General features: G+C 37.5%; 464 protein-coding genes, 11 tRNA genes, 2 pseudogenes and 2 riboswitches. Of the genes and pseudogenes, 288 read left to right on the top strand and 189 right to left on the bottom strand.

The genetic code is table 11. The annotated features are described in order from the left end of the window. Positions 1-168: 168 nt before the first annotated feature. Positions 169-244: transfer RNA gene (locus NBG71_RS07030), tRNA-Asn, on the bottom strand. A gap of 353 nt (positions 245-597) precedes the next feature. Then, positions 598-673: transfer RNA gene (locus tag NBG71_RS07025), tRNA-Asn, on the bottom strand. A gap of 297 nt (positions 674-970) precedes the next feature. On the opposite strand from NBG71_RS07025, the gene NBG71_RS07020 reads away from it, so the two are divergent. Then, positions 971-1,912 (top strand): AraC family transcriptional regulator, encoded by a 942-nt coding sequence (locus tag NBG71_RS07020; RefSeq protein ID WP_099660627.1) that lies wholly within the window; start codon positions 971-973, stop codon positions 1,910-1,912. Positions 1,913-2,002: 90 nt separating this feature from the next. Further along, positions 2,003-2,596: an NAD(P)H-dependent oxidoreductase gene (locus NBG71_RS07015; protein ID WP_075673850.1), complete on the top strand. Its 594-nt coding sequence runs from the start codon at positions 2,003-2,005 to the stop codon at positions 2,594-2,596. Positions 2,597-2,738: 142 nt separating this feature from the next. Here NBG71_RS07015 and NBG71_RS07010 read toward each other — a convergent pair. After that, positions 2,739-2,814: transfer RNA gene (locus tag NBG71_RS07010), tRNA-Asn, on the bottom strand. A gap of 155 nt (positions 2,815-2,969) precedes the next feature. Continuing rightward, positions 2,970-3,476, bottom strand: coding sequence for a YlaC family protein (locus NBG71_RS07005; RefSeq protein WP_250916718.1), 507 nt, complete (start codon positions 3,474-3,476; stop codon positions 2,970-2,972). A 455-nt stretch (positions 3,477-3,931) separates the two neighbouring features. Here NBG71_RS07005 and cspE point away from each other — a divergent pair, with 455 nt between their 5' ends. From cspE to flhA, 17 genes are all read left to right on the top strand, one after another. Next, positions 3,932-4,144, top strand: coding sequence for a transcription antiterminator/RNA stability regulator CspE (cspE, locus tag NBG71_RS07000; RefSeq protein WP_004243573.1), 213 nt, complete (start codon positions 3,932-3,934; stop codon positions 4,142-4,144). A gap of 110 nt (positions 4,145-4,254) precedes the next feature. Further along, positions 4,255-4,449 carry a protein DsrB gene (gene dsrB / locus NBG71_RS06995; RefSeq protein ID WP_075673852.1) on the top strand — a complete coding sequence of 65 codons (195 nt, stop codon included), beginning with the start codon at positions 4,255-4,257 and terminating at the stop codon, positions 4,447-4,449. Between the two features lie 403 nt (positions 4,450-4,852). Beyond that, positions 4,853-5,551, top strand: coding sequence for an MgtC family protein (locus NBG71_RS06990; RefSeq protein ID WP_250916717.1), 699 nt, complete (start codon positions 4,853-4,855; stop codon positions 5,549-5,551). A 3,722-nt stretch (positions 5,552-9,273) separates the two neighbouring features. Continuing rightward, positions 9,274-9,624 (top strand): flagellar transcriptional regulator FlhD, encoded by a 351-nt coding sequence (flhD, locus tag NBG71_RS06985; protein WP_072063484.1) that lies wholly within the window; start codon positions 9,274-9,276, stop codon positions 9,622-9,624. Positions 9,625-9,626: 2 nt separating this feature from the next. After that, the gene (gene flhC / locus NBG71_RS06980; RefSeq protein WP_006533207.1) at positions 9,627-10,208 is read left to right on the top strand and encodes a flagellar transcriptional regulator FlhC; all 582 of its coding nucleotides are present in this window, start codon (positions 9,627-9,629) and stop codon (positions 10,206-10,208) included. A gap of 134 nt (positions 10,209-10,342) precedes the next feature. After that, a complete protein-coding gene (motA, locus tag NBG71_RS06975; protein WP_250916716.1) occupies positions 10,343-11,236 on the top strand; it encodes a flagellar motor stator protein MotA in 894 nt (297 codons plus the stop codon). A gap of 2 nt (positions 11,237-11,238) precedes the next feature. Next, a complete protein-coding gene (motB, locus tag NBG71_RS06970; RefSeq protein ID WP_250916715.1) occupies positions 11,239-12,285 on the top strand; it encodes a flagellar motor protein MotB in 1,047 nt (348 codons plus the stop codon). Positions 12,286-12,320: 35 nt separating this feature from the next. Next, positions 12,321-14,504 carry a chemotaxis protein CheA gene (gene cheA / locus NBG71_RS06965; protein WP_250916714.1) on the top strand — a complete coding sequence of 728 codons (2,184 nt, stop codon included), beginning with the start codon at positions 12,321-12,323 and terminating at the stop codon, positions 14,502-14,504. A gap of 21 nt (positions 14,505-14,525) precedes the next feature. Continuing rightward, positions 14,526-15,026 carry a chemotaxis protein CheW gene (cheW, locus tag NBG71_RS06960; protein WP_023581802.1) on the top strand — a complete coding sequence of 167 codons (501 nt, stop codon included), beginning with the start codon at positions 14,526-14,528 and terminating at the stop codon, positions 15,024-15,026. A gap of 383 nt (positions 15,027-15,409) precedes the next feature. Further along, a complete protein-coding gene (locus NBG71_RS06955) occupies positions 15,410-17,116 on the top strand; it encodes a methyl-accepting chemotaxis protein (protein WP_075673044.1) in 1,707 nt (568 codons plus the stop codon). Positions 17,117-17,175: 59 nt separating this feature from the next. Further along, the gene (locus tag NBG71_RS06950) at positions 17,176-18,822 is read left to right on the top strand and encodes a methyl-accepting chemotaxis protein (RefSeq protein ID WP_075673043.1); all 1,647 of its coding nucleotides are present in this window, start codon (positions 17,176-17,178) and stop codon (positions 18,820-18,822) included. 6 nt (positions 18,823-18,828) lie between these two features. After that, positions 18,829-19,719 (top strand): protein-glutamate O-methyltransferase CheR, encoded by an 891-nt coding sequence (gene cheR, locus NBG71_RS06945; protein WP_075673042.1) that lies wholly within the window; start codon positions 18,829-18,831, stop codon positions 19,717-19,719. After that, positions 19,712-20,764 carry a protein-glutamate methylesterase/protein-glutamine glutaminase gene (locus tag NBG71_RS06940; protein WP_075673041.1) on the top strand — a complete coding sequence of 351 codons (1,053 nt, stop codon included), beginning with the start codon at positions 19,712-19,714 and terminating at the stop codon, positions 20,762-20,764. The genes cheR and NBG71_RS06940 overlap by 8 nt, the downstream gene beginning before the upstream one ends. A 58-nt stretch (positions 20,765-20,822) precedes the next feature. Next, on the top strand, positions 20,823-21,212 hold the full coding sequence (cheY, locus tag NBG71_RS06935; RefSeq protein WP_023581807.1) for a chemotaxis response regulator CheY: 390 nt from the start codon (positions 20,823-20,825) through the stop codon (positions 21,210-21,212). A 9-nt stretch (positions 21,213-21,221) separates the two neighbouring features. Further along, a complete protein-coding gene (cheZ, locus tag NBG71_RS06930; RefSeq protein ID WP_075673040.1) occupies positions 21,222-21,878 on the top strand; it encodes a protein phosphatase CheZ in 657 nt (218 codons plus the stop codon). A 423-nt stretch (positions 21,879-22,301) separates the two neighbouring features. Then, positions 22,302-23,450, top strand: coding sequence for a flagellar biosynthesis protein FlhB (flhB, locus tag NBG71_RS06925; RefSeq protein WP_075673039.1), 1,149 nt, complete (start codon positions 22,302-22,304; stop codon positions 23,448-23,450). Then, positions 23,443-25,533, top strand: a complete 2,091-nt coding sequence (flhA, locus tag NBG71_RS06920; protein WP_099660624.1) for a flagellar biosynthesis protein FlhA — start codon at positions 23,443-23,445, stop codon at positions 25,531-25,533. The genes flhB and flhA overlap by 8 nt, the downstream gene beginning before the upstream one ends. Positions 25,534-25,865: 332 nt before the next feature. Here flhA and NBG71_RS06915 read toward each other — a convergent pair whose 3' ends face one another. From NBG71_RS06915 to flgA, 3 genes are all read right to left on the bottom strand, one after another. Continuing rightward, the gene (locus NBG71_RS06915) at positions 25,866-26,303 is read right to left on the bottom strand and encodes a flagella synthesis protein FlgN (RefSeq protein WP_231135773.1); all 438 of its coding nucleotides are present in this window, start codon (positions 26,301-26,303) and stop codon (positions 25,866-25,868) included. Between the two features lie 16 nt (positions 26,304-26,319). After that, the gene (gene flgM / locus NBG71_RS06910; RefSeq protein WP_075673036.1) at positions 26,320-26,619 is read right to left on the bottom strand and encodes a flagellar biosynthesis anti-sigma factor FlgM; all 300 of its coding nucleotides are present in this window, start codon (positions 26,617-26,619) and stop codon (positions 26,320-26,322) included. A 465-nt stretch (positions 26,620-27,084) separates the two neighbouring features. Then, positions 27,085-27,741 carry a flagellar basal body P-ring formation chaperone FlgA gene (gene flgA / locus NBG71_RS06905; RefSeq protein WP_250916713.1) on the bottom strand — a complete coding sequence of 219 codons (657 nt, stop codon included), beginning with the start codon at positions 27,739-27,741 and terminating at the stop codon, positions 27,085-27,087. A gap of 209 nt (positions 27,742-27,950) precedes the next feature. Here flgA and flgB point away from each other — a divergent pair, with 209 nt between their 5' ends. The 11 genes from flgB (at position 27,951) to flgL (ending at position 38,097) form a co-directional block, all read left to right on the top strand. Further along, positions 27,951-28,361, top strand: coding sequence for a flagellar basal body rod protein FlgB (gene flgB / locus NBG71_RS06900; protein ID WP_075673034.1), 411 nt, complete (start codon positions 27,951-27,953; stop codon positions 28,359-28,361). A 10-nt stretch (positions 28,362-28,371) separates the two neighbouring features. Continuing rightward, on the top strand, positions 28,372-28,776 hold the full coding sequence (flgC, locus tag NBG71_RS06895) for a flagellar basal body rod protein FlgC (RefSeq protein WP_023581815.1): 405 nt from the start codon (positions 28,372-28,374) through the stop codon (positions 28,774-28,776). 12 nt (positions 28,777-28,788) lie between these two features. Next, a complete protein-coding gene (locus NBG71_RS06890) occupies positions 28,789-29,619 on the top strand; it encodes a flagellar hook assembly protein FlgD (RefSeq protein WP_099660623.1) in 831 nt (276 codons plus the stop codon). A gap of 27 nt (positions 29,620-29,646) precedes the next feature. After that, positions 29,647-30,873, top strand: coding sequence for a flagellar hook protein FlgE (flgE, locus tag NBG71_RS06885; protein WP_099660622.1), 1,227 nt, complete (start codon positions 29,647-29,649; stop codon positions 30,871-30,873). 21 nt (positions 30,874-30,894) lie between these two features. Next, positions 30,895-31,650, top strand: coding sequence for a flagellar basal body rod protein FlgF (locus tag NBG71_RS06880; protein WP_075673031.1), 756 nt, complete (start codon positions 30,895-30,897; stop codon positions 31,648-31,650). A 19-nt stretch (positions 31,651-31,669) separates the two neighbouring features. Continuing rightward, positions 31,670-32,452: a flagellar basal-body rod protein FlgG gene (gene flgG / locus NBG71_RS06875; RefSeq protein ID WP_036935743.1), complete on the top strand. Its 783-nt coding sequence runs from the start codon at positions 31,670-31,672 to the stop codon at positions 32,450-32,452. Positions 32,453-32,515: 63 nt separating this feature from the next. Continuing rightward, a complete protein-coding gene (locus tag NBG71_RS06870) occupies positions 32,516-33,259 on the top strand; it encodes a flagellar basal body L-ring protein FlgH (protein ID WP_075673030.1) in 744 nt (247 codons plus the stop codon). 14 nt (positions 33,260-33,273) lie between these two features. Then, positions 33,274-34,380: a flagellar basal body P-ring protein FlgI gene (locus tag NBG71_RS06865; protein WP_075673029.1), complete on the top strand. Its 1,107-nt coding sequence runs from the start codon at positions 33,274-33,276 to the stop codon at positions 34,378-34,380. Then, positions 34,380-35,366, top strand: a complete 987-nt coding sequence (gene flgJ / locus NBG71_RS06860; RefSeq protein ID WP_109418912.1) for a flagellar assembly peptidoglycan hydrolase FlgJ — start codon at positions 34,380-34,382, stop codon at positions 35,364-35,366. The genes NBG71_RS06865 and flgJ overlap by 1 nt, the downstream gene beginning before the upstream one ends. 118 nt (positions 35,367-35,484) lie before the next feature. Continuing rightward, the gene (gene flgK, locus NBG71_RS06855) at positions 35,485-37,128 is read left to right on the top strand and encodes a flagellar hook-associated protein FlgK (protein WP_075673027.1); all 1,644 of its coding nucleotides are present in this window, start codon (positions 35,485-35,487) and stop codon (positions 37,126-37,128) included. A gap of 24 nt (positions 37,129-37,152) precedes the next feature. Then, positions 37,153-38,097, top strand: coding sequence for a flagellar hook-associated protein FlgL (gene flgL, locus NBG71_RS06850; protein WP_087802138.1), 945 nt, complete (start codon positions 37,153-37,155; stop codon positions 38,095-38,097). A gap of 85 nt (positions 38,098-38,182) precedes the next feature. Here flgL and NBG71_RS06845 read toward each other — a convergent pair whose 3' ends face one another. The 15 genes from NBG71_RS06845 to fliF all read right to left on the bottom strand — a co-directional run bounded on the left by NBG71_RS06845 (position 38,183) and on the right by fliF (position 50,138). Then, positions 38,183-38,674 (bottom strand): GNAT family N-acetyltransferase, encoded by a 492-nt coding sequence (locus NBG71_RS06845; RefSeq protein ID WP_075673025.1) that lies wholly within the window; start codon positions 38,672-38,674, stop codon positions 38,183-38,185. Beyond that, entirely contained in the window at positions 38,662-38,928 is a 267-nt protein-coding gene (locus tag NBG71_RS06840) for a type II toxin-antitoxin system TacA family antitoxin (RefSeq protein WP_075673024.1), read from the bottom strand. The genes NBG71_RS06845 and NBG71_RS06840 overlap by 13 nt, the downstream gene beginning before the upstream one ends. Before the next feature lie 123 nt (positions 38,929-39,051). Continuing rightward, the gene (gene fliR / locus NBG71_RS06835) at positions 39,052-39,834 is read right to left on the bottom strand and encodes a flagellar biosynthetic protein FliR (protein ID WP_075673023.1); all 783 of its coding nucleotides are present in this window, start codon (positions 39,832-39,834) and stop codon (positions 39,052-39,054) included. 5 nt (positions 39,835-39,839) lie between these two features. Further along, the gene (gene fliQ / locus NBG71_RS06830; protein ID WP_069367481.1) at positions 39,840-40,109 is read right to left on the bottom strand and encodes a flagellar biosynthesis protein FliQ; all 270 of its coding nucleotides are present in this window, start codon (positions 40,107-40,109) and stop codon (positions 39,840-39,842) included. 15 nt (positions 40,110-40,124) lie between these two features. Next, complete coding sequence (gene fliP, locus NBG71_RS06825; protein ID WP_023581828.1) at positions 40,125-40,895, bottom strand: flagellar type III secretion system pore protein FliP; 771 nt, start codon at positions 40,893-40,895, stop codon at positions 40,125-40,127. Beyond that, entirely contained in the window at positions 40,895-41,341 is a 447-nt protein-coding gene (gene fliO, locus NBG71_RS06820) for a flagellar biosynthetic protein FliO (protein WP_250916712.1), read from the bottom strand. Before fliO ends, fliP begins: the two co-directional genes overlap by 1 nt. A gap of 3 nt (positions 41,342-41,344) precedes the next feature. Then, entirely contained in the window at positions 41,345-41,755 is a 411-nt protein-coding gene (fliN, locus tag NBG71_RS06815) for a flagellar motor switch protein FliN (protein ID WP_006533153.1), read from the bottom strand. Then, positions 41,748-42,779: a flagellar motor switch protein FliM gene (gene fliM / locus NBG71_RS06810; RefSeq protein ID WP_023581831.1), complete on the bottom strand. Its 1,032-nt coding sequence runs from the start codon at positions 42,777-42,779 to the stop codon at positions 41,748-41,750. The genes fliN and fliM overlap by 8 nt, the downstream gene beginning before the upstream one ends. A gap of 5 nt (positions 42,780-42,784) precedes the next feature. Continuing rightward, on the bottom strand, positions 42,785-43,267 hold the full coding sequence (gene fliL / locus NBG71_RS06805; RefSeq protein ID WP_006533151.1) for a flagellar basal body-associated protein FliL: 483 nt from the start codon (positions 43,265-43,267) through the stop codon (positions 42,785-42,787). Between the two features lie 177 nt (positions 43,268-43,444). Continuing rightward, on the bottom strand, positions 43,445-44,848 hold the full coding sequence (locus NBG71_RS06800; RefSeq protein WP_075673021.1) for a flagellar hook-length control protein FliK: 1,404 nt from the start codon (positions 44,846-44,848) through the stop codon (positions 43,445-43,447). Then, a complete protein-coding gene (gene fliJ / locus NBG71_RS06795) occupies positions 44,848-45,294 on the bottom strand; it encodes a flagellar export protein FliJ (protein WP_006533149.1) in 447 nt (148 codons plus the stop codon). The genes NBG71_RS06800 and fliJ overlap by 1 nt, the downstream gene beginning before the upstream one ends. Positions 45,295-45,330: 36 nt before the next feature. Further along, positions 45,331-46,698, bottom strand: a complete 1,368-nt coding sequence (fliI, locus tag NBG71_RS06790; protein ID WP_075673020.1) for a flagellar protein export ATPase FliI — start codon at positions 46,696-46,698, stop codon at positions 45,331-45,333. Beyond that, positions 46,698-47,417, bottom strand: coding sequence for a flagellar assembly protein FliH (gene fliH, locus NBG71_RS06785; protein ID WP_159241972.1), 720 nt, complete (start codon positions 47,415-47,417; stop codon positions 46,698-46,700). The genes fliI and fliH overlap by 1 nt, the downstream gene beginning before the upstream one ends. Beyond that, positions 47,410-48,408, bottom strand: a complete 999-nt coding sequence (fliG, locus tag NBG71_RS06780) for a flagellar motor switch protein FliG (protein WP_006533145.1) — start codon at positions 48,406-48,408, stop codon at positions 47,410-47,412. Before fliG ends, fliH begins: the two co-directional genes overlap by 8 nt. Next, positions 48,405-50,138, bottom strand: coding sequence for a flagellar basal-body MS-ring/collar protein FliF (gene fliF, locus NBG71_RS06775; RefSeq protein ID WP_075673019.1), 1,734 nt, complete (start codon positions 50,136-50,138; stop codon positions 48,405-48,407). The genes fliG and fliF overlap by 4 nt, the downstream gene beginning before the upstream one ends. A gap of 276 nt (positions 50,139-50,414) precedes the next feature. Between fliF and fliE the strand changes: the two genes are divergently transcribed. Further along, positions 50,415-50,726 (top strand): flagellar hook-basal body complex protein FliE, encoded by a 312-nt coding sequence (fliE, locus tag NBG71_RS06770; protein WP_072068509.1) that lies wholly within the window; start codon positions 50,415-50,417, stop codon positions 50,724-50,726. Positions 50,727-50,731: 5 nt separating this feature from the next. On the opposite strand, the gene NBG71_RS06765 is transcribed toward fliE, so the two are convergent. The 22 genes from NBG71_RS06765 to NBG71_RS06660 form a co-directional block, all read right to left on the bottom strand. Beyond that, entirely contained in the window at positions 50,732-52,033 is a 1,302-nt protein-coding gene (locus tag NBG71_RS06765; RefSeq protein ID WP_250916711.1) for an Arm DNA-binding domain-containing protein, read from the bottom strand. 4 nt (positions 52,034-52,037) lie between these two features. Then, positions 52,038-52,274 (bottom strand): excisionase family protein, encoded by a 237-nt coding sequence (gene xisR / locus NBG71_RS06760; protein ID WP_250916710.1) that lies wholly within the window; start codon positions 52,272-52,274, stop codon positions 52,038-52,040. A 200-nt stretch (positions 52,275-52,474) separates the two neighbouring features. Further along, positions 52,475-52,669: a TraR/DksA C4-type zinc finger protein gene (locus NBG71_RS06755; protein ID WP_115370768.1), complete on the bottom strand. Its 195-nt coding sequence runs from the start codon at positions 52,667-52,669 to the stop codon at positions 52,475-52,477. A gap of 9 nt (positions 52,670-52,678) precedes the next feature. Then, the gene (locus tag NBG71_RS06750) at positions 52,679-53,281 is read right to left on the bottom strand and encodes an MT-A70 family methyltransferase (protein ID WP_250916709.1); all 603 of its coding nucleotides are present in this window, start codon (positions 53,279-53,281) and stop codon (positions 52,679-52,681) included. Beyond that, positions 53,268-53,612 carry a phage protein NinX family protein gene (locus NBG71_RS06745; protein WP_250916708.1) on the bottom strand — a complete coding sequence of 115 codons (345 nt, stop codon included), beginning with the start codon at positions 53,610-53,612 and terminating at the stop codon, positions 53,268-53,270. Before NBG71_RS06745 ends, NBG71_RS06750 begins: the two co-directional genes overlap by 14 nt. 3 nt (positions 53,613-53,615) lie before the next feature. Further along, complete coding sequence (locus tag NBG71_RS06740) at positions 53,616-53,792, bottom strand: hypothetical protein (RefSeq protein WP_004916560.1); 177 nt, start codon at positions 53,790-53,792, stop codon at positions 53,616-53,618. 157 nt (positions 53,793-53,949) lie between these two features. Then, on the bottom strand, positions 53,950-54,195 hold the full coding sequence (locus NBG71_RS06735; protein WP_250916707.1) for a hypothetical protein: 246 nt from the start codon (positions 54,193-54,195) through the stop codon (positions 53,950-53,952). Beyond that, positions 54,188-54,457 (bottom strand): phiTE_015 family protein, encoded by a 270-nt coding sequence (locus NBG71_RS06730; protein ID WP_049211071.1) that lies wholly within the window; start codon positions 54,455-54,457, stop codon positions 54,188-54,190. Before NBG71_RS06730 ends, NBG71_RS06735 begins: the two co-directional genes overlap by 8 nt. A 9-nt stretch (positions 54,458-54,466) precedes the next feature. Further along, positions 54,467-54,640, bottom strand: a complete 174-nt coding sequence (locus tag NBG71_RS06725; RefSeq protein WP_250916706.1) for a DUF7167 family protein — start codon at positions 54,638-54,640, stop codon at positions 54,467-54,469. 2 nt (positions 54,641-54,642) lie between these two features. Beyond that, complete coding sequence (locus NBG71_RS06720) at positions 54,643-54,924, bottom strand: hypothetical protein (protein WP_250916705.1); 282 nt, start codon at positions 54,922-54,924, stop codon at positions 54,643-54,645. Further along, positions 54,924-55,196, bottom strand: a complete 273-nt coding sequence (locus NBG71_RS06715; RefSeq protein WP_250916704.1) for a DUF7446 family protein — start codon at positions 55,194-55,196, stop codon at positions 54,924-54,926. The genes NBG71_RS06720 and NBG71_RS06715 overlap by 1 nt, the downstream gene beginning before the upstream one ends. Before the next feature lie 83 nt (positions 55,197-55,279). Next, positions 55,280-55,807: a single-stranded DNA-binding protein gene (locus NBG71_RS06710; RefSeq protein ID WP_250916703.1), complete on the bottom strand. Its 528-nt coding sequence runs from the start codon at positions 55,805-55,807 to the stop codon at positions 55,280-55,282. Then, entirely contained in the window at positions 55,797-56,498 is a 702-nt protein-coding gene (locus NBG71_RS06705) for a lambda exonuclease family protein (protein WP_250916702.1), read from the bottom strand. Before NBG71_RS06705 ends, NBG71_RS06710 begins: the two co-directional genes overlap by 11 nt. Further along, positions 56,491-57,111 (bottom strand): hypothetical protein, encoded by a 621-nt coding sequence (locus tag NBG71_RS06700; RefSeq protein WP_049206325.1) that lies wholly within the window; start codon positions 57,109-57,111, stop codon positions 56,491-56,493. The genes NBG71_RS06705 and NBG71_RS06700 overlap by 8 nt, the downstream gene beginning before the upstream one ends. Positions 57,112-57,150: 39 nt before the next feature. Further along, entirely contained in the window at positions 57,151-58,077 is a 927-nt protein-coding gene (locus NBG71_RS06695; protein ID WP_250916701.1) for a recombinase RecT, read from the bottom strand. Then, positions 58,074-58,295: a hypothetical protein gene (locus NBG71_RS06690; protein ID WP_164526666.1), complete on the bottom strand. Its 222-nt coding sequence runs from the start codon at positions 58,293-58,295 to the stop codon at positions 58,074-58,076. Before NBG71_RS06690 ends, NBG71_RS06695 begins: the two co-directional genes overlap by 4 nt. 493 nt (positions 58,296-58,788) lie before the next feature. Then, positions 58,789-59,730, bottom strand: coding sequence for a coiled-coil domain-containing protein (locus NBG71_RS06685; RefSeq protein ID WP_250916700.1), 942 nt, complete (start codon positions 59,728-59,730; stop codon positions 58,789-58,791). Positions 59,731-59,835: 105 nt separating this feature from the next. Continuing rightward, entirely contained in the window at positions 59,836-60,378 is a 543-nt protein-coding gene (locus NBG71_RS06680; RefSeq protein WP_250916699.1) for a beta clamp domain-containing protein, read from the bottom strand. Between the two features lie 57 nt (positions 60,379-60,435). Beyond that, the gene (locus NBG71_RS06675; RefSeq protein WP_161706177.1) at positions 60,436-60,612 is read right to left on the bottom strand and encodes a hypothetical protein; all 177 of its coding nucleotides are present in this window, start codon (positions 60,610-60,612) and stop codon (positions 60,436-60,438) included. Between the two features lie 2 nt (positions 60,613-60,614). Then, positions 60,615-60,890 (bottom strand): hypothetical protein, encoded by a 276-nt coding sequence (locus NBG71_RS06670; protein WP_250916698.1) that lies wholly within the window; start codon positions 60,888-60,890, stop codon positions 60,615-60,617. 447 nt (positions 60,891-61,337) lie between these two features. Beyond that, on the bottom strand, positions 61,338-61,643 hold the full coding sequence (locus NBG71_RS06665) for a hypothetical protein (protein ID WP_250916697.1): 306 nt from the start codon (positions 61,641-61,643) through the stop codon (positions 61,338-61,340). 30 nt (positions 61,644-61,673) lie between these two features. Continuing rightward, entirely contained in the window at positions 61,674-62,375 is a 702-nt protein-coding gene (locus tag NBG71_RS06660; RefSeq protein ID WP_099660665.1) for an XRE family transcriptional regulator, read from the bottom strand. A gap of 107 nt (positions 62,376-62,482) precedes the next feature. Here NBG71_RS06660 and NBG71_RS06655 point away from each other — a divergent pair, with 107 nt between their 5' ends. The 40 genes from NBG71_RS06655 (at position 62,483) to NBG71_RS06465 (ending at position 87,222) form a co-directional block, all read left to right on the top strand. After that, positions 62,483-62,668 (top strand): Cro/CI family transcriptional regulator, encoded by a 186-nt coding sequence (locus tag NBG71_RS06655; protein ID WP_099660666.1) that lies wholly within the window; start codon positions 62,483-62,485, stop codon positions 62,666-62,668. A 130-nt stretch (positions 62,669-62,798) separates the two neighbouring features. Beyond that, positions 62,799-63,137 carry a CII family transcriptional regulator gene (locus tag NBG71_RS06650; RefSeq protein ID WP_159287560.1) on the top strand — a complete coding sequence of 113 codons (339 nt, stop codon included), beginning with the start codon at positions 62,799-62,801 and terminating at the stop codon, positions 63,135-63,137. Between the two features lie 21 nt (positions 63,138-63,158). After that, a complete protein-coding gene (locus NBG71_RS06645; protein WP_250916696.1) occupies positions 63,159-63,332 on the top strand; it encodes a hypothetical protein in 174 nt (57 codons plus the stop codon). Continuing rightward, positions 63,307-64,173, top strand: coding sequence for a replication protein (locus NBG71_RS06640; RefSeq protein WP_250916695.1), 867 nt, complete (start codon positions 63,307-63,309; stop codon positions 64,171-64,173). The genes NBG71_RS06645 and NBG71_RS06640 overlap by 26 nt, the downstream gene beginning before the upstream one ends. A gap of 114 nt (positions 64,174-64,287) precedes the next feature. Beyond that, a complete protein-coding gene (locus NBG71_RS06635) occupies positions 64,288-66,174 on the top strand; it encodes a toprim domain-containing protein (protein ID WP_250916694.1) in 1,887 nt (628 codons plus the stop codon). Positions 66,175-66,362: 188 nt separating this feature from the next. Next, positions 66,363-66,629 carry a DUF551 domain-containing protein gene (locus NBG71_RS06630; protein ID WP_250916693.1) on the top strand — a complete coding sequence of 89 codons (267 nt, stop codon included), beginning with the start codon at positions 66,363-66,365 and terminating at the stop codon, positions 66,627-66,629. 101 nt (positions 66,630-66,730) lie between these two features. Next, entirely contained in the window at positions 66,731-66,904 is a 174-nt protein-coding gene (locus NBG71_RS06625) for a hypothetical protein (RefSeq protein ID WP_250916692.1), read from the top strand. 2 nt (positions 66,905-66,906) lie between these two features. Next, a complete protein-coding gene (locus NBG71_RS06620; protein ID WP_161779684.1) occupies positions 66,907-67,116 on the top strand; it encodes a DUF7279 family protein in 210 nt (69 codons plus the stop codon). A 1-nt stretch (position 67,117) separates the two neighbouring features. Beyond that, a complete protein-coding gene (locus NBG71_RS06615) occupies positions 67,118-67,561 on the top strand; it encodes a recombination protein NinB (RefSeq protein WP_135091711.1) in 444 nt (147 codons plus the stop codon). Continuing rightward, positions 67,558-67,788, top strand: coding sequence for a DUF3310 domain-containing protein (locus tag NBG71_RS06610; RefSeq protein ID WP_250916691.1), 231 nt, complete (start codon positions 67,558-67,560; stop codon positions 67,786-67,788). The genes NBG71_RS06615 and NBG71_RS06610 overlap by 4 nt, the downstream gene beginning before the upstream one ends. Then, positions 67,781-68,161: a hypothetical protein gene (locus NBG71_RS06605; RefSeq protein ID WP_250916690.1), complete on the top strand. Its 381-nt coding sequence runs from the start codon at positions 67,781-67,783 to the stop codon at positions 68,159-68,161. The genes NBG71_RS06610 and NBG71_RS06605 overlap by 8 nt, the downstream gene beginning before the upstream one ends. Continuing rightward, positions 68,158-68,445, top strand: a complete 288-nt coding sequence (locus NBG71_RS06600) for a hypothetical protein (RefSeq protein ID WP_250916689.1) — start codon at positions 68,158-68,160, stop codon at positions 68,443-68,445. Before NBG71_RS06605 ends, NBG71_RS06600 begins: the two co-directional genes overlap by 4 nt. After that, positions 68,442-68,576 (top strand): protein NinF, encoded by a 135-nt coding sequence (locus NBG71_RS18915; protein WP_502925733.1) that lies wholly within the window; start codon positions 68,442-68,444, stop codon positions 68,574-68,576. Before NBG71_RS06600 ends, NBG71_RS18915 begins: the two co-directional genes overlap by 4 nt. After that, the gene (locus NBG71_RS06595) at positions 68,557-68,715 is read left to right on the top strand and encodes a hypothetical protein (RefSeq protein WP_243213054.1); all 159 of its coding nucleotides are present in this window, start codon (positions 68,557-68,559) and stop codon (positions 68,713-68,715) included. Before NBG71_RS18915 ends, NBG71_RS06595 begins: the two co-directional genes overlap by 20 nt. Before the next feature lie 3 nt (positions 68,716-68,718). Further along, positions 68,719-69,339: a recombination protein NinG gene (locus NBG71_RS06590; RefSeq protein ID WP_250916688.1), complete on the top strand. Its 621-nt coding sequence runs from the start codon at positions 68,719-68,721 to the stop codon at positions 69,337-69,339. Beyond that, positions 69,339-69,530, top strand: a complete 192-nt coding sequence (locus NBG71_RS06585; RefSeq protein WP_223672578.1) for a hypothetical protein — start codon at positions 69,339-69,341, stop codon at positions 69,528-69,530. The genes NBG71_RS06590 and NBG71_RS06585 overlap by 1 nt, the downstream gene beginning before the upstream one ends. Then, positions 69,527-70,165 carry a hypothetical protein gene (locus NBG71_RS06580; protein WP_250916687.1) on the top strand — a complete coding sequence of 213 codons (639 nt, stop codon included), beginning with the start codon at positions 69,527-69,529 and terminating at the stop codon, positions 70,163-70,165. The genes NBG71_RS06585 and NBG71_RS06580 overlap by 4 nt, the downstream gene beginning before the upstream one ends. A gap of 855 nt (positions 70,166-71,020) precedes the next feature. After that, on the top strand, positions 71,021-71,410 hold the full coding sequence (locus NBG71_RS06575) for a putative holin (RefSeq protein WP_004916901.1): 390 nt from the start codon (positions 71,021-71,023) through the stop codon (positions 71,408-71,410). Further along, on the top strand, positions 71,407-71,700 hold the full coding sequence (locus tag NBG71_RS06570; RefSeq protein WP_352172224.1) for a phage holin family protein: 294 nt from the start codon (positions 71,407-71,409) through the stop codon (positions 71,698-71,700). The genes NBG71_RS06575 and NBG71_RS06570 overlap by 4 nt, the downstream gene beginning before the upstream one ends. Then, positions 71,687-72,019, top strand: a complete 333-nt coding sequence (locus NBG71_RS06565) for a M15 family metallopeptidase (protein ID WP_036976899.1) — start codon at positions 71,687-71,689, stop codon at positions 72,017-72,019. Before NBG71_RS06570 ends, NBG71_RS06565 begins: the two co-directional genes overlap by 14 nt. A gap of 10 nt (positions 72,020-72,029) precedes the next feature. Beyond that, entirely contained in the window at positions 72,030-72,512 is a 483-nt protein-coding gene (locus NBG71_RS06560; protein ID WP_250916686.1) for a lysis protein, read from the top strand. A gap of 451 nt (positions 72,513-72,963) precedes the next feature. Then, on the top strand, positions 72,964-73,503 hold the full coding sequence (locus tag NBG71_RS06555) for a Rha family transcriptional regulator (RefSeq protein WP_250916685.1): 540 nt from the start codon (positions 72,964-72,966) through the stop codon (positions 73,501-73,503). An 84-nt stretch (positions 73,504-73,587) separates the two neighbouring features. Then, positions 73,588-73,776 (top strand): hypothetical protein, encoded by a 189-nt coding sequence (locus NBG71_RS06550; protein ID WP_250916684.1) that lies wholly within the window; start codon positions 73,588-73,590, stop codon positions 73,774-73,776. A gap of 5 nt (positions 73,777-73,781) precedes the next feature. After that, the gene (locus NBG71_RS06545; RefSeq protein WP_115370292.1) at positions 73,782-73,967 is read left to right on the top strand and encodes a hypothetical protein; all 186 of its coding nucleotides are present in this window, start codon (positions 73,782-73,784) and stop codon (positions 73,965-73,967) included. A 147-nt stretch (positions 73,968-74,114) separates the two neighbouring features. Then, positions 74,115-74,552: a terminase small subunit-like protein gene (locus tag NBG71_RS06540; protein ID WP_250916683.1), complete on the top strand. Its 438-nt coding sequence runs from the start codon at positions 74,115-74,117 to the stop codon at positions 74,550-74,552. After that, complete coding sequence (locus NBG71_RS06535) at positions 74,545-75,774, top strand: PBSX family phage terminase large subunit (RefSeq protein WP_250916682.1); 1,230 nt, start codon at positions 74,545-74,547, stop codon at positions 75,772-75,774. The genes NBG71_RS06540 and NBG71_RS06535 overlap by 8 nt, the downstream gene beginning before the upstream one ends. Continuing rightward, complete coding sequence (locus tag NBG71_RS06530; RefSeq protein WP_250916681.1) at positions 75,774-77,105, top strand: phage portal protein; 1,332 nt, start codon at positions 75,774-75,776, stop codon at positions 77,103-77,105. Before NBG71_RS06535 ends, NBG71_RS06530 begins: the two co-directional genes overlap by 1 nt. Before the next feature lie 16 nt (positions 77,106-77,121). After that, positions 77,122-77,913, top strand: a complete 792-nt coding sequence (locus NBG71_RS06525) for a phage head morphogenesis protein (RefSeq protein ID WP_250916680.1) — start codon at positions 77,122-77,124, stop codon at positions 77,911-77,913. A gap of 3 nt (positions 77,914-77,916) precedes the next feature. Next, complete coding sequence (locus NBG71_RS06520; RefSeq protein ID WP_250916679.1) at positions 77,917-79,062, top strand: DUF2213 domain-containing protein; 1,146 nt, start codon at positions 77,917-77,919, stop codon at positions 79,060-79,062. Next, a complete protein-coding gene (locus NBG71_RS06515; RefSeq protein WP_161706827.1) occupies positions 79,062-79,556 on the top strand; it encodes a structural cement protein Gp24 in 495 nt (164 codons plus the stop codon). Before NBG71_RS06520 ends, NBG71_RS06515 begins: the two co-directional genes overlap by 1 nt. Positions 79,557-79,559: 3 nt before the next feature. Next, a complete protein-coding gene (locus NBG71_RS06510; protein WP_250916678.1) occupies positions 79,560-80,528 on the top strand; it encodes a major capsid family protein in 969 nt (322 codons plus the stop codon). A gap of 14 nt (positions 80,529-80,542) precedes the next feature. Further along, positions 80,543-80,905 carry a DUF4054 domain-containing protein gene (locus NBG71_RS06505; RefSeq protein ID WP_250916677.1) on the top strand — a complete coding sequence of 121 codons (363 nt, stop codon included), beginning with the start codon at positions 80,543-80,545 and terminating at the stop codon, positions 80,903-80,905. Next, entirely contained in the window at positions 80,902-81,489 is a 588-nt protein-coding gene (locus NBG71_RS06500; protein WP_250916676.1) for a hypothetical protein, read from the top strand. Before NBG71_RS06505 ends, NBG71_RS06500 begins: the two co-directional genes overlap by 4 nt. Beyond that, positions 81,486-81,824 carry a hypothetical protein gene (locus NBG71_RS06495; protein WP_250916675.1) on the top strand — a complete coding sequence of 113 codons (339 nt, stop codon included), beginning with the start codon at positions 81,486-81,488 and terminating at the stop codon, positions 81,822-81,824. Before NBG71_RS06500 ends, NBG71_RS06495 begins: the two co-directional genes overlap by 4 nt. Further along, complete coding sequence (locus NBG71_RS06490; protein ID WP_250916674.1) at positions 81,748-82,242, top strand: phage neck terminator protein; 495 nt, start codon at positions 81,748-81,750, stop codon at positions 82,240-82,242. Before NBG71_RS06495 ends, NBG71_RS06490 begins: the two co-directional genes overlap by 77 nt. Positions 82,243-82,245: 3 nt before the next feature. Beyond that, positions 82,246-83,757: a DUF3383 domain-containing protein gene (locus NBG71_RS06485; protein WP_250916673.1), complete on the top strand. Its 1,512-nt coding sequence runs from the start codon at positions 82,246-82,248 to the stop codon at positions 83,755-83,757. Between the two features lie 10 nt (positions 83,758-83,767). Next, positions 83,768-84,202 (top strand): tail tube family protein, encoded by a 435-nt coding sequence (locus NBG71_RS06480; protein WP_250916672.1) that lies wholly within the window; start codon positions 83,768-83,770, stop codon positions 84,200-84,202. Continuing rightward, the gene (locus NBG71_RS06475; RefSeq protein WP_071233614.1) at positions 84,202-84,597 is read left to right on the top strand and encodes a phage tail assembly chaperone; all 396 of its coding nucleotides are present in this window, start codon (positions 84,202-84,204) and stop codon (positions 84,595-84,597) included. The genes NBG71_RS06480 and NBG71_RS06475 overlap by 1 nt, the downstream gene beginning before the upstream one ends. Positions 84,598-84,741: 144 nt before the next feature. Next, a complete protein-coding gene (locus NBG71_RS06470; RefSeq protein ID WP_250916671.1) occupies positions 84,742-86,874 on the top strand; it encodes a phage tail protein in 2,133 nt (710 codons plus the stop codon). Between the two features lie 63 nt (positions 86,875-86,937). Further along, positions 86,938-87,222 carry a DUF6694 family lipoprotein gene (locus NBG71_RS06465; protein ID WP_250916670.1) on the top strand — a complete coding sequence of 95 codons (285 nt, stop codon included), beginning with the start codon at positions 86,938-86,940 and terminating at the stop codon, positions 87,220-87,222. 25 nt (positions 87,223-87,247) lie between these two features. Here NBG71_RS06465 and NBG71_RS06460 read toward each other — a convergent pair whose 3' ends face one another. After that, positions 87,248-87,547, bottom strand: a complete 300-nt coding sequence (locus NBG71_RS06460) for a bactofilin family protein (RefSeq protein WP_250916669.1) — start codon at positions 87,545-87,547, stop codon at positions 87,248-87,250. A gap of 15 nt (positions 87,548-87,562) precedes the next feature. Next, positions 87,563-88,387, bottom strand: a complete 825-nt coding sequence (locus NBG71_RS06455) for a LexA family protein (protein ID WP_250916668.1) — start codon at positions 88,385-88,387, stop codon at positions 87,563-87,565. Between the two features lie 102 nt (positions 88,388-88,489). On the opposite strand from NBG71_RS06455, the gene NBG71_RS06450 reads away from it, so the two are divergent. From NBG71_RS06450 to NBG71_RS06385, 14 genes and pseudogenes are all read left to right on the top strand, one after another. Further along, the gene (locus NBG71_RS06450) at positions 88,490-88,663 is read left to right on the top strand and encodes a hypothetical protein (RefSeq protein ID WP_250916667.1); all 174 of its coding nucleotides are present in this window, start codon (positions 88,490-88,492) and stop codon (positions 88,661-88,663) included. After that, positions 88,644-89,516: a phage antirepressor KilAC domain-containing protein gene (locus NBG71_RS06445; RefSeq protein WP_250916666.1), complete on the top strand. Its 873-nt coding sequence runs from the start codon at positions 88,644-88,646 to the stop codon at positions 89,514-89,516. The genes NBG71_RS06450 and NBG71_RS06445 overlap by 20 nt, the downstream gene beginning before the upstream one ends. Then, positions 89,513-89,867: pseudogene (locus tag NBG71_RS06440) on the top strand (BRO-N domain-containing protein); the annotation flags it as partial. The gene NBG71_RS06445 and the pseudogene NBG71_RS06440, both read left to right, overlap by 4 nt. Before the next feature lie 36 nt (positions 89,868-89,903). Beyond that, entirely contained in the window at positions 89,904-90,164 is a 261-nt protein-coding gene (locus NBG71_RS06435; RefSeq protein ID WP_502925855.1) for a P22AR C-terminal domain-containing protein, read from the top strand. A 161-nt stretch (positions 90,165-90,325) separates the two neighbouring features. Continuing rightward, positions 90,326-90,829 carry a hypothetical protein gene (locus NBG71_RS06430; RefSeq protein ID WP_250916665.1) on the top strand — a complete coding sequence of 168 codons (504 nt, stop codon included), beginning with the start codon at positions 90,326-90,328 and terminating at the stop codon, positions 90,827-90,829. Between the two features lie 53 nt (positions 90,830-90,882). Then, on the top strand, positions 90,883-91,659 hold the full coding sequence (locus tag NBG71_RS06425) for a phage baseplate protein (RefSeq protein WP_250916664.1): 777 nt from the start codon (positions 90,883-90,885) through the stop codon (positions 91,657-91,659). Beyond that, positions 91,656-91,994 carry a phage baseplate plug family protein gene (locus NBG71_RS06420; RefSeq protein ID WP_250916663.1) on the top strand — a complete coding sequence of 113 codons (339 nt, stop codon included), beginning with the start codon at positions 91,656-91,658 and terminating at the stop codon, positions 91,992-91,994. Before NBG71_RS06425 ends, NBG71_RS06420 begins: the two co-directional genes overlap by 4 nt. Next, positions 91,969-92,793: a phage protein gene (locus NBG71_RS06415; protein ID WP_250916662.1), complete on the top strand. Its 825-nt coding sequence runs from the start codon at positions 91,969-91,971 to the stop codon at positions 92,791-92,793. The genes NBG71_RS06420 and NBG71_RS06415 overlap by 26 nt, the downstream gene beginning before the upstream one ends. After that, complete coding sequence (locus tag NBG71_RS06410; protein ID WP_250916661.1) at positions 92,793-93,446, top strand: Gp138 family membrane-puncturing spike protein; 654 nt, start codon at positions 92,793-92,795, stop codon at positions 93,444-93,446. The genes NBG71_RS06415 and NBG71_RS06410 overlap by 1 nt, the downstream gene beginning before the upstream one ends. Next, complete coding sequence (locus NBG71_RS06405) at positions 93,446-93,808, top strand: contractile injection system sheath initiator (RefSeq protein ID WP_071233601.1); 363 nt, start codon at positions 93,446-93,448, stop codon at positions 93,806-93,808. The genes NBG71_RS06410 and NBG71_RS06405 overlap by 1 nt, the downstream gene beginning before the upstream one ends. Continuing rightward, positions 93,792-94,916, top strand: a complete 1,125-nt coding sequence (locus NBG71_RS06400; protein ID WP_250916660.1) for a baseplate J/gp47 family protein — start codon at positions 93,792-93,794, stop codon at positions 94,914-94,916. Before NBG71_RS06405 ends, NBG71_RS06400 begins: the two co-directional genes overlap by 17 nt. Beyond that, positions 94,909-95,565, top strand: coding sequence for a DUF2612 domain-containing protein (locus tag NBG71_RS06395; protein WP_284737288.1), 657 nt, complete (start codon positions 94,909-94,911; stop codon positions 95,563-95,565). Before NBG71_RS06400 ends, NBG71_RS06395 begins: the two co-directional genes overlap by 8 nt. Then, positions 95,552-97,072 carry a phage tail protein gene (locus NBG71_RS06390; protein WP_250916659.1) on the top strand — a complete coding sequence of 507 codons (1,521 nt, stop codon included), beginning with the start codon at positions 95,552-95,554 and terminating at the stop codon, positions 97,070-97,072. The genes NBG71_RS06395 and NBG71_RS06390 overlap by 14 nt, the downstream gene beginning before the upstream one ends. Next, complete coding sequence (locus NBG71_RS06385; protein WP_156733215.1) at positions 97,072-97,692, top strand: tail fiber assembly protein; 621 nt, start codon at positions 97,072-97,074, stop codon at positions 97,690-97,692. Before NBG71_RS06390 ends, NBG71_RS06385 begins: the two co-directional genes overlap by 1 nt. On the opposite strand, the gene NBG71_RS06380 is transcribed toward NBG71_RS06385, so the two are convergent. Further along, positions 97,693-97,923, bottom strand: coding sequence for a DNA polymerase III subunit theta (locus NBG71_RS06380; protein ID WP_250916658.1), 231 nt, complete (start codon positions 97,921-97,923; stop codon positions 97,693-97,695). A 635-nt stretch (positions 97,924-98,558) separates the two neighbouring features. Between NBG71_RS06380 and NBG71_RS06375 the strand changes: the two genes are divergently transcribed. From NBG71_RS06375 to NBG71_RS06345, 7 genes are all read left to right on the top strand, one after another. Beyond that, entirely contained in the window at positions 98,559-98,729 is a 171-nt protein-coding gene (locus NBG71_RS06375) for a DUF2933 domain-containing protein (protein ID WP_083629098.1), read from the top strand. A 261-nt stretch (positions 98,730-98,990) separates the two neighbouring features. Further along, complete coding sequence (locus NBG71_RS06370; protein ID WP_171455316.1) at positions 98,991-99,329, top strand: GlpM family protein; 339 nt, start codon at positions 98,991-98,993, stop codon at positions 99,327-99,329. Between the two features lie 54 nt (positions 99,330-99,383). Continuing rightward, entirely contained in the window at positions 99,384-99,614 is a 231-nt protein-coding gene (locus NBG71_RS06365) for a DUF6500 family protein (protein WP_075673047.1), read from the top strand. Positions 99,615-99,718: 104 nt separating this feature from the next. Further along, positions 99,719-99,934 (top strand): hypothetical protein, encoded by a 216-nt coding sequence (locus tag NBG71_RS06360; RefSeq protein ID WP_023581839.1) that lies wholly within the window; start codon positions 99,719-99,721, stop codon positions 99,932-99,934. A gap of 359 nt (positions 99,935-100,293) precedes the next feature. After that, a complete protein-coding gene (locus NBG71_RS06355) occupies positions 100,294-101,427 on the top strand; it encodes a hypothetical protein (RefSeq protein ID WP_099660616.1) in 1,134 nt (377 codons plus the stop codon). 185 nt (positions 101,428-101,612) lie between these two features. Further along, positions 101,613-101,894, top strand: coding sequence for a hypothetical protein (locus tag NBG71_RS06350; RefSeq protein WP_075673016.1), 282 nt, complete (start codon positions 101,613-101,615; stop codon positions 101,892-101,894). A 264-nt stretch (positions 101,895-102,158) separates the two neighbouring features. Next, entirely contained in the window at positions 102,159-102,623 is a 465-nt protein-coding gene (locus tag NBG71_RS06345) for a GNAT family N-acetyltransferase (RefSeq protein WP_159364126.1), read from the top strand. Between the two features lie 136 nt (positions 102,624-102,759). Here NBG71_RS06345 and fliT read toward each other — a convergent pair whose 3' ends face one another. Genes fliT through fliD form a run of 3 tightly spaced genes read right to left on the bottom strand, consistent with a single transcriptional unit; the run spans position 102,760 to position 104,969 of the window. Beyond that, positions 102,760-103,113 carry a flagellar protein FliT gene (gene fliT, locus NBG71_RS06340; RefSeq protein ID WP_159241975.1) on the bottom strand — a complete coding sequence of 118 codons (354 nt, stop codon included), beginning with the start codon at positions 103,111-103,113 and terminating at the stop codon, positions 102,760-102,762. Positions 103,114-103,131: 18 nt separating this feature from the next. Further along, positions 103,132-103,530, bottom strand: coding sequence for a flagellar export chaperone FliS (fliS, locus tag NBG71_RS06335; protein ID WP_023581844.1), 399 nt, complete (start codon positions 103,528-103,530; stop codon positions 103,132-103,134). 20 nt (positions 103,531-103,550) lie between these two features. Beyond that, positions 103,551-104,969 carry a flagellar filament capping protein FliD gene (gene fliD, locus NBG71_RS06330; protein WP_075673013.1) on the bottom strand — a complete coding sequence of 473 codons (1,419 nt, stop codon included), beginning with the start codon at positions 104,967-104,969 and terminating at the stop codon, positions 103,551-103,553. A gap of 387 nt (positions 104,970-105,356) precedes the next feature. Between fliD and NBG71_RS06325 the strand changes: the two genes are divergently transcribed. The 4 genes from NBG71_RS06325 (at position 105,357) to fliZ (ending at position 109,644) form a co-directional block, all read left to right on the top strand. Continuing rightward, on the top strand, positions 105,357-106,457 hold the full coding sequence (locus NBG71_RS06325; RefSeq protein WP_075673012.1) for a FliC/FljB family flagellin: 1,101 nt from the start codon (positions 105,357-105,359) through the stop codon (positions 106,455-106,457). Positions 106,458-106,770: 313 nt separating this feature from the next. Beyond that, the gene (locus NBG71_RS06320) at positions 106,771-107,889 is read left to right on the top strand and encodes a FliC/FljB family flagellin (RefSeq protein ID WP_164530558.1); all 1,119 of its coding nucleotides are present in this window, start codon (positions 106,771-106,773) and stop codon (positions 107,887-107,889) included. Positions 107,890-108,332: 443 nt separating this feature from the next. After that, on the top strand, positions 108,333-109,055 hold the full coding sequence (locus NBG71_RS06315) for an RNA polymerase sigma factor FliA (protein ID WP_036912728.1): 723 nt from the start codon (positions 108,333-108,335) through the stop codon (positions 109,053-109,055). Between the two features lie 58 nt (positions 109,056-109,113). Next, positions 109,114-109,644: a flagella biosynthesis regulatory protein FliZ gene (gene fliZ, locus NBG71_RS06310; protein ID WP_075673009.1), complete on the top strand. Its 531-nt coding sequence runs from the start codon at positions 109,114-109,116 to the stop codon at positions 109,642-109,644. A gap of 438 nt (positions 109,645-110,082) precedes the next feature. Here fliZ and putA read toward each other — a convergent pair whose 3' ends face one another. Further along, entirely contained in the window at positions 110,083-114,051 is a 3,969-nt protein-coding gene (gene putA / locus NBG71_RS06305) for a trifunctional transcriptional regulator/proline dehydrogenase/L-glutamate gamma-semialdehyde dehydrogenase (RefSeq protein WP_250916657.1), read from the bottom strand. Positions 114,052-114,521: 470 nt separating this feature from the next. Here putA and putP point away from each other — a divergent pair, with 470 nt between their 5' ends. Continuing rightward, on the top strand, positions 114,522-116,006 hold the full coding sequence (gene putP, locus NBG71_RS06300; protein WP_075674146.1) for a sodium/proline symporter PutP: 1,485 nt from the start codon (positions 114,522-114,524) through the stop codon (positions 116,004-116,006). A 94-nt stretch (positions 116,007-116,100) separates the two neighbouring features. On the opposite strand, the gene NBG71_RS06295 is transcribed toward putP, so the two are convergent. Continuing rightward, positions 116,101-116,931, bottom strand: a complete 831-nt coding sequence (locus NBG71_RS06295; protein WP_099660609.1) for a hypothetical protein — start codon at positions 116,929-116,931, stop codon at positions 116,101-116,103. 228 nt (positions 116,932-117,159) lie between these two features. Beyond that, on the bottom strand, positions 117,160-117,996 hold the full coding sequence (locus NBG71_RS06290; RefSeq protein ID WP_250916656.1) for a hypothetical protein: 837 nt from the start codon (positions 117,994-117,996) through the stop codon (positions 117,160-117,162). A 289-nt stretch (positions 117,997-118,285) separates the two neighbouring features. Between NBG71_RS06290 and NBG71_RS06285 the strand changes: the two genes are divergently transcribed. The 6 genes from NBG71_RS06285 (at position 118,286) to NBG71_RS06260 (ending at position 125,318) form a co-directional block, all read left to right on the top strand. Then, the gene (locus NBG71_RS06285) at positions 118,286-118,732 is read left to right on the top strand and encodes a DUF6386 family protein (protein ID WP_075674143.1); all 447 of its coding nucleotides are present in this window, start codon (positions 118,286-118,288) and stop codon (positions 118,730-118,732) included. Between the two features lie 654 nt (positions 118,733-119,386). Beyond that, on the top strand, positions 119,387-119,917 hold the full coding sequence (locus NBG71_RS06280) for a fimbrial protein (RefSeq protein WP_075674142.1): 531 nt from the start codon (positions 119,387-119,389) through the stop codon (positions 119,915-119,917). A 62-nt stretch (positions 119,918-119,979) separates the two neighbouring features. Beyond that, the gene (locus NBG71_RS06275; RefSeq protein WP_083629133.1) at positions 119,980-120,705 is read left to right on the top strand and encodes a fimbrial biogenesis chaperone; all 726 of its coding nucleotides are present in this window, start codon (positions 119,980-119,982) and stop codon (positions 120,703-120,705) included. A gap of 16 nt (positions 120,706-120,721) precedes the next feature. Next, on the top strand, positions 120,722-123,250 hold the full coding sequence (locus tag NBG71_RS06270; protein WP_250916655.1) for a fimbria/pilus outer membrane usher protein: 2,529 nt from the start codon (positions 120,722-120,724) through the stop codon (positions 123,248-123,250). Then, the gene (locus NBG71_RS06265; RefSeq protein ID WP_250916654.1) at positions 123,247-124,626 is read left to right on the top strand and encodes a fimbrial protein; all 1,380 of its coding nucleotides are present in this window, start codon (positions 123,247-123,249) and stop codon (positions 124,624-124,626) included. The genes NBG71_RS06270 and NBG71_RS06265 overlap by 4 nt, the downstream gene beginning before the upstream one ends. 2 nt (positions 124,627-124,628) lie before the next feature. Next, positions 124,629-125,318 carry a fimbrial biogenesis chaperone gene (locus NBG71_RS06260; RefSeq protein WP_099660604.1) on the top strand — a complete coding sequence of 230 codons (690 nt, stop codon included), beginning with the start codon at positions 124,629-124,631 and terminating at the stop codon, positions 125,316-125,318. Positions 125,319-125,555: 237 nt separating this feature from the next. Here the strand turns inward: NBG71_RS06260 and NBG71_RS06255 are convergent. Further along, a tRNA-Lys gene (locus tag NBG71_RS06255) sits at positions 125,556-125,631 on the bottom strand. 260 nt (positions 125,632-125,891) lie between these two features. Between NBG71_RS06255 and cycA the strand changes: the two genes are divergently transcribed. The 3 genes from cycA (at position 125,892) to NBG71_RS06240 (ending at position 129,062) form a co-directional block, all read left to right on the top strand. Further along, positions 125,892-127,304, top strand: coding sequence for a D-serine/D-alanine/glycine transporter (gene cycA / locus NBG71_RS06250; protein WP_075674139.1), 1,413 nt, complete (start codon positions 125,892-125,894; stop codon positions 127,302-127,304). A 293-nt stretch (positions 127,305-127,597) separates the two neighbouring features. Beyond that, complete coding sequence (locus NBG71_RS06245) at positions 127,598-128,035, top strand: universal stress protein (protein WP_075674138.1); 438 nt, start codon at positions 127,598-127,600, stop codon at positions 128,033-128,035. Positions 128,036-128,243: 208 nt separating this feature from the next. Beyond that, positions 128,244-129,062: an MBL fold metallo-hydrolase gene (locus tag NBG71_RS06240; protein ID WP_250916653.1), complete on the top strand. Its 819-nt coding sequence runs from the start codon at positions 128,244-128,246 to the stop codon at positions 129,060-129,062. 73 nt (positions 129,063-129,135) lie between these two features. Here the strand turns inward: NBG71_RS06240 and NBG71_RS06235 are convergent, their stop codons facing one another. Beyond that, positions 129,136-129,720: a GrpB family protein gene (locus NBG71_RS06235; RefSeq protein ID WP_075674136.1), complete on the bottom strand. Its 585-nt coding sequence runs from the start codon at positions 129,718-129,720 to the stop codon at positions 129,136-129,138. Positions 129,721-129,976: 256 nt separating this feature from the next. Next, the gene (locus NBG71_RS06230) at positions 129,977-130,423 is read right to left on the bottom strand and encodes a universal stress protein (protein WP_075674135.1); all 447 of its coding nucleotides are present in this window, start codon (positions 130,421-130,423) and stop codon (positions 129,977-129,979) included. Between the two features lie 235 nt (positions 130,424-130,658). Here NBG71_RS06230 and psiE point away from each other — a divergent pair, with 235 nt between their 5' ends. Then, positions 130,659-131,072 (top strand): phosphate-starvation-inducible protein PsiE, encoded by a 414-nt coding sequence (psiE, locus tag NBG71_RS06225; RefSeq protein WP_023581865.1) that lies wholly within the window; start codon positions 130,659-130,661, stop codon positions 131,070-131,072. A 147-nt stretch (positions 131,073-131,219) separates the two neighbouring features. After that, positions 131,220-132,035, top strand: a complete 816-nt coding sequence (rlmA, locus tag NBG71_RS06220) for a 23S rRNA (guanine(745)-N(1))-methyltransferase (RefSeq protein ID WP_250916652.1) — start codon at positions 131,220-131,222, stop codon at positions 132,033-132,035. A gap of 82 nt (positions 132,036-132,117) precedes the next feature. Here the strand turns inward: rlmA and mntP are convergent, their stop codons facing one another. The 4 genes from mntP to pabB form a co-directional block, all read right to left on the bottom strand. Further along, positions 132,118-132,705 (bottom strand): manganese efflux pump MntP, encoded by a 588-nt coding sequence (mntP, locus tag NBG71_RS06215; protein WP_006533102.1) that lies wholly within the window; start codon positions 132,703-132,705, stop codon positions 132,118-132,120. A gap of 84 nt (positions 132,706-132,789) precedes the next feature. Next, a riboswitch (yybP-ykoY riboswitch) is annotated at positions 132,790-132,903 on the bottom strand. Between the two features lie 494 nt (positions 132,904-133,397). Beyond that, positions 133,398-134,759 carry an L-serine ammonia-lyase gene (locus NBG71_RS06210; RefSeq protein WP_075674068.1) on the bottom strand — a complete coding sequence of 454 codons (1,362 nt, stop codon included), beginning with the start codon at positions 134,757-134,759 and terminating at the stop codon, positions 133,398-133,400. A gap of 184 nt (positions 134,760-134,943) precedes the next feature. Further along, the gene (locus tag NBG71_RS06205; protein ID WP_075674067.1) at positions 134,944-135,507 is read right to left on the bottom strand and encodes a CoA pyrophosphatase; all 564 of its coding nucleotides are present in this window, start codon (positions 135,505-135,507) and stop codon (positions 134,944-134,946) included. Further along, positions 135,494-136,879: an aminodeoxychorismate synthase component 1 gene (pabB, locus tag NBG71_RS06200; protein ID WP_075674066.1), complete on the bottom strand. Its 1,386-nt coding sequence runs from the start codon at positions 136,877-136,879 to the stop codon at positions 135,494-135,496. The genes NBG71_RS06205 and pabB overlap by 14 nt, the downstream gene beginning before the upstream one ends. Positions 136,880-136,991: 112 nt before the next feature. On the opposite strand from pabB, the gene NBG71_RS06195 reads away from it, so the two are divergent. Both NBG71_RS06195 and yebF read left to right on the top strand, forming a co-directional pair. Further along, the gene (locus NBG71_RS06195; protein ID WP_069367593.1) at positions 136,992-137,174 is read left to right on the top strand and encodes a YoaH family protein; all 183 of its coding nucleotides are present in this window, start codon (positions 136,992-136,994) and stop codon (positions 137,172-137,174) included. A gap of 96 nt (positions 137,175-137,270) precedes the next feature. Continuing rightward, positions 137,271-137,660 (top strand): protein YebF, encoded by a 390-nt coding sequence (yebF, locus tag NBG71_RS06190; RefSeq protein WP_075674065.1) that lies wholly within the window; start codon positions 137,271-137,273, stop codon positions 137,658-137,660. 102 nt (positions 137,661-137,762) lie between these two features. Here the strand turns inward: yebF and NBG71_RS06185 are convergent, their stop codons facing one another. Then, positions 137,763-137,996: a DNA polymerase III subunit theta gene (locus NBG71_RS06185; protein WP_075674064.1), complete on the bottom strand. Its 234-nt coding sequence runs from the start codon at positions 137,994-137,996 to the stop codon at positions 137,763-137,765. A 1,339-nt stretch (positions 137,997-139,335) separates the two neighbouring features. On the opposite strand from NBG71_RS06185, the gene NBG71_RS06180 reads away from it, so the two are divergent. Both NBG71_RS06180 and NBG71_RS06175 read left to right on the top strand, forming a co-directional pair. Continuing rightward, positions 139,336-140,808, top strand: a complete 1,473-nt coding sequence (locus tag NBG71_RS06180; protein WP_250916651.1) for an alanine/glycine:cation symporter family protein — start codon at positions 139,336-139,338, stop codon at positions 140,806-140,808. 99 nt (positions 140,809-140,907) lie between these two features. Then, positions 140,908-141,747 carry an N-acetylmuramoyl-L-alanine amidase gene (locus tag NBG71_RS06175; RefSeq protein WP_075674062.1) on the top strand — a complete coding sequence of 280 codons (840 nt, stop codon included), beginning with the start codon at positions 140,908-140,910 and terminating at the stop codon, positions 141,745-141,747. 110 nt (positions 141,748-141,857) lie between these two features. On the opposite strand, the gene brnQ is transcribed toward NBG71_RS06175, so the two are convergent. The 3 genes from brnQ to NBG71_RS06160 all read right to left on the bottom strand — a co-directional run bounded on the left by brnQ (position 141,858) and on the right by NBG71_RS06160 (position 144,827). Continuing rightward, positions 141,858-143,204 (bottom strand): branched-chain amino acid transport system II carrier protein, encoded by a 1,347-nt coding sequence (brnQ, locus tag NBG71_RS06170; RefSeq protein ID WP_159241983.1) that lies wholly within the window; start codon positions 143,202-143,204, stop codon positions 141,858-141,860. A 302-nt stretch (positions 143,205-143,506) separates the two neighbouring features. Further along, positions 143,507-144,313, bottom strand: a complete 807-nt coding sequence (gene yidA / locus NBG71_RS06165; RefSeq protein WP_250916650.1) for a sugar-phosphatase — start codon at positions 144,311-144,313, stop codon at positions 143,507-143,509. 127 nt (positions 144,314-144,440) lie between these two features. After that, positions 144,441-144,827: a helix-turn-helix domain-containing protein gene (locus NBG71_RS06160; RefSeq protein WP_006533085.1), complete on the bottom strand. Its 387-nt coding sequence runs from the start codon at positions 144,825-144,827 to the stop codon at positions 144,441-144,443. Positions 144,828-145,187: 360 nt separating this feature from the next. Between NBG71_RS06160 and mgrB the strand changes: the two genes are divergently transcribed. Then, positions 145,188-145,343 carry a PhoP/PhoQ regulatory lipoprotein MgrB gene (gene mgrB, locus NBG71_RS06155; RefSeq protein ID WP_223672311.1) on the top strand — a complete coding sequence of 52 codons (156 nt, stop codon included), beginning with the start codon at positions 145,188-145,190 and terminating at the stop codon, positions 145,341-145,343. 149 nt (positions 145,344-145,492) lie between these two features. Beyond that, positions 145,493-146,875, top strand: a complete 1,383-nt coding sequence (locus NBG71_RS06150; RefSeq protein ID WP_075674059.1) for an amino acid permease — start codon at positions 145,493-145,495, stop codon at positions 146,873-146,875. 113 nt (positions 146,876-146,988) lie between these two features. On the opposite strand, the gene pagP is transcribed toward NBG71_RS06150, so the two are convergent. Beyond that, positions 146,989-147,624 (bottom strand): lipid IV(A) palmitoyltransferase PagP, encoded by a 636-nt coding sequence (pagP, locus tag NBG71_RS06145; protein WP_075674058.1) that lies wholly within the window; start codon positions 147,622-147,624, stop codon positions 146,989-146,991. A gap of 691 nt (positions 147,625-148,315) precedes the next feature. Beyond that, positions 148,316-148,404, top strand: a riboswitch (TPP riboswitch). 51 nt (positions 148,405-148,455) lie between these two features. On the opposite strand from pagP, the gene thiD reads away from it, so the two are divergent. Continuing rightward, entirely contained in the window at positions 148,456-149,253 is a 798-nt protein-coding gene (gene thiD, locus NBG71_RS06140) for a bifunctional hydroxymethylpyrimidine kinase/phosphomethylpyrimidine kinase (protein WP_250916649.1), read from the top strand. Positions 149,254-149,316: 63 nt separating this feature from the next. Here the strand turns inward: thiD and fbaB are convergent, their stop codons facing one another. The 8 genes from fbaB to NBG71_RS06100 form a co-directional block, all read right to left on the bottom strand. Next, positions 149,317-150,366, bottom strand: coding sequence for a class I fructose-bisphosphate aldolase (gene fbaB / locus NBG71_RS06135; protein WP_006533078.1), 1,050 nt, complete (start codon positions 150,364-150,366; stop codon positions 149,317-149,319). 49 nt (positions 150,367-150,415) lie between these two features. Continuing rightward, on the bottom strand, positions 150,416-151,309 hold the full coding sequence (yegS, locus tag NBG71_RS06130; protein ID WP_075674056.1) for a lipid kinase YegS: 894 nt from the start codon (positions 151,307-151,309) through the stop codon (positions 150,416-150,418). A gap of 296 nt (positions 151,310-151,605) precedes the next feature. Beyond that, positions 151,606-152,985, bottom strand: coding sequence for a prephenate-dependent tRNA uridine(34) hydroxylase TrhP (gene trhP, locus NBG71_RS06125; protein WP_250916836.1), 1,380 nt, complete (start codon positions 152,983-152,985; stop codon positions 151,606-151,608). Between the two features lie 121 nt (positions 152,986-153,106). After that, positions 153,107-153,814: an envelope stress response regulator BaeR gene (gene baeR, locus NBG71_RS06120; RefSeq protein ID WP_075674054.1), complete on the bottom strand. Its 708-nt coding sequence runs from the start codon at positions 153,812-153,814 to the stop codon at positions 153,107-153,109. Positions 153,815-153,837: 23 nt separating this feature from the next. Further along, the gene (baeS, locus tag NBG71_RS06115) at positions 153,838-155,214 is read right to left on the bottom strand and encodes an envelope stress sensor histidine kinase BaeS (RefSeq protein ID WP_099660597.1); all 1,377 of its coding nucleotides are present in this window, start codon (positions 155,212-155,214) and stop codon (positions 153,838-153,840) included. Then, positions 155,211-158,294 (bottom strand): multidrug efflux RND transporter permease subunit MdtC, encoded by a 3,084-nt coding sequence (mdtC, locus tag NBG71_RS06110; RefSeq protein ID WP_250916648.1) that lies wholly within the window; start codon positions 158,292-158,294, stop codon positions 155,211-155,213. Before mdtC ends, baeS begins: the two co-directional genes overlap by 4 nt. Then, positions 158,291-161,422, bottom strand: coding sequence for an MdtB/MuxB family multidrug efflux RND transporter permease subunit (locus tag NBG71_RS06105; RefSeq protein ID WP_159364082.1), 3,132 nt, complete (start codon positions 161,420-161,422; stop codon positions 158,291-158,293). The genes mdtC and NBG71_RS06105 overlap by 4 nt, the downstream gene beginning before the upstream one ends. Then, a complete protein-coding gene (locus NBG71_RS06100) occupies positions 161,422-162,657 on the bottom strand; it encodes an MdtA/MuxA family multidrug efflux RND transporter periplasmic adaptor subunit (protein ID WP_075671920.1) in 1,236 nt (411 codons plus the stop codon). Before NBG71_RS06100 ends, NBG71_RS06105 begins: the two co-directional genes overlap by 1 nt. A 561-nt stretch (positions 162,658-163,218) precedes the next feature. On the opposite strand from NBG71_RS06100, the gene dtpA reads away from it, so the two are divergent. After that, a complete protein-coding gene (gene dtpA, locus NBG71_RS06095; protein ID WP_075671918.1) occupies positions 163,219-164,685 on the top strand; it encodes a dipeptide/tripeptide permease DtpA in 1,467 nt (488 codons plus the stop codon). A 151-nt stretch (positions 164,686-164,836) separates the two neighbouring features. Here dtpA and NBG71_RS06090 read toward each other — a convergent pair whose 3' ends face one another. Beyond that, entirely contained in the window at positions 164,837-166,210 is a 1,374-nt protein-coding gene (locus tag NBG71_RS06090) for an MFS transporter (protein ID WP_075671916.1), read from the bottom strand. A gap of 771 nt (positions 166,211-166,981) precedes the next feature. Between NBG71_RS06090 and NBG71_RS06085 the strand changes: the two genes are divergently transcribed. Beyond that, complete coding sequence (locus NBG71_RS06085; protein WP_075671914.1) at positions 166,982-167,203, top strand: hypothetical protein; 222 nt, start codon at positions 166,982-166,984, stop codon at positions 167,201-167,203. Between the two features lie 68 nt (positions 167,204-167,271). Here the strand turns inward: NBG71_RS06085 and mgtE are convergent, their stop codons facing one another. The 6 genes from mgtE to purM form a co-directional block, all read right to left on the bottom strand. Further along, positions 167,272-168,735: a magnesium transporter gene (gene mgtE, locus NBG71_RS06080; RefSeq protein ID WP_075671912.1), complete on the bottom strand. Its 1,464-nt coding sequence runs from the start codon at positions 168,733-168,735 to the stop codon at positions 167,272-167,274. 232 nt (positions 168,736-168,967) lie between these two features. After that, positions 168,968-170,500 carry an exopolyphosphatase gene (gene ppx, locus NBG71_RS06075; RefSeq protein WP_075671910.1) on the bottom strand — a complete coding sequence of 511 codons (1,533 nt, stop codon included), beginning with the start codon at positions 170,498-170,500 and terminating at the stop codon, positions 168,968-168,970. Between the two features lie 4 nt (positions 170,501-170,504). Continuing rightward, positions 170,505-172,586, bottom strand: coding sequence for a polyphosphate kinase 1 (ppk1, locus tag NBG71_RS06070; protein WP_075671908.1), 2,082 nt, complete (start codon positions 172,584-172,586; stop codon positions 170,505-170,507). A gap of 46 nt (positions 172,587-172,632) precedes the next feature. Next, complete coding sequence (gene speG, locus NBG71_RS06065; protein WP_075671906.1) at positions 172,633-173,223, bottom strand: spermidine N1-acetyltransferase; 591 nt, start codon at positions 173,221-173,223, stop codon at positions 172,633-172,635. A 106-nt stretch (positions 173,224-173,329) separates the two neighbouring features. Further along, positions 173,330-173,959: a phosphoribosylglycinamide formyltransferase gene (gene purN, locus NBG71_RS06060; RefSeq protein WP_075671904.1), complete on the bottom strand. Its 630-nt coding sequence runs from the start codon at positions 173,957-173,959 to the stop codon at positions 173,330-173,332. A gap of 13 nt (positions 173,960-173,972) precedes the next feature. Beyond that, positions 173,973-175,013, bottom strand: coding sequence for a phosphoribosylformylglycinamidine cyclo-ligase (gene purM, locus NBG71_RS06055; RefSeq protein ID WP_075671902.1), 1,041 nt, complete (start codon positions 175,011-175,013; stop codon positions 173,973-173,975). 231 nt (positions 175,014-175,244) lie between these two features. On the opposite strand from purM, the gene upp reads away from it, so the two are divergent. The 4 genes from upp (at position 175,245) to hda (ending at position 179,787) form a co-directional block, all read left to right on the top strand. After that, complete coding sequence (gene upp / locus NBG71_RS06050; protein ID WP_075671900.1) at positions 175,245-175,871, top strand: uracil phosphoribosyltransferase; 627 nt, start codon at positions 175,245-175,247, stop codon at positions 175,869-175,871. Positions 175,872-176,062: 191 nt separating this feature from the next. Further along, on the top strand, positions 176,063-177,364 hold the full coding sequence (gene uraA, locus NBG71_RS06045) for a uracil permease (RefSeq protein ID WP_075671898.1): 1,302 nt from the start codon (positions 176,063-176,065) through the stop codon (positions 177,362-177,364). A gap of 287 nt (positions 177,365-177,651) precedes the next feature. Then, positions 177,652-178,857, top strand: a complete 1,206-nt coding sequence (locus tag NBG71_RS06040; RefSeq protein ID WP_099660591.1) for a mechanosensitive ion channel family protein — start codon at positions 177,652-177,654, stop codon at positions 178,855-178,857. Between the two features lie 222 nt (positions 178,858-179,079). Beyond that, entirely contained in the window at positions 179,080-179,787 is a 708-nt protein-coding gene (hda, locus tag NBG71_RS06035) for a DnaA inactivator Hda (RefSeq protein ID WP_006533048.1), read from the top strand. A 206-nt stretch (positions 179,788-179,993) separates the two neighbouring features. Here hda and NBG71_RS06030 read toward each other — a convergent pair whose 3' ends face one another. From NBG71_RS06030 to bepA, 3 genes are all read right to left on the bottom strand, one after another. After that, positions 179,994-181,244 (bottom strand): MFS transporter, encoded by a 1,251-nt coding sequence (locus NBG71_RS06030; RefSeq protein WP_075671894.1) that lies wholly within the window; start codon positions 181,242-181,244, stop codon positions 179,994-179,996. Between the two features lie 692 nt (positions 181,245-181,936). Next, on the bottom strand, positions 181,937-182,293 hold the full coding sequence (gene arsC, locus NBG71_RS06025; RefSeq protein WP_156733591.1) for an arsenate reductase (glutaredoxin): 357 nt from the start codon (positions 182,291-182,293) through the stop codon (positions 181,937-181,939). A gap of 8 nt (positions 182,294-182,301) precedes the next feature. Next, positions 182,302-183,774: a beta-barrel assembly-enhancing protease gene (bepA, locus tag NBG71_RS06020; RefSeq protein WP_075671890.1), complete on the bottom strand. Its 1,473-nt coding sequence runs from the start codon at positions 183,772-183,774 to the stop codon at positions 182,302-182,304. Positions 183,775-183,928: 154 nt separating this feature from the next. Here bepA and NBG71_RS06015 point away from each other — a divergent pair, with 154 nt between their 5' ends. Continuing rightward, the gene (locus NBG71_RS06015; protein ID WP_075671888.1) at positions 183,929-185,005 is read left to right on the top strand and encodes an AI-2E family transporter; all 1,077 of its coding nucleotides are present in this window, start codon (positions 183,929-183,931) and stop codon (positions 185,003-185,005) included. An 85-nt stretch (positions 185,006-185,090) separates the two neighbouring features. Here the strand turns inward: NBG71_RS06015 and bcp are convergent, their stop codons facing one another. Together bcp and NBG71_RS06005 are read right to left on the bottom strand one after the other, a co-directional pair. Continuing rightward, positions 185,091-185,561 (bottom strand): thioredoxin-dependent thiol peroxidase, encoded by a 471-nt coding sequence (gene bcp / locus NBG71_RS06010; protein ID WP_075671886.1) that lies wholly within the window; start codon positions 185,559-185,561, stop codon positions 185,091-185,093. 17 nt (positions 185,562-185,578) lie between these two features. Further along, the gene (locus NBG71_RS06005; RefSeq protein WP_036912784.1) at positions 185,579-186,136 is read right to left on the bottom strand and encodes a glycine cleavage system transcriptional repressor; all 558 of its coding nucleotides are present in this window, start codon (positions 186,134-186,136) and stop codon (positions 185,579-185,581) included. A gap of 215 nt (positions 186,137-186,351) precedes the next feature. Here NBG71_RS06005 and dapA point away from each other — a divergent pair, with 215 nt between their 5' ends. The 4 genes from dapA to purC all read left to right on the top strand — a co-directional run bounded on the left by dapA (position 186,352) and on the right by purC (position 190,428). After that, on the top strand, positions 186,352-187,251 hold the full coding sequence (gene dapA / locus NBG71_RS06000; protein WP_023581903.1) for a 4-hydroxy-tetrahydrodipicolinate synthase: 900 nt from the start codon (positions 186,352-186,354) through the stop codon (positions 187,249-187,251). A 16-nt stretch (positions 187,252-187,267) separates the two neighbouring features. Then, positions 187,268-188,314, top strand: a complete 1,047-nt coding sequence (bamC, locus tag NBG71_RS05995; RefSeq protein WP_075671884.1) for an outer membrane protein assembly factor BamC — start codon at positions 187,268-187,270, stop codon at positions 188,312-188,314. Positions 188,315-188,601: 287 nt separating this feature from the next. After that, positions 188,602-189,192, top strand: a complete 591-nt coding sequence (locus tag NBG71_RS05990; protein ID WP_075671882.1) for a phosphatase PAP2 family protein — start codon at positions 188,602-188,604, stop codon at positions 189,190-189,192. A gap of 522 nt (positions 189,193-189,714) precedes the next feature. Beyond that, a complete protein-coding gene (gene purC / locus NBG71_RS05985; protein WP_075671880.1) occupies positions 189,715-190,428 on the top strand; it encodes a phosphoribosylaminoimidazolesuccinocarboxamide synthase in 714 nt (237 codons plus the stop codon). Positions 190,429-190,584: 156 nt separating this feature from the next. On the opposite strand, the gene NBG71_RS05980 is transcribed toward purC, so the two are convergent. Next, entirely contained in the window at positions 190,585-191,196 is a 612-nt protein-coding gene (locus NBG71_RS05980; RefSeq protein WP_075671878.1) for a glutathione S-transferase family protein, read from the bottom strand. A 92-nt stretch (positions 191,197-191,288) separates the two neighbouring features. After that, positions 191,289-191,987, bottom strand: coding sequence for a helix-turn-helix transcriptional regulator (locus NBG71_RS05975; protein ID WP_075671876.1), 699 nt, complete (start codon positions 191,985-191,987; stop codon positions 191,289-191,291). Between the two features lie 224 nt (positions 191,988-192,211). On the opposite strand from NBG71_RS05975, the gene ypfJ reads away from it, so the two are divergent. The 3 genes from ypfJ to NBG71_RS05960 all read left to right on the top strand — a co-directional run bounded on the left by ypfJ (position 192,212) and on the right by NBG71_RS05960 (position 195,661). After that, on the top strand, positions 192,212-193,096 hold the full coding sequence (ypfJ, locus tag NBG71_RS05970) for a KPN_02809 family neutral zinc metallopeptidase (RefSeq protein WP_250916647.1): 885 nt from the start codon (positions 192,212-192,214) through the stop codon (positions 193,094-193,096). A 61-nt stretch (positions 193,097-193,157) separates the two neighbouring features. Further along, the gene (locus tag NBG71_RS05965) at positions 193,158-193,610 is read left to right on the top strand and encodes a DUF441 domain-containing protein (RefSeq protein ID WP_006533030.1); all 453 of its coding nucleotides are present in this window, start codon (positions 193,158-193,160) and stop codon (positions 193,608-193,610) included. Positions 193,611-193,612: 2 nt separating this feature from the next. Next, the gene (locus tag NBG71_RS05960) at positions 193,613-195,661 is read left to right on the top strand and encodes a tRNA(Met) cytidine acetyltransferase TmcA (RefSeq protein WP_250916646.1); all 2,049 of its coding nucleotides are present in this window, start codon (positions 193,613-193,615) and stop codon (positions 195,659-195,661) included. On the opposite strand, the gene NBG71_RS05955 is transcribed toward NBG71_RS05960, so the two are convergent. Then, positions 195,624-195,833, bottom strand: a complete 210-nt coding sequence (locus NBG71_RS05955) for a YpfN family protein (protein WP_075671870.1) — start codon at positions 195,831-195,833, stop codon at positions 195,624-195,626. The genes NBG71_RS05960 and NBG71_RS05955 overlap by 38 nt on opposite strands. Before the next feature lie 98 nt (positions 195,834-195,931). Here NBG71_RS05955 and NBG71_RS05950 point away from each other — a divergent pair, with 98 nt between their 5' ends. After that, complete coding sequence (locus NBG71_RS05950) at positions 195,932-196,315, top strand: DUF454 family protein (RefSeq protein ID WP_075671868.1); 384 nt, start codon at positions 195,932-195,934, stop codon at positions 196,313-196,315. A 2-nt stretch (positions 196,316-196,317) separates the two neighbouring features. On the opposite strand, the gene NBG71_RS05945 is transcribed toward NBG71_RS05950, so the two are convergent. The 3 genes from NBG71_RS05945 to NBG71_RS05935 are packed head-to-tail and all read right to left on the bottom strand — an operon-like array spanning position 196,318 to position 198,490. Further along, the gene (locus tag NBG71_RS05945; protein WP_250916645.1) at positions 196,318-196,986 is read right to left on the bottom strand and encodes a M15 family metallopeptidase; all 669 of its coding nucleotides are present in this window, start codon (positions 196,984-196,986) and stop codon (positions 196,318-196,320) included. Further along, positions 196,983-198,113 (bottom strand): succinyl-diaminopimelate desuccinylase, encoded by a 1,131-nt coding sequence (gene dapE, locus NBG71_RS05940; protein ID WP_109418869.1) that lies wholly within the window; start codon positions 198,111-198,113, stop codon positions 196,983-196,985. Before dapE ends, NBG71_RS05945 begins: the two co-directional genes overlap by 4 nt. A 5-nt stretch (positions 198,114-198,118) precedes the next feature. Further along, complete coding sequence (locus NBG71_RS05935; RefSeq protein WP_075671864.1) at positions 198,119-198,490, bottom strand: ArsC family reductase; 372 nt, start codon at positions 198,488-198,490, stop codon at positions 198,119-198,121. A 206-nt stretch (positions 198,491-198,696) separates the two neighbouring features. On the opposite strand from NBG71_RS05935, the gene NBG71_RS05930 reads away from it, so the two are divergent. Further along, the gene (locus NBG71_RS05930; protein ID WP_075671863.1) at positions 198,697-199,257 is read left to right on the top strand and encodes an SEN1982 family lipoprotein; all 561 of its coding nucleotides are present in this window, start codon (positions 198,697-198,699) and stop codon (positions 199,255-199,257) included. 79 nt (positions 199,258-199,336) lie between these two features. Here the strand turns inward: NBG71_RS05930 and NBG71_RS05925 are convergent, their stop codons facing one another. Continuing rightward, positions 199,337-199,960 carry a response regulator gene (locus tag NBG71_RS05925; protein ID WP_075671862.1) on the bottom strand — a complete coding sequence of 208 codons (624 nt, stop codon included), beginning with the start codon at positions 199,958-199,960 and terminating at the stop codon, positions 199,337-199,339. A gap of 556 nt (positions 199,961-200,516) precedes the next feature. On the opposite strand from NBG71_RS05925, the gene maeB reads away from it, so the two are divergent. The 5 genes from maeB to NBG71_RS05900 all read left to right on the top strand — a co-directional run bounded on the left by maeB (position 200,517) and on the right by NBG71_RS05900 (position 209,283). After that, complete coding sequence (gene maeB, locus NBG71_RS05920) at positions 200,517-202,799, top strand: NADP-dependent oxaloacetate-decarboxylating malate dehydrogenase (protein ID WP_250916644.1); 2,283 nt, start codon at positions 200,517-200,519, stop codon at positions 202,797-202,799. Positions 202,800-202,981: 182 nt separating this feature from the next. Continuing rightward, positions 202,982-203,851 carry a ChaN family lipoprotein gene (locus tag NBG71_RS05915; RefSeq protein WP_075671859.1) on the top strand — a complete coding sequence of 290 codons (870 nt, stop codon included), beginning with the start codon at positions 202,982-202,984 and terminating at the stop codon, positions 203,849-203,851. A gap of 84 nt (positions 203,852-203,935) precedes the next feature. Next, positions 203,936-204,679 carry an energy transducer TonB family protein gene (locus NBG71_RS05910; protein WP_223673588.1) on the top strand — a complete coding sequence of 248 codons (744 nt, stop codon included), beginning with the start codon at positions 203,936-203,938 and terminating at the stop codon, positions 204,677-204,679. 28 nt (positions 204,680-204,707) lie between these two features. Then, the gene (locus NBG71_RS05905) at positions 204,708-206,876 is read left to right on the top strand and encodes a S9 family peptidase (RefSeq protein ID WP_211838400.1); all 2,169 of its coding nucleotides are present in this window, start codon (positions 204,708-204,710) and stop codon (positions 206,874-206,876) included. Positions 206,877-207,039: 163 nt separating this feature from the next. Continuing rightward, a complete protein-coding gene (locus NBG71_RS05900) occupies positions 207,040-209,283 on the top strand; it encodes a TonB-dependent receptor (protein ID WP_250916643.1) in 2,244 nt (747 codons plus the stop codon). 107 nt (positions 209,284-209,390) lie between these two features. On the opposite strand, the gene xseA is transcribed toward NBG71_RS05900, so the two are convergent. Next, positions 209,391-210,773, bottom strand: coding sequence for an exodeoxyribonuclease VII large subunit (gene xseA / locus NBG71_RS05895; RefSeq protein WP_098942515.1), 1,383 nt, complete (start codon positions 210,771-210,773; stop codon positions 209,391-209,393). A gap of 170 nt (positions 210,774-210,943) precedes the next feature. On the opposite strand from xseA, the gene guaB reads away from it, so the two are divergent. The 3 genes from guaB to NBG71_RS05880 all read left to right on the top strand — a co-directional run bounded on the left by guaB (position 210,944) and on the right by NBG71_RS05880 (position 215,504). Next, on the top strand, positions 210,944-212,410 hold the full coding sequence (guaB, locus tag NBG71_RS05890) for an IMP dehydrogenase (protein WP_075671849.1): 1,467 nt from the start codon (positions 210,944-210,946) through the stop codon (positions 212,408-212,410). Positions 212,411-212,511: 101 nt separating this feature from the next. After that, positions 212,512-214,089 (top strand): glutamine-hydrolyzing GMP synthase, encoded by a 1,578-nt coding sequence (gene guaA / locus NBG71_RS05885; RefSeq protein ID WP_250916642.1) that lies wholly within the window; start codon positions 212,512-212,514, stop codon positions 214,087-214,089. Positions 214,090-214,307: 218 nt separating this feature from the next. Continuing rightward, the gene (locus NBG71_RS05880; protein ID WP_250916641.1) at positions 214,308-215,504 is read left to right on the top strand and encodes a tyrosine-type recombinase/integrase; all 1,197 of its coding nucleotides are present in this window, start codon (positions 214,308-214,310) and stop codon (positions 215,502-215,504) included. Positions 215,505-215,699: 195 nt separating this feature from the next. Here the strand turns inward: NBG71_RS05880 and NBG71_RS05875 are convergent, their stop codons facing one another. The 16 genes from NBG71_RS05875 to NBG71_RS05800 form a co-directional block, all read right to left on the bottom strand. Continuing rightward, positions 215,700-215,897, bottom strand: a complete 198-nt coding sequence (locus NBG71_RS05875; RefSeq protein WP_036936127.1) for a hypothetical protein — start codon at positions 215,895-215,897, stop codon at positions 215,700-215,702. A 2-nt stretch (positions 215,898-215,899) separates the two neighbouring features. Then, complete coding sequence (locus NBG71_RS05870) at positions 215,900-216,541, bottom strand: MT-A70 family methyltransferase (RefSeq protein WP_250916640.1); 642 nt, start codon at positions 216,539-216,541, stop codon at positions 215,900-215,902. Next, on the bottom strand, positions 216,538-216,975 hold the full coding sequence (locus NBG71_RS05865) for a class I SAM-dependent methyltransferase (RefSeq protein ID WP_144242568.1): 438 nt from the start codon (positions 216,973-216,975) through the stop codon (positions 216,538-216,540). Before NBG71_RS05865 ends, NBG71_RS05870 begins: the two co-directional genes overlap by 4 nt. A 19-nt stretch (positions 216,976-216,994) precedes the next feature. Next, a complete protein-coding gene (locus NBG71_RS05860; protein WP_250916639.1) occupies positions 216,995-217,375 on the bottom strand; it encodes a phage protein NinX family protein in 381 nt (126 codons plus the stop codon). Beyond that, complete coding sequence (locus NBG71_RS05855; protein WP_175246683.1) at positions 217,368-217,607, bottom strand: hypothetical protein; 240 nt, start codon at positions 217,605-217,607, stop codon at positions 217,368-217,370. The genes NBG71_RS05860 and NBG71_RS05855 overlap by 8 nt, the downstream gene beginning before the upstream one ends. A 415-nt stretch (positions 217,608-218,022) precedes the next feature. Continuing rightward, the gene (locus NBG71_RS05850) at positions 218,023-218,664 is read right to left on the bottom strand and encodes a hypothetical protein (RefSeq protein ID WP_250916638.1); all 642 of its coding nucleotides are present in this window, start codon (positions 218,662-218,664) and stop codon (positions 218,023-218,025) included. Between the two features lie 131 nt (positions 218,665-218,795). After that, the gene (locus tag NBG71_RS05845) at positions 218,796-219,293 is read right to left on the bottom strand and encodes an ASCH domain-containing protein (protein WP_250916637.1); all 498 of its coding nucleotides are present in this window, start codon (positions 219,291-219,293) and stop codon (positions 218,796-218,798) included. Positions 219,294-219,295: 2 nt separating this feature from the next. Continuing rightward, complete coding sequence (locus NBG71_RS05840) at positions 219,296-219,577, bottom strand: hypothetical protein (protein WP_250916636.1); 282 nt, start codon at positions 219,575-219,577, stop codon at positions 219,296-219,298. 36 nt (positions 219,578-219,613) lie between these two features. Beyond that, complete coding sequence (locus NBG71_RS05835; RefSeq protein WP_250916635.1) at positions 219,614-219,814, bottom strand: hypothetical protein; 201 nt, start codon at positions 219,812-219,814, stop codon at positions 219,614-219,616. A 97-nt stretch (positions 219,815-219,911) separates the two neighbouring features. Continuing rightward, positions 219,912-220,178 carry a hypothetical protein gene (locus NBG71_RS05830; RefSeq protein WP_250916634.1) on the bottom strand — a complete coding sequence of 89 codons (267 nt, stop codon included), beginning with the start codon at positions 220,176-220,178 and terminating at the stop codon, positions 219,912-219,914. Positions 220,179-220,218: 40 nt separating this feature from the next. Then, positions 220,219-220,380 carry a hypothetical protein gene (locus NBG71_RS05825; RefSeq protein WP_161748125.1) on the bottom strand — a complete coding sequence of 54 codons (162 nt, stop codon included), beginning with the start codon at positions 220,378-220,380 and terminating at the stop codon, positions 220,219-220,221. Positions 220,381-220,410: 30 nt separating this feature from the next. Next, positions 220,411-220,668: a helix-turn-helix transcriptional regulator gene (locus NBG71_RS05820; protein ID WP_250916633.1), complete on the bottom strand. Its 258-nt coding sequence runs from the start codon at positions 220,666-220,668 to the stop codon at positions 220,411-220,413. A 43-nt stretch (positions 220,669-220,711) separates the two neighbouring features. Continuing rightward, positions 220,712-221,752, bottom strand: coding sequence for a RecT family recombinase (locus NBG71_RS05815; protein WP_250916632.1), 1,041 nt, complete (start codon positions 221,750-221,752; stop codon positions 220,712-220,714). A 45-nt stretch (positions 221,753-221,797) separates the two neighbouring features. Beyond that, positions 221,798-223,519, bottom strand: a complete 1,722-nt coding sequence (locus NBG71_RS05810) for a PD-(D/E)XK nuclease-like domain-containing protein (protein ID WP_250916631.1) — start codon at positions 223,517-223,519, stop codon at positions 221,798-221,800. Then, entirely contained in the window at positions 223,506-223,667 is a 162-nt protein-coding gene (locus tag NBG71_RS05805; RefSeq protein WP_004243375.1) for a hypothetical protein, read from the bottom strand. The genes NBG71_RS05810 and NBG71_RS05805 overlap by 14 nt, the downstream gene beginning before the upstream one ends. 248 nt (positions 223,668-223,915) lie before the next feature. Further along, positions 223,916-224,524: a DNA-binding protein gene (locus NBG71_RS05800; protein WP_072068383.1), complete on the bottom strand. Its 609-nt coding sequence runs from the start codon at positions 224,522-224,524 to the stop codon at positions 223,916-223,918. 134 nt (positions 224,525-224,658) lie between these two features. Here NBG71_RS05800 and NBG71_RS05795 point away from each other — a divergent pair, with 134 nt between their 5' ends. The 8 genes from NBG71_RS05795 (at position 224,659) to NBG71_RS05760 (ending at position 228,661) form a co-directional block, all read left to right on the top strand. Continuing rightward, positions 224,659-224,880, top strand: a complete 222-nt coding sequence (locus NBG71_RS05795) for a hypothetical protein (protein WP_228041276.1) — start codon at positions 224,659-224,661, stop codon at positions 224,878-224,880. A gap of 338 nt (positions 224,881-225,218) precedes the next feature. Next, a complete protein-coding gene (locus NBG71_RS05790; RefSeq protein ID WP_250916630.1) occupies positions 225,219-226,172 on the top strand; it encodes a DnaT-like ssDNA-binding domain-containing protein in 954 nt (317 codons plus the stop codon). After that, positions 226,141-226,623, top strand: a complete 483-nt coding sequence (locus tag NBG71_RS05785) for a replication protein P (protein ID WP_250916629.1) — start codon at positions 226,141-226,143, stop codon at positions 226,621-226,623. Before NBG71_RS05790 ends, NBG71_RS05785 begins: the two co-directional genes overlap by 32 nt. Positions 226,624-226,845: 222 nt before the next feature. Next, complete coding sequence (locus NBG71_RS05780) at positions 226,846-227,259, top strand: hypothetical protein (RefSeq protein ID WP_192176670.1); 414 nt, start codon at positions 226,846-226,848, stop codon at positions 227,257-227,259. Then, positions 227,256-227,651, top strand: coding sequence for a RusA family crossover junction endodeoxyribonuclease (locus NBG71_RS05775; protein ID WP_250916628.1), 396 nt, complete (start codon positions 227,256-227,258; stop codon positions 227,649-227,651). The genes NBG71_RS05780 and NBG71_RS05775 overlap by 4 nt, the downstream gene beginning before the upstream one ends. A gap of 126 nt (positions 227,652-227,777) precedes the next feature. Further along, entirely contained in the window at positions 227,778-227,960 is a 183-nt protein-coding gene (locus tag NBG71_RS05770) for a hypothetical protein (protein ID WP_072068377.1), read from the top strand. Between the two features lie 28 nt (positions 227,961-227,988). Further along, on the top strand, positions 227,989-228,333 hold the full coding sequence (locus tag NBG71_RS05765) for a phage protein NinX family protein (protein ID WP_250916627.1): 345 nt from the start codon (positions 227,989-227,991) through the stop codon (positions 228,331-228,333). Further along, a complete protein-coding gene (locus NBG71_RS05760; RefSeq protein ID WP_250916626.1) occupies positions 228,326-228,661 on the top strand; it encodes a hypothetical protein in 336 nt (111 codons plus the stop codon). Before NBG71_RS05765 ends, NBG71_RS05760 begins: the two co-directional genes overlap by 8 nt. Before the next feature lie 50 nt (positions 228,662-228,711). Here the strand turns inward: NBG71_RS05760 and NBG71_RS05755 are convergent, their stop codons facing one another. Further along, positions 228,712-229,764: an acyltransferase family protein gene (locus NBG71_RS05755; RefSeq protein WP_250916625.1), complete on the bottom strand. Its 1,053-nt coding sequence runs from the start codon at positions 229,762-229,764 to the stop codon at positions 228,712-228,714. Positions 229,765-229,912: 148 nt separating this feature from the next. Here NBG71_RS05755 and NBG71_RS05750 point away from each other — a divergent pair, with 148 nt between their 5' ends. The 17 genes from NBG71_RS05750 (at position 229,913) to NBG71_RS05670 (ending at position 247,827) form a co-directional block, all read left to right on the top strand. Beyond that, positions 229,913-230,482: a terminase small subunit gene (locus NBG71_RS05750; protein ID WP_502925706.1), complete on the top strand. Its 570-nt coding sequence runs from the start codon at positions 229,913-229,915 to the stop codon at positions 230,480-230,482. Further along, entirely contained in the window at positions 230,482-231,966 is a 1,485-nt protein-coding gene (locus tag NBG71_RS05745; protein WP_250916623.1) for a terminase, read from the top strand. Before NBG71_RS05750 ends, NBG71_RS05745 begins: the two co-directional genes overlap by 1 nt. Before the next feature lie 185 nt (positions 231,967-232,151). Further along, a complete protein-coding gene (locus tag NBG71_RS05740; protein ID WP_020945812.1) occupies positions 232,152-232,361 on the top strand; it encodes a hypothetical protein in 210 nt (69 codons plus the stop codon). A gap of 9 nt (positions 232,362-232,370) precedes the next feature. Then, entirely contained in the window at positions 232,371-234,035 is a 1,665-nt protein-coding gene (locus NBG71_RS05735; RefSeq protein WP_250916622.1) for a portal protein, read from the top strand. Next, positions 234,032-234,346 carry a Bbp19 family protein gene (locus tag NBG71_RS05730; protein ID WP_250916621.1) on the top strand — a complete coding sequence of 105 codons (315 nt, stop codon included), beginning with the start codon at positions 234,032-234,034 and terminating at the stop codon, positions 234,344-234,346. Before NBG71_RS05735 ends, NBG71_RS05730 begins: the two co-directional genes overlap by 4 nt. 29 nt (positions 234,347-234,375) lie before the next feature. After that, positions 234,376-235,053 carry a peptidase gene (locus NBG71_RS05725; protein WP_250916620.1) on the top strand — a complete coding sequence of 226 codons (678 nt, stop codon included), beginning with the start codon at positions 234,376-234,378 and terminating at the stop codon, positions 235,051-235,053. 15 nt (positions 235,054-235,068) lie between these two features. Next, the gene (locus tag NBG71_RS05720) at positions 235,069-236,049 is read left to right on the top strand and encodes a major capsid protein (RefSeq protein WP_060555917.1); all 981 of its coding nucleotides are present in this window, start codon (positions 235,069-235,071) and stop codon (positions 236,047-236,049) included. A gap of 58 nt (positions 236,050-236,107) precedes the next feature. Then, positions 236,108-236,539 (top strand): Bbp16 family capsid cement protein, encoded by a 432-nt coding sequence (locus NBG71_RS05715; RefSeq protein WP_060555916.1) that lies wholly within the window; start codon positions 236,108-236,110, stop codon positions 236,537-236,539. An 8-nt stretch (positions 236,540-236,547) separates the two neighbouring features. Then, positions 236,548-236,889 (top strand): hypothetical protein, encoded by a 342-nt coding sequence (locus NBG71_RS05710; protein ID WP_036936189.1) that lies wholly within the window; start codon positions 236,548-236,550, stop codon positions 236,887-236,889. Positions 236,890-236,952: 63 nt separating this feature from the next. Beyond that, positions 236,953-237,264, top strand: coding sequence for a capsid staple protein (gene gp10, locus NBG71_RS05705; RefSeq protein WP_250916619.1), 312 nt, complete (start codon positions 236,953-236,955; stop codon positions 237,262-237,264). Then, on the top strand, positions 237,264-237,869 hold the full coding sequence (locus tag NBG71_RS05700; protein ID WP_004243342.1) for a phage connector family protein: 606 nt from the start codon (positions 237,264-237,266) through the stop codon (positions 237,867-237,869). The genes gp10 and NBG71_RS05700 overlap by 1 nt, the downstream gene beginning before the upstream one ends. After that, positions 237,869-240,331, top strand: coding sequence for a phage tail protein (locus NBG71_RS05695; protein ID WP_250916618.1), 2,463 nt, complete (start codon positions 237,869-237,871; stop codon positions 240,329-240,331). Before NBG71_RS05700 ends, NBG71_RS05695 begins: the two co-directional genes overlap by 1 nt. 1 nt (position 240,332) lies before the next feature. Next, the gene (locus NBG71_RS05690) at positions 240,333-240,803 is read left to right on the top strand and encodes a hypothetical protein (protein WP_250916617.1); all 471 of its coding nucleotides are present in this window, start codon (positions 240,333-240,335) and stop codon (positions 240,801-240,803) included. Further along, the gene (locus tag NBG71_RS05685; RefSeq protein WP_250916616.1) at positions 240,803-241,351 is read left to right on the top strand and encodes a hypothetical protein; all 549 of its coding nucleotides are present in this window, start codon (positions 240,803-240,805) and stop codon (positions 241,349-241,351) included. The genes NBG71_RS05690 and NBG71_RS05685 overlap by 1 nt, the downstream gene beginning before the upstream one ends. A 2-nt stretch (positions 241,352-241,353) precedes the next feature. Next, complete coding sequence (locus tag NBG71_RS05680; RefSeq protein ID WP_250916615.1) at positions 241,354-244,140, top strand: hypothetical protein; 2,787 nt, start codon at positions 241,354-241,356, stop codon at positions 244,138-244,140. Continuing rightward, positions 244,140-247,517, top strand: coding sequence for a hypothetical protein (locus NBG71_RS05675; protein WP_250916614.1), 3,378 nt, complete (start codon positions 244,140-244,142; stop codon positions 247,515-247,517). The genes NBG71_RS05680 and NBG71_RS05675 overlap by 1 nt, the downstream gene beginning before the upstream one ends. A gap of 10 nt (positions 247,518-247,527) precedes the next feature. Continuing rightward, the gene (locus tag NBG71_RS05670) at positions 247,528-247,827 is read left to right on the top strand and encodes a hypothetical protein (RefSeq protein ID WP_250916613.1); all 300 of its coding nucleotides are present in this window, start codon (positions 247,528-247,530) and stop codon (positions 247,825-247,827) included. Between the two features lie 24 nt (positions 247,828-247,851). On the opposite strand, the gene NBG71_RS05665 is transcribed toward NBG71_RS05670, so the two are convergent. Then, a complete protein-coding gene (locus NBG71_RS05665; RefSeq protein WP_239739632.1) occupies positions 247,852-248,103 on the bottom strand; it encodes a hypothetical protein in 252 nt (83 codons plus the stop codon). Positions 248,104-248,276: 173 nt separating this feature from the next. On the opposite strand from NBG71_RS05665, the gene NBG71_RS05660 reads away from it, so the two are divergent. The 5 genes from NBG71_RS05660 to NBG71_RS05640 all read left to right on the top strand — a co-directional run bounded on the left by NBG71_RS05660 (position 248,277) and on the right by NBG71_RS05640 (position 252,256). Then, positions 248,277-250,697 (top strand): glycosyl hydrolase family 28-related protein, encoded by a 2,421-nt coding sequence (locus NBG71_RS05660; protein ID WP_250916612.1) that lies wholly within the window; start codon positions 248,277-248,279, stop codon positions 250,695-250,697. Positions 250,698-250,774: 77 nt separating this feature from the next. Beyond that, positions 250,775-251,146: a putative holin gene (locus NBG71_RS05655; protein WP_020945795.1), complete on the top strand. Its 372-nt coding sequence runs from the start codon at positions 250,775-250,777 to the stop codon at positions 251,144-251,146. Beyond that, positions 251,143-251,415: a phage holin family protein gene (locus NBG71_RS05650; RefSeq protein ID WP_004243326.1), complete on the top strand. Its 273-nt coding sequence runs from the start codon at positions 251,143-251,145 to the stop codon at positions 251,413-251,415. Before NBG71_RS05655 ends, NBG71_RS05650 begins: the two co-directional genes overlap by 4 nt. 2 nt (positions 251,416-251,417) lie before the next feature. Then, positions 251,418-251,762: a M15 family metallopeptidase gene (locus tag NBG71_RS05645; RefSeq protein ID WP_020945794.1), complete on the top strand. Its 345-nt coding sequence runs from the start codon at positions 251,418-251,420 to the stop codon at positions 251,760-251,762. Continuing rightward, complete coding sequence (locus tag NBG71_RS05640) at positions 251,762-252,256, top strand: hypothetical protein (protein ID WP_196714658.1); 495 nt, start codon at positions 251,762-251,764, stop codon at positions 252,254-252,256. The genes NBG71_RS05645 and NBG71_RS05640 overlap by 1 nt, the downstream gene beginning before the upstream one ends. A gap of 278 nt (positions 252,257-252,534) precedes the next feature. Here the strand turns inward: NBG71_RS05640 and NBG71_RS05635 are convergent, their stop codons facing one another. Next, the gene (locus tag NBG71_RS05635) at positions 252,535-253,128 is read right to left on the bottom strand and encodes a hypothetical protein (RefSeq protein WP_075674260.1); all 594 of its coding nucleotides are present in this window, start codon (positions 253,126-253,128) and stop codon (positions 252,535-252,537) included. 146 nt (positions 253,129-253,274) lie between these two features. On the opposite strand from NBG71_RS05635, the gene NBG71_RS05630 reads away from it, so the two are divergent. Further along, complete coding sequence (locus NBG71_RS05630) at positions 253,275-254,054, top strand: nucleotidyltransferase domain-containing protein (protein ID WP_196563782.1); 780 nt, start codon at positions 253,275-253,277, stop codon at positions 254,052-254,054. Next, positions 254,038-255,090 (top strand): DNA polymerase beta superfamily protein, encoded by a 1,053-nt coding sequence (locus NBG71_RS05625; protein ID WP_159364069.1) that lies wholly within the window; start codon positions 254,038-254,040, stop codon positions 255,088-255,090. Before NBG71_RS05630 ends, NBG71_RS05625 begins: the two co-directional genes overlap by 17 nt. 128 nt (positions 255,091-255,218) lie before the next feature. On the opposite strand, the gene sra is transcribed toward NBG71_RS05625, so the two are convergent. Together sra and cutA are read right to left on the bottom strand one after the other, a co-directional pair. Then, a complete protein-coding gene (gene sra, locus NBG71_RS05620) occupies positions 255,219-255,452 on the bottom strand; it encodes a stationary-phase-induced ribosome-associated protein (protein ID WP_075674263.1) in 234 nt (77 codons plus the stop codon). 391 nt (positions 255,453-255,843) lie between these two features. Continuing rightward, positions 255,844-256,152 carry a divalent-cation tolerance protein CutA gene (gene cutA / locus NBG71_RS05615; protein ID WP_219495587.1) on the bottom strand — a complete coding sequence of 103 codons (309 nt, stop codon included), beginning with the start codon at positions 256,150-256,152 and terminating at the stop codon, positions 255,844-255,846. A 371-nt stretch (positions 256,153-256,523) separates the two neighbouring features. Between cutA and NBG71_RS05610 the strand changes: the two genes are divergently transcribed. From NBG71_RS05610 to NBG71_RS05595, 4 genes are all read left to right on the top strand, one after another. Next, a complete protein-coding gene (locus NBG71_RS05610) occupies positions 256,524-257,507 on the top strand; it encodes a sugar-binding transcriptional regulator (protein ID WP_075674265.1) in 984 nt (327 codons plus the stop codon). A gap of 253 nt (positions 257,508-257,760) precedes the next feature. Further along, the gene (gene modA, locus NBG71_RS05605) at positions 257,761-258,516 is read left to right on the top strand and encodes a molybdate ABC transporter substrate-binding protein (protein ID WP_075674266.1); all 756 of its coding nucleotides are present in this window, start codon (positions 257,761-257,763) and stop codon (positions 258,514-258,516) included. A 99-nt stretch (positions 258,517-258,615) separates the two neighbouring features. Further along, entirely contained in the window at positions 258,616-259,392 is a 777-nt protein-coding gene (locus NBG71_RS05600; RefSeq protein WP_075674267.1) for an ABC transporter permease, read from the top strand. Next, on the top strand, positions 259,386-260,012 hold the full coding sequence (locus tag NBG71_RS05595; protein WP_099660548.1) for an ABC transporter ATP-binding protein: 627 nt from the start codon (positions 259,386-259,388) through the stop codon (positions 260,010-260,012). The genes NBG71_RS05600 and NBG71_RS05595 overlap by 7 nt, the downstream gene beginning before the upstream one ends. Positions 260,013-260,033: 21 nt before the next feature. On the opposite strand, the gene NBG71_RS05590 is transcribed toward NBG71_RS05595, so the two are convergent. Beyond that, complete coding sequence (locus tag NBG71_RS05590; RefSeq protein WP_075674269.1) at positions 260,034-260,726, bottom strand: XRE family transcriptional regulator; 693 nt, start codon at positions 260,724-260,726, stop codon at positions 260,034-260,036. A 110-nt stretch (positions 260,727-260,836) separates the two neighbouring features. Next, complete coding sequence (locus tag NBG71_RS05585; RefSeq protein ID WP_075674270.1) at positions 260,837-261,094, bottom strand: hypothetical protein; 258 nt, start codon at positions 261,092-261,094, stop codon at positions 260,837-260,839. A gap of 856 nt (positions 261,095-261,950) precedes the next feature. On the opposite strand from NBG71_RS05585, the gene NBG71_RS05580 reads away from it, so the two are divergent. The 4 genes from NBG71_RS05580 (at position 261,951) to NBG71_RS05565 (ending at position 264,999) form a co-directional block, all read left to right on the top strand. After that, the gene (locus NBG71_RS05580) at positions 261,951-262,358 is read left to right on the top strand and encodes a DUF4878 domain-containing protein (protein ID WP_075674012.1); all 408 of its coding nucleotides are present in this window, start codon (positions 261,951-261,953) and stop codon (positions 262,356-262,358) included. Continuing rightward, positions 262,355-262,912, top strand: a complete 558-nt coding sequence (locus NBG71_RS05575; protein ID WP_250916611.1) for a YiiX/YebB-like N1pC/P60 family cysteine hydrolase — start codon at positions 262,355-262,357, stop codon at positions 262,910-262,912. The genes NBG71_RS05580 and NBG71_RS05575 overlap by 4 nt, the downstream gene beginning before the upstream one ends. 249 nt (positions 262,913-263,161) lie before the next feature. Continuing rightward, the gene (locus NBG71_RS05570) at positions 263,162-263,866 is read left to right on the top strand and encodes an RNA ligase family protein (RefSeq protein WP_156733526.1); all 705 of its coding nucleotides are present in this window, start codon (positions 263,162-263,164) and stop codon (positions 263,864-263,866) included. Then, positions 263,863-264,999, top strand: a complete 1,137-nt coding sequence (locus tag NBG71_RS05565; RefSeq protein WP_250916610.1) for an AAA family ATPase — start codon at positions 263,863-263,865, stop codon at positions 264,997-264,999. The genes NBG71_RS05570 and NBG71_RS05565 overlap by 4 nt, the downstream gene beginning before the upstream one ends. Before the next feature lie 142 nt (positions 265,000-265,141). Here NBG71_RS05565 and NBG71_RS05560 read toward each other — a convergent pair whose 3' ends face one another. Then, positions 265,142-265,633: a DUF4822 domain-containing protein gene (locus NBG71_RS05560; RefSeq protein ID WP_250916609.1), complete on the bottom strand. Its 492-nt coding sequence runs from the start codon at positions 265,631-265,633 to the stop codon at positions 265,142-265,144. A gap of 957 nt (positions 265,634-266,590) precedes the next feature. On the opposite strand from NBG71_RS05560, the gene NBG71_RS05555 reads away from it, so the two are divergent. From NBG71_RS05555 to NBG71_RS05540, 4 genes are all read left to right on the top strand, one after another. Beyond that, positions 266,591-267,811: a PfkB family carbohydrate kinase gene (locus tag NBG71_RS05555; RefSeq protein WP_023581937.1), complete on the top strand. Its 1,221-nt coding sequence runs from the start codon at positions 266,591-266,593 to the stop codon at positions 267,809-267,811. A 27-nt stretch (positions 267,812-267,838) separates the two neighbouring features. Beyond that, positions 267,839-268,576: a glutamine amidotransferase gene (locus NBG71_RS05550; protein WP_075674017.1), complete on the top strand. Its 738-nt coding sequence runs from the start codon at positions 267,839-267,841 to the stop codon at positions 268,574-268,576. Between the two features lie 130 nt (positions 268,577-268,706). Continuing rightward, on the top strand, positions 268,707-269,663 hold the full coding sequence (locus tag NBG71_RS05545; RefSeq protein ID WP_075674018.1) for a DMT family transporter: 957 nt from the start codon (positions 268,707-268,709) through the stop codon (positions 269,661-269,663). A 10-nt stretch (positions 269,664-269,673) separates the two neighbouring features. After that, positions 269,674-270,705, top strand: a complete 1,032-nt coding sequence (locus NBG71_RS05540; protein ID WP_075674019.1) for a methylphosphonate esterase — start codon at positions 269,674-269,676, stop codon at positions 270,703-270,705. A 109-nt stretch (positions 270,706-270,814) separates the two neighbouring features. Here NBG71_RS05540 and glpX read toward each other — a convergent pair whose 3' ends face one another. Continuing rightward, positions 270,815-271,795: a class II fructose-bisphosphatase gene (gene glpX, locus NBG71_RS05535; RefSeq protein WP_075674020.1), complete on the bottom strand. Its 981-nt coding sequence runs from the start codon at positions 271,793-271,795 to the stop codon at positions 270,815-270,817. Positions 271,796-272,001: 206 nt separating this feature from the next. Between glpX and NBG71_RS05530 the strand changes: the two genes are divergently transcribed. From NBG71_RS05530 to tnpA, 13 genes and pseudogenes are all read left to right on the top strand, one after another. Then, complete coding sequence (locus NBG71_RS05530) at positions 272,002-275,076, top strand: DUF2339 domain-containing protein (RefSeq protein WP_250916608.1); 3,075 nt, start codon at positions 272,002-272,004, stop codon at positions 275,074-275,076. Positions 275,077-275,172: 96 nt separating this feature from the next. Then, entirely contained in the window at positions 275,173-275,577 is a 405-nt protein-coding gene (locus NBG71_RS05525; RefSeq protein ID WP_075674022.1) for a GFA family protein, read from the top strand. A gap of 216 nt (positions 275,578-275,793) precedes the next feature. Continuing rightward, a complete protein-coding gene (locus NBG71_RS05520) occupies positions 275,794-276,453 on the top strand; it encodes a LuxR C-terminal-related transcriptional regulator (RefSeq protein ID WP_075674023.1) in 660 nt (219 codons plus the stop codon). After that, on the top strand, positions 276,437-278,269 hold the full coding sequence (uvrC, locus tag NBG71_RS05515) for an excinuclease ABC subunit UvrC (RefSeq protein ID WP_099660542.1): 1,833 nt from the start codon (positions 276,437-276,439) through the stop codon (positions 278,267-278,269). Before NBG71_RS05520 ends, uvrC begins: the two co-directional genes overlap by 17 nt. Positions 278,270-278,324: 55 nt before the next feature. Then, positions 278,325-278,873, top strand: coding sequence for a CDP-diacylglycerol--glycerol-3-phosphate 3-phosphatidyltransferase (gene pgsA, locus NBG71_RS05510; protein WP_075674025.1), 549 nt, complete (start codon positions 278,325-278,327; stop codon positions 278,871-278,873). Positions 278,874-279,014: 141 nt separating this feature from the next. Further along, a tRNA-Gly gene (locus tag NBG71_RS05505) sits at positions 279,015-279,090 on the top strand. A gap of 25 nt (positions 279,091-279,115) precedes the next feature. Next, positions 279,116-279,189 (top strand) — tRNA-Cys (locus tag NBG71_RS05500). 5 nt (positions 279,190-279,194) lie between these two features. Continuing rightward, a tRNA-Leu gene (locus NBG71_RS05495) sits at positions 279,195-279,281 on the top strand. 126 nt (positions 279,282-279,407) lie between these two features. Beyond that, positions 279,408-279,494 (top strand) — tRNA-Leu (locus NBG71_RS05490). A 167-nt stretch (positions 279,495-279,661) separates the two neighbouring features. Continuing rightward, positions 279,662-279,748, top strand: a tRNA-Leu gene (locus NBG71_RS05485). A 742-nt stretch (positions 279,749-280,490) separates the two neighbouring features. Next, positions 280,491-280,901, top strand: coding sequence for a (deoxy)nucleoside triphosphate pyrophosphohydrolase (locus tag NBG71_RS05480; RefSeq protein ID WP_099660541.1), 411 nt, complete (start codon positions 280,491-280,493; stop codon positions 280,899-280,901). Then, positions 280,894-283,764: a DEAD/DEAH box helicase gene (locus NBG71_RS05475; protein WP_250916607.1), complete on the top strand. Its 2,871-nt coding sequence runs from the start codon at positions 280,894-280,896 to the stop codon at positions 283,762-283,764. Before NBG71_RS05480 ends, NBG71_RS05475 begins: the two co-directional genes overlap by 8 nt. A gap of 208 nt (positions 283,765-283,972) precedes the next feature. Further along, positions 283,973-284,417: pseudogene (gene tnpA, locus NBG71_RS05470) on the top strand (IS200/IS605 family transposase). Positions 284,418-284,690: 273 nt separating this feature from the next. On the opposite strand, the gene NBG71_RS05465 reads toward tnpA, so the two are convergent. From NBG71_RS05465 to copM, 4 genes are all read right to left on the bottom strand, one after another. Beyond that, positions 284,691-285,722 (bottom strand): glycosyltransferase family 9 protein, encoded by a 1,032-nt coding sequence (locus NBG71_RS05465; RefSeq protein ID WP_250916606.1) that lies wholly within the window; start codon positions 285,720-285,722, stop codon positions 284,691-284,693. Between the two features lie 288 nt (positions 285,723-286,010). Then, positions 286,011-287,180 carry an iron-containing alcohol dehydrogenase gene (locus NBG71_RS05460; RefSeq protein ID WP_075674026.1) on the bottom strand — a complete coding sequence of 390 codons (1,170 nt, stop codon included), beginning with the start codon at positions 287,178-287,180 and terminating at the stop codon, positions 286,011-286,013. A 228-nt stretch (positions 287,181-287,408) separates the two neighbouring features. After that, on the bottom strand, positions 287,409-288,320 hold the full coding sequence (locus NBG71_RS05455; RefSeq protein ID WP_099660538.1) for an AraC family transcriptional regulator: 912 nt from the start codon (positions 288,318-288,320) through the stop codon (positions 287,409-287,411). Positions 288,321-288,486: 166 nt separating this feature from the next. After that, complete coding sequence (gene copM / locus NBG71_RS05450; RefSeq protein WP_250916605.1) at positions 288,487-288,852, bottom strand: CopM family metallochaperone; 366 nt, start codon at positions 288,850-288,852, stop codon at positions 288,487-288,489. Between the two features lie 276 nt (positions 288,853-289,128). Between copM and NBG71_RS05445 the strand changes: the two genes are divergently transcribed. The 5 genes from NBG71_RS05445 (at position 289,129) to NBG71_RS05425 (ending at position 293,044) form a co-directional block, all read left to right on the top strand. Continuing rightward, on the top strand, positions 289,129-289,914 hold the full coding sequence (locus NBG71_RS05445) for a class I SAM-dependent methyltransferase (RefSeq protein ID WP_223672290.1): 786 nt from the start codon (positions 289,129-289,131) through the stop codon (positions 289,912-289,914). Positions 289,915-290,126: 212 nt separating this feature from the next. Then, positions 290,127-290,546, top strand: a complete 420-nt coding sequence (locus tag NBG71_RS05440) for a hypothetical protein (RefSeq protein ID WP_099660537.1) — start codon at positions 290,127-290,129, stop codon at positions 290,544-290,546. Between the two features lie 459 nt (positions 290,547-291,005). Beyond that, the gene (locus tag NBG71_RS05435; protein WP_250916604.1) at positions 291,006-292,235 is read left to right on the top strand and encodes a sugar transporter; all 1,230 of its coding nucleotides are present in this window, start codon (positions 291,006-291,008) and stop codon (positions 292,233-292,235) included. Between the two features lie 134 nt (positions 292,236-292,369). Next, positions 292,370-292,702: an SMR family transporter gene (locus NBG71_RS05430; RefSeq protein WP_075673888.1), complete on the top strand. Its 333-nt coding sequence runs from the start codon at positions 292,370-292,372 to the stop codon at positions 292,700-292,702. A 33-nt stretch (positions 292,703-292,735) separates the two neighbouring features. Further along, entirely contained in the window at positions 292,736-293,044 is a 309-nt protein-coding gene (locus tag NBG71_RS05425) for a putative hemolysin (protein ID WP_075673887.1), read from the top strand. Positions 293,045-293,129: 85 nt separating this feature from the next. Here the strand turns inward: NBG71_RS05425 and dsbB are convergent, their stop codons facing one another. Both dsbB and nhaB read right to left on the bottom strand, forming a co-directional pair. After that, on the bottom strand, positions 293,130-293,654 hold the full coding sequence (gene dsbB, locus NBG71_RS05420) for a disulfide bond formation protein DsbB (RefSeq protein ID WP_075673886.1): 525 nt from the start codon (positions 293,652-293,654) through the stop codon (positions 293,130-293,132). A gap of 178 nt (positions 293,655-293,832) precedes the next feature. Further along, entirely contained in the window at positions 293,833-295,377 is a 1,545-nt protein-coding gene (gene nhaB, locus NBG71_RS05415; protein ID WP_075673885.1) for a sodium/proton antiporter NhaB, read from the bottom strand. 233 nt (positions 295,378-295,610) lie between these two features. Here nhaB and fadR point away from each other — a divergent pair, with 233 nt between their 5' ends. The 5 genes from fadR to NBG71_RS05390 all read left to right on the top strand — a co-directional run bounded on the left by fadR (position 295,611) and on the right by NBG71_RS05390 (position 302,437). After that, on the top strand, positions 295,611-296,330 hold the full coding sequence (fadR, locus tag NBG71_RS05410; protein WP_023581953.1) for a fatty acid metabolism transcriptional regulator FadR: 720 nt from the start codon (positions 295,611-295,613) through the stop codon (positions 296,328-296,330). A 476-nt stretch (positions 296,331-296,806) separates the two neighbouring features. Then, positions 296,807-298,111, top strand: coding sequence for a D-amino acid dehydrogenase (locus NBG71_RS05405; protein ID WP_075673884.1), 1,305 nt, complete (start codon positions 296,807-296,809; stop codon positions 298,109-298,111). A gap of 13 nt (positions 298,112-298,124) precedes the next feature. Further along, the gene (alr, locus tag NBG71_RS05400) at positions 298,125-299,237 is read left to right on the top strand and encodes an alanine racemase (RefSeq protein WP_075673883.1); all 1,113 of its coding nucleotides are present in this window, start codon (positions 298,125-298,127) and stop codon (positions 299,235-299,237) included. 49 nt (positions 299,238-299,286) lie between these two features. After that, positions 299,287-301,590 (top strand): carbamoyltransferase HypF, encoded by a 2,304-nt coding sequence (gene hypF / locus NBG71_RS05395; protein ID WP_075673882.1) that lies wholly within the window; start codon positions 299,287-299,289, stop codon positions 301,588-301,590. 94 nt (positions 301,591-301,684) lie between these two features. Further along, positions 301,685-302,437 (top strand): MipA/OmpV family protein, encoded by a 753-nt coding sequence (locus NBG71_RS05390; protein ID WP_250916603.1) that lies wholly within the window; start codon positions 301,685-301,687, stop codon positions 302,435-302,437. A gap of 100 nt (positions 302,438-302,537) precedes the next feature. Here the strand turns inward: NBG71_RS05390 and NBG71_RS05385 are convergent, their stop codons facing one another. Beyond that, entirely contained in the window at positions 302,538-303,422 is an 885-nt protein-coding gene (locus NBG71_RS05385; protein WP_075673880.1) for a D-hexose-6-phosphate mutarotase, read from the bottom strand. A gap of 115 nt (positions 303,423-303,537) precedes the next feature. Further along, a complete protein-coding gene (gene gapA / locus NBG71_RS05380; RefSeq protein ID WP_023581959.1) occupies positions 303,538-304,533 on the bottom strand; it encodes a glyceraldehyde-3-phosphate dehydrogenase in 996 nt (331 codons plus the stop codon). A 343-nt stretch (positions 304,534-304,876) separates the two neighbouring features. Here gapA and msrB point away from each other — a divergent pair, with 343 nt between their 5' ends. After that, positions 304,877-305,314, top strand: a complete 438-nt coding sequence (gene msrB / locus NBG71_RS05375; RefSeq protein ID WP_075673879.1) for a peptide-methionine (R)-S-oxide reductase MsrB — start codon at positions 304,877-304,879, stop codon at positions 305,312-305,314. An 81-nt stretch (positions 305,315-305,395) separates the two neighbouring features. Further along, positions 305,396-305,677, top strand: coding sequence for a YeaC family protein (locus NBG71_RS05370; protein WP_036912841.1), 282 nt, complete (start codon positions 305,396-305,398; stop codon positions 305,675-305,677). Positions 305,678-305,783: 106 nt separating this feature from the next. Here the strand turns inward: NBG71_RS05370 and pncA are convergent, their stop codons facing one another. From pncA to sppA, 3 genes are all read right to left on the bottom strand, one after another. Then, entirely contained in the window at positions 305,784-306,428 is a 645-nt protein-coding gene (gene pncA / locus NBG71_RS05365; RefSeq protein WP_075673878.1) for a bifunctional nicotinamidase/pyrazinamidase, read from the bottom strand. A 22-nt stretch (positions 306,429-306,450) separates the two neighbouring features. Then, on the bottom strand, positions 306,451-307,473 hold the full coding sequence (gene ansA, locus NBG71_RS05360) for an asparaginase (protein WP_075673877.1): 1,023 nt from the start codon (positions 307,471-307,473) through the stop codon (positions 306,451-306,453). A 244-nt stretch (positions 307,474-307,717) separates the two neighbouring features. Continuing rightward, positions 307,718-309,574, bottom strand: coding sequence for a signal peptide peptidase SppA (gene sppA, locus NBG71_RS05355; protein WP_109418817.1), 1,857 nt, complete (start codon positions 309,572-309,574; stop codon positions 307,718-307,720). Positions 309,575-310,120: 546 nt separating this feature from the next. On the opposite strand from sppA, the gene NBG71_RS05350 reads away from it, so the two are divergent. The 3 genes from NBG71_RS05350 to NBG71_RS05340 are packed head-to-tail and all read left to right on the top strand — an operon-like array spanning position 310,121 to position 313,698. Then, entirely contained in the window at positions 310,121-310,672 is a 552-nt protein-coding gene (locus tag NBG71_RS05350) for an NAD(P)H nitroreductase (protein ID WP_075673875.1), read from the top strand. A gap of 16 nt (positions 310,673-310,688) precedes the next feature. Beyond that, entirely contained in the window at positions 310,689-311,732 is a 1,044-nt protein-coding gene (gene selD / locus NBG71_RS05345) for a selenide, water dikinase SelD (RefSeq protein ID WP_075673874.1), read from the top strand. Positions 311,733-311,736: 4 nt separating this feature from the next. Continuing rightward, entirely contained in the window at positions 311,737-313,698 is a 1,962-nt protein-coding gene (locus tag NBG71_RS05340; protein ID WP_196563565.1) for a DNA topoisomerase III, read from the top strand. Between the two features lie 62 nt (positions 313,699-313,760). On the opposite strand, the gene xthA is transcribed toward NBG71_RS05340, so the two are convergent. Beyond that, positions 313,761-314,567, bottom strand: coding sequence for an exodeoxyribonuclease III (gene xthA / locus NBG71_RS05335; protein WP_075674383.1), 807 nt, complete (start codon positions 314,565-314,567; stop codon positions 313,761-313,763). A gap of 447 nt (positions 314,568-315,014) precedes the next feature. Between xthA and NBG71_RS05330 the strand changes: the two genes are divergently transcribed. Beyond that, the gene (locus NBG71_RS05330) at positions 315,015-315,878 is read left to right on the top strand and encodes a LysR family transcriptional regulator (protein ID WP_075673962.1); all 864 of its coding nucleotides are present in this window, start codon (positions 315,015-315,017) and stop codon (positions 315,876-315,878) included. Between the two features lie 33 nt (positions 315,879-315,911). Here NBG71_RS05330 and NBG71_RS05325 read toward each other — a convergent pair. The 3 genes from NBG71_RS05325 to NBG71_RS05315 all read right to left on the bottom strand — a co-directional run bounded on the left by NBG71_RS05325 (position 315,912) and on the right by NBG71_RS05315 (position 317,612). Then, positions 315,912-315,996 (bottom strand) — tRNA-Tyr (locus tag NBG71_RS05325). A 255-nt stretch (positions 315,997-316,251) separates the two neighbouring features. Beyond that, on the bottom strand, positions 316,252-317,100 hold the full coding sequence (gene purU, locus NBG71_RS05320) for a formyltetrahydrofolate deformylase (RefSeq protein WP_069368973.1): 849 nt from the start codon (positions 317,098-317,100) through the stop codon (positions 316,252-316,254). 38 nt (positions 317,101-317,138) lie between these two features. Beyond that, positions 317,139-317,612, bottom strand: a complete 474-nt coding sequence (locus NBG71_RS05315; RefSeq protein WP_099660528.1) for a YchJ family protein — start codon at positions 317,610-317,612, stop codon at positions 317,139-317,141. 149 nt (positions 317,613-317,761) lie between these two features. Between NBG71_RS05315 and rssB the strand changes: the two genes are divergently transcribed. The 3 genes from rssB (at position 317,762) to NBG71_RS05300 (ending at position 321,133) form a co-directional block, all read left to right on the top strand. Next, positions 317,762-318,781, top strand: a complete 1,020-nt coding sequence (gene rssB / locus NBG71_RS05310) for a two-component system response regulator RssB (RefSeq protein WP_075673960.1) — start codon at positions 317,762-317,764, stop codon at positions 318,779-318,781. Positions 318,782-318,960: 179 nt separating this feature from the next. After that, a complete protein-coding gene (galU, locus tag NBG71_RS05305; protein ID WP_075673959.1) occupies positions 318,961-319,869 on the top strand; it encodes a UTP--glucose-1-phosphate uridylyltransferase GalU in 909 nt (302 codons plus the stop codon). Between the two features lie 256 nt (positions 319,870-320,125). Next, positions 320,126-321,133 (top strand): NAD-dependent epimerase, encoded by a 1,008-nt coding sequence (locus tag NBG71_RS05300; protein ID WP_075673963.1) that lies wholly within the window; start codon positions 320,126-320,128, stop codon positions 321,131-321,133. Between the two features lie 231 nt (positions 321,134-321,364). Here the strand turns inward: NBG71_RS05300 and hns are convergent, their stop codons facing one another. Then, positions 321,365-321,769, bottom strand: coding sequence for a histone-like nucleoid-structuring protein H-NS (gene hns, locus NBG71_RS05295; RefSeq protein ID WP_075673958.1), 405 nt, complete (start codon positions 321,767-321,769; stop codon positions 321,365-321,367). A 509-nt stretch (positions 321,770-322,278) separates the two neighbouring features. Between hns and NBG71_RS05290 the strand changes: the two genes are divergently transcribed. Further along, positions 322,279-322,875, top strand: a complete 597-nt coding sequence (locus tag NBG71_RS05290; RefSeq protein ID WP_023581977.1) for a thymidine kinase — start codon at positions 322,279-322,281, stop codon at positions 322,873-322,875. Between the two features lie 1,238 nt (positions 322,876-324,113). On the opposite strand, the gene adhE is transcribed toward NBG71_RS05290, so the two are convergent. Beyond that, positions 324,114-326,780, bottom strand: a complete 2,667-nt coding sequence (gene adhE, locus NBG71_RS05285; RefSeq protein WP_075673957.1) for a bifunctional acetaldehyde-CoA/alcohol dehydrogenase — start codon at positions 326,778-326,780, stop codon at positions 324,114-324,116. A gap of 523 nt (positions 326,781-327,303) precedes the next feature. On the opposite strand from adhE, the gene NBG71_RS05280 reads away from it, so the two are divergent. Next, positions 327,304-327,948 (top strand): YchE family NAAT transporter, encoded by a 645-nt coding sequence (locus NBG71_RS05280; protein WP_036936397.1) that lies wholly within the window; start codon positions 327,304-327,306, stop codon positions 327,946-327,948. 108 nt (positions 327,949-328,056) lie between these two features. Here NBG71_RS05280 and NBG71_RS05275 read toward each other — a convergent pair whose 3' ends face one another. The 5 genes from NBG71_RS05275 to NBG71_RS05255 form a co-directional block, all read right to left on the bottom strand. Then, the gene (locus tag NBG71_RS05275; protein ID WP_180273037.1) at positions 328,057-328,773 is read right to left on the bottom strand and encodes an ABC transporter ATP-binding protein; all 717 of its coding nucleotides are present in this window, start codon (positions 328,771-328,773) and stop codon (positions 328,057-328,059) included. Further along, on the bottom strand, positions 328,760-329,596 hold the full coding sequence (locus NBG71_RS05270) for an ABC transporter ATP-binding protein (protein WP_159242012.1): 837 nt from the start codon (positions 329,594-329,596) through the stop codon (positions 328,760-328,762). Before NBG71_RS05270 ends, NBG71_RS05275 begins: the two co-directional genes overlap by 14 nt. Continuing rightward, positions 329,589-330,419 carry an ABC transporter permease gene (locus NBG71_RS05265; RefSeq protein WP_250916602.1) on the bottom strand — a complete coding sequence of 277 codons (831 nt, stop codon included), beginning with the start codon at positions 330,417-330,419 and terminating at the stop codon, positions 329,589-329,591. The genes NBG71_RS05270 and NBG71_RS05265 overlap by 8 nt, the downstream gene beginning before the upstream one ends. After that, the gene (locus NBG71_RS05260; protein WP_191901309.1) at positions 330,419-331,462 is read right to left on the bottom strand and encodes an ABC transporter permease; all 1,044 of its coding nucleotides are present in this window, start codon (positions 331,460-331,462) and stop codon (positions 330,419-330,421) included. The genes NBG71_RS05265 and NBG71_RS05260 overlap by 1 nt, the downstream gene beginning before the upstream one ends. Before the next feature lie 79 nt (positions 331,463-331,541). Further along, the gene (locus NBG71_RS05255) at positions 331,542-333,107 is read right to left on the bottom strand and encodes an ABC transporter substrate-binding protein (protein ID WP_250916601.1); all 1,566 of its coding nucleotides are present in this window, start codon (positions 333,105-333,107) and stop codon (positions 331,542-331,544) included. Between the two features lie 604 nt (positions 333,108-333,711). Here NBG71_RS05255 and nirB point away from each other — a divergent pair. The 16 genes from nirB (at position 333,712) to NBG71_RS05175 (ending at position 353,633) form a co-directional block, all read left to right on the top strand. Next, positions 333,712-336,258 carry a nitrite reductase large subunit NirB gene (nirB, locus tag NBG71_RS05250; protein ID WP_075673951.1) on the top strand — a complete coding sequence of 849 codons (2,547 nt, stop codon included), beginning with the start codon at positions 333,712-333,714 and terminating at the stop codon, positions 336,256-336,258. Further along, positions 336,255-336,599 carry a nitrite reductase small subunit NirD gene (gene nirD / locus NBG71_RS05245; RefSeq protein WP_075673950.1) on the top strand — a complete coding sequence of 115 codons (345 nt, stop codon included), beginning with the start codon at positions 336,255-336,257 and terminating at the stop codon, positions 336,597-336,599. The genes nirB and nirD overlap by 4 nt, the downstream gene beginning before the upstream one ends. A gap of 14 nt (positions 336,600-336,613) precedes the next feature. Next, the gene (gene cysG / locus NBG71_RS05240) at positions 336,614-337,993 is read left to right on the top strand and encodes a siroheme synthase CysG (RefSeq protein WP_099660520.1); all 1,380 of its coding nucleotides are present in this window, start codon (positions 336,614-336,616) and stop codon (positions 337,991-337,993) included. 654 nt (positions 337,994-338,647) lie between these two features. Further along, the gene (locus NBG71_RS05235) at positions 338,648-340,285 is read left to right on the top strand and encodes an ABC transporter substrate-binding protein (RefSeq protein WP_075673765.1); all 1,638 of its coding nucleotides are present in this window, start codon (positions 338,648-338,650) and stop codon (positions 340,283-340,285) included. 268 nt (positions 340,286-340,553) lie between these two features. Continuing rightward, a complete protein-coding gene (gene oppA / locus NBG71_RS05230) occupies positions 340,554-342,191 on the top strand; it encodes an oligopeptide ABC transporter substrate-binding protein OppA (RefSeq protein ID WP_250916600.1) in 1,638 nt (545 codons plus the stop codon). 79 nt (positions 342,192-342,270) lie between these two features. Beyond that, a complete protein-coding gene (oppB, locus tag NBG71_RS05225) occupies positions 342,271-343,191 on the top strand; it encodes an oligopeptide ABC transporter permease OppB (protein WP_069368989.1) in 921 nt (306 codons plus the stop codon). An 18-nt stretch (positions 343,192-343,209) separates the two neighbouring features. Then, a complete protein-coding gene (gene oppC, locus NBG71_RS05220) occupies positions 343,210-344,118 on the top strand; it encodes an oligopeptide ABC transporter permease OppC (RefSeq protein WP_023581989.1) in 909 nt (302 codons plus the stop codon). Positions 344,119-344,128: 10 nt separating this feature from the next. After that, positions 344,129-345,115, top strand: coding sequence for an ABC transporter ATP-binding protein (locus tag NBG71_RS05215; RefSeq protein WP_250916599.1), 987 nt, complete (start codon positions 344,129-344,131; stop codon positions 345,113-345,115). Further along, the gene (gene oppF, locus NBG71_RS05210) at positions 345,112-346,119 is read left to right on the top strand and encodes a murein tripeptide/oligopeptide ABC transporter ATP binding protein OppF (RefSeq protein ID WP_075673768.1); all 1,008 of its coding nucleotides are present in this window, start codon (positions 345,112-345,114) and stop codon (positions 346,117-346,119) included. Before NBG71_RS05215 ends, oppF begins: the two co-directional genes overlap by 4 nt. An 808-nt stretch (positions 346,120-346,927) precedes the next feature. After that, positions 346,928-347,263 carry a helix-turn-helix domain-containing protein gene (locus NBG71_RS05205; RefSeq protein WP_098942576.1) on the top strand — a complete coding sequence of 112 codons (336 nt, stop codon included), beginning with the start codon at positions 346,928-346,930 and terminating at the stop codon, positions 347,261-347,263. Between the two features lie 271 nt (positions 347,264-347,534). After that, complete coding sequence (gene fimA, locus NBG71_RS05200; protein ID WP_069368993.1) at positions 347,535-348,095, top strand: type 1 fimbrial major subunit FimA; 561 nt, start codon at positions 347,535-347,537, stop codon at positions 348,093-348,095. Positions 348,096-348,157: 62 nt separating this feature from the next. Beyond that, positions 348,158-348,700, top strand: coding sequence for a fimbrial protein (locus NBG71_RS05195; protein WP_156733507.1), 543 nt, complete (start codon positions 348,158-348,160; stop codon positions 348,698-348,700). A 24-nt stretch (positions 348,701-348,724) separates the two neighbouring features. Beyond that, on the top strand, positions 348,725-349,417 hold the full coding sequence (locus NBG71_RS05190) for a fimbria/pilus periplasmic chaperone (RefSeq protein ID WP_156733505.1): 693 nt from the start codon (positions 348,725-348,727) through the stop codon (positions 349,415-349,417). Positions 349,418-349,450: 33 nt separating this feature from the next. After that, positions 349,451-352,042: a fimbrial biogenesis usher protein gene (locus NBG71_RS05185; RefSeq protein ID WP_250916598.1), complete on the top strand. Its 2,592-nt coding sequence runs from the start codon at positions 349,451-349,453 to the stop codon at positions 352,040-352,042. 19 nt (positions 352,043-352,061) lie between these two features. After that, positions 352,062-353,057: a fimbrial protein gene (locus NBG71_RS05180; protein ID WP_098944070.1), complete on the top strand. Its 996-nt coding sequence runs from the start codon at positions 352,062-352,064 to the stop codon at positions 353,055-353,057. 18 nt (positions 353,058-353,075) lie between these two features. Beyond that, the gene (locus NBG71_RS05175; protein WP_098942581.1) at positions 353,076-353,633 is read left to right on the top strand and encodes a fimbrial protein; all 558 of its coding nucleotides are present in this window, start codon (positions 353,076-353,078) and stop codon (positions 353,631-353,633) included. Positions 353,634-353,696: 63 nt separating this feature from the next. Here the strand turns inward: NBG71_RS05175 and NBG71_RS05170 are convergent, their stop codons facing one another. Both NBG71_RS05170 and NBG71_RS05165 read right to left on the bottom strand, forming a co-directional pair. Beyond that, positions 353,697-354,854: a pyridoxal phosphate-dependent aminotransferase gene (locus NBG71_RS05170; RefSeq protein ID WP_250916597.1), complete on the bottom strand. Its 1,158-nt coding sequence runs from the start codon at positions 354,852-354,854 to the stop codon at positions 353,697-353,699. A 159-nt stretch (positions 354,855-355,013) separates the two neighbouring features. After that, positions 355,014-355,892: a LysR family transcriptional regulator gene (locus NBG71_RS05165; protein WP_099660317.1), complete on the bottom strand. Its 879-nt coding sequence runs from the start codon at positions 355,890-355,892 to the stop codon at positions 355,014-355,016. 205 nt (positions 355,893-356,097) lie between these two features. Here NBG71_RS05165 and NBG71_RS05160 point away from each other — a divergent pair, with 205 nt between their 5' ends. Beyond that, the gene (locus NBG71_RS05160; RefSeq protein ID WP_075673775.1) at positions 356,098-356,712 is read left to right on the top strand and encodes a LysE family translocator; all 615 of its coding nucleotides are present in this window, start codon (positions 356,098-356,100) and stop codon (positions 356,710-356,712) included. A 62-nt stretch (positions 356,713-356,774) separates the two neighbouring features. Here NBG71_RS05160 and NBG71_RS05155 read toward each other — a convergent pair whose 3' ends face one another. Further along, complete coding sequence (locus NBG71_RS05155; protein ID WP_099660319.1) at positions 356,775-358,817, bottom strand: choline transporter; 2,043 nt, start codon at positions 358,815-358,817, stop codon at positions 356,775-356,777. A 209-nt stretch (positions 358,818-359,026) separates the two neighbouring features. Here NBG71_RS05155 and betI point away from each other — a divergent pair, with 209 nt between their 5' ends. The 7 genes from betI (at position 359,027) to NBG71_RS05120 (ending at position 366,537) form a co-directional block, all read left to right on the top strand. Beyond that, on the top strand, positions 359,027-359,629 hold the full coding sequence (betI, locus tag NBG71_RS05150; protein ID WP_075673777.1) for a transcriptional regulator BetI: 603 nt from the start codon (positions 359,027-359,029) through the stop codon (positions 359,627-359,629). A gap of 24 nt (positions 359,630-359,653) precedes the next feature. Then, positions 359,654-361,129, top strand: coding sequence for a betaine-aldehyde dehydrogenase (gene betB, locus NBG71_RS05145; RefSeq protein ID WP_250916596.1), 1,476 nt, complete (start codon positions 359,654-359,656; stop codon positions 361,127-361,129). 39 nt (positions 361,130-361,168) lie between these two features. Next, the gene (gene betA, locus NBG71_RS05140) at positions 361,169-362,848 is read left to right on the top strand and encodes a choline dehydrogenase (RefSeq protein ID WP_211839052.1); all 1,680 of its coding nucleotides are present in this window, start codon (positions 361,169-361,171) and stop codon (positions 362,846-362,848) included. 365 nt (positions 362,849-363,213) lie between these two features. Then, entirely contained in the window at positions 363,214-364,464 is a 1,251-nt protein-coding gene (gene codB / locus NBG71_RS05135; RefSeq protein ID WP_109419794.1) for a cytosine permease, read from the top strand. Further along, the gene (locus tag NBG71_RS05130) at positions 364,454-365,731 is read left to right on the top strand and encodes a cytosine deaminase (protein ID WP_075673780.1); all 1,278 of its coding nucleotides are present in this window, start codon (positions 364,454-364,456) and stop codon (positions 365,729-365,731) included. The genes codB and NBG71_RS05130 overlap by 11 nt, the downstream gene beginning before the upstream one ends. A 240-nt stretch (positions 365,732-365,971) precedes the next feature. Continuing rightward, positions 365,972-366,190 (top strand): hypothetical protein, encoded by a 219-nt coding sequence (locus tag NBG71_RS05125; RefSeq protein WP_069369007.1) that lies wholly within the window; start codon positions 365,972-365,974, stop codon positions 366,188-366,190. Between the two features lie 2 nt (positions 366,191-366,192). Then, positions 366,193-366,537, top strand: coding sequence for a low molecular weight protein tyrosine phosphatase family protein (locus tag NBG71_RS05120; protein ID WP_083629117.1), 345 nt, complete (start codon positions 366,193-366,195; stop codon positions 366,535-366,537). 103 nt (positions 366,538-366,640) lie between these two features. Here NBG71_RS05120 and NBG71_RS05115 read toward each other — a convergent pair whose 3' ends face one another. The 4 genes from NBG71_RS05115 to NBG71_RS05100 all read right to left on the bottom strand — a co-directional run bounded on the left by NBG71_RS05115 (position 366,641) and on the right by NBG71_RS05100 (position 369,972). Continuing rightward, the gene (locus NBG71_RS05115; RefSeq protein ID WP_075673782.1) at positions 366,641-367,105 is read right to left on the bottom strand and encodes an HIT family protein; all 465 of its coding nucleotides are present in this window, start codon (positions 367,103-367,105) and stop codon (positions 366,641-366,643) included. 110 nt (positions 367,106-367,215) lie between these two features. Then, positions 367,216-368,193, bottom strand: coding sequence for a porphobilinogen synthase (hemB, locus tag NBG71_RS05110; protein WP_072064069.1), 978 nt, complete (start codon positions 368,191-368,193; stop codon positions 367,216-367,218). 467 nt (positions 368,194-368,660) lie between these two features. Further along, positions 368,661-369,023, bottom strand: coding sequence for a hypothetical protein (locus NBG71_RS05105; protein WP_075673783.1), 363 nt, complete (start codon positions 369,021-369,023; stop codon positions 368,661-368,663). Between the two features lie 727 nt (positions 369,024-369,750). Continuing rightward, a complete protein-coding gene (locus tag NBG71_RS05100) occupies positions 369,751-369,972 on the bottom strand; it encodes a DUF2594 family protein (RefSeq protein WP_036936466.1) in 222 nt (73 codons plus the stop codon). A gap of 278 nt (positions 369,973-370,250) precedes the next feature. On the opposite strand from NBG71_RS05100, the gene NBG71_RS05095 reads away from it, so the two are divergent. The 7 genes from NBG71_RS05095 to NBG71_RS05065 all read left to right on the top strand — a co-directional run bounded on the left by NBG71_RS05095 (position 370,251) and on the right by NBG71_RS05065 (position 374,854). Then, on the top strand, positions 370,251-371,135 hold the full coding sequence (locus NBG71_RS05095) for an NAD(P)H-hydrate dehydratase (protein ID WP_099660325.1): 885 nt from the start codon (positions 370,251-370,253) through the stop codon (positions 371,133-371,135). A gap of 142 nt (positions 371,136-371,277) precedes the next feature. Further along, on the top strand, positions 371,278-371,706 hold the full coding sequence (locus NBG71_RS05090) for a universal stress protein (RefSeq protein WP_075674297.1): 429 nt from the start codon (positions 371,278-371,280) through the stop codon (positions 371,704-371,706). 118 nt (positions 371,707-371,824) lie between these two features. Then, positions 371,825-372,163, top strand: a complete 339-nt coding sequence (locus NBG71_RS05085) for a hypothetical protein (protein ID WP_075674296.1) — start codon at positions 371,825-371,827, stop codon at positions 372,161-372,163. A 64-nt stretch (positions 372,164-372,227) separates the two neighbouring features. Next, positions 372,228-372,665 (top strand): universal stress protein, encoded by a 438-nt coding sequence (locus tag NBG71_RS05080; RefSeq protein ID WP_075674295.1) that lies wholly within the window; start codon positions 372,228-372,230, stop codon positions 372,663-372,665. A gap of 210 nt (positions 372,666-372,875) precedes the next feature. Beyond that, positions 372,876-373,289 (top strand): hypothetical protein, encoded by a 414-nt coding sequence (locus NBG71_RS05075; protein ID WP_075674299.1) that lies wholly within the window; start codon positions 372,876-372,878, stop codon positions 373,287-373,289. Positions 373,290-373,586: 297 nt separating this feature from the next. After that, positions 373,587-374,390 (top strand): threonine/serine exporter family protein, encoded by an 804-nt coding sequence (locus NBG71_RS05070; protein ID WP_099660326.1) that lies wholly within the window; start codon positions 373,587-373,589, stop codon positions 374,388-374,390. Next, positions 374,381-374,854 carry a threonine/serine exporter gene (locus NBG71_RS05065; RefSeq protein ID WP_088495400.1) on the top strand — a complete coding sequence of 158 codons (474 nt, stop codon included), beginning with the start codon at positions 374,381-374,383 and terminating at the stop codon, positions 374,852-374,854. Before NBG71_RS05070 ends, NBG71_RS05065 begins: the two co-directional genes overlap by 10 nt. Positions 374,855-374,858: 4 nt before the next feature. On the opposite strand, the gene NBG71_RS05060 is transcribed toward NBG71_RS05065, so the two are convergent. Next, positions 374,859-375,041 carry a hypothetical protein gene (locus NBG71_RS05060; RefSeq protein WP_036912881.1) on the bottom strand — a complete coding sequence of 61 codons (183 nt, stop codon included), beginning with the start codon at positions 375,039-375,041 and terminating at the stop codon, positions 374,859-374,861. A gap of 242 nt (positions 375,042-375,283) precedes the next feature. Between NBG71_RS05060 and NBG71_RS05055 the strand changes: the two genes are divergently transcribed. Then, positions 375,284-376,267: an endonuclease gene (locus tag NBG71_RS05055; protein ID WP_250916595.1), complete on the top strand. Its 984-nt coding sequence runs from the start codon at positions 375,284-375,286 to the stop codon at positions 376,265-376,267. A gap of 15 nt (positions 376,268-376,282) precedes the next feature. Here the strand turns inward: NBG71_RS05055 and NBG71_RS05050 are convergent, their stop codons facing one another. Next, positions 376,283-376,726, bottom strand: coding sequence for a methyltransferase family protein (locus NBG71_RS05050; RefSeq protein ID WP_250916594.1), 444 nt, complete (start codon positions 376,724-376,726; stop codon positions 376,283-376,285). Positions 376,727-377,076: 350 nt separating this feature from the next. Here NBG71_RS05050 and phoH point away from each other — a divergent pair, with 350 nt between their 5' ends. The 6 genes from phoH to NBG71_RS05020 all read left to right on the top strand — a co-directional run bounded on the left by phoH (position 377,077) and on the right by NBG71_RS05020 (position 383,993). Beyond that, positions 377,077-377,862 carry a phosphate starvation-inducible protein PhoH gene (gene phoH, locus NBG71_RS05045; protein ID WP_075674290.1) on the top strand — a complete coding sequence of 262 codons (786 nt, stop codon included), beginning with the start codon at positions 377,077-377,079 and terminating at the stop codon, positions 377,860-377,862. Positions 377,863-378,324: 462 nt separating this feature from the next. After that, a complete protein-coding gene (locus NBG71_RS05040) occupies positions 378,325-378,915 on the top strand; it encodes a fimbrial protein (protein ID WP_075670953.1) in 591 nt (196 codons plus the stop codon). A 47-nt stretch (positions 378,916-378,962) separates the two neighbouring features. Then, a complete protein-coding gene (locus NBG71_RS05035; protein WP_250916593.1) occupies positions 378,963-379,655 on the top strand; it encodes a fimbrial biogenesis chaperone in 693 nt (230 codons plus the stop codon). Positions 379,656-379,668: 13 nt separating this feature from the next. Continuing rightward, positions 379,669-382,182, top strand: a complete 2,514-nt coding sequence (locus tag NBG71_RS05030; protein WP_250916592.1) for a fimbria/pilus outer membrane usher protein — start codon at positions 379,669-379,671, stop codon at positions 382,180-382,182. An 11-nt stretch (positions 382,183-382,193) separates the two neighbouring features. Next, complete coding sequence (locus tag NBG71_RS05025) at positions 382,194-383,273, top strand: fimbrial protein (RefSeq protein WP_250916591.1); 1,080 nt, start codon at positions 382,194-382,196, stop codon at positions 383,271-383,273. Positions 383,274-383,285: 12 nt separating this feature from the next. Then, positions 383,286-383,993 carry a fimbrial biogenesis chaperone gene (locus NBG71_RS05020; protein ID WP_138158014.1) on the top strand — a complete coding sequence of 236 codons (708 nt, stop codon included), beginning with the start codon at positions 383,286-383,288 and terminating at the stop codon, positions 383,991-383,993. Positions 383,994-384,080: 87 nt separating this feature from the next. Here the strand turns inward: NBG71_RS05020 and NBG71_RS05015 are convergent, their stop codons facing one another. The 5 genes from NBG71_RS05015 to NBG71_RS04995 form a co-directional block, all read right to left on the bottom strand. After that, positions 384,081-384,926, bottom strand: a complete 846-nt coding sequence (locus NBG71_RS05015; protein WP_164530523.1) for a siderophore-interacting protein — start codon at positions 384,924-384,926, stop codon at positions 384,081-384,083. 383 nt (positions 384,927-385,309) lie between these two features. Further along, complete coding sequence (locus tag NBG71_RS05010) at positions 385,310-385,693, bottom strand: DUF805 domain-containing protein (protein ID WP_075670963.1); 384 nt, start codon at positions 385,691-385,693, stop codon at positions 385,310-385,312. Positions 385,694-386,309: 616 nt separating this feature from the next. Continuing rightward, on the bottom strand, positions 386,310-386,471 hold the full coding sequence (locus NBG71_RS05005) for a DUF2474 domain-containing protein (RefSeq protein WP_074454095.1): 162 nt from the start codon (positions 386,469-386,471) through the stop codon (positions 386,310-386,312). Continuing rightward, entirely contained in the window at positions 386,452-387,459 is a 1,008-nt protein-coding gene (gene cydB, locus NBG71_RS05000; RefSeq protein WP_156733490.1) for a cytochrome d ubiquinol oxidase subunit II, read from the bottom strand. Before cydB ends, NBG71_RS05005 begins: the two co-directional genes overlap by 20 nt. Further along, positions 387,449-388,783, bottom strand: a complete 1,335-nt coding sequence (locus NBG71_RS04995) for a cytochrome ubiquinol oxidase subunit I (RefSeq protein ID WP_075670967.1) — start codon at positions 388,781-388,783, stop codon at positions 387,449-387,451. Before NBG71_RS04995 ends, cydB begins: the two co-directional genes overlap by 11 nt. A 137-nt stretch (positions 388,784-388,920) precedes the next feature. On the opposite strand from NBG71_RS04995, the gene NBG71_RS04990 reads away from it, so the two are divergent. Together NBG71_RS04990 and NBG71_RS04985 are read left to right on the top strand one after the other, a co-directional pair. Further along, positions 388,921-390,336, top strand: a complete 1,416-nt coding sequence (locus NBG71_RS04990; RefSeq protein ID WP_075670969.1) for an aminotransferase-like domain-containing protein — start codon at positions 388,921-388,923, stop codon at positions 390,334-390,336. 114 nt (positions 390,337-390,450) lie between these two features. Then, positions 390,451-391,020 carry a HutD/Ves family protein gene (locus NBG71_RS04985; protein WP_099660334.1) on the top strand — a complete coding sequence of 190 codons (570 nt, stop codon included), beginning with the start codon at positions 390,451-390,453 and terminating at the stop codon, positions 391,018-391,020. 56 nt (positions 391,021-391,076) lie between these two features. On the opposite strand, the gene NBG71_RS04980 is transcribed toward NBG71_RS04985, so the two are convergent. Then, positions 391,077-391,688 (bottom strand): LysE family translocator, encoded by a 612-nt coding sequence (locus NBG71_RS04980; RefSeq protein WP_075670973.1) that lies wholly within the window; start codon positions 391,686-391,688, stop codon positions 391,077-391,079. Between the two features lie 161 nt (positions 391,689-391,849). Between NBG71_RS04980 and NBG71_RS04975 the strand changes: the two genes are divergently transcribed. Beyond that, on the top strand, positions 391,850-392,314 hold the full coding sequence (locus tag NBG71_RS04975) for an Lrp/AsnC family transcriptional regulator (protein ID WP_023582027.1): 465 nt from the start codon (positions 391,850-391,852) through the stop codon (positions 392,312-392,314). A gap of 102 nt (positions 392,315-392,416) precedes the next feature. On the opposite strand, the gene NBG71_RS04970 is transcribed toward NBG71_RS04975, so the two are convergent. Together NBG71_RS04970 and bla are read right to left on the bottom strand one after the other, a co-directional pair. Further along, positions 392,417-392,641 (bottom strand): hypothetical protein, encoded by a 225-nt coding sequence (locus NBG71_RS04970; RefSeq protein ID WP_099660335.1) that lies wholly within the window; start codon positions 392,639-392,641, stop codon positions 392,417-392,419. Between the two features lie 181 nt (positions 392,642-392,822). After that, complete coding sequence (gene bla, locus NBG71_RS04965; protein WP_109419804.1) at positions 392,823-393,719, bottom strand: class A beta-lactamase; 897 nt, start codon at positions 393,717-393,719, stop codon at positions 392,823-392,825. Between the two features lie 171 nt (positions 393,720-393,890). Here bla and NBG71_RS04960 point away from each other — a divergent pair, with 171 nt between their 5' ends. Then, the gene (locus NBG71_RS04960) at positions 393,891-394,769 is read left to right on the top strand and encodes a LysR substrate-binding domain-containing protein (RefSeq protein ID WP_075671140.1); all 879 of its coding nucleotides are present in this window, start codon (positions 393,891-393,893) and stop codon (positions 394,767-394,769) included. A gap of 68 nt (positions 394,770-394,837) precedes the next feature. On the opposite strand, the gene lhgD is transcribed toward NBG71_RS04960, so the two are convergent. The 12 genes from lhgD to budA form a co-directional block, all read right to left on the bottom strand. Next, positions 394,838-396,040 (bottom strand): L-2-hydroxyglutarate dehydrogenase, encoded by a 1,203-nt coding sequence (gene lhgD / locus NBG71_RS04955; RefSeq protein ID WP_164530521.1) that lies wholly within the window; start codon positions 396,038-396,040, stop codon positions 394,838-394,840. 15 nt (positions 396,041-396,055) lie between these two features. Then, positions 396,056-396,769: a FadR/GntR family transcriptional regulator gene (locus tag NBG71_RS04950; RefSeq protein WP_219495161.1), complete on the bottom strand. Its 714-nt coding sequence runs from the start codon at positions 396,767-396,769 to the stop codon at positions 396,056-396,058. Then, complete coding sequence (locus NBG71_RS04945; protein WP_075670983.1) at positions 396,770-398,737, bottom strand: TRAP transporter permease; 1,968 nt, start codon at positions 398,735-398,737, stop codon at positions 396,770-396,772. A gap of 12 nt (positions 398,738-398,749) precedes the next feature. After that, on the bottom strand, positions 398,750-399,784 hold the full coding sequence (locus NBG71_RS04940; protein ID WP_075670985.1) for a TAXI family TRAP transporter solute-binding subunit: 1,035 nt from the start codon (positions 399,782-399,784) through the stop codon (positions 398,750-398,752). A gap of 414 nt (positions 399,785-400,198) precedes the next feature. Next, positions 400,199-400,711, bottom strand: coding sequence for a DedA family protein (locus tag NBG71_RS04935; protein ID WP_099660337.1), 513 nt, complete (start codon positions 400,709-400,711; stop codon positions 400,199-400,201). Positions 400,712-400,779: 68 nt separating this feature from the next. After that, complete coding sequence (locus NBG71_RS04930; protein WP_250916590.1) at positions 400,780-401,601, bottom strand: energy-coupling factor ABC transporter ATP-binding protein; 822 nt, start codon at positions 401,599-401,601, stop codon at positions 400,780-400,782. Continuing rightward, complete coding sequence (locus NBG71_RS04925; protein WP_075670991.1) at positions 401,585-402,430, bottom strand: energy-coupling factor ABC transporter ATP-binding protein; 846 nt, start codon at positions 402,428-402,430, stop codon at positions 401,585-401,587. Before NBG71_RS04925 ends, NBG71_RS04930 begins: the two co-directional genes overlap by 17 nt. Next, positions 402,421-403,125, bottom strand: a complete 705-nt coding sequence (locus NBG71_RS04920) for an energy-coupling factor transporter transmembrane component T (protein WP_075670993.1) — start codon at positions 403,123-403,125, stop codon at positions 402,421-402,423. The genes NBG71_RS04925 and NBG71_RS04920 overlap by 10 nt, the downstream gene beginning before the upstream one ends. A 2-nt stretch (positions 403,126-403,127) precedes the next feature. Then, entirely contained in the window at positions 403,128-403,709 is a 582-nt protein-coding gene (locus tag NBG71_RS04915) for an ECF transporter S component (RefSeq protein ID WP_250916589.1), read from the bottom strand. A gap of 76 nt (positions 403,710-403,785) precedes the next feature. Next, on the bottom strand, positions 403,786-404,214 hold the full coding sequence (locus NBG71_RS04910) for a PPC domain-containing DNA-binding protein (RefSeq protein ID WP_075670997.1): 429 nt from the start codon (positions 404,212-404,214) through the stop codon (positions 403,786-403,788). 361 nt (positions 404,215-404,575) lie between these two features. Then, positions 404,576-406,255 (bottom strand): acetolactate synthase AlsS, encoded by a 1,680-nt coding sequence (gene alsS, locus NBG71_RS04905; protein WP_099660339.1) that lies wholly within the window; start codon positions 406,253-406,255, stop codon positions 404,576-404,578. A gap of 67 nt (positions 406,256-406,322) precedes the next feature. Beyond that, complete coding sequence (gene budA / locus NBG71_RS04900; protein ID WP_075671001.1) at positions 406,323-407,150, bottom strand: acetolactate decarboxylase; 828 nt, start codon at positions 407,148-407,150, stop codon at positions 406,323-406,325. A 495-nt stretch (positions 407,151-407,645) separates the two neighbouring features. On the opposite strand from budA, the gene NBG71_RS04895 reads away from it, so the two are divergent. Next, on the top strand, positions 407,646-409,697 hold the full coding sequence (locus NBG71_RS04895; protein ID WP_250916588.1) for a pentapeptide repeat-containing protein: 2,052 nt from the start codon (positions 407,646-407,648) through the stop codon (positions 409,695-409,697). A 98-nt stretch (positions 409,698-409,795) separates the two neighbouring features. On the opposite strand, the gene ychF is transcribed toward NBG71_RS04895, so the two are convergent. Further along, on the bottom strand, positions 409,796-410,887 hold the full coding sequence (gene ychF, locus NBG71_RS04890) for a redox-regulated ATPase YchF (protein WP_072064039.1): 1,092 nt from the start codon (positions 410,885-410,887) through the stop codon (positions 409,796-409,798). A gap of 184 nt (positions 410,888-411,071) precedes the next feature. Then, positions 411,072-411,656 (bottom strand): aminoacyl-tRNA hydrolase, encoded by a 585-nt coding sequence (pth, locus tag NBG71_RS04885; protein ID WP_036912918.1) that lies wholly within the window; start codon positions 411,654-411,656, stop codon positions 411,072-411,074. A 344-nt stretch (positions 411,657-412,000) separates the two neighbouring features. Between pth and ychH the strand changes: the two genes are divergently transcribed. Further along, positions 412,001-412,279, top strand: a complete 279-nt coding sequence (ychH, locus tag NBG71_RS04880; protein WP_075671005.1) for a stress-induced protein YchH — start codon at positions 412,001-412,003, stop codon at positions 412,277-412,279. A gap of 236 nt (positions 412,280-412,515) precedes the next feature. Here ychH and prs read toward each other — a convergent pair whose 3' ends face one another. The 3 genes from prs to lolB all read right to left on the bottom strand — a co-directional run bounded on the left by prs (position 412,516) and on the right by lolB (position 415,061). Continuing rightward, the gene (gene prs, locus NBG71_RS04875) at positions 412,516-413,463 is read right to left on the bottom strand and encodes a ribose-phosphate diphosphokinase (protein ID WP_036912921.1); all 948 of its coding nucleotides are present in this window, start codon (positions 413,461-413,463) and stop codon (positions 412,516-412,518) included. A gap of 87 nt (positions 413,464-413,550) precedes the next feature. Next, the gene (gene ispE, locus NBG71_RS04870) at positions 413,551-414,426 is read right to left on the bottom strand and encodes a 4-(cytidine 5'-diphospho)-2-C-methyl-D-erythritol kinase (RefSeq protein ID WP_109419814.1); all 876 of its coding nucleotides are present in this window, start codon (positions 414,424-414,426) and stop codon (positions 413,551-413,553) included. Continuing rightward, positions 414,423-415,061 (bottom strand): lipoprotein insertase outer membrane protein LolB, encoded by a 639-nt coding sequence (gene lolB / locus NBG71_RS04865; RefSeq protein WP_075671009.1) that lies wholly within the window; start codon positions 415,059-415,061, stop codon positions 414,423-414,425. The genes ispE and lolB overlap by 4 nt, the downstream gene beginning before the upstream one ends. 240 nt (positions 415,062-415,301) lie before the next feature. Here lolB and hemA point away from each other — a divergent pair, with 240 nt between their 5' ends. Genes hemA through mnmL form a run of 6 tightly spaced genes read left to right on the top strand, consistent with a single transcriptional unit; the run spans position 415,302 to position 421,158 of the window. Beyond that, on the top strand, positions 415,302-416,564 hold the full coding sequence (gene hemA / locus NBG71_RS04860; protein ID WP_075671011.1) for a glutamyl-tRNA reductase: 1,263 nt from the start codon (positions 415,302-415,304) through the stop codon (positions 416,562-416,564). A 28-nt stretch (positions 416,565-416,592) separates the two neighbouring features. Next, entirely contained in the window at positions 416,593-417,675 is a 1,083-nt protein-coding gene (gene prfA / locus NBG71_RS04855) for a peptide chain release factor 1 (protein WP_250916587.1), read from the top strand. Next, positions 417,675-418,523 carry a peptide chain release factor N(5)-glutamine methyltransferase gene (prmC, locus tag NBG71_RS04850; protein ID WP_075671015.1) on the top strand — a complete coding sequence of 283 codons (849 nt, stop codon included), beginning with the start codon at positions 417,675-417,677 and terminating at the stop codon, positions 418,521-418,523. Before prfA ends, prmC begins: the two co-directional genes overlap by 1 nt. Next, positions 418,507-419,316: an invasion regulator SirB1 gene (sirB1, locus tag NBG71_RS04845; RefSeq protein ID WP_075671142.1), complete on the top strand. Its 810-nt coding sequence runs from the start codon at positions 418,507-418,509 to the stop codon at positions 419,314-419,316. Before prmC ends, sirB1 begins: the two co-directional genes overlap by 17 nt. A 56-nt stretch (positions 419,317-419,372) precedes the next feature. After that, a complete protein-coding gene (gene kdsA, locus NBG71_RS04840; protein ID WP_075671017.1) occupies positions 419,373-420,227 on the top strand; it encodes a 3-deoxy-8-phosphooctulonate synthase in 855 nt (284 codons plus the stop codon). 7 nt (positions 420,228-420,234) lie between these two features. After that, the gene (gene mnmL, locus NBG71_RS04835; RefSeq protein ID WP_159242028.1) at positions 420,235-421,158 is read left to right on the top strand and encodes a tRNA modification radical SAM protein MnmL/YtqA; all 924 of its coding nucleotides are present in this window, start codon (positions 420,235-420,237) and stop codon (positions 421,156-421,158) included. A gap of 145 nt (positions 421,159-421,303) precedes the next feature. On the opposite strand, the gene dauA is transcribed toward mnmL, so the two are convergent. Together dauA and NBG71_RS04825 are read right to left on the bottom strand one after the other, a co-directional pair. Continuing rightward, complete coding sequence (dauA, locus tag NBG71_RS04830) at positions 421,304-423,004, bottom strand: C4-dicarboxylic acid transporter DauA (RefSeq protein WP_098942637.1); 1,701 nt, start codon at positions 423,002-423,004, stop codon at positions 421,304-421,306. Between the two features lie 573 nt (positions 423,005-423,577). Further along, a tRNA-Ser gene (locus NBG71_RS04825) sits at positions 423,578-423,665 on the bottom strand. 314 nt (positions 423,666-423,979) lie between these two features. Here NBG71_RS04825 and ghrA point away from each other — a divergent pair. The 4 genes from ghrA (at position 423,980) to NBG71_RS04805 (ending at position 429,666) form a co-directional block, all read left to right on the top strand. Further along, on the top strand, positions 423,980-424,921 hold the full coding sequence (gene ghrA / locus NBG71_RS04820) for a glyoxylate/hydroxypyruvate reductase GhrA (protein WP_159242029.1): 942 nt from the start codon (positions 423,980-423,982) through the stop codon (positions 424,919-424,921). Positions 424,922-425,118: 197 nt separating this feature from the next. Beyond that, positions 425,119-427,980, top strand: coding sequence for a hypothetical protein (locus NBG71_RS04815; RefSeq protein WP_159242030.1), 2,862 nt, complete (start codon positions 425,119-425,121; stop codon positions 427,978-427,980). Positions 427,981-428,224: 244 nt separating this feature from the next. Beyond that, positions 428,225-428,833, top strand: a complete 609-nt coding sequence (locus NBG71_RS04810; protein ID WP_075671027.1) for a 2OG-Fe(II) oxygenase — start codon at positions 428,225-428,227, stop codon at positions 428,831-428,833. A gap of 251 nt (positions 428,834-429,084) precedes the next feature. Next, complete coding sequence (locus NBG71_RS04805; protein ID WP_250916586.1) at positions 429,085-429,666, top strand: TorD/DmsD family molecular chaperone; 582 nt, start codon at positions 429,085-429,087, stop codon at positions 429,664-429,666. A 109-nt stretch (positions 429,667-429,775) separates the two neighbouring features. Here the strand turns inward: NBG71_RS04805 and NBG71_RS04800 are convergent, their stop codons facing one another. Then, the gene (locus NBG71_RS04800) at positions 429,776-430,330 is read right to left on the bottom strand and encodes a lipoprotein (protein WP_075671031.1); all 555 of its coding nucleotides are present in this window, start codon (positions 430,328-430,330) and stop codon (positions 429,776-429,778) included. Between the two features lie 42 nt (positions 430,331-430,372). Continuing rightward, positions 430,373-431,575: a multidrug efflux MFS transporter MdtH gene (gene mdtH, locus NBG71_RS04795; RefSeq protein ID WP_156733479.1), complete on the bottom strand. Its 1,203-nt coding sequence runs from the start codon at positions 431,573-431,575 to the stop codon at positions 430,373-430,375. A gap of 197 nt (positions 431,576-431,772) precedes the next feature. Here mdtH and rimJ point away from each other — a divergent pair, with 197 nt between their 5' ends. After that, on the top strand, positions 431,773-432,354 hold the full coding sequence (rimJ, locus tag NBG71_RS04790; protein WP_075671035.1) for a ribosomal protein S5-alanine N-acetyltransferase: 582 nt from the start codon (positions 431,773-431,775) through the stop codon (positions 432,352-432,354). Between the two features lie 107 nt (positions 432,355-432,461). Here the strand turns inward: rimJ and NBG71_RS04785 are convergent, their stop codons facing one another. Continuing rightward, a complete protein-coding gene (locus tag NBG71_RS04785) occupies positions 432,462-433,097 on the bottom strand; it encodes a GNAT family N-acetyltransferase (RefSeq protein WP_099660347.1) in 636 nt (211 codons plus the stop codon). 104 nt (positions 433,098-433,201) lie between these two features. Between NBG71_RS04785 and NBG71_RS04780 the strand changes: the two genes are divergently transcribed. The 3 genes from NBG71_RS04780 to NBG71_RS04770 all read left to right on the top strand — a co-directional run bounded on the left by NBG71_RS04780 (position 433,202) and on the right by NBG71_RS04770 (position 436,780). Further along, positions 433,202-433,798, top strand: coding sequence for a TetR/AcrR family transcriptional regulator (locus NBG71_RS04780; protein ID WP_075671039.1), 597 nt, complete (start codon positions 433,202-433,204; stop codon positions 433,796-433,798). A 146-nt stretch (positions 433,799-433,944) separates the two neighbouring features. After that, positions 433,945-435,480, top strand: a complete 1,536-nt coding sequence (gene murJ / locus NBG71_RS04775; protein WP_075671041.1) for a murein biosynthesis integral membrane protein MurJ — start codon at positions 433,945-433,947, stop codon at positions 435,478-435,480. Between the two features lie 1,027 nt (positions 435,481-436,507). Further along, positions 436,508-436,780: a hypothetical protein gene (locus tag NBG71_RS04770; RefSeq protein ID WP_075671043.1), complete on the top strand. Its 273-nt coding sequence runs from the start codon at positions 436,508-436,510 to the stop codon at positions 436,778-436,780. 140 nt (positions 436,781-436,920) lie between these two features. On the opposite strand, the gene argS is transcribed toward NBG71_RS04770, so the two are convergent. Then, on the bottom strand, positions 436,921-438,651 hold the full coding sequence (argS, locus tag NBG71_RS04765) for an arginine--tRNA ligase (protein ID WP_250916585.1): 1,731 nt from the start codon (positions 438,649-438,651) through the stop codon (positions 436,921-436,923). 172 nt (positions 438,652-438,823) lie between these two features. Here argS and NBG71_RS04760 point away from each other — a divergent pair, with 172 nt between their 5' ends. Both NBG71_RS04760 and cutC read left to right on the top strand, forming a co-directional pair. Then, positions 438,824-439,378, top strand: a complete 555-nt coding sequence (locus tag NBG71_RS04760; RefSeq protein WP_075671047.1) for a VOC family protein — start codon at positions 438,824-438,826, stop codon at positions 439,376-439,378. Between the two features lie 154 nt (positions 439,379-439,532). After that, entirely contained in the window at positions 439,533-440,285 is a 753-nt protein-coding gene (gene cutC, locus NBG71_RS04755) for a copper homeostasis protein CutC (RefSeq protein ID WP_099660349.1), read from the top strand. A 48-nt stretch (positions 440,286-440,333) separates the two neighbouring features. Here the strand turns inward: cutC and NBG71_RS04750 are convergent, their stop codons facing one another. The 5 genes from NBG71_RS04750 to NBG71_RS04730 all read right to left on the bottom strand — a co-directional run bounded on the left by NBG71_RS04750 (position 440,334) and on the right by NBG71_RS04730 (position 445,429). Then, positions 440,334-441,908, bottom strand: a complete 1,575-nt coding sequence (locus NBG71_RS04750; protein ID WP_075671051.1) for an ATP-binding cassette domain-containing protein — start codon at positions 441,906-441,908, stop codon at positions 440,334-440,336. Between the two features lie 228 nt (positions 441,909-442,136). Next, positions 442,137-442,961 carry a hypothetical protein gene (locus NBG71_RS04745; protein ID WP_099660350.1) on the bottom strand — a complete coding sequence of 275 codons (825 nt, stop codon included), beginning with the start codon at positions 442,959-442,961 and terminating at the stop codon, positions 442,137-442,139. Between the two features lie 155 nt (positions 442,962-443,116). Beyond that, a complete protein-coding gene (gene cmoB / locus NBG71_RS04740; protein WP_109419830.1) occupies positions 443,117-444,091 on the bottom strand; it encodes a tRNA 5-methoxyuridine(34)/uridine 5-oxyacetic acid(34) synthase CmoB in 975 nt (324 codons plus the stop codon). Beyond that, positions 444,091-444,843 (bottom strand): carboxy-S-adenosyl-L-methionine synthase CmoA, encoded by a 753-nt coding sequence (cmoA, locus tag NBG71_RS04735; protein WP_075671144.1) that lies wholly within the window; start codon positions 444,841-444,843, stop codon positions 444,091-444,093. The genes cmoB and cmoA overlap by 1 nt, the downstream gene beginning before the upstream one ends. A 187-nt stretch (positions 444,844-445,030) precedes the next feature. Next, on the bottom strand, positions 445,031-445,429 hold the full coding sequence (locus tag NBG71_RS04730; RefSeq protein ID WP_075671057.1) for an MAPEG family protein: 399 nt from the start codon (positions 445,427-445,429) through the stop codon (positions 445,031-445,033). A 266-nt stretch (positions 445,430-445,695) separates the two neighbouring features. On the opposite strand from NBG71_RS04730, the gene aspS reads away from it, so the two are divergent. From aspS to NBG71_RS04695, 7 genes are all read left to right on the top strand, one after another. Then, entirely contained in the window at positions 445,696-447,480 is a 1,785-nt protein-coding gene (aspS, locus tag NBG71_RS04725; protein WP_075671059.1) for an aspartate--tRNA ligase, read from the top strand. A gap of 3 nt (positions 447,481-447,483) precedes the next feature. Then, entirely contained in the window at positions 447,484-447,918 is a 435-nt protein-coding gene (gene nudB, locus NBG71_RS04720; RefSeq protein ID WP_075671061.1) for a dihydroneopterin triphosphate diphosphatase, read from the top strand. Between the two features lie 27 nt (positions 447,919-447,945). Then, positions 447,946-448,701, top strand: a complete 756-nt coding sequence (locus NBG71_RS04715) for a YebC/PmpR family DNA-binding transcriptional regulator (RefSeq protein ID WP_023582074.1) — start codon at positions 447,946-447,948, stop codon at positions 448,699-448,701. 124 nt (positions 448,702-448,825) lie between these two features. Beyond that, a complete protein-coding gene (gene ruvC / locus NBG71_RS04710; RefSeq protein ID WP_006536599.1) occupies positions 448,826-449,347 on the top strand; it encodes a crossover junction endodeoxyribonuclease RuvC in 522 nt (173 codons plus the stop codon). Between the two features lie 103 nt (positions 449,348-449,450). Beyond that, the gene (ruvA, locus tag NBG71_RS04705; protein ID WP_075671063.1) at positions 449,451-450,071 is read left to right on the top strand and encodes a Holliday junction branch migration protein RuvA; all 621 of its coding nucleotides are present in this window, start codon (positions 449,451-449,453) and stop codon (positions 450,069-450,071) included. Positions 450,072-450,083: 12 nt separating this feature from the next. Further along, entirely contained in the window at positions 450,084-451,094 is a 1,011-nt protein-coding gene (ruvB, locus tag NBG71_RS04700; RefSeq protein ID WP_075671065.1) for a Holliday junction branch migration DNA helicase RuvB, read from the top strand. Between the two features lie 34 nt (positions 451,095-451,128). Further along, a complete protein-coding gene (locus NBG71_RS04695) occupies positions 451,129-451,605 on the top strand; it encodes a macro domain-containing protein (protein WP_250916584.1) in 477 nt (158 codons plus the stop codon). A gap of 98 nt (positions 451,606-451,703) precedes the next feature. Here NBG71_RS04695 and znuB read toward each other — a convergent pair whose 3' ends face one another. After that, positions 451,704-452,489 carry a zinc ABC transporter permease subunit ZnuB gene (znuB, locus tag NBG71_RS04690; RefSeq protein ID WP_075671069.1) on the bottom strand — a complete coding sequence of 262 codons (786 nt, stop codon included), beginning with the start codon at positions 452,487-452,489 and terminating at the stop codon, positions 451,704-451,706. Next, positions 452,482-453,207 carry a zinc ABC transporter ATP-binding protein ZnuC gene (gene znuC, locus NBG71_RS04685; RefSeq protein ID WP_075671071.1) on the bottom strand — a complete coding sequence of 242 codons (726 nt, stop codon included), beginning with the start codon at positions 453,205-453,207 and terminating at the stop codon, positions 452,482-452,484. Before znuC ends, znuB begins: the two co-directional genes overlap by 8 nt. Positions 453,208-453,281: 74 nt before the next feature. On the opposite strand from znuC, the gene znuA reads away from it, so the two are divergent. The 3 genes from znuA to lpxM all read left to right on the top strand — a co-directional run bounded on the left by znuA (position 453,282) and on the right by lpxM (position 456,644). Beyond that, positions 453,282-454,226 (top strand): zinc ABC transporter substrate-binding protein ZnuA, encoded by a 945-nt coding sequence (znuA, locus tag NBG71_RS04680; protein WP_075671073.1) that lies wholly within the window; start codon positions 453,282-453,284, stop codon positions 454,224-454,226. Between the two features lie 12 nt (positions 454,227-454,238). Further along, positions 454,239-455,564: a murein DD-endopeptidase MepM gene (gene mepM / locus NBG71_RS04675; RefSeq protein WP_099660353.1), complete on the top strand. Its 1,326-nt coding sequence runs from the start codon at positions 454,239-454,241 to the stop codon at positions 455,562-455,564. Positions 455,565-455,669: 105 nt separating this feature from the next. After that, entirely contained in the window at positions 455,670-456,644 is a 975-nt protein-coding gene (gene lpxM, locus NBG71_RS04670) for a lauroyl-Kdo(2)-lipid IV(A) myristoyltransferase (protein ID WP_250916583.1), read from the top strand. Positions 456,645-456,726: 82 nt separating this feature from the next. On the opposite strand, the gene pyk is transcribed toward lpxM, so the two are convergent. Further along, entirely contained in the window at positions 456,727-458,169 is a 1,443-nt protein-coding gene (gene pyk, locus NBG71_RS04665; RefSeq protein ID WP_075671079.1) for a pyruvate kinase, read from the bottom strand. A gap of 231 nt (positions 458,170-458,400) precedes the next feature. Continuing rightward, entirely contained in the window at positions 458,401-459,243 is an 843-nt protein-coding gene (locus tag NBG71_RS04660) for a MurR/RpiR family transcriptional regulator (protein ID WP_075671081.1), read from the bottom strand. A gap of 351 nt (positions 459,244-459,594) precedes the next feature. Between NBG71_RS04660 and zwf the strand changes: the two genes are divergently transcribed. Next, positions 459,595-461,070, top strand: coding sequence for a glucose-6-phosphate dehydrogenase (gene zwf, locus NBG71_RS04655; protein WP_075671083.1), 1,476 nt, complete (start codon positions 459,595-459,597; stop codon positions 461,068-461,070). The last annotated feature ends 303 nt before the right edge of the window (positions 461,071-461,373 follow it).

Raw genomic sequence — 461,373 nt, 5'->3', positions numbered from 1 at the left:
TTTCTCTACATTGAAGACTGAAAATAAAGATAAAAAATAAAGAGATAACGTATTTGAGACGACTATGAGATCTGAAAAATAAAAGGGAAGAAAATAGGAATGGTATTGATAATAGAGAAGGTAGAAAGCAAAAAGCCCGCACTATAATAGCGCGGGCTTTTCTAAATTTGGCTCCTCCAACTGGACTTGAACCAGTGACATACGGATTAACAGTCCGCCGTTCTACCGACTGAACTATGGAGGAAGCGAGTTCTCGTGAGAACGAGACGGATAATAGCGAGGGTGATGAAGTTTGTAAAGTAAAAAAAGTGAAATAATAGTTTAAGTGGTTAAAAAATAACTAATTTATAGTTTTTAAATCAAATAAAGTGGTTTTGAGTTTAAAAAATAGTCAGTGGAGAGGTGTTGATTTAAATGATCCTATAAGAACGCACGCTTTTATTGATGACTTTGAGTTAACGTGGAATTGAAATAGCAGATGCATAAGACGGAGATGTAAAGAATACAAAGGAAATAAATAAAAAATGAAGGAATAAAAATAGCTGATGAGTAGAAAGCAAAAAGCCCGCACTGTGATAGTGCGGGCTTTTCTAAATTTGGCTCCTCCAACTGGACTCGAACCAGTGACATACGGATTAACAGTCCGCCGTTCTACCGACTGAACTATGGAGGAAGCGTGTTCTCGTGAGAACGAGGCGAATAATAGCTATCCTCAGTCACCTTGTAAAGTAAAAAAATGAAAAAAATAACTGTTTGCTCAAGAGAGCATCAGATTGTTTCTTTTTTGATAAAAATGTATAAAAAATAAATGGTTATCAGTAGAAATAATACTCGAAATTATATTTCTACTAGATGAAATATGTCTTACCTTGGTAAGAAAAGATAAGGTACTTTTTTAAAAGAAAGTTTTTCAAACTATTTAGTAATACAATCTGACGAATTCACAGGCTAAATTGAAGAATCAGAGACTATGGATACTACGAATTTATCAACACCGATAGTATTAGAGTTTGAGCATTTTAAAAGAACACTTCTTCTACATACAAAAGATAAAGACGGGGGGTGGGATACGGTTGTCTCTGGTCTAGCGTTATGTCGGTATAGTTCTATTACAGAATCAGAAGGCTGGATGTATGAACCAAGTTTGGCTATTGCTGCGCAAGGTGCAAAGCAGATAACAATAGGGGTAGAGACAAATTGCTATCGTCCTATGAATATGCTTTTAACATCATCAGAAATACCCACTTTTGCTAAAGTTTGTGAGGCTTCAAAAGAAACGCCTTTTTTAGCAATATTGCTAAAATTAGATCTCGCTCTATTACCTGAACTGTTAGCTGAAAATAAGTTTGAATTACTACAAGAAAATAACGAGATCCGAGCTCAACAAATTGTTCAAGTAACCGCACCAATCCTACAAGCAGTAACAAGGCTTATAAAACTAATAGATACACCCGAAGATGCACCGTTTATTGCTCCTTTGATCCAAAAAGAGATCCTTTATTACTTATTACGATCAAACGATGGCGCGCGTCAGCAACTACTAGCTTCGCAACATCCTCAGTGCCGGCAAATTAGTCATGCTCTTGATTGGATTAAACAACATTATCGCGAAACAATCCGAATTGAGGATCTAACAACGTTAGTGGGTATGAGCACCTCTTCATTTCATTTCCACTTTAAAAATCGAACTGGCATGACACCATTGCAATATCAAAAATGGTTACGACTAAATGAAGCGAGAAGGATCATGCTAATTGAAATGAGTGATGTTTCTAAAGCAGCATTTACTGTGGGTTATGAAAGTCCATCACAGTTTAGTCGTGAATATCAGCGATTATTTGGATTGTCGCCACTAAAAGATATTCAACGATTAAAAGCCTCTAGTTCAGAAAGGGTATCTTTGGATTATTAGGCAAGAATAATGGATAAATGAGTTAAAGTAGTAATAGATAATTGCGTTACAGTCAGTTTATTAACTATGTGTATATAAAGGAGTTTAAACGTGACGAATGTTTTTATTATTAATGCGGCAAAAGAGTTTGATGGGTCTGAAGGGAAGCTCAATGACCATTTGACGCAAGTTGCCACAGAATTATTGTCTTCACATCATATAAATGTGCAATCAACACGTATTGATAATGGTTATGATAATGACGAAGAAGTCGATAAATATTTATGGGCTGATGTTATTATTTATCAAATGCCTGCCTGGTGGATGGAAGGGCCTTGGATCTTAAAAAAATACATTGATGATGTATTTAGTGCTGGATACGGAAAAATGTTTATTGATGATGGCCGTACGCGAAAAGATCCTTCGAAAAAATATGGCTCGGGGGGATTATTGCAAGGCAAGAAATATCTTCTTTCTGTAACTTGGAATGCACCTTTTGAATCTTTTGAAGAGCAAGAACAGTTCTTTGAAGGAAAAGGAATTGATGCTGTCTATTTCCCATTCCATAAAGCGAATCAATTTTTAGGTATGGAAGGATTAAAAACCTTCGGAATGTTTGATGTGGTGAAACAGCCACAAATTGAACAAGATATTAAAGCGTATAAAAAACACTTAGAACAAGAAATAGTTGGGATCGCTGATTAGATATTTCTCTTGCTAGATATAAATTAGCTATCTATTAGTCAATCAAAATAACGATACAGATTGGATTTAGGTAGCTGATTTAGATGGTGAAAGCTAAGAAAGCAAAAAGCCCACACTATGATAGTGCGGGCTTTTCTAAATTTGGCTCCTCCAACTGGACTCGAACCAGTGACATACGGATTAACAGTCCGCCGTTCTACCGACTGAACTATGGAGGAAGCGAGTTCTCTTGAGAACGAGGCGCATAATAACGATGATATATCAGAGTGTCAACGTTAAAAGTGGGTTAAATATCTATTTGGTTGCTTTATCAACAAAGTGGCTAAATAATAGAAATTATTCCCCGTGTTTTATATGTAACACGGAGAATAAATTAGGCTTGAGGAGATAATTGTGATGCTGCAATTGATTGTTGAACGGGATCAAATGCCATCAAGTACACATCGTAAAAATGAATTTCTTGTTTTTTACTAATAATCTCACGAATGTCTTCTTTTATTTGTAGAGATATCGCTGGGTGCTGGTGGATCTCATTTATGGCTTCATCAGAGAGTTTTTCAAAAGTATACCATTCACCGTTATAACAAACTCTCAAATCGAGAACACCAATATCTTCAAATTTATAGATAGGCTTAATATCAAATAACAAGATACCAGCCATAACTAAAAACATCACAGTAAAAAGCACGAGTGAGATAACACCAAAGTAAGGTGAATAAATTAATAACGCAGCGAGTAATACATAAGAGAGAACCATGCTGATACATAACCAGATATGGTTCTTTAAAAATTGACTATTAAAATGTGGTTTTCCGTCTCTTTTCTCTGCTTTATTGATCCGGTCTAAATCACGCTCTAAGATTTCTTTTAATACATTCATTGTAAACACCTTAAGAGATGAATGTTGCAAACTTGTTTCTTGTTACTAGATTATCACGGGGACAAGATAAGCGGGTAGAACAGTTTTTTTTAAATCTGGCATTAACTGTTATTGTTAGGCTATTAAGAATATTCTTAGTTGTTGTTAATAATAGAGATAAAATATCAAATAAATTTTATGCACAGTGATAAAAATAGAGGAAGAATTGTATTTTTAATGTGCAATTCGCATTTTTTTAATCTTTAGACGCATAAAACTATTGCTATTAAACTTGTCTCATGCGTTAATGAGTAAGGCCTCAATACAGACCTGATTTATGATTGACATTCTAAGTTAATGAGTTTTAAACAGCATCGCTTTTTGACCGTTTTCTTCATGTGTGCCCATAAGTTATAGGTAGTTCAGGCCAGTAGATGCCGAGAAGGCAACGTTTTATTGATATATAGGAAAGTCACATGTCTGACAAAATGAAAGGTCAAGTTAAGTGGTTCAACGAGTCTAAAGGCTTTGGTTTTATTACTCCAGCAGACGGAAGCAAAGACGTATTCGTTCACTTTTCTGCCATTCAAGGTAACGGTTTCAAAACTCTGGCTGAAGGTCAGAACGTAGAATTCACAATTGAAAACGGTGCAAAAGGTCCAGCAGCTGCTAACGTAACAGCTCTGTAATTTAAAGCCTTTTAAAAATTTTCTTCAAGCCTGTCACCTTATGGTGGCAGGCTTTTTCTTTATGGGTAAAATAAAGAAAAAGAGAATGATAATATTTATCAGGAGAGAAAATGCAGGTTAATGATAGCGTTGTTGTGAAAACTGATGGCATTGACGATCGTGAAGGAACAATTCTACTTATTGAAGAATTTAACGAAGGCATAATGTATTTAGTATCACTTCCCGAGTATCCAAAAGGAATTTGGTTTTTTAATGAAAAAGAGGGCGGAGAAGGAACATTCGTTAGACCAATACAGCAAAAGTGACTTACGTTTAGGTACTGTTCATTTACATTTTCAAATCAGCTACTTATACTTTTGTCAAATTTTAGTTAGGAGAAAACACCTTGGATACACAAAGTTGTAGGTTAATGAGAAATCCATTAACTGTGAATAATTTTAGTCAAAATAATAGGTAGGCTGTTTTCTTCACTGAAACTGCTTACCATTTTGGTGGGCAGTGCATTGTAATATCTCTTTCCTATATATTCCTATTCTGCACTTACCCAAATGATTTCCCTTATACAACTAAAATACGAAGGGTAACTTCATGTGCTACATTTTTTTCTCTTTATTTCCTCCACCTAAGGTGATGGATTAATTTCAATACTCTGAACTATCAGAGCAAAATTTTCATATCGATTTTAATCATCATGTAGAGGAAATAAACATGACGATGACGCCTTATATTTTAAATCTCATAATTGCAATGTGTCTTGGTGCTTTGATTGGCGCTGAACGCCAATGGCGGCAAAGAATGGCAGGGTTAAGAACAAATGCTTTAGTTGCAACGGGGGCGGCTGTTTTTATTTTAAGTTCAATAGAAACTTCGCTAGATAGCCCTGGTCGTATTGCAGCTCAAGTTGTTTCAGGTATTGGATTTCTTGGTGCTGGTGTGATCATGCGTGAAGGAATGAATATACGTGGTCTTAATACAGCCGCAACGCTTTGGTGTTCAGCAGGAATTGGCGTGTTATGTGGCTTAGGCTTATATCAATTAGCAACCATAGCTACACTTCTTATTCTTTGTGCGAATATTTTATTACGAGAAGCTGCTCAGCGGATAAACGCTCAGCCACAACATCAAGCGATAGACATTGAACAACGTTACTCAATACGAATTATTTGTCATGAAGAAGATGAGGTTTTAGTTAGAACACTCATTTTACAAGCAATAAATGGACTACATGTTAGATTACAATCTTTAAGTAGTGCTGATACATTGATGCCTAGCCAGTTAGAAGTTTGTGCTGAATTACTTGCAACACCTGTTGAGCAAAAAGAGATAGAGGCGATTGTTTGTAGAGTAAGTTTAGAGAAGAGTGTCAGTGCAATTAATTGGAAGATAGCGGCAGAGCATCCTGCTTAATGAGTTTTTTGAGAATAATGCCTTTCTAACCAAAGCTCCTTGTATTGATTATAGGAGCTTTTTGTCATCGAGATAACTAGATATCAACTTACAAAGTTATTTCAAAAAAGAATATAAGTATTGATAAAAGTTATAAAGAATATAACTTTGTAGTTTGTAAGTAATAGTTCTGTCATATTTCAAGCTGTTGTGTCGGGGATTACGCTTATTCGTATCAGTTACATACTTTTGTATGCTCTTAGTAAAGCATTCACTTTTGCCTATCCAAACCTCAAACTATTCATATCATCAACATAATACTTAATTTAAGAACTAACTCCTTTGATGAGAATAATGAGATCTTAGTCATATATTACGTATTATTACTAATATATAGAAATAAAGTATTTTGTTTGAGTAATTATTATTTTTGTAACTATTACTTTATGGAATAAAAAAAGGAAAAATCTATTCAAAAAAAGCTAATTAAAATACGCAATAGGGTGGAATATATTCATTTTCGTTTTAATAAAAACAAACATTTTACCTAAATTGATTAATACACAATTATTTGCATTGTGGTTAACCCGTATATAATGAGCTATGAATGAAAAATATTGAACAGCGCTCGAGTATATTTGGCGTGATTTCTCATCTTTATTAATCTCGCGCTTTAAGTCAATTTGATTTATCTCTGTTTATTTTGTTTTTAATAAACAGTAAAAACTAAAATCAAGTAAGCGATTGCTACTTATGGTTTACTTATTAAATGAGGTACTTAGGGGTATTGTAGGACAAAAAGTCGTTATTAAGGGGCTTAGCGCAGTATAGAATCTTGGGTTAAAATCAATGTTTTCCATTGATTATATTGGATTTTTTTTTTAATACCTAATTTATACTCTCAAATTATTTCAATGTATTTGGTGAAAATTTTATCAATATTTTCTATCGCATTTAATTTAAGTTTGATTTTTTGAGTAATGTTTTTAATTTAATCAAATTAGTCCCTCAAAAAATGGAGAAGAATTCAGGAAAATGGTGAGTTTAGACCGCTACAGTAAAGCTGATGAATTGCTGTGGTATGTAGTTTGTAATCACTAATCAATGATGAATGAAAATCTTTTGAAAGATTGTAGGATTTTTTGTAAAGGTCATGTAGAGAAAATGATACCAATAAGTAATCTTATAATAAGCGTAGAAAAATCACACCGCTCCTTTCATTCGATAAAATAATAATTTCAGAATTATATTGTTTATAACTTTGTCAAGGATGTAAATCTTACTTATTACAGAAAGAGAATTATCTTAGTATGAAATAGATGTGTCATTGGTATTTACAGTGGAAATATATATAAAAGATAATTGTGCCACTGACCTTTTTCGATTTACCAAAAAAGATAAAATCAAGTATAAGAGGAACGCTAATTAAAAAAAATGCCAGTATAAAAGAGTGAGCAATCATTTCATGTTTGCTTACTAAAAAACGATGTAACTCATTTCAATAGAACTGAAAGCAATACACAAAGTATTTGCATTCACGGCATGAATAAACTCAATTATTACTTTTGAAAAATACGGTTACAATATTTTTCAAAAGCTTTCTTTTCCAAAAATTTAGAACACTTTTGGGGTATAGAATACTAAGCATTGTTATTGGTTTTTAAGATTAATCTAATAAATGAGATGTGGGTCTTGATTATTTAGATACATCAATATTTTTATTAGGTTTTGATAGAGAGGAAAAGTCTTTTGAAACTCGAAATTACTCATAAAAAGGGTAATAAAATGAGTCAAATTAGTGGTTAGAATAGAAGAATATTTAGAGATATATTTTATCGTTTTAAGTAACGATATATCGATATTTAAATCTTTATGCTCTCCTAATCCCGTCAACATCAACTTTTGTTAAGTAATGATGTTGTTACGATGTCAGCACTTTTTGTTCTGTAATGTCTTGAGACTTATGCTAACTAGGTTGAAAAAAAGAAGCTAACCGAGTGATAAGAAGAAAAGTGAAACAATACTCATCATTTGTAAGAGCAAAACAAATTGCTGTTAAGAGTTGTTTTGGGGGTAAAAAGTAACATTTGATATTTTTTAGTTCTAGGTAATGCCAATAGAATAATCAATAAGATGTTATTTTGATCATATTTGCTTTTCTGTCTTTACATTGAAAAAGCTGATGTGTACAAGTGTTAACTCGGAGTTGTCGTATTTGTCATTACAGTCATTTATTGTGCAGAGGTAATGCTGATAACAGGAAAAACAGAATTTATATTTTGTCTTATTATTTTATGAATTAATTACTTTATATTGAAGATCTTGGGATCTTTTTTTATGGAATTGAAATTTATATTTCAAAAAATGTCTTTTTTTTATAACAAAAGAGGAGTGGTTATATAAAATATAATTAATAGAACTGTTTTTTTCTTTATGTTTTTTTACTGATCGTTATATTTTTAATTAATTTTAGGCTGTTTAATTAATATATATATCTATACAGTAAAAAAGTAAGGTGCTTTTAATTTTATTTTTAAATTTAATAAAGTATGGCTTTATTTTATAAAAAGATGATTGTTTTTTTGAAATTAACTTAAGCTAAATATTGTATTATTCTTATATTGCATTTTAAATTGATAATTAAATTTCAGGTGTTTTTTATTTAATTAAATAAAAAACATTCTTTTGATTTTATATTAATCTCGTTGAGATTTTAAATTCTCACTGTTCATAATATATACTGCAATTCATAAATAAAACTTATTTGTATGTGGATATTATTTCTCTGTGACTAATTTACAGCCAATAAAACTCTTATTAAGAGTTCTGTAATTTAAGTGTTAAATAGCACTTAATAAGTATTAGTTAAATTGCATTATTACAATTGAAACTTTAATGACGTGGAAATAAATATTCAATGATTTAAGGGTGAAGATGCATAACTAAGAATTTAATTTTATGTGACTTATCGTCCTGCCTAATAAATCAACCTTGGTATCATATTGATTTTAAAGAGTAATTTCAATTATGAAATAATGAAAAAATTTAGGATAACTATAAATAATTAGAATAGGTTATTTTTCAAACAAATTGTAAATAAAAAGTGATCATTTCTGAAGGTTTACGTAAATGATGAAAAAAATAATATCTATAGAAATATTTATTAAAATTGGGAAGCTTGTTTAGATAAAGATGAGGAGGAGATATATCAATATATGTTACTGTGATCAAAAAAATCTTCAATTGTGGATTTGTCAAATTTTTATGCTGTATTTTTAGGTTTATAAGTTTAATAGATCGTATAAAATAAAAAATTATCATTAATATTTTAATTTGGGTAGATTAGCTTATTAATTTACACCTAGTTTTATTACTTTTATCACTTGAATAGTTAATGAACTAATTCCATAATAATGATTATCTTTTTGTGATGTGACTCACATAGTATTTAAATTAGACTACTTTATCCGTTGAATAACTTAATCGTTAAGGAGTAAAGTTGTCGCGTTAGGATTATTCTTAACGAGCTATATTGGCGAGCATTTAAAGTTTACTTTTAATTTAAATGTTTTTTTCGCTACTTTTGAAAATGATCGTAACTAAGTAATACAAGGTAGTGTTACTACGTGTCATGTTCATAAAATGGGGCCTGGAGATTTAATATTACATTTATATTAATTTCCTCGGGATCTTTCATTAGAGAGATCCTCTTTGTTCAATATAATCGGACGGGATGTAAAGAGATGAGTACGGTTGAATTGCTTAAGCATATTTATGACATAAATTTATCGTATTTGCTTTTGGCGCAAAGGTTAATTAACCAAGAAAAGGCTTCCGCAATGTTTCGGCTTGGGATTAGTGACGCTATGGCGGATGCACTGGCAGAGCTTACATTGCCTCAATTGGTTAAGTTGGCTGAAACAAACCAACTAATCTGTAATTTCCGGTTTGAAGACAGCGAAACAATAGAACAACTCACTAAAGAATCTAGAGTGGATGATTTGCAACAAATCCATACTGGCATTCTTCTTTCTTCTAACTTGTTTCGTCAGTTATCGGAACAAGATACTACTGCGACAAAGAAACGGGCATAACAATGAGTGAGAAAAGTATCGTCCGAGAAGCGAAGGATATTCGCTTAGCAATGGAATTAATCACCTTGGGTGCCCGCTTACAGATGCTTGAAAGTGAAACTCAATTAAGTCGGGGGCGTTTAATTAAATTATACAAAGAATTAAGAGGGAGCCCCCCTCCAAAAGGAATGCTGCCATTTTCAACGGATTGGTTTATGACATGGGAACAAAATATCCATTCCTCAATGTTCTATAACGCCTATCGCTTTTTATTAAAAAATGGCGGTTGTGTTGGTGTTGAGGCTGTTGTTAAAGCTTATCGTTTATACTTAGAACAATGTCCACCTGTTAAAGATCAAGAACCTATTTTAGCACTAACAAGAGCATGGACATTAGTACGCTTTGTTGAAAGTGGCATGTTGCAACTTTCCGTTTGTACCAAATGTAATGGTTCATTTATTACACACGCACACCAGCCAGCTAGTAATTATGTTTGTAGTCTTTGCCAGCCACCTTCTCGCGCAATAAAAAAACGTAAACTTTCCGCCAATCCTGCCGATATTAACTTACAACTGTTGGATGGTCTTGAACAGTTTGCAATGTGATTCGAGATTGAAAGTTAAATATCAGGTTATAGAGCTTAGTTATCTATAACCTGAGCCGTTTCCTCTCCCCCTCCTATCTCTTGCTGCTATGTTCGCCATTCTCTCTATAACGAAATTAGCTAAAGGGATATCGCGTGTTAGTACTCTTAGGATATATCGTGGTTATGAGCGCCGTCATCGGGGGATATCTTCTCGTCGGTGGTAGTTTAGGTGCCTTGTACCAGCCAGCCGAATTTATAATCATCTTTGGTGCCGGTATCGGTGCTTTTATTGTGGGTAATAATGGTAGAGCAATTGTATCGACAATGAAGATCTTACCGAAATTACTTCGTAGTACAAATTACAATAAAGCGATGTACATGGATTTAATGGCACTCATGTTTCGTTTATTGTCAAAAGCCCGTCAAAACGGGATGTTGGCATTAGAGAGAGATATCGAAAACCCACAACAAAGTGACATTTTTTCCCAATATCCTCGCATTATGAAAGATGTTTATATGCTCAGTTTTATTACTGACTATATGCGTCTGATGGTGACAGGAAATATGAATCCTTATGAAATTGAATCTCTGATGGATGAAGAGATTGCAACTTTTGAGGAGGAAAGCGAAGTGCCTGCAACAGGCTTATCGGCGATGGGTGATTCATTACCAGCGTTCGGTATCGTTGCTGCGGTTATGGGTGTTGTTAATGCGTTAGGTGCCGCGGATAGACCTGCTGGCGAAATGGGCGTATTAATTGGACACGCAATGGTTGGTACTTTCTTAGGTATTTTATTAGCTTATGGTTTTATTTCGCCATTAGCTTCTAGACTCAGACAGCGCTCTAGTCAGCAAATGAAAATGATGGAGTGCATCAAAACAACATTGTTATCTAGCATGAATGGATATGCGCCACAGATAGCTGTTGAATTTGGACGTAAAACCCTCTTTCTGGCAGACAGACCTTCTTTTATTGAGTTGGAAGAACATGTACGTCAGGTACGGACACCAATGCAGGCAAATCCTGATGTAATGAAAGAAGAGTAATTATGAAGAGTAATTCACAAATCATTCGAGTTAAAAAGCGAGGAAGAAAGCAACATAACGCTCATGGCGGTGCATGGAAGATAGCTTATGCTGACTTTATGACTGCAATGATGGCTTTCTTTCTGGTGATGTGGTTACTTTCAATCTCTAGCCCGCAAGAATTAACTCGTGTAGCAGAATACTTTCGTACGCCATTAAAAGTTGCTATTGAAAAAGGGCGATTTAGTGGGGATGCAACCAATCCTATTCCTGGAGGCGGGCGTGATCCTGTTTATAACGAAGGTGATATTTTGCCAAAAGGCCAGGAAGATAAACAGCTCAATGAAAAACAACAATTCCGCCGATTAAAAGAGAATTTAGAACAAGTCATTTTAAATGATCCTAGATTAAAAGATCTGAAGCCTCATTTATTAATCGACATGATGGATGAAGGTTTACGCATCCAAATTATCGATAAAGCCAATCGACCTATGTTTAGAGTCGGTAGTGCTACCGTTGAACCTTATATGAAGGATATTTTGACGGCAATTGCACCTATTTTAAATGACACGCCATACAAAATTAGTTTATCGGGTCATACCGATGATATTCCTTATGCAAGTGGCGCTTTTAAATACAGTAACTGGGAACTATCAACGGATCGCGCGAATGCCTCTCGTCGAGAGTTAATTGGTGCTGGCTTAGGTGAATGGAAAGTGTTGCGTGTTGTGGGTATGGCATCAACAGTTCATTTAGTTAAAGAGGATGGTTTTGCACCTGCTAACCGACGGATCAGTATTCTGGTCTTAACGAAGCAAGCAGAACAAAAAATTGTACAAGAAAATGAGCGGGTTGCACCGACAGTAACTGAGGCTTCAGAAATTGAACCTCTACTTTCAGAGCAAGAAACCCCACAAGAAAAAGCAGAAAATACACAGACGGGTTCGTCTGTGTCTTCTGCATCTGAGCTTCCCGAATCAAAAAAGGAAAATGTTGAAACAGGAGTTTCTGGGGAAAGTTTGCCATCACAATCGACAAATATTACTACAAAGCAGGGAACAGCCCCCTAATTTGTTAGTAATCGCGTAAAGGTGAATGAGTAACGATGGATATTACTGAGTTTTATCAAACATTTTTTGATGAAGCAGATGAGTTGTTAGCTGATATGGAACAGCATTTGCTGTTACTTGATCCTGCAAATCCAGATCAAGAACAGATGAATGCGATTTTCCGTAGTGCGCACTCCATAAAAGGAGGAGCTGCAACATTTGGCTTCGTTAAACTTCAACAGACCACTCATGTGCTTGAAAACTTGCTCGATAGTGCAAGACGTCATGAGATGGCGCTCACCGACGACATTATTAACCTGTTTCTGGAAGCGAAAGATATTATGCAACAGCAATTGGATGCACATAAAAACTCACAAGAACCTGATGAGGAAACATTTAACTATATTTGTGAGAAGTTGCGTCAGCTGGCTCTCGATGTAAAAGAAGAACAATCCGCTCCTCAAGTTGAGGTTGGTGCTGGATCTGAAGCTTCAGACTCACAAGCGACAATAACTGAAACTTCTGTTTTGTCATCTGACTCTGAAAGTGTGCAAACTGAAGCCACTGAAACCATGGTCGAAGTAACATCGACAATGGCGGCTGATGGACATTATTACCATCATATTATTTTGTCTGATCTTAAAGAGACAGATATTGATTTAATGCTTGATGAATTAAAACACCTTGGTGAAGTTAGCCAAGTTGAAAAACAGCATCATGGTCTTGAAGCAATATTAAAAACCACTGCAACAGAAGAAGATATCAGCGCTGTACTTTGTTTTGTGATTGAACCTGAACAAATCTCGTTTAAAAAAGTGGCTGTTGCAGAAAAAGCACCAGAAGAAAACACAGTTACAGAAGAAAGTACAACATCTGTTGATGATGTTCATGTTGAAAGCCAAGTAGAACAAGCTATATCTGCACAAAAAACAGTTGCTGAAAAAGTGACTCCATCAGCAGAACCTGCTAAAGCACCAGTGGCATCGGCTGCATCAGCGAAAAGACCTGTTGCGGCAGCTGCACCAAAAACAGAATCAAGCAGTATTCGTGTTGCAGTTGAAAAAGTTGACCAATTAATCAACTTAGTTGGTGAACTGGTTATCACACAGTCAATGTTGGCACAGCACAGTGGTAGCCTTGAGCCTGCAATATATAGTGATTTACTAAGTTGTATTGCTCAGTTACAGCGTAATTCTCGTGATTTGCAAGAATCTGTTATGTCAATTCGTATGATGCCGATGGAATATGTTTTCAGTCGCTTCCCTCGAGTTGTGCGTGATGTTGCAGGTAAAATGAATAAAAAAGTTGAGCTAAATATGATTGGTAGCTCAACAGAACTGGATAAAAGCTTAATTGAAAAAATTATCGATCCTTTAACTCACTTAGTTCGTAACAGTCTTGATCATGGTATTGAAATGCCAGCCGATCGTGTTGCAGCAGGTAAACCGGAAGCGGGGCAATTAACCCTGTCTGCGGAACATCAAGGCGGTAATATTTGTATTGAAGTGACTGATGATGGTGCCGGATTAAACCGTGAACGTATTTTGAAAAAAGCGATTTCCTCTGGGCTTGCAGTTTCTGAAAATATGAGCAACGAAGAAGTTGCTATGCTGATTTTTGCACCGGGTTTCTCTACTGCAGAAGTCGTCACGGATGTTTCTGGTCGTGGTGTGGGTATGGATGTTGTAAAAAGAAATATCCAAGAGATGGGCGGTCAAATTCAAATTAGTTTTGAAGTAGGTAAAGGAACGCGCATTCGTATTTTACTTCCACTGACATTAGCAATTTTAGATGGTATGTCTGTTAAAGTTCATGACGAAGTCTTTATTTTACCATTAGGAACGGTAGTCAGTTCTTTACAACCGGAAGAAGAAGATATTTATCCATTGGCTGGTGATGAGAAATTATTGCAGGTCAGAGGAGAATATTTACCACTGATTGAACTGCATCGTACTTTTAATATTGAAGGTGCTCAAACCGATATTACTCAAGCAATTGCGGTAATTGTTCAAAGTGCCGGACGTCGTTATGCTTTATTGGTAGATCAATTAGTTGGTCAGCATCAAGTTGTTGTTAAAAATATAGAAAGCAATTACCGAAAAGTGCCTGGAATATCTGCTGCAACAATTATGGGCGATGGTAGTGTGGCTTTAATTCTTGATGTACCAGAATTGCAACGTTTAAGTCATACACAAATGACGAATAAGAAAAAGAATACAACTGCAAGCGCAGTCATTTAATAGTGAGGATAAAATAAGATTATGGCTTCGGAACATTTCGAGAAATTATCCGGTGAAACTGTTGGACAAGGATTTCTAATTTTTACGCTGGGCGATGAAGAATATGGAATTGATATTTTAAAAGTCCAAGAAATTCGTGGATATGATCAAGTTACACGTATTGCTAATTCACCTAGCTTTATTAAAGGTGTAACTAATTTACGGGGCGTTATTGTTCCGATAGTTGATCTGCGTATTAAATTTTCACAAGAAAGTGTAACTTATAATGACAATACTGTTGTTATTGTGGTTAACTTATTAAATCGAATTGTGGGAATTGTTGTTGATGGCGTTTCTGATGTTCTTACGCTAAAGCCAGAGCAAATCTGCCCTGCGCCAGAGTTTGCAGTCACAATGTCTACTGAGTATTTAACAGGTTTAGGTACTTTAGATGAAAGAATGCTTATTCTTGTTGATATTGAAAAATTACTCAACAGTGAAGAAATGGAATTAGTCGATAGCGCAACAATTCAAGCTAAATAAGTTTTTATTTTTTAAAAAATAATCTAAATACTGTTCCGGTAATTTTGCCGGAATAGTTATTTCTATCTTTTTTATTTTATTAGCGAGTGCTAAAGCATTAAATTAACTTTAAGTAAAATTAAAAGATAAAAAAGAACTAATAATTTTAGTTAAGTTCTATTTTATTATTTATTAACTTATAAGTAGCTATCACCTAGCTGTAATATTTTTCTACTGACGGAAATAACTTTAAAGTTTTTTATACTTATAATTTTAATTAAAAACAGTATTACCACCGCTTTCTAATGGGGCAAAAGCATGACTAAGACGAAATGAAACCTATAAAGTTTCTCTTAAGTCTGCCGATAACTTGCTCATTACCGTTTATTATAAAAAGGGAAACTATGTTTAGCCGAATGAAAATAGTGACTGGATTATTATCCATTCTTCTGTTGTTTGGTGTTTTGCAATTTGTCTCAGGGGGTGTTTTTTACTCAAATATCGTTGAGACAAGAAACGACCTTAATAAAACACTGACAATACAAGATCAACGTGAGCGCCTAGATGAAAGCTGGGCTAACTTACTGCAAGCTCGTAATAACATTAACCGCGCCGCGATTAGTTTTTTATTACAAGATAAAAATCTTAATGTAGATGATTCTTTATCTGTTGACTATCTAACGGGTCTTGCTCGTAAAAATATGTCTCGTGCAGATGAGAAATTTAAAGAATTTGAAAAGAATATTACTGCTTATCAAGTTCACTCAGAAGATGATGTTCGTAGCCTAAAAGGGCGTTTTATCGAATATTACTCTGCATTAAACCAACTGGAAATTTTACTTCAAGATAAAAACTTAAAAGATTTTTTTGAGCAACCAACTACGGGTTATCAAGACGCTTTTTATAAAGAATATCTTGCATATGTCATGCGTAATGAGAAATTTAACGAAGAGTTAAATGTGGCACTAGAAGCCTCTCACCAACGCACTGTCATTACTATGGTTGTATTAGCCATTATCGTGATCTCGGCATTAATTCTATGCTGGTTTGCATTACGTAATGCCTTAATTAGACCATTAAATTCACTTCTAGTAAGTATCAAAACCTTCTCTGAAGGTGATTTACGTCCAAATATCGAAGTGAATGGCCGCAATGAAATGAGCTTGTTAGCAAATGGATTAAAACATATGCAACAAGAACTTATTCAAACCGTTCGTGGTGTCTATCAAAGTACGGAAAACATTTATAACAGCACAAGTGAGATTGCTGCTGGAAATAATGATTTATCTGCTCGTACAGAAGAGCAAGTGGCTTCGTTAGAAGAAACTGCTGCAAGTATGGAACAGTTAACGGCAACCGTAAAACAGAACGCAGACAATGCTCGCCAAGCAAGTAACCTTGCTAATGACGCCTCAGATATTGCCCGCCAAGGCGGAAAAGTTGTTGCTAATGTGGTGCAAACGATGCACGACATAGCCGGAAGTTCTCAGAAAATCACCGATATCACAGCCGTTATCGATGGCATTGCATTCCAGACCAATATTTTGGCACTGAATGCGGCTGTTGAAGCAGCAAGAGCCGGTGAGCATGGTCGCGGATTTGCGGTAGTTGCCGGTGAAGTTCGTAACCTTGCACAGAGAAGTGCAGAAGCTGCTAAAGAAATAAAAACACTGATTGAAGATTCTGTAAGTCGTACTGAAACGGGTTCTGTACTCGTTGAAAGTGCGGGTGAGACGATGACACGTATCGTGGATTCAGTAACGCGTGTTACTGACATCATGGGTGAAATCGCTTCTGCATCAGATGAGCAAAGCCGAGGTATTTCACAAGTTGGCCTTGCAGTTTCTGAAATGGATCGCGTCACTCAGCAAAACGCCTCTTTAGTAGAACAATCTGCAGCCGCTGCTGCTGGTCTTGAAGATCAAGCAGTTGCATTAACCCGCTTAGTTTCAATCTTCAAATTACCGGGTCAGGAAGAAAAAACGCTAGAAAGAAAGGAATCGGATGCAACCCCTGTAGTTAAAGCCGCTGCTCCACTTATAAAACCAGGAACCTCAGAAAAGAAAAAGAGCAGCAGTGTTGAAGATCCCGCTAACTGGGAAACTTTCTAACAACAACAAGTGGCTGACAAGCGGTGGCTTTTAACCACCGCTTTAAACGAGGTGAAGGCATGTTTAGGTTTCGCAAATTAAAGATATCCACCAGTCTCTATTTATTGCTGATGATGTTTTGCGTTATGCAGGTGATTTCTAGTGGTATTTCGCTAGGGATCGTTCATTTGAATAACGAACAGATCACCAGAGTAGATATAGATACATCTAAGCGAGATGAATTAGGATTAAGTTGGGCATCTTTGATACAAACACGTAATGCAATTAATCGTGTCGCTATTGCAGTGAAAACTGAACAGTCAACGGATTATATTCAATCTATTGAATCAATTGCACTTTCACGTTTGGAAACGGCGAATACACATTTTCAAAATTTCCTTGCTGATATAAATAAAGAGGCAATCCCAACAGAAGAAAAAGAAATCGTTGAAGCAGTAAAAAACGATTACCACGTTTTATATGGTGCATTAACTGAATTACATAGCATGTTAAAAAACGATAACTTCCAAGGTTTTTTAGATCAACCAACAGAACGTTATCAAACTGCGATGGAAAATTCATTTAACACCTATATGAATTATGTTCAGGCAGAAATTACTGAATCTATAGAGCAAGGACATCGATCTTATACTATTGCTATCTTGATGTTTATCGGTGCAATAGCGATGGTTATTGTTGTATCAATCGCGGCTCATCGCTGGCTAAGTTTTAATATCATTAAACCTTTCGCAAGTTTAAGCCGTTATTTTAATGATGTTGCTACCGGTAAATTAAATCGTGAAATTCTTGTCTTTACCGATGATGAAATAGGGGATGTGTTTAGACGACTACGAGATATGCGTGGTGAGCTCGCGCGTTCTATTCGTATCGTTCGTGATAACAGCCATGCTATGTATTCTGGTATTCAAGAAATTTCTAAAGGAAACACGGATTTATCCTCAAGAACTGAACAACAAGCTGCTTCGTTAGAAGAAACTGCGGCAAGCATGGAAGAGTTAACAGCAACGGTAAAACAAAATGCTGATAACGCCTTGCAAGCGAGCAAGCTAGCAGAGTCTGCTTCTGAAACGGCCTTACGTGGTGGCCAAATCACGCACAGTGTTGTTGAAACCATGGATGCGATTACACAAAGTTCTCAAAAGATAGGGGCTATTATCAGTGTGATTGATGGTATTGCGTTCCAAACCAATATATTAGCACTTAACGCAGCGGTTGAAGCTGCGCGCGCAGGTGAACAAGGGCGTGGATTCTCTGTTGTTGCTGGAGAAGTTCGTAACCTTGCTCAACGTAGTGCTGATGCTGCAAAAGAGATCAAATTATTGATTGATGAATCTGTTTTACGAGTCTCTCAAGGTTCTCAACTCGTTAATAATGCAGGGCAGACAATGGAGGAACTCGTCACATCAGTAAATAAAGTCACTGAGTTAATGGCAGAAATCGCCTCAGCTTCTGATGAACAAAGTCGAGGTATTCACCAAGTCGCTGATGCAGTCAGTCAGATGGATCAGGTGACACAGCAAAACGCTGCTTTGGTGGAGCAATCAGCATCTGCTGCCGCAGCATTGGAAGATCAGGCTAATAACCTTGTTGATGCTGTATCGGCATTCGAGTTGCCTGACACGGATGAGAGTAATTCCTCTTCATCCCTAGAAGGTAATGGGTTGAAAAAAGCAGATAAAAAATCATTTTTTAAAAAGACCCATTAAAAAACAATGAAACGTAATGTTACTGAAGTCTTATCAGATATCGCTGCTCAACCGTTGGATATTTTTACCCAACGGTTCATGTTGTCCGATGATCAGTTCCAATCTATATGCCAATTGATTTATCAAAAGGCAGGTATTGTGCTGACTAACAACAAAAGGGAGATGGTTTATAACCGTCTCACTAGGAGGTTACGTGAATTACGGATGAATAACTTTGGTGACTATCTTGCGTTTCTTAAAAGTGATATACGCAACCCTGAATGGCAAGAGTTTGTAAATGCTTTAACAACCAATCTCACCGCATTTTTCAGGGAAGCACATCATTTTCCTATTTTGGCAAAACATGCCAGAAAAAGGGCAGGAGGAGTCTACCGAGTATGGTGTGCAGCAGCATCTACTGGAGAAGAACCTTATTCAATTGCGATGACTTTACGCGATGTTTTTGGGAATAACCCTTATAAAACCAAAATTATTGCCAGCGATATCGATACTAATGTGTTGGATAAAGCACGAAAAGGTGTTTACCGACAGGAAGAGCTTAAAACTTTAAATGATGAATATTTGAAAAAATATTTTCTCAAAGGTGTCGGCGATTTTGAAGGATACGTGAAAATTAGACAGCAAATTAGCGAGATGGTCTCTTTTCAGTATTTGAATTTACTCGATAAGCAATGGGATCTAGAAGGTAGTTTTGATGCAATTTTTTGTCGTAATGTCATGATTTATTTTGACAAAGCGACACAACAAAACTTACTTAACCGCTTTACCTCATTACTTAAGCCAGACGGAATGCTGTTTGTTGGACATTCTGAGAATGTAAGCCAGCTTAGCAAGGATTTCTACTTGCATGGGCATACCGTTTACGGGCTGACACCAGCAAGGAGAGGTTATGAATAAAATAACGGTACTCTGTGTTGATGATTCGGCGTTAATGCGTCAAATCATGCGAGAAATCATCAACAGTCATAGCGATATGGAAGTTGTTGATTGTGCACCAGATCCTATAGTGGCTCGTGACTTAATAAAAAAGTACAACCCACAGGTATTAACGTTAGACGTTGAAATGCCACGTATGGATGGTATTGATTTCTTGGAAAAACTGATGCGATTAAGACCAATGCCTGTCGTTATGGTTTCATCATTAACAGCAAAAGGTTCAGAAGTGACGTTAAAAGCGTTAGAACTGGGTGCAGTTGATTTTGTGACAAAACCACAGCTTGGTTTGCGTGAAGGTATGATGGCTTATAGTGAACTGATTGCTGAGAAAATTCGTGCAGCAGCTCTTGCTCGAATTAGTCGACGTGAAGTTCAGGCTCCGCCTTCTAAATCATTGTCATTTACACCGATGATTTCGAGTGAAAAGTTGATTGCTGTAGGTGCATCAACTGGTGGCACAGAGGCTATTCGTAATTTTCTAGAACCATTACCTATTACCAGCCCTGCGATATTAATTACGCAACATATGCCCGCAGGGTTTACACACTCATTTGCAGAACGATTAAATCGTTTATGCCAAATTAGTGTAAAAGAAGCAGAAGACGGCGAACGTGTATTGCCTGGGCATGCTTATATTGCGCCAGGTGATTATCACATGGAGCTTCGTCGTAATGGTGCTAACTATCAGATCCACATTAATAAAGAGCCTGCAGTAAACCGTCATCGTCCTTCTGTCGATGTGCTATTTAAGTCAGTCGCAAAATATGCGGGACGTAATGCTATCGGTGTGATTTTAACCGGAATGGGAAGTGACGGTGCTGCAGGTTTATTAGAAATGCGTCGTGCTGGTAGTTATACCTTTGCACAAGATGAAGCGAGTTGTGTCGTCTTTGGTATGCCTCGCGCTGCAGTTGAATTAGGCGCAGTAGACGAAGTGAAAAGCATAAGCGCAATGAGTAAAGCAGTACTGATGAAAATCAGTAGCACACAATCATTGCGTATCTGATTAAGTTCAGTTTAAAAGCAACACAGTAATTTGCCGATATATTTTGAAGGAGTTTTCAATGGCAAGTAAGGATCTGAAATTTTTAGTGGTTGATGATTTTTCAACAATGCGCCGCATAGTTCGTAATTTGCTAAAGGAATTAGGATTTACGAATGTAGAAGAAGCAGAAGATGGTGCTGACGCGTTAGCTAAATTACGCAATTCGGCAATTGATTTTGTGATCACAGACTGGAACATGCCAAACATGGATGGTCTAGAGCTTCTTAAAAATATTCGTAGTGATGCGGGACTTGCAGCAACACCAGTGTTAATGGTGACCGCTGAAGCTAAAAAAGAAAATATCATTGCAGCAGCGCAGGCTGGTGCAAGTGGATATGTTGTTAAACCTTTTACAGCAGCAATTCTTGAAGAAAAACTAAATAAAATTTTTGAAAAACTGGGCATCTAAGGAGTCGCAATGAGTGGGAATCCAATTATGCCGAAAGATAATATTGAAATGACATCTGATATTATCAGCCGGATCGGACAATTGACGCGGATGTTACGCGACAGTTTGCGAGAATTAGGATTGGATAAAGCAATAGCCGAAGCAGCAGAAGCCATCCCTGACGCTAGGGAACGACTGGACTATGTTGCTCAAATGACCGCTCAGGCAGCTGAGCGTACATTGAACTGTGTCGAAGCTGCGCAACCTAAACAGGATGCGTTAAGTTCCGATGCGACTAAGCTTACTGAACGTTGGGACCAATGGTTTGAACAGCCAGAAGAGCTGAAAGATGTACGCTCTCTTGTAACCGATACCCGCAATTATTTGCGGGATATCCCTGAGAGTACGGCTTTTACTAACAGTCAGTTATTGGAAATTATGATGGCACAGGATTTCCAAGATCTGACCGGCCAGGTAATTAAACGCATGATGAGTGTTGTTCAAGAAATTGAAAAACAACTCGTGATGGTATTAATGGAAAACCTGCCACCAGAGCAGCTTGAAAAGTCTAATGTGAAGAAAGAGACTGACTCTTTATTAAATGGTCCACAGGTTAATAAAAACAACGCTGGTGTGATCAAAAATCAAGATCAAGTTGATGATTTACTGGAAAGTTTAGGTTTCTAACCTTCTAATGAGTTTTAGGGCGATAAGGACGTTGAGATATGCAGGACGCATTCGCTCTATGCTCAGCTCTTTTAGGATGGTGTATTTTATGGATAAAAAATCACGTAATAATGCTTTAATAGCACACGCTATTGAAGAAAATGTAAGCCGCTTTTTTTAAGCGGCTTTTGAAGTTATCGAAATAAACATCAAAAGTAAAATTGCTCAATTTTGCTGTGAGTTTTGCTGATTTCCTTATAATCAGCGTCAATATTGCCTATATTTCCATTTTTATCATTGGGTTGTTTTTTTAAGTGCATACTGTCATAGCCCAAAAAGCCCCGTAAATTTGCGATTGTTCAGCCCATCAATTTCCTCTGAATTTGTCATGCTTAGAGTCATTTCATTCATGCTTTTAATCTCAATATCTAAATCGGACAGACTGTGGCTGAAGATAGCGATCTCGAAAAAACAGAAGACCCCACACCCCATAAACGGGAAAAAGCCAAAAAGGATGGGCAAATTGTCCGTTCTAAAGAGCTATCGTCCGTATTAATGGTCTTGGGTGGTGTGAGTTTGCTGTGGATGAGTGGTGGATTTATCACTCGTGGGCTATATGCCATGTTAACAGAAGGGTTTACGTTTAATCATCACCTTATTGGTAATGAGAATTTGCTGATCCCTCGATTTGGTAGCTTGATTAAACAAGCTGTGTTTGCCCTATCACCGGTGTTTTTGGGTTTAGTGCTTGTGGCAATTGGTGGCTCAGCCTTATTAGGCGGAATTAACTTTAGTAGTAAATCCATTAAGTTTGATCCGAAAAAATGGAACCCTATTTCTGGGTTAAAGCGCATTTTTTCAATGAATGCGTTAGCCGAGTTATTTAAAGCGATACTGAAATCAACCTTTGTGGGGATCGCTGCAACTGTTTTTTTATGGCACAACTGGAACGATATTCTTCATCTGATCACGCTTCCACCCCTGAGTGCACTAGCGAATGCGATGCAACTACTGATTTTCGCCGTCTATATCACGGTTTTTATGCTGATCCCGATGGTGGCATTCGACATTATTTTCCAAATTCGTAGCCATTTGAAAAAGCTACGCATGACGCGCCAAGAAATTAAAGATGAATTTAAACAGCAAGAGGGTGATCCGCAACTTAAAGCACGTATCCGTCAGCAACAACATGCGATGTCTCGCCGTCGAATGATGGCGGATGTACCGAAAGCTGACGTTATTGTTACGAACCCAACACACTATGCTGTTGCACTGCAATATAACGACAAAATGACTGCACCTAAAGTTTTAGCAAAAGGTGCAGGGGCTATTGCGTTAAAAATTAAAGAGATTGGTGCAGAAAATCGAATTCCGCTTCTAGAAGCACCACCGCTTGCTAGGGCGTTATATCGTCACAGTGAAATAGGCCATGCAATACCTTCAACCCTCTATGCTGCGGTTGCAGAGGTACTTGCATGGGTTTATCAACTGAAACGATGGAAAACCGAAGGTGGTTTAAAACCTAAACAACCTATGAACTTGCCAGTGCCTCCCGCACTGGACTTTGCTGGAGAAGATAATCGTCATGGCTAATTTGGCCTCATTACTCCGCTTGCCGGGAAATTGGAAAAGTTCTCAGTGGCAGATACTGGCTGGGCCAGTGCTTATCTTGTTGATACTGTCAATGATGGTATTACCATTGCCACCTTTTCTATTGGATTTATTATTTACCTTTAATATCGCACTCTCCATCATGGTGCTGTTGGTTGCAATGTTCACTCGACGTACTTTGGACTTTGCTGCTTTTCCCACTATTTTGCTATTTACCACGTTGTTACGTTTATCATTAAACGTTGCTTCAACACGTATTATCTTAATGGAAGGACATACAGGACCAGAAGCGGCAGGGCGCGTTGTTGAGGCCTTTGGCCATTTCCTTGTTGGCGGTAACTTTGCTATCGGTATTGTGGTCTTTATCATCCTTATTTTGATTAACTTTATGGTTATCACCAAGGGTGCGGGACGTATTGCTGAAGTTGGTGCGCGTTTTGTGTTAGATGGAATGCCGGGTAAACAGATGGCAATCGATGCTGACCTGAATGCTGGTATTATCAGCGAAGACGAAGCTAAAAAACGCCGTAAAGAAGTTTCATTAGAATCCGACTTTTACGGTTCAATGGATGGTGCGAGTAAGTTCGTTCGTGGTGATGCCATCGCTGGCTTAATGATCCTTGTGATTAACGTGGTAGGTGGCCTTATCGTCGGTGTCGCTCAACACGGAATGGCATTAAACGATGCCGCAACAACTTATACCCTTTTAACCATTGGTGATGGTCTGGTTGCGCAAATTCCTGCATTGATTATCTCAACAGCAGCGGGTGTTATCGTTACTCGTGTTGCAACAGATGAAGACGTTGGGCAACAAATGGTTACCCAACTGTTTGACAATCCTCGTGTTCTACTGTTAACCGCAGGCGTACTTGGTCTGTTAGGTTTAGTGCCGGGAATGCCTAACTTTGTTTTTCTTTTCTTCACCGCAGCATTAGGTGGATTAGGTTGGTATATCTTACGCCGTAACGCCAATCCTGAAGTGCAACAACAAAAAGAGATGGAAGAAGTTGAAAAACAAAACCGTGTTGTTGAAGCTTCATGGGAAGATGTACAACTTGAAGATCCATTAGCTATGGAAGTAGGGTATCGCTTAATTCCAATGGTAGATAACCGCCAAAATGGTGAGTTATTAGGCCGAATTAGTGGTATTCGTAAAAAGTTTGCTCAGGAAACGGGATATCTTCCTCCTGTTGTTCATATTCGAGACAATATGGAGTTAAGACCTTCTTCTTATCGCATTCTAATGAAAGGGGTTGAAATTGGTCACGGTGAAGCGCATCCAGGTCGTTGGTTAGCAATCAACCCGGGTAATGCCGTTGGCTCTTTAGAGGGTGATATTACTCAAGAGCCTGCATTTGGTTTACCGGCAGTTTGGATTGATGACAGCTTAAGAGAGCAAGCACAGGTTCAAGGCTATACCGTTGTCGCTGCAAGTACTGTTATTGCAACGCACTTTAACCATGCATTAGCGAAATACGCATCAGAATTATTTGGTCGTCAAGAAGCACAAATGTTGTTTGATCGGGTGAGTAAAGAGCTCCCTAAAATGACAGAAAATATGATCCCAGATATGCTTTCGCTTACAGTGTTGCACAAAGTATTGCAAAATCTGCTGTCTGAACAAGTGCCTATTCGTGATATGAGAACCATATTAGAAGCTTTAGCAGAGCACGCACCAGAGCAGAAAGATCCAGCTGAATTAACAGCCGTTGTTCGTGTTGCACTTCGCCGTGCTATCACACAACACTGGTTTGGTGATCAAGATGAAATCCAAGTCATTGGCTTAGATGCCAGCTTAGAGCGTATTCTTGTTCAAGCAATGCAAAGTGGCGGTGGTTTAGAGCCGGGGCTGGCTGAGAATATCGAACAACAAGCAGCAGATGCAGTGCGTCACCAAGAGATGTCTGGTGGTGCTCCAGTATTGCTAGTGAATCATGCGTTGCGTTCATTATTGTCACGTTTCTTACGTCGTAGCCTGCCACAATTAGCCGTGTTGTCGAATATGGAAGTTAGTGAAGGTCGTCGCATTCGTATGACGTCGATGATTGGTGGACAACCTCATTAATCATTCTCACTGATAAACTGTTATTAAAGCCAAGGCCACTTTATTAAGTGGCCTTTTTTATATTTATAAAATAGAAAGATGTGATGGGGTAGAGAGTCGGAGTCGTGTTAGCTTTTTACTCACAACAAAGAGAGAAGTCAGCTCATCAAGAAATAGATAGCTTAGTGATATCTATTTTAGATAAGAGAAGTGTCACAAGGATGAGATAAATAACAGCACAGTGTGATCGGTTGGTGGCGTTAAAGTAAGTGGCATTTTCGTTTTATCCGTAACGCAAAACGCCATCAATATTGATGGCGTATCGTGTGAATTCTGATAATTATTGAGAAAACCTAAACCTGAATTTTACGCCCAGCCAGTGTTGAACGCTGTGCTTGCCCATCAGAACCATAAAGGGTTGGGCTGTGGTTCTTCTGCAAAAAACGGATAGCATCACTATTACGAGCGATATGTTGATCGAGCAGTAATCCGTTATGTTGATTCAGATATTTTAACTCCGCCGTAATGTCTATTATCTGTGTCCATAAATCAGATAAGAACGGCAACCCTTCATAAGGTTTTTCGACACCGGCTTGTAGGCTTAGCGTATGACGCTGTTGGTCTGTATGACCTAAAGCCGACAAGACAAAATTCTTCTGTTCAGTTACTTCGTGTAGGGCATTAATATCAATATTACCTGCGCATAATAACTGTTGTTCAGCACGTAAAATACCCGCAATGGTATTAAGCTGTGATAATTGAAGATCTAAAGTCTGGCGGAGTTCTTCCATCATAATCATTAAAATATTATTGAGTTATGCTTTCAGCAGCTTCACGGAAAAGAGCGTCCGCAATTTTACCGCTGTCCATGGTTAATGTTCCGTTGGCAATTGCTTCTTTTAAGCGAGCAACTTTCTCAACGTCAATGTCTTTATTTCCAGGTTGAACAAGTTTTTTCTGCGCTTCACTCAGTTTTACAGAAGTGTCGCCTGTTGCAGTTTTTTGTTCAGTTGTTCCCGATTTACGTGAGCCCTGAGTGACTTCACCCGGGTTACGTTGTGCAATTGCATTAATCGGAAGCAGTGGATTCGCGCGTTCAATACTCATAGGGAAATCCTTTGTTAGGCATCAATTAATAGTCAGATGAAGCCATTGTAAAACAACCTATGTGTTTTCGCCTATCATCTTGTTTCTTTATATCGGCTATGAAATCAAAAACTTTAATCTTAGTCGTCATACTCGTCATACTTTAAGTTGTAGCGTTGTTGGCAACACTCACTCGCACTAGTCACACTACTCGTCATACTTCAAGCCGTAGCGGTGTTGACCGCATTCACTCGCACTAGTCACATACTTATGTATGCTCCTAGCGATTCGTTCATTTGTCGCCTAGCTACAACTTGAATTATTTAGAGTATCTATATGCGATGTTTTAAATTATTGTCTAACTACAGCTTTAATTATTTAGAGTGAAAAATGTAGCGCAAGAGAGTTTACCTCGGCTTGCCATAACTGAAACGGGTAACAAGCAATTCAATTTAGGCTTATTCTGCTTATCAGCTTTTTAATCTATTAAAGAGGGATGCGTACAGAGCCGTTTTCCAGTGCTTCGCCAGTGACGATTTGGCCTGATTTAACTCTTACTCGAATAGTTTCATTGGCGACAGCATTGTTTATGGCTTTGCCTTCATAACGGATCTGAAAGTGAGGGCCTTGCGCAAATACAGTGACTTTTTGTCCCGCCAAAATAGCCCAAGGGCGACGAACCATTGTCGAAGTTAAAGGTTTTCCTGCGGATATTTGTCGCATTGCGATCGCATTTTTAATTAATGCAGGATCGCGTAATACATCATAAGGTAATTTTTCTAATTCACCCGTTGTCATGCTAACGACAGAAGTTTCAATCATGTCATCACGGCTGATGTCTTTTTTTGCGATTAAATATTTACCATTAACGCTAACATCAACTTGAATAAAACGACGTTGTTTATCACATTGAATTGGGATTGAAAGACGCCCCCAATTACGAGCACCAGCATGACGTTGGATCTCTTGTGTGTGGCAGACTGGCCATTTATCTTCTGGTGTTAAAACTGTCACAGTCACTTTATCGCCTTGTTGATGAAGTGCGACAAAGAAATCTTGTAGTTCTTCAGGGAGTGATTTCGCGACACTTACATTCACCATAAAGAAAAAAGAAAATAGACCGATAAGAGTTCTAACTAACATAATTTGTATCACCTTACAGAGTTGATGCTAATTGTGCGTTTGCCATTATTTAGCAATAACAGTGTACATCGACTTTGCACGCCTTAAACGCATAAATAGCAATCCAATTTACGCCTATTCCTCCAATCATCTTTTTTTTGAGCGTTTATTCTGTCAACTGAAATTGTTTTATCAGCTGAGGTAAGTGGCTTAGCCACCAAGGATAGAAGATGCTCGATAAATTAGAAAATACGTTTCATTTTCAACAAGAAGCGCTCTCAATACGTAATAAACGCCAAGAAATTCTCGCTGCGAATATCGCTAACGCAGATACCCCAGGCTTTCAGGCTCGTGATATTGATTTTGCTTCTGAATTGAAGAAAACCATTGAAAATGGGCGTACAGGTACTCATGGCATGCAATTGGCTATGACATCTGAACGCCATATCCCGATCAAACCCGGTTATCGCTTAGAAGCGGACTTACTCTATCGCGTGCCTCATCAAACTGCGATGGATGGTAATACCGTGGATATGGACATGGAACGTAGTAATTTTGCTGACAATAGCCTTAAGTATCAGGCTGATGTGACATTTATTAACTCGCAAGTTAAAAGCATGATGGCTGTATTGCAACAGTAGGGTAAAGAACATGTCTTTATTTAGTATTTTCGATATTTCAAGTTCAGCACTTTCAGCGCAATCACAGCGTTTAAACGTGAGTGCCAGCAATATGGCAAACGCTGACAGTGTTGCGGGTCCAGATGGCGACCCTTATCGTGCAAAACAGGTTGTTTTTCAGGTAAACGCACCTGCTGGTCAAGAAATTGGTGGTGTTCGTGTTACTGAAGTGGTGGATGATCCTGCGCCATTTCGTATGGAATATCAGCCGGGACATCCCTTTGCCGATGAAAAAGGGTATGTACGTATGCCAAATGTTGATGTTGTGGGTGAAATGATTAACACCATCTCTGCATCAAGAAGCTACCAAGCTAACGTCGAAGTGATGAACACGGCAAAATCGCTGATGCAAAAAACACTGATGATAGGTCAATAGGGAGAATAAATTGTGGGTATTTCCTCCTCAATGAATGAACCTTATGATAATACCATTATCGGGGATGCTCCTTCTTCATACCATACGAAAAAAAGTGGTAGTGATGATATTAAAGGGAATTTCCTGACACTTCTCATCACCCAGATGAAAAATCAAGATCCAACAAACCCAATGCAAAATAATGAGTTAACTTCCCAGTTAGCTCAGATTTCAACCGTTGAAGGCATTGAAACACTGAATAAAACAGTGAATAACATTGTTGGCCAGATTGACCAAAGTCAGGCGTTAAAAGCCTCTTCGCTGGTGGGACGAGGTGTTATGGTCGCAGGGAATAAAATTGTTGTCTTTCAGCCAACCGACGGTAAAGGTGAGACTGAAAATCCCGGTGATGGGGATGACACCATTCCAACACCTGACACTCAAAATGAAAAAACTCGTCAGCAAATGGGAACGTATAAAGCAGATGGTACGGATCCAAATACGCCTGACAGTGAACACCTTTTTTCAACACCTTTTGGTTTTGAATTACTCAGTCCAACCGATTCTCTTACGATAAACATCACCAATGCGAGTGGTGTGACCGTTCGTACAATCAATATGGACAAAAAGATGCTACCGGATGTTTATAACTTCTCTTGGGATTGTACTGATGAAAATGACAATCCTGTTCCACCGGGAAGCTATAAATTTACCGTTAACGCCACGCTTAATGATGCTCAGGTCCCTGTTAAGACACTGAATTATGCGCTGGTGAATAGTGTGTCCATGGTGGATGGTGGTGCCCGCCTTGATGTTGGCTTAGGTAATACCGTTTCATTGGATGAAATTCGTCAGGTTCTTTAACTAACACATATTCAACTTGGAGGGCGCATGTCCTTTTCACAAGCAGTAAGTGGTTTAAACGCAGCAGCCGCTAACTTAGATACTATCGGTAACAATATTTCTAACTCTGCAACCTACGGTTTTAAAGGTGCAAACGTTTCTTTTGCAGACGTTTTCGCCGGTTCAGGTGCAGGTCTGGGTGTTAAAGTTGCAGGCATTAGCCAAAACTTTAAAGACGGTAGTATCACAACCACTAACCGTCCAACAGACGTGGCAATTTCTGGCGGTGGTTTTTTCCGCATTGAAGACCAAAATGGCGGTGTTTTCTATTCACGTAACGGTGAATTTGGTAAAAATAAAGACGGTTTCCTGACCAATATGCAAGGTATGCGTGTAACAGGTTATCCAGTACAAGTTGTTGATGGTAAAAATGTTGTTCAAAAAGGGGCGACACCAACACCTATCGTTATTCCTACCGATATGATGAATGCCAGTGCAACAGACAAAATCAATATGGCGGTTAACCTGAATTCAGGTGAAGAGAAACCTGCTAAAACGCCATTTGATTCTAAAGATGGTGATACTTATAACTTCAGTACTAACGTTACCACTTACGATAGCTTAGGTAATGAACATAACCTGAACTTATTCTTTGTAAAAACTAATGACAATGAATGGAAAGTTTATGGGCAAGATACGTCAACTAAAATAGCAGGTGGTGCGCCAACGCCTCATCAAGATTTAGGCACTTTAAAATATACCAATGCAGGGGTGCTAGAGAGTTATACAAAGACCGATATGAATATTGCTTCTTTGAATGGCTCTGCTGTGGGTACTATCGAATTAGATTTCACTGGTAGCACTCAGCAAAAAGTCTCTGAATCCAGCGTATCTAAATTAGCGCAAAACGGTTACCAAGCAGGTGAATTCACCAACTTCCGTATTGAGCAAGATGGCTCAATCATGGCGACTTATTCAAACCAACAAAGCCAAGTTGTTGGTCAAATCGCATTAGCTAACTTTGCAAACGCAGGTGGTTTAAGCTCACAAGGCGACAATATGTGGTCTGAAACTAACGGTTCAGGTTCACCAATCGTCGGTGTTGCAGGCTCTGGTGTATTCGGCAAGTTAACCAATAACGCATTAGAAGCGTCTAACGTGGATATGAGCCAAGAGTTAGTCAACATGATCGTTGCTCAACGTAACTATCAATCAAACGCACAAACCATCAAGACTCAGGATCAGATCCTGCAGACTCTGGTTAGCTTGCGCTAATAACGCCGGAAATAATCTGTTATGGATCATGTGATTTATACCGCGATGGGCGGCGCCAGACATTCGATGGAAAATCAAGCTGTCGTGGCAAACAACTTAGCAAACGCATCAACGCCGGGATTCAAAGCGCAGCTTAGTGCAATGCGAGCCGTACCTGTCAATGGCGATACCTTACCGACTCGTACATTAACGGTAGCATCAACGCCAGGTAGCGATCAGAGTCAAGGAACGATGAATTATACTGGCCGCTCAATGGACGTTGCTTTAAGTGATAACGGCTATTTAGCGGTTCAGCTTGAAGATGGCACAGAAGCCTATACCCGAAACGGGAATATTCAACGTAACGCTGACGGCATGTTGATGGTACAAGGGCGTTTGTTAATGGGTGATAACGGTGCGATTGAAGTACCTGCTCAAGCAAATGTTAGTATTGCCAATAACGGTATTGTGACTGCGCATGTGCCTACTGATCCACCAAAAATGCTGGGTCAAATTGGTCGTCTGAAAATGGTAAAACCAGAGCAAAACGACTTAGTTCGTGGTGATGATGGGTTATTCCATTTATCACCGAAAGGAGTTGCGCGTGCTGGTGAGGAATTACCTGCAGATGATAGCGTGAAGGTGTTAGCTGGTGTGTTAGAGGGCAGTAATGTCAATCCAGCAGAAGCCATGGTCGATATGATAGCAAACGCAAGACGTTTCGAAATGCAAATGAAGGTTATCCATAGCGCTGATGATAATGCGCAACGAGCTAACCAATTGCTATCACTGAGTTAAATAGTGTAAGGGGAAAACCATGATCCGTTCTTTATGGATTGCTAAAACTGGGTTGGATGCACAACAGACAAACATGGATGTGATTTCCAACAACCTCGCAAACGTCAGCACCAATGGCTTTAAACGTCAGCGTGCGGTTTTCGAAGATTTACTGTATCAAACCATTCGCCAGCCTGGTGCGATGACGTCTGAACAGACAAATGCACCTTCAGGTTTACAAATTGGTACGGGTGTTCGTCCAGTTGCGACTGAGCGTTTACATAGTCAAGGTAATTTGGCTCAAACTAATGGTACTCGTGATGTGGCGATTAAAGGACAGGGTTTCTTCCATGTCCAGTTACCTGATGGTACAGACGCTTATACCCGTGATGGCTCTTTTCAAATGGATCAAAATGGGCAATTAGTCACCACTAGTGGTTTCCAAGTTGTGCCTGCAATTATTCTTCCTGAAACTGCGAAAAAGGTCATGATTGGTCGTGATGGTACAGTCAGTGTTGAGATTGAAGGCTCCCCTGCGCCACAACAAGTGGGTCAATTGACACTAACTACCTTTATTAATGACAGCGGATTAGAAAGTGTCGGTGAAAACTTGTACTTAGAAACTGCAAGTTCTGGCGCACCTACTGAAAATGCCCCGGGTATCAACGGCGCAGGCTTGTTGTATCAGGGATATGTTGAAACCTCTAACGTTAATGTAGCTGAAGAGCTGGTCAATATGATCCAAACTCAACGTGCTTATGAAATTAACAGTAAAGCGATTTCAACATCTGATCAGATGTTACAGAAACTAACGCAACTCTAATTTCGTTTGTTCATTAGCCTGACAGGGTTTCCTGTCAGGCGTATTACTAAAAGAGTATCGAAGATGGATACAAAGGTCATTACTGACAATTCTGGGGCAAGAAAGCTTAGTGTCAGATGGCGTCGTCATCAACGTTTAGGTACCGCCCTGTTGGTACTGACACTGTCGGGATGCGCATATATACCCAAAAAACCGTTAGTGGAAGGCAACACAACGGCGGTTCCAACGGCACCGACTGCACCGGCACCCAATGGCTCTATTTTTCAGGCAACTCAGCCTGTTTATTTTGGCTATCAACCTTTATTTGAAGATAGACGTCCTCGCAATATAGGCGATACGCTGACTATTACATTGCAAGAGAATGTCAGTGCAAGCAAAAACTCATCTGCAAATGCCAGCCGTAATGGTAAAGCAGGATTCCTTGCTGCGATTACGCCGGGATTCTTAGAAGGAATATTTGGTAATAAACGCACAGATATGAGTATGGAAGGGAACAGTGACTTTGGCGGTAAAGGTGGCGCAAATGCGAACAATACCTTTAAAGGCACCATTACAGTTACCGTCGATCAGCTCCTTGCCAATGGAAACCTGCATGTTATTGGCGAAAAGCAAATTGCTATCAATCAAGGTACTGAATTTATCCGTTTCTCAGGTGTTGTGAACCCAAGAACTATCAGTGGTACTAATACCGTAAATTCAACCCAAGTTGCTGATGCGCGTATTGAATATATCGGAGACGGTTATATCAATGAAGCACAGTCTATGGGATGGCTACAACGCTTCTTCTTAAATGTATCACCTTTTTAATGAGTAGGGTCCAGATGAAAAAAATAGCGATGAGCCTTTTCTTTATCGTGATGACATGTGTCGGTTTTTCCGCTCATGCTGAACGGATCAGAGATCTCACCTCTGTTGAAGGGGTAAGAGAAAATGCGCTGATTGGTTATGGTTTGGTTGTGGGATTAGATGGAACGGGTGACCAAACAATGCAAACCCCGTTTACCACGCAAAGTCTGAATAACATGCTCTCACAATTGGGGATCACAGTACCACCCGGCACCAATATGCAATTGAAAAACGTTGCTGCGGTAATGGTAACTGCAAAATTACCGCCTTTTGGTCGTACAGGGCAATCCATCGACGTTGTTGTTTCATCCTTAGGTAATGCAAAAAGCTTACGTGGTGGTACGTTGCTGATGACACCGCTAAAAGGTGTTGATAATCAGGTTTATGCTTTAGCACAAGGCAATATTATTGTTGGGGGAGCAGGTGCATCTGCGGGTGGTAATAGTGTTAAGGTTAACCAGTTAGCGGGTGGGCGCATTAGCAGCGGTGCTATCATTGAACGTGAACTGCCTTCGCAATTTGGTCAAACTGGTCTGCTGAACTTACAACTGAATGAAGAAAACTTCACTTTGGCACAACACATTTCTGACACTGTTAATAAATTACGAGGTGTGGGTACCGCTATTCCTTTAGATGCACGTACAGTTCAATTACGTGTTCCTATTGGTAAAAGTGAACAAGTACGTTTCTTGGCTGAAGTACAGAATCTTGAAATTAAACGTGTTGTTGCAGATGCGAAAGTGATCATCAATGCAAGAACGGGTTCTGTTGTTATGAATCGTGATGTGACATTAGGAAGCTGTGCGATTGCCCAAGGCAACCTTTCCGTTACGGTCGATAGCCAAGTGAATGTAAGCCAACCTAATACTCCGTTCGCGGGCGGTAGCACCGTCGTAACGCGTAATACCAGCGTGAATATGAGTGAACAAGGTGGCTCATTACAGAAAGTTAATGCAAGCGCAAGCTTAAACGAAGTGATCCGCACATTAAATGCACTTGGTGCAACACCAACAGATTTAATGTCAATTTTGCAAGCAATGGAAAGCGCGGGTTGCTTACGTGCGAGATTGGAGATTATCTGATGAAAGATTTATCTCTGCTTTCTTCAATGCCAGCGATGTCAGGGCCGGCATATGATAGTAATGCATTGAATAAACTTAAATATCAGGTTGGACAAAATGCTGATCAGCAAGGGCTGCGCCAAGTGGCGCAGCAACTTGAAGGCGTTTTTGTTCAAATGATGTTAAAAAGCATGCGTGACGCCATTCCTCAAGAAAGCATGTTCAACTCAGAAAGTACCAAGATGTACACCTCTCTTTATGATCAACAAATCGCTCAAGACTTATCACAAAAAGGCTTAGGCTTTGCTGACATGATAGAAAAACAACTTTCTGCCAAAGTCACGATGGAGCCTAGCGAAATGGCGGGTAAAACACCGATGCCATTAGATGGTAGTGATATTTTTCAATCCATGCCAACACAAGCCTTGGGGCAAATTTATCGTGCTATGCAGCCTTATCAAAATGCAGTTGAAAGCACGATTGGTAAGCTTAAAGGCTTATCTGAAAGCAGTGCTTCTTTTGCATCAAAACTGTTAGGGCCTGCGAAACAAGCCACAGAAGGTACAGGTGTACACCATCTTTTAGTTGTTGCTCAAGCTGCGCTTGAATCCGGTTGGGGTAAGCGTGAAATTCTAACCGGTGACGGCAAACCAAGTTATAACCTGTTTGGTATCAAAGCAGGAAGTAGCTGGAAAGGGCCTGTCACGAATATCATGACAACTGAAGTGATTGATGGTAACTCGATTAAAATGCGTGATAATTTCCGTGTTTATGGCTCCTATGTTGAAGCTATTCAAGATTATCTCAGACTTATCACTGAAAGCCCTCGTTACGCCAAAGTACCTCAAGCTCAAACCCCTGAACAAGCAGCTTACCGTATTCAAGAAGCGGGTTATGCCACCGATCCGGGTTATGCGAAAAAACTGGTTTCAATTATTGGTCAATTAAAAGGAAGTGGTGAGCAAGTTGCTAAAACTTATACTCACGATTTAAGCGACCTATTTTAATCATTTTCCCCTCAAGTTTAGAGGGGAAGAACCGATAATAAAGACCAGAGCATTCATATCAATTGCCCAGTTATGCTCCGTACATACGGGAGATGACTAAACGTAAAAGGATAGACAAATGTCCAATAGTTTAATTAATACAGCGATGAGCGGACTTAATGCGGCACAAGCTGCGATGAGCACTATCAGTAATAACATCGCTAATCAGAAAGTTAGTTGGTATAACCGTCAAATGACAGTATTTAATGAAAACGGGGGTACGATGACCGGTAATGGCTATATCGGTAATGGCGTAAACGTCAGTCGTATTCATCGTGAGTACAATGAATTCCTGGCTGGTCAATTGAATCGTGCCGTGACTAAGCAAAGCGCCCTAAATAGCTATACTAAAAACATCTCACAAATTAATGATTTGTTAGCAGATAAAGGGAATGATGTTTCGAGTGCAATTGACGAATTCTTTACTAGCTTACCAAACGTAACCAATAATGCAGAAGATAATCCTGCGCGTACAACGGTTATTGGTAAAGCGGAAGCCATGGTTAATATGTTTGCTAAAGCAGACCAATCATTGCGTGATCTGGAAAAAGATATCAATAGTCAGGTGACGAATACCTCTAAAAATATCAATGAATATACAAAGCAGATTGCCAAATTAAATAATGAAATTAGTCGTTCTAAAGGCTTTAATGGCGCTGATCCGAATGACTTATTAGACCAACGTGATCGTTTAGTTCAAGAATTGAATACATTAGTGGATGTTCAAGTTACACAACAAGACGGTGGTTTTGTTAACGTGACATTTGCTAATGGTTTACCGTTAGTTTCTGGTACACGCGCTTATGAAGTGTCCGCTATTCCATCAAACAAAAACAGTGAACGCCTTGTTATCGGTTATAGCAACGGTATTGATGAAGTTCGTGAAGTGGATGCAAAACGCATTAAAGGCGGTGAACTTGGTGGTGCATACCGTAGCCGTAACGAAGTATTAGATCCAAGCCGTAATCAATTGAATCAATTAGCATTAGTGTTGGGTGATCAATTTAATAAACAACACAAAGAAGGCTATGATTTGAATGGCGACAAAGGTGAGGATTTCTTTAAGTTAGGTGGTGCTCATGTGATGACGAACGGTAAAAACAAAGGTGATGCTACCTTTGATGTGAAATATACCGATTCTAAAGAAGTGAAAGCTGCTGACTATACCGTTACATATGAGAGTGGCAAATGGAATGTCACAGTAGAACCTGGTGAACGTAAATTTCAAGCCACACCTGATGCGACAACGGGCGAATTAAAATTCGAAGGTATGAGTATCAAAGTTAATGGCACACCACAAGAAGGTGATTCTATTGTGGTCCAATCTGTGGGTAATGTGATTGCAGGTATGGAAGTGGCTGTGACGGATCCAAGTAAGATTGCGGCTGCTGGCTCTAAAGATACAGGTCCAAGCGATAACGAAAATATGAAAAAATTGTTTGAGTTACCTGATGAAAAAATTATTGATGGTAAAACAACAATTGCTGGTGGGTATGGCTCATTGATCAGTATGGTGGGTAATAAAGTCAATACAGCACAAGTTGATTTTGATGCACAGACCTCAATCACCAAAAGTATTCAGTCTCAGCAACAATCTGTTTCTGGTGTGAACTTGGATGAAGAATACGGTGAAATGTATCGTATCCAAGAATATTACATGGCAAATGCTAAAGTTATTCAAACAGCAAATACCATGTTTGATGCGATTATGCAGGTTTTATAAGCCTCATGAATTAAGGAATAAATTGTGCGCTTAAGTTCAAATCAAATATTTTCCCAGCGAATGGATAATATCACCAGTTCGCAAAGCAAATGGATGACTGAAGGAAATAAAATCTCCAGTGGTCGTCGTGTTGAAAAACCATCAGATGATCCAATGGCGGCTTCTCAAGCCGTTATGGTTAAGCAATCTGAATCACGTAACCAGCAATATGCAACAGCGCGTGGGTTTGCAAAAAACAGTATGTCTTTGCAAATGAGTTTAGCCAGTCAAATGGTTAATATTACAACTAAAATTCAAGAAACGCTGGTTGCTGCGGGTAATGATGCAACATTAAGCGATGAAGACCGCTCATCTCTTGCTGATCAATTACAAGGTTTAAAAGATCAGCTAGTGGGGATTGGTAATACAAAAGATGGTGTGGGTCGCTATATTTTTGCCGGTTTCCAATCAGATAAACCGCCTTTTGTGGCTGATGCAACAGGCAAAATCACCTACCAAGGTGGTGATAAACAAATTACCCAAAAAGTAGATAGCAATATTGAAATGGTCACTAACTTCACTGGGATTGAAACATTACAATCTTCAGGAAGTAAAGGAACAGCACCGGATATTTTTGAAGCATTAGATGGTGCTATTACTGCATTACGTGAACCTTTAACAGGTAAACCACAAGCTGATCGCGATGCAGCATTAGAAAAAATTGATGCTGCAAACCGCGTTAACCGTGCAACGTTAAATAATATTTCAAGTGTAGAAGCTAAATTAGGTTTACAACTTCAAGAGCTTGATAACTTAGATGATTTAGGTGCGGATACGTCATTAAGAAACGCAAAACGTTTAAGTGAATTACGTGATTTAGACTGGACGCAAGCCATTTCTGATTATTACCAAGAAGAGTCTGTATTACAGGCTTCTTATAAAGTCTTTAACGACATGAAAGATATGTCGATGTTCAAAATGTATCGCTAATTATTTAGTATCGTTTTAAGATATTTTGATATCACCCCTGGTATTTATTTATCAGGGGATTTTTTTATTTATTAAAAGCAATAAACTATATTTTCTTTTTTAGTGCTAAGAATAAGATTTTGTCTTGAGTCGAAGAAGCTTTGAAACCATGATGAAGGTAGAAATGTTTTGCGTTTTCAGTTAAAGCATGAACCATAATCGCTCTAACACCAATGTTTTCAGCTACATGATGACAACGCAAAACTGCATCTCTTAACAAATCGGCACCAAGACCTTTTCCATGAAAAGTTTTATCAACAGCAAGTCTAGCTAAAATGATCACGGGTATTGGGTCTGGCATATTGCGACGAATATGACTCATTGCTTCAGTATGGTTAACACTACCTGTTGCTAAAGAATAGTACCCAACAACACGTTTTTTATTTTTTTCACAGACCACAAATGTACGGGATGCACCTAAAAATTGGTTTTTTAAACCTCTTTGTTTTATCCAGTTATCTAATACATTTTCACTACTATAAAAATCAGCCACTTCATGTGAGTTTGATAACGGCTCAGGTGCTGTTACTTTTCCCATAATGGTTTTCTCATTAATAACTTTTCAAGAGCAGGGTCAATATCAACCGGCGCATCAATAATTTCTATAAATTCCGCATATTGAGCATCATTTAAATTAAAGGTTCTACGGTCTAAAATGACGTCTTCAGCAGCTTGGCATGCTGTCTCAAGAATAAAGTCAGTACGAGATTTATGGAGAATTTCAGCAGCAGTATCAATAAGTGCGCGTTGTGATTCTTTAGCGCGAATATTGAGTTGTACATCAGCTTTCATATCACGCCTCCTTGTATAGCAATTGATATACATTGATTGTAGAATAAACAAACAATATTAGCTACAAAAAAACCGATAAATTTTAATTCGAGGACTGCGATTAAAAATCAGTCGATTTAAATCTCAAGAAACCAGCTGTTGTAATATTAAAGTGATGCGATTAAACGTATCGCTAAAGACACGCTCTGTAAATACAGGTAATGCAGGCATAATCATAGATAATGCTAACATACCGATAGTCAGCGTAAGAGGGAAACCAACCACAAAGACAGAAAGCTGTGGTGTCATACGGTTTAGAATACCTAATGAAAGGTTAAGTACTAAAAGTAGGGTGATTAATGGCATGGCTAGCATCATACCGTTAATAAAGATTGTGCCACCACTTTGAACTAAAGTAAGAATACCTAAAGAGTTAAAAGTCTGATTTCCAATAGGAACAACATAGAACGTATCAACTAATATAGACAATAGCCATAAATGACCATCAAAGACCATAAATAACAGCATTGTTAGCATATTAAAAATACGTGCCAGAATAGGCATATTAGGGCCACCTGATGGATCAACGAAGGTGGCGAATGAAAGCCCCATTTGTAAACCAATCACTTCACCAGCATGACGAACAGACGCGAACGCCAACTGCATCGATAACCCTAGAATTGTGCCAATCAAAATTTGTTGCAACAACACCCAAAAAGCAATAAGCGAGAATAAAGGCACATGACTTTGCGGTAAGCCCGGTGCGACTAATGCGGTAATCAAAAAGGCGAGTGCAATGCGAAATTTTTTAGGTGTTTGCCTTTCACTAAATAGCGGTGCAGTGCTAAAAAGGGCGAGTATACGCACAAATGGCCAGAAAAAATCACTAATGTAGCCGTTAAGCATTTCACTGGTCAGGGTTATCATTGCTATTAACCAATCATCCCAGGAATGCCAGTAAATAAGTTATGCATATAATCTACAAGTAAACTTAACATCCAAGGGCCAGCAACTAAAATCGCGGCTAATACAGCAAGAATTTTCGGGATAAACGATAATGTCATTTCGTTTATCTGTGTTGCAGCTTGGAGCATACTGATCACAAGACCCGTCACCAGAGCGGACAATAAAAGAGGGCCTGCTAGTGATAAAGCGATTTTCATCGCTTCAGTACCTAGTGCTAAGACAGATTCTGGTGTCATGGGGTTACCTCTGCGCTAATTGAAAAAGCTTTGTGCAAGCGAGCCTAATATTAATTGCCAACCATCGACTAAAACAAAAAGCATAAGTTTAAATGGTAATGAAACTGTGGCAGGTGGCACCATCATCATACCTAGCGCCATCAACACACTGGCAACAACTAAGTCGATAATAAGAAAAGGAATAAAAATCATAAAACCGATTTGAAAGGCGGTTTTTAGCTCACTCGTAATATAAGCGGGAACCAAAATACGCATCGGTACACTTTCGCGAGTTTCAAATGCAGGTGCATCAGCAAGGCGAGCAAACAGCGCTAAGTCAGTTTCACGAGTTTGTTGCATCATAAACTGGCGCAAAGGTTTAGAGCCATTCTCTAAGGCTTGCTCAAAGGTAATTTGATCTTCAGTAAATGGCATATAGGCATCTTGATAAATTTTATCAAAAACCGGTGCCATAATGAAAAAGGTCATAAATAACGCCAAACCAAGAACGACTTGGTTTGGTGGTGCAGAAGGTGTACCTAAAGCATTACGTAATAATCCAAGGACAATAATAATGCGGGTAAAACTGGTCATCATCAGCAAAACAGCAGGAATAAACCCTAAAGCTGTAATGAAGATTAATGTTTGAACTGGTAATGACCAACTTTGGCCACCACCTGGTAAAGGCTGTGTAATAACACCCGGAAATTGGGCAAACGCACTGCTAGGTAACAAGATTAAAACCAGCACACTAGCGAAGAGACGCCAACGCTTTAATGCGTTAAAAAAAGTGACACACTGATGCATTATGAGTTGCCTTTATCTCGCTTTAGCGTTTTTTGTAATATTTGAGTAAACAATGGCGATGTTGGTGATGAGGTCGCTTCCTGCGAGGCTTTTTCAGGGATGGGTAATTTATGCAACAGATTTACCTGTGATGCGGTTACCCCTAATACAAGCCATTCCTGTTCAATCTCAACCACCACCACTCGTTCTTTCGCACCTAACGAACAACTTGCTTTGACACTCAGTTGTGCTGTTGTTCCTTTAAATGAACTACGGGTAAAGCCAAAACGGCGAAATAACCACATAGCAACAATAATAAGAACAATGATGCCCGCAAGTGCCGTGCTAACTTGAGCAAGACTTTGACCTACAGGCAACGGTTGTGTAGGTGTTTGAACAGTTTGTGTTGTAGCGGGTGCGGTAGTATTTACCGCACCTTGGCTGGAAAAGGAAGGAAGCTGTTCCATAGATTAACGGCTCAGACGACGCATACGTTCTGATGGTGTAATGATATCGGTAATACGAATACCGTATTTATCAGAAACAACCACAACTTCACCTTGAGCGATTAAATAACCATTGATAAGAATATCAAGAGGCTCACCTGCTAAACCATCCAGTGAAACGACAGAACCTTGTGACAGGCTCAGTAATTTTTTAATGGTCATTTTGGTGCGGCCTAACTCTACTGTTAATTTGACTGGAATATCCATAATCAAATTGATGTCAGAGAGATGATTCAGCGTATCGTCTTCAGGTAAAAGATGTTCAAATAGATCGGAACTATTATCCTGGCTTTTCCCAGTTTGCTGTTCCATTGCATCAGCCCACATATCCTCAGCCGATTGTGAATTATCAGTTGGGCGATTTGCATCACTCATTGGTTTGTTCCTCATCCAGAGCGTTTAAAACAGGGTTAATTAGGTGTTCAACACGAAGGGCATATTGCCCATTTACTGTACCGTATTGGCTTGTTAATACGGGCACACCATCAACATGTGCAATCAATCTTTCTGGTTTATCAATCGGGATAACATCCCCTTCTTTAAGTGTTAACACTTTTGATAAACGCAGTGGGATGTCAGTAAAGTTTGCGACCAGTTCAAGCTCTGAATGCTGAACTTGGTTGACTAAACTATCTAACCAAACCCCATCTTCTTGACGGACATTTTCAATTGGTGGATTGATCAGTCGTTCACGTAATGGTTCAATCATGGCAAACGGGATACAAATACTAAATTCCCCAACCATTGAGCCAATTTCTACCTGAAAAGGTGTCGTAACGACAATGTCATTCGGTGATGAGGTGATATTGGTAAATTTCACCTGCATTTCAGAACGAACATATTCCACCTGAATTTTGAATATGGAATCCCAAGCATCACGGTAGGCATCAAGTGCCAGTTTCAACATTTTGTTGATGATCCGCTGCTCTGTGTTGGTAAATTCACGTCCTTCCACAGGGATTGGAAAACGGCCATCACCACCAAACAGGTTATCTACCGCGATATAAACCAGATTTGGTTCAAAGGTAAATAATGCTGTTCCTCGTAACGGTTTTAAATGCACCAAGTTAAGGTTCGTTGGCACAGGTAAGTTACGAGCAAAGTCGTGATAAGGGTGAATTTTAACGCCACCAACAGTAATGTCAGGACTCCGACGGAGCATGTTAAACAGCCCCATACGGAATTGACGTGCAAAGCGTTCGTTAATAATTTCTAACGACTGTAAACGTTCTCGAACCACACGACGTTGCGTGTTGGGGTCATAAGGCTGAATATCCGGTTCATTCGGATCCTTCGCTATCGCAGGTTCCCTGTTCGCGCTTTTTTTGGCGTCGTCACCTGATGTGTCATCATTCAGCAGAGCATCAATCTCTGCCTGTGAAAGGATATTATCGCTCATAATGATTATCGCAGAATAAACGTGGTAAACAGTACATCGGAGAGGATCTGTTCAGATTCTCCCGGTACGAGAGTCGGTCTCAGCGTTTCTTTTACATCCGTCATTAGCTGGAGTTTTCCATTGTCTGTCGCGAGCTTATTAGCCTGTTGACGAGAAAGCAGTAATAACAAGCGGCTACGAACCTCTGGTAAATAATCATGTAGACGCTTACGAGTGTCTTCATTATGCAATCTTAATGTGATCCCTATGTAGAGCACTCTGTCTAAGTGTTCTTCGTCATCAATTAGATTTACCGTAAAGGGTTCTAATGACATAAAAACGGGTGCTGGTATAACTTTTTGCTGACTTGTGCCCGCTGAACCTGATTTAGCATGCTTCAATGCCCACCAACTATATCCACCGAATGCCGCTGCAATAATGGCGATCACCAATAAAACGATGATCAGAATTAAGCTATAGCTTTTACGTTCATTGCTGTAATTAGACATGGACAGTTAAATTCCTGTTTTGTAGTGGATACGTGTTCACTGTTGTGGACTTCCATATCCATCTAAATCAACCTTAATTATCCCGCTATTTCTGTTTTTTAATTGCAGAAACAGATAGGGAAAAAACCATTAACTCTTACGTTTATTGACATAGTGTGTCCTCCCAATACATTTGTATTAGGCGAAAATATCAACACCACCACGAGCAGATGCTAATTCTTGAGGCGTAAGGGTTATCTTTTGTAGTGCCGTTTCAGAGGCTAATTGCAGAGAATTACCCTCGCTTCCTTGATGATTATCGGCACCATCTCCACTAAATTGAGAGGAATCTGACATATTTTGTTGTTGCCAACTGTCATTAGTGTCGCTAGACACTTGACTCTGCGTGAGCTGGATCCCATTTTCAGAGAGGGCTTGACGCAATTGATGCATGGCATTTTCTAATACAGAACGAACTTGTCCGCTTTGTGAAGCAAGGTGCAACTGTGCTTGCCCATCTTCTATTTTCATGCGGATATGCAATGAACCTAGCTCTTCAGGGTGTAAACGTAGCTCTGCCTTTTGTAAGCCATTACGGCTAAACATCACAATTTGTTGATTAAGTTGCTGTTGCCACTCTTGTGTTCCTACTTGTGCATTTAATACCGGTGTTGCCATCGGTGAAAATTGCATTTGTGGTTGTGTTGATGAGTGAGCATGACCTGTAATACTCTGTGAAGCCAAAGAAGAAGAGGTAGAAAGGGTGTTGTGAAGATCGGTTTCTACAACACGATTACCTGCCACCATTTGCTGAGCAACATTGTCCGCTAATTTTGCATTTGCAACTTGTTTATCGCCGTTTAGTAATGCATTCACTTTTTCTGCTGTTGGCGTTAAAAGTGTTGCGATGCTATCTCCTTTTTTCGCAGAAGTTTTTTCTGTTTGATTAGCACCGACACGTGTACTTTCTGTCGTTAATGTCGCTGTCTCTGGACGTAGCTGAGTTAACAAGGACTTTTCATCTGATTTTGATAGATTAAGCTTGTCGGTAAGGTTGAAGTCCGACATATCGTTATCTTTTGAAATAGTACGTGCTAATGAAGCTAAACCTTCATCCTGTTTAACTGATTGATGCTGTTGTAATGCTTGAGTCAGTTGTTCAGAGGGAAGGGTAAGACGCTTTAATCCAGATAGTCCTGCTAACTGAACAGGAAGTTCAGCAGCTAGCTCTTCTGCTGACATTAATAAAGAAGGGGTCTTATTTTCAACAATAGCTGCAAATTGTTCATTATCCGGCAAAGTAAGAGTCAATTGAGATTTCTCAAGAGATGACTCTTCTATCACATTGGGTTCTGTAGTGACAGACGCAAGATGACTACCGTCTTCTTTTGTTTTGTCTTCATCAGAGTGTGAATGTGCTTTGTTTTCTTTCGTTGAAGGGTTTGTGATATTAGCTGTCTTTTTATCACTCTGTGCGTTTTGAGGTTGAGAGCCCAAAAGCTGAGCAAATGTCGGGGCATTATCACCGGGCTGACTATTTGAAGCGGATGTCGTTCCCGGAGAGGCTGCAGCGACATCCATGGTCAGAAGCGTTATCTCCATCAAGTTGTTCTCCGTAAAGTACTACGCTGTGCGTACTCGTCCATTTGTTTCTGTTCAATACGATCAAGATGTCGCTTACGGCTATCTTCAGCGCGTTGCTCCAAAGTCTCAAATGCATTGAGTCGTTGCTGTTTTTCTCTCCATTGTTCAGTTGCAAGATCAAGTTGCGCCTGCCAATGTTGAAGTTGTTGTTTATGTTGTTCGATAGTCAATTCGAGCGTTTTGAGAAATTGTTGGTAGTTTTGCCACGATGCTGACGACATCCCCCCTAAATTTAACGTTTCATTTAGACGTACACGGTATTCATCCTGATACCCAATCAACATATTGAGTTGCTGTTCCATTTGTTGATGACTCTGCCGGACCTGAGCCAGTTGAATAGCGGCTTGTTCAGCCGCTGTCTGTGCCAGTTCTCTCAGTGTCACTAAAGGTGACTGCTCCCGCATTGGAACCCTCTTTACTTTCTCTGATTATGTTCAGAATTAGTTTACTGTGATCAGTTGATTAAGTTGCTCACATGCACTTTGATAACTGCATTGCTCTTGGATATCTTGTTGTAAGAACTTCGCTAGGGACGGATAAAGAGCAATGGCTTTATCAAGCATAGGATCACTACCCGCAGCATAAGCACCTACGTTAATTAAATCGCGGTTACGTTGATAACTCGATAAAAGCTGTTTAAACACTTGCACACGACGATAATGTGTTTTATCAATCAGTGACGTCATTGCACGGCTAATAGACGCTTCGATATCGATAGCAGGGTAGTGCCCAGATTCTGCAAGAGAACGCGAAAGCACAATATGACCATCTAAAATCGCACGCGCGGAGTCTGCAATTGGATCTTGCTGATCATCGCCTTCTGTTAAAACAGTATAGAAAGCCGTGATAGAGCCACCACCATCAACGCCATTTCCCGCACGTTCAACCAGTGCTGGTAATTTTGCAAAGACAGAAGGTGGATAGCCTTTGGTTGCAGGCGGTTCGCCTACTGCAAGGGCAATTTCACGTTGTGCCATACTGTAACGTGTAAGTGAATCCATAATCAGTAAGACGTGTTTTCCACGATCACGAAAATCTTCGGCAATACGTGTTGCATAAGAAGCACCTTGCATACGAAGAAGTGGTGATACGTCAGCAGGTGCTGCCACAACCACAGAGCGCGCTAAGCCTTCAGTACCGAGAATATTTTCGATAAAGTCTTTAACTTCACGTCCACGTTCACCAATTAATCCAACAACAATCACATCAGCCTGAGTAAAACGCGCCATCATGCCTAATAGCACACTCTTACCTACACCAGAGCCTGCAAAAAGCCCCATACGCTGACCACGACCCACAGTTAACAGTGAGTTGATTGCACGCACGCCCACATCCAATACATCGGTAATTGGAGTACGTTGTAACGGGTTGATAGGCGGTGTAATTAGTGGTGCGCGATAATCGGTATCTGGTGGTGGTAAACCATCTAAAGGATAACCCGAGCCATCTAAAACACGTCCTAATAGCGCATCTCCAAGAGGCAACTGGCGACCTTCATTTTCACCACCCGGAGTGGCCTGTGCATAAACACGGGCACCCGGTGTTAATCCCTCGACTTCCTGTAAAGGCATTAACAACATTTGGCTACCGTTGAACCCAACGACTTCACTTTCAACTTCTTCAACAGTTTTACCAATGGTACGTTCTATTAAACACGTAGAGCCAAGGGGCATAACAAGCCCCTTAGCTTCCATGACTAAACCTGTTGCTCTGGTTAAACGACCATATTGACGTACACGCGGAATTTTATTTAAACGCGCTTCTGCATCACTGAGTTTTTCTAACCAACGCCCCAATCTTGCTGTCATTACAACGCCTCCGGAGCAGCAAGACGACAAAGCTCATGCCAACGAGTTGCAATCGTGGCATCGAGATCGCCATCATTTGTCACAACACGACATCCACCAACATGAATACTGTTATCGGCAACCACTTTCCAACCATGAGCAGAAAGTGAATCACCCAGATCTTTTTCAATCTGTGGAATATGTTTTGGGTTAACTCTTAACTGTGGGTTGTTTGAGAACATTTGTTCCTGTTGCAACATTAAGGTGATTTGCGCCAGTAATGCAGAACCATCACAAACGGCAGGCTGACCTAAAACTTCTTTTGCCGCTGTGAGGGCGATTTGCATTAAACGTGAAGCAATAACACTGTCTAACCCATTTAAAGAGTGCCTAAACTCAGCCAACAATCCTTGCCATTCATTAATTAATGGTGATTGTTGAGCAATGCCTTGGCGAATACCTTCTTCAATACCTGATTGTAATCCAGCCTGATAGCCTTCCTGATAACCCTGGTTTTTCCCTGCCTCAAAGCCTTCAGCGTGGCCCAATTTCTGGGCCTTGTCTTTCATGTCATCAAGCATATTAATTTGCTCAAGGACTTTCTGTTGCTGAACGACTTCTTTTTCCTGTTTTTCGACTTCCTTTTCGTCTTCTGTCGTTTCCTCGACCGTTAATGCCCAATCAGTGAGTTCTTTTGGAACCCAAGGCTTCCAGTTAGTATCAGTATGTTTATCAGACATAGGTATCGTCTCCTCCATGAAGAACAACCTCTCCAGTCTCTGCTAATTTGCGTACCACAAGCAGAATAGCTTTCTGCTCTGCTTCCACTTGAGACATACGGACAGGGCCGCGAGAATTCAAGTCATCACGCATGATCTCAGCAGCACGTTGCGACATATTGTTGAGGAAGTGATCGCGCAGCTCTTGATCGCATCCTTTCAATGCCACAACCAGGGAGTCGGATTCCACTTCCTGTAGAATGCGCTGGATAGAGCGGTTGTCGATATCGATAAGGTTTTCGAATAGGAACATTTCGTCGATAATTTTTTGTGCCAATTCGCCGTCGTAATCGCGAACCGCAGTAATGACGTTCTCTTCCTGCTGGCTCTTCATTAAGTTGATGATTTCAGCAGCAGTACGAACACCACCCATTTTACTGCGTTTGAGGTTTTGGCCATCAAGCAGATTATTCAGTACTTCAGTTAACTCTGCTAATGCTGACGGCTGAACACCACCAAATGTTGCGATACGTAACATCACGTCATTACGTAATTTCTCATCAAACAGGGCAAGAATATCTGCCGCTTGACCCCGTTTAAGGTGAACCAAGATAGTTGCGATAATCTGCGGATGTTCGTCGCGGATAATATCGGCAGCCATTTGTGGTTCCATAAAGTTAAGTGTCTCGATACCCGTTGTTGTTTCACGAGTTTCTGAGATCTCATCTAATAGATTATTCGCACGTTCTTCACCCAAGGCTTTAACCAGAACAGAGCGTAAATAATCGTTCGCATTGACGTTCAATGCTGCGTATTGAACTGCGTCTTCTTCAAAGCTTGCCATAACATCAATCAATTGCTGATTTGAGATATGACGCATTGATGACATTGCAATACTCAGCTGTTGAACTTCGCGTGTACTTAGATGTTTAAATACTTCCGCCGCACGGTCTTCACCGAGTGTTAGTAACATAACGGCGCTTTTTTCGGTTCCAGTTAAGTTATTACTCATTGCTCTTTACTCATCCATTGACGAATTACCATTGCGACGACACGAGGATCTTTCTCTGCCATCTCACGGATACGTTGGCTCTGCAATTCGGCACTCACACGTTTACGTGCTTGTTTACGTCTTGCTTCGTCATCTAATTCTGCTTCATCAACATCATCTTTAACTTGTAGCTTGGTTTTCAGTACAGCTTTCTGTGCAGCAATTTCAGCTTCACGGCGTTTTTCAAGCTGTGGTTTCACCAGTTTGCGCCATAAGATCCATGCGATGATGACAAGTAATAACCAGCGACCTAAGTCTAATGCTTTCGCCAGAATCTCTGGATTTTCCCATACAGGAACGGTGATCACTTTCTCTTCAGTATCGTTGAACTGTGAGTTCACGACACTTAACGAGTCACCACGTTCTTGGGAATAGCCCATCGCTTCACGAACAAGCCCTTCAATTTGCTGAATTTGTTCATCAGTTAGTGGAACAAGTTTAGTTTCAACAATAGGCTCTTCACCTTCAGCCGCTTCTTTCTTATCTTCAACTGTTTTGTAGTTCACAATAACAGCGACAGAAAGACGCTCAACGTTACCTACTGGACGTTTGATATGGCGAATTCGGCGATCAACTTCATAGTTGGTCGTTTCATCTAAACGGCTATTGCTGTTTGGATTACGCGTTAATGTGCGATTTGTACCCGTACCCGTTGCATTGGCGTCATCTGTTTTCTCACCTTCTTGCGCTTTTGGTGCTTCAATAGGCGCTTGAGGTGGGGCAACAGGCTGATTAGATAATGCACCAGGAACACCGCCAGCTAACATGCCTCCATTTTGCTCACTTTGGCTCAACTGTTTTGAACGTACAGCGGCTTGGTTTGGTGGCTGATTTGGTTTGTACTCTTCTGCTGTTTCTTCGGTATGAGAGAAATCAACTTGAGCCGTCACCTGTGCATGAACGTTTCCACGACCTACAATTGGGCTTAATAACGTTTCAATGCGTTGCTGGTAACGATTTTCTAGCTCTTGAACATATTTCAATTGGGTAGAGTTAAGGTCACGACCCATTGCATCAGGCTGTGTCAATAATTTACCGCTTTGATCAACGATGGTCACACTGCTGTCAGGCATGCCCGCAACACTGCTCGCAACGATATGCACGATGGCATTAATTTGACCTTCATCCAGCGCTCTACCCTGTAAAAGACCCACCGTAACGGATGCAGAAGGGGATTTCTGTTCACGAACAAAAAGAGATGGCTTTGGTAGTGCTAAATGAACACGAGCATTTTGTACAGGACCTAATGTCTCGATAGTGCGAGCAAGCTCACCTTCAAGTGCACGTTGATAGTTAATTTGTTCACTAAATTGGCTGATCCCGAACTTTTCTTTATCTAACAGTTCAAAACCGGCAGCACCGCCTTTTGGAAGTCCCGCTTGCGCGAGTTTCAGGCGTAATTCATGAACCTGATTGTCAGGCACCATAATCGCCGCGCCATTTTGTGACAAGCGATAAGGTACATTCATCTGTGTTAACTGTGTGACAATTTCGCCACCGTCTTTATCGCTAAGATTACTATAAAGCACTTTATAATCAGGGCTTTGTAACCATAAAAATGCAGCAACAAAAATGGCAATAGCCGCCGAACCCGCAATGATGAGCGGAATTTTCGGATCGGCTTTTATCCGGTTAATAATGGCGTTAAAACCCTTATTCTGGTTCACAACGTCGGTTTTTTCGGCATTCATAGACAATCCTTGCCTTGTAGTTCGGGATGAATACTAAAAGCGTGGCGTAACAAAACAGACTCCCCTTACGCAAATAAATAAACCTACTCTCAGGTGTCTCATTATTGGCCTTTTGCGTTTCATTTAATGGCGTAATTAGCCCTTAACTTTTGCGTTAATTACTCGCTTTGGAATGAAGCCCCTGTGTTAGGGTATAACTCGGTAAGCGTGTTGGTTCACTTCCTTACTATGACATTGATTCAGTAATTGAATTAGATGATTAACGCAGAGGTTTATATGTCAATTCCAGCTATTGAAAGTGTTCTGGATAAAATGCAAATCCAGACTTTGCAAGCATCCAATATTGCGAAACCCCAGCCAGTACAAGCAGGGTTTGCAACTCAGCTTGTTCAAGCCGTGGGTAAAATTAATGAAACTCGAATGAATGCAACCAACAAAGTTCAAGCGTTTACTTTAGGTACACCCGGTGTTGAGTTAAACGATGTAATGGTGGATATGCAAAAATCCAGTATCTCATTACAAATGGGCGTACAAGTACGTAATAAGCTGGTAGCCGCTTATCAAGAAATAATGAGTATGCAGGTGTGATAGGGTTAACTATTTGATATAAATCGAATGTTATCTTTATTGTGACTCGATGGGGACACATAGGGGACAGAATCATTCAATTTTTGGTTTAATAGCGATATTTGGTCTTGATCGTTCTCAGGCATCCAAGCTCCATAAACATCGTGTACCATTTTTGATGACGAGTGCCCCATCTGTGTTGCAATGAATGCAGGATTCGCTCCAGCAGATAACATCCAGCAAGCATAGGTGTGTCTTGTTTGATATGACTTTCTGTGCCTAACACCAGATCTTCTAATTAATGATCTCCATATTTGCGAGAAGCCTCCTGGTGAATAAAATTTAGTAATAACGCCATTCACACTAACAATGGATGGTTGAAAAACAAATGTGCATGAGTCAGTTCGATATTTATTAAACTCACGAGTTTTTACTTTAACGTCAATTGGAGTTGTCATCTTTGTATATAGAGACTGATCCTTTAGGCAGTTAAAGGCTGGCTCTAATAAGCTAATTACCCTATCAGTGCTAGCACCTGTTTTTGGGTATGAAAAGTCGGAAGGACCACAAACATTCCTTCTAACCATTATTGTTTTTTTAACTAAGTCTATATCCTCCCATGCTAATCCTGTTAGCTCACCAGGTCTTAACCCTGTATATACAGATAGAATGAGCATGTTTCTAGATTGATTATTCTGACATGCTAGTAACAGCCTTTTGAACTCATCCTCATTCAGAGGATCAGGAATAGGCTTTTCTTTTTTCAGATAGCCACAGTCAACAGTAATATCATCGTTAATATATTTGTTTCTATAAGCAAATCTAAATAATGATAAAAGCATTCGCATATAGTTATTTACAGTAGCAACACTTCTACCATCATCTCGTGTTGGTCTATATTTGTTAGGTAACTGATGATCTGTAAGTAACTTATTTCTAATTCTTAGCAAATCAGAAGGAGTGTATGTTGAAATACTTTTCTTGCAATTAACAAACTGCATTAGTGAGCGAGAAATAGAGTCATAGCGACGCAATGTGCTTGTTGCTATCTCTGTTTTCTTCAACTCCATATACAAATCAACAAGTTCTATGAAGTTAATATCCTTTGAATATGAAGAGCTTCTTTTGTCATCTGGAAACTCATCATCAAAAACAAATGTCCCCATTTTTATCTTGTAAACAATAGAGGCCCTATATTCACCAGCAATTTTTCTATTCTTCGCTGTATCTGGCATAGCCAGCCATTTCCTGATCCTCTTTCCTTTATAAACGAAATTTATCCTGAGGGAGCCATTATGCAGCTCAACCCCAGTCGGATATTTAATCATTACATCACCTCGGTTGTTTCTTTATTTGTCTCTCAATCCATGTGTTGATTGCCTGATGATTGTACATGCATTCTGAGTTTGGCTTTGGCTCTCCTTCTGGCGATACGTGAATATATTCTCTTCCAATTGCCCATGAGCTTTCCCTAGCTCGCTTTATTGTTCCCGGTTTCATTCCTGTGATAGCAACTAAAACCGTTTCTGTCACCCATTTATTTGGCATCAACTGAGTTAAGTCATCCATCTTTCTCTTCCTTTTGCAGATTTCTGATGTATTGGCACATAACATCTTTGGTGTTGTACTTTGTGTGATTTAGAGGCTTAAACTTTGGTGTGTATTTATCGAGGATCTGAGTGGTTAGTTTGTCGTTTGGTATTCCATGGCTTCTTAGTTCGATTAAGCATTCCTTTGCTATTTGCCGTCGTGCATTTTCTAATGCAATACTATCCATTCTTCCGTTTATGTTGTTCATGGTCATCACCACAATCTTTACTGCAATATGCACTATTAGGTGAGACAGGTTCTTCGTGACACCAAATGCACATTCCGTTATATGATTTAATTGCAGGTTTGCGATTTAATAATGAGGCTTGAATATGTAATTGTTCTAATTCGTTTGCTGAGTCGATAATATCCATAATTTACCTTTATATTAATTGAATGCTTTCTTCTGCTTGGTCGCCATACACATCCCAATCACCGTATTTCTCTCGTGCAAATAATTCGAGTCTAGGAACATCTCCATATAATTCCTCTAAGCGATGATGGACTTCCTTCGGTTTCTCGCTGTGTTCACCTAAGCATGAATAAATAACTTGCCTGACACTTGCAGACTTACGAGGTAATCCATTACCTCTTGTGGCTATTAAACACATTTCGACATTTTGACGAGTATAATTACCGCAATTAATCTTCGTCTCATTGTTTAATATTTCCATAAAATCGAAAAAGTCTTCGGGCGGTTTTTTGTTTATTCTATCTCCTGCATTTTTATTTAATTTCACCCATGCGAAACCGAACATATTTTTAACTTTAAAACCCCATGCTTCGGCTAATTTAATTGCTTCGAGTGCAAAGTTGCCTGTGTACCACATAAACAGTACGGCATTTTTAGAGGAGTGTTTTTCTATTGGTAATCGGGAGAGGGAATATAAGTCGGTAGTGTTGTAATGATTATCTGCTGCGCCATTGGAAACTTTGTTATTGTAAGACCAAGGAGGATCGCACAATATCAAGTCATACTTTTTCATTCTCCGCATCCTTGATTAATAGAAATAATTCCATAGCCTTGCGATAAAAATTATCATTGTAGTTTTCCAGACCATTCCACACACTTAACTCTGGGTATTTAGCACAACCAACATCCCATGCTATTCCATCATGAGTTATAGATATGAAATTATCTTTAATAATCGGCATTGCGTCAGTAGGGTTATTACAGGGATTAAATTCAATCCAGTTTGCTCCATCACCATAGAAAACTTTATTACTATGTAAGTTCGTGTCTTCATGTTCTATTTTCGCAGCAACAAAGACGCGCTTATTAATCTCGAAGTCAGATAGTTCGGTGTATTTATTCATTGATTAATCCTTAACAGTTATTTTGTAATTACCCGCATGTGATTTCTTCCCGTACGCCGTTTTCCCATCACCAGTAGCCACGGCTAATGCATTAACATCTGGCTTATTACTGATAATTGTTTTTGCTGCTTCAAGAGCAAATAAATACTCATTATCTTTACATTCAATTGTTATTTTCACGAATTACCTCTCCACAAATAACCTCAACATTCTTAACTGACATTAAATATTCAGCGCGTTTATTGCATTCCGATTGCGTGTATATATCTTCCGTTACAGGCACAGCAGAACCCTGTATTAGCATGAGCAATACATATCCGATTATTTGCATGGTTATTTATTTAGAATGTTTAATTAAAGTTTCTTTAATCCAATTTTCAGCTTCATCATCGCATGACAAAACACTATCCATCATTAATTCAATATCGATAGCTTCCTTTGCAACGTGAGATAATTGGGCCATGATATAAGCGAACTGCTTCTCATCACACTCTATAAAGTTAGCTCTGTATGCGCTAATTAAATGATTGCTAGCATATAGAATTCCTGATTTCATTTGCTCTCTGTTATATTCATTATTCATCTTTTATTTTCACTCCATTGCTGATTAAGCTGTGTCTTATGGCTGTTGATAACGCTGAACGTAAGCATTGACACCCTTGATATTTAATAGCCGTATCTCTTGCGGTATTAACAAGCTCTCTTAGTTGATGATGTTTAATTTCTGGCTCAGCACTTTCGCGCGATGCTTCCCACACCATCCACATGACAGGGATAATACCTTTTACCCAAGGGTAATCACCTTTACTTATAAATGCTTCAAATTGCTGCCTTGATTTATCCATCAATCCACCTTAATCTTCTGTCTTCACATACCAATCAACAAGATTATCAATTGCAGTATTTACATATCCTGATTGTTCTTCTTCGGTTAATTTATCCCATTCGTCCTCAGTAATACCCAGCCCACATTCAGAGTCAGATCCAACCTTGTTTGTTCTTGCAACTAAAACTATCTGCTTACTCATATTCATTCCACCTTGTTTGCTGAGAATACTGGGTCAAACTCACGCTCAACTTCAAACGTGCCAAGATATTGGTCATCAATCCATAACATGAATAACAACGGCCATTTATCTTCCCATCCGTCACAATCAGCGTGATAATATTCTGCACATGCTTCAATGCATGAATCTAGATCATCATCAGCACTGAAATTATGATCATCTGGTAATTCATATCGGAGGTTGTTAGTAATTTTTGATGGGTTTTCGTCTTTTCTTCTTGTTGTATAAAATTGAACTATTGCCATTATTCATTCCTCTTATTGCATCCCTGCGAGTTGTCGTCATCAATCAGTTCAGCCTTTAGCTTCATGATCTTTCCATCTTCTCTATGCCAATTTATTTCCCCGACTTCAGCAATTACTAATTGCCAGACCATTTGTGCGGCTTCATTTGTCACGTCTCTTTCATCGTTACCAACTCTGACCAAGAGACCATCGCCGACGACTTTCATTTTTGCTAAGCTTATTTTTTTAGTTAAAGGTGAGAAGCCCAGTCTTAATCTAGCGGTATTCGCCATTATTGAATCCTCTTTTGTTTAGTTGTTGGAGACATCTATCTCCTGTTTGCATCCTTGCACTGAGTAATGGTTATATCCTTTGGTTAAATCACATAAATAGCGTGGCGTGGGTAGGGGAGTCCGATAGGAGCGAACGGAATATCATCTGATAAATCCATTGGTGGCTCAGGGTATTGTGGAGTTTGTTGTTTAGGCTGTTGCGGTTGCTGAGGTTGTCCCCATCCTTGAGGCTGTGGTTTCTGGCTTCCTGCCTGATTACCACCGTTACCGCCCAGCATCTGCATTGTTCCACCGACATTTACCACTACTTCTGTTGTGTATCGGTCTTGCCCGCTTTGGTCTTGCCATTTTCTGGTTTGCAGTGAGCCCTCGATATATACCTGGCTTCCTTTTCTCAGATATTCACCTGCAATTTCCGCTAACTTTCCGAAGATGCATACTCGATGCCACTCGGTTTTTTCTTTCATTTCACCAGTTTGTTTATCTCGCCACGATTCCGATGTGGCTAGTGTGAGATTTGCTACTGCGCCACCACTCGGCATATAGCGGATTTCTGGATCCTGCCCTAAGTGACCAATGAGGATTACCTTGTTTACTCCTTTACTTGCCATATACACTCCATTGATTGCCAAATTGAATGCCTAACTTGTTTAACCCCTGATCCATTACTTCGATGAACTCAGGCACTAACTCGTCGAATTCTTTCATCATTTTTTCGTCACGCTCAACAGGGAAATATGCGATTTCTTTCCCTGCCGGCATGCGTGGGTCAAAATTTGCAAAGTGCCAGATATCCTTACCTGTAACCCACATGGAATATTGAACTTGAGCCACATATTCCTTTTTCATTGCATTGATTCCATTCAATGCCAAGTCTATAAATACGTCCGTGTTATTAGGGCATTTAAGCTCCAATCCTGAGCCATCACTGCAAATGCCATCTGGTGAGCAAGCCATCCGTAGTTGCTCATCTTTGAATATTATTGGCACTTCCTTTGCCGTTAATCCGGTGTAAAACTCGAATGTCATCCTTGCTTCTAATTCATAGTTTTTACCCCATTCCAGCGTCCTTGCTGATACCTCCTTGTAAACACTCGTACAGACTTCACCAATAAGGGTGTTTAAATATGTTTTCTTTGTGTCTGTCCATTTTGTTCCTGATCTTGGCTTAGAGATAACCTTCCATGCCTCAGAGGCAGTTACTACGCCGAGCCTTGCTTGTAACCAGATATCGCTACCTTGTTCAATGTTGGATATTGGTCCAAATATATCCTCGAACGCACTTTCCCATGGTCTACTCATATTTTGGAACCTTCCTACAGCCATTTCTTGGTGGTACTTTTTTGCCTCTATTTATATATCCGTTACACCATTTATAAATAGTTGCTGGCTTCACCTTGAAATGATTGGATGCTGAATAGCAGCTATCGAACACCAAATCGCCAATATGCCAGTAGAATGAGTTAGACCTATTCATTGCTTGCTCTGATACGGTAGCCCATCTGCAATTTTCTTTAGAGTAAGGGCCATTGTTATCTATTCTGTCTAGTTGGTGATTTCTTGATGGTGGGTTACCCATGTCATTAAAAAAAGCTTTGAAATCAAGCCATTCTTTGCTTATTCCTCTGGCATGGTATTTTTCATAGTCTTTATTATTTTTGTTTGTGCATCTGTTTTTCATTCCTACCCATATTTTGTATATCCTCGTATTTCTATATCCATGGGTTTTGTTTCTTCCGACTAAGCATCCGCAGCTCTTAATTCCAGATGACTTTAGTGAGTTAGCCGCTCTTAAGCAGGTGTTTCCGCACTTACATGAGCAAATGTAAACCCGCCTGCCATCTTTCATATGGGAGAATTTACACACTGTTAGGAGTCCAAATATTTCTCCTTCTTGTAATTGCTTTGCATACATAGAGTCACCTTTATTTGCTTAGAATGATGTCATTACTAATCATTTTCCTTCTGCCTTTTTCCTTAGCATGTCGATAATGGTATTGGCTTCAAATGCGGTTAATTGCTCTGGATGGGATATTTGATGGTTGAATTTTTTACTAATGAATGCGAAAAATGCGTCACTCCACTCGCCATTAACTTTAAGCATCAAATCCGTGATAGCCTTTAATTGATCCTCACTTGCTGGCGTTATGTCCTTTGGTTCTTGTTGCTCATTTCCAAAATCAATACCTTCTCCAGCCTCAGTATTAATATAGTCAATAGCCTTATCTAGGCGCTCTCTACGAGGCCAGTATTTGGCTGCTTGTTTTACTACTGTTTTTAGGATCATCTGCTCTTCGTCAGTTACCCAAGGACACGATTTTTTCTTTGATATCCAAGCTTTCCATGCTGATGAACGGTCACGTATTGCGTAAATATCAGCAATAGCCATTGTGTGAGTTAGATAATCTCCATCTTCTGTTTTTACTACCGTGTAAGCTCCGACAATCTCACCTCTCTGTTCCTGAGTGGCAAAGGCGTTGTATTCGTGGCGGGGTGCGGTATCTATTGATGTGAGCTGGAAATTATCATTTTGTCGAACAATGCTTGATTGACACCACTTAATAGCCTGTGATTGTTGAGCAATATGCATCAAGCCCATATAGCTAATATCGAGACATACTTTCTTATCTCTAGGAACTAGATAAGCCAGTTTTTGCGCTGGATTTAAACTAATTCCGATAGCTGATACATTCATGATCGCACTACGAACTGAAACAAGATTATTAACTGCAACATTTGCCAGATAATCATTGTTCGCGAATATTTGCATGGCAAATTCAGATTCCCTTTTGAATGCAATGCTTGGCTCGCTACACACTTGTTCGAACTCATTTTTAAGAGGATTTACAACCTCATATATTTTTTGAACTGCATTTGTCACGACATCCTCCTGCGTTCTTGATAGTTCTTTAACTCCTTGTAAAGACTATCAATAGTCATATCGAAAACGCTGTCACTCCATTGACTGGTAATATCCTTTGGTAATCCATCAACCACATTAAATGCGACATTGCTTAACTCAGCGTCCTTTGCATCAATCCATGATGCTTCTTCTTGTTTGCGTTCTTCCCTTGCGTCAAGTTCATGGTAAGGATTCACGCAACCCTCCTGAAATACAACTCATTGAGTATCTTTGCGACTACCTCCCCTCGTCCTGAGAGATGAATAGCTGCTGCGAGTGACTTTGCGTCATACTGATTAATGATGTAATCAACGACTTCTGACGGCTCTGGTTGGTAATATTGAGTAAGTTCTCTGAATGATTCGGTTTCAATGCGGACATCGTTAAGATTCTGAAAGGCTATTTCCGTGCCATTATTTCTGTTTCTACTGGTCATATCTGCATAGGTGTAACGTATAGTCAGTGACATATTTTCCCCCGTAAGCCATCTTCTGTAGTTGACTCGCCAACCGCCAGACATCCTTGTTATTAGTTGAGACGGCTATCCTCGCCGCCTGACGTGCGAGTTGTAAAAAAGGCGTAGTGATACGCACCGCCATGCAATCACGCATAGTGATGTAATATTCTGATTTCATTGTTACCTCGCTAGGTGAGCGATAGGGTGGTTATCTGGTGTTTGTGCGGTGGGTATTAGTAGTTCATTGTCATGTGAGGGATTTGTTTACTTGCAACTAGCTTAATAAATTCAGTTGCTAATTTTTCATCAAATCCGTTACTTACTAATGCCTGTAAGGTTTCTTGGTTATACTTGCGACGATGCTCCTTATCAGCCTGACGTTTAGCCTCTTCTTGACGCTTACGTTCTTCTTCTGCTAATCGTGCTTGTTCTGCTTCCTGCGCTTTCTTACGCTCAGCTTCGATAGCTAATTGCTTCTCACGTTCAGCTCGTTCCTGAGCTTCTTTAGCATCACGCTCTGCCTTTTCCTTGGCTTCTTTCGCTGCTTGCTCTGCACGTTGAATAGCTTCCTGCTTTTCACGCTCAGCGCGTTCGGCAACCTCTTTTGCTTCACGCTCGCGCCGTGCTGCCGCTTCAATTTCTTGCTGTGCTTTACGTTCAGCTTCAAGTCTTGCTTGCTCCGCAGCTTGTCGCTTCATTTCTTCTTCACGAGCAATGCGCTGGCGTTCTTCTTCGGCTTTGCGTAAATCAAACAACTCGTTCATTTGCAGAGCTTCTTCGTGGTCAAGCTCGATTTGCTTCTTAAGTGCTTTAGCTTCTTCACGAGATTTTTCTTGCGCCTCCCACTCTGTTAGTGGCTTGCGAATGCCATTACTCAGTGAGTCAAGTTCGTCTCGAAATAGCTTACGTGCGGCATCTACTTTCTTAGGTAATTCTTTCAGGTCATCAACAACCAGCTTGCCAGCCTTATCAATAGCTGTTTTTGTTTGAGTTACTTTGTATGCCAGAGAAGCGAATGCTTTTCGGTTTTTAGCCACAGATAAATCACTATCGAGTTCTTTTCGCTCTTCTTCTGCAAGAGATTTAATGTGCTCTAGCATCTGATTTACTTTTTCTGGTGCCGTAAACAAATCTAGCGCCGTAGCTTGTTCAATTACGACTAATTCATTTGCCATTTTCTATGTTCCTTATGTGCATATTCCTCACTATTAATAGCGATATGAATGATTAAGTGGTGGGTTACTGCTGGCCGAGGGTTGTCATACTCCCTCCGTTATTAACTAAATACGCATTGGCATAATCAATACCGATACTGGCTTGTAAGGATTGAATATGTCGCAAATGATAGCATCTTGACCTGTTTTGAATTGAAGTTCGATAGCTGGCATTTTAGGGTTAACATACTTTGCTATCTTCTGTAATTTGGCGAGAAATGAAACGTTAATACCTATTTTGAATGGTAAGTTTTCTTTCATTTTTCTTGTTTTTTCGATTAGCTTGTCGATGTGTGGGAAGCGCCCGTCGATAACACTACACATTGAAACACCTATTAGCGTATTTTTATCTGAAAACAGCCTAACAATTCCGTCATCAGTATCGAAAATTGCATAATCGAATTGCTTAGTTGGTAATTTACCCACTGACAAAATAACTTCATTTTCAATTTCGTTATCGTGTTCGCCGTATGCCAGCATGTGACCATCTGTGCCAGCCACTTTACCGTTAGGAAGAAAGCAGATTCCGCAAATAGAGTAGCGGACATCTCCTATTGCCATGCACTCCATAACAGCGAGTAGAGTGCCTCTATCTATCTTTAACTCCATCTCTATCTCCTATCTATTAATCAACTCACCACAGCCCACAGAATGGACTGTAATTAGTTAACTCATTACGAACCACTCACGTGCATGACGACGCGCCATAAGTGCCAGCTCTAACCAAGCCTTACGTAACTCAGGATATTCCTTATCCTCTTTAGCCCAAGACATGTACTTACGCTGAGACTGCTTGCAGTCGATTATTAATTCTTGCTGAAATGTCACATCTAAACCTGCCATATCTAAACCCTCGCCGTAACCCCGAACTCACTGCTCGGCTTATTTTTCAGTTTTAATGTTTTACGTGTATCTGGTGCTGATTTAAGACTTAACACCAAGCTTGCCAGCACATCTGTTTCATCGACTGGCTTAATGATTGAATCCCATATTTCCTCAGTAGTGCGACCACGGTTAGCTTTTTCTAAAGCCTTACGCGCCATTAATTCACCTCTAGCGATATAACGACGCATCTTTGAATTTGTCTTACCAGTGCGCGGTAAGTAAGTAATTTGAGCCATAATTTACCCTCGGTTAGTAAGTATTGGTGATTGGTGGTAGGTGCTGATCTCCTACTTGTGAACAATCCCAGCTACTTTACTGGTTGCCCACGCCTGCTAGCATTCAGCTGCTAATCAGCCTTAGCATTCACCAATCCCAATACTCACTTGGAGTTTTGAAACTTTCCCACAATGGCGGGAGTTAATTTGTAAAAGAGCGAACATCCTGTTTATCTATGGCTCCTTGCCTTCGATGTGATTAACTATACAAGCATTGCTTTATTAAAACAAGTGTAACTTGTGTTTAAACTTGAGTTAATCTTTATTTTAACAATAAATACTTGTTTTTATTTGTGTTATTTTTTGTAAAAAATTTAAATTTTTTATTCTGTTGGATGGTTTTGTGATTTTTGGGCATAAAAAATCCCTCATTAAAGAGGGATCTGTGATGGGATAAATGAGAGGTGGTTAGTTTTTACTTGATGTTATTTCTGCAAAATCCAGTAGCGCTTTCTGGCAATCGTTGGTCATATCAACTAAGGTGCTGTTTTTCTTTTTTGCCTCACTGCTCATGAATTTATCTATAAACTCATCCCCATTTTGAACATTTTTTTCTTGCTGAAATTTATATAAAGAAGAGTAAGCGTTGCACTCAGATGCTTTCATAATTGTAGTTATCAATTTGAAGTCATCCTCATTAGTGAGATCAATCTTATTAGTAGCGTGAGCAGATATTGAAGCAACCGTAATTAGCAATAAAGCTATATTTTTCATTTGGCTACCACCTGATAATTGAATAAATTTCTATCCATGAAATTTGTATTTTATAGATTGGCTAACTAAAACTTTGGCGTGAATGTAGAGACCATTGATACTGTCCTCTTCCAAATACCAAGTTTCATATCTTGCGTTATCAGATATAACAGCCAGCCTCTTATATTGCTTTTGAAGCCTTTTTATATATAGCTGATTATCTAAAACAAAGACATAAATTCCATCACCATCAAAAAAGTTAGTGGTGATATCTACGAATATTTGATCTCTAGGCTCAAATGTTCCAGCCATAGAGTCACCTTTAACAGTGATCATCTTGATTGTGGATGCAGATCTACCACCAAACAGTCTTTTTGCTTCATCCGCTGAATACTCAATAGCTGTTATTGTTTCAATGAAATCATCAAGAACCATCACACCAGGTCCTGCACTAGCTTGGATATCCAGCATCTCCACCTTGTAGTTATTTTTATCTGAAATTTCACCATCTTGCTTTATTTGAATACTACTGACTTTGTTTTTTTCATCAATGTCAGTTATTCCGAATAATAACCAATTGGTATCAACTTCAAGTATTTCAGCAATTTTAATAACTCTGTTTTTTCTTGGCTCAGTACTGGTCTCCCACTGCTGTACTGATTGTGGTGATACGCCTACCAACTCAGCTAACTCAGCTTGGGTCATGTTTTTTGCAAGTCTAGCTTGCTTGATTCTTTCGCGCATAGTTTTCATTCGCTCAATATACAAGTTGCACTTTTATTTTTCCAACAAGCAACACTTGCTTAAGTAAAGTAATTCTTGTATTCTTCTTGTTGTTAATCAGTTAAAGGAATATCTTTATGAATGCATTGGAAACAACAATTAAAAAAGCAGGTGGAATTCCAGCTTTAGCTAAGAAGCTAAAGATTAGCGATCAAGCCATTAGACAATGGGAGCACAAAGGACGCATTCCTCCTGCAAGATACGCTCAAATCAACGAACTGTTCGGAATACCATTTGAGCATTTAGTAAAAGATAAAAATTAGCTTCACCCGCTCTTTTCACAATCTAGGTTCCGCCATTGTGGAACATATCAATACCAGCTCATATGGAATGAGCCACGGATCATTACTGCTGTTCCCAATATGGGAAGTAATCTAAGAAGGAATTTAACAAATGGAACTATCAAACGAACGCAAATTTCGAGAAATCGAATCAAAAATCATGAAAGGGATACTTGTTACTGGCGCTAGAGAAGTAGCGAAAAGAACGGGTATTCACGAATCACAAATATCTCGCTGGCAATCTCAACAATCTAAAACGCAATTAAGCTTCATACAACGTTGTGCAAGGCTTTTAGTTGCTATTGGGTATGAGACACCAGATGACACAGTGATATTGCAAGGTGATGAGGCTAGGGCATTAATTCAGATGCTTGAACATGTCAAAGCACCAAAAAGAAAAGCCTCAACCACTGCGAATGGTGAGGCTTCTCAACAAATGGACTTAATTTAACAACAACTCAATGAGGTAATTATGGCAAAAAAACGCCGATTTATCAACCAAAATCAAGAAGAAAGAGCACATCCTGATAGCCCTGATGGGCTATTAGTCGCAGCTGCAAAAAACAGGAATTTCGGCAAGCGATTTGTCGAAGAGTTTAAAAAAGCACAAGGAGGTCAGTGTGTCAGCGGAAATAAAATATCTTGATGATTTTAGACCTGAGCTAAAGGTCGTGGAGAGCAAAGTGGCTGACCTTGATAACGGCTACACCAGAATAGCCAATGAGCTGCTTGAGGCTGTCATGCTTGCCAATTTAACCCAACATCAATTGTTAGTTTTCTTTGCTATTGCCAGAAAGACTTACGGTTATAACAAAAAATCTGATTGGGTTGGCAATGAGCAACTTTCAAAGTTAACTGGAATGTTGCCGCACAAGTGTTCAGCAGCTAAAAGTGAGTTGGTTTCCAGAGGAATTTTAGTGGCAGAAAAACGCCATGTTTCAATTAATAAAAACATCCATGAATGGAAAGAAAAACAAACTTACCCGAAAAAGGTAACATTACCCGAATCAGGTAAGAAAACTTTACCCGAATCAGGTAAAGGTCATTACCCGAATCAGGTAAACACAAAAGACAATACTACAAAAGAAAAGAAAGATAATAAAAACACTATGATCGAAGAGGTTCGCTCGACGGATGAAAAATCGAATTCTGAGCCTGCAAAACCAGATCCGTTTCTTGAGCCATTCGAAAAAATATTTTGGGTTGCAGGAATGCGAAAGGTTGGGAAGGATAAATCAAAATCCGCATTTAAATCCAAATTCAAAGAGTGGCGGAAAGAGACTGGCGGAACTATCGATGAGTTCGCTAAGTTACTTGCTGATGATATTCAGTACAGGTTACATATTCAGCAATTCGGCTTTGACAAGATGCACCCAACAACTTACCTAAACGGTAGTCGATGGACTGATGAAAAACTAGACCAACCACAAGCTACAACGCAACAATCCTCAATAACGGTATCTAAAAACGGCCTCGTGTTTTATTGAGGTGACAATGAAATCAACTATCAAATCAATGTTAATTCGTGGTTATTGCTACGGATGGCTAAGTGCTGATTTCGTTCGGTATTGGTTCAGAAAATTAAATTTGAGGGAAGCCTAATGACAATCACGGAACTGTCAGATCGTCTGTGGGAAGACGTTGACCGAGTGGCGAAGTATTTATTACCTAATGGCAAAAAAGAGCACAACGAATGGGTTGCGGGATCGGTAAACGGTGAAGCTGGCAAAAGTTTAAAGATAAACCTTTCTGGAAAAAGGGTTTGGTCTGATTTTGCTGAGGGGATTGGTGGTGATTTACTGGACTTATGGGTTGAGGTTAGAGATTGCAGTTTGCATCAAGCTATGACCGAAGCTAAGAAATATCTAGGCATTCATGATGACGATCACCATTTCTCAGCAAAGAGCCAAAAGAAATTTAGTCGCCCAAAAAACGAATCACTCAAGAAAAATATCCGTAAAACTGAAAACTGCTACACATACCTAGAAAGTCGAGGCATTAGTCGCAAGATAGCCGAAGAATTCAAAGTTTGTGACGCTGTTGTCTGGTCTCATGATGTTAATCGTGAGTTGCCCGCTATCGCATTCCCATACAAGCGAGATGGTGAATTATTGCAGGTGAAGAGAATTAGCACTGAGCGACCAAATGGCAAAAAAGCAATTTCGGTTGAGGCTGATTGCGAACCCTGTTTGTACGGTTGGGATCAGATACCAAAAGACGCAAGAGCGATAATTATTTGTGAGGGTGAAATTGATTGTATGAGCTATCACGAATATGGGCTTTCTGCGCTATCTGTACCATTCGGAGGAGGTAAGGGGGCAAAGCAACAATGGATTGAGTTTGAATATCACAACTTAGACCGGTTTACAGAAATCTGGTTATCACTAGATGGTGACGAAGTTGGGAAAGAGGCCGCTAAGGAAATCGCCAAGCGGTTAGGTGAATATCGTTGCAGACTGGTGTCATTGCCAAAAAAAGATATCAACGAATGTTTACAAGCTGGAATACCTCAAGAAGAAATCATTAAGTACCTTGAAACAGCAACTTACTTTGACCCTGATGAATTGTGTAGTGCCCGTGAGTTTATGCAGGACACAATCCAAGCATTTTACGGCAAAGAGCAATACCTTTTCAGAAGCCCTTGGGAAACCTTAAACCATCAATTCAGTTTTAGAGAGTCTGAATTAACCATTCTCAATGGGGTGAACGGTCACGGTAAAAGCGAGATTTTAGGTCACATTCTTTGTGAGGCTATGAGACAAGGCGCTCAGGCTTGCGTGGCTTCCTTTGAGCTTAAGCCAGCAGTATTTCTTAAACGACTAACACGACAAGCTACTTGCAATAAATTACCTACCAGCATGGAGATTGAGTCAGCATTTAGTTTTTATGACGATCGCCTTTGGTTATTTGCGCTAACAGGAACAGCTAAAGCCAAAAAGATATTGGAAATATTCCAGTATGCAAACCGACGTTACGGAATAAACCTGTTTGTTATCGATAGCCTGATGAAATGCGGAATTGATGACGATGACTACAACGGTCAAAAGGAGTTTTTAGACGCAATATGCGACTTCAAAAACAAAACTAACAGCCATGTCATTTTAGTCACTCACAGCCGCAAGTCTGATAGCGAGGATAAACCCACGGGTAAAATGGACGTGAAAGGCTCAGGCTCAATTACCGACCTAACAGACAATCTGTTTATCATCTGGCGCAACAAACGACGTGAGAGAGCATTACAGAAGCTACAAGCAGGGCAACAACTAACACCAGAAGAACAGAATCACACCGCAGAACCAGCATCAGTTTTATGTTTGGAGAAACAACGTAACGGAGAGGGGTGGGAAGGTAAGATCCCGTTATACCTTGAAGAGCGTTCTCACCAGTTTTTAATCATGGAAGGCGGTTCTCCCTACAACTACATAGCCAATATGCCTAATTCTGAATATGACGAAGTATGGCAAGACGAAAATGTCACCAAGTATTAACACGCAAGAGGATTTTTAGATGAAAGGAACTAATTATAAAGATCTCCTGTGGGCTTATGCCGACGAGGCTACCTTCAGGAAAAGAAAATACATAAAGAACTGCAAAGACTATAACCGCAGGTTCTTCAAAAATTACCGAAGCGAGAAAGTGCTTAAGCGACTGCTTCAACTTGAACTGAAAAGAATAATTGGAGGTATCTAATGCAGGTACTAATTGGGTTAAGTGTAGTGATAGGTTACCTGAACTGGACACGCCAGTGTTCGCTGGATGGTTTTGGAATGGCAAGTTTGTATGGCATGTGTTCATGCGTTCAGATTCAGGTTTTGAAGGCTGGATTTGGTCGCGTTCTTACAGCCATTTTATCAGCGATAACGATGAATTTATTGAAGATGACGATTATCCAATAACGCACTGGATGCCTTTGCCACTCCCACCAATGCCAGAGGGTGAATGATGAAGATAAAACGCAAAGTTCACAATAAGCTATTTCCAACTCGTAGATTGTCATTCTATCAGCATTCAAAAGTAGATGAATTGAATTCGCTAGAGTGCTACATGGACAAGTGGTTATTAGTTATTTTGTTCATACCGATTGTTGTCATTGGAACGCTAGTTGATGGATTTCCTACGGCATTCAAAGAGGCGACGATTTATTTCAACAACCCATATTCAGTCGATAGTCTGACGCTTGCAGAAATTGAGGCCATCAGGCTGGAACAGGAGAGCTAACAGTGAGTGAGCCAGTAGAAGTCATGGTCTATTACGTCAGCTTCAATACGAATAGCAGATTTTGGATGTTGAAAATAAATGTAGGTTGGATTGAGGAACACTATAAATTCCCAAGCAAACCAACTAAAAGACAAATCCGCAAAAAGAAAAAAGAATGGATCCAAGAAGCTAAATATTGGATAGAGGTATACGCAGAAATGCAAGGAGGTTAACTTGGAAAACTTCTGTCTACACGAATCAACGAAAAAGCTATTTGATAACAACGTAATTGAACTACTTAAATCCCACCCAAAACTCAGCGTCACCATCAAGCCTTACAAACCAAAACGAAGCCTCTCTCAAAACGCATTAAGCCATGTTTGGTACAAAGAAATCAGCGATTACTTGATTAAGTCTGGTCGTGAGTTCTGTACTGAAGCGTGGGTGAAGGAAAGTTTAAAGGCCACTTACCTTGGATTTGAAGTAACTGAGTACACCGATGTGTTAACGGGTGAAAAAACGCAACGAGAGATGCTTAGGCACACTTCAAAACTAGATAAAGGGGAAATGCATCACTTCTTACAGAGAGTTGAAGCATGGGCATCACAGTTCGGTTTAATACTAACTACTCCAGAAGATAGCGAGTATATGAAATTGAAAAGGAAACAAGACGAATGACAGACAACGTAAATAACCCACCACACTATGCATCAGGTGACATTGAGTGCATCGATGCTATTAAAGCCAGTATGACCAAAGAGGCGTTTCTAGGCTATCTCAAGGGTAATATTCAAAAGTACGTCTGGCGATACGAAAAGAAAATTAATCCAGTCGAAGATTTGAAAAAGGCTCATTGGTATATGGAACGGATGGTTAATGAGATGGAGGCTGGAAGCAATGGCTAGAGATAACTTCCCAATAGAAAACGCAATCACAATTATTAAATCTGTAAGGCATTTAGAGTTATTTGACACCAAAACAGCGTTTGCAGTGACGGGTTTAACGATCAATCAATGTCGAGAAACAATCATGCATCTCAAAAAGATAGGAGCAATAAGAAAGTCTGATAAAAGTGCGTGGAAGTTTGTCGTTTGTGATAACGCGATACAGCTAATCAAATCATATGCTGACGATAGAGAAGAGGTAAAAGCAGTTAGACAAAAGGCGAGAGAGTTTAAATCTCGACCTATGAAATTTGTCGATAAAGCCAATGTTGCAGGCATGGGTAATCCGATGTTGATGAAGTTGGATTCATTATTGAGTGGGGTGAGAGTGTGAAAACCAAATCAACAAAAATGGAACTGGTTAAGTTTGAAAGAAACGAAAACCTATTTCTCAAGGAGTATAGCGTTACTCACAATAATGAGACTACAAAGTTAGAGCAGAAAATATCTATTGCCAGAGATAACTTTGGAAAGTTTGAGGTAGATATTGAAATGGATGGATTCCCTCGTATTAGTGATGAAACCGAAGCACTACTCAAATACGGAGAGTGGCTAGAGAGATTAGGCATTGCCATTAAACGTGAAGCTAAACGTGCGGTAAAGCGAGGCGTTCAATGAACTGCCAGTCATGCAATAGACAGCTAACAGATGATGAAATTTACGTGTGTAGCAAGTGTGCTGATGAATACGCTCATTTGGAAGTGATGGATAAAATCAAAGGAGAGGGAGATGGCGAGGTATCGCAGTAAATATAAACACAAACATAAACATCAAAAGAAACCACAAAAGGAGTTTGAGCCAATGTTTAATGCCAATTTATTACGCTATGGAAAATTTGTCGCAATATGGTTTATTGCCATGTTAATTCTTGGAGTTATTTTAGGGTGATGTATGGCTAAGGCTAAAAAGCCGAAGCTCAAAACCTGTAAAGTCTGCAACAAAGAATTCACTCCCTACCTATCTACCCAAAAAGTTTGTTCCACATCCTGCGCAATAAAATTCGCCTCAAATGAAATTAAACGGACCGAAGAAAAGGACCGTAAAAAACGCTTATCTGAGGAAAGAAAAATATTGCGGGCCAGAAAGGAAAAGTTAAAGACAAAATCAGACTGGAACAAAGAGGCCCAAGCGGCAGTAAATAAATACATCTTTTGGCGAGACTATGGTCAGCCATGCATCGCTTGCGGTCGGCAATTAAATTATGGGGTAAGAGGTGGTTCCGTAGATGCTAGCCATTACAGGTCCAGAGGTTCTGCAAGTCATTTAAGATTTAATCTACTCAATATTCATGCTGGCTGTGTTCACTGCAATAGGGACTTGTCAGGCAATCTCATTCCATATCGCATTAATCTCATCAATAAAATCGGCGAAGAGCGAGTAATTCGTTTAGAGCACGATAACACGGTCCGTAAATTCGACATCGAATATCTCAAGCGAATGAAATCAATATTCACTCGTAGGGCCCGTTGGTATGAGAAAAGGCGAAAGGATCAATATTCGGAGGTGGCTTAATGTTTACTGACTTAATCGCAGCTATTGAAGAAGCAAGATATTTAAAATCTCAATCGGGGGGTCGAGTTAACTTCTGTGTAATGCAGATTATGGACTATATGGAAGTAGTCAGCGGGCTGATGGATGGTGTCAGGATTTTATATACAACTGCGAATGATGATTATCACACAGTATTACCGGAGGCGAGATGAGGGAACGTAAGCCAGATATTTATAGGTATGTAGCAGACTCACCTCGAAAATCATATTTAGGCAAGGCAAGGAGATTAACTCCGTCACAAGATAGATGGGTAAGAGCAATCATATCTCTGTGGGCTGGAGAGATGAAAGATGATAGTTATCTTGGGTTATCTTGGGGATCTGGAAGCATCTGGCGATTTGTTACTGGATGGTCAGGAGAAAATATAGAACGCTTCACCAAGGTATTTGAACAACTAAAGAAGGAAGGTTACACAGGAAGTGAACTTGAAGAAAAAGCCAAATCAATATTATTTCCAAAGCAATCACTCAGCAACATGTTTCAGCGCGCCAACGATGTAGATGAAGCTGATTTTGTAGAGAAAGCAATATTGAAAGCGTTCGACAAGTCCAATCCTGTTTATGTTGTTGCTACCGATTACTATCTTGGCAGAAATACGATGCAAACACTCGCAAATTACATTCAACAACAAATAGCACCTTGGCTCACCACTAAGCAGTGTATTGATCGTGTCCGTTGGTGCATTACATTATTTAATGCGAAGTTATATATGGTGCTACAAGATGAAATAGCGAGAGAGCGCTCACAACTTGGAGTTGAATATAAAAATATTTCAAAAATCACTTGAAAATAAGTTATGAATGTGTATATTTAGTGTATGCTCGCTCGTAAAAGCAAAGAGCAGACAGATAGATTAAAGAGGGTAAGAGATTACCTGCTGATTACGGGCTGAAAAGTTCCGATTTAAGACCTCGCTTCGGCGGGGCTTTGTTGTATAAATATCTCAGTAAATCGCAATTTATCGTGACGGGAAACTATCATTAGCAGAAATGCCGACATTGCGGATGAGCACCTTGACCGAGGCATAGCCCTAACTGTCTATCCTGTCTTGCGATAGTCACGCCATGTCCATCTAAATAGCAATAGTGCCCCTCATAACCTCTACGTAGAACGGAGAAATCTGGTTTGCGATACGTTTGGGGCTTTCGATGTACCCTTATGGGGCTTGAAGACCACACCACCCACTCGCAGGCAATAGTTACTACCTGTCTAGTGGCTTGGTGTGGCAACCAAATTTAGACAAAAGAAAATCCGCAACACCACATTACAGTTGATCTTTTGACTAAATGCACTCTTCATTTTGGAGAGTTGTGTTATTAGGGACACCAGATATCCGTCGACCAAAACATCATCTGGTGTCCCTTTCTATTTTAATCCCCCTGAATTCGAGGGAATAAGTTATTGATATTGTTCCGATGCCGGAATTCCGATATCGCTAATTAAACCTGTAATGGTTGCTTACAAATCCAACTTTCCGGAAATTCCGGATAGTTCACATATTCGGTTATTCCGAACAACTCATTTTGAAGATCGCCTAGGCGGTCTTTTTTCGTATATGCCGACCACAGAACAATTACCCTCGTTATCACGTTCACACAAGAGCTGTGAGTCGGCGTTCTATTAACTAATCAGGACTACATATATGCAAGAGCCGTTAACAGGCACAGCAACCGCCTCGTTAGCGGGTGTCTCTATTGTGGGTCTCTATTCAGGTATGGACGCAGGCGTTGTAATCGGTGCGTTCGCAGGGGCGGTGATATTTGTATTGTCTGCTCATGATATCCGGCTGTTAAAACGATGGGCGTATTTCACGGTTGCATTTGCGATCGGGATATTGGGCGCTGATTTCATGTCATCACTACTGAGTGGCATTGTCGGAGATAGAGAAGTCGATCGCTCTGTTGGTGCAATGTTCTCATCGGCTGGTTTGGTTGGCGTATTGGTAACAATATCTAAACCAGGCGCGCTTACGGACAGTATTAACAACGTCATTAATAACCTGATAGATAAATTCAGAGGAGGTGGAAGATGACCATCTCAATGTTTTGGATTTACATCAACTTTTACTCATGTCTGCTTGCTGTTATTCGTCTTGTTAACTATGAGCGTAACGGCGCTAAATACAAATTCTTTCCGTCACTTATAGCATGGGTTCTCATTGTCATGCTGGGTTCTATCCCACTACGCATATTAACGAATGACTACGCTCATGCAGATCCATTTGAAGTCGGAATCAATATCACGCTATGCGCACTAATAATTCTTAGTCGTGGGAATGTAATGCAAATATTTAGAGGGGTTAGTAAAAATGACACTCGGTGAGAAACAACGAAAATTCACTCGCATGATTGCGGACTTAATTATCTTTGCTTATGACAACGGCTATGAGCTGACCTTTTCAGAAGCATACCGAACACCAGAACAGGCACAGTTAAATGCCAAATCAGGAGCCGGTATTAAAAACAGCTTACACACCCAGCGCCTAGCTGTGGATTTCAATCTATTCAAAGATGGCAAGTACCTAACAGCATCAAGTGACCATAAATTACTTGGTGAATATTGGGAATCTATCGGCGGTACGTGGGGTGGTCGTTTCAATGATGGCAATCACTACTCGTTAGAACACAATGGCGTTAAGTGATATGGGGATAATGACAAAAGAGCTTTTAAAGCTGCTGGCGAAGTATTTTGTTGCATTTATTCCTTTGTTGGTGATTTGGTTTTTTGTTCATCAAAACTCAAATCTAAAGAGAGATATTGATGAGTTGGAAAAAGATAAGTCATCACTCACTGAGCAACTCTCACAGCAAGTCGAAATCAACAAAGACTATCAAGCCCGTATCACTCGATTAAATCAACTGGATATTCGTCACTCACAGGAGTTAGCCAGTGCAAAGAATGAAATCAACACTCTTCGTGATGCTGTTAACTCTGGCAATAAGCGGGTGTACGTCAAAGCCAAGTGTCCAACAGTCACCAAGAATTCCACCGAAAGCGGAAGCGATGAAGCCACCGCACGACTTAACAAAGCAGTTGAACAAGATTATCTACGTCTCAGAGAAATGATAGTCGAGAACGAACAGCAAACTTTGTATTTGCAGAACTACATCAACACTGAATGCCTCGCTCAATAGCGGGGTTTTTTAATGGAGAAATATCATGGCAGTAGAAGGTTCAGAGAATCCAGTTAAATTCCGTGAAGAATTGGATAAAAGCATTCCAAAAGAATAAAAAAGCCCAGCACGGGAGGCTGGGCAATACTAACAATATATCAATCAAAGTGTAGCGATAGCTACTTAGTATAGCTTAAGTAAATATATATATCAGCAATTAGATAAGTCGTTTATCCATTAAGGAGAGTGATCATATCTTGACTGCTAGGAACAGACTAGAAGCGACCTGATTAACGTAGTGATACGTGATGATGGTTGCGACTCTACGCATTTCATCGGCGCATTCACCGCGCAATTAAAAACACTCACAGAACCTTACAGAAAGTCGAACCTGAGAAAAACCGTTAATGGTATTTTCTGTGGGGCGGTTATTTCTGGTGAACAGGTTCGCTTTTCTATAAGGATTTACACCATGAATTATCCAACAGTAGTAAATGGAATTGATTTTCGGAACATCGTATTTATGTCTGGTTCAGAAGTAATTACTGATAGTTTTTGTGTAGCAAGAGCTTTTGGTAAAGAGCCAAAGAACGTAATTCGTGATATCGAAAGGACTATAAAATCGTGTCCTCCAGAGTTTGATACAAAGCTCAATTTTGAGCTTTGCTATAAAAACAATGAGTTACAGAATGGAAAGCCTCAAAAATTCTATAAGCTACGGAAAGGCGGCCTAATGTTATTGGTTATGTCATACACAAAGAAAGAAGCTATGAGAATTAAGGTGGCGTATATAAACGCCTTTAACTGGATGGCTGATGTTATTACCAAAAATATCCGAACCATGGAACAAGAGCGAAATGAGATAATGCTCGAATTCATGAAAGAGAAGGATGTGGCCAGTATGTCAGGGCGATTATTAAATCGCTGGGGTAGAGTTAAAAAGCCTCAGTTATTAAACAAGATCGCCGAGATAGAGGAAAAAGGTCAATTACTCCTTCCTAGCGTTGAGTGATACCTTTCCTCAAAATTGAGGAGATTGATTTAATTAACATTTAACGATGAATAGGCCCTAGTGGCCTTTTTTATTGGGTGGAATATGAAAAATTACAACATAGACGCCACGACCACAGGGGCTGTAACGAAGGTGGATATAACTAATGGCAACTTGAAGGCTTGTTTGTGTCAGGCTGGAAATGTTAGAAAAATCATCGTTACTGGTCGTGGAAATGTTCGTCAAATCAAAACTATTGCTAAGGCATTTCATGATGTATTGAAAGAAGGCTAGTAATCATGTCAGAAAAATATCACGTAATAGCAACTAAGAAAGACGGTACAACCTACGAAGGCATGATGAGCACCAAAGAGCCTCGTGTGACTAACGGGTTAATCGGTATCGCATCACTCGATGGCTCATGGGTATACATATCACCTGATGAGATTAGTGATATTAAATATGTGCCAGTGGTTGAACAGTAAATGATTATTCATTTTAGAAAATTCTACAAATGTCATTCTTTGAGTGGCATTGATAGAGTTTTATATAGTTTTATATCCTCAACGGTGTCATTGATTGCCGGAGATATATAAACGAAACCAGTTAATTATTCTAAAAGAGGCTGATTAATGGCGACTGAAAAGAAAATGGGTCGCCCTTCTGATTACTTACCAGAGGTGGCGGACGATGTATGCGCTCTAATTGCCGATGGTGAAAGTTTGCGTTCTGTATGCAAGCGACCAGGAATGCCAAACACAACTAAAGTCATGCGTTGGTTACGAGAATATCCTGACTTTCGTGAACAGTACGCGAAAGCAATGGAATCAAGAGCTGATGCCGTGTTTGAAGAGTTGTTTGATATTGCTGATGATGTAACAGAAGAACCAGCGGCAGTTGCTAAGGCAAGGTTAAGGATAGATACCAGAAAGTGGGCTTTAGCAAGAATGAGTCCTAAAAAGTATGGAGACAAGGTAACTCAGGATATTGATTTAAAATCATCTGACGGTTCGATGTCACCTAAGCCAACAACAATCCAGCTTGTACCGGTGGAACCTGACAATGAATGACACTGTGCAGCTTCAGATTCCCGCAAAACTGGCTCCATTATTTACCGCAGTAGGTAAGCGATACCGAGTTTCACACGGCGGTCGAGGCAGTGCAAAGACGAGGACATTCGCATTGATGACAGCGGTTAAGGCATATCAGGCCGCTAACAACGGAGAGTCTGGAGTAATACTGTGCGCCCGTGAGTTTATGAACTCACTGGAAGAGTCGTCAATGGAGGAAGTTAAACAGGCGATTAGATCTGTACCATGGTTGGCTGCTAACTTCGATATTGGTGAAAAATATATCCGCACCATTGATCGTAATGTCAGCTACGTGTTCTGTGGTCTGCGTCACAACCTTGACAGCATTAAATCAAAAGCCCGTATTTTACTTTGCTGGGTTGACGAGGCTGAGACTGTAAGTGAAACGGCTTGGCAAAAGCTTGATCCTACCGTGCGTGAAAGTGGGTCGGAAATATGGGTGACGTGGAACCCTGAAAAGGATGGTAGCGCCACAGATAAGCGCTTCAGGAAACAGCCGGACGATGACATGGTAGTTGTCGAAATGAACTACACAGACAATCCGTGGTTTCCTGATGTACTGGAAAAGGTTAGGCGCAGGGACAGAAAGAACCTTGATGATCAAACCTACGCATGGATTTGGGAAGGTGCTTATCTCGAAAACTCTGATAAGCAAGTATTAGCCAATAAATACGTAGTTCAATCATTCCCTGATGATTTATGGCAGAAAGCAGACAGATTGCTATTCGGTGCTGACTTCGGTTTTGCTAAAGACCCAAACACATTACTACGTCAGTTCATTTTAAACGACTGCCTGTACATCGAGTACGAGGTATACGGTATTGGCATAGAGCTTGACCATATGCCAGCGTTTTACGACAAGATACCTGAATCTCGTAGGTGGCCAATTAAAGCAGACTCCGCACGACCAGAAACAATCAGTTACCTAAAACGCCAAGGTTTCAATATATCAGCAGCCAAGAAATGGCAGGGTAGCGTAGAGGATGGCATTACGCATCTGCGCGGATTCAAGCAAATCATTATCCATCCTCGCTGTAAAGAAACAGCAAAAGAAGCCCGTCTTTACTCATATAAAACAGACCGGATCACTGGTGAGGTTCTTCCCGTTATTGAGGACAAGAATAACCACTGTTGGGATGCGTCTAGGTATGGGCTGGATGGGTATATCAAGGGGCGCACATCAGTATTGGATATTCTCTAATGGCTAAGAAAAATTTAATTACTCGGCTTAATGATAGCTTGAGTAGCATGATGACGTCTCTCGGCGAAAAGATAGGCGCAATTACATACGGCAATAAGAAAAAAGCAGTGCCGGATAATGAATTAATGGCACTGTATGATGGGTCATGGGTAGCGAAGAAATATGTCAATAAAACTGCCGAAGATATGCTTAAACTACCTCGTGAGCTTTCAGGTGACATTGACAGCAAACTTATCCAAAGCATCAAAGATACTGAGACTGAATTGAAGGTTTATCAGGTTCTTAATGATGCACTGACATGGAGTTCATTGCTAGGTGACGCTCTCATTGTTGCGATTACTGATTGTGATGATGAAAGCATAGTCTCAAGGCTCGATCTGGCTGAGGAAGTTATTGTTAAATTCCTAGTGCTAAGAAAAGGTGAGTATACGCCAGACTCTAATGTCATTACTGATATTTCCTCACCGCATTTTGGCGAGCCGATTGTCTATCAGATTGATATTGGCGATAAGCAATTAAAGTTTCATCACACGCGCTGTCACCGAATCAAACTGGGTAAGCACAGCTTGAAAGATAGGGCCAAGTTCGGCACATCTGATCTGCAAACTCCGTACAAAGATATCAAGATATTTGATACGGCGGTTCTTAGCACAGGTGACACAATCCAAGAAGCAAATGTCGATGTTTTATTTATACCGGGTATGAATAATCAGATTGCCAGCGGTGAAGAGGATAAAGTAAGAAAATATCTCACTGTAATGAAGCAGGGGAAATCATCTACTGGCATCCTCGCTATCGATGCGGGTGACTCTAATGCTCAAGGGCGCTATGAACAGAAAACAGCACAGTTTGCTGGATTGTCTGATGTTATTACTAAGATGATGAGTGTCCTCGCTGGTGCGCTGGATAGACCTATTACTGTATTATTTGGCCAGTCTGCAAGTGGCTTCAATTCAGGCGAAGAAGATAACAAATCTTACTACGAAACGATAAACGGGTTGCAAGAAGCGCGGTTACGACCACTTCAGGACTTTATCGATCAGTTCATTCTCGACAAGCTATCAATCAGTGACGAGCTTAAGTATGACTATCCATCAATTGACAGCATTAACGAAGCTGAGCTGGCAACACGGTTCACTGCCTACTCAACAGGCTTCACGTCAATGTTACAAAATAGCGTAATAGACGAAGAAACGGTATTACGTGAAATGGTGGCGAGAGGGTTATTAGTTACAGTGACTGAGGATGATATTAAACGAATAGTTGAATCATCAGGATATGGTGACTATGGAACTACAACAGATATTGGAGCACAAACAGGGGCGACTTAAGCCACGACGAAGGCGAATGAGGCCTATCAAGCAGAGTAAGCGCACTGAGGTTTGGTATCGAGAGCGATTAAACTCTGTAATTGATGAAATGGTTGATGTCATTATCTCTGAATTAGAAAGACCTACACTGAACGACGCCCCAAACACTCCTCCTTTAAGTATCACAGCAAAATTATCTAGAGCAATACAAAAAGTGGCCAATATGTCTATTGCTGACATTGCTAACCGATTGTCTTTTGGTCTAGTAAATCGCGCAAACCAACAAAACAAAGAACAGACACAAAGGACGTATAAAAATGCGTTCGGTATCGACTTGTCTGGAATGTTAGGTGATGGCGCTATTCGTGATGATATGGATAAAGCAGTCAAAGAGAATGTTGATTTGATTAAGTCAATACAGACTGATTTTATCAACGATATTGGTGAGAAGGTTTTCACAAATCTATCAAGTGGTGGGCGTCACGAAAATCTTATTTCAATCATCAAAGAACGTGGTGGCGTATCAAAAAGTAGGGCTAAGTTCATCGCTCGTGATCAGACAGCAAAACTCAACGCAGCATTAACAGAATCACGCAGTCGTGCGCTTGGTCTTGATTTATACGAATGGGGCGGTGCTGGTGATGAACGCGAGCGAGATAGTCATTTTGTATTAAATAACAAACTCTGCAAATACTCAGATCCAACTGTTTATTCTGACGATGGCGGTAAAACGTGGAAGAAACGCAAATCAATTGGAGCATACGAAGGAACACCGGGCACTGACTTTCAGTGTCGTTGTGTGCCTCTCCCTTACGTCTCATGGGATTAATCAATGGCATGGAAAAAAACACCGCAGGGGTACGCTGTTACCACTGCGACGATAACCCGTGCAGGGCCTATTGAATATTACGGTCATGAAATTGGGTTAACTGGCAGTGATGCCAACAAAAAAATATCTATCCTCCGCACACTCGAAGAACTATCAAAACCAGAAACACTGAAATCATTTGAAGGACTCCCGCTAACACTGACGCACCCTGATAGTGGTGAGGTCACAGCGGGTGATCACAAAGAGAAAGCGATAGGTCACATCCAGAACGTCAGGATTGAAGGCGACAAGATTGTTTGTGACGTCTACATCACAGATGCGGCAGCAATCGCAACACTGGAGAAAACAGATGTCCGTGAGGTGTCTGTTGGCTATGAGCCAGCCGAGATCGAAGAGCGTGACGGAAAGTTATATCACATCAATATTCGTGGCAACCATGTTGCCGTGGTAGCAGAAGGGCGCTACGGCGCTGACATTAGGTTAAACGACAAGAAAGGTAAAACGATGCTAAAAACATTGAAAGACGCCCTTAGTTTTATGCAGGGTAAGAAATTAAAAGACGGCGAAGGCAATACCCTTACTGCGGAAGAAATCGCAGGAATGATTGCTGTACTTGAAAAAACACTAACGGAGCTTGATGGTCAGGCATCAGAAGAAGCAATCGCCAAAGCGCAAGAAGTGGCTACGCAATTAGCTGAACTTAAAGCACAACTTGAAGGCATGAGCGCAACACCAACTGATGCAGATCCAGAAACACCACCCGCTGATGATAAGGACGCTCGTATTGCTGAATTGGAATCTGAAAACGCTCAGTTAAAAACCGAAAACCAGAAGCTTAAAGAAGAGCTGGAAGCCATTAAATCTGAAAAGGACACTGACTCAACACTGAATGACGCTAAAGCGCGTTTCCCTAAATTGAAATTCACTGATGCTAAGTCATCTCGTGATGTGCATTCAATCGTTCTATTAAGCACTGGTGCATTTAATGACTCTCAGGTTAAGGCAATGTCAGACGAAGCATTAAGAACGGCTTACGTTGCAGTACAGGCGACATCCAAACCAAAGAGCGACATTGGCAAGCATTTGTTCAATGACTCAGCATCTAAATCAACAAAATCAGTTTCTCACCGCTTAGGGGGTAAAAAATAATGTCTTTCTTTCCTGCTAAATGGGATGCGCCTATTGGCACACTCCGCGCTGGTACGATTTACCGCGCATCAAGCTCTAACGACAAAGTGTGGGGTGAAGAAAACCGCACTGAAAAAGATATGGATTACGGCATCTTTGTAGCGGTCAATCCTGAAGGTGGTGTTAAGCACATTGAAACGGCTAATGATGTTGTTCATGGCATCGTTGTTCGTGACATTTACGGTGATAAAGCACCACACAGCAAAACAACTAACATCGGTCACTTCTCTCATGGTGACTGTGTGGGGGCCTTAACTGTAGAAGGCGAGGAATTTGCTCGTGGTGACTTGGTTTATATCAAAGTTGGTGGTGCTACATCTGGTCGAGTAACCAAAGAAGCCACTGGGAACATCAAGCTTGGTTATTGGGCTGAGAAAGTAAGCAAGGGAAGTAATTGTGTGGCCATCACGCTGGGCTACATGCAAAACGTACAATCAACAGGCTCAGGAGAGTAATTAATGGCTATCGAAGAAGCTTATTTTGAAGAAGTGTTGCAAGAGTCTCTGACTGAGCGAGACAAAGAGTTACAGGAGAAAGAGCTACCTGAAATTAACATTGGTGAAGCTATTCCTGTTAGTGAAGGTCTTGATTTTGCAATGGAGTATTTTGAATACGGACGCACAGAAGTTATGGGTTCTGTGATGGACGGTATTATCGGTAACAAAACTAACTCATTAATCACTATCGACAGTGAAATTGAGATGGAAAAAGCGCCAGTAGCTCAATGGGCTAAGGCAGCATCATGGACTAAGCAGCAAGTCGAAAAGATTGCAAAAGTCGGTCAAAACTTACCTTCTAAAAAGCAAGATGACTTGTATGCTAACGCATTGGCAACAATTCAGTATGCTGGCTATCGTGGGCATAATGCAGTTAAAGGTCAGGAAGGGTTGCTTAATGGCCCATTAGTACAGGTGATTACTGAGAAGTCTAAAAAGTCTATCGCAGATATGACAGCAGAAGAGTTTATCTCAATGATCCTCGATGCCTACAATGTTGCATGGGCTGCATCAGGTTATCGTGTACAACCAACTCACATCGCAATGGATGCAGCTGACTTCATGTTAGCTATGCAGAAGTTTGACACAAACAGTGTGATTGTGGGCGTTGACTTGCTACCAGTATCAGCAATGGATCGCGTTATGGCTGCATTGCGTAAAGCCTCTGGTGATAACGCATTCAGTATTAATTTTGTAAAAATTCCTGCTGAATATGCGCGAGAAATCACAATAGGAAAAACTCGTCTAGTTATCTATACCTACGATGAAGAGTATGTTGAGATGAAAGTTCACATGCCAGAGCTTTTACCTGTTCGCCAGCGAGACCTGCTGACCTATGAGTGTGGTTATCGTGCTGCGTTCGGTGGTGCAATGTGGAAGGTTCCTGCATCAGCAGTGTATGTGGACTATAAAACATCGCCTAGCAAATAATCAAAGGGGGTAGCATGTCATTTCTTGTTCGTTACCCCGAATTTGCCAATGTTGATAAAGCAAGAATTGAACTCGCCCAGCAAGATACTGAAAACCAAATGTCTCGTAAAATATGGGGCAAGAAGTTTGAGCAAGGGCGAGATGCTTTAACAGCACATCTTCTCTATGTCTCTGGCGCATTAACCAAGTCTGGTCATTCAAATGGTAAACCAGTCCAATCCGCGACAAGTAAAGCTGCGGGTGGTTTATCTATTGGTTACTCTGCGCCTGATGCTGGTTTTGGTTCTAATCACGATGGATACGCATCAAGCTCTTACGGTCAGGAATATATCCGACTTCGCAAGCTAGTTGGTGTGCATGTAATGGTGATCCCATGATTAAAAACTCTGGCAAGTTCAACGGTGCAGGGCTTAAAGCATTAGAGGCTCGGATCCGTGCAATGGGTAAGAAAAAGGTTGTGGTGGGCGTTCCTGCTGCAACCAATAATCTTCGAGAGGGGGAATTAAGTAACGCAATGATTGCCGCCGTCCATGAATTTGGTGCAACCATCAATCATCCCGGGGGAACAAGTTATGGTTATCGAACGGAAAAAGATGCAAGAGATGGTAAATCAAGGTTTCTAAGAAATGGTCAGGGATATATGGAAACGGGTAAAACTGGTGCTCATAAAATAAAAATCCCAGAACGATCATTCTTGCGCTCAACATTTAATGAACAAAAAGAAAATTGGTCAAAGTTGATCATCAAAGGGTTTCATCATCAGCTGGCTAATAATGGTGATATAAACTCTGTTCTTGGCTCCGTTGGTGGAGTGATGATGGGAGATGTCCAGAGGAAAATTGAATCTGGTATATCTCCAGCTAACGCTCCATCAACAGTTCGGAAGAAAAAGTCCAGTAAAACACTGATGGATAGCGGTGCCTTAAAAAGCTCAATCACTTATGAGGTACGTGACAAATGATGGATAACTTTGTTGAAGATATCTTCTCTGATCCGTTTTTTGCGCAGGAGCGAGAGTTTGAGGTTAAAGGTGGAGTAAAGCGAACTCTAACATGCATTGTTCAGCCAGCCAGCAATGATGACCTACAAATCCTTCCTGAAGGTGATCGCTACAATCCAACAGTCAGAGTAATGACACAAGAGCCAGTCGAAAACAAAGAGTTGTTTAACTGGAACGGTCATCGCTGGCGCATTATCAGTAAATCGCTATGGAATGATTATGGCTATTACGACACTCTCGCAACTCGATATGAAGGAAGTCAGACGGACGATAGCGGAGGTTTCCCAATTACGTGAAGAGTTGGTTATTGATGGTGATGATGAGACAGATGTTTCAGATTGGAAATATTTCATATCAGTAAACAGATTACCATCAGAGCCCATTGGTACGGAGATTAAGTTTGATGCTACCAATGAAAAAGAAATCGTCACGTCAACCTACGAAACCTCAATCTCTATCAATGCCTTTGGCAGAAATGCCTATCTGATCATCGAGAAGCTATCAACATCAATCAGAACAAGTTACGCACAACAGCTATTTAAACGAATGGGTGTAGGCGTTGTTCGTTCATCTCAAATCAGAAACTTACCAACTGCAATCGCGGGAGGTAAGGAGCAACGCGCTCAGTTCGACTTAGTTCTTTCACATATTCATCGTATCGAAGCACCGCTCAATCGTGGTGAGTCGGTCGTTATCACTACTCAAAAGGATTAATAAATGAGTTTATCAATCAAAGAGGTGATTAACGCTCAAATTTTGCCACAGGCGGCAGCGGCTCAGCGCCGAGATTTGAGCATGGTCGCTATTTTTACATCAGAGGTTGGCGAAGCCTTTCAGGATGCTACGACACGCTATGTGTTTGTGTCTGATGCTGATGATGTAGCAAATCTATTCGGTAGCCAGTCTAACGCACACAAAGCAGCGCAAGCGTTATTCTCAGCACGACCAAAGTTAAAGCGCGCAATGGTTGCTCGTTATGCAGAACAGAAACAAGAAATTCCAGCTATCGCCAATGCACTGAAAGGCTCAACGGTATCCGCTGGTATTAATGCGTTTAAAGCTATCAGTGATGGTGCTATGACGCTGAATATCGCTGGTGAAGAAGTAGAGTTAACAGCGTTAGATTTTAGCAAGGCGATTGGATTTGCTGATATTGCATCGGCTATTGAAGCCAAATTACCAGAAGATAAAAACCTGCAAGTAATTTGGGATGAAGTCGGTCACCGCTTCATTATTCAAGCGAAAACAACGGGTGCTTATCCTGCAACGCGATTGGGTTATGTTACGGAAGCAACTCAAGGCACCTACATCGGCAACATGCTTAAGCTTGAAGATGGTCAGGCGACAATTGTTATTGGTAAAGCGTCAGAAAGTGTTGAAGCTGAAATGCCATCTGATGCGATGCGTAAACTGCAAAATATTTATCAAAACTGGTATGGCGCTTATTTTGCTAACACGTTAACTGACGAACAACTTGAAGATGCTCATGATTGGGTGGTTAGTGCTGATTTAAAAGTGCTGGCATATACCGCTATCCGTGATGAACAAATCGAATGGAATAACGAGAACGTCCTTAAAAAACTGTACGACAAAGCCTCTGGTCGCTTAATGGTTCAGTTTAATAAAACGGGTGATGATCATGCCGCCGCTGAATTACTGGCAATTGCAGTCTCAACCGTGTGGCAAGGGCAAAACACAGCTAAGACAGTTAAATTTAAACAGCAATCTGCGGTTCGTTCTGATGACCGAGTGACATTAACGGACGCTCGAAAGTGTCGCAGTTTAGGTGTTAATTACTACACCGACTATGACGGCATCAATATGTTGGCTGAAGGTACGATGCTTGGCGGAACATTCATTGATGAAGTCATGGGTTTAGATGCTTTCATTGATGCATGCCAGCGCGAAGCATTCACCACACTACAGGCCAACCCAACAAAAGTACCTCAAACCGATAAGGGCCAATCAATGCTAATCGGCTCATTAGTCGTTATCGGTAATGAGTTTGTGCGGAACGGTTTTCTTGCTGGCGGTTTATGGCGTGGTAATGATGTGGGTGAGCTAACTTATGGTGACCGCCTAAACGAAGGTTTCTATTTCTATTCAGATAGCTTTGACACGCAATCACAGGCTGACCGCGAGGCTCGTAAGATGATGCCGATTATGTGCGCAATCAAATTGGCTGGTGCTGGTCACTCCGCTGATTTACTCATCCAATTCAATCGTTAAGAGGTAAGAAATGGCTTTATATAGACATGATCGCAGTATTCTAACCATTAACGGTTATGAGATTACTGCGTTTGATGAGTCAGCAGACTCTATTTCAATCGCGCCAATTGGTGATGATGGCGCGTTCACAATCGGGGCTAGTGGTGGCGGTGTCTTTGTTTTTACAGGCAATGAATCTGCAACACTAACTATCAAGCTATTACAACACTCCGCGGATAATAAGTTTTTATCTGATTTGCGTAACCAGATTTTAAACAGCCAGTCTGCGCCAGCGCCTATCGAGTTTTACCTTAAAGACACTTGGAATGGTGATGAGATTGTGGGTCATGTTGGTTTCTTCACTACACCGCCAACCATCTCACGTGGTACATCACACAACCCAACTCAATGGGTACTGCAATTTGAGAAAGTTATCACTAAATTAGCCAAAGGAGCACATAACTAATGGAAAAAGACAATATCACTTACGAACACCGCCACAGTAACTTTGTGGAAGCAATGACGCACGCCAAGAAATTACTTGCCATGTTCAAGGGTTGCATGTCTTTATCAGGCAAAACTGTTGATATTGACCTTGGTGGTGTGCTGGCAAACATCGGCTCTCCTGAGATGCAAAGCGCAGAGAAATTCATTTTAAAATGGGTTACTGCAAAAGATGCTGACGGCAATGTTATTCAGTTGGATAAAGTTGATGTGTTTAACAAGCACTTTAACGAACACCGATCTCACTATTACCCACTTATTATCGAAGGGATGAAATTCCACTTTGCGGATTTTTTGCCCGGTGGCCTCGCGTCCAAGGTAAATACTCTCAACTTGGAGGAGTTGACAGTGGCGTAAGTGATGTTGACTGGTTAAAGATGCTTCCGATCATGGAAGGTAAATACACTGGTCACGATTTGAGAACGACTGCAACGCTCGAAGATGTGCTTGATTTTCATGAGGCATATGTCGAGCGTTTGTTATCTCAGCAGAGGGCGGACGATGGAAATAGAGGAACTACTGGTCGCCATCGGCGTTGATACGTCACAGGCGGCCAAGATTAATGAAGTCGTTGTCGCCCTCGCAACGGCAGCGACTAAAATAGCGACAGAAGCAAACAAGATTAATGACAATCTTGGTGATATCGGGGATCAGGCTTCTGATGATTTAGATGATGCATCTCGACGGGCTGACGAGGTGGGCGGTAGTCTAGGAAGGCTCAAACTACTGGCATTAGGGATTGGTGCAGTAGTGGGCATGGCAACCGCTAAAGTATTAGGATTTATTGACGCCTCGTTAGCCGGTGCTAAAGAGCTAGCACAAGAAAAAGGCTTACTGTTCGACATCTCCAAGAAGGAACTGGCTCAAGCCGATGAGTATCAGGAGGCAATGAAGAAAACAGGGTTATCTATTGAGTCCATTAAAACAAAGATAGCGCTTAATCTCGTTCCTCAGCTCACCAAGGCAACGCAAGGCTTTAATGATTGGTTAGGTGCCAATAAAGAATTAATCACCGAGGGGCTTACGCAAGTCATTCAGTGGGGCGCTAAAATCATTCAAATGGTCGTCAATTCGATTAAAGCAGTCAGCAAGCTAGTTGAAAGCACAGTCGGCTGGAAAGGCGCTATTCTCGGTATTATCACCATTCTGGCGGTACTCAAGAAATCAATGATCATGGCGTTCATTGCCAACCCGATAACGTGGGTGATTGCCGGCATTGTGGGCTTAATGCTCTTGCTTGATGATCTGATGGTTTACCTAGAGGGTGGCGACTCGTTATTTGGTGACTTTTGGGGGCCTGCAATTGAGTGGGTGAAATCTGTCATTGCATGGTGGAATAAGTTCTACGCTGAAAACAAAGTTATCTTTGATGCGATAGGTGAAGCATTTAAGAAAACATTCTCGGCAATGGCAACCATCGTGGGCGGTGTGTTCGGCTATCTCTTTAATTCTCTTAAATTCTTAGTCGGCTTATTTACTGGCGATACTGAGATGATGGGGGAAGCGTGGGAAGGTTTAACCGATAGCATGATGCAAATATGGGATGGTCTGATGGATGTGCTTTCTGGCGCACTTGACGGACTCGCTATCATGTTTGAAGTTCTGCTTAAGGTGATTGCAAATATCTGGGAAGGAATTAAATCAGGTGCCGGCTCTGCGTTTGACTGGATGAAAGACAAAGCATCACTATTTGTCTTTGCGCTCTCAGAAGTATTCGACGACATTATTGATTTTATTACTTATCCATTCATTTTGGCTTGGGAAAACATCACTGAGTTATTCTCAAACTTAGTCGATAACACCAAGGCACTCCTGAAGCGGATAGGCGATATCTTCAGCTCAATTGTTGACGCAATTAAAAAGCCATTCTCCAAGTCATTCCAGTGGGTTAAATCGAAGAGTAAGTCCTTTGTTAGCGAAATTAAGGACGCATTCAAGCCTATTATCGACTTTGTTCTCTCACCGTTTAAAGCGGGCTTTGATTTAGTTAAGAAGCTCTATGACACCTTTACTGACGATTCTACATCATGGACTGAAAAGCTCGACATTGCTTTCACCGCGATTAAAGACTTCCTGTTTGCACCGTTTCAAGCAGGGTGGGATTTAGTCAAAGGTTTATTCAATATCAGTGATGCTGATGCTAAGAAGTTTGTAGATGATATTGGTAAGGCATTTACAGGCGTGACAGATCTGATTAAGAAGCCGTTTAAAGCGGCACTGGATTGGATAGAGAAAAAATTTGAGTATGTATTTAACCTAATAAATAATGGTATTGATAATCTTACTGGTGAAGATGAAAACCCAACAGCATCGGAGTTGACGCCTGAAGAACAACAGGCACTTAACGATAAGATGTCAGCATTTACTTCTGGCGTTAATGATGAAGTGAGTAAATTCTCAGGGAAGTTAATTGATACTATTCAAAGTTTAGCTTTCTTTCCTGAAAATGCTAATGCTGTAATGGCTAACGCTCAGGCGAATAGAAATATTTCTGTTCAGATTGGAGATACGACAATTCACCAGAGCATAGCATCGAGTGATCCACAAAAAGCTGCTTCACTTTCTTCTGATGCTTACAGTAAAGCTAATAGGTTAACTTACCAAAATTTAATGAGCGCTATATCACCTAATTAATAGTTTTGCTTTCTTTTGCTGTTAGTCATTATTATCCTTAATGAATTACATAAGGAGAATAACGTGAAAAAACTATTAGTTGTTGCTGCATTATCTTTGTTTTTAGTTGGGTGTGGTGAGCCTAAAATAGATGCATCTAGTGATGCAGCCATGAAGGAATCTATCGCCGCAGTGCAAAAGGACTTATCTGACAGTGATAAAGTTAAATTCAACAAAAGCATTATGAGAATTATTGCTCAGGTTGGCTTTGATTTTAAAACTACCGAGGAAGAAAAGGATAAGGCATTAAGAGCCAAACTTGATGGCAAGACTGCTCAAGAGATCATTGAGATGGGTGAGAATAAATAACAAAACCCCCGAAAGGGGGTTGATTTTAACTAGATGCCCCAATTTTTGCTCCAGATGATGTTTTTGTTCTTCCTGCTAAAGTGGTAACACTCCCAGTTACCACTCCGTGTATTTCTACAACGCCACCATTATTGATTACATTACCCGTAATAGTTCCATAGACGTTGGCGATAGCACCATCATGCACAATAACATCACCCGTTACCTTTCCATTAATATCTGCTCGATGGTTAGTGTTGACAATTAATTGCCCATCAATAACTCCATTAACAGTTACGTTTTCTGATGTATATAAGTCACCAGCATGGGTGTTTAGGATGTTCATATAGCCTCTTTTATTTCATTGTGATGTTTTTTTAATTAGTTTCTCTAGCATGGATTCGATTTTGTTTAATCTGTTATTTAAATCCTTATTTTCTTTATGTTTAAACCCTAAATCGCTTTCATATATTTCACCCAAGGAGTCGATTGTTGGCTTTATAAGTCCATCTTCTTTACTTCTTATTCTTAGTTCGTATAAATCGTATTGAGAATGTATAGCTACGGCGAATATATCCATATCATCATTCAACGCAAGATCCGAATAACTTGGGTTTAATGGGTGTAGATACCAGCTTCTATTTATTTTAATTAACTGCTTAAACGTTACATCTTGATGGTTGTGTAGATAAGCCAATACAAAATCACCATTTTGCGGAGTGATTCCTGGGTCAAATGTAATTATAGAGCGATTAGTAAAGCTAACTCCTTCACTTGATTCCATTGAATCGCCAGATATCGATAAGGCGAAGCATTTTCTATTTGCTCTTTCTGGAGCCGTAACAAATGCAATTGGAGCCATTGTTTTAACTAGGTTTGCTTTCCCGCTATACAGGCCATAAGCTTGATCATATGTATATAAAGGTATTTCTGGAACAGTAATTGTTTTTCTTACATTGCTTATGTCAGGTCCGTCTCCAACACCAGATTTTAACCATTCAGCAGAAGTCCCCAATGCAACTGCTAGGTTATTTAATGCTTTCTCCCTAGGCTTGGCCTCGCCACCTTCATAAGCAGCAATTTGCCTAGGAACCACACCAACTTTTTTCGCTAATTCTGATTGCGTTAACTTTAGTGAGTTTCTAGCCATCGAAACTCTAGTGGGAAATAATTCGTCAAAATTCATAAATGAGCCTTTAAAAACTCATTGACTCAACATGATTATCAGGTATGATAAAAACACATCAATGAGTAATTGAAAATTCAATAATACATAATGAGGTGAATAATGAAACAAAATGCAATTAAGAGCAAGCAGATTAGTTATCGCTTACGTCCAGAGGTGGCAGAATTTCTAGAAAGTTATGCTGCAAAGACTCATCGATCTATTCAAGGAATGTTGGACACTATCATGGACAGAGTTATTGATAAGGAGCAAAAAGGTGAGAGTATTATTCAATGAAAACAAAACCCCAATGGCGGCAACCAGTGGGGCTTCAAGTAAAGTTAACCTAACCAAAGGAAATAACTCTATGAATACTTTAGCAGTTAACAACCAAGTTGTCACCATGTCTAGTAGAGAGATAGCCAAACTAACGGGTAAAAAAATTAGTGCTGTTCATTCAGATATTCGCGCAATGGTTCCAGCATTATATGCGTCAGATAATGGTGAAAAGGTACGTTCATATGCTTGGGGAACTACAAAGAATGAGATGATCTCGTTTTTAAATCATAATAAAATTCAAGGTATTACAATTAATTTTGATGATAGAGGTTATGTGTACGAGTTCTTATTAGACCGTCGGCATACTGAAATCTTAGTCACTGGATATGATATCAAACGTAGAGCAGTTGTGATTGACAGATGGTATGACTTGGAGATTGGAAACGCTAAACCATCTATTGATCCAATGATGGCACTTAATGACCCTGCTTTCTTACGTGATGCTTTAATTTCTTACACTGAAAAGGTTATGCACCTAGAAAACCAAGTCGAGGAAATGAAACCTGATGTTGACGCGCTAACCCGTATTGCTAAAGCGGAAGGATCTCTATGTGTTACTGACGCCGCCAAACAATTACAAGTTAAGCCTAAATCACTATTTGACTTAATGAGTCATAGCAAATGGATCTACCGTCGCCTCGGAACGGCTTGGATTGCATATCAAGATAAAATCCAGCAAGGTTTACTTGAGCATAAAGTCACTGTTGTTAAAAGTTCCACTGGTGAAGATAAGCAAGTATCACAAGTTCGTGTTACAGCAAAAGGCTTATCTAAACTAGCCAAATTATTAAATGTGGAGGTGGCGGCATGAAAAACGAAATCGTCTCTTTCACTCCGTTTGTTTTTGGTGGCACTCAAATAAGAACCATCAAACTATAAAAATGATCCTTGGTTTGTTGCTGTTGATGTTTGTAGAGCGCTTAATATTTCCAATGTTACTGATGCTTTGTATAAGTTAGATGATGATGAAAAAGAGACCATCGGTTTAACCGAGAGTCAGGCAGGTCATGGTGCTCAGAGCTTAAATATCATTTCAGAGTCTGGAATGTACACTCTTGTATTGAGATGTAGAGATGCAATTAAAAAAGGTTCTGTTCCACATAAATTTAGAAAGTGGGTTACGAATGAGGTATTACCTTCAATCCGTAAAAATGGAACATACTCAGCCAAAGACTCAGCATCATTAAGTGATGATGATTTGCAGTTTCTATGTTGGATGTGGAAATTCAATCATTCAATGGCTAATGCAATGACTGCTATTCACCCGTTATTGCACGTTGCAGAGCATCGCCTAGAAGGTAAGTTTTACGAAGCACCAAGAGAGGCGAAGAGAAATGCAGAGATTTGCAGAGTTATTCTAGAAAAAGCGACTAACCACATACATATAGATAGAAATCAATTAGATAATTGGCGAATTCTTCACGGAATAAGAAACCCTCAAAACATTATTTATCAGTAACACCTAAGCCAAGGACGGCTTGTAAAGCAAATGTGCTTTACTAATAAAATCAATGTTTAATCTGTATTGTAGTATTCACAACGCAGATTTAAATCTTTACATACACGCCTCTTAACTGAGGTTTTTCACGTTGCATGTATAAACCACTAGGAGGTGATAAGATGAAATCTTTAAACTGCAACAGAGGACGCTTTATGACTATTACATACGAAAAAATGCGTGAAAAAATGGAAAGCATTAAAAGCGAAAGAAAAAATCGCTTCGATTTCATTCAAAAAAGTATTCGTGAATTAGTTGAGGCTTATAAAGGATCTCTTTATCTTCCTAACAAAACATGGAAAGGCATTGATGATAAAGAGTATCAGTATGTAACAATTGGGAAAATGATCAATGGAAAATTTTCCGATCAACCAGTTGAGCCCATAGAATACCATGTTGTTAATATTGCAATTGCTACTGTGGTCGATGATACGGGTCGTGGCGGACAAAGTGCAATTTGCGAACTTGAGATATCAACAGATAGGTTTGCGGAAGAGTTATACGTGCATGTTAAAGGAAGAAACGGCAGGAAAGTAACTATTATTGATGGTGATTACAGGGAAGCCTGTGATCTTATAAAAGATGTCTCATATTCTGATATCTCTGGATATGATGATTTTGAGTAATTATCACAATCATCAATGAGGTCGCATAAGCGGCCTTTTTTATTGGAGCCAACATGGACTTAACAAGCGGATTATTTACAGGTAGAGCGTCAGTGGTCACGCGCTCTATTGGTGACTTTATTCTCGATTGCACAGTAAGAGAAGAACATGCCTCATCGTTACGATTAACAAAGAACCCTGTTGAGTCTGGTGCTGATATTGCAGATCACGCGATCCTAGAGCCTAAGACATTAACTGTGACAGGTGTTGTTGTTGGTTATGAGCCACCTCAAAACTTTAAGAACCTGACTGGATTCGATACCTCTGTACTTGATGATTATCCATTGCCATTAGAAATATCAGCGAATATGAAGCAAGCAGAAGCAATGATTGAGCAATATATCGGCATTGCTAATGCTGGTCTTGATGCAGCAGGAAAAGTATTAGCACCGTGGTATCCAGATTCTGGAATAGGCAGTGCTGACACATCTCAAACGCTGGATAGAGTTGGTCGGGCTTACGATAGTTTGTTATCACTGCAAAAGCATGGTGAAACGATAGATGTACAAACAGGCATTAAGTTATACAAAAACATGATGATAACGAATGTCGGTACTATTCAAGATAAGCCGGGTTCTGCTGAGGTTACTTTAACACTTGAGGAGATATTCATTGTCGAGAACCAGACCGCAAAAGGGCTTCACCCTGATTTAAAAGGACAGCCTCAAAAGCAGAACATGGGGAGAACTCAGCCAGCGAACAAAGTTGTCGATAAAAATAGCTCAGTGATCACGGACATTAAGAATGCAGTTGTAAGCTCAGCTAAGGACTTAATGGGAGTTAAGCCATGATTTACGAAATGCCAGTCTCAAACAAACCCATTCAAGAGCAGATATTTACACTGTTCGATATGAATATTCGCCTAACGCTTTACTTTAACTCAGTATCAAAAGGCTGGCAGTTTGACTTATTCGATGCTGATAAAAATAAGGTGATCACTCAGCGGCAAGGGTTAGCTGTTAATGCACCATCACTACTAGAAAAGAACTTACCTTTCATTCTGATGCTATCTGATAAATCGCAGTTTGGTATTAACTCAGTTTCTCGAAATGAACTAGGCAATCGGCTCAGGCTGTATGTTATGGATAAGGAGGTTTGGCGTGAGGCAATTCGGACGACAACTTAAATTAGTGATCGGTAGTGATAAACAGTCACTTGAAATAACAAACCTACGAGTCACATTTGAAGTAAAAAAAACATTAACACCAGAACCAAATCCCGCAGTTATCAGAATTTATAACCTCAACGCCTCTCACCGTAACTTACTAACAAGCAAAGAATTTAATAGAGCCTCACTGTCAGTAGGCTATGAGGAACTGCGCCAAATTTATGCCGGTGATATTGTTGAAGCTAACACACTTAGAGATGGTGAAGATTTTATTAGCGAGTTGATATGTGGTGATGGATTCAAAGCCTACACATCATCAGTGGTAAATAAAACACTGTCAGCTGGTAAGAGTGATGCTGAAATTCTAAACGAGAATACTCAGTCGATGGGTATCGAAACGGGTGTTGTTGATTTGCCAAAAGATAGGCAGTTACCTCGAGGCAAGGTGATGTTTGGGGATCCTCGTGAGTTGCTTCACAAGATAGCCAAGAATAACGATGCTCAATGGTCTATTCAAGATGGTCAAATGACAGTCTTGCCCAAAGATAAAGTGCTTGCTGATAACGAAGGGTTCGTGCTTTCACAAGAAACCGGAATGATCGGCTCACCAGAGAAAACGGATGATGGCCTTAGTTTAACTTGTTTGTGTAATCCGTCATTACGGATCGGTGGCTTAGTCAGGGTTCAATCAATCATGTCTGAGTATAACGGTGATTATAAAATCACTGAATTGAGCCATGAGGGTGATTTTCTTGGTGATGATTGGTACTCACAAATCACTTGCATAGGTGGCAGATTTAAAAAGGTGGAAAAATAATGGAACCATCTCTACTGGATGTTTTATCGAGACAATCAGAAAATCAGCGGCAAGATATACACACTGCATTACCAGCTCGCCTTATTTCATGTAACGGGCATAGCGCAACAGTTGAGTTAATGATAACTCACCTAATGAAAGACGGTAGCTCGATTGCTTTACCTCCTCTTGTCGATGTTCCTGTTGGTTTTTATCGTGGCGGCGGTTTTTGCGTTACTGTTCCATTGAAAGAGGGCGATGATGGTCTAGTTATATTCGCGGAACGATGCATTGATGGCTGGTACGCGTCAGGCAAACAATCAGTGCCATTAGATACACGATTCCATGATTTATCTGATGCTTTTTTCCTGCCGATGGGAAGTAGTCAGCCAAATAAAATACCAGATTATTCCAGTGATTCACTATCAATGCAGACCGATGATGGCTCGACATTCATTCGAATGAAGAAAGGTAAGATCCTTATTCAAGGGGATATTGAACATACGGGAAACAATACACAAAAAGGTAATACGCTTATAAATGGCAATCACTCAGTGAAAGGCAATAGCGAATCATCAGGTGGCTCCATTAAGCACAACGGTAAAAATATTGGTGATACGCATACTCATAGTGGTGTTGAAACCGGTCATGGAAATACAGGAGCTCCCAATTAATGAAAGTCAGACGACTAGATAATAATCACGATTGGACTTTTGGAAGTGGACGAGCTGACTACGCAACTAAATCTGAGGCGATTAGCCAATCTGTTTTAACGCGACTCCTATCCCTGCGCAATGACTGGTTTCTCAACACAGAACATGGTGTTCGCTGGTTTGATTATTTGCGAAAAAATCCAAATCTCATCGCAATGGAAACAGAGATAAAAGGCACTGTTTTAAATACAGATGGCGTAGAGCAGATCACTGATTTTGATATCCAGCTTAATCCCGACACGCGACGATTCACAATATCTGTCACGTATATTGACATTTACGGAAAAGAAAGTGAGGTAAACACAGATGCTCCAAATAACTGAAACAGGGATAGTTATTGATAGTCTGTCAGATGTGCATAAGCGACTCACTGACGGTTTTAAACGGATTTACGGCGATGATATTAGTATTGATGCAGATAGTCCTGACGGGCAGATGATAGGGTTATTCTCTCAAGAAATAGACAACATCAATCAGGCATTATCAATGATTGCTCAGATGTTAGATCCCTACAAAGCAACAGGCGCATGGTTAGAACAGCGAGCAATGTATGCCGGTATTGTTCGTAGAGGTGCAGATTATAGTTACTTAGATGACGTGATCGTCACAGGAAAACAAGGTGTAAAAGTGCCGAAGGGCTCTATTTTCTCAGATGGAAATTTATCAAAGTGGGTCACGCTTGTTGATGTTGTTTTAGATATTAATGGGTCGGCAAGGGTGAATATGAGAAGTCATGAGTTAGGCGCTTTCTCAATTCAAGCAGGGAAAGAGTTATCAATGGATACTGTAATTGTTGGCATTGAAAAAATCACGACAACAAAAACAGCCAAAGAAGGTGTGTTTGAGGAGATGGACGGCAGTTTGTTAACTCGACTCATGCGTTCGCATTCAATTAACAATCATGATGATAGGCAAGGACTTGAAGGCGCTTTACTTGATTTGCCTGACGTAAAACAAGCCAGAGTATACGAAAACTTCACCAACCAAACTGATGATAAAGGTGTACCTGCACACTCGCTAAATGCGGTTGTGATCGGTGGCAGTGATGATGATATAGGGTTAACCATCCTCAAAAAGAAAATAGGTGGTTGCGGTGTGTTTGGAAGTATCAGCAATACCCAAGAATATGCAGGGGCACAAAGGACGGTTAAATTTGATAGAGCATCTAGCGTCAACATTAAAGTTAAGCTCTTATTAGAAAGGGTGGGTGGATTTCACGATATAGATACAGAAAGCATAAAATCAGCGCTATCAAACACACCATTTGAAATAGGCGAGTCAGTCTATGCTATGCGCCTAACTTGCCAAGTTAACTCAGTGCAAGGCTTCTATATTAAGTCTATTACCGTTAATGGTTCGGATTCGGTGAAAGTTGGAGTTAGGCAGTGCGCTCAAATTAGACCTGAAGATGTGGAGGTGCTAATTGAGTAAACAGAGAGAAGATTTTCTAATTTGGCAATACAGAGGAAAACCCAAGGCCCGACAAACAGTCGGGCTTTTGCTATCTGAAACTAAGAAAACATTTGAATCAGTTATACAACTATCAACGATATTAAATGTAAAACAATCATCAGGGTATGGACTTGATTTAATCGGTAAGCATGTCGGCATCAATCGAATAATGAAGTCATTCATTCCAAAGGATTATTTTGGTTTTTTGTGTATTGATGGTGCGCTTGGTTTTAATGTTGGTGTTTTTTATCGATATGGCGATGCATTAAAAGAATCATCAAAACTGGATGATGACGATTACCGTTTCTTTATCGAAGCGAAGATCACAAAGAACTATCAATCACCTGATATTGAAGGAATTACACATTCCATCAGAAACCTATTGGGTGAACAAACATTTGTTATAGATAACTACGATATGACGATGAATATTGTAGTTCCAGCCGATTATTTAACTCCTTTCAGGCTTCATGCCATAAAAAACTTAGACATCTTAGTTAGACCAGTAGGTGTCAATTACAAATATTTAGTTATCACTGACTCTCATCCATTCGGATGGGCTAACGATCCGTACTCATTCGGATTCAATGATGGAAAATTTACGAGGTTAATGAATGTCAGTAATTAAAAAGCCAGATCTAAAAATATTTGCTCAAGATGCAAAAACAGGCGAGATCGAAACATTTCCAGACGTACTGCGCGGATGGGGTATCACACTGGAAAGAACAGCCGGAAAGCCTCCATTAGAATGGTTTAATGCTATCGGTAAACGAGTGGATGAATGGTTAATGTATCTAACTCAGCGCGGCTTAGCTGAGTGGGATAGTACAGTTGATTATCCGAAAGATGCATTAGTACAGCATTCATCTGTTTTTTATGTTGCATTAAAAACAACGAAAGGGGAACAACCAAATACATCACAAAGCGCTTGGAAACCGCTAGTTGATTTTTTAGGTGTAAATAACAAGCTCGACAAAACAGCAATCGTGCAATCCACAGGCACATCAACAACAAGCGTAATGAGCCAGAAGGCGTCCTCTGATGCATTTCAACCCAAAGGCAACTATGCTGACAAATCGTCAACCAACAATCAGGCGTTCTCTGGCGCTGTTGAGTCTAAATATATCACCGCAACTGATGGGAGTGAGCGACAACTTGGATTGAGAGCGCGTGCAGACGATGATAGGTGCTTTATTTCAAATAAAAAAGGTTCTCAATTTTATGAAATAACTGTACCTGACAGAACTGGAACCATGGCCTTGATTGGTGACTTATATAGTAAAACTGAGTGCGACGCTAAATTTCAACCAAAAGGTAATTACCAATCGATTGGTTATAGTTATTCAAAATCAGAATCAGATTCAAAGTATCAGCAGAAGGGTGATTACTCCATTAAAGGAGATAGCTACACAAAAGCGGAGTCGGATGCAAAGTATCAAGCGAAAGGTAGCTATCAAGCAGAAGGATATAGTTACTCTAAAAGCGATTCAGATAGTAAATTTCAACCCAAAGGCAACTATGCTGACAAATCGTCAACCAACAATCAGGCGTTCTCTGGCGCTGTTGAGTCTAAATATATCACCGCAACTGATGGGAGTGAGCGACAACTTGGATTGAGAGCGCGTGCAGACGATGATAGGTGCTTTATTTCAAATAAAAAAGGTTCTCAATTTTATGAAATAACTGTACCTGACAGAACTGGAACCATGGCCTTGATTGGTGACATTGAAAATTCGGAGTTAGTTCCCCACCCTATACCGTGGTCACTACCCACAGCACCTTCTGGTTATCTAATCTGTCAGGGGCAGACATTCAACAAAGCGACATATCCTAAACTAGCTATTGCATATCCATCTGGAAGACTTCCTGAATTACGTAGTGAATTTATCAGAGGTGCGGATGCAGGGAGAGGGATTGATACGGGTCGCGAGGTGCTATCTTCCCAATCAGGGAATAGCTTATTAAGCGCTAGAGGAGTTGGGGGTAACAGTGAGTTTTCTTTAAAAATGTCCTCCGGATCTATCGGCACTGATAACCAAGGACAACGTGAAATTTATCAACAAATAGAAGACCAAAACGGAAATGAAACTCGACCACGCAATATTGCATTTTTATACATAGTGAGAGCAGCATAATGAACAAATATAATTTAGATATTCAAAATGGAAAAATTGGTGAGAATGGTTTAGCTGAAGTTGCTGGCTGGGTGAAATGCTATTTGTCACATCCTCATACTCGTGAATATATGGGCGCAACAATGGAAAACGTTATGTTTGATGTTTCTCTTCAATTGGGAGCATATCTGGATGAGCCTAAGTTGCCAAAAAAAGAAAATCAGGCAATAAGACGCAAGATTGATGGTAGCGCATGGGAAATTGTCGATGACTATCGCGGGCTTGTTGCATATCACATACAAACAAAGCAACCAGTAAATATTGATTTTATCGGATCATTACCTGATACATTAACACTATTACAGCCGAGCAGTGAGTTCGATAAGTGGGATGGCGAGAAATGGGCTACAGATGAGCTAGCTATTAAAGAGGCTCAAGTTAACTCAGCTAAGAAACAAAAAGCAGAGCTATCACAAGAGGCTGAAAATCGCATTGTGCAATTAGAGCGCAAAGTTAAATTAGAAATGGCAAATGAAGCAGAGGTTGGCCTACTAAAATCATGGGAAATTTACACAGTCAAGCTCGACGATGTAAATCCAGAGTTAGCACCTGATATCGAATGGCCACAAAAACCTGAGTGATCACTCCGTTCTCAAATACTGCACCGAATTCCCATCTGGCAACCTCTTACTTCTCTCTCGATAAAATGCTAGTCGTTCATTAAAGTACGCTCTCAAATGTGCTGGTTGTTGTCGTTCAACTTCGGATGCAACAACTGGCATATTGAGTCGCTCTTTATATGCGACACCTGAAGCTGATAAATCGACATTGATTTTATCTTTTTCTTCTTGAGTTAGGTTTGCGAGGTTCATAACAGATCCGGTTAGTTTTTGGAGAGTATAGCAGGAAGGTAGTAGGTGGGGACGTATAGGGGGCAAAAAATTACCGCAAACTTTCTCGAACTAACTCACGCTTGAGAAAATAATTTGCGGTAATCGTCTGCTAATCTTGAACTAACTCGAACTTTTTAGATTTGTGATATCTGTACTCCCATATAATGAGTATGCAGGTTTAGTAGCTTATCATTTGATAAAGGTGACTTTTCTTTTATATAGCTATAAAGAAGCACCTAATTAAAACAGAATGGGGCATTTTGCTCAATATCATTGAATGGATGATATAAGTTTTTGTATGTAATTAAACATTCGAATACTTATACTATTGCCTGTTATTTATGGTGATGAGTGCCCCGATTTGTGTTGACGTTTCGTAGTCAGAGATATTCATTTTTCCATGAAACATGAATTTTTATATCTAGCTCTAAATTTTATGGTAATCCTATTATTAGTCGTGGTGAAAATTATCTCAATATTTTTGAGAACACGATGTATATGCCAAATAAATAAAAATTATTGACAAAAATACGGATTAAATAACAAATCAATACTAGACCTTCCTCTTAGAGTAAGCCCTATCATCTTCTAAATCGTGATTTTGGGAGATAATTATGTGGGAACTTCTAAGAGATAATTGGTTTATTTTGATGTTATTACTTTGCCCGTTAATGCACCTCTTTATGCATAAACATCATCATGGCGAAAATAGTTCACACGATTGTTGTAAGAATAAAGAAGAAACAGAGGCACCAGAAAAAAAGAAAACACATTTAGATGCTTAAGAATGAGACTTTATATTGTTTTTGAGCTAAATAATGAGATTTAGCTGTGCCTTGATGAAACTTTAGCTGACAATCACTGTGAGAGTTTTTATAAAGTTCGGCCATGTTTATCTTTATTTTATGGGTAGGTACATAGCATAGCGGGTTTTATCATCATCAAAAATATCATACTATCTTAAACCACAAAAAATAAAATCAGCTCACATACAAATATGAATAGGTATGATAGTAGTAAGGTTTTTGTAAATTGATGAAAAAATAATGGGATTACTGGTTAAAGCACTGATAGGTGCGTTTGTTGTGGTATTAATCGCTGTTTTATCAAAATCTCGCCATTACTATATTGCGGGATTAGTTCCTCTATTTCCCACTTTTGCACTTATTGCACACTATATTGTGGGTTCCGAACGCTCGATTGAAGCGTTACGTACCACCATTATTTTTAGTCTATGGGCTGTTATTCCTTATATGATTTATCTAATTTCACTCTATGTGATGATCAACTATGTGAAATTATTTACGGCGCTAGCTACGGCAGTGATTTGCTGGGTTATTGCTGCTTGGTTACTTATTCAGTTATGGAACAAATTTCATGGATAGAGCCTTTGCTTTTTCCTATTTATTGTCATGTCGAAAAATAAAAATAGAGAGAATATGAGAAAATCATTGCAACAAAAAATAATTCAAATATGTAATGACAAAATTTCAGCTAAAGGAGAGGGCGTGGGGTTATCTTTTTATGCTTTCTTTGCAAATAAAAATGACAACCCTGAATTATTAATGGAAGCCGCAACATGGTGGATTATGACACATAAATTGGATCACTTTGAAAAAGCAGTAAAAATAAAGAAAATGATCCAATCAGAAATGGATTGTGGTGCTTAAAACTTCCTCTATTGCTTTAATCTTTTTATAAAACGATTTTATTAAACTAAAAATTATTGATTATTATCACATTAAAGCAGGTCATAAACCGTTATGGTAATTACATGATTAATAACGTAAACGGTGATGATATGGAATATTGGTTTATTGCGTATAAAGTGCGTTCCAGAAATGGTGATACCTACGCCGGACATAAAATTGTAGAAACAGAAAGTGGGATCACACCCCATATTGCGTTAGAAAAAGCATGTCAGGAAGTTGCTGAAGGAGCACAAGCTGATATTCCTGCGGTGAGAGTAGTTGCTTTTAATCGTTTATAAAACATTCTACCTAATAGAAAATCCTGCATTTCATTTATTAATGTGGGATTTTTTTTATTTTAAATTTAAAGTTTGGTTATTTAATACACTATATTTATAAGCTAATTTACTAATAGAAATATTAAAAAAATAAAGAATTTATTTATGTTATTTAATTACATTGATCTGATAGAGTTTTTTCATTTCTTTTACTTAAATAAAATTCAATTATGTGATCTCAGCTCTACTAATTCACTTTTAATAATTGAATAAAAAAAGGCTTATGGTTAATGTGCTGGTGGGCTAAGGAATAGCTCAATACAAGGAAATAAAAATCATCATTGTGATTTTTAGGTTATTAATAAAAGGAAATTTAAACTATGACAGTATTAACCGTTTATTTATGTGGTACCGGATCTAACTCATTTGATAATAATAATCCTACCTTCTGGCAAGGCGAATTAGTCTCCACTTTAGCGCAAAATAATCAAGGACGAGAGTTTGCACAGTGGTTTATTGTTGATGGTCCAGGTAGTGGCAATCTGCAAGAAGATGATTTATGGGTTGAAAGCCCTAATTACTCTGATATTAAAGGTTCGCTATTTGGTAGTGGTTGGGAAGAAAATGTTAACCACGCACTTTGTTTAATGAAAGGTAACTTTGATTGGCAACGTGAGAAATTGACAGAAGAGCAGTATAATCAACTGAAAAAAGCGGGTATTCCTATTGAAGATGTCAAAGTAACAGGCTCTTTTTTATGGCGTAAATATGACTATGGCGATCGTCATGTCACTCAACAACAACTTCAGCAGCAAATTATTCGTATCTTCCGTAAAGATGGCATTATTCCAACACAAGTTAACCTCGTGGGTTGGAGCCGTGGTGGTATTACTTGCCATATGCTAGCGAATGCAATGTTGGCAGACTCTCAATTAAAAGATATTCCTGTGAATATTTTTGCTATCGATCCTGTTCCGGGTCCACTGAATTTCCAACCAGAAAAAGTGACACTTGGTAAAAACGTCAAAGAGTATGTCGGATTTTATGCGAAAGATGAGCGCTCTAAAGGGTTTACTTGCGTGATCCCAACTGTCGCTGCCGATACTAAAATGCATATTTTCCCTATTTCCGGACGTCATGCCACATTAGTTGGCAATGCTTCTATTGATGGTAGTGAAGGTGAAAATGCATTATATGCACCGGGTTTAGTGGTTCGCCATTTTGCAGAAGTTTGTTTAACTCGTTGGGGCTGTGATTTAGCCAATAAATTAGCTTTAACGGATACACAAATTACGGGTTACCACACCGATATTGCTAATGATGCAGATAAATATACCGCAATGCGTCGTAAAACCTATTCTATCTATGAAAGCACTGGTAAAGACGAACGCAAAGTTTCATTAGGTAAAGAGGGTAAAGCATTCTCTGAGATCGTTGGGGTACAATATAATCCATCAGTCGGTTTAACCGCGGATTATTTATCAAATCAGCAACTCTATGATGTGATTAAATAAATTATTATTTATTATATTATTATGAGCTAATAGGTCGCCCACGATGAAGTGGGCGATTTCTATTTCAACCACTATCACATTATTTATCATAGTTTCTTACTAGGAAAATGATTGTTGATTTAATATACTTCCTTTCGAGAGCTAACAGAATTTTATTAGACATAGACAGACTGTAGGAGGTTTCTATGCCTGAGTTTACTGTTAGAGTTGAGTTATCTGATCCTGAAAATGCAGATTATGTGTTATTAACACAAAAGATGGTAAAAGAAGGATTTAAAAAAGAGATTGATGGTTTGAAAGGTAAATATGTTCTGCCTCTTGCAGAGTTTAATTACCATACTGAAACTAAAGATCACAAAGAAGTTATCGAGTTGGCTTTTTCGATTGCAGAAAAAATAACCTTAAATCCAGCCATTTTAGTGACTGAAGTAAAAAATAGAGCATGGAAAGGGTTAGAACGACTTTAAGATTATCTTTATAGATGTCTATAAGAGATGTCATCAAGGCTCGTGGGGAGTCTGAATGTATTTAGGTTAACGGCTTTATTGCCTATTTTTCTGCATTAAGTCTCTATTCTTCGGCGTTTTTTACTATAAAAACGTACTATCAACATCACTATTTCACTCTTTATATTAAACCAAGCGATGAAACAAAGTTCGTGTCGATGATATTGCATTATCATTGATTGTTTTTTATTACTATTTATTACTTTAAACCGCGGGATAAAGCACATGAATTGGATTTTAAAATCATTTTCACAACTCACCACAGATGAGCTTTATGCTATTTTGGCATTAAGAAATCAGGTTTTTATTTGTGAACAGCAATGTGCTTATCAAGATCTGGATGGGGTAGATCAAAATACATTACACTTGTTTGCCAAAGAGGAAGATGACCAGCAACTTATTGCTTATGCACGTCTGTTGCCTCAAGGTATCGCATTTAAAGAAGCTTCAATAGGGCGGGTGATTGTTGCTCAAAATCAGCGAGGGAGTGGTATTGCACATCAGTTAATAAAAGAGGCGATTGCAACTACGTGCCGTCAATTTAACACCCATACAATAAAAATAATGGCACAGGCTTATTTAGTCTCATTTTATCAATCACATGGTTTTGTTATTGATTCAGAAACTTATCTTGAAGATAACATTCCACATATTGATATGGTTTTAGTGCAATCTGTACAATCTGTGTAATCAAAAAAACAAAAATATAAAAGGACAAACGTTGTTTTTTACGTTACCGATAACAAGTTAAGCTGAATAATAAGAGTGATTTTTTCTAAGTAAAGACGCCATTAGCTAATAAAACCGCTTTTGGCGCAGAGGAGAGTTATTTAAGATTGAGATCAGGATAATAACTATGTTCTGTAAACTGACCATAGCTATTTTGTACCCTCTGCTCTTGTTCAGTCTGTCTAATTAATACACCAAGCTCATCTAAACGAGCCCGTAATAAATTTCGCGTCTCATTTTCGTTTTCTAAGATTTTCTTTAGCATATCTGTGAGGCGTTGTTGTAGTCTCAGCTCACCGTCAGCCGGTTTTATCATCTTAGTGATCCTTTCAACGCTTTTTAAATAATCCATTTCCATTTCTATCAGCTTGTCCCATTGCTGATCTTTGGCAAGCGTTAACATTTGCTCACTTGATTTTAAAACATGCTCGTAAGCCGCCATAATATCCATATTGTTGTCCACTCTAATTTAATAAGAATTAATCTGTGTGCCGATTTGTTGCCAAGCATCAGAAATTTCAGTTAAGAGCTTGATGACTTCATGAATTTTTTCTGGGTTATTTTTTAAGTTAGCATCGAGTAGCTGATTAACCATATAGTCATAAAGGAGCTCCAGATTCTCTGCAAGCTCGCCCCCTTTTTCTTTATCCAGACCTTGTTTTAATCCGTTACCAATAATATTAATGGCTTTAGAAATATTTTCGCCTTTACCGGCGATATTTCCTTGTTCCATTAATATTAATGCACGGCGAAGGGCGCTAAGCGCCCCATTAAATAGGATCTGGATCAGCTGGTAAGGCGTGGCATTTAAAATCTCGCTTTCAACGTCGATTTGAGCGTACATTTTACTGGCTGATTGTTGATACATAGTGTCCTACTTTTAAAAAATTACATTAATAAACGGCCGATTGAAGCACTGGAGTTAGTCATGGAGTTAACCATTTTATCTAACTGCTGGAACTGGTTTTTATAACGTTCCATCGTGGCTGCAATATTACGTTCCGTGTTTTTAATTTGGCTATCTAATGTTTTCTTGCGCTTTTTCACGCCATCAGTGGCAATATCTAAAGTACCATCATTAGATTGCAGGGTTTTCTTTAGGTAATTATAGGTTTGAGTACCAAAACCGGTCTCTTTACCATCACCCATAAAAAACTCTTTTACGTTAGCGGGTTTATCTTTTAACGCATCATCGAGTTTTTTATTATCAATATCTAAAGAGCCATCAACCTTAAATTTAATACCCATTTTATTCAGGGTATCCATATCTGAGGTGCCTTGTGAGCTTGTTACAAAGCTTTTTAGCTCAGACATAATCATACGGCTGGTGGTATCACCGAGTAATACACCATTGTCTTTAGATGCCGCTTCGCCTTTCTCTACTTGAGTATATTTAGTCAGAGATTTATAGGTACTGTTTAACTCGTTATAAGCGTCTGTCCAAGCTTGGATAGCTTTTTTCATTGGCTCAATATCACGAGCAACGTTTACAATTTCAGGTTTATCGGCTTTGTCTTTATTATCAAACGTCGTTTTCTTAAGGTTTAAGATGATCCCTTCAGGGGCATCTTTAATCTCATTAGTTTGACGTTCAATTTCAATACCATTAATCGTTAATTTGGCATTATTTGCTTTAACGATCTCTTGCATTGCTCCACTTTTACTGCTTGAAGAATAGCTAATGAAATCATTGAGTTCATCATCACCTTCTACTTTAACGGTCATTTCTGACTCTGTACCTTCTTTACGAGAAGTCAGTACTAAGTGGTTAACGCCATCTTTTGCTTTAACGATAGTGGCAGAAACATTACCTTCTTTTTTATTGATTGCATCACGCAATTCAATCATCGAGGTTTGATCGTCAGTTAATTCAATACGTAATGGTTTTTCTTCACCAGGTTGGGTAATCACTAAGGTACGTTTATTACCTTCACCTAACGTTTTTCCAAGAGGTACTTTTACATCGCTTACAGCTTTTGATTTCAATGTTTGCGCATGAGCAAGCTCTTTAATGGATACGGTATAGTTACCAATACTGGCTTTACCATCCGTTGTCACTTTAAATGCATCAAACTCATCGTCTACTTTGGTTGCAATAATTTCGTCAAATTTCTTTAAGTTTTCTGACGCTTTCTGCAACTTATCAAGTTGGCTACGAATTTTACCGTAAGCGGTAATTTGCGCTTCGTAGCTTTTCATCTGTTTATCAAGGGGTTCAAGGCGTTTATTTTCCGCCGCCTCTAATTGTGCCAATGTTTGGCTAAGAGGCATCCCTGAGCCCACGCCTAGTGAAGCAATACCAGCCATACCGGTCTCCTTTCTGTGTTCGTAAAATGATCCTCAAAAAGCGTTATCGGTAGAATCGGCGAAAAGTTTACGTCTATTTGGTATTTTTGATGACTTAAACAGGCTGCCATATAGAAGCCTTTTATTGCTATTGATAACCAAAGTCGAATTTTGATGAGTGAAAAGTGGCTTGAGATAAAAAGTGATAAAAATTTAATAAAAAAATAATAAATTAATTTCTTTATTTATCATTGACTTGATATTAATTCTATAAAAAATCACAGAAATATTTGTAGGAAAAGTTAAAGGTTGTATGTGGGGTGCCGATAAACTTGTTGCCGGTGATTGACACCGTAAATGAATAGGCAAACTTTTATTTTATCGACTTGATTTTAAAGGAATCTAGCTATGGCACAAGTCATTAATACCAACTATCTATCTCTGGTAACTCAAAACAACCTGAACAAATCTCAGGGAGCTTTAGGAAGTGCAATCGAGCGTCTGTCTTCTGGTCTGCGTATTAACAGCGCTAAAGACGATGCTGCGGGTCAAGCGATTGCTAACCGTTTCACTTCTAACGTAAACGGTTTAACTCAAGCTTCACGTAATGCGAACGATGGTATCTCTATCGCTCAAACTACTGAAGGCGCTCTGAACGAAATCAACAACAACTTACAACGTATCCGTGAGTTAACAGTTCAAGCTAAAAACGGTACTAACTCTAACTCAGACATCACTTCAATCCAAAACGAAGTTACTGAGCGTTTAGCAGAAATCAACCGTATCTCTGAACAAACTCAGTTCAATGGCGTTAAAGTACTGAGCGGTGAGAAGTCAGAAATGACTATCCAAGTTGGTACTAACGATAAAGAAGTTATCAAATTTAACTTAGATAAAGTTGATAATGATACTTTAGGTGTTTCAAGTGACAAACTGTTCACTGAAAAAACAGAGACAAAAGGTGTAACTGCTGAAGGTGGTACTGTGGATGCTGCTACTTTAGCAATCCCTGGTGGTGCTCAGTATAAAGGTATTACTGTTAAAGAATATACTGTTGATGGTAAAGCAGTCGCTGATAAATTCGTTGTAACTAAAGGTACTGATAAATACTTGGTAGGTAAAAGTGACTTCGAAGTTACTGGTACTGATGATATCGAGCTAAAAGCGGCTTCAGCTGTTGCTGGTAACGCATTTACTGCTGATGCAGGTAAAGACGTTAAAACTTTAGACGTTAAAGATGACGCTTTAGCAACTTTAGACAAAGCTATCAATACAATTGATGAAAGCCGTTCTAAATTAGGTGCGATTCAAAACCGTTTTGAATCTACTATCAACAACCTGAACAACACTGTTAACAACTTATCTGCTTCACGTAGCCGTATCTTAGATGCTGACTATGCAACAGAAGTTTCTAACATGAGCCGTGGCCAAATCCTGCAACAAGCTGGTACTTCAGTACTTGCTCAAGCAAACCAAGTACCACAAACTGTTCTGTCTCTGTTACGTTAATTCGTACACTGACACAAAAGATACCTTTCTATATCCAAAAGGTCCTCGCAAGAGGGCCTTTTTTTGTTTTTGTGTTTTATCTTTAAACTCACTTTTTTTAGTTTTTATTTTTCGCTCAATTAATTTTCTTTTCTTTAAAATCAATAAGTTCTTAAAAATTAACAGACTGGCTTTTATTGCTATTTTCGCGACGCCGAAAAGCGTAAACCCCTCGAAATTGATGACGATAGTGTATAGGTAACGTTATTACAGTGACGTAATAACCCACCTATTCATTGAAAAATATTTTAAAATCAAGTCGAAGGAATATTGTATGCCACAAGTAATTATGACTAACCCAACCTCATTGATTGCTCAAAATAATTTAAATCGCTCACAAAGCTCCTTAAATACAGCAATTCAACGCCTTTCTTCAGGGTTACGTATTAATAGCGCCAAGGATGACGCTGCTGGTCAAGCCATAGCGAACCGTTTTACTTCTAATGTTAAAGGGTTAACACAAGCCTCTCGTAATGCGAATGATGGTATTTCTATTACCCAAACCACAGAAGGGGCATTAAATGAAATTAATAATAACCTGCAACGTATTCGTGAATTAACCGTACAAGCTAAAAATGGTTCTAATTCAGAATCCGATATCAAATCCATCCAAGAAGAAGTAAAGCAACGTACCGCTGAAATAAATCGTATATCAAAACAAACACAATTTAATGGCGTAAAGGTTTTAAGTGAAGATAGTACATTAAATTTACAAGTTGGCGCGCATGATAAAGAACAAATCAGTGTTAATCTGAAAAAAATTGATGCGACTACACTGGGTATTGATAAATTGGATTTATCAGCACAAAGCAAAATTGGTTCTAAAGCAACTAACGTGGAAGTGACCATTGGTACAGGTGCTACTGCAACAAAAGAAATGCAAGAGTTTGATACTAAAGCGCTTGATGACGAAATTACGCAAGGCACAATTAAAAACTATGATATTTATTATGCAAAAGGTGCTGATGGTAAAGACGATAAATCAAAACTTATCGTACAAACTGTAGATGCAAAAGGCGTTGAAGGTTACTTCGATGCAAAGGTAACCGCAGGTGGTACAGGCGCTAAAGCAACAGTTGATGCCGCTAAAACAGCAGTAGCGGGTTTAGATATGCTCGTTGAAAAACCACTGAAAGCATTGGATGATGCACTGGCTCAAGTTGATAGTTTACGCAGTGCAATGGGGGCAGTGCAAAACCGTTTAGATTCAACCATTACTAATTTAGGTAATACGGTTAATAATCTGACTGCCTCACGTAGTCGTATTTTAGATGCAGACTATGCAACAGAAGTCTCAAATATGAGTAAAAACCAAATATTACAACAAGCAGGTACTTCAGTATTGGCACAAGCGAATCAAATGCCTCAAAATGTGTTATCACTATTACGTTAATTTTCTCTTGAAATAATCCTCAATTTACACCCACTTCAATTTTTTTGCGGTGGGTGTTTTTTCATCAAAACAGTCGTTTTTTTAATTAATCATTTATGAGTATTTCAACTCGTGAATTAGACGCTAAAATCTCAAAAAATAAAATACTATGATTTATATGTTATTTTTTTATGAACAGAATGCATATTCAATACGTCTATTTCTTTTAATGAGATAAATTATCAATTTAATTAACGGTTTTTCCAAGGATTAGCAGTGGGTGTTTTAAGGTAAAGTAGTTCTCGTAATGCAATGACAAATTAATTTATCAATGAAAACCCGATTATTGCTGAAAATTTGGCATAGGTGAAAAAGAGGCGCTTTTGCTTCACTGTTCAGCCGATTGCTAAATTTATTTCGCCAGATAATGGTTTCCGGTCTTTTATCCAAAGGTGTCTTTTGTTGTGAGTGATTTGTATACCGCCGAAGGCGTGATGGACAAAAATAGCCTCTGGGAGCGATATGTCCCGTTGGTTCGCCATGAAGCATTACGATTACAGGTCAAGTTACCTGCGAGTGTTGAATTGGATGATCTTTTGCAAGCAGGTGGAATTGGGTTGCTAAATGCCGTTGAGCGTTATGACTCAATGCAAGGTGCTGCCTTTACCACTTATGCTGTTCAACGTATCCGTGGCTCGATGTTAGATGAGCTACGCAGTCGAGATTGGGCGCCACGTAGTGTGCGTCGCAATGCAAGAGAAGTAACACATTCTATTCATCAATTAGAGCAGGATCTAGGACGACCACCATTAGAACAGGAAGTTGCTGATCATTTGCAGATTGAGTTAGCAGAATACCGGCAGATCCTATTGGATACGAATAACAGCCAATTGTTCTCTTATGACGAATGGCATGAAATTTACGGTGAAAGCTGTGAACCGTCTCAAGACGAAGATCATGATGACAATCCATTACAGATGTTATTAGAAAGTGATATTCGCCAAAGAGTCATAGACGCGATAGAATTGCTTCCCGAAAGGGAAAAAATGGTTCTTACTCTGTATTATCAGGAAGAACTTAATTTGAAAGAAATAGGCGCAGTGCTTAATGTCGGGGAATCCCGCGTGAGCCAGCTACACAGCCAAGCTATAAAAAGGCTACGAGCACGCTTAAACCCAGAGAAATAGAAGTTTTGCTTATTTTTGTTTTTGTTTATTAAGACTACAACACAGGGCTTTATCTCTTATGTCTGTTTCAACACAAAAGAAACGGCCGCTAAGCCGTTACATTAAAGACTATAAACACAGCCAGACTCATTGTCTACATTGCCACAAGGCGCTTGATCGGATCTCTCTCGTATTCAATCGCCAAGTTATCAATAAAGAAGCCATTTCTGAAATGACTGATTTAATTGATGATGAAACGTGGGAAACGTTACAAGAGAAGTTCTCTGCGCTATGCCGTTTTTGTAGTGAGATTTACTGTAATAGTGAAACTGACTACTTTGACATTATGTCTTTTAAGCAGTATTTGTTTGAACAAACGGAGATGAGCCACAGTACTGTTCGTGAGTATGTGGTTCGTTTACGTCGGCTCGATGAATTACTGACTTCCACTAATTTTCCTCGTCAAGAGTTTACGACAGAGAAAATTCAGTCAGACTTGAGTAAAAAGCTCACTCCCTCTGCATTTAGTAACTACAATATTGCACTACGTAAGTACGAGCAATATCTTGATTGGTGCCAAGAGCCCCCATCAATGAGTAGCAGTCACTAATTGCGCTCAAGAGAGACCTTAAAAGGAGTAGCCTAGCCTGCTCCTTTTTCTATTCTATTAATTCTAAATCCTTACTATTTTTTCTTGTTTAATTTCTTTTTTATTTCTAAAACTATCTATCAACGATAAAAAGCAATGTTGTACTAAGTAAATTACATCAATAGATAAAAAAAGCGCCCACAGTGGGGCGCAAGTTTCAGGTATTCATAAAGATATAATTAAATCAACTTCTAGGTTGACTTGAGCTTAAGTATATTTACTAAACTAATTCATCGCGAATAGTAAATATAAAAAGAGTGAGAACAGTCACAGCATTAAAAGAAATAACATTTTTGACTATCTCTTTAGAAATAATAGGGTAATAAAAGAAAAAACCACCTTTAAGAAAACAGACTTTAAAGGTGGTCTCAAAGACAAGGAGAGAAAGAGAAGGGGTAATTAACTAATCGTCATTAAGCTTGCATTACCTCCAGCTGCCGCTGTATTAATGCTTAATGCTCTTTCATGCAATAAACGCTCTAACAATATACCAGTTTCACCGCGAGAGAATCCTTGAACAGAAATTATAGCTCCATTGCGTTGAGCAATTTTCTGGCAAGTTTCACGTAATTGGTCACCATCACCGTGGTAAATTACGGCATTTATTTTTAGTGACTCATCATTCCAGTTTTCAGTCAATGTAATGGCTTTTCTGACAATATCAGGTAATTCACGATATGTTTTTTGTGAGAATGGGCTATTAACGACAATGGCGTGACAACCAGAGGCGAGAACAGCAGCAATTTGAGTCAATGCATCTTGCTCGTTATCGGAAATACACAGTACATTACCACAAGGAACTAATTGATAAGTATTGCGTTCACCAGTAGGACCCGGTAATACACGCAGTGTTCCCGCTTGGGATGCAAGAGCATATTTCTCTAAAGCTTCATAGTGTGGTTTATCCGTTTTGTTTGATAGCCATTCCATGTACTTATGATAAGTCTGTAATAACGTATTACGCATAGAAGTATCAAGAGGAAGTATTTCATCTTGACGTGTAAGTGTTTGTGTTGCGGCATTTTCAGGGCGTTTAGATAATAAGCGATATAAATAAATAGGACCGCCTGCTTTTGGGCCTGTACCCGATAATCCTTCTCCCCCAAAAGGCTGAACACCGACAACGGCACCGACCATATTGCGGTTGACGTATAAATTTCCGACTTTGGCATTTGAGGCAACATAAGCAATAGTTTCATCAATGCGTGTATGAACGCCCATTGTTAATCCGTATCCTGTTGCATTAATCTCTTCTAGCAAAGCGGGTAAATCTTGGCTTGCATAACGCACAACATGTAATACAGGGCCAAAGATTTCTTTCTTCAATGAACTTACTTTATCTAACTCAATTAAAGTCGGTTGAACAAAGGTACTGTTACTTTCAGCGTGTTTTGACAAACTATTGTGTGATGCTTGATAAATCTCGAAGCCAGTTGTACGCATAGATTGAATATGCTTCTCTATGCCCGATTTTGCTTCTTTATCGATAACAGGGCCAATGTCTGTAGATAGTAAACTTGGATCACCCATTGTTGCTTGTGCCATCGCACCTTTAAGCATCTCGATAGTGCTCTCAGCCACTTCTTCTTGAATACATAACAGACGTAAAGCGGAGCAACGCTGACCGGCACTATCGTAAGCGGATGCCATTACATCGGTTACTACTTGCTCTGTTAATGCAGATGAATCAACAATCATGGCATTTAAGCCACCAGTTTCTGCTATTAAAGGTACTGGGTGGCCTTCGCTATCTAATCGACCTGCTAGGGTCTTTTGTAAAATATGAGCAACATCCGTTGAACCTGTAAACATCACACCACGAACACGCTCATCAGCGACTAAACGGGCGCCAATAGTTTCACCTTGCCCTGGTAATAGTTGTAGTGCAAAAGAAGGAACACCTGCTTGATGGAAAAGCGCAACGGCTTTCGATGCAATTAAAGGTGTCTGCTCTGCGGGTTTTGCTAGAACGGTATTACCTGTGGCTAAAGCTGCCGCAATTTGTCCGCTGAAGATCGCTAATGGGAAGTTCCAAGGGCTGATACAAACCACTGGTCCTAAAGGTCGATGTGTATTGTTATCAAAGTCTTGGGTGACTTGAGCCGCATAATAGTAGAGAAAATCAATAGCTTCGCGGACTTCAGCAATCGCATTGCTGTAAGTTTTACCAGCTTCACGCACTAATATTCCCATAAGAGGGCCCATTTGTTGCTCCATTAATTCCGCAGTACGGATCAAAAATGAAGCTCTTTGCGCTGGTGGTGTTGCAAACCAGATCTCACCTTTTTCTTGGGCAATGGTTAAGGCAAAATCTGCCTCAGCTTCTGTTGCTTCTCTTACTGTACCGACAATATCAGCATGATTGGCTGGATTTAACACAGATTGAGGTTCTTGTGTTTTCTCTGAAAAATTAAATGTATCACCTAATAAAGGTTCGCAATGTATATTTTCAGTTGCTGATGTTAATAAGGCACTAGAAAGTGATGCCAAGCGATGTTCGTTTGACATATCAATGCCCGGTGAATTTTTACGTTCATCACCATACAGTTTATGAGGAAGCGGAATTTTAGGATGAGAAAGCCCAACTTGGCCTTCGGCTTTAGCCATTCTATTCACTTCTTTGACCGGATCTGCCACTAATTCATCAAGAGAAATAGTGGTATCAGCAATTCGGTTTACAAATGATGTATTAGCTCCATTTTCAAGTAAGCGACGTACTAAATAGGCAAGTAATGTTTCATGAGTCCCTACGGGTGCATAAATACGACAAGGGCGTCCTAGTTTCCCGTCTGCAATTTTACCCACAACTTGAGCATAAAGGGGTTCACCCATACCGTGTAAACACTGGAACTCGTATTGTCCGGGGTAATAGTTTTGACCTGCTAAATGATAAATTGCTGACAGTGTGTGCGCATTATGTGTAGCAAATTGCGGATAAATAAAATTAGGTGATGCGAGTAGCTTTTTCGCACAGGCAAGGTAAGAGACATCAGTATACACCTTGCGAGTATAGACAGGATAATCTTCAAGGCCATCGATTTGAGCACGTTTCACTTCGCTATCCCAATAGGCACCTTTCACTAAACGGATCATTAAGCGACGACGGCTACGACGAGCCAAATCAATCACATAATCAATAACTAATGGACAACGCTTTTGGTAAGCCTGAATGACAAAGCCAATACCATTCCAACCTGCTAATTCAGGTTCAAAACAGAGTCTTTCAAGTAGGTCGAGTGAAATCTCAAGTCTATCTGCTTCTTCTGCATCAATATTAATACCAATATCGTATTGCTTTGCTTGTAATGTTAATGAGAGTAGGCGAGGGTAAAGCTCTGACATAACACGCTCATATTGAGCACGACTGTAACGAGGATGTAATGCTGAAAGCTTGATAGATATTCCAGGGCCTTCATAAATACCTCTGCCATTAGAGGCTTTACCAATTGCGTGGATGGCTTGTTGATAAGAGACTAGGTAATCTTGAGCATCTTTCTCTGTTAATGCTGCTTCTCCTAGCATGTCATAAGAGTAACTAAAGCCTTTTTCTTCAAGTTTGCGTGCATTTGCGAGTGCTTGAGAAATCGTCTCACCAGTAACAAATTGCTCACCCATTAAACGCATCGCCATATCAACGCCTTTACGAACTAATGGCTCGCCACTTTTGGTGAGAATGCGATTTAAAGAGTTAGATAGCTTTTCTTCATTATGGGTAGAAACTAATTTACCTGTGAATAATAATCCCCATGTAGCTGCATTTACAAACATAGATTGGCTCTGTCCTAAATGTGAACGCCAATTTCCATGACTGATTTTATCGCGGATAAGTGCATCACGAGTGGCTTTATCAGGAATACGCAATAAAGCTTCTGCTAAACACATTAAGGCGACACCTTCTTGTGAAGAAAGTGAGAATTCCTGTAATAGACCTTGAACCAGCCCTGAGCGTCCAACACCATTTTTCTGTTTACGTAATTTTTCGGCAATGGAATAGGCTAATTTATGCGTTGCTTGGGCTTCATTTTCAGGTAAGGTCGCTTGTTGCAATAACATAGGTACAGCCTGTGTTTCTGGTGTGCGATATGCAGAAGTAATTGCTGAGCGTAAAACAGATTGCGGATGAATATGTTCAGCAAACTCCAAGAAAGGCTGATAATGAGCGGTTGATATTTCAGTGCTTTCATCAATATCTTGCTCTGCAAATGTTGAGTTACCAAGATTAACCTGATCATTTTCGATTTGTTCTAGATAATCGAAAATAGCTTGTTTAATTAACCAATGCGATGTTCTATCTAATTTCTGTGCAGCTTCTTTTAATCTATTGCGGGTTTCTTCATCAAGTCTAACACCCATTGTTGTGCTACTCATGCAGTGCTCCTCATATTCTATTTCTAATTCACAAATACAGTTACCCGTTATTTTTATTAATATCATTCATGTTGCAACTTTGTGCAACATTGTTAACATTTTATTTATAAATAATGTGAAAGTAGTCAGGTTTTGTAGGTGATTAAAAATCGTGTGATTTGTTTTCTTATAAATATTTATATATAAATCAATAAATTATATTTATTTTGTTGATGTTTTCATTTATAATATGTATTCGAATTAAGACAAATAGTGTGAAGTCATAAACAAAATTTAAATATTTAAACGTTAATTTCTTGTTAAATGCAGTTAACCTATTCTAGGATTGATGTGAATGCTTTATCTGTTGCTGTAAGAAATTATTTTAATTAAAAACTGAAAAGATCATTAATGCGCAACGAAGTGCAACGTTCCTGTACAAGTCAAAAGCATACCGATGATCGGAAACAGATTTATGGAGAACTGCAATTATGGCTCTAACTTCGCCAATGCTAATTACATTTACGATCTATATCTTGGGTATGCTTTTTATTGGCTACCTCGCTTATCGTTCAACAAAAAACTTTGATGATTATATTCTAGGTGGCCGGCGACTGGGCAGTGTAGTAACTGCGTTGTCAGCGGGTGCTTCAGATATGAGTGGCTGGCTATTAATGGGATTACCTGGCGTGGTATTTTTCGCAGGTATTTCAGAAAGTTGGATAGCTATTGGGCTCTGTTTAGGCGCATGGCTAAACTGGCGTTTAGTTGCTGGGCGTTTACGTTTGCAAACCGAAAAAAACAATAATGCATTAACGTTGCCTGATTATCTAACATCGCGTTTTGATGATAAAAGCAAAATGCTACGTATCATTTCAGCGTTAGTTATTCTTACCTTCTTTACTATTTATTGTGCTTCTGGCGTGGTTGCTGGTGGAATGCTGTTTGAATCTACATTCCATATTCCTTATCACGAAGCGATGATTTATGGTGCCCTTGCAACTATTGCATACACCTTTTTAGGTGGCTTTCTTGCGGTAAGTTGGACAGATACCGTTCAAGCGACTTTAATGATTTTTGCTCTGATCCTGACACCTATTATCGTTATATTCTCAGTGGGTGGTATTGATACTTCTATTGCTATTATTAAAGCAAAAGATCCATCTTATTTGGATATGTTCAAGGGCCTTGATTTTATCGCCATTATTTCGTTATTAGCATGGGGATTAGGTTATTTTGGACAACCTCATATCCTTGCACGTTTTATGGCGGCTGACTCTAACCAAACTATTCGCAAAGCACGTCGTATTGGTATGACGTGGATGATCCTCTGTTTAGGGGGAACGGTTGCAGTTGGATTCTTTGGTATTGCTTACTTTGAAATGAATCCAGCACAAGCGGGGGCTGTTACAGCTAAAAATGAACGTATTTTTATGGAATTAGCTTCACTACTCTTTAATCCATGGATCGCGGGTATTTTATTGTCTGCAATTCTTGCCGCGGTAATGAGTACATTAAGCTGTCAATTATTAGTCTGTGCAAGTGCGTTAACTGAAGATTTATATAAACCCTTTATTCGTAAAAATGCGAGCCAAAAAGAGCTAGTGTGGGTAGGACGTGGCATGGTGTTATTAATTGCAATTATCGCAATCTTCTTAGCACGTGATCCAAACAATAAAGTGCTTGATTTAGTCAGTAACGCTTGGGCCGGTTTTGGTGCCGCCTTTGGTCCTGTGATCCTCATTTCTGTTTTGTGGAAGCGCATGACCCGTAATGGTGCATTTGCTGGAATGTTGATTGGCGCTTTAACCGTGTTGGTGTGGATGCAATATAAATGGTTTGGGTTATACGAAATCATTCCTGGTTTTATCTTTGCCTCTATCGCTATCGTTGTGGTTAGTTTAATGGGTAAAGAACCAAGTAAAGAGAACCAGCAACGCTTTAATGAAGCTGAAACTCAATATCGTAATACATAATAAAAGATAGGTATCAACTAAATAAAAGGTCACTTTTAGAAGTGACCTTTTTTGTGTAATTCAGAATAAAGATTTTTTATTAATAAAAAGTAAGTTATTCATAATATTCGAATTTATTATATATAGTTGCTGTACTGGTATCGATTATTATGTCATCTTTTCTAACTTCACTTACCATATCCCAAGTTAAGCAGTTATTATATTTATCCCATTCTCGGCATGTATTGTTATATTCTCTTATATCATCATATAAGCTGGTGAATATTTGCATTTGGCGCAAAATCTTACCATCTTTGCCATAATGGAATTCTAATGTAACTTCATCATTATCAATTGCTTTGAAAAGACGCCCTTGTTCATCATAAAGATAATGAATTGAATTTCCTTGATTTTCTGCAGTAGACTCAATAATAGTTTCTGCTGAAATTTTATCATTTTTATAACTCAGCTTAGCAAAATCAGTTCCTATCAGTGAGCCATCATAATCATAGAAATAAGATTTTTTGTCTATCAATTGATTTTGATTATTTTTACCATAAAATTCAACTAAATAGAGCGAGTATGTTCTATGACGATTTTTTATCTGGTATTTATATTTTAGATTATAAGGCGTTGACATTCTTAAAAGATTTGTCTCAATATGCTCATGAACATATTCTTGTGTAGAAAAGTTATATTTGGTAAGAACTCCACATTTATCAAATTGAGATTCTCCTTGAAAAGCTTTGAATCGGCCTTTTTCGGGTAAGTCGCTAGTAGTTGTGATTGATTTTATAGGCCCGTAATTAAAATTGATCGTAATGAACATCACGTTATTTATATTCACTTGTTTTTGTGATTTATCACAAGAAACTTGAGCCGCAAATGCTGGAAGTGAAATAAAAAGTGTGTAAAAAGAGAAAATAAAAAATAATGGATATTTCATATAATGAGTCATCTTAAATTTTATTAAAAGAGAACATGCTATAGCACATATTCATCATTAATTGATTTAAGTAGTTTTACACAAATAGTTTTTTAATGAAAGCATAGTAGATGAGTATTTAATCACAGATAAGAAGATATGTAATAAACATAAAAAACCAGTCTATTTTAGATAGTCTGATTTTTATATTGTTAACTTAAATTTGATACGAAAAATATAATATAAATATTATTCGTAATAAATAAACTCGTTATGAAGCATGGCCTTACTAAAATTCACCAATTCATCATCAAATTTAATCGTACTCTCAAGCTCCTCTTTTGAACAATTAGCAAATTTGTCCCATTCAAGGCAAGTCGTGATAAAGGCTTTATCTTCTCCATTAATACCCTTGATATAGTTCGATTGTTTGATAGTTTTTCCTTCTGGATCATACTGATACTCTACATTTACTTTTCCGTCTTCTATTACGGATTGTAGTTTTCCTTGAGGATTATAGATGTATTCTGTTGTGATAGTCTCAGTTGTAGGATCGGATGATTTGCTAGTTTCTTTGATAATACGACCATTTTTATAGTCGAATTGGCTGGTGATAGTATCTAGTAAAGTGCCATCATTTGCGTAATATTGAATGACTTTTTTGTTGAACCGATTCTGTTCATCTTTATGATAGGTTTCTTGCATGTAGATAGAATGTGAGCCATAGGTATTTTTTACTTGAAATTGATATCGAATAACAGAAGGGTTATTTGGTAATGTCCTTATTAAATTAGTTTCTACATTGCCTTCAAAGTACTCCTGCATTGATGTGCTATCTTTCAATAATTTTCCACATTCATCAAAGTGAATTTCACCTTTTAGTGCTTTAAAACGTCCATCATGGGGAATGGTGCTTGTCATCGTGACTGATTTAACAGGGCCGTTATAAGAAGTGAGTAATATAATATTGTTATTAGCGATATTGGTTTGTTTTTCAGTATCGGTGCATTGAGTTGAAGCCGCGATTGCTGAAAATGAGGAAACCGCATAAAGGAAAAGGCTAATAAGGAGTCGTTGTGATTTCATAAGACCGTCCATGTTATGTATTCGTCATACTTCAAGTCGCAGCGTTGTTGTCTGAGTTCATTCGCACTAGGCGATACTTGTGTATACGCCTAGAGACTCATTCACTTGTCGCCTAGCGGAATCTTGAATTATTTAGAGTATATGTATTCAAGCTACATTTTGATTTATAAAATATAGGTCTAGTATAGGGAATTGGTTTGCTAAATTGTATAGATAAAATCCTATATGATTAACCGGTATATAAAGAAAAAATATTTGGTACGTTCAGAACTGTTTTGGGAGCATTAAGATGTCAAACGTGTTTTCTTTTATGACTGATACAGCAACTCTGGCCATTTTTGATTTACAAGCGATCCGACATAGAAAATCAGATACAGCAGATTGGTGGAGCATACCAGATGATGAGTTAGAGGAAATGAACAAGGGTAATATTGCATTTATTGGGTTAGGTAATGATGGCTTTTACACAATAAATCTATGCGACAACATCGAAGAGCCTGATGTAAAAATAAATATAAGCTGTCCATCGGGTAAAGTCTTTATTGGTGCGGGAGAGGACACTACTGGCGGTGATTTAGAGCCAGATGATCCACTGTATCGTTCTGGTGATATTATCTCGTTACCAATAGGAAATTATAAGATTTCATTAAAAAAGGCAGCAAATATTGTTTTTATTTCTATCACTCCAAGCAAAGCGAAAGCAAATAATTTTGAGAATATTTTACGTTTAGATTAAAGAAATATATAAACAGTAATATAAAAAATATAATAACGAGTGAAAAGATGACGTTATTCAAAAATATCATCATTATACTTTATTAATAAGTTAATAAAAATAAATTAAACAATTTATGGTTATATTAAATGTGATATAACGAATATGCTGATTATGAATTAGATTAATCAATTAACTAAATATTAATTGATTAATCTAATTTAAATATCTCTGAAAGAAAATAGTGATATAAGTAATTATTCGATAATCAAATAAAGAATAGAAACAATTTTATTTTTAAATTTAAAAATAATTAATAAATGATTGGTCTTATTTTATTAAAAATGACAAATATCAATTTAAGGTAAATTAATGTTATTTTTAATATTAATCCTAATAAAATTAACGTTTTTTTGTTAAAAAATGCGCAATAGTCGTATTTTGACTATAAGAATATACTTAAAATCGAAAGATATATACGTATTAGCCTCTATATACGATGAAGATAGTTGCATTTTATGAGTAAATAAGTTGATAATCATGCATACTTAAATATTAGTACGTAATAAACATGAAATAAGGTTATTAAACCATTATTATTTCGTGTCTGCCTTTTCTTTTATTCAAAACCCAAAAATAAACTTATTTAGATATATTACCGGAGAGAGTTTTATTATGAATAAAATGCTTCTTGCTGCGATGATCGCAGGTATTTTTTCATCAACAGTTTATGCGGCTTCTGATAATACCATTCGTTTTCAAGGCGAAGTTTCTGATGAAACTTGTACTGTAACTGTTAATGGTAATTCAGCACTTCCAGTTGTTTTATTACCAACAGTACCCGTAACTGCATTAGATACAGCGGGTAAAACAGCAGGTCAAACACCATTTACAATCGCAGTGAGTGGTTGTACAGGTTCTAAACCAACAGATACAAATATTAAAACTATTTTTATTGCTAATAATCTGACAACAGAAGGTCGTATTGGTAATACTGCGGCAAATAACAATGTTAGCTTAGAAATTATTGATCCTGCAAAAACAGGCACCAAAATTGATTTAACAGGTGTAGGTAACGAAGGTTTAGTATTAAAAGCAAACGAAAAATCAGCATCTTATGATTATGCTGTGCGTTATTATGCAGATGATGTTGCAACAGCTGGTAAAGTAGAAGGTAGCGTGCAGTACTCTATCTCTTATCAATAATGCTTATATGTCTCCTTTATATAAAGGAGACATTTTCTATTTATATAAGAGGAAGATAAATAATGAAAAAAATAATAATGTTAATTGCCGTATTTTTTTTAAGTTATAGCACAGCATCGTATTCTAGTGTCACTATGCTAAAAACACGTATTGTTTATTCATCGGATTCACGCTTTGAAGTTTTAAAATTTATGAATAACGATGAAATTCCTTACATTATGCAAATATGGGCGGATAAAGATAATCCTAATTCGACTCCAGATGATGCAGATGCTCCTTTTATTATTCAGCCTCCTGTCTTTCGTATCGACCCTAAAACAGGGAGAGATGCACGATTAATTTATACGGGTGAAGGGTTACCACAAGATAAAGAATCTATTTTCTATTTAAATGTGGCGCAAATTCCTCCTAAAGATTTGAATAAAGATATAAAAGAAGGAAATAGCTTTACGGTTATTGTGCATCATCGATTAAAAATATTCTATCGTCCAACAGCGATTGTCTCTCAGCTAAATAATATCGAGAAACAAATATCATTCTTAAAAGAAAGTAATGGCAATATAAAAGTTAAAAACGACTCACCTTTCTTTGTGTCATTTGCACAACTTGAAGCTACGAATGCGTCAGGACAAAAATCTGCATTTAAATCAACTATGGTATCTCCATTATCAACAGAAATATTAACCGCTGAAAATGGAGAAAAACTTTCATTTTCACCCGATAAAATAACCTATAAATACCTTAATGATCTAGGTGGGCAAAACAGCGCAACAGATTTAATTCATTAATAAAAATGGCATTGAAATGAAATTCATAGAAAAAAGCATAGCGCAATTAAATAAGAGAATAAAAGTCGTATTTATAATCGGCTCATTTTCTCTATTTATTCAATCAATGCCTTCTGCATTCGCTGATGATTATGAATTTGATCCTTCTCTATTATTAGGTAGCAAGAATAATATCAACATTAATCAGCTTCACGATAGTAATTATGTGGATCCTGGTGATTACGATGTTGATATCTATATTAATAATCGTTTTCTTGAAAGAAAAACAGTGAGTTTTCAATTAAATGATAAAGGTAAAGTGATACCGTGTTTTGATCAACAACAGATTGATGAAATGGGTATTTTGCTTGATAACGAGAGCAACCAAGATAATGGTCAATGTTTAGTATTAAACCAGATCAATAAAAATATTGTAGATTCGTTTGATGCTTCTAACTTTAGAATAATGATTGCAGTGCCTCAAATCTTATTAAAACGAAGACCACAAGGCTATGTTAATGAAGACGATTTAGATGCAGGCAACACTATGTTGTTCACCAATTATTCTGGTAACTACTATAAGAATAAATCGAACGGACAAACTTCAGACTATGGTTTTGGTAGTATCAACATGGGTGTAAATCTGGGAACTTGGCAATTTCGCCAACAGGCGTCTTACTCTTATAACTCATCGAAATCGGGAAGTAATAGTGAATTTAATTGGATAAGAACTTATCTACAAAAACCTTTATTGACATTAAAGTCGATGTTAGTTGTTGGTGATATCTATACAACAGGTGCACAATTTTCAAGTCTGGCCTTTAAAGGCATTCAATTAATGTCTGATGAAAGAATGTTGCCAGATTCTCAAAAAGGCTATGCGCCTGTTATTCGTGGAATTGCGACGACTACTGCTCGTGTGGTGATAAAGCAAAATGGTATTGAAATTTATCAAACGACAGTATCACCAGGGCAATTTGAAATAGATGACCTTTATCCAACCAGTTATGAAGGGGATTTATTAGTTGAGATTAACGAGAGTAATGGCAAAGTTTCTTCTTTCACTGTGCCATTCACTGCATTACCTGAGTCAGTAAGGGCAGGCCGCTTTAAATATAACTTTACCGCGGGTGAAGTGAATAATTTCGGTTCAGAAAATAGTTATTTTTCAGATGTCGCCTTGCAATATGGCATGAATAACACTGTAACGTTAAATACTGGGGTGCGTGTAGGACATCAGTATCAGGCAGTATTTGTCGGTTCTGTTATTGCCACAAAATTAGGAGCAATAGGTTTTAATTCGGCATTTTCAAATGCTGATGTGGGTGGCAAAAATTATCAAGGTGGGCGTTTAGGTATTAGTTATAGCCGTACTTTTAGCCCAACAAATACCGTTATTACACTTGCAGGCTATAAATATTCAACAGAGAATTTCCGCGAATATAATGATGTCTTGGGGTTAAGAAAAAGTGCAAGTAATGACATGGAATGGAATTCCAGCAGTTATAACCAAGAAAGCCAGTTTACACTTAGTGTTAATCAGTCTCTTGATAAGTGGGGACAACTTTATATTTCAGGCTCTATCAGTAACTATTATGGTAATAAAGGGCATGATGCTCAGTATCAAATTGGTTATTCAAATACCTATAAAGATATAGCTTATAGTCTTGCCTATAGCCGCCAAAAAACGGGTCAAATGACAGCGAATAATACCTTCACACCAATAACAACGGATCCGATATCAGAAGATATGGTGATGCTATCTGTTTCTATGCCATTAGGACGTTCTGATTATTCACCAATGCTATCGTTATCTTCTAGCCATTCTAGTGATGATTCGAGTTATCAAACGAATTTATCAGGGCTTTTAGGAGAAGATAAAACACTTTCTTATAGTGTAAATGCAGATTACGACACACAAAATAGAGCGGTAGGCAGTGGTTTGCATTTAATCAAACAGCTTCCTTTTACCACGTTATCAGGCAGTATCTCTAATGGTAAACATTACACTCAAGGTAGTGTTGGTATTCAAGGTGCGTTAGTTGCACACAGTGGAGGGGTAACGTTAGGGCCTCGTATTAGTGATTCTTTTGCTTTAGTCGAAGCAAAAGGTGCAAGTGGCGCGAGTGTGAGTAATGGTATGGGAGCACGCATAGATCCCTTTGGTTATGCCATAGTGCCATCTCTTGTCCCTTACCAATATAATAATGTTAGTTTGGATGGGAAAAATATTAGGAATAATAATATTGAGTTATTAGAAAATACTAAGCAAATAGCGCCATATTCAGGTTCTAGTACTAAAATCGTCTTTAAAACCCAAGTCGGATATCCTGTATTGATTTCGGTTAAGCCTGCAAATTCATTGGCATTAGGTGAAAATATCTATGATAAAGATAGACATATTGTTGGCATGGTGGGACAAAGTAATCAGATTTATGTCAGAGTTGAAAATAAAAAAGGGACACTAACTGTCGGTAAAGATGAAGATAGTTGCCAAATCGATTACTCAATACCAGAAGAAAAAGAAGCCGATAAACTCATTTTATTATCAGGTCAATGCTTATGAAATTAAATCGCTGTTTACTTTCTTGTCAGTCCTCTATTTTATTGGCGTTGATGCTATTTCCTTCTTTAGCTTTAGCAACATGTTATAAAATAACAACCACGACGACGAATCCCAATAGTTCGTATTATACCGAACCCGGCAAAGGTTCAGCGAAAAGTTGGGCTGGTGCAAGAGATGATTCTGGCTCAATGGGAAGTACGCCAAAAGTAATTAATGTCAATAACGACCAGTTTCAAGTTCCGGGTACATTAGTGGCAAGTGGTTTTGTTTCTTTTTTTGAGGCTGGTTATGAAGTATATGATCCTGAACAAATATTATTTCGTTGCACCGCCGATGAAGAGGGTAAATTAAGAGAGTTTTACTCAACTAATGGCGACTATAACTATGGTGGCAAAAATTTAGTTAATCCTGCATTAGGCTTAAATGATACTTATATTAGTCTGGCAAGAGGATTAGGTATTCGCATTAAAAACACCATTACAGGCGAATATTACAGTCGCTATTGGAAATCTCGTGCTTTAGATAATTTAGAAAGAGATAGTCTAGGATGGATCTTAGTAAAAGCAAAAAACTTTTCTAATATGGAAGTCGAGTTATTTAAGATTAACTATGAAAGAACAAGTGATATGCCACCAGCACAATCAAGTAGTGGCTTAATTACTTTTATTAACCAACCGGCAGGTTATATTGCTTTTCAAAGTTCTAATTTCTCTTATTTATTAAAAGATGGTTCAGATCACGCGACAAACTATCATGGCTTTTATGCTTATTGGCCTGCGGCTGTAAATATGTCTCGCCGTATTTATATTCGTAATGCATCCACTTGTTTTGTGCGAAATGTTACGCCTTATGTTTCATTCCCATTGGTCACTATTAATGAGTTAGCTAGTGGTAAAAAAGTGACTTTACCTATTACGATTGATTTTTATTGCCAATTAACATCACCAGCGAGTGATGGCATGAGCAATATTTCTAGTGGAACGGGAGCAGGACAAACTGCAATGGGATTTTTACCCAGACCAGCGAATGTCAATAAGGCAATTGAATTAGGATTAACAGTACCTAATGGTGCCGCAATTACCCATTTAGTGACAGACGGTTATGGTACTGACTCAAATATGGCAAAAGGGGTTGGTGTAAGAATATATCGCCCATCAGGTGGAGCATTAAATTTATTATCAACATTAGCTAATGAAGGACAAGGTGAGGGCTACGGTTGGTATCCTGTTTATGATGATGCTAATTCAGTCTCATTTAATAATGGTATTGCCGATTTAACTAAAACATTATATGCCTCATTAGAAGCGTTACCGAGAGAGAAAATAACTGCAGGTAAATTTAATGCGACATTACAAGTGATTATACAGGTGCAATAAATATGAAAAGGATCAGTATTTTTATTCTGTTACTGTGTTTTTCGTTTATCGCCAAAGCGAATTTAGCATTAGATGGTTCAAGAGTGGTGCTTTATCACTCAGACAGAGAAGCATCATTAAATATAAAAAATGATGGTGAGTTTCCAGTGGTGGTTCAAACATGGGTGGATGATGGTAACCCAGAAAATACCCCAGAAACCATAACCGATGTTTCCGCTTTATCACTACCATCAGTTTTACAATTAAAACCTAGTGAATCACAACAGGTACGAGTGATTAATAAATTTACCAATACAGATAAAGAGAAAGAAACACTTTATTGGCTGAATTTATATGAAATCATGCCTAAGCCAGCGAATAAAAAATATGATGAAGGTTTAATTAATGTCGTCGTTAGATTACAAGTAAAAGTATTTTATCGCCCTGATGATTTAGTTATGGCGATTTCCGATGTCAGTAGCGCTCTTATTTTTACGAAATCAGATAAACAGTTAACAATTGAAAACCCGACACCTTTTTATGTCACCATTAAATCAGCATCAAGTGAAAATGATCCTAATATTCTTATTCCTATGATAGCGCCATTTTCCAAACAGCAAACCAACCTAGTAGATAGTAGAATAAATACCATTAACTATGTTTTGATTGATGATTTTGGCGGGGAATTTAAAGATAAAAAAGAGATAAAATAGGCTTTCTGGCGGTTTGTATTGAATTATCCAGCTAAACTAGATTAATTGTTTGTTTTGATTGATTCTATTTATTTTAAATTTGGATGAAAAATAAGTGGATGCTATTTTCTTTAATTACCGTATTATTTTGAGTGTTTAACTTAAGATAAATGTGACACTTTCGCGACAGTTTTATTCCAAAAGCAAAAAACCACTTCTTACGAAGTGGTTCAATTGCCTGATTTATCAGCGTAAATTTGGTGGGTCGTGGGAGGCTCGAACTCCCGACCAATTGATTAAGAGTCAACTGCTCTACCGACTGAGCTAACAACCCGATGCGCTGATTATTCTCCTCTCAAATGCGTTGGTCAAGCGCTTATTTTGATTTTTTTTCAAATGTATAAAATATCGCCGAGTAAATTAAAGAAAGGATCTTATCTGGTTATCAAAGCATCATTCATTTTACTAAAAGTGATCTTTTCATTACTTATACTGAGATTTGTGTCACAATAATTTCGCAAACATATTGCCGCGTCAAAAAATAAAATAGCGGTGAAAACAACATCGAAAATATGAAAACACTTCAGGTATTGTATGGAAGATCAAACAGAAATTTCTCCTCCCGTTAGAGTGAAAAATGCCACTCTACAGCGCGGGCTAACAAATCGTCATATTCAATTAATTGCTATTGGTGGTGCTATCGGTACTGGTCTATTTATGGGATCAGGGAAAACCATTTCGTTAGCTGGGCCATCAATTATTTTTGTCTATATGATAATTGGCTTTGTCTTGTTCTTTGTAATGAGAGCCATGGGCGAGCTGTTATTATCGAATTTAGAATATAAGTCATTTAGTGATTTTGCTGGTGATTTATTAGGGCCGTGGGCTGGCTTCTTTGTCGGTTGGACATATTGGTTTTGCTGGGTCATTACGGGTATTGCCGATATTGTGGCTATAACGTCTTATATTAGTTATTGGGCACCTAATTTTCCTGAGTGGGGTACATCCTTTATTTGTGTACTGACATTGCTTATTTTAAATTTAGCGACAGTCAAGCTCTTCGGAGAAATGGAATTCTGGTTCTCCATGATAAAAATAACCGCAATTGTCTCTTTAATTATTGTAGGTATTGTTCTTATCAGTATTGGATTTGAATCTCCAGCAGGGCACACTGCCGCACTAGAAAATATTTGGAATGATGGAGGAATGTTCCCCAAAGGACTAAGTGGTTTTTTTGCTGGATTCCAAATTGCTATTTTTGCTTTTGTTGGGATTGAATTAGTCGGTACCGCTGCTGCAGAAACGCGTAATCCAGAAAAATCCTTACCAAAAGCTATTAACGCTATTCCTATCCGTATTATTACTTTTTACGTATTAGCATTAGCCATTATTATGTCGGTAACTCCATGGCGTTCTATTTTGGCAGATAAAAGCCCATTCGTTGAGCTATTTGTTATGATAGGAATACCAGCAGCAGCGAGTTTAGTAAACTTTGTTGTATTAACAGCCGCTGCTTCTTCTGCGAATAGTGGGATATTTTCCACAAGCCGAATGTTATTCGGTTTATCTAAAGAAGGTGAAGCGCCAAAACAGTTTAGTCAATTATCTAAGCGTGCAGTACCTGCGAATGGGCTGTTATTTACTAGCTTATGCCTGTCATGTGGAATTATATTAATTTACTTTATTCCTGATGTTATGCACGTATTTACCTTGGTAACAACAGTCTCGGCGTTATTATTTATGTTTATTTGGAGTATGATTTTATGCTCTTATTTGGCATATCGTAAAAAACGTCCACAATTGCATGAGAAGTCTATTTATAAAATGCCTTTGGGAATTATTATGTCGTGGCTATGTCTTGCATTTTTTGCATTTATGACAGTGCTATTAGCCTTTGAACATGATACTCGCCAAGCATTAAGTGTGACTCCACTGTGGTTTATTGCATTAGCAGTTGGTTATCAATACGTTAAGAAGAACAAACAGAAAAATGCTGTTCAAAAATAACATAACGACGACCACATCGATTACATAGTAAAACGAGAGAGCCTTATTATTTAATAAGGCTTTTTATTAAAAATAAAATGTCATTACTAATAAAATAATTAATAGTTTCTAAAATAAAAAATCATCAAGAATAAAGCTTATATTTATTTTCATTTTTTTACTTATTTTCATCATTAATTTGAGTGAAAAACAGACGTTATTTTTCCTAAATAAAATATTTTTAAAATATGTTAACTACATCCGGCATTTTTCTAAAAATACACTATCCTACAATTAAAATAAAAGGAGGCGGTATGTATAAGAATATTTTGGTTCCCATTGATATTGATGAAGATAACCTGATGAACAAAGCAATTCCGTTAGTGGAAAATATTGCAAAAAATGAAGATCCTTATGTTCACTTTTTGTATGTACTTCCTAAACTTCCGCAATCTTCTTATTATCGACTTGTTATGAATGGTGATCAATTAGATCAAGGATGCTTAAAAACGTCTGCGGAAAAAGAGCTTAAAAAAATAATCGAACGTTTTGATTTACCTGACGATAGAATGCAAACTCACATTTGTATTGGTACACCAAGAGATGCAATATTGCAGGTTGCTGATGAAGTGAATGCGGATTTAATTGTGATTGGCTCGCATAATCCGGAAGATGATTCATATCATATAGGTTCAACTGCTGCAGATATTACACGTTATGCAAAACGTTCTGTTATGGTAGTAAGAAAATAGGGCGATAAGATAAGCCTAATGTTTTTATAGCGATAAATAAGAATATTTGCAGATTTAGTGATATCGCTGTTATGTTCTGTTCGTGCGTAACAGCGATTATGTGGCTTCAAAGGTAAAGCAATTGTACAGATAGACAGCTTTTATATTTGGAACAAATTCTTTTTTTAATTACTATAAGTTATCTCCTGATAATAATTAAAAAATCCCTATGTTAACGATCACCGCATTGCTAGAAAACAAATCAATTAATCCTGAACTTAACCACTACCCTGGTTTATCATTATTGTTAGAAGATGATGAGTGCCAAGCTAAAATTCTCTTTGATACTGGAAAAGACCTTACTTTTATTTCAAATGCCAAAAAAATGGGTATTGATTTAACCACGTTGAAAACAATTGTTGTGTCTCATGGGCATTATGATCATTTGGGTGGACTCACGCATTTGCCAGTAGATTTTTTTATTCATAAACCACGAATTATCGCTCATCCCCATCTATTTTCTGTTCGTTATTCAGCACTTTTTTTAGGCAATAAAAATATTAAATTTAAACGGTTAGCACCTTTATTTGATCGCAAAAAACTTGAAACACAGTTCTCTTTTGAATTAACACAAGCACCGTTAGCCATTGAAGAAAACTTTATCTATTCGGGGCAAGTGACCCAACGACAAGTGAATAAACGCTACGGTGTTATTATTCATGAATCAGGCGAAGAAGATGACTATGTTCTTGATGATAGCTTTCTTGTTTGGCAAGGAAAGAAAGGCTTAGTGATTATCACAGGTTGTAGTCACTCAGGTATCGAATCCATCATTGGACACGCGAAAAGAATAACAGGAAACAACCAAATTCAAGCGATTGTAGGAGGATTGCATTTACGTTGTGCGACACCATCAGCATTACAACGTGCGAAAAAAGCCATAGATACAAATATTGATGTCTATGGATGTCATTGTACTGGCGTATTAGGGCGAAAATATCTTAATGCAGAAGATTTTAATGCAGGGCAGTCTTTATCTTTTGAATAAAAACCAACAATAAAATTTATATCCTCACGTTAGGAATAGTGTGAGGATATGAAATAAAAAGGAGAGTAGTTGCTTAAAGTGAATCAAAAATTCGCTGATAAATAACTTTTACAACGTGATCTTTTTTCTGGTTATATTGATGTACATTTTCAACATCTTCTTTTGCACTGAGTTTTGCATCGATATATAACTCTCTATCTTCTTTATGGGTAATTAACCAATCTCTAAATAAAATATGTCTAAGATGTTCAGGACAATTAGGTGCAAATATATGTAGGTTCACTTTGGGTGTTTCTAGTTTCAACATACGATGTTGATACCAAGAAGGTTCTCTTACTGTAAGTTCATAGCCTAACTGATTTAACCAAGGAATATAGCGGGGCTCATCAGCAGGATCTGCAACAATTAAGTCAATATCAATGATCGGTTTTGCATCTAATCCAGGTACTGCTGTTGAGCCAATATGCTCAATGGCTAAACATTTATCTTTTAATTTTTGGGTAATATTTTCTTTTTGTTGATTAAATAATGTTACCCATAATTCATTATAGGGCTCAATCTTTATCATACTTGGTGTTGGTTTTCCATTTACCCACGGATTTTCATCAGGGGAACCTTCTTCAAATGTACAGATTTTCTGTTTTAGATCTTGATTCATAAGTATCTCATTTAAGGTTTGGAAGACAGAGAATGAAAATAAATTTATTGGAAGTAAATTTAGGATCAAGCTGAAACAGCGATAAAATAGACCTAAAATTTTAGTTTTTTTGGTCTGTATTCTAACAAGTTAGCTCTTTTAAATGAAAAAATTAAGGCGCATTTAGTGCTATTTATAATGAAAATAATTGCAGAGTTCTTTTGGCAATAAATAATCTAGTATTATTTATTGCCAAAAGAAAAGAAGGTGCGTGGTCTTACTTGCGGATGACCATTACTGAACGTGACGTATTATTCACTATATAATCTGCCGTAGAACCCAGCAATATATTGCGTTTATTGCGTGAGCTGGAACCTATAATAAGGGTATCTGCATCAATTTTTTCTGCTAATTCTAGAATATTGTAATTAGGCGTACCAATAACGGCATGACATTGGTATTGTTCTTTGGGTAAATTAAATTGTTGTTTTACACATTGTTCTAATTTTTCAGTTAATAGAACTAAAGCTTGTTGCTTTTTCTCAACGACAGATCTGCTATCACAATTAAGTCCATAAGCTTCTAAAGAGCGTAAATTAGGCATAACTGTAATGAAATGGAAATAATTTTCTGGTTTCCTAGCTAGGAAGTGAATATCTTCGATCATGCGCTGAATTCTGCTATCTTCTAATAAATCAATTGCAACGAGGTATTTGTTAGCCATAGTGTGCCTTTTCAATAAATTAGCTCTTAAATTAAGTATAAGTAAACTGGCTTACAAGTTGAAATTTAAAAGTAAATATTGCGATTATTGCATCATTATTCTTGGCTTTTTGGCTCTAAAAGATAAAAAATAGTGTGATGAATGCATAAATCCATTAAAATTTAGCCAAATTGCCTAATAGGCCTTTTATCATTTGTTACACATCATGGAATGATCCCACTAGGTTATAGTTTATATGAGAAAATCAAGCGAAGACTTACTGAAATGTATTGCCACTATATTACAGTGGGTGCTTAATATTGGATTACTTATTTTAGCAATTGTATTGGTTAGTTTTCTTATCAAAGAAACTTACGTAATTGCTTCATTATTATTTAATTTAGGTGCAGAAGAGTCGTCTTATCAATTGCTAGAAGGTATTTTGATCTACTTTCTTTATTTTGAGTTTATTGCGCTTATTGTTAAGTATTTTTTATCTGGTGGGCATTTCCCTCTTAGATATTTTATTTATATTGGAATAACGGCAATCGTACGTTTAATTATTGTTGAGCATAAAGACTCTGTTGATACGCTAATTCAATCAGGTGCAATTTTGCTGTTAGTTATTGCGTTATTTATCGCTAACACTGAAAAACTTAAGCGAACTTGATCTGCTTATAAGTTGTGGCTGTTAAGCGACTTAGCATAGAGAGCATGATTTAAGATTAAAAATAAAGAGTAAGGTTTTCCGCAAGACTGGGAGAGGTATGTTATTATCTCTCCCAATTTTATTCTGGGTTACACAAAAAATATTACTATGTCCTATCAATGTCCATTATGTTATCAGGCACTTTCTCTTCAAGCTCACAGTTGGGTCTGTGATAATAATCATCAGTTCGATTGCGCTAAAGAAGGGTATGTAAATCTCTTACCGGTACAATTTAAGCGCTCAAAAGAGCCTGGTGATAGCGCTGAAATGATCAACGCACGCCGTGAGTTTTTAAATGCAGGTTTTTACCAGCCAATGCGAGATAAAGTGGCTGAGTTAATACAAGCATTATTGCCTGAAGATAACCGTGTTGTATTGGATATTGGTTGTGGTGAAGGTTATTACACCAATCAGTTTTATCAAAATCTAAAATCACATAACCCGCAAGTGTATGGTTTAGATGTTTCTAAAGTTGCGATTAAATATGCGGCTAAACGTTATTCATCAATTCACTTTTGTGTAGCTTCAAGTCAACGCTTACCTTTTTGTGATGCTTCTTTAAATGCGGTTGTGCGTATTTACGCCCCTTGTAATAGTGATGAGTTAGCAAGAGTTATTGCGCACAATGGTTATATCATTACTGTTACACCACCCCCTCGTCATCTTTATCAGTTAAAAGCACTAATTTATTCAGAAGTACATCTTCATCCATTAAAAGAGGAATATTTTGATGGATTTAATAAAGTATCTGAACATCAAGTCGCTTATATGATGAATTTAAACGGTAAGCAGGCTTTTGATTTATTACAAATGACACCATTTGCATGGCGTGCAAGTGAAGAAGTAAAACAGTCATTAGCGGAAAGTAAAAGTTTTGAGTGTGAAACCGATTTTTTAATTCGTGTTTACCAGCGTCATACTTAATCACGCGAAATTAAAAAAGTTAATAAAAAAGCTTAGGTCGTAATGTTTCAAACCTAAGCTTTTTAATATGCTTTATTAGCGATTATTTGGCGTACATAAATAATTCTAAGTGTTCGAAGACAATATTAAAGCCGATTGCAATTAATACGATCCCACCGATAATTTCTGCTTTTTTTCCAAGTACTGGACCAATATAACGGCCAATTAGCATACCTAGAGTTGCCATAATCATAGTCATCATACCAATCGTCATTGCGGTATGAACAATATTAACTTGAAGGAACGCTAAACCGACACCAATGGCCATTGCATCAAGGCTTGTTGCAATACCCGTTGCGATTAAAGACAGTGAGCCGTGGCGTTGTGGGGCATCTTCTTCACAAGGACAATCATCACCACGTTTTAAGCTTTGGTAAATCATTCGGCTACCAAGAACAAACAGTAATCCAAAGGCAACCCAGTGATCCCATTGAATAATATATTGGCTAGTATATAAACCTAGTGCCCAACCAATAACGGGTGTGCTGGCTTCAATAATACCGAATATAAATCCAGTGCGGAGTGCTTCACGAAAACGAGGTTTGTGTAATGTGGCACCTTTACAGACGGCGACAGCAAATGCGTCCATAGAAAGGGCAAGGGCGAGAATGATAGTAGCGTAGAAACTCATAATAAAGCCTCGGTTGGGGTATTTCCATATACACACAATTGACCCCCAACCAAAGAAGTACAATCATGTGTCTATGGTCTTGCCAACCGTATTACGGCATCTGCACCACGCTAGATGAAAATAAGCGAGTATGTTGATACAGATTTCTTAAAATAATGTTTTTTATTTTAAGACAGGCTACTCCCCAATGACTTGGTGCAGAAGATAACATATTATTTTCGAAAGGCAACATATTATTTATTATATTTCAAAGATGATATTGATAATAATTATCATTATTAATTTAGTGGTTTTAAATATATTATAAATAATATCCAGATGTTAAAAAAATGATAAATTTCAATATGATGAATAATTAACCATATAATAAACAATGGATTTTAATTATTTTTATAATAAGAAATTAGTTTTTTTATAGAAATAAATACACCTGAAAATTATAAGCTTTATTCTCTACAAAATTAAATGAATATTAAATGAGCCTATATTTAATGTGTATATTTAATACTTATTTTTAATATGAAAAAATAAAAAAGTTTAAATTATAGAAAGATATACTACATTAATTTTAAATGTTTACTTTATGATTATTATCTTTAGTTATCTAAGGGTTAAGCGATGACTAAAAATAAAGTAGCTAAAATAAAAAAGCCATTCATTTTGAATGGCTTTTTTCGTCTAAATAATGCTAATTAGTCACACTGTACTTTGATTGCAAGACCACCGCGTGATGTTTCACGGTATTTAGCATTCATGTCTTTACCTGTCTCATACATGGTTTCAATGACTTTATCGAGAGAAACACGAGGTTCACTGGTACGACGGATTGCCATACGTGCAGCATTAACGGCTTTAACTGAAGCAATAGCATTGCGTTCAATACAAGGAACTTGAACTTGACCTGCAACTGGGTCACAAGTTAAACCAAGATTGTGTTCCATACCGATTTCAGCAGCAATACAGACTTGTTCAGGGCTTCCACCTAATAATTCAGCAAGACCCGCAGCCGCCATTGAACAAGCTACGCCAACTTCACCTTGGCAACCTACTTCAGCACCTGAAATAGAAGCATTCATTTTGTAAAGAATACCAATTGCACCAGATGCTAAGAAATAACGTAAGTAGGTTTCTTGTGTAACAGGTTCGATGCAACGATCGTAGTAAGCCAATACAGCAGGAACAATACCACATGCACCATTCGTTGGTGCTGTGACAACGCGACCACCTGCTGCGTTTTCTTCATTAACTGCCAGTGCAAACATATTGATCAGATCAACGACTTTCATTGGATCGTTTGATAGGCTGTTGCTTGATGTTAATAAGCGATTTAATGCAGCTGCGCGGCGAGGTACACGTAATGGCCCCGGTAATACGCCTTCTGTATTTAAACCGTGTTCAATACACTCTTGCATTGTTTTATAAACATCAGCGAAATAAGCATTAATTTCTGCTTGAGTATGCAGATCTAGCTCATTTTTCATCATTAAGCTAGAAATGGATAAACCCGTTTCTTTACAGTGTTTTAATAACTCTTCTGCACTTGCATAAGGGTATGAAACTGGCTTACTGTTTAATGTTGATTTACCGAAATTTTCTTCATCAACGATAAAACCACCACCAATAGAGTAGTAGGTTTTTCTATAGATTTCTTTGTCGCCAGCAAAAGCATGGATTGTCATACCGTTTTCATGTAATGACAGGTTGTCATTGCTGAAATGCATACTTTCTGCTGGGAATTCGACCACTTTTAGGCCGTTTGCTAATGCTAGCTTGCCAGTTTCTTCAACTTCACGAATAAAACCGGGAATGCTGTCAATATCGACAGTAGCTGGTGCATTACCTGCTAACCCCATAATAATTGCGATATCAGTATGGTGACCTTTGCCTGTCAAAGACAAGGAGCCGTAAACATCAACAGCTACGCGAGTGACAGACGCAATCAATTCCTGGCTGACTAAATCATCGACAAATTCTTTACCCGCTTTCATTGGCCCTACGGTGTGAGAGCTAGATGGTCCGATGCCCACTTTAAACATGTCGAAAACGCTAATCACGTCAGACTCCTTAATAATAAGAGAGAGGGTTAAAAAGAATAAAATATAGTTATTTATAGTAAAGGGATCGTTTTTACGATTATATCGTCCCGTTAATGATGTAGTTTACAACATTTTTTTAAAATAGCTAAGTAGAGTTGTGAAGGCGGTGATAAAAAGCACAGGTTGAATATAAAATAGTGCATTAAGTGATATGCAGAGCGAGTCTATGTAAAATAGCAGCGGTTAATCCCCAAACAAGATGTCCATTATAAGGATAAAAGTAGATACGATGATTTTCACCAGCACGATGAAAATCTAATGGCTGATAATGTTGGGCATTAAGTACATGGCTTAGTGGCATTTCAAAGATAGAGGCGACTTCAGCAGGATTATGGCGTAATGGTAAACCCGCAGGAATAACACCCACAATTGGGGTGACTAAATATCCGCTAGAACTTTGTAAAGGGGCTAACTGACCAATAACGGATACAACATTGGGTGGAATAGCCACTTCTTCATGTGCTTCCCTTAATGCAGTTGCAATAAGGCTGCTATCTTCAGGGTCACGTTTACCGCCGGGTAACGCGACTTGCCCTGCATGAGAACGTAACGTTGATGCACGCTCAGTTAATAATAATGTTGGATTAGGTTTATTGATAATCGGCAGCAAGACAGCCGCCGATCTTTGGGCATGAAGAGGCTGATTTACCTTGTCATCAGGTAATGTGAGTTGAAAACGATTGATAAAAGTATCAATGGGTGTCATCGATAGTAGACTCATTTAATACAGTTAATATTTGCCCAAGTTTATCGAATGTTTCTTGGTACTCTTTTTCAGCAACGCTATCAGCAACAATACCACCACCTGCCCAGCAGTAAATTTTATTTTTTTCAGTCAATAAAGTGCGAATGCTGATATTAGTGTCCATTGTGCCACAAAAACTGATATAACCAATTGCACCACAGTATCCATGGCGACGATGAGGTTCAAGTTCTTCAATGATCTCCATCGCTCTGATTTTCGGTGCTCCAGTGATAGAACCACCGGGGAAAGCTGCTCTTAATAAATCAGTTGCTGCTAAATGAGAAGGTAACTGCGCTGTAATCGTACTGACCAAATGATGTACTGCAGGGAAGCGTTCAACAACAAATAACTCAGGCACTTTTACTGAGCCTGTGACTGCAACTTTACCAATATCATTACGCATCAAATCTACAATCATTAAGTTTTCAGCGCGATCTTTACGAGAGTTTGCCAATAACTGTGCTTGTTCATCATCTTCTTCTGGCAATGCTTTACGAGGTAGCGTTCCCTTTATTGGGCGTGTCTCTATTTTATTATCAGCTAAATGAATAAAGCGTTCAGGTGAAACACTAATCACAAAATTATTGGGTAAACACATAAAAGAAGAGAATGGCGCTTTATTAGCTTGATTCAATGTTAAGAATGCATTCCATTCACTACCAGTATAGTGTGCACAAAAACGTTGGGCTAAATTAACTTGATAGCAGTCACCCGAAAGTAAGTATTGATGAATTTTAGCAATTTTCTCGTTATATTCATCATTGCTAATGTTTGATTGCCAATCAGTTGTTAAAGCAAATGTGGTATCAAGTGATGTGGAAGCTTGGCTTTCTAACCACTGTAAGCGTTCATCAATATCGTGATAGCTAATTAAAGTGGCTTTTTTTAAATGGTGATCAACAATAAGTGCCCAATCATAAATACCAATCGCCATATCTGCGAAATTAAGTTCATTTTTCGCTATTTCAGGTAAAGTTTCAAAACGACGGCCTAAATCATAACTCCAAATACCTAAAGCGCCTCCCAAAAAAGGTAACGATTCATTATGCTCTGGGTGGAAATTGAATTGTTCTAACGTAGATTGAATAAGTGTAAAGGGATCTTTTTGAGATCGTTTCACCGCACCATTTTTTTCTTTAATGGTTGTTGTTTGTTTGCGCGTTTCCAAAGTTACAGCTGGATCGGAGACAACAATATCAAAACGGTTATGAGGATGTTCGGCAAAGCCAGAATGAAGTAAACTAGACCAAGGCAATGACGCAATAGGAGAAAATACCCGTAATGCTAGATCAGGGGTATAAGTTAATTCACGTTGTTGTAATTGCATATCCATCTTATGACCATATAAACAAAGTGTGTTGTATTATTCGCACATTAAATTGTAATCAAAAAGATTACATTCATGTAAATACAAAATAGACGTTAATAAAGATAAGAGTAACATTATGTTTCTAGGAATGCCTACATTAACACATGAAGAGCAACAAAAAGCAGTAGAAAAAATTCAATCTCTTATGGCTGAGGGAATGAGTAGCGGAGAGGCAATTCAGTTAGTCGCCCAAGAATTAAGAGAGAAACATACAACCCGTGAATCTGTTTCCATCGTATTTGATGATGAGAATGAATAAAACAATTTTTTAACAAATGTCACAATTGTGTTATTGACCATGTGCTATGCTTAATGAAAACACATCCTGTTTTAAAGGATATTTTCGGGAGGTTATATGAAATTAAGCAAGTTTATTGGTCAAACAGGGATACTTGGAGCAGGTCTTTTACTTGCTGTTTCTTTTGGAGCATCTGCAGAAAGTATCGAAAAGGTTAATAAAGATATTGTACGTTCTGCTCCCTTTGCGAGTTGCGTTAATTTAGATAATAATCAACTTGTTACAAGAGTAAAAAATGATTATCTACAAAATCGTTTACCTCGCTGGCAAGATGATAAAAATGCATTAGGATCAAAACCTGTTGCAAGTATTAATGCCAATGAAGTTATCAAGATGGATAATAACTATCAGATGGTATTGAATGTAAGAGGGGCGAGAACAGATCTTCGTTACAATGTTCAAGTCAATTGTGATGACAATACTATTACTTATGTTTCTCCTAAATAATAGATAGACGATAGTAAGTTTAGTTAATCTATTGAAAGAAAAAGAGATAAACCTTGGTTTATCTCTTTTTTTACCATTATCAAAATCACGGAGAGTGCTTGACTATTTTTTTACCTGTGGTTCATAAGGTAAACGAGAATAGTGTTGGCTTCTTGCGCGATAAAATACCAGCCTTTCTTGAAAGAAAGCATGAAAAGCTTGAGGCTGTTCTCTTAAAACAGCATCGGCTACAACGGGCATGTTATAGCGTTCTTTAAAAGCGACACCTGAAGCAGCTAAGCTTATATTTAGCTTATCTTTTTCTTCTTGTGTCAATTCTGAAAGGTTATAACCCATTATTTATCCCTCTGTAACGATGTAAGTAAGGTAAAAGAGCATGCTTATTAATGCAAGCAAATAAAGATATTAGTCATTAATGTGTAGTAAAAATGATGTACTTTATTTGGGTCGATTTTTAATCAAGGTTATTAAATATAACAATAAAATCTTATTCCTCTTTAATTGTTATACCACTTTGTAGGTAATTCAAATAAGGTTAATGATAAAACAAACATTTTTAATCCTTATTAAATGGATTCTAAAATAGAGAAAAAAGCAGTTTATCCATGAAAAGAGTAAATAATATGAATATTTAATTTGACTTAGATCAATGAAAAGAATGAGAGATTTTGCATTGAAAATAGGTAAATAATGTTAATTTATCAATTGGATGTTTCATATGTTTTCATTTTATATTGTTTGACAAAGAGTTACGGTAAGGTTATGAAATATTGGGATAAAAAAATGCCCTGTTGGGGAAACAGGGCGAAAATTAATACAACACCAGGGAAAAACATAGTATAAATAAAATTAACTAAATGGTTAATAGGTAAACTTACGTGATTCTACATTTTTTTATTAATATGAAATAAAGTATTATTAAATTTTAATTAATGTTCAAAGAAGAAGAGTGTTATTAATGAATAGCAAGTGAATAAAAAAGAGAAGAGAAACTAATCAACAGTATTCTTAAAAAATCTAAGATAACAAACCTTGTTAGAATTAATACGTTAGAGTCGTGTGATAAAATAAAGATGTAAAGTTTGTTTTTCATTTAATCCTAATATCTTATTAATATTAAAGCATTTTATTAATACGACAATATAAAATATTTATTGTTAATTGTTGTAAAAATCTTTATTTCTTAAATGTTAATTATCAAAATGTTAAATTAGATATTAAAAAACACTTTAATTAATGACTTTAGTAGTTCATTTAAATCTTATTTTAGATAAATGGAAAAGGTTATTAATTGATGTTTTTTTAATCTGTTTATTTTTTTCTAAAATGACTGATTAACTTAATGACTAAAGAGTTTACTTTACTTTTTCGAGTTAATAGAATAAATAATTATTTATCCTAATGATATGTATGGATTTTTTATTTTGCAATATTGTTTATTTTAGTTAACGAGATAATTAAAATAAAATAATAACATGTAAAAAAATAAACAAAAAATATACATGTCACACAATATTGTGTTACATTTAGTTCGCTTTTCACACAGTAATCTTTGATATTACTTTAAGACAGATTTGATTCAGTAATTGACTCAATTACACGATATCTGTTTGCTTTTTTATTTCAATAGCGATGTAAGGATAGGTTATATACGTTATTATATAAGGGGATTAATTTGACAGGGCTAATAAACTTTGCGAATAACATTTTATGGGGATATATTCTTATCTACTTACTTCTTGGAGTAGGTATTTACTTTACTATCCGTACTGGATTTATACAAATCCGACATTTTAGTCATATGTTCTCTATTTTAAAAAATAGCCACAAGTCAGATAAATCAGGGATCTCTTCTTTTCAGGCATTATGCACCAGTTTAGCTGCGCGTGTAGGTACTGGAAACTTGACGGGAGTCGCGATTGCTTTAACAGCAGGTGGCCCTGGCGCTATTTTTTGGATGTGGGTAGTTGCTTTAATAGGTATGGCGACATCATTAATAGAAAGTACGCTCGCGCAACTTTATAAAACAAAAGATGACGATGGTAATTACCGTGGTGGTCCTGCTTATTATATGACTAAAGGACTGAAAATGCGCTGGATGGGTGTTCTCTTTGCCATTTTCTTGATTATCGCCTTCGGTTTAGTTTTCAATGCTGTTCAAGCCAATTCTATTGCTCAAGCCACAGCTTCTGCCTTTAATTTTGATCCACTTTATGTGGGGATCTTTTTAGTACTAACCAGCGGATTTATTATCTTTGGTGGCCTGCGTTGGATTGCTCGAGTTGCTGAATTAGTTGTTCCTATTATGGCAATGGCTTATTTATTATTAGCTTTTTGGGTTGTTGCAGATCATATTGAGCGCTTACCTGAAGTTTTCATTTTAATTTTTAAAAGTGCCTTTGGATTACAGGAAGCCGCAGCGGGTGCAATTGCTTACGGTATTAGCCAAGCGATGACACAAGGCATTCAGCGCGGTTTATTTTCTAATGAAGCAGGTATGGGATCGGCACCTAACGCTGCAGCTTCAGCAACACCTTATCCACCACATCCAGCATCTCAAGGCTATATTCAAATGCTAGGTGTTTTTATGGATACCTTGGTTATTTGTAGTGCTACTGCGGTGATTATTTTATCATCAGGTGCACTCGATAGTTATCCGGAAGGCATTAACGGTATTCAATTAACACAATTGGCATTGTCATCGAGTGTGGGAGGTTGGGGGAGTACTTTTATTGCGATTGCCATTTTCTTCTTCGCTTTTACCTCTATTATTGCTAATTATGCTTATGCTGAGAGTAATATGATTTTCCTTGGTCGTAATCATACAACTGGGCTATTTCTTTTACGTTCAGCGGCTTTAGCTATGGTGATGTTTGGCGCTTTAGCGGATATGCCTCTTGTTTGGAAAATGGCCGATCTCTCAATGGGATTAATGGCAATGACTAATTTAATTGCAATCATCTTGCTTTCTGGTGTCGCCTTAAAATTAGTTAAAGATTATAACCAACAACGACAAGCTGGTTTACTGCCTACATTTGATATTCGCCAATATCCAGAGTTACAAGATGATATTGAAAAAGGGATTTGGGATGAAAATATTATTCCTGATGAGCCTTTAGTTCGATGTGAAAAAGTGGGCAATAACTAAAGTAATAATAAAAAAGTGTCAAAACACATAACCCATATTCTTTAATATGGGTTTTTTTATTACAATTTAACTTTGGGAACATTAAATCAAGGATCAGAAATGAGGTCTAGTCGGTATTACATAGGATTACTTATTGTAATAAGTCTCTTAACCAGTTGTGCCAAGCAATCAGAATTTATTGATAGAGGTGAATATATAGTTAAAGTTATTCCTAATAAGCAGGAAGCTAATGACTGTGTAAAATATCTGGTGATGCACTATACCGCGCTAGATGATGAACGCTCACTTAAAGTTCTTACTGGGGGGCGAGTCAGTAGTCATTATTTGATCCCTACACATCCTTCATCTATTGACGGAAAACCAGTGATAACTTCATTAGTGGATGAAAGACAAGTCGCATGGCATGCGGGCATTAGCCAGTGGGGAGATGCGACTAGCCTGAATAATTGCTCCATTGGAATTGAGATTGTCAATCTGGGTTACCGTGATAATGGTAAGTTTAGGTATTGGTATTCTTATACCGCAGATCAAATCGTGACTATGTCAGTAGTGATGAAAGATATTATTGAACGTTATGATATCGAGCCTCAAAATGTGTTAGGTCACAGCGATATTGCACCTCAAAGAAAAGCTGATCCGGGACCTTTATTCCCTTGGGAAAGATTAGCAAACCAAGGAATAGGTGCTTGGCCTGATAAGGAATTAGTGCAAACTTATTTAGCAGGTAGAGATCCTTCAGAGCCTGTTGATGTGGCAAATTTTCAAAAGTTATTACAGCAATATGGTTATCAAACACCAACAAATGGTGTGTTAGATAATAATGCACAAAAAGTCGTGAAGGCCTTCCAAATGCATTTTAGAGCAACGAAAGCGAATGGGATCCCTGATGCCCAATCAGAAGCGATTTTAAGGGCATTGATTGAAAAATACCGGACTTAAATTTTTCTGTGATAAATTAGACAAGAAAAAAGCGTCTCCAATATAAAATTTGGCAGACGCTTTTTTTATCAACTTACAATCAGTATTACAAATTAGGTGTTATCTGCTGATTATTTCGCTGTATTTTCTACTGGAAGATTTTCTTCTTTAAGGTTTAAGCTGACAATCAGCGAAATGACGAATGCAATCGCACCTGGTAATACCCAGCCTAAACCATAATCAGAAAGTGGAATGTAGCTAAATAATTGTAGTAAATCAGCATTTAACCACTTCAATTGTTTCAATGTGTCGAAAAGGCTCATTAAAACGATGATTGCAATGGTAAAGCGATAGGTAAAGCGAGGTGCTTTTAATTTATTACGAATAAATTGTAGCAATACCAAGGTGACTGATGTTGGATAAATCATTAATAACGCAGGAATAGTCACTCGTAATAATGTATCAAGACCAAATGTTGATACGATTGTGGTCATTAATGTAAATACCACAACCCAGAAACGATAACCTAAACGATGATGGAATGTCGCAAAGTAGTCTGCAGCGGCACTTGTTACACCCACAAGTGTTGTCATACTGGCTAACAAAACAATACCGCCCATCAACCAAGTCCCCACAGAGCCAAATAGTGCATCAACATAACGTGAGAAAATTTGACCTCCGTTAGTAGCATTGAGTGCAGGGTCAGCAAAGACTGAAACAGAGTGGCTTGTCGCACCTAAGTAGAAAAGACACAGATAAAGTGCAGCTAACAGTAAAACTGAAATCATGCCGGCTTTTACGGTAATAAATCCGATTTGGCGTGGTTCAGTAATGCCTTTGGTATATAAAGCACGAGCAACGATACCACCGAACGCCATAGCAGAAAGGACATCCATGGTTTGGTAGCCATCAATAAAGCCAGAGAAGAAACCATTAACAGCATAAAGACCTGTTGGCTCACCAATTGGGGAAATTGGTTTAGCCACAACAGCAATGCCGACAACCACCAGTAGGACTAACAGTGCCGGAGTCATAAACTTACCAATGGCGCTGATCATGGTGCCTTGTTTTAGCATGAAGAACATACTAGTGATATTGAAAATAAGTGCAAAAGTAAGGTGTGTTGCCGTATTTTTCTCAATAAGCCCTAAAGGTAAGAAACCCATCTCATAAGCGGTATTGGTGACACGAGGCATTGCAAAAGTAGAGCCTACGATAAGATATAGTGCTACCCAGAAAATAACGGCAACCCATGAAGGCAAATCAACAGAAAGACGCTCACCACGTCCACGAATTGCAACAATAACTAAGGTTAGGAAAGGGAGTAAGACACCAGTAACAAGGAAGCCTAAAGATGTACTAAACCAGAGGTTTCCCGATTGAAAACCCGCCATAGGGGGAAAAATAATATTGCCGGCACCAAGGAAGAGTGCAAAAACCATCATTCCAAGAACGAGCATATCTTTTGTAGAAAGCATAACTTAAACTACCTGTCTGTGAAGAAAATATATAAATGATTTATATTTGTTATTCTACATCTAGCCTAATTAACAGCTTAATATGTTGTAAAAATGCAGTTTGAATAACGAAAAGTGAATTGATAGTAACAAATTCTGAAGGATATGTAAGAAGAAAGGCAGATTTAACGCTTATTTAACAGCAATTATAGAATAATAAAAGGCTATGTTTTTGGTCGAAAAGCAGTGTGATCCTCTGCTAGGGATCACAATTGCTATATAATTTTGTAGACATTCACGATAAAACACAAAAAAGATCGTGTTTAAATAAATTTATTGATAGCGACTGCAACACCGTGCTCTTCATTAGAAAGTGTGACGAATTTAGCGACTTTCTTCACTTCTTCAGGGGCATTTCCCATCGCAACACCTAAACCCGCATATTTCAGCATTGCTAAATCATTACCTTGATCACCAATACACATGATTTTTTCTGGTGTAATTTTTAAATGTTCAGCCACTTTTTGAACAGCACTCCCTTTATTAACATTGGTGTTCAACACTTCAATAAAATAAGGAGCACTACGTAATATGCTGTATTGTTCATAAATATTAGCAGGAAGATATTGAATGGCATTATCTAAAACGGCAGGCGCATCAACAATCATAAACTTACTAAAATGCATATCAGATTGCATTTCATTTAGTGGACGATAGTAAAGCGGTGTCCAAGATAAAAAGGCTTCTTGGCAGGTGAAATGGCTAATATGGCGATTAGTTGTATAAATTTTATTATCACTAATGACGTGAAAATGAACACCTATTTCGCGAGCGAGATTTTCAAAATAGAGGTAGTCTTCAAAATTGAGTAAATCCTGAATAATCACTTCACCATTATCAGCTTGATGGATTTGGCTACCATTATTGCTAATACAGTAACAATCAGAGGCATCAAGACCGAGTGTTTTTAAATAGGGAGAGATACCATTAAAAGAGCGCCCTGAAGCTAATACAATCTTAACTCCCGCCTCTTTTGCTCGCTGGACTGCTTGTTTTACTTCTGGCGTAATTTCGTGTTGTTTGTTGAGCAAGGTTCCATCTAAATCAATAACGATAAGCTTAATACTCATTAGCATCCCCATATTAAATAAAAGCAATCATGATAAAGGAAGGGCGAAGCGGTCTATCATCACATAACTTGAGTATTATTTATGTGACATTAAAGGCTATCTGCATAATGCCACATAAATGGAAGGGTTAATCACAACAAGGTGATTGTAAATGTAAAGGCTGCTTGGTTTCTAAAACGATCTCTTGATTTTGCCGAAAATCGAAAGGCGTGATGCCATATTCTTTACGGAACATATAAGTAAAGTGAGATTGTGAACCAAAGCCGAAATCAAGGGCGATATCGAAGATAGAGCGCTCACTGGTGCGTAATAAATGAATAGCGCCAGCTAATCTACGCTGACGGATATACTTTCCTAAAGAGGTGCCCGTGACTTCTTTAAATATTTTCTGCATGTGCCAAAGAGAATATCCAGAATAAGCCGCCAACTCTTCAAGATGGATAACACGGCCTAAATGCTCCTCAATCCATTTACTTAGCGCGCAAACTAATGCGAGATGATTATCTTGTGGCATTACAGTTCCATTCTATCAATGAAGTTAAGGTAAAAATCAAAATTAACTCCCTAATCTTATACAAAAAATGGCAGACAGAGAAATCCATATTAATGGATAGCTATCTCTAATCGTTGGCAAAATGTGTACTTAGAATAATATAAGACCATTTTACATACAGTTTAGAGCGAAATAATGCAAATTATCTGAAGTCTGTCGAGGAAGCGTTTACCTTTCATAATGAAAGTTATGCTAAATTTACTCATAGAGATAATTGATTGCGGATTTTATAACAACAACTCCCTGTATTGTTATCGTATTTAAGCGAATGCTTATAATGTGATAAGTCATACTAACAAAATGTATTTAAAGGATTTTAAATTGAACGCAAAGAAAATAATTATTAGCTTAATTATTGCATTAGCCATTACCTTTGGCCTCTATCTTGTGGCTTTAGATAATTTTTGCGATCGTGGAGAGGATTTCCAACAAGGTCTTTGTCGCTTTACCACATTATTCCCTTCTAGACATCACTAAAAGATAGCTTTTCTTATTATTTTTCGCCTAGCATAAAATGTATTTGTTATTCAAGTCAGAATAGTGTTTTAATGGTGGCTTGAAATAAACAAAATCGTAAATATTAGTTTACACTTTAAGTTGCTAAAATAATAAAGAGAAGAGGATGTATGGCGAGAGAGTCGCAACAGACAGAACTTAAGCGCGGTCTGAAAAATCGACATATCCAGCTGATTGCGCTGGGTGGTGCTGTCGGCGCTGGTCTGTTTCTTGGTATAGCGCAAACAATTAATATGACAGGTCCATCAGTTATCTTAGGATATGCAATTGGTGGTTTTATTGCGTTTATGATCATGCGCCAATTAGGCGAAATGGTTGCCGAAGAGCCAGTTGCGGGTTCGTTTAGTCACTTTGCTAATAAATATTGGAGCCCATTTGCAGGCTTCTTATCTGGTTGGAACTACTGGGTGATGTTTATTCTTGTCGGCATGGCAGAATTAACCGCAGCAGGCAAGTATATTAACTATTGGTTACCTGATATTCCTGTTTGGGTTTCCGTTGCTATCTTCTTTGTGGCAATCAACTTAATTAATCTGATTAACGTGAAAATGTATGGTGAAACAGAGTTCTGGTTTGCCATTATTAAAGTATTAGCGATTGTCGGGATGATTTTGTTTGGAAGCTACTTATTGGCAAGTGGTAATGGTGGCCCTCAAGCTTCTGTCAGCAATTTATGGGAACTAGGCTTTTTCCCTCATGGTTTTACGGGCTTTATGTCTGCATTAGCCATTGTAATGTTCTCTTTTGGTGGACTTGAGCTGGTGGGGATCACCGCTGCTGAAGCTGAAAATCCAAAAGTCAGTATCCCGAAAGCGACTAACCAAGTTGTTTATCGTATTTTAATTTTCTATATCGGTTCGTTATTAGTGTTACTTTCACTTTATCCTTGGACTCAAGTTGTTAAAGGTGAAAGCCCATTCGTTCTGATTTTCCATAACTTGGATAACTTCTTAATCGCGAATATTTTAAATGCTGTGGTATTAACAGCTGCTCTGTCTGTATATAACAGTGGTGTTTATTCTAATAGTCGCATGCTTTATGGTTTGGCTAAACAAGGTAATGCGCCACATGTACTTTCTCGCATTAATAAACGCGGTGTGCCGGTTGTGTCGTTATTGTTATCTGCAATTGCCACTTCATTGGGTATTTTAGTTAATTACTTATTACCTGATCAGGCGTTAGAGCTATTAATGGCGTTGGTTGTTACTACGTTAGTGCTTAACTGGATTATGATCTGTTTGGCGAATTTAAAATTCAGAGCTGCGAAAACGAAAGAGGGTGTAGAGCCTTTCTTTAAAGCACTTTGGTATCCTTATGGTAACTATATCTGCCTTGCTTTCTTATGCATGATTTTAGTGATTATTTTATTTATGCCACAAGTGAATATTTCGGTGATTTTAATGCCATTCTGGATTGCATTCTTATGGGTTGGATTTAAGATTTCCCGTATGAAGAAAACACCTAATAGTACTCAAGCAAGCCAAGATATTTAAGTTATTACAGATTGATTTGAGCATTTGTTGAAATAAAAAAACGCATCTAAATGATGCGTTTTTTTATGTTCTATTTTTATTGAGTGTACTTATTCTGATAGCCACAATAAGGATCACTGCCAACGTAACCAAGCAAATAATACGTTACCGTTGTTATAAGTGCCGGGTACATAGGTTGCTTGTAGTGAAAGATGCCCGTAGCCGACAGAAACTAAAGGTAAAGGAAGTGGCATAGGAATATAGTTATATTCATGGCGAGCTGTAATGCTTAGCGTAAATCCAGCCCCCATACGAAACCCGTCTTTATCACCGGGATACCACATTTTTTCAAAACCATAGCCCATAATAGGCTGCACTCGATTATTTGAGTCCATAAATGCCATCGCATAAAGAGAGTGCCAATCACCATCATTATCGTAACGATATTTTCCCATACCAAAGCCCCAGGGGGTTTCGTTATAACGATCAGTTTTTTCTTTATCGTAAGTAAAACGGTTATGCCAAGTCCATACCGGTAAATAGTAATTATATTGGTCGTTATCCCAAGTTTGATTGATATTACGTTTAAATTTTCCCCAGTAGTTCTCGTTATTATTAGGTTGAGATGCGTTACTGGTGACTTGTTGGTTTTCTGTCGTAATAATCTGATGGGTATTTGTATTATTTTCAGAAGCGAAAGCCGAAGTGGTTAACGCAAGTGACAACAGCGTTGTGGCTAATACGCTAGGGTGAAAATAGGATGATGACATAATATAACTCCGAGTACGGCATAAACAGTGATTCTGGTGATGACAAATTAACATTACTAATAGTGTTATTTAACTGATAAATATTTAAGATAAGAGGTATCTGAAACTTTACTTCTTAAATAAAATCTTAAGGGATTAGAATCGGTTAAGAAGAAAATGAATAGATTTATTGTACTTATGAACGTAATTTTATCTGATATTAAATGCTGTTATTTTTTATGATAATGTATTGTTTTTAATAAAAAATTAAGTTTTTATTAGATTTTAAATAAATAACTAATAAATAAGGCCTGTAAGGTATAATTTAGGCTTAGTCATTTTCAACAGAAAAAATCCACAAAATATCTATTTTTATGACTTAATTGAAATATTGATATCAATTTGAGAAAAATTTAATATCAATAACATTAACTTATTAAAAGAGATAAATTTCCAGCAGGATAATAGGGTAACGAATAAGAATAGTTAAATAAAAAAAAGAAAAACTCTTTGTTGGTTTATAAATCGTTTAAGTGGTGTAAGTTTTGTTTAGCGAAATGCCGATTTTTTGTGCAGAATATCCTAAAGTAAAAATGTGCGAATAATATTTATTCATATGTTCTCAAAAAATAGATTACTTATTATTGAGATTAGCTATTAAACTAGCATCTTTATCTTGAGCGTGCGATACTCCTTATCGCCTGAATTTACAGGCTTTGGCTCGGGGCGCCTTATGGCTGAGATGAACCCGTATAACCTGATCTGGATAATGCCAGCGTAGGGAAGTCAAGGTAACTCTGCTGATTAACAGAGCCCGACTTTTCTGTAACTGGTGAAAGGAGGAGTTAATCAGTGAGATTCAATGCATTGTCTATCGCAGGCACCGATCCTAGTGGTGGTGCAGGTATTCAGGCTGATCTGAAAACATTTTCCGCACTGGGTGTTTATGGCACAACAGTAATGACAGCACTTGTTGCTCAAAATACCTGTGGTGTTCGTCGTGTCTATGATTTATCCCCCGATTTTGTTGTCGCTCAATTAGATGCTGTCTTGTCTGATGTTCGAATTGATAGTGCCAAAATTGGTATGCTCTCTAATGCCACGATTATTGATGTGGTTTGCGACAAACTTCAGCAATATGCCATTCCTTTTGTTGTGCTTGATACTGTAATGATTGCAAAAAGTGGTGATCCGCTATTGCAGCCAGATGCGGTTAATAAAATGCTCAATCAGCTGTTACCTTTGGTTGATTTGATCACGCCCAATTTACCTGAAGCAGCAGCGCTGCTAGGTTGTGAAGTCGCTCAAGATGAAGTAACGATGAAGCAACAAGGTTATGCGTTACTAAAACAAGGATGCAAAGCGGTGTTGATGAAAGGGGGGCATTTAACTGAAAATGAAAGTCCTGATTGGTTATTTACCCAAGATGGCGAGTGGCGATTTACTTCAAAACGCGTTAATACGAAAAATACTCATGGTACAGGATGTACTCTTTCAGCCGCTTTAGCTGCTATTCGTCCTCAAGTCTCTGATTGGCAAACTTGTGTTGAACAAGCAAAAACCTATTTACAGCAAGCGTTAGAACATGCCGACAGTTTAGAGGTTGGACTAGGTTTTGGTCCGGTACACCATTTTCATCGCTGGTGGTAAGGCTACCTACAACAACATTAAAAAAGCCACTCAGTTGAGTGGCTTTTACATTAAATCTATCAATTAAGCAATAGTGACAGATTTATTTAGATAAACATCTTGTACTGCATTAATTAGGGCAACGCCATCTTTCATTGACTTCTTGAACGCTTTACGTCCTAAGATCAAGCCCATACCACCAGCACGTTTGTTAATAACGGCGGTACGGACAGCATCTTCAAGGTCATTGTTACCTGAAGCACCACCAGAGTTAATTAATCCCGCACGGCCCATATAGCAGTTTGCTAATTGGTAACGAACTAAATCAATTGGGTTTTCAGTGGTGAGTTTTGTATAAACACGCTCATCAGTATGACCAAAACCAATCGCTTTAAAGCCACCGTTATTTTCAGCCATTTTTTGTTTAACGATATCAGCACCAATTGTAGCTGCTAAATGGTTTGCCTGACCGGTTAAATCCGCACTTGCATGGTAATCAACGCCATCTTTTTTAAAGGCTGGGTTACGTAAATAAGCCCATAATACAGTGACCATACCTAATTCATGAGCACGTTCAAAGGCCATTGAGATCTCTTCAATTTGGCGACGGCTTTCTTGTGAACCAAAGTAAATGGTCGCACCCACTGCAACAGCACCCATTTCAAAGGCTTGTTCTACACTGGCATATAGTGTTTGGTCATATTGCGCTGGGTAGCTTAGGGTTTCGTTGTGGTTTAGTTTCACAAGAAAAGGGATTTTGTGTGCATAGCGACGAGAAACAGAAGCAAGAACACCATAAGTAGAGGCAACACAGTTACAGCCTGCTTCAATCGCTAACTCAACAATATTTTTCGGATCAAAATAGAGTGGGTTTGCTGCAAAAGAGGCCGCGGCAGAGTGTTCCACACCTTGGTCAACAGGTAGAATAGACAGATAACCCGTTCCCGCTAAACGCCCGTGGTTAAATAGGGTTTGCATTGAACGTAACACGCTATTAGGGCGATTGTTATCAATCATAACACGATCAACAAAGTCAGAACCTGGCAGGTAGAGATTTTCGCTCGGGATGGTTTGGCAACGATGTTCTAATAATGATTTTGCATCAGCACCTAACAAACTTACTATATCAGTCATTACATACTCCAGTTCATGATGAGATGAGAGTGATTGTCATTTATCTACATTAAGATAACAAGTCACATTGAGGCGGTAACCGGCAGTGGATCGCTTCAGGTAACACAATAAATTCAAATTTATCCCCTAAAAGGGGTTCTCCATCTAAATTAAATATCATTTCATGAGAAGCGCTAATGTTTACCCAGTGACTTTCTCGCTCGATTATCTTGTCATTCTTTTTGCTATCAAACATGCTACTTAAAATTGAAGGGAGAAGTTCATGAGCTTCAACAATGGTGAGATTAAGTTTATTGTCATTAATTAAGGCATCAGAACACAATTTTTGTCCTCCACCTGCTTGACGGCCATTGCCGATAGCCAAAATAAGAGACTCTCCTTCCCAGTGGAAATTTTCAGCTTCAATTGTGCAGTGATCTGCTTTTAAAGAGTCGATACTTAAAAGGCCATTAATAAAATAGGCGGCTCCGCCCAATGCAGACTTTAACGCTTCAGGCGTTTCTGTTGTGATTTTGGTTCCAAAGCCCCCTGATGCCATATTGATAAAATAGTGGGTCTTATTCACGGCGATTACATCAATAGGTATTGCACGTCCTTTAACGGCTAAGTTAAGTGCATTTTCCATATCACGGGGAATTTGTGCGCTGGTGGCAAAATCATTTGCTGTGCCTAAGGGAATAATGCCAAGTGTCGGTAAAGGTGAGGGTGAGAGGTGAATTAATTCAGAAACAACGCTATTAATCGTACCATCGCCTCCTGCGGCAATCACAGTTTCGGCTTGCATATCGATAGCTTCTTGTACAAAACGTCGTATATCACTGGATTCCCAGGTTACTCTGACTTGGAGATTAAAACCTTCGTTACGTAATTGGTAAACCGCTTTTCTCAATGCACTGTTGTCAGCGCTTTTTCCATTAATGATCAGCAAACTAATTTTACTCATTGATGGGTCCCTTTAATTGAATCACTCTTTTAAAGGTAATGGATATCGAGAAAATTACTATTTTTTTTACAAATGATAACGAAAAAGAGAACGTGTTTACGTAAAGGAGTGTTGATAATGGTGATGAAAAAAGAAAAGGCAAATCCAAGGGAGATTGGATTTGCCAAGGAGGTGGTTCCTAGTCTTACTGTATTCATTCTAGTTCTTTATTTTTCGGAACTGATGATACGGTAAACAAATCATTATTGATGTGATCTGTATTTGAAATTGACCACTTTAAATCAGATTATGACGCTTTACTTCACTTCTACCGCATCAATTTTATGCGGTTGACGTGTTGTTGTTCCTTGTAGGTTGTGGATCAGCAGTGCAAAATCTAAATCAACATCTTCAGGAACAGATAAATAAACCATGTGACCATTACCCGGTGCAACATCGGTTGGTTGTTGTTTTTTGTTAAACAGCTCTTCTAACGTGAATTGAATATTTCCAGTTGGTGTCATTAATTCTAGGCTATCACCTAAAACAAATTTATTTTTAACATCAACTTCGGCTAAACCGTTTACACGTTTACCTGTAAATTCACCGACAAATTGTTGAGTGTCAGAGACAGAGTAACCATATTCGTAAGTTTGGTATGCATCATGGGTATGACGACGTAAGAAACCTTCGGTATAACCGCGGTGTGCTAAGCCTTCTAATGTCGTTAGCAACGTTGGATCGAAAGGTTTACCTGCAACTGCATCATCAATCGCACGACGATACATTTGAGCTGTACGGGCACAGTAATAGAAGGATTTAGTACGACCTTCAATTTTCAGTGAATGCACACCCATTTGAGTTAATTGCTCAACGTGTTCAATCGCACGTAAATCTTTAGAGTTCATGATATAAGTACCGTGTTCATCTTCGAACGCAGTCATATATTCACCAGGACGTTTTGCTTCTTCGATCAAGTAAACTTTATCTGTTGGCGCGCCAACACCTAAAGTCGGCTCAACGTTTTTAACTGGGATTGGCGTGTATTTTTCAACGATATTACCTACATCGTCTTCTTTGCCTTCTTCGACTTTATATTCCCAACGGCAAGCGTTAGTGCAAGTACCTTGGTTTGGGTCGCGCTTATTGATATAGCCAGATAACAGGCAACGACCTGAGTAAGCCATACATAATGCGCCATGAACGAAAACTTCTAATTCCATATCAGGAACTTGCTTACGAATTTCGGCAATTTCATCAATAGAGAGTTCACGAGACAGGATCACACGAGTTAATCCCATTTGGCGCCAGAATTTTACGGTTGCCCAGTTAACGGCATTGGCTTGTACTGAAAGGTGGATATCCATTTCAGGGAAGGCTTCACGCACCATCATGATCAAACCCGGATCAGACATAATCAGCGCATCAGGGCCCATATCAATGACAGGTTTTAAGTCACGGATAAAGGTTTTTAATTTAGCATTATGAGGTGCGATATTAACCACAACATAGAAGCGCTTACCTAATTCGTGGGCTTCTTGAATACCTTTAGCAAGGTTTTCGTGGTTAAACTCATTATTACGCACACGTAAGCTATAACGTGGCTGACCTGCATAAACGGCGTCTGCGCCATAAGCAAATGCATAGCGCATATTTTTTAATGAGCCAGCAGGAGAGAGCAATTCGGGTGTAAACATGGTTAAATTTCCTGGTTCTGATTTCAAGTCAGTTCCCCCACACATTGGGTAGGGGTATATCATAAAGGGGTGGATTCTAGCGCTTAAGTGTAGCGAGGTTCAATGTATTCCTGAAAAAATATCATCGAAAGCGGTAAGCTTGGGTTTCCCAACGATAACCTTGACCATAAATTGAGCGAATAAATTCAATTTGATCGTTAAGTTGCTCAAGTTTACGTCGTAAGTTTTTAATATGACTATCAATGGTTCTATCCGTCACAATACGGTAGTCATCATAAAGGTGATCCATTAACTGATCACGGGTTAATATTTTGCCGGGTTGAGTGGCTAAGGCTTTTAGCAAACGAAATTCAGCCGTCGTTAAATCGAGAATTTTATTGTTGTATTGGATTTGATAAGCCTGTTCATCAATAACGACTAATTTATCGCTTTGAACAATATCTTGTGGTCGATAAAAACGACGCAATAAAGTTTTGACTCGGGCTACCACTTCTCTTGGGCTATAGGGTTTACAAATATAATCATCAGCCCCAATTTCAAGCCCAAGTAATCTATCAACTTCTTCTGTTTTAGCCGTCACCATAATGATGGGAATATCTGAAAACTGACGTAACTCTTTACAGACTGTAATGCCATCTTTAGCTGGCAACATGAGATCTAACAAGATTAAATCGTAATGCTGCTGTTTTACACAATGGCTCACTTCAGCACCATCCGCTAACCAATGAGTTTGATAACCAGATGCTTGAAGGTAATCAATAAGCAATTGGGCAAGCTTAGGTTCGTCCTCAACAATCAGGATTGAATAGGGTGATTCAGATACTGTCATTTATTGGCTCAATGGTTATAGGCTTAAAGATCATCAGAATATGCAGGTAATTCTATAAGAATTTTCATACCACCTAAAGAAGAAGGCATGGCACTTATTTTACCATTATGAGCTTCAACGATATTTTCGCAAATCGCAAGACCTAAACCTGAACCGCCACTTGCACGATTTCGTGAGTTTTCTGCACGATAAAAACGTTGGAAAACAACTTCGTATTGCGCACTATCAAGCCCCGGAGCACTATCTTCTAATGAAATAAGAACATGGTTTTGCCCTTTTTGGGTGCTGATATGTAATTGGCCACCCGAATAAGTATAGCGCATGCTATTCTCTAGCAGATTATGGAAAAGCTGGATCAACCTATCAGGATCGGCTTGTACAATGAGTGGCGATAAATCATCTAACTCGGTGAGTAGAGTAATATTTTTAGTTTGATATGTGTGACGATAAGAAGCCACAGCCAGCAAAATAACCTCATTAATATCAATAAAATCTTTACGATAAGTTAAAGAGCCTCTGTCTGATAATGAAAGCTGGTGGAGGTCATTAACCAGTTTTGTCAGGTTTGTAACTTCAAATAAAAGAGAGTTCAGCGTCTCTGTTGTGGGTTTTCTGACACCATCTTGTAGCGCTTCAAGTTCACCTTTTAAAATAGCAAGAGGGGTTCGCAATTCATGTGAGATATCAGCCATATAATCACGACGAATTTGCTCATTCTTTTCTAGTGTGCTGGCAAGTTGATTAAAGTCGGTAGCGAGTTGACTGATTTCATCTTTACTTGTGGGCGTTACTCGCACAGAAAAGTCACCAGCTGCTAATTTATGTGTCGCCTCAACGAGGCGTTTAACAGGGCGTATCATATTACGAGAAAGAATAAGCGTGATAAATAAAGCAAAAAGAACCGTTAAACCTGCAATTATCCAACTGGTAAGCAGTTGCTGTTTATCAAAACTAATATCAGCTTCATTACTGATTTTATCTGCCGCACTGACAATCACCCACCCAACAATTTCATCGTGAAAAGTAATGGGTTTTTTAAATGTCTCTGCGGGAAATTGATTGTCATGTCCAAATAGGCGCTTCATATCTTTATCAACAATCCAAAATTGTGTTCGCCAGCCTCTGGGAGGCGGGCCTTCGCTACTTTGGCTTATTTGGTCAATACTTCGTAATATTTGATAAAGAGAACGATCATCTCTATTGAGGAATCGCCAATCTCCCGTTAAAGCATATTGTTCCGTTAAGGCTTCAGCTAAAAGAGTTGCACGCTGTTCACTGTTTTTCTTGATATAACCAATGAATCCTTGTTGGAAGCTACCACGAATACCGATATGCATGGCGAGAACAACCACCATACAAGTAGCGAAAACCACTAAGAACAGCTTGCTTCTCAATTTCATGCATTTGCCTCTTTTTTGCTGATACGTCGTTGTTGCCAACGTTCACGCAATCCATCAAAAAATAGATAAATAACAGGGGTTGTATAAAGGGTTAGTAATTGGCTCATTAATAAACCCCCTACAATTGTTATCCCTAACGGTTGTCTTAGTTCTGCTCCATCGCCACTACCTAACATCAATGGCAATGCGCCAAATAATGCAGCAAGCGTTGTCATAATAATAGGGCGAAAACGCAGTAGACTAGCCTGAATAATGGCCTCTTTAGCCGATAATTTGCCTTCACGCTGCGCAGTAATTGCAAAATCCACCATAATAATGGCGTTTTTCTTCACAATACCAATCAGCAACATAATGCCAATAAGAGCAATTAGGCTAAAAGGCGTATTAAAAAGCTGTAATGCTAATAAGGCACCCACACCCGCAGAAGGTAGGGTAGATAAAATAGTTAGTGGATGAATATAGCTTTCATACAGCACACCTAATACTAAATAGACCGTTACAATCGCCGCTAGGATAAGAATAAGCTGTGATTTAATGGTTTCTTGGAAAATCTGTGCCGTACCTGCAAAGGTGCCTCTGACGGTATTGGGTACACCTAATTCTGTCATTGTGCGTTCAATAGCATTAATGGCATCAGCTAGTGTATAGCCTTCAGGAATATTAAAGGCAATAGTGGAAGAAGCAGATAATCCTTGGTGATTAACACTTAATGGCGCATTTGCCGGATACCAACTTGCAAATGCGGATAATGGAATGCGCTCACCTTGATTATTGACCACATACATTTTATCTAACGCAGAGACATCTTGTGTATATTGTTCAGAGACTTCCATCACGACTTTATACTGATTTAACGGCGCATAAATAGTAGAGATCTGACGTTGACCAAAAGCATTGTTTAGCAGATTATTGGCATCACTGACATTAATACCTAATTGCGACATAGTATCGCGATCGTAAGTCAGTGCCATTTCGGCGCCTTTATCTTCTTTATCAGAGTTAACATCGACAAGCTGAGGCAGTTCACCTAATGCTTTACGGACAATCGGTTCCCATTTACGCAACTCACTTAAGTCATCTGCTAATAATGTAAATTGATAACTGGCATTCGCTTGGCGTCCACCAGCTCTAACATCTTGCACTGGCATTAAAAAGAGGTTGGCACCCGGTTCATTAGCTAATTTTGTCCGTAGGCGGTTAATCACTTGATTTGCGCTATCGGTACGCTCTGACAGCGGATTGAGGGAAATAAACATAAATCCGCTGTTAATACGTCCGCCACCCGTAAAACCCGTCACGCTATCAACGTCTTTATCGGCATTAATTTCCTGCATAAAACGAGTCATTTTTTCTTTCATAGATTGGAACGAAATACTTTGGTCTGCACGCACAAATCCCATTAAACGCCCCGTATCTTGATCGGGAAAAAATGTTTTTGGTGCACTGATGTATAAATAAGCATTTAAGCCCAGAGTAGCGAGAAAAATAGCCATAACCCAACGTCGATGACGCAAGGCCGCTTGCAATGTGACACTGTAACCTTGCTGAGCACGAAAAAGTAACTTACCAAAACCGCGTAAATGCGATTGTGCTTTGGGTTTCATTCCTTTGAGTAAATGTGCACACATCATGGGTGTTAGCGTTAAAGAAACAAATAGCGAGATAGCAATAGCCGTTGTTAAAGTGATGGCAAATTCTTTAAATAATCGCCCAACAAGACCATCCATTAACAGTAATGGAATAAAAACGGCAACAAGAGAAATACTCATTGAAAGGACAGTAAAACCGACTTCACCAATCCCTTTTAAGGCGGCTTCTTTAGGTTTTAACCCATTCTCAATATGGCGAGAAATATTTTCAAGCACCACAATGGCATCATCAACCACAAAGCCTGTCGCCACGGTTAATGCCATCAATGAAAGGTTGTTTAAACTAAAGCCACAAAGATACATGGCTGAAAAAGTGCCAATTAATGAAACAGGTACAGCAACAGCAGGGATCAGCGTAGCGCGACCGGAGCGTAAAAATAAGAACACAACTAAAATAACCAGTGCTACAGCAATGGCTAACGCACGTTCAACTTCTGCTAATGATGCGCGAATAGTCGGTGTTCTATCTTGTGCGACCTTTAAGTCAACGCTTGCGGGAATAAGCTCACGTAATTCTGGAAGCTCATCACGAATACGATTTACAGTTTCAATGATATTGGCTCCCGCCTCACGACGAATAACCAGCAAGATTGCAGGCTCTCCACCACTCATTCCGGCTGCTCGTGAGTTTTGTACAGAATCGGTAACTTCGGCTACATCACTTAAACGTACAACCGCATCTTGATTATAATGCACGATCACTGGGCGATATTCAGCCGCTTTACTGAGCTCATCGTTAGTTTGGATCTGCCAACGCCCTTCGTCATTATTTACAAAGCCTTGAGGTCGTCGCACATTGGCTTGATTAATTGCTTTTCTAACATCATCGAGACTAATATTTTGGTTAAATAACGCATCAGGATTGAGGGCGACGCGTATTGCGGGTAATGAACCGCCACCAACCGAAACTTCACTGACACCTTCAATTTGTGAGATTTTTTGTGCTAACCGTGTTGAAGCGAGATCGTAAAGCTCCCCTGTATTTTGTGTGTCAGAGGTGAGCGTTAAGATCATAATCGGAGCATCAGAAGGATTCGATTTATAATAACGCGGACGGCTTGGCATACCTGAAGGCAACAAGCTTTGTGAGGCATTTAATGCGGCCTGTACATCACGAGCTGCGGTATTGATATCTTTGTTTAAATCGAACACCAGCGTAATGCTGGTACTGCCAAGCGAACTGCTTGATGTCATTTCATCAATACCCGCAATTCGTCCTAGAGAGCGCTCAAGCGGTGTTGCCACAGATGACGCCATCGTTTCTGGTGACGCCCCAGGTAAGGAGGCGTAAATATTAATAACCGGATAATCCACTTGAGGCAATGGAGCAACAGGGAGCAACATAAACCCTAATGCACCACATAGCGAAATCGCCAAACTGAGCAACGTGGTTGCTACGGGTCGTTGAATAAAGAGGGCGAAGAACTTCATGATACAGCCCCGTTATTATTCTCGACGTGTTTATTACGGTTGATGTAGAGCGATAATTTATCAAATAACAGATAAATCACGGGTGTCGTAAACAGAGTTAAGATCTGGCTCATTATTAAACCACCGACCATACAAACCCCTAATGGTTGGCGTAATTCTGCCCCTACACCCGTACTTAACATTAAAGGTAGAGCACCTAAAAGGGCGGCCATTGTGGTCATTAAAATTGGGCGGAAACGCAATAAACACGCTTGATAAATCGCTTCGTAAGGCGTTAAACCTTGCTCTCGTTCGGCTGCAAGGGCAAAGTCTATCATCATGATCGCATTTTTCTTTACGATCCCGATAAGCAAGATGATCCCAATAATCGCAATAATATCCAGCTCATTACCTGCTGCTATTAAAGCTAATAATGCGCCGACACCCGCTGTTGGCAATGTAGATAAAATGGTAATAGGGTGAATAAAGCTCTCATATAGCACACCTAATACAATATACATTGCGACGATTGCCGCGATAATCAGCCACAAAGTACTTGAAAGCGCACTTTCAAACGCCAATGTCGCACCTTGAAATTGAGTGGTGATATCTCTCGGCATAGAAATTTGCTCTTCAGCCAATTTCACTGCTTTCACCGCTTCTTCAAGAGAAGATTGTTCAGCGACATTAAATGAGAAGGTCGCTGAAGGAAATTGCTCTTGATGATTAATAGAAAGTGGCGCTAAGCGTTGTTCGACGGATGCAATAGATAATAAAGGTACCATCGCACCATCTTTACCCGTTAAATGCACGGCTGAAAGTGCCTGTAATCCATCACCATTACGAATATCTTGTTCTAATACCACGCGATACTGATTGGCTTGAGTGTAGATAGTTGAAATTAAACGCTGACCAAAAGCATTATAAAGCGCGTTATCAATTTCACTCATTGAAATGCCTAAACGGCTTGCTGAGTCTCTATCCACTTTAATATATGCCATCATGCCGTTATCTTGCCAATCACTGCTGATATCCGTTAATTCAGGGCTATCTTTTAATGCTTGAGAAAGTTTTGGCACCCAATAAGCTAATTCATCTAATGATGTTGCTTGTAGCGTAAATTGATACTGAGTACGGGAAACTTGCGTATCAATCGTTAAATCTTGAGTGGGTTGCAGATAGAGAGTCATTCCTGAAATTGAAGCAATACGTTCTTGTAAACGAGGAATAATCACATCAATACGGGAATCCCGCTGATCAAGAGGTTTTAATGTAATTTGCAAACGACCCGTGTTTAAAGTTGCGTTGCTTCCATCAATTCCTACAAAACTAGCAATATTATCGATAGCAGGATCATCAATTAATTTATCAACGACCTGTTGTTGTTTTTCTACCATTGCTTGATAAGAAATGGATTGTGAAGTTTCAATGGTTCCTTGCAATAGCCCGTTATCTTGTAATGGGAAGAATCCTTTAGGAATAAACATATAGAGCAATACAGTCAGCACTAATGTGCTCAGTGCTACGCCGAGGGTTATCCATTGATGGTTTAAAACACGTTTTAACCAAACGGCGTACACTGCGATCATTTTTTCAAAGAAACGTTCGCACGCCATTTCAAAACGGTTGTGCTTGATTTCATTTTCAGGTTTTAGCAATCGAGCACACATCATTGGTGTTAATGTGAGTGAAACCACTGCAGAAATTAGAATGGCGACAGCAAGGGTGATTGCAAATTCTCTAAATAAGCGACCAACAATATCTCCCATAAATAACAGTGGGATCAGTACGGCAATCAGAGAGAAGGTAAGCGAAATAATGGTAAAACCAATCTCTCCAGCGCCTTTTAGGGCTGCAGTTAGCGGTTTATCGCCACGTTCGAGATAACGGGAGATATTTTCAATGACAACAATGGCGTCATCGACAACAAAGCCCGTGGCAATGGTTAATGCCATTAAGGTGAGGTTGTTGACAGAGAATCCACAAAAATACATCACGGCAAACGTACCCACTAATGAAAGTGGTACGGCAATACTTGGGATTAAGGTTGCGACACCATTACGTAAAAAGAGATAAATCACCATCACCACAAGAGCGATAGCTAAGCCAAGTTCAAACTGCACATCTTTAACTGAAGCGCGGATGGTTGTGGTTCTGTCTGTTAAGATCTCAACACTAACGGACTTTGGTAAATTAGAGACTAAATCAGGTAATAAATTACGAATATTATCAGTAGTATCAATAACGTTAACGCCGGGTTGACGTTGAACATTAATAATAATCGCCTGCTCATTATTCGCCCATGCACCTAGCTGATTGTTTTCAGGTGCTTGTTCAATAGTTGCAATATCAGATAGGCGAATTGGTGCGCCATTTTTATAAGTAACGATTAATTGGCGGTAATCTTCTAATGATTTCATCTGATCATTAGCGGATAACGTCACAGAGCGAGTAGGGCCATCAAGACTACCTTTCGCTGAGTTAACGTTCGCATTATTGATTGCTACACGAATTTTTTCGCTATCTAAACCGTAAGATGCTGCGGCTTGTGCATTGAGTTTGACTCTAACAGCAGGGCGCTGACCACCAGCTAACGCCACTAAACCTACGCCATTAACTTGTGAAATTTTTTGCGAGATACGGGTTTCAACCATATCTTGCAACTGTGTCATCGGTAAAGTTGAGCTAGTTACCGCTAAGGTTAAAATAGGCGGATCAGCTGGATTTACTTTGCTGTAAATTGGCGGATAGGGTAAATCTGAGGGGAGCAGATTAGTTGCCGCATTTATTGCAGCCTGTACTTCTTGCTCTGCAACATCTAATGGTAATGTTAATTGGAACATCAGTGTGATCACCGATGCACCACCTGAGCTTTGTGATGACATCTGTTTTAATCCAGACATCTGTCCAAATTGACGCTCTAATGGGGCTGTAACTGCCGATGTCATTACATCAGGGCTTGCTCCGGGATAAAGAGTAACGACCTGAATAGTTGGATAATCAACTTCAGGTAATGCAGAGACAGGTAGCATACGATAGCCGACAATCCCGGCTAAGAGAATAGCGACCATAAAAAGGGTTGTTGCAACAGGGCGCAGAATAAATAAGCGAGATGGTCCCCCACCTGTACCATGTGTTTTTTCGGTCATTACGCTTTCTCCGCAACAACACGGTTATTTTCTTTAGCTTTTGGCGCTGTTGGCGTCACGATATCGACCTTCGCACCCTGTGTTAATCTATCAACTCCATCAGTGACAACGCGTTGTTCTGCTGATAAACCGGAGGCTATCACGACTTTTTCCGCATTTTGTAAGGCAACTTCAACACGTAATTTACTCACTTTATTTTCGCTATCCACAACCCAAACAAAGTGACCTTCATTACCCATTTGTAGTGCTGCATTAGGAATAACAACCGCTTTTTCTAATGTAGTGACATAAAGACGGACATTGACAAATTGGTTAGGAAACAGAGTTGTCTCTTGCTGAGGGAAGCGCGCTTTTAACTTTATAGTGCCAGTAGTTGCATCAATTTGGTTATCAACACTAAATAATTTTCCTTTAGCTAACTCAAATTGATTATTTCTATCTAATGCGGTGACAGGTAAATCTGCATTATTTTTACGTGCTTGAATAACCTTCGCGAGATCTTGTTCTGGCAATGTAAAAAGTACATCAACAGGATCCATTTGATTGATAACGACGATAGGTGTAGATGAGCCACCAGAAATATAATTACCAACATCAACTTGTTTTAAACCTACTTGACCTGAAATAGGTGCTGTGATTTTGCTGTAAGTGAGTTGCAGTTGTGCATTACTGATAGAGGCTTCATCAATACGAATACTCGCTTCAGACTGTTTTACTAAAGCTTGCTGATTATCTAGCTCTTGTTGTGAGACTAGATTGGTTTTTGCTAATTTCTGATAACGCGCTAAATCAAGACGCGCATTAGCTAATGTAGCCTGATCTTTTGCAAGTTGTCCTTTAGCTTGAGCTAATTGAACTTCAAATGGGCGAGAGTCAATTTCAGCTAATAAATCACCTTTCTGAACATGTTGTCCTTCCGTGAAATGTAATGCCATTAATTGGCCTTCAACACGGCTAGTAACAGTTACGCTATTTGTGGCCTTTACCGTACCTAAAGCCGATAAAAATTGCGGCACATCTTCTTGTGTTGATGTTGCAACTTGAACGGGTGGTAACGGTGGGCGACGAGATCCAGACGTACCTCGATTTTGTGAGCTTGTTGCTTGAGCCGCTTTATTTTCAGGTGACGCTGTTTTTGCTGCATTAAATTGCCAATAGGCGTAACCCCCTGCGATTACGACGACTAAAGCGATAATGAGAGAAACTCTTTTTTTAACATTTTTGTTTTTATTCATTACTTTTGTGATCCCACTGGCAACTAGCTAATCAGAAATACTGAAATGAAAATTTGGAATGGTGACATTCTACCTGTTTCTCCACAGTTAAAAATGGAGGAAATATGGAAATTAAGTCAAGGAATGTGTTTTGTTGGTGTTATTTTAATCAATTAAAACAAATTGCTACTGGTATTATTTTATCGTTGTTATTCAATAGCAGGTAATTTGGCAAAATATGGTAAGCAGTAGCGTAGCTTAATTGTTTATATAGGGATAATTAAGTAGAAAATAATTTATTGATTATCAGTAGGTTATTTTGTTTGCTGTTTTTTTAATCGCATAACTATTTTGTACAAATGCCTGTAACTATGATAAAACGCAATAGTTAGTTATAATTCTTAGATAATTATGCTTTCCAGTGATAGAATGCCAACCTTGTTTTTCTCTGCGTTGAACTCTTTTCAAAGAATAACAATCCAGTATGAAATTCATCGAGCTTTAACTCTGTCTCGAATAAAGAAATTTTTGTAAAAAATTAGCCTAAATATAAAGGCGTAATAGAATAATTAGAGGTTTTTAGTGTCAACTGCAAACACACCTGACGATGGACAAAAACCGAGCCTGAATGCGTTTAAACAGCCTCGTGCGTTTTATCTCATCTTCTCAATCGAATTATGGGAACGTTTCGGCTATTACGGTCTGCAAGGGATCATGGCCGTTTACTTGGTTAAAATGCTGGGCATGGGTGAGGCAGAAGCTATCACTGTTTTTGCTGCATTTACCGCATTAGTTTATGGCTTTGTTGCTATTGGTGGATGGCTTGGGGATAAAATCCTTGGTACTAAAAGGGTAATTATTCTTGGGGCAATCGTACTGGCAATTGGTTATGCGATGGTGGCATTCTCTGATCACAATAAAGATGTGATTTATTGGGGACTTGCAACGATTGCAGTAGGTAATGGTTTATTTAAAGCTAACCCATCTTCATTATTAGCAACATGCTATGAGAAAGACGATCCGCAATTAGACGGTGCATTTACTATGTACTATATGTCTATCAACGTGGGTTCATTTTTATCTATGTTAGCAACACCGTGGTTAGCGGCTAATTACGGTTGGGATGTTGCGTTTGCATTAAGCGTTGTAGGTATGCTGATCACCTTAGCAAACTTTATGGTTTGCCGTGGTTGGATCAAAGATAAAGGTTCTAGACCTGACTTTGAACCGCTTAATTATTCAAAATTATTATTAACACTGGTGGGTATTGTTGCACTTACTGCATTATCGACTTGGCTGTTACACAATAATGAAGTAGCAAGTTGGTCTTTAGCCATCATCTCATTAGGTATCATCCTGATTTTTGCGCGTGAAACTTTTATGATGAAAGGTGCTGCACGTCGCAAGATGATTGTTGCATTCTTATTGATGGTTGAAGCCGTGGTTTTCTTTGTTCTTTACGATCAAATGCCAACGTCTTTAAACTTCTTCGCAATCCATAACGTAGAACACTCTCTATTAGGTTTCAGTGTTGAACCAGAACAATTCCAATCACTTAATCCATTCTGGATCATGTTAGCAAGCCCACTGTTAGCGGCTGTGTATAACTTTATGGGTGATAAATTGCCAATGCCATATAAGTTTACCGTAGGGATGTTCTTAAGTGCGACTGCATTCTTAGTGTTACCGCTAGGTGCAAGCATGGCAAATGAAGCGGGTATTGTGTCTTCATGGTGGTTAGTCGCAAGTTATGGTTTCCAAAGTATTGGTGAGCTAATGATTTCAGGACTTGGTCTTGCGATGGTTGCTCAACTTGTACCACAGCGTTTAATGGGCTTTATCATGGGCGCATGGTTCTTAACTTCGGCAGCCGCAGCAATTATTGCCGGTAAAGTTGCGAGTTTAATGGCAGTACCTGAAGATGTGCAAAGCGCTCATGCTTCATTAGAAATTTACAGCAGTGTTTTCTTACAAATCGGTATTGTAACAGGTGTTATCGCAGTTCTAATGCTACTCACAGCACCTATGCTGAGTAAAATGACACAGTAATTTTTGTCATTAAAAAAACAAAATTTTAAGAAGAACAAAGGATGCCATAAGGTATCCTTTTTTGTATTCCTTGCCATAAAATTCAATTCAAAAAAATACCGCCTTTATTAAGGGCGGTATTTTATAAAGGGATACTTATATTGATAAAGGTTTAACTAATTACTTTATCAATCTGCAATGCAACATCTTTCTCTCTTGTTGTGGGTTTTGCTGCAGCCCAGCCTTTATACGCTAAAGGTAAGAAAGCGACTGCAATAGCTAATAATGATACGGCAGCGACATAATAGGCACCCGCCATTGCAGTTTTTTCTAACCATATTCCTGTCAACATCGGTGTTAATCCACCGAATAAGGCATAAGCCATATTGTAAGCAAAAGACAAACCAGAAAAACGAATTGATGGTGGAAATGCTCTTGTGCTAACAATAGGTGTAGTTGCAATCGCGCCTACAAAAAAGCCCATCAAACCATAATTAAATGCTAGCTGAAAACCTGACATTGCTGGATCTAAACTGCCATAGAAATGGAACGCGGTAACAATCAAACCACCCCATGATAATGTCATTGATGCGCGTGTTCCTAATTTGTCACCAATCCAACCCCAGAATATGCAACCTAAGGTTAATGTTAATGTTGCAACACAGTTTGCTTCTAATGACGTTGTTCTATCAATTTTATAGATCCCTTCAACAATCACGCCGGGTGTCATTAAAATGGTGACAACGATAGCTGTTGATAAAGACCATGTTAACGCAGCTGTAATTAAGCATGCTTGTTTGTGATTTTTAATGACAGAAACCACAGGCATTTCTTGTGCTAACGCTTTTTTTGCCGCCATCTCTTTAAAGATAGGGGTTTCTTGTAAAAAACGACGTAAGTAAACAGAAATTAAGCCAAATATGCCCCCTAAAATAAAGGGAATACGCCATGCAAAATCATTAACTTCTTGGCCGGTATAGCTACGTTGAACGATAATCGCCACGATGGAACCTAATAAAATGCCACCTGTAATACCAGAGGTTAACGTTCCTACGCCTAAGCCATAACGTTGTTTTGGTGTGTGCTCTGCGATAAATACCCAAGCACCTGGCATTTCACCACCAATAGCCGCACCTTGCATAATACGCATTAATAACAACAATAATGGTGCAGCAACACCAATACTGGCATAAGTTGGTAATAAACCAATAACTAATGTTGGTACTGCCATTAAGAAGATACTTAGGGTAAACATACGTTTACGACCAATAATATCTCCGTAGTGTGCCATAATAATGCCACCCAAAGGACGAGCAAGATAACCGGCTGCAAAAATACCTAATGTCTGCATTTGTGCAATAAAGGCGTTATCACCAGGAAAGAACAAGTGGCTCAATGTTTTCGTAAAGAACACGAAGATCACGAAATCATAGAACTCCAAAGTTCCCCCTAGTGAGGATAAACCCAACGTTTTATAGTCGCTGCGGTTCAATGGCCTTGCCGTAGGTTGACTCAACGGCTGAGTGGAGTGTGATTGTGATGTCATAATAACAACCTATAATAATCATCGTGATAAAAATAATAAGTAATAAGTTCACAATTAAATTCTTTTTAAATTAGCGAATAAAATAGGGTGATAATAAATAACAGCAAAAGGTTATTTAAAGGCTATTTATGCGAGAAAGAATAATGTTGTGATGATGGTTTAAGTTATAACAGGAAGCTCTTAATAATGTAAATAGATGAAATTAAAACAACATGATACACTATTTAATTAAGGTTCTTTGTTGTCTTTGTTTTTAATTCTGCTATTTGGTGGATTCAAATATCAACATTTCAATGTTTATCAATATAAAGTAAAATTATTATGTGGCTTACAAATAAGTAAGAATTCTGTATTTTTAAATAAAAAATGTTTAATGCTGAATATATTTATTCTAATTTTAACAGCCATAAAAATAATAAATTAAGAGATACGTTAATTTATTATTTTCCAGAAATAAAGTTATTATTAGATAATTAAGAAAGCTAACAGTATTAATAATGAAAGATATGATCTGATAGAAAATGAATTATTAGAATATTCTACTGTATGTTAAATTGAAAATTATTGGCATTGAGTTTTATTATTCTGTTATTTATTGAAATTTAAATTCAATAAAATTTACAATACTAACTTTATTTTTGTATTTTTATGCATGATGTGGTTTTTCTTTGTTTTGTTGTTAGATTAAAAAATAAAAACAAAAAGAGGCATCAAAAAAACTATTCTTGGTTATAATTACATCAAGAAGTCAATTGATATGTCGGAGGATTTATGGTCTCTATCTCAATGAGTGCTGTTCTCTTAGCTGCAATTGTTCTGTTTGTATCACTTTCTATCGTCGCATTAGGTGGTGGTTTAGTATTAAAAACCATGCTTAATAACACCAATCAAAATGACAGCTATTTACTAAGTACCTCTGTTAAAAAGACTTTTATTACTTCATCGATTATCGCATTATTGCTTGTCTATTATTACCTCTCAACAACAGCTTAATTATTTATCGATATAAAAAACGCCACTGTATTTTATTAGCAGTGGCGTTAGTGTTATTGAGGCTTTTCTTAGACTAAGAAGATAGTTGCTAAACCTAAGAAGATAAAGAAACCACCTGTATCTGTAATTGCGGTTATCATAACGCTTGAACCAATGGCTGGATCTTTACCTAATTTAATCATGATCATCGGGATCAATACACCCATCATGGCAGCCATTAAGAGGTTTAATACCATCGCCATTGTCATTACCGCGCCCATAGCAAGGTCACCATAGAGGAGGAAGGTGACAATTCCCATTATTCCTCCCCAAACAACTCCGTTAATAAGGGCAACGCCAAGCTCTCTTAAAATTAAGAAGGAAAAGCTTCCGGTTTGAATTTGGTGTAGCGCTAATGCGCGAACAATCATTGTGATAGTCTGATTACCTGTATTTCCCCCAATACCCGCAACAATCGGCATCAATGTGGCAAGAGCAACTAATTGGGAAATGGTATCTTCAAAGACACCGATAACACGAGAGGCAACGAAAGCCGTACATAAGTTGATAGCGAGCCAAGTCCAACGCGTTTTAACAGCTTGTCCGACGGGTGCAAAGACGTCTTCTTCTGGGCTCAAACCACCCATACGACGAATATTGGTATCACTCTCTTCATGCATGTTATCAACGATATCTTCAACGGTTAATCGCCCCATTAGAAGACCATTAGTATCGACAACAGCTGCTGAAATTAAGTCATAACGTTCGAACGCGCCTGCTGCATCTTCACCTTTCTCTTCAGGCATAAAGCTAACAGTGTCTGTTTTCATTACATCTGAGACAAGCTTATCAGGAGATTGAGTTAAAACGGTGGTTAATGGAAGCTCGCCCAACAGATGGTTTTTATTATCAATAACGAAAATTTTATCCGTTGCTTCAGGAATAGAGCCTCGTTGGCGTAGATAGCGTTGTACCGTTTTTAACGTGACATTGCCTCGCACAGTGACGAACTCAAAATCCATCATCTGACCGACACTGTCTTTTGGATATTGAAGAACTTCTCTTATTCTATTACGCAGGCTTGGTTCTAAATAGGTAAGAAGGCGACGCATTGTATCGCGAGGTAAGTGCTCTGCGATATATGCTTGCTCATCCACATGTAATGTGGCGACCGATCGTAATAATTCACGATCAGTCATATCTTTAATTAAGCTGTCCCAAACGGCGACAGAAGCTTCGACTAAAACAGCACCACGTTCATTATTATCAACCAAGTGCCACAGGGCTAGACGTTCGTCATAGGGAAGGGCTTCAAGAATATCTGCAATATCTGCCGCGTGTAGATCTTGTAGTAATTCTCTAACAGTGGTGATTTTTTCATGAAGTTCATGGTGGCTCAGCCTATCATTTTCACTTGCTTCACCTAAAACGGTTTCAACAAAATGCTCATCTTCGAGAAAGATGCTCAAAATTTGCTGACGCAGGTGTGCCACTTTTTGTGAATACGGATTGATGGCAGCCGCAGTATCATTGTTGATAGCTGTTTGAGACATGTTATTCCTTTTTAATTCTTACGAGGGAGATAACCATTGACACTAATTATTCCATTTTAGGATGATTATCGGTCTTCTTCGTATAAAAAATATGAATCTTGAACAATATAGCGTTGGTGATGTTCATATTATGGTCACAAATCAAACCTATGTTGTTATGTGATGATTGTTATATGATAGATGCAACAAAAGACGCATTGACTAGCGTCTTTTTCTGCATAATATCATATTGTTAAGCATATTCCTCTTTTATATCTAGTTTCCAACCCGGAACTGATTGCCAATGCTCTTGTTCTTTTTCTAAATCCAATTCCATCAATGTGTTATCAGAAAGATATTTTTTAGGAAAATAAAGCGTCCAATGATTTTCATCTGTAACTAAACGCAAAGATGCGGGTTTTGTCGTCGATTGTCGCTGATTATTAAGTAAAGTTGCTAATCTTAGTATTTGTACGAGTGGAAAATACTGTTTCTTTTTATAAAGATTAAATTTTGGCAACTCATCTAGCTTGATCCCTTTTCGGTGATATCGAACTAGGGTTGTTAATAACAGCTGTTGCTCTTGATTAAACCCGGGTAAATCAGTATTTGAAAGAATATAGGCAGAATGGCGATGTAAACCACTTAAATTAATGCTTAATCCTACTTCATGTAACATGACAGCCCAGATTAAAATGGCTTCTAAATCAGGACGAACCAATTTAGGATTTTGCTGTGCCCACTGAGCGTAGAGAGATTGCATTGTTTCAAGAACACGTTTTGCTTGCTCTCTATCGATATTATAGTGCTCTGCAAGGCTTTTTGCTGTGCGTTGGCGAATATCTTGATGGCGAAATCTGCCTTCCATTTCATAAAGCACACCTTCACGTAATGCACCATCAGATAGCTGTAGGGCTTTTAATCCTAAAGAATCAAAGATGCCGCATAAAATCGCTAAACCCGGTACAAAAACATGTTTACGTTCATCGGATAATCCCGGAAGGGCGATATCTTTAAATTTTTTAAATCGTAAGACTTGTTTAGTGAGCATAAGTAGGCGTTCTGGTGTGATAACACCGTCTTTTTCACCAAACTCAACTAAGATCTCATGAGCCGCTTTAATTGTTCCTGAAGCCCCTAAAGCCACATCCCAGCCAGTCATTTTGTATTGCCATGCAATTTTTTCCATTTTACGCGCTGCTTTTTCTCGAGCTTTACGAAAAGCGGATTCGCTGATTTTCTGTTCTGGGAAAAATTGACGGCTAAAACTGACACAACCCATGCGTTGGCTCTCGATTAAGATTGGTTCAAAATTTTCACCAATAACCAATTCTGTTGAGCCACCACCGATATCAATAACGAGCTTTCGGCCTTTTTCAGATTGAGTGTGTTCAACACCCATGAAAATAAGTCGGGCTTCTTCGTGTCCTGAAATAATTTCGATAGGATAAGGAATAACTTCTTTGGCACGTTGAAGAAAGACTTTTGCATTAGTGGCGACACGCAAAGTATGCGTTCCCACGACGGTGACATTTTCCGCAGGAAAGCCCTGTAACCTTTCAGCAAAAAGAGAAAGGGCTGAAAGCCCACGTAACATAGCTTCTTCGCTTAATTCGTTATCATCATCAAGACCATCAGCAAGATAAACTCGCTGTTTTAAACGGCTTAATACTTGTAATGCGCCATTAACCACCCGCGCAATAATCATATGAAAACTATTAGAACCGAGGTCAATAGCCGCAATTTCTAAAGGACGTGGTGAAGAGTCATCTTGTGATAAAGGCATAGAATTACGCTCGTGGATCTGGTTGTTCTAACAATTTAATGTACTCATAGACAGCAAGCTGGGAACGGATCTTACGTTTATTTCCACGAGGAACATAGCTATTTGTTAAATCTTTATCGATATAGCGTGCTTTTACGGTGTCATTAAATTGAATATCCAGAATATCAAGAACGCGCTGTTTAAGTTGAGGATCAAGCAAAGCCACTGCAACTTCAATACGATAATCAAGATTTCGCGTCATCCAATCCGCAGAAGAGAGAAAGATTTTTTCATCTCCTTTATTCGTAAATACATAAACACGATCGTGTTCTAAAAAGCGGTCAACAATGCTGGTTACCTGAATATTCTCACTAAATCCCGGTTGATTAGGGACTAAAGAACACATTCCGCGTACTAATAATCGTACTTTTACGCCAGCTTCTGACGCGTCATAAAGGCGATTAACGAGCTCTTCATCAACTAAGTTATTCACTTTTAATGTGATCCCCGCGGGATGTCCGGCTTGGGCACTGTGAATTTCGTTCGTGATTAATTGATTTAACAGAATACGCGAGTTTTGTGGTGAAACCATTAAGTGTTCAAAAGTCACTGGGCGATAAGGGTTTTCAATAAAACTAAAGACGCGACGCACTTCATTAGTAATTTCGGTATTCGCCGTTAATAGTGAATAGTCAGTATAAAGACGCGCTGTTTTTTCGTTAAAGTTCCCGGTACCGATATGAGCATAGCGAATAATTTCACCATTTTCTAAACGTGAAATGATAAATAATTTCGCGTGAATTTTCAGGCCTGGGGCTGAGAAAATAACGTGTACACCCGCTTCTGTCAGACGTTTGGCCCAATGGATATTTGCAGCTTCATCAAAACGTGCTTGTAACTCAACGACAACTGTGACTCGTTTACCGTTATGCGCAGCGTGGATCATCGAATCAATGATCCGAGAATCTTTAGCAACACGGTAAATGTTGATTTTTATTGAGATAACACTTGGGTCAAAAGAGGCTTGGCGCAACAATTCCAGCACATGCTCAAAGGTATGATAAGGATAATAGAGCAAGACATCTCGCTCACGTATCGCATCAAAGCCATTACGGAAATTGTCAAACCAAACATGGCGTAAGCGCGGGATCACTTTATTTAAAAGAAATTTACTCCCTTCATTTGGGAAGTTAATAAAATCTTTGAAATTATGATAACGACCGCCCGCTATTACGGAGTCATTATTTGATAAACCTAATTTACTACGCAGTAGAGCCACCATTTCATCAGGCATATCCCGTTGATAAACAAAACGGACAGGCTCAGCGGTAAGGCGCTGTTTTAATGTCGATGACATCATTTCAAGTAAGCTTGATTCCATTTCTGTCGCAAGATCGTACTCGGCATCTCGCGTCATTTTCATGGAATAAGCACTTAATGAGTCATAATCAAAAAAGCCTTTAAATACCTCATCAAGACAGTAGCGTAAAATATTATCCAATAAAATCATGGATTTTTTCTTACTACGTCCTTGGTCTGTTGGCAGAATAACAAAACGAGGTACTTTATCTGATGGAATTTCTAGCAGGGCATAATGAATAATTTGCCCTTGCACTATTTCAACCGCTAAATAGGTATAGTCATCTTTAAGAAACTCAACTAAGTCTGTTTCAGGATTAATCAAAATAGGCGTGATGTGCTTTCTTAAATTTTGACGGAAGTATTGGCGTAACCAGATTTGTTGATTCGGTGAGATTTGACGTTCGTTAATTAAAAAGATTTGATTTCGCGCCATTTCAAGTAACAAATCATTATATAAGGCGTCAAACTCTTGGTCAGCTTTAGCCACTTTTGACTGAATTTTCTTTATAAGATGGCGAGCATGACTTGATGCAGAGCGTGAACCACGCTCTTCATTAATTAAAATACGGCGTTTTACATCGGCAAAACGAACCTTGTAGAACTCATCAAGATTATTTGAATAGATCCCCAGAAACCTGACTCTTTCAATTAACGGGTTGCGTTTATCAGCCGCCTCTTGTAATACACGTTCGTTAAACGCAAGCCAACTGATCTCTTTATCAATATAGAGTCGTTCCTGGGACATCTGAACTCCAACAAGGGTTAAAGTTAAAACTTAATGTCTGAATAAATCAGACGTGTTGCTTAATGGTTGCACCCGGCTTAACAAAATTTTCGGGTTTCGCCTCTTTGGCTTTTTGTTCAAAATAAGGCGCTTGGAAAGTACACATTCTAATCGCAGAGCGGTAGGCACCGTTAACAAAAAACTCATCTATTAAATCACCTTCTTTTTTAAAGCCAAGCTTTTCATAAATATGAATCGCTTTAGCATTCTCTTTATCGACGATCAAATAGAGTTTGTATAAATTAAGTACAGAAAAAGCATAATCCATTGCTAGTTTTGCTGCTCGTGCAGCATAGCCGTGGCCTTGATGTGCAGGTGCGATGATGATTTGGAATTCAGCACGACGGTGAACATAATCAATTTCAACTAACTCGACAAGCCCAATTTTAGTGCCGTCACTTTCGGCAATAAAACGGCGTTCATTTTGGTCGTGAATATGTTTTTCATAAAGGTCGCTTAACTCGATAAAAGCCTCATAAGGCTCTTCAAACCAATAGCGCATAACGCTGGCGTTATTATCAAGTTGATGGACAAAAGAGAGATCTTCTCGTTCGAGAGGACGTAATTTTATAGGTGGAACTTTCTTACCACCGGACATAAGCACCTCGGTTAATGCATTGAATAAAAAGAGAAAAGGGTGACACAAAAAAAGTCACGCGAGCTACAGTGTAGCACAATGTGACTTTTTATCTTAAACGAAATAGTTAACCAAGGTTGTCGAAAAGCGCAATATCATCGAGAAAGGCTTGATTATTCTTCATTTTTAATCGCTCGTCAGCTAGCCAACTGATCGCTAATGGATAGATACGATACTCTTCAGTTTGTATTCTTGCTTGTAATGATTGTTCAGTATCATCGGGCAAAACAGGAATACGTGCCTGAATAATCATGGGACCACCATCAAGCTCTTCTGTAACAAAATGGACAGTAACGCCATGAAAAGAGTCTTTATTCGCTAAAACTTGGCGATGAGTGTGTAATCCGGGATATTTAGGAAGTAAAGAAGGATGGATATTTAATAGTTTATGCTGATAGTGAGTGACAAAATCAGGTGATAAAATACGCATGAAACCTGCTAGAACTACAATATCGGGCTGATAAGTATCGATTTTTTCAATTAACGCTTTATCGTAATCCGCTCTGTCATTATATAGAGTAGGATCAACAAAATAAGCTGGAATATTAGCCAGTTTTGCTCGTTCAAGACCGTATGCATCAGCTTTATTACTTAAGACAGCAACCACATTACCTGTGATTTTATTTGCCCTACAGGCGTCGATAACCGCCTGTAGGTTGCTGCCGTTTCCTGAGATAAGGACGACAATATTTTTCATTCACATGCTTTCATTAGTTAATAATAACTTGTGCTTCACCAGCAGCTTGTGGTGCAATTTCACCAATTAACCATGCGTTTTCACCACATTCAGCTAGATGTGCTAAGGTTTTTTCAACGTCATTTGGGTTAACAGCAATTAACAATCCAACGCCGCAGTTAAAGGTGCGGTACATTTCATGTGTACTGACTTGTCCGGCATCTTGTAGCCATTTGAAAACCAGTGGCCATTCCCAACTTTTACTTTCTATACGCGCTTGCGTGTTTTCAGGTAATACGCGAGGAATATTTTCCCAGAATCCGCCACCAGTAATATGTGCGACAGCGTGGATGTCCACACTTTCAATTAATGAAAGTAGTGACTTCACATAAATACGAGTAGGGGCTAATAGGTGATCCGCTAATGATTTATCGCCTAATGGTGTGCTCTCAGCTTGCGTATTGCTGACTTCAAGAATTTTTCTGACTAATGAATAGCCATTAGAATGAGGACCACTTGATGCTAAAGCGATTAGTGCATCGCCAGCTTTAACTTTGCTACCATCGATAATTTCTGATTTTTCAACCACACCGACACAAAAGCCTGCGATATCATAATCGTTACCGTGGTACATTCCTGGCATTTCAGCAGTTTCCCCACCGACTAGCGCACAACCAGATTGTTTACAACCTTCTGCAATACCTGTTACTACGCGTGCTGCGGTATCGACATCTAATTTTCCCGTGGCATAGTAGTCAAGGAAGAAAAGAGGTTCTGCACCTTGAACAATCAAATCGTTGACACACATTGCGACTAAATCAATACCGATGTCATCATGGCGATTTAAATCCATCGCAAGGCGAAGTTTGGTTCCTACGCCATCAGTGCCTGAAACTAAAATAGGTTCGCGGTATTTAGAGGGAATTGCACAAAGTGCGCCAAAACCACCTAAACCCCCCATAACTTCAGGACGGCGTGTTTCTTTTACTACACCTTTGATACGATCGACTAAAGCATTACCTGCATCAATATCGACACCGGCATCTTTATAGCTGAGAGAGGATTTGTTAGTCACGTAGAGCCCTCACGGCAAGTTGCTGTTAAGAAAAAATGTGTGCGGACGCTATTCTAACAGGCAAAGCAAACGTTTGCGAGGATCTTCTTTATAGGTCACAATTATTCATGTTGGTGTGGTTAAAAGCTGTGCGTTTGATCAATATCAATAGAAAAACGATGGAATGTTGGCAAAAAAGCGGTATAATCTCGCGATTTTTTTGTCAGGCTGCGTCGTACATTAGGAGAAATTATGAAGATCGTTGAGGTAAAACACCCACTCATTCAACATAAATTGGGGCTGATGCGAGATCATGATATAAGCACTAAACGCTTTCGTGAACTGGCTTCAGAAGTTTCCAGTCTACTGACGTATGAAGCTACCGCCGATTTAGAAACAGAGACGGTAACAATAGAAGGTTGGTGTGGTGCGGTAGAGATAGAACAGATTAAAGGAAAAAAAATCACAGTAGTTCCTATCCTCCGTGCAGGTATCGGGATGATGGATGGAGTATTAGAAAATATTCCTAGTGCCCGAATCAGTGTAGTTGGCGTTTACCGCGATGAAGAAACATTAAAACCTGTCCCTTACTTCCAGAAATTAGCATCCAATATTGAAGAGCGTATGGCTCTTGTTGTTGACCCTATGTTAGCAACAGGCGGCTCTATGATTGCCACAATTGATTTATTAAAAAATGCGGGCTGTACTTCAATTAAAGTATTAGTACTGGTTGCTGCTCCAGAAGGTATTAAGGCATTAGAAGAAGCTCATCCAGATGTGGAGTTATATACTGCATCTATTGATAGTCATCTTAATGAGCACGGGTACATCGTTCCAGGTCTTGGCGATGCTGGTGATAAGATATTTGGTACAAAATAATAATTAAGCCGACTTTGATAGTCGGCTTTTTTTTGGACCACTTATTTGTTCTATACTCTAAATATTTTAAGGTGCCGTTAGATGACTCGTTCGAGTGAGCGCAGTTAGCAACGCGGTGGCTTAAAGTAAGGCGAGTATAAAGTTAAAAATACAAACCAATTTCACATTCATATTAAAGAGAGGTCGTAAGCATGACTCGTCGTGCAATCGGGGTAGAAGAGCGCCCACCATTATTACAAACAATTCCGTTGAGTCTTCAACATCTGTTTGCAATGTTTGGCGCCACCGTACTTGTGCCAATTTTATTTAAAGTTAATCCGGCAACAATATTGTTATTTAACGGGATCGGAACCCTGCTTTATCTCTTTATTTGTAAAGGACGCATTCCTGCTTATTTAGGTTCAAGTTTCGCGTTTATCTCACCGGTACTTTTACTGTTACCTTTAGGGTATGAATTAGCTCTCGGGGGATTCATCGTCTGTGGCGTGTTATTTTGTATCGTTGCAGGTATTGTAAAAATAGCAGGGCGAGGTTGGATTAATGTGATGTTTCCGCCTGCGGCAATGGGCGCAATCGTTGCCGTCATCGGGCTTGAATTAGCAGGAACCGCTGCAGGAATGGCAGGGTTATTACCAAGTGCAGATGCACCCGTTGATAGTCAAACTCTGCTTATTTCTATGGTGACTTTAGGTGTTACTATCTTAGGCTCTGTGATGTTTAGAGGTTTCCTTGCTATTATTCCTATTCTTATTGGGGTATTAGCAGGCTATGCACTCTCTTTCTTCTTGGGGGCTGTTGATATTACGCCAATTAAAGAAGCTAACTGGTTTGCACTGCCGACATTCTATTCTCCACGTTTTGAATGGAGTGCTATCTTTATTATCCTACCTGCTGCATTAGTCGTTATTGCAGAGCACGTTGGACACCTTGTTGTTACAGCCAATATTGTGCAACGCGATTTAATGAAAAACCCAGGCTTACATCGTTCTATGTTCGCAAACGGTTTCTCTACCATTATTTCTGGTTTCTTTGGCTCAACACCAAATACTACTTACGGTGAAAATATTGGTGTTATGGCTATCACTAAAGTTTACAGCTCATGGGTTATTGGTGGTGCGGCAATTCTCGCTATCTTATTATCTTGTGTCGGTAAACTTGCTGCTGCTATTGCTGCTGTACCTGTTCCAGTGATGGGTGGGGTTTCATTACTACTTTACGGTGTTATTGGTGCATCAGGTATTCGTGTCTTGTTAGATTCAAAAGTGGATTACAACAAACCACAAAACTTGATATTAACTGCAATTATTCTGATTGTCGGTGTGAGCGGGGCTTCCATTCAAATTGGTGCTGCTGAATTAAAAGGCATGGCATTAGCGACCATCGTAGGTATTGTATTAAGCTTAATCTTTAAATTAGTCAGTATTGTTCGCCCTGAAACAGAATTAGTGGATAACAGCATTGAATCGGTGAGTGGTACAGCAAACAAAAAGTAATCGATTAAGAATATCTAAAGCAATATGCTGAAATTAATAAAAAAGGTGGATGATCTCCGCCTTTTTTTATTGTGTTTTATTTTTATGTCATATTAAAAACTAAGATTTTTGATATTTTAAGTGTTTAAAACTTAGAAAAGCATAATTCGTTCAATCATGATGTTTATTTAAATAAAATAAATGAGACAATGGGTGTCAGTTCTTATGCAAAATAGGCATTTTATCTGCTAATCGAGTGATATTCATTTTAAAGTGGGATTTGTCTTAGAAAAGGTATAACGCAATTTATGGAAAAACTGATTGAAATTTATGATTTCATTACATCACAGCAGATTTTTACCACAATATTTTTAGTTACTGTGTTGTTGGTGGTGTGGTTTCTCGCCAAAATGATTTTCCGCCGAATAGCAAAGCGTTTACTTTTTTTATTTACTGAACTTTCAGATGAAGAAACCATAGAAGATATCGCTAAAAAGAGTGCATCTATTGTTGCTGTTACACTGGTTCTCTATATTAATCAGTTACTACCGTCTTTTTCAGCTGAAATGAATATTATTTTTGAGACGGTTGCCCGCGCCTTTATTATCATCAATATTGCCTCATTGCTTAATAACGCGCTTGATATCTTCAATATTAGGCATGCCAAAAAAGCGTGGCATCGAAATAACTCCATTAAAGGCTACATTGAGATTGCCAAAATTGTGGTTTGGATTATCTCTTTTATCCTGATCATTGCCTTATTTACTGAACAATCACCTCTTATCATAATCTCAAGCTTTGGTGCTATTGCTGCGGTATTAATGTTTGTTTTTCAGCATACACTTATCTCTTTTGTTGCCAATATTCTTATCTCTAACGGAAAAGTATTAAAGCTTTATGATTGGATTGAATTACCCAGTAGTAATATCAGCGGTGAGGTTATTGATATTGCATTACATACGATCACTGTGCGTAATTGGGATAATACAATTTCACGTATTCCAACCAAAGATTTTTTGACTGAAAAATACACCAACTGGCAACCGATGTTTTCATCAGGAGGGCGTCGGATCAAGCGTAGTTTTTATATTGACCAATCTTCGATTTCATTTGCAACGCAAGAATTAGTATTAGAGTTAAAAAATACAGCACCGCTTCGTAAGAGCATAGAAACGATGCTAGAAGGAAAGGAAGAAGAGATTGGTGACATTAATGAGTGGTTAGAAACAAAAGGGGTGACAAACCTACAATTGTTTCGTAAGTACATGCTAAATTGGATAAAGATGCGTGGTGATGTTCGACCTGATATGTATTTAGTGATCAGAACAATGCCACCTACACCGATGGGATTACCTGTAGAGTTATATTGTTTTACTCGTGCAACTACGTGGGTTGAATATGAAGAGACTCAATCTGAAATTTTTGAGTATATAAATGCATCAGCCAAATATTTTAAGCTCGATATTTATCAGCAACCTTCAGGTAATGATGTTGCGAAATTAAAATTTAGATAATAAAGACGATTAAATAAACAAGAAATATTTTCTGATATTGCACTAAACAATTTGTGATACAGAGAGGCGACAAATAAATAAGTCACTAAGAGCCTATAAAATAGGCTTATCACGATAATTTTGCTGTTATCTTAATCAGTGCAATGTTCTTTTTTAATATTGATTCTGACCTTGTGAGAATTTGTGTTAGAATCAACACGTTTATTAAACTATTCAGGTGAGGTGCTTCTGAATACGCCGTCACAGCTATCATTACCACTATCTCTGCCCGATGATGAGACATTCGATAGCTTTTATGCAGGGGAAAACGCGTCGTTAGTCGCGGCAATTCGAACCGCCATTCATCAATCTCATGGCAGTTATATCTATTTCTGGTCTCGTGACGGAGGTGGAAAGAGCCATCTATTACATGCCGCTTGTGCTGAGCTTTCACTAAAAGGCGATGCTGTTGGTTACGTTCCTCTTGATAAACGCGCTTATTTTGTTCCCGATGTTCTTGAAGGCATGGAACATTTATCCTTAGTTTGTATTGATAATGTGCAATGTATTGCAGGTGATGAAGAGTGGGAACTCGCCTTATTTAATCTTTATAACCGCGTTTTAGAGCATGGGCGAACCTGCTTATTAATTACAGGGGATAGGCCACCTCGCCAAATAGAGCTACAACTTCCTGATTTAGCATCTCGCCTTGATTGGGGGCAAATCTACCGTCTGCAACCTTTAAGTGATGAAGAGAAAATTCAAGCGTTACAATTAAGAGCAAAGCTTCGTGGGTTTGAATTACCTGAAGATGTCGGGCGTTTTGTATTAAAACGTTTGGACAGAAAAATGCGTACCTTATTTGAAATGCTTGATGAGCTTGATCACGCCTCTATTGTTGCTCAACGTAAACTGACCATCCCATTTGTGAAAGATATTCTCAAACTTTAAATCGCCTCACTCATCTTATTCGGTGAGGCTAATAATCTAAATCCTATCTCTATTTCCCAAATCTAATATCTATTGAAGGTAACAATTCTTTTTTTTAAACCGTGGTATTTCTATTTTTTCTGATAAAAAAGGGATAAAAAAACCGCTTGTCTTTATACGAGGCAAGCGGTGAGAGACACAAATAATAAAGGAGGAGGGTTAAATAATTAGTTTGCTTCTGCTACTTTGGCTTTCTTCTGAGGAATCAGTAAGAAAATCAGATAAAGTGCAGTGATTGCAACGGTGTAGCCTGTGAAGATTAACCAGAATGATTTCCAATCAACCGCGCCATTAGTAGTATATAAGTCAATCACCCAGCCACTTAACATTGCACCTAAATAAGTACCGAAACCGTTCACTAAGGTCATAAACATACCTTGTGCTGTTGAACGATATTGTAATGGGATCTCTTTTTCTAAGAACAGTGAACCAGAGATATTAAAGAAGTCGAATGCACAACCATACACAATCATTGATAACAATAAGACGATTTGACCTAATGATGTGTAGTCACCATAAGCAAAGAAACCGAAACGTAAGATCCAAGCAATCATACTAAATAAAACGATAGTTTCGATTCTTACACGTTTTAATAGCAGTGGTAGGAACAGAATAAATACGACTTCTGAAATCTGTGAGATAGATAAGAATACAGAAGGATAACGTGCAAAGAATGAATCATCTGCGTTTGGAGACTGTGCAATATCTTGCAGGAATGGCACGCCAAATGTATTAGTAATTTGCAGTACAGACCCTAACAATGTTGCAAAGAATAAGAAAACAACGACATTTTTCTTTTTAAATACTTGCAAGATGTTGGTGATACTAAATGCCACTTCTTCGGCTTTTGTTTCGTTTTTATCAGCTGCTTTAGTTGCAGGTAAGAACATTGCAAATACAGCTAAAACAATAGAGGCGATCGCTGCAACAAAGAGTTGGTGGTAGCTATTACCTAAACCTAAGAAGCTAATCACCCACATAGCTGCAATAAAGCCAACAGTGCCGTAAACACGAATTTTAGGGAAGTAGTTATTAGGCTCTAAATGTTTTTGTTCTAACAGTTCGAAAATGATGCTGTTTGCCATTGAGATACTTGGCATAAAGAACAATAAATGTAATAGAGTTGCAAAGAATAGTGTGGTTACTGTTGTCATTTGCGACATTAGCACTAATGCTAATGCGGAAAGAATATGCAGGGTAATGAACACTAATTTTCGGTTATTTATTTTATCTGCAATAAATCCCATGATGACGGGGGCGATAAGTGAGGCAAGTCCAAGAGCACTAAAAATAAGCCCAACATCACTACCTTTAAAATGCAGCTCTCCAAAGAGATACGAGGCAAATGTTACAAGCCAAGATCCCCATATAAAGAACTGGAGGAATGAGACAAGTTTTAATCTAAGTACGATATTCATCTGTTTTCCTATTAGCCTAGCAATCACCCGACACCAATAATGGTGATTGGTTAGTTTTAATTGCCCATAATGTTGGCTATAACGTTGTTTATTTCATATACATCTACAACTTCATTTCACACTGATTAATTGTCATCAAGTTAAAAACAACAATAAAAGAAGAGATAGAGTAAATAACAAATTGAAAGCTTATTGCTGTGTTGCAGTATTGTTTTAAATGTATATTTCTTGTTAATTTATTTCTTGGATGATAATGAAAAAATATTTTGGCAAGAATTTATAGTTTATCAATTCTGCTATCATATTTTCTGATGCTCATGATATGTAGGAATGCATTTGTGTAAAGAGACTTGAGTCACAATATAAATGAAACACATGATTATTTTTTTCCCATAATCGTGAGTTTATACGACTTAATGTGATCTAAATAGAAGTTTTCAAAAATGGCGATTTCTTACTCATAAAAAATATGAAATTGAGATGAAAATTTTTGAAAGCATAAAGTGATTGGTTTTTTTCTATTGTGGAAATAAGAAACACTTTGCTAATTGTAATGTTTACAATTTAACAACATTTGGTGATTGGCTTCTGATTTGAGAAAAGAGAGTAAACGATTGCGAGATTAATAATGAAGTAGATAGAAAAAAACCCATATATGTAAGAACATAAATATGGGCTTTAAATTTTGAATATTAATTAAACAGTTCTTTCACTTGTTCTGGTGGGCGGCCTAAACGGGCCTTATTACCGACAATCACAATAGGGCGTTCAATAAGTTTAGGGTTTTCATGCATTGCTTGAATTAATGCATCTTGCGATGTTTCATCAGCCAGTTTTAGCGTTTTATAAATTTCTTCCTTTGTACGCATTAACTCTCTTGCGTCATCAAAATCTAATGCTTTGAGCAGTGTTTTAAGTTCCGTTATAGAAGGAGCTGTATCTAGATAGTGAATAACATTAGGTGTTATTTGCATTTCTTCTAGTAAATGTAAGGTTTCACGGCTTTTTGAACAGCGTGGATTGTGATAAATCGTCACTTTCTTGGTCATGTTGTCCCTTATTTAAATTGACTATCTCTTTGCTGAATTTTTCTTAATTGGTCTATACGTGCATCAAAGCGAGCTTGATCGTTACTACCTAATTTAACTTGTCGGCTTGCATCACCTAAATAACGAATTGCCGTTTCAAAGTCACCTCTTAGGGCCAAATCTTCTGCATAAGCGGCTAATTCATGAGCTCTATCACCTTGTTTAGCTGAATTTTCTGCCATTAATTGCCAACCGATAGGATCGTTTGGATTGTCAAAGGTATAACGATAAAGCAGGCGGTTAGCTTCGTTATATTGCTTATTATGCATATATGAATTAGCTAAGTTGGCAATAAGAACATTGTTATTGGGTTTTTGTTTCAATGCCTGTTGTAATCTTGCAACCGCATCGCCTGCACGGTTTTGTTCTAAATCGATATCCGTCATGGCATCAATAAGCCAAATATTATTCGGCTCTTTTTCTAACATCGGAGTGAGCAGCTTTCTTGCGTCATCAAATTTACGATCACGAGAATAGATCAGTATTAACGCATAATTAGCCGCTGATTTTTCAAGAGCAGTACCTTGTTTAAATTGATCAAGTGTTGTTTGTAATGCATTCTCTGATGTTGGATTTTTCGTCAACATGGTTAATACACGCATTTTTGCAAACAGAAAATCAGCTGACTGTGGGATCTGTCGAGCAGGGAATTGACTTGCTCGGCTTCTTGCATCGGATAAACGGCTATCGGGCAAGGGATGCGTTAATAACATTTCAGGCGGTTTAGAGCTATATCGTACTTGGTCTGCAAGAATTTGCATAAAATCAGGCATCCCTTTGGGATCAAACCCAGCACGGTAGAGTGTTTGTATTCCGATACGATCTGCTTCTTGCTCGTTCATTTGCGTGAATGTGATCATATTTTGCTGCATACCTGCCATGCTTCCCGTAAAGGTCGCAAGGCCTGCATTCGGATTCGCCATAAATATCAGAATAGAACCTAATACCCCCGCAAGAGCAAGAGGCGTTGTTTTAGCCTGATCTTCAAGCATTCGTGCTAAATGTCGTTGAGTAACGTGTGTGATTTCGTGAGCCATAACAGAGGCTAATTCACTTTCTGTTCGGCTATATCGAAAGAGCGCGGAATGCAAAACAATGTTTCCCCCAAAATAAGCAAAGGCGTTAATATTGGGGTTGTTAACTAAATAAAAGTGAAAAGGGGTTTTGACCGAACTAGCGTTCGAAACGAGTTTTTGTCCTAAATTATTAATATAGTTAGAAAGTAATGGGTCAAAAACTAATGGTGCACTATTTCGCAGTTGGCGAGTATAGTAATCACCCATAGCGATTTCTTGATTGATGCTTAATGTTGAACCTGCGGTGGTTCCCATATCAGGTAAAGAGTCTTCAATATCAATCGCAGCCTGAGCAGGTACTACTGATGTTGATAGCAACGCAGAAACAAGAAGCGCGACTAATGGTTTTTTAAGTCTGAGTTTCATACAACTGTATCCTGATAGCTATCTTAACGAAAAATTAATAATTAATGATGTATGATAGCAAAACCTAACGTAAAATCTGTCAAAAGATTATTGCTTATGTAAATGAATACATACAGCTCTATTATTCTGATTATTATAAAGGATCTTTATTTTCATGCTGGACTTGCTTGTTCAATGGTACAAACGCCGATTTGCTGATCCACAAGTTATCGCCCTTGTGGTCATTTTGATTGCCGGCTTTTCAATTCTGTATTTTTTCAGTGGCATACTAGCTCCTTTATTAGTGGCAATTGTGCTTGCTTATCTTTTAGAGTGGCCAACTCATTTACTTGAGAAATTAGGATGCGCCCGTATATGGGCAGTATCGATAATTCTGACACTCTTTATTGGTATTAGTGCCATTGTAATTTTGATTTTAGCGCCAACGGTGTGGCAACAGGGGATGACACTAATTTCAGATATCCCAAATATGATCAATAAGTTCAATGCATTTGCGCAGGAATTACCGGATCGTTTCCCTGCATTAATGGATGCAGGTATTGTTGATATGATGGCAGAAAACTTACGCAGTAAGTTCTCAACGGTGGCTGAATCTGTATTAAAAGTGTCTTTAGCTTCGTTAATCGGAATTATTACACTGTCGATTTATCTTATTCTTGTGCCTTTAATGACGTTCTTCTTACTTAAAGATAAACAACAGATGCTTAATGCGGTTCGCCGTGTTTTACCAAAAAACAGAATATTGGCAGCTCAAGTTTGGATTGAAGTTAACCAGCAAATTACCAATTATATTCGGGGTAAAGTAACCGAAATGATAATTGTGGGTGTTTTCACTTATTTTGTATTTGCTTTCTTCGACTTGCGCTACTCTGTATTACTTGCTGTTATTGTCGGTGTTTCTGTTTTAGTCCCTTATGTTGGTGCTGTTTTAGCAACGATCCCCGTTATTGTGATTGCATTATCTCAGTGGGGATTAGGTTCTGATTTCTGGGCGTTATTTATCGCTTATCTTGTTGTTCAAGGATTGGATAGTAATTTATTAGTGCCAATTTTGTACTCTGAAGCTGTAAATATGCACCCTTTAGTCATTATATTGTCAGTGATTATATTCGGTGGAATGTGGGGATTTTGGGGTGTTTTCTTTGCTATACCATTAGCAACGCTGATAAAAGCAGTATTGCATGCATTACCTGATGAAATTGCGAATGAGCAATATACAAAGAAAAGCTAAGTACCGCCTTGAATGTATTAATAAAAAATAAATAAAAAAACAGACAGTGAAAACTGTCTGTTATCTTATCAATTCAAAGCATTTATTATGGATGCTGAGTGAGATATTCGAGAACGACTTGATGGTGATTACTGGTTTTAAAGTTATCAAATACGTGTTCGATAACACCATTTTTGTCAATTAAGAATGTTGTACGATGAATGCCATCGTAAGTTTTCCCCATAAATTGCTTTTCTCCCCAGATACCAAACTCTTCTGCAATTTTATGATCTTCATCTGAAAGCAACGTGAAATTTAACATCTCTTTTTCAGCGAAACGGGAAAGCTTTTCTGATTTATCAGTGCTGATGCCGAGAACTTCAACCTTAGCTTTTTTTAGTGCATCCATTTCATCACGTAAGCCACAAGCTTGAGTTGTACAACCAGGTGTCATTGCTTTAGGGTAAAAATAAACAAGCACACGTTGGCCAGCGAAATCAGATAAATTAATTGTTTCTCCATCTTGGTCGGGCAGACTGAATTGAGGCGCCTTTTCACCGGCTTTTAATGGGTTCATTAGGTCATTCTCCATTTTTACTGTTTCATCATCAGACTATTTACGATACTTATTGTGCCTTGAGCGTTCAGCTCTGTACATAATTGATTAAATTTCTCATTAATAACAAGACCATGATCATCTAATGGATTATGCGCCGTAATTTGTATTTCTAAACGCGCAGGTGAACCATCTTCTGACGGGTGTGTTTTAGATATTAATTCAGCAAGATTAAAATTATGTTGGCTAAATAGATTAGTAAAGCGTTCTACAATACCGGGCGCATCTTCAATATCAACTTTTGCTGCGATTGTTGAAGGATAGGTAATCGGTGCACCATTGGTGGTCCTTTTCATTACGGTCAATAGATCCAGTTCCGCACTTTTAATGGGCAACAACGCTTCTAATTGTGCGATAGCGTTCCAGCCACCTGAAAGTAGCATGATAAACGTAAACTCTTGACCAAACATCGCAAGTCGGCTGTCCTCGATATTACATCCGCATTGGCTGACTAATTGTGTAATGGTATCAACAATACCAGGACGGTCAGCACCTAATGCAGTAATGACGAGAAAATGTTTATCAGGTATGGGCAAAATAAGGTTCCTTTTGACTTTCAGTTTATTCTTAACAGGTAAACACAAATTTCGATTTCTGCCAAGATCTCAGGCTCACTATCTTCAATTATTATATCTCTTTAATTCATATCAAAGAATATTAGCAAATTTCATTAGAAACCTAGAGTTAAGTAGTTTTCAATAGAGCAATGAATGAGTACCATTGAGTATACGTCTATCTCGGAGCAATGATTATGGTGAATAACGAATTTAATTTTACAGGCAGTATGGTGGCATTGGTTACACCAATGGACGCAAAAGGCAATGTTGACCGGGTTAGTTTACGTAAATTAGTTGACTATCATGTTAATGCAGGCAGTGCTGCAATAGTTTCTGTTGGTACAACAGGAGAATCTGCAACATTAAGTCATGACGAGCATGTTGATGTCGTTCTAATGACATTAGATATGGCTGATGGGCGTATTCCTGTGATTGCTGGTACTGGTGCTAATGCAACATCTGAAGCTGTTTGGTTTACACAACAGTTTGAAAATAAAGGTATTGCAGGTTGTTTAAGTGTCACGCCTTATTATAATAAACCTTCACAAGAAGGATTATATCAGCACTTTAAAGCGATTTCTGAAAGCACTGCGTTACCACAAATCCTGTATAATGTACCGGGTCGTACTGGATGCGATTTATTGCCTGTAACAGTTGCACGTTTAGCCAAGTTGGATAATATTGTGGCAATTAAAGAGGCGACAGGGAACTTAAGTCGTGTTAGTCAAATCCAAGAGTTGGTTAATGATGATAGTTTTATCTTATTGAGTGGCGATGACGCATCATCATTAGACTTTATGCAACTTGGCGGTCATGGTGTTATTTCGGTTACTGCTAACGTTGCTGCGTCAGAGATGGTAGAATTATGTCGATTAGCAAATGCGGGTGAGTTTGCAAAAGCACGTGAACTTAATCGACGTCTGATGGACTTACATCATCAGTTATTTGTTGAACCTAATCCAATCCCAGCTAAATGGGCGTGTCAACGTATTGGATTGATTGAAGACGCCACATTGCGCTTACCTATGACTCCGTTGACATCATCAGGTCAGCAAATTGTTGAGAAAGCGCTGTTAACAGCGGGAATACTGTAAAACTTAGGGAATTTTAATGGCAACACTATTGCATAAATCAAAGATTATGAAAGTCGCGGGTCTGTCGCTGGTGGTTTTACTGGCAGCCTGTTCAAGTGATCAGCGCTATAAACGTCAGGTCAGTGGTGATGAGTCTTATTTAGAGACGGCAGGGCTAAAGAATTTAGCGATTCCGGCGGGTATGGTGTTGCCTTTGCAAAATGGGGAATATGACATTCCAACCCCTAAAAAAACTGAACCTGTTGGTTTAGCGCTTGATATTCGTCCACCAACTCAAGCACTGAATCTGTTAAGTGGTTCACGTAGTGAAAATAATGCAGATAACAGCCGTTTGTTATTACCAAATACACCTGAAAACACAACACTGTATGAGCAAGTTAGCTCTATCTTAAAAGAGAAAGGTGTTGCAATTGTCAAAAGTGATGCTGGGCAAAAAGAGATTCACACTGATTGGATCACATGGTTACGTGCAGATGAAAACGTACCTTTCCAAACTCGTCAGCGTTTAGTGATTGCTCAGTCAGGTAATGTTATTTCGTTAACAGTGACGAACGAAGGTTTACGCCAAGGCGAAACTGAGATAACAGATCCGACTGAAGTGAAGCGTTACAATATTTTGATGCTTAACGAATTGGTTGACGGCTTAAATCGTATGCGTAATTTAAGCGAAAATACGGCAAGCAGTAGCTTACAAGGTATTATCGATGTCCAAAGTGGCAGTGATAATGCGGGTCTTCCAGTGATTATCGTTCGTGCACCATTTGATGTGGTTTGGGATAGATTGCCTATCGCATTAGAAAGTGTTGGTATGAAGATGGGCGATCGCACACGTTCTAAAGGTTCAATTGAAGTAACCTATAAAGGAATGAGCAGTGCGAACTGGAGTGCGTTAGGTGTTGATAGACCAACTGTTGAAGAAGCGGATTATAAATTACAAGTCGGCGATTTAAATAACCGCAGTAGTTTACAATTTATCAGTGATAAAGGTAAACCATTAACACAATCACAAAATGATCAAATGGTTGCTGCACTGAAAGCTGCTTTCAGTAAACCAGTTAAATAAGTATTATTCTTTAAAAATATGAGAAGCCGCACAATAAACATTGTGCGGCTTTTTTATGATCTTAACTTAATTGTATTAATCTAAATTGAAATTTATTTATAAAAATGCAATTGAGGCTATCAAATTAAACATCATTAATTGAATGCTCTTTTAATGATAGGATTTAATTTAAATTTATTAATAATATTAATCTTAATGCAATACGCTTAAATTTATGCAATATTGCGTCAATTCTTATTCTTAAATAAAAATAACAAAGCATTCTCTGACTATATGAAGGAGTATTTATGAGTGCAGGTGATATGATTATTCACTTGATATTAAGTGGGATACTTATTGTAGGTGTTTATCAGTTTTATTTTTTTACTCAACGATATACATTGAGAGAAGTGAAAGTTATTAATTCACCAATTGATGAAAAAATTCCTTTCTGGCCATGGTGGTCATGGATCTATAGCTTTTTATATTATCCTGCAATTTTATATCTCAACTGGATCATTCAAGACTCAAGACAATTCATTATGATTGTTTTTAGTTATATTGTTTTGTTAGTCATGCAAATGTTTTTCTTTGTTGTGTTCCCTGTTGCAACCCCTGCACATTGGCGCACCTTAAACCCAGGAAAAACAGCGTCAGAGAAATTTCTTAAGTTTGTTCAGTATTTTGATGATTCCTCAAACTGCTTCCCGAGTATGCACGTTTCGGTTGCAACACTCACCGCATGTCTTGCTTATGCAACCTTAGGGCCTTGGGTTTTCTTATTCCCATTATTTATTGCATTATCTTGCATGTTCACGAAACAACATTACTTAATTGATTTACCTGCTGGTGCTTTATTAGGTTGGCTTGCTTATGAGATCTACTGTTACATTATTTAATTAAAGTATGATGTTATTAATAGATAACATGGGTCTTTTAAAATATAAAAAATAGATTAGAGATAATAATTAAAACTTGCTGATGCTAACACTGATAACCAGATTAAATTTCAATAAAAAGAAATTAATCTGGTTTTTTATTATTGATTACTCAAAATAAATGTAATGTGAAACAGAACTAATACTTACTAAGAATATCATCTGAAAATAGAAATAATGGAGTGATATAATCTATAATTATTCTTATTCTGACTTTTTATTTTTTATATATTCTAATTTTATCAAGCGATTTTTATTGGTGATTATAACTTTCGTTATTAGTGTAATTATTCAATAGAATTAATTGAAGTATGATTTCTTATAACAGAGATTATTTTTAATAAAAAATGTTGTGAACTCTGGGTTAAGGGCGAGATTTTTTAGTGATAGCACTCACGTTTTAAAAGCTTTTTTGTCTGATCTAGAGTAGAGTATGGGAAGCAAATTTCTTGTTAAACCTATCACATCTTTGGAGTGTGTCAGATGCAGAAAAAAGCTGAGTTGTATCGTGGAAAAGCCAAAACGGTCTATGCCACTGAATCTTCTGATTTTCTTATCCTTGAATTCAGAAATGATACATCAGCGTTAGATGGCCAACGTATTGAACAGTTTGATCGTAAAGGCATGGTAAATAACAAATTTAACCATTTCATTATGAATAAACTGGAAGAAGCGGGTATCCCAACGCAGATGGAACGTTTGCTTTCTGATAATGAAGTGCTAGTAAAAAAACTCGATATGGTACCTGTTGAATGCGTTATTCGTAATCGTGCTGCGGGATCATTAGTCAAACGTTTAGGTATCGAAGAAGGTACGCTTTTAAACCCACCAATCTTTGATTTATTCTTAAAAGATGATGCTCGTCATGATCCTATGGTCAATGAATCTTACTGTGAAACTTTTGGCTGGGTGTCTAAAGAAAACCTCGCAGAAATGAAACGTTTGAGCTATAAAGCAAACGATGTCCTTAGCGAAATCTTTGATAAAGCAGGACTTATTTTAGTCGATTTTAAACTTGAGTTTGGTCTATTTCACGGCAAAGTTGTATTAGGTGATGAGTTCTCTCCTGATGGTAGCCGTCTATGGGATAAAAAGACCTTAGATAAAATGGATAAAGACCGTTTCCGTCAAAGCTTAGGCGGATTAATAGAAGCATACGAAGAAGTTGCACGTCGAATTGGTGTTTCTTTAGACTAAATACGCAAACGATTACGTCAGGTTAAATAAGATGTAATTAGAAAAGGTCAGCTTAAAAGCTGACCTTTTGTCTTAAATGGGGCGTATTAAATAGAATGTATTAAACAAGTAACTATAGCGATAGCTTAATTGAATGATGTTCAATAATAAGAAAATTTATCGTAAATCTAAGCTTTCTAATAATTGTTTAATTTCTTTATTAAGCGCAAGGCTATCAATATATTGGTTAATCAGTGGTGTAGGTTGGATCAATGCATACTTGCACAAAAATATAAGGAAATAACCCACATACACATCAACGGCCATCATATTTTTACCACAAAGATAAGGTTTAGCGCTGGCTAAGCCCGTTTCTAAGCAATGAAAAGTGCGTTCAAAAGAACCAAAACCAGATGATTTTTGTTGCTCTTCATTAAGGTCAATATCAAGCTCTTTTACAGTGAATGCCGCTTCAATAGGGCCTGCGGTAAAAAAGAACCAACGATAATAAGCAGCGCGCTCAGGTGAATTAAGGGCGGGAGCAAATCCTTTCTCAATAAACTTATCTGCTAAATAAGCACAAATTGCTGCTGTCTCTGTAACGACGACTTCACCATCAACTAATGCCGGAACTTTTGCCATCGGATTAATAGCAAGATATTCAGGGGTACGCATAGGTTCGCCATATTCTAATTCAACACGCTGATAAGGCACATCTAATATTTTTAAGAAAAGCTCAGCTGTGTTACCACGAGACATTGCATTAGTATAAAGAATAAGTTCACTCATAATGTTTCCTTACTGTGTTGATTAATATGATGTTGTTTAAACTGAAATAGCTAAGTTAAAAACAGCAAGGAAGATATTATCCAAACAGTGTCTCAATTCTTGTCAGGAGCCTCTTTCAATATCTCTTTTTTCCAACGTGAGAATAAATAGCTTTTTGGGTAAGGTAAATTATCACCTAAGACTTCATAAGAGATAATTCTATCAAGCCTAAAATGGCGATAGCTTTGGCGTAATTCACACCATGCTGCAATAACCTGAGAATCTTGAAAATAACCAACAGCAATAGGCCAAATAATCCGAGTACTTAATTTTTTTTGGACATCCTGATAATCTATTTTTGCTTTCTTTTCTTCGCGTAAACTAAAACGCATATCTTTAGCAATGGTATGATCAACTTCAATAATTCGGTTAGTAGGAACAAATAATGTGTTTTGTTCAAGCAAGGTTTGATGCTGTGCCGTTACCACGGCATTGATTTTATTAATTGCCCGTAATGCCGAGTAACTTAATTCTTTATCTGTATGACTTTCTACCCAACGTAGGCCTAAAATAAGCGCTTCAAGTTCATTAATATCAAAGGTTAATGGTGGCAGGAGTAAGCCTGATTTTAGTTGATAACCTATACCAGCTTCACCCGTGATTTCAGCACCTTGATTACGCAAAGATTCAATATCACGATAAATAGATCTGACACTAATCTGCAATTTATCTGCTAGCGCTTCTGCCGTTATCGGATAGCGATTTTCTTTTAAAATCTGCAATAAAGTGAGTAAACGTTGAGTTCGAGTCATTAAATTATCTATTTATTAGTGAAGAAAAAACACAAAGGTAAGAAATAAGAATTCTATTATGAAATGACTAGGATGTGTTGAGTTATTTTCTCTAATAGTCTCTATTATCTTGTTCTCAAAAAATAGGGAATAGAGATTGCAATTTTTTGTTATTATCTCAAATCAAGTAACGAATTTGTTCATAATAAAGCTAAAGTCGTCTATTTAAACTGTGGGGATAAGTTATGCGTTGGAATGATCGCCGAAGAAGTGACAATGTTGAAGATAGAAGAGGGCAATCTTCCTCCGCATCAGGCGGTGGTAATCTCCCATTAGGATTAATTGCACTTTTATTACGCACTAAATACGGGTTTGTGGTTATCATTATTTTAGTGATAGCTAGTTTTATGGGGTTTGATCTTAACTCATTAACAGGTGAAACCAACCAAGCACCACAACGCAACGAACAACAAAGTGCTCTTTATAATGAAGCAGCAGATTTTAGTAGCGTTGTTTTAGCCAGTACAGAAGATTTTTGGCAAACTATTTTTGCACAAGCGGGTAAACAATATAGCTATCCTAAACTTGTTTTATATACCAATAGCACCACAACGCAATGCGGTACAGGTACAAAAATAATGGGACCTTTTTATTGCCCTGCGGATAGAAAAATTTATCTCGATCTCTCTTTTTATAATGAAATGAAACATAGCCTAGGTGGTGGCGGTGAATTTGCTCAAGGTTATGTGATTTCGCATGAAGTAGGGCACTATGTTCAGCATTTATTAGGTATTACTAATCAAATGCGTGAAAAACAGCAAATGGCCCGCTCAAAAGCAGAAGCGAATCGTTTATCCGTAAAATTAGAACTGCAAGCAGACTGTTTTGCTGGAATGTGGGGACACTTTATTGCAGGTGAAGGCCGTATTGATGAAAGTGATTTATTAACAGCAATTAAAACGGCGCAAGCGATCGGTGATGACAAATTACAGAAGCAGCAACAAGGCTATGCTGTGCCTGATAGCTTTACTCACGGTACCGCAGAACAGCGTAAGACTTGGTTTATGCGTGGTTATAATAGTGGCAATATCAAATCTTGCGATACATTTGCTTCTTCGTCTTTGAACTAATACCATTCGTCAACAAATAAAAGATAATTAACTCTATAAAGAGAAAGGCTTAGGAACAAACATGAGTAACGTTGATCCCTCACTATTAATTTTGCTGGTTCTCGCCGGACTTGGCATTATTAGTCATAATATGACTGTAACGTTAGCAATGCTTGCTTTGCTAGTGATTAAAATCACGCCTCTAAATCAATATTTTCCTGTTGTTGAAAAATATGGCATGACCATCGGGATCTTAATTCTGACCATTGGGGTAATGACACCCATTGCAACAGGGCGTATTTCAGGGCAAGAAGTGCTTAACTCATTTTTAAACTGGAAATCATTATTAGCGATTGCAATAGGTATCGCGGTTTCTTGGTTAGGTGCACGAGGTGTTTCTTTAATGAATAACCAGCCTTCAACAGTTGCTGGCTTATTAGTGGGAACCGTCATTGGTGTAGCACTTTTCCGAGGTGTGCCTGTTGGGCCATTAATTGCAGCCGGTATTCTTTCATTGTTAATCGGTAAATCCTAGCTGTGCCAGTTTCCTATTTGCATCAATATCAGCAAAAGTTAGCCCAATTAGGGCAACGTCAGTTACTGCTATTAACGGGTGATCCTGCATGGCAAATGACGCAAATCCAGCAAATTACTCAATTATGCCAAGGAGATTGGGTCACTATTTCTTCCAATCAACCCCATGCTATTTTGCCTGAACAAGCTATTCGTCTGTTAGGGCGTGAGTTTCTACATGCTGTTTTTGATGCCAATGAGGGATTTAATACTGATGCTTTAGCCATGTTAACAGGCACATTAAAAGCAGGTAGTTTATTGATTTTATGTCTACCTGATATTGTAAGTTGGGATAGTTATATCGATAACGATAGTCAGCGTTGGAATGATGCTCAAGGCCTACTTTCAACACCAAATTTTATGGCATGGCTAAAAAATATTACTTTAGATGATGAACAAGTGATTGTCTGGCAACAATCAATGCCATTTCAATTTCCCACATTGATTGAAAAAACTAAGCTTTGGGCGCTTCCACAAGGTAAACCAACCGCAGAGCAGCAAGCGATTTTAGATAGTTTACTCTCATCGACATCCGGTGTTTGGAGTATTATTGCACCAAGAGGCAGAGGAAAGTCAGCGCTGGCGGGAATGTTTATCGAGCAATATCAAGGAAATGTACTGGTATGCGCGCCAGCTAAAAATAGTACAGATGTTTTATCTTCACACACCAATAAAGTCATTTCATTTTATTCTCCAGATAATTTATTAGCGCTATGCATAAATAACGAAATTCAAAGTGATTGGCTGATTATTGATGAGGCAGCTTCTCTACCTATTGCACAACTAGAAGAGCTGTGTGGTTATTTTTCTCATGTATTAATGACAACCACAGTGCAAGGTTATGAGGGAACAGGGCGCGGTTTTATGCTGAAGTTAGGAGATAACATTCCTAATTTACGTACACTTCAATTACAAACGCCCATTCGTTGGGCTAAAGATTGCCCATTAGAAAATTGGCTTAATCAATTGCTATTACTTGATGAGCCTGAGTATGATTTTGAACGCCAACAACAAGATGAGGTCGATATCCACCAGATCCAAGGAAATTGGCACAATAACATTTCACAACTACATGATTTTTATCAATTGCTTACTAGTGCGCATTATCGAACAACACCTCTTGACCTACGACGTTTACTTGATGGTCAAAAGCAACGTTATTGGTCAGCATCCATTAATAAAAAAATCGTGGGTGCTGTGTGGTGTATAGAAGAAGGAGGATTGCCTTTCGACCTCGCCCACGATGTTTGGCTAGGGACTCGTAGGCCTAGAGGTAATCTGGTTGCTCAATCATTAGTCACTTATGGTCTAACACCTGATGCAATGTGTTTGAATTCATTGCGTATTAGTCGCATTGCTGTTTTGCCTCAATATCGACGTCAAAAAATTGCCGCAACTTTAATTGCTAATATTGTAAAAGAGAGTCAAAAACAGACTATTGATTATCTTTCTGTAAGCTTTGGTTACACCGAAGTGTTGGCGCGATTTTGGATGCAATGTGGCTTTCAAATAGTGCGATTAGGAGTACATAAAGAGGCGAGCAGTGGATGTTATGCCGCAATGGCAATTTATCCATTAACAGAAAAAGGCAAACAGTTATTGCACTCTTCTTTACGTGCTTTTGCTTTGCAATATTCGCAGATAGAACAGCAAACAAAACTCTGTTTAGCGGATAAGTTAATACCAAGTCATATTGCTACACCACAAGACGATTGGTTAATGATGGCGGGTTTTGCATTTGCTCATCGACCAGCCCTTACTGTTTATGAGAGTGTTGCTAACTTTTTGGTGGGTTATGAGCAACACTATCCGTTATTAGTGGCTTTTTTTATAGACAATAAATCAGTTGAGCAGTGTGTGGCTGAGTTTTCTTTATTAGGAAAAAAAGTCTTAACTAAGCAATTAAGAGAGCAATGCGCGCACTTAATGGCTGAAAAAGATGCTCAGTTAACATCGCGTTATCAACAGTGGTTGGCTACTTATTCTCATCCTTCTTGTTTTGATTTTGTTTAGGCCAATCATCTTCATCATCCCATTTATCATTAAAATCACGATGTGGTGGTAACTTTCGCTTATTTTTAAGAAATTGCTTGGGATCGATTTTGTTCATATCTTTAATAGCGTTAATAATAATCCCTACTAAAAGAATTAAAATTACCCACCAATAGTCAGCAAGCCAGTGCATAAATAAGCCTTATATTTTAAAATTGTTGTTGAGAATGAGGATCTTTTTTATTTACTCTATAAAATAACGCGATAAAGCATGAGTTGGAAAAGCACAGCATGAAACGGATATTATTGATTATAGCAGGTTGGTTATGTGTAGGATTAGCCTCATTAGGGGTTATTTTACCTGTATTACCCACTACACCTTTCTTATTACTAGCCACATGGTGTTTTTCTCGCTCGTCAAAGCGTTTCCATTATTGGTTACTTTATCGCTCTTGGTTTGGCCCTTATTTACGATATTGGCAAACTTATCGTGCTATGCCTAAAGGGGCAAAACCTAAAGCCATCTTAGTGATCTTAATTACCTTTGCGATTTCTCTGTGGTTAGTGTCTATGCTTTGGGTCAGAATAGTATTGCTAATAATCTTAGTGTGTTTGTTGATATTTATGTGGAGGCTTCCCGTTAACGATCAACAAGAAGCTCCATGTGAAAAATGACGTTATTCAGGCAAAACAATGTAACGTGCAAATATTTCATCAAGATTAGCTAATAGCCACTGTTTACCATAAATATTTTCTTCTTCTAACACCGATTTTAGAATATCAGGTGTGTAAGCAAGCGAAGCTTCATGAGAAAGTGGCCAGTAACTGATATGCCAAGGCTCGTAAGCAATATCGCTTTCTTTATGAGTAAAAGGGCGATAAAAATCATACGCTGACATATTCTCCGTTAACCATCCATTAAGCTCTGCAAAATAGCCACCTTCTTCGTATTCCCAAGGTTCTAATTGTAATGATTGACCTTCAGATAAGCGAAAAGGGTCGTAAATATCAATCTCAGTACCCCAATGATGGCGACTTGCACCGGGCAACGCCGACCATTTTAAAATAGCGAGACAGCGTTCACCTTCTGATAATGCATGAATATCCATTGGTTGGCTCTGTGCATCTAAAACAGGACGACTGCCTTCAAACTTTCCATTCCATATCGCTAATTGACGATTAAAATCACGAAAAGAGCTAGCTGGCATTAATTTAAAGCCTGCTTTTGTGGCTTGTTGCTGTAACGCTAAAAAAGCCTTAGTGGCATTAAATTGTAAGCGATGCTGACCGGATAAAGTGACTAAATGGTCGGTAGAACGGCCCGTTAGCATTAAAGGCGTTATCATAAAATAAGTTGCTCCATAACCCGCTGATAAATTCGGCTAAGTTGTTGTAAATCGGCTGCATTAACACACTCATTAACTTTATGGATTGTTGCATTAACGGGGCCTAATTCGACAACTTGTGCTCCCATTTGGGCAATAAATCTACCATCAGAAGTGCCCCCACTGGTGGAGAGTTCTGGCTCTAAATTGGTGTAATGCTTAACTGAGTAGCGTACTGCTTCAAGTAACTTACCTTGTCCAGTAATAAAAGGCTGACCAGATAACGACCATTCTAATTGGTAGCGAAGTTGGTGTTTTTGTAATAACGCTTCTGTGCGTTGACGAATTTCTTCATCCGTAATTGCGGTACTAAAGCGGAAATTAAATTGAATAAACAGCTCACCGGGGATCACATTATTACTGCCTGTACCTGCATGAATATTGGCAATTTGCATTGTGGTGGCAGGGAAAAATTCGTTGCCTTCATCCCAAACGGTATTAACAAGTTCTTGGATAAAAGGAGAGGCAAGATGAATAGGATTTTCTGCAAGGTGAGGATACGCGACATGACCTTGCACACCTTGAATAATTAAATTTGCTGTTATTGAGCCTCGGCGACCATTTTTTACCATATCACCTAAATGATGTTGGCTTGAAGGTTCACCCACAAGGCAATAATCAAGGCGTTCGCCACGTGATATTAATGATTGTACGACCTTAACCGTACCATCTGCGGCTTTAGCTTCTTCATCTGATGTAATTAAAAAAGCGAGTCGTCCACGGTGATCAGGATAAGATCGAACAAAGCGCTCAGCGGCTACAATCATGGCGGCAAGCGAACCTTTCATATCTGCTGCTCCGCGCCCATATAACATACCATCACGAATAGATGGTTCAAAAGGTGGGTTATCCCATAAATTAGGATCACCTGTTGGTACAACATCAGTATGACCAGCAAAAGCCAGCGTTTCACCTTCACCACCACGACAAGCCCAGAGATTTTCAGTTTCACCAAAAGGCATTCTTTCAATGGTAAAACCAAGAGGGGCAAGCCTATCAATAATCAATTGCTGACAACCTTGATCATCAGGGCTGATTGATGGACGCGAAATCAGTTGTTGTGCAAGCTCAATAACAGGACAGGACATAAAAATTAGGCTCCTGTAAAGGTCGAATAATCATTGGTATCAAAACCAACGATAAAGCGGTTGTCAGATGACACAAGAATAGGACGTTTAATAATGGCTGGTTTATCTAACATAAGTGAAATTGCAGAGGTAACATCAGTGATTGCGTTCTTTTCTTCATCGGATAATTGACGCCAAGTTGTTCCTCTTTTATTCACAAGTGTCTGCCAATCTAAATTTTCTGTAAAGGTGCGTAATAATGCTTCCGTCAAACCCTCTTTGCGGTAATCATGAAACGCGTAAGGAATATGATTATCATCTAACCATTTACGCGCTTTTTTGATGGTATCGCAATTTTTTATGCCGTACATGGTATATGTCAGGTTTGTCGTGGACATGATATTTTCCTTATATGACAATACGTAATATTAGTATTGATGTTAATGAGTGTTATACAATTCCAAAATAACAGCTTTTGTTGTAGTGAAAAATCCTATTTACATTATAAAATATATCGGATATTAAACTGTCACGTTAGTGTAACGAATTGTGTAGCGTAGAGTAATACAAATACGAATAAAGATTTCCGTTGGTAAAAGAAAATATGAAAAGTATTTCACTGAGTCTTATATTGCTTTTACTCTCTTCTTTTAGTTGGGCAGACGAAGAAAAAGACAGTCCAAAAGTTGATGAGTATAAAATAGCCTTAGAGGCCTTTTTTAACAGTGATTATTTATTGTGTTTGGGCGAAGGGAAATGGCCTGTGTACAGCAATGAAGATGATGCACCTTGGGTATTAGAAAGAATGCATGCATTAGTCGAAGCAGGATTGATTGAACAAACCGCAAATGGAGAAGAGTGGGTGTTCAATCTTAGTGAAAAAGGGCGCAAAGCTTGGCAACCTTATCAAGACTTCTGTTATGGTCATCTTTTCATTAGTCAGATAAAAGAAATTCAGCCAATAGGCTCAGGTAAAAGTAAAATTTATTTCTATTATGGAGTGAAAGGTGTTCCTTCATGGGCAACCAATGAAGAAATACAATCTGCTTTTAGCGAACTTGATATTGTGATTAATGGGATAAATCGAGAGCTGTATCAGTTAAATATTGAGAAATTACCTGATAACCATTTTAAAGTATTGAGTTATCCAGTACCTATTGAGTAACAAATGACTTGATGTAGCCTTAAATGGAATATTAAAACGATATATCTTATTACCCCGACCTAGCGTCGGGGTAAAACGTTTAGTGCTGATGCTTAATAAGAATAAGACTGGCAGCTAAACGAGAAGTGACTTGCAGTTTCTTTAAAATATTACGAATGTGAACTTTCACTGTTTCTTCAGAAATAAATAAATTCTCAGCAATTTGCTTATTTTTCATTCCAGCAGACACTTCATGAAGAACATCTAATTCTCTTTTAGTCAACGCTGAAAGTGGATCAGAATAGTTTTGTCTAAGCTGAATATATTGCCACACTCGCTCGCTATAAACTGGATGCCCAACAGCTGCTTTGCGTAGACTAAGTAATAGCATGTCTAATTCACACTCTTTTAAAAGATAACCGTTTGCGCCTGCATCCAACGCAGCATAAACATCATTACGTGAATCAGAAACGGATAAAACAAGAACATAAGATGTTAAACCAGAGCGACGAAGTGTCCGAATAATATCAATACCTGAACGCCCTTGTAGATTTAAATCCATCATAATTAAGTCTGGATTCAATTGTTTTGCAGCGGTTACAGCCTCTTGAGCATTGCCACTTTCGCTTACTACGACAAAATCCTTGTCTTTTTCTAACAATAGCCGTAATCCATATCTCATGATAGGGTGATCATCCACTATCATAATTGAGTAGCTAGGCATAACCCCTCTCCCTAAAAAAAAATAATAATGTGTGTAATCTTTCCAATAGCAGAAAATAAAAAAGTAAATTCCAAATGAGGAATAAAAATTAGAATCAGACATCTTATTAAAAGAATAAGAAAATAAAATTGACGGTTGGCAATATTACACCAATTATTGTTACTGGTAAAAAAGAAAATAACCAAAAAGACTAACAAAAAATCCAATTCTATAAAATCTTTATAGTTACAATGAGTTGTGCGGGGGTGAGACTATTTTAAAAATAATCAACAAGTGAAAATAGTTATTGTTTTTTTAAACTATATAAAAAATTTAATTATTTTAAATGTTAATTTAATATCTGGTAAATAATAAACAAATATTGTCTTTTTTCTGTTCGAGTTTATTACACAGATGAAATTAAATAGCGTCAATAATATACCTATAATTAGGTATTAATTGTTTATAATGGATCTCGTTTACTAATTTGAAAAAAGTGTCGGAGCCGTCATGATTTAACGCTCCATTACCATTATACTAACGAAGCCCTTACCCTATTGATACAAAGGATATGAAGATGGAAGACAAATTAAAACAAAGCGCTCTGGATTTTCATGAATTTCCCGTACCAGGCAAAATCACAGTAACACCGACAAAACCACTCATAACTCAACGTGATTTAGCATTAGCTTATTCACCAGGTGTCGCCGCTCCTTGTTTAGAAATTGCAGCCGATCCTCTTGCCGCTTATCGCTATACAGCTAAAGGCAACCTTGTCGCGGTGATTTCAAATGGTACTGCAGTACTTGGACTTGGAAATATCGGTGCCTTAGCAGGTAAGCCTGTGATGGAAGGTAAAGGCGTTTTATTTAAGAAGTTTTCTGGCGTTGATGTTTTTGACATCGAAGTTAATGAGACAGATCCTGATAAACTTGTTGATATTATTGCGTCATTAGAGCCAACATTTGGTGGTATTAACCTCGAAGACATTAAAGCACCAGAGTGTTTCTATATTGAGAAAAAACTGCGTGAGAAAATGAACATTCCTGTATTCCATGATGATCAGCATGGTACAGCGATTATTTCTACAGCAGCCATTCTCAATGGCTTACGTATTATTAAAAAAGAGATCAGCAAAGTAAAATTAGTGGTATCAGGAGCCGGCGCCGCATCTATTGCTTGTATGAACTTATTGGTTGCTTTAGGGCTAACACGCGAAAACATCACTGTATGTGACTCTAAAGGGGTTATCTACCGCGGTCGTGAAGCCAATATGGCAGAAACTAAAGCGGCTTATGCGATTGAAGATAATGGTACTCGTACATTAGATGATGTAATTAATAATGCTGACATCTTCTTAGGTTGTTCAGGGCCGGGCGTATTAACGCAAGAAATGGTCAAAAAAATGGCACGCGATCCACTTATTCTCGCGCTTGCAAATCCAGAACCTGAAATTTTACCACCGCTAGCAAAAGCAGTACGTTCAGATGCAATTATCTGTACAGGGCGTTCAGACTACCCAAATCAGGTTAATAACGTATTGTGTTTCCCATTCATTTTCCGTGGCGCATTAGACGTTGGTGCGACTGCAATTAATGAGGAAATGAAACTCGCCTGTGTTCATGCTATTGCAGAATTAGCGTTAGCAGAACAAAACGAAGAAGTTGCTTCTGCTTATGGTGATCAGGAACTCTCTTTTGGTCCTGAATACATTATTCCAAAACCATTTGATCCACGTTTGATTGTGAAAATTGCGCCAGCAGTTGCAAAAGCAGCGATGGATTCTGGTGTTGCGACACGTCCAATTGAAGACTTCTCTGCTTATATTGAACACCTTAATGAGTTTGTTTATAAAACAAACTTATTTATGAAGCCTATTTTCTCTCAAGCGAAGAAAGAGAAAAAACGTATTGTATTAGCAGAAGGGGAAGAAAACCGTGTACTGCATGCAACGCAAGAACTAGTAACGTTAGGATTAGCCACACCAATCTTAATTGGTCGCCCTAGTGTGATTGAAATGCGTATTCAGAAATTGGGTTTACATATTAAAGCCGGTAAAGACTTTGAAGTGGTGAATAATGAAAACGATCCACGTTTCAAAGAGTACTGGCAAGAATATCACCAAATCATGAAACGTCGCGGTGTATCACAAGAGCAAGCTCGCCGTGCAATGATTGGTAATCCAACACTGATTGGTGCCATTATGGTTCGCCGAGGTGAAGCAGACGGCCTGATTTGCGGTACAGTAGGTAGCTATTCTGAACATTTTGAAATCTACAAAAATGTGTTCGGTTTACGTGAAGGAATGGAAACAGCTGGCGCAATGAACGCACTGTTATTGCCAAGTGGTAACACCTTTATTACAGATACTTACGTTAATGAAGATCCAACCGCAGAACAGCTAGCCGATATAACGATTATGGCTGCTGATACTATCCGTCGCTTTGGTATTGAGCCAAAAGCAGCTCTGGTTTCTCGTTCAAGCTTTGGTTCATTCGATAGCCCATCTTCAATTAAACTCAGAAAAGCATTAGAGATAATCAAACAACGCGCACCTGAATTAGAAATTGATGGTGAAATGCACGCAGATGCGGCATTAGTAGAATCTATTCGTCGTGACGTGATGCCAGATAGTCCATTAAAAGGCTCTGCAAACCTGTTAGTTATGCCAACAATGGAAGCCGCACGTATTAGCTATAACTTATTACGTGTAACGAGCTCTGATGGTGTAACAGTAGGGCCTGTATTAATGGGTGTTGCTAAACCAGCACACATCTTGACACCAATTGCGTCAGTACGTCGTATCGTGAATATGGTGGCATTAGCTGTTGTTGAAGCTCAGGCAAAATCTCAAAACTAATTGTTACTAATTAGATAGTCACATCCATAAAGCGCCTTTTATCAGGCGCTTTTTTTGTATCTTTAAAATAGGTATAAAAGCACCAAATGCAAATTAATATAAGAATGATATTGATAATTATTAGCAATAATATTAACCTATTTGCCCAACTGAAGTAAGTATATATAACTAATAGGATGATTATGTTTTTCTCAATATCAAAAAGGATCTTACTACTAGTTTCATTAATTAGTCTTTCAGCATGTCATTCGATAGAAAAACAACCTGCATCACCCGTAGATCTGACAATTATTCAGTCGGCAAATATCATTGATACTCAGACTGGGCAATCCATCACAGCAGATACACTATTAACACGATTAGCAAGTCAATCACGTGTGATTATTGGCGAAAAACATGACAATGCTTATCATCATGATATTGAATATTGGTTGATGACAGAGTTACCTAAAAAGCGACCCCAAGGCGCTGTTTTACTCGAGATGCTAACGCCAAGCCAGCAATCCTTAGTTGATAACACAAAGAAACGTTATTCAGGATCTGAATACTTACGTGATGAGCGATTAATGGCTGCATTAAAGTGGAATTCAGGTTGGCCTTGGAAATGGTATGGCAATATTGTTAAAGCAGGACTAAGCGCCGATTATCCTTTATTAGCCGCCAATATTGATCGTAGTGAAATATCTAGTGCGTATAAAAATCCTCCTATTATTGATGGTGTGCATTCAACTGATAAATCCGTTCGCCAACTTATTCAAAAAACAATCGAGCTTTCTCATGGTGGCGAGCTTGATAAAACACAAGCAGAAAAAATGACAGTTATCCAGCAATTGCGTGATCGTGCAATGGCGAAAAGTTTATTAGATGCTCCTACGCCTGCACTTTTAATTGCTGGCTCTTTTCATGCCACAAAAATAATGGGTGTACCTTTACACGTTGCTGATTTAGCGCCGAATGAAAACGTGACAGTCGTGATAATGGCAGAAGAGGGAAGTGATGTTACTTCAGTTCATGCAGATTATCTTTGGATAACACCTGTCGCATTACCTTAATTTATTGATAACACGATTATGCTTATTTCCTCTTGTATGGATCAAATGCCAAAATTTCAGCTTTGCAGTTCTAAGGCGTTAATTTTGGCTATCGGTGTACACGCTGTTTTTGTCATGGCTTATTTTTTTCTCAATAAAGAAAATACGGTATTAATACAAGAGCCTGAATTAGCTGTAATGATGAGCTTAAGTGAAAATGTACAAGCGCTCAGTGATGAAAAACAGGTTGTAGGAGTCGATCAACAACTGGCAGTGGCAAGCCAAAAAAAGATAGAGCAGGATATTGCTGAAAAGCAGCCTGATCTTATTGTGAATGAAAATGCTGATATTTTGATCGAAAAACCCCAAAAAAGGGTTAATGTAGAGCAAACTGCTAAAGTAACTCCTGTTACCTCTCCTGTAAAACCTGCACCGATTATGAGTGAAAATGTGTCTAGCCAATCAGCACCTTCAAGTAGTCGCTCCGCGGCGAAACAGCAATCTAATGATGTCAGTGCAAATTATGACAGCGATTCAGATAGCTCAGAAAGCGCATTAGCATTATGGCAAGCTAAAACAAAAGGACACCTTAATCGCTATAAAGCCTATCCTGAAGAAGCAAAAAGCAAAGGCAGAAGTGGTGTTTCTAAAGTACGCTTTTTTGTTGATGAACAAGGTTATGTCATATCCAGTGAATTAATTCTCAGCAGTGGTGTGCGCTCTTTAGATAGAGAAGCACAAAGAGTACTCAAACGTGCAGAGCCCTTACCGATACCGCCAATTGAGTTATTGTCGAAAGGTAAAATAATGGTTGAAATGCCAATTGAGTTTTCTACACTAACGTTCTAACGACAGGTTAAAAAGGAAATAAAACGTTATGCTAGTCGCAACAAAAAAACGGATGACGTTGCAATTAACGAGTGCGATCATGGCTTTGTTAATTTCAACAACACCTGCATTGGCTCAAAATCAAAAGGACTCCCTAGTGACGCCACCAAAAGCGAATAAAGTGCCTCATGTGATGACAGAACATGGCGATGCACGTACTGATAATTATTATTGGCTAAGAGATGATTCACGCAAAGATCCAAAAGTGCTTGATTATCTGAATGCTGAAAACGCTTATACCGAATCTGTAATGAAAGAAGGTAAGGCATTAGAAGAAACACTCTTCAATGAGATGGTTAGCCGTATGGCTCAAAATGATGAGTCTGTGCCTTATATTTATAATGGCTATACTTATCGTACTATTTACCAAGAAGGTAAAGATTTTCCTATTTATCAGCGTAAGCCAGTTAATAGTGAAGGTGAATGGGAAGTTCTCGTTGATGGAAACGAACGTGCTAAAGGGCATGAATTCTATCAATTAGGTGATTTGACCATTAGCCCAGATAACAAACGCATTGCCATTGCAGAAGATAAAGAAGGGCGCAGAAACTATAATGTTGCCTATAAAGATTTATCAGATAACACATGGAAAGAGAATGTGTTAACCAATATCTCAGCAAACTTAGTGTGGGCAAATGATAGCAAAACACTATTTTATGTTGATAAAGATCCGCAAACACTACTGCCTTATCAAATCTATCGCCATCAATATGGCACAGATCGTAAACAAGACGTCAAAATCTTTGAAGAAAACGATGATCGTTTTTATACCTGGATGGGTAAAAGTAAATCTGAAGATTACATTCTGGTCTCTATCGAAAGTTCAACCACTTCAGAGTCTCGCTTAATTGATGCAAATGCACCAGAAAAACCAATGGTTATCTTCTCTGCACGTCAAGAAGGGCGCGAATATGATATCGACCATTTTAATGGTGAATTTTATATTCGTTCGAATCATGAGAGTGAATTATTTGGTCTTTATAAAACGGCCTCAATTGATAAGCCTTGGGAAACCGTCATTGCGCCACAAAAAGATGTCGATTTAGAAGGTTTTGATCTCTTTAATCGCTGGTTGGTGGTTGAAGAAAGAAAGCAAGGTTTAGTGTCATTACGCCAAATTGATTGGAAAACAGGTCAATCAACCAATGTCACATTTGACGATCCTGTTTATATGGCATGGTTAGGGTTTAACCCTCAAGCAGATAGTGAAGAGCTTCGGTTCGGTTATACATCCATGACAACACCATCTTCAACTTATCAATGGAATATGCAAACACATCAAAAGCAACTGCTTAAACAGCAAGAAGTGAAAGGCTTTGAACGTGATTTGTATGAAAGTGAGCGCATTTGGGTAAAAGCACAAGATGGTGTTGAAGTTCCCGTATCATTGGTTTACCGCAAAGACTTATTTAAGAAAGGTGAAAATCCTATCTTAATTTATGGTTATGGCTCTTACGGTAGTAGTATTGATCCTTCATTTAGCTCACCTCGTTTAAGTTTGTTAGACCGAGGTTTTGTCTATGCGATTGTGCATGTGCGTGGTGGTGGTGAATTAGGTAAGCGCTGGTATAACCAAGGTAAAATGGAACATAAGGTTAATACTTTTACTGACTTTATTGATGCCACTAAATACCTAATTGCTGAAGGTTACGGAGCACCTAAACACGTTTATGCTATGGGGGGCAGTGCGGGTGGTTTATTAATGGGCGCTGTTGTGAATATGGCACCAGAATTATACCGTGGTGTTGTATCTCAAGTTCCATTTGTTGATGTTGTGACAACCATGCTAGATGCATCAATCCCTTTAACAACAGGGGAATATGAAGAGTGGGGAAATCCTGCTGATAGAGACGTTTATTTCCGCTTAAAATCATATAGCCCATACGATAATGTCGTTGCTAAGGCTTATCCTCATTTATTAGTCACAACAGGATTACATGATTCACAAGTGCAATATTGGGAGCCTGCAAAGTGGGTTGCTAAATTGCGTGAATTAAAAACAGATAATAATCTATTATTACTTGATACTAATATGAGTGCAGGACACGGCGGTAAATCAGGACGTTTTAACCGCTTACGCGATACTGCGAAAGAATATGCCTTTATTCTGATGTTAGAACAACCTGAAGTCTATTTTAAAGCTCAAAATATAAAATAGAATAATCTGTAATAATAAATAAGTTTAATAAAATTAGCCTGTCTCTCTTTAAGAGAGACAGCGCTATTATTTAAAGCGAATATAATAATAATATTTTTTGGTTTAATTACTTTATATAAAGCAACGTGAGCCTATTTCAATAAAAATAAAGAATAGGTTTATTATGAAGTTTACAAGGAAAATACTTAGTACTCTTATTTTATTTTCAGGTGTTAATCATCTCGTCATCGCATCTGAAGTGGATAAAGCGGTTCAATTTAGTAGCTTAAAAGTTTCATCAGCACAAAAAGAAACACCAGAACAGAAAACATTGGGAAAACCAGGTGCTTGTAGTTCTATTGGTGAAATTAATAATCTCGAGTCTGTTGAACAAGCATTGCGATCAACCCCTGGGACTTACACTCAAATGGATGTAAGTCAACCAGGTGTGAGTGTCAATATTCGCGGACTTAGTGGGTTTGGGCGCGTTAATATGATGGTAGATGGTGTTACGCAAACAACATATAGCACATCTCCTAGCCAAATTAGCCATGGTGGTCAGCCATATAATCAATTTAATAGCATGCTTGATCCAAACTTTATTGTTCAAGTTGATATTTCTCGAGGTCAACAAGATGGTGAAAATAGTATCAATGCCTTAGCAGGTAGCGCTAATTTTAAAACTATTGGTATCGAAGATATTTTATTTAAAGGAAATTCATGGGGAGTAAGAAGTAAAGCAGCTGGTGGTACTAATGGGTTAGGTTATAACGGTATGGTTGCTTTTGCAGGACAACGTTCATTATTTAATGATAATGGTACAGCTGGTGCAATGATTGCGTTAAGTGGACACAAAATAGAATCTTCTTATAAAAATGGTGCTGGTTTTAATAGTGAAGAATTTGCGACTAATAAACATTTTAATCAAAAGCCCCATTCAGAATTAGCAAAAATTAATATTAAACCAAACGATTCCCATGAATTAGAATTAAGTGGTCGATTTTATAATAATAATTTTAATCGACGTAAAATTGATGCTAAAGATTATTATGCAAAATATCGCTATACACCATTAAATGATCTTTTTGACAGTGAAATTCGTTTGAGTCACAGCCAAGCGTCTCAAAAATTTGAAGGCGATTCTTTAATGAGCTTGCGTAATGCAAATGCCAAAAATACCTCTGATTCTCTCGTAGTTAAAAATACCAGCCGTTTTAATTATGGTGAAATTGATATGGCATTAACACTCGGCTCTAAATTAATGTCAACAGAATACAAGCGTAGTGTTATTGCGCCTTCTACGGACCCGTGGCAAGCAAATAATATGGTTGAAAATAATACATTTGCACCACAAGGAAAAAATGATTTAACTAGCTTCTTTTCACAAATGAAATTTGAATACGATATTTATACTCTTGACCTAAATTTAAATTATGTGGATTACAATATAAAAGGATATAAGCCAGCGTGTGCGGCTCGTGATGCATGTTTCCCTGAAGGTGAAATGAATGTAAATCGTCATGATAGAAATTGGGATCCTGGGGTGTTACTTTCCGCTGAAATTATTTCTGAATTTCAACCCTTTGTTAGTTATGCTCACACCATGAGAGCACCCACTTCACAAGAGATCTTTTTTGCCAATGAAGGTGGTGCTTCAATGAATCCATATTTAAAGAGTGAAAAGGCTGATACATTCCAGCTTGGGTTTAATAGTTACCGCCCTGATTTAATTATCGAAGGTGATAGCTTTCGATTTAAAGGATTATGGTATTACACAAAGATCAAAAATTATATTTCTAGTGAATCTTTTATCGTGTGCAAAGGAGGGATCCGTTGTAGAGCTGATGATACATTAACATTGGATGATTACGCCAATATGGAAAATGACGGTAATATTAATCTTCATACTAACAGTATCGATCCTGTGGTTTTACGTGGCTATGAGTTACAAGCTAATTATGATGCAGAAGTATTCTACGCTAATCTGTCATATAGTGATCAACGCACATCACAACCCACATCAATTGCTAGCTTAGATTTTGGACAATCACCAGCTTCTGAGCTTCCTAAATATTATGCCACTATAGATACAGGTATTCGCCTCTTTGATGACAGGTCATTAGAACTGGGTACGGTTATTCAAATAACAGGTAAATCACGAAAATCTTCACCAGAAGGTGTTGATTACGATTTAGGTATAGTGCCAATGGTTGAACAAGAAAAAATCCCAACGATAATTGACGTTTATGGTAATTATCAAATTAATAAAAATATCTCACTGAAATTCGCAGTACATAATTTAATGAATAAAAACTATTCTAATGCGCTTGATAGAAGTAATTCATCACCAATTATGCAAGATCCGAGTGCTAATACACAAACAGCTCGCGGTAGAAGTTATCTTTTTGCAGGAGAAGTACGTTTTTAATGTAACGTAATGATTATCATAAAATATAAATAATAAAAAACGGCATCAGTATAATTCGGATGCCGTTTTCCTTTTTTATTTATGTTGAACTAAACCATTTGATATGGCTAATTCTCATTTTTAGAGGCAGTCTTACGTTTAGCTTTTATCTTTTGTGTTTTAACCACTTCACTGGTGATCCAACCATCTTCAACACGCGTTTTTAGCGGATCGCCCACTTTCACCTGTTTGGTATTTTTCAGCACTTCTCCAGACTCTGTTTCGCTAATACTGTAACCACGAGAAAGTGTTGCGAGAGGACTCACACTTTCTAAGCGAGAACAGCTAATAGCGAATTGTTCACGTTGACGAGACAACTGTTGTGAAATACTTTCTCGCATACGGTAAATTAACTGTTGTTGTTGGCGAAGTAATGCTTGAATTTGGGAACTAGGCTCTTGGTAATTAAGGCGTTTTTGTAGTTGTGTTTGTTGATGTTGTTTGGCTTGCAATAGTCGCTGAAAACTAGAAACTAAACGCTGTTGTGTTGAAGCCAATACATTTTGCTGACGAGCAAGACGTAAATGAGGATGCTGTTGTTGTAAACGATGATGAAGTTGTGTTATTGCGCGTAATTTTTTTGCTAAATAGTAATCCATCGCCATTTCAAGGCGTTGTTGTTGTGATTGTAATTGGCGCAATAGCTCGAGCTTGTTACGGCTGATTAGTTCTGCTGCTGCAGAAGGAGTTGGTGCTCTAAGGTCGGCAATAAAATCAGCTATGGTTACATCAGTTTCATGGCCAACGGCGCTTACAATCGGAATTTCGCTGGCAAAAATAGCACGAGCAACACGTTCATCATTAAATGCCCAGAGATCTTCTAACGAGCCACCGCCACGACCAACAATTAAAACATCACACTCTTTGCGGCGGTTAGCAAGCTCGATGGCATGAACAATTTGCATAGGCGCTTCAGCACCTTGAACCGCAGTTGGATAGATAAGAACAGGCAAAGAGGGATCACGACGGCGAAGAATATTTAAAATGTCGTGCAGTGCTGCTCCTGTTGATGAAGTGATAACACCAATTTGTTTAGCGGGTGATGGCAGGGGTTTTTTATGAATAGCATCAAATAAACCTTCAGCACTGAGTTTTTGTTTTAACAGCTCAAATTGTTGTTGTAAAAGTCCGTCACCCGCAGGTTGCATACTTTCAACAATCAATTGGTAATCACCTCGTGGTTCATACAATGTAATTGTTGCACGCACTAAAACTTGCTGACCATGTTGAGGACGAAAATTCACTTTACTATTTTGACCACGAAACATCGCCGCTCTAATTTGGGCATTAGTATCTTTTAACGTAAAATACCAGTGACCAGAAGAGGGTTGAGTAAAGTTGGAAATTTCAGCGCTGATCCAAATGCGACCCATTTCCATTTCTAATAACTGGCGAACGGTCTTATTTAGACGGCTAACAGTAAAAATATTATTGTTTATCGGTAGTGTCATGTGAGCCAGATCAAATTTTAAAACAAAGACTTAATTGACTGATACTACCTAAGTTAGTGGCAGGATCAATAAAAATTTTGAAAAAAAAGCTAGAAGCAACCGATTACGGTGTGTATAATTCCGCGGCAATATTTTCTATTTCCTAAAAGCCGCCTTGGTGAGATATTGCTATGTTACGAATTAAAAAAGAAGCACTTACATTTGATGATGTTTTGTTAGTTCCTGCACACTCCACTGTTCTTCCTAATACTGCCGACTTATCCACTCAACTGACTGAAACAATCCGCCTAAATGTTCCTATGCTTTCTGCTGCAATGGATACTGTGACTGAAGCGCCTTTAGCTATCGCATTAGCTCAAGAAGGTGGAATTGGTTTTATTCACAAAAACATGTCTATCGAACGCCAAGCTGAAGAAGTTCGTCGTGTGAAAAAACATGAAAGTGGTGTTGTCACTGATCCTATTACCGTAACACCAGAAACTTCTTTACGTGAAGTTCAAGCAATGACTGAACGCAATGGCTTTGCGGGTTACCCAGTTGTGACCAATGACAACGAATTAGTGGGTATTATTACTGGCCGTGATGTTCGTTTTGTTACTGATTTAGACCAACCTGTTACAGCGGTAATGACACCAAAAGAGCGCTTAGTGACTGTGCAAGAAGGTGAAGCACGAGATGTTGTCATGCAAAGAATGCATGAAAAACGTGTAGAGAAAGCTTTAGTGGTTGATGACAACTTCCACCTGAAAGGAATGATCACTGTAAAAGACTTCAAGAAAGCAGAACGTAAACCAAATGCTTGTAAAGACGAACACGGTCGTTTACGTGTTGGTGCTGCTGTTGGTGCAGGTGCCGGTAATGAAGAGCGTGTTGCTGCATTAGTTGCTGCAGGCGTTGATATTTTACTTATTGACTCATCTCACGGTCACTCTGAAGGTGTCTTACAGCGTATTCGTGATACTCGTGCATTATATCCAAATCTACCTATTATTGGTGGCAACGTTGCAACCGCAGAAGGTGCATTAGCACTAGCAGATGCTGGTGTGAGCGCGGTTAAAGTAGGTATTGGCCCAGGCTCTATTTGCACAACACGTATCGTAACCGGTGTGGGTGTACCACAAATTACGGCTATTGCAGATGCTGTTGAAGCACTGAAAGATCGCAACATTCCAGTTATTGCAGACGGCGGTATTCGTTTCTCTGGCGATATCGCAAAAGCATTAGCAGCAGGTGCAGCTTGCGTTATGGTTGGTTCAATGTTTGCAGGTACTGAAGAATCTCCGGGCGAGATCGAACTGTTCCAAGGACGTTCTTATAAATCTTATCGTGGCATGGGTTCATTAGGTGCGATGTCTAAAGGTTCATCAGATCGTTACTTCCAAACTGATAATGCAGCAGACAAATTAGTACCAGAAGGCATCGAAGGTCGTGTTGCTTATAAAGGTTTATTGAAAACTATTGTTCATCAACAAATGGGTGGTTTACGCTCATGCATGGGCTTAACTGGTTGCGCAACAATTAAAGATTTAAATACCAAAGCTGAATTTGTTCGTATCAGTGGTGCAGGTATTCAAGAAAGCCATGTCCATGATGTGACCATCACGAAAGAATCGCCTAACTATCGCTTAGGTATGTAATTTATTCCGAGAAAGGCTTGTTTTAGTTATTACTTTGTTTTGATTATAAATTAGCAAGCCTTTCAACTTTATGACTTTATCTGTTTTGGAATTCACCACAAATGACAGCAAATATCCATAATCATCGCATTCTTATCCTTGATTTCGGTTCACAGTATACGCAGCTTATTGCTCGTCGTATTCGTGAAATCGGCGTTTATTGTGAACTCTGGGCATGGGATGTTACAGAAGAACAAATTCGTGAATTTAATCCTAATGGTATTATTCTGTCTGGTGGCCCTGAAAGTACTACTGAAGACAACAGCCCTCGCGCACCAGAATACGTATTCAATGCAGGTGTTCCTGTATTAGGAATTTGTTATGGTATGCAAACGATGTCGATGCAATTAGGTGGCGACGTCGAAGTTTCTGGTGAGCGTGAATTTGGTTACTCACAAGTTGAAATTCGTGAAACTTGTGCACTGTCCCGTGATATTCAAGATTCTGTTAGCGAAGATGGTAAACCATTATTAGATGTATGGATGAGCCACGGTGACAAAGTTACTGCTATTCCTTCAGATTTTGTAACAGTAGCGAGCACTGAAACTTGTCCATTTGCTATCATGGCGAATGAAGAAAAACGTTTTTATGGTGTTCAATTCCACCCTGAAGTTACACATACCCATCAAGGTTTAGCGATTTTAAAACGTTTTGTTTTAGATATCTGTGGTTGTGATGCGCTGTGGACTTCCGCCGCCATTATTGAAGACACTGTTGCTCGTTTAAAAGAGCAAATTGGTGATGATCACGTTATTTTAGCGTTATCAGGCGGTGTTGATTCATCAGTAACTGCATTATTGTTAAACCGTGCGATTGGTAAACGTTTAACATGTGTATTTGTTGATAACGGCTTATTGCGTCTGAATGAAGCAGAACAAGTCATGGAAATGTTTAAAGGCAAATTTGACCTAAATATTATCCATGTTGAAGCCGAAGATCGTTTCCTAACTGCATTGAAAGGTGAAAACGATCCTGAGAAAAAACGCAAAATTATTGGTCATACATTCATTGAAATCTTTGATGAAGAAGCTGTTAAACAGCCACAAGTTAAATGGTTAGCACAAGGCACTATCTATCCTGATGTGATTGAGTCTGCTGCATCTGCAACAGGTAAAGCTCATGTAATTAAATCGCACCATAACGTGGGTGGTTTACCAGAAGATATGAAGCTGGGCTTAGTTGAGCCATTAAAAGAGCTGTTTAAAGATGAAGTGCGTAAGATTGGTTTAGAGTTAGGCTTACCATACGACATGCTTTATCGTCACCCATTCCCGGGCCCAGGTTTAGGGGTTCGCGTATTAGGTGAGATCAAGAAAGAGTACTGTGATTTATTACGTCGTGCTGATGCTATCTTTATCGAAGAACTGCATAAAGCTGATTTATATAACAAAGTAAGTCAAGCATTTACCGTGTTCTTACCTGTGCGTTCAGTGGGTGTTATGGGCGACGGTCGTAAATATGACTGGGTTGTTTCATTACGTGCAGTTGAAACTGTGGACTTTATGACAGCGCATTGGGCACATTTACCATATGACTTCTTAGGTCGTGTTTCTAACCGCATTATTAATGAAGTTAGTGGTATTTCCCGCGTTGTTTATGATATCAGCGGTAAACCACCTGCAACGATTGAGTGGGAATAAACTACCGTTTATCAGCAATAGTTGATAAAGGTTAAAAAACCAAGAGCCATCAGTAAGTTACTGGTGGCTTTTTTGTTTTCTATGGTTGGTAATGGTTGACAAGAACCGAAAAAAATGACGGTATATGTGACGGTATCAAAAAATAAATTATAAAATTAAGACACTGATACCGTCATAAATTTGCTGTCATTTGACGGTATCAGCATTGAGGTTATAGCATGCTGACCGATACAAAACTGAGAAGTTTAAAGCCACAAGATAAGCTTTATAAAGTATCTGATCGAGATGGTTTATACGTTGCAGTGACAAAAAGTGGTGTTATTTCATTTAGATATGATTATCGTTTTAATGGAAGGAGAGAAACGGTTACTTTTGGTCGATACAGTGCTGACGGTATCACGCTTGCAGAAGCAAGAGCCGAATTAATTGAAGCAAAAAGGCTACTAAACGCAGGTATATCGCCAGCTTCAAAGAAACGTGACGGTATTGAGAGTAAAAAAATAGGAGCGGTATTCAAAGACTATACCGTCAATTTTCTTAATGATGCCCAATATGCCGACTCTACTAGGGCCATGAAAGAAGCTATTATTGAAAAAGAAATCTATCCCGTATTCGGCAAGCTTCAACTAGAAGAGATCACCACGCCACGGCTTAGAGCATTGTGTGAAAAGATAAAAGATAGGGGCGCAAAAGCGACTGCATTACAAGTGCGTGAGATTGTTGGCTCTGTTTTTACTTATGCCATAGACAGAGGTTATGAAATTAGTAACCCAGCAGATGCAATAAAGGCATCTTCGATAGGGACTTTTCAAGCGCGCGAAAGGGCAATGTCACCGAAAGAAATCGGTATCTTATTTCGTGAACTAGAAAACTATAGTTGTTATCCAACCTTAAAATTGGCTGTTAAATTTGTATTGCTAACATTAGTCAGAAAGTCTGAGTTTATTCATGCTACATGGGATGAAATAGACTTTAAAAATAGACAATGGGTGATCCCTAAAGGGCGAATGAAGGGGAGAAAAGAGCATGTTATTTATCTCTCTGACCAAGCAATGGATATCATCACCGGTATGAAAGTCTGCGCGATGGGGAGCAATTACTTAATGCCTGGTCGATATGATATTAAAAAACCACTTTCTAATGCTGCATTGAATAACGTGATTGATGGCACCGTAAAACGTATCAATGAAAAAGGTATTGAGTTCGAACCGGTTACTGTTCACGATTTACGACGTACAGCCAGCACGCTATTGCACGAAGCCGGTTATAACTCAGATTGGATAGAGAAATGTTTAGCACACGTTCAAAATGGCGTTAGAGCCGTTTATAACAAGGCTGAATATGCTGAACAGCGTAGGAAGATGTTACAAGAGTGGGCTGATATGGTGGATGAATGGATAAAAGAGAAAGATTAACGCTCGGTCATTCTTCGCCAAGTGTTTTATAAGCAAGTAGTGACGATAGGTAAAGCACACCGACAATAGGCCAGATTGTTGAGTAAAACAGTCTGGCCACAATATCTTTTATATTGTCGCTTTCGTGCTTAGACTCTGAAAATAGGTATCCAGCAAGCCATAAGTACACAGCCAATAACATGAGTACAATAATCATTATCCGTTTTTCCTTTTGTACTGAGCATGATCATCACCACACTCTTTAGAACAGTAAGCGCTGTTTTCTGTTACAGGCTCTTCACGACACCAGATACAAAACCCAGTTAAGCTTTTTGCTGGTGGTTCTCTGTTTGCTAATGCGGTGTTGATTTGTAGAGCCGTTAAGTCATTAGCATCATCTGCGATATCAGGCATATTTATTCCTTATAAATAAAATGAGAATTGATAAGTTCGATACTGTTGTTAGGACATTGATTGCCCCATGCATCCCAACCTTGTGACATGTCACGAGCGAATAGCTCAATGCGACTTACATCACCGTACAACTGTTCAAGACGGTTTTTTACTTCCCACGGCTTTTCACTATGCTCACCTAAACAACTAAATACGATTTGCTTAACGCTAGCACTAATGCGCTGTAATCCATTGCCTCGAGTAGCGATTAAAACATCTTCACTATTGGCTCTGGTGTAGTTACCCCCATTCATTTTTGTTTCAGCATCTAATAGTTCAAACAGGTCGTGATAATCAAATAACTCGCTGTTTTGAATAGCCTTATCAATTCGTTGCCATGCTAAAGGGTTAAACTTAACCCAAGTAAAAGCTTTCATTGTGCGCACTTTAAAGCCCCACGCTTCGGCTAATTTAATAGCCTCGAGTACAAAATTACCTGTATACCACATGGCAAGAACTGCATTGTCAGATGCAATAGAATGAATAGGGATATGGGTTAAATTGAAGAGGGAGGTTGTTGGATAATGATTTTTAGCAGCACCGTTTGAAACTTTATTTTTGTAATCCCACGGAGGATCACAATAGATAAGGTCGTATTTTTTCATTTAACCTCCTTAAGAAAAGAGATCCAGTGCGTCTTATCATTTTTACCTACACGCTGTACTGCTGTTGGTTTTTGGTCTGTTAGTGCTAAAATTTGTTTAACAGGTATTTGGGTTTCATTCCATTTGAACAGTAATGTTCCTCCAGGCTTAAGCACTCTAAATGCTTCACTAAACCCTTTACTTAAATCTTCTCTCCATGATTCTTTATTTAACAAACCGTATTTTTTAAACATCCAGCTATTTTTACCAACTCTAATTAAATGAGGAGGGTCAAATAGCACCTGATAAAAGGTATTATCTGGTAATGGAAGGTTTTTAAAATCAGAAATAATATCTGGTGTTATATTTAAAATTCTTCCATCACATAAAATATGTTCTTCGGCTCTAATATCATTAAATAAAACTCGGTCGTCTTGTTTATCAAAATAAAACATGCGAGAGCCACAACACATATCAAGTATTGGTTTCACGTTCAGCATCTCTCATCATTAAGAATAATTCCATAGCTGCGCGATATGGGCTATCGTTTATAACTTGCGCTTTTTCTATAAACTCAATACCAGATGGATAAGGAAGTAGAGTCCACTCTCCATATCTAGCACACCAGAAATTACCGTCACCAGCAAGTAGGCATATCTTATTCTCAATAATAATCGGCATTGCATCGGATGGGTTGTTGCATGGGTCGAAAAAACGATAACCAAACGACCCATCAACAAGGAATTGGATAATATCCATTGTTTGCTTGATTACATCGTATTGCGTTTCAGGTAAAACAAATTGCGCTACTAATAAATTAATCTCAAAGTCAGATAGTTCGGTGTATTTATTCATTATATAATCCTGTTTGCTTGGCTGATAATTCAACATCATTGTGGAATATTGTTAATCGATTAATTAAATCATCGGATGGATTGTCAGTATTTAATAATTCTTTCCATAATGCAGTACATCGAATTTGAAGTTTATTCCCTATATCTTCATTTCTAAGTCTTATCATCCCAACATCTTGAGCGTCCCAATTAATACGATTAAGTAATTGATTTCGTTTGTTCATTGATTCCACAGTTAAATTCCTTATTTGTTCCAGCCCCAAGGTATGAAACAGAAGTAATGGTGGTATTATCTCTTCCTATATCTCTAATAGAATATTCCAAGCACTTGCTATCGAATAAAAATTTGCTTGTTGAGTATGTTCTGTAGTGCTGTTGCATTTGACCATCCTGATTAGAATAAAAACTAACTAACCAATGATGCTTTATTTTATTTACCACGAATCACCTCTCCACAAACAACTTCAACATTCCTCACTGACATTAAATATTCAGCACGTTTATTGCATTCCGATTGTGTGTATATATCTTCCGTTACAGGTACAGCAGAACCCTGTATTAGCATGAGTAATACATATCCGATTATTTGCATTAATTGTTACTCTGAATTTTAGGTATAAAAAACCCTGCTAGTGCAGGGTGCGGATGTCATTTGTTTTTTACAGAACAGGTACATTCAGGCGGTGGTAACTTTTCAATACTATGTTTTTCACTATTAATTTCTTTTAATGATTTTGTTTCATTCCACTCATTTTTTAGTAGAATTTTAAAATTCTCGGCACAACATTGTATAGCATTGATTATTTCATCATGTATTTCACTGGTTATTCCTATTCTTTCATTTAACCTATCATTTATGTATTCTAAGTGGGACCTAATGGCATCTGAAACCACTTCATTATTTCCATCCCTAGAAAATGGAAGCGCCATTTTTAAATATAAATATAGTTCGCTATGCCTAAATAAACTTTTTTTAAAAGAATCTCTATATTTTTCAATGAAATCTTCCTCCTTAGTGAATTTGGCTAACTTATATCCAATTATAAAATCACAGTTAGATAAAAAAACAGATGATTTATTTCTGATGTCATTAATCCATTCCTGCCGCATCGGAGCTATATTATTTGTTATCATTTGTTGGTGAATAGATTTCTTATCGTTCGCAATTTTTTTATTATCAATTAAGAATCTTATACTAGCTCCAATAGCGCCACCAATTAAACCTACAGCAGTTAACGCAATACCAACTGCGACAGCATTATCTTTTAAAAATAACAAAGCATTATCCATGATATTCCTCCTTATTTAAAGCAAGAATCATACTCACATCCATGTGACTAATCCACTGTCAAAATTCCTCCTTATTTAAAGCAAGAATCATACTCACATCCATGTGACTAATCCACTGTCAAAATTCCTCCTTAGTCTACTTTGCGAAACTCAATAACCCACACCCACGGATTAGAGGACCAACTTCCATCTCCGTAAATATCTATCCATGCATCAGCGAATTTATCGTATGGTGTGAATGTCTCGCCGCCACTGTCTGGGTCACTATAAGTAGGTCGCCACCCAGTAAGCTCAAATCCTTCAGCGCGTGCATCATCTTGTGATATCTCCTGAATCTGCTGAACCCAAACATCAGTAATTTTAATTCTCCCTTTGATATTACAGTCCTTGTCTGTAATGTTAATGATGTCGCCAGTTTCACCATACGGACAATCAACATCAACAAATCTATGTCGCCATGCTGCACATACTTGCTCTGATAGTGTGTAACCTTCTTGCCATGCACCAAGTTTGCGTAACTCCTCCTCGGTTACTTTTGGTTGTGACTCAATCGGTCTACGTGTCTGCGTTTTTCTTCCATCCATGACAGCCGCTAACATTGCATCGTTAAACTTGATTCTGTCTTTCATATTCATTCCACCTTATTAGCTGAAAATACTGGGTCAAACTCACGCTCAACTTCAAACGTGCCAAGATATTGGTCGTCAATCCATAACATGAATAACAACGGCCATTTATCTTCACACCCGTCACAGTTATCGTGATAATATTCTGCACATGCTTCAATGCATGAATCGAGGTCATCATCAGCACTGAAATTATAATCATCTGGTAATTCATAGAGGTTATCTTCACTAATTCCTGATGGGTCTTCGCCTTTACCGCCTGCTATATAAAACTGAACTATTGCCATTATTCATTCCTCTTCATTGCATCCCTGCGAGTTAAATTAATCCAACTGGATAGCGCCTTCTTCTGGATATTCAGTGCAGTAAAAAACAGGCTTTGACTTATCGAAACAGCCTAAATTATGTTCATCATCTAGCGTGTATTCCGCTTCGTCATCAATATCTAAGCCATGCAGTTCTACTTTTAAGCCAGCAAAATCAGCCATGGCAATTATTTGCTTTGTTGTTAATGTAATAGTCATATCTATCTCCTGTTTGCATTCCTGCGAGTTAGTCACTATATTTTGACTTCACACTTAAGGTTTCTATTTCCTCTTCACTGCATCCCTGAGAGTTAAATTAAAAGATAATTAAAGCTGTCGCTAAAAATGCACCTTTAACATCTTTATTTGATGGATAGTAATATACTGAATAGCCATCACGAGGAACTGCCTTGTAATAACAAACATCAATGCGATCGCAATTAACCCATTCCGATTTATCGCTTTCACAAATAATATTTTCTTTAATTGCAGCGTCGATAACTTGCTCTTTGGTTTGGCTGCCTCGCATCATCAAAATAGTTTCGTCATTAGAATTTAGTAAATCTACGGTTTGCTTTTTCATATCTATCTCCTGTTTGCATCCTTGCACTGAGTTCCTGTAATTAAACGTATGGCTTAATATCAAATTGCTTGAACCATTCTTTTATTTCTTCGTATTCATCATCGCTAATTTCATTTTCTTCTAGCCATTCTTCAAATGAATCCCTGGCGGCATCTTTAGTTAAGTAATAAATGAAATTTTGCAATTTGTTTGGTGTTTTCATGGTTATATCCTTTGGTTAAATGGGTAGTGGTTAGGCGTTACTCACAAACTGCCCGGCTTCATTACGCTTACGTTCGGTGTAACACTTAGGTGTCTCTCTTGATTGAGAACGCTTTTCCAACCACTCATCAACTTCTTCAGCTTCCCAAGCAACACAGCGCACAGATAAGTACATACGCTTTGGAAAATCGCCTTTCTTCTCTAAGGTGCGAATAGTTGAGCGAGAAAGCCCTGTTTTTTTTAAAACATCAGGCATACGAATAGGTTTGATAGGTAATTTAATATTCATATTTAAACTCCTGCGGAGCGATACAGCTCCGCATTAAATAGGATCACTGGTATTCAGGGCGCATATCATTAAGTGTGATAGAGAAAGACTCGTATAACTCATCACCGAGTTTTCTTTTGCTTGATTTAAGTAGCTTGTCTACTTTTTCAAATGCTTCGGTAGCTTCAGGTGAGCCAGATTCAGGAAGTGAGTTAATAGAAGCTTCTAGGGCATTACGTGCATCAATACGGTGGTATGCCTGTACTGCTTTATTTTTTAATTCAGTAAACAGGTTGATCCCCATATCATTTTTTAAGTTCTCAATTTCTGCGCGAATATTTTTAGCTTCTTCGACAGTTTGAACATCATCAATAGCTAATCTAAATGCATCAGCATCGAACTTAGGTATAAACTCGCCTTGAGCTTCTTTTATCGGTTCTTCATTGATTGGCTGTTGTTGAGTTGTGATTTCATCAATGCTTACACGTTCTTTCGGTGGGGTAATGTCTTTAATCTGGCGATCTTCAAGTTCTTCTGGCGTATACACACCAAGGATAACTTCAGGACAATAAAGACGGGCCCAATATTTTACAGCGAGATACGCGATTTGTTGCTTAGGCATTGTTTTCCAAAGTGGTGAGTTTCTCGTCTGTACATCAGCAAGGTAAACAGGCTCACCCCATGTAATTTCTTCTTCACCTCTTAAAATTGCACCGACTTCAATAAATAAACCCGATTCATCACGTTTATCTTTCATGCCTACAATCTTTTCCCAGTCGCCACCGTATTTGTAATGGAATCGACCTACAACAGCATTTGAACTGGTAATAACTGCATTTACTAATTGGGCCTCATAACCAAGCACACCATTGATGACATGAGTTTTTTGACCGACAACGAAAGGATCCATTCCCCAACGTGCGGACTGCATTGTGATAGCAAGACAATCAGATGGTTTACCTTGCAGATGCCTTGGCACCGTTGCTGTACCTGATGCCATTAGCTCAGCAAATTTGACAATACGGTCTAATGATTCAGGATTAAAAAGTAATGATGTATTATTCATTACTGATTGATTTCTTTCGAGAGTTGCTACTTCTGACATAATATTTACTCCAAACGTGCGCCTGATTGTTCAAGCGCAGTTTTATTAAGCGACTTCGCTTTGCAGTTCTTCTAATTTTCTCTGCTCAAAGTCAGTGATACCGATAGTGAGAGTAGTGGTGATAGGCGCTGGCCAATATCCTGTATCCATAGCTTCACGGATATCACGCAGTGTCTTTTTGTACTCAGCGCGACCCAGTTCAAGTAACTCAGGAGAGGCTTCAACGATAGCAACCCAGTGGTAATGCTCGTCTTTGTTAACGAATATCCAGAAGAACTGATCCAGCATTGCCACATCACAATACATAGCTGCACTGATGTGATAATCGCGATTAATGATTTCTCTGCGGATCATGGCTTCAATGGCATCTTGTTTAAATCGACCAAGTGCTACTGATTTGAGGTCAAAACCTAATCGGTTATTTTCTGTTTGAATTTCGATATCAGGACGAACACGAATTTCAAGGCCGGTATCTTCATCAATGCCGTAGTAGCTCACTTCTGATACGCGGTTAGGGTGGTTTAATAAACTGGATGCTTCTTTGTGGTTCATAACAGCGTTACGCATGTTATTTGCCATTTCATAGTCAACGGTTTGAACGTGAATTTTTGAATCGTCACTAAGCCATTGGCTAATGATTTCATCCTCAAATACAGCATCAGGGTTAACTTCTTTAATGACCTGCATGAGATCATCTTTTTTGACGGGTTTTCTAAGTGGCTCAGGTTTATTTGTTTCTGCTAAATATAATTCAGGATTGATGCCGCTTATCTGCTCAAGTAATGCGTCTGTATTACCTGAGGTTTTCAATGGTGTTGGCAAAGTATCGTTATAGGCTTTGATACAGGCTTTCATTGCGGCACCTGTGAATTTTCCATCTTCAGGGATGGTTTTAAATTCATCGGGCAACTGCATGTATATCTGACCTAGCTCTTCGGCTTTTCCGCTGGTGGAAAGTTGCGGTGTCAGAGTGGCATTATGTTCTTCAATAATTGCTTTTAACTCATCTTGTGAGAGCTTTTTAGGCAACTTATTGTTGTATTCGTCAATCCATGACTTCATTGTTTCCGTTGTTGTAAAGGCACCTTTTGGAATAATTGGCTTAACACTGAATTCAGCATCAAACTTTTCAGGTTCCATTGTTAACGTGTGGAATGCGCTACCTAAGTCGAAACAACGCTTATTTTCACGCTCAATAACTTTTGTTACATGGCGTAACTCGTAATACATCAAACTAATACGGGCATCTTTTAACATCGAACTACTGATACCGTTTGAACTGTGATACACCTCGTTAGGAATATCGGGATAACGACCAGGTTCAAAATAAGCAGGTTGGTCATTTTCTTCCTGTGGAATATCTTCCGTCTCCTTGTGTTGACCGTTTTGGTTATCTTTGCTGGCGTGAAAAATCGCCTCTTCCTGAGGTACTTCTTTTTTTTCTACCTCAATTGAGGCGGTTTTTGGGTTTATTAATGAGTTAAAGTGATTAACTCTATGACGAACGCTACGCATATCAGGGTTATCAATAAATGACATAATAGCGTTAATGATTTGTTCTTCGCTTAATTCACTGCTGATATTAGGAACCAATGAAAGTGCAAGTAGCGTGATATTAATAAAGTGGTCATATTGCTTAAACTCTTCTTTTTCAATATCACCATTGATATGAGCTGTTAGCGCATCTACTTGTTCGCTATCAGTAATATCTTGGTTAAGTAAAAGAGCTTTTGCAATCAACACATTTAAGTGCTTAGTGTCTGACATTTTGTTTACCTACTAATTGTTCTGTTTGTAATGCGAGCTTTCTTACATAAGCCCACTCAATACCGGCTTTAAAATTGTCAAATGACTGTGACTCATTTAAGCCAGATAAGGTAAATACATGCTTACCGTCTTTGATATAAAAGATCATGACTAATCACCAAATTGGTTATGTCTGAGCGCATTAAAAAATCAGTCTCTTTTATCCATATTGTTAAAGAGCAAATTAACCGTATTGGTTAACTTATGCTTTTAATCATAACCATAAATTAACCATTGTCAACCATGAAAAACAAATAAATAACCAATGTGGTTATGTTTATTTTTATCACTATGAAATTTAATGATTTATTAAGAGTAAAAAGAAGCCAGTATATGACTTCTTTTTAATGGAAAGGGTTAGTCGTGGGAGATAGGCTGGTTTTTATTAATGATAAATTCAATGAAGTTTTCAATAGCAGCTTGTTCGCTGGTGGGAAGTTTTGAATAGGCTCTTCTATCATAGTTAATAGTGCCTTTATCATTTTTAGGGATCAGTAGTTCATAGGCTTGGCGACCCATTGCTTTTGCAATAGCATCAATGCTTTCAGCGGTGGCGCTGGCTTCACAATTAATAATGCGGTTAACCGTTGATTGTGCAAGACCTGAATCAACAGAGAGCTTAACTCTTGATTTTATTCCATCGTTTAACATAAATGTTGTGATGTTATCTGAGAGTATCTTGCCAATTTCAGTCGGAATATATTCTTCTTTTTCTGACTCTGCATGACCTTCTTTTAAATGGTCTACATCCATCCAATATTTGCTAATTCTAGTCACATATTCAATTTTACGTGACATTGGATCGGTGAGTTCACGATGACTTTTTAAATCTTTTGGTGATAGGTAACGGGAGATCATACTTGGCGCTACGCCTAACGCATCAGCAAGTAATTTTTGTTTGCCGTTGTAGTAGCGTTCAATAATATAAATCAGGTTATCTTTTCTAATTTCAGCAATGCTTTTCATTTCTCCAAGTCCTTTGGTGTCTATTCTTTATACAAATTTGATTAAGTTATGGTGTATTAAACAAACAAATAACCCTTTTGGTAAAGTACCTAAACGGTTACTATTATTAATTGGTTAATCAAATTGGTGAAATTATGGAAGTTTTCGACTTTAAAAAATTTTGGAATGGCTTAACGATTAAGCAAAGAGAAGCATTCTCTCAAAGAACGGGGTATAGCCAACTGTATCTATCACATCAGCTACGCTATGCAAAACGCAAGCCTTCATTAAGTAAACTCAATAAGTTATATGATGTTTGTGTTGAGTTCGGTGCAGATACAACCAGAGGGCAATTAATCAATTTCTTTATTCGATAATAATTCAAAGGATGTTTATAGATAAGGATCACTTCGGTGGTCCTTAATTTTTTATTAATAACCAATAAATCTTTTTAGGTTGATCTATTTTAAAATAATGGATAGTATTTGCACATACACATAATTAAATGAGGTTGAAATGGAGATTATTAGTCGAAAAGAAGCTGCGTCAAAAGGGCTTGGGAAATTTTTCACAGGTAAAAAATGCAAGAACGGTCATGTTGCTGAACGTTACGTTTGTAACGGTGTTTGCGTTACATGTAATTATGAAAACTCAATTGGGTATAGAACAGCATTAAAACAATTGATTGAAAGCGCCCGTTGCTAGGGGGTGTCAAATGGCTAGTAGCTGGATTAAAGTTGAAGTTATAACACCAGATAAACCAGAGATTTATCAAATAGCAGAGATATTAAACATAGACCCTGATGCTGTGTTAGGAAAGCTAATTAGAGTTTGGTCTTGGGCTGATTTACAAACCTTAGATGGTAACGCAGGAAGCGTTACAAAAAGCGTAATAGATAGGATCACTTTCATTTCCGGCTTTGCTGATGCACTGATAACCGTGGGTTGGATGAAAAATGATAATGGTAAGTTAGTCTTACCTAATTTTGATAGGCATAACGGAGAATCATCGAAAAAACGGGCACTTACTAATAGGAGGGTGGCAGAGCACCGAGAAAAAAAGAAAAAGAAAGTAACGCAATCACCGTTACAAAAACCGTTACCAGAGGAAGAGGAAGAGGAAGAAGTTTATAAAGATCCTCTCTCTAAGGGGAACGATGAAAATTATCAGCCAAACCATAATGCGAATAACGCTATTTTGAATAACCGAGTTCCATCGGGAGGATTTGGCGTAGCTGAAAAATTTGTCATGTTTCATGGATGGGAGCCAGATGAGGACTTTACGAAAAAGGCAGCGTACTGGGGGGTAAGACTGATTACGCCAATGAAACCGCATGAGTTAGCAGAATTCGTTACGTACTGGAGTTCAGAGGGAAAAGCTAAAACACATGAACAATGGGAAATGGCATTAGCAAAAAGTATTAAATTTCAACGCTCAAAAAATAACGAGGTGAGAAGTGGGACAAGTCAGAGCAATAAAACCAGTAACCAATTCGCTGGAAAATCAAAACCAATGCAAGAATTCTTACAGCACGTCAACGATAAATACGGACCCGATGCTGTTACCGCTTTGGTGGAAAATGATCGAGCTGTATGGGGACAAGTGGAGCAAGAAGAACGGGACGGAACCATCATTGATGTGGAAACGAGCACTCAGCGGATTGAATAGCGATCAATTCGATTTGATATTTAAATTCTGCATTGAGCGTTGTAGCAATGGTAATCCGTGGCCACCAGAGTTATCTGATGTTATTTCAATGCTTTCTGACAAGTTGGTAGATGCGAATGCTTTTGGAATTCCATTTGATGAAATGCTGAGAGATTTCAATAAATACCTAGCCAGACGATGTAATTACTATAGTGCTGAGATGTACCCCTTTAGGCATCCGGTGCAGTATTGGATCTTCACTGACCTTAGGCAAAAGGTATATGACCTTAGGCTGACAGAAGCGGAGGTTGAGAAGAGTTTAAATAAAATGATCCGTATGTGGTCTGAGCGAGTACAACGAGGAGAGGTAATACCTAAACCCACGTTAAGACTTGAAGATAAAACCAGACCGAGACCTGCATGGATGGATTTATTAGAAAATGCTGATAAACGTAAACATAAATCGGCATAAGGTTTATTGGATATTAAAATCATTAGCGTAATAAACACTAGTGAGTTTTATTTGTTGTAGGTATGCGATTGGGTGACTGAGTTGTGAAAACAGCGTATAGGCGATTTGAGAGCGTTTTAAGTGGGTATGAGTTTAATTAAAAACTCTGTTTTTTTATACTTGAAAACATAACCAAATTGGATATATTAACCATAGTGATTAATCTCTTAAGGGTTATCGTATATGAAATTTATGCAGGATTTTGTTGTTGAAATATTACATGACAAGAAAAAACCGTTATCAGTTAACGAAATAACCGAGATTGCCTCAGAGCTTGATGGTAAGAAAAATCGCTCAACGACCAATTATGCGTTGATCAAGTTGATTGAATGCGCCGTTGTTGAGCGCAGAGCGGTAGTCGGCATTGGTTATGTATACACTCTAGCGCCTGATTACATGGAGCGTCTACGTGATTTAGATATCAAAAAAGAAGCCTCTCTAATGACCAAGAAACCAGCAAAACCTACGGATAAGCATGTTATCTGTCAGAAAGGTTCACTAACCTACGTCAGAAAGAGCATACCGCCATTACAGCATGGAAAGATTGCTGATATTCATAACCGTATGAACGCAATGCTGGTGGCGGTACGTGCATGAAACAGCAAATTTATTATATCAATCCCGTATCAAAACCTCGTATGACACAGCGTGACGTATGGAAGAAAAGACCGGTTGTCGTTAAGTACCACGCTTTTTGTGATGAGATGAGAGCTAGCCGTTTTACGCTACCTGAAAGCGGTGCTCACCTAACGTTTGTTATCCCTATGCCTAAATCATGGAGCAAGAAAAAACGCATTGAGATGAATGGTAAACCCCACCAGCAACGTCCTGATGTTGATAACCTGATTAAAGCCGTTATGGACGCCATCTTTGATGAAGATTGCCGAGTGTGGAATATCAGCGCGTCAAAGCTTTGGGGAGAACAGGGAAAAATAGGGGTAACGTTACCTGAAAATACAGAAAATCATGAACTTATTACCATGCGTTAAGTTCGTGACTGAGTTAATTAATCGTTGAATGAGTTTGGGAAGAAATTATGAGCCAAGAAATTGATGCTATTAGGCTTATTCAATAACTCAAATAACTGTGACATGTCACGAAAGAGGATTTTTAAGATGGATGAACATCAAAGTGAATGGGAAGAATTTGACGAAAAAATCAAAGAGCACTGCAAGTTTCTTTACGGTAATGAGTGGCAAGTTTCTTATATCACTAATGATTGGCGTCATTATTACAACCTAGGGTATCGAGCTGAGCATATTGGTGAGGTTTTCGAAGATGTCAGAAGATGCATGTAGGATACGTGCCAATGCCAGAGGGTAAATGATGAAAGTTAAAACTTCAAAACTAAAAGGATTAGCACTTGATTGGGCGGTAGGTAAAGCCGTTGGCGTTGATGTTCGTATTTATAAAGAGTTTATTGTTGATGCTAATAACTGTGTATATAGCCCATCTAGCGACTGGTTAAAGTGTGGTGAGTTTATAAATAACTACTGGATTGATTTAATGTTTGAGGAAGTTGATGGGGTTAATTATTGCTATGCATCACCGCCACATTTAATGGGTGATTACGCCACTGCTAATACTGCTCAAGAAGCTATTTGCCGAGCGGTTGTTATGCTTGAGATAGGTAACGAAGTTGAGATACCCGAGGAGCTAGCAAATGGCTAAATCACCTGCTGAACGCAAGGCACTACAACGTAAGCGCCAAAAGGAACTTGGCGTAACGAAGATTGAATTGCTGGTGGATATTCAAGAGCTGGAGATGTTACAGCGTAATTGTGTTCTGCGTATGCCTGGTCGTGAGCCGTATGATGTTGTTGAATACTTGCAGATGCTTATTCGTAAAGATGATGCAGAGTATAAGCGACAAGCTGAGGAGCTATCTAAGCGTAAATGTGAGCGTTGTGGTGAGCAGTTACCCGTTCAGCAATGCTGTTTATCAGGTGATGCTAAATGTTGGGTAACAAAGGGCTGGCGTGAAATGATGTTAGTATAATAAAGGCATCAGATGACAAAATAATCATCTGATGCCTTTAATTTTATAATTTAATTTCTATTGATAAATTTATTTTTTATAACAACAAGTTTATTTATTAAAATACCAAAGCATAAAGGTAAAAATATACCAAATGAAGCATATAAAAGGAAATATTTATTATTTGAGTAGTGGCTTAATGCCCCTGCATTTTTTATTTCATACATACCTAGGTAATAAAAAATAACATCTGCAATTAGGAAAGAAAATAAGTGATAGCTCATGATTGAACGGCTATACTTTCCTATTAAAAAGATTAAATTGATCTTATCAAAAAATTCTGACATTATATTTGATATATTAAATATAATGTAAATGCAAAGAATAGAAACGACTAGATGTATCAAAAATCCCATGGAGTACCCACTCCAAGCAATACCCATTCCTTTTATTTCCCCATTGTTACTTATTGCTATTAATATAAGGAAAGATACAATAATTCCTATTAATGATTTTGAGGAAATTAGTTTATTTTTGAAAACATAACCAATAGTGTAGTACATCAATCCAACACAAACTTGTATCGTTAAATTTAATGATTGAATTTTATTTGAGTGATATTCTGGTGATAAATACTGAATGGCAATAAATCCTATTGTCAATGAAATTAAAAGTAATAGTAATTTATTTTTAATTAAGAATAAAACTGGTGCTATTATTGATATAATCATATAAGAAAAAAGAAACCAAGCAACTAAAAAGAATGTATTATTATGGAAGTTTTTTTCTATAGTAAATATCACAGTATCAAAAATACCACTTTCTAAATAAATTTTACTAACGGAAATGCCGTATAGTTTATTCATTATAATAACTAATACTGATATTATTATATATGTAACTACTATGTACCCACCATGTTTTTTTATATTTCTAAAAACTAATGATGAGTAATTTCTATTTTTATATAATAATCCACCAAGTAAGAAAAAAAGAGGCATGTGGAATGCGTAAGGTGAAAATAGGCTAAATAGCTTTATAGGATAGTGTCCTATGACAACAAAGATTATACCTATAGCTTGTATATATCTAATCGACAATGATTGTTTTTCTGTTAGTTCCATGGAATATTATTGTAATGATTAATAGATCCACCAATCATGCCATATACTAATTGTTAGTTCTATTTGTATAATTATTTTTAATGATACATGGAAAACCTTATTTGAATTGATTGTTTTGTTTGCGGTAGCCATAATAACCAAAGAGGTGATGATTATGACTATCAAAAGACCAAGAAAGAAACCTGCACGACAGCCAACGCCTATCAACGACAAGATGGAACGTTTCTGTCAGGAGTATATCAAATCCCCCGATAATCAAACTGATGCTGCAATCTCTGCTGGATATGCATCTGGCAGTGCTTGCAAACGCGCATCACAGCTAATGGCTGATCCCCGTATTCAAGAGCGTATCGCACAACTGATGCAACAGCGCAATAAGCGCACCAAGATGAGTGCTGACAATGTACTCAGGCGTTTGGTCGATATGCTTGATGCGGATATTGCTGATATTCTTAATGAGAAAGGTGATATTAAACCAATATCTGAATGGTCACCTATCTGGCGTAAAAGTGTTGCTGCATTCGATATCATCGATATTAACGGTGATACACGCATTAAAAAAGTGAAGTTGCTGGATAAAATCAAGGTGCTTGAGTTGATTGGTAAGCACGTTGATATCAATGCCTTTAGAGACAGAGTACAAGTCGATGTAAACGTATCATTGGCTGATAAGTTGGCATCTGCTCGTAAACGTGCTCAGCAAGGGAGTGTTGAGTAATGTCAGAAGCTTTGCAGAAGTCACCAGAAGAACAACTCATAGAAGATATCGCATCATTTACGCATGATCCATTAGGCTATGCGTATTACGCATTTCCGTGGGGTGAAGCTGGTGGAGAGCTTGAAGAATACAATGGCCCTCGTCAGTGGCAAGCCGAAGCATTAAATGAAATCGGTGAACATCTACGCAATCCAAAGACACGCCACCAGCCATTATTACTTGCTCGTGCTTCTGGTCATGGTATCGGAAAATCTGCATTTATTTCAATGATCATCAAGTGGGGTATGGATACCTGCGAAGATTGTAAGGTAGTCGTCACGGCTAACACCGAAAATCAGCTACGTACTAAAACGTGGCCAGAAATAGCGAAGTGGCAACGCCTATCACTAACTAATAATTGGTTTACTTGCACTAAGACAGCTATCTACTCAAACGATCCTAATCATGCTAATGCTTGGCGTGCTGATGCGGTACCGTGGTCAGAGAACAATACAGAGGCATTTGCAGGGCTTCACAACAAAGGCAAGCGTATTATCCTCGTGTTTGATGAAGCGTCTAATATTGCCGATCTGGTATGGGAAGTGGCAGAAGGGGCGTTAACGGATGAAGGTACTGAAATCATTTGGATTGCATTTGGTAACCCAACCCGTAACACAGGGCGTTTTCGTGAGTGCTTTCGTAAGTTTAAACATCGTTGGAACACCAAGCAGATTGATAGCCGTACCGTTGAAGGTAGCAACAAAGAGCAGATTAAAAACTGGGAAGAGGACTACGGCGAAGATAGTGACTTCTTTAAAGTCCGTGTTCGTGGTGTGTTCCCGTCAGCATCAGAACTACAGTTTATTCCAACAGGCTTAACGGATGAAGCCATGAAGCGTATTGTTACACAGGCAGAAGTTGCTCATGCGCCCGTAATTATTGGTGTTGACCCTGCCTATTCTGGTATTGATGATGCGGTGATTTATCTACGCCAAGGTTTATTCAGTAAGTGCTTGTGGACTGGCTTTAAAACAACTGACGATGTTGTTATGGCAAAGCGTATTGCTGACTTTGAAGATCAATACAAGGCTGATGCTGTTCATATCGACTTTGGATATGGTACCGGCATTCACTCAATTGGAACAAGTTGGGGGCGCGTGTGGCGTTTAGTCAAGTTTGGTGGTGCATCAACAGATCCACAAATGCTGAACAAACGTGGTGAAATGTATAGTAGTGCTAAAACATGGTTAAAAATAGGCGGTGCACTTGATGATCAAGAAACCGCAGATGATTTGTCATGTGCTGAATACAAAGTTCGTGTTATTGATAGCAAGATTGTACTAGAAGATAAAACAGAAATTAAAAAACGTCTTGGTCGTTCACCAGGTAAAGGTGATGCGTTCGTACTGACATTCGCCTATCCAGTCACCAAAATAGATAGAAATTATTCCTCACCTCATTCTGGCGTTAATGTCAGCAATTCAGATTACGATCCATTCGCATAAAAAAAGCCCTCTGGAGTAGAGGGCAAACAGTCCTAAGGTAAAGCACGCTGTCGTGGTAACAATACAGATAAAAAATGCAGTGGCATTGCATAACCAAAATGGTAGTTATAATTTTCAATATTGTCAAATAACATGTATTATTAATTTAATATGCAATATTGGTTAATTTAATCTATGGGTGAATTATGTGCGGATTAGGCTCAACTCCAAAAATTACTACTCCTCCACCAGTTCAGGCAGCACCTCAAGAACAAGATGCGGCAGTAACGGGTAGTCGTGATGATGAAATGCGTCGTCGCCGTGCAGCCGCAGGTCGTAAGTCTACGTTACTAACAGGTGCGCAGGGTGCGACAAGTTCAGCATCCACCAGCGGTAAAACCTTACTTGGTCAATAAGGGGTGACTATGTCAACGCCATTGAAACAACAGCTACTGCAACAACTTAATCAGTTGGAAACAGAGCGTAGCTCATTTGAACCGCATTGGCGTGAATTGTCAGATTTCACTCGTCCGCGTAGTACGCGCTTTACTGCATCTGATGTTAATCGAGGTGATCGCCGTAATAGTAAGATCATTGACCCTACGGCGTCTTTGGCTTCATCGGTGCTTTCCAGTGGCATGATGTCAGGTATTACAAGTCCTGCTCGTCCTTGGTTTCGTTTAGCAACACCTGATCCTGATTTAATGGATTATGGCCCTGTAAAACTTTGGCTAGAAACCACAGAACAACGCATGAACGAAGTGTTCAATCGTTCTAACCTCTATCAGTCATTACCGTTGATGTATGGTGATTTAGGTACTTTCGGCACGGCTGCAATGGCCGTTGTTGAAGACAGCCAGCGTATTATTCGCACTGTTCATTTCCCCCTTGGCAGTTATTACATTGCGAATAGCCCAAGCCTAAGTGTTGATGTTTGCTATCGCAAATTTACGATGACCGTTCGCCAGTTGGTGATGGAGTTCGGGACTGATAGTGTCAGCGATACTGTTAAATCAATGTGGAATTCAAGCCAGTACAGCCAATGGGTTGAAGTGGTTCATGCTGTATACCCAAACCTTGAACGACAAACAGGAAAGTTAGAGGCGAAGCATAAGCCTTTTAAATCCGTTTATCTTGAAGTGGCGGGTGATAACGAGAAAGTGTTACGTGAATCTGGCTATGATGAATTTCCTATCATGGCGCCACGTTGGGAAGTGAATGGTGAAGATGTTTACGGTTCATCTTGCCCTGGTATGTTGGCGTTAGGTGGTACTAAAGCGCTTCAATTAATGCAAAAACGTAAAGCGCAGATGATTGATAAGCTGACCAATCCACCTTTACAAGTGCCAGCCTCATTAAAAAACCAACGGGTAAATACCATACCCGGAGGCATTAACTATCTTGATGAGGCAAATCCTACTAATAAAATTCAAACGATTTTTGATGTTCAACCAGTAGCATTGAAAGCACTACTTGAAGATGTTCAAGATACCCGTCAACTGATTGATACCGCTTACTTTGTCGATTTATTCCGCATGATGCAAATGGTGAATACGCGCTCTATGCCGATTGAAGCTGTTGTTGAGATGCGAGAAGAGAAGCTATTGCTATTAGGGCCTGTTCTCCAGCGCCTTGATTCTGAGTTACTCGACAAACTGATTAATCGCACTTTCTCAATCTTGGTAAACAAAAATTTACTTCCCATTGCGCCTGATGAAATGCAGGGAATGGACCTAAAGGTTGAGTACATTTCTGTAATGGCTCAGGCACAAAAATCGATTGGCGTTGGCAGTATCGAACGCTTTGCTGGCTTTGTTGGCAATCTGGCAAGAGTTAAGCCAGAAGCTCTCGATAAGCTTAACGCTGATGATGCTATTGATAATTATGCGTCTGCTATTGGTGTTTCTCCAACTATCGTTGCAACCAATGAGCAAGTGCAAGCCATACGTCAACAACGACAAGCACAGCAACAACAAATGGCACAGATGCAAATGGCGCAGTCCGCTATTGATGGTGCTAAAACGCTCAGTGATACCAATCTTGATAACGATAGTGCCTTGTCCGCTATGGCTGGTGGAGGTGCTCAATGACACATCCATTCGATGCGTATGAAGACGAGAAGATTGCTCGCACTGAATACGATATTCAACAAAAAAATAAGCAAGAGAAAGAAGAACAACAGCTAAAAGAGGTTATGTCCACAGAAGCTGGGCGTGCTGTTATTTGGCGTTTAATTTCTGACTCTGGCGTATTTCGTAGCTCTTTTTCTAATGATCCCTATGCAATGGCATTTAGAGAGGGCGAGCGTAACTATGGGTTAAAAGTTTTCAATCAATTACACCAAGTTTGCCCTGAGCTTTATGCGCAAATGGCAAATGAAGCAACTACACCAAGCGTTTAACCAAGATTTAAAGAATGGGAGAAGCAGTCATGAACTTATGGCAGAAATTAATTATGCGTCGTTTGTATAACGAGCAACACAGCGAGGGAGGTGAAGGTGGTGGCGGTACAGCAACGGAACCTACTCAAGAAACATCAGCAACAGATAAAAATGAGCCACCAGCAAACAGTGCTGATCCTAATAAAAGCACTGAAAAAGAGAATGGTGAAGAGCAGGGCAAGCCGGCTGATAAGAAAAATGATGCCAATAAATCAGATGTAGGTGCGCCTGAAAAGTATGAATTTAAAGCACCAGAAGAAGGGCAAGAGCTTGATAAAGGTGCATTAGAAGTCTTTGAGCCGATTGCCCGTGAGCTGAATTTAAACAACGAACAAGCGCAAAAACTGGTTGATGTTTATGGCTCTAAAATCATGCCAGCGATTAATAAGCAACTTGCTGAAGGTTGGCAAAAACAGACAGAGCAATGGGCTGAAACTGTTAAAGCAGATAAAGAGCTTGGTTCCGCTGAATCTATCGGTGCGGCACAAAAAGCAATGGATAAGTTCGGTTCACCTGAACTGAAACAGTATTTAGAAGAGTCAGGACTAGGTAATCATCCTGAGCTTATTCGTATCTTTGCCGGTGTTGGCAAAGCGATGTCAGAGGACGGTCTTGTCACTGGCAACAGTAACGGCAGTAAAAGTGCTGCTGATGTTTTATTTGGATAACAAAGAGGAAATAACATGCCTGCTTTAACTCTCGTTGATTGGGCTAAACGACAAGGCCCTGACAGCAAGCAAGCGAAGATTGTCGAATTGCTGAATCAGTCTAATGAAATCCTTGATGATATGGTTTTCGTTGAAGGTAACTTACCAACGGGTCACCGTACAACTGTTCGTACTGGTTTACCATCTGCAACATGGCGCTTGCTTAACTATGGTGTACCACCAAGCAAATCAACCACAGCTCAGGTTACTGATGCGATTGGCATGCTTGAAACCTATTCTGAAGTTGATAAAGACCTTGCTAATTTGAATGGGCAAAAGAATGAATTTCTATTGTCTGAATCAATTGCATTCTTAGAGTCAATGAACCAGCAAATGGCTGAAACGGTTATTTATGGTGATGCGACGGTTCATCCTCAGCGCTTTACAGGTTTAGCTGCACGCTTTAACGATATGAACGCAAAGAATGCGGTCAATATCATTGATGCTGGTGGTACTGGCAGTAACTTAACTTCTGTGTGGTTAGTGGTATGGGGTGAAAATACGGTTCATGGTATTTTCCCTAAAGGTTCTAAAGCAGGTTTAGAACAAAACCATTTAGGTGAAGTAACTTTAGAAGATGAGAACAAGGGTAAATACCAAGGCTTTCGTACTCATTTCCAATGGAAAAATGGTATCTCAGTTCGTGACTGGCGTTATGTTGTCCGTATCGCCAATATTGATTTATCCAAAATTGGTAAAGATCCAGAAAAAGCGGACACACTCGATTTACCTGACTTGTTTATTCAAGCAATTGAGAAGATCCCTAACCTCTCTATGGGGCGTCCTGTTTTTTATTGTAACCAGCAAATTCGTAGCTGGATGCGTCGCCAAATTAAAAACAGCAAAAACGTCAATATTTCTATGGCAGAAGTTGCCGGTAAGAAAGTTGTTTCATTCGATGAAATTCCTGTTCGCCGTGTTGATGCCATCTTAACGACTGAAGATCAGGTGAAATAAGTTATTGCGGTGTCGTTTAACGGCTCCGCTAACTTTCATTTATTTGGAGATAGTCAAAATGATTTTAGATAAAGAAACGCTTTTTTCACTGGATCAGGCTGTTACTGCATCTGCTGTAAGTAAGCAAATTATCGACTTAACGCCAGTGCATGGTGCATTTCGTGATATCGGTATTGGTGAGCCGTTAGAGCTGTTTGCACAAGTTACTGAACAGGCTAAAGCAGCAGGTGAAGCGACTGTTCAAATTAAGTTAGAAACCGCGACAGACGATAAATTCTCTGATGCTAAATCTATCTTTGAATCTGTGGCAATACCAATTGCTGATTTAAATGCAGGTAAACGCATTGTGGCGAAAGTGCCTCAAGGTGTTCTGAAGTATTTGCGTCTGCAATATGTTGTTGCAGAAGGGCCATTAACGGCGGGTAAGTTCACTGCGGGCATTAACCTAACAGTTGATGCTCATCCTATTTACGATGCTGTAACTCAATAAGGTGTGACATGTCACGATATAAGGTTTTAAAAAAATCATTTATCGCTGGGCGTCTACTTGAAATCGGTGAAGAGGTTGAGTACGACGGTATAGCTGGCGATAACTTAGCGTTAATTGGTGGCGCTGATGCTCGACTTAATACTCATAGTGTGGCTGATGGGGCTGGTGATAATACTGGTGAAGGCGTAAGTAATATTGCTGTTAGCGGTTCAGGTGTGGCTATTGACTCAAGCCTAGATGCGCTTCGTGAGCAATATACCCAGCTATTTGGTAAAGCACCTCATCACAATATGGGCGCAGATAAAATGCGCACCGCAATAGATGAAAAGCGGAAAGAACTTGGGGTTTAACCCCCGATGATAAAGGGGGCGGAAGCCCCTTTTTTATTTTCTACTTTAGCCGAGAGATATCCAATGAAACTAATCAATCTAAAAACCAGCACAGAAACTTATGAAAATGCCAAAGGTGAAAAAGAAACTCGTGAAGAATATCCATATGGGCTACGTATTTCACTTGAAAACGACACAATAGAAAAATTAGGTGTTTCTATTCCTGATGTTGGTGAAAGTATTGAGTTGTCTGCTGCTGCCAAAATACTGTCTAAATCCATTAATGAACGTGAAGGGAAAAAGTCAGTATATGTAGAGTTACAAATAACCGATCTGGCTCTAGGTGCAGGCGACACAAAATCAACGGCAGATGTTCTTTTTGATGGGGGGGAGTAATGGCCTCAGAAATTGAAATTTGCAATATTGCATTAAGTCGCATTGGTAATAGTCGTTCAATTAATAGCATGACTGAAGCCAGCAAAGAAGCCGTTCAATGCAACCTTCATTATGCGCAATGCCGTGATAGTGTGCTTGCCGATTTTCCTTGGAACTTTGCGACTAAAAAGGTGGCATTAGCCAATACAAATAATCCACCACCTAATTGGGCGTATGCCTATCGCTATCCCAATGATTGCTTAAAAGCCATTGGTATTGTCGAACCTCATCAAAAGTACCGTAGACCAGATACGGCAATCCATTTTCATGTTGGTTCAGATGAAAACGGTACAGGTCGATTAATTTTTACTGACCACCCTAGTGCATGGCTTGAGTATGTGGCACGTATTACTGATGTCAATATGTTTGATGCGTTATTTAAAGATGCGCTTGCATGGCGTTTAGCGGCTGAATTGGCTCGTCCATTGGCATCAAATGCAGGTATTGGTGGTGAGGCATTACAAATTTACCAAGGTGTTATTAAAAGTGCGGCCGCACATTCATTAAGTGAGTCAGCAGAGCCAACTGATTATATGGATGAATTCACACAAGCGAGGTTGTCATAATGCCATTTAGTCTTATTCAACCTAGTTTTTCAGGCGGTGAAATTGCACCAAGCCTATATGGGCGTGTTGATCTTGCAAAGTATTCAACTGCACTGCGCAAGTGCCATAACTTTATTGTTCGTCAATATGGTGGCGTTGAGAATAGACCAGGCACACGATTTATTGCTGAAACAAAGTATCAAAATAAGAAGTCTCGCCTTATTCCTTTCCAATTCAGCACCGTACAAACCTATGCGTTAGAGTTTGGTGATCGTTATATTCGTGTGTTTAAAGAGGGTGGGCAGGTTCTCTATGCTGATGGTGAACATAAAGGCGAAGTGTTTGAATTAGCGACACCTTATAAAGAAGCTGATTTGTTTGATTTGAAGTATACGCAATCAGCCGATGTTATGACGATTGTTCATACTGATTATCCACCAATGGAGTTACAGCGTTACGATCATGATGATTGGAAGTTAGTCTCCGTTGAAACTAAGAATGGTCCCTTTGAAGATATCAATACCGATAAGGCAATGAAAGTTTATGCCAGTGCAAGCACGGGGCAAATTACGTTAACCTCTACGCATGATATTTTTGGTACCGAGCAAATAGGTAAACAGTTCTATTTAGAACAACGTGATATTGATGCGGTTCCTGTATGGGAGACAGATAAAACAACCAACCTTAATGATCAACGCCGTGCTGACAGTAACTACTATCGTGCTAATAGTGGCGGTAAAACAGGAACACTAAGACCGTCACACACGGAAGGAATGAGCTGGGATGGTTGGGGTGGTGATACAGGGATCCAATGGGAATATCTGCATAGTGGTTTTGGTATCGTAAAAATTGAAACCGTTAGTGAAGATGGAAAAACAGCCACAGGAAAGGTGATCTCTTATATTCCATCCAATGCTGTTGGTGAAGACAACGCCAGCCATAAATGGGCGCGTGCAGTGTGGAATGATGTTGATGGTTATCCAAGCACCGTTGTTTATTATCAACAACGTTTATTCTTTGCCGGCTCTCGTGCTTACCCACAAACGATATGGGCCAGTCGTAGCGGTGACTATAAAGACTTTGGGCGCAACAATCCTATTCAAGATGATGATCGCATTATCTACACGTATGCAGGTCGTCAAGTTAATGAAATTCGCCATTTGATTGATGTCGGTTCGCTGGTGGCATTAACCTCAGGTGGTGAATATCAAATCACAGGCGATCAGAACAAAGTACTTACACCTTCCAGTTTTTCAATGTCATCACAAGGTGCTAACGGTTCAAGTGATTTACCGCCAATCTCTGTTGCGAACATTGCGCTTTACGTACAAGAAAAAGGCAGTGCTGTGCGTGATTTATCGTATTCCTTTGATGTGGATGGGTATCAAGGCACTGACTTAACTATGTTGGCAAATCACCTATTTCAACGTCACCGTATTGTTGATTGGTCATTTACTACGGTTCCGTATTCTATTGCATGGTGCATACGTGACGATGGGTTAATGCTGGCTTTAACCTATTTAAGAGAACAACAAGTTTTTGCATGGGCGCCACAATCGACAGAAGGGAAATTTGAGTCAACGTGTTCGATCAGTGAAGGCAATGAAGACTCAGCTTATTTTATTGTCCAACGTACAGTAAACGGCAAACAGGTTCGATATGTAGAGCGCTTGGCTAGCCGCTTATTTACTAGTACAGAAGATGCTTTCTTTGTCGATTCAGGCTTAAGTTATGACGGTAGAAACACAGATGATGTAAAAACAGCAACCATCACGGGTGGATCAGGTGAGTGGAACTATCAAGAAAACTATCAATTAGTGATTTCAGGCAATCCGGTCTTTATTGCTTCTGATATTGGTAGTGCCGTCAATATTCCTTATTTTGAAGATAATGAACATAAAGAGCTTCGCTGTAAGATTGTTCAATATGTATCTGCAAATCAAGTTGTTATTTCTGCTAATCGCAATATTCCACCAGCATTACAAAATACACCCACTACTGAATGGAGCATTGCCCGCTATCGCTTTGCTGGCTTAAATCATCTTGAAGGTAAGACGGTTAATATTCTTTCTGATGCTAATGTTTCACCGCAGGCTATTGTCACCAATGGTGCAGTAGAGATTGATACGCCATCATCCGTAGTGCATATCGGATTACCTATTACCAGCGAATTAGAAACGCTTGATATCCATATCAATGGGCAAGAAACGTTACTTGATAAGAAGAAGCTTATTAAGGTTGCCAGCTTAATCGTAAATAGTAGTCGGGGTATTTGGGCTGGTACTGAAAAAGAACGGTTATATGAGTATCCTCAACGTCAATTCGAGTTTTACGACAATCCTGTTGATGATGCCACAGGTATTGTTGAAATTAATTTAGATGCAGATTGGAGCAAAAACGGACGTGTCTTTATTAGACAGGTTGATCCATTACCTTTAGCGGTGCTCTCTGTCATTCCGCGTATTGATGCTGGTGGTTTCTAATATGAAAAAACATCATGTACAAATTATTCCTGCTACTCATGAACATATTGTTCGTTTATTGCCACATGTAAGACAATCTGATGTTGATGAGTTCTACGCTATGTCAATGCAAACACCTGAACAGGTATTACGACATGGCTTATCTGTTTCTACTAAAGCCTATGCCGGCATTATTAATGATGAGGTGGTGACTATTTTTGGTGTTGCTTCTGGCTCATTACTTACTGGTTTAGGTGTTCCTTGGTTGGTGGGAACTGACTTATTAGAGCAACACCAGAAAACCTTTCTACGACGCTGTAAACCCATCTTAAAACAGATGTTAGGGCAATACCCAACACTGATGAATTATGTCGATGAACGTAATCATATTGCTAAGGCTTGGCTCCATTGGCTGGGGTTTCAGATTGAAGAAGCAAAGCCAGCAGGTTTACTTCAGTTACCTTTCCATCGTTTTACATTGAGGGCTAAATAATGTGTGAACCAACAACATTAGCGGCTGCAGTGATTGGTACTTCTGCATTGCAAGCATACGGACAATATACCGATGGTAAATTTCAAGCATCAGTGGCAAATCAAAACGCCAAAATTAATGAAGATGCTGCACTTGATGCAATTAATAAAGGCAATGCTCAGGCACAAGAACAGCGTAGACGCACTCGCCAATTAGCCGGTACACAGGCAGCAACAATGTCAGCCAGTGGCATTGATTTAAGTACTGCAGGTGCTTTAGATATTTTGGGTGATACTGCCGCAATGGGTGAGCTTGATGCGTTAACTATGGTTAATAACGCTTCTCGTGAAGCGTATGGCTATCGTATGCAAGCTGAGAATGAGCGCCTTAATGCAAAAATGGCAAGACGCTCAGGCAATATGGGTGCAATGACAACGTTATTAACAGCACCTATTCAAGCCTATGGCGCGTATCAGTTGGCTGGTGGTACATGGAGTCCATTCGGTGGTGGTGGCTCAGGTGCTGCGAAAGCGGGTAAGACATTTGCTAAAGCACCAAAAGGATTTTAATCATGCCAAAGGTTCCTACATACGATAATAGAACGGTTATGCCTGAACAGTTACCAAATAATGGGTTTTCTGTTCAATCATCACCTGATGCTTTTGGCACTGACTTTGGCCGCGTCGGTGAGCAATATATTGGTTTATTTGCAGAAGCAAAACAAAGAGCCAACGTTGCACTGGCGCAAGATGCCGCATTACAGCTACGACAGAAAGCCAACGAACTGATGACAGATCCACAAAATGGATTACTTTCTCAACAAGGTAAAAATGCGATTGGCAAAGCGTCTGAGTATGAGCAGTCATTTCGTGATTATGCTAGTGAAATATCATCAACATTACCTGACGATATTGTTCGACAAAGCTTTATGCAACAAGCGCAAGAAATGGGTGTTCAGTTTGCATCACAAGCGAATCGTCATGAGATGGGGCAAATCAAAGCTTATGAACAAGATCAGTTTCAATCAACGCTAACATTAAATGCAGAGTCTGCCGCATCAATGTACGGTGATAATCAGGCTTATATCTCTGCACATAAACAAGTGTTTCAGCAAATAGAAGAGTTTGGATTATCACACGGTTGGGGTGAAGAGCAGATCCTCGCCAAGAAACAAGAATTCAAAGTAGCGACTGCACGTAAAGCGATTGAAAACCAACTCGGTGCTGATTATATGGGGTTCTTAGAACGAAATGGAGAACCTTCAAGCCTTGGTACTGTAAGTAGAGCACCAACTAATAATGTACCAAATGATGGAGTAAGAGGGGTTAGAAACAACAATCCCGGTAATATTCGGATATCTAGCAATAAATGGGTAGGGCAAACCGGTGATGACGGGGCATTTGCTAAGTTTGCCACACCTGAGCACGGTATTAGAGCATTAGGTAAAAATCTACTTTCTTATGCTCGACAAGGGTTTGTTACACCAGAGCAGATCATTAATCGTTGGGCGCCACCAGAAGATAATAATGATACTCAGGCATACATTGAGTATGTATCTGATTACCTTGGTGTTGCACCTAATCAACCATTAGATTTAACGAATCTCGATACCTTAACGCATTTATCGACAGCGATAATGTATAAAGAGAATGGGCGTAACCGTGTTAATTACACTGATGAGCAGATAGCAACAGGCATACAGTCAGCACTTGGTTTTGTTGAATTGCAAGCGACATCTGAAGCACCAAAACTATTAACTGGATCTGCCGCTTTCGATGCTTTAGATGAAGCTGACCAAGCAAAATATTTACGACAAGCAGAACAGCTACGTAAGCAAAAGCAAGGTGAGTTACAGCAACAATTCGGTACTCGTGTCGCTGACTCTTACGCAGCATGGGAAAGAGGACTTGAAGCACCTAATGCGCCTACTCATGATGAATTAATCTCTGTGTTTGGCTATGACAAAGGTTCTGCTATGTCTGCCGATATGCAAGAAGCTAAGCGTTATGCTGGTTTTATGTCAGCAGCTAAAGAGATGTCTCCACAAGCACAGCAAGCTTTGTTATCACAAATTAGACCTCAAACGGGTGAAGCAAACTACGAAAGCAAAATTCAACGTTGGGAGAAATTTGGTAAGTTCGTTGAAGGCAATATCAAGGAACAAGATAAACAGTTTGCTGCTAACCGATTACAGCTTTCCATTCAAAATAACTTTCCGCTTGATCCTAATGATAAGAATAATCAGCAGGCAGCAGATGATTACTTTGAACAACATATTCAGCAGAGCTTTAATTTACGTGATGATAATAGCTTAAATGCCGTTGCTGAACTTACTGCAAGAACAGGGATTATCCCATCACAAGTTAAGTCTGTATTGAATATGGGGGCAACATCTAAAGATCCTGAAGTTGTTCTTCCTATCGCGAAAATGTATGGGCAGATATTTGATAATAATCCGGCATCAGCAACTGATATTCCATCAAACACAATGGCGTATTACTCAAAAGTATATAGTTTAAGTCGAGCTGGTATGCCTGATGAGAAAGCGGTAGAAACTGCATTTAAGACGACATTTGAACAAGATGAACGTACTAAGCAAATGATCGCTTCTCAAATCAGGGATAAAGGATATATCAAGGATAGAGATAAAGCGGCGCAATCTAATATCAATGATTTTTACCCTTGGTATAAACCATTTTCTTCACCAAGCGTTAGTAAGCCTGGTACTCAAAATGGTGCTTACTTACGTGACTATCAAACGCTGTATGACGCTAACTTTGCTGAAACAGGCGGTGACGCAGAACTCGCCAAGAAAATGACTAACGCTCAAATTAAAAGAACGTGGGCGGTATCTAATATCAATGGCAGTGAAGAAGTTATGCGTTATGCACCAGAAGCCGTATACGGTATTAATGAATCAGGTGCTGGAAACTGGATCGCTGGCCAATGGGAGGAAGAGAAAAAGCAATTAATGTCTAAGTCATTTGGTGGCGCTTCTTCTGGCACTGAAATCGTTATTGTCTCTGATGCAGTGACACCAAGAGATTACAGCTACGGCATAATGATAAAACAAACTGGTAGTGATGATATCCCTATTTATCGTCCATACACGGGAGATAACGGCTTGCCTATTCGCTTTAAACCAGAACAGTCATCATCACCAATGTACAAAGAGGTAATGGAAAAACGTCAGCAAAGCGTTAAGGAAGCACAGAATAAAAGGGAACGAGAAGAAGCATTGGATAAATCACGCTCAGAATTTGATGAACGTCGTCAAAATATCCGTGAGCAATATAAAGAAGCTCACAATGAGCGAGTAAATAAATTCAATAATTATTTTTCTTGGGATAAAAACTGATGCCTATTTACGAACAACAACCTGATGATGTTTTATCTGCGGATATTAATGCTGTTCAGCAACCTGAACCTACTTATGGTGATAATGTTTCACCGTCTTGGTATGATCCTATTAATCCGCTTGATGATAGACGGCAAACTAAAGAATTACGTGATGCGGCGTTTCGTATCGATAACTCAGTAGGTAGTTTGATTGCTACTGCACCTTTTAATCAATTTGAAGATGTAGACGGCTATAACCCATTTGAAGATGAATTAACGCTTTCAGGTTATGAAGACTATGCCGATGCCTTTATTCATTCAAACTCTCCTCAAGAAACCGCAGCAATAAAACAACGTATTGATCGTGAGAAAAACGACAGACAGCAATTAATGGATTCAGGCGGTGCCGGTATTGTGAGTAGTATAGCAATGGGGGTTATTGATCCAATTAATGTTGCCGCAATGATGATACCAGGTGGTGCAATAGTAAAAGGTGGTAGTGTTGGTGCAACAGCAGGTAAGTTTGCATTGGCAAATACTGCTGGTGGCGTAGCTTCTGAAATGGCATTACATAGTACCCAAGAAACACGAACATTAACTGAGAGTGCGATTAACGTTACGCTTGATGCCATGATTGGTGGAACCTTAGGTTCAGCTGCGCAATTAGTTAGAAATCGAGGTGAGTTAATTAATAAAGTTAGAAATGACATTATTGAACCTCAACCAAGTAATAATCCACCAGCCAATCAATCTGGTGATCGAAGCATTGGTGCTGCGGAAGTTGCTAATACCACACTTGAACAAGAGACACTAAAAGGACCCTCTTTTGTTAATAGAACAATGATGGTTAGCCCTGTTGGCCGTGTTGCTCAATCACCATCTAAAACAGCGCGCCAAATTAACCAACAACTCACAGAAAACAACTTTACCTTTGCTAAAAATGAAGAAGGTATTGCGACATTTACCGCTGTTGAAACAAAAGTGAGAGGTTATGAAACACTTGTTTATAAGCAAGTAGAATCGACGAAAGACCACTTTAAACAGTATCGTCAATCTGGTGGCCGTGATATGAGCTATTACCAATTTAGTGAAGCTGTTGGTGATGCTATGCGTAACGGTGATACTCATGCGATACCACAAATTGCTGAGGCGGCACGTTCTATTAGACCTATTGTCGAAGCAACCAAAGATAGAATGGTTGAATTAGGGATCTTGCGTGAAGGTGTAAAGGTGACAACGGCACAAAGCTATTTCCCTCGTATTTATAAATTCGACAAAATTTTAAATGATCGTACTGAATTTAAGAAAATCATTGCTGACTGGTTAGAAGAGATTAATCAAACCTCAATAAATAAAGCCAAAGGTAGCCTTAATCGTGCTGAAATTGGTATTGATAAAGCACGTAACGCTTCACCACAAGCTGAACGTTTAGGGCTTGAGATTAAAGAGGCTGAGAGTTGGTCAGGTAAAAAATCTTTGTTGATGGATGATATTAATAAATATCAAAAAATCATTAATGAAAAGAATGCGGTAGAAGTTGAGTTAAATTCACTATCTAACCTTGCTAAGCTAAATAAAACACAAACAAGAAGACAAGCAACATTACAAAGAAAATTACAGCGTATTAATGATGCTGAGAATAAATTACCTGCGTTACAACGTAGCGTTGATATTCTTGATAACCCTCGCAAGTTTAGAAATGAACATCGTCGTTTAACACGAACTGCAAATTCATTAACTCGCTATGACAGAATTAGACAGTCCGCATTGAATCGCATGACACCTTTAGAGCGTGAAGAGTTAGATGCTGCAGCAGATGATATTGTTAATAAAATTATTGGTGCACCGTCTGGCATTGTACCCAGTGAGCTAATCCCTGATGGGTTAGTTAAACGTGCTGGTTTTACAAAAGATAGAACGCTTAACATTCCTGATGAACGCATTAAAGACTATCTCGAATCAGATGTTAACTATGTGATGGAAAACTATATTCGCCAAGTCGCGCCTGAAATTGAACTCACTGCTAAGTTTGGTCGTGTTGATATGGATAATCAAATCAAAGCGATTACAGAGGAATACAACCAGCTTATTGCTGATGCAACCACACCTAAAGAACGTAGCCGATTAGAAGCGAGAAGAGAGGCTGATTTACGTGATATTCGTGCTATGCGTGACCGTCTATTAGGAACCTACGGAGCACCTAAAGATCCCTCTAGTTTTTTTGTTCGTGCTGGTCGTGTGGCTCGTCACGTTAACTTTTTACGTTTATTAGGTGGTATGACAATATCATCGTTACCTGATATGGCTCGTCCGATTATGCAACACGGTTTACGTAGTGCGTTAAAACCATTGGGTAAGATGCTAACTGATATTGGTGCTATGCGCATTGCTAAAGCTGATTTACGTGAAATGGGTATTGGTCTTGAATATGTATTATCCAGTCGTTCTAAGGTGATTGCTGACCTTAATGATCCATATAGCAGACGTAGTTATTTAGAGCGTGGCTTACAGTGGTCATCACAGAAATTTGGCAATCTTACATTGATGAATCAATACACCGATACTATGAAAATGTGGTCTGGTGTTATTACTCAATCTAAGGTACTTAGAGCGGCAAATACTTTAGATGCTGGTGGTACGCTAAGTAAACAAGAAATAAAGAAGCTGGCTCATATTGGTATCGATGAATCAATGCTAAAGCGTATAGCAGATCAATTTAAGCGACATGGTGAAGACTTAGACGGCATGTTAACAGGGCATAGCCATTTGTGGGATGATCGTGTTGTGCGTGAAACTTTCCAAGCGGCAGTATTAAAAGATGTAAGAACTACAGTTATAACACCAGGTATTGGTGATACACCATTAATGATGAGCAGTGAACTAGGTAAGATAGTTATGCAGTTTAAAACCTTCTTCTTTGCTACTCACAATAGAGCGTTGGTCTCAGGCATACAATCGGGTGATGCATCATTCTATTATGGTGCATTGCTTCAGGTTGCACTTGGATCCCTAGTCTATGTTCTCAAGGCCAAAATGGCAGGACGAGATATTAATACCGAACCAGCTAACTTAGTGAAAGAAGGGTTAGACTGGTCAGGAATGATGGGATGGTTAGGTGAGCCTAATAACGTATTGGAAAACCTTAGCGGTGGTACTTATGGTATGAGTGCCATGTTTGGTGGGCCACCAGCATCACGTTATCAAAGTCGTAATGGGATTGGTGCCTTATTAGGGCCTACATTTGACCTCGGTGGTGATATTAAAAACATTACATCAGGTGTATTAAATGGTGAGTTTGATGATAGAGAAGTGCGATCTGTACGCAAACTATTACCTTTCCAAAACTTGTTTTATTTGTCACCATTATTAAATCAAGTGGAAGAGCAGATGAAGTAGGGAAAACGCCATGTGGAATAAAGATAAATTATTAAAAATACAGAAAGATTATGATGATGCAATGCTTAGCTACAATACAGCAAAATATATTCTTATTGCCTGTATTTTTGGTATGTTTATGAGTTTTCTATTTCCACATGGCGAAACCGTATTATTTGTTTTTGCGACAATAGGTTTATGTTTGTACTTTTTTCACTGCAAAGATAAGCTTAAAAAAGCAGAGTTGGTAATGGATGATGCTTGTAAAAGTCTTTTTGGTAAGAAATATAAAGAATCAAAAAGTGATTTTATTAACGAAATATATAAATAGCACCGCTTAAGCGGTGCATTGTTCTCATTTCTTTAATTCAGCTAAAATACATTCCACCAACGGTATTATATTTTTATTGCCTCTCATCTTTTGAACTATAAAGTTTCTCATTGCTATCAGTTCTACAAGCGGAGCTGATACATCATGACCATCGCTTTCCATCTTTGTTAAAAGTGCTTCAAGGTTTGATTTTGTAATTAATTTTTCAATCCCTTCATCTGTATTCACTACATCTGGATAGTTAGCTGGTGCAGGGTATTTATACTTCTTTTCCATGGCTAAAGTCCTCACTAATGAAAATAATTACGTAAACTATAATAATGTAAATGCATTAAAATGTTTATCTAAATGGTTAATTTAATTTTCTATTTGATAACCATTATTGCAAATATGGATATATTTTGTAGTTAAACGTATCATATCCTCATTAACACCAGAGGAGATGAGCAATGACGGTATCTACTGAACTAAGCCATGAAGAGTATGTAGGTAATGGCGTAACAACGGATTTTGATTTTCGTTTCCGTATCTTTGAAAGCAAGCATTTGATTGTTGTGGTTGCTGACAGTGACGGCAATGAAAAAACATTAAAGAATGGTACTGATTACACTATTGTTGGTGCAGGTTCCTATCATGGCGGTAAGGTGGTTTTAAATAAACCTTTAGCTCAAGGCTGGAAGATATTATTAGAACGTGATTTACCCGTTGTACAAGAAACTGACTTACGTAATCAGGGGAAATTCTTTGCAGAAGTACATGAAGATGCCTTTGATTATCTAACGATGTTAATTCAAAAAGCATTGGGCACTTTCTCTTTAAGTCTACGCAAACCCACCTATTTGTCGAATTATTACGATGCTAAAGGTAATCGTATTGCTAATTTAGCACCGCCTAAGTTGGGTACTGATGCAGTAAATAAAGACTATATTGATAACAGTATTAAGGATATTGATGGTAAGACATTACGAGTTAAGGATAAGCCTATTAATGCATTACCAAACACGGAACAACGCGCCAATAAAATTTTAGCGTTTGATGAGAATGGTCAGCCAATAACTGTTTTACCTGAGAGTGGATCGGCTTCTGATGTGTTGCTTGAGTTAAATAAAAAAGATGGCTCTGGTAAAATTGGTTTTTCTCATAATGTTATGTATGCTCCGGCAACTATAGGTCATAAACTTAAAAATTCAGTATGGGTAACAGATGCGCCATTTAATGCCAAAATGGACGGAGTTACTGATGACACTGATGCATTTCAGAAAGCTATTAATTCAGGGAAAATAGTTCAGATTCCTACTGGTGACACCGTTGTCAGTAATTTAACTATTTATCCGAACACGACGATTATTGGGTGTGGTCGTAGGCATGGAATACATGTCACATCAGGTACACAGATTCTATATAAAGGAGCGATTAATGATGATTGGCTAACACTTGCTGATAGAGAAGGGATGGTGGGGGATGGTCAAGGTGGCGTTATACTAAAATCGTTTTCATGCATCAATGCCAGTGCATATCTGGAACTTCCTGGTGAAGATGATGAGCCATACTATTTATACAGGCCAAACGCACAAAAGGTATTAGACGGTAATTCTCGAGGCATATTTGCGGTAGAAAGTACACATGTGGATTGGGGCTCAAATACGGACTGGCGTGTTGCGAAGGAAGGCGGGGTAAACTGTCCGTTCTTGATTATTGATGATGTGAAGCTACAAAACTTCACTTACCCGCTTGATGTTCATACTTGGATGTGTCAGATATCGAATTTTGAGTCATATTTATGTGGGCCAGTCAGGTTATCAGGTACATCAACAGAAATAACAAATAGTTGGCCTAGAAATCCATTAAGTGTAGCGTGGCAATTAGGTGTTCAGTATAGCAATATGTCGTCATCTTCACTTGGTGAAGGAGTTTATGACAACGTGGGAAATAATGGAGGGTTAGAGTGTTACTTTGGTTTTATTTCTCTTGATGATGTTGGTTATGAATTAATAAGAGGAACAGTACTTAATGCTTATAGTGGAACTATTAGCGTAAATGGACTTACGGGCGTTACTGGATCTACAAATAGACCTTCAAGGCTAGGTAAAATATCTGGTAATGATGGTTTCATTATTTGGGGTAACATTCCAAAAATGAAAAACAGAGAGGGAAAACAAATCTCTCTTGCATTTAATTTATTTACAGCAATAAACGAAGATCTATTATCTAATCATATATTTGAAAAGCCATCTTTATCTAAGAATACATGGATAGAAAACCCGTGGGAAAATAAAACAGGAAACAGCAGTGAATCTGAGTACTTTGCACCATACGTATCACAGGCAGACGTAGCTATTATTGGATCGCCTTTTACCATTTATCCAGTTAAAGAAAATAGAACGAGAGAAGTTGGTTGTTTAAAGGTTGGTTATAAGAATACAGTTCTTGTTCGTGGAGCTGGTAAGACTCATCGATTTAGAATATTTGGTGGATTTGATGATGGGATAACATCTAGCACATCAGCTAATCCTAGGCAAAAACACGGTATACTTAGAATTTATTTTACACATTACGTCTCGCCTTTAGCTGATGGTATTTCTTCTGCTAGTGATAATTTCAAAACAGAATCTGCAATATTAACATTTAGTCGAACAACTGAAGGTCTAGTATATGACGTAATGTTAAGTGATAAAGTTTCAACTGGTAGTGATAAACCTATTTTCTTTAGAGCTGTTCAAGAGAATGATGGTGGTTTCACCGTAGAGTTTGGTATCACTAGACATAATGATAATTTAGACAACTATAGACAATGTTTAATTGATATTGATTATACAGGATCTTATCCTCGTAATACTGAAAATGATACTATAAAATTACTAGTTGGATAGTTTCTTTTTTTGCATTTTTGGTTATCTTTCTTGTTGTGTAGTATCATGACTATTCATTAATCACTGGTACTACACTCATGCAAGAAGATGTCTACACAAAAGCAGGGATTGGCACTACTGCTTTTCTTGGTTACTTCGCAGGGCTTCCAGCAGAAGTTGTTATGGGCTCACTGTTGGGAGCCATCTTCTTTACCACTGCTGCTACTGAATATAGCTTTAAACGTAGATCGGTATTAGCTTTTCTAAGCTTCGTTTGTGGTCTTATATTCTTTAGCCCTGCAGCAACTATCTTTATTTCTGTTACTGGTCTTTTCGGTGTGAAACCTGAGCAATACGAAATCGAACATATCGATGCCGTAGGTGCTTTTGTTTCTGCTTTGCTTGTGGTTAAGTTAAGCGTAAAAGCATACGGAAGGGCTGATATACCGAAACAAGGAGGGCAACAATGAAATGCGAAACATTGCTCACTATTGTTAATGCCATCATCTGTACTGTCATATTTCTACGTGTGTTCTATTTTAAACGTGACGGCAGACAACACTGTAAAAAAGGTGGATGGTTAGCTTTCCTCATTCTTGCTTACTCTTCAAGCGTACCTATTCGCGCTTACTTCGATCCTAATTATCACGCTGATATCTACAACATCTTTGCCAATATCCTGATCTGCACAACGTTGCTGGTCAGTAAAGGCAATGTCATCAAGTTTATAAAGGGGTGAATATGTCATTAGTCGATAAACAGAATACGTTTACAGGTATGGTTGCAAAGCTGATCACCTTTGCTCAGCAGAAGGGATATAAACTGACGTTTGGTGAGGCTTATCGTACCGAAGAACAAGCTAAATTAAATGCAAAGAAAGGATCGGGTATTAGCAACAGTCTGCATACTCAACGTTTAGCAGTTGATTTCAACCTATTTGATGCTAACGGAAAATACCTTACAGCCACCAGCGACTATAAAGAACTGGGGGAGTATTGGGAATCATTGGGCGGAAGTTGGGGCGGGCGTTTTAAAACTCGTCCTGACGGTAATCATTTTTCATTAGAGCACAATGGGGTTCGTTAATGAATAAAACCGTCATAGCGTTAATTGCTTTGGCTGTTTCCTTTACCGCTGGCTTTGTTGCTGGTGGTATTTATTTTGATAACCGAGCAATGAGTAAACAGATTGCAGGTAATCAATTAGATGAAAAGGAAGTGGCCACAAATATTGAACTGCGTAAACAAGCAGACAATGAACAGCAGAATAGGTTGGAGATATATCATGACGCACAACAGCATGATACGATACGCACAGACGCTTTGCTTGATCGTGTTCTTAATCACTTTGACAGGATGCAGCTCTCAACCGGTACCACGAAAACAGAAGTTACAAGTACCGATAACGCCAATACCTGCCGAGTTGAGAAAGCCAAAGCCAGTGAACTTTCTCGACAACTACGAGAAACACTTGAACGATATGGGCGTGAAGCTCAGCGTGCAGATGAAAATACCAGAACACTCAACCTTTGTATTTCAGAGCTGGAAGCAAAGGAAAAACTCCTCAATTCTTACCGATGAAAAAGTATACAGATTTCATAATGACGGTATCGGTGACGGTGTTAGTGATATCTAATTTAAATATAATTTATATTTATCAGTGAGTTAAATTACCAGAATATAATTGAGTGGGAATAAAATACCATTTATCAGCAATAGTTGATAAAGATTAAAAAACCAAGAGCCATCAGTAAGTTACTGGTGGCTTCTAAAATATTATGGCGATAAATAACGAAAAATAATATTTGGTATTATACCTAATAAACTTAATATATTAGAAATAATAGTAATTAAATTCATTAGCATGAATTCTCATTCCTAATAGCCTTCCTTAATTCTTTTATAATATCCTCTTCAAACCATATACTATTATCGACAATAATGGCATGCTCGATTTTATCCACGAGAACAATTTCAGTTTCAATATTACTCTTATTTAATAATGCTTGTATATGTTGTAAATGGCGGCGTTTACCTGTAAACCAATTTCTACTAATAGTGAGTAAATTAACGGTGTCGGTATATCCGTATCCTAACCATTGTTTTAAATTAAGTAATGCGATTTTGTTTTCTTTAGAAAAGGTAGGGCGAAGAAGATAAAACTGACTGCCAGCGGCTTTGGCATCGTAGATATCTTGCAGAAAATCCTCGACACTTTCTCCACTGCCAACGGTATCAATTTTACCCGTAAAGGTATCCACTAAATAGGCATTTACACCAACATAACAATGCTCTGGTTGATTATAAATAACATAACGCTCAGAGTTACAACGGATTATCCAAAAGTCTTGCTTAGGCGATAACTCACAAAAATAAATAGCAAACTGCTCACCACAAGGTGATGAATGACAATGATTAAGAACGATATCTTGTGCTTGTTGTGAGGTTATCATTTTAATTTATAAACCACCTAATTACACATGGATAAAATGGGAATTTGACTAAGTTTGTATTGGCTTATGTCTGTGTTATAACCATAGAATATTAACGTTGAGATGTAAATTAGTGAAAAAATCACAAATAAGGAGATAAGGACATCATGCATAATGAGATATTAAAAAAATTACCGCAAATAGAACAAGAGCATCAAGTTAAATTACTTTATGTTGCAGAAAGTGGTAGCCGAGCTTGGGGATTTGCCTCAACAGATAGTGATTATGATGTGAGGGGGATTTTTATACGCCCTCGCAATGCCTATCTTTCTATCGATAAACCTAAAGAAACCTTTGAATGGATAGAAAACAGTTGGTTTGATGTTGGTGCTTGGGATATTACTAAGGCACTGCATTTATTACGTAAATCGAACTGTATATTATTAGAGTGGCTACAATCACCGATAATTTATCAACAATATCCTAATGCCCAAAAGGAATTGTTTGAGCTTGCAAAACTCTATTATCAACCCAAAGTGATTGTTCACCATTACCGAGGAATCGCTAAAGTTGTAAGTGGATATTCTCCTGAAAATAACTCAAAGAGTCAGATTAGTGTAGCGCCAATAAAATTAAAAAAATGGTTCTATATGCTGCGTTCTCTTTTATCCGCTTATTGGACAGTAAAAACGGGTGATATACCACCTATGGAATTGGATAAGCTGATAAAAATTTTAACTGTTGAAGAACAAAAAGCCATCAAAGAGCTAGTAGAATTTAAATCAGATAAAAATGAGCATTTTACTTGGATCCCAACAGATGCGATGCAATATTTAGTGATTTCTTTATGGCAAGAGACAAATGTTCAATTAGCAAAAAGAACAGTGCCAGATAATGATATTTTAAATAATTGGTTTAGGAAGAAATTAGATGAAACTGACCATTGAAGATATAAAGCCTTACCTTTTATTTGAAAGTATCTCTGGAAGTCGTTCTCATAACCTTGCGACGGAAACATCAGATACGGATATTAAAGGCATATTTTATCTCCCTAAAGATCTTTTTTATGGGTTGGAATACACACCGCAAGTCAGTAATGAAACCAATGATATCGTTTATTATGAACTAGGACGATTTATAGAACTATTGTGTGCATCTAATCCTAATATTTTAGAGCTACTTAATTCACCTGAACATGTGGTTATTTATAGACACCCTTTAATGTCATTAATAAAGCCAGAGTGGTTTTTGTCTAAAACATGTATTCAAACATTTGTGCACTATGCGCAAGGCCAAATTAAAAAAGCTCAGGGACTAAATAAAAAAATAGTAAATCCAATTGAAAAAACATTAAAAACTATTCTCGACTTTTGTTATGTGATTGAAGACGGAAAAACAATTTTAATCAATACTTGGTTAGAGAATCGACATTGGAAACAAGAACATATTGGATTAACAAAACTTGCCCATGCTCAAGATATTTATGCAATTTATTATGATGATAAAGCGAATTATCAAGGAATAATAAAAAAAGAAAGTGCTAATGATGTACTGCTAAGCAGTATTTCTAAAATAGCAAAACTAGAAGGTTATCTTAGTTTTAATAAAGAAGGTTATAGCGCATATCGAAAACAATATCATGAATATTGGCAGTGGGTTGAGCAACGTAATGATGTTCGTTACCAACAAAATATCGATCATGGGCGAAGTTACGACAGTAAAAATATGATGCATACCTTTAGATTACTCTATATTGCATTGGGGATCGCACAAGAAGGGAAAGTAAAGGTTTGGTGTGATAATCGAGATGAGTTATTAGCAATTAAAGCCGGTCAGTTTAGTTATGATGAATTATTAGAGCGTAGTAAAACTCTTATCAAGAATATTGAGAATACATTTCAACTAAGCACATTGCCTGATGAAATTGATCCTTCAACCGCGGAGGTTGCACTTATAAATATAAGAAAAGAGCTTTATAAATAGTGGGAAAATAAACTAGCCTAGAAAGCTAATATCCCTTACGTAACGTAAGGGATATGCTATTTTTAATATTTTAAGTATATAAACTGAAAACAAAAATATTTATCAAATAGCGTTGGCGTATAACCATATTAATTGGTTGCAAGATACTCTGGATAAGCATCTATTAACTTCATATAGACACGCTTGTGCTCTGCTTTCTTTCTGAAATCCTGTTTTAAACAGACTTTAGCTGAATTTTTTAACTCAGCAGGTATATTTTCAGCATTTGTAGAGGCAATAATGGAAAAACGCACTTTCCTTTTAGACCGACTTAAATTATAAGGTAAACCTAAAATACGTCTTGCGACTCTGTTTGTTTTCACAACTCACTCCTTTTTGTATGTAATTTAGAGAAAGCCCGTTTATTATAACAGAAAATAAAAAGAATAAGATGTTGGTAAGTTTATTAATTTAGCATTAAAAGCTATTTAACCTATATATATTTAAAATATATTCATACCAATAAAATAAATAATCTTCTGTTTATTATTTAATTAACCATCTGTATTGTTACTGGCCAAAATTAAAATTATTTTTATTGTAAAGTATATTTAAAATACCTGTATTAATTTAAAATAAGAAGTTTAATTTAACATTAACAATAAGTTACTTGTCTAATAATTGAGATGGAATAAGATGATTTTATTTACAATTTATTATCATATTTTTGAAAAAATATTAAAAAAGAAGCCTCACTAAAAATTTAACATTGTTTTAATTCAAGGATGTATGGATCCAATTAAGATAACCTTTAAAACTATTTTCAATCGGTATTATAATTACTTCAGGAATATCGTAAGGATGTATTTCGACAAGAGTTTCAATTAAGTTTTGCTGTTTACTCTTTTCAGATTTTATCATCATAAGTATTTCATTATCTTCAATAATTTCATTATTCCAATAATAAATAGATTTGACTTGAGGGATTAAATTTACACAAGCAGCAAGTTTCGCATTGATGAGGTAGTGAGCAATTTCATTAGCGATTGTTTCATTTGGTGCTGTAGAGTATGCAATTATCATTCTTTTTCCTGTTAAAATTAATTTGATTTTTCATAGCAACAATAAGGATTGGGTTATTTTAATTTTATCAAAATAAAACTTTTTAAAACTTAAAGCTAATATTTTTATTTTTAGCAAAATAAAACTGCATTTTCAAAAAAAACTTTCTCGATATGAACTGTTTACGGCATTATTAAGGGCTTTTTACGTATTATAAGGTTCTTGTAGTAAAGAAAAATATCAGGGTGCCGATATTATTAGTAGATTAATGAAATGTATCTATTTGTGTTATAAGACTTAATTTTGCCAAAGGCATTTTTATCTTCAATAATATCTCTAATATAAAATAAATTAATTAGTCATAAGATTTATAAAAATTTGTGGGGTTTAAAATGGATAATAATTCGCTAAAAAACGCGAGTTTATTTGATAATGATCCCGTTCTCTATGCTGCATGGCTTTACTATCAGGACGGACTCAGCCAAAGTGAAGTTGCAAATATAATGGGTGTTTCTCGTGTCACTGTAGTGAAATATTTGCATCTAGCTAGAGAAAAAGGATTCGTAAATATTAACTTGGATTCATCAGTATTTTCTACGATTGATTATGCCATAAGAATAAAAGCAAAATTCGATCTTAATAATGTGCTTATTTTGCCTGATGAAGAAAAGAATAAATCGCAACATACTTTAAATATGAACAGAGAAAGATTAGCGAAAGCAGGAGCGATGTATCTTTCTCAGATAATTAATGACGATGATATTTTAGGTGTTGCTTGGGGACGAACAATTTATAAATTGGGTAATTATCTTCCACCCAAGTCATTAAAAAATATCACAGTATTACAAATGATAGGTGCCGTGGCACCACAACCTGATTTTAAAACAACAGAAGCAGCCGCGTTAATCGCAAACAAGTTATCAGGGTGCAGTATTAATTTACATGTACCTGCGGTGGTGTCTAGCGCACGCCTAGCAATGGAACTCCAAGCTGAGCCCATTATTAGGCGTAATTTTTCAGCGCTAAATCAGTGTAATAAAGCTCTGTTTGTCGTGGGTAATACATGCGATGACAATCCTCTGGTAACAACGGGGGTTTTAACGAGTAGTGAAATGGCTCAATATCGTGATTTGGGTGCTGTTGGTGTAATTTGTGGGCGTTTTTATGATGCGCAAGGTAATCCTTTGGTTTCTGATATTGATCTTAGGATTATGGGAATAAGCCTTGCTCAATTAAGACAAATAACACAGCGACTTTTTATTGCAGGTGGCGTGGAAAATATTCAGGCAACAATAGGGGCGATAAAAGGAGGTTACGCCACTGATATTGTGATTGATGAAGTGACAGCGTTGGCATTATTAGAGCTAGATAATTAGTAATAAAATCCTCGTGAAAGCGAGGATTTGTCGGCAAACTGCTAATTTAAGATCTACTTATCTCTGATAAAAATAAAATATTTGAAGCATTTATTTTGAGTAGTTTTCTTTGTAAAGCTTACACATAAAGAAAAAGATAAAAATGATATGTTGTTAACATTTTTCTCTTTTTTTATATGAGCCTCTTGCCTTAAACTGTCACATCATACATTATATAAAAAATTATATAACGATAGTTAGGGTCTCCACATTTATGAAACGCCAATTGCTTGCTGGTTTAGGACTAGCATTAGGATTAATTTGTCATAATACATTTGCAACCGAGCTTCATCTTTATGCTGGAGCTGGGTTAAAACAACCCGTAGAGCAAATTGTAAGTGTATTTGAAAAAGAGACAGGAAATAAAGTTACTATTGAATATGGCGGTTCAGGTCAAATATTAACACGCTTTAATTTAACTAAGCAGGGGGATTTATTCTTTCCTGGTTCACAAGATTATGTGGAAAAGTTAGATAAAGAAGGCCAAGTCGTTAATCAGTATTCTATTGTTCGTCATATTCCAGTTATTGCTGTGCGTAAAGATAAAGTGGGTGATATTAAAACACTAGAAGATCTTGCGAATAGCTCATTAAAACTAGGAATGGGTGATGCTAAAGCTATCGCGTTAGGAAAAAGTGGCGAGCAACTCATTGATGCGTCAGGTCAAGGCAATAAATTACGTGATAAAGTTGTTGTGCGCACTGCAACGATTAAACAATTGCTTATGTATTTATTAAATGGGGAAGTGGATGCCGCCATTATTGGATATGCAGATGCAATGAAAAACCAAGATAAACTTGTTTTACTTCCAGTTCCTGAGGGCAGTCCAGAAGAAGTGGCAACACTTGCTGTTTTAAAAACATCAGCAAATCCAAAAGAAGCACAATTACTTGCTGATTATTTTACGCGAGCTGAAGGGATAAAGGCTTTTACTGATTATGGTTTTCTTCCTGTAATTTCGAAACCATAGATTTTTTCTCACATAAATTGTGTTTTTTCGCCACCAACTCACTGGTGGCTTTTTTCATTATTACAGCAAAATAAATATCTATCTTAAAAAGGAAGTAACGTGTTTCGATGGGCATTAATTCCACTTTTTTTGTTGTTATTTCTGATCTTAGGATCGCTAATTGCACTAATATGCCAACTTTCTTATGTTGAATTGAGTCAAGTTATTACTGATCCTGAATTCCATTTTGCTATTGGTATGTCACTTAGTACAGCGTTAACTTCTTTATGTTTGGCTATTATCCTAGGTGTGCCAGCAGCGTGGGCAATGGCAAGAATTCCTTTTAAAGGACATCGTTTTATTGATGCATTATTAGATTTACCCTTGGTGACTCCTCCATTAGTTATCGGTATCGGATTATTATTATTGTTAGGAAATCAAGGGCCTTTAACAGGAGTTTTTCCTGAATTATCTCGCTCTCTCTTTTCACCATTGGGTATTATTATTGCCCAAACTTATGTCGCTAGCGCGATTATTATGAGAAATAGCCTCTCTGCTTTTAAATCAGTTGATCCTGCTTATATTCAAACTGCGCAAAATCTAGGATTAACACCAACAAAAACATTTTTCCTGATTGAAATCCCACTGTGTTGGGCTGCTCTAATGAGTGGAAGTATCATTGCATTTTCTAGAGCCTTAGGTGAATTTGGCGCTACGTTAATGTTAGCTGGTGCAACAAGATTAAAAACAGAAACGTTACCAATGGCAATTTATTTAAATATCGCCAGCGGAGACTTCACTCTGGCAATAGGTTGTGCACTTATTCTTATCGCTATCGCGATTATTTTATTATTTGCGTTACATCGTTTACAGCGAGAAAGGAAAAGATCATGCTAGAAATTCGTTCATTAACAACGGGTATATTAAAAGATATTTCACTGAAAGTAGAAAAAGGAACATGCTTAGGAATAAGTGGTACATCTGGAAGTGGTAAAACAACGCTTTTAAATGCGATTGCTGGATATACTTCATACTCCGGTGATATCTACCTTGCAGATAAAAATATAAATAAACAACCAGTGTGGTTACGTTCTTGTCGATATTTAAATCAGCGGCTTTATTTATTTCCATTTATGACGGTGACACAAAATTTATGGCTAGCACAATATGGTGCAAAACAGAAACGAAGCAAGGAGAGAGAAACGGCGATATTAGAGCAAATGGGAATTGCACATCTCGCAACACGTTATCCTCATCAAATTTCAGGAGGGGAGCAACAACGCGTCGCATTGGCTAGAGCTCTTATTAGCCAACCCAAACTTTTACTACTGGATGAACCTTTTTCGAGTTTGGATTGGGAAACACGTTATCAGCTTTGGGATTTAATTGATTCCTTAAAATCTAAGGAAATAACGATGATCATGGTTACTCATGAGCCTCGTGAAATCAGAGCGCTAGCAGATAAAACGGTTTTATTATCTAAAGGACAAGTTGTTACTGAAAATTCTATACTGTGAAATTATTGCCTTGCTTATTGATTACCAAGCCATTACTGACCAATGGATAATACGTCCCATAATTTTTACAGAATCAGTTTCCGCAGATTCATCAGGAAATTCGTCTTTATTATAGCTACGTATAATCAATTTACCGCCCGGTTGACGGTAGAGCAGTTTTATTCTAAATAAGGCATCTTGTTCGATAGCATAAATGCCACCATCGACAATACGTGTGTTGCCTGTATCAACGGTGACTGTTGAGCCATTTGGAATAACAGGTGACATACTATCGCCATAAACAGAAAAGCAAATAACGTTCTGAGAAGATGCGCCATAACGGCGTAATGTGCTTTTTGAAAATCTCAATTTATATCCATTATGATCTTCGTTTGTACAACAACCGTCACCCGCTGCGAGTTCGATACTTTTAAAATAGGGAATTTCCACTTCATCAGCACCTAAAGGGGTATTACTGTCCCATTCGCTTACTGGTTGCCATTCATTCTCTGGCGGAATTTCAGAATTCACATTGGGTTGTTCTTCACCTTCGAGTAGCCAAGCTAAATCACAATTTAATGCTTTTGCTAATTCAGGTAAAAAACGGGGACGTTTAGTTTTACCACTTTCTAGCTGTTCTATGGATTGCTGCGTTGTACTTGCTAAAGTAGCAAGTTCTGATTGTGTTAAACCTAACGCAATGCGTTTATTTTTGGTACGTTTCGCAATAGACATTAGTGACTCCTAATACGTGTCCTTACATATTCAAGTACAAAGAGTATATCGTAAAAAGAAAACAAATTAAATTGTATTTTATCCTAATCATAAAATTAAGAATAAATTAATTACTTAACTTTGAAAACGTCGTCTACACTATCTGGTGGGATGAGATAAGGATTTTCATCAGTAACTTCAGGATCTCTCAAGACTTCTCCACAGAAAATAATAAAGTCCGGTCTTTTTTGTTTTAAGTAGTTAAGCCGTGTTGTGCATTCATCTTTAGTATAAATTGTTTCTGTAACAGGAACTGCATCACAAGAATCATTTCCACAAGGACTTACCAATAACACATAACCGACCAGCATGAGCTGTGAAGTAAACATAAAATACCCTTTTAACTATTCATGTTTGGTCATCAAAATAAGACCGTTAGATTACCTATTTGTTGATAAAAAAGCAGTTTATATTTGTCTTAAATAGCATTAATGATGCAAAAAGGTGTATGTGATCACAATTTTTCTAGTGTTTATTTGTATTTTTTTGCAATGTGTTATAGGCAAAAGACCTAAATATTAGGCAATAATATACTATGATATATTATGAAAACAAATAGAATTGTTTTTTAGTCTATTTTGTTGTTGTAATATTGTTATTTGTAATGTTAAATTGATATTTTCTATGAAATATTAATTTAAATGATGTTTGTTAATTAGATAAATTAAAATACATTATATTTAGCAAAAATTAAGTGGTTATAGCAATAAATAGAGAATATTTTTATTTCAAGATTGTTACAAAAATAATAAAGTTTATTCTTATTAATACTTGATCTTAATTATATTCTTAAAGTTAAAGTTAAAGTTAAAGTTAAAGTTAAAGTTAAAGTAAAAAGTCAAAGTTGAGATAAATTCTTTCTTATTTATTGATTATAAAGGATAAAAATAAATCACTTTTATTGTTTAACTAGTGAATTCCCTGTGATAATTGGAATTGCTCTTTTTATGATATGTTGCAAAACTAATTAAATCTCATCTAACCTCTACACACAAATAGTGAGTGATATAAAAATATGCCGAAATCTATTTTTATCGCGTATACTTTATCAATAGAAAAGGCGAAGTTAGCTCTCTTTATAAAATTAATTTTAAATAATGTATTTGCTACCTTATATTTTAATATAGAAAATATTTTATATAAGATTTTTTTGGCCAAAATAACTTTTTATGGTGATGGTGAATTATGTTAAAGAAAATTATAAGTTCTCTGTTTTTAATATTTACAGTCATGACATTATCAGCTTGTGGTGATAAAACGGATGATCCAGGGCAAGCTGCTGTTGCATTTGTCGAAGCAATTGCAGAAGGAAATGGGGATAAAGTCATTTCATTAATTCATTTAGGTGATATGGAAGGAGATCCAAGAACTGAACAATTTAATAGCAAATTTAAAATGATTGTAGAAGAGACTGGAAAACAAGTTAAAAAGCAAGGTGGCTTGAGCAAAGTTGAAGTTATCAGCATTGAATACAGTGAAGATAAAAATAGTGCAATTGTGACATTAAAAACTGTATTAAAAGATGGTGTAGAAAAAAATCAAGCACAAGAGATGATTAATGTTGATGGTAAATGGAAAGTTGCCATCAAATGATAGTTCACATATTTTATATTGTCGCTTTATTCTTAGTGAGTGCATTTTATGCACTCGCTTTGCCTCATGACTTAAAAAACGGTGATTTGGTTTTTCGGGATGGCGATGAAGTTATTAGTGAGATAATTAAACAAGTTGATAAAAGCGGGTTTAGCCACGTAGGTATGCTGTGGATCTCTGATAACGGCATTCAAGTGATCCATTCTACACCCAGTGAACATAGTAATATAAAAGGTGGTGTTACTGTGGATAGTCTTGAATTTTTCATTAGTCGAGCAAAGCCTAATTCAGTTCGTTTTTACCAAGTGAAAGGAAGTGAAGAAGCAAGAGAGATTGCAGTGCAAACTGCATTAGAACGAGTGGGTGAAAATTTTAGTATTCATTCCGGGCAAGGTGTTTATTGTACTGAGCTAGTTGCTACAGCATGGTTAAAAGCAGGGGTTTCTATTTCTACTGGTACTCGAAAATTAGATATGCCATTTATTTCAGATAATCCACTTATTCTTCCTGAAAATCTGATTAATTCTAAAAATATTATCCAATATCCCCAGTAATACTTATTTTTGCCATCTCTTAATAACTCTTAACCAAGAAAAATAAATAACATTAAATTTCTAGCTCTTTGGAAAACTTACAGGTAGTATCTGTCTAAATTTATTTTCCTCTCTCTTTTGATTATTTAGGTCGTTGTTATGTAATACGCATTAAGGCACTGAAGGATATAGTGCAAATACAGAAAAATAAACTTACCGAATTTTTCTTTTAATTTGGTAGACCTTCTGTTACTTAATGAGTATTAAATAATGAATAATCAATCACAAAAATATGATAGAACCTATCACTATCCTTTTTCACCAGGCACAACAAACGACGATCGTATAAATGCGCAATGGTGGCAGGATATTTGCCAAATAAAACAACTTATCCATACAGAAAAACTGGATGGAGAAAATAATTGCCTAAATAAAATTGGGGTTTTTGCACGCTCACATGCAACCCCGACTCAATCAGCGTGGACATCTCAATTGCGTCAACGTTGGCAAATGATGAAAAACGATTTAGGTGAGTTAGATATTTTCGGTGAAAATCTATATGCCATTCATTCTATTGAATATACACATTTAGAAGAATATTTTTATGTGTTTGCAGTTCGTTATAAAGATAAATGGCTAAGTTGGGAAGAAGTGCAGTTTTATGCTTCTCTCTTTGATTTACCAACGGTGCCAGAAATGAAACTACCTGAATGTCAGGATAAAACTGCTTTTGAAAATATGATTGTTTCACAAGCCAAGCAGGCAAGTTTTTTCCAATCACAAGATGTTTTAACACAAAAACCAAGCCCAATGGAAGGCATTGTTACACGAGATGCCCAGTCGTTTTCTTTAGATGATTTTTCACATCGTGTTTTTAAATATGTTAGAAAAGACCATGTTAAAACAGATGTTCATTGGAAAACAAATTGGCGAAGAGCCCCTTTAATTTGGGAAAAAATACAGGAGTCTCAATGATGCTTCATAAGAAATTACACACTGAAATGTCATGGGGACACCTCTGTGAACTGTATGATGAGATTAGTGATATGGCAGGTGTTATGCAGGATCCTATTCATCATGCAGAAGGTGATGTGGCGATACATACACAAAGAGTAATCAATTCAGTTAAATCATTACCAGAATATGAAACGTTAACTGAAAGAGAACAGCAAACTTTATGGATCTCGGCACTTCTTCATGATGTAGAAAAACGTTCTACAACACGAGAAGAAGAGGGGCGAATTGTTTCACCGGGTCATGCACGTAAAGGTGAATTGACAACGCGTCTTTTTCTATATGAAAAAGTGCCTTTAAATTTTGCAGATAGAGAGCAGATCGCGGCTTTAGTTCGTTTTCATGGATTACCGCTGTGGGTGATGGATAAACCTGATCCTAAAAAAGCACTGCTTGCTGCATCATTAAGAGTTGATTGTTATTTATTGGCATTATTAGCTAAAGCTGATGTTTTAGGGCGAGATTGTGAAGATAAGCAGGCACTTTTTGATAAAATTTCACTATTTACACTTTATTGCGAAGAGTTAAATTGTTGGCGTAGAGTCGCTCCATTTCCTTCAGATGATGCTCGTTTTCACTATTTTTATACAGAAAATAGTACGGATTGCAATTATGAGCCTTATCCTGAAAAAGGAAGTGAGGTTACAGTGTTATGTGGACTACCGGGTATGGGAAAAGATACCTTTATTCACCAACATTGTGCAGATATTCCGATTGTTAGTTTAGATGATCTCCGTCGCAAGCATAATATTAAGCCTGATAATAGAGATGCTAATGGTTGGATAGCACAGCAAGCAAAAGAACAAGCCCGTATTTATTTACGAGAGCATAAACCTTTTGTTTGGAATGCCACCAATATTACGCGAAAAATGCGAGACCAGCTTATCTCTTTATTTTATCGCTATAATGCCAAAGTCACCTTGGTTTATATTGAAGTTCCTTATGCGCAATGGCAGAGGCAAAATAATGCACGAAATGAAGCTGTACCAGCTAAAGTAATGGAACGCATGTTGAGTAAATTGGAAGTACCCACACCAGAAGAAGCGCATAAAGTGATTTATTGGATTGAAGGGCAATCTCAGAGCATACTTTAATAATTTGATTAATTTCAGTGAAATGACAAATAGGTTATAAAAATAAAGTGGGGGTTACTTATAAAAATAAGTAACCCTTTTTTATTTATTAAGCTGGACTAATTTAGTAGGATTAATTTGCAGGTAAAACAACGTATTAAATTTATTTTTTAACGTGATGAATAATATCAAAATAGGTATTACGATCATCCGAATTTGGATAAATACGGTAGGTATATTCGTCATTTTTAATTGTGATATTTTCTACATCTCGGGTGAACAGTGTTTTACCTTCAGTATCTTTAGCAACTAAAGTACGTATTTTTCCATCATCTGAGATTGACCAGTCACCTTGCATTTTTTGTTTACCTTCAGGTGTAAACATAATAAACGTGCCATTAGGGTAGTATTCAGCAAGGCCAAAATAATTGCTTACTTGTGCATTATCTGCATTTGTTTTATTACCTTTTTCATCTATAGCATCTGTCGTTACCCAGACTTTTTCTATCATGATTTTTTCATAATCATTGAGCTCTTTTTGAGCCTGAATAACACTTTGAGTTTGAATATTGGTAGATGATGTTGAACTCTCTGCAGCGAAAAGAGAAAAGCTAGCGCTTAATAATGAGATTGCGATAAGTGATTTTATTTTCATTGATATATCCTTATTTTATATTGTGCTTCTGTCAGGAATTTATGTTGTGTCTGACGGTATGAATAAACTTAAGTATAAAATAGGCAAAGTGCTAGGAAAGAAGTATGTCTAAATGTTTCTGATAAAAACACTTTTTGACAAAAATAAATGGTTTAAAGTATCGATACTTTTGTTTTTACTGGCATTATTATCTGCATTTATTCTTATTATAGATGTAATTACTGTGAATGAAGTGGTTAAAAAAACAAATCATATTTATAGATGGTATAGAAAATAGATAAAAACCATTCTTGATTTACAATATGAACTCAAAGATTGACTTACATGTGAACTAAATAGACAAAGGTGATGACTTTTTTATCTAACTAAATGTTACTTAGATCACAAAAATGAAAGATGAAAAATGAGTGTGTTTTAAGCATTGCTTTTGCATTACTTAAGTAATTTACGTCCTTTGTCAAAAGGGTATCGTTTTCTTTGGTATTTAATGATTAGAATTCCTTTATGGTAAATTCTGACTAAAAATTAGAGATGATAAAAATAATTAATGCATTGCTCGATTCAATTAGATTGTATTTTATTTAAGCATTATTACGGTTACTTTACAGAAATATAAAATGATTTTTTTGTAATGTCTTATTTATAAAAGTAAATTTTATTCTTGCATGTGAGATTTTAATGTTATTTCCTTTGGATAGGTAAAAAGTAATATTAAATTTATTTATACTAAATAAGTTAAAGCTACGTTATTTAATAACTCTATTTTTTATAAAAAAAGAATAAACCTCAAATTTATTTATTAAATAATCTTACGATTTTCATTGTTTATTTCTGTTTCTTTTTGTTTTTTATTTTTGTATTTCTGCTTTTTTTTGCTTTTAATAAATAACATATGATTGTAATCACAATCCCATAACAACTAATAAACTAAAGTTGTTGCCATAGAGGTAACATTAAATGAAAGCAGAACGTCATAAGAAAATAATTAATCTGATCAAAGGTAATGGTGCAGTAAAAGTTTCTGTTTTGGCTAAAGAACTTGATGTTACCAAAGAAACAATACGATCAGATTTAAATACACTAGCAGAAAAAGGAATTATAAAAAGATGCCATGGTGGCGCTTTTATAGAATTTGAAACATTAGATAAAGTAGCTAAGAAAGAAATTATACAATTTCTAGAATGTAATGATCAAATTGATAAAAACGATTTAGCAAACAAGACTGCAATAAATAAGGTATGCGTACTGGGTTCATTTAATGTTGATATGATTAGCTATCTTCCTAGATTGCCAGAAGCCGGGGAATCCTTATTATCGAATAAATTTATCTTCTCGCCAGGAGGTAAAGGTTGTAACCAAGCACTAGCTGCGAGTTATGCTGATGCGCAGGTACATTTTATTACTAAGATAGGTACTGATCAATTTAGTGATTATGCAGTTAATTTTATATCGTCATCAAGAATAAAAACATCAACGATATATCAAACTGAAAATTACCAAACAGGAACAGCTTCTATTTTTGTTTCAGAAGAGAGTGGAGAGAATATTATTTCTATTTACTCTGGTTCTAATATGGATATTTCTGCTGATGAAGTGAAAATACAGAAAGATAAAATTATTGATGCAGATATAATCTTATTACAATTAGAAACAAATATTGAAGCATTAAAAGAAATTATTGCTATTGGAAATGAGAATAATATTCCTATTATTCTTAATCCAGCACCTTATAACAAAATAGTTAATGAATTACTTCCAATGATAGATGTATTAACACCTAATGAAACGGAAGCGAGTTTATTATCTGGAATAGAAGTACTTGATTTAGAATCTGCAAAAAATGCTGCGGTTTCTATTTATCAGCAAGGCGTAAATAAGGTGGTTATTACGCTGGGTAGTAAAGGTTCGTTAGCTTATGACGGATATAAGTATATTTACTCGCCGGCATATCCGGCAGTTGTAAAAAATACAGCAGGGGCAGGTGATGCTTTTAATGGCGCGCTCGCTGCCTCGTTGGCAAAAGGAAAGCAGTTTTCTTATGCGTTACGCTATGCATCAGCTTTTTCATCATTAGCTGTTGAGACGAGTAATGCTTCAGAAATGCCTGAAGATATTAATGTCATGCATCGCATCAATCAAACAACATATTCACAGATTGTCACCCAATCCCCTGAATAAATAATCTTTTTTGAAAGAGGAATAAAAATGAAAATCTTATTTATTGGTGAGTCATGGCACATTCATATGATCCACTCCAAAGGCTACGACAGTTTCACTTCCAGCAAATATGAAGAAGGTTCAACGTTCTTATTAAGTTGCTTAAGAGAAAAGGGTATTGAAGTTGATTATATGCCTGCTCATACCGTTCAGGTTGCATTCCCACAAACGGCTGAAGCATTAGCTAAATACGATGTCATTGTCATTAGTGACATTGGTGCAAATACGTTCCTTCTGCAAAACGATACTTTCTATAACATGAAAGTTATTCCTAACGCATTAGGGTTAATTAAAGAGTTTGTAGTTAATGGCGGTGGTTTATTAATGATTGGTGGTTACCTGTCATTTATGGGTATTGAAGCTAAAGCAAACTACAAAAATACATTACTTGCAGAAGTTCTGCCTGTTGAAATGCTGGATGGTGACGATCGTGTTGAAGCGCCTGAAGGTGTATTTGCAAGTGCTGTGAATGCTCAGCATGCATCAGTAAAAGGTTTTGGTGAATGGCCAATGTTCCTTGGCTATAACAAAGTTTCAGCTAAAGAGAATACAGAGACTGTATTAAATATTGGCGAAGATCCATTGTTGGTATTTGGTCAATTTGAAAAAGGGAAAACGAGTTGCTTTATGAGCGATTGTTCTCCTCACTGGGGTAGTAAAGAATTCTTAGCATGGCCTCATTATGCAGATATGTGGGTCAACATTCTTAAACAAATTGCCCGTTAATTTGCATTAAGAATAACTGTCATAAAAAGTAAAAAAGCGCAGAGTTGCCGCTCTGCGCTAATAAAAAACCGATTACTTGAAAAATAAAAAAAGAAATCACTCATAGCCAATAATCCAAAAGGAACATCTTATGAGTACAAAAAATTTATCAACACCATTGCTGATGTTAGCAACTGTGTTAGCAGGTATGCTATCACCAATGCAGTCTGCGGTGAATGGGCAGTTAGGGCATGTTTTAAAAGATGGTAACGCGAGCGCAGTTATTTCTTTTGCCAGTGGTTTAGTGGTGATGTTTTTTATCATCATGTCGAAAAAACAGTATCGCCAGCAATTTGCTTCAATTCCAAGTTTAATTAAAACGCGCAAAATTCCATTGTGGAACTGGTTTGCGGGTCTTTGTGGTGCAATGGTTGTTTTCTCTGAAGGGGCTTCTGCAAGCGCATTAGGGATTGCAACATTCCAAACAGCATTAATCTCAGCACTCTTATTATCAGGTTTATTGTGTGACCGCTTTGGTGTTGGTGTTGATGAGAAAAAATATTTCACGCCATATCGTGTATTAGGTGCAGTATTAGCCGTTGTTGCAACTTTATTTGTGGTTTCTCCACAATGGCACTCAACCTCATTTATCTATTTAGCAATCTTACCTTTCCTTGCAGGCTTATTAGCCGGTTGGCAGCCAGCTGGTAACTCTAAAGTTGCAGAAGCAACCGGTTCAATGATGGTGTCTATCACTTGGAACTTTATTGTTGGCTTCACTGTTTTAACCATTGCTCTTATTGTTCGTATGGCATTAGGTCATATCACTCTTGAATTGCCAGGTACTTGGTGGATGTATTTAGGTGGTCCTTTAGGACTCATGTCTATCGCATTAATGGCTATTTTAGTTCGTGGTTTAGGTTTACTGATGTTAGGTGTTGCTTCAACAGCGGGTCAATTATTAGGTTCTGTATTAATTGATTTATTATTACCTTCATTAGGCAATACCGTTTATTTAGTGACAATCATCGGTACATTATTTGCGCTAGTAGGTGCGATTGTAACCACAATCCCTGAATTCAGAGCCACTAAGTCAGCAAAAGCGTAGGAGTATCGTAATGAAAGGTTATATTCAAACCGTAACTGGCCCCGTGAAAAAAGAAGATATGGGGCTAACATTGCCTCATGAACACCTCTTTAATGATCTCTCAGGTGTTGTTGATGAACCTTTTTATGAATTCTCGCATGTGTTAGTTGATAAAAAAGTGAGTGCAGATATTCAGTGGGGGCTTAAATATGATCCATATTGCTGCTGCGATAATATGGATAAAAAACCAATCGAAGATGTTATTTTTGAATTAAATAACTTCAAAGAGTTAGGTGGAAGAACAATTGTTGATGCAACTGGCTCTTCATCTATTGGACGTGATATTAGAAAACTAAGACAAGTTGCAGAGATAACAGGCATTAACGTAGTGGCTTCTTCCGGGCTTTATATTGAGAAATTTGAAGGAGAACGACTGGCTGATGATATTGATGCAATGGCAAAAATCATTGATGATGAATTGAATGTAGGTATCGATGGTACTGATATTCGTGCAGGTATGATTGGTGAAATTGGTGTTTCTCCCTTCTTTACTGATGGTGAGAAAAATAGTCTAAGAGCAGCAGCTATTGCACAAAATAGTAATCCTCATGCATCGATGAATATTCATATGCCGGGTTGGCAGCGTCGTGGTGATGAAGTTTTAGATATTTTATTAACTGAAATGGGATGTAATCCCGCTAAGATTTCATTGGCACACTCAGATCCATCAGGAAAAGATATTGATTATCAATGTAAAATGTTAGATCGTGGTGTTTGGCTTGAGTTTGATATGATTGGCCTCGATATCTCTTTCCCTAAAGAAGGTGCGGCACCAAGTGTTATGGATACTGTAGAAGCTGTCGCAACCTTAATTGAAAGAGGTTATGGTAGCCAAATCGTATTAAGCCATGATGTGTTCTTAAAACAGATGTGGGCAAAAAATGGAGGGAATGGTTGGGGCTTTGTTCCTAATGTATTCCTTTCATTATTGGCTCAACGTGGGATTGATAAATCTATTATCAAAAAATTATGTGTTGAGAATCCAGCCAATTTATTGGCTTAAATCTGAAGTGAATAAATAATAATAAATATACCCCTTGTAATAAATTTAGCGGCACTTTAATCGAGTGCCGCTTTTTTATGTCTCAAGGAAAGAAAGACAAATTGAGGTATTAACGTAAATGGTAATTCTCAATATAACGTAATGAATGTGTTGAACCATTAATCACTAAAGAGTGTGTTTGTAGGTATTGGGTTTGTTGATTAACACCCGATAAGAAATCACCAGCAGTAATTGCCGTTGCTGCAAACATAACATCTTGGTTACGTACTAATGTATCTAATGACAATTTGATATTTACATCAGTCCCCATTTTATGACAGCGAGCAATTTCAGAGATGGCATATTCTCTATTTTCTGCGCTATTTCCTTTTGCAATATCACGAGTAATTAAACGAGCTTGCATATCACCGCCTAATGCCTTAGCTATCGCAGCACTAATAACGCCTTCAGGTGCTCCACCAATGCCGTACATAACATCAATACTGTTATTAGGCATTGTGGCATATAAAGAGGCTAAAACATCACCATCAGGAAGTGTAATAACATTAATGCCTTTAGCGCGTAGATCTTTAATAATATCGTGGTGACGTGGTTTATCTAAAATAGCGAGAGTTAATTGCTCAATAGATTTATTTAATGTTTGTGCAATAGCATCAAGGTTATATTCAAGACAATGGTTAAGATCAATCACGCCAGCAGCTTGCTTACCAACAATTAATTTTTCCATATACATGTCGGGAGCTTGTAAAAAACTGCCTTCAAAGCCAGCAGCTAAAATTGCTAGAGAATTGTTTTCACCAGTGGCTACCATACGAGTACCGTCAATTGGGTCAACTGCAATTTCTATTTTATCGCCTTTCCCATTACCGACTTTTTCGCCAATATAGAGCATAGGTGCTTCGTCTATTTCACCTTCACCAATGACAATTTCACCATTGATATTTAGGCTATTTAAGCGTTCACGCATGGCACTGACTGCCGCATCGTCTGCTGCGTTTTTATTTTGCTTTCCAATCCAAGGCATTGCTGCAATAGCTGCGGCTTCTGTTACAGAAGCGATAGCATTAGTTAATTCGTCATTTAATTTCATATTATGAGTGTGTTTTGCGATATAAATGGAAGGTTAAGATAGGTTTCCGATCATACCTTTTTTTCGAAATTATGTGCTAGGTTTAAATCAAAAGTTCTAGAAATAGGTTATTTAGGAATAAACTAAGATAAATCTGTGAAAATTAAAGTATAACTAAGGTTAAGTAATTAAAACTATATGATGCTTAATGCAAAAGGATTAGGTCTATGGACGACTTTTTGGCGCTCATCGTTACAATATTTGTCGTGGTGTCTTTGTATTGGCAATACCACTCTTATACAAATAGTAATTCATTGCTGTATCGAATTAAACAGCTTGAAGAAAAACTGACTGAGCAACAAGAGAAATTATTTAAGTTATTAAATAAAGATAACGCTGTGGATATTCGTACAGAGGTTGATGCTCAGAAAAGCGAAGTTAAGGATTTATCTCATGATATAAAAAGAGAGCCTCAACCAACAGTTTCAACCGCTTCAACTCATCAACCCAAAACGGTTGACCTTAAAACAGTTGAGTCTATTAACACAAGAGAGCATGTACAAAATAAGGCGAAAAATAAAGAAGTACCTGTATATCAACATGCCAAAACACCACAAGAAACAACATTTAATAAAGTTTCTCCTAAAGAAGAAAATCCAGTTGTTCAGTCTTCTATAGTTAATGATATTAACATTGAAAACAAACAATCGAATAAACCTGAAATACCAACAGTCCCTACACCTAAAGAGCCCGAGCTTTATCAACCTAAGGTAGCTACAAGTCGTTTTGCTCATCATTATCAAAAAGAAGTGAAACAAACATCTATTGAACCTGCATCAGATCCGCGTGTGGAAAATAGAGCAAATGTGGCAAGTGCTAGCCTTGCGGGATCTGAAATAGGTCATTTAAAAAGTGCTACACCTCAAGTAAATAGACCAGCATCGCAATATAGACCTGCTTTAAATCCTCATCCAAAACGTCAACAGAAATCGATTTTGGGACTTATTTGGAATTGGGTAGTAACAGGAAATCCGTTGGCTAAAATAGGGATGTTATTGCTCTTTTTTGGCCTATCTTATTTACTTAAATACAGTATTGAAAATGAGCTTATCTCAGCATCAACACGTTTAATGATGGCTGGAACAGGATGCTTAGCCTTATTAGGTATTGGCTGGTGGCTTAGAAAGAAAAACTTGATATATGCATTAATTTTGCAAGGTGGTGGCATTGGTGGGCTTTACATTACTATTTTTGCCGCAACTAAAATTTATGATTTTATTCCAATTGGTATTGCTCTCGCGATTATGGTGTTTATCTGCTTGGTCAGTGTAAGTTTAGCAGTTATTCATCGAGCCATTAGTTTAGCCGTATTAGCCTCGCTTGGCGGTTATTTAGCCCCTATTTTATTATCTACTGGTGATAACAATTATGTTGGATTGTTTAGCTATTATCTTATCCTTTCAATTGGCATTCTTATTATCAGTCATTGGCAAGTTTGGCGTTTATTAAATCTTATTGGTTTTGCTTTTACTTTTGGTATTGGTTTTATATGGGCAATACCCAATTACACTCATGCCGATTATTTACCTTGCCAGCTGTTTTTAATTGCAAACTGGTTGATTTTTGGTGTCGCAACGGAACTTTCAACATTAAAAAATAAACTGAAACTTAATATTTCTTTTGATGCCACATTATTATTTGGCACACCATTAATTGGTTTTATCTTCCAACATCGATTAGCCTCAGAATGGGAATATGGTGTTGCTATCGCTTCATCACTTTATGGATTAGCCTATTTCGCACTAAGTTGGTTTGTGCTTAAGCATTATCGTGAAGAGGGCAAATTACTGGCAATTGCCTTCTTTATGCTCTCTGCTACTTTTGCAACTTTAGCTGTACCATTTGCATTCTCTGCTGAATGGACATCGATTGTATGGGCAATTGAAGGGGTGATGATCCTTGCATTTTCTGTTTTACAGCAGCAAAAGAAACCCGCTATTGCAGGGACTCTTTTAGTTGCAGTTTCCTTTGTTTTACTGTTCAACATGCCCGTTACCTTGTTAGGTGATTGGCTAATGATCGTAATACAAGTAATCGCTGTATTTGCTGTTGCAGTACTGTGGTATCGAGCTAAATTTATTAATATTGATAATCAAACTATTGGATATGTAGCACTATTTATCTCTGTTGTAAGTTGGGGATATAGCGTTTTACTTTTACAAGAGTATGGCGAATATTGGCTCTACCCGGAGGTAAAATCTATTACCTTTGCATTTATTCTTATTAGTTGTTGGGGCATGTTCTTTGCGGGTAAGAAAACCCAATTTTCTGAGTTGGCAAGTTGCTCTATTTTATTATGGCCGATGTCAGCACTTATTATGTTAGTGTACATCTATCTTGCAGGTTCACTAATTGATAATTGGTTAAGTGCGATTATCTGGATTGCAATTTTTGCAAGTGGTTTCTACTTGCTTAAAGTAAATACGTTATTGCCGAAACAAAGGATCAATAAAGCATTGATCCATAGTATGCATCTTGTCTTTATTGGTATTTTCTTATTTACTGAAATTATTTGGCTACTGGATGTTACGTACCTTTATGTGAGCTTACATTTTGCAAGCGTTATTCTTGCCATAAGTTTATTTATTGCAATAAGCTTTATGTTAGCAATGAAAGTTAATTGGATAAAAGAGTATCAGAATACCTATTGGTTAGTTACTTTACCGGTTTTAGGTTTACTAGAACTTTCTTTAATCTTTGCGAACTTTAATAACGGTACTGAAAGTGGAATTAAATTTATTCCATTATTTAACTTGATGGATCTAATGGGTATTATTGGAATATGGGTTGGCTATAAATTTATTTCAGTAATAAAACAGTCAACTAAGTGTCAAGCATTATTGAAAAATAACTTACCTATATTTAATTACATTATTCCCGCGATGATTTTCTGGTGGGTAAACGGTATTTTATTAAGAGGGTTAGTCTTTGCAACAGATATTGATTGGTCGAGTTATGCAATCATTAATTCCAAAGTGATCCAAACCGTATTAGCTATTATTTGGGCGATTACGGCATTAGTGACTATGGTAATGGCGACACGTAAGAAGTTACGCTCACAATGGTTTATTGGTGGTGTGCTGTTGGCTGTGGTTATCGCTAAACTCTTCCTAATTGATACGTCATTAAGTAGTGGATTGCTGAGAGCATTGGCCTTTATTGGTGTTGCAATATTGATTTTATTAATCGGATATTTCTCACCATTACCGCCGAAAAAACAAACTAACAATACAAGTGTGTAAGTCATGCTTTAGCTTGTGTTGTGTTTGTTTTAGTAATTAAATCATGCATATAACCTTAAATGGTTAGTGCATGATTTAACGAAGAGGAGAGTTATAATGCATCAAGGTCAATGTTTATGCGGTAAAGTTAAACTATCGACAACACAAGATATATCTGCGCTCAGTGTTTGTCATTGTAGTATGTGTTTGCGTTGGAATGGTGGCCCAGGTTTTTCGATTGATTGTAAATCAGATTTGAAAATTAAAGGTGAAGAAAATATAACACGCTATGATTCATCTTTATGGGGAGAACGAGCATTTTGTAAGCATTGTGGCTCTCATCTTTTTTATCATTTAAAAGAATCCCATACTTACTATGTATCAGCAGGATTATTTCCTGATGCAAAAGAAAGCAAACTAACAATACAAATTTATATAGATAGCAAACCTCTTTATTATAATTTTGTAGAAAAAACACCAATGCTAACAGAGCAAGAGATTATGAGTATGTTTAATAAATAATATTTTAATTTATTAGTTTTTTGGATTTTTTATTCTTTTAAGACTCTTTTATATATGAGTCTTTTTTTATGATATTTATTAAATAAACATTAAGTAACACTAAGAAAGAGTTAGGTTACTATTTTTTAGTATAGTATGATGTTTTCTTTAAAGTTGATAACAAGTTGATCTAATGTTTTTTGTTATGTTTTGTTTTGATTTAAAAGGAGAGTTTTATTGATCAATACATTGATAATAAGTCGAGTTGAAATATTTAGCTTGGGAATAAAAACACTTCTTAGTCAGATTAAAAAAATCAATATCCGAAAGGTGATGAATGATGAAAATGATGCATTTCGTTATTGTCGACAATTTTCGGTTAATCTTATTATTATTTATTCAGTACCTTCAGTGTCATTAATTGATTCTATAAAAAGAATAAAGCGATCATCTTTATCAATTAAAATTATTGTTATTTCACCAAAAATAGACTCTATATTATCAATAACACTTCTTCAATTAGGTATCGAAGGCTTTATTGTCGTTGATACTTCTTGTGAAAATATTCTGCAAGCTATTCGACAAGTTTGTATCGGTCAACGATATATAAGCCAAGAGTTAGCTATGGAAATCGCACTCACAAAACTACAGCAAGAATTAAATCCGTTACATCATCTATCTGAACGAGAATTGCAAATTATGTCGATGATCATTAGAGGAAAAAAAATCGCACAAATTGCAAGTGAGCTGAATATTAATACAAAAACAGTAAATAGCTATCGCTACCGAATGTTTAGTAAACTTAAAATCTCAGGTGATGTAGAATTAACACATATAGCAATACGTTATGGGTTAATTGAGATAGAGAGTCATTTACAAAGTGGAAGACAAATTTGACGCCAAAGCATTCTTAAGCCGAGTCACAGATAAACCAGGTGTTTATCGGATGTATGATGCGACAGACACAGTAATCTATGTTGGCAAAGCTAAAGATCTGAAAAAAAGGCTTTCGAGCTATTTCCGTACACAAGTAAATAGCCGTAAGACTGAAGCTTTAGTGAAGTGCATCACCAATATTGATGTCACGATCACCCATACAGAAACAGAAGCTTTATTGCTTGAACATAGCTACATCCAGCGTTATCAACCTCGCTATAATGTGTTGTTACGCGATGATAAATCCTATCCTTATATCTATTTAAGTGGTGATAAACACCCTAGACTTGCTAGTTACCGCGGTGCAAAACATGCGAAAGGGGAATATTTTGGGCCTTTCCCTAACTCTTTTGCAGTAAGAGAAACATTGGCGTTAATGCAAAAATTGTTTCCTATTCGTCAATGCGAAGACAGTGTGTATCGCAATCGTTCAAGACCTTGTTTGCAATATCAAATTGGCCGCTGTCTTGCACCTTGTGTAAAAGGTTATGTTTCTGATGAAGAATATGCTCAACAAGTTAATTATGTACGACTTTTTCTTTCAGGTGATGATTCGCAAGTTATTGAAGGATTGGTTAAACGTATGGAAGAAGCAAGCCAAGAGTTACATTTTGAAGAGGCCGCTCGCATTCGTGATCAAATCCAAGCGGTAAGGCAAGTGACTGAAAAACAATTTGTCGCTAATATTGGTGATGATCTTGATGTGATCAGTGTCGCTTTTAATGGTGCGATTGCTTGTGTTTATGTTCTCTTTTTCCGTCAAGGTAAAGTGTTGGGAAGTCGGAGTTATTTTCCTAAAGTCCCCGCAAATACCTCAATTGATGAAGTTGTTCAGACTTTTATTGGCCAATTTTATTTACAAGGTAGTGCAATTCGAACTTTACCAACTGAAATCTTGCTTGATTTTAATTTAGAAGATAAAGCCATTCTTTCTGAGTCTATTTCTTCAATAGCAGGGCGAAAAATTCAAATTCAAACAAAACCGCGCGGTGATAGAGCTCGTTATTTAAAATTAGCCAGAACAAACGCAGCAACAGCATTGGCTTCAAAACAAGTCGAGCAATCGACAATTTCACAACGTTATACCTCGTTGATGTCTCTTCTTGGCATGAAAGAGATAAAACGAATGGAATGTTTTGATATTAGTCACACTATGGGAGAGCAAACTGTGGCTTCATGTGTAGTATTTGACATGAATGGCCCATTAAAATCTGAATATAGGCGCTATAATATCAGTGGTATTACTCCTGGTGATGATTATGCGGCGATGAATCAGGTGCTCACTCGACGTTATGGTAAATCATTAGAAGAGACTAAGATTCCAGATATTATCTTTATCGATGGTGGTAAAGGGCAATTAGCACAAGCAATAGAGGTATTTGATTCTCTTGATGTTGATTGGGACAAATCACACCCGAAATTAATAGGTGTCGCAAAAGGGAGTGATCGTAAAGCAGGGCTTGAAACCTTGTTTTTTGTGCCAGAAGGTGAAGGGATGGCATTACCTTCGGATTCACCTGCGTTGCATTTGATCCAACATATTCGTGATGAATCGCATCGTCATGCAATAACTGGACATCGTCAGCGTAGAGCAAAAGTGAAAAATACTAGTTCGTTAGAATCTATTGAAGGTGTAGGGCCTAAGCGTCGTCAAATGTTGTTGAAATATATGGGAGGGCTACAAGCTTTGCGAGACGCAAGTGTTGAAGAAATTGCGAAAGTCCCCACAATTTCGACTGCATTAGCAGAAAAAATTTTTAATGCGTTGAAACACTAAGTGTATTGATGCACCATATTAATAACTCTCACTTTTCTAGGTCGTGTAGAACGCTATGCAACTAAATATCCCAACTTGGCTAACTCTATTTCGTGTCGCATTAATCCCTTTCTTTGTTTTGGTGTTTTATTTACCATTCAAAGATGCTCCCTTAGTCTGCGCTATTATTTTTATGGTAGCAGCTGCAACTGACTGGTTTGATGGTTTTTTAGCACGTAGATGGAAACAAACTACTCGCTTCGGGGCTTTTCTTGACCCAGTAGCGGATAAAGTAATGGTTGCAACAGCACTTGTTTTAATTACTGAATACTATCATGAGTGGTGGATAACCTTACCCGCAGCAACCATGATTGCTCGTGAAATTATCATTTCTTCACTAAGAGAATGGATGGCTGAATTAGGAAAGCGTAATAGTGTTGCAGTTTCTTGGATAGGAAAAGTGAAGACAACCGCACAAATGGGTTCACTGGTTGTGTTATTATGGCGTCCTACTGTTGAAGCGGAGTGGTTTGGATTCGCTTTATTATATATTGCAACTGTGTTGACATTCTGGTCAATGTTTCAATATTTGAGCGCTGCATGGTCAGATTTGCGCGAAGGTTGATCGAAATGACTGAAAATTCACCGAACAGTCAAAAAGATGCAAATATAGTGTTGACTAGATTCAGGAAATCAGTAGAATGCAACGCATCGAAAGGCACAACGGTTTACGGAAATAAATAAGTAAATCAGCAAGTTCGGTAAAGCGGGAATAGCTCAGTTGGTAGAGCACAACCTTGCCAAGGTTGGGGTCGCGAGTTCGAGTCTCGTTTCCCGCTCCAATCTCTAATGAGATTGAGCAGTTGAGGCGCGTTGGCAGAGTGGTCATGCAGCGGATTGCAAATCCGTGTACCTCGGTTCGATTCCGGGACGCGCCTCCATTAATGCCCAGGTGGTGAAATCGGTAGACACAAGGGATTTAAAATCCCTCGGCTGTAAGGCTGTGCGGGTTCAAGTCCCGCCCTGGGCACCATCTCTTTTAGATAAAGAGTTTGGTGCAAAAAAGTCCATTGTGAATGGCATTGAAAAGTAAGTAATAAGTCGTCCATACCAGTATCTCTCTTAGTAATAAGAATTTACGGACGCACCACAGAATTTAGCCCAGGTGGTGAAATCGGTAGACACAAGGGATTTAAAATCCCTCGGCTGTAAGGCTGTGCGGGTTCAAGTCCCGCCCTGGGCACCATACAAATAGCGGACCTTAAGTTAGGTCCGTTTTTTCTTCCACTAGCAAGCAAGTTGGTGAGAGAAGAGTAAAAACTAAAGTTAGTTTAGAAGTGAATGCTTTAAATTTATTTGTTATCTATCTTGTTTGATAAACGGGTATTAAGCGTAACAAGTAAATACAATTTAGCCCAGGTGGTGAAATCGGTAGACACAAGGGATTTAAAATCCCTCGGCTGTAAGGCTGTGCGGGTTCAAGTCCCGCCCTGGGCACCATATAAAAAAGCGGACCTCAATGAGGTCCGTTTTTTTCTTTATGGATAATATTTTTCTTTTCATATTGGTACGGCAAAAACTTTAACCGTATCAATCAACAAGCTGCTAAAAAGTGATATTAAGACTATCTTTAGCAACATATTTGGATGGTCAATCAAACATAGGTAGATTTGTTTAAAGCCATATTAGATATGGCTTGGTTGCTATTCCAAAGTAAATTAAATTCTTTATCCATAATAATCACATCCACCGGATAAGCCATTCACACCTTCGATTATTCTTACTCTGGATATTTTATTAGCTGTTTAGTTAAAAGTAGCATCATTTTGATGAGTATCGAGTAAGCGTCAGAGTATTGCATTCGACTCCCTATTAGCAATATCCCAAACTATCATTTCTATTTGGATCCTGCATTTTTGAACAGTGTCTGTTGCTCTAGCATCCATCAGATATTCATCGGAGATCTTAGAGAAAATAAGATACAAGAGTGAGATAGGTAAATAGTTCGAATGACCCGAAGGAATAGCATAAAAAAGAAATCGGAGTGGATTAGAAAATCTTACACAACTATCAGAGCGATCTATGATCCTTACTTGTTTGAAATTAAGCCATTGACCATTTTTGTTGTTTAAAAAATTATTTTCAATAATTTTCAAAAAGAGATGAATATAAGGAATATATGGTAAATAAATGTATATACTGAGGGTATTCAAATAAATGTTGTATTAGGTATTCCAGATTTATGACTAAAAAAACTATTTATGTTGTTGCAGCTGCAATGTATAACGAAAAAAATGAAATATTTTGTGCCTTAAGATCTCAAAAAATGAGTTTGCCAGGATTATGGGAATTTCCTGGAGGTAAAATTGAACCCGGTGAGACTCCTGAAGAAGCTCTTAAACGAGAAATTCAAGAAGAATTAGGATGTGAAATACTGGTACAAGCACATATCGATACTCATTTACACGAATATGAGAATATAAATGTTAATTTAAGTGTTTATAAGTCAGTTCTTCAAAGTGGAAAGATTCAATTATACGAACATGAAAAAGGAATGTGGACTCCTATTTCTGAGCTACTAACTTTAAATTGGGCCCCCGCTGATATCTCTGCTGTTGAAAAAATCTTAAAAGAAGAGAGTCGCAATGCATAAAGATTTTAAGCAGTCTATTTTACACAGCTTTGTAGATCATCAGATACAAGCGAAAGATCACCTTAAAGCTGAGGTTTTTACAAATCAAAGTTATGATGATCAATTGTTGTCAGGCATTATTGATCGATTAAAAAATGTAAAATCATTTGATATTGCGGTCGCTTTTGTGACTAAATCGGGCTTATCTCTACTTAAAACAATCTTGTCAGATTTGTCTCTTAGAGGAATTACTGGCCGACTTCTAACATCAGATTATTTAACATTTAACCATCCTGATACATTTAAAGAATTACTAAAAATCTCTAATTTAGAAGTGAAGATTTCAACAAAGCAGGGATTCCATGCCAAAGGCTATTTTTTTCATTATGAAAATTACTCAACTACAATTATTGGTAGCTCAAATCTAACGGCAAATGCATTAAAGATAAATTATGAATGGAATCTTGCTATTACGAGCTATCAAGATGGTGATATCTATAAAAAATTACGAGATATATTTGAAGATGAGTGGGGAGCTAGTGAATTATTAGATTTGGTTTTTATCAATAAATATACGATTGAATATCAGAAAAATAACAAGCTATACCCGCAAGATAACTCAATATCTAAAGTAGTTAATACAGACATAATTAAACCAAATAAAATGCAGCAAGATGCTTTGCTAAATCTTAAGGCTTTAAGGGATCAAGATAAAAAAAAAGCGCTTATTATTTCTGCTACCGGAAGTGGTAAAACATATTTATCTGCCTTTGAAATACAAAATGCTAAACCCAAGAGAATGCTGTTTCTGGCACACAGAGAACAAATTTTATTAAAGGCATCCGAAAGCTTTAAAAAAATTATTCCCGCTTCATCCGAGATTGAATATGGTATCTTTTCGGGAAATCAAAAAAATTTAAACGCTAATTATCTTTTTGCGACAATACAAACTTTGTCACAGACAGAACACTTAGATAAGTTTTCAGCTGATTATTTTGATTATATTATTATTGATGAAGTCCATAAAGTTGGTGCTACTTCATATCAAAAAATTTTAGATTATTTTAAACCGAAATTTTTACTTGGTATGACTGCTACGCCAGAAAGAACAGATGGATTTAATATTTTTGAAATGTTTAACTATAACGTTGCATATGAGATCCGCTTGAAAGACGCATTAGAAATGGATTTAGTTGCGCCTTTTCATTATTTTGGCGTGGTGGATTATGAGCTTAATGGCGAATTAATTGATAATTTATCCAATCTGAAACATTTAGTTAGTGACGAGCGAGTCGATTTTCTAATTGAAAAAATAGAATATTATGGGTATTCAGGTGATTCACCCAAAGGTTTAATATTTTGTCGTTCACTAGATGAAGCAAGAGATCTTTCAGATGAATTCAATAATAGAAATTATAGAACTGTAGCGTTGTCGGGAGAAGATCCACAGGAATATAGAGCACACACTATTAAGCGGCTTGAAGTTGGAGAAATTCAGTATATTTTTGTTGTGGATATATTTAATGAAGGCATTGATATTCAATGTTTAAATCAAGTGATTATGATGAGACAAACGGAATCAAGCATCATATTCATTCAGCAACTAGGTAGAGGATTGCGCAAATTTCCAACTAAAGAATATCTAGTTGTTATTGATTTTATAGGGAATTATCAGAAGAACTATTTGATCCCAATAGCCTTGATGGGTGATAACTCATTGAATAAAGAAACTATCAGACGAGCAGCTATTGATCCTGGTAATTTATATGGTTTGAGTAATATTAGCTTTGAAAAAATAGCACAGGAGAGAGTGCTTAAGGCTATTTCTTCCGTCAAACTTGATAGTGTTCGATCCATCAAAAAGGCTTACATTGATTTAAAAAACCGTATAGGCCGTATCCCGTTATTGTTGGATTTTATTACCAATAATAGTGTAGATCCTAGTGTTATAGCCAGTTCATATAAAACATATGATGACTTTATTGCCTCAATGGAAGGACAACCCATAAAAACTTTTGGGGTGTATGCGGATGCCGTTTTGCTGTTTTTAATGAGGGAGTTATTAAATGGTAAACGCTTACATGAGGTTTTATTATTAGAAACTTTATATATCCAATCTACATTATTACATGCTAATTATTTAAAAGTTTTAGATGATAATCAAGTTAGTTATACAGTAGAAACTATAATTTCTGTCCAAAGAATATTGAATTATGATTTTTGGGGAGAGATTGAACGAAAAAGATATGGTGGATCTTCTTTAGTTATTTATGATGAGGCATCAGAAAATTATATTCTGGCATCAGAAATAAAAAATCTATTAGAATGTAATCAAGAGTTTAAAAATCGCTTCTTAGATATTATAAATGTAGCAAAAGCGAAAAATAAAAAATACTCTTCATCTACACCATTAAAACTGTATGAGCGTTACAGTAGAAAAGATATATGTCGATTATTAAATTGGCATAAGGACGAATCAAGTACTATTTATGGTTATCGCCTTAAACATAACACACTGCCTATTTTCACAACTTATCAAAAAACGGAAGATTTGAATTCCAAGGTGCATTATGAAGATAAGATATTAAGTCCAGATCTTATCAAATGGTATAGTAAGTCTAAGCAAACACGAAATTCAGGACCAATGCTTGAAATATTTCAATCTCAAAAAGATAAAACAGCTGTAATACATTTTTTTATTAAAAAAGATGATTCTGAAGGTACAGAATTTTATTATTTAGGCCCAGCTGATATCGTTGAAGATTCGATTATGGATGAGCAAGCAACAGAGATCGATGGAGGAAAAACACACTCTATTGTATCAATGCATTTGCGTTTACATTATTCGATAGAATTAAGTTTGTATCATTATTTAATTGCCTAATTTTTTTTAGGCACCATATAAAAAGTGGACCTTATTGAGGTCTATTTTTTTGATTTTGGCTTTAGCCAGTTTAAGTCGCATCAGTGTCTTAAACATAAAACCACCTGCTTTGAGGGTGGCATTCAAGGGTTATACCAAGAAAAACACCTTTCCGTTACGATATAGATGTTCAAGCTAATATTCGTAACTTAAATAAGGAAAGGTGTTTATGGGCATTAAAGCACAAAGTTCAGCACATACAAAGTGGCTGTGTAAATACCATATTGTCTTTTTGCCGAAATATAGACGGAAAGTTATTTTTAATAATATTCGTTTAAGTATAGGTGAGATACTTCGAGACCTTTGTAAGTATAAAGTAGTGAAAATAATCGAAGGTCATCTCATGCCAGATTATGTTCATATGTTAGTGAGTATTCCACCAAAAATAGGTATTTAAAGTTTCATGGGATATTTGAAGGATAAAAGTTCGCTAATGATCTTCGATAGACACGCCCATTTAAAAAACAGAAAGTTTTGGGCGGAAGGGTTCTATGTATGTACAGTAGGGGGTCAATGAAGCCACAATTCAGAAGTATATCAGAGAGCAAGAAAAGTCGGATTTAATCTTGGATAAATTGAGTAGTAAAGAGTATGTGACCCCCTTCAAAGGGTAAGCCAAGGTAGCAAAGGCACTTAGCTTGAACGAAGAGAAAGCTGCGTCATTTAGGTGCAGTCGGTAACAAGCCTTTATAGGGCAAGAGCAAACTACCCACTTTACGGGTGGTTTATTATCAAAAAGTAAAAATTAAATTGAACACATTATCTTATAGTCACTTAAGCTAATATGGTTTATAAATTTGATAGTGTGTAAAATAAAAAATCACCTTATCAGTTGTGGCGATAAAGATGATTTATATTTGATATTGTTTTGTCTAAGTGTTCACCGATTAACTCTTAGTGTCTAAGGCAATAATTCTATTTCTTAGTGTAATAAAGCGAGCCAATACGTCGTCTACCGTAAGAAGCTCTACATTATTTTCAGGCGCTTTTAGTACTTCATTCGCTATATGCCACGGCCCCCAAAAATCAGCATCACTATTACCAAACATAGCTACTGTCGGTACACCAACACCTACTGAAATATGTAATGCTCCCCCATCACTAGTTAGCATTTGATCACATAAAGACATACTGGCCATTAATTCTCTAAGGTTTTGTGTAGGCACCGGTGTGATAGGAATATTTTTGCACTGTTCGAGAATAAATTGTGCTTTTTCGTCATCACCAGGGTGCAGTTTATTATCGCTCCTGCCTGGCGACCAAAAGAGAAGAATATGACATTTTTCGCGTTGTGTTAATTGGTGCGCTAACGCGATAAATTTTTCTGCTTGCCAACGTTGTTGTGGCTTGCGTGAACTAATTTGTAATCCATAAATAGGAATATTTTCAGTTATTTTAATACGTTGGCGAATTGTAGCAATTTCTTCATTTTTGACGTACAACTTTAAAGGACCTGCTTTTTTCTCTATTCCAAGAGGATGGCTTAGTTGACAGAACAACTCAGCGATATGAACTTTATTAGACGGTGTTGGAATTGGATCTGTCACTGCTGAAGGTGTGTCATTGCCAATAGCGATAATACGCTTAGCGCCTGATAATTTTGCCCATTGTAATGCTCTTTTGGCCCAATGATCACGAGCAATAATGGCAACGTCATAATGTTGACGACGCATATCAAGAATAATTTTCAAGCGACTAAGAATAAGTTTTAAGGATGACTGGCCTGATTTTTTATGATGTAACTTGCTGTACACATGGATATTTCCAACAGAAGGGTTACCTTCTAGAATCGCTTGATTGTAAGAGTTTACGAGCAGATCTATTTTCGTATTATATTCATGGGCAAGAGTATCAATTAATGGTGTTGTAAGTATTAAATCACCAATGTTATCTCTTTGTATTATTAATATTTTAGGCATAGTTAGATTTATGTATATTCGAATGAGAGAAGTTCATTGCTGAAAAGTATAACTTCAGCTGTAATTATATTATGTATTTATGATTATAGGCTATTCGACATGTAGAGGCATCTTTATCAGAGAATTAATCTGCTTTTTGAAGAGGAAATAAGAAGGGGGTAAGTTCAAATGTTGAGCTATTGATAATACGATGACTATTTCTTAGATAATCATCGTATTTATTACATGCCTAAATATGAAATTTATTTTAGTGGCTAAGGTGATGCTAACAAGAGTATTGATAGATAATTAAAAACATGCTTCCAAAATATCGAGGACATCTTTAGTGGTTAGTTTTTTATATCCTCTACCAATAATTGTGGTTGATTGCGCAATCTCAGGAAGCATCTCTCTTGTTGCACCTAAGTCTTCTAATGAAGTTACAATACCACACTCTTTTGTGAAATGTTCTAGTGCATCAATACCTTCAAGTGCAATTTGATTTTGTGTTTTTCCTTCTGTTGAAATACCCCAGACTTGAGTTGCAAATCGTACAAATTTATCAATGCCAAATTTATAGATAAAACGATAATAAGGTAGAGAAATTGCAGCAAGTCCCATTCCATGTGCACAGTCTGTATAAGCCCCTAATTGATGCTCAATCATGTGGACTTGCCAATCTTGTGTTTTTGATAATCCTGTGAGGGTATTTAGTGCAAGTGTTGCATTCCACATAAGATTACTTCTTGCTTCGTAATCACTTGGATTTTTAAGTGCGATACGTAAATTATCAATCGAAGATTTTAATAAACTTTCAATTAAGTAATCTGTTGTGTTTGCACCTTGATCAGAGAAATACTGCTCCATCAAATGCGACATGGTATCAAATACACCACTGACCATCTGATACTGAGAAACAGTAAAGGTATATTCTGGATTTAAGATTGAAAACTTAGGAAATACATTGGCAGGAAATACTCGGCCAATTTTATATTTTGTGTCTTCATGTGTAATAACAGAACCCCCATTCATTTCAGAGCCTGTACCTACCATGGTAAGAATTGAAGCAACAGGAATAATTTTATTTTTAACTTCTTGATATTCAACCCAATATTTTTGAAATGGATCTTCATTTTCACAGTAAGCAGAAACAGAGATCCCTTTAGCACAATCAATGACAGAGCCTCCACCAACGGCTAAAATTAAGCTGACGTTATGTTCACGAACTAATTGAGCGCCTTCCATCATTTTTTTATAAGTTGGGTTTGGCATAACACCTGATAATTCAATAATATTTTTACCAGCATGACGGAGTATCGCGATAACTTCATCGTAGAGTCCATTAGATTTAATCGCGTTTCGGCCATACATCAGCATAACTGTTTCGCCATAATGTGATAATTCATCATTCAATTTAGCAAGAGAATTCTTACCAAAATGGATAGTTGTTGGATTATAGTAAGAGAAATCGAGTTGCATTATGAGATCCTATTGCCAGATTAAAGATTATCTAATTGAAGTTTATTGTATTTTTTAACTTCAAATAAGATAGGAATGGATTATTTGTTGAGTAGAATGCTATCGCTTTTGTATTTAGAAATGAATGTCTGATCTTCTTAGTCTCTTGCCTATTTTTCCAAAAAACTAAAATGATGATTGTGAATAATATAAATTTGGTAATAGAGAGAATAAGAAACTTTATAGCGGTTAAATATGATTTGTTTCTTTAAGCATCTTAATATCGGTTGCCGGTGGAGCTCCAAATAATCGGCTATATTCACGACTAAATTGAGAAGGGCTTTCATAACCAACTCGGAAAGTAGTTGTCATTGCTCCTAAATTTTCAGTTAACATCAATCGGCGGGCTTCACTGAGCCGTAATTTTTTTTGGAATTGAAGCGGAGTCATTGATGTCATTGTTTTAAAATGAGTATAAAAAGCAGATTTACTCATTCCTGAACATGAAGCCAATTCATTGATATTTAATGGTTTTATATAATTACTTTTTAGCCAATCAATCGCTTTAGCTATTTGATGACTATGGCTACCTGCTGTGACAATTTGATTCAATCGTTCACCTTGCTCCGTAATCAATAGACGATAGAAAATTTCACGTTTTATACCAGAAGCAAGAATTTTAATACTATCAGGCTCATCAAGAAGAGTGAGTAAGCGAATAAATGCATTGACTAAAGGTTCTGATAATTCACCAACAGCAATGCCTTTTTGGGCATTAGAATCTGAGCTAAATGTTATTCCACTATCAACAATAAGTTGTGATATTTCTTGCAGATCTAACTCCATAACTAGCCCTAAAAACGGTTTCTCGTTGCTGGCTTTCATAATATTTGCCATAACAGGGAGTTCTATTGAAGAAATTAAAAAATGATTGGCATCGTAAATAAAGCTTTCTTCTCCTAAGATCACTCTCTTTTCGCCCTGGGCAATTAAACAGATCCCTGATTTATGAGTATGGCTGGTAATTGGTGTAGGAGAAGTCCAGTGTGTTAGTGTTAATCCCGGAATGGGGGTTTCAAATTGATTAGTATCATGAGTCCATTTTTTAATCTGCATGGCTAGCTTTTGAGTTAATAACGCCATGTTTTTTAAATTATTCATATGGACCCCATACGTGATACAGCGATTAATATTATGGTAGTCGTAATATTATAATATATGAGATGAGTATTAGAAAATTATTTGATTTACTTTAATAAGAAATTAGGAAGGGAAATATTAAAAATAAAACAGGCTGTGCCTAATAAATCACAGCCTTATAAAATTCTTATTTATTGGTTTTATTTTTTTCTAACCATTTTTGCATTTGTTCTATTTCAGGGCCTTGCGCATCAATAATAGCTTGAGCTAGTTTACGCATTTCAGGATCAGTACCATATTTCAACTCAATTTTAGCCATATCAATAGCGCCTAAATGGTGGGCTATCATGCCATCAGCAAAAGCAACATCTGCATTATCAGTATTCATTCCTTTTGCCATATCAGCATGCATTTTATTCATAGATTCATTAAGCTCTTTTTGCATTGGAGTGCTATTATGTGATGCATCCATGTTCATATGTGTATTGTTTGCCATTGCACCAAAAGAGATAGCACTCATTAAAATAACTGCGGCAGGTAAAAACTTTTTCATAACAGTTTCCTTTAATTTATCGTGAAATTGTTATCACTCTAAAGATTCCCCCTAGGGGAAGGTCAATGTTGTTATTCAAAGTTTAATATTCTTTACCTTTAATGACAAAATAGTCTTTTTACCTACTTTATTTCAATGGGTATATATCAATATCTAACTTTATACCTCTTTGCATATTCGGAATTTCTTTATAAAAAAGAAAATTAATGATAACTATTCCCATTAAATCTATTTTACTATAAAGTTGTATAAATAATGCAATTTTAAGGTGTCTATATGGATAATCAAACTACAACGCAATATATGTCTCAAGAACCGTCAAAAGCAGGGCATACCTTTTTAGCGAGTTTAGGGAAAACACGTTTAAGACCGGGTGGTGTAGAGGCATCTGATTGGTTAATTAATAATGCACATTTTACATCATCAAGCCATGTTCTTGAGATTGCTTGTAATATGGCGACAACTTCAATCGAGATTGCCAAGAAATACGGTTGTCATATTATTGCTATCGACATGGATGATAATGCTTTGTCTCAAGCGCAAAAAAATGTCGATAGCGCTCAATTATCACATTTGATCCAATTAACAAAAGCTAATGCGTTATCTTTGCCTTTTCCTGATAATACTTTTGATATTGTGATAAATGAAGCGATGCTGACAATGTATGCAGATAAAGCCAAAACAAAACTAGTAAAAGAGTATTACCGGGTTTTAAAACCTGGTGGCTTATTATTAACTCACGATATTATGAAGAAAAATGATGATGTTAATAGAAAAAAATTAATCGATATAGTGAAATCAAATGTAGCACCTATGTTTCAGCAAGAGTGGCACGATTTATTTATTAATGTTGGTTTTTCAGAAGTAAAAATAAAATCAGGTAATATGAGTTTAATGTCACCTATTGGTTTAATTCGTGATGAAGGCTTATTTAGGACTGCAAAAATAATTAAGAATGGGTTGATAAATAAGAAAAATAGATCACGATTTTTATCAATGTTCCGTTTTTTTAGAGAGAATCGACATGTTTTAAATTATATTGCATGTTGTTCTAAAAAGTAATGTTATCAAGAAAAATTTATATATTAATTAGTGGCATCTAAGTCAAACTAGGTGCTCGTTTTCTTTTATAAATAAGAATAAATAGAACTGTATACCTCCGTAATAAAATGTAAAAAATAAAAAGAATCGTAATCCAGATTGAATCCTATTTATTTTGACTATATATATTAAAAAAGAAATATTAAAAAGATGATTTTTATGTGGAGTTTAATATGAAACAGATACTTATTATTGCGGGAGGAATATTGTCGCTGACTATTATGCTGGCTATTCTTGTTGCTATTTTAATTGTATCTGTCATTAAAGAAAATACTACTGAGTTTTGGAATGAAAACCGCGAAGTGATTGAAAGTTCGTCATCTACCATACGTGAAACTCTTTCTAGCGTAGATGCAAAGCGCGATACGCTTATGGCTATTTACCAATCTAAAAATAACAATGGAAGTTGTCAGCAGTTAGCTGAAAAGCTAAATGATGTAGAAAAAGCACTTTCTAATGGAAATTTAACGTTACCACGACCCGCAAAAGAACAAATTTCAACTATCAAAAATGCTTTTGATGGTTCAACATCATCTACGAAAAATATTGCTTGCGAACAGGCACTTCAAGTTATTAATGATTTGAGTCAGTAATCTCAATATCCTTTCTATTTTTATTTATCTTTTGTCCAGCAGTAAGATTATTTCGGACTGTTAAATTAATATCTCTTAACTTAATTCAATGAATATTCGATATATTTTTCTTGAAAAGAGCATGTTTTTATTCTTCAACATAAAATAGTGATAGGTCATTTATATCTACAATCTCTCTATTAGAAGATTATGTTAACGTTAAAAAGAAGTTGCGAAGGGGATTTAAAATCATGATATGAGATGCTAAAATTGATAGCTGATTCGCTTTAGCAATGAGATTTAGTGATAAGTTAGTTTATTTTTTGTTTTTAACAAAATACATTTTTATCTTTATGTTATTTTTTTATTTTCAATATAATAAATACATTTTAGCTCAAGTAAGAAAAGTAAATCAGACAAAAGCTTCTGTAAAAAGCATGGCATATATATCAATATAATTTAAGAAAGCATCAATTAATTATGAATATCGCAACATCAAATGTAAATGAAGTTAGCCGTCAAACAGCGTGGATCAGAGTAATAATATTATCATTTGCGGCTTTCGTTTTTAATACAACAGAATTTGTTCCGGTTGCACTGTTAAGTGATATTTCTGACAGCTTCGGCATGCTTCCGGCTCAAACAGGTTTAATGATCACAATATATGCTTGGGTTGTTGCTTTGATGTCTTTGCCTTTAATGATAATGACAAGCAAAGTTGAGCGACGTAAGCTACTTATTATTTTATTTATTCTCTTTATTTTAAGTCATATTTTATCTGGTGTAGCATGGGATTTTAAATCGTTGCTAGTAGGGCGTATTGGTGTTGCATTTTCTCATGCCGTATTCTGGTCGATTACTGCATCACTGGCTATTAGAGTGGCGCCTGCGGGTAAACGAGCTCAAGCATTAGGTTTATTAGCGACAGGAACTGCATTAGCAACTGTACTTGGTTTACCTTTAGGCCGTGTTGTTGGGCAGTGGTTAGGATGGCGTGCAACATTTATGGGAATTGGTGTTTTAGCTTTAATTACCATGTTTGCATTAATGCGCTATTTACCTTTATTACCAAGTGAGCATTCGGGATCATTAAAAAGTGTACCCGTGTTATTAAAACGTGGACCATTAATGGGTATTTTTCTGTTAACTGTAATCGCGGTTACTGCACACTTTACCGCTTATAGTTATATAGAACCTTTCGTTGTTGATATTGCCAATTTAGATCCAAACTTTGCCACATTGGTTTTACTTATTTTTGGGGGGGCAGGTATTGTGGGAAGTATTTTATTTAGTCGTTATAGTACCAAAATGCCAACATCATTCTTGTTCTTTGCCTTAATTCTGCTGACATTCTGTTTAAGCTTATTAATGATGAGTAGTCAAAGTTTAACGTCATTTATTGCACTGATTATATTTTGGGGCATCGGCTTTATGTGCATTTGTCTTGGAATGCAAGTCAAAGTGATTGATTTAGCCCCTGATGCAACAGATATCGCCATGTCCATTTACTCAGGTATTTTTAATATCGGTATTGGCGCTGGAGCATTGATTGGTAATCAAGTTATCTTACATGCTGGTATGACAAATCTTGGCTACGCAGGAACAATATTAAGTGTTGTTGCTGTGGTTTGGTGTGGTTTTATCTTTAATCGCTATCGTGTTTCCATGGGCGGAGAACCTCGTCAAAAAAATCAGCTTCATCAACACTAAATAAGTATTTCCACGATATAAAGGCATCTATTCAATATGAAAGATGCCTTTTTTATTTGTTGTAGATGAATATCCTTAATCTCGCTTGTGATAGAATTCACAAAATTGACTTTATATAGGATTAAGGCGAAAAAATGAATGGATTAACTTACCTAATGTTGGCAATTATATCTGAAGTGATTGCGACAACAATGCTGAAAGCTTCTGATGGTTTTAGTCGTTTGTATCCATCTATTGTGGTCGTCATAGGTTACTGTTTTTCTTTTTGGGCACTTTCCCAAGTGGTAAGAGTTATGCCATTAGGTATTGCTTATGCAATATGGAGTGGTCTAGGGATAGTTTTAGTTTCTGTTGCGGCGGTGTTTCTCTATCAACAAAAACTTGATTTACCAGCCATTGTTGGTATGACTTTGATTATTGCTGGTGTTTTAATTATAAATCTACTATCCAAAAGTGCTTCACACTAATAGGAATAACTGGACAAAATTAGGGTGTCTTTGATGCAAAAGAAATTTAAAACAGCTTGTTATCTATTTATGTTAACTAGCTTTGCTTTTATTGCAGGATGCAGTAATTCAACACAGACACAATATTCATCTACACAAGTAGTTAATAAGAGTCGAACAATACCGACAACCAGCCTTGATATTCCCTTAGATGAATCAGCCAAGGCAACCTGTGTCTTTTCAGGTGGCGTGCCTTCTTTAAACTATGAATTACATGGTGGTCAGACACCTGTGTGTCAATTTGCTAATGGTAAGCGTTGTAGTGAACAAGCTTTAATTGAAGGGGCTTGTATACCAGGTTAAAGCTTATTTTGGGTTGAATCTTTAATCACTAATTATCTATTATAAAAATAGCCCTTAGTTTATCGCTAAGGGCTATTTTCTTTTTTTATTCTTTTGTTTTAAAAGAACTTGTTATTTGGCTCATTAATACTAATAAACCCACAACAAAATAAGCTGAGAAAATAATAAGCATCCATTGTGGCATTTCTAAAGTTAAGAATTGCCATTGGCTGACAGAGCAATCACCAGTTGCTTGGAATACAGCAGGGAACCAATCTTGCAGAGCAAACCAAGAGGGTAAAGTGACAAAAAAGTCACAGGTTGCAAAAGGTGATGGATTCAGAATGAGTTGTGTATGTTCCCAAGAAAGTTCAATTCCTCGGTATGCAGAATAAATCCATAAGAAACCACCTGCCATACGCATAAGTGCCATTTTAGGTGCGGTTGCCCCAATCAATGCGGCAACTAATATTCCTAATACCGCGATGCGTTGATAGACGCACATTACACAAGGCATTAATTCCATTCCGTACTGAAAATACAAAGCTGCGCCTTCAAGACCTATTGCTGTTAATGCAAGCAACAGCCATGAAAAACGGCATTGTGACCAGTGACGAAGAGAAGTCAGCATAATAATGTCCATTTAAATATTAAATAAAATAAGTGTATATTCTGCCCAAAAATCAAGCGCAAAAAAAGTCAAAACCTGTTATTTCACAAATATTTACATTCAAGCTTCTTTTAAAGAAGAAAATAGGACTTTCATCAAATAAAAGTCCTATTAATGTGGTGTAACTGTGGATCTATTGTTATGGAATAGCAACTAAACCAATTTCATAGAACCAATGTGTTGCAGGAACAAGCCAAAACTCAACAGCTAGTAAACCAAGTAATGTCATTATAATCGTGTATGGCAGTGCCATTATCACCATTCGGCCATATGATAAACGGATGAGCGGTGATAGTGCCGATGTTAATAAGAACAGGAATGCAGCTTGACCATTTGGGGTCGCAACAGAAGGTAAGTTTGTACCTGTATTAATAGCAACACCAATATGCTCATATTGTGATTGGCTAATTAACCCATCTTGCAATGCAGTTAAAGCCTCACTGATATAAACCGTACCTACAAACACGTTATCTGAAATAGCAGATAGTAGACCATTAAAGAGGTAAAAAAGAGATAGTTGTGAGGATTCTGACGCTTGAAGAACAAACTGAATAATAGGGCCAAATAATTGTTGGTCAATAATAACAGCAACGATAGAGAAGAATACGGTCAATAATGCAGTAAAAGGTAAGGCTTCTTCAAATGCTTTACCAAGAGCATGTTCTTCTGTGATCCCACAAAATGCAGTGGCAAGAATAATAACAGATAAACCGATAATACCAACTTCTGCTAAATGGAGCGCTAAAGCAACAATCAACCAAATACCAATTAATGCTTGGATCATTAATTGAGCTTTTTCTTGCGAAGTACGTTTTTCACTGTTTTTCCTGTCGTATTCAGTTAGAACTTTACGAACTAAATCAGGTAATTCAGCACCATAACCAAAGAGCTTAAAGCGTTCTACTAAGTAGCACACTACAAGACCAGCAAAGAAAACAGGAATAGTGACAGGTGACATTCTGATAAAGAAGGTCACAAAATCCCATTCTAAATGTTTTGCAATAATTAGGTTTTGTGGTTCACCTACCATGGTCATTACGCCACCTAACGCAGTACCGACACCAGCATGCATCATTAAGCTACGTAAAAAGGCACGGAATTGTTCTAAAGTTTGTTTTTTTTCTGCGGTATCAATAAATCCATCATTACTTAATTCTGCACCTGATTGATTCGAGGCAAAATTATGATAAATAGAGTAGAAACCGAGAGAGACACTGATTACAACCGCGATTACGGTTAAAGCATCTAAAAAGGCAGATAAAAATGCACTTGCGAAGCAAAAGGCAATAGATAACATTCGTTTAGAACGAATGGATAACAGCAGTTTAGTAAAAGCAAACAGCAATAATTGCTTCATAAAATAGATGCCTGCAACCATAAAGACAAGAAGCAAAATCACTTCAAGGTTGTTGGCAATTTCATGACCAATTTGTTTTGGGCTAGTCATACCAATGATGACAGCCTCAATGGCAAGTAATCCTCCGGGTTGTAACGGGTAACACTTTAGCGCCATAGCTAGTGTAAAAATAAATTCTACAACTAATAGCCAACCGGCGACAAAAGGGTCAATAAAGAAAAAAATCAGTGGGTTGATAATTAAAAAAGTAAGAATAGCAAGCTTATACCAATCTGGGGAATTCCCCATAAAATTCTTTAGTAGTGCTTGTCTTATACTCATATCCATTAGGTTTCTCATCCTCCAAATAGAGATTTTAAGCGCAATGATACGCAATTGAACCATAGTACGCGCTAATCGCTGTGAAATTAAGCGCATTAGTAATAATAAATTGATAAAGCTACATCAAGTTTTATGATGCCATTCACTATTTAATGATGGTTGAGCTATATCAAAATTACGCATTCTGATATTATCTTTTCCATTATTAGCAGAAAAATCGCTTCGGAAGAAATAAAAATATGGTTATTAAGGCTCAAAGCCCCGCAGGTTTTGCGGAAGAGTATATTGTTGAAAGCATCTGGAATAATCGTTTTCCTCCTGGATCTATTCTTCCAGCGGAACGTGAGCTCTCTGAATTAATCGGTGTTACAAGAACCACATTAAGAGAAGTGTTACAACGCCTTGCTCGTGATGGTTGGTTAACAATTCAACACGGAAAGCCAACGAAGGTAAACAATTTCTGGGAAACATCTGGCCTTAATATCCTTGAAACAGTTGCTCGTCTTGATCATGATCGAGTACCACAGTTAATAGATAATTTATTGGCTGTCAGAACCAATATTTCAGCTATTTTTATACGTACAGCATTTAGAAATAGCCCTGAAAAATGTATTGCAGTTTTAAACCATGAGCTTACCACTGAAAATAGCGCTGATGAGTTTAGTGAACTGGATTACAACATTTTCCGTGGATTAGCGTTTGCGTCAGGTAATCCAATTTATGGTCTTATCTTAAATGGCTTAAAAGGGCTTTATACGCGCGTAGGCCGTTATTATTTCTCAAATATTCAAGCCAAAGAACTCGCGTTAGCATTCTATAAAAAACTGGCTGTATTATGTGAGCAAAAAGATGTCGAGCATGTCATGGAATGCGTCCGCCAATATGGTAAAGATAGTGGTATTATCTGGCAAAGTTTACAGTCACCACTACCTAGTGATCTAGAAGAAGTAAAACGCTAATTACGTTTGCTACTTTATTACAATAGAAAAAACCAGTATTCCTATAATTTGTGGTACTGGTTTTTTTATGCTTTTAAAAAGTGAAAAAGAGTCATTTTTTAGGCAATGCTTTAAATAGGTTATTTTTAGTAAAAAGAGTAACCAAAGTGAGTTAATTAAAGATTTATCATCTTAAATTGAGCCTATTCTTGGATTTTAATAAAATCCCTGCTTTGTCTTCTTACACCTTAAAATCCCTTCAATTTTAAATAATTTACTAATCAATATTATTATAATTTATGGTGATAATTATATCTTGTTGATTTTATGAGTTAATTCAATAATTGTTTTTGAAAATCACTTGTCGAATAGCAATCAAATGTGATTTAACTCTAAAATTTGCTTTTTTATTAGTCTAGATGATTATTCTATATTGGCTTTTTGTGTATGGAATATTATTCTTATGTTATATCAATGTAAATTATTGGAGTCTTGCCATGAAAGTAATCATCTTAGGTGGCGGCGTTATTGGTGTAACGAGTGCGTGGTATCTTGTGCAACAAGGCCATGAAGTCATTGTTGTTGATAGACAAAACAGTGCAGCAGAAGAGACTAGTGCAGGTAATGCAGGTCAGATATCTCCAGGATATGCTACCCCTTGGGGTGCTCCGGGCATCCCATTAAAAGCAGTTAAATGGATGTTCCAAAAGCACGCACCATTAGCAATTAAACCTGATGGCTCACTTTTCCAGTTACGTTGGATGTGGCAAATGTTACGTAATTGTGATGCATCACATTACACCATGAATAAAAGTCGTATGGTGCGTATTGCTGAATATAGCCGTGATTGTATTCGCCAGTTACGCCAAGATACTGGTATTGAATATGAAGGGCGCCAAGGTGGCACTCTGCAACTTTTTCGCGATCAAAAGCAATTTGATAATGCAGCCAATGATATTGCTGTATTAAAGCAAGAGGGTGTTGCTTATGAGTTGTTAACTGCGGATCAATTAAAACTAGCAGAGCCAGCGCTTGAACATGTTAGTCACAAATTGACAGGTGGTTTACGTTTACCGAATGATGAAACGGGTGATTGCCAAACTTTTACGAAAAAACTCGCTAAAATGGCAGAAGATGCCGGTGTTACGTTCCTATTTAACAAAGAAATCAAACATTTGTTATTTGATGGTGATAAAGTTGCGGGTGTTCAATGCCATGATGGATTATTAACAGCCGATCACTATGTTGTTGCCATGGGCTCTTACTCAACAGCGTTTTTGAAAAACAAAGTCGCCATTCCAGTCTATCCTCTTAAAGGTTATTCGCTTACGATGCCGATTATTGATGCTTCAAGAGCACCAACATCCACTATTTTAGATGAAACCTATAAAATTGCGGTAACGCGTTTTGATGAACGAATTCGTGTCGGTGGAATGGCGGAGGTCGTTGGTTTTAATCTGGATATTTTAAAATCGCGCTGTGAAACATTAAAAATGGTTGTGCAAGATCTCTATCAAGGTGGTGGTGATATTGAAAAAGCCACATTTTGGACCGGTTTAAGACCTATGACGCCTGATGGTACGCCTATTGTAGGGCCTACGGCTTATCGCAATTTATCATTAAATACAGGGCATGGCACATTAGGTTGGACAATGGCATGTGGCTCAGGCCAATTATTGGCTGATTTAATTTCAGGAAATAAACCTGCTATTGCCGCTGATGATTTATCTGTGTTTCGGTATATCGATGGCTTTAATACTAAATTGCTCTTACCGGGGCAAAAACTTGATGCAGCTTATTAATTGAGGAAAAACCATGTCCAGACCTACAAAAGTAACCATTAACCTCGATGCATTAAGCCATAATCTGTCTGTTATTAAAGAGAGAGTCAAGGGCAGCAAAGTGTGGTCTGTTGTGAAAGCAGATGCTTATGGACATGGATTATCCAGTGTTTGGCCTGCATTAAGTCATACTGATGGTTTTGCATTAATTGAGTTAGACAAAGCTGTTATGCTAAGAGAGCAAGGATGGGTAGGGCCTATCCTTTTGCTGGAAGGTTTTTTTAAGCCAGAAGATGTCTATTTATTAGAACGTTATTCCTTAACGACAACAATTCATTCTGATTGGCAATTTGATGCTATAGAAAATGCACAATTAGAAAGGCCCATTAACATCTACCTTAAGCTTAATAGTGGAATGAATCGGCTGGGCTACCGACCAGACACTTATAAGCAAGCAATTGCTCGTGCAAAAAGTATCAAAAATATTGGTTCTATTATTCAAATGTCTCATTTTGCTAATGCAGATACGGGATTGAATATGGGGGCACAGAAAAATACCATTAATCAAGCTATGGTAAATGAATTACCTCGATGTTTGGCAAATTCAGCCGCAATACTGTTTGATCCTGAAACTTATCAAGATTGGGTGCGTCCGGGCATTATTTTATATGGTGTTTCGCCTTCAGGTGTTTGGCAAGATATTGCTGATTTCGATTTACAACCCGTAATGGCATTTAATAGTGAGATATTAGCTATTCAACAAGTCAAAAAAGGTGAGCAGATAGGCTATGGTAGCCGATATACCGCTGAGCGTGATATGCGGATCGCTGTTGTTGCCTGTGGTTATGCTGATGGTTATCCAAGACATGCGCCAGACGGTACACCCGTTATTGTTAATGGGCATAAAACACAATTGGTCGGGCGTATCTCTATGGATATGCTAACCGTTGATGTAACGGATTTTCCTGATGTAAGTTACGGGAGTCCGGTTGAATTATGGGGAGAGCAATTGCCTGTTGATGATGTCGCAACGGCATGTGGCACTATTGGTTACGAATTATTGTGTGCAATTGCACCAAGAGTGACTGTTGAAGTGATGATAAATCTACCTAATTCCACTTTTTCTGATCTAAATGAAAGTTGTTGATAATCACTAAACTAGAATAAGCTTAAATTTATTTTGATTTGGTGATCCTATGAGTAACGGCATTGCATTGCGTGTGAAAGGAAAGGTTCAAGGCGTTGGGTTTCGCCCATTTGTTTGGCAACTAGCCCATCGTTTTGGTTTATTAGGGCAAGTAAGTAACGATAGTTTAGGTGTATTGGTGCATTTAACCCCTTCACCTAAAAATGCGCTCTTTATCGAAGCATTAAAAGCAGAATGCCCACCACTAGCACGCATTGAACGAATAGAAGAATCACCCTATCAATGGGAACAGTTGCCTACAGACTTTATTATTGTAAAAAGTGGTGGTGGCGAAATGGATACACAAGTTGTTCCTGATGCTACAACTTGCCAAGTTTGTATTGATGAATTGTTTGACCCTCAAAATCGTCGTTATCATTATCCTTTTATCAACTGCACACATTGCGGCCCTCGTTTTACTATCATAAAAAAAATGCCTTACGATAGGCCTTTTACTTCAATGTCTGAGTTTCCATTCTGCCCTGACTGTAAACATGAATATGAAGATCCCGCAGATAGACGGTTTCATGCTCAGCCTAATGCATGTCCTGTTTGTGGACCTCACATCTGGCTTGCAAATAATCAAGGAAAAGAGTTAGCAATAAAAGAACTTGCATTAACTCAAGCTTGTGAAGCGTTACTTGCTGGAAAGATTGTTGCAGTTAAAGGTATTGGTGGTTTTCATTTAGTATGTGATGCACGCAATAATGAAAGTGTTGCATTATTACGAGAGCGCAAATATCGACCTGCGAAGCCACTCGCTGTGATGCTCACCGGAATTGATCAAATTAAAGCAGATAAGCAAGATCCAGATTTTCTTCCAACCGCTATCCAAACGTTGCAAAGTACTGCCGCCCCAATTGTATTAATCCCCAAAACAGTTGCACCTAAGCTTGCGGAGCTTATTGCGCCAGGATTAACTGAAATTGGTGTTATGTTGCCATCCAATCCGTTGCAACATCTATTAGCGCGTGGCACAAATATTCCACTTGTTATGACATCAGGCAATGCATCAGGTCATACGCCGGCATTAAGTAATGAAGATGCCTTAATGCAATTGAAAGATATTGCAGATTTATTCTTAATGCACAATCGAGAGATCATACAAAGAGCTGATGACTCACTTGTTCGCATTGAGGGTAAAAAGAGTGTGATGATCAGACGCTCTCGTGGTTATGTCCCAGATGCGATTTCATTACCTGAAGATTTTGGAGAGCAACCCTCAGTACTCGCGATGGGAGGCGATCTCAAAAATGTATTTTGCCTATTACGCCAACATCAAGCCATTATGGGGCCTCATTTAGGGGATCTTGATGATTTAAGTGTGCGACAGCAGTTGATAAAATCGTTGGCTCTCTTTCAGCAAATTTATCGTTTTACGCCTAAAGCGATAGCGATAGATGCGCATCCTAACTACATTAGTCATCAGTTGGGTAAACAGTTTGCTCAAGAGCAAGATATTCCTGTTATTGAAGTCTCTCATCACCATGCACATATTGTTTCTTGTCTCGCCGAACATGGTCATACACATCAACAAGGTGCTGTCATTGGTATTGCGCTTGATGGATTAGGTTTTGGACAAGATGGCACGTTATGGGGAGGGGAATGCCTGCGGGTGGACTATCAAAAATCAGAGCGGGTTGGGGGGCTTCCTGCTGTTGCGATGCCCGGAGGTAATCTTGCCTCAATTCAACCTTGGCGAAACTGGTTCGCACATTTAGCTACTTTTTCTGAAGATTGGCAAGGTAGTGTAATCGCCCAAATGGTGCCTAGCAATGATTTGCAGATATTAAGTAAGGCCATAGAGCGTGGCTTAAATTCACCTAAAGCCTCTTCTTGTGGGCGTTTTTTTGATGCGGTTTCAGCATCATTAGGATTAGCCCCTAAAGAGATAAGTTGGGAAGGTGAAGCGGCTTGTTATCTACAAACAGCAGCATTAGCGTGCCATCAAGAAAAACAGGCAGAAATAATTAAGCAGTATGGGCATTTAATGCCAGTAAAAAATAGTGTGCTTGATTTGTCGGTTTTTTGGTCGCAGTGGGAAAGTGTAGCGCTGAATGTCAGTGAAAAAGCATGGTTATTTCATTATTTATTAGCTGAAGGTTTAGGCGATATTGCATTGCAATATGCAGATAAATATCAGATTGACACCATTGTACTTACGGGTGGTGTGTTAAATAACACATTACTCAAACATCTGTTTAAGAAAAAATTAAACAATAAAAAAGTACTTACCCCTATGATGTTACCAGCCGGAGACGGTGGTATTGCATTAGGGCAAGCACTGATTGCTACACATTTAATGCAAAACTAAAATGATTATAGGTAAAATAATACCAGTTTTAGTTATTTGTGACTGAAATAGGTTTTTGGTTGCTACTTTATTAATGACAATATGGAAAATCATCGTGAGTAATAAGAAGATTATCATTTCTTTAGCCGTTATCGCAGGGCTTAGCACACCAGCAGCATTTGCTGGCGAATGGTCAATAGGTGGTTCAGTCTTAGCGCAAGTCACTCCTTATAAAGGGGCTAAATCAAAAGATTATTTATTACCAGTACCACAAGTTAACTACCAGTCAGAAAACTTCTATTTCGCAACGTTAGCTGCAGGATATTACCTGTGGAATACACCTAAAGATCAGCTTTCTGTTGATTTGCACTATTATCCTCAGGCTTATAAACCAAGCGATAGTGATGATGAGCAAATGAAAAAACTGAATCGTCGTCGTGACACCATGATGGGTGGCTTTACTTATAAACACCACGAATCATGGGGTAGCTTAAGAGCGATCATATCGGGTGATATGTTAGGAAAAAGTAACGGTATTATCGCTGACGCGGCTTATTTATATCCTTTTGAATTCGGTAACTGGTCTTTACAGCCGGGTGCTGGTGTTGTTTGGGAAAACAAAAAACAAAACCGTTATGCTTATGGAATTAGTCATGCAGAATCACAACGCAGTGGTTTAGCAGAATATACGCCAAATGATAGCTGGAGACCTTATGTTGAAATCTCCGCTAATTATAAATTTGCTGAAAAATGGAATTTCTTTGCGATGGGGCGTGTTGATCATTTACCAAGTGAAGTGAAAGACAGCCCTATGGTGAATAAATCTGTTACTGCGATTGTGTGGACAGGTGTGACTTACACATTTTAATTAGCAGAAATCTGACTAGAATTTAGTGAGATTAATGATGATAAAAAAGCTTCGATTTAAACTCGAAGCTTTTTTTATTGTGTAAGATGCCAGCAATATTTTATTTTTCAGCAATATTCTTACGAACACGGACTACCAAAGATAAACGGCCGGGATGAACGTTATCTGGTTTTAATGGCTGGTGGATGCGTGCGGTTTCTACACAAGCCATTTTACGATAACCGCCAGAACTCATATCTTTCATTGAACTTGCAAGCTCCGCGCCGGGGTTCCAACACACGACATCACTATGATGATAATGATGAACTTCAATTGTACGATCCCAACCATCATCATGAATGAGATTGAAATCATCAGGCTCCGTATAAAGCCTGTCAGTGCGTCCATTAAAGCGTAATGAGGTTTCATCAGTGTAAACCTCTTTATCTGCCACTGTGTCAATGTAGTGGCCTCCTAGGCCGGTTACAGAGACATTATCGATATCACTCACATTAAAGTAAGAGTGAAGAGCAGCTGTCGCTTCATAATCACCATAAGATTCTAATTCAACCTCACAGGTTGCTCCTAATTTAAAACGAGCAATAACAGTAAAGGGATGGGGCCAATATTTTTGTGTTTGTTGACTCTCTTTTAATGTCATGGTGATGAGGACACCATCATCTTGTTCTGTATGAGCACTAAACTCCCAAGGAAGAATACGTGCAAATCCATGACTTGGTGTACCTGCTGAAGCAAACCAAGGCCAGCAAATAGGGATACCACCACGAATGGCAACACCTGGAGTGAAGAGAGAGGCTTCACTTACCCAAAATACAGGATGTTCTTGTGCGGGCTGCCAAGCGATTAAATGTGCGCCTTGAAGGCTGATAGCTGCGCGTACTTTAGGGTGTGAAATAACAAGGATAGGAAGTTCGCCTAATTGCCGACGACTTAAGTAAGGGGATATTTGTTCAATAATCGGCAAAGAAAAAATTTTCTCATTCATTATCTTATGACCTTTATGTCACTGGCTATTTCAATACAATAAACTGACTGGCTAGAAAATAAAAGAGCCACCGAAACGGTGGCTCTAAAAGAAATCGTGACTTTCTAAACTCTAATTATTTAGAGATATGAGAAATCAGATCCAGAACTTTGTTTGAATAACCAACTTCGTTATCGTACCAAGCAACTAATTTAACAAAGTTGTCATTCAGAGCAATACCTGCTTTAGCATCAAATACTGAAGTCAGAACTTCGCCATTGAAGTCAGTTGAAACAACTGCATCTTCAGTGTAACCCAGAACGCCTTTCAGTTCGCCTTCAGCTGCTGCTTTGATAGCGTCACAGATTTGAGCGTAAGTTGCTGGTTTTTCCAGACGTGCGGTCAGGTCAACAACAGAAACGTTAGGAGTAGGAACACGGAAAGACATACCAGTCAGTTTGCCGTTCAGTTCAGGGATAACTTTACCTACAGCTTTAGCAGCACCAGTTGATGAAGGGATGATGTTCTGGGAAGCACCACGACCACCACGCCAGTCTTTTGCAGATGGGCCATCAACAGTACGTTGAGTTGCAGTTGTTGCGTGAACAGTAGTCATCAGACCTTCAACGATACCGAAGTTGTCGTTGATAACTTTAGCTAAAGGCGCTAAGCAGTTAGTAGTACAAGATGCGTTAGAAACGATATCTTGGCCTGCGTATGATTTATGGTTTACGCCCATTACGAACATTGGAGTGCTGTCTTTTGAAGGGCCAGTCAGAACAACTTTTTTCGCACCAGCTTGGATGTGTTTACGAGCAGTTTCGTCAGTTAAGAACAGACCAGTTGCTTCTGCAACAACGTCAGCACCGACTTCGTTCCATTTCAGATTTGCTGGATCTCTTTCTGAAGTTACGCGGATGGTTTTACCATTAACAACGAGGTGGCCATCTTTTACTTCAACAGTACCGTTGAAACGGCCATGAGTTGAATCGTATTTCAGCATGTATGCCATGTAGTCTGCGTCTAACAGATCGTTAATACCTACGATTTCGATATCTGAACGTTCTTGAGCAGCACGGAAAACGATGCGGCCGATACGACCAAAACCATTAATACCTACTTTGATAGTCATATGTATTCCACCAGCTTTAATTTAGTGAATTAAAAAGTTGCTTCTAAAGTTACCAAAACCGCGCCAATCGTCAAGCGGAATCGTGTCAATAATTGCAAAAAATCAATTAAAAAAACACTTTTCGCTTAAAGATTGGTCGTTTTAGCTAAATGTTACGCTGTGTATTATCGGGATCAACGCCGATAAATGAAGTTACCTTTGCTCTATTATGTGAAATTCATCACATTTCAAAAACTAAAGATTACTCTTGATGATTTTAGACTATATTTTTCAGATTTGTTGTTAAATCTTTGTTATTATTCACTGTTGTTTTAAAAAGCATTTTTCTGGGCAAGAGGTCGATATGGCAGATAATGAAAAGAAAGTGAATATTTCAAGTAATAACAATCACCTTGATTTATCAACACTCAACGAAATGCAACGTTATGTGACGCAACAGCAAGGCACAGAACCTCCGTTTAGTGGTAAATTATTACACAATCGTCAAACAGGTATTTATCACTGTTTATGTTGTTCGGCTCCTTTGTTTTATTCAGAAACAAAATTTGATGCTGGATGTGGTTGGCCTAGCTTTTATCAACCCGTTAGTGATAATGCAATTCGCTATATTGATGATTTTTCTCATAATATGAAAAGAACTGAAATACGTTGTCAGCAATGTGATGCACATTTAGGCCATGTTTTTAATGATGGCCCAGCCCCTACAGGGGAGCGTTATTGTGTCAATTCAGCATCTCTTTCATTTACGAATAGTGAAACAGGCGAAAAACAAATCGGTTAACCCAGTTAAATTAACAAAATGATAACAATAGAAAAAACGATTCAGCCATTTCAATAGATTATTTAGTTTATGGAGCAATCAATGGAAGTTAATGAACTTATTTCGATGGTAACCCCTGAAATTTACCAACGTATTTCAACCGCAGTTGAACTGGGTAAATGGCCTGACGGCGTTGCATTGACTGATGAGCAAAAAGAACATTGCATGCAGATTGTTTTATTATGGCAGGCGAAAAATAATCACACACCTGAGCATATGACTGTGGGAACTAATGGGCAGATTACCATGAAGAGCAAACAAGAATTAAAAGCTCAGTTTCAATCTGAACGTTTAGCAACACTAACACCAATGGATGATGACTAAAACGTGTATTGAATGAATAGAATCGAGATAAAAAAGGGGGGTTATTAACCAAACCGGTTAAAATTAACCCCTTTTTTGTTTTATGAAGATGAAGAAAATAACGAACCTATTGATTGTTACGATTAAGCCAATGTGCTGAATCAATTAATACCGCACCTTGTGCCCGCATCTCTTCTAGTGCTTTTTCGCTGTCATCATCTTGAATATTTACGCCACGACAACCATCTGTAATTACGGTCACATGATAACCTAACTGTAAAGCATCCAGTACCGTATATTTAACGCAGTAATCCGTAGCAATTCCTAAAATATAAAGATGTTTTATATTCAGAGTCTGCAAAAGAGTATGCAAGCCCGTCTGATATTCATGGTCGTTATCAAAAAAGGCACTATAACTATCAATAAGACGATTTTGCCCTTTGTAAATAATATGGTTTATTAGTGCTTGGTTTAATTCAGGGTGAAATGCAGCACCATAAGAATTTTGTACACAATGCACAGGCCACCATACTTGTGGTAATCCATTAAGCGTTCCAATTTCTCCTACAACAGTGCCTGAATTTTCAGCAAAGCTAAGATGATCGGCTGGGTGCCAATCTAAACTGGCAATAATGGGATTTTTAGATAGCTTAAAATCATGAATAAGTTGGTTGGCTGTTTGTATCACTATATCGCTTTCATTAACAGCTAATGCACCACCAGTACAAAAATCGTTTTGTATATCAACCAATAACAGTGCAGAATTTTTCACCAATTTTACCTTTAAATTAAACTTAGTCGTTATCGTCTAATGTCATTTCACCGCGAAGGTTTTGTTGCATTAGTCGGCAGATCTCTGTGTAATTATATTGTTGGCTAAGGAGATAATGCAGTTTAGTTAATGTTGCTTCAAATGTCATATCAAAGCCACTGATCACACCCACTTCCGCTAATGCCTGACCTGTTGCATAACCTTCCATATTTACTCGACCAGAAATACATTGCGTAAGGTTGATAACAACAATGCCACGCTCAGTTGCTTCACGTAGGGTTGAAAGTAGAGCAGGATGCGATGGTGCATTACCGACACCATAAGAGCGCAATATTAAGGCTTTTACAGGTTGCATTAAGATATTTTTAACAACTTCATCTGAAAGACCTGGATAAATGGTGACAACGCCGATCGGCTGAGGCGTAATATTATGTGCAGTAAATTCGCCTTTTCCTTTTGGAAATGAATTAATTTTAAATTGTTTAATATTAATACCCGCTTCTAACAGTGGGGCGCTATTGGGTGATGCAAAGGCGTTAAAACCATCTGCATGGGCTTTTACTGTGCGGTTCCCACGATACAGCGTGTTATTAAAAAATAGCGCCACTTCATTAATTGGGTGATGTGCTGCGAGGTAAAGTGCATTTAATAGGTTTGTTTGCCCGTCAGAACGTAAGGCTTCTAAAGGAATTTGAGAGCCAGTAACGATAATCGGTTTGCTAAGATTCTCAAACATAAAAGAGAGTGCTGATGCGGTAAAAGCCATGGTATCTGTACCATGAAGAATAACGAACCCGTCATAGTTGTGATAATTTTCATTAATATCATCAGCAATGGATTGCCAATCTTCTGGTGTGATATTTGAAGAATCAATTAAAGGAAGGTGCTCTTTAATTGTAAAATCAGGCATCTCCTCACGGTGGAATTCTGGCATTTTAGCTAATTGGCGTTGTAAATGCCCTGATACAGGAATATAGCCATGTTCAGAATGTTGCATACCAATAGTACCGCCAGTATAAACAACGTAGATTGATTTCTTTTGCATCAGACAAAGCACTCTTATTAAGCTGTGAGAAATACCTGATTATAGGGAGTTTGCAGAATAAAAAAAGGAAAGGATGCTAAAAAAAGAAAATAGAGACTGACTAATATCTACTTTAAATCATTGTGTTAAAAATAGTTTGAATATAGACGAACAAAAAGCATTCATCAGAATATCATTCTATCAAAAGCCAGAAAAAGGAGAGAAATACACCTGTTCAGTGTAAACAGGTGTATCAGTGGAAAGACTATTGAATATCACCACAAGATAAACAATACGCATAGCGATTTAGCGGATCGTTCATATTGCGATAAAACTCTGTCTGTGTTTTAACTTCTTTTAAAACAGGCGCAGGAATATAAGCTTGTAACGGATCAGGAAGAAGTGCTTTTGCATTAGACGATAAGCTCATAATGATTTGCTCAGAAAGGCTTAATTCTGGTTTCATCCAATCAATAACAGGTTGGTCAATTTTTGCCATTTTAGCGACTGCATCAATAGCATCATCAAAGTCACCAAACTCATCAACTAAACCGACATTCTTTGCATCTATTCCTACCCACACTCGGCCTTGAGCAATACGATCAATTTGAGCGGGTGTTTTTTTACGAGATTCAGCCACTAAATTAAGAAACGTTTTATAACCACTTTCAATATTGAGCTGTAAAAGCTCTGAAAATTCTTCAGGTAGTTTATTTGTGACAGATAATCCGGCTAATGGTGAAGTTGTGACACCATCAGTATAAACACCAATAGATTCTAAGCTGTTCTCAAAAGTATTAATAACGCCAAAAATACCAATCGAGCCAGTTAATGTTGATGGGCTAGCAATAATCTTATTTGCAGGGGTTGAGATCCAATATCCACCTGATGCCGCTAAACCTCCCATTGAAACAACCACATGTTTTTTCTGTTGTTTAAAGGCGGCAATTTCACTACGTATTTGCTCTGATGCAGAAACACTACCACCAGGGCTGTTTACACGTAAGACAAGCGCCTTAATATTTGGATCTAAACGTGCTTGACGAATTTGATTAGCAATAGTTGACCCTCCCGCTGAACCCGGGATACTTTCACCATCAATAATGGCACCTTGAACAACGACTACGGCAATATTACCTTCATCATTGGCAGGTAAAGAGGAGGTTAGCGTATCAGCATAATCATAAATACTGATATTGTTAAATTGCTTGCTCTCTTTATCCCACTGGAAGGTTTCTGTCATATCAGCTTCAAATTGAGCATATGAGCTTACAGAATCCACTAATTTACGATTTAGCGCATAAGTTGCGTTATCCCCATCCGCATTACGTAGCTGTGCAATCATCTCTTTTGCACCAGGGAAAACATCTTCTATGGTAATGCTACGGTTTTCTGCAACTTGGGTTAAATATGTAGACCATAGTGCATTAACTAAACGTAATGACGCTTCTCGAGATTCCGCAGACATGTCATTACGCATTAATGGTTCAACCGCAGATTTATACGTTCCGACGCGGAAAATATGAGTACTCACCTTTAAGTTTTCTAACAGTGTCTTGTAATAGAGATTTTGAAAGCCAAAACCATAAACACCCACAGCACCTTGAGGTGTGAGATAAATTTTATCAGCATAAGAAGCGAGATAATATTGTGGCTGATTATAATAACCGCTTACTGCAAAAATTGGTTTGCCTGTCTTTTTAAATTCATTAAGTGCTTTACCAATATAATTTAGCGAAGGTTGGTCTGCGCCTGCAAATTCATCAAGTTTGAGCACCATACCTTTAATTTTTGGATCTTGAGAGGCGAGGCGTAGTGTATCGACAACTTCAAATAATGAATTTTCTTGGAGCTGGCTACTAGAAACACCTAAAAGCTCACGTCCAACTTCACCTAAAGGATTTTGGGTTGCCGTTTGGTCAACAATCACACCCTTAAGGTCAACAAGAAGGGCACCTTCATAATCCATTGGTTTTTGTGCTTCTTTGCTAATTAAGAAAATACCAATGACCATAAAAAGAAGGAAAAAGAAAATAACGTTTAAGATTAATTTCCTGATAAAGTTAATGGCTTGCCAACTAAATTTTAATATTGCGCCGATTAACTCCATAATTTTACTCATATTATCTCCACATCATGTAAAGCTAAATTTTAATCCTAAACAGTCATGCTAGAATTATTGGTAAGCAGGCTACATTCACATAATCTCATACTATTAAAACAAAAAATATTGTTAGTAATAGAGAGAATAGCAATAACAATGAAGGAATATTCTAATATAGCTCTTATTGAATGTCTGTCATTGATTTTTAAGAAACCATTGATGATAACTTTTTGCTTAAGGTGTTGTTAAGTAAATATTTACCTTATGTCAAAATAGCGAAACAATTTCACACAAAAAGGGTTTAACGTAATATAGGAATTTGTCGAATTAAAAAGAAAATAAGAACCAAGGCCAGTATAAATTAACTGAGGTAAACTAAGGTTAATCATTTTATGAACAATAAATTACGATTAAATAACCACACAGCGGATTTTTAGAAAAATTCCCGCCTAAATCTATGGATGGTGGTAATATAACAGTTTGTTATACTGCGAATTGATAAGAACTGTCCATCCCCATAAGAATGGGATCTTGCTAAAATAAAATGCTGACAGGAGAATAAAAATGGATGCATTAACACTGCTTTTGAACCGCCGTTCAGCTTCCCGACTGACTACTCCAGCCCCTGATAGTGAAGCCCTCAATACTATTTTACAAGCCGGTATGCGCGCGCCTGATCATGGTGCACTTAAACCTTGGCATTTTATTGTGATGCAAAATGAAGGTATAGAGCGTTTTAGCCAATTACTGCATAAAGCCGCGGTTGTGGGTAATTTAGGGCCAGAAGTTGAAGAAAAAGCAAAAAATGCACCTTTTCGTGCCCCATTAATCATCACTGTTATTGCGAAAGTGAAAGATCATCCAAAGGTTCCTGAATGGGAGCAAGTTGTCGCTGCTGGTTGTAGTGTTCAAGCAATGCAAATGGCTGCGGTTGCTCAAGGATTTGGGGGAATTTGGCGTTCAGGTTCTTGGACTCATGATGCAGTGGTAAGAGAAGGACTTGGCTGTGGTGAACACGACCAGATTATTGGTTTTCTTTATTTAGGCACGCCAGCCCTGAAAGCGCCAATGACGGTTTCTCCTGCTGACTTAACTGATTTTGTGACTTATTTTTAAAAAAGGATGGCATGTTATGTCTGAAGCAATTCGTTTAACACAGTACAGTCATGGTGCAGGTTGTGGTTGTAAGATATCACCAAAAGTTTTAGAAACCATTTTACATAGCGAACAAGCTAAATTTCATGATCCTCATTTACTTGTAGGTAATGAAACTAAAGATGATGCAGCTGTTTATGATTTAGGAAATGGTACAGGTATTATTAGTACTACTGATTTCTTTATGCCAATCGTTGATAACCCTTATGATTTTGGGCGTATCGCTGCAACAAATGCAATCAGTGATATCTTTGCGATGGGGGGGAAACCTATTATGGCGATTGCTATTTTAGGTTGGCCTATTAATAAACTTGCACCTGAAATCGCGCGTGAAGTGATTGAGGGTGGCCGAGCAGCTTGCCAAGAAGCAGGAATTTCACTGGCTGGTGGTCACTCAATTGATGCACCAGAACCTATTTTTGGCCTTGCAGTAACAGGTGTTGTGTCTGTGAGCAAAGTGAAGAAAAACAGTGAAGCTAAAGCAGGATCTCAACTCTTTTTAACTAAACCTTTGGGGATTGGTGTATTAACAACCGCTGAGAAGAAAGGTCTGTTAAAACCAGAGCACCAAGGTTTAGCGACAGAAATTATGTGCCGTATGAATAAAGCTGGTTCTGATTTTTCTGATATCGAAGGTGTCACTGCAATGACTGACGTTACAGGATTCGGTTTATTAGGGCATTTAAGTGAGATTTGTGACGGCTCTGGTGTACAAGCCACTATTCATTTCTCTCAAGTACCAAGATTACCAGAAGTAGAGTCTTATATTGAACAAGGCTGTGTTCCGGGGGGGACAGGGCGTAACTTTGAAAGTTATGGTCATTTAATTGGTGAGATCACTGAAATGCAACGTAAATTACTTTGTGATCCGCAAACATCAGGTGGCTTATTATTAGCAGTATTGCCTGAAGCGGTTGAACAAGTGAAAGAGGTTGCCTCACGTTTTGATATCGAATTAACTTCTATTGGTGAGCTAACCGCGCCAGTAGCTGGAAAAGCGTTGATTGAAGTGACTAACTAAAGTAATGAGATTATTTATTGCAGAAAAACCCAGCCTTGCTCGTGCTATTGCTGATGTATTGCCAAAGCCTCATAAAAGGGGCGATGGCTTTATTCTTTGTGGTGATAACCAGTATGTGACGTGGTGTGTTGGTCACTTACTTGAACAAGCTGAGCCGGATGCATACGACCCGCGGTACGCCCGCTGGTCGTTAGATGATTTGCCTATTATTCCTGAAAAATGGCAACTCAAGCCCCGAGCTGATGTTAAAAAACAGCTAGAAACTATCAAAACACTACTTAAGCAGGCAAAAGAAGTGATCCACGCGGGAGACCCCGATCGTGAAGGTCAGCTTTTAGTCGATGAAGTGCTTAACTATTTAAATATCAGCGAAGATCAAAAGAAACAGGCGCGTCGTTGCTTAATTAATGACTTAAACCCAGCAGCAGTAACGCGTGCTATTGATAAGCTACGTTATAACCATGAGTTTGTACCATTGTGTGTATCGGCTTTGGCGCGAGCAAGAGCAGACTGGCTTTATGGTATTAACATGACTCGAGCCTATACGCTTTTAGGTCAACGCAATGGCTATCAAGGTGTATTGTCCGTGGGGCGAGTACAAACACCAGTATTAGGCTTAGTGGTTCGTCGAGATGAAGAAATTGAAAATTTTGTGCCTAAAGATTTCTTTGAAGTTAAAGCGCATGTTGTAACACCTGCCGATGAACGCTTTACCGCGATTTGGCAGCCAAGCGAGCATTGTGAACCTTGGCAGGATGAAGAAGGGCGATTATTAAATCGTAAGCTTGCAGAGCATGTTGTTGAGCGAATTAAAGATAAACCTGCCAATGTAACGGATTATCAAGATAAGCAAGAATCTGAAATAGCACCGCTTCCTTTTTCGCTTTCCGCATTACAAATTGAAGCCGCAAAACGCTTTGGTTTAAGCGCACAGCAAGTCTTAGACACATGCCAAAGGCTATATGAAACGCATAAATTAATCACTTATCCGCGTTCTGACAGTCGTTATTTGCCTGATGAGCATTTTGCTGGTCGCCATGCCGTTATTAATGCGATTAGCGCACATGATGCAAGCCTATTACCGCAAGATACCTTAGATATTGATAAAAAGAATCGTTGCTGGGATGACAAAAAAGTTGATGCCCACCATGCAATTATTCCAACGGCAAAAACGGGTAATATCTCATTAAGTGAAAATGAGAAGAATATTTATTATCTCGTGGCTCGCCAATATCTAATGCAATTTATGCCTGATGCTGTTTATCGTAAATGTGTTATTGAACTTGATATTGAGAATGGCAAATTTATCTCTAAAGCACGTTTTTTAGCGCAAGCAGGCTGGAGAATATTATTAGGTGCTAAAGAGCAAGATGCCGAAAATGATGGCTCTGCATTGCCAGTCGTGGCGAAAGGTGATGAGTTGCTGTGTGAAAAGGGAGAGATTGTTGAAAAGCAAACGCAGCCACCAAGACCTTTTACTGATGCGACATTGCTTTCTGCTATGACAGGAATTGCGCGCTTTGTTCAAGATAAAGAACTTAAGAAAATCCTAAGAGCGACGGATGGATTAGGTACTGAAGCGACAAGGGCGGGAATTATTGAGCTGTTATTTAAGCGAGGTTTTTTGCAAAAGAAAGGACGAGCCATTAACTCAACTCCAGCAGGTAGAGCATTAATTCATGTATTGCCAGATATGGCAACTTTACCGGATATGACGGCACATTGGGAATCGATACTCACGCAAATTAGTGAGAAGCAATTTAAATATCAAGATTTTATGATGCCATTAAATAACACCTTGATAGAGTTGATTACTCAAGCGAAACGTCGCCCGAATATTCAAGCTTTCAGAAATCTTCCCGCACAGGCGCATAATAAAAAGCGTAAGGCAGCAACTAAAGGAAGTAACAAAGCAGGCGCTACAAAAAATAAAGCGCAGAATAAAGTAGCAACAACGGATAATTAAGCACAAATAAAAGCACTTCCTGCGTTATCTCAGGGAAGTGCTTTTATTGAATTAAAATTTAATTAGATTTTAAATTCAGCCCAAACTGGTGCGTGATCAGAGGGTTTTTCCATTCCTCGGATCTCATAATCAATTCCTGTTGAAATACAATTATCCGCTAAGTAGCGACTTGCTAGAAGTAAGTCAATACGTAATCCTCGGTTATCATCGAATCCTTTAGAACGATAATCAAACCACGAGAATTTATCATCAGCTTCAGGATGTTGTTGGCGGAATGTATCTGTTAATCCCCAACCCATTAATGTTGCCAGCCATTCCCGCTCTTCTGGTAGGAAGGAACATTTGCCTGTTTTTAACCAGCGCTTCATATTATTTTCGCCAATACCAATGTCTTTATCTGTTGGGCTAATATTTAAATCACCCATAATAAGCACTGGAGAGGTTGGTTTTAAGCTGGTGGTTAGGTAATTTTGCAGATCAGCATAAAACTTTTCTTTTGCTGGGAATTTAGTCTCATGATCACGGCTTTCACCTTGAGGAAAATAGCCGTTCATGACTGTTAATAAACCCGCTGGTGTTTCTATATCAGCCATGATCATTCGGCGCTGAGCATCGTCATCATCACCCGGAAAGCCTTTACGCACTGCAACTGGCTTCTCTTTTGTGAGTAAGGCAACGCCATAATGCCCTTTTTGACCATGATAGAAAACGTGATACCCCAAAGTGCCCACTGTATCTAATGGAAACATATCATCATGAACTTTCGTTTCTTGAAGTCCAATAACATCCGGCTGATGCTTTTCTATGATTGCTTCAAGCTGGTGAGGACGAGCGCGTAAACCATTAATGTTGAAAGAGACAAATTTCATGTGACTGTAACCATTTATATATTGAATAATAGGATGTCTTATATTAGCAGGATCATAAAATGAATGTAAGCAAATCACTGAAATGATGGCACGGCTTATCAAGAGAAAGATAAAAATAGATAAAAATAAAAGTCATTAAATAGAGTGTGCTAATTTAATAAAAATAATTAATTGCATAACAAAAAATATTAATTAAGCAAACTAGAAACATAAACTAATCTTTGATAGAAGAATATAAGTATTATTATTCTTTATATGTGAAGAATGATGACATAATAAAAATAATATTGTAGTTATAAATTGTATTCATTAAAAGGAGGTAAAGGAATATTTATATAAAACTGCTTTTATATAAATTTAAATTTTAAATTAATTAATCATTATTTTATTTACATTAAATGAATTGATGAAATTATTTTATTCTACACAGCAAAGGAATGGTGAATTATGTTTTTTTCTCGTAAGTTAGAAGCCTTTATGGCTGTAGTCGAAAATGGCTCGTTAAGTAAAGCTGCACGCGTGATGAATCGCACGACACCTCCCGTCGCCAAATCTATCAAAGACTTTGAAGCCGTGTTAGGAAAGCGTTTATTCAAGCGAGAGAAGTTCGGTATGAGTTTAACCCAAGAAGGACTTGAGCTTTATAATGATTTGAAATCGCTTTATCTTCAGGAGAAAGAGATAACTAAAAAACATATCTCGGGGATCATAAACAATAGCATTCATATTTATTATGATTGGGGAAAAAGCCAGTATTTAACTCAGTTCTATCAGGCGGCAAATAAAAATTATTCTCATATAAATATCATGCGATTTTCAAAAGAAAACTTTGAAGAAATACCCGACTATGATGGTAATACATTAATATTAAGCTCGGAGAAAATTATTAGTGAAAAATTTAGCCTTCTTCATAAAATAGAAAATAAATACTTAGGTGTTTGTTGTCAAAAAATACTTATGAATAGTGTGAATAATAATATTGATAGGCTGTTAAGTGAAAATATTTGGTTATGTGATCCGGCATTATACAAGACAGCTAAGATAAAAAAATTAGAGAGTGAAATCGGGAATAGAGGAAAAGCCGTGTGTGTCAGAATAATGGATGACCTTAATTGCTGTTTACGTTTTATTCAAACGCATCATTCTCTTTTATTAACTGATGAAAACCCATTGAAAAATGAATACGAAGCAGGCTTATGTTTTATACCATTAACGCAACCTGAAATACGGTATAGCTGTTATATTTATAAATCTAAGTATCATTCAAGTGTATTGAATCGATTTTTGGATTTAATTGATAAAATGGAATAAAAAGAATTTTTAGAGAGTAAAGCTAAGAGGAGATGGTGGTGGGAGAAGGATTCGAACCTTCGAAGTCTGTGACGGCAGATTTACAGTCTGCTCCCTTTGGCCGCTTGGGTATCCCACCAACATTAAATTGTTTTGCTGTCCGTGACAGCGGGCGCAATAATACCAAATACCTGAGATCTGTAAAGCGCTATTTTGCTAAAAATCGACTGACTGCTGTAAAAATATGCGTATCGTTCAAGCTTTATGCGCTATCGTATTGATTTTAAGCAATATGATCCATATTAATAAGGGATAAAAAATAAACCGCGATATGCTTTATATCGCGGTTTACATTTAGATAGCCGTAATGTGTACGTTATTAGTGACAGAAAACTTATAAAATGATGGTTCTGTTACCGTAAACGAAAACTCGTTGTGAAAGTACCCAATATAAAGCATGGCTAAGGACATTCTTTTCAACATCTCGGCCCGCTCTCATCATATCTTCTGCAGAAAACGTATGGTCAACATTAATCACGTTTTGAGTGATGATTGGGCCTTCATCTAAATTATCATTTACGTAGTGTGCTGTTGCACCAATAATTTTAACACCGCGCTCATAAGCCTGATGGTAAGGTCGTGCACCAATAAAGGCAGGTAAGAAAGAGTGGTGGATATTGATAATTTGATTTGGGAAATTTTGTACAAATGCAGGTGTTAATACACGCATATATTTTGCGAGCACAACATAATCAGGTTTGTATTGATTAATTTGTGCAATTAATTTTTCATCATGTTGATCACGAGTTAAGCCTTCATGGCTAACAAGATGGAAAGGAATACCAAATTGTTCTACTAAATGTTTTAACGTGTCGTGATTACCAATGACGGCGGCAATTTCAACATCCAAATCACCAAATGCACTTTTCATTAATAAGTCACCCAAGCAGTGTGCTTCTTTTGTCACCATAATGACAATGCGACGACGGCCTGCGGTATTTAATTCGCGTTTTGAGCCTTGTGGTAAAGCATCATCTAAATCCGCAAGAAAGGTTTCATCATTAAAGATACCTTCCAGTTCAGTGCGCATAAAAAAACGACCTGTACGATGATCAACAAATTCACTATTTTGAACAATATTTAATTGATGTTTGTAGCAAATATTCGTGATTTTTGCGATAAGTCCTTTTGCATCAGGGCAAATAGTGCGCAGTATTTTTTTTTGAGTATTTTGGTGTTGCATGTATGGATAAATCCTTTCTTTTACTTCTGTGTTTGCAGTTATTTGATGTTATTTTCACAACATTTTTTGTATTTACGTCCTGAGCCACAAAGGCAGGGATCGTTTCGTCCCACTTTCGGTTTCACACCGTCAATATAAAACCAACAGCCATCTATTTTTAGAAAACGAGAGCGTTCATGTAAGTACTGTTTATCATCGGCATTTCTTTCAATAAAGCAAGCCGAGAATTCAACATATGCCTCATTTTTATTTGTGCTAGCTTGCGATGAGATAACATTGAGTCCAAGCCATTGTGTATTTGGAAAGCCCGAAACTAATTCATCATGTAGGGATGCAACACGACAAGAAGGATGCCACGTCTTTATTAAGTAATTAGCATTATGTTTAACGAACGCACTATAACGCGAACGCATTAATGCTTCTGCTGTAGGGGCGTTTTTTTGACCTAAATGGTAAGGCTCACAGCAATCAGAGTAGAATAATTGGCTATTACAGGGGCATAAATTCGACAAAATAATGTCCTAACTCACGTTATCAGTATGACGATTTCCCATAGATTGAAAAAAGTAACGATTGGGAATAATTAACGTCAATGTTGAACTAAACTAATAATGTAACGCTAATTAATCAGCATGTGAAACGATAGTTACCGGAGTCACCGATGAACAAAGCCTTAGTGGGTAAAAAAATCTTAATAATTGATGATGAGGTCGTTTTTCGCACAATGTTGACGGAATATTTCTCACATGAGAAGGCTTGTGTCTATACAACAGATAATGGTAGCCAAGCATTATCTTTATTAGAGGGAGGATTGCTCCCTGATCTTATTTTATGTGATATCCGTATGCCGGTAATGAATGGACCCACTTTTTTGTGCCATCTTGAACAACGAAAACTGGCTATTCCTGTTATTGCTATTTCATGTACAGATAATATGGCTGAAATAGATGATATGTTGCGTTTAGGGGCACAAGAGATTTTTCTTAAGCCAATAACACATCTTGATAAATTAAAACAAAAAGTCATTGAAGTATTATGTCCTGGCTTTTTTGAATCAGTATTAATAGAAGGCATACATCTAGAGCCACTTTGGAATAGCTTACGAAAAGATACCCATTATATTCAGTCGTTCATAAAACAGATGCAACCTCAGGTTAAGCAAGTTGTTGCGGGATATTGTGTTAATTATCGTCAATTAAATGATATCGCTAAAATGGGGCTATTATTTGATATTGCGGCTTTATCAGAAGATCAAATTATTTTCTATTGTGTCGATATATCGAGAGATGATGAAAATGGGCTTTTGGTCGCTTTACTCTTACGGGTTGTTTTTAATGATGTATTAAAATCATCAGAAAAAGTGCGATCTTTGCCAAGTATGTATAATATGTTGAATAAGCTAAACAAAATGCTTAATGAGATTGGGGTGAAAGGACAATTTCCTATTATACTCGGTTATTATCATACTCAGAAAAAAAATATACTATTAGCATCAGCAGGTTTAAAAGCTGAAATAAAAACAGAAAGTAAAAAATTTGAATTAAATAGTGGGATCCCTTTAGGCTCATTGCAACTTTTATATATTAATCAAGTAAAATGCGAGGGAACAAATTGGCAATGTAAAATTTGGGATAACACAAATCAGATTAAATTAATGTTTTCCCCTATCTATAAAAGTTAAATTTAGATTAAATAAAAACAGAATATCGTGCATATATTAAACATAAATGAAGAACTATCTCAATTAACGGGTAGGGCTCTGTTTATCCTTAGATATTAGCTGGTATACTCTGGCGATTATTTTTAATTGTACCCATTCATATTTGAAAGTAGAACGGTACGAATTGCAGGAGAAGTAGAATGTCATCAGCAGTGCGTAAAGTTAGAAAAGCGGTGATCCCTGTTGCTGGATTAGGAACAAGAATGCTACCTGCAACCAAGGCAATTCCAAAAGAGATGTTGCCAGTGGTTGATAAGCCTCTTATTCAATATGTAGTGAATGAATGTATTGCAGCAGGTATTAATGAAATTGTACTTGTTACACATTCATCTAAAAATTCAATTGAAAACCATTTTGATACGAGTTTTGAATTAGAAGCGATTTTAGAAAAGCGAGTTAAACGTCAGTTATTAGAAGAAGTACAAAGCATTTGTCCAAGCCATGTCACTATTATGCAAACTCGTCAGGGAATAGCAAAAGGATTAGGCCATGCCATTTTATGTGCTAAGCCACTAATTGGTGATGAACCTTTCGCTGTTATCCTGCCTGATGTTATTTTAGATAGATACAGTGCGGATTTAACAAAAGTTAACTTAAGAGAGATGCTTTCTCACTTTGAACGTTCAGGTGCAAGTCAAATTCTTGTTGAACCTGTTCCTGAAGATGAAGTCTCGAATTATGGTATTGTTGATTGCATGGGCGAAAATTTATCTCCGGGTGATAGCAAACCAATTACTCGTGTTGTTGAAAAGCCTAAGAAAGAAGAAGCACCTTCGAATTTATCTATCGTTGGGCGTTATGTGTTATCTGAAAGTATTTGGCCGCTATTAGCGAAAACTGCACCAGGTGCCGGAGATGAAATTCAGTTAACTGATGCGATCGCAATGCTGATTGAAAAAGAAGCTGTTGAAGCTTATCACCTACAAGGAAAAAGCCACGATTGTGGTAATAAACTAGGATATATGAAAGCCTTCGTAGAGTACGGAATACAGCACGAAGAGTTTGGCGAAGATTTTGCACAATGGCTAAAATCATTAAAGGTACAGTGATATAAAGTTTATTAATAATCATTTATATGGTTAATCTCATTGTATAATTCCCGTAAATGCATGTTGCGTATTTTATGGGAAAAGCTAGATAAAGCGGTTGTAAGAGATTAGGGTATGGCTCAATACATTTAGTATTGAGCCATGTTGATTTCTGATATGTATAACGATGTTAAGCGTTATGATGTTTAATCAAGGTGATATTAAGCATGATAGCGTTGACATAAAAAATAAATTATTGGGTTATTTGAGTAATAATATGAAAATATTAGTAACAGGTGCTGCGGGTTTTATTGGTTATCATATGAGTCAGCGTTTAATCGAAATGGGTTATCATGTTGTCGGAATAGATAACTTGAATGATTATTATGATGTGCGCTTAAAAGAAGCTCGATTAGCTAAATTACAACAGCTAGAAAATTTCCATTTTGAGAAACTTGATATTGTTGACTCAGCAAAAGTAGCTCAATTATTTGCATCACATCAATTTGACCGAGTTATTCATTTAGCGGCTCAACCTGGTGTTCGCTACTCGATTGAAAATCCAATGGCATATATTGATGCCAATATCGTTGGTCATATTAATATATTAGAAGGGTGTCGCCATAATAAAGTTGGACATCTTATCTACTCATCTTCAAGCTCTGTTTACGGTTTAAATCAGAAGCAGCCTTTCTCTACAGAAGATAGTGTTGATCATCCGGTTTCATTATATGCAGCAACAAAGAAAGCTAATGAGTTAATGTCTCATAGCTATTCACATCTATATCAATTACCAACAACGGGATTACGTTTCTTCACGGTGTATGGCCCTTGGGGCCGCCCGGATATGGCATTATTTAAGTTCACTAAAGCTATGTTAGCGGGTGAACCTATTGATGTTTATAACGGTGGAAATATGACGCGTGATTTCACTTATGTTGATGATATTGTGGGATCAGTGGTTCGATTAGTTAATGTTGTACCAGAAGCAGATAAAAACTGGACAGTAGAGAAAGGTGAAACATCTTCAAGTTCTGCACCTTATAAAATCTATAATGTGGGGAATGGGCAACCTACTAAATTGATGGCATTTATTGAAGCGATAGAAAAGTCACTCAATATTAAAGCTAAATTGAATTTAATGCCAATGCAAGACGGTGATGTTCTTTCTACTTGTGCTGATTGCCAAGATTTGTCTGAGACAATAGGTTTTTCGCCGAATACAGCAGTAGAGTATGGCGTAAAACAGTTTGTTGATTGGTATTTAAGTTATTATAAAAATTAATAGTATTAGTTTAATTAAATCAAAGAAAAAAGGAGCTATAAAAGCTCCTTTTTCATTATAAATAAAAATAAATAACGCAGTTATTACATTTTTTATTTTTGCTTACCGACATCTAATACAAACAACATCAGCACATATTAAAATTAAACGCTTGTTTAATTAAATGAGGTAAACAAGAAAATACCCTTTTAAATAATTAAAAGGGTATTTCAAATAGAGTATTGACTTAAATTACAGCAGGAAATCGTCTAATGATTTGCCTTCTTCATCAATAGCACGTTTGATTACAGCTGGTGTACGACCTTGGCCTGTCCAAGTTTTAGTTTCACCATTTTCATCAACGTAAGAGTATTTAGCTGGGCGAGCTGCGCGTTTAGCACGGCCAGTTTTATTAACAGCACTTGCTTCAAGTAAGTCTGTTGGATCAATACCGGCTTCTTCTAACATTTCACGGTATTTTTGTAATTTCTGAATACGTTCTTCTTCAGCTGCTTTTTCTAATGAGAATTCTTCACGACGCTCATTAACGACAACTTCGAGTTTCTCCAGCATTTCTTCTAAAGTTTCTAAAGAAGTTTCTCTTGCTTGTGCGCGGAGAGTACGGATGTTATTTAATATTTTTAAAGATTCGCTCATTTTCCTGGTCTCAAATAAATGTTGTTGGCTGATGTAATACTAATAATAGATTGCTATTTAAATTTCTGCAATACCTAAATACAAACCTTACGTAAAATTTCTTTTTTTTAAACTAATTTCTCAACGAAAAAAATAATAAAAGTAGAGGTATCTTTAGTCAATAAAGGAAATATTAGTAAGGAAATGCATCTTTTAACTGATGATAGCCCTAATGCTAAAGAATAGAAAGCTTTGTTCATTTTTTTATAATAACGGACTTTTTTCTAAAAATGGAATCGGACTAACTTTCATACTTTAATAAAGGTATATCAAGGTGTGTTTAAATATGTTAAGTACTTATTAAAGCTATTTATTTTTTAAGCAAAAATTAGCATTAACAACGAACTTCATCTTTCGATGGTATATCTAGAATAGAAATAAAGGTAATAAATACTTGTTATGGATAACTTGTAGATTGTTTATGTTAGACTGTCGCTCGTGAAAATAAACACTATTTAAGGAGAGAGCTGATGGCTCAGCTTTACTTTTATTATTCAGCCATGAATGCTGGAAAATCAACATCTTTATTGCAATCCTCATATAACTATAATGAACGAGGAATGCGCACATTGATTTTCACCGCGGCTATTGATACACGCTTTGCAAAGGGAAAGATTAGCTCAAGAATAGGACTAAGTGCGGATGCATTACTCTTTAGTGATGATATGAATATTCGTGATGTTATTGTTGCTGAGCATAACAAACAGCCTATTCACTGTGTATTGATTGATGAGTGCCAATTTTTAAGTAAGGCACATGTCGAACAACTTTGTGAAATAACGGATACCTATGATATTCCCGTTCTTACATATGGGCTAAGAACGGATTTTAGAGGTGAGTTATTTACTGGTAGTGCTTATTTATTAGCATGGGCTGATAAGCTCGTAGAACTTAAAACAGTATGTTACTGCGGTAGAAAGGCGAATAAAGTATTACGCTTAGATGATAAAGGAAATGTACTAAGTGATGGTGCTCAAGTTGAAATTGGTGGAAATGAAAAATATGTTTCAGTCTGCCGTAAGCATTATACGCAGGCAACGCTAAAAGGGTGTATTGAACAAGAGTAACCTTTTCATTTTCCCTCTTTTACTAATTTTCAAGGGTGAAAGAGGGGGATGAAATAAGAATTCAAATAAAATGTTATATTACGTAATACTAAAAAATGTTTATATATTTTTAAATTTTAGCCAATTAATTGGCTTTTTTTATATCAAATTGCGGTGGGGTTGATTTTCCTCTGTGAAGATATGTTATTTTTTTATGGGAAAATTTATTTATTTCATCGATTTCATTATCATTAATCAAAAAAGACATAATCAAATATACGTAAGGTGTTTGTTTTGTGATGTCGATATTGTTTTTTACAAATGATAAGAGAGAAAGACATTTGATGCATTTATATTGTTCATAGTTTAATAAAATTGAATAAAGATAGTCATAAAATACTAAAAAATATTTCCTTTATCTATGGTTGGTATAATGAAACATTTATATCGAGTTTTATAGATGCCGATTATAGGGTGCTTAAGTTGTTATTGAATAAATAAAATACTTCACTTGATGCCTGTTAATACGGATAAACAGGCTTCTTTCATACTCCTAAAGGAGTAATTTTCAAGTAGAATGTACAAATAGCGACCTTTATTACGTTATTACTTTAGCTGACTCAAACTAACAAACCTCATTTTGATAATATTTTATTGAAACTATGTTTCTTATAAAACCAAGATAACTAGAGATATAAAATATTTATATTTCTATATTTTGAGCACTAATTAATAATCAATATGATTAAGTCTATTTATTTTTTATCAGATAAGAATAAAAGTACGATTGCAAATCGTAACGTGAACACGTTTGTTTCAAATAACATTTCGTTATAGTCATTTTATGAGGTAAATAAGGTAAGAGTGAAATAATTATACTAACTAATGAAAGAGGAGGAGAGTTTGATGCACTCTGTAATCACTCGTAAGGCATTTTCTATAATGTGGTAATGCAATGATGCTACTTAAGAGATAAGTTGCTCAGCGCCTTTTTTAGAGCCAATTATAAACATATAAAGAAAGGCACTGTTTTTATAGTAAAAATAAAACCCACTAACTAAGTGTAAGTACTTATAGTTTATGACTAAATAATGACTTATTGCGACTAACTTCTCAATCTTAAAAATCAGTAGCAAAGTGTATATAGAATAATATAGATAAGTAAGAAACCATAAAAAACACCCAGCCATAAGACTGGGTGTTTATTTAAGAACAAATAACCGAAATATTGAGGATCATACTAACACAGCGTGTTTCGATTATTTTTTACTGCTTTTTTTAGCAGGTTTTGTCTCTTCTTTCACTTCAACAACGGGGTGTTCATTAAATTCACGACCGTAGTAAGAATCTAATAACAGTTGTTTTAATTCAGAGATCAGTGGGTAACGTGGGTTAGCACCAGTACACTGATCGTCAAACGCATCTTCAGATAATTTATCAACTCTTGCTAAGAAATCACTTTCTTGAACGCCAGCTTCACGAATAGAGGATGGAATTCCTAAGGAAGATTTCATTTCTTCTAACCAAGCTAATAATTTCTCAATTTTAGCAGCAGTACGGTCACCCGGTGCTGAAAGTTCTAAATGGTCGGCAATTTCTGCATAACGACGGCGTGCTTGAGGGCGGTCGTATTGGCTAAATGCAGTTTGTTTGGTTGGGTTGTCATTAGCGTTATAACGAATAACGTTTGAAATTAATAACGCATTAGCTAAACCGTGAGGAATATGGAACTCAGAGCCTAATTTATGCGCCATTGAGTGACAAACACCCAAGAATGCGTTAGCAAAAGCGATACCTGCAATAGTTGCTGCGTTATGAACACGCTCACGAGCAACAGGGTTTTTAGCACCTTCATGATAACTTGCAGGCAGATATTCTTTCAGTAATTTTAATGCTTGCAGTGCTTGTCCATCAGAATATTCGTTTGCTAATACAGAAACGTAAGCTTCTAATGCGTGAGTTACAGCATCTAAACCACCAAATGCACACAGAGATTTAGGCATATTCATAACAAGGTTTGCATCAACGATAGCCATATCTGGTGTTAATGCATAGTCTGCTAATGGGTATTTCTGACCTGTTTCATCATCAGTTACTACTGCAAATGGTGTTACTTCAGAACCAGTACCTGATGTTGTTGTGATAGCAACCATCTGTGCTTTCACACCCATTTTCGGGAATTTGTAAATACGTTTACGGATATCCATAAAGCGTAATGCTAATTCTTCGAAGTGAGTTTCTGGATGCTCATACATAACCCACATGATTTTTGCAGCATCCATTGGTGAACCACCACCTAATGCGATGATCACATCAGGTTTAAAGCTGTTCATCTGTTCCGCGCCTTTACGCACAACGCTTAATGTTGGATCTGCTTCAACTTCAAAGAAAACTTCTGTTTCAACACCAAATTTTTTCAGTACACGAGTGACTTCATCAACATAACCATTGTTGAATAAGAAACCATCGGTCACGATAAAGGCACGTTTTTTACCATCAGTCGCAATCTCTTCCAGTGCGATAGGTAAACAACCACGGCGGAAGTAAATAGATTTAGGAAGTTTATGCCACAACATATTTTCTGCTCTTTTCGCCACGGTTTTAGTGTTGATAAGGTGTTTTGGCCCTACGTTTTCAGAAATGGAGTTACCACCCCATGAACCACAACCTAATGTTAGAGAAGGAGCAAGTTTAAAGTTGTATAAGTCACCAATACCACCTTGAGATGCTGGAGTATTGATTAAAATACGAGATGTTTTCATCTTGTCGCCGAAGTAGGCAACATGTTCAGGGCAGTTATCTTGGTCTGTATATAAGCATGAAGTATGACCGATACCACCCATCTCAACTAATTTTTCAGCTTTTAGTACTGCATCTTCAAATGATTGAGCATGATACATTGCTAATAGTGGAGATAATTTCTCGTGAGCAAACGGCTCAGCTTCGGTTGTTTCTTTTACTTCACCAATTAAAATTTTGGTATTTACGGGTACTTCAATGCCGGCCATTTCAGCAATTTTTGTTGCAGGTTGGCCCACAATAGCTGCGTTTAAGTTACCGTCTTTTAAGATGATATCTTGAACAGCTTTTAATTCTTTACCTGTCAGCATGTAACCGCCGTGAGTAGAGAAACGTTCACGAACTTGTTTATAAATGCTGTCAACAACGATAACGGATTGCTCTGACGCACAAATTACGCCGTTATCGAAAGTTTTCGACATTAAGATTGAAGCCACTGCACGTTTGATATCAGCAGAGTCATCAATAACAACTGGCGTATTACCTGCGCCAACACCGATAGCTGGTTTACCAGAACTATACGCTGCTTTAACCATGCCTGGACCACCTGTCGCTAAGATCAGGTTAATATCATCATGGTGCATTAATGCGTTAGATAGAGCGACTGAAGGCTCATCAATCCAACCGATAATATCTTTTGGTGCGCCTGCTGCGATAGCCGCATTTAAGACGATTTCAGCAGCACGGTTTGTCGCTTCTTTTGCACGAGGGTGTGGAGAGAAGATAATACCATTACGTGTTTTTAAGCTAATTAATGCTTTAAAAATCGCAGTAGAAGTTGGGTTAGTTGTTGGTACGATACCACAGATGATCCCAATAGGTTCAGCGATGGTTATTGTGCCGTAAGTCAGATCTTCAGATAAGATCCCGCAGGTTTTTTCGTCTTTATACGCATTGTAGATATACTCAGAAGCAAAGTGGTTTTTAATCACTTTATCTTCAACGATACCCATACCAGACTCTTTAACAGCCAATTTTGCAAGGGGAATACGGGCATCAGCGGCAGCTAATGCAGCTGCACGGAAAATAGCATCAACTTGTTCTTGAGAGAAGTTAGCAAATTCACGTTGAGCTTTTTTTACACGAGCAACCAAATCATTGAGTTCAGTAACGTTAGTTACAGACATAAAGAGACTCCTGATAAAATGTTAAATTTTTTAAGCAAATTAGCCGTTTTCATCACATGTAATAAGAATAGCCTAGATAGATGATAATGTGCTTATTTCAGTAATAATTATTAGAGGGCATAATTTGCTTAAAAAACTTAAAAAACTTAAAAAAAACAATAATAAAGGTAAATATATTTTCGAAGTAACCCTCTTTTTTCGAATGATAACAGCTTACCATCTTTCTAATTAATTAACGTGATATATATCACAAAATTAGCAAGCTGACACCTTTCAGCATGGCTATTTATGAGAATGATTCTTATATGTGATAAATGTTCAACGATTTTTTTGTCGTATAGTTTATTTCGATATAAAATTAAACCACTAGGTTTTGATCGGTTTACAAGAGAATATTTTAGGTAAAAACTTGTTAACTAATAGAATTAACTGGTTTATTGATTTAAAGTAACGCGCATTTTTTGGAGTTACTCTATCTTTTATAGAATAATTCGCATGTTTATTAGCCAAGAAGGGGCTTTTCATGGGGTCACTGCTGGATTTATCCGGTTATATTAAATTTTTTGTCGGTCTTTTTGCGATTGTAAACCCAATTGGTATTTTGCCTGTCTTTATCAGTATGACGAGTTATCAAACTGATGCAGGGCGTAACAAAACAAACTTAATTGCGAATGGCTCCGTTGCGATTATTTTAGTTTCTTCTCTGTTAATCGGTGATTCTATACTGAGTATTTTCGGTATTTCTATCGACTCGTTTCGTATAGCAGGGGGAATGCTGATTGTTACTATTGCGATGACCATGATAAATGGACGTTTAGGAGAAGATAAACAAAACAATCAGGAACGAAACGAATCGGCAGTACGTAGTAGTGTTGCTGTTGTGCCTTTAGCATTACCATTAATGGCCGGACCTGGAGCAATCAGTTCTTGTATTGTGTGGAGTTCTCGTTGGGAAGGTTTTACTAACTTTTTAGGATTAGCCGCAACCAGCATCTTTTTTGCATTTTGTTGTTGGTTACTGTTTCGCAGCGCAACACTATTAGTGAAATATTTAGGGCAAACCGGCATTAACGTGGTTACTCGTATAATGGGCTTATTATTAATGTCGTTAGGTATTGAATTTATTGTGACCGGATTACGTTCTATTTTCCCGGGCTTATTAGTTTAAACACAGCGCAGAACAATTAAAAAACGGTACGACTAAACAGTACTATTAAAAACGAGCAGTATTAATAACGTAATACTGCTCGGTTCCTTTCTTTTATTCTCTTTTATTTCAATCAAGACGATGTATCCCTTTTGATAACGCATCTCGATCGTAATGTTGTGTTAATTCACCATTTTCCATTAATGCAGCTCGATCCGACATATGTGCGATAACATCTGCATCATGGCTGACAAGTAAATAAGTCATATTATGCTGTTTTTTCAGTGTGTTAAGCAGATTTAAGATCTCGGCTTGTACTGACATATCTAACGCTGAAGTTGGTTCATCTAAAAGTAATAGTTGAGGTTGTAATAAAAGGGCTCTTGCAATGGCGACACGTTGACGTTGTCCACCTGAAAGTTGATGTGGATAACGACTCGTCACATCGGCAGGCAAACCAACTTGGGTTAATGCTTGCTCAATTGTCTCTTTATCAAAAGGAATTTGGTGGATTTTTAAAGGCTCAGAGAACGCTCGCTCAATACGGTGTTGAGGGTGTAAAGAGGCGTAGGGATCTTGAAACACCATTTGTATATTACGACGCAAAACCCCTTGAAAACGTTGTTGAGGTTTAATTTTTTGCCCTAAAAGCGATATATCACCTTGCCAATGAGGCAATAATCCTGCGATCACGCGCAACACAGTCGATTTTCCACAACCAGAACGACCAATTAAGCTAAAGGTTTCGCCTTGTTGAACATGTAGATTGATCCCTTTTACAACGTGCTTTGCTTGTTTACCTTGTTCAAATTGAACATGTAAATCATGAATATCAATTAGCATGATGTAGCCCCTTAAAATTAAGCGTTCTATCTAATACTGGCAATTGAGTGCCATAAGTGCTTGCATTAGGTCTACATGTCCAAAGTGTACGTGTATAAGGATGTGACGCCGTCGGTAGCGCTTTAGCATCGAGTTCATCAACTTGCTCGCCTTGATACATCACCATGACGCGCTCGCAATATTCAGCAACAAGGGGTAAATCATGGCTAATCAGTAATAAACCCATATTACGCTGTTCACACTGAGTAGTGATCAGTTCAAGGATTTGATGACGTAACTGAGCATCCAGTGCAGATGTTGGCTCATCGGCAATTAAAATAGTCGGGTTATTAATTAGCGCAATCGCTATCATTGCTCGTTGCCCCATACCACCTGATAATTCACCGGGATAACGATAAATATTCTGTTCAGGTAAGCCGACAGACAGCAAGGTATCGATGATAAGTTGACGCCTATCTTGGCGTGAAAGTTTTTGATGTTGTTTTACAGTTTCTTCTACTTGCTGATAAATGGTTTTTACAGGATTTAATGCATAGCGTGGATCTTGTAATACCATTGAAATTGTATTACCGCGGATGTTATTCCATTGGCGAGATGAAAAATCTAATAGATTATTTCCCTGTAAGTTCAGTGTATCTGCGCTGACTTTTCCCGGATGACGAACAAGCCCCATTAATGCACGAGCGGTCATTGATTTGCCAGAGCCAGATTCACCAACAACCGCCAAACGTTCTTGACCCAAAGTAAAAGAGACATTATTGACAACTCTTGTCTTTGGAAAATCGATAGAGAGGTTATTGACCTCAATTAATGGTGTTTTATTCATGGGTATCTCCCAATACATTACGTAATCCATCACCTAATAAATTAAATGCCAGACTGCTGATTAAAATTGCCGTACCCGGAATAGCTGCAATCCACCATTGATCAAAAATAACGGGCATACCTTCTGCGATCATCGCTCCCCATTCCGCCATCGGCGGGCGAGCACCTAATCCAAGGAAGCCTAATCCGGCTGCTGCGAGAATAATCACAGCCAAATTCAGTGCTAAACGCACAATGGCTGAAGGTAAACATAGCGGTAAGATATGTCCCCATAACAGTCGGATACCTTTAATTCCCATCATTTCGGCAGCAGCAAGGTAATCACTATTGCGTAAATGCTGAATTTCACTGCGAGATTGTCGTGCATAAGCCGGCCATGCAGTTAAAGCCAGTGCTAATGCACCATTAAGTAGACCAGGTCCCAACATTGCGACAAAGGCGAAGGCGAGAATAAGAGAAGGCATCGACATCACAATATCAGTGAATCTCATTAAAATACGTTCAGTCCAACCACCGTAATACCCAGATAAGATCCCAATTAATAACCCTAAAGGTAGCGTAATAAGCGCGACCAGCCCCACTAAACCTAGCATTGGGCGAGTACCGTAAATAAGTCGAGAAAGAATATCGCGCCCATAATTATCTGTCCCTAGCCAATGTTCAGCATTGGGTGCTAATAAACGTTGGGCAGCATGTTGCCAATTGGGATCGTAAGGGGCTAACCAAGGTGCAAAAATAGCAATAATTAACAGTAAAATAAGCAACGATAAACCGATAAATGCAGAAGGCGAACGCGCTATTTTTCTTAAAAATAGAGATGACATTAGCGGAGCCTCGGATCAGTCAAACGAATAACGATATCGGTCATATTATTGATAAAGACAAAGCATAAGCCGATAACTAAAGTACCGCCCATAATGGCTGTGGTATCACCTGCAAAAAGTGCTGTTGTGAGATATCGACCAATTCCCGGCCAAGAAAAGACCGTTTCTGTTAATACGGCACCTTCTAACATGCCAGTATAAGACAAGGCGATAATGGTCATTAAGACACCACGAATATTAGGTAGTACGTGATAAAAAAGAATACGCAATTCACCAATACCTTTTGCTCTTGCTAACGTGACATACTCTTTATTCATTTCGTTTAAGCAGGCTGAACGAGTTAAGCGAGTAATAGAAGCAAGGGCAAAATATGCTAATAGAGAAACGGGCAAAATAAGATGTGATAACGCATTAAAAAAAGCATCTTTATCACCAGCTAATAACGTATCAATTAATGCAAAACCCGTTATGGGTTCAATGGTGAATTGATAAATATCGTCTAATCGCCCAGGGCCTGCTGTCCATTGTAATGTGGCATAGAAAAGCAATAGCAAAATCAAACCTAGCCAGAAAATAGGAACCGAGCTACCTAATAGCGTCAGAATTCGCAAAATAAAATCGAGCGGTGTTCCCACAAAACGCGCACATAAAACGCCGAATAAAATACCCAGACTGGCACCAATCAATAATGCAACGGTTGCTAATTCTAACGTGGCGGGAAAAGTCGCCAATAAATCATCAAGAACGGGTTGACCTGTTGATGTTGCTGTACCTAAATGCCCTTGCAACAGGGCTTCTACATAATGAAAAAACTGCATGTAGATAGGTAAATCCAGCCCTAACTCATGTTTTACTTGGTTATAGGTTTCAAGGCTTGCGTGATCACCAACAATTTGTAAAACAGGATCAACGGGTGAAAGAGCTGAAAGCGTAAAAGTGATGACAAGAAGCCCTAAAAGAGTCAGCATCAGAGTCAATATTCCTTGAGCAAAGGTAATTAACTGACCTTTTAGACGAATAGGTAACGTCATAGCAGTATTCATACAGCAATAGCCTAGTGAAATAGCAAAAAATAGACCATCCACAGTAACATGACTGTGGATGGCTTTAGGAAAATAAATATTATTTAGTTACTTTGTCATAATAGACCATATCTGCATTCAAACCTTGCGCATAACCGTTGACGTTATCGCGCATGACTATCTGGTTTTTGCCTTGGTCAATAAACACATAAGGTGAACTACGCTGTAACTCTTTTTGCATTTCAGTATAGAGCGATTGGCGTTTTACTTTGTCCGCTTCATTAAGTGCAGACAGAGTTTGCTGACTCAACTCAGGAATTTTCCAACCATTTAACCAAGCAACAGTATTGGATTGTCCATCATTATAAGCGAAGGCACTCGCATTTGAGTGCGCATCAAAATAATCAGGGATCCAAAAACGAATGGCTGCTTGATGCTGTTTAGCGCGTACACGGCTATACACTTGGCTGCCTGCTGCGGGTAATAAATCAACTTGTACACCCGCCTGAGCAAAGCTTGCTTGAATAGATTGCGCCACAGTGATGTAAGGAACTTTGTTCTCAACATCTAACGTAAAGCGTGCATTGGTAATACCCGCTTTGGCTAAAATTGCTTTGGCTTTTTCGGGATCAAAAGTAAAAGGATTATCTTTTAATGCACCCGGTAAGCCTATAGGTAAGAAGCTTTGGTGAATAAAGTACTGACCACGCATTAAATCTTCAGTAATGCCTTTGTAGTCAATTAAATAACGAGACGCTTCCCAAAATGCGGGGTTACTCAGCGCTGGGTTTCCACTGGCAGTATTAAAAGCCATATAAACTTGCTCAGCAGAAGGAATATCTAAAATTTTGATACCAGTTTTACCCGCTAAAGCTGCGGTCTGATCGGTACCTAAGTCACGCGCGATATCCGCATCACCTTTTTCAATTAATAAACGACGCGATGCCGGATCAGGCACGTTTTTAATAATAATATTTGCGATTTTAGGTGCGCCAGTTGGCGAAAGTGGATTAGCTTCTAACACAATAGCTTGACGTGGTTGATAGGCACGCATTTTGTATGCGCCACTGCCTGCTGAGTTCATCTTCAGCCAGCTATTCCCAAAGTCATTATTTTTAACATGAGCGGAAACCAGTTTTTCATCAACAATAGAAGCAATTGGTGTTGAAAGGATATTTAGCACAACATCAGGGCTGACATCAGCAGTCCAACGTACTTCTAATTCATTATCACTGACTTTTTTCAGCAGAGAATGAATGTTATCAGTTTTCCAACCCAACACATTTAGAATAAAAGCAGGTGATTTGTTCATGGTGATCGCACGCTGATAAGAGAAGATAATATCTTCAGGACGTACAGCGTTACCAGATGCAAATTTTGCCTCTGGCTTAATTTTAAATACGATTGTTTTTTGTTCAGGGTTCGCTTTCCAGCTTTCAACTAAAATCGGTTCATTAATTTCTGGATTATCACGATTAGGTTGAACAATACGTTGATATAAACTAGGCACAGTTTGAATACTGGATAGTTCATTACTTTCAGCAGGATCAAGGCTGACAATATCATCAAGTCCTTGTACCACAATTAATGTATTAGCAGGTGTTGCTGCAAATGCCGGTACGGAAAGGGCACCCACAACGAATAATGATAATAATTTTGCTTTCATGAGACGCTCCCTGAAACGGTGTAGCCAAAATCGTTATGTCAATAACTTATTAGAGCGTGTTAGCCTTTTATGGTCAATTTTTATTCGAATTAAAAGCATGTTAGGCAAGGCGATAAACACTAGCCTAGTGAACTAAGCTAGTGTTTATCAACGCAGAATAAAATGAGTAAAACGTCTTTTAATCGAACCTGTAAGGCAGCTTTCAACACTTGTTTTTATCTTAAGTGGACATTGTTAATGGCAATCAATGTCTATACTCGTTGAGTCGTTTGCTTTACTCGGTTTTCTTGCTGTAAAAATAAGCAAAAAAGGTTAACACGCTCTAATTATTATTACTTTGTGAAATTAACTTAGGCAAAACGTGACCAATGCGCAAAGTTTTAATTACGCTTACATATAACTCTTCGTTATAAGTGACCAAAATTAATTATGGTAGAAGAATAATTAACCGCAAGAAGATGATGATGAAATACTCCTTTAGTAGTAACCCATTGACTATTAAGTTGTAGTAGCTGAATTGATTAAGCTGTATTTGATATTCATCAATATTTCTTATAAGTAGTTTCGTATTTTAGCCTTAGAAATCTTTAAATCTGAGGCTAAAATGAGCAAGAAAACACTCGCAATCATCGGTAACGGTATGGTGGGACACCGTTATATCGAAGAGTTGATTGATAAAGGTGGCAATGAAGAATTTAATATTGTTGTCTTTTGTGAAGAACCTCGCGTTGCATATGATAGAGTCCATCTCTCCTCTTATTTTTCACATCACACTGCTGAAGAGCTCTCCTTAGTTAAACACGGTTATTACGAAAAACACCAAATAGAAGTATTAATTGGTGAGCGCGTGATAACCATTAATCGTGACGAAAAAGTGGTACACACGAATACCGGACGTTGTGTCAGTTACGATAAATTAGTGATGGCTACAGGCTCTTATCCGTGGGTTCCCCCAATTAAGGGAAATAACTCGCCAGACTGTTTTGTCTATCGGACTATTGAAGATCTAAACGCTATCGAATCTTGCGCACGTATTAGTCGTAAAGGGGCGGTGATTGGTGGTGGGTTGTTAGGTTTAGAAGCAGCCGGTGCGTTAAAAAGCTTAGGTATTGAAACTCACGTCATCGAGTTTGCTCCAACCTTAATGGCAGAGCAGCTGGATACATTAGGTGGTGAGCAACTTAAACGAAAAATAGAGCGTATGGGTGTAAAAGTGCATACCTCTAAAAACACCCAAGAAATATTATCAACTGGGGAAAGCGCACGTAAAACACTGCAATTTGCAGATGGTACTTCTCTTGAAGTTGATTTTATTGTGTTTTCCACAGGTATTCGCCCGAAAGATAAGTTAGCTCGTCAGTGTGATTTAGATATTGCCCCACGAGGCGGCATTGTTATTAATGATTATTGCCAAACAACAGATCCTGATATTTATGCTATTGGTGAATGTGCATCTTGGCAAAATAAAACCTTCGGTTTAGTGGCGCCAGGCTACAAAATGGCACAAGTTGCGGTCGATAATTTATTAGGCCATCACTCTGTTTTTCAGGGTGCTGATTTAAGTGCAAAATTAAAACTTCTCGGTGTCGATGTCGGCGGTATTGGTGATGCTCATGGGCAACAAGCAGGGTGTCGTAGCTATATTTATCTGGACGAAGGCAAAGAAATCTATAAACGCCTGATTGTTAGTGAAGATAATAAATATCTATTAGGTGCTGTATTAGTGGGTGATACAGAAGATTATGGCAATCTTTTACAACTATCACTCAATACCATTGAATTACCAGAACACCCAGACTCTTTGATTTTACCCGCACATGCTGGAAGTAAGCCGGCAATCGGTGTTGATTCACTACCGGAAACTGCACAAATTTGCTCTTGTTTTGATGTTACAAAAGGCGACATTATTCAAGCAATTGAACGAGGATGTCATACGGTTGCTGCTATAAAGGCAGAAACCAAAGCGGGCACAGGCTGTGGTGGCTGTATTCCTCTGGTGACTCAAGTCTTAAATGCAGAATTAGCTAAACAAGGTATTGAAGTTAATCACCATCTTTGTGAGCATTTCCACTATTCTCGCCAAGAGCTTTATCATCTTATTCGTGTAGAAGGGCTGAAAAGCTTTGATGAGTTGTTGAAAAAACACGGTCAAGGCTATGGTTGTGAAGTGTGTAAACCAACCGTCGGTTCATTGCTTGCTTCATGTTGGAATGATTATATCTTGCGTGATGATTTAGTTTCTCTGCAAGATACTAACGATAACTTCCTTGCGAATATGCAAAAAGATGGGACTTATTCCATTATTCCTCGCTCTCCTGGTGGTGAAATTACCCCAGCAGGCATTATTGCCATTGGGCAAATCGCTCAAGAATACAATTTGTATACCAAAATTACGGGATCGCAACGAATGGCGATGTTCGGTGCACACAAACAGGATTTGCCCGCTATTTGGGAAAAACTGATAGCGGCGGGTTTTGAAACTGGTCATGCCTATGCAAAAGCACTGCGTATGGTAAAAACATGTGTAGGCAGTAGTTGGTGTCGTTTCGGTGTGGGTGATAGTGTCGGTTTGGGCGTTGCACTAGAGCATCGTTATAAAGGCATTAGAACACCTCATAAGATGAAATTTGGCGTATCAGGTTGTACTCGTGAATGTTCTGAAGCACAAGGTAAAGATGTCGGTATTATCGCCACAGATAAAGGCTGGAACCTCTATTTCGGTGGAAATGGTGGTATGAAACCACGCCATGGAGATCTCTTTGCTTCCGATCTCGATGAAGAAACCTTAGTGCATTATATCGACCGTTTTATGATGTTCTATATTCGTACTGCCGATAAGCTACAACGCACTTCAGTGTGGTTAGATAATTTAGAAGGCGGCATTGAATATTTACGTGATGTCATAATTAACGACAAATTAGGTTTAAATGCACAACTGGAAAAAGAACTTAAAACCTTACAAGAACGCGTTGCTTGTGAATGGAAAGAAACAGTTGATTCTCCAAAAGCATTAAAACGGTTTGCCCACTTTATTAATAATCCAATGCCTGATCCAACAGTGCAAACAGTAAAAGAACGATTTCAGCATCGTCCCGCACGTTTACATGAACGTATTGATATCAAACAGATCACTGAGGAGGCGCAATCATGAGCCAATGGATAGCTGTTTGCCAATTAGATGATATTACTCCGGGAACGGGTGTTTGTGCGCTGGTGGAACAAGATCACGTTGCCATATTTCGTCCTTATTCTGATGCGCGTTTATATGCGTTAAGCAATATAGATCCCTTTGCACATTCTAGCGTTCTATCACGAGGATTGATCGCTGAACATGAAAATGAGCTGTATATCGTCAGTCCGCTAAAAAAACAGCATTTTCGTTTAACGGATGGTTTTTGCCTTGAAGATGAGAATTTCTCGATCACTCATTTTGATATCAAGGTTGAAGGTAACACTGTTAGCGTGCGTAGTCGTAATAAGTCATCACAATAAATAGGGGAACGAATATGGATTACTTTCCTATATTCTGTCAGCTAAAAGATAAACCTTGTTTATTAGTAGGAGGTGGTGAGATTGCTGAACGTAAAGCGAGATTACTTATGGAGGCGGGCGCTATTATTTCAGTTGTCGCACCTTCATTTACAAGGCAATTTAGGCAGTGGCATACAGAGCAAAAACTAAACTGCATCACAGGAATATTCACTGAGGATCATCTGTCTGGTAAATGGCTTGTTATTGCTGCAACGGATAGCGAGCAAGTGAATCAACAGGTTTTTCAAACAGCGACGGAAAAACAGCTATTTTGTAATGTGGTTGATTCACCAGAGCAAGCCAGCTTTATTATGCCTTCTGTTATCGATCGCTCTCCTATCGTGGTGGCAATTTCATCGGGCGGAAAAGCACCTGTACTCGCTCGTATTTTGCGAGAAAAAATTGAGCAGTTACTCCCTAATTATCTTGGTGCACTAGCACAACTTGCCGGAAAGTTACGAGAGCAAATAAAACAACGTTTTTCATCGATGAGTGCCAGACGTTATTTTTGGGAGCAATTTTTCGCGGATAAATCATTACAAGCTGAAATAGAAGCGCAAAGAGATGTCGGTATTGAGCGACGTATTAGCGCACTGTTATCTGAAAATCAGCAACCTCTAGGTAGCGTTGTTTTAGTTGGCGCAGGGCCGGGTGATGCTGGGTTAATGACCATTAAAGGTTTACAGCAGTGCCAGCAAGCTGACGTGGTGGTTTACGATAGACTAGTGTCTGATGAAGTAATGGCATTAGTTCGTAGAGATGCACAACGTATTTATGTTGGTAAGCAAGCAGGTTTTCACTGTGTTCCTCAAGATGAAATCAATCAAATTTTAATCAAAGAAGCCATGGCGGGAAAGCGAGTGGTGAGATTAAAAGGGGGCGATCCCTTTATTTTTGGCCGAGGCAGTGAAGAACTAGAAGCTTTGATTGAACATCAGATCCCATTTTCTGTGATCCCCGGTATTACAGCTGCATCAGGTTGTACGACTTATGCAGGTATTCCTTTGACGCATCGAGATTATGCACAAAGTGTTCGATTTATTACGGGACATGGCAAAGGATTAAATGAAGCACAGTGGCAATGTATTGCACAAAAAAATCAGACTTTAGTATTTTATATGGGATTAAGTAAAGCCCATTATATTCAGCAAATGTTACTCAGCCAAAACATGTGCGCGACAATGCCAGTCGCTATTATTGAAAAAGGAACATTAACGACACAAAAAGTGATTGTTGGTGAATTACGTCAACTGGCAGAGATGGCAGAAACAATGGAAAGCCCTGCACTGATTATAGTGGGAGAGGTCGTCTCATTGAATGAGAAGCTACAATGGTTTCAATCAAAGTCGGCTTAGTAGCTGAAAAATTTTGAAGTTATTATTTTAAAATTAAAAACCTCTTTAATATTCGAGATGTATATTAAAGAGGTTTTTTTATCTAACTCATAGAAATATAAATAAAAATTTTTTTATTTTTATTTTAATTAAACATTTAGATTAAATTTTAAAAATAAACAATAAAAGTGAATATTTAATAATCTATAAATATTTTTAGATTAGAATTGTTATTCAGCCTAAAGATGAGTTTATTGTTATTTGTAATTAATTTCAAAGAGAAACTCTTTACAAATAAAGCATCATAAAGTTCTGCAAGTCAGTTAAAAGCCATCCTAATTATATTAATTTTGTGAGCTAAGTAGGTTTTCTATCTATAAAACTTGCATGATGTTAATTTAATGTTTATTTGTTGTTTTGCCTCTCTTGATATGTATTTTTTATTTTCTCAATATAGAACGCTAGAGGGCTCAATAAAGTTAAGTGATAAGAATACCGCATTAATTGACAAAATTTACGATAAGTGTAAAAAAGAAGTGTGTTGTTATCATTTTTATCTCGTTAATATCAGCAAATATCTAAGAGTCATAAATATTACAATCAAAATTTAACAACGATACCTATCGTTAATTGAGCGACCCCGCTATAAATTATTGTTTATTAGGAGAGGTACCCATGAAAAATAAAGTTACGTTAAAAACAGTGTTTCCACTCAGTATTATGTCACTTGTCTTAACCTCTTTTTTTTCTCATGCCGTCACTCTTCCTGAAGGTACTATTCTGGCGAAACAACAGAATATTGTGATTAATAACGGAACTGAAGTTTCATCACTTGATCCACATAAAGTAGAAGGTGCACCAGAAACTAATATTATTTTAAATTTATTAGAAGGGCTGACTTATGTTGGGCCGAATGGTGAAAGTATGCCAGGCGTTGCACAACGCTGGGAAACTGATGATAACAAGGTGTGGACATTCTATTTGCGAGAAGATGCAAAATGGAGTGATGGTTCCCCAGTTACTGCTGAAGATTTTGTTTATAGCTGGCGTCGAGTGGTAGATCCTAAAACAGGTTCACCTTATGCCAGCTATCTCGAATATGCTTATGTTGAAAATATTACAGATATTCTTAGTGGCAAAAAATCCCCTGAAACATTAGGTGTGAAAGCGATTGATCCTCATACTTTTCAGGTGAGTTTAACAAAGCCAATTCCTTATTTAATCGATATGATCAGCCACACGCCATTAAAGCCCGTTAAAAAAGAGATTGTTGAAAAATATGGCGTGAATTGGACTCGCCCTGAAAACTTCGTTGGCAATGGTGCTTATGTTATTGAAAATTGGGTTGTAAATGAAAAGGTGACTTTAAAGCGTAATCCACTTTATTGGGATAATAAAAATACCATTATTGAACAAGCCATATTTTTACCAATAAGCTCGGAAACTAGTGATGTTAACCGCTATCGCAGTGGTGAAATCGATATCACTAATAGCGCTATTCCTCCTGTTCTTTATAGAAAAATGAAGCAAGAGCAACCTGAAAATTTACATGTCACACCGTATTTATGTACTTTCTATTATGAATTAAATAATCAAAAAGCGCCTTTTGATGATCCGCGAGTTCGAGAAGCGGTAAAGCTTACTCTTGATAGAGAAGTGATTGCCGAAAAAATAATGGGGCAAGGACAAATACCTGCTTACTCTTTTACACCTTCTTTTATTGGTAACGGTAATTTTAAAGCTCCTAAATGGGCTTATTGGACGCAACAACAACGTAATGAAAGGGCGCGTGAATTATTAAAAGAAGCGGGATTTAATAGTCAAAATCCGTTGACTTTCACATTGCTCTACAATACTTCAGATCAAAATAAACAGCAGGCAATAGCGGCCGCATCAATGTGGAAAAAAAGTATTGGTGCAAATGTAACGTTGCAAAATCAAGAATGGAAAACGGCATTAGAAAACCGTAATCAAGGAAATTACCAAGTTGCAAGAGCAACATGGTGCGCAGATTACAATGAACCTACCTCATTTTTAAACTCGTTTCTTTCCACCAGCAGTCTAAATACCGTTTTTTATGAAAATAAAGATTACGACGATGCATTAAATAATGCCTCAATTGCTGTTGATAAAGGGGCACGTCATCAACTCTATCAACGGGCTGAAGCCTTGCTAGACAAGGATTCGGCGATAGTGCCTGTTTATTATCGTGTCAGTGTTAGATTAGTTAGTCCAAAAGTAGGCGGATTTACAGGTAAAGACCCCTTTGATTATACGGACTTAAAGCGCTATTTTATAAAGGCAGATAACTAAAACTGGTAAATTATCGATATTCTATAGTTATGTGCGATTTTGAATCATTAAAAGTGATTTAAAAAGTAGTAACACAATAAAAAGCTACACAAAAAAGCTACCGGCATAAAAAATTATAATGCTATCAGGCAATTAAGCACTGATAGTAAATAAGCAAGATTTATTTTTTTGTAAAAACAATAAGTTGTGTAAACCGTTCTAAAACACAACTGAACATCACAGAATGGTTGTCTAACAACCAACTCACTAACTGGGAGTATTTTATAAGATGAGTAATTTAACTAAAAAGAGTGCGTTGGCGATTGCTATAAGCGCAATCTTTGGATTATCAGCATTAACAGCTAATGCTGCTGTTGTTCCTGATGGGGTAAAATTAGCTGAAAAACAAGTGCTTGTACGTAATAACGGCTCTGAACCACAATCGCTTGATCCTCATAAAATCGAAGGTGTTCCTGAATCTGCATTAGCGCGTGATCTTTTCGAAGGCGTGACGATTGTTGGTCCAGATGGTGAAATTTTACCGGGCTCTGCAACTAGCTGGGAAAATAAAGACTTTACTGTTTGGACATTCAAAATTCGTGAAGGTGCTAAATGGTCAAATGGTGAACCTGTTACAGCACAAGATTTCGTCTATAGCTGGCAACGTTTAGCTGATCCTAATACGGCATCTCCTTATGAAAGCTATCTGCAATATGCGCATATCGTAAATATTGACGATATTATTGCCGGTAAGAAAAAAGCCACAGAATTAGGTGTTAAGGCATTAGATAACAACACATTAGAAGTCACTTTATCTGAAGCGGTGCCTTATTTACCAAAATTATTAGCTCACTCCTCCATGTCGCCAGTAAACCAAAGAGTCATTGAAAAATTTGGGGAAAAATGGACGCAACCTGCTAACTTTGTCGGCAATGGTGCTTATGATTTAAAAGACTGGACAGTCAACGAACGTATTGTTTTAGAACGTAGCCCAACTTATTGGGATAACAAAAGTACCGTTATTGACCAAGTCACTTTTTTACCTATTTCATCAGAAGTCACTGACGTAAACCGCTATCGTGCGGGTGAAATTGACATGACATACAGCAATTTACCGATCGAATTTTTCCAAAAGCTGAAAAAAGAGATCCCAGATGAATTGCGTATAAGCCCATATTTATGTACTTATTATTATGAAATTAATAATGAGAAAGCACCATTTAATGATCCGCGTGTTCGTGAAGCACTTAAGCTTTCAATGGATAGAGATATCATCACTTATAAAGTGAAAAACCAAGGTGATATTCCAGCTTACGGCTTTACCCCTCCATTCACAGACGGCATTAAAGAGAGTAAACCAGAGTGGTTTGCGACTTGGACTCAAGAACAACGTAATGAAAAAGCACGCCAATTATTAGAAGAAGCAGGCTATAACAAAGCAAATCCACTGAAATTTAAGCTTCTGTACAATACATCTGACTTACATAAAAAAGTCGCGATCGCCGCTTCTTCAATTTGGAAGAAAAACTTAGGTGCAGAAGTGTCTCTTGAGAACCAAGAGTGGAAGACATTCTTAGATACACGTCACCAAGGAACTTATGATGTTGCACGTGCTGGCTGGTGTGCGGATTATAACGAACCTTCATCATTCTTGAACATGATGTTGTCTTACAGCAGTAACAACACCGTTCACTATAAAAACACAGAATTTGACTCATTGATCAAAGAGTCTTTACGTGTGAAATCTGATGACGAACGTGCCGCTATTTATCAAAAAGCTGAAGGCGTATTAGATAAAGATTCGGCCATTGTTCCACTTTACTACTATGTAAACACCCGTTTAGTTAAACCTTATGTGGGTGGTTATTCAGGTAAAGATCCATTAGATAATTTACATACTAAAGACTTGTACATTATTGCTAAGTAATCGGGCGAGACCTTGTCTTTTTTAAGGCAAGGTCTTTTTATCGTCACGCCTGAATAGGTTTGTGTTATAGGAACGGGCAATGCTCAAATTTATTTTTCGTCGCTTTTTAGAAGCGATACCGACTCTATTTATTCTAATAACGATTTCGTTTTTTATGATGCGCTTAGCACCCGGTAGCCCTTTTACAGGGGAAAGGAAACTTCCACCGGAGGTTATGGCAAACATTGAAGCGAAATATCACTTAAACGATCCCATTTATAAACAATACTTCGATTATTTAATTCAATTGTCGAAAGGGGATTTAGGGCCTTCTTTTAAATATAAAGACTACAGTGTAAACACCTTAGTCGGTAAAGCATTCCCTGTTTCAGCTAAATTAGGGCTGTCGGCATTTATTTTTGCTGTCATTTTAGGTGTGGGGGCAGGCGTGATAGCCGCACTGAATCAAAACACCAAATGGGATTATACCGTCATGACTTTTGCCATGACGGGGGTTGTAATACCGAGTTTTGTTGTCGCACCACTACTGGTTCTTATTTTCGCTATTTCGTTGAGGTGGCTACCGGCTGGTGGCTGGAATGGCGGTGCGGTGCAATATATGTTGCTACCGATGATTGCACTGTCGCTTTCTTATATCGCCAGTATCTCGCGTATTACCCGTAGTTCAATGATTGAAGTGTTACATTCGAACTTTATCAGAACGGCAAAAGCGAAAGGCTTGCCGATGAAAAGAATTGTACTACGTCATGCTTTAAAACCTGCGTTGCTACCTGTTATCTCTTATATGGGGCCTGCATTCGTCGGTATTATTACGGGCTCAATGGTTATTGAAACCATCTTTGGATTGCCGGGTATTGGACAATTATTCGTTAATGGTGCTTTAAACCGTGATTACTCATTGGTATTAAGCTTAACCATTATCGTAGGTGCATTAACGATTTTCTTTAATGCGATTGTCGATATTTTATATGCCGTTATTGATCCGAAAATTCGCTATTAATAGACACTGGAGCGCGTTATGTTATCACTGAAGGAAAACAGCGAAGCTCTGGGGAATTTCTCGGAGCAGCTAGATATTGAAGGTCGTAGTTTATGGCAAGACGCTCGTCGTCGTTTTATGCACAATAAAGCGGCTATCACGAGCCTTGTATTACTTTTCTTTATTTTATTATTTGTTATTTTTGCCCCAATGTTATCGCCCTTTGTTTACGACGATACTGATTGGGAAATGATGTCAATGGCACCTGATTTTGCCTCTTCTCACTATTTTGGTACAGACTCATCTGGGCGTGACTTATTAGTCCGTGTTGCGATTGGTGGGCGTATTTCATTAATGGTCGGTATCGCCGCCGCCTTTGTTGCTGTTATTGTGGGTACGCTGTATGGCGCAATGGCAGGTTATATTGGTGGACGCGTTGACTCCGTGATGATGCGTTTACTGGAAATCTTAAACTCATTCCCATTTATGTTCTTTGTTATCTTATTGGTGACATTTTTTGGTCAAAATATCTTACTGATTTTCGTTGCGATTGGGATGGTATCTTGGCTGGATATGGCACGTATTGTAAGAGGACAAACCTTAAGTCTAAAACGTAAAGAGTTTATTGAAGCCGCATTAGTCTGTGGTGTGTCATCACGCAATATTGTGTTAAGGCATATTGTACCTAACGTATTAGGTGTGGTGGTGGTTTATGCCTCTCTATTAGTGCCTAGTATGATTTTATTTGAATCCTTCTTAAGCTTCTTAGGTTTAGGAACACAAGAGCCACTAAGTAGTTGGGGCGCACTATTAAGTGATGGTGCAAACTCAATGGAAGTTTCTCCTTGGCTGTTACTTTTCCCGGCTTCGTTCTTAGTTGTCACACTGTTTTGCTTTAACTTTATCGGTGACGGCTTACGTGACGCATTAGACCCGAAAGATCGTTAAGGAGAACAAAATGACAAATTCAACAAGTAAGTCGTTATTAAGTGTTAAAGATCTCTGTGTGACTTTTGGTACACCGGATGGAGATGTTACTGCCGTTAATAAACTCAATTTTGAATTAGCTGCAGGTGAAACCTTAGGGATCGTCGGTGAATCGGGTTCAGGTAAATCGCAAACAGCTTTCGCATTGATGGGATTATTAGCGAAAAATGGTCGCACAGCGGGTAGTGCTAATTTTAATGGCCGTGAGATCTTAAATCTTCGTCAGAGCGAATTAAATAAAATGCGCGCTGAAGAAATATCCATGATATTCCAAGATCCAATGACTTCATTAAATCCCTATATGAAAGTCGGCGCACAGCTTATTGAAGTCTTAATGCTACATAAAGGCATGAGTAAAAATGATGCTTATGCAGAATCTGTGCGTATGTTAGATGCCGTAAAAATGCCTGAAGCTCATAAACGTATGAGCATGTATCCTCATGAGTTTTCAGGTGGTATGCGTCAACGTGTCATGATCGCGATGGCATTACTTTGTAAGCCAAAACTTTTAATTGCAGATGAACCCACAACGGCACTGGATGTGACGGTTCAAGCACAAATCATGACCTTACTCAATGAGCTTAAGAATGATTTAAACACCGCGATTATTATGATCACCCATGACTTGGGCGTGGTTGCAGGGATTTGCGATAAAGTATTGGTGATGTATGCAGGGCGTACTATGGAGTACGGTAAAGCGCGTGATATCTTCTATCAACCTTCACATCCGTACTCTATCGGCTTATTACAGGCGGTTCCGCGTTTAGACGGTGAAAATGAGCGACTCGCTACCATTCCCGGTAATCCTCCTAACTTATTGCGTTTACCAAAAGGCTGCCCATTCCAACCTCGTTGCCAGTATGCAACAAAGCAATGCTTAACGAGTGAACCTCAATTAGAGCAATTTGCACAAGGGCGATTACGTGCCTGTTTTAAAGCAGTGGAGGAATTGGTATGACTCAAGCCACATTACAAGATAGAAAAGTTATTCTTGAAGTGAATGACTTAAAAGTTTATTTCGATGTTCAAGATAATAAACAGTGGTTTTGGCAACCTAAAAAAAGCCTCAAAGCCGTTGATGGTGTCACACTGCGTTTATATGAAGGTGAAACACTCGGCGTTGTTGGTGAATCTGGTTGTGGTAAATCGACATTTGCTCGAGCCATTATTGGATTAGTCAAAGCCTCTGGCGGTACAGTCACTTGGTTAGGTAATGATTTACTGGGAATGGGAAATAAACAATGGCGCGATATTCGCCAAGATATTCAGATGATTTTCCAAGATCCGCTGGCTTCTCTAAACCCAAGAATGACGATTGGCGATATCATTGCCGAACCGCTTAAAACTTATCATCCTAAAATGAAACAGGTTGAAGTTGTTGAAAAAGTGAAAGCAATGATGATGCGAGTCGGATTATTGCCAAACTTAATCAACCGTTACCCACACGAATTCTCAGGTGGGCAATGCCAGCGTATCGGTATTGCGCGTGCGTTAATTTTAGAACCCAAATTAGTGATTTGTGATGAACCTGTTTCAGCATTAGACGTATCAATTCAGGCTCAAGTGGTTAACTTGCTGAAAGATATTCAAAAAGAGATGGGATTATCGTTAATCTTCATTGCGCACGATCTGGCAGTGGTAAAACATATTTCAGATCGTGTGTTGGTGATGTATTTAGGACATGCAGTGGAGTTAGGAACCTATGATGAAGTTTATCATCATCCATTACATCCTTATACTAAAGCGTTGATGTCAGCAGTGCCTATTCCTGATCCCGATAAAGAGCGTAATAAGCATATCGATTTATTAGAGGGGGAATTACCTTCACCGATTAATCCACCATCAGGCTGTATATTCCGTACACGTTGTCCGATGGCTGATGAAGAATGTGCAAAAACACGTCCTTTACTAGAAGGGAGCTTCCGCCATGCGGTCTCTTGCTTAAAAGTGGATCCGCTTTAAATTTTAATGAAAATTTATTAATGAATAAAAAAGTCTGAAATTATTCAGACTTTTTTTTACCTAAAAGATTGTCGTCAATTCTATGTTGTCTAATAGGTAAAAGATATTTTATTAAATTGTCTTGCTTTAATATTGATCGTATTTTTATTCAAGAAAATTTAAACACATTGTTTATTATTAATATCTTAATTATCAACCTATTAGAGTGTTTTTTTTTAATATCAACGATATTTGCTCTTTTTATGAACCTCTACATATTGAAAAGAATACAGTTTTTAATGTGTTAGATGTAACTTAAATAAAATTTAAGTTTTTTTAATTGTAATAAAAAATTAATAAACATAAAGATTGATTTTTATCAATAAATCCCATATTGGATGGCCTTCTTTCTTTTATTTATAAGATTAATTAATGGTTTATCTTTTTTTAATTTAATTCGCGAGGGTAAAAAAGTGTTTTTTTATCTTTCTCTTTATCTTTTTCTTTGCTGTTGTATTCAACGGAATATTAAAATCCTAAAAAACACCTCTCAATATTAAATGATAAGTATTAACCCTTTCCATTTTAACAGAATAATATCTTTTATTTTCTTAAATAATAATTATTTTTTAGAGTTTATCCCTGTACAAAAAAGATAGTATAACTAAAGCGCGTCATTAACTTCCTGATATAAGGTGGTTGCGTATATTTACTTACACTTATTTAGTGTTTTATTATGCATATTTTAATTGGTTAGAAAAATTTGAATGTTTGATTTTGTTAATCTCATAACGTAAATTAAATACAAATACATTTGAGGAAAGCGATTTTGGAAATAAATGATTTCTCATTGAATTTTAAATATATTTCAGAAAGAAAGATATTTTGTCATTCGATAGGATATGAACTCTCTCTTTTACGACAACGTAATTTAATGACGGGGGCTGAACTAGGAAAAATATTAAATATTTCTCAACAACAGATATCTCGTTATGAACGAGGTATAAATAAAATACCTGTTGATTTGTTATTTTACATATTAAATATATTTGATATTTCAATTGGTGATTTTTTTGAACGAGTTAGAAATAGAGTAATAACATTAAAATATAAGATAAAATATGATTCTGATAATAACATTCCTTTTTTTAAAAATGTTATTTAATAAACTTTAATCTATTAATTTATTTATGTGGATATACCAATATTACACTTTTTAATATGAATTTAAATTGAATTCTATTTATGTAATATCGACATATCTATTGAACCATTTTTTCGTGATGTTTATTTTAAATATTTATATCTAAAATTTAGATTTAGATATTATTGTCCATTCTTAATATTATATTTTTAATATTAGCCTTATTATTTTAAGTCTATTTTGAAGTGAAGATGTTGTTTGTATTTACCTGAAATATAAAAAGGAAAAGTCAATGCTTAAAAGAAAAATGCTAGTTAAAACCGTATTCGCTGTATCAGTTTTATCACTGAGTAGTATTGCTTCGGCGGCTACTGTTGTTAATGGTGGTAAAATTAATTTTACGGGTCAAATAGTGAATGCAGCATGTGCTGTTAGCGCAAAATCAATGAATCAAACAATCAATATTGGTCAATATCGAACCGCTCAATTTGATAGTGTCGGTAAAACTGTTGGAAATACGGATTTTTCGATTGATTTAGAAGAGTGTGATACGACTGTTGCAAAAAATGCCTCTGCATCGTTTTCAGGCGTTAGCGATTCAAATGACAAAACAGTATTAGCCGTCAGTAATATCACAACGGGTGGCGCAGGCGCAGCTACTGGTGTGGGTATTGAGATCGCCGATCATACTGGTAAGGTTTTATCACCAGATGGTTCTGTATTCTCTACTGCTAAGCAGCTAATTGACGGTGCTAACACTTTGAATTTTGTTGCTCGCTATAAATCAACATTAGATACAGTAACACCAGGCCAGGCTGATGCCAATGTGACTTTCAGAATGCAATATGAATAAGTCTAACTAGTTTATTGAGAAGTATGGTCTGATAAAGGCCATACTTCTATATCGAGGCAAATATGAAATATAGTTTAATATATTCTATTGCGCTGTTTTTTTCTATTTCATTTACAACATATTCAATAGAACGGAATAAAGTATTTTTAAATGATGGTATTGTTTATTTTAGGGGCGGGATTGTTGAACCAGCATGTACAGTATCTCCAGAAAGTGAGAATCAGGTTGTAGATTTAGGTGTTATTAGCAGTAATCAATTTAATGGTGTAGGAAGCCATTCAATAAAAATTCCTTTTTTTATTAAGCTAATGAACTGCAATAAAAATATGGCTGATAAAGTGAGTGTATACATTTTAGGTGATGTGGATAATAAAGATAAACGTTTATTTAATATTACAGAAAAACAAAACTCAGCTTTAGGTGTTGGTGTCGCATTATTTAACTCTGAAGATGAAATAATAATTCCAAACAATATTAATAAATATAAGTTTATTGAAGAGAATGAATTAAAGCTAGAATTCAAAGCAAGCTATTTAGCAACAAGAAAAACGGTTATTGGCGGTAAGGCTGATAGTGTTGTTTGGTTTGTTTTTAATTATCATTAATTAAACCTATTACTCGAGGTTCATATGTATTTAATGTATAGAAATTATATTTTTTTATTTTTTCTCTTCTGTTTTTCTTCATTTTCTTATGCTGGGGGAGTGGCATTGGCTGCAACTCGTATAATATATCCAATGGATGCTAAACAAACATCAATTACTATTAATAATACAGATAAAAAACTACGGTTTTTAGTTCAATCATGGATTGATGATAGCAACGATAAAAAAACAGATGAATTTATTGTAACGCCGCCCCTTTTTGTGAGTAAACCTGAAAGTGAAAATAAATTAAGAATAATATATGCAGGAAAAGTTTTACCTACTGATAGAGAAAGCTTATTTTGGTTGAACACAAAAGCAATACCTGAAATAGAAAGAGAAGATATTAAAGATAAAAATATATTGCAATTAGCCGTTTTGTCTAGAATAAAAATATTTATTAGACCACAAGGGTTGGAATTTAAAACGGAAGATGTTCCTAATAGCCTGGAATTTATATATTCGCAGGGTAGGATAGTAATAAATAATCCAACGCCATATTATGCGACTTTAATTAATATAAAACTGGGAGATGAAAGGTTAAATAGTACTATGGTCCCACCCAAAGGGTCTATAGAAATAAAAATTAATAATCCTAGCTATAATCAAATATCTTATCAAACTATTAATGATTATGGTGCTAGCACGCCGACAATAATAAAAAAGGTTGGTAAATAATACTGTAAGATTAATTAATGATAAGGTTTTATTATGCTAAAATCTAAAACTATAATTTTTAATCTCCATCTCATTTTAGGTACTTTTTATTCGGGCATTAGCCATGCAGATAGTTTTTTTAATCCTAATTTGATATCGAGTGTTGATAGTGAAGTTGCAGATTTATCACGCTTTGATAAAGGTGAAGGTCAGCCTGAAGGAATGTATTCAGTAGAGATTTATGTCAATAATGAATATATTGAAACTAAAAACATTTCCTTTTATGAAGATAATAAATCATCTGATGGCACAGGATTATTACCTTGTTTGAATAGTCAAACATTAAACAATCTAGGCGTGAGTCTAAATGAAAATAGCAAGAGTATTAATAGTGAAAGTTGTATTAATATTTTAGATGAAATTGAAAAATCAAGTATTAGATTTGATTTTGAAAGTCAAAAATTATTTTTAAGTATTCCACAAGTAATGTTTAAAAATAATATTCGTGGCTATATTCCTCCAGAAAAATGGGATAACGGTATTAATGCATTCCTATTAAATTACAATTTTACAGGAAGAAATAGTAAAAACTATAAAGATAATATTAATAATAATAACTATTTTTTAAATATAAACCCGGGTATTAATGTGGGGTCATGGCGTTTACGTAATGAAAGCACATGGACGTACGCTAGCGGTGAAAGTGATCAGAATAAGTGGCGTAATATAAGAACATATGTACAAAAACCTATAATCCCATTAAAAGCAGAGCTGACAGTAGGTGATTCATTTTCTAGTGGTACCATTTTTGACAGCCTTGGTTTTAGAGGTGCTAAGCTAGAATCTGATGATAACATGCTACCAGATAGTATGAGAGGTTTCGCTCCTACAATTAAAGGGATTGCAAATAGCAATGCGATCGTTACTGTTAAACAAAATGGTTTTGTTATCTATCAAATTTCAGTTCCTCCCGGTGCATTCGAAATAAAAGATCTCTATGCAACATCAAGCAGTGGTAATTTAGATGTCGTAATTAAAGAGAATAATGGAGAAATAACTCAATTTGTTGTGCCTTATTCTAATGTGCCTATTTTGCAACGTGAAGGACGTCTTAAATATGAATTTATTGGTGGGGAATTTAGAAGTGGGGCTGATTTTCAAGATAAACCAAATTTTGGGCAATTAAGTTTAATTTATGGTTTGCCACATAATTTAACACTCTATGGTGGAAGTCAGTTTTCGAATAACTATCAAGCTTATGCTATTGGTCTTGGTGGCAATTTGGGAAATCTAGGCGCGATATCAGCTGACGTCATTCAAGCAAATAGTATTTTACCCAATGATGAACATAAAAAAGGACAGTCATTCCGTCTACTCTATGCAAAGTCAATTAATAGTACTGGGACTAATTTCCAAATTATGGGATATCGATATTCTACACAAGGATATTATACGTTAAATGAAGTGAGTTACAAAAGGATGGAAGGGCGTGAAATTATCACTCCTGATGGAATAACACGAGATAATGAAAGTTTATCTAACTATTATAATTTAAATTATTCTAAAAAAGGACGTTTTCAAGTTAATATTAATCAGCAAGTGACAGATAACAGTTCTTTATATCTATTAGGCTCTTATCAAAATTATTGGCGCACATCGGAAACGGAACAACTATGGCAAATTGGTTATAATGGAAATATAAAACAAATTAATTACAGCTTGAATTTTTCTAAATCTAAATCGCCTGGTATGAGCGGAGATAATAAAAATATTGCCTTTAACATTTCTATACCTATCAATGATCTTTTTAATCAAAATAGAGTTAATGATTTAAATTCTAGCCAAAATAGTATGTATGCCGTTTATTCTATGAATAGAAGTAATGACAATATGTGGGTACAGCAGGCGGGGGTAACAGGGACATTACTTGAAGATAACAATTTAAATTATAATATCCAACAAGGATATGCACATAATGGCGGCGGATATTCAGGTATGGTTTATGCTAATTATAAAGGGAAATATGCGAATATAGGAAGTGGATATAATTATAATAATGATTGGCATGAATTAAATTATAATTTAAATGGTGGAGTGGTTGCACATTCTGGTGGAATAACGTTAAGTCAACCTTTAGGTGATACAAATATTCTTATTAAAGCAAATGATGCTAATAATATTAGAGTAGAGAATGCTAATGGTATATTAACTAACAGTAAAGGATATGCTGTTTTACCTTATGCCTCTATTTATAAGAATAATCGTGTTTCTTTAGATATTAATTCATTAGGCGAGAATGTTGAATTAGAAAATGCAATTATGAATGTTATTCCTACTAAAGGAGCATTAGTACAGGCTGATTTTAAAACAAATATCGGTTATCGAGCGATAGTCAATTTAAAGAAACAAAATGGTGCGATTATTCCATTTGGTGCAATGGTTGTCGATGAAGAACGTTCTGTGAGTGGGATCGTTGGTGATAACGGTAATGTTTTTATTTCTGGATTAGCACCGATAGGGAAATTAAAAGCCAAATGGGGAAGACTGGAAGATCAACAATGTGCATTTAATTATGAAATTAACGATAAATCATCTAAAGAAAAAGGGATTTATTTTATTTCTTCTACGTGTCAATCAGATAAATAGCAACTGAATGGGTTTTATTATGATGAGAATATTATTATTTACAATAATAGCCATTGCTTCAAATAGTGCTATTGCTGTTAGCTGTATCAGTGGTTGTAATGCTAATGAAATTTCAACACTAAGTGGACAGTTAACAAAAAATGAAAATAAGGTAGGGATCACTAAAGATGCATCTGATATTAGTTTAACTAATCGAACTACATTACGCTGGAATGCAGGTCAAGGACAAACTTGGGCAACATATTCTAATGGCAATATTCCTACTGCAAATACGAGTAATAATGATTGGGTATACTCAAGAATAGATGATTACATTTCAGTGGCTTTAAGGATGACAAATAATTGTAGAACAATTTATGTTCCTTATAATGTGCCTACTTTAAGTTCTACTTGTGGCCCGCGTTCTTATAAAGAAGGTGAAGAAGGGATTGTATCCACACGAAAATATCAGACCCGAATAAAAATTGATAAAGCGATTATTTCTGGTACTTATGTAAAAAATATTTTTGTTGGTGAATTTGGGTTTTGCCAACCACAAAATTGCGCCACAAAACAAGCTGTGATCACTCAGTTATTTTTAAATCTTTCGATATCTGTACCACAATCTTGTGTTATTAATTCAGGTCAAGTGTTAAATATTGATTTTGATAATATTCCTGCATCAAGTTTTAAAGAAGCGGGGAAAAAAGCCGAAGGTGTAAATACAATTTCTCGTAACTTAAGTATTCAATGTGACAATATAGATGCCAGTGCCGATTTAACGATGCGCTTACAAGCCGATTCTGTGCAGGGTAATGCAATAGTGTCTAATAATAAAAGTGTTGGATTTATTATTGCGAACGCGAATGGTGCGGAATTAACCCCTAATGATCTATCCAGTTTTATTCCTTTTAAACTAAATGGGAATTCTGACTCTAATGTTACCATTAATGTGTATCCTGTCAGTATTGATGGTAAAACACCGACAGAAGGGGCTGTGACATCGAGTGGTTTTCTAAGAGTCGATTTCCCTTAATTTATATAGGCTCATATCATGAATGAATTATTTTATAGTAACAAAATAATACGCTCTTTATTATGGATACTCTTTTTAGTGGTCGGGTGTTTAATATTTCTCGTTCAAAGCGCAAAAGCTGAATTGGCAAATACCAATATTGTTATAAAAGCAAATATTGTTGCAAACACATGCAGAGTAAGTCCTGAATCCATGAATAAATTTGTAGATTTGGGAGTATGGGGAACGAAAGATCTTAAGCAAAACAAAACAACAGAACCGATAAAATTTACGCTTAATTTAACGGATTGTGGTGTATTTACAACTGGAGTGAAAGTGACCTTTAAAGGGGATACTGATAGTCAAGATAATACACTATTTAAATTGTCAGAAAATGATTCTGCAAAAAATATTGGAATTGCAATTTTAGATAAAAATAAAGATAGGGTATTACCGGGGAAAAGTAGCATTATTTATCCCGTAGGAACAATCAATAATATTGCTCTTGATTTTTATGCACAATATGCAGCGACGGGTTCGGCTGTTGTGAGTGGTAGTGCAAATGGCGAAGTTTTGTTTTCTTTAGAATATCTTTAAATGATAAAGGGAACATTTTAGTTCCCTTTATGCATAACCCATTATAAATTAATCGGAATAAAGTTAAATCCAACCTTTAGCCCTAAAGGTTTTTAATGTAGCTACAAAATAACGCATCTCTTCTGGGGTCCCTAACGTTAAACGGCTCCAACCAAAAGCAGGCGGAAATTCGCGGCCCACCATAATATTCGCGTCTTTCATTTTATTTTGATAGGTTTTTACATCGCCTTTAACTTTATGGAATATAAAGTTTGCATGAGATGGTGCATATTCAATATTGAGCTCTTTTAAGGTATCCACAACCATCTGACGTGAAACATCAATCGATTTACGGCTATATTCCACATAAGCTTTATCTTTTAGTGAGGCTAATGCGGCAACTGCACCTGCAGTATTAGTATTATCAATAGAAACAAAGGCATCAATTTGTGAGATTACTTCTGGGACGGCAACGCCATAACCTACACGCAGCCCTGCTAAAGCATAAATTTTAGAGAAAGTACGGGTCACAATCAGGTTTTTATAACCTTCCGCTACTAATGTAATAGCACTGATAAATTCAGGTGTTGAAACAAACTCAGCATAAGCTTCATCAATAATAAAAAAGACATTCTCTTTTGCTGATTTTACCCAATTCGATAAATCTGCACTAGGAGTTAACATTGCGGTTGGGTTATTCGGATTGCACAAATACACCATGCTAATACCATCAAACTCTCGCGCTTTTTTCTGCATAGTTGCTAAATCGAAAGCTAGAGTATTATCAACAGGCACTTTAACGATTTTTACACCTAAAGGTTCTGCATAAAGTTCGGCATAATTAAATGTTGGATCAGGAACAATAAGTTGAACTGATTTACCTTCTTTTTGTGCTTTATTTGCCACAAATTGAACTGCTGCTTGAATTGTTTCAGATGAACCGTTTCCCAAGGTGATATGTTTATCTGAAAGTTTAAATTCTTTCCCTAATTCGCTAATTAATTTGCTACGCGCCTCATCTGGATATCTAAATGCATTGGGTAAAGCATCAATAATGGCTTTTTGAGCGTTAGGCGACATGCCTAATGAGTTTTCATTGAAATTAAGCAGTAACGGATTTTCTGCATTAAATACTAATTTATTTTTTAGTACTTCATTGGCATAAGCTGAACTCACAAAAGAACTTAATGATAATCCGCCAATAACAAGGCTTGATGATGTTAAGAATGAACGACGATTCATGTTATGTTTCCCAAGTAAATTATTCTATGTTTTATTAGTTCTCATAGATTACTAAAAAAATGATAGAAGTAAATAAATATGATAAAAAAATAATTATTTATTCACTTTGTTTTCATGGGAGCAAACGGGTAGCTGAGTGTTTTTGAGATAAGAATAGAATTATCCCTGTGATCTTTCAGTCTCTATTGCGCATTTTTCCGCTTCAGCAATGATCCAGTTTTTAAACTTATCTTGCTTTGAGTCAGGCATGATTTCACTTGGAGAGAGCAAGTAGTAGCTTGAGTTATCTTTAACAAAGCCATGTGTAGCGATAAGCTGTTGATCTTTTAATTCATCTTGCACCATAAGAAAAGAGGCGATGGTCGTACCTAATCCAGCAAGAGTAGCCTGAATAGCAAGATAAAAATGCTCATATTGGCTGGTATGAGTATAAGTAGATTGTTGCATACCTGAATATTGATACCAATCTTGCCAAGCTTGAGGGCGAGAGAGCGTTGTTAATTGCTTATCTGAATAATGGATATTATTAGGCTTTACGACAGCACCAATTCGCTCATCACATATTTTTGTTGCATAAATATTCTTATGCCATAAGAAATCATTCCGCCGAAATGCTAAATCGACACCTTCTTTATTGAAATCAATCGCACCACCCGCGGCAACTAAATGCAACGTGATTTCAGGGTGTAATGCATAAAAGTGAGATAAGCGAGGAATAAGCCATTTCATCGCAATAGTGGGTTCACAAGAAACCGCTAACACCGGATTATTTAAAGGGGAGCGCAGATGCGAGACAGTTTCTTCTAGCTGTTCAAAAATTGAAGAAGTTGTTTTATATAAATATCGACCCGCTTCATTTAAATAAACTGCGCGATTGCGCCGTTCAAATAAAGGAATACCTAATTCATCTTCTAATAATCGTATTTGGCGACTTACTGCGCTGTGAGTGACATGAAGTTGTTCCGCTGCATTAACAAAACTACCTGTTTGAGCGGCACTATTAAAAAAACGCAATGATGTTAAAGAGGGGGTTTTCATAAAGATAAGCGATAAAGTTGAGTTGTAAAAATAGACGATGAAAAGTCACAGATATACTGCAAGATAAATCGCTTTTTATTTTTAGTCAAGACAGCAAAATAGGGTAATTGGTGGTGAGTTAAATAGGTTTTTATTAAAAGAAGAACATATTTTATGTCACTTTTTATTACTTATTATTGATTCAAAAGTGAGAGTGAGAAGAACAATGAGTGAACTAATTGCTGTGGCGATAATTACAATATTGGCAGTTATTAGCCCGGGGCCAGATTTTGCTATGGTGACAAAAAATAGTTATTCCTATGGTGTAAGAGTAGGGTTAATGACAGCAATTGGTATTGCGATTGGAGTACAAGTACATGTTTTTTATACCGTATTTGGTATCTCTTTTATTATTATGGGATCACCAACGCTCTTTTTTATTATGAAATTATTAGGTGTTGGATATTTAATTTATCTTGGGGTTAAATCGTTAACGAATAAAACTCAACTGACCATTGAGAATGCGGTCAATTTAGCACCTAATATGTTTCAAGCATTACGTGTTGGTTTTTTTACTAATGCTTTAAATCCTAAAACGATGTTGTTTGTTATTGCACTTTATACGCAAGTTGCCAACTTAAGTAATCCACTTTGGATAAATCTTTCTTATGGTATGTTTATCTCTGTTGCTCATTGGGTTTGGTTTAGTTGTGTTGCGTTATTTTTTTCTACGCCTTTATTACGCACAAAAATACTTTCAAATCAAAAAGTGGCAGATAAAATTATTGGTGTATTATTAATCCTTTTGGGTATTGGGTTGTTGTTTATTTCAGTGAAGTAGAAAATTAAACAAATAAAAAGGAGATCAAATAATGATCTCCTTTCTTTATTTTAAGTGAGGATTTAATTTGATTCAGGGAACGTTAATGTTGCCCCTGGTGCTTCACGACTAAGATGAATAAAATTTAGATGCTTTTCATATTGATCTAAAATATCTGTAATGACCTGCTCTTTGGTGTAATCCATTAAGTCATTTCCTTGGGAGCCTTCCCATAAATAAGTCTCTAAACGGTAATAATCTGATTTACCTCGACGAGCACGATAAGTAAATGCAGGTACTGAATATTTTTGTGGCCAAATCTGATAAACAAAATTTTGTTCTTGGTCAAGATCGACCACAAGCTCTAAATGATGTAAGCGTTCATTATCTTCAATTGGGTAATAATTGAATTCGACTTTGGCTCCTCGTAATAACAGCTCTTTAGCCACATCTTGCATTGCTGGCATACAAGTTAAATCTAACATCCGTTGTGTATAGGTCGTTCCTGGGAAATTCATTACTCGCCCTAAACGCTGTTTCCAATTCATCGTAGTATTGCCATAAAGTGGTGCTGGCGCATTGGTATTTAGCGAACTAACACGTCTAAAATCTTCGACTTTTAATGATTTATAAAGTCCGGCCATAATAAAGAAAATAACAAAGCTAAAGGGTAATCCCATTATTATGGTTGTGTTTTGTAAGGCCGAAATACCATCTGCCATTAACATACCTAACGTTAATAAACCAATAGCAATAGACCAGAAAATGCGAAGCCAATTGGGGGCGTCATTATTAACATGGCTTAATTGAGAGGTGAAATTACCTAATACTAATGAACCAGAGTCGGCAGAAGTGACATAAAATAATAATCCAGTAATTGTGGCAACAGACGCCGTTAAACCAAAACCAGGATAGAGTTCTAATAATGAATAAAATCCTTTTTCGGGAGCTTCCAATACTGTTTTTGCGAGTTCTTTATTACCATGGATCACTTCATATAAAGCACTATTACCAAAAATTGACAACCATAGTAGTGTAAAAACAAAGGGAATAATTAAGGTACCTATGACGAATTGTCGAATTGTTCGTCCTCTTGAGATCCGTGCCAAAAATAGACCAACAAAAGGTGACCATGCAACCCACCAAGCCCAGAAAAAGAGTGTCCAGCTATTCATCCAATCGGTTGGTTTATCAAATGCAAAGCTATTTAATGTCATGCCTAAAAAACGATTAGTATAATCACCGACATTTAATACTAGCGCATTTAATAAAAACTCAGTATCACCTGCAAATAAGATAAATAAAATAAGTCCTATTGCAAGTAATACATTGAGTTCAGATAAAATCCTGATCCCTTTATTAACGCCAGATGTTGCCGAAATAACGGCCATAATTACAGATAATAGAATTAACCCGCCTTGAACGCCTAGCCCTTGGGGCAAATCAAAAAGAACTTTTAGCCCATAATTAAGTTGTACAACACCAATACCTAATGTTGTCGCAATACCAAAAATAGTTCCCAATACCGCTGCAATATCAACGGTATGGCCAATTGGGCCATAAATGCGGTTTCCAAAGATAGGATAAAGTGCAGAGCGTATGGTCAAGGGCAAATTATAACGATAGCTAAAATAACCGAGTGCTATACCAATAAGTGCATACATAGACCAGCCCGTCAGGCCATAGTGGAATAAAGTCCACACCATCGACTGACGGGCTGCTTCTATTGTTTCACCTTCGCCTGTTGGCGGTAACATATATTGCGTAATGGGCTCCGCCACAGAGAAAAACATCAAATCAATCCCAATACCTGCTGCAAATAACATTGCAGACCAACTTAAAACACTAAACTCGGGTTTTGATTGTTCAGGCCCTAATTTGATATTTCCAAAACGAGAAGTAGCAACAAAAATAACAAAAACGATGTATAGCGTTGCTGCTAATAAATAGTACCAACCAAAGGTTTTTGATACCCATCCTAGCGTTGACACGATCCATGTATTTGCCGTTTCTGTCATTAAAATTGTGAAAAAAGAAAACGCTAAAATTAGCGTTGCTGAAGCGAAAAAAACAACAGAATTTAGCTTGTCTTTCTGTGGTTTTTTTGTGCTGTTAAGAGTTGTCATCAGAAATTCCAAAAATTTATTTATCTAAAAGTTAAAAGTTGCATTCTTTGTTAACTAATTGAATTAGTTGCAAAGATTCAAATTTTCACAATGTCCTCCCATATAAAAATGTAAATTAATTGTGATAAACAATAGTTAATATTGATTGAATGTTCAATTAAAAAAACGTTTAATAAAAGCGTTCAATGTATTTTTTAGGTCTTTAAAACATGCCGAAGATAGGAATGCAGTCGATACGTAAACAGCAATTAATCCAAGCAACGTTAACCGTTATAAATGAGGTTGGAATGCAAGAGGCGAGCATCGCATTGATAGCTCGAAAAGCCGGTGTTTCTAACGGCATTATTAGTCACTACTTTCGTGATAAAAATGGATTGCTGGAAGCTGCAATGCGCCATATCCAGTATCAATTGGGTTTTGCGGTGGCGATACGTTTAAGGATGTTAAGTGATGCAACACCTAAACAACGTATTCAAGCTATTGTTGAAGGTAACTTTGATACCTCTCAAACCAGTGAAGCTGCAATGAAAACATGGCTAGCCTTTTGGGCGAGTAGTATGCATCAGCCTAATTTGAATCGTCTACAAAAGGTCAATGATAGAAGGCTTTATTCCAATTTAAGTTACGAGTTTGGGCGCGTTCTTACGAAAGATCAAGCACGTTTAGCTGCGAAAGGTTTAGCAGCATTAATCGATGGTTTATGGCTACGAAGTGCATTAAGTCATGCACCATTTTCTCTTGAAGAGGCCAAAACCATTACTAATGAATATATCGATATGCAATTGACAAATCGGAGTCAAATAAAGACTTAAAAAACTAATAATAAAGGAGAAAATATGCCAAACCCACCGTTACAAAAACTCTATATTCATGGTGGATATGTTGATTGTGCACAACCGGAATGTGAGCAATTTGAAGCGATTAACCCAGCTAATGGTGAAGTGATCGCACATTTACAATCTGCAAGTGAAGAAGATATCAATTGGGCCGTTGAAAGTGCCAAGCAGGGACAAAAAATATGGGGCGCAATGACGGCAATGGAACGCTCTCGAATTTTGCGACGCGCTGTTGATATTTTACGTGAACGTAATGATGAATTGGCTCATTTAGAAACCTTAGACACAGGTAAACCGGTATCTGAAACGCGCTATGTCGATATTGTGACGGGGGCTGATGTTTTAGAATATTACGCAGGTCTGATCCCCGTACTTGAAGGAGAGCAAATTCCGCTTAGAGAAACCGCTTTTGTTTATACGCGACGTGAGCCTTTAGGTGTTGTGGCTGGGATTGGTGCTTGGAACTACCCCATTCAAATAGCGTTGTGGAAATCTGCACCTGCGCTTGCCGCAGGTAATGCCATGATCTTTAAACCAAGTGAAATGACTTCATTAACAGCATTAAAACTTGCCGAAATATATACTGAAGCAGGATTGCCAAAAGGCGTTTTTAATGTTGTTACAGGAAAAGCGAACGTGGGGCAATGGTTAACACAACATCCTGACATTGCGAAAGTTTCTTTTACTGGTGGAATTGAAACTGGTAAGAAAGTGATGGCAAATGCTTCTGCATCAAGCTTAAAAGAAGTGACAATGGAACTTGGTGGAAAATCACCTTTAATTATTTTTGATGATGCAGATTTAGATACCGCAGCTGATATTGCAATGATGGCTAACTTTTATAGTTCAGGCCAAGTTTGCACCAATGGAACGCGCGTATTTGTACCAGAAAAGTTAAAAAAAGCATTTGAAGCCAAAATCACTGAACGTGTCTCCCGTATTCGAATCGGCTCTCCTCTTGAAATGGACACCAATTTTGGTCCTCTAGTCAGTTTCTCTCATCTTGAAAAAGTCTTGAGTTATATTGAGTTAGGCAAAACCCAAGGGGCGAGATTACTTTGTGGTGGTCATCGTTTGTTAGACGGCGATTTTGCGCAAGGTGCTTATGTTGCACCGACAGTTTTTACTGATTGCACAGATGATATGCAAATTACGCAAGACGAAATATTTGGCCCTGTGATGAGTATTCTTAGTTATCAAACTGAAGATGAAGTAATTTTACGTGCAAATAATAGCGTTTATGGTTTGGCCGCAGGTCTGGTCACTAAAGATCTCACAACAGCTCACCGTGTTATTCACCAATTGGAAGCAGGAATTTGTTGGATAAATACATGGGGCGAGTCTCCAGCAGAAATGCCGGTTGGTGGCTATAAACATTCTGGGGTGGGACGTGAAAACGGGCTTGTTACATTACAGAATTATACTCAAACAAAATCTATTCAAGTTGAACTTGGGGAGTTTTCATCCGTTTTTTAATCCATTCTTTTTTTAATGACTGAAACAGAGGAGATAACAATGGTCTATGACTACATTATTATCGGTGCTGGTTCAGCCGGTAACGTTCTTGCTACCCGCTTGACAGAAGATCCTGAAGTTACTGTGCTGCTCCTTGAAGCTGGAGGTCCGGACTACAGGTTCGATTTTCGTACACAAATGCCAGCAGCATTAGCTTATCCGTTACAAGGTAGGCGATATAATTGGGCTTATGAAACAGAGCCTGAACCTTATATGAATAACCGACGTATGGAATGTGGTCGAGGAAAAGGGCTAGGTGGATCATCATTAATTAATGGTATGTGCTATATCCGTGGTAATGCAATGGATTTTGATGGGTGGGCAAAATTGCCTGGTCTTGAAGAGTGGGACTATTTAAGTTGCTTGCCTTATTTTCGTAAAGCTGAAACTCGTGATATTGGTGCCAATGACTATCATGGTGATAAAGGGCCTGTAAGTGTAACAACACCGAAAAAAGGCAATAATATTTTATTTCAAGCGATGATTGAAGCCGGTGTACAAGCAGGATATCCAAGAACGATTGACCTTAATGGCTATCAGCAAGAGGGCTTTGGCCCAATGGATAGAACAGTCACACCGAAAGGTCGCCGAGCAAGCACCGCAAGAGGTTATCTTGATCAAGCTAAAGCACGAAAAAACTTAACGATCAAGACTCACGCCATAACAGATTTTATTGAGTTTGAAGGAAAAAAAGCAATAGGTGTGCGCTATTTTTTAGGGGAAAATACCACTCTTCATCATGTAAAAGCCCGTCGAGAAGTATTGCTTTGTGCGGGGGCAATTGCCTCACCTCAAATATTGCAACGTTCTGGTATTGGGCCTGAAGAAATATTAAATGAATTTGATATTTCTCCTGTGCATGTATTACCAGGGGTTGGGGAGAATCTGCAAGATCATCTAGAAATGTATTTGCAGTATGAATGTAAAAAGCCTGTTTCACTTTATCCTGCTTTAAAATGGTATAACCAACCTAAGATTGGTGCACAATGGTTATTTCAAGGAACAGGTATAGGTGCAAGCAATCAATTTGAAGCTGGCGGATTTATTCGCTCTAGCGAAAAATATGCGTGGCCCAATATTCAATTCCACTTTCTACCCGTTGCCATTAATTATAACGGCACCAATGCGGTAGATGTTCATGGTTTTCAAGCACATGTAGGATCGATGCGTTCACCCAGTCGAGGGAGAGTAAAATTAGCCTCTACAGATCCTCATCATCATCCTAGTATCTTGTTTAATTACATGTCCACAGAACAAGATTGGGAAGAGTTTCGCGCTGCAATTCGGATCACTCGAGAAATAATGGCACAACCGGCATTAGATCCTTATCGTGGAGAAGAAATTAGCCCAGGGAAACATATTCAAAGTGATGAAGAGCTTGATGCTTTTGTCAGAGAACGTGCTGAAACAGCATTTCATCCTTGTGGCACGTGTAAAATGGGAACGGATGAAATGGCAGTTGTCGATGGGGAAGGTCGAGTACACGGCATAGAAAACTTAAGAGTTATTGATGCATCTATCATGCCATTAATAATCACTGGGAATTTGAATGCAACTACAATTATGATGGCAGAAAAACTAGCAGATAAAGTGAGAGGAATAAATCCTTTACCTAAAAGCCAAGCTGACTATTATGTTGCAGGAGATCAACCTGTAAGAAAAACAAATATAAGCCTATAAATTAAGGCAGACAAAAGAGGAATGTAAATTCCTTTTTTGTCTTTTCATCATTATTTCCTCTTTGTTGACATTGAAATTATATAAAAATAATTTATATAAATCCTAAATATTCAAGAAAAAATATGATTAATTTTTATCATAAATATTTCTAAATAAAATTACTTTATAAAAGAAATCCAAAGTAACGAGGTAAATTCAAGTAAAATAACGTTTTTCCTGCCATTTTTGTGATGAATATCAACTCTCCATAACTGAAGCATTCCATTAATTATCGTAAACAGACAACGAAAACGTTTGCATAATATTTTTATGCAGATAGAATTCGTCAGATTTTTTTGGCCTGGTGAAATTAATAGGGGGTTAAAGTGTCTCAGGACAACAATTATAGTCAGGGCCCAGTGCCCATATCCGCAAGAAAGGGTGGATTAGCGTTAACCTTTGTGATGTTGGGATTAACGTTTTTTTCAGCCAGTATGTGGACTGGCGGCGCTCTTGGTACTGGTCTTTCCTTTAATGATTTCTTCCTCGCAGTTCTAATTGGTAATCTTCTTCTTGGTATCTACACCGCATTTCTTGGTTTTATTGGTTCAAAAACAGGTCTTACTACTCATCTCCTCGCGCGTTACTCTTTCGGTATTAAAGGTTCTTGGCTTCCCTCATTTTTACTCGGTGGTACTCAGGTTGGTTGGTTTGGTGTGGGTGTGGCAATGTTTGCCATCCCGGTAGGAAAAGCTACTGGTATTGATATTAATCTCCTTATCGCCGTTTCCGGCATTTTAATGACCATCACAGTATTCTTCGGTATTTCTGCTCTCACTATTCTCTCTATCATCGCAGTTCCTGCTATCGCAATCCTTGGAAGTTACTCTGTTTATCTTGCTATACATGATATGGGGGGGCTTTCAACGCTAATGGCCGTTAAACCTGCTCAACCATTAGATTTTAATTTAGCGCTGGCGATGGTTGTCGGATCGTTTATTAGTGCAGGTACGCTGACGGCTGATTTCGTACGTTTTGGGCGAAACCCTAAAGTAGCGGTGGTGGTTGCAATTATCGCCTTTTTCTTAGGCAATACATTAATGTTTGTCTTTGGCGCTGCAGGTGCAGCTTCACTGGGAATGGCAGATATTTCTGATGTGATGATTGCGCAAGGATTATTACTTCCAGCGATTGTCGTATTAGGCTTAAATATCTGGACAACCAATGATAATGCGTTATATGCATCAGGATTAGGTTTTGCCAATATCACTGGTTTATCAAGTAAAAAACTTTCAGTCATAAACGGTATCATCGGAACGCTCTGTGCGTTATGGCTCTATAATAACTTTGTAGGTTGGCTTACCTTTTTATCTGCAGCAATTCCACCAGTAGGGGGCGTTATTATTGCAGATTATCTGATGAATAAAGCACGCTATAACACCTTTAATATTGCTACAATGCAATCGGTTAACTGGGTAGCGCTACTTGCTGTTGCGATAGGTATTGTTGCAGGGCATTGGTTACCGGGTATTGTGCCTGTTAATGCTGTGCTAGGGGGCGCAATAAGCTACGCTGTGTTAAATCCAATATTAAATCGTCGTACAGCTCGACAAGCGGAGATAAGTCATGCTGGGTAAGAATATCGAACAAATTAATCATGCTCGTCTGGTTGGAAAAGAAGGTTTGTGGCGTATTACGCTTAAAAACAACAAAATTGAAGCGATAGAGTCACAACCTGAAACTAATTTTCATCCTGAAGCATTAGATGCGCAAGGTGGTTTAGTTCACGCTCCTTTTGTTGAACCTCATATTCATTTAGATACAACACAAACAGCAGGGCAACCGAATTGGAATCAATCGGGAACATTATTTGAAGGTATTGAGCGTTGGGCTGAAAGAAAAGCACTGTTAACTCACGATGATGTTAAGCAACGTGCATGGCAAACGCTGCAATGGCAAATTGCTAATGGTATTCAACATGTTAGAACCCATGTGGATGTTTCAGATGCTTCGCTAATAGCATTAAAAGCCATGTTGGAAGTGAAAGAAGAAATTAAACCTTGGGTTGATTTACAAATTGTTGCTTTTCCACAAGAAGGTATTTTGTCTTACCCTAATGGTGAAGCATTATTAGAAGAAGCATTAAAATTAGGTGCTGATGTTGTAGGTGCTATTCCACACTTTGAATTTACGCGTGAATATGGTGTTGAATCACTGCATAAAACTTTTGCATTAGCACAAAAATATGATCGTTTAATTGATGTTCATTGCGATGAAATTGATGATGAACAATCTCGCTTTGTTGAAACGGTTGCCGCTTTAGCACATAAAGAAAATATGGGCTCAAGAGTGACAGCCAGTCATACGACCGCAATGCATTCTTATAATGGCGCTTATACTTCACGTTTATTCCGACTATTAAGAATGTCTGGTATTAACTTTGTGGCGAATCCTTTAGTTAATATTCACTTGCAAGGTCGTTTTGATACCTATCCAAAACGTCGTGGTATTACTCGCGTCAAAGAGATGCTAGAAAGTAATATTAATGTTTGTTTTGGTCATGATGATGTCTTTGATCCTTGGTATCCATTAGGCACAGCAAATATGCTCCAAGTTTTACATATGGGATTGCATGTTTGTCAATTAATGGGCTATGGTCAAATAGATAACGGATTACAGTTAATTAGCCACAACAGCGCAAAAACACTCGCTTTAACGGATTATGGTGTTGATGTAGGAAATAGTGCAAACTTTATTATTCTGCCAGCAGATAACGGATTTGATGCTTTACGTCGTCAAGTACCTGTACGTTATTCTATTCGCCAAGGTAAAGTTATTGCACAAACTGAGCCGGCAAAAACAGAAATTATGTTAGATAAGCCAACACTGGTTAATTATAAATAATCTTATAGATTTCATTTTTTATAACGGATAAATCAGATAATGGTTTGTCCGTTATTTTTATAAAGGTTCAATGCTCGCTTTTTGTTTATTTAGCTAAATATTTTGTTAAATAAAGATCTACTTATTTACTTTGGTACAGAAATAAACCATTGTGGATTTACCTGATTCAACTAGAATATCACATTGTTAGACACTCTCCGTATTACTGCGGCTGCTATCCCTTTAATCTGAGAGGTTTTTATGTCTATACAAAGAGATCGTGGTTGGCGCCAATGTGTTAACCGCAAAAATAAACATCAAGAAATGGGTTGTTCACGAGTGATGTTTAAACCAGAAAAGAAATGGTCTAATTTATATACTCGATCACTTAAAATGACCAGAGCTGCACAACTAGGAATCGAATACCCAAGAATTTCTCGTAGTCAGCGTCGATTAAATGCGTTATCTGATAGTGAGTAATGATGAATATCTTGTTTATTTGCAGTAAAAATCAATGGCGAAGTCCAACCGCAGAATTGTTATTTGCAGATAGAGAAGGCATCAATACACTTTCAGCAGGTACGCGTAAAGATGCGCAATGTGTGGTTGATAACGAATTACTAAAATGGGCTGATTTAGTGCTTGTCATGGAATCTAAACATTTAAATCGATTATCTGCACATTTTCCTGCAACCATGCGCTATAAAAAAGCCCATGTATTGGGAATACCTGATAATTATCGCTTTAACGATCCGGCATTAATTGAACTCCTTGAACAGAAAGTTCAGTCTTATTTACCGATGGAAGCGAAGCTTTCAGCTAAATAATGCTTTTAATCTTGATAAAAAAACGCTCAGCTTAAAATAAGACTGAGCGTTTTTTATATCTAAAAATTTTATAGAGGTATAAAAAGAGCAGGTCGGATTTTTATTATTGGTTATTTTTTCTGATTAGTGCCGCGAGTTGTGAAAGCTCTTCATCACTTGCTCGTTCGAAATCGTGAGATGAAAGATAACCTGGATATTTATCAAAGAAAATCTTCTGCTTATTTTCAATAGGTGCCCAATTTGTCATATCACCAGTGCCATGCATCGGGCTAAGTTTACTATGAACATGATCAACCCCAAATCCTTCAAAAAACATTCCTGAACGTGAAACATCAGGAAATGTTTTATCTAAGATTTTTGCCACTTTTTTCGTCGCAATAACTAATAGCGCTAAGGCTTCATCACTGAGATCAAAGGCATAACTTGGATAGTGTTTTTTAGGAATAACAACCGTAAAGCCTTTGGTATTCGGAAATATAGAAAGAAAAGCAAGGTGGTGTTCGTCTTCCCAAATTTTATGGCAAGGGGCTTTTCCAGCAACGATTTGACAGAAAATGCAGTTATCCATATTAACCTCATAATTAAGCATTCGTTATACTTCAAGTTGCAGCGTTGTTGGCTGAGCATTATTGCAATTGTCATTTAGCTGCATCTTGAATTATTCAGAGTATAAGGTGGTTAAAGTAGGTTTCTTTCAGCTAAATCAAGTGCGAAGTAAGATAAAATTAAATCCGCACCAGCACGTTTAATTGAACCTAAAGTCTCCATTACTACACGATCTTCATCGATTGCACCGGCTAATGCTGCAAATTTAATCTGAGCATATTCACCACTGATTTGATAAGCCGCTAAAGGTAATAAAGTACGTTCACGTACATCGCGAATAATATCTAAATAAGCACCTGCGGGTTTAACCATCAGCATATCAGCACCTTCTTGCTCATCAATTAATGATTCACGAATTGCTTCACGACGGTTCATTGGATTCATTTGATAAGTTTTACGATCACCAATTAAGCGAGAGCCGGCTGCATCACGGAAAGGACCATATAAAGCAGAAGCAAATTTAGTCGAATAAGAAACAATACCTGTATCGCTAAATCCTGCTTTATCAAGTGCTGCACGAATAGCAGCGACTTGACCGTCCATTGCAGCAGATGGTGCGATAAAATCCGCACCAGCTTGTGCCGCGGCAACGGCTTGAAGACCTAAATTATAGATAGTTTCATCATTATCAACATGTTCACCATGTAAAACACCACAGTGACCATGTGATGTGTATTCACAAAAACAGGTATCAGACATGACAATCATTTCTGGTACTGCATCTTTACAAATACGAGACATGCGAGAAACTAAGCCATCACTTTTCCAAGCATCACTCCCTGTTTCATCAAGGTGATGCGATACTCCAAAAGTCATGACAGTTTTAATGCCTGCTTTTGCAATACGTTCAATTTCATAAGCAAGACGCTTTTCAGGAATACGAACGACACCCGGCATACTTTTAATAGGTTGGTAATCATCAAGCCCTTCTTCTACGAATATAGGTAGAGCGAGATCATTTTTAGTTAACGTTGTTTCTTGAAAGAGCGCGCGCAGGTTTTCGGACTGGCGTAGTCTTCTTAAACGCTGGATGGATTGTTCGTTGCTCACAATATCTCCTTTTTATGGCCAGTACTAACAAGTATTTACCGAGGTATTATAAACCTTAATATCGATAGATAGATACTCTATAATTGATACTCGTCATACTTCAAGCCGTAGCGTTGTTGACTTCATTCACTCGCACTAGTCACATACTCTTGTATGCTCCTAGCGACTCATTCACTTGTCGCCTAGCTACACCTTGAATTATTTAGAGTATTTACTCGTTGTATTTCAAGCCGTAGCGTTGTTGGCTTCATTCACTCGCACTAGTCACATACACTTGTATGCTCCTAGCAACTCATTCACTTGTCGCCTAGCTACACCTTGAATTATTTAGAGTATAGATAGTTAGTTATAGAGAAAGAGAGAAAAGGAAAAGTAAAAAGAATAAGTGATGGAGAGGAAGGAAATAAAAAAGAGCAGAATAATTTCTACTCTTTAAATTGATTACTACTCATTTCTTAATGAGAAGATTATTTTTTTTGCTCTTCTAATGCAGAGATCATTTGAATTTTACAAGCAGCAATGATTTGAGTAAGTCCTTCTTGGAATTCTGCACGAGTACCCATTTCAGCTTTTGCATCACGTAAAGAGTTAACAACTTCGATAGTACCTTCAGTAAATTGTGCTTCAGTTGTTTCTAGTTTTGCAAAATCGAATTTCTTTACATTTAGAGAAGCTATTGCATCTTTAGCAATTTTTTCTGCTGGCTCTTTTGTATCGTAAGCTTTAATCGAGATATCTTTAAAGGTATCGCAGTAATCATCAGCTATTTTTGTTGGGTTGGCAAAAGCAACTGCGGGTAATAATAGCAGAGATAAGAGAAGTGGTTTCATTTTAGCCTCATGTTTATTTTTTGGTACGTACTCATTGAGTGTAACATATAAACTGGAGTGACGATAAATCAGAATAAGTGTAAAAATATAAAACGTTAATTTCTTTAATTCGATTGAATCTAATTTCATAGTTGTAATTGTGTTTAAGGACAATAAGCTAGGCTTTTATTTTCAAATGAAAATTATAATTAACAATAAATAAAATAACATAAATTTAATAATATTAGGATTTATCTTTATTTGCATTTTATGATATTGATTTTTATTTACGTTAATAATGAAAAATAGAGAATTAAATATAAAAATAAGGATAAAATGATAACCTGTTAATACTAAGTTAAACTTAATCTGCTGTATTCTATAGGTTAATCTGTAATCACCATACTCAAAGTATAAAATTTTTTATCTTCTTCTCTAATTCAAATAACATTAAAAATTCTTAACAAAAAGAATTTATTATTCAGATTATTAGCTAAAATAATGAATAAAAAAATAATTGTTATTTATAAAATATGAAAAAATTTTAATGGGAGAGTTAAAAAATGGGAATAAAAGAGAAAAAAATCCCCTCTATAGAGATAGAGGGGTAGCTAAATGAATAAAGAATGGTTTATTTCGAGATTAAGTATATAGGAATTTAAAACTAATTTTTGTTTATTTGTGCAGCACAAAAAGTTTAGAAAACAGAATAAAAATATGTACTAGTACTCAATCCAAAATAAATCAATTATTGGCGATAAACAGTTTTAATTTGGCTAATAGTATTACGGAATGTCTCTGCTTGTTTTTCGTCATCAACTTCTGCAATCGCGCGTTCAATATTTAAAATAATACGACCTGCATCTGCTTGGCCTAATGCTTTTAACATATAAGTGACTAGTGTTTTTAAACAAGCCACTTCTTCTGCTAATGTTTCCACATCTGCTTGTGTTTTAAACTTCTCGTTCATTATCTACGTTCCTTTGTCTTTAATTTATAAATCATATCAAGCTAGGTCATTAGAATAGCAAAGTCTCAGCAAGGTATGAATAGTGATAATGAAAGCATTTTATCATATTGAAATTGTTAGCATGATAAAGATACAAAATAGTCTGTGATCCCATTTATTTGTTGAAACCACGCTATACTTTGAACATTATGTTTTGAACGTTAATACAAACAGATGTGGTATGGCAATCATCGCCAGCAATAAGAAAAAATGCAGAAAAAGGCGGGGAGGAAAATAATATGAATGAAGAACAACTATTACATGCGATCACTCATTATCCCGCGCTTTATCAGCGCAAGTCAGGGAATACACATAAAGGAACATTTGGCACATTAGGCATTGTAGGTAGCGCAGAAGGAATGAGTGGCGCGATTGTATTAGCCGGTAAAAGTGCATTGAAAGCAGGGTGCGGAAAGGTATTTCTTGGTTTTGCTCAGTCACAGCTTCCTATCCCTTTTATTGATAGTGCGCCAGAGCTTATGCTCAAAACAGCACTGACATTGATACATCAGCAAGATATTTCTGCTTGGGCAATTGGATGTGGATTAGGATTATCTGCAAATTCTGAAGAGAGCTTATCAATAGCTTTGGCACAACGTAATGAAAATATACCCTATGTTTTTGATGCGGATGCATTAGTGTTAATGGCTAAATTAAAATCAGAATGCTCACTTAATCAGCATTGTGTATTAACACCACACCCTAAAGAAGCGTCTATTTTGCTTAATTGCACGCTAAATGATATTCAAAATAACAGAGAAGAAGCGGCGAAAGAGATTGCGAAGCTTTATCATTGTTGGGCAATAATCAAAGGTCAAAATACTGTAGTAACATCTCCGAAAGGGGAGTTAACGATTAATACAACCGGTAATAGTGGATTATCAACCGCAGGGAGTGGCGATGTGCTAACAGGTGTTATGGGCAGTTTTTTAGCGCAAGGAATGACAATGTCTGATGCGGTAAAAAGTGCGGTTTGGATACATGGAATGGCGGCGGATATCTTAGTTGAAAAAGGTATTGGGCCAATAGGATTAACTGCATCAGAATTGATTGATACTATCCGAAATATTCGCAATCAAATATGGACGTTAACACAGCAACATAATGCAAACTATTTTGAATGAGCACTTTTATTTTTTAGCTTAAGGTATTAATAATTAAAGTAGGTTTATATTAAGATTAGGTTGTTTTTAGTTAATTCACTCACAGTAATCTTTGGGTTATTGCGATAGGATTAAGGCAAATGGAGAGTTGAGAGGAGTTATTATGTATAAAACGATTTTAGTGCCTATTGATATTGTAGAAGAAGAGTTAACCAGTAAAGCGGTACGACATGCTGTGTATTTAGCAAAAGAAACGGGAGCTAATTTACATTTAATTCATGTTCTTCCTATCTCTTCAGCAATCATTAATGCTTATTCACTGGGTTATCCAGAAATTAAAGATAAAGCGACAGTGAAAGCAGAGAATGATATGCAAATGTTGGTAGATTCGGTGGATTTACCTGCTGAAAAGGTCGCTTATACGGTTACTTTTGGCTCACCACGTGATGAAATTTTAGTCACAGCAAAAGATATTCATGCAGACTTAATTGTGATTGGTTCACGTAGACCTAATATCAGTACTCATTTATTAGGCTCAACAGCTGCGGGTGTTGTTCGCTATGCTGAAATTTCAGTGTTAGTGGTTCGTTAATATATTACTAATATGCTATGAGTATTCCTCATAGCATATTTTTTAGTTTTTTTGCGTAGCTTATCTTATTTATTCAATAAGCCGTTTATCGAATAAACAGTCTAGAAAGTGGATAAGAATGGAAAAATTTACCCAAGAACTTTTAAGGCTTGATCATTTTATTCTACGCATCTTACGCTATTATGTAATAGGCTCTATTTTCTTTTTCTTAGGGTTATTACCCGGCGTATTAGGGTTTTATTTAATTGAAGGACATAGTTTTATGGAATCTTCATTAAATGCAATCTCTATGTTAAGTGGTCAACCGGTAGAGCCAGCACCTGCAACCCCTACAGGGCGCTTTTTTATTGCAATTTATGGTTTATTTCTTCAGTGTGTTTTTATTTTATCAATTGGGCTTGTAGTGACACCTTTTATTCATCGACAATTGCATAAATGGCATCTTGAGGAAGATTAAATAAGCAAGCTGTGGGATACGCTACAATAATAAACAGACAATAATCTGATAATGAGGAGTTGCTATGTACAAGACAATTCTAGTACCTGTTGATATTTCAGAAGATGAGTTAACGACTAAAGCCTTACAACACGCTGTTTATATTGCCAAATTAGAAGGCGCAAAACTGCACCTTTTCCATGCCATTCCTGATATTTCACGTTTCTCTATTAGTTATAGCTATCATTATGACATGCTCAGCTCTTTTGCAAATAAAGCACTTGAGCGTGTACAAGAACAACTGCAAGAATTAGCTGATGGCATTGATTTACCAAATGAACAAGTCGAATTTTCAGCCGTATTTGGTTCTGCAAGAGATAAAGTTTTAGAACTCGCTGAAAAAATTAATGCAGATTTAATTGTAATCGGTTCTCGTCGCCCAAGTATTTCAACACACTTATTGGGTTCAAATGCATCAGGTATTGTTGCTTATGCTAAGCAATCTGTTTTAGTTGTTCGTTAAAATTTTTATAAAAGTTAGAAAATAATATGCGACCCCTAGATCTCGATTTAGGGGTTTTTTATTTTTAAATTTAAGCATTGCCATTTTTAATTGATATGTGAGTGCGATTGCTTATTAATGCGGTTTTATTTTAAATACTCGGATCTTTATTGATTGAGAATGATAGTCATTCTAAAGTGGAGTGGTTGTTATTAATTAGAGATGAGTATTATGTTGAATAATAAAACTTTTACCGTTATGGATGTTGAGCAATTTCCTGTTATTACGATGAAAATATTTCCAGAAACACTGGAAGATGCCAATAACTGGACTGCTGAAATGGATATTGTATTAAACGAAAAAAGAAAATTTGTTCTAGTTTACCCTTCCATCAATAAAAAGGACAAAGAGCATAAAAAAGAAGATATGGAAGGGATGAAGGCGGTTAGACGTTGGCTTAAAGAGGGGAAAGCACTTCTTAGTGAATATTGTGCAGGTATGATAATGACCGCCGATCTACAAAAAAATGATAAAGAGCAACTGGTACAACTCTCTTCTGTTATTTCTGCGGTTTATGGGGTACCAGTATTCGTTGCAGAAACTCTGGTTGAGTCTTATATCCAAGCTAATGACTTACTGAAGTAATTAAATATTATTAATTTTCTTAATTAAATTAGTTTATAAAGCACTTGTATGAGTGCTTTTTTATTAAAATAGTGATAGTTATTTAATTATGTGAGTTAAAAATGAGTAATTTTATTACTGTACTGCATTTTTCTATGGCAATGTTTATGACTACACATCGATAAAATTGATCTATCTACAGCCTTAAATATTTTATTTGTTCATAATAGTATTGAAAGATAATAGAGCGAGAAACGAGCTATGCTGATAAACTTTATATTAGCAGTGGCTCGTTTTTGATTAAAACTAAGGCATAGTATGGATAATGAGATAATGGCGGATTGCACTGCCATTTCACAAGATGAACAGCGTGAAATTACCAAGTTATGTATTCAAACTGCGTTGTTGTTATTGCAACATGGTGCAGAAAGTATGTTGGTTGAGCAGCTTTCAACCCGCCTAGGTTTAGCTTTAGGTGTACATCAAGTCGAAAGTGCAATTTCTGCTAATGCAGTGGTATTAACTACGATTGTTAATGGGCATTGCCAAACTTCAACACGTAAGATTGTCGATCGCGGTATTAATATGCATGTTGTGACAGAAGTTCAGCATATTGTTATTTTGGTCGAACATCACCTTGCAGATATTCATGAAGCAAGAAAACGCTTTGAGCATATAAAACCGTTACGTTATCCACGTTGGGCGATTATTTTTATGGTTGCCTTATCATGTGGCTGTTTCTCTAAATTAAATGGTGGTAATTGGGATGGCTTTTTAGTTTCTGCCATTGGTGGTGGTCTTGGTATGTTTGTTCGCCAAGCATTAACACATCGCCAAATGAACCCATTAATTAATTTCTGTATTACTGCATTTGTGGCAACTTCAGTCTCAGGTCTATTATTAAAACTCTCTTATTTTCAAACTACGGCGACTATTTCAATGGCTGCCAGCGTCTTATTATTGGTTCCCGGATTTCCTTTAATTAATGCTGTTGCTGATATGTTTAAAGGGCACGTTAATACAGGGTTAGCGCGTTGGGCAATGGCAACAATGTTAACTTTAGCCACCTGTTTAGGGGTTATTTTAGCTATGGCAGTATGGGGGTTAAGAGATTGGGCATAATAACGATACTTCTCACCCTAATTGAAGATATGATCTTAGCTGCTATTCCCGCAGTAGGTTTTGCGATGGTATTTAATGTACCTTCAAGGGCATTAAAATATTGCGCACTATTAGGAGCAATAGGGCACGGCTCTCGTACTGTTTTAGTAATGAGCGGGATGAACATAGAATGGGCAAGTTTTTGTGCCGCCATTTTAGTAGGTTGCATTGGTATTCAATGGTCACGCTGGTGGCTTGCACACCCTAAAGTTTTTACTGTTGCCGCGGTTATTCCAATGTTCCCCGGAATAAATGCATATATAGCGATGATCTCAGTGGTGAAATTAACACAAATTGGTTATAGCGCGGAAATTTTTGAAGCTTTAGTTACTAATTTCCTTAAAGCTTCATTTATTGTCGGTGCGCTCTCTATAGGGCTATCCTTGCCGGGATTATGGTTATATCGCAAGCGTCCGAGTGTATAATGACTTACATCGCGTGTTGTAATGAATTTAATGTAATATCCAGTTCATTTTTGTCAGAAATAATAATTTGAATTCGTAATTTATTCTCAGATTCTAAACTAGCATGCGCTTTAACATCTTCGTTATTCGCATGCTTTTTTGTTATCTCGACTAATTCGTCCATCAAATTCAGCATATTCTCATTCATTTTTAAATTTCTCCAAATCATTGATGGACTAAACCATAGCAAATCCCTTTTGCGTTAATGTCGAGAATAACGGCTTTTTCTATCACCATTCACGCTTATTGTTTTATTTTTTATATAAAAAATAGCAAGAAAGATTGCCCAAAATAAATAAAAAAAAGGTAAGATTAGACTAAATTATCAGTTGGTTATTAAAGATAATTTTTATTGGGTTTAATAAAACAAAGAGTAAGGCAGATACCACTTTGAGAAAAATATTACACTATACCGCGGTTGTGTTGGGTTTATTTTTTATTACGCTAAATGTTCAAGCGCAAGCCCCTGAGAATTTTACAAAAGCGAAAGAGATAGCAAAAGAACGTATTTATTATGATCAAAATCAAAAGTCACAAGGCACTATTTATTGTGGTTGTGATTGGGAATGGGTAGGTAAATCTGGTGGACGTGTTAATTTAGCCAGTTGTGGTTATAAAGTCAGAACCCAACAAACAAGAGCAGAACGTATTGAGTGGGAGCATATTGTTCCTGCATGGGTTTTTGGTCATCAACGCCAATGTTGGCAAAATGGAGGCAGAACTAATTGTGTGAAAAACGATCCTGTATTTGGCAAAATTGAAGCTGATTTACACAATTTAGCGCCATCTATAGGTGAAGTTAACGGGGATCGTAGCAATTTTAGTTTTGGACAATTACCAGCACAAGCATCTTATCAATATGGTCAATGCCGTAGCCGTGTTGACTTCGCGTCACGTACATTTGAACCTCGTAATGAAGTTAAAGGGCAAGTAGCAAGGGTTTATTTCTACTTACATGATCGCTATAACCTCTCTATGTCACGCCAACAACAACAGTTATTAATGGCTTGGGATAATGCTTATCCACCAACAGCGTGGGAAAAAGAGCGTGATAACCGTATTGCTCGTATTGTTGGATATCATAATCCGTTTGTGACAGGTCAAATGAAGTGGCAATTAGGACATAAAAATAGCGGTGCTGGATTATCTGCAACAAGTAGTGCGCCAGTCACTAAAGCCAAAACTGAAACGCCTAAACAAGTAAATACATCACAATCTGAAGATATTAAAGGTAATATTAATAGCAAGATCTACCATTTTGCACATTGTTCTGGTTATAAAACAATGTCAGATAAAAATGCGGTTTTTTTTAAAACAGAGGGTGAGGCCATTAAGGCAGGTTACCGTTTAGCTAATAACTGTAAACAGCCTTAATCGTAATTGTTTAGCTCACATCCAACGACGAACGTGGCGACAATATTGTTGCCACGCTTGTGGAAATAATTCACTTAAGATTTTTTCTTCACGTACTATCGTATAGCGATCAGTAATAAAATAAAACGCAATTGCAGCTCCTAAAAACCCCCAGTTACCAAAAATAAAAAATAACCCGATACTGATATCCAAAAAACCAAGATACATAGGATTGCGACTTATTTTATAAGGACCACTTGTCACTAATTGTCGAGGTGTGTGATTGGGGTTAGGAGACGTTTTTTGTTTAATAAAAAAAGAGAGGCAATAAAAAAGCCAGATCCCAGAAGTCATAATGGTGAGTAAACCGAGATAAAAAAAGAAGCCCACCTTAAGAGAGCCTGAGTGAAGTTCAAAACCAATAAATGGAATGAGGTTAAGTAGTAACCAATAAATAAAAGGTAGTCGTAAGAAATTCATTTATTCCCCCCAAAATAACACTTATTGTTATTTTTATGTTAAGTCCATCTCGTTATAAATCATCTCAGTATTGAAAATATTTTTATTTTGTCATTATACTGTCATAAAGCTTCGTTAATTTTCACTCTAACTCCATGATGGGGAATATGAATGACAGAAGCAATGGAAATATCTCGTTACTTACAGAAAACCGGCAACAACCGTTCATTGATGTTTAATGTTCAGGATTGTGACCGGTTTTTTTGTTTTCTGCGATTAAACAGAGTCTGAAGGGGACTCACCGGCAAGTGAATGGAATATAAATAGGGATGTCGATGACTTTTTGAAGACTAACAAGGGTAAATACCACTATGAGTAGACAAAAAGCAGCAACACGTTTACGCCGAGAAAATAAGCGCACTTCACGTAAAGAACAACGTAATGGAGCGCATCGAGATAATGTTATGGTTTTACCGGGATTTGGAGATATTAATACTATTGGTATGGCGAGAGAAAAGCGTGATGAACGTGTGTTATCTCCTCGCAACGAAGCACAACGCCAATATATGAATGCAATTAAGCATCAAAATCTTATTTTTGCCACAGGAGAAGCGGGCTGTGGTAAAACCTTTCTTAGTGCCGCAATGGCTGCCGATGCTTTAATTAATAAAGAAATAGAACGTATTATTGTTACTCGACCAGTGTTGCAGGCAGATGAAGATCTCGGTTTCTTACCCGGCGATATTGCTGAAAAATTTGCACCGTATTTTCGTCCGGTCTATGACGTATTAGTGAAACGCTTAGGTGCTTCATTTTTACAATATTGTTTACGGCCTGAAATCGGTAAAGTTGAAATTGCACCTTTCGCTTATATGCGAGGGCGTACTTTTGAAAATGCATTTGTTATTCTAGATGAAGCACAGAATGTTACAGTAAATCAAATGAAATTATTTCTAACCAGAATGGGCGAAAATGTCACCGTTGTGGTTAATGGTGATATTACCCAGTGTGATTTACCTACTAATGTACCGTCTGGATTAGCGGATGCCCTGATTCGATTTGAAGCTAATAATCGAGTAGGCGTGATTAAATTTATGCAAGAAGATTGTGTGCGCTCTACATTATGTCAGCATGTATTAGCTGCTTATAATGATTAAATAGATCATGGGAATTTTTGTATGAAATTTAAAAGGTCACATATTAATGTGGCCTTTATCTTTATTTTTTATTTTATCTTATATGATTTATCTTTTTTATTAATTATGGGGCGTTTGATTTGAATAAAAAATTCCAAAGTGAAGTGATTTATCTAGGAGTATTCTTTTTTAGATTGGTTATTAATAAATTAATTGTTATTGTTATTGTTATTTTGTTTATAATATTTATATTAAATGATGATATTGAAATATAAATACATTTACATATTAACTAAGAGTCCTCTCACTTAATTAAATTTGACTTAAATCACGTATTTTAAAAAATAGATAAATTTATTTGTTGGTTTTTAAAGTTATGACTAATATCAAATTGACTAGGATTTTTTGTTACCTCTAGTTAATGATGGCAATAATAGAATCTTATTTTTGCTAATTAAATATTTATCTATTCTGGAGTTATATATGTTTAAAAATAAACTCCCACTGTCATTATTATCAGTGGCTATATTGTCGTCGTCGGCATTTGCCGCAACCAACAGCGCAGGGGGGATCATTTCTTTCTCTGGTGCTATTAGTGATACCACTTGTACAATTAATGGGGGAAATAGTGCGGACTTTTCTATTCTATTAGATCCTATTACCGTAACGGATGCTGGAACAACGGCAAATACTGTTATTGCCAAAAATCAAAAAGAGTTTGCTTTGACATTCTCTGATTGTGCTCCTGCATCTACTCCAAGTGGAAGTAATTTAAAGATACATTTCTCATCTGCAAACACTATTTCAACAAGTGGATTATATTTAGTTAATGATACTTCGAATGAAAATGATCCATTAGTTGCAAAAAACGTCGGCTTTAGTTTATCAACTCCTGCTGCACCAACCGTTGCTATACCACTAAATGCCACCTTTGATACAGGTATTAAAGGCGATAAAACAGCGCCAGATTCAGATACTCTACGCTTAATTGCCAGTTACTATAAAACAAATGCAACAGCGGCTAAAACAGGGCCAGTACACTCTAACGTTATTTATACAGTATCTTATTTATAATATAAAAAGCCAGACTCAATGGGTCTGGCTTTTTTGGGGTGGTTATAATGAAAAAATTAATATTCCTTTTAATTATCTTGATATTACCCTCGACTGTATTAGCCAATATCATTATCAATGGTACTCGTGTTATTTATTATGAAGGCGTTGGTAGTGTTAATATCCAATTAACGAATAATGGTGATTTAGCTTCTTTAGTACAAAGCTGGATAGATGATGGAGATATGGATTCAACACCAGAAAATGCAAATTCTCCTTTTTATTTATATCCACCAATTGTCAAAATAGTAGGAAGGCAAGGGCAAACTCTAAGAATAAAAAATTCCGATGAAAAACAGATAAGTAATTTTGAAAAAGTCTATTATTTAAATGTATTAGATATTCCTGAAAATGCACAAGAACTAAAAGGAAAAAGCTATTTACAATTGGCGATGAAAACAAGAATTAAAGTTTTCTATCGTCCTACTGCATTAACAGATGATCCTGAATTAGTGAATGAAAAAATAACTTATCAATTAAATGGTAATAAGGTTTTAGTTAAAAATAACTCACAATATCATTTCACTATAGCTTCTATTTCTACTGAAGAAATGCCACGTATTACTCTTGCTGATTCTGAAATGATCCCACCGTTATCTTCTCGTGAGTTACCATTAATTAATAGATTAAAAAATAATTCTGTTGTTGTTGTTTATGTTGATGATTTTGGTGTTTATAAATCACAAAATATTAAACTCTAATCGAGATAACATCGTGAATAATCCAAGATATCTCTCAATCCTTATTTTTTTAGGAATACAAAATTATACTCAAAATCTGTATGCAGAGGGATTTGATACATCTTTACTTGTTGGAAATTCAAAGAATGGAGATATTTCACGATTTTATATTGACGACAAAATTCCTGAAGGAAAACAACTTGTCGATGTTTATGTCAATCAAGTATGGAAAGGACAATTTGAAATAAATGTAATAGGTGAACACGCAGAGATTAGTTTTGAAACCGTGGATGTAAATAAACTTGGTTTAAATTTATCTCTATCTGCGAAACAAAAAATTGCACAGCAAAAAACAATACTATCAAATGAATTGGCAAAAGGCGTGACGTCGGCATTAGATATTAATAAATTAAGGCTTGATATTAATGCTCCTCAGATTTCAGTGAAACAATCAGAGGTAGGGTATGTTGATCCAAGTTATTGGCAACAAGGTATTTCAGCTCTGATTTTATCTTATAATTTAAACTACTATAACTATAAAGAAAAAAAAGGAAGTAAAAGCAATAACGAGAGTTTTTTTGCCAATATTAATTCAGGTGTGAATTTAGGTGCATGGCAGTTTAGAGATGAATCTAACTACTCTTATTATTCTCACGGCAAAAGCCAATGGAAAAACAATACGCGCTATGTTTATAAGGCATTTAGCCAAATAACTTCAGGATTAACAATTGGTGATTTTTATACGCCAATAGCGCTTTTTACCAGTATTCCATTTAGAGGGGCGTCACTGGCAACAGAAATGGGTATGCTCCCTAATTCGAGTCAAGGATTTGCGCCCATTATTCGTGGTGTTGCACAGACGAATGCGCTAGTGAGTGTTTATCAAAATGAAAATCTAGTTTTTCAAGAAAATGTGCCTCCGGGTGAATTTTCCTTTCGAGATATACAACCTACTGCGGGAGGTGGTGATCTCTTAGTGGTTATTCAAGAAGCAGATGGGAGAAGGGGATCTTTCACTGTCCCGTTTTCAGCCGTTCCTGATATGTTAAAAGAAGATGTTTATCGTTATAACGTAACGTTAGGTGAATCACGAATTAGTAATACAAATTATCGGCCTAAATTTGCACAAGGTGAGTTTCATTATGGTCTTAATAATTTAGTTACTGTTTATGCGGGCGGTATTGTCAGTGAAGATTATTACTCCGCATTGATAGGTAGTGGTTGGAATTTTAAATTTGGGGCAATTTCAGCAGATATAACACATGCAACGGCAGATTTACAGACAGGTAAAAAAACAGGGCAAAGTTTTCGGCTTGCTTATAGTAAATATATGGATGCGACATTAACCAATTTAACATTGGCTGCTTATCGTTATTCTACTCGTGATTATTATAGTTTTGTAGATTCAATTTACGCTCATGACAACTATAAAGCTTGGAAAGACTATCAAAATGATATTGCTCAACAGCAAAATAATAATAATGCAGTATCTGATCTTGATTTATCAACGTTTGATGCACTACGAGGTTCTAGAGCAAAAAATACGTTTACCATAAATCTTAATCAATATTTGGGTGGTCAGCGTGGTGTTGTTTTTCTTTCAGGGACACATCGAAACTATTGGAATACAGATGAGAGTAATCGCGAGTATCAGTTAGGCTATTCAAATAATTATAAAGATATTGCGTATAATCTTTCTGTTTCAAAGTTAAGAAATTACGATAATAAAGAAGAGACTCGTTATTATTTTAATATTAGTGTGCCGATTTCATTTTTTGATAAAAGAGCCAATATTAATACTTCAATTTATGCGGCTGATTCACGTTACCAGCAATCTACAATTAGTATGAGTGGAACAGCAGGTAAAGATGACCTAGTTAATTATACTTTAACAGGTTCAAATCAAACGGGTGGAAATAATTTAGTCGGCGCAAATGTGAGTTATCGTCATCCATATAGCACATTATCTGCATCTTATACGGAAGCAAATAATTATCGCCAGGGAGGATTAGGCGCTAGAGGAACAGTTGTTGCCGTACCTAATCATATTGTTTTTTCAGGTAATACAGGGAATACCTATACTCTTATCGAAGCACCTATGGCCAATAATATGATGGTTAATGGAAATAAAGCCACATTAACCAATAATCAAGGGATAGTATTAGTGCCTAATAGTATCCCTTATCGTACAAATAATTATACTTTAACAAATACAGAAATGCCTTCAAATGCTGAGCTTGTTGGAAATACAACTCAGGTTACTCCGTATTTAGGCGCAGTTAATTACCTCAGATTAACAACGGATAAACGTAAGACATTTATTATTAAAGCATCTTTAGAAAATAATGAAAGTTTACCTTTCGGTACAGAAGTTTTAAATAATAAAAAAGAGAGTATTGGTTATGTCGGACAATCAAGTGTGCTTTATTTAAAAAGTGATGAGTTACCTTCATCAATCTTTGTAAAATTAAATAAAGCTGAAAAAATGGAATGTGTTGTGGAGCATTTAATAAATACGATGGATAAAAATAGTAATATTTGTCGATAAAGGAAAGCGCGATGAAATCACCAGCTTTTATATTTATAATTTTATTAGGTGCGATAAGCCAACAGGCAATTGCTAACTGTAAACCTGAGGACACTATTACGGCACCCAATATTAACTTTGATTTGTCTGCAGATTTAAATGCAGCTTCAACAACTGTAACAAAAACGAGTAGAACAATATTTCCGGGTACCTTTAAATGTAATGCAAGAGGGGTATTATTTCCTAATACTGTGGGTATTGCCTCACCTTTTAATGATGGTCGAACGGGAACAATTGGTTTTAATGGTGGGAAGCAGTTTGTCTCTATTACATTAACAGCATTAGAAAAAGATAATGTAACGAATATTTCAGCGGGAACACACCCTGCATCAGATTTAGATACTAATTTCACCTTAAAATTTACGTTATTGAGTAGTAAACCCTCGACCAATTATAAAGAGGTGAGTGGAAGTACAGCGGTTGTTAATCCTGTTATTTTAGCGTCAGATGCATCGAGTGTTGGGTTAGTTCAGTGGTTACTTAATATTGTTATTAAACTTGTGCAATTCTTATTAACGTGGCAATGGCCAGTTGATCAAAATGATATTTTCTTACAACCAATGCTAATTACTTATAATCCTGTAATGACAACCTGTAATTTTTCTAATGCGGGTTTAGTTGTTTCATTGCCATTAATCAGTGTAAAAGATGCAAAAACGGTAGATAAAGCAGGATACACACCTTTTACATTAAATTTTACGTGCCAAGACTTTTTAAGTGGCTCAAAAACGTCTAGAAATATTAAGATGTTTTTATCAAGCCAAAATTTATTGGCGACAGATAAAACTATATTAACTAATACAACAGCGCAAGGTGCAGGAGGGATCGGGTTCCGTGTAGTAAAAAGCGATAATATCAATAGCCCCGTTATTTTTTCTGACAATATTAATTCTCAAGGCAGTGCGACCAGTATTTTCAGTGTTAATCAAGGTGGCAACTTATTCTCTGCATTTTCGATAAATATGGGGGCTTATTACTATCCTTATAATGCTAATTCAGTCACTCAAGGAAAAATAACAAGTACAGCGACATTAGTAATGTCTTATGACTAAAGAGCGTATCTAATGAAAAAAATAATGAATGCTACTTTTATTTTATTTTTTATGCTTATAACATCGACAACAAAAGCGAGTGTAGTACTTGAACGTACACGTCTAATTTTTCCTATGGACAAATTAACACTGTCATTGCAAATTTTTAATCGCAGTGAACAACCAACATTAGTCCAATCATGGATAGATGATGGTGATATTGCATCAACCCCTGAGACAACAACGGCTCCTTTTATTGTTATCCCTCCCATAATGAAAGTTTCCTCTAATGGAGGAGCACAATTAAAAATACAACAATTAGACAATAAGTTGCCTCAAGATAGAGAGTCTATTTTTTATCTTAATGTGCTTGATATTCCGCCTAAACCTAACAGTGGTGAAAATACAAACACGTTGCAATTAGCATTACAAACTCGTATTAAGCTTTTTTATCGCCCTAAACAACTCGAGTTAACGAGTAACGCTATTTTTAAACAGATTGAGATTACAAAGGAACAGCAGAATTTAGAGATTAGTAATTCTTCAGCTTATTTTTTTACGATTTCCAAAATATATACACAAGAGAATAAAGAGCAATCTTTAATTCAGGCCACAATGATAGCGCCGTTTTCAAAACAAAAAATTGAATATAAAGGGCAAGTTGATACCAACCAAGTCATTACAGTCATCTATATAGATGATGATGGAAATTATCAGCAAGATAAGAAGAATATACATTGATTACATTTTTATAATAAAAAAGGCTACATATAATGAAAGAAATTATATGCAGCCTGTACAGCCAACGCTTAATCTTTAACTTATCGTTTAGCTTACGTCTTCGTTATCCATAACATGGTGACGTTCAGCGTGATAGCCTTCTTCGTCATAACCAAAACGCCAATAAGGAATGGCATAAATTAAGCTGCGATCGTAACCGTGATCACGGCGAATATGACGTCTTAATGCACGAATGATTTTGTCTTCACCTGCAATCCAAAACGCCACATCTTCAGCAGGTAATTCCCATGACATAAATTCATTAATTAAGTTTTGAGTTTGTTCTTCTACTGAGCCAATCAACCAGATTATCTCTAAGCCACTAGGATGTTTAATTTCTTGGCGATGTGTTTCGTCTTCTACTCGTATAACAACTTTTCCTTGAACATTAGGCTGCATGGTTTCAATTAAAGCCATTAAAGCAGGTAATGAACTTGGGTCGGCCGCCATATAGTAATGTGACGCAGGTGCTAATAAAGGATCAGGGCCACCCGGATTAGTGATCCCAATATAGTCACCTTGCTTAGCATTTAGCGCGAAATGAATAGCTGGGCCTGCATCGTCGTGTACGGCAAATTCAATATCTAACTCTTTTTGCTCAGGGCGAATAGCACGAACACTATAAGTACGTACAATCGATCTTGGTTCGCCTTCAGGCCATTTAGGACCTTTTTCAGAAAAGCCTGGTACAGTAGGTTTAACTTGGCCTTCTAAAGGTAAGAATATTTTTAAATGTGCTCCCGCAGTATCTTCTGGGTAAGAATCTAAATCATCACTAGTAAAGGTAATACAGCGCATTCCTGGAGTGACATCAGTAATACGTTTTACTTGAACTAGGCGAGGAGGTGCTGGTTTATAAATATTTTTTTCTTGAGGTGTTTTTTGGTTACTCACGTTTTTTTACCTGACTCATTTAATTATTTTATCGACGTAGATATTATCATTTTCAATTAATAATGATAGTCATTATCAACATTAACATTAATTTAGTAAAGGAAAGCGTATTTTTTTACTTATATTGTGTGACTAAGTTCAAACTCACAACAAAGAAAAAACTTAAGGATCAATGCAATAAGCATGGTGTAATAACGTGATATCGTTAATTAGAAACGTAAAAATACCAAAGTACAATGTGGGAGGAGATGAGCCAGTGTTATTTTATTTAAAGAAAGGAATGTTTTTAGATATTTGTAACAAAGGTAGGAAAATCAATTAATACAGTGAGTAACTTAATAGTAGGTGTACTCACTGTATTGTCATATTAATGCAACAATAGATTAAGCTTTAGGGTCTGGGCCGAATCTGTTGTCACCTTTAGTACCTTCAAGGCACATAAAGACAAAAACAATTAATCCACCAACAGCAGGAATAAATGCAAGTAAGAACATCCAACCTGATTTATCTTGGTCGTGGAAGCGACGAATAGTCACTGCAAGGCTAGGGATAATAATAGCTAAAGAGTAAATACCTAAAATGATACCAACAATTGAACCTAATGAACTCATTTCACCCGTATTCATGTCTATTGATGAAATCACAATAGCATATAGGATGGTAATAATAATGGTATTTACTAGAGTAAACATCCAATATTCTTTTCTGCGAGCACGTCCTGAAAAGTTAGCATAATTATTTTTAATGACTTCCAAATACCAATTCATGATTTCATCCTTAATTTAGTAGCAACAATGAGTAAGCCTAGTGTAAGTGATCTTTCTTAGCAATTAAGATAAATCTAAATTATCAAAATATGTATTTTGAACAGACATCATCCATTATCCATCCTTTTTAATAGGGAGTGGATTTAATTCTTGAATTAATCATATGGCATATCTAAATGACACATTTGGTGTGTCTTTATAAAATAATACAGATATGAACCTGCTAGGCGGCGATATCATAATTACTTTGGAAGCCTAATTCAACATTCATTCCATTTTATTTCTAGAGAAGATGGCTTTTTATAGGATTATTTATATCTTTATTTATCGTAATAAATGCCTAAAAAAGATTTTATCTCTTATTTTTAATCAAAAATGATGTATTTAAAATGATTTTATCAAGGCGTTTGATTTAAGTTTAGTTAATCATAGAAAAATGAAAATATTTACATTCTTATTTTCTTTTATAAAAAAGAAAATTATATAAAATTAGCTGTTAAAAGAGCATCTAATAAAAATAAAAGGGTTGAAGATAACTTCAGCCCTTTCTTTACTTCTATTCTATAGCTTGCCGTATTCGGTGTTAGTTGATTATATTGCTGTATGTATTTTGCCTTTACTTGACTTTCATTCCGGCTAACGTCATTAAAAAACGAAAGAGGGAAGAGACTGCGAATAAGGCTAAAACACTACAAAACCAAATAGTAATCAACCATCCCCATTTTTTTAATAATGAGGGTTTGTTCTGTATTTGTGGATCAGTGATAACCTTCTTCATAATTTGTTTTTCCTCTGAAAACGTAATAACTCCAGAATGTGTATACGAGAATAATTGGAATAATAAACAGTGCGCCAACTAGCATAAACCCTTGACTTTCTGGCGGTGCTGACGCTTCTACAAAACTGATTGCAGGTGGAATAATGTTAGGCCAAATACTGATCCCTAATCCTGCAAAACCTAAGAAAATTAAAGCCAGCGCACCAAAGAAAGGCAGGTAATGCCCTTGTTTTTTCACTGAGCGTAAAATTAACCAAGTGCTATACAACACTAAAAGAGGAATAGGTAAAAAGAAGAATAAGTTTGGTAATGTGAACCAACGTTCGGCAATTGCAGGTTGTGCTAATGGTGTCCATGCACTAATCGCTGCAATGACTGCAAGCATAACAAGTGTAAGTGGTTTAGCGACCTTATATAGACTCTGTTGTAAATGACCTTCGGTTTTCATAATTAGCCAGCCACATCCTAATAAGGAATAGGCGATAACTAATCCAAATCCACAAAAGAGTGCAAAAGGGGATAACCAGTCAAAATAGCTACCTACAAAAGCGCGATTAACAACTGGCAAACCTTGAACTACGCTACCAACGACAACGCCTTGCATAAAAGTGGCTAAGATAGATCCAAAGATAAATGATTTATCCCAAAAACCTTTGTGATTGTCATCGGCTTTAAAACGAAATTCAAATGCGACACCACGAAAAATTAAGGCGACAAGCATTAATGTTAGTGGCATTGCTAAAGCATCAAGAATAACCGCGTAAGCTAATGGGAAAGCACCAAATAATGCAGCTCCCCCTAGGACTAACCATGTTTCGTTACCGTCCCACACCGGAGCAACGGTATTCATCATTAAGTCACGATCTTGGTCACTTTTAATAAATGGATAAAGCATACCGATACCAAGATCGAAACCATCCATGACAATATACATTAACGTACTAAATACGATAATGACGAACCAAATGACTGGTAAATCAATTCCCATGATGAACCTCCGGTGTACCTTTACGGATCAGTTTTAACATATAGGCATATCCAACACCGAATACAGAGCTATAAACAACTAAGAAGATCAGCAAGCTTATACTCATATGCATTTCGCCGTGTGCAGATACGGCATCTCGTGTTCGCTGTATGCCATAAACAACCCAAGGTTGACGTCCTACTTCGGTTGTAAACCAACCGGCAAGAATAGCGATAAGTCCTGAAGGTGCCATTAAGAAAGTTAAGCGTAAAAAAGCTTTAGATTCATAAAGTTTCTTTTTATAGCGTAACCACGTTCCCCAAACACCGACTAAAATCATTAACATGCCAAGGCCAACCATAATGCGGAAAGACCAGAAGACAATAAGTGAGTTAGGTCTGTCTTCTTTAGGAAACTCTTTTAATGCTGGAACTTGTTTTTCTAAGCTATGGGTTAAGATCATGCTGCCAAGATAAGGAATTTCTATCTTATATTTGGTTTCTTCAGCATCCATATCTGGCATACCAAAGAGAATTAACGGTGTTGCTTCTCCTGGTTCATTTTCCCAGTGACCTTCAATAGCTGCAATTTTAGCGGGTTGATGTTTTAAGGTATTTAAACCATGGACATCACCAATGAGTGCTTGAATTGGTGCTAAAATTAAAATCATCCATAAAGACATTGAAAGCATCTTTTTCATGGCGGATGTTTTATGGCCTTTGAGCAGGTGCCACGAGGCAGATGCAGCAATAAAGAAGGCCGAAGCAAGGAAAGCTGCAACACCCATATGAGCGAGGCGATAAGGGAATGATGGATTGAAAATAACTGCGAGCCAATCTACAGGAACAACTTGGTTATTTATAATTTCAAACCCTTGTGGTGTTTGCATCCAACTATTTGAAGCCAAGATCCAAAACGTAGACATTAATGTACCTAATGCCACCATACAGGTTGCGAAAAAGTGAAGTTTTTCGCCTACTTTATTCCAACCAAACAGCATCACACCTAAGAAACCAGCTTCTAAGAAGAAAGCAGTAAGAACTTCATAAGTGAGTAGAGGGCCTGTAATTGAGCCCGCAAAATCAGAGAAAAAACTCCAGTTGGTTCCGAATTGATAGGCCATGACCAAACCAGAGACAACGCCCATAGCAAAGTTAACAGCGAATATTTTTGACCAAAAATGGAATAGCGCTAAATAATCCTTATTGCGAGTTTTTAACCATAAACCTTCCAATACGGCTAAAAAGCTAGCCAGTCCGATAGTAATTGCAGGGAAGATAATATGAAAAGAAACTGTGAACGCAAACTGGATACGCGCCAAATCAAAGGCACTTAACCCAAGCATAAAAAACCTCGTTATATTGATATAAAAATGTAAATTGCAGGTAAATCGTGTGGATTAGTAGACCATATGACAGTAAGCTATAATAGTGACAATAAGTTTAAAAATAACTATAACAGTTTTGAGGTAAACAGTTTTATATGACTCGATATGAACAGCTTGCAGCGCAAATACGCCAACAAATTGAAGATAATATCTGGCAATCTGGCGACCGTTTACCTTCATTGCGGGACACGGTGAAACAATCAGGTTTAAGTTTAATGACTGTTTTACAATCGTATCAGTTATTAGAAAGCCAAGGATGGATAACTGCACGACCACAATCAGGTTATTACGTTGCACATCGTAATAATCGTTTTGGTCAGGTGACAGCCAGCAAAGGGCTACACATGAGTGAAAATGTTGAAATAAGCACCTCTATTTTCAATGTCCTTCAAGCATGTAAAGATCCTGAAATTATTCCTTTTGGTTCTGCTTTCCCCGATCCCAGTTTATTTATTCAACCCAAACTAAGTAGTGCATTGGCTTCTGCTGCAAGACATCTAGCGCCCCAAAGTTCGGTGATCAATCTACCACCGGGAAATGAAAAGTTACGCCGTAACATTGCACAACGCTATGCATTACAAGGAATTCATGTCTCTCCAGATGAAATTGTGATCACTGCTGGTGCAATGGAATCATTAAGTTTTAGTTTGCAAGCTGTTACCGAACCGGGTGATTGGGTTGTGATTGAGTCACCTGCATTTTATGGTGCATTACAAGCCATTGAACGTTTGCGATTAAAAGCGATTGCCATTAGAACAGATCCTGTAACAGGAATTTGTTTAGATGAACTCGAAAAAGTGGTTGAGCAATACGATATTAAAGCCTGTTGGTTGATGAGCCATTGTCAAAACCCATTAGGTGGAACAATGCCCGATGAGAATAAAATAAGGCTGGTGGACATATTAGCGAAGAAACAGATAACGCTAATCGAAGACGATGTCTATGGCGAACTCTATAACAGCCAGAAAGCACCGATGCCAGTAAAAGGTTTTGATAAAACAAATAGCGTTTTACATTGCGCTTCTTTTTCTAAATGCCTTGCACCAGGATTTCGTGTGGGGTGGGTTGCAGCAGGAAAACATGCAACAAAAATACAGCAGTTGCAAATGATGAGTACAGTTTCTGCCAGTATGCCAACACAACAAGCTATAGCTGATTATTTATCACAAGGTGGTTATGATACGCATCTTCGCCGATTAAGATTATTGTTAGAACAAAGGCGTTATCGGATGTTACAAGCGATACAAACGCATTTACCAGAAGATGTAAAAGTGAATATTCCATCAGGAGGATATTTTCTCTGGCTAGAGTTTGAGTCAACATTTGATGCTAATAAACTCTATCACTTTGCATTAGAACGAGGTGTCAGTATTGCGCCGGGTTCAATGTTTTCCACCAGCTCCCAATTTAATCATGCATTCCGTTTAAACTCTTCTTTTCAATGGAGTAGTCGTACTGAAAAAGGAATGGAAATAATTGGCGAAGGGTGCAGAAAATTACGACGTAAATAGCTGACGTCAGCGCACATTTTTAAAAGGTAGCTATTGATTTATTGACGGTAATCTCCAATGATTAATCCTTAACCTCATTATCAGACTGATAGCCAGATATTGCAGGAGGATACAATGAAGCTACGTTGTTTTGATCAGCAAGAGTTACCGTTTATATCATGGAATAATCAAAAAGGCACAACACAAGAAATTGTGTGTTGGCCAGTTAATAATGATTTTTCATGGCGAGCGTGTATAACCTCTATCGAAGAGAATAGCTCATTAGGACAGTTTCCTGACATTGAAAGGCAAATGGTGCTATTAGAAGGTAATGGCATCAATTTAAATAGCCCTGGCTTTCTTAGTCATTCCGTTACAAATTCTTATCAACCCTTTGATTTTTCAGGTGATATTCATGTTAGGTCTGAACTTATTAAAGGCGGTGTAAAGTGCTTAAATATCATGGTACGTCGGACGTGCTGGAAAGCAGAAACGACCTTAGTAAGACAGCCACTTATTTTGCCTAATTCTCATGCAGGGTTAATTTATGTCACTCAAGGTGAATGGACTTTAATGGGGGCGACTTGTCAGCATTTGTCAAAAGGACAGGGCGCTTGGTGGTTGCCTGATATTCGTGAAGGTGAAATAAGACCATTAACCACAAATTGCCAATTATTATGGGCAGATATTCGACCACTTAAATAGAGGCATTTTTGTGGTCAAATACTGACTAGAATAATAAATAGTGCTTAGGATTAAGGCTAATTTAAAGCCAGATTAATAGCTGCAAAAGTGAGTAATCCACCTGCAATGCCATCGTTATAGCGGCGACGTTTTTCACTTAAACCACCTTTTAAGCCAATATAAGCAAAAAAGGTGCCGAGTAGACCATAAATAATTAAGCAAGTCGTGATAAATATCCCAGATAACAGCAATGATTGTGTTGCTACATCATTATGATTATCAATAAAGTTTGGTAAAATAGCGAGATAAACGAGTAGTCCTTTAGGATTAAGAAAACTGGTTAAAAAACCTTTACGAAATAGATGTGAAGTTTTTGAGGCATCTAGGGCTAGTTGGCCTTTTTTGCAGGCTGATATCAACATTTTGACTGCAAGATAACTAATATAGAAAACACCAACCCATTTGAGTAAATGAAATAAAATGGGTGATGCTGATACTAAAGCGGCAAGCCCTAACGCACTCAGTAACGCATGGGTTAAATAGCCTGATATAACGCCAGTATTGGCAATCCATGCTGATTTCATACCACCAGATAGCCCTTGGGATGAGATAAAAAGAATATCGGGTCCCGGCGTGCAAATAAGTGGTAGAACAGTCAGTGCGAAGAATAATAAAGTGTTAAATTCCATCTTTTCACCTGATAGAGATAGTTTTAGAGAAATATCGTTTTTGCTGTGAAATTTAGCGGAAAGATTATATGATGTTTTCGAAAAAATCGGGTTGCTTTGTTGCTAACAAAAAGAATTAATTGGCAATAAAATTCCACAAATAGAATTAAGGTTAATCTTTGATGTCAATAAAATTAGATAAGATAGACAAACATATTTTGCAGGTGCTTCAGCGTGATGGCAAAATCCAGAACATTGAACTGGCAAAAGAGGTTGGACTCTCACCTTCTCCTTGTCTTCGCCGAGTGCGTTTACTCGAAGAGTCTGGTGTGATCACTCGTTATGTTGCTGTATTAGATGGTAGTAAGGTTGATGCAGGGTTATCTTTATTTGCAAGGATTTGGTTTAGAGCACAAGATGCTGAAACTATTGAAGAATTTGTAAAAGCTATCAAGGTGTTACCTGAAGTGGTTGAATGTCATTTAATGGCTGGCGAATGTGATGCTCTTATTCGAATCGTTACTAAAGATTTGGCAACGTATCGTCGTTTTCATGCCGATTATTTAACACAAATTCCAAGCATCCAAAGTATAAAAACAGAAGTACCAATGGAAACGGTAAAAGTAAGTTTTGCTTTACCACTTTAATTTTTTACACATTTAGATTTAGTTAATTTTAAATCATCACACGATATTTTTAATAGAGAAAGCCTCTAGTTAATTTAACGGAGGCTTTTTTATAACTGTAAATTAAACTATCCAGCTTTTAATAAACAGATATATCTCGGGTGTATAAAGTAACATACAGATAAATAATGAAACACCAATAAAATAGAGATCAAATGACCAAGTACATAAAGAGACAATAACTAACATTAATAGGGTAAGAATAACGATACAAAGTCGGATCTGAGTGAGCGTGATTTGACCTGCACAGGATAGTAATTCACCAATTAATTCAAATAGATCAGACATCTTACTTCCTTAAAATAAATCCATTTAATAAAAGTCAGTATATTAGGCTTGTTTATTACAGTCTAATTGTCTTATCTGTATGTTATTTCACTTATATTATTATGTGTGCTTGTAGTAATAGAGCCAATTAATAGCTCTATTACTATGTTTGATTTCTTGTTTAGATTATTAATAAAGAAACTTATTTTGTTTGAGATAAACGGGAAAACTCTTTTGTTAAAATTTCAGTTGCTTTAACAATAATATCTTTACGGTATTTTGCATCTTGTTCTTGTTGTGTGAAATAGACGACTAAAATTAATGGTGCATGGTTTTCAGGCCAAATAACGGCAATATCGTTAGTTGTACCATAATCACCACTGCCAGTTTTATCCCCAACAACCCAGTGTTTTGGTAAACCTGCTTTAATACTGTGATCACCCGTTGTATTGCCTTTTAACCAAGTAACAAGTTGTTGACGTTGAGATTGACCTAGCGCATCACCTAATGTCAGTGCTTGAAGACTTTTAGCCATCGCAATTGGAGAGGTTGTATCACGAGGATCACCATGAATTGCTGTATTTAATTCAGGCTCTTTACGATCTAGGCGATAAGTTACATCATTAATTGAGCGTGCAAACTGAGTGACTTTGGTTGGACCTCCTAAATAATCTAATATCTTATTCATTGCTGTATTATCGCTATATTGCAATGTAGCAGCACTTAATTCAGCCAGAGTCATTCCTGTTGTTAAATGTTTTTCTGTAATAGGGCTGTAAGCAACTAAGTCAGATTTTTTAATCGTAATATTCTTATCTAATAATCCGGCTTGTTTTTCACTCGCTTTTAAAACGGCAGCAACTGCCATAACCTTACTTGTACTTGCCATCGCAAAGCGTTCTTCACCACGGTATGTTATTTGTGAGTTATCTTCCGTGTCGATTAATGCCACGCCTAAACGGCCTTGGCTATATTTTTCAAGCGTATTTAATTGCTCTTCAATTGTATTATTGTTGTGAGCCCATAGCATTGGTGATGTTAATAGAGATATTAATGAAACTGCGATCGCTGCTGTTTGGCGAAATGTTGTTTTAAACATAGTCTTTGTTGCTCATATTAAGTTAATAAAGAAAATCTCAATATAAATAGACAGTTATTAGGTAGATATAGCGCCGTTTATTTATAAGGTGCAATATCCTATTTAATTGATTTATTGACAATCGATAATAAATCACCTTAGCTTATAGAAAATCTAATGGCTAAGAATATTATGCGAACACATCTCCCCCTAAATGCACTGCGTGCATTTGAAGCTTCTGCAAGACATCTTAATTTCACCAAAGCGGCATTAGAGCTGTATGTCACTCAAGGCGCTGTTAGCCAACAAGTGAGAATGTTAGAAGAGCGACTTGGTGTTGTTCTTTTTAAGCGTTTGCCTAGAGGCTTAGAAATGACGGATGATGCTCAAATTTTATTTTCTGTATTAACAACGGCTTTTAGTGATATTGAGCGTGTATTTAAGCAATTTGAACGTGGTGAATATCGCGATGTTGTTTCGATTGCGGCTGTCGGCACATTTGCGGTGGGATGGTTATTACCTAGGTTAGCTGAATTTAGGCAGTTATATCCAAGAATAGAAGTAAATTTAAGAACAAATAATAATGTGGTTAATTTGGCTACTGAAGGATTAGATTTTGCTATTCGATTTGGTGAAGGATTATGGCCATTAACACATAACAAAACGTTATTTTCTGCACCATTAACGGTATTGTGTTCATCAGGTACGGCGAAACGTTTACAACATCCAACTGATTTAATAAATGAAAACTTGTATCGTTCTTATCGAGAAGATGAGTGGTTACAATGGTTTGAAAAAGCAGATATGTCGCCTATAAAAATAACGGGTTCTATTTTTGACTCTTCACGCTTAATGATTGAAAGCGCTATTTATGAAGGAGGCGTTGCATTAGCACCGGCCAAAATGTTTTCAAGAGAAATTGAAAATGGCCAGTTAGTGCAACCCTTTAAAATAGAAGTTGAAATGGGAAAATATTGGCTAACATATTTAAAATCAAAGCCATTGACAGCATCAATGGAGATATTTCAGCAATGGTTAATGAATGAAGCGTTAAAAGAATGCAGTGAGTGATATAAAAATAAAAAGCACTGATTAATTTCAGTGCTATTTGTTATTTTTACTCACAGTATATTTTTCAATTACAAAGAAAAATGCTCTTTTACTATTTCTCTACCTATTTCAATAGACGCTGTTGCAGCAGGTGATGGAGCATTACAAACATGCAGTGAACGTTTACCTTTTACAAAATGGAAATCATCTACTAATTTCCCTTCACGAGTTAATGCTTGGGCTCGAACACCGGCAGGGCCCGGATGAATATCTGCTTCGCGTAAATCAGGAATGAGTTTTTGTGCATTTGCGGTAAATAATTTACGTGAATATGAGCGACGAAGCTCTGCCATTCCTTCACCTAAATAATTTCCAGCAATTTTCCAAAATCCTTTATAAGTGAGAACTTCAGCGAGATCTTTTAAGTTAATATCGCTTTTTTTATAACCTTCACGCTTAAAAGCTAATACCGCATTAGGTCCAACGTCACGATGTCCGTTATACATGCGTGTAAAGTGTACACCTAAGAAAGGAAAATCAGGATTAGGAACAGGGTAGATAAGATGATTTACTAAGTAGTTTTTATTAGTATTAAGCATAAAATATTCACCACGGAATGGGACTATTTTCATACCTGTGTCATAACCTGCCATTTTAGCAATACGATCACTAAATAAACCGGCACAATTAATTAACCATCGGCCTGTAAATTGGTTATTAGATGTTGTAACAGTGACAGTATCATCGGTTTCATTGATTGCTGTGACCGCTTGTCTAAATGCAAATTCACCGCCACGAGATTGAATAATTTCAACGTGTTTTGCTGCAATTTCGGGATAATTCACAATACCTGCATCAGGAACTAATAGGGCAGCAATACCATTGACATAAGGTTCTCTGACTTTAAGCTCCGCTTCAGTCATTTTGATAACTTCAAGTCCGTTTTCAATGCCTCGTTGATAGATATTTTCTAATGCTTGTAACTCTTTTTCATTGGTAGCAACAATGACTTTGCCACAACGATCATAATAGAGATTATGTTGTTGGCAAAATGCATACGTTGTGATGTTGCCTTGTTTTGCTAGCCTCGCTTTAAGACTCCCTGGTGTGTAATAAATACCGGAATGAACAACATTACTGTTATGTCCACTTTGGTGAACAGCGGGGCCAGATTCTTTATCAATCACTAGTAATTTCAGCTCAGGTTGACTTTCTTGTAGTGCACTTGCAACCCCTAATCCGACTAATCCCGCACCAATAATAATCACGTCATAAGTCATAATATTATCCATTTTATAAATTTTAAATTAACAGGGTTCTTGTTGTAAGCGTTTTAATTTGCCTCGTACATTGGTCAAATGAAGACGCATTCTATGGCTTGTTTCATCGTGATCTTGTTGGCGTATTGACTCGAGAATTGCCTCATGTTCTGCAATTACTCGCTCAATTTCAGTATCTCGCCCTTTGTTTTTACTTAACGAATACATTAATACGCCAAGGTAGAGTTCGTGTAAGTTATCTAAGATCTGGACAAAAAAGGGGTTATGTGCGGCAACCATAATCGAACGATGAAATTGATAATCTTCTTTATGACCAATGCTTTTGTTTTGCCTTGTTGCCAAAACAAAAGCGTCATGGGCGTTTTCGATAGAGCGTAATTCTTCTGGTGTTCGACGTAAAGCGGCAATAGCGGCCGCTTCATGTTCAATGACCTCACGCATTTCAAGCAGTGAATCTATCTCTTCAGGGCAAGCTATTTCCATAACTAATGGCTCATATTTACTGAGTATAGAATGGTCAATTACACGGCGACCGCCCCCTTGGCGTGAAGTTACAATGCCACTGGCTTCTAAGACACCTAATGCTTCTCTGATGGGGACTCGACTGACGCCAAAGGCGTCAGCAAGTACATTTTCAGAGGGTAACTTTTCACCAATAGGGTATGTCCCGTTACTAATATTTTGCTTTATCTGCTCAAGAATTTGATGTGACGCTTTTTGGCGTGAGATCTTTTGTATCATCTAGTTTTCTCCAGATGCATGCCTCATATTGGCTAAATGTTTTTTAGACCGTAATAAATGGAATGCACCGGTTAATAGGATCAAGGCGACACCTAAAAGGTCGGTATATAAGCCCGGTTTAATCATTAGAATTGCCGCCGCTGCAAATGCAATACGCTCAAACCACGTTGTTTTAATCATCCAGAAGTTTGCCGTTGCGATACTTAGTGCATAAATTCCGATTAATGCACTAATAACCATTAATCCAATAGAAAGTACACCTAAATTATCACCTTGCATCAGTAAAGCAGGGTTATAGACTAAGATAAATGGAATGATAAAACCAGGAAGGGCTAAACGGACTGCATCCCATGATGTTTGCATAGGGTCGGCTCTTGCGATACTGGCTGCAGTATAACTTGCTAATGCCACAGGTGGTGTAATATTGGATAATGCACCAAACCAGAAAACAAAGAAGTGAGCCGCTAAAGGCATTACACCTGCTTTAATTAAAATAGGTGACACTGTAACAGCTACAACAATATATAATGCTGTTGAAGGTAAACCCATACTTAATACAATACACACCAGCATAACGACTAATAAGATCATCCATAATGTGTTATCTGTCATTGAGACAATATTAAATGCTAATGTTGCACCGATTCCTGTCATTGTAACAACACAGATAATGACACCTATGGCAGCACAAGCGACAGTCACTTGAACAGATCCACGAGCCGCTTCAGCCAAGGCGTCGGCCACTTTAGTTAACGTCATACGGACTGATTTATCAGGCGTAATCCAGCTTGCAACAATAATAGTTAGAATACCTAAGAAACCTGCATAAATAGGTGTTTTACCCACTAATAAGGTTCCAATAACAATAACCAAAGGCAGTAATAATAAACCACGCGCTTTTAGTACTGCTTTAACTTGTGGGATATTCTCTTTACTTAAACCTTTTAATCCTTGTTTTTTAGCTTCGATATCAATTGCCATAATTAATGCAGCGTAATACAACAACGCTGGAATAATCGCGGCAATAACAATCGTAGTATAAGAAATGCCCAAAAAGCCCGCCATAATAAATGCGGCAGCACCCATAATAGGTGGCATGATCATACCGCCTGTTGATGCAGTTGCTTCTACGGCACCCGCAAAGCGAGATGATAATCCAATGCTTTTCATTAATGGAATGGTAAAGGTACCCGTTGTCGCTACGTTGGCGACAGCACTTCCACTTAATGAACCAGTTAATGCAGATGAAATAACAGCAACTTGAGCAGGACCACCACGGCGACGACCCGCAAGAGCAAGTGCTAAGTCATTAAATAGTGCTGTTGCGCCACTCACACTTAAGAACGATCCAAAAAGAATAAAGACGACAATTGCTGTCGAGGCTGTTGAAAGGGTGATACCAAAGATACCTTCACTGGTCATAAATAAACGGTATAACAATCTTTCTACAGAAAATCCTGCATGACCGAAAATACCCATAAAATACTGACCAAATAAAGCGTAGATAATGGCAAATGTGGCAAGTCCTGGAATAAAGTAGCCAGTGGTTCTTCTTGCTGCTTCAAACAGTACAATAATTCCTAATATAGCCATGACATAATCGGTTGTATTTGGAATACTTTTTCTCACAACGTGAAGATCAACATAATTAAAGAAAAAGTAGCCATAGCTGATTAATGTTAAAGCAATAAAAAGATAATCCCATCCATTAAATTTAGGCGTTGAAAAACGCTTAGAGAATGGAAACAAAATAAAACCTAAAATTAAAATACCACTAAGAAAAATAGTATTACGGTAAAACTCTTGAGTATTTGATAATGCGTTGGAATAAATAGCATAAAGCGAAATTAATATTGCAAGAGTTGTGGTAATTTTCAGGTAAATACCTGCAAGTTGGCGATTGCCGGAGCTTGCTTCTTTATCTAATGCAGGTGGCTCTACCGGAGTTAGGTGGTCATTGTTAGTCATAACTCACTCCTGTTATTTATTATTAGTCTGCGTTTGAGCTTCTGGTGGAATAAGATAATCAGGGATCTCTAATCCGATTTCTTTGTAGTAGCGGTAAGCCCCTAAATGTAATGGCACAGAAACGCCTTTTAATGCATTTTCTGTGGTGATGTACTTGGCTGCGCTATGAACTTGATGAACCTCAGGCAGGTTCTCAAACATGGTTTTTGTCAGCTCATAAACTAAATCATTATCAATACTGGTTGTGGTCATTAAGATATTAGGTTGAGCAATCGTATTGACCATTTCAGTTTGACGAGGGTAGGTGTTGGCGGGTATTTCAAATCGAAACCATGAATTTGCCACATGATTGATATCATCAAGTTGCTTATCTGTGACTTCGAGTAATTTTGCACTGACACCACTTGCATACATATCCGTTACCGCTGAAGCAGGCACACCAGCAGGTAATGCGCCACCATCAAGGCGACCATCCCGCATGGCAGAAACCGTATCCCCATATCCAAGATATTCTGGAGTGATATCTTTCTTAGTTAAATTAACGCCTTTAAGAATAATAATTGTAGATTGTTCAGTACCGCTGGCTTGAGGGCCAACAGAAAAACTTGTTGCACGAATATCGTCTAATGTTCCTGTTTTTACTTTGTTGTCCATTAAAACAAAGTGCTCAACATTGGGCCATAACATAGAGATTGAACGAAGATCTTTTTCTGGTTTCCCTTCAAAATTGCGCACGCCTTCATAGGCTTCTACGGCTAAAAGACTTTGTAGTATTGAAAGTTGAGCTTCATTTTTCTGCATTAAATAGATGTTTTCTATTGAACCGGCAGAAGATTGTCCAGTTACTTGAACGCCTCTATCCTTAAGATGCGTACTCCATACGTTTGCTAAACCCACTCCCATCGGATAATACGTTCCTCCTGTTGAAGCGGTTGCTACAGAGAGAAATTGTTTATTCGCATTCTCTTTTTTGCCGATTACTGCTAATGAGACAACAGCAATAACAGCAACAATACCGATGGCAAGTTTTGTTTTTCTTATTCTCATGATGTTGTTCCTGTACATAAAAACGCAGGTGAATGTTTCACACTAACTTGTATACAACATGACAACTTTTATAGAAACAAGGAACGTTAAGAAATTGTGAAGTAGCGTAATGAAATTAAAACAAGAAAATAACAATTTGTGATCAGCATAGTAATTATGCAATTTTTAATCATAATTATGGTGATAATCATAAAACACAAAAGAAAATATCAATAACTTGCTAGAGAAACGATAAAACAAGCTAAAAAACAACCTATTTATCGATAATAAAAAATAAAATGAAAAAAACAGGGGTTCAGAAAATCGTTAAATAATTCGCTGAAAAGGAGGGTAAATAGACCATTTTTAGTGTTAAGAGGATAAATAAAAGTTAGCAGTAAAGATTGGTAGTAAAATTAGTCGTAATTAAAACGCTTATAAGGCAATGGAAAGTACGCCTGTTGCAATCAGTACAAACATAGCTGACCAAATTAATGCTGAAATAGCACTGGTGATGTAAATACCGTATGTGGGTAGTTTTAATAGGCCGGCACTAAAAGGCGTTAAATAACGAAATACAGCGAGGAATCGAGAGATAAATAAAATATAGAGGGTCTTATTTTTTAATAACTGCTGAACTCGATTAATTTTTGATTGATAACGCTTAACCCATGCCTTGAGTCGAGGAAATCGATAAATAGAGCGACCTAATTCATAACTAATAATCGAGCCTAATAGTGCACCACAACTGGTTGCTAGCCAAAGAAAGATAGGTGAGTAAAGAGGCAAACAGGCACCAAAAATAAAGATCAACATTAAAGATGCAGGAGGTAAGAATGAAGAAATACCAATAGTTGATTTTCCCGCAGTGATTAAGGTAATGGAGAGAAAAAGTGTAATAGGAGATAAATGACCCAGTGAGTCTAATAGAGTATGGATCATTTCCATTTTATTATCTCCAGTAACGAAATAAACAACGATGGCTACGAGTAATGGGAAAATAAGGTTTAAGATTATTATGAGTTAATTTTATGACTATCATTCATTTCAACTAGCATTTTAGCCCATTCAATAGGGGAATTTTTAGTTGGTAATTTTAATTTTTGGCTTAAAGAGTATAGCGTAGGTGCAGGTATATCTGAAAGAGATTGCAATGTTGAGCTCATTAATACCTTTTCAGGTACATCATCGGCAATTAATTTACCTGAAGATAAATGAATGACTCGCTGAAAATGGCGTGCAGTAAAGTCCAGATCATGGCTAATAGCAAGAACAGATGTCCCTAATGTTTTTTGTACCTGAAGCCAATTTTCAAAACAAGTTAGCCAATGTGCATCAAAATCACGAGTCGGTTCGTCAAGCAGTAATATTTGAGGGGATAGAATACTTAAACTGGCGACGGCAACCATTCTGCGCTGACCAGCATGTAAATCTAAAGGATGAACATTAACGACATCACTTAAGCCACAAAGCATTAATGTTTCATCTAAACGTTTTTTAATTTCATCTTTAGAAAATTTGCGTTGTTTCAGACCAAAAGCGACTTCTTTTTTTACTGTATTATGAAATATTTGTCGTTCAGGCTCTTGGAATAATACGCCAATATATTGAGCACGTTGCGCAGCTTTCATTTGAGATAATGACTGATTATTGAGTTTTACCTCACCTTCATTGGGGGTTAATAATCCCGCAATTAAACGTAATAAAGTTGATTTACCCGCACCATTATCACCAACGAGTGCAACCCATTCACCTTGATTTAACGTTAAAGATAATTGAGAAATACAAGGCGGAACATCTTCGCTCCAACGATAAGACACTTTATCCAGCTGTAGCATAAAATTCCTTAAAAGCCTTCAGCAAAGCTTTATCGTTATTTACAATATTTTTGTTCCAATAATGGTTTTCAACTAACCAATTTAAAGCTTGCCATGAGTCAGGGGCATTAATTGTTGAAAATAAGAAAGGAAATATATCTTCTAAGGCGCCTGTTGCTTTTGTTTTTCCTGCTTCTAACAATAAAAATTGTTCACTAAGCGTTATTGCAGGTAATAAACTACGTTCAAAAATAATCACACTGCATTTATGTTCTTCTGAATATTGTTTTATACGTTGTTGTAATTGTTGTGTCGCATTAGGCGTTAAACGACTAAATGCTTCATCAAGTAATAATAATTTTGGGTGCATAGCAAGTGCACTTGCAATCACAACTCTCTGAGCTTCTCCGCCTGAAAGTGTAGATGGGTGGCGAAAACGTAAGCTGTCGCATTGTGTTAATATCATTGCTTCTTTTACACGAAATCGAATTTCATTATCACTTAGCCCTAAGTTTTCAGGACCAAAAGCAATCTCTTGCTCTACAGTAAAAGCACAGCCAGAGAGCTGTAATTGGGGGGATTGTTGAACAAGTTGTCTTCCTGGGGCCAGCGATACTAATCGGCTTTTATCTAGAGCAATATTTTGTACAACACCCAAACCTTGCAATGAACCTGTTAATAAATCGGGGTACCAACCTGCGAGCAATTGTGCAAGAAGACTTTTCCCACTGCCATTTCCACCTAAAACAACAAGCCATTCCCCTTGCTTTAATTGCAAATCAATTGGACCAATAATTGGGTACTCATTATCTTTAGGGGTAAAACTAAATTGCTGAAGATTTAGTACCATAGCCAAATACCTCCTTCAACAACTATAAGCAGTAAAATAAAACAGCGTAGCACCTCTTGTAGCTGGCTATCGGCAGGAGGAGATAGTGTGGTGCGATTTTTGATAATACGAAATCCTCGCATATCTAATGCAGCACTGCGAATAGTTAAATCACTTAACACATGGCTAATAAGTGGCAAGATAATGGCAGGTAATGTTATTAGACGCTGCCAAAATGAGCCATCAAGAGGAACACCTCGCGCTAATTGTGCTTCCCTTATATTGTGTAGTTGTTGGCGTAATTGTTCTACAAGCAGTAAAGGCCCTGCTAATAAATAAGAAAGGCTCATAGGTAGACGGCTAGCAAATAAGGCTCTGATAAATTGTTCAGTTGAAGTGTATTGCAACCACAATTGAGCACCGCTTATTATTGCTAATAATCTTAGCCACAGTGCTATTGCCATAGTTTGTTTACTGGTATCTAAAATGCCGCCTGTTAACCAATACGCAAGCCAACCGCTATGAACTAACCATAAGCCTACTGCCATTGGGATCATCAACCATGCAATAAAGCGCCAACGCCAGCGAGAGGCTTTCCAAAGTAATAAGCTAATAAAAGTACCACTGCTGATTATCAGCAGTGGTAAACTTAATGATAAAAAAAGCACACTAGCACTTAGCCAAAGCCATAATGCTAATGAGGTAAAGGGATGCATTATTAGCGAACCTTAGCTATTGCAGGGAAATTACGTTGTGTTCTTTGTGGTAATTGACGTACTAATAACCAAGCAATAATTGCTGATAATATTTTATCGGCAAGATTTGCACCTAATACAGTAATTGCAACAGATTCAATAAGTCCTTCACCAACAGCATGGAAATAAGCGACAAAGAAATCTGCACCACTTCCAGTTGCACCACCAAATAAATAAGTACGAATTGGAACAGCGACAATCATCAGCGCTAAAGTAATGACAACGCCTGAGCCAATAACGCGAATTAAAGAGCGAAAGCCGCCTGCACGCGCTAATAAACCTGCACTTAATCCTATCATCATGGCAACAGGTGCAAATGCGGCAGCCATTGGCCCACTAATTAACCCCCATAATAGGTTGGTTAATAATCCAGTAAATAATACAACCCACGGTCCACCTAATAATGCACAGATAAGAGTGCCAATAGAGTCTAAAAAGATAGGAAGTTTGACCATAGAGGTGATTTGACCACCGATCATATTTATTGCAATAGAAACAACAATGAGCACAAGAGTACGGCTCGAAATTTGAGGAGTTGTAGACATAGTTTAAAAACCTTTACAAAGGATAGTGACTATTGGTTTTATTATTTTGCATAAATAGCGCTTTTTTATAAAAAGGCTATTTACGCGGTGTGATGACCAACTCCTCATAACCAGAGTGTTCACAAGGCTGACGGCTAAAAGTCACTTGCTCTAACTCACCAATAACGAGCTCTAGCGTCGTGCGCACTGTACAACCTGGCATCATATGTCCACCACACATTAATCCATTTTCATCTGAAACCGCTAAATGCAAATGTTCACCTTGGTCATCTAATGTTCCAATCAGTGAAACAATTTCAAATTTACCTGTAAGATAGCGATTTTCTTCGCGACCTGCAAAGCGTAATACCACATCTGTTAAACTTCCCACACAACCTGCAATAAATGCCGATTTCAGATTTTGTTCTTTAATAATCTGTCGTAATGCCATAATCACATCCTCATTAGGGAGAAGGCGAAGTGCAATAAATCGAGCATGAGAAGAAAGATGAGGTGATTGTAGCATGGTGTTATCCTAAACGATTGACGGGTGTAAATAGGAAAAGAGATACTTAAATCAAATAAGTAAAAGATTAATTATTTCGCTAATCATTGTTATTTTAGGTTTATTTTTCAAGAAAGAAAAGATTGGACCTGTATCAGGTGGGGCTAGCAAAAATACAGAATAGACTTTATTACTATTCGAGAGTGAAGTTGTAGATATAAATATCCAATCAGGAAAATAAATTTGCTAAGGAGTGAGTGTAAAAATATTGAAACTCATGTCACTGAATATTTAAATAAAAACAAACAGTAGAGCTACATTAGAAAGCCCTCAGTGATATTTTATATTGCTGGGGGCTTTTATATGATGAGTTTAAAATACACTAAATAATTAAATTGTAATCAATATGTTCCATTAGTTTAGCGTTATCTCGATAGTCAACAGGGATAGCAAGTACCGCAGGGCCATCAACAACCATTGCTTCATGTAACACAGTACGTAATTGAGAAGCACATTCAACAGAAAATCCTTTAGCGCCAAAGGATTCAGCGTAACGTTTAAAATCAATTGCCCCAAATTTTACACCAGAATAACGACCATATTTTTCTTGCTCTTGCATTTCTACCATATTATAGGCGTTGTCCACCCAAATAATATGCAAAATATTGGTGTTTAAACGAACCGCAGTTTCTAATTCCATGGACGATTGCATAAAACCACCATCACCAGAAACAGAAATAATTTTATCGGATGGTCGAACAAAAGAAGCGCCAATTCCCCAAGGTAATGCAACACCCATTGTTTGTTGTCCATTTGAAATCAGCATTTGTCTTGCTCTAAAACTATAGAGGTAACGAGCGAGCCATATATGGAAACTCCCCATATCAATGCAGAGTGTTACATCGTTATCAATAATATTTTGCATCTCATGGATGATGGTTAAAGGGTGAATAGGAGAACCATGCCGAAAATAACTATTTTGTTGCAAAATTTCTCTTTGGTGACGAATTTTCTCTAAAACCTGACTAGTATTATTTGAGAGTATAATTTGAGATGTAGATCGTTTAGCAAAATAACGAGTTAAATTATCAATTGTTAATTTGATATTGCCTGTTAATTCTAAATCAGGGCAGTAAGCTAAATCAATTTCAGCGGGGATCTCATCTATATGAATAATATTGGCATTATTATGATTCCATAATGACGGCTCATATTCGATAGGGCTATAGCCCAGAGTTATGACTAAATCAGCGTGAGATAATAACTCATCGCCCGGTTGATTATTAAATAAACCAATACGACCAGCAAATAAAGGAAAATGACGCTGAGCAATCGCACCTGCTGATTGATAAGTACCCACAATCGGAAGAGGGCAAGTATCAAGTAGTTTTTGTAATGCTAATGCATTTTCAGGGTAACTAGCTTGTAGTCCTAATAAAATAACAGGGCTTTTGGCATTCAGCAGTAATTTAACAGCTTCTTGGATGGCATCATTATTTGCACTACCAATATTGGATTTTGATTTAGGTACTAATATTGGGCTACTAACTTCATTATTTAAAATATCCATTGGAAAAGTTAAAAAAGCGGAGCCCGGTCTTCCTGATTCTGCATGGCGAAAGGCATTAGCCATAGTTTCGGAAATTGATTTTGAAGAATCAATTTCAGCACAAAATTTAGTAATTGGATTAAACATGGTAACGGTATCCATGCTTTGATGAACCAGTTTTAATCTATCGGAGGATTTTACTGATCCTCCCAACGCAACTAATGGATCACCTTCAGACGTTGCTGTTGCAATGCCTGTGGCAAGATTAGAGCATCCCGGACCTGATGTTGCGATAGCCACTCCCGCTTTACCGGTTAAACGACCAACCGCGGCAGCCATAAATGCGGCATTAGCTTCATGGCGAACAACCACTGTTTCAATGCTGGAATCAACAAGAGAATCAAATACACGATCAATTTTTGCACCCGGAATACCAAATACTTGCTTAATGCCATGTTGTTCTAATTGTTTGACAACTAAATCTGCACCACATTTCCAATGAGGAGTATTCATATAGCCTTCTTTGATTTTGCAAGTGAATAAAAAATTGGATTGAGAATAAAATGAAGCGACTTTTAAATTAATTTTCGGCTTTTTCTATTGCTTGATGGAGATTGTCTGGCATTAAGTTAGCTTGTAGAAAAGCGGATTGGCTGGGTAAATCAATGGTAAGGCGAGAAATGATTCCGATTTGTAATGTGCCCTTTTTTAAATAGTAATCAAGAACATGACCACCACCTTGGCGTTGTTGATTAATATAATGCTCATGAAATCCCGCAACAGTGATCCCTTGAGTAAATTGTGGGGAGCGAAAACCTGCAATAACTCCTGTTTCATTGTGAAAGTTAAAAATAGGCTGATTTTCGATAGCCTCTAACATCGGAAGGTAGGGAGGCTCTTGGCGAGGAACGGTGCGTGTTTTAACTAATTCAAATTCGCCTTCAATTCTGATTGCACAAAATAAATTATCGGAAGGAACATATTGATTAATTACATTGTGTATTTCTTTTTGTGATGCACCATAAGAAAAGTGATGTTCAATATCACAATTAAAAAATGTCATTACAGCAAAAGGTGATTTTTGAGAATTTAATGCCTTTCGCGCACTACCATCAGAGCGTAGCTGAAAAACATTACTGTCGAATGCAACTAATTCACCATCAAGTTGATTGAACGTTCCTAAACCGAAATCACCATGCTTTAATAAATCAGCAATAGTGATATCACTGTCATATACACCCGCAATTAAACTACTCATTAATGAATTTTGATAAATAGTACATTCGGGATGATTATTAATATAATTATTTAAGTTGTTTATTATTTCTTGCCCACATTGGCAACCACTCTCTTTATTTTGTTTGATATCGCTATTATCTCGCATGTTATATTTAAGACTGCTGTTCATAATAAAACCGATCCTTATTAAATAAAGATAACCATTGATTGACTATCAAATTTATTATTAAATCAATACATAAATTTTTCAAATGTTTTAATTGTTATTGAATAGTGTGTGATAGTTGTATACTTAAAAAATAAGTATAGATTATTTTTTTGTGTGGTTTAATAAACCTTATTAAGTTAAGTCGTTCTGATATTTAATTTGTTATTGATGGGTTTTATTAAACTTTTTTATATCAAAGCAAAGTTTAAAATAGTTGATTTTATGATTTTAAAATCGAACCATTTGTGTGGATAGGTAAATTTTTCATCATGATTTCTACAATTTTTAGAACGAAAAATCTAATTGTGGTTGTTTTATTTTAGAAGAAGGAAATTATAAAGCTTCAATTTGCTAATTTGGTTGCTTTTTTAAAGTATAAGTAATTAGAAATAATATAGTGATTCAATAATTTTTGATTATATTATATTGTATTTTTTAAGCTTTTTAGGAGGAGTTTTGAATAATATATATTTATATCTGAGTTCTCGTATTGCTGGGAATAGTTTGTCTGCTGTTGATTTGGCAAAAAACAACCCAACAGAGAGCAATTTTTCTTTTGCAACTAAATTATTAGCAATAAAAATGAAAATAACTACAATGAAAATACAAAAAAATAATGGTGATAGTCTTTTTTATAAACAAAAAGAAAGTAAATATAAAATGTTATTTCAAAGGTTGGAAGCAATTAAAAAAAACAATGAATATCAAAATGAATATAATTATTATGATAGCCCTGGCGATAAAATTAAAGAAATGTTTGAAGAAGTTAAAATGCTAATAGGAGAATCAAAAGTTTCTTCAATTAAAAGAAAATTAGAGAATTCGATTAATATCAATAAAATAATTGAACACTGTAATGATTATAGAAATATACATATTGATGCAAATAACTTAAGGGGTTTTTATTTAGAAAATAGAGATTTAAGTAATAAAAAATTTAAAGTATCAACTAAAGATTTTGATATTAAGAATGTAAATATCTACTTTTCCAATTCATGTCTAAAAGGTGTGGACTTAAGTGATGTAAATATAGATGGTGCAATATATAAAGGCGCTGATTTGACTAATGCTAAAATTAAGATTGTTGTTGGAGAATATCTAACCGATTTTTCAAATGCAACACTTGATGGAGCAACGATATATTTCTCTGACAGTCAGAGTTTAAATTATCATTTAAATGAGGAACGCTATAAAAACTCGCCATTTGAGATTATTAAAACTATAAGTGATAAATATAAAGAAATAAAAGTATCTCTTATTAAAGATATTATAAAAAAAATAAATGTAGCTGAGATGACGAACGAAGTTCCTATAGATTCAATAATTAAAAATCTTATAAGTATGAAGTTTTGTGTGGAAGATGAAACTATTTCTAAATTTATTAAGAAGTTATTTGAAATAAAATGTGCGAATAAACAAGGGAAAGATTTTGATTTTTATATGGAAGATAAGTACATAATGACTTATTTAAATCTTCTTTCTGATTTTTACAATATTCAAGAATTAAAAGATTTCATGTTAAATAAAAATGGTAGTTTTATTAAATTAATGACTTTATCACTTTATCATGGTAATGAAAAAATAAAAGAGAAAGCTAGAGTTTTATATGACAGATATCTTGAACTTGATGAAGTAAAGCCTTTTGTGGGGAAAAATAATTTTAGTAACGGGTATTATCGTATTAACTGGAGAAGTGAAGAGTATAATAATTACATTCTTGTTAGTGAAGATAAGGCTATAATAATTAATCATAAAAATATAACCAAAATGCTATTTAATAATCATATGGGGTGTGATGTAAAGTGGAATAAGTATTTTCTTTATGTTGATGGGAAGTATAAAGAAAACGATTATATCAATGCTGAAATTTTATTTAATAAATTTTTTAAAGTTTTTAAAAATAATTATAATATGTCTGTTAATGAAGTTAAATTTGATAAGTTTTTATCGTTACTTAATCTTGGTGACTATCAAAAACAATTCCAATCAAAATGGATGGACATACCTATCACCTCTCAGGAAGATTTTCTTGATACGGAAAAGTATAAAGATATATCAATAATATTTGAAAAGTTATTACTCATTCCTGAAGATGCAAAAGAAGGTATTTCACTTAAACCAGAACATTATGAAGATATTTGTAAGGTTTTTGAATTGACGTTGTTAGATAATAAAGAAAAATCTAAATATTTACTGAGTCTTGCCATATTATTTATTGATTTTGTATATGAATTTGTTTTTGATGTATATAAAAAAGAATACTATCAACCTATATTAAATTATGCATGTGCATTAATAAATAAAGCAAATGAATTAAATATAGAATTAATGGGCAGTAAATATCCGGAATGGATTGATGCATTTTCTGAATATGATATGGAGAAGTATTCTGAAATTAAAGATACTTTATTGAAAATGAAAAAACATGCTAAAAAACATTTTGAATCGATTTATCAGAAAATAATACCTTTACATTGGCAAACTGATAAAGATAAATACTCATCTTAAGAAAAAATGGAATATATCTTTTATCTTATTACTTAATAGAAAACCACGTATTTGAGTTTTCCTCTATTTACGTGGTTTGTTATTATGAAGGAAAAAATTTAGACATTAAATAAGAAGTTCATTACATCGCCGTCTTGAACGATATACTCTTTACCTTCTGCACGCATTTTCCCTGCTTCTTTAGCGCCTTGTTCACCACCGTAAGTAATAAAATCGTTATAAGCGATAGTTTGAGCACGGATAAAGCCTTTCTCAAAGTCAGTGTGGATTTTACCTGCTGCTTGTGGTGCTGTTGCACCTACAGGGATTGTCCATGCACGTACTTCTTTAACGCCAGCAGTGAAGTAGGTTTGTAAGTTCAGTAATGAGTAACCTGCGCGAATTACACGGTTTAAGCCAGGCTCTTCAATGCCTAAATCTTGCATAAACTCTTCACGTTCTGCATCTTCTAGCTCAGCAATATCTGCTTCGATAGCAGCACAAACAGGAACAACTACAGAGCCTTCTGCTTCTGCGATTTTGCGAACAGTTTCAAGATATGGGTTATTTTCAAAACCATCTTCATTAACGTTTGCAATATACATTGTTGGTTTTAACGTTAAGAAGCTTAAATAACGAATAGTTGCTTTTTCTTCTTCAGTTAAATCTAAAGCACGTAACATACCTGCGTTTTCTAAATGCGGTAAGCATTTTTCTAACACTTCCATTTCTGCTTTAGCAATTTTATCGCCACCTTTTGCTTTTTTCTGATTACGGTGCATTGCACGTTCACAGGTATCTAAGTCAGAAAGGGCTAATTCAGTATTAATGGTTTCGATATCTTCAGCAGGATCAACTTTTCCTGCAACGTGAATGATATTGTCATTTTCAAAACAACGAACCACATGGCCAATCGCTTCAGTTTCACGAATATTTGTTAGGAATTGGTTACCTAAACCTTCACCTTTAGATGCACCTTTTACTAAACCTGCGATATCAACAAATTCCATTGTTGTTGGTAAAATACGCTGTGGTTTAACAATTTCAGCTAGTTTATCTAAGCGAGGATCAGGCATTGGAACAACACCTGTGTTTGGCTCGATAGTACAGAATGGGAAGTTGGCTGCCTCAATACCTGCCTTAGTTAAGGCATTAAACAGTGTAGATTTCCCTACGTTAGGCAGACCGACGATACCACATTTAAATCCCATAAACGTTCACCTTGTCACATAAAAACAACAGGAGGGAGTATTCCTGTTGTGTGCTGTTAAAAAAATTTGGCGTTATTATAGAGCAAATCCCTGTTTTATTAAATCATCAGGGATTAATCGCACAAAAGAAGAGGAGAGCTTTACCCTCTGAATATTAAAATTACTTAATTTATCAATATAATGATTACGCTTTAAAGCTATGCAAGCGGTTTATTGCTTTCTCATAACCATCACGCATTAAAATGTCTGTGCATGAAAGTGCTTCATCAATAGCGTCATCAATTAGTTTCTGTTCACTCATTGGTGGTTTACCTAATACAAAACCAACAACTTTATTTTTATCACCAGGGTGACCAATGCCAATGCGTAAACGATAGAAGTTAGGATTATTAGCAAACTTACTTTGAATATCTTTTAAACCGTTATGACCGCCATTGCCACCACCTAACTTCATTTTGACAACACCGGGTGGTAAATCGAGTTCATCGTGTGCAACTAAAATTTCATCAAGCTCGATACGATAGAAATTTGCCATCGCCTGTACTGCTTTACCACTTAAGTTCATAAAAGTTGTAGGCACTAATAATCGAACATCATTACCATTCAAATTAATGCGTGCGGTATAACCAAAGAATTTGCTCTCTTCTTTTAGAGATTGTTGATGACGTTGAGCCAATAAATCAACATACCAAGCACCCGCATTATGGCGAGTCTGGGCATAATCTGCACCGGGGTTTGCTAACCCGACGATAAGTTTAATTTTACTCACAATAGCCTTTCACTGTTATCGTCTTAAAAGAAAGGCCATAGTTTACCTGTCTAAGCTCAGAAGCACAAAATAGATTACATAGAATATTTTTGGGAATGATAAGTGGAGGGAATCTCCCTTTTTTGATTTAACAAAAAGAGCGAAAATAACAAAATCGGCGTTATTTTCTTCTTTTGAAAGAAAAAAACACATTTTTTGTTAAGAATTGTCAATAAATTTCGGAGCGTTGTGATCCCTTCGACAATAACTTCTTAGTATTTATGGCTATAATAACTGCAAAGAACAAAAGGTTATTCGATGTATTTTGTTGTTGAATCGTCTGACGACGCGCTTGGAGGTGCAACATGAAATATAAACATGCATTTGCAGTTGGTAATTTATGTATGGCTACGGGGATGATTGTTATGCTCGGTAGTCTGGGTTATACGCTTCTTACTCATATTTTCCCATTAGGACTCCCTGAATTTTTATCAGATATATCTTTAATGGGGATCTTTATTGGTGCTTTGATTTGGTTAGCAGGCGCCCGTATTGGTGGTAGAGAAACAATAGCAGAAAGATATTGGTGGTTACGTAATCATGATGAACGTTATCGTCGTCATGACAATCACCGTTATCCATAATGTTGTTATCACAAATAAATATCAGACTAAATAAAAATAACAATGAAGTTAATAACTGATATTAAGTGAATAACAGTTATCATTATGCGTAGTAATACATACTTATAGACCCGTTTAATGATAACGGGTTTTTTGTTGTCTAAAATTATTATTCGAGAAAAAACAACAAAAAACCCGCTATAACAAAGGCTATAGCGGGTTTAGTTATCTCAAATTGCAATGAATGTTATAACAAATTAATGTTCAAACATCGCAGAGATTGACTCTTCATTGCTAATGCGACGAATTGCTTCAGCCAGCATGCCAGAAAGGGTCAATGAGCGGACTTTATTTAATGCTTTGATTTCTGCTGACAATGGAATTGTATCGCAGACAACCACTTCATCAATAACAGAGCTTTTGATGTTCTCAACAGCATTACCAGAGAAGATTGGGTGAGTCGCGTAAGCAAATACACGTTTAGCACCACGTTCTTTCAGCGCTTCAGCTGCTTTACACAATGTACCGCCTGTGTCGATCATATCGTCAACAAGGATACAGTCGCGGTTAGCAACATCACCAATAATATGCATAACTTGAGAAACGTTAGCACGAGGGCGGCGTTTATCAATGATAGCCATATCAGTGTCATTCAGAAGCTTAGCGATAGCGCGAGCGCGAACAACACCGCCAATATCTGGAGAAACAACAATAGGGTTGTCCAAATCTTTTTGAAGCATATCTTCTAAAAGAATCGGGCTGCCGAAGACATTGTCAACCGGTACATCAAAGAACCCTTGGATTTGTTCTGCGTGTAAGTCACAGGTTAAAACACGGTCTACGCCTACACTAGATAAGAAATCCGCAACAACTTTTGCCGTAATAGGAACACGGGCTGAACGAACACGGCGATCCTGACGGGCATAACCGAAGTAAGGAATAACAGCAGTGATACGACCAGCGGAAGCTCGACGTAATGCGTCAACCATTACCACTAATTCCATTAAGTTATCATTAGTAGGTGCACAGGTTGATTGAATGATAAATACATCACCACCACGTACGTTTTCGTTGATTTGCACACTGACTTCACCGTCGCTAAAACGACCTACAGCCGCGTCTCCTAGGCTAGTGTAGAGTCGGTTGGCAACACGTTGAGCCAGTTCCGGGGTTGCGTTACCAGCAAAAAGCTTCATATCGGGCACGAGAAAAACCTCAGGCTTGCGTCCAGAGAGAGATATTGTTGACCAGTAAAGAACGTGTTTATGAACATAAGGTTTGTAAACATCATCTTACGGGTGCAATAACACAGGTATCCTTGAGCGGAATAAATGCAGAGGAGAAATGTTGGCGCCTTGCGCTACAAATCCATGCACCCACTCAGGGGCGTTAACTAACACTTCACTAGCGGCAACTTGTGAGTCGAACTCACCGAACACACAGGCACCTGTCCCAGTTAAGCGTGACGGTGCATATTCTAACAGCCACGAAAGCAGATATTCAACCTCACGAAAACGTTTTCTTGCGATCATTTCACAGTCATTTTCGAACGGAGCCTTTAATAATGCGCCAAGAGAGCGAATAGGAGAATTACGTTTTAATTCTGGATCTGTGAAGATTGTCGGTGTTGGAATGGAAATTCCGGGGTGTGCGACCAAATACCATTGTTCTTTTGGTTCTGCAGGGGTCAAAATTTCACCAACGCCTTCGGCAAATGCAGCATGACCTTTTACAAAAACAGGAACATCCGCACCTAAACTTACACCTAATTCGGCTAAGGTTTCGTCACTTAATCCGGCCTGCCAATGGTAATTAAGTGCAATTAATGTCGTTGCTGCGTTAGAAGAACCTCCACCTAAGCCACCTCCCATAGGAAGTTTTTTATCAATACTGATATCTGCACCGTGATACTGCAAAGGAATATTATGTTGCTGACAATAATCACGAAGCAATTTAGCGGCTTTAATAATTAAATTATCTTTATCTTCTACGCCATCAATCGGCGTCAAGATAGTTAACTGGGTATCATCACGAGGTGTAATAGTGAGTGTGTCGCCATAATCTAAAAATTGAAATAACGTTTGTAAATTATGATAACCATCAGGGCGTTTCCCCGTGATGTAGAGAAAAAGATTTAATTTGGCAGGAGAAGGCCAACTTAGTGTCATTGCTGTATATCCCAGTTATCCATTTTTAATTTGATAGTGCGTTCACCTTGTTTTAATTCAAGGCGTTGTGGCAGGTTGGGTGTGGTACTTGAATCATAAGCTTGGTAAGTTACAATCCAATCTCCTTCAGGGGCGGGCAAGGTGACAGATTTTAGTAAGTGATTAGCATCTAACGCGAAATCAGTTGCATCACCCGGTAAACCGATGAGCCAAGCACGAAGATTTTTCAGTGGAATAACCATACCTGTGAGCTGGTAAATCATCTCAGTAGGGTTATTACTATAATATTTTTTACCATTATTATCGGTAACTTCAATTACTCCAGGCATGACATTTAAATCGAGTTCTGTTGTGCCTAAAGGATTGGTAAGCAATAAGCGATAACGCTCATCGGCTCTGTCTTGCCAATAGAATCGAGCATAGGTTTTGTTTGTATCTTCGATATAAGCAAAAGCGCCTCGGGTTTCATATTGTGAAATTTTCTTTAATGCTTGTTGGCGAGCTTGCCATTGCATATCGTTATCAGATGCCGAGCCTTGAGTTTTTATCTGATTTAGATTACAGGCACTCAGCAACAACGCTGTTAGCGGGATAAGGCGCAGCAATTGTTTGGTTGAAAAAAAGCGTGAACGCATAGCTGAGACATTCCTTTAATTCGTTATTAGTTGAAAAAAAGAGTATCATAAACCTTATGATATAACGATATTTCGTTAAATTGTGTATAGAAATCTCCTATCACTCAAGTAAGCTCTTTTATTGAATCTGTTCATCAAGTAGAATGGCGGAAATGAAGAGTCCATACTAAATGCGCTGTTTTAGGTTTACACTAAGTCAAGTCGCGAGGCGGTATTTATTCATAACTCGATATAGTTGATATGACGTTATTAGCATTAGGTATTAATCATAAAACAGCCCCCGTTGCTTTACGTGAGAAAGTCTCTTTTTCTCCCGATACCATGGGTGATGCCTTAAATAACCTCTTACAGCAACCCGCTGTCAGAGGTGGTGTCGTGCTGTCTACTTGTAACCGTACTGAGCTCTATCTTAGTATGGAAGATAAAGAAAATAGCCATGAACAGCTTATTCGCTGGTTATGTCAATATCACCAAATAGAGCCAAATGAACTGAAAAGCAGTGTTTATTGGCATCAAGATAATCAAGCTGTCAGTCATTTAATGCGAGTGGCAAGCGGTTTAGATTCTCTCGTATTAGGTGAACCTCAAATTTTAGGGCAAGTTAAAAAAGCCTTTGCTGATTCTCAAAATTATCACTCGCTCTCTTCAGAGCTGGAACGCCTGTTTCAGAAATCTTTTTCAGTTGCGAAAAGAGTGAGAACAGAGACTCAAATTGGTGCTAACGCAGTTTCTGTTGCTTTTGCAGCTTGTACATTAGCGCGTCAAATCTTTGAATCGTTATCTTCTTTGACTATTTTATTAGTGGGAGCCGGTGAGACAATAGAATTAGTGGCTCGCCATCTTCGTGAACATCAAGTCAAAAAAATCATTATTGCTAATCGAACAAAAGAACGTGCTCAGCGTTTAGCAAATGAAGTTGATGCTGAAGTCATTACATTATCAGATATTGATGAATGTCTTGCACAGGCTGATATTGTCATTAGTTCTACAGCAAGTCCATTACCGATTATTGGTAAGGGAATGGTTGAAAGAGCGCTTAAAAAGCGCCGTAATCAACCAATGTTGCTGGTGGATATCGCGGTTCCTCGTGATATTGAACAAGATGTCGAAAAGCTTAATAACGTTTATCTTTATAGCGTTGATGATTTAGAAGCGATTATTCAACATAACCGTGAACAACGCCAAGCTGCTGCGATTCAAGCAGAACACATTGTCCAGCAAGAAAGTGGGCAATTCATGGATTGGCTACGAGCACAAGGTGCTGTGGGTGCAATTCGAGAATATCGAGACAGCGCTGAAATGTTACGTGCAGAAATGACAGAAAAAGCCATCACATTGATACAAAACGGAGCGGATGCAGAAAAAGTCATCCAACAGCTCTCTCATCAATTGATGAATCGTCTTATTCACACACCAACAAAATCTCTTCAACAGGCTGCCAGTGATGGTGATATTGAACGCCTGAATCTATTACGTGAAAGTTTGGGTATTACCCATAATTAACTTTGTCTAACAGGATCTTAATCTACGAATGAAGCCTTCTATTGTCGCTAAGTTGGAAGCTCTACAAGAGCGTTATGAAGAAATTCAGGCACTTCTGTCAGAAGCTGATGTTATTGCCTCTCAGGAGCGTTTTCGTGCGCTTTCAAAAGAATACTCTCAATTAACTGACGTCACGGCTTGTTTTAGCCAATGGCGAAAAGTGCAAGACGATATCGAAGCAGCAGAAATGATGCTTGATGATCCTGAAATGAAAGAGATGGCACAAGAAGAGCTGAAAGAAGCACAAGCATTAAATGATGATTTAGAACAACAGTTACAAGTGCTGTTACTGCCTAAAGATCCTGATGATGAATTTAACTGTTTCCTTGAAATTCGTGCGGGAACAGGGGGAGATGAAGCGGCATTATTTGCTGGTGATTTATTCCGTATGTATAGCCGTTATGCAGAGTCACGTCGTTGGCGTATTGAAGTCATGAATGCTAACGAAGGTGAGCATGGTGGCTACAAAGAAGTTATTGCAAAAGTGGTTGGTGATGGCGCTTATGGTGTATTGAAATTCGAATCAGGTGGTCACCGTGTTCAACGTGTTCCTGAAACGGAATCTCAAGGTCGTATTCATACTTCTGCTTGTACGGTTGCTGTATTAGCTGAAGTACCAGAAGCTGAATTACCTGAAATCAACCCAAGCGACTTGCGTATTGATACATTCCGTTCTTCAGGGGCAGGTGGTCAGCACGTTAATACCACCGATTCTGCTATCCGTATTACGCATATTCCAACAGGAATTGTGGTGGAATGTCAGGATGAGCGTTCGCAGCACAAAAACAAAGCCAAAGCGATGTCTGTATTAGGTGCACGTATTCGTGCGGCTGAAATGCAAAAACGCCAAGAAGCGGAAGCTTCTGAACGTCGTAACTTGTTGGGTTCTGGTGACCGTTCTGACCGAATTAGAACATACAACTTCCCACAAGGTCGTGTAACTGATCACCGTATCAATCTCACGTTTTATCGCTTAGATGAAGTGATGGAAGGAAAGTTAGAACCATTAATTCAGCCTATCGTAACTGAGTACCAAGCGGATCAGCTTTCTGCACTTTCTGAGTCGAATTAATGAATTATGAACAATGGCTGCGTGAAGCAGCCTTGCAATTAATTGAAAGTGACAGCCCTAAACGTGATGCTGAAATTCTACTTGGGTACGTGACACAACGTACCCGCACTTATTTAATTGCCTTTAATGAAACGGTACTTTCGCCAGACGAATTAGCACAATTATCGCAATTGCTGACTCGGCGTATTAAAGGTGAACCTATTGCTTATTTAGTCGGTGAAAGAGAGTTTTGGTCACTGCCTTTAAAAGTCTCACCTGCAACATTAATTCCTCGTCCAGATACAGAATGCCTTGTTGAAAAAGCATTAGAAAAACTGCCTTCAGAGCCGACCCATATTCTTGATTTAGGTACAGGAACAGGCGCTATTGCGTTAGCAATGGCATCAGAACGTCCAGATTGCCATATTATTGGTGTGGATTTTCAAACTGAAGCTGTGGCATTAGCGCGAGAGAATGCGACCAACTTAGCATTAAACAACACAGAATTTATGGAAAGTTGCTGGTTTAGTTCACTCTCTGGGCATCAATTTGATATGATAATTAGTAATCCTCCTTACATAGATGAAAATGATGAGCATATTCATCAGGGGGATGTTCGTTTTGAACCTTTAACCGCATTAGTTGCTGGCAAAAATGGTTTTGCTGATATCGAGATTATCATTGAAACTGCTCGTCAGTTTTTAACTGATAATGGTTGGGTGTTACTGGAACATGGCTGGCAACAAGGCGAAGGCGTACGCAATATTTTTATTGATAAGGGTTACTGCTGTGTGGAAACTTTCCGTGATTATGGCGGTAATGAGCGAGTGACAGTAGGTCGTTGGAATTATGATAGAAACCATAGCTGATTACGAATTTAATAAAGCCCCTTTAGTTAAGGGCATGATCCTTATCTCTCAGGCTATTCGACCTGATTTTCCAACCACTTCTGTTGGTTATCAACTAGCGCAGTTAGTTGAACAGGCGGAAGCTGAAATTCCGCAACAAGGAAATACTAAAGAACAGATAGAAGCACTGCTAAAACTGTTTTATAAGCAGTGGCACTTTAGTGGAGCAAGTGGCAAATACTGTCTTTCTGATACGTTATGGTTAGATAAAGTATTAGCGACACATGTAGGCTCTCCTGTTTCACTGGGTTCGATTCTTATTTATATCGCACAAGCGTTAAATTTACCGTTAGTGCCGGTTATTTTTCCTACACAACTTATCATCAGAATAGATATTCCTAATGAACAACCGCTATTTTTAAATCCAATAAATGGTGAATATCTATCGCAACATACCTTAGAAGTTTGGTTGAAAGGGAATGTAGGCGGTGCCTCTGTATTATTAGAGGCAGATTTAGAAGAATCAGAATACAGTTCTATTATTCGTAAACTTTTGGATACATTAAAAGTTTCTTTAATGGAAGAAAAGAATATGGAGCAAGCATTAAAAGCGAGTGAAACGGTGTTAATGTTTGATCCTGAAGATCCCTACGAAATACGTGATCGTGGCCTTATTTTTGCTCAGTTAGAGTGCAACCATGTGGCGATTTCTGATTTAAACTATTTTATTGAGCAATGCCCTGAAGATCCTATTTCAGAGATGATCAAAATCCAAATTCATTCGATAGAACAAAATCCTATTGTTCTACATTAAAATTTAAGAAACGTACTTAATTAACACAGTACATTACAAACAGTATAGGGATAAATATGCAACATAAAGTGGTGAATATTGGTGATATCAAGGTAGCAAACGACCTGCCATTTGTGCTTTTTGGTGGCATGAATGTATTAGAATCGCGCGATTTAGCCATGCGTATTTGTGAGCATTACGTCACTGTAACTCAAAAACTGAATATTCCTTATGTATTCAAAGCTTCTTTTGATAAAGCAAACCGTTCTTCAATCCACTCTTACCGTGGTCCAGGCTTAGAAGAAGGAATGAAAATTTTCCAAGAGTTAAAAGAAACTTTTGGCGTTAAAATTATTACTGATGTTCATGAAGCAGCACAGGCTCAACCAGTATCAGAAGTGGTTGATGTTATTCAGTTACCTGCATTTTTAGCGCGTCAAACTGATCTTGTTGAAGCGATGGCAAAAACCGGTGCAGTGATCAACGTAAAAAAACCTCAGTTTGTAAGCCCTGGTCAAATGGGAAATATCGTCGATAAGTTTAAAGAAGGCGGTAACGACCAAGTTATTCTATGCGATCGCGGTAGTAACTTTGGTTATGATAACTTAGTTGTTGATATGTTAGGCTTCCATGTCATGATGCAGGCCTCTCAAGGTGCACCCGTTATTTTTGATGTAACCCACTCATTACAGTGTCGTGACCCATTTGGTGCAGCATCCGGTGGACGCCGTGCGCAAGTTACAGAATTAGCACGAGCAGGGATGGCTGTTGGTCTTGCTGGATTATTCCTTGAAGCTCACCCAGATCCAGATAATGCGCGTTGTGATGGTCCATCAGCGTTACCACTAGCAAAATTAGAGCCTTTCTTAGCGCAAATTAAAGCCATTGATGACTTAGTCAAAAGTTTCCCAGAGTTAGATACTAGCAAATAAAAGTGTTATGCAACTGCATACGGTTGTGAATATGTTCGGCGCTGATCTTCAGCGCCGTTATCACGAAAAAATTCATAAAATCACCCTTCATGGCGGTTTCAGCTGCCCTAATCGAGATGGTACATTGGGGCGGGGAGGCTGTACTTTCTGTAATGTTTCCTCTTTTGCTGATGAGCAAACACAATATCATTCGATAGAAGAACAAATTGCATTACAAGCCCAAAATATTAACCGTGCACATCGTTATCTTGCCTATTTTCAAGCCTATACCAGCACTTATGCCGAAGTAGAATATCTACGTACGTTATATGAAACCGCATTATTACAAGCGGATATAGTTGGATTAAGTGTCGGAACTCGGCCAGATTGTGTCCCTGTTAGCGTATTGGATTTATTGCAAGGTTATCGCGATAAAGGCTATGAAGTATGGTTAGAACTTGGTTTACAAACGGCTCATGATAAAACATTGAAGCACATTAATCGTGGGCATGATTTTCAATGTTATCAAGCGACCACTCGCGAAGCTCGTCGGCGTGGTTTAAAAGTGTGTACGCACCTAATTGTCGGGCTGCCACGAGAAGATCATTTGCTTAATATGCAAACATTAGAGCGTGTGGTAGAGACAGGTACTGATGGGCTTAAATTGCACCCATTGCATATTGTTGAAGGTAGCACGATAGCTAAAGCATGGAAAGCAGGGCGAATTAATGCATTGACGCAAGAGCAGTATGTTTATACTGCGGGTGAGATGATCCGCCATACTCCTCCTGAAATTATTTATCACCGAGTGTGTGCTAGCGCTAGAAAACCCACCTTATTAGCTCCTGATTGGTGTGAAAATCACTGGTTGGGAATGAATGCACTTTATCAAAATTTATTAAAAAAGGGAGTGCAAGGAAGCGGGATTGATAATGCGTTTATTCCTAATTAAGTGAATTATTTTTTATATTAAGAATAAGCGTTGAAATTAATAATTTCTTAAATTAAATATTATAATTTTTCATAATTAAAAACGCCTTTAATCTTTATTTAATATTGATTAAAGGCGTTAATTTTTTATCTGAAAATATAAACCACTACTGAATTAATTCCAAATCATCCAGTGCTTTTTGTAATGAAGGATAAAAATTCAGAGTACCTTCAATTGGTGTGACTCTTGCTCTTGCCAACGTTTTTAAAGGCTGGAAAGGAATATCACAAACAATCACATGGGTATCATTTTTAACATCGGTGACAAAATGCTGGAATGCATGTAATCCACCTGCATCTAACACAGGAACTGCATCCCATTGCATAATAACGGTTTTATAACCTTTACTACGATCACGCAACTCATTAAAGATACGCTCAGCGGCGGCAAAGAATAATGGGCCATTAACACGTACCACTAATAATTGTTTATCATCATCAGTATAAGGAGATTCAGTTATTTTGGTCATATTGGCAATACGACGCATAAATAACAGTGAAGCCAACACAATACCGATAGTAATAGCAATAACCATATCAAAGAGAACGGTGAGCGATAAACATAAGACTAAGACAATAATATCGTCTTTAGGAGCGTGTCGAATAAGATCAATAACTTTACGCGCTTCACTCATATTCCATGCAACAATTAACAGTAATGCGGACATTGCGGCTAAAGGTAAATAAGAAAGAAAAGGAGCTAATACAAGTAAAGTTAGCAACACCAATAATGAGTGAACAATAGCAGAAACAGGTGATGTTGCACCTGCACGTACGTTAGCAGCAGAACGTGCAATTGCCGCTGTTGCTGTAATACCACCGAAGAAAGGCGCAACAATATTACCAACACCTTGCCCGACTAACTCACCATTAGAGTGATGTTTTTTGCCTGTCATACCATCAAGCACAACTGCACATAATAACGATTCGATAGCACCTAACATTGCCATTGAAAAGGCTGCAGGTAATAAAGCAGAAACAGTACTCCAATTTAATTCAAGTGATGTACCTGAACTTGGTAAATTCCAAGGTAAAACAAACTGAGGCAAAATAGGTGGAATACCTTGCCCTGTTGTTCCATCAGGAAGCATATAACTAAATTGCGAGCCAATTGTTGCAACCTCATGGCCGAACATATTCACAATTCCCATTACTGCTGTACCTGCGATTAAAGCGGGTAAGTGCCCGGGTAAGCGTAAATTCAGCTTAGGCCAATAAATTAAAACAAACAGTGTTGTCAGACCAATAAGTGTATCACCAAGATGAATAGTCGGTAATGCAGAGCCTAGAGCAATCACTTTATCGATATAGGTTTCTGGCACATGCGCTAATTCAAGACCAAAAAAGTCTTTTACTTGCATTGTGGCAATAGTGATAGCAATCCCCGAAGTAAATCCAAGTGTTACAGAAACAGGAATATACTCAATAAGCTTACCAAAGCGAGCTAATCCCATAACCACTAAGATAACGCCAGACATGAGCGTAGCAATCAATAGGCCACTCAAACCAAACTGTTGTGATACAGGATAAAGGATCACAACAAAAGCGGCAGTAGGCCCTGATACGCTGTATCGAGAGCCACCAGAAACAGCAATGACTATACCGGCAATAGCAGCGGTATAAAGACCGTATTGCGGAGGAACACCGCTACCAATTGCCAAAGCCATGGCTAAAGGTATCGCGATAATTCCGACGGTGATCCCTGCAATAATATCTTTTAATAAACGCGCAAAAGAGTAAGGCTCTTTTACACATGCATCAATAAATGCACTAAAGGGGCGAACCCGGTTAACTTTATGAGTTTTCATTTAGGATTAAACCAAAATAAGAAGTCAGATGCCGAATAACGGCGATAAGGAAAAGAGAGGATATCGCTTTTATTCGCTGATAATAATGTGATATATCAAATTATTAATGCATATCTTAAAGCTTAGTAAAAATAAAATCAATTAAACTAATAAGTTAACCTAAATAGATAACGCAATGTATCTTATTGTATTTATTCTGTTGCTTGCTTGAAAATAAAGTTTAAATTTATTTTAAAATTATAAAAAGCGTTTTATTTTAGAATAAATGTCGTTCAGAGATAGGGTAATAAAAATCTTTTTACGTTATAAAAATCGGATAGAGTTAAATAACAACTACATAAGTTGTTTTAACTCATTAAAATTAATAATCAAAGCTTATTAAGCGATGAGAAATTATTAAATAAAACGATTAAGCAAAAAATAAAATAAAAATGTGTTGTATAATAATATCATCAAAAAATGAAGAATTGATGGATATAAACAAATCAGTGAAGAGAAAACGAGACTAAGAAGGTGGAAACTTCGGACAAAAAAATAGAGCCTAGTTAAAAAACTAGGCTCTATCTTAGAATATGGCGGTGAGAGAGGGATTCGAACCCTCGATACGTTGCCGTATACACACTTTCCAGGCGTGCTCCTTCAGCCTCTCGGACATCTCACCATATTTTTGTTGGACATATACTTAATATCTCTCAACGGGGCGCTACTATAGGGAAAAGGTTTATAAGCGTCAACAGCTAAATGCATTTTTCCTTTAACTTTTGTATCAAGTAGTCAAATAAAAAACAATATGTGCAAATGCTAGACAAATTATGTAGCAAACCAGTAGATAATAGGTTGGTGTATAAAAAAAGAATTGAGATTTTCGTTAGCTAGTTAACATTCTCAACATTTTTATTAACAACTTATTCAAAGAGACTTGAAATCGGAACATAACCCTCGCACCCTATGATAAAAATGCTGGAGGAAGGCAAAATGAATATTATTTATTATCATCCTTTTTTTGATGCAGAAACATGGATCAATGGTATGAAGGCGCGTTTACCGAATGCCAATATACGCATTTGGGAACCAGGCGATCATCAACCTGCAGATTACGCTATGGTTTGGCTTCCTCCCTATGAAATGTTAGCCAGTCGCAATCATCTTAAAGGTATTTTTGCCTTAGGTGCCGGGGTCGATGCTATTTTAAAACAAGAACAACAAAAGCCGGGTACATTACCAACAGGTGTTCCTGTTATGCGTTTAGAAGACACCGGAATGGGGCTTCAAATGCAAGAATATGCGATTGCTAAAGTGATGTATTACTTTCGTCGAATGGATGATTATAAACGCCAACAATCACAACGATTATGGAAACAACTTCCTGCGCATTCTTATGATGATTTTGTTATTGGTGTTTTAGGGGCTGGTGCTTTAGGTGGGAGTGTTGCGACTAAACTTGCTGAACTTGGTTTTAAAGTGCGTTGCTGGAGTCGCAGTGAAAAACAAATTAAAAATGTTGAAAGCTTTTATGGTAAAGAACAACTCAATGATTTTCTCAAAGAGTGTAATTTGTTAATTAACTTATTACCTTATACGCCAGAAACACATGGTATTTTGAATTTTTCACTCTTTGAGCAACTTAAACCTTCTTCTTATTTGATTAATTTAGCACGAGGTGCGCATTTAGTTGATCAAGATTTATTAGAAGCGATCGATCAAGGGCATATTGCTGATGCCACTTTGGATGTTTTTGCTCAAGAGCCTTTAGCGGGGATGCACCCATTTTGGACACATCCTCGAGTTTCTATTACGCCACATATTGCAGCTTTCACCATTCCTAATATTGCAATGGATACGATTGTTGAAAATATCCAACGCATTGAAAAGGGAGAAGCCCCTTTTGGTGTCGTTGATATGAAAAGTGGTTATTAATTTTATTCCATTTATATTTTAATTTTAGGAAAAAGGCGATAAATTTTAGTTTATTGCCTTTTTTTTATTCCTGACTTTCAAAAAACAACATTTTTTCTGTTTTTTGCATAATGTAATAAATATTTGTCCATAAATAGATATCTCTTGCAGTTTATCTTATTGATTATTACCTCAAACTTTAATTGTTGAGGTGAAAAATGACTAATAAAATAATTGTTGCTAGCCTGGTTCCTTCAGGTGTCTATGGTGATGAAAAAGAAAATAAAAACTCTAAAGTAAATTCTTTAAATAACGGTAATAATGAGTTTAGAAAAAATAATGGAATAAAGTTTTTTAACTCAATGAATAAAAATAATTATATTTATCTTGGCTCAACAAATAATACTGTTTTTAATAATATGGGGGTTACATTAGAAGAGGATGGTTCATTATTGTTAATTAGAGGAGAGCCGAAAGATTTATTTACGGGCATGATTCAAAAGTATTTTAATAAGGGGTTTAAGTATGACGGTTTTCATATAAAAGAAAAAGATAGTAAGTTAATAAAATTCAAAGGAATTTATGTCGATTCAAATGGAGATTTAATTGGAATTAAACGAACTGATGATAATGTTAATGGAAATGAAAAAGGGGATAATGAATTATATAAAATAAAGTTTGATAAAATTGAATATAACTATAATTTTAATAAGAATATATTAGGTGATGATTCAGAGTGTATTCATATTGAATATAAGGAATACATACCAAAGTATACTGAAGAACATGACTTATCTGTTGTGAATAATATGGTATGGAAACAAGGGGAAAATATATTAAAATTTAATAGGAAAAATTTGGACTTTACAGTGAGGTTAGAAAATGGCGAAATACTTGTTTCTAATTTACCAGCAATTCTAGCGGAAGATGAAGTGGATGCAAGGAGTAAAGAATATAAACTTAATATAGAACTAAATAATAATGAAAAAATAGAATCAATTAAACCTATAAGAAATAAAATTCAAGTAAATATAAGTGAAGGAGAGAAAACAAGAATGCATTATGTAGATACTTCCTTAATATCTTCAGTTGAGGATTATCTATATAAAAATAGAAAAGTAGGAAATAAGCCACCATTATCATTCTATTCATTAGTAGGAGAAAATAATTATAATAAATATCATTCAGGACAACCATTTTCTTCTCAAAGCCCTAGTTATTTTAGTAGCCGTCATATTCCATTTTTTTCATCTGCAATTGATAATATGAGAATACGGATAGATAAAGCTAAACAGCAACGAGCACTAAAAGAATATAAAACAATGGTATCAGATATTGCTAAAAGTGTTGACCCGGGGTTTAGGAGTTTTCTTTCTAATATAAAAGAACTCACAAATACGTCAACATCACCATGTAGTAATAAATATAAAGCCTTACATAATGCTAAAGTAAATAAAGAAAGATATTTTAAATCATTAAACAAACATCTTGAAGGCATTAATAATAGAAAAACTCAAGGAGAAACTTTTTATTCTATAATTAAAGATCTAAAAGAAAAAAACAGTATTACTATTACACATGCTAATGATGCTCGTGCTTTCTTTGGTATAAATGCGTTTAGTTTTGCTCCTAAAATTAAAGCTAATGCCTTTTTGTTAGCAAGTTATTCAAAAACACATTCAATAATACTTTCAAAAAATGAAAATAACCGGGTTAAATTTTCATTTATTAATAAAAAAGAAGCAAATTTATCTACTGGATTATCTGCGGGTATTGGTGGTTATGATAAAAGATGGCAAAAAAATAGTACAGATTATGGTGTTACTACGCCATTAATGGCAAGTGCGTATCTTAGCTTGAATTATGAAAGGAAATCTAATTTTTCATTCGAAATTGGATTGGATGATGTTGTAGATTTTATTGATAAAGATCTTAATTTTAATTTAAGTACACTGGAAAATAATACGACATTGAATGATAATAAAAATATATCGTTTGGATTACTTGCTGATGCTAGAAGTGAATTTAGTTTTGATGTGAATCTAGAACTCAATAATGGTACGGAAGTCACCATACCAAGAAATGCAGTAGGAATAAATATGATCGCATCATTGTTAAAATTAAATATTAATATTAATAAGTTTCTTGATTATGGACAAATAAAAGTAGATGAAGTAGATACATTAATTGAATTAAAGTCACTTGAGATATTTCTTGATATTTATAGAGATTTGAGGTTTTTGCCATCAAGAACACGCTCTACTCATGAGGTAACGTGGTTTCCACTTGCTACAATGAAAAACTTTGAATTTATGATCCAAAAGAAAATTAATAATTTATTGAATGTAAATGTTTTTGATAGTAAAAAGATAAAAAATAAAGAAGAATTTGAAGAAGATAAAAAAGATTTAAAAGGAATATATAAACGTATCTTAAAAATAGATAAATTATTTGATGAGCATCCTATTACTATTGATGTCAATAAAAATATAAATAAACTTGATAGCATTTATCTAAAAATGTTATCCAATAAAAAAAGGGTGGATAAAATAATTAAAGATCCTTTTGTTGAGAATAGTGAACCTGATTATTTAAATAGTTTAAATAATAAAGAGCGTAAATTACAACAATTTTTATTGAATTTAAAACAAAAAAAAGAAATCTTATCTTCACAAGAGAAAAAGAACATGAATGAAAGCTTTAAAGCTTATTCTGTTTTTAAGTATAAACTAAATAAAAGAAGTGAAGAGATTTATAAAAATACTAGAGGTAAATTTGATGATATGATGAATAATATAAAAAAGAATAAAGATTTTTCATTAAAAAATATTAAAAATGAGTTAGATAACTTATTTAATGATTGTGATAAAGAACTAAATAGAATGGAATATAAATTAGATAGTATAGATATAATGTCTGTTAGTGAAATCTTGGATAAAGTTAAATCAATACCATTAGTTTTATTAAAGTTAGAACATAAAGAAGGAATTATTCATCATCAAATAAAAGGTGAAATAAAAATAAATTATGATACTGATGATAAGACATTGGATAACATATCAACAGTCTATTATTTTTAGTTAAATATTCATTTGTCTTATATGTTTAATTAATAATAGTGATTCTACCTTATAGTGCTATGTTTTTAAAAAGTTTTTTGTGAATCACAATAGTACAATATGTTATAAGTACTGTAAATCTATGATTTAATAGAACTTACCTCTGATAAAATGATGTTATCGAGAGGATAAGCGTATTAAATTGTGATTTTGCTTGGCTTAGTGATATAAAGTTATTTCCCATGTTAATAAGACAATATACTTAATGAATATAGCAGAACTTCTTGAGCAAATAGCAGAGAAAGGATGGTGTGTATGGAATGATTTCCTCACACCAGAAGCTGTTCGACAACTACGCACTTGTTTTGGTGGCAATGCACAACAAGCTCGTATTGGTCGTCATGAAAATCGTCAAGCAGAAACAACAATACGTAGCGATAAAATAAGTTGGCTAGAGCCAGAAATGGGTGAACCAGTACAACATTATTTAATGCAAATGGAGTCTATTCAACGTGCTGTTAATCGAGAATTTTATTTAGGACTTTTTGAATACGAAGCACATTTTGCGTGTTATGAGAAAGGCGCATTTTATAAAAAACATCTTGATGCTTTTAAAGAAAATGTGACTCGACGTTTAACCACTGTGTTATATCTTAATGAGGATTGGACAACCGAAGATGGTGGCGAATTAGTTATTTATGATTTAAAGGATAACGAACTTGCGACAATCACACCAAAAGGAGGGCGTTTAGTTGTTTTCCTTTCGGAACAATTCCCTCATGAAGTACTCCCTACTAATAAAGAGCGAGTGAGTATTGCAGGATGGTTTCGTGTGAATGGTGTAAGAGATAATTTTCTCGATATAGCCAGTTAAAAAATGCAATAAAATGCTGTTGTCATAAAGTCGTTTTTAATACTTTATTATAAAACTGCTTTAGAAGATAAGTAGCATGGGATTAGGCGCGTTTCTTATATTAAGTAAAAGACTTAATAATAAGAGCGCGCTTTTTCTGTTTTAAGCGATTAAAGATAGTAATATTAACAATAGAAGAGAAATGACGAAAAAAGTTGATTTTCTTGCCGTTAAAAGCACAATAACGCGAAACTTTTTAGGATGAAAATATAATGAATGAATTTTCAATAGTTTGCCGACTTTTAGGCACATTATTTCAGCGTGCCCCTAAGGATCCTATTTTATCGCCAATTATTACAATGATTGGTGAAGGAAAACTTAGTCAGTTATGGCCATTAGAGCAAGATGAGCTCTTTAATACATTAAAAAGCAGTGTCAAAGATTTGGCTGTTGTTGAAGCAGATTATCAATCCCTTTTTGGTAGCGAAGCGCCAGCTGTGTCTGTTTATGCCCATGATTATGAAAAGATCAAAGAAGACGATATTCGTCAATTTTTAGTCACAAGAGGTATGCCTGTTACTGACAATGCAACAGACAGCTTTGGTGCTTTATTACTTGCTGCTTCATGGCTTGAAGATAATTCAGTGGAAGATGAAGTATTAGCTCAAATACAATTATTTGATGAATATCTGCTACCTTGGGCTGGCGTATTTTTAGGTAAGGTAGAAGCTCATGCAACAAGTGGCTTTTATCGTACACTAGCAGGTATTGCCCGTGGTGCGTTATCAGCATTACGTGAAGAACTCTCTGATGATGAAGAGAGTGATGAGACAGAAAATATGCAAGCAGAGTAATATAACTATTTCTTTGCAAAAGTATTTTATTATTCATAAAAAAGGCAAACCATTAGGTTTGCCTTTCTCATTAATGACGATAAATATTTTTAATCAACTCGCGTAACTATTAGAGTTGGATCACGAATTTACCCGGTTTAACTTCAATTCCTTTAGCTAACTTAAACGCGGCAGCCTCAGCACTATTTTTTTCTGGATTAAGAACATAAACAGGATGAGTATCAAAGTAAGTTGCGATAGTTGTATCTAAATAAGGCTTTAGTGCCACAACTACAGCATCCATTTTTTCTGGAGAGACTTTGTAGTTATCAATAGTCATCGATTTTATGTATATCGCTCCTTTATCAGCTTGATAAAAAGGCTGGCCTGATAATGTTAGCTCAACTTTAGCGCTTGTTTTACCTAAGAATGAGTTAATTTTTAGATCAGTTGTACCAGAAAGGCGAATTTTACCCGGCTCAGTACGACCAATTTGAATAGAAAGATTACTTAATTTAATATCAGCAGATACAACCTCATCTTCACCAATATGTTTCTGAAGATTTATCTTTTGACTGATATAGTCATTGATGAGATTTTCACTCACATCAAATTGCTTGAGCTGTTCACACCCTGTGATTAAGCTTGTTAAAACTAATATACTGGTTAGAAAAATTGCTTTCATAAACGCTCCTTGATCATTGATAACTAAGAGTTTACCTGATCTCTAGGGAGTAAGCATGGCTGTTTCTATTTTTTTACGATTAAATTGGCGATGTAACGCATAAAGTGTTATTAAACCTACAGTTCCTAGTAAGAACCAAGGTAGTTCAGGCATATCAAGTTGATTACCTAAATCATACATCCATCCGCCACCTGTATATCCAATAGCGCCACCAAATGCCAAACCTAAGCGACTAAAACCCATATAACTACCACGAGCGCGAGGATCTGCAAGTGATGCACTTAAGGTTTCGCGTGCAGGCTCTGCTGTAATGGTACCAAGATAAAATAGACCAATAATCAGGAATATACTTTGTAATGAATGGATCATACCAACAGGGAACATGCTGATGCTCATTAAAAATAAGCCAGCCATTAAACGCTGTTCTAATTTGAAACGTTTTTCACTCCAGCGAGCAATAGGATAAAGCAATGTTAAAGAAAGTAGAGCTTCAATGGCATACATCCATTTTACTGCGGTTGGTGTACCAGCAATATCATTGACGATAATAGGAAACATCAACATAACTTGAACAGATAATACAAAATAACCAGTTAGTGTTAAGACATAACTGACAAAGCGCTTATCAAGGCAAACTCGTTTTAACCCTTCTTTTATTGGAGTTCGAGTCGTCGATATACGGTAAGCAGGTAATAACCAAGCATTGAATAAGGCGGCGATAACAAAAACACCAGCGCCAACCCAGCAGACTAAATGAAAATCATACTGTAATAACCAGCTACCAATGAGTGCGCCAATAACGGCACCAGCGCTATCTTGCATTAACAATAAAGAGTAAAAACGGCCACGTTCATAAGGGCGGGTTAATTTTATAACTAGTGCTGTGCGAGGCGGATCAAATAAAGTTCCGCCTAATGCAGATAAAATGCAAGATAACCAAAGTATCCAAGGTTGATCCGCCATTGCCATTAAAGCAAAACCTAAAGCTCGTAATAACATGCCTGTTATTATCATTGGTTTTGCACCAAAACGGTCTGCAATAGCGCCACCAAAAATGCCAAGGCCTTGTTGTACTAATTGTCTAAGCCCTAACGCAAAGCCGACAATAACACCTGCCCAACCTAATTGTTCGACGAAACGAATAGAAATAAGCGGAAAAACGACGAAAAAACCTAAGACAACTAACATATTGTCAACTAGGAGGAAGTATTTACCCAAAGTACGGGCTTGTGTTACCAGCGCCATTACTCACCATCAATAAGCAAATAATTTAAATAAGATAAGGGGGGAATGAAATAATTTATTTCTTCGACTATTCTGTCTCTAAATGTGCATAATTCCTAGTAAATTAAAGATGATATTTTTTTATTAAGGTTAGTGGCAGAATAAGAAGAGTTGCTTCAGAATTAGACTTATTTATATCAAAGGATAATGAAATCGTAATGTTTGGTTATCGTGGCGGAATTCCTAAAATTCGTTTTGAAACACAAAGAATGGTCATTCGTTTAGCATACGAACGAGATGCTGAAAGATTGGCTGATTATTATACATTAAATCGTCGTTTTTTAATTCCGTGGGAGCCCGTAAGAGATAAAACTCATTATATACCCTCTGGTTGGGAACACCGTTTACAATATATGAATGAATTACACCGACAAGAAAGTGCTTTTCATTTTCTGTTATTAACACAAAAAGAAGATGAAATTATTGGTGTCGCTAATTACAGCAATGTTATGCGTGGTGCTTTCAATGCCTGCTTTTTGGGCTATTCCGTCGGTGAAAAATGGCAAGGCCAAGGCTATATGTCTGAAGCTTTAACGGAAACACTTCGTTATATGCAACGACAGCAGGGAATGCATCGTATTATGGCTAATTATATGCCCCATAATTTACGTAGTGGGAACTTATTAGCTAAACATGGTTTTGAACGTGAAGGGTATGCCAAAAACTACCTGCAAATTAATCAAGAGTGGCGAGATCACGTACTGACTGCATTAACAACGCGAACTTATTTTAAACGTTAATATTGGTCATATGGAAGAAAAGCACTGTTTATAATTATATTAAAAACGTTGTTATGTCAGTGCTTTTAGCCTCTTTTTAATGATAATCTTAATATCTAATAAACCATCTAATCCGTTTTTTTCAACATATAGTACCAATGTTGAATATGGAAAATAGACTGTGTTAAGCGTGATGATTCTTCTTTTTCAATATAGAATCCATTCTTTTGATACAAATAAAGCGCACCTTCATGATGAGTATCGACATAAAGTGACAAATACGCTTTTTTCAGAACATCTTTACTATATTGGGTTATCCACTCAAGTATAGCGTAGGCAATGCCTTGTCCTTGATATGATGATAATACGGCAATATGTGCCAAGTAAGCTTCATTTTTATTTGGCGTATAATCAAATAAAGAAAAGAAAATCTTTTGCTTAATATAATGAATAATACCAAAACGCCAATAATTTAATGATAGTGTTTTAATAAATGGATTTGCAATAAAGTCGTTTTCTTTTATTACTAAACAAAATGTTGCGATAATTTTTCCATTATCAGTGACAACAAATTGTTGGCTATTTTTTTTACAGGCTAATGAATTCCAAATAGCTTCTAATTGCTGACGTTGATTAAGATTAGTGCTATCAATATTAAAAGCATTTAATTTAAAACGAAATGCTTGTGCAAATAATCGAATAATTTCAGGAATATCTGAAGGTTCTGCAACACGAAGCTGATAGTGTTCATTAAGTAATTGCATGATATCGTTACTCTGCAATAATAGGGTTAACTTTTTAGACTGTTTGGTCTAGTTATTTGTAGACTAATCAGTCTAATTTATTTTGTCCAGAGATTTTTAATGCTATGAACAAGACTGTTACTGAAAAACAAAAAGCGAAAATGAAGCATATCATTGATGCTGCAATACGTTGCTTTGCTGTAAAAGGTTTTCACTCCACATCAACAGCAGAAATCTGTCATGAAGCGGGTATGAGCCCGGGAAATGTATTTCATTACTTTCCAAATAAAAATTCGATTATTGAAGCGATAGCGTTAGAAGATGCACTGCTATTTGATGATATTTTTTGTCGCTATGAAGCCGAAGAAGAGTGCATTCAAGCAATTATCGATTTAATGAAGGAAATTATAGAGCTCTATAATCATCCAGAATATGCACGTATTAGCATTGAAATTTTTGCTGAAGCTTCACGTAATGCGAGCATTCACGAGATTTTTATTGAAAATGAAAGAAACAACAAACAGCGTTTGATTGCAATGCTGAAAAACGGTATTAAAAAAGGGCAGATAGACTCAACACTTGAGCCGGAAAAAATTGCAACATGGCTGTTAGTTATCGCAGATGGTTCAATGGGAAGAAATATTATTGATCCTGAATTTAATGAAAGAGAGAACCAAACTATGCTGGAAGTGATGTTGAGAAAAATGCTCACAAAGCCATAAATTGCTATTTTTTAATCGCTTTGGTTAGTCGTAGATAAACAGAGTCACAGTATATTCTTAGCTAATTGAAGATTGATTTTTCGATGTGAGAGACGGAGTATAGTCCCTTTCTTTTTATTCCATTCAACACAAATTAGAATGACTTTATGAATTTACTTAAATCACTTGCTGCAGTGAGTTCTATGACCTTATTTTCACGGGTACTAGGATTTATTCGTGATGCAATTATTGCGCGTATTTTTGGCGCAGGTATGGCAACCGATGCCTTTTTTGTTGCTTTTAAATTGCCAAACTTATTACGTCGTATTTTTGCAGAAGGGGCATTTTCTCAAGCATTTGTTCCTATTTTGGCAGAATATAAAAATCAGCAAGGTGAGGAAGCAACGCGTACTTTTATTGCTTATGTTTCGGGTATGCTGACACTTATTTTAGCCGTGGTCACAGTGATTGGTATTATTGCTGCGCCTTGGGTGATTTATGTTACAGCACCGGGTTTTAGTAGTTCACCTGATAAATTTCAATTAACGACTGACCTATTACGGATCACTTTTCCTTATATTTTTCTTATTTCATTAGCTTCATTGACGGGCTCTATTTTAAATACTTGGAATCGGTTTTCAGTACCAGCTTTTGCACCGACGCTCCTCAATGTCAGCATGATCTTTTTTGCTTTAGTGGTTGCCCCTTATTGTAATCCTCCTATTATGGCCTTAGCGTGGGCTGTTGTTGCGGGAGGAATATTACAACTTGGGTATCAATTACCACATTTGAAAAAAATCGGTATGCTTGTTTTACCGCGCATCTCATTTAGAAATAGCGGTGTTTGGCGTGTCATGAAATTAATGGGGCCTGCTATTTTAGGGGTTTCTGTTAGTCAGATATCGTTAATTATCAATACGATATTTGCTTCTTTTTTAGTTTCTGGCTCAGTTTCTTGGATGTATTACGCAGACCGCTTGATGGAGTTACCGACAGGGGTATTAGGGGTTGCATTAGGTACAATCTTACTTCCTTCATTATCTAAGAGCTTTGCCAGTGGTAATACTGAAGAATATAGAAAACTGATGGATTGGGGATTAAGACTGTGCTTTTTATTGGCACTGCCTTGTACTATTGGTTTAGCGGTACTATCAGGGCCCTTAACTGCATCTTTATTCCAGTATGGTAATTTTAATGCTCATGATGCATTAATGACACAACAAGCGCTAATTGCTTACTGTGTTGGACTAATGGGGCTGATTATCATAAAAATCTTAGCACCGGGTTTTTATTCTCGTCAGGATATTAAAACACCCGTAAAAATTGCGATTGCCACATTGATCCTCACACAATTAATGAACCTTGCGTTTATTGGTAGTTTAAAACATGTGGGTCTTGCGCTCTCAATTGGTATTGCAGCTTGTTTCAATGCCTCTATGTTGTTTTGGCAAATCCGTAAGAAAGATATCTATCAGCCTTTAGCCGGTTGGCCTGTGTTTTTATTAAAACTTGTTATTGCGCTTGCTGTAATGGGGGCTGTGCTAGTTGGAATGTTGTGGGTCATGCCAAGTTGGGATATTGGCAGTATGCTAATGCGTATCTTACGTTTGCTATTAGTTGTAGTCGTCGGAGCAGGAAGCTATTTTGTTGCGCTGTATGCATTAGGGTTTAGGCCTCGTCATTTCTCACTACGTGCTTTATAACTGATAACACAAACTCCTCGCTTTTTGTATAAAAGTGAGGAGTTGGAAAATTAACAATGTTTTTATCAAGAGAACTCTCCCCGTCTAGAACCTTTCTCTATTTTTAGACTATTTATAATGCAACATAGATCACACTTCTAGCATTTAGTTACACGATTTCGGCGCCCCTTAGAAAGAAAAAAAAGTAAAAAAGAAGCAAAAATCATTTTTCTTGCTCTTTTTTTTATTAAATTTTTTTTTCAATTTTTAAATGATTTATACAGTATTTAGGCGTTGGAACACACTTTTTAATGTTTATTGATAAGTTTATCTAAACATTAATCATATCGAATATCTTTAGACAATTTGTTTACTAGTAATGAGATTCTACATAAAGTAAAAAAATAGACACTATATTCTAAGCACTTACGGTTTGACGAATTATCTTTTTTTAGATAAACTCTCTTGTGTTGTATAGGTTTAAAAATTGACACATCTGTTAAATATTTCTTACTTAATGATGAGATATTGCAAATATTTCAAAATATTGCAGTATATTTTAAAACATTTGATTTTTTTGATTTAAGACATATTATTATTTCTTTATTCAGGTAGATTAACCGTGACTGTAAAGTTATTTGCTTGTTATCGTTCAGTACTACTGAAAGTGATCATATCTATTTTGTCTGCGCTTCAAATAGGTAACACGATTGCTGGGGATAAGCAGTAAACAATAAGTCGTGTGAATAATGAAATTAATGCTAAATCTATTATTAATAGATAATTAGATTACTGAGAATTCAGTATGGTACACTAATTATTGCTTTCATTTGTCCGCCGTTGTTTTCTGTTTTTCCCTCTCTTTTCTATTCCTTCTCAATGTTTCCTGTTTTTTTCATTAATAGCTCAATAACTCAAATATTTTTCCATTTATTCGTTATACTCAAGTCAGTTACAAGGCATGTTTAGTTTCTAGTTTAATGACTACTAAATAATCGACTAACGATTGTTAGTAAAAATAAAAATAAAAGAGTGTCAAGGAGTTACTATGAAAAAAGCACTTATCCTTTCTGTATCTTTAGCTACATTGTTTCTTGCAGGTTGTACTGCTGATGGAAAAATTAAAACTTCAAGACTAACTCCAGTGAATTGTGTGGGCGTTTTTGATAAAACAAATGAGAAAGTTAGCTTTACAGCTAAAGATGTTGACCAGCGCTTATACAGCCCCGATAAGCCTATTGATAGTGTTGATGGTTGGATTGACAGCAAAGATATTTCAGGATTATTGTGCCAGGATGTTATTACGGCTAACGAAGATTAATTATTCCGCCGTATTGGAAGTTTGATTGAGCAAATTTTTTGTAAGTTATATTGGCTAAATAATTTAGAACTGACAAATAAAAAACCGATGGTGAATTGCCATCGGTTTTTTTATCGCTATTATTTGAAAACAGAGATAAATTACATTCTATCTACGGTTTCAATGCCTAAAGTGTCTAAACCTTGTTTTAAGGTTCTCGCGGTTAAACGAGCCAGTTTTAAACGGCTTTGGCGAGTGTTTTCATCTTCAGCAGATAAGATAGGGCAGTTTTCATAAAAGCCAGAGAAGGCTTGTGCCAGATCATACAGATAAGCACACATAACGTGAGGCGTTCCTTCACGGGAAACTTGCATAATGGTTTCATCAAACTGGACTAAACGTAATGCAAGCTGTTTCTCATGAGATTGTGTTAGCGCGATAGGTTGCGTTAACGCATTTTCATCAATTTCTGCACGTTTGAAGATTGAAGCAACACGAGTATAAGCATATTGCATATAAGGTGCTGTGTTACCTTCAAAACTTAACATCAGATCCCAATCAAATATGTAATCTGTTGTACGGTTTTTTGACAAGTCAGCGTATTTAACAGCGCCGATACCTACAACGCGAGCAACATTATTTAATTCGTCTTGAGCCATATCTGGATTTTTTTCAGCAATTAATGTACGTGCTCTTTCTTGAGCTTCATCAAGTAAATCGGTTAAACGAATAGTGCCACCAGAACGAGTTTTAAACGGACGACCATCTTTACCTAACATCATCCCGAACATATGGTGTTCAAGTGACATTGAATCAGGGATGTAGCCTGCTTTACGAACAATCGTCCAAGCTTGCATTAAGTGCTGGTGCTGACGAGAGTCAATATAATAAAGTACACGATCAGCGTGTAATGTTTCGTGACGGTATTTTGCACAAGCGATATCAGTTGTTGTATATAGGTAGCCACCGTCTTTTTTCTGAACGATAACACCCATAGGTTCGCCTTCCTTGTTTTTATATTCATCAAGGAAAACAACCGTTGCACCTTCACTTTCTACTGCAAGCCCTTTGGCTTTTAAGTCGGCAACAATACCCGGCAACATTGGGTTATAAAGACTTTCACCCATAATGTCATCTTCGGTTAATGTGACGTTAAGGCGTTGATAAGTCACCTGGTTTTGTTGCATGGTGATATCAACTAATTTGCGCCACATTGTACGGCAGTATTCATCACCACTTTGTAATTTCACAACATAATTACGAGCACGCTCTGCGAATACTTCATCTTCATCATAATGTTTTTTCGCTTCACGATAGAATTCTTCGAGATCAGATAATGCCATATCGGCAGCATTTTCATTTTGTTTCTTCTCTAAATACGCAATTAACATACCAAATTGCGTACCCCAATCACCAAGGTGATTAGCACGAACAACATTGTGACCTAGGAAAGATAAAGTACGCGCACTTGCATCACCAATAATGGTTGAACGCAAGTGGCCAACGTGCATCTGTTTTGCAACGTTTGGCGATGAGTAGTCGATAACAATAGTTTGAGGTTCAACTGGTGTTACGTTTAGATGTTCATCTGCCAATGCGTCTTCAGCTTGCTTTGCAACCCATTGTGGGGATAAAAAGATATTGATAAAACCCGGGCCTGCGATTTCAACTTTATCTGCAACATCTGTAATATCGAGCTTTTCCAAGATCTTTTCTGCGAGTTGTCGGGGTGGGATCCCCATTTTTTTTGCAGCTCCCATGACACCATTTGCCTGATAGTCACCAAATTGTACTTTGGCTGACTGACGGACAAGAGGTTCGCTATCAGCGGGTGCGCCAGCAGCACACATTGCCACACTGATTTTTTCTGAAAGAAAAGCCTGAATATTCACCGGGTTACCTTAAATTATTGAGAAAATAAAACCTGACGACAGAAGTCTGACAGGTTTCTTATAAAGAATTAGGATTAACCTTGAATTTATAACATATTCCGGCTAGAACATGCTACCATCTCGGCCTTATCTTTAAGGTTTTTTCTCTGCTTTTTCATTAAGGTTATTCAAAATGGTGTTATTTTCTTCAATTCCTCAATTAAATGATTTAACTCACGAGCTTTCTTTGTTTGAAGAGAATATGACATTATTTGCCGATACTCTGGGTATAGATTTATCACTTTACCTCACGGATCATGTATCGTTACGTTGTCACGATTTAACATTAGCAGAGCAGTGGCGAACAGGGTTAAGTCAGTGTGGAAAGTGTATTTCTGATAATGTGATTAATGGGCGACCAATATATCTATTTCAATTAGAAACACCATTAACTATTTTAAATCAATTTGTTTCAATCGTTGAGTTGCCTTTTCCCACAAATAAAAAATATGAATACCAAGGTTGGGAGCATATTGAGCAAGTGATCTCTGTTGAACCCGATGATTTAGTGAATAAAGTTATGTCGTTTTTACCTCAAAAGTTACCTGAGAGTGTTAGCTTGAAAATCAGTGAACCTAAAGGTGAGAAAGAACGTCTACCTAATCCAACAGTGGCTATTTCTAATGGAAAAGTCACAGTGAAGTATCATCCTTATTCGTTACTTGAAATCGTAGAAAGTGAGTGTTGAGCGACACTTTCAGAAAATAGTTTGCTTGTGTCAGCACAAAATTCTGATAGCGGAATTGAATGAATAACGAGATTCGACAACTATTGTTAGTAATCGCTAAGAAATGATATTTATTTTCTGATTACTTTCTTTATTAAGGATGGAGAGGGATGATATGGCTACGTTGGAGATTTGTTGTTTTGGCGCTGAATGTGCGTTGGTAGCAGAACGAGCAGGTGCAGACAGAATAGAACTGTGCACGAGTCCAGCAGAAGGTGGTATTACGCCAAGCTTTGGAATGCTACGACAAGTCAGAGATCTGGTTCGTATTCCCGTTCATCCTATTGTTCGCCCTCGTGGTGGCGACTTTTGTTATACACAAGCTGATTTTTCAGCAATGAAAAATGATATTAGCTTGATCCGTGATATGGGATTTTCAGGGGCAGTTGTTGGCCTTCTAAATGAAGAAGGGCATATTGATTTACCTAAAATGGAAATTTTAATGGAGCTTGCAGGCCCATTAGCCATTACTTTTCATCGCGCTTTTGATATGTGTATTAATCCATTGTTAGCGCTAGAACAACTGACTCAGCTAGGTGTTTCTCGTATTCTAACATCAGGACAGCAGGCAAACGCGGAATTAGGTTTGCCGTTATTACGAACGTTAAATGAAAAAACACAAGGCCCTATAATTATGGCGGGGGCTGGTGTAAGACTCAGTAATATCCAAAAATTCCTAGATGTGGGATTAAAAGAAATACACAGTTCAGCAGGAAAAGTGGCACCTTCAACTATGATTTACCGTAAAGCTGGTGTAACAATGAGCTCTGATAGTGAAGTAGATGAATTTACGCATTACTGTGTGGATGAAGATACGGTTGAAGCGATGAAGGATATTATGAGTATTCATGCACCATTAGCATCTTAATTAGCACAAATTAAAGATTTTAGAACTGCGCCTTTATGGCGCAGTTTTTTACATAATCTCGTCTAATAACAACGTATGTGTAATACCACAGCGTTCCACAAAAGCTTCATCATGCGAAATCAGTAATAATGTGCCCTGATATTCAACGAGTAAATTTTCCAATAGTTGTTTGGACTCGATATCAAGGTGATTATCTGGTTCATCAAGTAATAATACCGCAGGTGGTTTTGGACTATGTGTTAAAGCCAATAACGTTGCTTTTAATTGCTCGCCACCACTAAGTTTTCCAAGCGGTAGTAAAGATTTATCACCTCTAATTCTCAACATCCCAAGGCGTGTTCGCCATTGTTCGATAGAAATGGCGGGCTGATATTGGTGTAGTGCTTGTGCAACAGGCAATGTTTTATCAAGTAAAGCAAGGTGTTGATCGAGGTAGCAATAGTCTTTGTTTAGACGAAACTCACCAGAAAGAGGTATAATTTGTTTGATCAAACATTTTAATAATGTTGATTTCCCACACCCATTCTTACCTTTAATATGCCAATGTTCATTACCATAAGCTGAAAATGAAACAGGGTGCGGATAACCATATGGAAGTTGAAGATTATCAACAAATACATTTAAACGGTGACCATCACTTTGATAATTCAACACTATTTTTTGTTGATGAACATGTGATTTTTCGTCATCGATACCTTGTTTTTGAGATTGCATATCATCAATTACGCGTTGATAACGCTTTGCAACCGCTGATTGTCTCTGTTCAGCCCGATTTGTCTGCATATCCAATAAAAGTAAGCATTGAGAGCCACTTTGCCTAATTGATTCGCCTTGTCGTTTCCGTTGTGCTGCTTTTTGTAATGTGGCTTGTTGTTGGCGTTTTTCATTTTTAATTTGGCTGTTTAGTCGTTCACTTGCGGCTTCCAACGAGGCTATTTCTGCACTTTTTTGTGTCTCATATAAAGTATAATTTCCCCCATATTCAGATAAACCTTTCTCACTTAATTCAAGAATAGTGTCCGCATATGAGAGCAAGTTTCGACTGTGGCTAACAATAAGAGAGCCAGCTTTGTGCTGAGCTAACTGTTTTATTAGCCATTGTTGTCCTTGATAATCAAGGTGGTTATCTGGCTCATCTAAGAGTAGAAAACTCTGCTCGCATAAAAAAGCGCGACAAAGTGCTAAACGTGTTTGCTCTCCACCACTTAGATGTGCAATAGGGGTATCTAATGCGACTGGGAGTTGTGCTGAATCTAATAAATTCTGCCACGTAACAGGAAGTTGCCATTTGCCATCAAGTAACTCAATATCTTCTAATGTAGCAATCCCCGAATCAACACGTTGGAATGCTTGGTAAACTTCATGAATATCTAACGCTTGAGCAAGTGTATCGCCTTGTAATCGGGTTAACTGATCAACGTGAACAAAAGGCATATTCCAATTAACTTGACCTGATGTCGGTAATATTTTTTGTGCTAATAATCTTAATAGTACAGATTTTCCTTTACCGTTATGACCAATTAATCCATTTTGCTGACAAGCCAATGAGCGAGTTAATGGTGGAAAAAGAGTTTGTTGATTAAATTCGATAGTAATTTGTGAGAAGTGACAGGCTATTGTCATAGAAATACCTCCTAAACAAAATAGGTGGCAGACAGCCGTGATCTTTTTTAGATGCGACGAAATAAATTATTGTCTGCCAGTAACAGAAAATAAATACCCAAAAGGTATTTGAAAAAATTTTCTGGCAGAATTTAATTCATCGTAGGGAAGTGCCTTCTTAAAAAGAAAATAGGATAGGGAATGTAACTCGCTAATTATAGCGATAAACATGTCCAGGTCAATAGGTGATTAACGTCGTGATCTGCGTGTTGTTTTTTCTCTGCTATAACTAAATTTAATTTTTTTATAAAGAGGTGAAAACATTGTAATTGTCAGAAAAATAAAAGGAATAGTATATAAAAGTGTTCCTAACGCCATACCAACATGAGGTGCATTAAAATATTCACTATGTGAGGTAATTAAATTTAAGTAATTTACTTTGTCTAAATATTCAGGTGTTAATCCACCATAAGGAACAATAAAGCGAATTATTGCAATTAAGAAGATGCAGAATAGAAAATTGAGTGTCATATATGCGGAATTAAGAATATTTTTATTCCAGTCCTCTCTACTTTTTGCTTGATAGCTACCAATAAGGCGATTAGCGATAATAACCGCGTAGAGCCAAAGTACAATGTTTTCATCGCCCATAACAAAACTATTAATCATAAAGGCGAATACGCTATAAACAGGAATAAGAACAAAAATAAGTTTAGTTCGTGCTAATACAGCCATAAACAAACCTGAATGAACAAGAATAAACTCAAAGATAAAAATAACGCTTAAATTATAAATGGTTTGAACGCTAAATAACGCGGGATAACACCATGCGGTAATAATAAAAGCGATATAAAAAAATTGAGTAAAATAATCAAACCAAGAGAATAATACACTGATTTTACGCTGTAATGGCGTAAGTATAATAGATGACTCATTTTCCAAAAAATTTTGATTAGAAAAAAAGAGTTCTCGTTTTTCATTTTCTTTTCGGTACTCATTAAGAGCCAGAGATTGCTGTTTTTGTTGTGCGATCCTTTTTTGTTTAGCTTGTTTATTTTCTTTATATTTCGCCATAATGTTCTTTTATAGAGTCAATTTTATCGCTATAAATACGATTTAAGTTAGAATAAATGATTTTAAAACATTTAGATTGATATAGAAAAAAGGATATCTCTATAAGATACCCTTTTTATAATGATTATCTGTAACACACTTAAAATAAATAAATCTTAGGGTTTAGTTGCAATTAATATCGCACGTTTAGGTGCGGGATAGCCTTCAACTGTTTTTGTTTTATCATCAGCATCTAAGAATGCGTCTAATGAATCCGTTACCATCCAATCTGTTTTGCGTTGTTCATCAAGAGAGGTTGTGTTTTCATCGACAATGCGCACATCTTTAAAGCCACATTTTTCTAGCCAAACTTTTAGCATTTTTGCAGATGGAATAAAGTACACATTACGCATTTGCGCATAACGTTCACCTGGGATCAGGCATTGAAATTCATCACCATCGACAACAAGGCTTTCTAATACTAATTCGCCACCAGAAACTAATTGGTTTTTTAATTGCCATAAATGATCGAGAGGTGAGCGGCGATGATAAAGTACACCCATAGAGAATACGGTATCGAAGGCATTTAATTCAGGCATTTGCTCAATACCAACAGGAATTAAATGTGCGCGTTGGTCATTACCTAATAATTTTCTGACTGCTTCAAATTGACATAAAAATAGTTGAGTAGGGTCGATCCCGACAACAAATTCTGCACCTTCACCTAACATCCGCCACATGTGATAACCACTGCCACAACCAACATCTAAGACTAAACGGCCTTCAAGTGGTGAAAGATGAGGTAAAACACGATCCCATTTCCAATCTGAGCGCCATTCTGTATCGATATCAACACCATAAAGTGAAAATGGACCTTTACGCCACGGCATTAAATTTTTTAAAACATTACTTAATCCCAGTTGCTCGCCTGCGCTTAACGCCGGTGTATGCTGAGCAATTACGCCATTTTTCAAATCAATCTCAGTAGGGGTAATCTCAGGTAAACCATCGAGCATTCTTTCCCATGAGGAAAAGTGACCGTGTAACGCATTTGAGCGCCATTCTGATAATTGAGCAGGTAATGTATCTAACCAATGAAATAAGCGCTCATCTTGCGCAATAAGTTGATAAAACGAGCCAAAATTAATCATTAATTATTGCCTTTAATCGCTAAAAGAGAGCCGAAATTAAAACATTGGAACCAAACTTCCGCATGAGGGAAACCCGCATTATGTAAGCGAGTTTTATGTGTTTCAACAGAATCGGTCAGCATGACATTTTCTAACATGCTGCGTTTCTGACTAATTTCTAATTCGCTATAACCGTTAGCACGTTTGAAATCATGGTGCATATTAAACAATAACTCACCAATTTCTTTATCTTCAAAACTGAATTTTTCAGAAAGTACTAACACTCCGCCGGGATTAAGACCTTGGTAAATTCGGTTTAATAATATTTGACGATCGTTTGGCGCTAAGAATTGCAACGTGAAGTTCAGCACGACCATTGAGGCGTTGTTGATCTCGATATCAAGAATATCACCTTCAATAATATCAACGGGTGTATCTGCTTTATAGGCATCAATATGGCGCTGACAGCGTTCTACCATTGCAGGTGAATTATCAACACCAATAATTTTGCAACCAGCAACATCAATATTACGACGCATGGAAAGGGTTGCTGCACCTAAAGAACAGCCTAAATCATAGACTTGGCTATTGGGTGTAACGAAGCGACCTGCAAGCATACCAATCATGGAAATAATATTAGAGTAGCCTGGTACTGAGCGTTTTATCATATCAGGAAACACTTCAGCGACTTTTTCATCAAAGCGCCAGTCACCAAGATTAGCGATAGGTGTCGCAAATAAGCTGTCTTGTTGTGATGATTTTGAATTCGACATAACTAAAATAGGTTTAAGGAATAAAAGAAGCAAGCATTCTACCAGAAGCGACGGTGCTCACAAAGTTGCATTATTTAGAAAGAAATTGGAATAAATGAATAAACCTTTTTGATACCTTGCCGTTATTAGACACAACAGCAAGGATGTCGGTTTTGATCATGGATGATCATGTTATTCCCGCGAGGACTTAGTAATAAAAGGAAAAGATTTGTATCCAAGGAAGGAAATAAATATTAGCAATGACCATCAATGCCATTGATAAGTAAGTGGCTGCCATGCCTGAACGACGCCAGCGAAGTTCACGGTGTTTTAATCCATAAGAGTGTAAAAAACGACCTACGATTAAAATTGAGCCACAGATGTGTACCATCCAAACAAAAGCACCATTCATTTCCATGACCAGTAATAAGATCATGGAAATTGGAATATATTCTACCGCATTGCCGTGAACACGGATGGCAGTTTGTAATTCATAAAAGCCACCATCACCATAAGCAACCCGATATTGTGTTCTGAGTTTTACGACATTGAGGGACAATTTAATCAATAATAGTGCGCCCAGTACGATATAAAGCGAGCTAACCATCTTTTCTCCATTGTCAAAGCCAAAAAACGGCGAATTTAATGATAAACCTCAAAGCGACTTCTGTCGCTATAAATAATTATTATTAATTAATTGTTTGGGGATTAGCAAATCCTTGAAAAGATGTATCATATAAACTAGGTCTATACTCTTATCGCCGGGAAGAATTTTCGTTATAATGTCTGCCTTTTTTTTGACACTACTCGAAAAAGACTATTGCCAAAATTTCCGCAGCAGAAAGCACAACAAGCTGAGTAAAAGGATATTGTATGCGTACTAATTATTGTGGGCAGTTGAATAGCGCCCATGTGGGCCAAAAAGTGACTCTTTGTGGTTGGGTTAACCGTCGCCGTGACTTAGGTGGGCTTATCTTTATTGATATGCGAGATCGCGAAGGTATTGTTCAAGTCTTCTTTGACCCAGAGCAGAAAGAGGCATTTTCTCAGGCTTCAGAACTGCGTAATGAATTTTGTATTCAAGTCACAGGAACAGTACGCGCTCGTCCTGATAGCCAAGTTAATAAAAATATGGCAACAGGTGAAATTGAGTTAGCGGCAGAATCTCTGTCTATTTTTAACCGTTCAGAGCCATTACCGTTAGATAGCAATCAAACAAATACTGAAGAGCGTCGTTTAACTTATCGTTATTTAGACCTGCGTCGCCCTGAAATGTCAGATCGCTTAAAAACCCGTGCTAAAATCACAAGCTTTGTTCGCCGTTTTATGGATGGTGAAGGTTTCCTTGATGTTGAAACCCCAATGCTGACAAAAGCGACACCAGAAGGTGCGCGTGACTATTTAGTTCCAAGCCGTGTACATAAAGGTAAATTCTACGCATTACCACAATCACCACAGCTTTTTAAACAGCTACTGATGATGTCCGGTTTTGATCGTTACTATCAAATCGTAAAATGCTTCCGTGATGAAGACTTACGTGCTGACCGTCAGCCTGAATTTACACAAATCGATGTTGAAACCTCTTTCATGAGTGCAGACCAAGTGCGCGAAGTGATGGAGCGTATGATCCATGCATTATGGTTAGATATTCTGAATGTCGATTTAGGTGCGTTCCCAGTAATGACTTTTGCTGAAGCAATGCGTCGTTATGGTTCAGACAAACCAGATTTACGTAACCCAATGGAACTTAAAGACATCGCTGATTTAGTCAAAGATGTTGAATTCAGTGTATTTGCACAAGCGGCAAATGATGAAAGATGCCGTGTTATCGCATTGCGTGTACCGGGTGGTGCATCATTAACCCGTAAAAATATCGACGAATATACACAGTTTGTTAGCATTTACGGTGCTAAAGGCCTTGCGTGGATGAAAGTCAACGAAAGCGCGAAAGGCATTGAAGGTGTACAAAGCCCAATCGCTAAATTCCTGACTAACGATGTTGTTAATTCAATTTTAGAAACAACAGGCGCAACAGACGGCGATTTGATTTTCTTTGGTGCAGGTCGTAAAGGAACAATGAGTGATGCGATGGGTGCTCTGCGCCTGAAAGTGGGTCGTGATCTTGAGTTGACCGATTTAAATGCATGGAAACCATTGTGGGTTATCGACTTCCCAATGTTTGAAGAAGATGAAGAAACAGGTAGCTTAAGTGCGATGCACCATCCATTTACTTCTCCAAAAGACTTATCACCAGCTGAATTGACTGCTCACCCAGTAGGTGCTGTGGCAAATGCTTATGATATGGTTATTAATGGTTATGAAGTGGGTGGCGGTTCAGTGCGTATTCACCGTAATGAAATGCAACAAGCAGTATTTAGCATTTTAGGTATTGCACCGAATGAGCAACAAGAGAAATTTGGTTTCTTATTAGATGCGCTTAAATTTGGTACTCCACCACATGCTGGTTTAGCATTTGGTTTAGACCGTTTAGTGATGTTGTTAACGAGTACCGATAACATTCGCGATGTTATTGCTTTCCCTAAAACAACTGCCGCTGCGTGTTTAATGACTAATGCACCAAGCTTTGCTAATGAAGACTCTTTAAAAGAGTTAGCGATTGCAGTAACTCAAAAAGAAGTTAGCGAAGATAAAGAGTAAATGATGAAATATAAGCGCCCGATATCCGTTTTAGTTGTTATTTATGCAAAAGAGACCAAACGGGTGCTTATGCTAAAGCGTCGAGATGATCCTGATTTCTGGCAATCTGTGACTGGCAGTTTAGAAGCGGAAGAAACGCCTTTTCAAACGGCGTTGCGCGAAGTGCAAGAAGAAGTTGGAATTGATATCATAAAAGAAAATCTTGAGCTGGTGGATTGCCATCGCTCAATTATTTTTGAGATTTTTGCACATTTTCGGCATCGTTATGCACCAGATGTTACACATTGTCAGGAACATTGGTTTACATTAGCACTACCCGCAGAGCGAGATATTGTGCTAACTGAGCATTCACAATACCAATGGCTAGACGCGCCACTGGCGGCAAAATTAACAAAATCCGCCAGTAATCAGCAAGCAATTGAAGAATTTGTTATTTAATGATTAGACCACGTTTGGAGATATTTCATGGCAGGTCATAGTAAATGGGCCAATACAAAACACCGTAAAGCAGCGCAAGATGCGAAACGCGGTAAAATTTTCACTAAAATCATCCGTGAATTAGTTACAGCAGCACGTTTAGGTGGTGGTGATCCTGCAACTAACCCGCGCTTACGTGCGGCAGTTGATAAAGCATTATCGAACAACATGACTCGTGACACCTTAAACCGTGCAATTGCACGTGGTGTGGGTAATGATGAGAACGATAATATGGAAACCATCATTTATGAAGGCTATGGCCCAGCAGGTACTGCTGTGATGGTTGAATGCTTAAGTGATAATCGTAACCGTACTGTTTCCGATGTTCGCCATGCATTTACCAAAACAGGTGGTAACTTAGGAACAGATGGTTCTGTATCTTATCTGTTTACCAAAAAAGGTGTTATTTCATACGCACCAGGTGTTGATGAAGATGCTGTTATGGAAGCTGCGTTAGAAGCCGGTGCTGACGACGTTGAAACTTTTGATGATGGCGCTATTGATGTTTACACCACACCAGAATCTTTTGGTGAAGTAAAAGATGCGATGGATGCAGCAGGTTTTGTTGCTGAATCAGCGGAAGTTTCAATGATCCCATCGACTAAAGCAGAGTTAGATATTGAAACTGCACCAAAATTAATGCGTCTTATCGATATGTTAGAAGACAGTGATGACGTGCAAGAAGTGTATCACAACGGTGATATCTCAGATGAAGTTGCAAAACAACTGGAAGATATCCTGTAATCGTTCTAGCGATTATCGAAAATAACGGTGTTTAAGGCTGTTATTAAAAGTGCGAAGAGAAGAGCAGAGCAGATTTTTTTGCTCTTTTCTCTCGCCATCGACCATATCGGCAACAGGAATTGATATGGCTATCATTCTAGGTATAGACCCCGGTTCGCGTGTTACAGGCTACGGCGTAATTCGACAGCAAGGGCGACAACTTATCTATTTGGGAAGCGGTTGTATTCGCACACAAGTTCCCGACCTTCCAAATCGACTTAAACGTATTTATGCAGGTGTTAGCGAAATCATTACTCAGTTTTCGCCAGATGTGTTTGCGGTTGAGCAAGTGTTTATGGCTAAAAATGCTGATTCTGCTCTCAAGCTTGGGCAAGCGCGTGGTGTAGCAATACTTGCGGCAGTTAATAACGATCTACCCGTTTTTGAATATGCGGCTCGCCAAGTTAAACAGACCGTAGTGGGTACTGGTGCGGCTGAAAAAAGCCAAGTGCAACATATGGTGCGTTCAATATTAAAATTATCCGCCGCACCACAATCAGATGCTGCCGATGCACTAGCGATTGCGATTACACATTGTCACTTTAACCAAAATTTATTACGTGTAGGTGATCCGCGTCTGGTTTTAACGCGAGGTCGGTTAAGATAAGTTGTTATCTTGGTAAATGTCTTTGGTTTTTCACAAGCTGGATATACGTCCAGCTTTTTTTATGTTATAAACTTGGCGTAATTATTTTTGCGGAGGCATTAGTGTGATAGGTCGTATCAGAGGAATTATTCTTGAAAAACAGCCACCAGTGGTGCTGATCGAGGCAGGTAATGGTGTAGGTTATGAAATCAATATGCCAATGACCTGTTTTTATGAATTGCCTGATATTGGCCAAGAAGCCATTATCTACACGCAATTTATCGTACGCGAAGATGCTCAATTACTTTATGGTTTTAACCAAAAACAAGAGCGCGCACTCTTTCGTGAATTGATTAAAGTAAATGGTGTGGGGCCTAAACTCGCTTTAGCCATTCTATCTGGCATGTCTGCTCGCCAATTCGTGACTGCTATTGAAAATGAATCTATCACTTCATTAGTGAAATTACCGGGTGTAGGTAAAAAAACCGCTGAGCGTTTAGTGGTTGAAATGAAAGATCGTTTTAAAGGTCTTAATGGTGATTTATTCGAAAATAGTGATATCGAGCTACCAGAAAGCACTTCACCTAAAGCGCCAAAAGCGGCTGATATTGAAGCTGAAGCCTCTGCTGCATTAATCGCATTAGGCTATAAACCACAAGAAGCTGCAAAAATGATCAGCAAAGTGGCAAAACTGGGTACAGATAGCGAAACACTTATTAAAGAAGCGTTGCGCGCGGCTATTTAGGAGTAACACATTGTGATTGAAGCAGATCGCCTGATTTCAGCAGAAATTCAACAACCTGAAGAAGAAATTATTGATAGGGCTATCCGCCCTAAATCTCTTGCCGAATATGTTGGGCAACCGCAAGTTCGAGAACAAATGGAGATTTTTATTCAGGCGGCTAAATTGCGTCATGATGCACTCGACCATTTGCTTATTTTTGGACCTCCCGGATTAGGTAAAACCACATTAGCAAATATCATTGCTAATGAAATGGGCGTTAATTTACGTACGACATCAGGCCCAGTGCTTGAAAAAGCGGGTGATTTAGCGGCTATGCTAACTAACCTTGAACCTCATGACGTGCTGTTTATTGATGAAATCCATCGTCTTTCACCCGTTGTTGAAGAGATCCTTTACCCAGCAATGGAAGATTATCAACTCGATATCATGATTGGTGAAGGACCAGCGGCTCGTTCAATTAAAATCGACCTACCTCCATTTACCTTAGTGGGTGCAACCACCCGAGCGGGCTCTTTAACATCTCCATTGCGTGATCGTTTTGGTATTGTTCAACGCCTTGAGTTTTATAATGTTGACGATCTCCAGCACATTGTTTCTCGTAGTGCCGGTTTTATGGGATTAGAGATGACAGACGAAGGCGCTCGCCAAATTGCTATGCGTTCACGAGGCACTCCGCGTATTACGAATCGATTATTGCGCCGTGTAAGAGACTTTGCCCAAGTAAAAGGTAATGGTGCCATTGATGAAGAGATTGCTTCTAAAGCGCTTGATATGTTGAATGTGGATGCGGCAGGTTTTGACTACTTAGATCGTAAACTTCTTTTTGCCATCATTGATAAATTTATGGGTGGCCCAGTAGGATTAGATAACCTTGCGGCAGCTATTGGTGAAGAGCGAGAAACTATAGAAGACGTATTAGAACCTTATTTAATTCAGCAAGGTTTTATTCAACGTACACCAAGAGGTCGAGTTGCCACTAATCACGCCTATCGTCATTTTAATCGTATTGTAGAAGAGCCTTAATATTTATATCAGTATGAAGCTGAAGGTGATTTAAATGATAGAACTGACTCGAGGCAATCTTTTACATGCAGACACTGAGGCGATTGTAAATGCCGTTAATTGTGTTGGTGTAATGGGGCGTGGTATCGCCTTACAGTTTAAAAAAGCATGGCCTGATAATTTTAAAGCTTATGCTTTAGCGTGCAAAAATAAAGAGCTGACACCCGGTGTAATGTTTATTTATGAGATACAAAAAGCGACTCATCCTCGTTTTATTGTCAATTTCCCAACAAAACGACACTGGCGAAATGCAAGTTGTATTGAAGATATTGAAGCTGGATTAATTACACTGGTTGATGAAATTAAACAGCGTAATATTAAATCTATTGCTATCCCACCTTTAGGGGCGGGTTTAGGTGGCCTAGAATGGTTTATAGTGTATGAAAAAATTAAAAGCGCAATGGAACCTTTAGCGGATGTTCATGTGTTAATTTATGCTCCCATAGATGAAGCTGAATTAAATAAAAAATAGAAAAATTAATTTTCAGATATTCAATTATAAAAGATAAAAACAAACCCCAAGAACACTGCGTTGTTGAGGTTTTATTTTATCTAATGGGTGGGAAATAATTACTGTTTAGTGGGTGCAAATAAACTCAAGATAAATAGGCAACTTGCGGCTAAAACAACAGAAGGGCCAGCAGGGGTGTCATAGAAAGCAGAGAAGGTTAAACCGCCCGTAATTGCCAACATACCAACAGCGATTGCAATCAGAGCCATTTGTTCAGGAGAACGAGCAAAACGACGTGCTGTTGCCGCTGGGATGATTAGTAAAGAAGTAATGATCAGCGCACCTACAAATTTCATGGCTAAACCAATGGTTAACGCGGTGATCATCATTAACTTTAAGCGTTCTCGCTGAATATTTACACCATCAACAAATGCCATATCTTGATTGATTGTCATGGAGAGCAGGGGGCGCCATGAGCGAATAATGACAAATAAAACAATCACAACACCAATAAAAATACTGATAACGTCTTGATAGTTTACTGACAGCAAATCACCAAACAGATAAGCCATCAAATCAACACGCACATTCGACATTAAACTGACGACCACAAGCCCTAAAGAAAGTGCACTGTGTGCCATGATCCCTAAAAGTGTATCGACAGAGAGTTGAGGTTTTAATTCTAACCAAACCAATAGAATAGCGAGAAGAAGGGTGACTGCAATAACAGCGTAAAAAGGCTCGATATTAAACAGCAAACCAAATGCAACACCAAGTAGTGAAGCGTGCGCTAAGGTATCACCAAAATAAGACATACGACGCCAAACGACAAAAGAGCCCAAAGGGCCCGCCGCCATGGCTAAGAGCATACCGGCAATCCAACCCGGTAACAGCAACTCAATCATGACGACACTCCTTACTATGTTGGTGATGATGACGATAAATACCAAGTTGTTCAGCACCACGACTTCCAAACATGGCAATAAATTCAGGATGTGAAGAAACAACATCAGGTGTGCCTGAACAGCAAATATGGCCATTTAAGCAGAGGACTTCGTCTGTTTTTGCCATCACAAGATGAAGATCATGAGAAACCATTAAGATGGCACAACCTAGTTCGTGACGAAGTTGATTGATCAAATCATAAAGTGCTAATTGACCGTTAACATCAACACCTTGAGTGGGTTCGTCTAAAACTAAAAGTTGGGGTTGATTAAGCAACGCTCTTGCTAACAAGACTCGTTGAGACTCACCACCAGAAAGTTTCTGCATAGGCTGATCGATTAATTTCGACGCATTAACTCGTTCTAAAGCAGGGAGAATATCTTTATCATGAACACCTGGTTTTAGTGTCATAAACCGTTTAACGGTGAGTGGCATTGTAGGATCGAGATAAAGTTTTTGTGGCACATAGCCCACACGTAGGGCATTTTGACGCTCAATTTTTCCTGAGGTTGGATTTAATAAACCAAGAACTAAACGGATAACCGTAGATTTACCGGCACCATTAGGGCCAAGTAAAGTAAGAATACGGCCTGCTTTTAGATCAAAAGAGATATCTTTTAAAATTTCTCTTTCACCAAAAGAAACACAAACCGATTTTAAACAAATCAAGTCAGACATAAAATTAGCACTTGCAGAATCATTGAAACGTTATAATATAACATTTCCAATGATGATTCACGAGAATTCTTCCTATGTTACATAAAAACAACAAATTTGCGCACCGTTTTTTATTGAAATCATTTTTAGCGACAGCGATGATAAGCTCATTCAGTGCTTCAGTGCAGGCTGATGTCGTCGTTTCCATTAGACCATTAGGATTTATTGCTGCTGCTATCGCTGATGGAGTAACACCAACGGACGTTTTATTACCAGATGGGGCATCTCCACACGATTATGCATTAAAACCCTCTGATTTGAAAAAAATCACCTCCGCAGACTTGATGGTATGGGTAGGGCCTGATATGGAAGTGTTTTTAGATAAGCCATTAAACAGACTTACTGACAATCATAAGTTGGCTTTAGCGGAAACTGACGAAATAAAGTCGCTTTTATTGAAAGATGATGATGACAATGTGCATAAACATGAGGAAAATCACGAACATCATTCTCACGGTGATTATAATATGCACATCTGGTTATCACCAGAGATTGCGTTGTCGTCTGCAAAACAGATCCACGAAAGGTTAATTGCGCTGTATCCAGATAAAAAAGAACTTCTGGACGTAAACCTAGGTAAATTCAGCGAACAACTCAAGCAAACTGATAAGAATCTTGTTAATATTCTGTCGCCTGTGAGAAATAAGGGTTATTTTGTCTTTCATGATGCTTATGGCTACTTCGAAAAACATTATAATTTAAAGCCGTTAGGTCATTTTACGATCAACCCTGAAATACAGCCGGGTGCGCAGAAATTACATCAAATACGAACACAGTTGGTTGAGCAAAAAGCAACTTGCATTTTTGCTGAGCCACAATTTAGGCCGACAGTAATAGAAACAGTGGCGAAAGGCACTGGGGTTAAAATGGGTGTGTTAGACCCCCTAGGAAGTGGGATTGCTCTGACTCAAGAGAGCTATATAAAATTCCTTACCCAACTAGCTAACCAATATGCGAGCTGCCTGAATGAAACACAATAAGGAATTAAGAACGTGCAGCAGAAGAAATCCATTGCACAGGTATATTTAAGTTTACCACTCCCACATAAGATCATGCTCGGTTCGTTAACTGCAGCAACACTGGCCGTCGCAATTTGGCGGCCAGTGGTTCTTCAAAATGAGCAAACCCGAGAAGTTCCTGTCAGTATCCAAATGCCGCTTGCCAATCAAGGCGAAAACACGGATGACATTATCACTGATAGTAGTGATCAACTTACCGATGAAGGGTTAGTTGGTGCGGAAGATGGCACTGATACAAGCACCGCAGTTGCGCAAGTCCCTCATACTTATATAGTCTCTAGTGGTGATTCATTAAGTTCAATATTGACTCAGTTTGGTATTGATTCTGCTGATATTGCAACTATCTCTAATCAAAATAAAGATCTTAGAAATCTTAAAATTGGGCAATCTATTAGTTGGGAGCTCGATGATAATGGGTTGCTAAAAGAGTTAAGTTGGGGCGTTTCTCGCCGTGAAACTCGTATTTATACCCGTACAGAAACGGGCTTTAAAGAGACAAAAGAGTTTCAAAAAGGTGAGTGGAAAAACAGTGTGACCACCGGTGTTATTCGTGGAAGTTTCTCTGTTAGTGCAACGAATGCAGGTTTAACTAATTCAGAAGCACGTGCCGTGACTAAAGCATTACAATGGCAAGTAGACTTTAAAAAACTACAAAGTGGCGATCAATTTGCAGCACTCTTCTCTCGTGAAGTGCTTGATGGCCGTACAGAACAAAGTGAACTTATTGGTGTACGTTTACGTAGCGCTGGTAAAGACTACTATGCTTTCCTTGCTGAAGATGGTCGCTTTTATGATAGCCAAGCTGGTGGATTAGAACGTGGATTTATGCGATTCCCAACAGTGAAGCAATTTAGAGTTTCTTCTCAATTTAACCCTCGTCGTATTAATCCAGTTACAGGTCGTTTAGCTGCCCATAAAGGTGTCGACTTTGCTATGCCAGTAGGTACACCGGTATTAGCAACAGGAGATGGCGAAGTTATTGTAGCTAAATACAGTGGTGCCGCAGGTAACTTTATTGCTATTCGCCATGGTAGCCAATACACAACACGTTATATGCACTTACGCCAGTTACTTGTAAAACCGGGACAACGTGTTAAGCGTGGAGATAGAATTGCGTTGTCAGGCAATACAGGACGTTCTACTGGGCCTCATTTGCACTATGAGCTGTGGATCAACCAACAAGCAGTCAATCCACTAACAGCCACATTACCTCGTGCTGATGGTTTAACAGGCAAAGATAAACAAGAATATCTTGCTAAAGTAAAAGAGATTAAGCCGCAATTAGTGCTAGCTGATTGACAATAAATATGATTTTAAAGACATAAAAGCGGATGATTGATATCATCCGCTTTTGTTTTAATATTTTTTACGCCTCTTTGGGGGATCAGTTCAGAGAGTTATCTGATGAATAAAGAAAAAGATACAGATAGCAAAGCGGGTTATGTACCCACTTTTCACCGTGCATATTTGCATCCTCGTCATTGGGGAACATGGGTAGGTGCAGGTGTATTAAGTGCATTAGCTTATATGCCAGTAAAATGGCGTGATCCATTTCTTGCTTCTATTGGTCGTTTTGTTGGACGTAAAGCGAAAAGCGCAAGACGTCGTGCAGATATCAACTTGAGATACTGTTTTCCAACATGGAATAAAACACAACGTGAAACAGTTCTTGATAATATGTTTGAAACTGCACCTCAATCCTTTGTGATGCTAGCAGAGCTTTGTTTAAGAGGCCCTGAGCGTATATTAAAGCGCACATCTTGGCAGGGACTAGAAATCATTGAGCGTTTTAAAGAGCAAGGTCGTAATGTCATTTTTATGGTGCCTCATGGGTGGGCGGTTGATATTCCTGCAATGCTGTTAGCATCGACAGGTCAGAAAATGGCTGCGATGTTTCATCATCAAAAAGATCCCGTTGCTGATTACCTATGGAATAAAGCACGTCATCATTTTGATGGTCGATTACATTCACGCGAAGCAGGTATTAAGCCTTTTATTTCTTCTGTGCGACAAGGTTACTGGGGCTATTATCTGCCAGATCAAGATCATGGTGCCGAACATAGTCAATTTGTGGATTTTTTCGGGACTTATAAAGCGACATTACCCGCGATTGGACGGTTAATGAAAGTGTGCCGAGCGGCTATTGTGCCGTTATTCCCTGTGTATTGTTATAAAACACATCAGCTTAGTATTATTGTTCGTGAAGCAATGGATGATATTGAAGATAAAGATGATGCGTACATTGCACGTAGAATGAATGAAGAGTTAGAAGCACTCGTGACACCAACGCCAGAGCAATATACGTGGATCTTAAAATTACTGAAGACACGTAAAGAGGGTGAAATAGAGCCTTACGCTCGTGAGAATATTTTGGACTAGTCCTTGCACAAAAAAGAAGTAAATTAAAAAAACGGGCACTTAACAAAGTGTCCGTTTTGTTATTAAGGTTTAGGATTCTGTATTATTCAACCGTCAGAATACGGCATGTATTGGTGCTACCCACAGTGCCCATTTGGTCACCTTGAGTGACTAACACTAAATCACCAGAAACCAAGAAACCTTTATCACGTAAACGACCAATTGCCTCATTAGCAGCGGCAATACCATCAGTGTGAGTACTGCAATAAACTGGCGTCACGCCACGATAAAGTGCGGTTTGATTCAATGTTTTCTCATGACGAGACATTGAGAAAATCGGTAAACCTGTACTGATACGAGACATCATGCGTGCAGTACGACCGGATTCAGTCATCGCAATAATCGCATTAACGCCTTTCATGTGGTTAGCTGCATACATTGTAGACATCGCAATAGCTTCTTCCACTGTATCAAAAACCATATCTAAACGGTGCTTAGAAACATTGGCGGCTGGCATTTTCTCAGCGCCTAAGCAAACTTGCGCCATTGAAGCGACCGTTTCTGCTGGATATTGTCCTGCTGCGGTTTCTGCTGAAAGCATAACGGCATCAGTGCCATCTAATACGGCGTTAGCAACGTCCATTACTTCAGCACGAGTTGGCATTGGATTTGTTATCATTGACTCCATCATTTGAGTGGCAGTGATAACGACACGATTAAGCTGACGAGCACGACGAATTAATTTTTTCTGTACGCCCACCAGCTCAGGATCACCAATTTCAACGCCTAAATCGCCACGAGCTACCATCACCACATCAGAAGCAAGAATGATTTCATCAATGATTTCATCATTAGCAACCGCTTCAGCACGTTCTACTTTAGAAACGATTTGGCATTCACAGCCTGCATCACGGGCTAAACGGCGAGCAAGGTTAAGATCTTCACCTGTTCTTGGGAATGAAACGGCAAGGTAATCAACACCGATTTTTGCCGCAGTGATAATATCTTGTTTATCTTTTTCTGTTAATGCATCAGCAGAGAGGCCTCCGCCGAGTTTATTAATGCCTTTATTATTAGATAAAGGACCACCAACTGTCACTTCAGTAAAGACTTTTAAACCCTCAACTTTGAGGACTTTTAACTGAACTCGACCATCATCAAGAAGTAAAATATCGCCTGGAACCACGTCGGCAGGTAAGCCTTTATAATCGATACCCACTTGATTTTGGTTGCCTTCGCCTTTTTCAAGCGTTGCATCAAGTAAGAATTTATCACCGACATTCAGGAAAACTTTTCCGTCTTTAAAGGTAGATACACGGATTTTAGGACCTTGTAAATCCCCGAGAATAGCAACATGGCGACCTAATCTTGCGGCGATTTCACGCGTACGATTAGCACGAGCAAGATGATCTTCCGCAGAACCATGAGAGAAATTTAATCGAACAACATTTGCGCCAGCAATAATAATTTTTTCTAAGTTATTATCACGATCTGTTGCTGGGCCTAAGGTGGTAACAATTTTTGTTCTTCTGAGCCGTCTGGACATGTATTACTCCGTTGACCTTGAACGAAAGGTGTTGGCAATTGGATAAAACAGAAATCAGACTGTGTTTTATCCAATGTGTTAAGTGAAACGCTTCAAGCTAATTGTAACATACACTACTGTTTTCATTATATGCGAGAGTTAGCTCGCAGATATGCTACCATTTTTCAAAAACTTATCTAGTCAGGGGCACAATCGTAAGTGTGACAATACTAACAGAATAATTAAAAACGGTTACTTATCAAACCGTGAATCACGTAAAGCTTCTTTGACGCGCTTCAAGTTATCTCTGAATTTTGGTCCTCGACGTAAAATAAATCCGGTAGTAAGAACATCAATAATAGTGAGTTGTGCAAGGCGGGAGATCATCGGCATGTAAATATCAGTATCTTCAGGTACATCAAGTAATATAGGAAGGGTAGCTTCAGAGGCTAAAAGAGAGTTCGGAGTTGTAATGGCAATAACGGCCGCATCGTTTTCTCGTGCGATCTTGGCAATTTCAACTAAATTTTTAGTACGTCCTGTATGAGAAATAATAACCACAACATCACCATCAGTACTATTTATACAACTCATACGTTGCATAACAACATCATCAAAATAAGTGACAGGAATATTAAAACGAGAAAACTTATTCATGGCATCGTGAGCAACGGCTGCTGATGCACCTAAACCAAAAAAAGAGATTTTTTTAGCTTGCGTCAAAATATCAACTGCACGATTGATAGCTGCGATATCAATATTATTTTTAACGTTTTCAAGTCCCGCCATTGCGGATTCAAAAATTTTATTGGTATAAGAAGAGACAGTATCAGAATCATCAATATTACGATTTACATAAGGCGTACCATTGGCAATGCTTTGTGCTAATTGTAATTTAAAATCAGGAAAGCCTTTTGTTGCCATACGTCGGCAAAATCGATTAACAGTGGGTTCACTGACATCAGCCGTTTTAGCCATTAAGGCAATACTTGAATGGATAACAGTTTGTGGCGCAGTTAAAACAGCCTCTGCGACTTTTTTTTCTGATTTACTCAAGATGTCCAGATTAGACTGAACCCTTTCCAATATATTCATTAAATATACAGATCCTTGGCTTTGCCAATTTCAATAAAAGGAGAAATCTATAACGGTTTTATGAAAATATACTACGCAAAGAACAAGGCTTGCAGTGTAAACCATCGGTAAACAGGGCTTTTTTCGTTAAAGTATGACGTGTGTCTAACTTTCAAAGTTGAAAACAAGAAACAAAACTGTAGTAAAGTTACAGGAAAGGATAAAACACTAGGCATAAAATGAAGCATTATAATATGTGTGGTAAGTTAGAGACTAAAATGTGCAAGTGTATTTACTGAATACATCCAAAAGAGTACATTAATACAAAATTCTGTAACAAAATTACAAAATCTCATCATGAGGAGACGTTCTATGGCAGCGATATCGACTGCTCAGGCCTGTGATCTGGTTATCTTCGGTACGAAAGGGGATCTAGCACGCCGTAAGCTCATTCCATCATTATATCAATTGGAAAAAGCTGGATATATTCACCCTGACTCTCGCATTATTGGTGTCGGTCGTGCTGATTGGGATGTTGAGGCATATAAAAATGTCGCTCATGAAGCGTTAAAAACCTTTTTAAAAGAAGAAATTAACCCTGAAGTTTGGCAACGCTTAAGTGATCGCTTAGATTTTTGTAATCTTGATGTTAATGAAACCGACCATTTCATTGAGTTATCAAAGCATCTAAAACAAGATAAATTACCGGCTATCTATTACTTTGCTATGCCTCCAAGCACCTTTAGTGCGATGTGTCAGGGATTAGGGCATGCAAAATTAAATAAAGAGCCTAATCGTGTCGTAATGGAAAAACCATTAGGGACAGATTTGGCGTCTTCAGTTTCTATTAATGATAGTGTGGCGAAATACTTTAAAGAGACTCAAATTTATCGTATTGACCACTATTTAGGTAAAGAAACCGTTTTAAATCTATTAGCACTGCGCTTCGCAAACTCACTATTTGTCAACAATTGGGACAATAAAACGATTGATCATGTCCAAATTACTGTTGCAGAAGAAGTGGGTATTGAAGGGCGTTGGGGATATTTTGATCAAGCTGGTCAAATGCGTGATATGGTGCAGAACCACCTATTACAAATCCTGACTATGATAGCTATGTCACCACCCGCTGATTTAACGGCTGACAGTATTCGTCAAGAAAAAGTGAAAGTCTTACGTTCGTTACGCCGTATTGATAACACCAATATTCGCGAAAAGACGGTTCGTGGACAATATACTGGTGGTTTTGTACAAGGCAAAAAAGTACCTGGTTATCTTGATGAAGAAGGTGCGAATAAAACCAGTAATACAGAAACATTTGTGGCAATCCGGGCTGATATTGACAACTGGCGTTGGGCAGGTGTTCCGTTCTATCTAAGAACAGGTAAACGCCTACCAAGTAAATGTTCAGAAGTTGTGGTTTATTTTAAAAAGCCTGCGCTGAATATCTTCAGTGAGACTTATCAAGAGTTACCACAAAATAAGCTGACTATTCGTTTACAGCCAGATGAAGGTATCGATATCGAGGTACTAAACAAAGCACCGGGGCTTGATCATAAACACCGTTTACAAACAACCAAGCTGGACTTGAGCTTCTCTGAAACATTTAATCAAACGCATCTAGCAGATGCTTACGAACGTTTATTGTTAGAAGCTATGCGTGGCATTCAAGCATTGTTCGTACGTCGAGATGAAGTAGAAGAAGCATGGAAATGGGTAGATTCAATCATTAACGCATGGGAATGCGATAATGAGCTACCTAAACCATATCAAGCAGGTACTTGGGGACCAGTGGCATCTGTTGCAATGATCACCCGTGATGGTCGTTCTTGGAATGAAATTGAATAATCAATAACGCCTTTATTGTTTATTCGACGATTAAGATACCCAGTTTTGCTGGGTATTTTTTTGCCTATAAGCATAGATTCAGTGCTTTAGATGAATAAAACCGCTGAAGGATCGTAAAACTACTGATTAACTATGCAATCTAATTTAAGTTGGAAACTAAAACTTAAACAAAACCAACCAATTAACTAAAAATTTTTCCTCAAAAGCATTGCTTTAAATAATTTGGCGTGATAGAAATATCATGTAACATTTAACCATCTTATATGAGGGTTCGGAGTATATCGTGCGGATGGTCTGTGCGAT

This window comes from Proteus sp. FZP2095, from assembly GCF_023701425.1.
In the GTDB taxonomy this organism is placed as follows: Bacteria; Pseudomonadota; Gammaproteobacteria; order Enterobacterales; family Enterobacteriaceae; genus Proteus; species Proteus cibarius.
The sequence above is the reverse complement of the archived record's forward strand: the minus strand, read 5'-3'. Positions and strand labels throughout refer to the sequence as shown.

What these genes read in the sequence shown, in the direction of transcription:
- NBG71_RS06625 (WP_250916692.1), top strand. Translation starts at nt 66,731, where the DNA reads ATGGACAAGTGGTTATTAGTTATTTTGTTCATACCGATTGTTGTCATT.
- NBG71_RS05740 (WP_020945812.1), top strand. Translation starts at nt 232,152, where the DNA reads ATGTGCGGATTAGGCTCAACTCCAAAAATTACTACTCCTCCACCAGTT.
- NBG71_RS05690 (WP_250916617.1), top strand. Translation starts at nt 240,333, where the DNA reads ATGAAAAAACATCATGTACAAATTATTCCTGCTACTCATGAACATATT.
- NBG71_RS05610 (WP_075674265.1), top strand. Translation starts at nt 256,524, where the DNA reads ATGGATAATAATTCGCTAAAAAACGCGAGTTTATTTGATAATGATCCC.
- NBG71_RS04990 (WP_075670969.1), top strand. Translation starts at nt 388,921, where the DNA reads ATGACTCGATATGAACAGCTTGCAGCGCAAATACGCCAACAAATTGAA.
- NBG71_RS06665 (WP_250916697.1), bottom strand. Translation starts at nt 61,643, where the DNA reads ATGAAAAATATAGCTTTATTGCTAATTACGGTTGCTTCAATATCTGCT.
- flhC (WP_006533207.1), top strand. Translation starts at nt 9,627, where the DNA reads ATGAGTGAGAAAAGTATCGTCCGAGAAGCGAAGGATATTCGCTTAGCA.
- NBG71_RS04715 (WP_023582074.1), top strand. Translation starts at nt 447,946, where the DNA reads ATGGCAGGTCATAGTAAATGGGCCAATACAAAACACCGTAAAGCAGCG.
- NBG71_RS06290 (WP_250916656.1), bottom strand. Translation starts at nt 117,996, where the DNA reads ATGAAATCACAACGACTCCTTATTAGCCTTTTCCTTTATGCGGTTTCC.
- NBG71_RS06570 (WP_352172224.1), top strand. Translation starts at nt 71,407, where the DNA reads ATGACCATCTCAATGTTTTGGATTTACATCAACTTTTACTCATGTCTG.
- NBG71_RS05750 (WP_502925706.1), top strand. Translation starts at nt 229,913, where the DNA reads ATGATTATGACTATCAAAAGACCAAGAAAGAAACCTGCACGACAGCCA.
- NBG71_RS05080 (WP_075674295.1), top strand. Translation starts at nt 372,228, where the DNA reads ATGTACAAGACAATTCTAGTACCTGTTGATATTTCAGAAGATGAGTTA.
- NBG71_RS05115 (WP_075673782.1), bottom strand. Translation starts at nt 367,105, where the DNA reads ATGGATAACTGCATTTTCTGTCAAATCGTTGCTGGAAAAGCCCCTTGC.
- NBG71_RS04995 (WP_075670967.1), bottom strand. Translation starts at nt 388,783, where the DNA reads ATGCTTGGGTTAAGTGCCTTTGATTTGGCGCGTATCCAGTTTGCGTTC.
- NBG71_RS04985 (WP_099660334.1), top strand. Translation starts at nt 390,451, where the DNA reads ATGAAGCTACGTTGTTTTGATCAGCAAGAGTTACCGTTTATATCATGG.
- NBG71_RS05010 (WP_075670963.1), bottom strand. Translation starts at nt 385,693, where the DNA reads ATGAATTGGTATTTGGAAGTCATTAAAAATAATTATGCTAACTTTTCA.
- hns (WP_075673958.1), bottom strand. Translation starts at nt 321,769, where the DNA reads ATGAGCGAATCTTTAAAAATATTAAATAACATCCGTACTCTCCGCGCA.
- flgE (WP_099660622.1), top strand. Translation starts at nt 29,647, where the DNA reads ATGTCCTTTTCACAAGCAGTAAGTGGTTTAAACGCAGCAGCCGCTAAC.
- NBG71_RS05745 (WP_250916623.1), top strand. Translation starts at nt 230,482, where the DNA reads ATGTCAGAAGCTTTGCAGAAGTCACCAGAAGAACAACTCATAGAAGAT.
- mnmL (WP_159242028.1), top strand. Translation starts at nt 420,235, where the DNA reads ATGCAACTGCATACGGTTGTGAATATGTTCGGCGCTGATCTTCAGCGC.
- NBG71_RS05975 (WP_075671876.1), bottom strand. Translation starts at nt 191,987, where the DNA reads ATGACTCGAACTCAACGTTTACTCACTTTATTGCAGATTTTAAAAGAA.
- NBG71_RS05570 (WP_156733526.1), top strand. Translation starts at nt 263,162, where the DNA reads ATGAATAATCAATCACAAAAATATGATAGAACCTATCACTATCCTTTT.
- NBG71_RS05840 (WP_250916636.1), bottom strand. Translation starts at nt 219,577, where the DNA reads ATGGCAATAGTTCAGTTTTATATAGCAGGCGGTAAAGGCGAAGACCCA.
- fbaB (WP_006533078.1), bottom strand. Translation starts at nt 150,366, where the DNA reads ATGACTGATATAGTAAGTTTGTTAGGTGCTGATGCAAAATCATTATTA.
- NBG71_RS05560 (WP_250916609.1), bottom strand. Translation starts at nt 265,633, where the DNA reads ATGAAAATAAAATCACTTATCGCAATCTCATTATTAAGCGCTAGCTTT.
- fliD (WP_075673013.1), bottom strand. Translation starts at nt 104,969, where the DNA reads ATGGCTGGTATTGCTTCACTAGGCGTGGGCTCAGGGATGCCTCTTAGC.
- NBG71_RS05785 (WP_250916629.1), top strand. Translation starts at nt 226,141, where the DNA reads ATGTGGAAACGAGCACTCAGCGGATTGAATAGCGATCAATTCGATTTG.
- yegS (WP_075674056.1), bottom strand. Translation starts at nt 151,309, where the DNA reads ATGAGTAAAATTAGTTTGCTGATCATTAATGGAAAAAGCGCTGACAAC.
- NBG71_RS06840 (WP_075673024.1), bottom strand. Translation starts at nt 38,928, where the DNA reads ATGAAAGCTGATGTACAACTCAATATTCGCGCTAAAGAATCACAACGC.
- NBG71_RS05700 (WP_004243342.1), top strand. Translation starts at nt 237,264, where the DNA reads ATGGCCTCAGAAATTGAAATTTGCAATATTGCATTAAGTCGCATTGGT.
- NBG71_RS05300 (WP_075673963.1), top strand. Translation starts at nt 320,126, where the DNA reads ATGAAAATATTAGTAACAGGTGCTGCGGGTTTTATTGGTTATCATATG.
- NBG71_RS06370 (WP_171455316.1), top strand. Translation starts at nt 98,991, where the DNA reads ATGGGATTACTGGTTAAAGCACTGATAGGTGCGTTTGTTGTGGTATTA.
- NBG71_RS05980 (WP_075671878.1), bottom strand. Translation starts at nt 191,196, where the DNA reads ATGAGTGAACTTATTCTTTATACTAATGCAATGTCTCGTGGTAACACA.
- NBG71_RS06520 (WP_250916679.1), top strand. Translation starts at nt 77,917, where the DNA reads ATGGCATGGAAAAAAACACCGCAGGGGTACGCTGTTACCACTGCGACG.
- NBG71_RS05660 (WP_250916612.1), top strand. Translation starts at nt 248,277, where the DNA reads ATGACGGTATCTACTGAACTAAGCCATGAAGAGTATGTAGGTAATGGC.
- NBG71_RS05455 (WP_099660538.1), bottom strand. Translation starts at nt 288,320, where the DNA reads ATGAATAATTTAAAAAACATGGCGTTATTAACTCAAAAGCTAGCCATG.
- NBG71_RS05770 (WP_072068377.1), top strand. Translation starts at nt 227,778, where the DNA reads ATGGATGAACATCAAAGTGAATGGGAAGAATTTGACGAAAAAATCAAA.
- dapE (WP_109418869.1), bottom strand. Translation starts at nt 198,113, where the DNA reads ATGTCCTGTCCTGTTATTGAGCTTGCACAACAACTGATTTCGCGTCCA.
- NBG71_RS06845 (WP_075673025.1), bottom strand. Translation starts at nt 38,674, where the DNA reads ATGGGAAAAGTAACAGCACCTGAGCCGTTATCAAACTCACATGAAGTG.
- fadR (WP_023581953.1), top strand. Translation starts at nt 295,611, where the DNA reads ATGGTTATTAAGGCTCAAAGCCCCGCAGGTTTTGCGGAAGAGTATATT.
- NBG71_RS05290 (WP_023581977.1), top strand. Translation starts at nt 322,279, where the DNA reads ATGGCTCAGCTTTACTTTTATTATTCAGCCATGAATGCTGGAAAATCA.
- NBG71_RS05190 (WP_156733505.1), top strand. Translation starts at nt 348,725, where the DNA reads ATGTATTTAATGTATAGAAATTATATTTTTTTATTTTTTCTCTTCTGT.
- NBG71_RS06275 (WP_083629133.1), top strand. Translation starts at nt 119,980, where the DNA reads ATGAAAAAAATAATAATGTTAATTGCCGTATTTTTTTTAAGTTATAGC.
- fliS (WP_023581844.1), bottom strand. Translation starts at nt 103,530, where the DNA reads ATGTATCAACAATCAGCCAGTAAAATGTACGCTCAAATCGACGTTGAA.
- NBG71_RS06490 (WP_250916674.1), top strand. Translation starts at nt 81,748, where the DNA reads ATGGCTATTACGACACTCTCGCAACTCGATATGAAGGAAGTCAGACGG.
- NBG71_RS06285 (WP_075674143.1), top strand. Translation starts at nt 118,286, where the DNA reads ATGTCAAACGTGTTTTCTTTTATGACTGATACAGCAACTCTGGCCATT.
- bepA (WP_075671890.1), bottom strand. Translation starts at nt 183,774, where the DNA reads ATGAAACTCAGACTTAAAAAACCATTAGTCGCGCTTCTTGTTTCTGCG.
- NBG71_RS06915 (WP_231135773.1), bottom strand. Translation starts at nt 26,303, where the DNA reads ATGGAAGAACTCCGCCAGACTTTAGATCTTCAATTATCACAGCTTAAT.
- brnQ (WP_159241983.1), bottom strand. Translation starts at nt 143,204, where the DNA reads ATGCTTTCTACAAAAGATATGCTCGTTCTTGGAATGATGGTTTTTGCA.
- NBG71_RS05530 (WP_250916608.1), top strand. Translation starts at nt 272,002, where the DNA reads ATGGACGACTTTTTGGCGCTCATCGTTACAATATTTGTCGTGGTGTCT.
- NBG71_RS06530 (WP_250916681.1), top strand. Translation starts at nt 75,774, where the DNA reads ATGGCTAAGAAAAATTTAATTACTCGGCTTAATGATAGCTTGAGTAGC.
- NBG71_RS04945 (WP_075670983.1), bottom strand. Translation starts at nt 398,737, where the DNA reads ATGACTAACAATGACCACCTAACTCCGGTAGAGCCACCTGCATTAGAT.
- NBG71_RS05170 (WP_250916597.1), bottom strand. Translation starts at nt 354,854, where the DNA reads ATGAATCGTCGTTCATTCTTAACATCATCAAGCCTTGTTATTGGCGGA.
- NBG71_RS06475 (WP_071233614.1), top strand. Translation starts at nt 84,202, where the DNA reads ATGGAAAAAGACAATATCACTTACGAACACCGCCACAGTAACTTTGTG.
- cheA (WP_250916714.1), top strand. Translation starts at nt 12,321, where the DNA reads ATGGATATTACTGAGTTTTATCAAACATTTTTTGATGAAGCAGATGAG.
- NBG71_RS06990 (WP_250916717.1), top strand. Translation starts at nt 4,853, where the DNA reads ATGACGATGACGCCTTATATTTTAAATCTCATAATTGCAATGTGTCTT.
- NBG71_RS06610 (WP_250916691.1), top strand. Translation starts at nt 67,558, where the DNA reads ATGACAGACAACGTAAATAACCCACCACACTATGCATCAGGTGACATT.
- NBG71_RS07020 (WP_099660627.1), top strand. Translation starts at nt 971, where the DNA reads ATGGATACTACGAATTTATCAACACCGATAGTATTAGAGTTTGAGCAT.
- NBG71_RS05440 (WP_099660537.1), top strand. Translation starts at nt 290,127, where the DNA reads ATGAAACAGATACTTATTATTGCGGGAGGAATATTGTCGCTGACTATT.
- NBG71_RS05100 (WP_036936466.1), bottom strand. Translation starts at nt 369,972, where the DNA reads ATGAACGAGAAGTTTAAAACACAAGCAGATGTGGAAACATTAGCAGAA.
- NBG71_RS05835 (WP_250916635.1), bottom strand. Translation starts at nt 219,814, where the DNA reads ATGACTATTACATTAACAACAAAGCAAATAATTGCCATGGCTGATTTT.
- NBG71_RS05715 (WP_060555916.1), top strand. Translation starts at nt 236,108, where the DNA reads ATGATTTTAGATAAAGAAACGCTTTTTTCACTGGATCAGGCTGTTACT.
- NBG71_RS06565 (WP_036976899.1), top strand. Translation starts at nt 71,687, where the DNA reads ATGACACTCGGTGAGAAACAACGAAAATTCACTCGCATGATTGCGGAC.
- NBG71_RS06450 (WP_250916667.1), top strand. Translation starts at nt 88,490, where the DNA reads ATGAAACAAAATGCAATTAAGAGCAAGCAGATTAGTTATCGCTTACGT.
- NBG71_RS04760 (WP_075671047.1), top strand. Translation starts at nt 438,824, where the DNA reads ATGGTGTTATTTTCTTCAATTCCTCAATTAAATGATTTAACTCACGAG.
- NBG71_RS06390 (WP_250916659.1), top strand. Translation starts at nt 95,552, where the DNA reads ATGTCAGTAATTAAAAAGCCAGATCTAAAAATATTTGCTCAAGATGCA.
- NBG71_RS06680 (WP_250916699.1), bottom strand. Translation starts at nt 60,378, where the DNA reads ATGGAGTTAAAGATAGATAGAGGCACTCTACTCGCTGTTATGGAGTGC.
- dsrB (WP_075673852.1), top strand. Translation starts at nt 4,255, where the DNA reads ATGCAGGTTAATGATAGCGTTGTTGTGAAAACTGATGGCATTGACGAT.
- NBG71_RS06645 (WP_250916696.1), top strand. Translation starts at nt 63,159, where the DNA reads ATGGCAAAAAAACGCCGATTTATCAACCAAAATCAAGAAGAAAGAGCA.
- NBG71_RS06700 (WP_049206325.1), bottom strand. Translation starts at nt 57,111, where the DNA reads ATGTATGCAAAGCAATTACAAGAAGGAGAAATATTTGGACTCCTAACA.
- NBG71_RS06090 (WP_075671916.1), bottom strand. Translation starts at nt 166,210, where the DNA reads ATGACATCACAATCACACTCCACTCAGCCGTTGAGTCAACCTACGGCA.
- NBG71_RS05280 (WP_036936397.1), top strand. Translation starts at nt 327,304, where the DNA reads ATGGGGTCACTGCTGGATTTATCCGGTTATATTAAATTTTTTGTCGGT.
- NBG71_RS05025 (WP_250916591.1), top strand. Translation starts at nt 382,194, where the DNA reads ATGAAATCACCAGCTTTTATATTTATAATTTTATTAGGTGCGATAAGC.
- pyk (WP_075671079.1), bottom strand. Translation starts at nt 458,169, where the DNA reads ATGTCCAGACGGCTCAGAAGAACAAAAATTGTTACCACCTTAGGCCCA.
- NBG71_RS05580 (WP_075674012.1), top strand. Translation starts at nt 261,951, where the DNA reads ATGTTAAAGAAAATTATAAGTTCTCTGTTTTTAATATTTACAGTCATG.
- NBG71_RS04695 (WP_250916584.1), top strand. Translation starts at nt 451,129, where the DNA reads ATGATAGAACTGACTCGAGGCAATCTTTTACATGCAGACACTGAGGCG.
- NBG71_RS06240 (WP_250916653.1), top strand. Translation starts at nt 128,244, where the DNA reads ATGTTAACGATCACCGCATTGCTAGAAAACAAATCAATTAATCCTGAA.
- betB (WP_250916596.1), top strand. Translation starts at nt 359,654, where the DNA reads ATGCCAAACCCACCGTTACAAAAACTCTATATTCATGGTGGATATGTT.
- purN (WP_075671904.1), bottom strand. Translation starts at nt 173,959, where the DNA reads ATGAAAAATATTGTCGTCCTTATCTCAGGAAACGGCAGCAACCTACAG.
- betA (WP_211839052.1), top strand. Translation starts at nt 361,169, where the DNA reads ATGGTCTATGACTACATTATTATCGGTGCTGGTTCAGCCGGTAACGTT.
- NBG71_RS06560 (WP_250916686.1), top strand. Translation starts at nt 72,030, where the DNA reads ATGACAAAAGAGCTTTTAAAGCTGCTGGCGAAGTATTTTGTTGCATTT.
- cheR (WP_075673042.1), top strand. Translation starts at nt 18,829, where the DNA reads ATGAAACGTAATGTTACTGAAGTCTTATCAGATATCGCTGCTCAACCG.
- NBG71_RS07005 (WP_250916718.1), bottom strand. Translation starts at nt 3,476, where the DNA reads ATGAATGTATTAAAAGAAATCTTAGAGCGTGATTTAGACCGGATCAAT.
- mntP (WP_006533102.1), bottom strand. Translation starts at nt 132,705, where the DNA reads ATGAGTTTCTACGCTACTATCATTCTCGCCCTTGCCCTTTCTATGGAC.
- nirD (WP_075673950.1), top strand. Translation starts at nt 336,255, where the DNA reads ATGAGCCAATGGATAGCTGTTTGCCAATTAGATGATATTACTCCGGGA.
- bla (WP_109419804.1), bottom strand. Translation starts at nt 393,719, where the DNA reads ATGTTTAAAACAACATTTCGCCAAACAGCAGCGATCGCAGTTTCATTA.
- nudB (WP_075671061.1), top strand. Translation starts at nt 447,484, where the DNA reads ATGAAATATAAGCGCCCGATATCCGTTTTAGTTGTTATTTATGCAAAA.
- NBG71_RS06350 (WP_075673016.1), top strand. Translation starts at nt 101,613, where the DNA reads ATGCCTGAGTTTACTGTTAGAGTTGAGTTATCTGATCCTGAAAATGCA.
- NBG71_RS06595 (WP_243213054.1), top strand. Translation starts at nt 68,557, where the DNA reads ATGGCGAGGTATCGCAGTAAATATAAACACAAACATAAACATCAAAAG.
- psiE (WP_023581865.1), top strand. Translation starts at nt 130,659, where the DNA reads ATGAGAAAATCAAGCGAAGACTTACTGAAATGTATTGCCACTATATTA.
- NBG71_RS05640 (WP_196714658.1), top strand. Translation starts at nt 251,762, where the DNA reads ATGAATAAAACCGTCATAGCGTTAATTGCTTTGGCTGTTTCCTTTACC.
- NBG71_RS04940 (WP_075670985.1), bottom strand. Translation starts at nt 399,784, where the DNA reads ATGAGAATAAGAAAAACAAAACTTGCCATCGGTATTGTTGCTGTTATT.
- NBG71_RS05625 (WP_159364069.1), top strand. Translation starts at nt 254,038, where the DNA reads ATGAAACTGACCATTGAAGATATAAAGCCTTACCTTTTATTTGAAAGT.
- fliO (WP_250916712.1), bottom strand. Translation starts at nt 41,341, where the DNA reads ATGGAACAGCTTCCTTCCTTTTCCAGCCAAGGTGCGGTAAATACTACC.
- NBG71_RS05850 (WP_250916638.1), bottom strand. Translation starts at nt 218,664, where the DNA reads ATGGATAATGCTTTGTTATTTTTAAAAGATAATGCTGTCGCAGTTGGT.
- NBG71_RS05760 (WP_250916626.1), top strand. Translation starts at nt 228,326, where the DNA reads ATGGCTAAATCACCTGCTGAACGCAAGGCACTACAACGTAAGCGCCAA.
- NBG71_RS05875 (WP_036936127.1), bottom strand. Translation starts at nt 215,897, where the DNA reads ATGCCTGATATCGCAGATGATGCTAATGACTTAACGGCTCTACAAATC.
- cutA (WP_219495587.1), bottom strand. Translation starts at nt 256,152, where the DNA reads ATGATAATTGCATACTCTACAGCACCAAATGAAACAATCGCTAATGAA.
- prmC (WP_075671015.1), top strand. Translation starts at nt 417,675, where the DNA reads ATGAATTATGAACAATGGCTGCGTGAAGCAGCCTTGCAATTAATTGAA.
- cycA (WP_075674139.1), top strand. Translation starts at nt 125,892, where the DNA reads ATGGAAGATCAAACAGAAATTTCTCCTCCCGTTAGAGTGAAAAATGCC.
- NBG71_RS05175 (WP_098942581.1), top strand. Translation starts at nt 353,076, where the DNA reads ATGAATGAATTATTTTATAGTAACAAAATAATACGCTCTTTATTATGG.
- mdtH (WP_156733479.1), bottom strand. Translation starts at nt 431,575, where the DNA reads ATGGCGCTGGTAACACAAGCCCGTACTTTGGGTAAATACTTCCTCCTA.
- rimJ (WP_075671035.1), top strand. Translation starts at nt 431,773, where the DNA reads ATGTTTGGTTATCGTGGCGGAATTCCTAAAATTCGTTTTGAAACACAA.
- NBG71_RS05125 (WP_069369007.1), top strand. Translation starts at nt 365,972, where the DNA reads ATGTCTATACAAAGAGATCGTGGTTGGCGCCAATGTGTTAACCGCAAA.
- NBG71_RS05630 (WP_196563782.1), top strand. Translation starts at nt 253,275, where the DNA reads ATGCATAATGAGATATTAAAAAAATTACCGCAAATAGAACAAGAGCAT.
- NBG71_RS05040 (WP_075670953.1), top strand. Translation starts at nt 378,325, where the DNA reads ATGTTTAAAAATAAACTCCCACTGTCATTATTATCAGTGGCTATATTG.
- NBG71_RS04815 (WP_159242030.1), top strand. Translation starts at nt 425,119, where the DNA reads ATGACTAATAAAATAATTGTTGCTAGCCTGGTTCCTTCAGGTGTCTAT.
- NBG71_RS05735 (WP_250916622.1), top strand. Translation starts at nt 232,371, where the DNA reads ATGTCAACGCCATTGAAACAACAGCTACTGCAACAACTTAATCAGTTG.
- galU (WP_075673959.1), top strand. Translation starts at nt 318,961, where the DNA reads ATGTCATCAGCAGTGCGTAAAGTTAGAAAAGCGGTGATCCCTGTTGCT.
- pgsA (WP_075674025.1), top strand. Translation starts at nt 278,325, where the DNA reads ATGCAACTAAATATCCCAACTTGGCTAACTCTATTTCGTGTCGCATTA.
- NBG71_RS05165 (WP_099660317.1), bottom strand. Translation starts at nt 355,892, where the DNA reads ATGAAAACCCCCTCTTTAACATCATTGCGTTTTTTTAATAGTGCCGCT.
- NBG71_RS06685 (WP_250916700.1), bottom strand. Translation starts at nt 59,730, where the DNA reads ATGGCAAATGAATTAGTCGTAATTGAACAAGCTACGGCGCTAGATTTG.
- NBG71_RS06725 (WP_250916706.1), bottom strand. Translation starts at nt 54,640, where the DNA reads ATGAGTAAGCAGATAGTTTTAGTTGCAAGAACAAACAAGGTTGGATCT.
- NBG71_RS05180 (WP_098944070.1), top strand. Translation starts at nt 352,062, where the DNA reads ATGATGAGAATATTATTATTTACAATAATAGCCATTGCTTCAAATAGT.
- NBG71_RS05120 (WP_083629117.1), top strand. Translation starts at nt 366,193, where the DNA reads ATGAATATCTTGTTTATTTGCAGTAAAAATCAATGGCGAAGTCCAACC.
- NBG71_RS06470 (WP_250916671.1), top strand. Translation starts at nt 84,742, where the DNA reads ATGGAAATAGAGGAACTACTGGTCGCCATCGGCGTTGATACGTCACAG.
- cheW (WP_023581802.1), top strand. Translation starts at nt 14,526, where the DNA reads ATGGCTTCGGAACATTTCGAGAAATTATCCGGTGAAACTGTTGGACAA.
- xthA (WP_075674383.1), bottom strand. Translation starts at nt 314,567, where the DNA reads ATGAAATTTGTCTCTTTCAACATTAATGGTTTACGCGCTCGTCCTCAC.
- mdtC (WP_250916648.1), bottom strand. Translation starts at nt 158,294, where the DNA reads ATGAAGTTCTTCGCCCTCTTTATTCAACGACCCGTAGCAACCACGTTG.
- NBG71_RS04930 (WP_250916590.1), bottom strand. Translation starts at nt 401,601, where the DNA reads ATGCTACAGCTGGATAAAGTGTCTTATCGTTGGAGCGAAGATGTTCCG.
- fliT (WP_159241975.1), bottom strand. Translation starts at nt 103,113, where the DNA reads ATGGATATTATGGCGGCTTACGAGCATGTTTTAAAATCAAGTGAGCAA.
- NBG71_RS05720 (WP_060555917.1), top strand. Translation starts at nt 235,069, where the DNA reads ATGCCTGCTTTAACTCTCGTTGATTGGGCTAAACGACAAGGCCCTGAC.
- NBG71_RS05585 (WP_075674270.1), bottom strand. Translation starts at nt 261,094, where the DNA reads ATGTTTACTTCACAGCTCATGCTGGTCGGTTATGTGTTATTGGTAAGT.
- NBG71_RS05475 (WP_250916607.1), top strand. Translation starts at nt 280,894, where the DNA reads ATGCATAAAGATTTTAAGCAGTCTATTTTACACAGCTTTGTAGATCAT.
- NBG71_RS05330 (WP_075673962.1), top strand. Translation starts at nt 315,015, where the DNA reads ATGTTTTTTTCTCGTAAGTTAGAAGCCTTTATGGCTGTAGTCGAAAAT.
- NBG71_RS06425 (WP_250916664.1), top strand. Translation starts at nt 90,883, where the DNA reads ATGGACTTAACAAGCGGATTATTTACAGGTAGAGCGTCAGTGGTCACG.
- NBG71_RS06510 (WP_250916678.1), top strand. Translation starts at nt 79,560, where the DNA reads ATGGCTATCGAAGAAGCTTATTTTGAAGAAGTGTTGCAAGAGTCTCTG.
- alr (WP_075673883.1), top strand. Translation starts at nt 298,125, where the DNA reads ATGTCCAGACCTACAAAAGTAACCATTAACCTCGATGCATTAAGCCAT.
- NBG71_RS04950 (WP_219495161.1), bottom strand. Translation starts at nt 396,769, where the DNA reads ATGATACAAAAGATCTCACGCCAAAAAGCGTCACATCAAATTCTTGAG.
- purU (WP_069368973.1), bottom strand. Translation starts at nt 317,100, where the DNA reads ATGCAACACCAAAATACTCAAAAAAAAATACTGCGCACTATTTGCCCT.
- NBG71_RS06525 (WP_250916680.1), top strand. Translation starts at nt 77,122, where the DNA reads ATGAGGCCTATCAAGCAGAGTAAGCGCACTGAGGTTTGGTATCGAGAG.
- NBG71_RS05950 (WP_075671868.1), top strand. Translation starts at nt 195,932, where the DNA reads ATGAAACGGATATTATTGATTATAGCAGGTTGGTTATGTGTAGGATTA.
- pagP (WP_075674058.1), bottom strand. Translation starts at nt 147,624, where the DNA reads ATGTCATCATCCTATTTTCACCCTAGCGTATTAGCCACAACGCTGTTG.
- dapA (WP_023581903.1), top strand. Translation starts at nt 186,352, where the DNA reads ATGGTGAATAACGAATTTAATTTTACAGGCAGTATGGTGGCATTGGTT.
- oppA (WP_250916600.1), top strand. Translation starts at nt 340,554, where the DNA reads ATGAGTAATTTAACTAAAAAGAGTGCGTTGGCGATTGCTATAAGCGCA.
- NBG71_RS05810 (WP_250916631.1), bottom strand. Translation starts at nt 223,519, where the DNA reads ATGTCAGACACTAAGCACTTAAATGTGTTGATTGCAAAAGCTCTTTTA.
- NBG71_RS06150 (WP_075674059.1), top strand. Translation starts at nt 145,493, where the DNA reads ATGGCGAGAGAGTCGCAACAGACAGAACTTAAGCGCGGTCTGAAAAAT.
- NBG71_RS05755 (WP_250916625.1), bottom strand. Translation starts at nt 229,764, where the DNA reads ATGGAACTAACAGAAAAACAATCATTGTCGATTAGATATATACAAGCT.
- xseA (WP_098942515.1), bottom strand. Translation starts at nt 210,773, where the DNA reads ATGACACTACCGATAAACAATAATATTTTTACTGTTAGCCGTCTAAAT.
- NBG71_RS05680 (WP_250916615.1), top strand. Translation starts at nt 241,354, where the DNA reads ATGCCAAAGGTTCCTACATACGATAATAGAACGGTTATGCCTGAACAG.
- NBG71_RS05710 (WP_036936189.1), top strand. Translation starts at nt 236,548, where the DNA reads ATGTCACGATATAAGGTTTTAAAAAAATCATTTATCGCTGGGCGTCTA.
- NBG71_RS04915 (WP_250916589.1), bottom strand. Translation starts at nt 403,709, where the DNA reads ATGTCTACAACTCCTCAAATTTCGAGCCGTACTCTTGTGCTCATTGTT.
- xisR (WP_250916710.1), bottom strand. Translation starts at nt 52,274, where the DNA reads ATGGATGACTTAACTCAGTTGATGCCAAATAAATGGGTGACAGAAACG.
- NBG71_RS05185 (WP_250916598.1), top strand. Translation starts at nt 349,451, where the DNA reads ATGCTAAAATCTAAAACTATAATTTTTAATCTCCATCTCATTTTAGGT.
- flgK (WP_075673027.1), top strand. Translation starts at nt 35,485, where the DNA reads ATGTCCAATAGTTTAATTAATACAGCGATGAGCGGACTTAATGCGGCA.
- NBG71_RS05445 (WP_223672290.1), top strand. Translation starts at nt 289,129, where the DNA reads ATGGATAATCAAACTACAACGCAATATATGTCTCAAGAACCGTCAAAA.
- NBG71_RS05265 (WP_250916602.1), bottom strand. Translation starts at nt 330,419, where the DNA reads ATGTCATCTCTATTTTTAAGAAAAATAGCGCGTTCGCCTTCTGCATTT.
- NBG71_RS04910 (WP_075670997.1), bottom strand. Translation starts at nt 404,214, where the DNA reads ATGCTACAATCACCTCATCTTTCTTCTCATGCTCGATTTATTGCACTT.
- NBG71_RS05725 (WP_250916620.1), top strand. Translation starts at nt 234,376, where the DNA reads ATGAACTTATGGCAGAAATTAATTATGCGTCGTTTGTATAACGAGCAA.
- cheZ (WP_075673040.1), top strand. Translation starts at nt 21,222, where the DNA reads ATGAGTGGGAATCCAATTATGCCGAAAGATAATATTGAAATGACATCT.
- NBG71_RS04750 (WP_075671051.1), bottom strand. Translation starts at nt 441,908, where the DNA reads ATGACAATAGCCTGTCACTTCTCACAAATTACTATCGAATTTAATCAA.
- prfA (WP_250916587.1), top strand. Translation starts at nt 416,593, where the DNA reads ATGAAGCCTTCTATTGTCGCTAAGTTGGAAGCTCTACAAGAGCGTTAT.
- NBG71_RS06360 (WP_023581839.1), top strand. Translation starts at nt 99,719, where the DNA reads ATGATTAATAACGTAAACGGTGATGATATGGAATATTGGTTTATTGCG.
- fliE (WP_072068509.1), top strand. Translation starts at nt 50,415, where the DNA reads ATGTCAATTCCAGCTATTGAAAGTGTTCTGGATAAAATGCAAATCCAG.
- NBG71_RS04810 (WP_075671027.1), top strand. Translation starts at nt 428,225, where the DNA reads ATGAATATAGCAGAACTTCTTGAGCAAATAGCAGAGAAAGGATGGTGT.
- flgG (WP_036935743.1), top strand. Translation starts at nt 31,670, where the DNA reads ATGATCCGTTCTTTATGGATTGCTAAAACTGGGTTGGATGCACAACAG.
- NBG71_RS06385 (WP_156733215.1), top strand. Translation starts at nt 97,072, where the DNA reads ATGAACAAATATAATTTAGATATTCAAAATGGAAAAATTGGTGAGAAT.
- NBG71_RS06710 (WP_250916703.1), bottom strand. Translation starts at nt 55,807, where the DNA reads ATGGCAAGTAAAGGAGTAAACAAGGTAATCCTCATTGGTCACTTAGGG.
- NBG71_RS05965 (WP_006533030.1), top strand. Translation starts at nt 193,158, where the DNA reads ATGAGTAACGTTGATCCCTCACTATTAATTTTGCTGGTTCTCGCCGGA.
- copM (WP_250916605.1), bottom strand. Translation starts at nt 288,852, where the DNA reads ATGAAAAAGTTTTTACCTGCCGCAGTTATTTTAATGAGTGCTATCTCT.
- guaA (WP_250916642.1), top strand. Translation starts at nt 212,512, where the DNA reads ATGACAGCAAATATCCATAATCATCGCATTCTTATCCTTGATTTCGGT.
- fliP (WP_023581828.1), bottom strand. Translation starts at nt 40,895, where the DNA reads ATGCATCAGTGTGTCACTTTTTTTAACGCATTAAAGCGTTGGCGTCTC.
- NBG71_RS04785 (WP_099660347.1), bottom strand. Translation starts at nt 433,097, where the DNA reads ATGCAATTACTTAATGAACACTATCAGCTTCGTGTTGCAGAACCTTCA.
- lhgD (WP_164530521.1), bottom strand. Translation starts at nt 396,040, where the DNA reads ATGGATAATATTATGACTTATGACGTGATTATTATTGGTGCGGGATTA.
- NBG71_RS05635 (WP_075674260.1), bottom strand. Translation starts at nt 253,128, where the DNA reads ATGATAACCTCACAACAAGCACAAGATATCGTTCTTAATCATTGTCAT.
- NBG71_RS06260 (WP_099660604.1), top strand. Translation starts at nt 124,629, where the DNA reads ATGAAAAGGATCAGTATTTTTATTCTGTTACTGTGTTTTTCGTTTATC.
- NBG71_RS05075 (WP_075674299.1), top strand. Translation starts at nt 372,876, where the DNA reads ATGTTGAATAATAAAACTTTTACCGTTATGGATGTTGAGCAATTTCCT.
- NBG71_RS05575 (WP_250916611.1), top strand. Translation starts at nt 262,355, where the DNA reads ATGATAGTTCACATATTTTATATTGTCGCTTTATTCTTAGTGAGTGCA.
- NBG71_RS05370 (WP_036912841.1), top strand. Translation starts at nt 305,396, where the DNA reads ATGGAAGTTAATGAACTTATTTCGATGGTAACCCCTGAAATTTACCAA.
- flgM (WP_075673036.1), bottom strand. Translation starts at nt 26,619, where the DNA reads ATGAGTATTGAACGCGCGAATCCACTGCTTCCGATTAATGCAATTGCA.
- guaB (WP_075671849.1), top strand. Translation starts at nt 210,944, where the DNA reads ATGTTACGAATTAAAAAAGAAGCACTTACATTTGATGATGTTTTGTTA.
- ppk1 (WP_075671908.1), bottom strand. Translation starts at nt 172,586, where the DNA reads ATGTCCCAGGAACGACTCTATATTGATAAAGAGATCAGTTGGCTTGCG.
- purC (WP_075671880.1), top strand. Translation starts at nt 189,715, where the DNA reads ATGCAGAAAAAAGCTGAGTTGTATCGTGGAAAAGCCAAAACGGTCTAT.
- cheY (WP_023581807.1), top strand. Translation starts at nt 20,823, where the DNA reads ATGGCAAGTAAGGATCTGAAATTTTTAGTGGTTGATGATTTTTCAACA.
- NBG71_RS05465 (WP_250916606.1), bottom strand. Translation starts at nt 285,722, where the DNA reads ATGCCTAAAATATTAATAATACAAAGAGATAACATTGGTGATTTAATA.
- alsS (WP_099660339.1), bottom strand. Translation starts at nt 406,255, where the DNA reads ATGAATACTCCTCATTGGAAATGTGGTGCAGATTTAGTTGTCAAACAA.
- NBG71_RS04920 (WP_075670993.1), bottom strand. Translation starts at nt 403,125, where the DNA reads ATGCATCCCTTTACCTCATTAGCATTATGGCTTTGGCTAAGTGCTAGT.
- NBG71_RS06320 (WP_164530558.1), top strand. Translation starts at nt 106,771, where the DNA reads ATGCCACAAGTAATTATGACTAACCCAACCTCATTGATTGCTCAAAAT.
- phoH (WP_075674290.1), top strand. Translation starts at nt 377,077, where the DNA reads ATGAGTAGACAAAAAGCAGCAACACGTTTACGCCGAGAAAATAAGCGC.
- NBG71_RS06455 (WP_250916668.1), bottom strand. Translation starts at nt 88,387, where the DNA reads ATGAATTTTGACGAATTATTTCCCACTAGAGTTTCGATGGCTAGAAAC.
- NBG71_RS06940 (WP_075673041.1), top strand. Translation starts at nt 19,712, where the DNA reads ATGAATAAAATAACGGTACTCTGTGTTGATGATTCGGCGTTAATGCGT.
- NBG71_RS04980 (WP_075670973.1), bottom strand. Translation starts at nt 391,688, where the DNA reads ATGGAATTTAACACTTTATTATTCTTCGCACTGACTGTTCTACCACTT.
- putP (WP_075674146.1), top strand. Translation starts at nt 114,522, where the DNA reads ATGGCTCTAACTTCGCCAATGCTAATTACATTTACGATCTATATCTTG.
- mgtE (WP_075671912.1), bottom strand. Translation starts at nt 168,735, where the DNA reads ATGTCTCAAACAGCTATCAACAATGATACTGCGGCTGCCATCAATCCG.
- NBG71_RS05430 (WP_075673888.1), top strand. Translation starts at nt 292,370, where the DNA reads ATGAATGGATTAACTTACCTAATGTTGGCAATTATATCTGAAGTGATT.
- ispE (WP_109419814.1), bottom strand. Translation starts at nt 414,426, where the DNA reads ATGACACTAAGTTGGCCTTCTCCTGCCAAATTAAATCTTTTTCTCTAC.
- NBG71_RS04975 (WP_023582027.1), top strand. Translation starts at nt 391,850, where the DNA reads ATGTCAATAAAATTAGATAAGATAGACAAACATATTTTGCAGGTGCTT.
- NBG71_RS06365 (WP_075673047.1), top strand. Translation starts at nt 99,384, where the DNA reads ATGAGAAAATCATTGCAACAAAAAATAATTCAAATATGTAATGACAAA.
- cmoA (WP_075671144.1), bottom strand. Translation starts at nt 444,843, where the DNA reads ATGTCGAATTCAAAATCATCACAACAAGACAGCTTATTTGCGACACCT.
- NBG71_RS04925 (WP_075670991.1), bottom strand. Translation starts at nt 402,430, where the DNA reads ATGGTACTAAATCTTCAGCAATTTAGTTTTACCCCTAAAGATAATGAG.
- modA (WP_075674266.1), top strand. Translation starts at nt 257,761, where the DNA reads ATGAAACGCCAATTGCTTGCTGGTTTAGGACTAGCATTAGGATTAATT.
- cmoB (WP_109419830.1), bottom strand. Translation starts at nt 444,091, where the DNA reads ATGATTAATTTTGGCTCGTTTTATCAACTTATTGCGCAAGATGAGCGC.
- msrB (WP_075673879.1), top strand. Translation starts at nt 304,877, where the DNA reads ATGGCAGATAATGAAAAGAAAGTGAATATTTCAAGTAATAACAATCAC.
- NBG71_RS05425 (WP_075673887.1), top strand. Translation starts at nt 292,736, where the DNA reads ATGCAAAAGAAATTTAAAACAGCTTGTTATCTATTTATGTTAACTAGC.
- NBG71_RS06420 (WP_250916663.1), top strand. Translation starts at nt 91,656, where the DNA reads ATGATTTACGAAATGCCAGTCTCAAACAAACCCATTCAAGAGCAGATA.
- adhE (WP_075673957.1), bottom strand. Translation starts at nt 326,780, where the DNA reads ATGTCTGTAACTAACGTTACTGAACTCAATGATTTGGTTGCTCGTGTA.
- NBG71_RS05405 (WP_075673884.1), top strand. Translation starts at nt 296,807, where the DNA reads ATGAAAGTAATCATCTTAGGTGGCGGCGTTATTGGTGTAACGAGTGCG.
- NBG71_RS05090 (WP_075674297.1), top strand. Translation starts at nt 371,278, where the DNA reads ATGTATAAAACGATTTTAGTGCCTATTGATATTGTAGAAGAAGAGTTA.
- NBG71_RS05780 (WP_192176670.1), top strand. Translation starts at nt 226,846, where the DNA reads ATGAAATTTATGCAGGATTTTGTTGTTGAAATATTACATGACAAGAAA.
- NBG71_RS06705 (WP_250916702.1), bottom strand. Translation starts at nt 56,498, where the DNA reads ATGAGTAGACCATGGGAAAGTGCGTTCGAGGATATATTTGGACCAATA.
- baeS (WP_099660597.1), bottom strand. Translation starts at nt 155,214, where the DNA reads ATGAAATTGAGAAGCAAGCTGTTCTTAGTGGTTTTCGCTACTTGTATG.
- NBG71_RS06535 (WP_250916682.1), top strand. Translation starts at nt 74,545, where the DNA reads ATGAATGACACTGTGCAGCTTCAGATTCCCGCAAAACTGGCTCCATTA.
- aspS (WP_075671059.1), top strand. Translation starts at nt 445,696, where the DNA reads ATGCGTACTAATTATTGTGGGCAGTTGAATAGCGCCCATGTGGGCCAA.
- NBG71_RS05945 (WP_250916645.1), bottom strand. Translation starts at nt 196,986, where the DNA reads ATGATAACGCCTTTAATGCTAACGGGCCGTTCTACCGACCATTTAGTC.
- NBG71_RS05730 (WP_250916621.1), top strand. Translation starts at nt 234,032, where the DNA reads ATGACACATCCATTCGATGCGTATGAAGACGAGAAGATTGCTCGCACT.
- NBG71_RS05820 (WP_250916633.1), bottom strand. Translation starts at nt 220,668, where the DNA reads ATGAATATTAAATTACCTATCAAACCTATTCGTATGCCTGATGTTTTA.
- NBG71_RS06755 (WP_115370768.1), bottom strand. Translation starts at nt 52,669, where the DNA reads ATGGATATTATCGACTCAGCAAACGAATTAGAACAATTACATATTCAA.
- maeB (WP_250916644.1), top strand. Translation starts at nt 200,517, where the DNA reads ATGGAAGACAAATTAAAACAAAGCGCTCTGGATTTTCATGAATTTCCC.
- NBG71_RS05670 (WP_250916613.1), top strand. Translation starts at nt 247,528, where the DNA reads ATGTGGAATAAAGATAAATTATTAAAAATACAGAAAGATTATGATGAT.
- NBG71_RS05845 (WP_250916637.1), bottom strand. Translation starts at nt 219,293, where the DNA reads ATGAAAGACAGAATCAAGTTTAACGATGCAATGTTAGCGGCTGTCATG.
- fimA (WP_069368993.1), top strand. Translation starts at nt 347,535, where the DNA reads ATGCTTAAAAGAAAAATGCTAGTTAAAACCGTATTCGCTGTATCAGTT.
- cspE (WP_004243573.1), top strand. Translation starts at nt 3,932, where the DNA reads ATGTCTGACAAAATGAAAGGTCAAGTTAAGTGGTTCAACGAGTCTAAA.
- NBG71_RS06750 (WP_250916709.1), bottom strand. Translation starts at nt 53,281, where the DNA reads ATGAAAAAGTATGACTTGATATTGTGCGATCCTCCTTGGTCTTACAAT.
- NBG71_RS06485 (WP_250916673.1), top strand. Translation starts at nt 82,246, where the DNA reads ATGAGTTTATCAATCAAAGAGGTGATTAACGCTCAAATTTTGCCACAG.
- hypF (WP_075673882.1), top strand. Translation starts at nt 299,287, where the DNA reads ATGAGTAACGGCATTGCATTGCGTGTGAAAGGAAAGGTTCAAGGCGTT.
- NBG71_RS05155 (WP_099660319.1), bottom strand. Translation starts at nt 358,817, where the DNA reads ATGACAACTCTTAACAGCACAAAAAAACCACAGAAAGACAAGCTAAAT.
- NBG71_RS06265 (WP_250916654.1), top strand. Translation starts at nt 123,247, where the DNA reads ATGAAATTAAATCGCTGTTTACTTTCTTGTCAGTCCTCTATTTTATTG.
- NBG71_RS05565 (WP_250916610.1), top strand. Translation starts at nt 263,863, where the DNA reads ATGATGCTTCATAAGAAATTACACACTGAAATGTCATGGGGACACCTC.
- NBG71_RS05050 (WP_250916594.1), bottom strand. Translation starts at nt 376,726, where the DNA reads ATGAATTTCTTACGACTACCTTTTATTTATTGGTTACTACTTAACCTC.
- NBG71_RS05595 (WP_099660548.1), top strand. Translation starts at nt 259,386, where the DNA reads ATGCTAGAAATTCGTTCATTAACAACGGGTATATTAAAAGATATTTCA.
- fliH (WP_159241972.1), bottom strand. Translation starts at nt 47,417, where the DNA reads ATGTCTGATAAACATACTGATACTAACTGGAAGCCTTGGGTTCCAAAA.
- ghrA (WP_159242029.1), top strand. Translation starts at nt 423,980, where the DNA reads ATGAATATTATTTATTATCATCCTTTTTTTGATGCAGAAACATGGATC.
- fliR (WP_075673023.1), bottom strand. Translation starts at nt 39,834, where the DNA reads ATGATAACCCTGACCAGTGAAATGCTTAACGGCTACATTAGTGATTTT.
- fliJ (WP_006533149.1), bottom strand. Translation starts at nt 45,294, where the DNA reads ATGCGGGAGCAGTCACCTTTAGTGACACTGAGAGAACTGGCACAGACA.
- motB (WP_250916715.1), top strand. Translation starts at nt 11,239, where the DNA reads ATGAAGAGTAATTCACAAATCATTCGAGTTAAAAAGCGAGGAAGAAAG.
- sppA (WP_109418817.1), bottom strand. Translation starts at nt 309,574, where the DNA reads ATGAGTAAAATTATGGAGTTAATCGGCGCAATATTAAAATTTAGTTGG.
- oppB (WP_069368989.1), top strand. Translation starts at nt 342,271, where the DNA reads ATGCTCAAATTTATTTTTCGTCGCTTTTTAGAAGCGATACCGACTCTA.
- budA (WP_075671001.1), bottom strand. Translation starts at nt 407,150, where the DNA reads ATGAACAGCAGTCTTAAATATAACATGCGAGATAATAGCGATATCAAA.
- ansA (WP_075673877.1), bottom strand. Translation starts at nt 307,473, where the DNA reads ATGCAAAAGAAATCAATCTACGTTGTTTATACTGGCGGTACTATTGGT.
- gp10 (WP_250916619.1), top strand. Translation starts at nt 236,953, where the DNA reads ATGAAACTAATCAATCTAAAAACCAGCACAGAAACTTATGAAAATGCC.
- NBG71_RS06430 (WP_250916665.1), top strand. Translation starts at nt 90,326, where the DNA reads ATGAAATCTTTAAACTGCAACAGAGGACGCTTTATGACTATTACATAC.
- NBG71_RS05350 (WP_075673875.1), top strand. Translation starts at nt 310,121, where the DNA reads ATGGATGCATTAACACTGCTTTTGAACCGCCGTTCAGCTTCCCGACTG.
- NBG71_RS05925 (WP_075671862.1), bottom strand. Translation starts at nt 199,960, where the DNA reads ATGCCTAGCTACTCAATTATGATAGTGGATGATCACCCTATCATGAGA.
- NBG71_RS05340 (WP_196563565.1), top strand. Translation starts at nt 311,737, where the DNA reads ATGAGATTATTTATTGCAGAAAAACCCAGCCTTGCTCGTGCTATTGCT.
- lolB (WP_075671009.1), bottom strand. Translation starts at nt 415,061, where the DNA reads ATGCGTTCACGCTTTTTTTCAACCAAACAATTGCTGCGCCTTATCCCG.
- uraA (WP_075671898.1), top strand. Translation starts at nt 176,063, where the DNA reads ATGACTCGTCGTGCAATCGGGGTAGAAGAGCGCCCACCATTATTACAA.
- arsC (WP_156733591.1), bottom strand. Translation starts at nt 182,293, where the DNA reads ATGACCAAGAAAGTGACGATTTATCACAATCCACGCTGTTCAAAAAGC.
- fliL (WP_006533151.1), bottom strand. Translation starts at nt 43,267, where the DNA reads ATGTCTAATTACAGCAATGAACGTAAAAGCTATAGCTTAATTCTGATC.
- NBG71_RS06590 (WP_250916688.1), top strand. Translation starts at nt 68,719, where the DNA reads ATGGCTAAGGCTAAAAAGCCGAAGCTCAAAACCTGTAAAGTCTGCAAC.
- znuB (WP_075671069.1), bottom strand. Translation starts at nt 452,489, where the DNA reads ATGATTGAGTTGCTGTTACCGGGTTGGATTGCCGGTATGCTCTTAGCC.
- cysG (WP_099660520.1), top strand. Translation starts at nt 336,614, where the DNA reads ATGGATTACTTTCCTATATTCTGTCAGCTAAAAGATAAACCTTGTTTA.
- NBG71_RS06745 (WP_250916708.1), bottom strand. Translation starts at nt 53,612, where the DNA reads ATGAATAAATACACCGAACTATCTGACTTCGAGATTAATAAGCGCGTC.
- NBG71_RS05070 (WP_099660326.1), top strand. Translation starts at nt 373,587, where the DNA reads ATGGATAATGAGATAATGGCGGATTGCACTGCCATTTCACAAGATGAA.
- NBG71_RS06735 (WP_250916707.1), bottom strand. Translation starts at nt 54,195, where the DNA reads ATGAATAATGAATATAACAGAGAGCAAATGAAATCAGGAATTCTATAT.
- betI (WP_075673777.1), top strand. Translation starts at nt 359,027, where the DNA reads ATGCCGAAGATAGGAATGCAGTCGATACGTAAACAGCAATTAATCCAA.
- NBG71_RS05655 (WP_020945795.1), top strand. Translation starts at nt 250,775, where the DNA reads ATGCAAGAAGATGTCTACACAAAAGCAGGGATTGGCACTACTGCTTTT.
- NBG71_RS05695 (WP_250916618.1), top strand. Translation starts at nt 237,869, where the DNA reads ATGCCATTTAGTCTTATTCAACCTAGTTTTTCAGGCGGTGAAATTGCA.
- NBG71_RS05870 (WP_250916640.1), bottom strand. Translation starts at nt 216,541, where the DNA reads ATGAAAAAATACGACCTTATCTATTGTGATCCTCCGTGGGATTACAAA.
- NBG71_RS05790 (WP_250916630.1), top strand. Translation starts at nt 225,219, where the DNA reads ATGGCTAGTAGCTGGATTAAAGTTGAAGTTATAACACCAGATAAACCA.
- NBG71_RS04960 (WP_075671140.1), top strand. Translation starts at nt 393,891, where the DNA reads ATGCGAACACATCTCCCCCTAAATGCACTGCGTGCATTTGAAGCTTCT.
- NBG71_RS06505 (WP_250916677.1), top strand. Translation starts at nt 80,543, where the DNA reads ATGTCATTTCTTGTTCGTTACCCCGAATTTGCCAATGTTGATAAAGCA.
- NBG71_RS06550 (WP_250916684.1), top strand. Translation starts at nt 73,588, where the DNA reads ATGAAAAATTACAACATAGACGCCACGACCACAGGGGCTGTAACGAAG.
- trhP (WP_250916836.1), bottom strand. Translation starts at nt 152,985, where the DNA reads ATGTTTACACCCGAATTGCTCTCTCCTGCTGGCTCATTAAAAAATATG.
- NBG71_RS04660 (WP_075671081.1), bottom strand. Translation starts at nt 459,243, where the DNA reads ATGAATATATTGGAAAGGGTTCAGTCTAATCTGGACATCTTGAGTAAA.
- NBG71_RS06185 (WP_075674064.1), bottom strand. Translation starts at nt 137,996, where the DNA reads ATGGGTTATAACCTTTCAGAATTGACACAAGAAGAAAAAGATAAGCTA.
- oppC (WP_023581989.1), top strand. Translation starts at nt 343,210, where the DNA reads ATGTTATCACTGAAGGAAAACAGCGAAGCTCTGGGGAATTTCTCGGAG.
- rlmA (WP_250916652.1), top strand. Translation starts at nt 131,220, where the DNA reads ATGTCCTATCAATGTCCATTATGTTATCAGGCACTTTCTCTTCAAGCT.
- NBG71_RS05765 (WP_250916627.1), top strand. Translation starts at nt 227,989, where the DNA reads ATGAAAGTTAAAACTTCAAAACTAAAAGGATTAGCACTTGATTGGGCG.
- NBG71_RS05435 (WP_250916604.1), top strand. Translation starts at nt 291,006, where the DNA reads ATGAATATCGCAACATCAAATGTAAATGAAGTTAGCCGTCAAACAGCG.
- NBG71_RS06545 (WP_115370292.1), top strand. Translation starts at nt 73,782, where the DNA reads ATGTCAGAAAAATATCACGTAATAGCAACTAAGAAAGACGGTACAACC.
- fliN (WP_006533153.1), bottom strand. Translation starts at nt 41,755, where the DNA reads ATGAGTGATGCAAATCGCCCAACTGATAATTCACAATCGGCTGAGGAT.
- NBG71_RS05645 (WP_020945794.1), top strand. Translation starts at nt 251,418, where the DNA reads ATGTCATTAGTCGATAAACAGAATACGTTTACAGGTATGGTTGCAAAG.
- NBG71_RS05525 (WP_075674022.1), top strand. Translation starts at nt 275,173, where the DNA reads ATGCATCAAGGTCAATGTTTATGCGGTAAAGTTAAACTATCGACAACA.
- selD (WP_075673874.1), top strand. Translation starts at nt 310,689, where the DNA reads ATGTCTGAAGCAATTCGTTTAACACAGTACAGTCATGGTGCAGGTTGT.
- cydB (WP_156733490.1), bottom strand. Translation starts at nt 387,459, where the DNA reads ATGGGAATTGATTTACCAGTCATTTGGTTCGTCATTATCGTATTTAGT.
- speG (WP_075671906.1), bottom strand. Translation starts at nt 173,223, where the DNA reads ATGTCCGGTGGTAAGAAAGTTCCACCTATAAAATTACGTCCTCTCGAA.
- NBG71_RS05815 (WP_250916632.1), bottom strand. Translation starts at nt 221,752, where the DNA reads ATGTCAGAAGTAGCAACTCTCGAAAGAAATCAATCAGTAATGAATAAT.
- NBG71_RS05020 (WP_138158014.1), top strand. Translation starts at nt 383,286, where the DNA reads ATGAAAAAAATAATGAATGCTACTTTTATTTTATTTTTTATGCTTATA.
- NBG71_RS06280 (WP_075674142.1), top strand. Translation starts at nt 119,387, where the DNA reads ATGAATAAAATGCTTCTTGCTGCGATGATCGCAGGTATTTTTTCATCA.
- ppx (WP_075671910.1), bottom strand. Translation starts at nt 170,500, where the DNA reads ATGCCTTTATCACAAGATGACTCTTCACCACGTCCTTTAGAAATTGCG.
- NBG71_RS06865 (WP_075673029.1), top strand. Translation starts at nt 33,274, where the DNA reads ATGAAAAAAATAGCGATGAGCCTTTTCTTTATCGTGATGACATGTGTC.
- flgA (WP_250916713.1), bottom strand. Translation starts at nt 27,741, where the DNA reads ATGTTAGTTAGAACTCTTATCGGTCTATTTTCTTTTTTCTTTATGGTG.
- NBG71_RS05545 (WP_075674018.1), top strand. Translation starts at nt 268,707, where the DNA reads ATGAGTACAAAAAATTTATCAACACCATTGCTGATGTTAGCAACTGTG.
- NBG71_RS05830 (WP_250916634.1), bottom strand. Translation starts at nt 220,178, where the DNA reads ATGAAAAAGCAAACCGTAGATTTACTAAATTCTAATGACGAAACTATT.
- NBG71_RS05235 (WP_075673765.1), top strand. Translation starts at nt 338,648, where the DNA reads ATGAAAAATAAAGTTACGTTAAAAACAGTGTTTCCACTCAGTATTATG.
- NBG71_RS06400 (WP_250916660.1), top strand. Translation starts at nt 93,792, where the DNA reads ATGCTCCAAATAACTGAAACAGGGATAGTTATTGATAGTCTGTCAGAT.
- NBG71_RS04780 (WP_075671039.1), top strand. Translation starts at nt 433,202, where the DNA reads ATGAACAAGACTGTTACTGAAAAACAAAAAGCGAAAATGAAGCATATC.
- upp (WP_075671900.1), top strand. Translation starts at nt 175,245, where the DNA reads ATGAAGATCGTTGAGGTAAAACACCCACTCATTCAACATAAATTGGGG.
- ruvC (WP_006536599.1), top strand. Translation starts at nt 448,826, where the DNA reads ATGGCTATCATTCTAGGTATAGACCCCGGTTCGCGTGTTACAGGCTAC.
- yebF (WP_075674065.1), top strand. Translation starts at nt 137,271, where the DNA reads ATGAAATTAAGCAAGTTTATTGGTCAAACAGGGATACTTGGAGCAGGT.
- NBG71_RS05860 (WP_250916639.1), bottom strand. Translation starts at nt 217,375, where the DNA reads ATGAATAAATACACCGAACTATCTGACTTTGAGATTAATTTATTAGTA.
- NBG71_RS18915 (WP_502925733.1), top strand. Translation starts at nt 68,442, where the DNA reads ATGAACTGCCAGTCATGCAATAGACAGCTAACAGATGATGAAATTTAC.
- NBG71_RS04730 (WP_075671057.1), bottom strand. Translation starts at nt 445,429, where the DNA reads ATGGTTAGCTCGCTTTATATCGTACTGGGCGCACTATTATTGATTAAA.
- putA (WP_250916657.1), bottom strand. Translation starts at nt 114,051, where the DNA reads ATGAGTAGCACAACAATGGGTGTTAGACTTGATGAAGAAACCCGCAAT.
- ychH (WP_075671005.1), top strand. Translation starts at nt 412,001, where the DNA reads ATGAAATATAAACATGCATTTGCAGTTGGTAATTTATGTATGGCTACG.
- NBG71_RS04800 (WP_075671031.1), bottom strand. Translation starts at nt 430,330, where the DNA reads ATGAAAGCAATTTTTCTAACCAGTATATTAGTTTTAACAAGCTTAATC.
- NBG71_RS05805 (WP_004243375.1), bottom strand. Translation starts at nt 223,667, where the DNA reads ATGATCTTTTATATCAAAGACGGTAAGCATGTATTTACCTTATCTGGC.
- fliI (WP_075673020.1), bottom strand. Translation starts at nt 46,698, where the DNA reads ATGACAGCAAGATTGGGGCGTTGGTTAGAAAAACTCAGTGATGCAGAA.
- NBG71_RS06105 (WP_159364082.1), bottom strand. Translation starts at nt 161,422, where the DNA reads ATGACCGAAAAAACACATGGTACAGGTGGGGGACCATCTCGCTTATTT.
- NBG71_RS06040 (WP_099660591.1), top strand. Translation starts at nt 177,652, where the DNA reads ATGGAAAAACTGATTGAAATTTATGATTTCATTACATCACAGCAGATT.
- hemA (WP_075671011.1), top strand. Translation starts at nt 415,302, where the DNA reads ATGACGTTATTAGCATTAGGTATTAATCATAAAACAGCCCCCGTTGCT.
- flhD (WP_072063484.1), top strand. Translation starts at nt 9,274, where the DNA reads ATGAGTACGGTTGAATTGCTTAAGCATATTTATGACATAAATTTATCG.
- cutC (WP_099660349.1), top strand. Translation starts at nt 439,533, where the DNA reads ATGGCTACGTTGGAGATTTGTTGTTTTGGCGCTGAATGTGCGTTGGTA.
- dauA (WP_098942637.1), bottom strand. Translation starts at nt 423,004, where the DNA reads ATGAAAACTCATAAAGTTAACCGGGTTCGCCCCTTTAGTGCATTTATT.
- fliZ (WP_075673009.1), top strand. Translation starts at nt 109,114, where the DNA reads ATGTCTGTTTCAACACAAAAGAAACGGCCGCTAAGCCGTTACATTAAA.
- NBG71_RS05060 (WP_036912881.1), bottom strand. Translation starts at nt 375,041, where the DNA reads ATGAATGAGAATATGCTGAATTTGATGGACGAATTAGTCGAGATAACA.
- NBG71_RS05195 (WP_156733507.1), top strand. Translation starts at nt 348,158, where the DNA reads ATGAAATATAGTTTAATATATTCTATTGCGCTGTTTTTTTCTATTTCA.
- ychF (WP_072064039.1), bottom strand. Translation starts at nt 410,887, where the DNA reads ATGGGATTTAAATGTGGTATCGTCGGTCTGCCTAACGTAGGGAAATCT.
- NBG71_RS06670 (WP_250916698.1), bottom strand. Translation starts at nt 60,890, where the DNA reads ATGGCTCAAATTACTTACTTACCGCGCACTGGTAAGACAAATTCAAAG.
- NBG71_RS05665 (WP_239739632.1), bottom strand. Translation starts at nt 248,103, where the DNA reads ATGGAAAAGAAGTATAAATACCCTGCACCAGCTAACTATCCAGATGTA.
- NBG71_RS06270 (WP_250916655.1), top strand. Translation starts at nt 120,722, where the DNA reads ATGAAATTCATAGAAAAAAGCATAGCGCAATTAAATAAGAGAATAAAA.
- nirB (WP_075673951.1), top strand. Translation starts at nt 333,712, where the DNA reads ATGAGCAAGAAAACACTCGCAATCATCGGTAACGGTATGGTGGGACAC.
- NBG71_RS05160 (WP_075673775.1), top strand. Translation starts at nt 356,098, where the DNA reads ATGAGTGAACTAATTGCTGTGGCGATAATTACAATATTGGCAGTTATT.
- bcp (WP_075671886.1), bottom strand. Translation starts at nt 185,561, where the DNA reads ATGAACCCATTAAAAGCCGGTGAAAAGGCGCCTCAATTCAGTCTGCCC.
- NBG71_RS05880 (WP_250916641.1), top strand. Translation starts at nt 214,308, where the DNA reads ATGCTGACCGATACAAAACTGAGAAGTTTAAAGCCACAAGATAAGCTT.
- NBG71_RS06950 (WP_075673043.1), top strand. Translation starts at nt 17,176, where the DNA reads ATGTTTAGGTTTCGCAAATTAAAGATATCCACCAGTCTCTATTTATTG.
- NBG71_RS06635 (WP_250916694.1), top strand. Translation starts at nt 64,288, where the DNA reads ATGACAATCACGGAACTGTCAGATCGTCTGTGGGAAGACGTTGACCGA.
- fliG (WP_006533145.1), bottom strand. Translation starts at nt 48,408, where the DNA reads ATGAGTAATAACTTAACTGGAACCGAAAAAAGCGCCGTTATGTTACTA.
- NBG71_RS05550 (WP_075674017.1), top strand. Translation starts at nt 267,839, where the DNA reads ATGAAAATCTTATTTATTGGTGAGTCATGGCACATTCATATGATCCAC.
- NBG71_RS06375 (WP_083629098.1), top strand. Translation starts at nt 98,559, where the DNA reads ATGTGGGAACTTCTAAGAGATAATTGGTTTATTTTGATGTTATTACTT.
- NBG71_RS05795 (WP_228041276.1), top strand. Translation starts at nt 224,659, where the DNA reads ATGGAAGTTTTCGACTTTAAAAAATTTTGGAATGGCTTAACGATTAAG.
- NBG71_RS06100 (WP_075671920.1), bottom strand. Translation starts at nt 162,657, where the DNA reads ATGAATAAAAACAAAAATGTTAAAAAAAGAGTTTCTCTCATTATCGCT.
- NBG71_RS06655 (WP_099660666.1), top strand. Translation starts at nt 62,483, where the DNA reads ATGAATGCATTGGAAACAACAATTAAAAAAGCAGGTGGAATTCCAGCT.
- rssB (WP_075673960.1), top strand. Translation starts at nt 317,762, where the DNA reads ATGAACAAAGCCTTAGTGGGTAAAAAAATCTTAATAATTGATGATGAG.
- NBG71_RS05990 (WP_075671882.1), top strand. Translation starts at nt 188,602, where the DNA reads ATGAGTGCAGGTGATATGATTATTCACTTGATATTAAGTGGGATACTT.
- NBG71_RS06380 (WP_250916658.1), bottom strand. Translation starts at nt 97,923, where the DNA reads ATGAACCTCGCAAACCTAACTCAAGAAGAAAAAGATAAAATCAATGTC.
- NBG71_RS06720 (WP_250916705.1), bottom strand. Translation starts at nt 54,924, where the DNA reads ATGGCAATAGTTCAATTTTATACAACAAGAAGAAAAGACGAAAACCCA.
- NBG71_RS06675 (WP_161706177.1), bottom strand. Translation starts at nt 60,612, where the DNA reads ATGGCAGGTTTAGATGTGACATTTCAGCAAGAATTAATAATCGACTGC.
- NBG71_RS05385 (WP_075673880.1), bottom strand. Translation starts at nt 303,422, where the DNA reads ATGAATGAGAAAATTTTTTCTTTGCCGATTATTGAACAAATATCCCCT.
- oppF (WP_075673768.1), top strand. Translation starts at nt 345,112, where the DNA reads ATGACTCAAGCCACATTACAAGATAGAAAAGTTATTCTTGAAGTGAAT.
- NBG71_RS06765 (WP_250916711.1), bottom strand. Translation starts at nt 52,033, where the DNA reads ATGATTAAATATCCGACTGGGGTTGAGCTGCATAATGGCTCCCTCAGG.
- znuC (WP_075671071.1), bottom strand. Translation starts at nt 453,207, where the DNA reads ATGTCTGACTTGATTTGTTTAAAATCGGTTTGTGTTTCTTTTGGTGAA.
- NBG71_RS05215 (WP_250916599.1), top strand. Translation starts at nt 344,129, where the DNA reads ATGACAAATTCAACAAGTAAGTCGTTATTAAGTGTTAAAGATCTCTGT.
- fliQ (WP_069367481.1), bottom strand. Translation starts at nt 40,109, where the DNA reads ATGACACCAGAATCTGTCTTAGCACTAGGTACTGAAGCGATGAAAATC.
- NBG71_RS06555 (WP_250916685.1), top strand. Translation starts at nt 72,964, where the DNA reads ATGAATTATCCAACAGTAGTAAATGGAATTGATTTTCGGAACATCGTA.
- NBG71_RS05930 (WP_075671863.1), top strand. Translation starts at nt 198,697, where the DNA reads ATGAAAAGTATTTCACTGAGTCTTATATTGCTTTTACTCTCTTCTTTT.
- NBG71_RS05935 (WP_075671864.1), bottom strand. Translation starts at nt 198,490, where the DNA reads ATGTCCACGACAAACCTGACATATACCATGTACGGCATAAAAAATTGC.
- NBG71_RS05825 (WP_161748125.1), bottom strand. Translation starts at nt 220,380, where the DNA reads ATGAAAACACCAAACAAATTGCAAAATTTCATTTATTACTTAACTAAA.
- NBG71_RS05035 (WP_250916593.1), top strand. Translation starts at nt 378,963, where the DNA reads ATGAAAAAATTAATATTCCTTTTAATTATCTTGATATTACCCTCGACT.
- NBG71_RS06605 (WP_250916690.1), top strand. Translation starts at nt 67,781, where the DNA reads ATGGCTAGAGATAACTTCCCAATAGAAAACGCAATCACAATTATTAAA.
- NBG71_RS06160 (WP_006533085.1), bottom strand. Translation starts at nt 144,827, where the DNA reads ATGCCACAAGATAATCATCTCGCATTAGTTTGCGCGCTAAGTAAATGG.
- NBG71_RS06355 (WP_099660616.1), top strand. Translation starts at nt 100,294, where the DNA reads ATGACAGTATTAACCGTTTATTTATGTGGTACCGGATCTAACTCATTT.
- NBG71_RS06500 (WP_250916676.1), top strand. Translation starts at nt 80,902, where the DNA reads ATGATTAAAAACTCTGGCAAGTTCAACGGTGCAGGGCTTAAAGCATTA.
- NBG71_RS06800 (WP_075673021.1), bottom strand. Translation starts at nt 44,848, where the DNA reads ATGGAGATAACGCTTCTGACCATGGATGTCGCTGCAGCCTCTCCGGGA.
- NBG71_RS05540 (WP_075674019.1), top strand. Translation starts at nt 269,674, where the DNA reads ATGAAAGGTTATATTCAAACCGTAACTGGCCCCGTGAAAAAAGAAGAT.
- NBG71_RS06015 (WP_075671888.1), top strand. Translation starts at nt 183,929, where the DNA reads ATGCTGGACTTGCTTGTTCAATGGTACAAACGCCGATTTGCTGATCCA.
- NBG71_RS06175 (WP_075674062.1), top strand. Translation starts at nt 140,908, where the DNA reads ATGAGGTCTAGTCGGTATTACATAGGATTACTTATTGTAATAAGTCTC.
- NBG71_RS05460 (WP_075674026.1), bottom strand. Translation starts at nt 287,180, where the DNA reads ATGCAACTCGATTTCTCTTACTATAATCCAACAACTATCCATTTTGGT.
- NBG71_RS05675 (WP_250916614.1), top strand. Translation starts at nt 244,140, where the DNA reads ATGCCTATTTACGAACAACAACCTGATGATGTTTTATCTGCGGATATT.
- NBG71_RS06540 (WP_250916683.1), top strand. Translation starts at nt 74,115, where the DNA reads ATGGCGACTGAAAAGAAAATGGGTCGCCCTTCTGATTACTTACCAGAG.
- lpxM (WP_250916583.1), top strand. Translation starts at nt 455,670, where the DNA reads ATGAATAAAGAAAAAGATACAGATAGCAAAGCGGGTTATGTACCCACT.
- NBG71_RS06295 (WP_099660609.1), bottom strand. Translation starts at nt 116,931, where the DNA reads ATGAAATATCCATTATTTTTTATTTTCTCTTTTTACACACTTTTTATT.
- NBG71_RS06870 (WP_075673030.1), top strand. Translation starts at nt 32,516, where the DNA reads ATGGATACAAAGGTCATTACTGACAATTCTGGGGCAAGAAAGCTTAGT.
- NBG71_RS06345 (WP_159364126.1), top strand. Translation starts at nt 102,159, where the DNA reads ATGAATTGGATTTTAAAATCATTTTCACAACTCACCACAGATGAGCTT.
- NBG71_RS06085 (WP_075671914.1), top strand. Translation starts at nt 166,982, where the DNA reads ATGGTCTCTATCTCAATGAGTGCTGTTCTCTTAGCTGCAATTGTTCTG.
- NBG71_RS05095 (WP_099660325.1), top strand. Translation starts at nt 370,251, where the DNA reads ATGAATGAAGAACAACTATTACATGCGATCACTCATTATCCCGCGCTT.
- NBG71_RS04935 (WP_099660337.1), bottom strand. Translation starts at nt 400,711, where the DNA reads ATGGAAATGATCCATACTCTATTAGACTCACTGGGTCATTTATCTCCT.
- NBG71_RS05775 (WP_250916628.1), top strand. Translation starts at nt 227,256, where the DNA reads ATGAAACAGCAAATTTATTATATCAATCCCGTATCAAAACCTCGTATG.
- pabB (WP_075674066.1), bottom strand. Translation starts at nt 136,879, where the DNA reads ATGGATATGCAATTACAACAACGTGAATTAACTTATACCCCTGATCTA.
- glpX (WP_075674020.1), bottom strand. Translation starts at nt 271,795, where the DNA reads ATGAAATTAAATGACGAATTAACTAATGCTATCGCTTCTGTAACAGAA.
- NBG71_RS05555 (WP_023581937.1), top strand. Translation starts at nt 266,591, where the DNA reads ATGAAAGCAGAACGTCATAAGAAAATAATTAATCTGATCAAAGGTAAT.
- dsbB (WP_075673886.1), bottom strand. Translation starts at nt 293,654, where the DNA reads ATGCTGACTTCTCTTCGTCACTGGTCACAATGCCGTTTTTCATGGCTG.
- NBG71_RS05800 (WP_072068383.1), bottom strand. Translation starts at nt 224,524, where the DNA reads ATGAAAAGCATTGCTGAAATTAGAAAAGATAACCTGATTTATATTATT.
- NBG71_RS06585 (WP_223672578.1), top strand. Translation starts at nt 69,339, where the DNA reads ATGTTTACTGACTTAATCGCAGCTATTGAAGAAGCAAGATATTTAAAA.
- ypfJ (WP_250916647.1), top strand. Translation starts at nt 192,212, where the DNA reads ATGCGTTGGAATGATCGCCGAAGAAGTGACAATGTTGAAGATAGAAGA.
- NBG71_RS06460 (WP_250916669.1), bottom strand. Translation starts at nt 87,547, where the DNA reads ATGAACATCCTAAACACCCATGCTGGTGACTTATATACATCAGAAAAC.
- fliM (WP_023581831.1), bottom strand. Translation starts at nt 42,779, where the DNA reads ATGAGCGATAATATCCTTTCACAGGCAGAGATTGATGCTCTGCTGAAT.
- NBG71_RS06575 (WP_004916901.1), top strand. Translation starts at nt 71,021, where the DNA reads ATGCAAGAGCCGTTAACAGGCACAGCAACCGCCTCGTTAGCGGGTGTC.
- fliF (WP_075673019.1), bottom strand. Translation starts at nt 50,138, where the DNA reads ATGAATGCCGAAAAAACCGACGTTGTGAACCAGAATAAGGGTTTTAAC.
- NBG71_RS05865 (WP_144242568.1), bottom strand. Translation starts at nt 216,975, where the DNA reads ATGTTTTATTTTGATAAACAAGACGACCGAGTTTTATTTAATGATATT.
- NBG71_RS06515 (WP_161706827.1), top strand. Translation starts at nt 79,062, where the DNA reads ATGTCTTTCTTTCCTGCTAAATGGGATGCGCCTATTGGCACACTCCGC.
- flgC (WP_023581815.1), top strand. Translation starts at nt 28,372, where the DNA reads ATGTCTTTATTTAGTATTTTCGATATTTCAAGTTCAGCACTTTCAGCG.
- murJ (WP_075671041.1), top strand. Translation starts at nt 433,945, where the DNA reads ATGAATTTACTTAAATCACTTGCTGCAGTGAGTTCTATGACCTTATTT.
- NBG71_RS06955 (WP_075673044.1), top strand. Translation starts at nt 15,410, where the DNA reads ATGTTTAGCCGAATGAAAATAGTGACTGGATTATTATCCATTCTTCTG.
- gapA (WP_023581959.1), bottom strand. Translation starts at nt 304,533, where the DNA reads ATGACTATCAAAGTAGGTATTAATGGTTTTGGTCGTATCGGCCGCATC.
- NBG71_RS04745 (WP_099660350.1), bottom strand. Translation starts at nt 442,961, where the DNA reads ATGGCGAAATATAAAGAAAATAAACAAGCTAAACAAAAAAGGATCGCA.
- bamC (WP_075671884.1), top strand. Translation starts at nt 187,268, where the DNA reads ATGGCAACACTATTGCATAAATCAAAGATTATGAAAGTCGCGGGTCTG.
- NBG71_RS06235 (WP_075674136.1), bottom strand. Translation starts at nt 129,720, where the DNA reads ATGAATCAAGATCTAAAACAGAAAATCTGTACATTTGAAGAAGGTTCC.
- zwf (WP_075671083.1), top strand. Translation starts at nt 459,595, where the DNA reads ATGGCAGCGATATCGACTGCTCAGGCCTGTGATCTGGTTATCTTCGGT.
- NBG71_RS05590 (WP_075674269.1), bottom strand. Translation starts at nt 260,726, where the DNA reads ATGTCTATTGCGAAACGTACCAAAAATAAACGCATTGCGTTAGGTTTA.
- NBG71_RS06650 (WP_159287560.1), top strand. Translation starts at nt 62,799, where the DNA reads ATGGAACTATCAAACGAACGCAAATTTCGAGAAATCGAATCAAAAATC.
- NBG71_RS06030 (WP_075671894.1), bottom strand. Translation starts at nt 181,244, where the DNA reads ATGAATATCGTACTTAGATTAAAACTTGTCTCATTCCTCCAGTTCTTT.
- NBG71_RS05650 (WP_004243326.1), top strand. Translation starts at nt 251,143, where the DNA reads ATGAAATGCGAAACATTGCTCACTATTGTTAATGCCATCATCTGTACT.
- NBG71_RS05260 (WP_191901309.1), bottom strand. Translation starts at nt 331,462, where the DNA reads ATGAATACTGCTATGACGTTACCTATTCGTCTAAAAGGTCAGTTAATT.
- NBG71_RS06230 (WP_075674135.1), bottom strand. Translation starts at nt 130,423, where the DNA reads ATGGCTAACAAATACCTCGTTGCAATTGATTTATTAGAAGATAGCAGA.
- NBG71_RS06325 (WP_075673012.1), top strand. Translation starts at nt 105,357, where the DNA reads ATGGCACAAGTCATTAATACCAACTATCTATCTCTGGTAACTCAAAAC.
- NBG71_RS05685 (WP_250916616.1), top strand. Translation starts at nt 240,803, where the DNA reads ATGTGTGAACCAACAACATTAGCGGCTGCAGTGATTGGTACTTCTGCA.
- NBG71_RS05905 (WP_211838400.1), top strand. Translation starts at nt 204,708, where the DNA reads ATGCTAGTCGCAACAAAAAAACGGATGACGTTGCAATTAACGAGTGCG.
- NBG71_RS05005 (WP_074454095.1), bottom strand. Translation starts at nt 386,471, where the DNA reads ATGAAGAAGGTTATCACTGATCCACAAATACAGAACAAACCCTCATTA.
- NBG71_RS05085 (WP_075674296.1), top strand. Translation starts at nt 371,825, where the DNA reads ATGGAAAAATTTACCCAAGAACTTTTAAGGCTTGATCATTTTATTCTA.
- NBG71_RS06245 (WP_075674138.1), top strand. Translation starts at nt 127,598, where the DNA reads ATGTATAAGAATATTTTGGTTCCCATTGATATTGATGAAGATAACCTG.
- yidA (WP_250916650.1), bottom strand. Translation starts at nt 144,313, where the DNA reads ATGAGTATTAAGCTTATCGTTATTGATTTAGATGGAACCTTGCTCAAC.
- NBG71_RS06480 (WP_250916672.1), top strand. Translation starts at nt 83,768, where the DNA reads ATGGCTTTATATAGACATGATCGCAGTATTCTAACCATTAACGGTTAT.
- NBG71_RS05480 (WP_099660541.1), top strand. Translation starts at nt 280,491, where the DNA reads ATGACTAAAAAAACTATTTATGTTGTTGCAGCTGCAATGTATAACGAA.
- NBG71_RS06495 (WP_250916675.1), top strand. Translation starts at nt 81,486, where the DNA reads ATGATGGATAACTTTGTTGAAGATATCTTCTCTGATCCGTTTTTTGCG.
- NBG71_RS05270 (WP_159242012.1), bottom strand. Translation starts at nt 329,596, where the DNA reads ATGAATAAAACACCATTAATTGAGGTCAATAACCTCTCTATCGATTTT.
- NBG71_RS05255 (WP_250916601.1), bottom strand. Translation starts at nt 333,107, where the DNA reads ATGAAAGCAAAATTATTATCATTATTCGTTGTGGGTGCCCTTTCCGTA.
- NBG71_RS04770 (WP_075671043.1), top strand. Translation starts at nt 436,508, where the DNA reads ATGAAAAAAGCACTTATCCTTTCTGTATCTTTAGCTACATTGTTTCTT.
- NBG71_RS06195 (WP_069367593.1), top strand. Translation starts at nt 136,992, where the DNA reads ATGTTTCTAGGAATGCCTACATTAACACATGAAGAGCAACAAAAAGCA.
- NBG71_RS05915 (WP_075671859.1), top strand. Translation starts at nt 202,982, where the DNA reads ATGTTTTTCTCAATATCAAAAAGGATCTTACTACTAGTTTCATTAATT.
- NBG71_RS06730 (WP_049211071.1), bottom strand. Translation starts at nt 54,457, where the DNA reads ATGGATAAATCAAGGCAGCAATTTGAAGCATTTATAAGTAAAGGTGAT.
- NBG71_RS05130 (WP_075673780.1), top strand. Translation starts at nt 364,454, where the DNA reads ATGCTGGGTAAGAATATCGAACAAATTAATCATGCTCGTCTGGTTGGA.
- flhA (WP_099660624.1), top strand. Translation starts at nt 23,443, where the DNA reads ATGGCTAATTTGGCCTCATTACTCCGCTTGCCGGGAAATTGGAAAAGT.
- baeR (WP_075674054.1), bottom strand. Translation starts at nt 153,814, where the DNA reads ATGACAGTATCTGAATCACCCTATTCAATCCTGATTGTTGAGGACGAA.
- NBG71_RS04970 (WP_099660335.1), bottom strand. Translation starts at nt 392,641, where the DNA reads ATGTCTGATCTATTTGAATTAATTGGTGAATTACTATCCTGTGCAGGT.
- NBG71_RS05900 (WP_250916643.1), top strand. Translation starts at nt 207,040, where the DNA reads ATGAAGTTTACAAGGAAAATACTTAGTACTCTTATTTTATTTTCAGGT.
- NBG71_RS06715 (WP_250916704.1), bottom strand. Translation starts at nt 55,196, where the DNA reads ATGGCGAATACCGCTAGATTAAGACTGGGCTTCTCACCTTTAACTAAA.
- kdsA (WP_075671017.1), top strand. Translation starts at nt 419,373, where the DNA reads ATGCAACATAAAGTGGTGAATATTGGTGATATCAAGGTAGCAAACGAC.
- flgJ (WP_109418912.1), top strand. Translation starts at nt 34,380, where the DNA reads ATGAAAGATTTATCTCTGCTTTCTTCAATGCCAGCGATGTCAGGGCCG.
- NBG71_RS06580 (WP_250916687.1), top strand. Translation starts at nt 69,527, where the DNA reads ATGAGGGAACGTAAGCCAGATATTTATAGGTATGTAGCAGACTCACCT.
- NBG71_RS04805 (WP_250916586.1), top strand. Translation starts at nt 429,085, where the DNA reads ATGAATGAATTTTCAATAGTTTGCCGACTTTTAGGCACATTATTTCAG.
- znuA (WP_075671073.1), top strand. Translation starts at nt 453,282, where the DNA reads ATGTTACATAAAAACAACAAATTTGCGCACCGTTTTTTATTGAAATCA.
- flgB (WP_075673034.1), top strand. Translation starts at nt 27,951, where the DNA reads ATGCTCGATAAATTAGAAAATACGTTTCATTTTCAACAAGAAGCGCTC.
- NBG71_RS05105 (WP_075673783.1), bottom strand. Translation starts at nt 369,023, where the DNA reads ATGAAACCACTTCTCTTATCTCTGCTATTATTACCCGCAGTTGCTTTT.
- NBG71_RS06660 (WP_099660665.1), bottom strand. Translation starts at nt 62,375, where the DNA reads ATGAAAACTATGCGCGAAAGAATCAAGCAAGCTAGACTTGCAAAAAAC.
- nhaB (WP_075673885.1), bottom strand. Translation starts at nt 295,377, where the DNA reads ATGGATATGAGTATAAGACAAGCACTACTAAAGAATTTTATGGGGAAT.
- NBG71_RS06410 (WP_250916661.1), top strand. Translation starts at nt 92,793, where the DNA reads ATGGAACCATCTCTACTGGATGTTTTATCGAGACAATCAGAAAATCAG.
- NBG71_RS05955 (WP_075671870.1), bottom strand. Translation starts at nt 195,833, where the DNA reads ATGCACTGGCTTGCTGACTATTGGTGGGTAATTTTAATTCTTTTAGTA.
- NBG71_RS06205 (WP_075674067.1), bottom strand. Translation starts at nt 135,507, where the DNA reads ATGACACCCATTGATACTTTTATCAATCGTTTTCAACTCACATTACCT.
- NBG71_RS06405 (WP_071233601.1), top strand. Translation starts at nt 93,446, where the DNA reads ATGAAAGTCAGACGACTAGATAATAATCACGATTGGACTTTTGGAAGT.
- NBG71_RS06880 (WP_075673031.1), top strand. Translation starts at nt 30,895, where the DNA reads ATGGATCATGTGATTTATACCGCGATGGGCGGCGCCAGACATTCGATG.